Origin of the sequence: Prauserella sediminis (assembly GCF_014195435.1) — a bacterium.
In the GTDB taxonomy this organism is placed as follows: Bacteria; Actinomycetota; Actinomycetes; order Mycobacteriales; family Pseudonocardiaceae; genus Prauserella; species Prauserella salsuginis.
The window spans coordinates 2,551,060-3,012,432 of sequence record NZ_JACIBS010000001.1 but is presented as its reverse complement, the minus strand read 5'-3'; the positions used below and the strand labels follow the sequence as shown (position 1 = coordinate 3,012,432).

At 70.0% G+C, this 461,373-nt stretch carries 406 protein-coding genes, 4 tRNA genes, 9 pseudogenes and 2 riboswitches (2 of these 421 cut by a window edge); of the genes and pseudogenes, 186 read left to right on the top strand and 233 right to left on the bottom strand.

Annotated features, from left to right (window positions below):
• The 3 genes in view from FB384_RS13750 to FB384_RS13740 are tightly spaced (each overlapping or abutting the next) and all read left to right on the top strand, a layout consistent with a single transcriptional unit that may run on beyond the window.
• On the top strand, nt 1-705 hold the 3' portion of the coding sequence (locus FB384_RS13750) for a sigma-E factor regulatory protein RseB domain-containing protein (protein WP_183783262.1). Its footprint begins 351 nt before the window's first position; the window shows 705 of its 1,056 coding nt (coding positions 352-1,056); its start codon lies beyond the left edge, outside the window; the stop codon is at nt 703-705.
• Complete coding sequence (locus tag FB384_RS13745) at nt 702-1,688, top strand: ABC transporter ATP-binding protein (protein WP_183783260.1); 987 nt, start codon at nt 702-704, stop codon at nt 1,686-1,688. Before FB384_RS13750 ends, FB384_RS13745 begins: the two co-directional genes overlap by 4 nt.
• Nucleotides 1,676-2,539 carry an ABC transporter permease gene (locus FB384_RS13740; RefSeq protein ID WP_183783258.1) on the top strand — a complete coding sequence of 288 codons (864 nt, stop codon included), beginning with the start codon at nt 1,676-1,678 and terminating at the stop codon, nt 2,537-2,539. The genes FB384_RS13745 and FB384_RS13740 overlap by 13 nt, the downstream gene beginning before the upstream one ends.
• Before the next feature lie 57 nt (nt 2,540-2,596).
• Here the strand turns inward: FB384_RS13740 and FB384_RS13735 are convergent, their stop codons facing one another.
• The 3 genes from FB384_RS13735 to FB384_RS13725 are packed head-to-tail and all read right to left on the bottom strand — an operon-like array spanning nt 2,597 to nt 6,333.
• Nucleotides 2,597-3,613: an ABC transporter ATP-binding protein gene (locus tag FB384_RS13735; RefSeq protein WP_183783256.1), complete on the bottom strand. Its 1,017-nt coding sequence runs from the start codon at nt 3,611-3,613 to the stop codon at nt 2,597-2,599.
• Nucleotides 3,614-5,266: an ABC transporter permease gene (locus tag FB384_RS13730; protein ID WP_372497768.1), complete on the bottom strand. Its 1,653-nt coding sequence runs from the start codon at nt 5,264-5,266 to the stop codon at nt 3,614-3,616.
• Entirely contained in the window at nt 5,242-6,333 is a 1,092-nt protein-coding gene (locus tag FB384_RS13725) for a thiamine ABC transporter substrate-binding protein (RefSeq protein ID WP_183783254.1), read from the bottom strand. Before FB384_RS13725 ends, FB384_RS13730 begins: the two co-directional genes overlap by 25 nt.
• 95 nt (nt 6,334-6,428) lie before the next feature.
• Nucleotides 6,429-6,522: riboswitch (TPP riboswitch) on the bottom strand.
• Nucleotides 6,523-6,656: 134 nt separating this feature from the next.
• Between FB384_RS13725 and FB384_RS13720 the strand changes: the two genes are divergently transcribed.
• The 3 genes from FB384_RS13720 to FB384_RS13710 all read left to right on the top strand — a co-directional run bounded on the left by FB384_RS13720 (nt 6,657) and on the right by FB384_RS13710 (nt 7,949).
• Nucleotides 6,657-6,959 (top strand): 4a-hydroxytetrahydrobiopterin dehydratase, encoded by a 303-nt coding sequence (locus FB384_RS13720; RefSeq protein WP_183783252.1) that lies wholly within the window; start codon nt 6,657-6,659, stop codon nt 6,957-6,959.
• A 100-nt stretch (nt 6,960-7,059) separates the two neighbouring features.
• Nucleotides 7,060-7,368 carry a hypothetical protein gene (locus FB384_RS13715; protein WP_228726021.1) on the top strand — a complete coding sequence of 103 codons (309 nt, stop codon included), beginning with the start codon at nt 7,060-7,062 and terminating at the stop codon, nt 7,366-7,368.
• Nucleotides 7,369-7,388: 20 nt separating this feature from the next.
• Nucleotides 7,389-7,949, top strand: coding sequence for a GNAT family N-acetyltransferase (locus FB384_RS13710; RefSeq protein ID WP_183783250.1), 561 nt, complete (start codon nt 7,389-7,391; stop codon nt 7,947-7,949).
• A 9-nt stretch (nt 7,950-7,958) separates the two neighbouring features.
• Here FB384_RS13710 and FB384_RS13705 read toward each other — a convergent pair whose 3' ends face one another.
• Together FB384_RS13705 and FB384_RS13700 are read right to left on the bottom strand one after the other, a co-directional pair.
• The gene (locus FB384_RS13705; protein WP_323985226.1) at nt 7,959-8,585 is read right to left on the bottom strand and encodes a maleylpyruvate isomerase family mycothiol-dependent enzyme; all 627 of its coding nucleotides are present in this window, start codon (nt 8,583-8,585) and stop codon (nt 7,959-7,961) included.
• A complete protein-coding gene (locus FB384_RS13700) occupies nt 8,582-8,905 on the bottom strand; it encodes a hypothetical protein (protein WP_183783248.1) in 324 nt (107 codons plus the stop codon). The genes FB384_RS13705 and FB384_RS13700 overlap by 4 nt, the downstream gene beginning before the upstream one ends.
• A 73-nt stretch (nt 8,906-8,978) precedes the next feature.
• Here FB384_RS13700 and FB384_RS13695 point away from each other — a divergent pair, with 73 nt between their 5' ends.
• Nucleotides 8,979-9,476 carry a PaaI family thioesterase gene (locus FB384_RS13695; RefSeq protein ID WP_228726020.1) on the top strand — a complete coding sequence of 166 codons (498 nt, stop codon included), beginning with the start codon at nt 8,979-8,981 and terminating at the stop codon, nt 9,474-9,476.
• A gap of 160 nt (nt 9,477-9,636) precedes the next feature.
• Here FB384_RS13695 and FB384_RS13690 read toward each other — a convergent pair whose 3' ends face one another.
• Both FB384_RS13690 and FB384_RS13685 read right to left on the bottom strand, forming a co-directional pair.
• The gene (locus FB384_RS13690; RefSeq protein ID WP_183783246.1) at nt 9,637-10,695 is read right to left on the bottom strand and encodes a peptidoglycan recognition protein family protein; all 1,059 of its coding nucleotides are present in this window, start codon (nt 10,693-10,695) and stop codon (nt 9,637-9,639) included.
• Between the two features lie 349 nt (nt 10,696-11,044).
• The gene (locus FB384_RS13685) at nt 11,045-11,425 is read right to left on the bottom strand and encodes a nuclear transport factor 2 family protein (RefSeq protein ID WP_183783244.1); all 381 of its coding nucleotides are present in this window, start codon (nt 11,423-11,425) and stop codon (nt 11,045-11,047) included.
• A 277-nt stretch (nt 11,426-11,702) separates the two neighbouring features.
• Between FB384_RS13685 and FB384_RS13680 the strand changes: the two genes are divergently transcribed.
• The gene (locus FB384_RS13680) at nt 11,703-12,596 is read left to right on the top strand and encodes an SMP-30/gluconolactonase/LRE family protein (RefSeq protein ID WP_183783242.1); all 894 of its coding nucleotides are present in this window, start codon (nt 11,703-11,705) and stop codon (nt 12,594-12,596) included.
• 120 nt (nt 12,597-12,716) lie between these two features.
• A complete protein-coding gene (locus FB384_RS13675; RefSeq protein WP_183783240.1) occupies nt 12,717-14,273 on the top strand; it encodes a BCCT family transporter in 1,557 nt (518 codons plus the stop codon).
• A gap of 136 nt (nt 14,274-14,409) precedes the next feature.
• Here FB384_RS13675 and FB384_RS13670 read toward each other — a convergent pair whose 3' ends face one another.
• The 3 genes from FB384_RS13670 to FB384_RS13660 are packed head-to-tail and all read right to left on the bottom strand — an operon-like array spanning nt 14,410 to nt 15,965.
• Nucleotides 14,410-14,619 carry a DUF1737 domain-containing protein gene (locus tag FB384_RS13670; protein ID WP_183783238.1) on the bottom strand — a complete coding sequence of 70 codons (210 nt, stop codon included), beginning with the start codon at nt 14,617-14,619 and terminating at the stop codon, nt 14,410-14,412.
• 58 nt (nt 14,620-14,677) lie between these two features.
• On the bottom strand, nt 14,678-15,070 hold the full coding sequence (locus FB384_RS13665) for a VOC family protein (protein ID WP_183783236.1): 393 nt from the start codon (nt 15,068-15,070) through the stop codon (nt 14,678-14,680).
• Nucleotides 15,071-15,098: 28 nt separating this feature from the next.
• Nucleotides 15,099-15,965, bottom strand: coding sequence for an AraC family transcriptional regulator (locus tag FB384_RS13660; RefSeq protein ID WP_183783234.1), 867 nt, complete (start codon nt 15,963-15,965; stop codon nt 15,099-15,101).
• Between the two features lie 152 nt (nt 15,966-16,117).
• Here FB384_RS13660 and FB384_RS13655 point away from each other — a divergent pair, with 152 nt between their 5' ends.
• The 5 genes from FB384_RS13655 (at nt 16,118) to FB384_RS13635 (ending at nt 20,034) form a co-directional block, all read left to right on the top strand.
• On the top strand, nt 16,118-16,870 hold the full coding sequence (locus tag FB384_RS13655; RefSeq protein ID WP_183783232.1) for a class I SAM-dependent methyltransferase: 753 nt from the start codon (nt 16,118-16,120) through the stop codon (nt 16,868-16,870).
• A 144-nt stretch (nt 16,871-17,014) separates the two neighbouring features.
• Nucleotides 17,015-17,488 carry a DinB family protein gene (locus FB384_RS13650; RefSeq protein ID WP_183783230.1) on the top strand — a complete coding sequence of 158 codons (474 nt, stop codon included), beginning with the start codon at nt 17,015-17,017 and terminating at the stop codon, nt 17,486-17,488.
• A gap of 188 nt (nt 17,489-17,676) precedes the next feature.
• Nucleotides 17,677-18,282, top strand: a complete 606-nt coding sequence (locus FB384_RS13645; protein ID WP_183783228.1) for a helix-turn-helix domain-containing protein — start codon at nt 17,677-17,679, stop codon at nt 18,280-18,282.
• Nucleotides 18,275-19,108, top strand: coding sequence for a B3/B4 domain-containing protein (locus tag FB384_RS13640; RefSeq protein WP_183783227.1), 834 nt, complete (start codon nt 18,275-18,277; stop codon nt 19,106-19,108). The genes FB384_RS13645 and FB384_RS13640 overlap by 8 nt, the downstream gene beginning before the upstream one ends.
• Nucleotides 19,105-20,034 carry a dihydrodipicolinate synthase family protein gene (locus FB384_RS13635; protein ID WP_183783226.1) on the top strand — a complete coding sequence of 310 codons (930 nt, stop codon included), beginning with the start codon at nt 19,105-19,107 and terminating at the stop codon, nt 20,032-20,034. Before FB384_RS13640 ends, FB384_RS13635 begins: the two co-directional genes overlap by 4 nt.
• Before the next feature lie 38 nt (nt 20,035-20,072).
• On the opposite strand, the gene FB384_RS13630 is transcribed toward FB384_RS13635, so the two are convergent.
• From FB384_RS13630 to FB384_RS13600, 7 genes are all read right to left on the bottom strand, one after another.
• Entirely contained in the window at nt 20,073-20,630 is a 558-nt protein-coding gene (locus tag FB384_RS13630) for a hypothetical protein (protein WP_183783225.1), read from the bottom strand.
• Between the two features lie 10 nt (nt 20,631-20,640).
• On the bottom strand, nt 20,641-21,522 hold the full coding sequence (locus FB384_RS13625) for an alpha/beta fold hydrolase (protein ID WP_221212726.1): 882 nt from the start codon (nt 21,520-21,522) through the stop codon (nt 20,641-20,643).
• Nucleotides 21,523-21,651: 129 nt separating this feature from the next.
• Nucleotides 21,652-22,755: a hypothetical protein gene (locus FB384_RS13620; RefSeq protein ID WP_183783224.1), complete on the bottom strand. Its 1,104-nt coding sequence runs from the start codon at nt 22,753-22,755 to the stop codon at nt 21,652-21,654.
• 203 nt (nt 22,756-22,958) lie between these two features.
• A complete protein-coding gene (locus FB384_RS13615; protein WP_183783223.1) occupies nt 22,959-23,816 on the bottom strand; it encodes an aldo/keto reductase in 858 nt (285 codons plus the stop codon).
• A gap of 295 nt (nt 23,817-24,111) precedes the next feature.
• Nucleotides 24,112-24,675, bottom strand: a complete 564-nt coding sequence (locus FB384_RS13610) for a dihydrofolate reductase family protein (protein ID WP_183783222.1) — start codon at nt 24,673-24,675, stop codon at nt 24,112-24,114.
• A 764-nt stretch (nt 24,676-25,439) separates the two neighbouring features.
• Nucleotides 25,440-25,904, bottom strand: a complete 465-nt coding sequence (locus tag FB384_RS13605; RefSeq protein ID WP_183783220.1) for an acetyltransferase — start codon at nt 25,902-25,904, stop codon at nt 25,440-25,442.
• Nucleotides 25,905-26,085: 181 nt separating this feature from the next.
• Nucleotides 26,086-26,883 carry a sulfite exporter TauE/SafE family protein gene (locus FB384_RS13600; RefSeq protein ID WP_258938099.1) on the bottom strand — a complete coding sequence of 266 codons (798 nt, stop codon included), beginning with the start codon at nt 26,881-26,883 and terminating at the stop codon, nt 26,086-26,088.
• Nucleotides 26,884-26,967: 84 nt separating this feature from the next.
• Between FB384_RS13600 and FB384_RS13595 the strand changes: the two genes are divergently transcribed.
• Nucleotides 26,968-27,768 (top strand): AraC family transcriptional regulator, encoded by an 801-nt coding sequence (locus tag FB384_RS13595; RefSeq protein ID WP_183783218.1) that lies wholly within the window; start codon nt 26,968-26,970, stop codon nt 27,766-27,768.
• A 52-nt stretch (nt 27,769-27,820) separates the two neighbouring features.
• Here the strand turns inward: FB384_RS13595 and FB384_RS13590 are convergent, their stop codons facing one another.
• The 3 genes from FB384_RS13590 to ychF form a co-directional block, all read right to left on the bottom strand.
• Nucleotides 27,821-28,018, bottom strand: coding sequence for a type II toxin-antitoxin system YoeB family toxin (locus FB384_RS13590; protein WP_323985295.1), 198 nt, complete (start codon nt 28,016-28,018; stop codon nt 27,821-27,823).
• 204 nt (nt 28,019-28,222) lie between these two features.
• Entirely contained in the window at nt 28,223-28,540 is a 318-nt protein-coding gene (locus FB384_RS13585; RefSeq protein WP_183783216.1) for a hypothetical protein, read from the bottom strand.
• Nucleotides 28,541-28,693: 153 nt separating this feature from the next.
• Nucleotides 28,694-29,776 carry a redox-regulated ATPase YchF gene (ychF, locus tag FB384_RS13580; RefSeq protein ID WP_183783214.1) on the bottom strand — a complete coding sequence of 361 codons (1,083 nt, stop codon included), beginning with the start codon at nt 29,774-29,776 and terminating at the stop codon, nt 28,694-28,696.
• A 113-nt stretch (nt 29,777-29,889) separates the two neighbouring features.
• Between ychF and FB384_RS13575 the strand changes: the two genes are divergently transcribed.
• Both FB384_RS13575 and FB384_RS13570 read left to right on the top strand, forming a co-directional pair.
• The gene (locus FB384_RS13575; protein ID WP_183783212.1) at nt 29,890-31,620 is read left to right on the top strand and encodes a DNA-3-methyladenine glycosylase 2 family protein; all 1,731 of its coding nucleotides are present in this window, start codon (nt 29,890-29,892) and stop codon (nt 31,618-31,620) included.
• Nucleotides 31,617-32,120, top strand: a complete 504-nt coding sequence (locus FB384_RS13570; protein WP_183783210.1) for a methylated-DNA--[protein]-cysteine S-methyltransferase — start codon at nt 31,617-31,619, stop codon at nt 32,118-32,120. The genes FB384_RS13575 and FB384_RS13570 overlap by 4 nt, the downstream gene beginning before the upstream one ends.
• Nucleotides 32,121-32,277: 157 nt before the next feature.
• On the opposite strand, the gene FB384_RS13565 is transcribed toward FB384_RS13570, so the two are convergent.
• From FB384_RS13565 to FB384_RS13555, 3 genes are all read right to left on the bottom strand, one after another.
• Nucleotides 32,278-32,976: a hypothetical protein gene (locus tag FB384_RS13565; protein ID WP_183783208.1), complete on the bottom strand. Its 699-nt coding sequence runs from the start codon at nt 32,974-32,976 to the stop codon at nt 32,278-32,280.
• Between the two features lie 231 nt (nt 32,977-33,207).
• A complete protein-coding gene (locus tag FB384_RS13560; RefSeq protein ID WP_183783206.1) occupies nt 33,208-33,762 on the bottom strand; it encodes a hypothetical protein in 555 nt (184 codons plus the stop codon).
• Nucleotides 33,763-34,000: 238 nt separating this feature from the next.
• Nucleotides 34,001-35,206: an MFS transporter gene (locus tag FB384_RS13555; protein ID WP_183783204.1), complete on the bottom strand. Its 1,206-nt coding sequence runs from the start codon at nt 35,204-35,206 to the stop codon at nt 34,001-34,003.
• A 237-nt stretch (nt 35,207-35,443) separates the two neighbouring features.
• On the opposite strand from FB384_RS13555, the gene FB384_RS13550 reads away from it, so the two are divergent.
• Entirely contained in the window at nt 35,444-36,022 is a 579-nt protein-coding gene (locus FB384_RS13550; RefSeq protein WP_183783202.1) for a helix-turn-helix domain-containing protein, read from the top strand.
• Nucleotides 36,023-36,104: 82 nt separating this feature from the next.
• Here FB384_RS13550 and FB384_RS13545 read toward each other — a convergent pair whose 3' ends face one another.
• Together FB384_RS13545 and FB384_RS13540 are read right to left on the bottom strand one after the other, a co-directional pair.
• Nucleotides 36,105-39,116, bottom strand: a complete 3,012-nt coding sequence (locus FB384_RS13545; protein WP_183783200.1) for an AAA family ATPase — start codon at nt 39,114-39,116, stop codon at nt 36,105-36,107.
• Nucleotides 39,113-40,276: an exonuclease SbcCD subunit D gene (locus tag FB384_RS13540; RefSeq protein WP_183783198.1), complete on the bottom strand. Its 1,164-nt coding sequence runs from the start codon at nt 40,274-40,276 to the stop codon at nt 39,113-39,115. Before FB384_RS13540 ends, FB384_RS13545 begins: the two co-directional genes overlap by 4 nt.
• 232 nt (nt 40,277-40,508) lie before the next feature.
• Between FB384_RS13540 and FB384_RS13535 the strand changes: the two genes are divergently transcribed.
• Together FB384_RS13535 and FB384_RS13530 are read left to right on the top strand one after the other, a co-directional pair.
• On the top strand, nt 40,509-41,426 hold the full coding sequence (locus FB384_RS13535; RefSeq protein WP_183783196.1) for a DNA recombination protein RmuC: 918 nt from the start codon (nt 40,509-40,511) through the stop codon (nt 41,424-41,426).
• Between the two features lie 220 nt (nt 41,427-41,646).
• Nucleotides 41,647-42,711, top strand: coding sequence for a DUF6542 domain-containing protein (locus FB384_RS13530; RefSeq protein WP_183783194.1), 1,065 nt, complete (start codon nt 41,647-41,649; stop codon nt 42,709-42,711).
• A gap of 401 nt (nt 42,712-43,112) precedes the next feature.
• Here FB384_RS13530 and FB384_RS13525 read toward each other — a convergent pair whose 3' ends face one another.
• Nucleotides 43,113-44,102: a 4-hydroxy-3-methylbut-2-enyl diphosphate reductase gene (locus tag FB384_RS13525; RefSeq protein ID WP_183783192.1), complete on the bottom strand. Its 990-nt coding sequence runs from the start codon at nt 44,100-44,102 to the stop codon at nt 43,113-43,115.
• Between the two features lie 181 nt (nt 44,103-44,283).
• On the opposite strand from FB384_RS13525, the gene FB384_RS13520 reads away from it, so the two are divergent.
• The 5 genes from FB384_RS13520 to FB384_RS13500 all read left to right on the top strand — a co-directional run bounded on the left by FB384_RS13520 (nt 44,284) and on the right by FB384_RS13500 (nt 48,802).
• Nucleotides 44,284-45,132: a lipid droplet-associated protein gene (locus FB384_RS13520; RefSeq protein ID WP_183783190.1), complete on the top strand. Its 849-nt coding sequence runs from the start codon at nt 44,284-44,286 to the stop codon at nt 45,130-45,132.
• Entirely contained in the window at nt 45,129-46,391 is a 1,263-nt protein-coding gene (xseA, locus tag FB384_RS13515; protein ID WP_183783188.1) for an exodeoxyribonuclease VII large subunit, read from the top strand. The genes FB384_RS13520 and xseA overlap by 4 nt, the downstream gene beginning before the upstream one ends.
• 75 nt (nt 46,392-46,466) lie before the next feature.
• Nucleotides 46,467-46,757, top strand: a complete 291-nt coding sequence (locus FB384_RS13510; RefSeq protein ID WP_183783186.1) for an exodeoxyribonuclease VII small subunit — start codon at nt 46,467-46,469, stop codon at nt 46,755-46,757.
• Between the two features lie 117 nt (nt 46,758-46,874).
• Nucleotides 46,875-47,927 (top strand): class II fructose-bisphosphatase, encoded by a 1,053-nt coding sequence (glpX, locus tag FB384_RS13505; protein WP_183783184.1) that lies wholly within the window; start codon nt 46,875-46,877, stop codon nt 47,925-47,927.
• A complete protein-coding gene (locus FB384_RS13500; RefSeq protein ID WP_183783182.1) occupies nt 47,927-48,802 on the top strand; it encodes a S1 family peptidase in 876 nt (291 codons plus the stop codon). Before glpX ends, FB384_RS13500 begins: the two co-directional genes overlap by 1 nt.
• 4 nt (nt 48,803-48,806) lie before the next feature.
• On the opposite strand, the gene FB384_RS13495 is transcribed toward FB384_RS13500, so the two are convergent.
• The gene (locus FB384_RS13495) at nt 48,807-49,853 is read right to left on the bottom strand and encodes an NAD(P)/FAD-dependent oxidoreductase (RefSeq protein WP_183783180.1); all 1,047 of its coding nucleotides are present in this window, start codon (nt 49,851-49,853) and stop codon (nt 48,807-48,809) included.
• A gap of 214 nt (nt 49,854-50,067) precedes the next feature.
• Here FB384_RS13495 and FB384_RS13490 point away from each other — a divergent pair, with 214 nt between their 5' ends.
• Nucleotides 50,068-51,465, top strand: coding sequence for a class II fumarate hydratase (locus FB384_RS13490; RefSeq protein WP_183783178.1), 1,398 nt, complete (start codon nt 50,068-50,070; stop codon nt 51,463-51,465).
• Between the two features lie 44 nt (nt 51,466-51,509).
• Here the strand turns inward: FB384_RS13490 and FB384_RS13485 are convergent, their stop codons facing one another.
• Nucleotides 51,510-52,328 carry an ABC transporter permease gene (locus FB384_RS13485; RefSeq protein WP_183783176.1) on the bottom strand — a complete coding sequence of 273 codons (819 nt, stop codon included), beginning with the start codon at nt 52,326-52,328 and terminating at the stop codon, nt 51,510-51,512.
• Complete coding sequence (locus FB384_RS13480) at nt 52,325-53,296, bottom strand: ATP-binding cassette domain-containing protein (protein WP_183783175.1); 972 nt, start codon at nt 53,294-53,296, stop codon at nt 52,325-52,327. The genes FB384_RS13485 and FB384_RS13480 overlap by 4 nt, the downstream gene beginning before the upstream one ends.
• Before the next feature lie 99 nt (nt 53,297-53,395).
• On the opposite strand from FB384_RS13480, the gene FB384_RS13475 reads away from it, so the two are divergent.
• A complete protein-coding gene (locus tag FB384_RS13475) occupies nt 53,396-54,139 on the top strand; it encodes a TetR/AcrR family transcriptional regulator (protein ID WP_183783173.1) in 744 nt (247 codons plus the stop codon).
• Between the two features lie 12 nt (nt 54,140-54,151).
• Here FB384_RS13475 and FB384_RS13470 read toward each other — a convergent pair whose 3' ends face one another.
• Nucleotides 54,152-54,730: a TetR/AcrR family transcriptional regulator gene (locus FB384_RS13470; RefSeq protein ID WP_183783171.1), complete on the bottom strand. Its 579-nt coding sequence runs from the start codon at nt 54,728-54,730 to the stop codon at nt 54,152-54,154.
• A gap of 171 nt (nt 54,731-54,901) precedes the next feature.
• On the opposite strand from FB384_RS13470, the gene FB384_RS27310 reads away from it, so the two are divergent.
• From FB384_RS27310 to FB384_RS13455, 3 genes are all read left to right on the top strand, one after another.
• Nucleotides 54,902-55,978: a DMT family transporter gene (locus FB384_RS27310; protein ID WP_323985225.1), complete on the top strand. Its 1,077-nt coding sequence runs from the start codon at nt 54,902-54,904 to the stop codon at nt 55,976-55,978.
• Nucleotides 55,879-57,354 carry an ATP-dependent DNA ligase gene (locus tag FB384_RS13460; RefSeq protein ID WP_228726385.1) on the top strand — a complete coding sequence of 492 codons (1,476 nt, stop codon included), beginning with the start codon at nt 55,879-55,881 and terminating at the stop codon, nt 57,352-57,354. Before FB384_RS27310 ends, FB384_RS13460 begins: the two co-directional genes overlap by 100 nt.
• Nucleotides 57,355-57,427: 73 nt before the next feature.
• Nucleotides 57,428-57,886 (top strand): GNAT family N-acetyltransferase, encoded by a 459-nt coding sequence (locus FB384_RS13455; RefSeq protein ID WP_183783169.1) that lies wholly within the window; start codon nt 57,428-57,430, stop codon nt 57,884-57,886.
• Between the two features lie 69 nt (nt 57,887-57,955).
• On the opposite strand, the gene FB384_RS13450 is transcribed toward FB384_RS13455, so the two are convergent.
• The 3 genes from FB384_RS13450 to FB384_RS13440 form a co-directional block, all read right to left on the bottom strand.
• A complete protein-coding gene (locus tag FB384_RS13450) occupies nt 57,956-58,717 on the bottom strand; it encodes an SDR family NAD(P)-dependent oxidoreductase (RefSeq protein WP_183783167.1) in 762 nt (253 codons plus the stop codon).
• Between the two features lie 34 nt (nt 58,718-58,751).
• On the bottom strand, nt 58,752-59,750 hold the full coding sequence (locus FB384_RS13445) for an acetamidase/formamidase family protein (protein WP_183783165.1): 999 nt from the start codon (nt 59,748-59,750) through the stop codon (nt 58,752-58,754).
• A gap of 145 nt (nt 59,751-59,895) precedes the next feature.
• Nucleotides 59,896-61,284, bottom strand: coding sequence for an MFS transporter (locus FB384_RS13440; protein ID WP_183783163.1), 1,389 nt, complete (start codon nt 61,282-61,284; stop codon nt 59,896-59,898).
• Nucleotides 61,285-61,372: 88 nt separating this feature from the next.
• Between FB384_RS13440 and FB384_RS13435 the strand changes: the two genes are divergently transcribed.
• Nucleotides 61,373-61,909: a winged helix-turn-helix transcriptional regulator gene (locus FB384_RS13435; protein WP_183783161.1), complete on the top strand. Its 537-nt coding sequence runs from the start codon at nt 61,373-61,375 to the stop codon at nt 61,907-61,909.
• A gap of 219 nt (nt 61,910-62,128) precedes the next feature.
• Here FB384_RS13435 and FB384_RS13430 read toward each other — a convergent pair whose 3' ends face one another.
• Together FB384_RS13430 and FB384_RS13425 are read right to left on the bottom strand one after the other, a co-directional pair.
• Nucleotides 62,129-62,566 (bottom strand): VOC family protein, encoded by a 438-nt coding sequence (locus tag FB384_RS13430; RefSeq protein ID WP_183783159.1) that lies wholly within the window; start codon nt 62,564-62,566, stop codon nt 62,129-62,131.
• A gap of 1 nt (nt 62,567) precedes the next feature.
• Complete coding sequence (locus tag FB384_RS13425) at nt 62,568-63,170, bottom strand: DinB family protein (RefSeq protein ID WP_183783157.1); 603 nt, start codon at nt 63,168-63,170, stop codon at nt 62,568-62,570.
• Between the two features lie 61 nt (nt 63,171-63,231).
• Here FB384_RS13425 and FB384_RS13420 point away from each other — a divergent pair, with 61 nt between their 5' ends.
• Together FB384_RS13420 and guaB1 are read left to right on the top strand one after the other, a co-directional pair.
• Complete coding sequence (locus tag FB384_RS13420; RefSeq protein WP_183783155.1) at nt 63,232-64,215, top strand: helix-turn-helix transcriptional regulator; 984 nt, start codon at nt 63,232-63,234, stop codon at nt 64,213-64,215.
• A gap of 48 nt (nt 64,216-64,263) precedes the next feature.
• The gene (guaB1, locus tag FB384_RS13415; protein WP_183783153.1) at nt 64,264-65,712 is read left to right on the top strand and encodes a GMP reductase; all 1,449 of its coding nucleotides are present in this window, start codon (nt 64,264-64,266) and stop codon (nt 65,710-65,712) included.
• 157 nt (nt 65,713-65,869) lie between these two features.
• On the opposite strand, the gene FB384_RS13410 is transcribed toward guaB1, so the two are convergent.
• Nucleotides 65,870-67,264: a PhoH family protein gene (locus FB384_RS13410; protein WP_183783151.1), complete on the bottom strand. Its 1,395-nt coding sequence runs from the start codon at nt 67,262-67,264 to the stop codon at nt 65,870-65,872.
• Nucleotides 67,265-67,847: 583 nt separating this feature from the next.
• On the bottom strand, nt 67,848-68,627 hold the full coding sequence (locus FB384_RS13405; RefSeq protein ID WP_308216710.1) for an isoprenyl transferase: 780 nt from the start codon (nt 68,625-68,627) through the stop codon (nt 67,848-67,850).
• Nucleotides 68,628-68,752: 125 nt separating this feature from the next.
• Between FB384_RS13405 and trhA the strand changes: the two genes are divergently transcribed.
• Entirely contained in the window at nt 68,753-69,436 is a 684-nt protein-coding gene (gene trhA, locus FB384_RS13400) for a PAQR family membrane homeostasis protein TrhA (RefSeq protein ID WP_183785485.1), read from the top strand.
• 129 nt (nt 69,437-69,565) lie between these two features.
• Here trhA and FB384_RS13395 read toward each other — a convergent pair whose 3' ends face one another.
• Entirely contained in the window at nt 69,566-70,126 is a 561-nt protein-coding gene (locus FB384_RS13395) for a TetR/AcrR family transcriptional regulator (protein WP_183783147.1), read from the bottom strand.
• Nucleotides 70,127-70,209: 83 nt separating this feature from the next.
• On the opposite strand from FB384_RS13395, the gene FB384_RS13390 reads away from it, so the two are divergent.
• Nucleotides 70,210-70,659 carry an anthrone oxygenase family protein gene (locus FB384_RS13390; protein WP_183783145.1) on the top strand — a complete coding sequence of 150 codons (450 nt, stop codon included), beginning with the start codon at nt 70,210-70,212 and terminating at the stop codon, nt 70,657-70,659.
• Between the two features lie 3 nt (nt 70,660-70,662).
• Here FB384_RS13390 and FB384_RS13385 read toward each other — a convergent pair whose 3' ends face one another.
• Nucleotides 70,663-71,178 carry a hypothetical protein gene (locus FB384_RS13385; RefSeq protein ID WP_183783143.1) on the bottom strand — a complete coding sequence of 172 codons (516 nt, stop codon included), beginning with the start codon at nt 71,176-71,178 and terminating at the stop codon, nt 70,663-70,665.
• Between the two features lie 61 nt (nt 71,179-71,239).
• Here FB384_RS13385 and FB384_RS13380 point away from each other — a divergent pair, with 61 nt between their 5' ends.
• Entirely contained in the window at nt 71,240-71,665 is a 426-nt protein-coding gene (locus FB384_RS13380) for a hypothetical protein (RefSeq protein WP_221212723.1), read from the top strand.
• A 28-nt stretch (nt 71,666-71,693) separates the two neighbouring features.
• Here the strand turns inward: FB384_RS13380 and FB384_RS13375 are convergent, their stop codons facing one another.
• Together FB384_RS13375 and FB384_RS13370 are read right to left on the bottom strand one after the other, a co-directional pair.
• Nucleotides 71,694-72,704: a 2Fe-2S iron-sulfur cluster-binding protein gene (locus FB384_RS13375; RefSeq protein WP_183783139.1), complete on the bottom strand. Its 1,011-nt coding sequence runs from the start codon at nt 72,702-72,704 to the stop codon at nt 71,694-71,696.
• A 1-nt stretch (nt 72,705) separates the two neighbouring features.
• A complete protein-coding gene (locus tag FB384_RS13370) occupies nt 72,706-73,929 on the bottom strand; it encodes a cytochrome P450 (protein WP_183783137.1) in 1,224 nt (407 codons plus the stop codon).
• A gap of 214 nt (nt 73,930-74,143) precedes the next feature.
• On the opposite strand from FB384_RS13370, the gene FB384_RS13365 reads away from it, so the two are divergent.
• Together FB384_RS13365 and FB384_RS13360 are read left to right on the top strand one after the other, a co-directional pair.
• Nucleotides 74,144-75,082 (top strand): AraC family transcriptional regulator, encoded by a 939-nt coding sequence (locus tag FB384_RS13365; protein ID WP_183783135.1) that lies wholly within the window; start codon nt 74,144-74,146, stop codon nt 75,080-75,082.
• Between the two features lie 89 nt (nt 75,083-75,171).
• Nucleotides 75,172-75,612, top strand: coding sequence for a nucleotide triphosphate diphosphatase NUDT15 (locus FB384_RS13360; RefSeq protein ID WP_183783133.1), 441 nt, complete (start codon nt 75,172-75,174; stop codon nt 75,610-75,612).
• Nucleotides 75,613-75,704: 92 nt separating this feature from the next.
• Here the strand turns inward: FB384_RS13360 and FB384_RS13355 are convergent, their stop codons facing one another.
• Complete coding sequence (locus FB384_RS13355; protein ID WP_228726019.1) at nt 75,705-76,160, bottom strand: winged helix-turn-helix transcriptional regulator; 456 nt, start codon at nt 76,158-76,160, stop codon at nt 75,705-75,707.
• Between the two features lie 82 nt (nt 76,161-76,242).
• Between FB384_RS13355 and FB384_RS13350 the strand changes: the two genes are divergently transcribed.
• Nucleotides 76,243-77,424, top strand: coding sequence for an MFS transporter (locus tag FB384_RS13350; RefSeq protein WP_323985224.1), 1,182 nt, complete (start codon nt 76,243-76,245; stop codon nt 77,422-77,424).
• A 9-nt stretch (nt 77,425-77,433) separates the two neighbouring features.
• On the opposite strand, the gene FB384_RS13345 is transcribed toward FB384_RS13350, so the two are convergent.
• Nucleotides 77,434-79,320, bottom strand: a complete 1,887-nt coding sequence (locus FB384_RS13345) for an acyl-CoA dehydrogenase family protein (RefSeq protein ID WP_183783131.1) — start codon at nt 79,318-79,320, stop codon at nt 77,434-77,436.
• 171 nt (nt 79,321-79,491) lie between these two features.
• Nucleotides 79,492-81,519 (bottom strand): thioredoxin domain-containing protein, encoded by a 2,028-nt coding sequence (locus FB384_RS13340; RefSeq protein WP_183783129.1) that lies wholly within the window; start codon nt 81,517-81,519, stop codon nt 79,492-79,494.
• 261 nt (nt 81,520-81,780) lie between these two features.
• On the opposite strand from FB384_RS13340, the gene FB384_RS13335 reads away from it, so the two are divergent.
• Together FB384_RS13335 and FB384_RS13330 are read left to right on the top strand one after the other, a co-directional pair.
• On the top strand, nt 81,781-82,500 hold the full coding sequence (locus tag FB384_RS13335) for a GNAT family N-acetyltransferase (RefSeq protein WP_183783127.1): 720 nt from the start codon (nt 81,781-81,783) through the stop codon (nt 82,498-82,500).
• A 172-nt stretch (nt 82,501-82,672) separates the two neighbouring features.
• On the top strand, nt 82,673-83,302 hold the full coding sequence (locus FB384_RS13330) for a VOC family protein (RefSeq protein ID WP_183783125.1): 630 nt from the start codon (nt 82,673-82,675) through the stop codon (nt 83,300-83,302).
• Between the two features lie 24 nt (nt 83,303-83,326).
• Here the strand turns inward: FB384_RS13330 and FB384_RS26860 are convergent, their stop codons facing one another.
• Both FB384_RS26860 and mca read right to left on the bottom strand, forming a co-directional pair.
• On the bottom strand, nt 83,327-83,662 hold the full coding sequence (locus FB384_RS26860) for a hypothetical protein (RefSeq protein ID WP_372497770.1): 336 nt from the start codon (nt 83,660-83,662) through the stop codon (nt 83,327-83,329).
• Nucleotides 83,662-84,522: a mycothiol conjugate amidase Mca gene (mca, locus tag FB384_RS13320; protein ID WP_183785479.1), complete on the bottom strand. Its 861-nt coding sequence runs from the start codon at nt 84,520-84,522 to the stop codon at nt 83,662-83,664. The genes FB384_RS26860 and mca overlap by 1 nt, the downstream gene beginning before the upstream one ends.
• Nucleotides 84,523-84,910: 388 nt before the next feature.
• Between mca and FB384_RS26855 the strand changes: the two genes are divergently transcribed.
• The 3 genes from FB384_RS26855 (at nt 84,911) to FB384_RS13305 (ending at nt 87,094) form a co-directional block, all read left to right on the top strand.
• Nucleotides 84,911-85,318 carry a DUF4307 domain-containing protein gene (locus tag FB384_RS26855; protein ID WP_372497776.1) on the top strand — a complete coding sequence of 136 codons (408 nt, stop codon included), beginning with the start codon at nt 84,911-84,913 and terminating at the stop codon, nt 85,316-85,318.
• Nucleotides 85,319-85,508: 190 nt separating this feature from the next.
• Complete coding sequence (greA, locus tag FB384_RS13310; RefSeq protein ID WP_183783121.1) at nt 85,509-86,006, top strand: transcription elongation factor GreA; 498 nt, start codon at nt 85,509-85,511, stop codon at nt 86,004-86,006.
• Between the two features lie 281 nt (nt 86,007-86,287).
• The gene (locus FB384_RS13305; protein WP_183783119.1) at nt 86,288-87,094 is read left to right on the top strand and encodes an MBL fold metallo-hydrolase; all 807 of its coding nucleotides are present in this window, start codon (nt 86,288-86,290) and stop codon (nt 87,092-87,094) included.
• Nucleotides 87,095-87,152: 58 nt separating this feature from the next.
• Here FB384_RS13305 and FB384_RS13300 read toward each other — a convergent pair whose 3' ends face one another.
• Nucleotides 87,153-87,629 (bottom strand): Lrp/AsnC family transcriptional regulator, encoded by a 477-nt coding sequence (locus FB384_RS13300; RefSeq protein ID WP_183785477.1) that lies wholly within the window; start codon nt 87,627-87,629, stop codon nt 87,153-87,155.
• 121 nt (nt 87,630-87,750) lie between these two features.
• Here FB384_RS13300 and hppD point away from each other — a divergent pair, with 121 nt between their 5' ends.
• Nucleotides 87,751-88,959 carry a 4-hydroxyphenylpyruvate dioxygenase gene (gene hppD, locus FB384_RS13295; RefSeq protein WP_228726018.1) on the top strand — a complete coding sequence of 403 codons (1,209 nt, stop codon included), beginning with the start codon at nt 87,751-87,753 and terminating at the stop codon, nt 88,957-88,959.
• A gap of 85 nt (nt 88,960-89,044) precedes the next feature.
• Here the strand turns inward: hppD and ilvA are convergent, their stop codons facing one another.
• Complete coding sequence (gene ilvA, locus FB384_RS13290; protein ID WP_183783116.1) at nt 89,045-90,268, bottom strand: threonine ammonia-lyase; 1,224 nt, start codon at nt 90,266-90,268, stop codon at nt 89,045-89,047.
• A gap of 109 nt (nt 90,269-90,377) precedes the next feature.
• On the opposite strand from ilvA, the gene FB384_RS13285 reads away from it, so the two are divergent.
• Nucleotides 90,378-90,653 (top strand): hypothetical protein, encoded by a 276-nt coding sequence (locus FB384_RS13285; RefSeq protein ID WP_228726017.1) that lies wholly within the window; start codon nt 90,378-90,380, stop codon nt 90,651-90,653.
• Between the two features lie 69 nt (nt 90,654-90,722).
• Here FB384_RS13285 and FB384_RS13280 read toward each other — a convergent pair whose 3' ends face one another.
• The 3 genes from FB384_RS13280 to FB384_RS13270 all read right to left on the bottom strand — a co-directional run bounded on the left by FB384_RS13280 (nt 90,723) and on the right by FB384_RS13270 (nt 95,033).
• The gene (locus FB384_RS13280) at nt 90,723-91,880 is read right to left on the bottom strand and encodes a cystathionine gamma-synthase (RefSeq protein WP_183783114.1); all 1,158 of its coding nucleotides are present in this window, start codon (nt 91,878-91,880) and stop codon (nt 90,723-90,725) included.
• A gap of 108 nt (nt 91,881-91,988) precedes the next feature.
• A complete protein-coding gene (locus FB384_RS13275) occupies nt 91,989-93,542 on the bottom strand; it encodes a hypothetical protein (RefSeq protein ID WP_183783112.1) in 1,554 nt (517 codons plus the stop codon).
• Nucleotides 93,543-93,659: 117 nt separating this feature from the next.
• Nucleotides 93,660-95,033 carry a cystathionine beta-synthase gene (locus tag FB384_RS13270; RefSeq protein WP_183783110.1) on the bottom strand — a complete coding sequence of 458 codons (1,374 nt, stop codon included), beginning with the start codon at nt 95,031-95,033 and terminating at the stop codon, nt 93,660-93,662.
• Between the two features lie 134 nt (nt 95,034-95,167).
• Here FB384_RS13270 and FB384_RS13265 point away from each other — a divergent pair, with 134 nt between their 5' ends.
• Nucleotides 95,168-97,045: a bifunctional metallophosphatase/5'-nucleotidase gene (locus FB384_RS13265; protein WP_258938130.1), complete on the top strand. Its 1,878-nt coding sequence runs from the start codon at nt 95,168-95,170 to the stop codon at nt 97,043-97,045.
• 215 nt (nt 97,046-97,260) lie between these two features.
• Here the strand turns inward: FB384_RS13265 and FB384_RS13260 are convergent, their stop codons facing one another.
• Nucleotides 97,261-98,187, bottom strand: a complete 927-nt coding sequence (locus FB384_RS13260; RefSeq protein ID WP_258938131.1) for a pentapeptide repeat-containing protein — start codon at nt 98,185-98,187, stop codon at nt 97,261-97,263.
• Nucleotides 98,188-98,300: 113 nt separating this feature from the next.
• Between FB384_RS13260 and FB384_RS13255 the strand changes: the two genes are divergently transcribed.
• From FB384_RS13255 to FB384_RS13235, 5 genes are all read left to right on the top strand, one after another.
• On the top strand, nt 98,301-99,521 hold the full coding sequence (locus FB384_RS13255; RefSeq protein WP_183783107.1) for an acetyl-CoA C-acetyltransferase: 1,221 nt from the start codon (nt 98,301-98,303) through the stop codon (nt 99,519-99,521).
• A gap of 323 nt (nt 99,522-99,844) precedes the next feature.
• Nucleotides 99,845-100,165, top strand: a complete 321-nt coding sequence (locus FB384_RS13250; protein ID WP_183783105.1) for a DUF3870 domain-containing protein — start codon at nt 99,845-99,847, stop codon at nt 100,163-100,165.
• 139 nt (nt 100,166-100,304) lie between these two features.
• Nucleotides 100,305-101,450, top strand: a complete 1,146-nt coding sequence (locus FB384_RS13245; RefSeq protein WP_183783103.1) for a DUF819 family protein — start codon at nt 100,305-100,307, stop codon at nt 101,448-101,450.
• Nucleotide 101,451: 1 nt separating this feature from the next.
• The gene (locus FB384_RS13240) at nt 101,452-102,546 is read left to right on the top strand and encodes a dipeptide epimerase (RefSeq protein ID WP_221212720.1); all 1,095 of its coding nucleotides are present in this window, start codon (nt 101,452-101,454) and stop codon (nt 102,544-102,546) included.
• A complete protein-coding gene (locus FB384_RS13235) occupies nt 102,543-103,574 on the top strand; it encodes a C40 family peptidase (protein ID WP_183783101.1) in 1,032 nt (343 codons plus the stop codon). Before FB384_RS13240 ends, FB384_RS13235 begins: the two co-directional genes overlap by 4 nt.
• 518 nt (nt 103,575-104,092) lie before the next feature.
• Here the strand turns inward: FB384_RS13235 and FB384_RS13230 are convergent.
• A complete protein-coding gene (locus FB384_RS13230) occupies nt 104,093-104,911 on the bottom strand; it encodes a Bax inhibitor-1/YccA family protein (protein WP_183783099.1) in 819 nt (272 codons plus the stop codon).
• A 473-nt stretch (nt 104,912-105,384) separates the two neighbouring features.
• On the opposite strand from FB384_RS13230, the gene FB384_RS13225 reads away from it, so the two are divergent.
• The 3 genes and pseudogenes from FB384_RS13225 to FB384_RS13215 form a co-directional block, all read left to right on the top strand.
• Entirely contained in the window at nt 105,385-106,806 is a 1,422-nt protein-coding gene (locus FB384_RS13225; RefSeq protein ID WP_183783097.1) for an MSCRAMM family protein, read from the top strand.
• A gap of 1 nt (nt 106,807) precedes the next feature.
• Nucleotides 106,808-107,536 (top strand): class F sortase, encoded by a 729-nt coding sequence (locus FB384_RS13220; RefSeq protein ID WP_323985223.1) that lies wholly within the window; start codon nt 106,808-106,810, stop codon nt 107,534-107,536.
• 98 nt (nt 107,537-107,634) lie between these two features.
• Nucleotides 107,635-108,543, top strand: a pseudogene (locus FB384_RS13215) (cell division protein DivIVA); the annotation flags it as partial.
• 434 nt (nt 108,544-108,977) lie between these two features.
• Here FB384_RS13215 and FB384_RS13210 read toward each other — a convergent pair.
• Both FB384_RS13210 and FB384_RS13205 read right to left on the bottom strand, forming a co-directional pair.
• On the bottom strand, nt 108,978-110,000 hold the full coding sequence (locus FB384_RS13210) for an ABC transporter substrate-binding protein (protein WP_228726016.1): 1,023 nt from the start codon (nt 109,998-110,000) through the stop codon (nt 108,978-108,980).
• Between the two features lie 122 nt (nt 110,001-110,122).
• Entirely contained in the window at nt 110,123-111,535 is a 1,413-nt protein-coding gene (locus tag FB384_RS13205; protein ID WP_258938139.1) for a PP2C family protein-serine/threonine phosphatase, read from the bottom strand.
• 269 nt (nt 111,536-111,804) lie between these two features.
• On the opposite strand from FB384_RS13205, the gene FB384_RS13200 reads away from it, so the two are divergent.
• From FB384_RS13200 to FB384_RS13185, 4 genes are all read left to right on the top strand, one after another.
• Complete coding sequence (locus tag FB384_RS13200) at nt 111,805-112,257, top strand: ATP-binding protein (protein ID WP_183783095.1); 453 nt, start codon at nt 111,805-111,807, stop codon at nt 112,255-112,257.
• A gap of 127 nt (nt 112,258-112,384) precedes the next feature.
• Complete coding sequence (locus tag FB384_RS13195; RefSeq protein ID WP_183783093.1) at nt 112,385-112,759, top strand: hypothetical protein; 375 nt, start codon at nt 112,385-112,387, stop codon at nt 112,757-112,759.
• Between the two features lie 464 nt (nt 112,760-113,223).
• Nucleotides 113,224-113,862, top strand: a complete 639-nt coding sequence (locus FB384_RS13190; protein WP_183783091.1) for an NADPH-dependent FMN reductase — start codon at nt 113,224-113,226, stop codon at nt 113,860-113,862.
• Between the two features lie 45 nt (nt 113,863-113,907).
• The gene (locus FB384_RS13185) at nt 113,908-115,557 is read left to right on the top strand and encodes an MFS transporter (RefSeq protein WP_183783090.1); all 1,650 of its coding nucleotides are present in this window, start codon (nt 113,908-113,910) and stop codon (nt 115,555-115,557) included.
• Nucleotides 115,558-115,656: 99 nt separating this feature from the next.
• Here FB384_RS13185 and FB384_RS13180 read toward each other — a convergent pair whose 3' ends face one another.
• From FB384_RS13180 to FB384_RS13150, 7 genes are all read right to left on the bottom strand, one after another.
• Nucleotides 115,657-118,890 (bottom strand): BTAD domain-containing putative transcriptional regulator, encoded by a 3,234-nt coding sequence (locus tag FB384_RS13180; protein WP_183783088.1) that lies wholly within the window; start codon nt 118,888-118,890, stop codon nt 115,657-115,659.
• A gap of 118 nt (nt 118,891-119,008) precedes the next feature.
• Nucleotides 119,009-120,349: a cryptochrome/photolyase family protein gene (locus tag FB384_RS13175; protein ID WP_183783087.1), complete on the bottom strand. Its 1,341-nt coding sequence runs from the start codon at nt 120,347-120,349 to the stop codon at nt 119,009-119,011.
• 20 nt (nt 120,350-120,369) lie between these two features.
• Entirely contained in the window at nt 120,370-121,119 is a 750-nt protein-coding gene (locus FB384_RS13170; RefSeq protein WP_183783085.1) for an anti-sigma factor, read from the bottom strand.
• On the bottom strand, nt 121,119-121,721 hold the full coding sequence (gene sigK / locus FB384_RS13165) for an ECF RNA polymerase sigma factor SigK (protein ID WP_183785461.1): 603 nt from the start codon (nt 121,719-121,721) through the stop codon (nt 121,119-121,121). The genes FB384_RS13170 and sigK overlap by 1 nt, the downstream gene beginning before the upstream one ends.
• A 50-nt stretch (nt 121,722-121,771) precedes the next feature.
• Nucleotides 121,772-122,980, bottom strand: coding sequence for an SAM-dependent methyltransferase (locus FB384_RS13160; RefSeq protein ID WP_183785459.1), 1,209 nt, complete (start codon nt 122,978-122,980; stop codon nt 121,772-121,774).
• Nucleotides 122,981-123,051: 71 nt separating this feature from the next.
• Nucleotides 123,052-123,789: a DUF1365 domain-containing protein gene (locus FB384_RS13155; protein ID WP_183783083.1), complete on the bottom strand. Its 738-nt coding sequence runs from the start codon at nt 123,787-123,789 to the stop codon at nt 123,052-123,054.
• On the bottom strand, nt 123,774-125,045 hold the full coding sequence (locus FB384_RS13150) for an NAD(P)/FAD-dependent oxidoreductase (RefSeq protein ID WP_183783081.1): 1,272 nt from the start codon (nt 125,043-125,045) through the stop codon (nt 123,774-123,776). Before FB384_RS13150 ends, FB384_RS13155 begins: the two co-directional genes overlap by 16 nt.
• Before the next feature lie 421 nt (nt 125,046-125,466).
• On the opposite strand from FB384_RS13150, the gene FB384_RS13145 reads away from it, so the two are divergent.
• From FB384_RS13145 to FB384_RS13135, 3 genes are all read left to right on the top strand, one after another.
• Entirely contained in the window at nt 125,467-126,246 is a 780-nt protein-coding gene (locus FB384_RS13145) for a DUF1295 domain-containing protein (protein ID WP_183783078.1), read from the top strand.
• A 43-nt stretch (nt 126,247-126,289) separates the two neighbouring features.
• Nucleotides 126,290-128,005 (top strand): molybdopterin-dependent oxidoreductase, encoded by a 1,716-nt coding sequence (locus tag FB384_RS13140; RefSeq protein ID WP_228726015.1) that lies wholly within the window; start codon nt 126,290-126,292, stop codon nt 128,003-128,005.
• Between the two features lie 109 nt (nt 128,006-128,114).
• Nucleotides 128,115-128,804: a fasciclin domain-containing protein gene (locus FB384_RS13135; protein ID WP_183783077.1), complete on the top strand. Its 690-nt coding sequence runs from the start codon at nt 128,115-128,117 to the stop codon at nt 128,802-128,804.
• 114 nt (nt 128,805-128,918) lie between these two features.
• On the opposite strand, the gene FB384_RS13130 is transcribed toward FB384_RS13135, so the two are convergent.
• Nucleotides 128,919-129,422, bottom strand: coding sequence for a MarR family winged helix-turn-helix transcriptional regulator (locus FB384_RS13130; protein ID WP_183783076.1), 504 nt, complete (start codon nt 129,420-129,422; stop codon nt 128,919-128,921).
• A gap of 87 nt (nt 129,423-129,509) precedes the next feature.
• Here FB384_RS13130 and FB384_RS13125 point away from each other — a divergent pair, with 87 nt between their 5' ends.
• Nucleotides 129,510-131,603, top strand: coding sequence for an MMPL family transporter (locus FB384_RS13125; protein ID WP_183783075.1), 2,094 nt, complete (start codon nt 129,510-129,512; stop codon nt 131,601-131,603).
• A 168-nt stretch (nt 131,604-131,771) separates the two neighbouring features.
• On the opposite strand, the gene FB384_RS13120 is transcribed toward FB384_RS13125, so the two are convergent.
• Together FB384_RS13120 and FB384_RS13115 are read right to left on the bottom strand one after the other, a co-directional pair.
• Nucleotides 131,772-133,217, bottom strand: a complete 1,446-nt coding sequence (locus tag FB384_RS13120) for an MFS transporter (RefSeq protein ID WP_183783074.1) — start codon at nt 133,215-133,217, stop codon at nt 131,772-131,774.
• Nucleotides 133,218-133,238: 21 nt separating this feature from the next.
• Nucleotides 133,239-133,808: an NADPH-dependent FMN reductase gene (locus FB384_RS13115; protein ID WP_183783073.1), complete on the bottom strand. Its 570-nt coding sequence runs from the start codon at nt 133,806-133,808 to the stop codon at nt 133,239-133,241.
• A gap of 104 nt (nt 133,809-133,912) precedes the next feature.
• Between FB384_RS13115 and FB384_RS13110 the strand changes: the two genes are divergently transcribed.
• A complete protein-coding gene (locus FB384_RS13110; RefSeq protein WP_183783072.1) occupies nt 133,913-134,548 on the top strand; it encodes a TetR/AcrR family transcriptional regulator in 636 nt (211 codons plus the stop codon).
• A gap of 39 nt (nt 134,549-134,587) precedes the next feature.
• On the opposite strand, the gene FB384_RS13105 is transcribed toward FB384_RS13110, so the two are convergent.
• From FB384_RS13105 to FB384_RS27505, 3 genes and pseudogenes are all read right to left on the bottom strand, one after another.
• Nucleotides 134,588-134,980 (bottom strand): VOC family protein, encoded by a 393-nt coding sequence (locus FB384_RS13105; protein WP_183783071.1) that lies wholly within the window; start codon nt 134,978-134,980, stop codon nt 134,588-134,590.
• A 146-nt stretch (nt 134,981-135,126) separates the two neighbouring features.
• Nucleotides 135,127-136,764 carry a glycosyl hydrolase gene (locus FB384_RS13100; RefSeq protein ID WP_183783070.1) on the bottom strand — a complete coding sequence of 546 codons (1,638 nt, stop codon included), beginning with the start codon at nt 136,762-136,764 and terminating at the stop codon, nt 135,127-135,129.
• A gap of 175 nt (nt 136,765-136,939) precedes the next feature.
• Nucleotides 136,940-138,013: pseudogene (locus tag FB384_RS27505) on the bottom strand (glycosyl hydrolase); the annotation flags it as partial.
• Nucleotides 138,014-138,421: 408 nt separating this feature from the next.
• Here FB384_RS27505 and FB384_RS13090 point away from each other — a divergent pair.
• From FB384_RS13090 to FB384_RS27500, 9 genes and pseudogenes are all read left to right on the top strand, one after another.
• Nucleotides 138,422-139,381 carry an Lrp/AsnC family transcriptional regulator gene (locus FB384_RS13090; RefSeq protein WP_183783069.1) on the top strand — a complete coding sequence of 320 codons (960 nt, stop codon included), beginning with the start codon at nt 138,422-138,424 and terminating at the stop codon, nt 139,379-139,381.
• A 27-nt stretch (nt 139,382-139,408) separates the two neighbouring features.
• On the top strand, nt 139,409-140,191 hold the full coding sequence (locus FB384_RS13085) for an aspartate/glutamate racemase family protein (RefSeq protein ID WP_183783067.1): 783 nt from the start codon (nt 139,409-139,411) through the stop codon (nt 140,189-140,191).
• Complete coding sequence (locus tag FB384_RS13080) at nt 140,188-140,868, top strand: hypothetical protein (RefSeq protein ID WP_183783060.1); 681 nt, start codon at nt 140,188-140,190, stop codon at nt 140,866-140,868. Before FB384_RS13085 ends, FB384_RS13080 begins: the two co-directional genes overlap by 4 nt.
• The gene (locus FB384_RS13075; RefSeq protein WP_183783059.1) at nt 140,865-141,023 is read left to right on the top strand and encodes a hypothetical protein; all 159 of its coding nucleotides are present in this window, start codon (nt 140,865-140,867) and stop codon (nt 141,021-141,023) included. Before FB384_RS13080 ends, FB384_RS13075 begins: the two co-directional genes overlap by 4 nt.
• Nucleotides 141,023-142,492 carry a sodium:solute symporter family protein gene (locus FB384_RS13070; protein ID WP_183783057.1) on the top strand — a complete coding sequence of 490 codons (1,470 nt, stop codon included), beginning with the start codon at nt 141,023-141,025 and terminating at the stop codon, nt 142,490-142,492. The genes FB384_RS13075 and FB384_RS13070 overlap by 1 nt, the downstream gene beginning before the upstream one ends.
• Before the next feature lie 30 nt (nt 142,493-142,522).
• A complete protein-coding gene (locus FB384_RS13065; protein WP_183783055.1) occupies nt 142,523-143,737 on the top strand; it encodes a dipeptidase in 1,215 nt (404 codons plus the stop codon).
• 435 nt (nt 143,738-144,172) lie between these two features.
• Entirely contained in the window at nt 144,173-145,195 is a 1,023-nt protein-coding gene (locus FB384_RS13060; protein WP_183783054.1) for an LLM class flavin-dependent oxidoreductase, read from the top strand.
• A 101-nt stretch (nt 145,196-145,296) separates the two neighbouring features.
• Nucleotides 145,297-146,121, top strand: a complete 825-nt coding sequence (locus FB384_RS13055) for a DUF72 domain-containing protein (RefSeq protein WP_183785455.1) — start codon at nt 145,297-145,299, stop codon at nt 146,119-146,121.
• Nucleotides 146,122-146,627: 506 nt separating this feature from the next.
• A pseudogene (locus tag FB384_RS27500) lies at nt 146,628-146,834 on the top strand (NUDIX domain-containing protein); the annotation flags it as partial.
• A 315-nt stretch (nt 146,835-147,149) separates the two neighbouring features.
• Here FB384_RS27500 and FB384_RS13045 read toward each other — a convergent pair.
• The 5 genes from FB384_RS13045 to FB384_RS13025 all read right to left on the bottom strand — a co-directional run bounded on the left by FB384_RS13045 (nt 147,150) and on the right by FB384_RS13025 (nt 151,336).
• Nucleotides 147,150-147,223, bottom strand: a tRNA-Leu gene (locus FB384_RS13045).
• 122 nt (nt 147,224-147,345) lie between these two features.
• Entirely contained in the window at nt 147,346-148,668 is a 1,323-nt protein-coding gene (locus tag FB384_RS13040; RefSeq protein WP_183783052.1) for an NAD(P)/FAD-dependent oxidoreductase, read from the bottom strand.
• 151 nt (nt 148,669-148,819) lie between these two features.
• Nucleotides 148,820-149,314: a GNAT family N-acetyltransferase gene (locus FB384_RS13035; RefSeq protein ID WP_183783050.1), complete on the bottom strand. Its 495-nt coding sequence runs from the start codon at nt 149,312-149,314 to the stop codon at nt 148,820-148,822.
• A gap of 144 nt (nt 149,315-149,458) precedes the next feature.
• Complete coding sequence (locus tag FB384_RS13030) at nt 149,459-150,172, bottom strand: uracil-DNA glycosylase (RefSeq protein ID WP_183783048.1); 714 nt, start codon at nt 150,170-150,172, stop codon at nt 149,459-149,461.
• A 9-nt stretch (nt 150,173-150,181) separates the two neighbouring features.
• Entirely contained in the window at nt 150,182-151,336 is a 1,155-nt protein-coding gene (locus FB384_RS13025) for a macrolide family glycosyltransferase (protein ID WP_228726013.1), read from the bottom strand.
• A gap of 83 nt (nt 151,337-151,419) precedes the next feature.
• On the opposite strand from FB384_RS13025, the gene FB384_RS13020 reads away from it, so the two are divergent.
• Nucleotides 151,420-152,919, top strand: a complete 1,500-nt coding sequence (locus FB384_RS13020) for a S10 family peptidase (RefSeq protein ID WP_183783046.1) — start codon at nt 151,420-151,422, stop codon at nt 152,917-152,919.
• A gap of 163 nt (nt 152,920-153,082) precedes the next feature.
• Here FB384_RS13020 and FB384_RS13015 read toward each other — a convergent pair whose 3' ends face one another.
• The 7 genes from FB384_RS13015 to FB384_RS12985 form a co-directional block, all read right to left on the bottom strand.
• Nucleotides 153,083-153,646, bottom strand: coding sequence for a sugar O-acetyltransferase (locus tag FB384_RS13015; protein WP_323985221.1), 564 nt, complete (start codon nt 153,644-153,646; stop codon nt 153,083-153,085).
• Between the two features lie 10 nt (nt 153,647-153,656).
• Complete coding sequence (locus FB384_RS13010; protein WP_183783044.1) at nt 153,657-154,610, bottom strand: Ppx/GppA phosphatase family protein; 954 nt, start codon at nt 154,608-154,610, stop codon at nt 153,657-153,659.
• A gap of 54 nt (nt 154,611-154,664) precedes the next feature.
• Complete coding sequence (locus FB384_RS13005) at nt 154,665-156,293, bottom strand: lytic transglycosylase domain-containing protein (protein WP_323985220.1); 1,629 nt, start codon at nt 156,291-156,293, stop codon at nt 154,665-154,667.
• A 147-nt stretch (nt 156,294-156,440) separates the two neighbouring features.
• Nucleotides 156,441-156,947: a DUF501 domain-containing protein gene (locus FB384_RS13000; RefSeq protein ID WP_183783042.1), complete on the bottom strand. Its 507-nt coding sequence runs from the start codon at nt 156,945-156,947 to the stop codon at nt 156,441-156,443.
• Nucleotides 156,940-157,479, bottom strand: coding sequence for an FtsB family cell division protein (locus FB384_RS12995; protein ID WP_183783040.1), 540 nt, complete (start codon nt 157,477-157,479; stop codon nt 156,940-156,942). Before FB384_RS12995 ends, FB384_RS13000 begins: the two co-directional genes overlap by 8 nt.
• Nucleotides 157,480-157,486: 7 nt before the next feature.
• Nucleotides 157,487-158,773, bottom strand: a complete 1,287-nt coding sequence (eno, locus tag FB384_RS12990; protein WP_183783038.1) for a phosphopyruvate hydratase — start codon at nt 158,771-158,773, stop codon at nt 157,487-157,489.
• A 163-nt stretch (nt 158,774-158,936) separates the two neighbouring features.
• Nucleotides 158,937-159,533, bottom strand: a complete 597-nt coding sequence (locus tag FB384_RS12985; RefSeq protein ID WP_183783036.1) for a VOC family protein — start codon at nt 159,531-159,533, stop codon at nt 158,937-158,939.
• Nucleotides 159,534-159,688: 155 nt separating this feature from the next.
• Between FB384_RS12985 and FB384_RS12980 the strand changes: the two genes are divergently transcribed.
• Nucleotides 159,689-160,135, top strand: coding sequence for a tetratricopeptide repeat protein (locus FB384_RS12980; RefSeq protein ID WP_183783034.1), 447 nt, complete (start codon nt 159,689-159,691; stop codon nt 160,133-160,135).
• A 116-nt stretch (nt 160,136-160,251) separates the two neighbouring features.
• On the opposite strand, the gene FB384_RS12975 is transcribed toward FB384_RS12980, so the two are convergent.
• The 6 genes from FB384_RS12975 to FB384_RS12950 all read right to left on the bottom strand — a co-directional run bounded on the left by FB384_RS12975 (nt 160,252) and on the right by FB384_RS12950 (nt 169,019).
• Entirely contained in the window at nt 160,252-161,124 is an 873-nt protein-coding gene (locus FB384_RS12975; protein WP_183783032.1) for a lysozyme family protein, read from the bottom strand.
• Nucleotides 161,125-161,133: 9 nt separating this feature from the next.
• A complete protein-coding gene (locus tag FB384_RS12970) occupies nt 161,134-162,099 on the bottom strand; it encodes a MazG family protein (protein WP_183783030.1) in 966 nt (321 codons plus the stop codon).
• The gene (locus tag FB384_RS12965) at nt 162,096-163,031 is read right to left on the bottom strand and encodes a SurA N-terminal domain-containing protein (protein WP_221212715.1); all 936 of its coding nucleotides are present in this window, start codon (nt 163,029-163,031) and stop codon (nt 162,096-162,098) included. Before FB384_RS12965 ends, FB384_RS12970 begins: the two co-directional genes overlap by 4 nt.
• A 603-nt stretch (nt 163,032-163,634) precedes the next feature.
• Complete coding sequence (mfd, locus tag FB384_RS12960; protein ID WP_183785447.1) at nt 163,635-167,186, bottom strand: transcription-repair coupling factor; 3,552 nt, start codon at nt 167,184-167,186, stop codon at nt 163,635-163,637.
• A gap of 180 nt (nt 167,187-167,366) precedes the next feature.
• Nucleotides 167,367-167,963 carry a TetR/AcrR family transcriptional regulator gene (locus FB384_RS12955; RefSeq protein ID WP_183785445.1) on the bottom strand — a complete coding sequence of 199 codons (597 nt, stop codon included), beginning with the start codon at nt 167,961-167,963 and terminating at the stop codon, nt 167,367-167,369.
• Nucleotides 167,964-168,074: 111 nt separating this feature from the next.
• Nucleotides 168,075-169,019, bottom strand: a complete 945-nt coding sequence (locus tag FB384_RS12950) for an acyl-CoA desaturase (RefSeq protein ID WP_183783026.1) — start codon at nt 169,017-169,019, stop codon at nt 168,075-168,077.
• Between the two features lie 196 nt (nt 169,020-169,215).
• On the opposite strand from FB384_RS12950, the gene FB384_RS12945 reads away from it, so the two are divergent.
• The 8 genes from FB384_RS12945 (at nt 169,216) to FB384_RS12910 (ending at nt 176,783) form a co-directional block, all read left to right on the top strand.
• A tRNA-Gln gene (locus FB384_RS12945) sits at nt 169,216-169,287 on the top strand.
• 230 nt (nt 169,288-169,517) lie between these two features.
• Entirely contained in the window at nt 169,518-171,179 is a 1,662-nt protein-coding gene (locus FB384_RS12940; protein WP_183785443.1) for a GGDEF domain-containing protein, read from the top strand.
• A 63-nt stretch (nt 171,180-171,242) separates the two neighbouring features.
• Nucleotides 171,243-172,715 (top strand): bifunctional UDP-N-acetylglucosamine diphosphorylase/glucosamine-1-phosphate N-acetyltransferase GlmU, encoded by a 1,473-nt coding sequence (gene glmU / locus FB384_RS12935; RefSeq protein ID WP_183783024.1) that lies wholly within the window; start codon nt 171,243-171,245, stop codon nt 172,713-172,715.
• Nucleotides 172,712-173,692 carry a ribose-phosphate diphosphokinase gene (locus tag FB384_RS12930; protein ID WP_183783022.1) on the top strand — a complete coding sequence of 327 codons (981 nt, stop codon included), beginning with the start codon at nt 172,712-172,714 and terminating at the stop codon, nt 173,690-173,692. The genes glmU and FB384_RS12930 overlap by 4 nt, the downstream gene beginning before the upstream one ends.
• 79 nt (nt 173,693-173,771) lie before the next feature.
• Nucleotides 173,772-174,623, top strand: coding sequence for a TIGR03621 family F420-dependent LLM class oxidoreductase (locus FB384_RS12925; RefSeq protein WP_183783020.1), 852 nt, complete (start codon nt 173,772-173,774; stop codon nt 174,621-174,623).
• Nucleotides 174,624-174,936: 313 nt separating this feature from the next.
• Nucleotides 174,937-175,584, top strand: coding sequence for a 50S ribosomal protein L25/general stress protein Ctc (locus FB384_RS12920; RefSeq protein WP_183783018.1), 648 nt, complete (start codon nt 174,937-174,939; stop codon nt 175,582-175,584).
• A gap of 22 nt (nt 175,585-175,606) precedes the next feature.
• The gene (gene pth / locus FB384_RS12915) at nt 175,607-176,200 is read left to right on the top strand and encodes an aminoacyl-tRNA hydrolase (RefSeq protein WP_183783016.1); all 594 of its coding nucleotides are present in this window, start codon (nt 175,607-175,609) and stop codon (nt 176,198-176,200) included.
• Between the two features lie 190 nt (nt 176,201-176,390).
• Entirely contained in the window at nt 176,391-176,783 is a 393-nt protein-coding gene (locus FB384_RS12910; protein WP_183783014.1) for a DivIVA domain-containing protein, read from the top strand.
• 38 nt (nt 176,784-176,821) lie between these two features.
• Here FB384_RS12910 and FB384_RS12905 read toward each other — a convergent pair whose 3' ends face one another.
• The 8 genes from FB384_RS12905 to metG form a co-directional block, all read right to left on the bottom strand.
• The gene (locus FB384_RS12905; protein ID WP_183783012.1) at nt 176,822-178,504 is read right to left on the bottom strand and encodes a fatty acyl-AMP ligase; all 1,683 of its coding nucleotides are present in this window, start codon (nt 178,502-178,504) and stop codon (nt 176,822-176,824) included.
• A 65-nt stretch (nt 178,505-178,569) separates the two neighbouring features.
• Nucleotides 178,570-180,363: an ABC-F family ATP-binding cassette domain-containing protein gene (locus tag FB384_RS12900; RefSeq protein WP_183783010.1), complete on the bottom strand. Its 1,794-nt coding sequence runs from the start codon at nt 180,361-180,363 to the stop codon at nt 178,570-178,572.
• Between the two features lie 153 nt (nt 180,364-180,516).
• Nucleotides 180,517-181,509 carry a 4-(cytidine 5'-diphospho)-2-C-methyl-D-erythritol kinase gene (locus tag FB384_RS12895; protein ID WP_183783008.1) on the bottom strand — a complete coding sequence of 331 codons (993 nt, stop codon included), beginning with the start codon at nt 181,507-181,509 and terminating at the stop codon, nt 180,517-180,519.
• A gap of 156 nt (nt 181,510-181,665) precedes the next feature.
• Complete coding sequence (locus tag FB384_RS12890; RefSeq protein WP_183783005.1) at nt 181,666-182,676, bottom strand: methionine ABC transporter ATP-binding protein; 1,011 nt, start codon at nt 182,674-182,676, stop codon at nt 181,666-181,668.
• A 313-nt stretch (nt 182,677-182,989) separates the two neighbouring features.
• Nucleotides 182,990-183,077, bottom strand: a riboswitch (SAM riboswitch).
• Between the two features lie 92 nt (nt 183,078-183,169).
• A complete protein-coding gene (gene rsmA, locus FB384_RS12885; protein ID WP_183783003.1) occupies nt 183,170-184,036 on the bottom strand; it encodes a 16S rRNA (adenine(1518)-N(6)/adenine(1519)-N(6))-dimethyltransferase RsmA in 867 nt (288 codons plus the stop codon).
• A gap of 81 nt (nt 184,037-184,117) precedes the next feature.
• Nucleotides 184,118-185,488: a resuscitation-promoting factor gene (locus FB384_RS12880; protein WP_228726370.1), complete on the bottom strand. Its 1,371-nt coding sequence runs from the start codon at nt 185,486-185,488 to the stop codon at nt 184,118-184,120.
• A gap of 333 nt (nt 185,489-185,821) precedes the next feature.
• Complete coding sequence (locus tag FB384_RS12875) at nt 185,822-186,673, bottom strand: TatD family hydrolase (protein ID WP_323985218.1); 852 nt, start codon at nt 186,671-186,673, stop codon at nt 185,822-185,824.
• 165 nt (nt 186,674-186,838) lie between these two features.
• Nucleotides 186,839-188,632 carry a methionine--tRNA ligase gene (gene metG / locus FB384_RS12870; protein ID WP_183782999.1) on the bottom strand — a complete coding sequence of 598 codons (1,794 nt, stop codon included), beginning with the start codon at nt 188,630-188,632 and terminating at the stop codon, nt 186,839-186,841.
• 307 nt (nt 188,633-188,939) lie between these two features.
• Here metG and FB384_RS12865 point away from each other — a divergent pair, with 307 nt between their 5' ends.
• The 4 genes from FB384_RS12865 (at nt 188,940) to FB384_RS12850 (ending at nt 192,554) form a co-directional block, all read left to right on the top strand.
• Complete coding sequence (locus FB384_RS12865) at nt 188,940-189,554, top strand: PadR family transcriptional regulator (protein WP_183782997.1); 615 nt, start codon at nt 188,940-188,942, stop codon at nt 189,552-189,554.
• A gap of 516 nt (nt 189,555-190,070) precedes the next feature.
• Complete coding sequence (locus tag FB384_RS12860; protein WP_183782994.1) at nt 190,071-191,120, top strand: ATP-binding cassette domain-containing protein; 1,050 nt, start codon at nt 190,071-190,073, stop codon at nt 191,118-191,120.
• Entirely contained in the window at nt 191,110-191,877 is a 768-nt protein-coding gene (locus FB384_RS12855) for an ABC transporter permease (protein WP_183782992.1), read from the top strand. The genes FB384_RS12860 and FB384_RS12855 overlap by 11 nt, the downstream gene beginning before the upstream one ends.
• Nucleotides 191,878-191,960: 83 nt before the next feature.
• The gene (locus FB384_RS12850) at nt 191,961-192,554 is read left to right on the top strand and encodes a GH25 family lysozyme (protein WP_183782990.1); all 594 of its coding nucleotides are present in this window, start codon (nt 191,961-191,963) and stop codon (nt 192,552-192,554) included.
• Nucleotides 192,555-192,558: 4 nt separating this feature from the next.
• Here the strand turns inward: FB384_RS12850 and FB384_RS12845 are convergent, their stop codons facing one another.
• Complete coding sequence (locus tag FB384_RS12845; RefSeq protein WP_183782988.1) at nt 192,559-193,578, bottom strand: DUF4185 domain-containing protein; 1,020 nt, start codon at nt 193,576-193,578, stop codon at nt 192,559-192,561.
• A 120-nt stretch (nt 193,579-193,698) separates the two neighbouring features.
• Between FB384_RS12845 and FB384_RS12840 the strand changes: the two genes are divergently transcribed.
• On the top strand, nt 193,699-195,090 hold the full coding sequence (locus FB384_RS12840; RefSeq protein ID WP_183782986.1) for an aminodeoxychorismate synthase component I: 1,392 nt from the start codon (nt 193,699-193,701) through the stop codon (nt 195,088-195,090).
• Here FB384_RS12840 and rsmI read toward each other — a convergent pair.
• Nucleotides 195,057-195,884 (bottom strand): 16S rRNA (cytidine(1402)-2'-O)-methyltransferase, encoded by an 828-nt coding sequence (rsmI, locus tag FB384_RS12835; protein ID WP_183782984.1) that lies wholly within the window; start codon nt 195,882-195,884, stop codon nt 195,057-195,059. The genes FB384_RS12840 and rsmI overlap by 34 nt on opposite strands.
• 233 nt (nt 195,885-196,117) lie before the next feature.
• On the opposite strand from rsmI, the gene FB384_RS12830 reads away from it, so the two are divergent.
• The gene (locus tag FB384_RS12830) at nt 196,118-197,674 is read left to right on the top strand and encodes a dolichyl-phosphate-mannose--protein mannosyltransferase (RefSeq protein ID WP_323985216.1); all 1,557 of its coding nucleotides are present in this window, start codon (nt 196,118-196,120) and stop codon (nt 197,672-197,674) included.
• On the opposite strand, the gene FB384_RS12825 is transcribed toward FB384_RS12830, so the two are convergent.
• Together FB384_RS12825 and FB384_RS12820 are read right to left on the bottom strand one after the other, a co-directional pair.
• Nucleotides 197,625-198,200, bottom strand: a complete 576-nt coding sequence (locus FB384_RS12825; RefSeq protein WP_183782982.1) for a lysoplasmalogenase — start codon at nt 198,198-198,200, stop codon at nt 197,625-197,627. The two genes, FB384_RS12830 and FB384_RS12825, sit on opposite strands and share 50 nt — an antisense overlap.
• 140 nt (nt 198,201-198,340) lie before the next feature.
• Nucleotides 198,341-200,014 carry a serine/threonine-protein kinase gene (locus tag FB384_RS12820; RefSeq protein WP_183782980.1) on the bottom strand — a complete coding sequence of 558 codons (1,674 nt, stop codon included), beginning with the start codon at nt 200,012-200,014 and terminating at the stop codon, nt 198,341-198,343.
• Here FB384_RS12820 and FB384_RS12815 point away from each other — a divergent pair.
• The 9 genes from FB384_RS12815 to FB384_RS12775 all read left to right on the top strand — a co-directional run bounded on the left by FB384_RS12815 (nt 199,908) and on the right by FB384_RS12775 (nt 216,009).
• Nucleotides 199,908-202,085, top strand: coding sequence for a propionyl-CoA synthetase (locus FB384_RS12815; RefSeq protein WP_323985215.1), 2,178 nt, complete (start codon nt 199,908-199,910; stop codon nt 202,083-202,085). The two genes, FB384_RS12820 and FB384_RS12815, sit on opposite strands and share 107 nt — an antisense overlap.
• Before the next feature lie 146 nt (nt 202,086-202,231).
• On the top strand, nt 202,232-202,579 hold the full coding sequence (locus FB384_RS12810) for a hypothetical protein (protein WP_183782976.1): 348 nt from the start codon (nt 202,232-202,234) through the stop codon (nt 202,577-202,579).
• Complete coding sequence (locus FB384_RS12805; RefSeq protein ID WP_183782974.1) at nt 202,579-207,153, top strand: DUF6531 domain-containing protein; 4,575 nt, start codon at nt 202,579-202,581, stop codon at nt 207,151-207,153. Before FB384_RS12810 ends, FB384_RS12805 begins: the two co-directional genes overlap by 1 nt.
• Before the next feature lie 142 nt (nt 207,154-207,295).
• On the top strand, nt 207,296-207,985 hold the full coding sequence (locus FB384_RS12800) for a hypothetical protein (protein ID WP_183782973.1): 690 nt from the start codon (nt 207,296-207,298) through the stop codon (nt 207,983-207,985).
• Between the two features lie 172 nt (nt 207,986-208,157).
• Nucleotides 208,158-208,970: an SGNH/GDSL hydrolase family protein gene (locus FB384_RS12795; RefSeq protein WP_183782972.1), complete on the top strand. Its 813-nt coding sequence runs from the start codon at nt 208,158-208,160 to the stop codon at nt 208,968-208,970.
• A gap of 71 nt (nt 208,971-209,041) precedes the next feature.
• Complete coding sequence (locus FB384_RS12790) at nt 209,042-210,088, top strand: tryptophan--tRNA ligase (RefSeq protein WP_183782971.1); 1,047 nt, start codon at nt 209,042-209,044, stop codon at nt 210,086-210,088.
• Nucleotides 210,088-211,965, top strand: a complete 1,878-nt coding sequence (locus tag FB384_RS12785) for a serine/threonine-protein kinase (protein WP_183782970.1) — start codon at nt 210,088-210,090, stop codon at nt 211,963-211,965. The genes FB384_RS12790 and FB384_RS12785 overlap by 1 nt, the downstream gene beginning before the upstream one ends.
• A complete protein-coding gene (locus FB384_RS12780; protein ID WP_183782969.1) occupies nt 211,962-213,830 on the top strand; it encodes a serine/threonine-protein kinase in 1,869 nt (622 codons plus the stop codon). The genes FB384_RS12785 and FB384_RS12780 overlap by 4 nt, the downstream gene beginning before the upstream one ends.
• A gap of 787 nt (nt 213,831-214,617) precedes the next feature.
• Nucleotides 214,618-216,009, top strand: coding sequence for a DUF222 domain-containing protein (locus tag FB384_RS12775; protein ID WP_183782968.1), 1,392 nt, complete (start codon nt 214,618-214,620; stop codon nt 216,007-216,009).
• A 52-nt stretch (nt 216,010-216,061) separates the two neighbouring features.
• On the opposite strand, the gene paaE is transcribed toward FB384_RS12775, so the two are convergent.
• The 7 genes from paaE to FB384_RS12740 form a co-directional block, all read right to left on the bottom strand.
• Entirely contained in the window at nt 216,062-217,168 is a 1,107-nt protein-coding gene (paaE, locus tag FB384_RS12770; protein ID WP_183782966.1) for a 1,2-phenylacetyl-CoA epoxidase subunit PaaE, read from the bottom strand.
• Nucleotides 217,152-217,679, bottom strand: coding sequence for a 1,2-phenylacetyl-CoA epoxidase subunit PaaD (gene paaD / locus FB384_RS12765; RefSeq protein ID WP_183782964.1), 528 nt, complete (start codon nt 217,677-217,679; stop codon nt 217,152-217,154). Before paaD ends, paaE begins: the two co-directional genes overlap by 17 nt.
• The gene (gene paaC / locus FB384_RS12760; protein ID WP_183782962.1) at nt 217,673-218,551 is read right to left on the bottom strand and encodes a 1,2-phenylacetyl-CoA epoxidase subunit PaaC; all 879 of its coding nucleotides are present in this window, start codon (nt 218,549-218,551) and stop codon (nt 217,673-217,675) included. The genes paaD and paaC overlap by 7 nt, the downstream gene beginning before the upstream one ends.
• Before the next feature lie 42 nt (nt 218,552-218,593).
• Nucleotides 218,594-218,878, bottom strand: coding sequence for a 1,2-phenylacetyl-CoA epoxidase subunit PaaB (paaB, locus tag FB384_RS12755; RefSeq protein WP_183649888.1), 285 nt, complete (start codon nt 218,876-218,878; stop codon nt 218,594-218,596).
• Entirely contained in the window at nt 218,875-219,840 is a 966-nt protein-coding gene (gene paaA, locus FB384_RS12750) for a 1,2-phenylacetyl-CoA epoxidase subunit PaaA (RefSeq protein ID WP_183782959.1), read from the bottom strand. The genes paaB and paaA overlap by 4 nt, the downstream gene beginning before the upstream one ends.
• 118 nt (nt 219,841-219,958) lie before the next feature.
• Nucleotides 219,959-222,022 carry a phenylacetic acid degradation bifunctional protein PaaZ gene (paaZ, locus tag FB384_RS12745; RefSeq protein WP_183782957.1) on the bottom strand — a complete coding sequence of 688 codons (2,064 nt, stop codon included), beginning with the start codon at nt 222,020-222,022 and terminating at the stop codon, nt 219,959-219,961.
• 130 nt (nt 222,023-222,152) lie between these two features.
• Nucleotides 222,153-223,070 carry a 3-hydroxyacyl-CoA dehydrogenase family protein gene (locus FB384_RS12740; RefSeq protein ID WP_323985214.1) on the bottom strand — a complete coding sequence of 306 codons (918 nt, stop codon included), beginning with the start codon at nt 223,068-223,070 and terminating at the stop codon, nt 222,153-222,155.
• 264 nt (nt 223,071-223,334) lie between these two features.
• Between FB384_RS12740 and paaI the strand changes: the two genes are divergently transcribed.
• Genes paaI through FB384_RS12725 form a run of 3 tightly spaced genes read left to right on the top strand, consistent with a single transcriptional unit; the run spans nt 223,335 to nt 225,722 of the window.
• Nucleotides 223,335-223,724 (top strand): hydroxyphenylacetyl-CoA thioesterase PaaI, encoded by a 390-nt coding sequence (paaI, locus tag FB384_RS12735; RefSeq protein WP_183785430.1) that lies wholly within the window; start codon nt 223,335-223,337, stop codon nt 223,722-223,724.
• Between the two features lie 14 nt (nt 223,725-223,738).
• Nucleotides 223,739-225,085 carry a phenylacetate--CoA ligase PaaK gene (gene paaK / locus FB384_RS12730; RefSeq protein WP_183782954.1) on the top strand — a complete coding sequence of 449 codons (1,347 nt, stop codon included), beginning with the start codon at nt 223,739-223,741 and terminating at the stop codon, nt 225,083-225,085.
• 22 nt (nt 225,086-225,107) lie between these two features.
• Nucleotides 225,108-225,722 (top strand): TetR/AcrR family transcriptional regulator, encoded by a 615-nt coding sequence (locus FB384_RS12725; protein ID WP_183782952.1) that lies wholly within the window; start codon nt 225,108-225,110, stop codon nt 225,720-225,722.
• A 10-nt stretch (nt 225,723-225,732) separates the two neighbouring features.
• On the opposite strand, the gene FB384_RS12720 is transcribed toward FB384_RS12725, so the two are convergent.
• From FB384_RS12720 to FB384_RS12710, 3 genes are all read right to left on the bottom strand, one after another.
• The gene (locus FB384_RS12720) at nt 225,733-226,158 is read right to left on the bottom strand and encodes a nitroreductase family deazaflavin-dependent oxidoreductase (protein WP_183782950.1); all 426 of its coding nucleotides are present in this window, start codon (nt 226,156-226,158) and stop codon (nt 225,733-225,735) included.
• A gap of 100 nt (nt 226,159-226,258) precedes the next feature.
• Nucleotides 226,259-226,864: a GNAT family N-acetyltransferase gene (locus FB384_RS12715; RefSeq protein ID WP_183782948.1), complete on the bottom strand. Its 606-nt coding sequence runs from the start codon at nt 226,862-226,864 to the stop codon at nt 226,259-226,261.
• Between the two features lie 65 nt (nt 226,865-226,929).
• Nucleotides 226,930-227,442 carry a DUF5994 family protein gene (locus FB384_RS12710; protein WP_183782946.1) on the bottom strand — a complete coding sequence of 171 codons (513 nt, stop codon included), beginning with the start codon at nt 227,440-227,442 and terminating at the stop codon, nt 226,930-226,932.
• A 340-nt stretch (nt 227,443-227,782) separates the two neighbouring features.
• Between FB384_RS12710 and FB384_RS12705 the strand changes: the two genes are divergently transcribed.
• On the top strand, nt 227,783-228,235 hold the full coding sequence (locus tag FB384_RS12705; RefSeq protein ID WP_183782944.1) for a DUF6292 family protein: 453 nt from the start codon (nt 227,783-227,785) through the stop codon (nt 228,233-228,235).
• Nucleotides 228,236-228,250: 15 nt separating this feature from the next.
• Here the strand turns inward: FB384_RS12705 and FB384_RS12700 are convergent, their stop codons facing one another.
• Both FB384_RS12700 and FB384_RS12695 read right to left on the bottom strand, forming a co-directional pair.
• Entirely contained in the window at nt 228,251-229,288 is a 1,038-nt protein-coding gene (locus FB384_RS12700; protein WP_183782942.1) for a fatty acid desaturase family protein, read from the bottom strand.
• 530 nt (nt 229,289-229,818) lie between these two features.
• Nucleotides 229,819-231,693: a calcineurin-like phosphoesterase C-terminal domain-containing protein gene (locus tag FB384_RS12695; RefSeq protein ID WP_183782940.1), complete on the bottom strand. Its 1,875-nt coding sequence runs from the start codon at nt 231,691-231,693 to the stop codon at nt 229,819-229,821.
• A 221-nt stretch (nt 231,694-231,914) separates the two neighbouring features.
• On the opposite strand from FB384_RS12695, the gene mrf reads away from it, so the two are divergent.
• Nucleotides 231,915-233,162 carry a ribosome hibernation factor-recruiting GTPase MRF gene (gene mrf / locus FB384_RS12690; protein ID WP_183782938.1) on the top strand — a complete coding sequence of 416 codons (1,248 nt, stop codon included), beginning with the start codon at nt 231,915-231,917 and terminating at the stop codon, nt 233,160-233,162.
• Between the two features lie 22 nt (nt 233,163-233,184).
• Complete coding sequence (gene rpmF / locus FB384_RS12685; protein WP_183782936.1) at nt 233,185-233,349, top strand: 50S ribosomal protein L32; 165 nt, start codon at nt 233,185-233,187, stop codon at nt 233,347-233,349.
• Nucleotides 233,350-233,533: 184 nt separating this feature from the next.
• Here the strand turns inward: rpmF and ykgO are convergent, their stop codons facing one another.
• Entirely contained in the window at nt 233,534-233,656 is a 123-nt protein-coding gene (gene ykgO / locus FB384_RS12680) for a type B 50S ribosomal protein L36 (protein ID WP_183782934.1), read from the bottom strand.
• Nucleotides 233,657-234,041: 385 nt separating this feature from the next.
• On the opposite strand from ykgO, the gene FB384_RS12675 reads away from it, so the two are divergent.
• Complete coding sequence (locus FB384_RS12675; protein ID WP_183782932.1) at nt 234,042-234,407, top strand: DUF488 domain-containing protein; 366 nt, start codon at nt 234,042-234,044, stop codon at nt 234,405-234,407.
• A 165-nt stretch (nt 234,408-234,572) separates the two neighbouring features.
• On the opposite strand, the gene FB384_RS12670 is transcribed toward FB384_RS12675, so the two are convergent.
• From FB384_RS12670 to FB384_RS12635, 8 genes are all read right to left on the bottom strand, one after another.
• Entirely contained in the window at nt 234,573-235,238 is a 666-nt protein-coding gene (locus FB384_RS12670; RefSeq protein ID WP_183782930.1) for a hypothetical protein, read from the bottom strand.
• Between the two features lie 93 nt (nt 235,239-235,331).
• Nucleotides 235,332-236,003, bottom strand: coding sequence for a GntR family transcriptional regulator (locus tag FB384_RS12665; protein WP_258938199.1), 672 nt, complete (start codon nt 236,001-236,003; stop codon nt 235,332-235,334).
• An 82-nt stretch (nt 236,004-236,085) separates the two neighbouring features.
• Nucleotides 236,086-237,576 (bottom strand): FAD-dependent oxidoreductase, encoded by a 1,491-nt coding sequence (locus FB384_RS12660; protein WP_183782928.1) that lies wholly within the window; start codon nt 237,574-237,576, stop codon nt 236,086-236,088.
• Nucleotides 237,569-237,907: a (2Fe-2S)-binding protein gene (locus FB384_RS12655; RefSeq protein ID WP_183782926.1), complete on the bottom strand. Its 339-nt coding sequence runs from the start codon at nt 237,905-237,907 to the stop codon at nt 237,569-237,571. Before FB384_RS12655 ends, FB384_RS12660 begins: the two co-directional genes overlap by 8 nt.
• Entirely contained in the window at nt 237,904-239,058 is a 1,155-nt protein-coding gene (locus FB384_RS12650; protein WP_183782924.1) for an NAD(P)/FAD-dependent oxidoreductase, read from the bottom strand. Before FB384_RS12650 ends, FB384_RS12655 begins: the two co-directional genes overlap by 4 nt.
• A 55-nt stretch (nt 239,059-239,113) precedes the next feature.
• The gene (locus FB384_RS12645; protein ID WP_183782922.1) at nt 239,114-240,115 is read right to left on the bottom strand and encodes a proline racemase family protein; all 1,002 of its coding nucleotides are present in this window, start codon (nt 240,113-240,115) and stop codon (nt 239,114-239,116) included.
• A 49-nt stretch (nt 240,116-240,164) separates the two neighbouring features.
• Nucleotides 240,165-241,664 carry an aldehyde dehydrogenase (NADP(+)) gene (locus FB384_RS12640; protein ID WP_183782920.1) on the bottom strand — a complete coding sequence of 500 codons (1,500 nt, stop codon included), beginning with the start codon at nt 241,662-241,664 and terminating at the stop codon, nt 240,165-240,167.
• A gap of 137 nt (nt 241,665-241,801) precedes the next feature.
• Nucleotides 241,802-242,707, bottom strand: coding sequence for a dihydrodipicolinate synthase family protein (locus tag FB384_RS12635; RefSeq protein ID WP_183782918.1), 906 nt, complete (start codon nt 242,705-242,707; stop codon nt 241,802-241,804).
• A gap of 307 nt (nt 242,708-243,014) precedes the next feature.
• Here FB384_RS12635 and FB384_RS12630 point away from each other — a divergent pair, with 307 nt between their 5' ends.
• Complete coding sequence (locus tag FB384_RS12630) at nt 243,015-244,472, top strand: alanine/glycine:cation symporter family protein (RefSeq protein WP_183782916.1); 1,458 nt, start codon at nt 243,015-243,017, stop codon at nt 244,470-244,472.
• A gap of 36 nt (nt 244,473-244,508) precedes the next feature.
• Here the strand turns inward: FB384_RS12630 and FB384_RS12625 are convergent, their stop codons facing one another.
• The 4 genes from FB384_RS12625 to FB384_RS12610 form a co-directional block, all read right to left on the bottom strand.
• Nucleotides 244,509-244,751 (bottom strand): SHOCT domain-containing protein, encoded by a 243-nt coding sequence (locus FB384_RS12625; RefSeq protein ID WP_183782914.1) that lies wholly within the window; start codon nt 244,749-244,751, stop codon nt 244,509-244,511.
• A 70-nt stretch (nt 244,752-244,821) separates the two neighbouring features.
• Nucleotides 244,822-245,445 carry a vitamin K epoxide reductase family protein gene (locus tag FB384_RS12620; protein WP_183782912.1) on the bottom strand — a complete coding sequence of 208 codons (624 nt, stop codon included), beginning with the start codon at nt 245,443-245,445 and terminating at the stop codon, nt 244,822-244,824.
• Nucleotides 245,442-246,194: a DsbA family protein gene (locus FB384_RS12615; protein WP_183782910.1), complete on the bottom strand. Its 753-nt coding sequence runs from the start codon at nt 246,192-246,194 to the stop codon at nt 245,442-245,444. Before FB384_RS12615 ends, FB384_RS12620 begins: the two co-directional genes overlap by 4 nt.
• 74 nt (nt 246,195-246,268) lie before the next feature.
• Nucleotides 246,269-247,900 (bottom strand): multicopper oxidase family protein, encoded by a 1,632-nt coding sequence (locus FB384_RS12610; protein WP_183782908.1) that lies wholly within the window; start codon nt 247,898-247,900, stop codon nt 246,269-246,271.
• 144 nt (nt 247,901-248,044) lie between these two features.
• Between FB384_RS12610 and FB384_RS12605 the strand changes: the two genes are divergently transcribed.
• The 4 genes from FB384_RS12605 to FB384_RS12590 all read left to right on the top strand — a co-directional run bounded on the left by FB384_RS12605 (nt 248,045) and on the right by FB384_RS12590 (nt 252,088).
• The gene (locus FB384_RS12605) at nt 248,045-248,821 is read left to right on the top strand and encodes a cytochrome c biogenesis CcdA family protein (protein WP_183785426.1); all 777 of its coding nucleotides are present in this window, start codon (nt 248,045-248,047) and stop codon (nt 248,819-248,821) included.
• Between the two features lie 131 nt (nt 248,822-248,952).
• Nucleotides 248,953-249,324, top strand: a complete 372-nt coding sequence (locus tag FB384_RS12600) for a BlaI/MecI/CopY family transcriptional regulator (RefSeq protein WP_183782907.1) — start codon at nt 248,953-248,955, stop codon at nt 249,322-249,324.
• Between the two features lie 34 nt (nt 249,325-249,358).
• The gene (locus FB384_RS12595) at nt 249,359-250,345 is read left to right on the top strand and encodes a M56 family metallopeptidase (protein WP_183782906.1); all 987 of its coding nucleotides are present in this window, start codon (nt 249,359-249,361) and stop codon (nt 250,343-250,345) included.
• 231 nt (nt 250,346-250,576) lie between these two features.
• A complete protein-coding gene (locus FB384_RS12590; RefSeq protein WP_183782905.1) occupies nt 250,577-252,088 on the top strand; it encodes an SLC13 family permease in 1,512 nt (503 codons plus the stop codon).
• 186 nt (nt 252,089-252,274) lie between these two features.
• Here the strand turns inward: FB384_RS12590 and FB384_RS12585 are convergent, their stop codons facing one another.
• From FB384_RS12585 to FB384_RS12535, 11 genes are all read right to left on the bottom strand, one after another.
• Nucleotides 252,275-253,477 (bottom strand): type III PLP-dependent enzyme, encoded by a 1,203-nt coding sequence (locus tag FB384_RS12585; RefSeq protein ID WP_183782903.1) that lies wholly within the window; start codon nt 253,475-253,477, stop codon nt 252,275-252,277.
• Nucleotides 253,474-254,244 (bottom strand): HpcH/HpaI aldolase family protein, encoded by a 771-nt coding sequence (locus FB384_RS12580; RefSeq protein ID WP_183782902.1) that lies wholly within the window; start codon nt 254,242-254,244, stop codon nt 253,474-253,476. Before FB384_RS12580 ends, FB384_RS12585 begins: the two co-directional genes overlap by 4 nt.
• Complete coding sequence (locus tag FB384_RS12575; protein ID WP_183782899.1) at nt 254,244-255,992, bottom strand: IucA/IucC family protein; 1,749 nt, start codon at nt 255,990-255,992, stop codon at nt 254,244-254,246. Before FB384_RS12575 ends, FB384_RS12580 begins: the two co-directional genes overlap by 1 nt.
• Nucleotides 255,989-257,569: an IucA/IucC family protein gene (locus tag FB384_RS12570; protein ID WP_183782897.1), complete on the bottom strand. Its 1,581-nt coding sequence runs from the start codon at nt 257,567-257,569 to the stop codon at nt 255,989-255,991. The genes FB384_RS12575 and FB384_RS12570 overlap by 4 nt, the downstream gene beginning before the upstream one ends.
• On the bottom strand, nt 257,562-258,788 hold the full coding sequence (locus FB384_RS12565) for an MFS transporter (protein WP_183782894.1): 1,227 nt from the start codon (nt 258,786-258,788) through the stop codon (nt 257,562-257,564). Before FB384_RS12565 ends, FB384_RS12570 begins: the two co-directional genes overlap by 8 nt.
• Entirely contained in the window at nt 258,785-260,482 is a 1,698-nt protein-coding gene (locus tag FB384_RS12560) for an IucA/IucC family protein (protein ID WP_221212710.1), read from the bottom strand. Before FB384_RS12560 ends, FB384_RS12565 begins: the two co-directional genes overlap by 4 nt.
• A gap of 7 nt (nt 260,483-260,489) precedes the next feature.
• Nucleotides 260,490-261,503 (bottom strand): 2,3-diaminopropionate biosynthesis protein SbnB, encoded by a 1,014-nt coding sequence (sbnB, locus tag FB384_RS12555; RefSeq protein ID WP_308216711.1) that lies wholly within the window; start codon nt 261,501-261,503, stop codon nt 260,490-260,492.
• 11 nt (nt 261,504-261,514) lie between these two features.
• Nucleotides 261,515-262,522: a 2,3-diaminopropionate biosynthesis protein SbnA gene (gene sbnA, locus FB384_RS12550; protein WP_183782892.1), complete on the bottom strand. Its 1,008-nt coding sequence runs from the start codon at nt 262,520-262,522 to the stop codon at nt 261,515-261,517.
• A gap of 282 nt (nt 262,523-262,804) precedes the next feature.
• Entirely contained in the window at nt 262,805-263,323 is a 519-nt protein-coding gene (locus tag FB384_RS12545; protein WP_183782890.1) for a COG4315 family predicted lipoprotein, read from the bottom strand.
• A 106-nt stretch (nt 263,324-263,429) separates the two neighbouring features.
• Entirely contained in the window at nt 263,430-264,122 is a 693-nt protein-coding gene (locus FB384_RS12540; protein ID WP_183782888.1) for an anti-sigma factor family protein, read from the bottom strand.
• A complete protein-coding gene (locus FB384_RS12535; protein ID WP_183782886.1) occupies nt 264,119-264,673 on the bottom strand; it encodes a sigma-70 family RNA polymerase sigma factor in 555 nt (184 codons plus the stop codon). Before FB384_RS12535 ends, FB384_RS12540 begins: the two co-directional genes overlap by 4 nt.
• A 77-nt stretch (nt 264,674-264,750) precedes the next feature.
• On the opposite strand from FB384_RS12535, the gene FB384_RS12530 reads away from it, so the two are divergent.
• Complete coding sequence (locus FB384_RS12530; RefSeq protein WP_183782884.1) at nt 264,751-265,239, top strand: DUF2231 domain-containing protein; 489 nt, start codon at nt 264,751-264,753, stop codon at nt 265,237-265,239.
• Nucleotides 265,240-265,380: 141 nt separating this feature from the next.
• Here the strand turns inward: FB384_RS12530 and FB384_RS12525 are convergent, their stop codons facing one another.
• The 5 genes from FB384_RS12525 to FB384_RS12505 all read right to left on the bottom strand — a co-directional run bounded on the left by FB384_RS12525 (nt 265,381) and on the right by FB384_RS12505 (nt 272,257).
• Entirely contained in the window at nt 265,381-266,034 is a 654-nt protein-coding gene (locus tag FB384_RS12525) for a TetR/AcrR family transcriptional regulator (protein ID WP_183782882.1), read from the bottom strand.
• Nucleotides 266,035-266,061: 27 nt separating this feature from the next.
• Nucleotides 266,062-267,189, bottom strand: coding sequence for a DUF7802 domain-containing protein (locus FB384_RS12520; protein ID WP_183782880.1), 1,128 nt, complete (start codon nt 267,187-267,189; stop codon nt 266,062-266,064).
• On the bottom strand, nt 267,186-268,673 hold the full coding sequence (locus FB384_RS12515; protein WP_183785420.1) for an FAD-dependent monooxygenase: 1,488 nt from the start codon (nt 268,671-268,673) through the stop codon (nt 267,186-267,188). The genes FB384_RS12520 and FB384_RS12515 overlap by 4 nt, the downstream gene beginning before the upstream one ends.
• Nucleotides 268,674-268,969: 296 nt before the next feature.
• Complete coding sequence (locus tag FB384_RS12510) at nt 268,970-270,814, bottom strand: vWA domain-containing protein (RefSeq protein ID WP_183782878.1); 1,845 nt, start codon at nt 270,812-270,814, stop codon at nt 268,970-268,972.
• Nucleotides 270,815-271,339: 525 nt separating this feature from the next.
• A complete protein-coding gene (locus FB384_RS12505; RefSeq protein WP_183782876.1) occupies nt 271,340-272,257 on the bottom strand; it encodes a LysR family transcriptional regulator in 918 nt (305 codons plus the stop codon).
• A 104-nt stretch (nt 272,258-272,361) separates the two neighbouring features.
• Here FB384_RS12505 and FB384_RS12500 point away from each other — a divergent pair, with 104 nt between their 5' ends.
• A complete protein-coding gene (locus tag FB384_RS12500; protein WP_183782874.1) occupies nt 272,362-273,213 on the top strand; it encodes an aldo/keto reductase in 852 nt (283 codons plus the stop codon).
• Between the two features lie 192 nt (nt 273,214-273,405).
• Here the strand turns inward: FB384_RS12500 and FB384_RS12495 are convergent.
• From FB384_RS12495 to FB384_RS12475, 5 genes are all read right to left on the bottom strand, one after another.
• Nucleotides 273,406-273,478: transfer RNA gene (locus FB384_RS12495), tRNA-Ala, on the bottom strand.
• Nucleotides 273,479-273,552: 74 nt separating this feature from the next.
• On the bottom strand, nt 273,553-274,536 hold the full coding sequence (sepX, locus tag FB384_RS12490) for a divisome protein SepX/GlpR (protein WP_183782873.1): 984 nt from the start codon (nt 274,534-274,536) through the stop codon (nt 273,553-273,555).
• 198 nt (nt 274,537-274,734) lie between these two features.
• On the bottom strand, nt 274,735-275,403 hold the full coding sequence (locus FB384_RS12485) for a GNAT family N-acetyltransferase (RefSeq protein ID WP_183782871.1): 669 nt from the start codon (nt 275,401-275,403) through the stop codon (nt 274,735-274,737).
• A 19-nt stretch (nt 275,404-275,422) separates the two neighbouring features.
• Nucleotides 275,423-276,706 carry a molybdotransferase-like divisome protein Glp gene (gene glp / locus FB384_RS12480; RefSeq protein ID WP_183782869.1) on the bottom strand — a complete coding sequence of 428 codons (1,284 nt, stop codon included), beginning with the start codon at nt 276,704-276,706 and terminating at the stop codon, nt 275,423-275,425.
• A complete protein-coding gene (locus FB384_RS12475; RefSeq protein ID WP_183782867.1) occupies nt 276,706-277,608 on the bottom strand; it encodes a UTP--glucose-1-phosphate uridylyltransferase in 903 nt (300 codons plus the stop codon). The genes glp and FB384_RS12475 overlap by 1 nt, the downstream gene beginning before the upstream one ends.
• Before the next feature lie 169 nt (nt 277,609-277,777).
• On the opposite strand from FB384_RS12475, the gene FB384_RS12470 reads away from it, so the two are divergent.
• Together FB384_RS12470 and FB384_RS27495 are read left to right on the top strand one after the other, a co-directional pair.
• Complete coding sequence (locus tag FB384_RS12470; RefSeq protein WP_323985213.1) at nt 277,778-278,389, top strand: 5-formyltetrahydrofolate cyclo-ligase; 612 nt, start codon at nt 277,778-277,780, stop codon at nt 278,387-278,389.
• A 118-nt stretch (nt 278,390-278,507) separates the two neighbouring features.
• A pseudogene (locus FB384_RS27495) lies at nt 278,508-278,672 on the top strand (FmdB family zinc ribbon protein); the annotation flags it as partial.
• A 14-nt stretch (nt 278,673-278,686) separates the two neighbouring features.
• Here the strand turns inward: FB384_RS27495 and FB384_RS27490 are convergent.
• Nucleotides 278,687-279,016: a hypothetical protein gene (locus FB384_RS27490; RefSeq protein ID WP_407676096.1), complete on the bottom strand. Its 330-nt coding sequence runs from the start codon at nt 279,014-279,016 to the stop codon at nt 278,687-278,689.
• A 159-nt stretch (nt 279,017-279,175) separates the two neighbouring features.
• Here FB384_RS27490 and FB384_RS12460 point away from each other — a divergent pair, with 159 nt between their 5' ends.
• Complete coding sequence (locus tag FB384_RS12460) at nt 279,176-279,838, top strand: SAF domain-containing protein (RefSeq protein WP_183782861.1); 663 nt, start codon at nt 279,176-279,178, stop codon at nt 279,836-279,838.
• Nucleotides 279,839-279,871: 33 nt separating this feature from the next.
• Nucleotides 279,872-280,279, top strand: coding sequence for a large-conductance mechanosensitive channel protein MscL (mscL, locus tag FB384_RS12455; RefSeq protein ID WP_183782859.1), 408 nt, complete (start codon nt 279,872-279,874; stop codon nt 280,277-280,279).
• A gap of 27 nt (nt 280,280-280,306) precedes the next feature.
• On the opposite strand, the gene FB384_RS12450 is transcribed toward mscL, so the two are convergent.
• The 8 genes from FB384_RS12450 to FB384_RS12415 all read right to left on the bottom strand — a co-directional run bounded on the left by FB384_RS12450 (nt 280,307) and on the right by FB384_RS12415 (nt 287,864).
• Nucleotides 280,307-280,657 (bottom strand): hypothetical protein, encoded by a 351-nt coding sequence (locus FB384_RS12450; protein ID WP_183785757.1) that lies wholly within the window; start codon nt 280,655-280,657, stop codon nt 280,307-280,309.
• A 19-nt stretch (nt 280,658-280,676) separates the two neighbouring features.
• On the bottom strand, nt 280,677-281,177 hold the full coding sequence (locus FB384_RS12445; protein WP_183782858.1) for a MogA/MoaB family molybdenum cofactor biosynthesis protein: 501 nt from the start codon (nt 281,175-281,177) through the stop codon (nt 280,677-280,679).
• Nucleotides 281,178-281,307: 130 nt separating this feature from the next.
• The gene (locus tag FB384_RS12440; RefSeq protein WP_183782857.1) at nt 281,308-282,831 is read right to left on the bottom strand and encodes a S1C family serine protease; all 1,524 of its coding nucleotides are present in this window, start codon (nt 282,829-282,831) and stop codon (nt 281,308-281,310) included.
• A gap of 79 nt (nt 282,832-282,910) precedes the next feature.
• Nucleotides 282,911-284,038: a galactose-1-phosphate uridylyltransferase gene (gene galT / locus FB384_RS12435; protein ID WP_372497774.1), complete on the bottom strand. Its 1,128-nt coding sequence runs from the start codon at nt 284,036-284,038 to the stop codon at nt 282,911-282,913.
• Entirely contained in the window at nt 284,035-284,832 is a 798-nt protein-coding gene (locus FB384_RS12430) for a DeoR/GlpR family DNA-binding transcription regulator (protein WP_183785416.1), read from the bottom strand. The genes galT and FB384_RS12430 overlap by 4 nt, the downstream gene beginning before the upstream one ends.
• A gap of 150 nt (nt 284,833-284,982) precedes the next feature.
• Nucleotides 284,983-286,320, bottom strand: a complete 1,338-nt coding sequence (locus FB384_RS12425) for a HAMP domain-containing sensor histidine kinase (protein ID WP_183785414.1) — start codon at nt 286,318-286,320, stop codon at nt 284,983-284,985.
• A gap of 101 nt (nt 286,321-286,421) precedes the next feature.
• The gene (locus FB384_RS12420; protein ID WP_183782856.1) at nt 286,422-287,111 is read right to left on the bottom strand and encodes a response regulator transcription factor; all 690 of its coding nucleotides are present in this window, start codon (nt 287,109-287,111) and stop codon (nt 286,422-286,424) included.
• 102 nt (nt 287,112-287,213) lie between these two features.
• On the bottom strand, nt 287,214-287,864 hold the full coding sequence (locus tag FB384_RS12415) for a response regulator (protein WP_183782855.1): 651 nt from the start codon (nt 287,862-287,864) through the stop codon (nt 287,214-287,216).
• Nucleotides 287,865-288,031: 167 nt separating this feature from the next.
• Here FB384_RS12415 and FB384_RS12410 point away from each other — a divergent pair.
• Nucleotides 288,032-288,104, top strand: a tRNA-Arg gene (locus FB384_RS12410).
• A 91-nt stretch (nt 288,105-288,195) separates the two neighbouring features.
• Here the strand turns inward: FB384_RS12410 and FB384_RS12405 are convergent.
• The 7 genes from FB384_RS12405 to FB384_RS12375 form a co-directional block, all read right to left on the bottom strand.
• Nucleotides 288,196-289,245 carry an ABC transporter permease gene (locus FB384_RS12405; protein ID WP_323985212.1) on the bottom strand — a complete coding sequence of 350 codons (1,050 nt, stop codon included), beginning with the start codon at nt 289,243-289,245 and terminating at the stop codon, nt 288,196-288,198.
• Entirely contained in the window at nt 289,242-289,997 is a 756-nt protein-coding gene (locus FB384_RS12400) for an ABC transporter ATP-binding protein (protein WP_183782854.1), read from the bottom strand. The genes FB384_RS12405 and FB384_RS12400 overlap by 4 nt, the downstream gene beginning before the upstream one ends.
• Nucleotides 289,972-296,265, bottom strand: a complete 6,294-nt coding sequence (locus tag FB384_RS12395) for a type I polyketide synthase (protein WP_183782853.1) — start codon at nt 296,263-296,265, stop codon at nt 289,972-289,974. The genes FB384_RS12400 and FB384_RS12395 overlap by 26 nt, the downstream gene beginning before the upstream one ends.
• Nucleotides 296,266-296,353: 88 nt before the next feature.
• On the bottom strand, nt 296,354-297,529 hold the full coding sequence (locus tag FB384_RS12390; RefSeq protein ID WP_323985210.1) for a geranylgeranyl reductase family protein: 1,176 nt from the start codon (nt 297,527-297,529) through the stop codon (nt 296,354-296,356).
• A 570-nt stretch (nt 297,530-298,099) separates the two neighbouring features.
• Nucleotides 298,100-298,675, bottom strand: coding sequence for a TetR/AcrR family transcriptional regulator (locus FB384_RS12385; RefSeq protein WP_183782852.1), 576 nt, complete (start codon nt 298,673-298,675; stop codon nt 298,100-298,102).
• Nucleotides 298,676-298,714: 39 nt separating this feature from the next.
• The gene (locus tag FB384_RS12380; RefSeq protein ID WP_183782851.1) at nt 298,715-300,010 is read right to left on the bottom strand and encodes an NADH:flavin oxidoreductase/NADH oxidase family protein; all 1,296 of its coding nucleotides are present in this window, start codon (nt 300,008-300,010) and stop codon (nt 298,715-298,717) included.
• A 240-nt stretch (nt 300,011-300,250) separates the two neighbouring features.
• A complete protein-coding gene (locus tag FB384_RS12375; protein ID WP_221212708.1) occupies nt 300,251-301,111 on the bottom strand; it encodes a DUF6670 family protein in 861 nt (286 codons plus the stop codon).
• Between the two features lie 463 nt (nt 301,112-301,574).
• On the opposite strand from FB384_RS12375, the gene FB384_RS12370 reads away from it, so the two are divergent.
• A complete protein-coding gene (locus FB384_RS12370; RefSeq protein WP_183785408.1) occupies nt 301,575-302,111 on the top strand; it encodes a hemerythrin domain-containing protein in 537 nt (178 codons plus the stop codon).
• A gap of 228 nt (nt 302,112-302,339) precedes the next feature.
• Here FB384_RS12370 and FB384_RS12365 read toward each other — a convergent pair whose 3' ends face one another.
• The 6 genes and pseudogenes from FB384_RS12365 to FB384_RS27475 all read right to left on the bottom strand — a co-directional run.
• Nucleotides 302,340-303,506, bottom strand: a complete 1,167-nt coding sequence (locus tag FB384_RS12365; RefSeq protein ID WP_183782847.1) for an outer membrane protein assembly factor BamB family protein — start codon at nt 303,504-303,506, stop codon at nt 302,340-302,342.
• A 26-nt stretch (nt 303,507-303,532) separates the two neighbouring features.
• Nucleotides 303,533-304,363 carry a hypothetical protein gene (locus FB384_RS12360; protein WP_323985209.1) on the bottom strand — a complete coding sequence of 277 codons (831 nt, stop codon included), beginning with the start codon at nt 304,361-304,363 and terminating at the stop codon, nt 303,533-303,535.
• Between the two features lie 6 nt (nt 304,364-304,369).
• Nucleotides 304,370-304,825 carry a hypothetical protein gene (locus tag FB384_RS12355; RefSeq protein ID WP_183782845.1) on the bottom strand — a complete coding sequence of 152 codons (456 nt, stop codon included), beginning with the start codon at nt 304,823-304,825 and terminating at the stop codon, nt 304,370-304,372.
• 145 nt (nt 304,826-304,970) lie between these two features.
• Entirely contained in the window at nt 304,971-306,779 is a 1,809-nt protein-coding gene (locus tag FB384_RS27485; RefSeq protein WP_407676094.1) for a WD40 repeat domain-containing protein, read from the bottom strand.
• A 564-nt stretch (nt 306,780-307,343) separates the two neighbouring features.
• Nucleotides 307,344-308,810, bottom strand: a pseudogene (locus FB384_RS27480) (nSTAND1 domain-containing NTPase); the annotation flags it as partial.
• Nucleotides 308,799-309,545: pseudogene (locus FB384_RS27475) on the bottom strand (serine/threonine-protein kinase); the annotation flags it as partial. The pseudogenes FB384_RS27480 and FB384_RS27475, both read right to left, overlap by 12 nt.
• Before the next feature lie 170 nt (nt 309,546-309,715).
• Between FB384_RS27475 and FB384_RS12345 the strand changes: the two are divergent.
• A complete protein-coding gene (locus FB384_RS12345) occupies nt 309,716-310,111 on the top strand; it encodes a hypothetical protein (protein ID WP_183782841.1) in 396 nt (131 codons plus the stop codon).
• Nucleotides 310,112-310,184: 73 nt separating this feature from the next.
• A complete protein-coding gene (locus tag FB384_RS12340) occupies nt 310,185-311,666 on the top strand; it encodes an amidase (protein ID WP_183782839.1) in 1,482 nt (493 codons plus the stop codon).
• Nucleotides 311,667-311,720: 54 nt separating this feature from the next.
• Here the strand turns inward: FB384_RS12340 and FB384_RS12335 are convergent, their stop codons facing one another.
• Nucleotides 311,721-313,373, bottom strand: coding sequence for an AMP-binding protein (locus tag FB384_RS12335; RefSeq protein ID WP_183782838.1), 1,653 nt, complete (start codon nt 313,371-313,373; stop codon nt 311,721-311,723).
• Between the two features lie 188 nt (nt 313,374-313,561).
• Here FB384_RS12335 and FB384_RS12330 point away from each other — a divergent pair, with 188 nt between their 5' ends.
• Together FB384_RS12330 and fgd are read left to right on the top strand one after the other, a co-directional pair.
• The gene (locus FB384_RS12330) at nt 313,562-314,467 is read left to right on the top strand and encodes a LuxR C-terminal-related transcriptional regulator (RefSeq protein ID WP_183782836.1); all 906 of its coding nucleotides are present in this window, start codon (nt 313,562-313,564) and stop codon (nt 314,465-314,467) included.
• 142 nt (nt 314,468-314,609) lie between these two features.
• Nucleotides 314,610-315,614: a glucose-6-phosphate dehydrogenase (coenzyme-F420) gene (gene fgd, locus FB384_RS12325; RefSeq protein WP_183782834.1), complete on the top strand. Its 1,005-nt coding sequence runs from the start codon at nt 314,610-314,612 to the stop codon at nt 315,612-315,614.
• A 147-nt stretch (nt 315,615-315,761) separates the two neighbouring features.
• Here the strand turns inward: fgd and FB384_RS12320 are convergent, their stop codons facing one another.
• Nucleotides 315,762-316,628, bottom strand: a complete 867-nt coding sequence (locus FB384_RS12320) for a DUF6292 family protein (protein ID WP_183782831.1) — start codon at nt 316,626-316,628, stop codon at nt 315,762-315,764.
• Between the two features lie 680 nt (nt 316,629-317,308).
• On the opposite strand from FB384_RS12320, the gene lexA reads away from it, so the two are divergent.
• A complete protein-coding gene (lexA, locus tag FB384_RS12315) occupies nt 317,309-317,965 on the top strand; it encodes a transcriptional repressor LexA (protein ID WP_407676093.1) in 657 nt (218 codons plus the stop codon).
• Between the two features lie 94 nt (nt 317,966-318,059).
• Here lexA and FB384_RS12310 read toward each other — a convergent pair whose 3' ends face one another.
• Nucleotides 318,060-318,650, bottom strand: coding sequence for a CGNR zinc finger domain-containing protein (locus FB384_RS12310; protein WP_183782829.1), 591 nt, complete (start codon nt 318,648-318,650; stop codon nt 318,060-318,062).
• Between the two features lie 170 nt (nt 318,651-318,820).
• Between FB384_RS12310 and FB384_RS12305 the strand changes: the two genes are divergently transcribed.
• Entirely contained in the window at nt 318,821-319,813 is a 993-nt protein-coding gene (locus FB384_RS12305; RefSeq protein WP_183782824.1) for an ArsR/SmtB family transcription factor, read from the top strand.
• A gap of 80 nt (nt 319,814-319,893) precedes the next feature.
• Here the strand turns inward: FB384_RS12305 and FB384_RS12300 are convergent, their stop codons facing one another.
• The 3 genes from FB384_RS12300 to FB384_RS12290 form a co-directional block, all read right to left on the bottom strand.
• A complete protein-coding gene (locus FB384_RS12300) occupies nt 319,894-320,289 on the bottom strand; it encodes an SH3 domain-containing protein (RefSeq protein ID WP_183782822.1) in 396 nt (131 codons plus the stop codon).
• A 116-nt stretch (nt 320,290-320,405) separates the two neighbouring features.
• A complete protein-coding gene (locus tag FB384_RS12295) occupies nt 320,406-322,031 on the bottom strand; it encodes an alkaline phosphatase D family protein (protein ID WP_183782820.1) in 1,626 nt (541 codons plus the stop codon).
• Between the two features lie 176 nt (nt 322,032-322,207).
• Nucleotides 322,208-322,822, bottom strand: coding sequence for a TetR/AcrR family transcriptional regulator (locus FB384_RS12290; RefSeq protein WP_258937182.1), 615 nt, complete (start codon nt 322,820-322,822; stop codon nt 322,208-322,210).
• A gap of 163 nt (nt 322,823-322,985) precedes the next feature.
• On the opposite strand from FB384_RS12290, the gene FB384_RS12285 reads away from it, so the two are divergent.
• Nucleotides 322,986-323,540: an NAD(P)H-dependent oxidoreductase gene (locus FB384_RS12285; protein WP_183782816.1), complete on the top strand. Its 555-nt coding sequence runs from the start codon at nt 322,986-322,988 to the stop codon at nt 323,538-323,540.
• A gap of 124 nt (nt 323,541-323,664) precedes the next feature.
• Here FB384_RS12285 and FB384_RS12280 read toward each other — a convergent pair whose 3' ends face one another.
• A complete protein-coding gene (locus tag FB384_RS12280; protein ID WP_258937181.1) occupies nt 323,665-324,333 on the bottom strand; it encodes an IclR family transcriptional regulator in 669 nt (222 codons plus the stop codon).
• Nucleotides 324,334-324,557: 224 nt separating this feature from the next.
• Between FB384_RS12280 and FB384_RS12275 the strand changes: the two genes are divergently transcribed.
• The 6 genes from FB384_RS12275 (at nt 324,558) to FB384_RS12250 (ending at nt 330,632) form a co-directional block, all read left to right on the top strand.
• Nucleotides 324,558-324,986: a nuclear transport factor 2 family protein gene (locus FB384_RS12275; RefSeq protein WP_183782814.1), complete on the top strand. Its 429-nt coding sequence runs from the start codon at nt 324,558-324,560 to the stop codon at nt 324,984-324,986.
• Nucleotides 324,987-325,044: 58 nt separating this feature from the next.
• Nucleotides 325,045-325,860 carry an SDR family NAD(P)-dependent oxidoreductase gene (locus FB384_RS12270; RefSeq protein WP_221212707.1) on the top strand — a complete coding sequence of 272 codons (816 nt, stop codon included), beginning with the start codon at nt 325,045-325,047 and terminating at the stop codon, nt 325,858-325,860.
• A complete protein-coding gene (locus FB384_RS12265) occupies nt 325,853-326,629 on the top strand; it encodes an SDR family NAD(P)-dependent oxidoreductase (RefSeq protein ID WP_183782812.1) in 777 nt (258 codons plus the stop codon). The genes FB384_RS12270 and FB384_RS12265 overlap by 8 nt, the downstream gene beginning before the upstream one ends.
• Nucleotides 326,626-328,047, top strand: a complete 1,422-nt coding sequence (locus FB384_RS12260) for an FAD-dependent oxidoreductase (protein ID WP_183782810.1) — start codon at nt 326,626-326,628, stop codon at nt 328,045-328,047. Before FB384_RS12265 ends, FB384_RS12260 begins: the two co-directional genes overlap by 4 nt.
• Before the next feature lie 66 nt (nt 328,048-328,113).
• On the top strand, nt 328,114-329,463 hold the full coding sequence (locus tag FB384_RS12255; protein WP_183782808.1) for an MFS transporter: 1,350 nt from the start codon (nt 328,114-328,116) through the stop codon (nt 329,461-329,463).
• Between the two features lie 398 nt (nt 329,464-329,861).
• On the top strand, nt 329,862-330,632 hold the full coding sequence (locus FB384_RS12250) for a hypothetical protein (RefSeq protein WP_183782806.1): 771 nt from the start codon (nt 329,862-329,864) through the stop codon (nt 330,630-330,632).
• A gap of 229 nt (nt 330,633-330,861) precedes the next feature.
• Here the strand turns inward: FB384_RS12250 and FB384_RS12245 are convergent, their stop codons facing one another.
• On the bottom strand, nt 330,862-331,833 hold the full coding sequence (locus FB384_RS12245) for a PGAP1-like alpha/beta domain-containing protein (RefSeq protein WP_183782804.1): 972 nt from the start codon (nt 331,831-331,833) through the stop codon (nt 330,862-330,864).
• Between the two features lie 138 nt (nt 331,834-331,971).
• Between FB384_RS12245 and FB384_RS12240 the strand changes: the two genes are divergently transcribed.
• From FB384_RS12240 to recQ, 6 genes are all read left to right on the top strand, one after another.
• Complete coding sequence (locus FB384_RS12240) at nt 331,972-332,724, top strand: IclR family transcriptional regulator (protein WP_183782802.1); 753 nt, start codon at nt 331,972-331,974, stop codon at nt 332,722-332,724.
• A 152-nt stretch (nt 332,725-332,876) separates the two neighbouring features.
• On the top strand, nt 332,877-333,851 hold the full coding sequence (locus tag FB384_RS12235; protein WP_183782801.1) for a thiamine pyrophosphate-dependent dehydrogenase E1 component subunit alpha: 975 nt from the start codon (nt 332,877-332,879) through the stop codon (nt 333,849-333,851).
• A 151-nt stretch (nt 333,852-334,002) separates the two neighbouring features.
• Nucleotides 334,003-335,040 (top strand): alpha-ketoacid dehydrogenase subunit beta, encoded by a 1,038-nt coding sequence (locus FB384_RS12230; protein WP_183782800.1) that lies wholly within the window; start codon nt 334,003-334,005, stop codon nt 335,038-335,040.
• A 3-nt stretch (nt 335,041-335,043) separates the two neighbouring features.
• Nucleotides 335,044-335,289, top strand: a complete 246-nt coding sequence (locus FB384_RS12225; RefSeq protein ID WP_183782799.1) for a biotin/lipoyl-containing protein — start codon at nt 335,044-335,046, stop codon at nt 335,287-335,289.
• 38 nt (nt 335,290-335,327) lie between these two features.
• Complete coding sequence (locus FB384_RS12220; RefSeq protein WP_183782798.1) at nt 335,328-336,188, top strand: Vgb family protein; 861 nt, start codon at nt 335,328-335,330, stop codon at nt 336,186-336,188.
• A gap of 63 nt (nt 336,189-336,251) precedes the next feature.
• Nucleotides 336,252-338,060 carry a DNA helicase RecQ gene (gene recQ, locus FB384_RS12215; RefSeq protein WP_183782797.1) on the top strand — a complete coding sequence of 603 codons (1,809 nt, stop codon included), beginning with the start codon at nt 336,252-336,254 and terminating at the stop codon, nt 338,058-338,060.
• A 36-nt stretch (nt 338,061-338,096) separates the two neighbouring features.
• Here recQ and FB384_RS12210 read toward each other — a convergent pair whose 3' ends face one another.
• Entirely contained in the window at nt 338,097-338,837 is a 741-nt protein-coding gene (locus FB384_RS12210; protein ID WP_183782796.1) for a 3'(2'),5'-bisphosphate nucleotidase CysQ, read from the bottom strand.
• A gap of 98 nt (nt 338,838-338,935) precedes the next feature.
• On the opposite strand from FB384_RS12210, the gene FB384_RS12205 reads away from it, so the two are divergent.
• The 5 genes from FB384_RS12205 (at nt 338,936) to FB384_RS12185 (ending at nt 343,181) form a co-directional block, all read left to right on the top strand.
• Complete coding sequence (locus FB384_RS12205) at nt 338,936-339,412, top strand: nuclear transport factor 2 family protein (protein WP_183782795.1); 477 nt, start codon at nt 338,936-338,938, stop codon at nt 339,410-339,412.
• Between the two features lie 52 nt (nt 339,413-339,464).
• Nucleotides 339,465-340,631, top strand: a complete 1,167-nt coding sequence (locus tag FB384_RS12200; RefSeq protein WP_183782794.1) for a hypothetical protein — start codon at nt 339,465-339,467, stop codon at nt 340,629-340,631.
• Nucleotides 340,628-341,404 (top strand): SDR family oxidoreductase, encoded by a 777-nt coding sequence (locus tag FB384_RS12195; RefSeq protein WP_183782793.1) that lies wholly within the window; start codon nt 340,628-340,630, stop codon nt 341,402-341,404. Before FB384_RS12200 ends, FB384_RS12195 begins: the two co-directional genes overlap by 4 nt.
• 13 nt (nt 341,405-341,417) lie before the next feature.
• A complete protein-coding gene (locus FB384_RS12190; protein ID WP_183782790.1) occupies nt 341,418-342,563 on the top strand; it encodes a sulfotransferase family protein in 1,146 nt (381 codons plus the stop codon).
• Nucleotides 342,564-342,824: 261 nt separating this feature from the next.
• Nucleotides 342,825-343,181 (top strand): DoxX family protein, encoded by a 357-nt coding sequence (locus tag FB384_RS12185; protein WP_183782788.1) that lies wholly within the window; start codon nt 342,825-342,827, stop codon nt 343,179-343,181.
• Between the two features lie 286 nt (nt 343,182-343,467).
• Here the strand turns inward: FB384_RS12185 and FB384_RS12180 are convergent, their stop codons facing one another.
• Both FB384_RS12180 and FB384_RS12175 read right to left on the bottom strand, forming a co-directional pair.
• Nucleotides 343,468-344,151 carry a metal-dependent transcriptional regulator gene (locus FB384_RS12180; RefSeq protein WP_183782786.1) on the bottom strand — a complete coding sequence of 228 codons (684 nt, stop codon included), beginning with the start codon at nt 344,149-344,151 and terminating at the stop codon, nt 343,468-343,470.
• A 46-nt stretch (nt 344,152-344,197) separates the two neighbouring features.
• A complete protein-coding gene (locus FB384_RS12175) occupies nt 344,198-344,653 on the bottom strand; it encodes a GNAT family N-acetyltransferase (RefSeq protein ID WP_183782784.1) in 456 nt (151 codons plus the stop codon).
• 83 nt (nt 344,654-344,736) lie between these two features.
• Between FB384_RS12175 and FB384_RS12170 the strand changes: the two genes are divergently transcribed.
• The 4 genes from FB384_RS12170 to FB384_RS12155 all read left to right on the top strand — a co-directional run bounded on the left by FB384_RS12170 (nt 344,737) and on the right by FB384_RS12155 (nt 348,006).
• A complete protein-coding gene (locus FB384_RS12170) occupies nt 344,737-345,486 on the top strand; it encodes an enoyl-CoA hydratase/isomerase family protein (RefSeq protein ID WP_183782782.1) in 750 nt (249 codons plus the stop codon).
• Nucleotides 345,483-347,012 carry an AMP-binding protein gene (locus tag FB384_RS12165; RefSeq protein WP_183782780.1) on the top strand — a complete coding sequence of 510 codons (1,530 nt, stop codon included), beginning with the start codon at nt 345,483-345,485 and terminating at the stop codon, nt 347,010-347,012. The genes FB384_RS12170 and FB384_RS12165 overlap by 4 nt, the downstream gene beginning before the upstream one ends.
• Nucleotides 347,003-347,611, top strand: a complete 609-nt coding sequence (locus FB384_RS12160) for a TetR/AcrR family transcriptional regulator (protein WP_183782778.1) — start codon at nt 347,003-347,005, stop codon at nt 347,609-347,611. The genes FB384_RS12165 and FB384_RS12160 overlap by 10 nt, the downstream gene beginning before the upstream one ends.
• A gap of 68 nt (nt 347,612-347,679) precedes the next feature.
• Nucleotides 347,680-348,006, top strand: coding sequence for a hypothetical protein (locus FB384_RS12155; protein ID WP_183782776.1), 327 nt, complete (start codon nt 347,680-347,682; stop codon nt 348,004-348,006).
• A gap of 248 nt (nt 348,007-348,254) precedes the next feature.
• Here FB384_RS12155 and FB384_RS12150 read toward each other — a convergent pair whose 3' ends face one another.
• Nucleotides 348,255-349,229, bottom strand: a complete 975-nt coding sequence (locus FB384_RS12150) for an NAD(P)/FAD-dependent oxidoreductase (RefSeq protein ID WP_183782774.1) — start codon at nt 349,227-349,229, stop codon at nt 348,255-348,257.
• A gap of 104 nt (nt 349,230-349,333) precedes the next feature.
• Between FB384_RS12150 and FB384_RS12145 the strand changes: the two genes are divergently transcribed.
• From FB384_RS12145 to FB384_RS12135, 3 genes are all read left to right on the top strand, one after another.
• Nucleotides 349,334-349,927, top strand: coding sequence for a helix-turn-helix domain-containing protein (locus tag FB384_RS12145; RefSeq protein ID WP_183782772.1), 594 nt, complete (start codon nt 349,334-349,336; stop codon nt 349,925-349,927).
• 152 nt (nt 349,928-350,079) lie between these two features.
• The gene (locus FB384_RS12140) at nt 350,080-350,790 is read left to right on the top strand and encodes a 4'-phosphopantetheinyl transferase family protein (protein WP_183782770.1); all 711 of its coding nucleotides are present in this window, start codon (nt 350,080-350,082) and stop codon (nt 350,788-350,790) included.
• A 4-nt stretch (nt 350,791-350,794) separates the two neighbouring features.
• Nucleotides 350,795-351,952 carry an isochorismate synthase gene (locus FB384_RS12135; protein ID WP_183782769.1) on the top strand — a complete coding sequence of 386 codons (1,158 nt, stop codon included), beginning with the start codon at nt 350,795-350,797 and terminating at the stop codon, nt 351,950-351,952.
• Nucleotides 351,953-352,142: 190 nt separating this feature from the next.
• Here the strand turns inward: FB384_RS12135 and mihF are convergent, their stop codons facing one another.
• Nucleotides 352,143-352,454, bottom strand: coding sequence for an integration host factor, actinobacterial type (gene mihF / locus FB384_RS12130; RefSeq protein ID WP_183649502.1), 312 nt, complete (start codon nt 352,452-352,454; stop codon nt 352,143-352,145).
• Between the two features lie 300 nt (nt 352,455-352,754).
• On the opposite strand from mihF, the gene FB384_RS12125 reads away from it, so the two are divergent.
• The 3 genes from FB384_RS12125 (at nt 352,755) to FB384_RS12115 (ending at nt 356,558) form a co-directional block, all read left to right on the top strand.
• Entirely contained in the window at nt 352,755-354,377 is a 1,623-nt protein-coding gene (locus tag FB384_RS12125; RefSeq protein WP_183782767.1) for a long-chain fatty acid--CoA ligase, read from the top strand.
• Between the two features lie 246 nt (nt 354,378-354,623).
• Nucleotides 354,624-355,895 (top strand): peptidase C39 family protein, encoded by a 1,272-nt coding sequence (locus FB384_RS12120; RefSeq protein ID WP_183782765.1) that lies wholly within the window; start codon nt 354,624-354,626, stop codon nt 355,893-355,895.
• A 114-nt stretch (nt 355,896-356,009) separates the two neighbouring features.
• Nucleotides 356,010-356,558: a gamma-glutamylcyclotransferase gene (locus tag FB384_RS12115; RefSeq protein WP_221212705.1), complete on the top strand. Its 549-nt coding sequence runs from the start codon at nt 356,010-356,012 to the stop codon at nt 356,556-356,558.
• Here the strand turns inward: FB384_RS12115 and FB384_RS12110 are convergent.
• Complete coding sequence (locus FB384_RS12110; RefSeq protein ID WP_183782763.1) at nt 356,548-358,167, bottom strand: FAD-binding oxidoreductase; 1,620 nt, start codon at nt 358,165-358,167, stop codon at nt 356,548-356,550. The genes FB384_RS12115 and FB384_RS12110 overlap by 11 nt on opposite strands.
• Before the next feature lie 16 nt (nt 358,168-358,183).
• Between FB384_RS12110 and FB384_RS12105 the strand changes: the two genes are divergently transcribed.
• Together FB384_RS12105 and FB384_RS12100 are read left to right on the top strand one after the other, a co-directional pair.
• Nucleotides 358,184-358,792, top strand: coding sequence for a TetR/AcrR family transcriptional regulator (locus tag FB384_RS12105; protein ID WP_183782761.1), 609 nt, complete (start codon nt 358,184-358,186; stop codon nt 358,790-358,792).
• Nucleotides 358,789-360,339: a glycerol-3-phosphate dehydrogenase/oxidase gene (locus FB384_RS12100; protein ID WP_183782759.1), complete on the top strand. Its 1,551-nt coding sequence runs from the start codon at nt 358,789-358,791 to the stop codon at nt 360,337-360,339. The genes FB384_RS12105 and FB384_RS12100 overlap by 4 nt, the downstream gene beginning before the upstream one ends.
• Before the next feature lie 123 nt (nt 360,340-360,462).
• Here FB384_RS12100 and FB384_RS12095 read toward each other — a convergent pair whose 3' ends face one another.
• From FB384_RS12095 to FB384_RS12085, 3 genes and pseudogenes are all read right to left on the bottom strand, one after another.
• The gene (locus FB384_RS12095) at nt 360,463-361,776 is read right to left on the bottom strand and encodes a citrate synthase (protein WP_183782757.1); all 1,314 of its coding nucleotides are present in this window, start codon (nt 361,774-361,776) and stop codon (nt 360,463-360,465) included.
• A gap of 191 nt (nt 361,777-361,967) precedes the next feature.
• Nucleotides 361,968-362,900 carry a carbohydrate kinase family protein gene (locus FB384_RS12090; RefSeq protein ID WP_183782747.1) on the bottom strand — a complete coding sequence of 311 codons (933 nt, stop codon included), beginning with the start codon at nt 362,898-362,900 and terminating at the stop codon, nt 361,968-361,970.
• A gap of 128 nt (nt 362,901-363,028) precedes the next feature.
• Nucleotides 363,029-363,619, bottom strand: a pseudogene (locus FB384_RS12085) (TetR/AcrR family transcriptional regulator); the annotation flags it as partial.
• A 107-nt stretch (nt 363,620-363,726) separates the two neighbouring features.
• Here FB384_RS12085 and FB384_RS12080 point away from each other — a divergent pair.
• Entirely contained in the window at nt 363,727-364,872 is a 1,146-nt protein-coding gene (locus FB384_RS12080) for an acyl-CoA dehydrogenase family protein (protein ID WP_183782745.1), read from the top strand.
• A gap of 800 nt (nt 364,873-365,672) precedes the next feature.
• Here the strand turns inward: FB384_RS12080 and FB384_RS12075 are convergent.
• Nucleotides 365,673-366,878: an amidohydrolase gene (locus FB384_RS12075; protein WP_183782744.1), complete on the bottom strand. Its 1,206-nt coding sequence runs from the start codon at nt 366,876-366,878 to the stop codon at nt 365,673-365,675.
• Nucleotides 366,879-366,884: 6 nt separating this feature from the next.
• Nucleotides 366,885-367,802 carry an aldose 1-epimerase family protein gene (locus FB384_RS12070; protein WP_183782743.1) on the bottom strand — a complete coding sequence of 306 codons (918 nt, stop codon included), beginning with the start codon at nt 367,800-367,802 and terminating at the stop codon, nt 366,885-366,887.
• A gap of 130 nt (nt 367,803-367,932) precedes the next feature.
• On the opposite strand from FB384_RS12070, the gene FB384_RS12065 reads away from it, so the two are divergent.
• Nucleotides 367,933-368,751, top strand: coding sequence for an MBL fold metallo-hydrolase (locus FB384_RS12065; protein ID WP_183782742.1), 819 nt, complete (start codon nt 367,933-367,935; stop codon nt 368,749-368,751).
• Between the two features lie 170 nt (nt 368,752-368,921).
• Here FB384_RS12065 and FB384_RS12060 read toward each other — a convergent pair whose 3' ends face one another.
• The 4 genes from FB384_RS12060 to pdxH form a co-directional block, all read right to left on the bottom strand.
• A complete protein-coding gene (locus tag FB384_RS12060; RefSeq protein WP_183782741.1) occupies nt 368,922-370,286 on the bottom strand; it encodes an APC family permease in 1,365 nt (454 codons plus the stop codon).
• Between the two features lie 54 nt (nt 370,287-370,340).
• Entirely contained in the window at nt 370,341-371,645 is a 1,305-nt protein-coding gene (locus tag FB384_RS12055; RefSeq protein ID WP_183782740.1) for an MFS transporter, read from the bottom strand.
• 215 nt (nt 371,646-371,860) lie between these two features.
• Nucleotides 371,861-372,283 (bottom strand): SdpI family protein, encoded by a 423-nt coding sequence (locus FB384_RS12050; RefSeq protein ID WP_221212703.1) that lies wholly within the window; start codon nt 372,281-372,283, stop codon nt 371,861-371,863.
• 235 nt (nt 372,284-372,518) lie between these two features.
• Entirely contained in the window at nt 372,519-373,190 is a 672-nt protein-coding gene (gene pdxH, locus FB384_RS12045) for a pyridoxamine 5'-phosphate oxidase (RefSeq protein ID WP_183782739.1), read from the bottom strand.
• A gap of 227 nt (nt 373,191-373,417) precedes the next feature.
• Between pdxH and FB384_RS12040 the strand changes: the two genes are divergently transcribed.
• On the top strand, nt 373,418-374,050 hold the full coding sequence (locus FB384_RS12040; protein WP_183782738.1) for a hypothetical protein: 633 nt from the start codon (nt 373,418-373,420) through the stop codon (nt 374,048-374,050).
• Between the two features lie 121 nt (nt 374,051-374,171).
• On the opposite strand, the gene FB384_RS12035 is transcribed toward FB384_RS12040, so the two are convergent.
• From FB384_RS12035 to FB384_RS12020, 4 genes are all read right to left on the bottom strand, one after another.
• On the bottom strand, nt 374,172-374,657 hold the full coding sequence (locus tag FB384_RS12035) for a hypothetical protein (protein ID WP_183782736.1): 486 nt from the start codon (nt 374,655-374,657) through the stop codon (nt 374,172-374,174).
• Between the two features lie 46 nt (nt 374,658-374,703).
• Nucleotides 374,704-376,077: a putative T7SS-secreted protein gene (locus FB384_RS12030; protein ID WP_183782734.1), complete on the bottom strand. Its 1,374-nt coding sequence runs from the start codon at nt 376,075-376,077 to the stop codon at nt 374,704-374,706.
• A 15-nt stretch (nt 376,078-376,092) separates the two neighbouring features.
• Nucleotides 376,093-376,404 carry a WXG100 family type VII secretion target gene (locus FB384_RS12025; protein ID WP_183782732.1) on the bottom strand — a complete coding sequence of 104 codons (312 nt, stop codon included), beginning with the start codon at nt 376,402-376,404 and terminating at the stop codon, nt 376,093-376,095.
• Nucleotides 376,405-376,595: 191 nt separating this feature from the next.
• The gene (locus FB384_RS12020) at nt 376,596-378,413 is read right to left on the bottom strand and encodes an SDR family oxidoreductase (RefSeq protein ID WP_183782730.1); all 1,818 of its coding nucleotides are present in this window, start codon (nt 378,411-378,413) and stop codon (nt 376,596-376,598) included.
• 153 nt (nt 378,414-378,566) lie between these two features.
• Here FB384_RS12020 and FB384_RS12015 point away from each other — a divergent pair, with 153 nt between their 5' ends.
• Both FB384_RS12015 and serC read left to right on the top strand, forming a co-directional pair.
• Nucleotides 378,567-379,928 (top strand): serine hydrolase domain-containing protein, encoded by a 1,362-nt coding sequence (locus tag FB384_RS12015; RefSeq protein WP_183782728.1) that lies wholly within the window; start codon nt 378,567-378,569, stop codon nt 379,926-379,928.
• Between the two features lie 12 nt (nt 379,929-379,940).
• Entirely contained in the window at nt 379,941-381,071 is a 1,131-nt protein-coding gene (serC, locus tag FB384_RS12010) for a phosphoserine transaminase (protein WP_183782726.1), read from the top strand.
• An 82-nt stretch (nt 381,072-381,153) separates the two neighbouring features.
• Here the strand turns inward: serC and FB384_RS12005 are convergent, their stop codons facing one another.
• Complete coding sequence (locus FB384_RS12005) at nt 381,154-382,692, bottom strand: arylsulfotransferase family protein (RefSeq protein WP_183782724.1); 1,539 nt, start codon at nt 382,690-382,692, stop codon at nt 381,154-381,156.
• Nucleotides 382,693-382,958: 266 nt separating this feature from the next.
• Here FB384_RS12005 and sepH point away from each other — a divergent pair, with 266 nt between their 5' ends.
• Nucleotides 382,959-383,939 (top strand): septation protein SepH, encoded by a 981-nt coding sequence (gene sepH, locus FB384_RS12000; RefSeq protein ID WP_183782722.1) that lies wholly within the window; start codon nt 382,959-382,961, stop codon nt 383,937-383,939.
• 258 nt (nt 383,940-384,197) lie between these two features.
• On the opposite strand, the gene FB384_RS11995 is transcribed toward sepH, so the two are convergent.
• The gene (locus FB384_RS11995) at nt 384,198-385,397 is read right to left on the bottom strand and encodes an NAD-dependent epimerase/dehydratase family protein (protein ID WP_183782720.1); all 1,200 of its coding nucleotides are present in this window, start codon (nt 385,395-385,397) and stop codon (nt 384,198-384,200) included.
• 156 nt (nt 385,398-385,553) lie between these two features.
• On the opposite strand from FB384_RS11995, the gene FB384_RS11990 reads away from it, so the two are divergent.
• Entirely contained in the window at nt 385,554-386,102 is a 549-nt protein-coding gene (locus tag FB384_RS11990; protein ID WP_323985207.1) for a GtrA family protein, read from the top strand.
• Between the two features lie 598 nt (nt 386,103-386,700).
• Here FB384_RS11990 and FB384_RS11985 read toward each other — a convergent pair.
• From FB384_RS11985 to FB384_RS11970, 4 genes are all read right to left on the bottom strand, one after another.
• On the bottom strand, nt 386,701-388,977 hold the full coding sequence (locus FB384_RS11985; RefSeq protein WP_183782716.1) for a glycosyltransferase family 2 protein: 2,277 nt from the start codon (nt 388,975-388,977) through the stop codon (nt 386,701-386,703).
• Between the two features lie 39 nt (nt 388,978-389,016).
• Complete coding sequence (locus FB384_RS11980; RefSeq protein WP_183782714.1) at nt 389,017-389,961, bottom strand: NAD-dependent epimerase/dehydratase family protein; 945 nt, start codon at nt 389,959-389,961, stop codon at nt 389,017-389,019.
• A gap of 233 nt (nt 389,962-390,194) precedes the next feature.
• A complete protein-coding gene (locus FB384_RS11975) occupies nt 390,195-390,905 on the bottom strand; it encodes a DUF2537 domain-containing protein (protein ID WP_183782712.1) in 711 nt (236 codons plus the stop codon).
• Entirely contained in the window at nt 390,892-391,743 is an 852-nt protein-coding gene (locus tag FB384_RS11970; protein WP_323985206.1) for a TrmH family RNA methyltransferase, read from the bottom strand. The genes FB384_RS11975 and FB384_RS11970 overlap by 14 nt, the downstream gene beginning before the upstream one ends.
• Nucleotides 391,744-391,965: 222 nt before the next feature.
• Here FB384_RS11970 and FB384_RS11965 point away from each other — a divergent pair, with 222 nt between their 5' ends.
• From FB384_RS11965 to FB384_RS11950, 4 genes are all read left to right on the top strand, one after another.
• On the top strand, nt 391,966-393,462 hold the full coding sequence (locus FB384_RS11965; RefSeq protein ID WP_183782710.1) for a glutamate--cysteine ligase family protein: 1,497 nt from the start codon (nt 391,966-391,968) through the stop codon (nt 393,460-393,462).
• Nucleotides 393,463-393,491: 29 nt separating this feature from the next.
• Nucleotides 393,492-394,121 (top strand): TetR/AcrR family transcriptional regulator, encoded by a 630-nt coding sequence (locus FB384_RS11960; protein ID WP_183782708.1) that lies wholly within the window; start codon nt 393,492-393,494, stop codon nt 394,119-394,121.
• 40 nt (nt 394,122-394,161) lie between these two features.
• The gene (locus tag FB384_RS11955) at nt 394,162-394,860 is read left to right on the top strand and encodes a biliverdin-producing heme oxygenase (RefSeq protein WP_183782706.1); all 699 of its coding nucleotides are present in this window, start codon (nt 394,162-394,164) and stop codon (nt 394,858-394,860) included.
• A gap of 234 nt (nt 394,861-395,094) precedes the next feature.
• Nucleotides 395,095-395,718 (top strand): superoxide dismutase, encoded by a 624-nt coding sequence (locus tag FB384_RS11950; protein ID WP_183782704.1) that lies wholly within the window; start codon nt 395,095-395,097, stop codon nt 395,716-395,718.
• A 342-nt stretch (nt 395,719-396,060) separates the two neighbouring features.
• On the opposite strand, the gene FB384_RS11945 is transcribed toward FB384_RS11950, so the two are convergent.
• From FB384_RS11945 to FB384_RS11935, 3 genes are all read right to left on the bottom strand, one after another.
• Nucleotides 396,061-397,290 (bottom strand): MFS transporter, encoded by a 1,230-nt coding sequence (locus tag FB384_RS11945; protein ID WP_183782702.1) that lies wholly within the window; start codon nt 397,288-397,290, stop codon nt 396,061-396,063.
• Between the two features lie 121 nt (nt 397,291-397,411).
• Entirely contained in the window at nt 397,412-397,870 is a 459-nt protein-coding gene (locus FB384_RS11940) for a MarR family winged helix-turn-helix transcriptional regulator (protein WP_228726352.1), read from the bottom strand.
• A gap of 127 nt (nt 397,871-397,997) precedes the next feature.
• On the bottom strand, nt 397,998-399,458 hold the full coding sequence (locus FB384_RS11935; protein ID WP_183782700.1) for an NCS2 family permease: 1,461 nt from the start codon (nt 399,456-399,458) through the stop codon (nt 397,998-398,000).
• Nucleotides 399,459-399,504: 46 nt separating this feature from the next.
• Here FB384_RS11935 and FB384_RS11930 point away from each other — a divergent pair, with 46 nt between their 5' ends.
• Entirely contained in the window at nt 399,505-399,777 is a 273-nt protein-coding gene (locus FB384_RS11930; protein WP_258937152.1) for a DUF2530 domain-containing protein, read from the top strand.
• Between the two features lie 298 nt (nt 399,778-400,075).
• On the opposite strand, the gene FB384_RS11925 is transcribed toward FB384_RS11930, so the two are convergent.
• Together FB384_RS11925 and FB384_RS11920 are read right to left on the bottom strand one after the other, a co-directional pair.
• Nucleotides 400,076-403,060 carry a sacsin N-terminal ATP-binding-like domain-containing protein gene (locus FB384_RS11925; protein WP_183782698.1) on the bottom strand — a complete coding sequence of 995 codons (2,985 nt, stop codon included), beginning with the start codon at nt 403,058-403,060 and terminating at the stop codon, nt 400,076-400,078.
• On the bottom strand, nt 403,057-403,821 hold the full coding sequence (locus FB384_RS11920) for a DUF3027 domain-containing protein (protein ID WP_183782696.1): 765 nt from the start codon (nt 403,819-403,821) through the stop codon (nt 403,057-403,059). The genes FB384_RS11925 and FB384_RS11920 overlap by 4 nt, the downstream gene beginning before the upstream one ends.
• A gap of 108 nt (nt 403,822-403,929) precedes the next feature.
• Between FB384_RS11920 and FB384_RS11915 the strand changes: the two genes are divergently transcribed.
• The 3 genes from FB384_RS11915 to FB384_RS11905 all read left to right on the top strand — a co-directional run bounded on the left by FB384_RS11915 (nt 403,930) and on the right by FB384_RS11905 (nt 407,474).
• The gene (locus FB384_RS11915; RefSeq protein ID WP_183782694.1) at nt 403,930-404,733 is read left to right on the top strand and encodes a glutaminyl-peptide cyclotransferase; all 804 of its coding nucleotides are present in this window, start codon (nt 403,930-403,932) and stop codon (nt 404,731-404,733) included.
• Nucleotides 404,734-404,851: 118 nt separating this feature from the next.
• Nucleotides 404,852-406,951: an MFS transporter gene (locus tag FB384_RS11910; protein WP_183782692.1), complete on the top strand. Its 2,100-nt coding sequence runs from the start codon at nt 404,852-404,854 to the stop codon at nt 406,949-406,951.
• A gap of 10 nt (nt 406,952-406,961) precedes the next feature.
• A complete protein-coding gene (locus FB384_RS11905) occupies nt 406,962-407,474 on the top strand; it encodes a DUF2771 family protein (protein WP_183782690.1) in 513 nt (170 codons plus the stop codon).
• 113 nt (nt 407,475-407,587) lie between these two features.
• Here FB384_RS11905 and FB384_RS11900 read toward each other — a convergent pair whose 3' ends face one another.
• The gene (locus FB384_RS11900; protein ID WP_183785390.1) at nt 407,588-407,974 is read right to left on the bottom strand and encodes a cold-shock protein; all 387 of its coding nucleotides are present in this window, start codon (nt 407,972-407,974) and stop codon (nt 407,588-407,590) included.
• A 165-nt stretch (nt 407,975-408,139) separates the two neighbouring features.
• On the opposite strand from FB384_RS11900, the gene FB384_RS11895 reads away from it, so the two are divergent.
• Entirely contained in the window at nt 408,140-408,373 is a 234-nt protein-coding gene (locus FB384_RS11895) for a hypothetical protein (protein WP_183782688.1), read from the top strand.
• 276 nt (nt 408,374-408,649) lie between these two features.
• Here FB384_RS11895 and FB384_RS11890 read toward each other — a convergent pair whose 3' ends face one another.
• Entirely contained in the window at nt 408,650-409,258 is a 609-nt protein-coding gene (locus tag FB384_RS11890; protein WP_183782686.1) for an HAD family hydrolase, read from the bottom strand.
• 105 nt (nt 409,259-409,363) lie between these two features.
• Nucleotides 409,364-411,025, bottom strand: a complete 1,662-nt coding sequence (locus FB384_RS11885; protein ID WP_183782684.1) for an AMP-binding protein — start codon at nt 411,023-411,025, stop codon at nt 409,364-409,366.
• A 151-nt stretch (nt 411,026-411,176) separates the two neighbouring features.
• Here FB384_RS11885 and FB384_RS11880 point away from each other — a divergent pair, with 151 nt between their 5' ends.
• Together FB384_RS11880 and FB384_RS11875 are read left to right on the top strand one after the other, a co-directional pair.
• Nucleotides 411,177-411,938: a PhzF family phenazine biosynthesis protein gene (locus FB384_RS11880; RefSeq protein WP_183782682.1), complete on the top strand. Its 762-nt coding sequence runs from the start codon at nt 411,177-411,179 to the stop codon at nt 411,936-411,938.
• Between the two features lie 81 nt (nt 411,939-412,019).
• Nucleotides 412,020-412,391, top strand: coding sequence for a YccF domain-containing protein (locus FB384_RS11875; protein WP_183782680.1), 372 nt, complete (start codon nt 412,020-412,022; stop codon nt 412,389-412,391).
• 54 nt (nt 412,392-412,445) lie between these two features.
• Here the strand turns inward: FB384_RS11875 and FB384_RS11870 are convergent, their stop codons facing one another.
• Nucleotides 412,446-412,922, bottom strand: coding sequence for a (2Fe-2S)-binding protein (locus tag FB384_RS11870; protein ID WP_183782678.1), 477 nt, complete (start codon nt 412,920-412,922; stop codon nt 412,446-412,448).
• A 10-nt stretch (nt 412,923-412,932) separates the two neighbouring features.
• Nucleotides 412,933-415,338 carry a molybdopterin cofactor-binding domain-containing protein gene (locus FB384_RS11865; RefSeq protein ID WP_183782675.1) on the bottom strand — a complete coding sequence of 802 codons (2,406 nt, stop codon included), beginning with the start codon at nt 415,336-415,338 and terminating at the stop codon, nt 412,933-412,935.
• 438 nt (nt 415,339-415,776) lie between these two features.
• On the opposite strand from FB384_RS11865, the gene FB384_RS11860 reads away from it, so the two are divergent.
• The gene (locus FB384_RS11860; protein ID WP_323985204.1) at nt 415,777-416,580 is read left to right on the top strand and encodes a helix-turn-helix transcriptional regulator; all 804 of its coding nucleotides are present in this window, start codon (nt 415,777-415,779) and stop codon (nt 416,578-416,580) included.
• A 39-nt stretch (nt 416,581-416,619) separates the two neighbouring features.
• Here the strand turns inward: FB384_RS11860 and FB384_RS11855 are convergent, their stop codons facing one another.
• The 7 genes from FB384_RS11855 to FB384_RS11825 form a co-directional block, all read right to left on the bottom strand.
• A complete protein-coding gene (locus FB384_RS11855; protein WP_183782671.1) occupies nt 416,620-417,471 on the bottom strand; it encodes an endonuclease/exonuclease/phosphatase family protein in 852 nt (283 codons plus the stop codon).
• 195 nt (nt 417,472-417,666) lie between these two features.
• Nucleotides 417,667-418,467 carry a metallophosphoesterase gene (locus FB384_RS11850; RefSeq protein ID WP_183785388.1) on the bottom strand — a complete coding sequence of 267 codons (801 nt, stop codon included), beginning with the start codon at nt 418,465-418,467 and terminating at the stop codon, nt 417,667-417,669.
• A 77-nt stretch (nt 418,468-418,544) separates the two neighbouring features.
• Nucleotides 418,545-419,345: an HAD-IIA family hydrolase gene (locus FB384_RS11845; protein WP_228726010.1), complete on the bottom strand. Its 801-nt coding sequence runs from the start codon at nt 419,343-419,345 to the stop codon at nt 418,545-418,547.
• Nucleotides 419,346-419,354: 9 nt separating this feature from the next.
• Nucleotides 419,355-420,509 carry a sulfate/molybdate ABC transporter ATP-binding protein gene (locus tag FB384_RS11840; protein ID WP_183782669.1) on the bottom strand — a complete coding sequence of 385 codons (1,155 nt, stop codon included), beginning with the start codon at nt 420,507-420,509 and terminating at the stop codon, nt 419,355-419,357.
• Nucleotides 420,506-421,312, bottom strand: a complete 807-nt coding sequence (locus FB384_RS11835; protein ID WP_183782667.1) for an ABC transporter permease — start codon at nt 421,310-421,312, stop codon at nt 420,506-420,508. Before FB384_RS11835 ends, FB384_RS11840 begins: the two co-directional genes overlap by 4 nt.
• Before the next feature lie 118 nt (nt 421,313-421,430).
• The gene (gene modA / locus FB384_RS11830) at nt 421,431-422,147 is read right to left on the bottom strand and encodes a molybdate ABC transporter substrate-binding protein (RefSeq protein ID WP_407676080.1); all 717 of its coding nucleotides are present in this window, start codon (nt 422,145-422,147) and stop codon (nt 421,431-421,433) included.
• Nucleotides 422,148-422,200: 53 nt separating this feature from the next.
• On the bottom strand, nt 422,201-422,632 hold the full coding sequence (locus tag FB384_RS11825) for a TOBE domain-containing protein (protein WP_183782665.1): 432 nt from the start codon (nt 422,630-422,632) through the stop codon (nt 422,201-422,203).
• 114 nt (nt 422,633-422,746) lie between these two features.
• Here FB384_RS11825 and moaA point away from each other — a divergent pair, with 114 nt between their 5' ends.
• From moaA to FB384_RS11810, 3 genes are all read left to right on the top strand, one after another.
• Nucleotides 422,747-423,883 (top strand): GTP 3',8-cyclase MoaA, encoded by a 1,137-nt coding sequence (moaA, locus tag FB384_RS11820; protein WP_407676079.1) that lies wholly within the window; start codon nt 422,747-422,749, stop codon nt 423,881-423,883.
• Between the two features lie 16 nt (nt 423,884-423,899).
• Entirely contained in the window at nt 423,900-424,154 is a 255-nt protein-coding gene (locus tag FB384_RS11815) for a MoaD/ThiS family protein (RefSeq protein ID WP_258937137.1), read from the top strand.
• Nucleotides 424,155-425,495: 1,341 nt separating this feature from the next.
• Nucleotides 425,496-426,137, top strand: a complete 642-nt coding sequence (locus tag FB384_RS11810; RefSeq protein WP_183782659.1) for a transglycosylase family protein — start codon at nt 425,496-425,498, stop codon at nt 426,135-426,137.
• A 261-nt stretch (nt 426,138-426,398) separates the two neighbouring features.
• On the opposite strand, the gene FB384_RS11805 is transcribed toward FB384_RS11810, so the two are convergent.
• The 4 genes and pseudogenes from FB384_RS11805 to FB384_RS11790 form a co-directional block, all read right to left on the bottom strand.
• Nucleotides 426,399-427,400, bottom strand: a complete 1,002-nt coding sequence (locus tag FB384_RS11805) for a molybdenum cofactor biosynthesis protein MoaE (RefSeq protein WP_183782657.1) — start codon at nt 427,398-427,400, stop codon at nt 426,399-426,401.
• Nucleotides 427,401-427,552: 152 nt separating this feature from the next.
• A pseudogene (gene moaC, locus FB384_RS11800) lies at nt 427,553-428,038 on the bottom strand (cyclic pyranopterin monophosphate synthase MoaC); the annotation flags it as partial.
• Nucleotides 428,039-428,048: 10 nt separating this feature from the next.
• Nucleotides 428,049-429,452 (bottom strand): NAD-dependent malic enzyme, encoded by a 1,404-nt coding sequence (locus FB384_RS11795; protein WP_183782653.1) that lies wholly within the window; start codon nt 429,450-429,452, stop codon nt 428,049-428,051.
• 135 nt (nt 429,453-429,587) lie between these two features.
• Nucleotides 429,588-429,788: a hypothetical protein gene (locus FB384_RS11790; RefSeq protein ID WP_183785382.1), complete on the bottom strand. Its 201-nt coding sequence runs from the start codon at nt 429,786-429,788 to the stop codon at nt 429,588-429,590.
• A 101-nt stretch (nt 429,789-429,889) separates the two neighbouring features.
• On the opposite strand from FB384_RS11790, the gene FB384_RS11785 reads away from it, so the two are divergent.
• Nucleotides 429,890-432,124 carry a helicase-associated domain-containing protein gene (locus FB384_RS11785; protein WP_183782651.1) on the top strand — a complete coding sequence of 745 codons (2,235 nt, stop codon included), beginning with the start codon at nt 429,890-429,892 and terminating at the stop codon, nt 432,122-432,124.
• A 77-nt stretch (nt 432,125-432,201) separates the two neighbouring features.
• On the opposite strand, the gene FB384_RS26850 is transcribed toward FB384_RS11785, so the two are convergent.
• The 6 genes from FB384_RS26850 to FB384_RS11755 form a co-directional block, all read right to left on the bottom strand.
• Complete coding sequence (locus FB384_RS26850; RefSeq protein ID WP_323985203.1) at nt 432,202-432,984, bottom strand: DUF742 domain-containing protein; 783 nt, start codon at nt 432,982-432,984, stop codon at nt 432,202-432,204.
• Complete coding sequence (locus tag FB384_RS11775; protein WP_183782649.1) at nt 432,981-433,415, bottom strand: roadblock/LC7 domain-containing protein; 435 nt, start codon at nt 433,413-433,415, stop codon at nt 432,981-432,983. Before FB384_RS11775 ends, FB384_RS26850 begins: the two co-directional genes overlap by 4 nt.
• A 218-nt stretch (nt 433,416-433,633) precedes the next feature.
• On the bottom strand, nt 433,634-434,242 hold the full coding sequence (locus FB384_RS11770; protein WP_183782647.1) for a GTP-binding protein: 609 nt from the start codon (nt 434,240-434,242) through the stop codon (nt 433,634-433,636).
• Nucleotides 434,223-435,035, bottom strand: coding sequence for a DUF742 domain-containing protein (locus tag FB384_RS11765; RefSeq protein WP_372497745.1), 813 nt, complete (start codon nt 435,033-435,035; stop codon nt 434,223-434,225). The genes FB384_RS11770 and FB384_RS11765 overlap by 20 nt, the downstream gene beginning before the upstream one ends.
• A 180-nt stretch (nt 435,036-435,215) precedes the next feature.
• Nucleotides 435,216-435,674, bottom strand: a complete 459-nt coding sequence (locus FB384_RS11760; RefSeq protein WP_183649300.1) for a roadblock/LC7 domain-containing protein — start codon at nt 435,672-435,674, stop codon at nt 435,216-435,218.
• A gap of 3 nt (nt 435,675-435,677) precedes the next feature.
• Nucleotides 435,678-439,040 carry a sensor histidine kinase gene (locus tag FB384_RS11755; protein WP_183782643.1) on the bottom strand — a complete coding sequence of 1,121 codons (3,363 nt, stop codon included), beginning with the start codon at nt 439,038-439,040 and terminating at the stop codon, nt 435,678-435,680.
• Nucleotides 439,041-439,667: 627 nt separating this feature from the next.
• Here FB384_RS11755 and FB384_RS11750 point away from each other — a divergent pair.
• Genes FB384_RS11750 through FB384_RS11735 form a run of 4 tightly spaced genes read left to right on the top strand, consistent with a single transcriptional unit; the run spans nt 439,668 to nt 443,284 of the window.
• On the top strand, nt 439,668-440,696 hold the full coding sequence (locus FB384_RS11750) for an ABC transporter substrate-binding protein (RefSeq protein ID WP_183782641.1): 1,029 nt from the start codon (nt 439,668-439,670) through the stop codon (nt 440,694-440,696).
• A gap of 5 nt (nt 440,697-440,701) precedes the next feature.
• Entirely contained in the window at nt 440,702-441,472 is a 771-nt protein-coding gene (locus FB384_RS11745) for an ABC transporter permease (protein ID WP_183782639.1), read from the top strand.
• Nucleotides 441,469-442,287: an ABC transporter permease gene (locus FB384_RS11740; protein WP_183782637.1), complete on the top strand. Its 819-nt coding sequence runs from the start codon at nt 441,469-441,471 to the stop codon at nt 442,285-442,287. The genes FB384_RS11745 and FB384_RS11740 overlap by 4 nt, the downstream gene beginning before the upstream one ends.
• A gap of 58 nt (nt 442,288-442,345) precedes the next feature.
• Nucleotides 442,346-443,284, top strand: coding sequence for an ABC transporter ATP-binding protein (locus tag FB384_RS11735; protein WP_323985202.1), 939 nt, complete (start codon nt 442,346-442,348; stop codon nt 443,282-443,284).
• Nucleotides 443,285-443,306: 22 nt separating this feature from the next.
• Here the strand turns inward: FB384_RS11735 and FB384_RS11730 are convergent, their stop codons facing one another.
• Complete coding sequence (locus FB384_RS11730) at nt 443,307-447,365, bottom strand: sensor histidine kinase (RefSeq protein ID WP_183782635.1); 4,059 nt, start codon at nt 447,363-447,365, stop codon at nt 443,307-443,309.
• Between the two features lie 189 nt (nt 447,366-447,554).
• On the opposite strand from FB384_RS11730, the gene FB384_RS11725 reads away from it, so the two are divergent.
• The 3 genes from FB384_RS11725 to FB384_RS11715 all read left to right on the top strand — a co-directional run bounded on the left by FB384_RS11725 (nt 447,555) and on the right by FB384_RS11715 (nt 451,142).
• On the top strand, nt 447,555-449,201 hold the full coding sequence (locus tag FB384_RS11725; protein WP_183782633.1) for a DNA repair helicase XPB: 1,647 nt from the start codon (nt 447,555-447,557) through the stop codon (nt 449,199-449,201).
• A gap of 132 nt (nt 449,202-449,333) precedes the next feature.
• Entirely contained in the window at nt 449,334-450,122 is a 789-nt protein-coding gene (locus FB384_RS11720) for a DUF4253 domain-containing protein (protein WP_183782631.1), read from the top strand.
• A 117-nt stretch (nt 450,123-450,239) separates the two neighbouring features.
• Nucleotides 450,240-451,142, top strand: a complete 903-nt coding sequence (locus FB384_RS11715; RefSeq protein ID WP_258937218.1) for a DUF72 domain-containing protein — start codon at nt 450,240-450,242, stop codon at nt 451,140-451,142.
• 95 nt (nt 451,143-451,237) lie between these two features.
• Here FB384_RS11715 and FB384_RS11710 read toward each other — a convergent pair whose 3' ends face one another.
• On the bottom strand, nt 451,238-451,816 hold the full coding sequence (locus tag FB384_RS11710) for a type 1 glutamine amidotransferase domain-containing protein (protein WP_183782627.1): 579 nt from the start codon (nt 451,814-451,816) through the stop codon (nt 451,238-451,240).
• Between the two features lie 76 nt (nt 451,817-451,892).
• On the opposite strand from FB384_RS11710, the gene FB384_RS11705 reads away from it, so the two are divergent.
• Nucleotides 451,893-452,858 carry an o-succinylbenzoate synthase gene (locus FB384_RS11705; protein ID WP_258937128.1) on the top strand — a complete coding sequence of 322 codons (966 nt, stop codon included), beginning with the start codon at nt 451,893-451,895 and terminating at the stop codon, nt 452,856-452,858.
• Nucleotides 452,859-453,045: 187 nt separating this feature from the next.
• Here the strand turns inward: FB384_RS11705 and FB384_RS11700 are convergent, their stop codons facing one another.
• Complete coding sequence (locus tag FB384_RS11700; protein ID WP_183782622.1) at nt 453,046-455,430, bottom strand: xanthine dehydrogenase family protein molybdopterin-binding subunit; 2,385 nt, start codon at nt 455,428-455,430, stop codon at nt 453,046-453,048.
• 196 nt (nt 455,431-455,626) lie between these two features.
• Entirely contained in the window at nt 455,627-457,261 is a 1,635-nt protein-coding gene (groL, locus tag FB384_RS11695) for a chaperonin GroEL (RefSeq protein ID WP_183782620.1), read from the bottom strand.
• A gap of 353 nt (nt 457,262-457,614) precedes the next feature.
• Between groL and FB384_RS11690 the strand changes: the two genes are divergently transcribed.
• A complete protein-coding gene (locus FB384_RS11690; RefSeq protein WP_183782618.1) occupies nt 457,615-458,592 on the top strand; it encodes an NAD-dependent epimerase/dehydratase family protein in 978 nt (325 codons plus the stop codon).
• A 1,260-nt stretch (nt 458,593-459,852) separates the two neighbouring features.
• Here the strand turns inward: FB384_RS11690 and FB384_RS27305 are convergent.
• The 3 genes and pseudogenes from FB384_RS27305 to FB384_RS11675 all read right to left on the bottom strand — a co-directional run.
• Nucleotides 459,853-460,710 (bottom strand): annotated as a pseudogene (locus tag FB384_RS27305) (serine/threonine-protein kinase); the annotation flags it as partial.
• Between the two features lie 149 nt (nt 460,711-460,859).
• Nucleotides 460,860-461,066 (bottom strand): cold-shock protein, encoded by a 207-nt coding sequence (locus FB384_RS11680; RefSeq protein WP_030532335.1) that lies wholly within the window; start codon nt 461,064-461,066, stop codon nt 460,860-460,862.
• Between the two features lie 249 nt (nt 461,067-461,315).
• On the bottom strand, nt 461,316-461,373 hold the end of the coding sequence (locus tag FB384_RS11675; RefSeq protein ID WP_183782614.1) for an AIM24 family protein. The gene runs 536 nt beyond the window's last position; the window shows 58 of its 594 coding nt (coding positions 537-594); its start codon lies off the right edge, out of view; its stop codon occupies nt 461,316-461,318.

Sequence of the window (461,373 nt, the reverse complement as noted above, 5' to 3'; positions counted from 1 at the left end):
TCGGCGGAGGGCACGGCAACGCGGACCGCGCTGCCGGCCGATGCGCGGGACAAGCACCGGAGCGCGAAGGCGGCCGGGGCCGACCCGACCCGCACGGCGGCGCAGGTGGTGGACCGGCTGGAGGAGTCGTCGACCGTCTCGGTCGACGGGACGGCGCGTGTGGCGGGCCGTGCGGCGTACGAACTCGTGCTGACGCCGAAACCCGACGAGCGAACGCTGGTGCGGGAGGTCCGGGTGGCCGTCGACGCCGAGAAGCGACTGCCGCTGCGCATGTCGGTGCTGACGCACGGCACGACCGACCCCGCGTTCGAGATCGGTTTCTCCGAGATCGAGTTCGGTCCGCAGCCGGAGCGGCTGTTCGAGTTCTCCCCGCCGGAGGGCACCAAGGTGACCGAGTCCGAGGCGGGGCGGCCCGACGGCTCCCGCGGCGAGTCCGGCGAGGAACCGCAGTTCCGGGTCACGGGCGACGGCTGGGACACGGTCGTGCTCACCCGCGTGCCGCAGGAGATGCGCGATCGCGCCCAGGGCGAAGGCGCCGACGTCGAGGGCATGCTCGACCGCTTCGGCAAGCCCGTGCAGGGCGAGTTCGGTTCGGGGCACGTCATCGAGACCCGCATCGGCACCGCGCTGATCACCGAGGACGGCCGGCTCGCGGCCGGCGCCGTGCCCGAGCAGGTCCTGCGCCAGGCACTGGAGAACCGGTGACCGCGCATGCCGAGCCCGTGGTGGCGGGCCCCTCCCAGCAGGAGGGGCCCGCCCTCGCGGCCCGCACCCGAGGACTCCGCAAGACCTACGGCCGGACGGTCGCGGTCGATCACGTGGACCTCGATGTCCCCGAGGGCGCGGTGCTGGGGATGCTCGGTCCGAACGGCTCGGGAAAGACGACGACGATCCGCATGCTGCTCGGTCTGGTGCAACCGACCGAGGGCGAAGTCCAGCTGCTCGGCCACACGATGCCGGAGCGGGCGGGCGATGCACTGCCGGACGTGGGAGCGCTCGTGGAAGGGCCGGGATTCCACCCGTTCCTGTCGGGACGGGAGAACCTGCTGCGCCTCGCGGCCGCCGAACCGCGACTGACGGCCGCCGGGATTCCACCCGCGGTCGACGATGCGCTCGAACGGGTCGGCCTGAGCCGTGCGGGCGGCCGCCGGTACCGCGGCTACTCGCTGGGTATGAAGCAACGGCTCGGGCTGGCAGGCGCGCTGCTGGTGCCGCGCAGGCTCGTGGTGCTGGACGAACCGACCAACGGGCTCGATCCCGCAGGCACGCGGGAGATCCGGTCGGTCATCGCCGACCTGCACCACGACGGCGTCACGGTGCTCGTCTCGTCCCATCTGCTCGCCGAGGTGGAGGCGACGTGCACGCACGTGGCCGTGCTCAACGAGGGCGCACTGGTCGCGCAGGGCGACCTGACGGAACTGCTCGAATCGGAGTCGGCAGGCCTCGAAGTGTCCACAACGGACGTGACCGCGGCGGTCGAGGCCCTGCGCGCGGCGCACCTGGCCGCACGGCCCACGCCGGACGGCGTACGCGTCGAGCTGACGCGGGCCGCCGCACCCGACGTGATCGCCACCCTCGTCGGCGCGGGCGTGCCGGTGTACGAGGCGCGGCGCAGCCGCACCGGCCTCGAAGACCTGTTCGCCAGGCTGACCCAGGACAGCGAGGAGGCGCCGACATGGACGTCATGACGAAACCGGCCCGGCGCACGGCTCCCGCGTCACGGCTGGTGCGCGCCGAACTGCGCTGGATCTTCCGCAGGCCGCGCACGCTCGCCGTGCTCGGACTGCTGGCCCTGATCCCGGTGATCATGGGGATCGCGCTGACGGTGGCCGACCCGACGGCGGCCTCGTCCGGCGGCCCTCCCGGCAACGACGGCGGGAACCTCCTCCCGGCGGCAGCAGCGAGTGTCCTCGTCCTGCCGATCGCGGCACTGACGATGACGCTGCAGATGCTGCTGCCGCTGGCCGCCGCGATGTCCGGAGCGGACGCGCTCGCCGGAGAGACGTCCACCGGCACGCTCCGCGGTTGGCTGCTCGCACCGGTCGGGCGCGCCAAACTGCTGCTGGTGAAGGCGCTGGGCGTGGCGACGTTCACGCTCGCGGCGGCCGCTGTGATCGCGGCGACCGGGATCCTCACCGCACTCGTGATCAACGGGGACGGCACCCTGTCCACACTGTCGGGGACGACACTGTCCATACCGGACGCAGTCGGCCGCGTCGCCCTGGCCGTGGGCTGGGTGACGCTGCAGCTGTGGGCGGTCGGCGCGATCGCGCTCGCGATCTCGGCGTTCACCGAACATCCGATGGTCGTGCTCGCCTCCGTGCTCGGCGGCGTCATCGTGTTCACCGTGCTCGGCAGTCTCGACGCGTTGTCGTGGCTGCATCCGTTCCTGCTCACCGAGGTGTGGTGGTCGCTGGTCGACGTACTGCGCGACCCGGTGCCGGCGGCCGACCTGATCGACGGCGGGCTGAAGGCCGCGTGCTACCTGGCGATCGGCCTGTCCCTCGCGTACGCGCGGTTGGTGTCCAAGGACGGCTGATCCGATGTCCGGACTCCGGCGGTACGACGGCCCGCGACCGCCGTACCGTCGAGTTCGCTAACCGACGATGGCCACGCCGCCGGGGTCCAGGCGGAGCCGGACCTCCTCGCCGGGCCGCACCCCGTCCGCCATCGTCGCCACCGCATCCACAGTGGACGCATCCGGCACGGTCTCCGACACGTCGACCGTCACCCGCGTGTGGTCGCGGCGCCTGGCCCGCTCGACCACCTCGCCCGGCACGCCGGTGGAGGCGACGCGCAACGCATGCGGCCGCAGGCCGACGGTCACCGGTCCGGCAAGTGCCCACGGAACGTCGGCCACACCGAATGCGCAACGCAGCTGCCCGTCGGCGACCTCGCCGGACACCACGGTGGTGACGCCGAGGAAGCGGGCCACACGTTCGTCGGCGGGCGCGCGCCAGACGTCGACGACGTCGCCGGACTGCCGGATGCGCCCCTCGTCGAGCACGGCGAGGCGATCGGCAAGGGTGAACGCCTCCTCCTGGTCGTGCGTGACGAGCAAGGTCGTGGCCTTGGCGCGGCGCAGCACGCCGACGAGGTCGAGCGCCAGCGATTCCCGCAGTTCGGCGTCCAACCCGGACAGCGGCTCGTCGAGCAACAGCAGCCGCGGCCGGGGCGCCAGTGCCCTGGCGAGCGCCACCCGCTGCGCCTCGCCGCCGGACAATTCGGTGACCTGCCGTCGCTCGTAGCCCGCCAGCCCGACCAGTTCGAGCAACTCGGCGACCCGCCGGTCGCGATCGCCGGCCGGCATGCCCTGCATCCGCGGGCCGAACGCGATGTTGCCCGCGACGTCGCGGTGCGGGAACAGTTGGCCGTCCTGGAACACGAGTCCGAAGCCGCGCCGGTGCACGGGTACGCCCGCGAGGTCGTCGCCGTCCCAGCGGACCGCACCGGTGGCCGGTTCGAGACCGGCGATCGCACGCAACAGCGTCGACTTGCCCGACCCGGACGGCCCGAGCAGCGCCAGCACCTCGCCGTCGGCGATCTCCAGCGACGCGTCACGCACCGCGGGCGTGCGGTCGTAGGTGACGGTCACCCGATCCACGGTCAGCATTCAGAACTCCCCGACGTGCGGCGCCCGCAGGCGGTCGATGACGGCGGCCACGCCCGCGGTGACGAGCATCAGCAGCGTGCACGCCGCGTAAGCCAGTTGAGTGTTGAGTTCGCCCGGCCTGCTGATCAACTCGTTGATCGCGACAGGCAACGTCGGAGCCTCGGGCCGGGCGAGAAAGCTCGTCGCGCCGAACTCGCCGAGCGCGACGACGTAGCCGAACGCCGCGGCCGCCGCCAGGGACCGGGCCGCGAGCGGCACGTCGACCGTCCACCACACCCGCACGGGGGCCGCACCGAGCGTCGCGGCGGCCTGGCGCAGCCGGTCGTCGACCGACCGCAGCACGGGCAGCACCATCCGGATCACCAGCGGCACGACGACGAGCGCCTGGGCCAGCGGCACCAGCATCGGCGAGGTGCGCAGGTCACCCGGCAGCGCATCGAGGGTGACGAGGTAGCCGAAGCCGACGGTCACCGCGGACACGCCGAGCGGCAGCATCAACGCTGCGTCGAGCGTCTCCCCGGCCAGCCGTGCGGCACGGCCGCGGGCCCGTCCCGCCGCCACGAGCGCCACGGCGGCGAGCACCCCGACGATCATCGCCAACACCGTCGCGTCGAAGGCGGTCCGCAGCGAGTTCAGCGCCGCTTCCCAACCGGTGACGCTCAACGCGCCGTCGCCGGAGCCAGCCAGCGCGCGGTAGCCGTCGAACCCCCAGCCGTCGCGTGTGGACAACGAGCGGACGACGAGGGCCAGGATCGGCACCAGCAGGCCCGCCACGACCGTCAGCGCCGCTCCGACGACCCACCACTCCCGCCCCGCAGGCCTGCGGGCGGTCGTCACGGGCGCACGAAGCGGTGCGGCACGTTCCCGTCGTCGCCGCGCCACCCCGCCGACGACCAGCGCCAGGACCACCGCCGCGAGCTGCACCAGCGACAACGCCGCCGCGCCGGACAGGTCGAGCAGCTCGACGGTCCGCAGATAGATCTCGGTCTCGAGCGTGCGATAGCGCCCGCCGCCGAGCATGAGCACGACACCGAAACTCGTGGAACAGAACAGGAACACCACCGCGGCCGACGACGCGAGCGCGGGTGCGAGCGCGGGCAGCGTCACGGTACGGAACGCCTGCCACGGCGACGCACCCAAGCTGCGGGCGGCGTCCTCGGCGCGCCGGTCGAGGTGCGCCCACAGCCCGCCGACGGTGCGCGCCACGACGGCGACGTTGAAGAACGCGTTGGCCAGCACGATCGTCGCCACGCCGCCGCCGGGCCACAACGCCTTGAACGCCAGTCCCACGACGACCGTCGGCAGCACGAACGGCACCAGCAGGAACGTCCGAACCCATCCGGCCCCGCGCAGCCGCACCCGCGCGAGCAGGAACGCCACCGGCATGCCGGCGAGCACCGCCACGGCCGTTGAGGCGGCCGCCTGCCCGAGAGTGAACGCGGCCAGATCCCACGTCTGCGCCTGCGCCAGCGCCCTCGACACCTCGCCGTCGGTGACACCGAGCCGCAGGATCGCCACGACCGGCCAGGCGAACAGCACGCCCAGGAACGCGATCGGCAGGGCGGCGAGCGCGACGACACCGGCCCCGCGCGCCCGCCCGGCCCCGGGGCCGCGCCGCCCGCCTCGGCTCAGCCCTCGTACAGCGCGCGCCACTGTTCGATCCACTGCTCCCGACCCTCGCTGACCTCGTCGGCCGGCAGCTGCGCCGGGTCGTCCGGGAGCGGGGCGGCCCGCTGCCACGAACCGGGCAGTTCGATGTCGGACCTGGCCGGGTAGACGTACATGTTCTCCGGAACGGTGCGCTGGAACTCCGGGGAGAGCAGGAAGTCGACGACCCGGCGCGCCTCGTCGGGGCGGTCGGTGCCGGAGAGCACTCCCGCGTACTCGACCTGCCGGTAGCACGTCTCCAGCAGCGCCTCGGTGCGCGGCGTGCCGTCGTCGCCGATCTCGGCGGCCGGCGAGGACGCGTACGACACGACGATCGGGCGCGGGCCGTTGCCTGAAGATCCCGAGAACTCCTGCGTGTAAGCCTCGCTCCAGCCGCTCACGACCTGAGCCCCGCCGTCCTTGAGCTTGCGCCAGTAGTCCTGCCAGCCGTCCTCGCCGCGGTCGGCGACGGTCGCGAGCAGGAACGCCAGGCCCGGCGAGGAGGTCGCAGGGCTCGGCGTCACCAGCAGCTCGCTGTATCGCGGCCGGGCCAGGTCGGCAAACGTGCGCGGGGCGGGCATGTCGCGCGAGGCGAACCACTCGGTGTCGATGTTGACGCACACATCGCCGACGTCCACGGCTGTCAGCCGGGCGCCGTCACCACCCGAACCGTGGTCGCCGGCGTCGTCGAGCGCGTAGCGCTGCGGGCCTTCGGTGGCGGCCGGAGGGTCGTACGGGGCGAACACGTTCTCGGCGAGCGTGCGGGAGGCGAACGTCGAGTCGATGCCGTAGGCGACATCGGCCACGGGGTTCGCCTTCGTCAGCACGAGCTTGTTCGCCAGCGCGCCGGCGTCACCCTGGTTGAGCACCTCGACGCGGATCCCGGATCGCGACTCGAAATCGTCGAGCACCCGTTGTGGGACGGCGAACGAATCGTGCGTGGCGAGCGTGACCGTCGTCGCCGACGATGCGTCGTCGTCACCGCCGTCACCGCCCCCGATCAAGGTGCACCCGGCTGTGAACAGCCCGGTCACGGCAACGGCGGTCAGCTGGCTCAAGCGGCGCGGCAACATCGGCTCTCCTCGTCGGCACCGTTCGCGGCGCCCGGCCCGCGGTCAGGCGATCCGGAGGGCAGGCGGCCCGGCGTGTAACGGCTCGAGCGGAGCTTGCCTCCCTGCGCCGGCATGACCCGGATCAGGTGCGAACGGTCGTGGGCTCGGCGCCCACCTCTCAGTCCGGCCGGTTCACCGGACTCCCGTGGCGGCGGGCACGTCATCCCTTGATCAAGACACCGCGATCACCCGCCGTGATCACGAAACGGTGATCTCGACGCGATGCGGCCGACATGCCCGACTGCGACTGTGCAGCCTACCCCTCCCGGCACCACCATGGACACATGACGGAGTTACTCAGCGACGACCGCATCCAGGCGGCACTCGAACACCTTCCCAGCTGGCACCGCGACGGCGACGCGATCGTGCGCGAGGCGAAACTGCCGAGCTTCCCCCGCGCTATCGAGGTGGTGAACCGGGTCGCCGAGATGGCGGAAAGCGCAGACCATCACCCGGATATCGACATCCGCTGGCGCACGTTACGTTTCTGTCTGAGCACACACAGTGCCGGCGGGCTCACGGAGAAGGATGTCTCACTGGCGGCCGAGATCGACGGTGCCGTAGACGCCATCATGGAAACCTCCTGACCCCGTCTCACCCATGTCCTGTGACGTGCGCGTCATCCGGCAACCTTCCGGTGTGGCGCGGCGTTGCACGGGTATCCGACAGCAGAGGGAGGGAGTGCGCATGAGCCGAATCGCCTTACGTACCAACGATTTCCGTACCGTGTCCGCGATCGGGGCCGGCAGGCGACTGCGGCGCGCGACCGCCGCGGCGACGCTGTCGGTGTTGACCGTGCTCGGCTCGCTGCTGGCGGGTGCGACGCCAGCGCTGGCCGAGCAGGAGGAGAAGCGGCAGGCTGCCCCCGACCCGTGGGACGCGTTCACCCAGGCGCTCGTCGTCGGCAGCACCGCGTTCGTGATGATCATCGGCCTGGCCGGTGCCGTGCTGTACTACACGGCCAAGGGTCACCGCAGGCAGACGCAACCGCACTGAGCAGGCGACCCGCGGACCCGATGACGGCACCGGCCTTCGCTCACCAGCCCGTCCTCACCGGCGAGCTGGTGCAGTTGCGTCCGGTGCTGCCCGACGACGCTCCCGGCCTGGTCGCGCTGATGCGGGAGGAGGCGCTCACGTGGTGCCCCGGCCGCGGGACGGGGGTACCCGCGCTCGACGACCTCGCGGCGGCCCAGCAGTGGTACGCGTCCTGCGGGCGGCGCGGCGACCGGGTCGACCTCGCCGTCGTCGACCGGGCGACCGGGTCGTTCATCGGCGAGGCGGTACTGGCCGAGCTCGACCGGGACAACGCGTCGTGCCGGTGCCGGATCGGCCTGCTCGGCCCCTACGGCGACGGCCACCGCGACGAGGCCACCCGGCTACTGCTCGGCTACGCACTCGACGAGGCCGGGTTGCACCGGGTGGAGACGCAGGTGGCGGCGTGTCACGTCCGCGCGAGGGAGGCCTACGAGGCGGCGGGCTTCGTGCGCGAAGGCACGCGCCGGGAGGCGGTTGTCACCAGCGGCGGACGGACCGACGTCCACGTCCTCGCGGTGCTGGCCGGCGACCGGACCGCCTGACGGTGCCCTTCAACCGATCCGCGCCGCGAGTGTGGGCCGCCCCGGCCCGTCGAGTTCGTCCATCACGCCGCGACGTCCAGCGATCGCCATGAGCAACGGCTCCGCGGGGCCGCGCACCTCGTCGCCGTCTCCGGTCGAGAAGTCCACGTCGTCGGCCACCAGGCGCAGACCCCGGAGGCGCTGCTTCGCACGCAGCGGCGGTGCGCCCACGGCGAGGGGCAGGACGGCAGCCAACCGGTCGGTCGGTACCTGCCGCGGTCTGCCCAGTGCGCGGCGGATGTCCTGGTGGTGGATCAGACCGTCGGTCAGGCCGATCCGCGCGCCGCCGAGCACGGTGAGCCCCCGCGGGGTCAGGTGGTCGTTCAGCAGCGCCAGCAGCCGGTCCGGCTCGTAGGCGTATTCGGCGACGCCGACCTCGTTGACCGCACCCGGCTTGAACCGCCCACGGGCGAACCGCCGCAGCACCCCGGCCACGCCCAGCTCGTCGTAACTGATCATGTGCGCGACGACATCGCGGATCCGCCAGCCCTCGCACAGGCTCGGCTTCTCCCACTCCTGCGGCGTCAGCGTCGCCAGGAACTCGGCCAGCTCGGTGCGCTCCCGAGTGGCCATGGCGAGCCGGTCGACCGCGGTCACCGCTCGTCGGGTGTACGCCGGGACGGCGCCTCCGGAACACCGTCGATGTGGGCACCGCCGCCGGGGTAACGCCGCGGAGTCTCGTGCGGGTACTGGTCGGCCGCACCGTCGGGCTTGCGGCGGCGCGGGTACGGCTCCTGCGGGCCGGGATGGTCGGGCGGCAGGTCGGAGCCGTGCCGCCGCTCCCCCGGCGGCCGCTGCGGTCCGGGGTTCTGCTGCGTCCCCGGGTTCCCCTCCGCACCGGGCAACCAGTCGATGCCCGGTCGGTCCCCTGCACCGGGACGCGGTTCCGGTTCGGTGTTCCTGTCCGGTTCGGGCATGGCGAGTGTCTCCTGACTCACATCGTCAGCAGGCCGGTCGCGACCGGCTCACCGCCGACGGTAGACCTCGACCATGACGAACGCCATGAGCACCGAGGCCGCGGCGACCGACGAGACCCGCGGTCCGAGCATCCAGCAGCTGCTGTTCCCCGACATGACGTGCTTCGGCTGCGGCCCCGCCAACCCGGACGGTCTCCGGCTGAGCAGCTACGAGGTCGACGGAGCCATCCGAGCGACCTTCACTCCGTGGCCGCAGCACGACAACGGCGGCGGCTACCTCAACGGCGGGATCATCTCGACGCTGCTCGACTGCCACGGCGCCGCAGCCGTCATGCTCGAGGCCGACCGCCGCGACTGGAAGCCGGCTCCGGGGGAGCATCTGGCCTACGTCACCGCCGGGCTCGACGTGCGGTTCCGCAGGCCGACCCCGTTGGACGAGCCGCTGGAGATCACCGCCGAGCTGACGGCGATCGACGAACCGGAGATGACCGTCGTCTGCGAGATCCACCACGGCGGCAAACTGCGTGCCGGGGGAACCGCCGTGTGGAAGCGCTGGCGGCCGCGCAGCTGACCCGTCGAGGACCCGGCACCCCGACACCCGTTGGGCCCGGCACCCGTTGACCCGACATCCGTTGGGCCCGGCACCGAACGACACCGGCGCCGGGCCCGGGGCTCCGAACCCCGGACACGGCGCCGGAACGAGTGGCGGGCAGCCGGTCACCGAAGGCCGATCAGGCGATCCACTCCCACGTCTGCGGGCCGACGACGCCATCGACGACCAGGCCGTTGGCGGTCTGGAACTCCTTGACGGCTTCGGCCGTGGCCGGCCCGAAGTCGCCGTCCTCGACGAGCCGGGCGCCGTATTTGTTCAGGCCGGTCTGCACGGCCTGCGCGGCGTCCCCACCGTGGCCGCTCTTGCGCGTGACGACGAGCACCGCGAAGGTCTTCGGGCCCGCGACACCGTCGACGACCAGTCCTTCGGCCTGCTGGAAGTCCTTGACCGCAGCGGCCGACACCGATCCGAACACGCCGTCGACCTCCAGGTTCGCACCGTGCTCGTTGAGCAGGTGCTGCACGGTCTTCGCGGTCTGCGGCGGGGTCGTCCGGTTCGTCGAGACGGTCGTGAACCCGGAGTCCGCGACGGTCCACGGCGCCGGCGGCTGGGACGGCACCCACTGACCGCGGACGAGCTTCATGAAGTAGTCCCAGTCCCAGCCGGGCCCCGGGTCGGTGTGCGTGGCGCCGGGAGCTTCGGAGTGGGCGATGATGTGGTCCCGGTCCTTCGGAATGCCCCAGCGCGAGCACAGGTGCTGCACCAGCTTCGCCGACTCGCGGTACATCTCCGCCGTGTAGAACTGGCCGGGCTCGGAGACCCAGCCTTCGTGCTCGATGCCGACCGAGTAGTCGTTGGCACCGTTGCCGTGCCACGAGATGCGGTTCTCCCGCACCATCTGGGTGATGTGCCCATCGGAGGACCGGACCACGTAGTGGGCTGCGACGCCGTTCTCACCGGCCATGTGGTTGATCGCACCGCGGTAACTGCCCTGCGTGGTGTGGATGACCACGGCACTGACGCTGGAACGGGTGTCACCCAGCGCGTTGGAACCGGCGGCCACCCAGTCGTCGGCGCCCGGGTACTCCGGTACCGAAGCAGCCGCGGCCTCGGGGAGGCCACCGCGGACGAGAGCGGGCACTCCCACGACGGCGGCCGCGGCGGTGCTGCCCGTCACGGCGAGCATGCGCCGACGGGAAAGGCCTCGAGGGGGATTCGGGTTCTGGTCGGTCGGCATTCTTCCTCCGGGAGGGAACGGCAGCGATGTCTCTACGGCGCGTGCCGTCCGCGGGTGACGGCCCGTGCTCGCAGATCGCGAAGCTAGGCGAGTCGACCGAGGCGAAGTCCGGAAAGCCCGAAAGTCCCTACTTTGCTACTACCGACGAACGGAGGGGGTGGACCGCACACGCCAGGCCACCGAAGAGCCCAGGCACTCAAGCCCCCGAACCTCACGACCCCTCCGAGCACCCGGAACCCCGACACTCGGAATCCCGGCACTCGAAACCCAGGCACCCGGACACCCGAGCACCCGGACGCTCGGCTAGACAGGCTCAGGCCCCAGGCGGCACTCAGCCGGCCCCGGAAGCTCAGGAACCGAAGACGCGGATGCGGTCGAAATCCTGCGCCTTGAGGGTGCGGAACCAGAACACGTGCGACCACTGCACGGTGTCCCCGCGGCGGGTCCAGGATCCCCAGGCCGCGGCGGCCTTGCCGTGGGTGACGGCGGCCTCGACGTGTGCGGCCGTCAGCCCGGCCGGAACGATCTCCGCCAGCGCGGTCGCGACCGCTTCGCGCCCCTCGACGGTGCGCAGACCATCGGAACCGACGACGTCGAGCACACACCCGGGTGCGAGAACCTCGGCCAGCGCCTCGACGTCGCCGCGTGCCAGGTGCTCCTCGAACCGCGCGACGAACACGTTCTTCGGCGAGTTGCCGCATGCGTCGGTACCGGTGATCTCCACTGCCATCGTCGCTCCGTTCTCGGCGTTCGCGGCTCACCGTAGCGGCGCCCACCGACGTTTCACGCCGTGCCGCCTGCCGCGTCCCGCGGTGCCGCACCGCCCCCTCCCGGCGTGATCGACCGTCACAGCGTGCACCGGACCGGACACGCCTTGCGACTATGAGGTGGTTCACCGTACGGTCGCGAAGGCTGGTGACCGAGCGCTCGGCAGCCGGGGCCGGCAGGCGATGACTCCGAGAACGATGACTCCGAGAACGGCGCCACTGGAGGTGTCCTGCGGGACCATGAGTCACGACGTCACGACCGTCCTGAGTGACCTGTCATTCCTGGAGAGCCCACGCTGGCACGACGGCCGGATCTGGGTGTCCGACTTCTACACCCATCGCGTCTACTCCGCGGCCGAGGACGGCGGTGATCTGCGCGTCGAGGCGGAGGTTCCGCAGCAGCCGTCCGGACTCGGCTGGCTGCCCGACGGGCGTCTGCTCGTCGTCTCGATGCGGGACGCCCGCCTGCTGCGGCGGGAACCGGACGGCCGGCTCGTGTGCCACGCCGACCTGTCGGCCCACGTGGGCGGGCACCTCAACGACCTCGTCGTCGACGACCACGGCCGCGCATTCGTCGGGGACTTCGGATTCGATCTCATGGGCGGCGCGCCGGCGCGTCCGACGAACCTGATGCGGGTCGATCCGGACGGCACGGTGACGACGGCCGCTGAGGACATGCACTTCCCCAACGGCAGCGTCATCACCGACGACGGCACGCTGCTGGTGTGCGAGACCCTCGCCAACCGGGTGGCGGCGTTCGACATCGCCGCCGACGGCACGCTCACGAACCGGCGCGTCTGGGCCGCGTTCGGTGATCCGCCCACCGAGCGGGAGATCGAGAAGGCACTGCCGCAGGTCCTCGTCGCCGCGGACGGCTGCTGTCTGGACGCCGCCGGTGCCCTGTGGATCGCCGATGCCACGGGCAACCGTGCCATCCGCGTGCGCCCGGGTGGCGAGATCGTCGACGAGATCCGGCCCGGCACCGGCGTGTTCGCGTGCATGCTCGGCGGCGCGGACGGCCGCACGTTGTACCTGTGCACGGCACCCGATTTCCACGAGGATGCGCGGACCTCGGCACGCGAAGCCGTGTTGCGGTCCGCGCGGGTGCACGCCGCCCACGCGGGCAGGCCCTGACCGCCGATCGGCAGGCCGCGACGGCGGGCCTCGACTTCGGTATCACCCCGATGCGGGTCGAGCTGCTCGCGTCGGCGAAACCCCAGCTCGCAGAGTCGCGAGACTTTACACTCGTCCCACATGAGCGACCGACAACCCGGCACCGCGGCCGACAACCCGCGGCTGGGACCGGTCTTCTACGTGTCGCTCGCCGCATCCGTCGCGTTCATCGTCGTCGGAGTCGCGGTGCCGTCGCGCGTGGCCGACGTCCTCGAAGCGACACGGCAGCTGGTGGTCGACACGTTCGGCCCGGCCTATCCGGTCACGGTCCTGGCGCTGCTGCTGTTCGTGGCAGCGCTCGCACTGACCCCGTTCGGCAGGATGCGACTCGGGACCGCCGACACGCGGCCGGAGTTCGGCTGGGTGTCGTGGATCGCGATGCTGCTCAGCGCGGGTGTCGGGCTGAGTTTCCTGTTCTGGGGCACCGCCGAGCCACTGATCCACCTGGCCGACCCTCCCGGTGGCACCGCGGAGCCCGGGTCGGCCGAGGCCGCTGCCGTGGGCATCCGCTACTCATTCCTGTTCTGGGGGCTGCACGCCTGGGCGATCTACGCCGTCGTCGGGATCGCGGTCGGCTACTCCAGCTTCCGGCACGGGCGCAAACTGCTGGTCAGCGCAGCCTTGCGGCCGCTGCTGGGCCGTACGGCCGACGGCCCGGTCGGCAAGGTCGTCGACATCCTGGCGGTGTTCGCGATCCTGTTCGGGGTCGCGACGTCACTCGGGCTCGGCACCCGCGAGTTGAACGCGGGCATGGGCCATGCGCTGGGCGTGCCCGAGTCGTACGGCGTCAAGATCGCGATCATCGCGGGGCTGATGACCGTCAGCACCATCTCGGCCATGACGGGGCTCGGCAGGGGCATCCGCGTGCTGAGCCTGGTCAACATCGCACTGTGCGGGGTGCTGCTCGGATTCGTGCTCATCCTCGGACCGACGGCCCACATCTTCGGCACTCTCGGCACCGGCCTCCGCGATTACGTAGGCAGTTTCCTGCCGATGAGCTTCGCGGCGGAGGGCGCCGAGGGTGACACCTGGAATCAGGAGTGGGTCTACTTCTTCTGGGCGTGGTGGATCGGCTGGGCCCCGTTCGTCGGAACGTTCATCGCCCGGATCTCGCGCGGCCGGACGATCCGCAGCATCGTCGCCGGAGTGGTGTTGGTGCCGACCGCGGTGAGCGTCGGCTGGTTCTCCGTCTTCGGTGGAACCGCGCTGCAGCGCGAGGAAGCCGGCGCCGTGGACGTGTCCCACGTCGCGGGCAATACCAAGGCCGTCGCGACCGTGGAGGTGCTGGGCAGCCTACCCGGTGCGACGTTGACGTTCGTCCTGCTCGTGCCGGTGCTGGCGCTGCTGTTCATCACATCCGCGGACTCGGCGTCGTTCATGCTGGGCAGCACCACCTCGGGCGGGAGCTTGAAACCGCCGAAGCCGCTGCGGCTGATGTGGGCGTTCGCGGCCGCGTTCGCCGCCGTCCTGCTGCTGGGGCGCGGCGTGACGACGCTGCAGGGCTCGGCCGTCATCGCCGCGGCGCCGTTCGCCGTGATCCTGATCGGACTGTGCGTGTCGCTGACGCTCTCACTGTGGCGGGACCGCGCCGCCGAACGCGCGGATCACCCGATCCCCACCGACCCGCCGGATCCGTGAGACCACGCGCCTCGGTCCGCACGTAGCCGACGTCGAGTGGTGCACGGGCACGGAACAGCCGGGAATCCGATCTCTGACCTCGCACGGGAACACAGCGGCCGGTGAACCCGCCACGAGGCCGGTTCACCGGCCGTGCTCATTCGGAGGTTCCCGCCCAGACGACGGCCTGAGCCACGATCACGGTCTCGCCGTCGAACGTCACCGACGGCCCTTCGTGGAGCGTGTACCCGAGGTCCAGCATCTCGCTGACCCGGTGGCAGAAGGACGCATCGTCCGGGCCGGTGAGAACCCGGTACCGGGGCATTCCTTCGGGCGGTTCACTGCGGCGAACCTCGTGATCTGTCATGTGCTCCTCCGTCGACCTCTGCCTGGCTGCTTCGCCAACGAAACCCGGAGGCGGACGTTCACAGTGGAGCTTTGAGCCCGACCCGGTGCCCGTCAGGATCACGCACGATCGCGAACCGCTGTCCCCACGGCATGTCGGTCGGCGGCTTGACGACGACCACACCGGCCCGATCGAGATCCGCGACGAGCCCGTCGAGCCGTTCGTGCGTTCGGAGTTCGACGTCGACCTGCGGGCCGCCTGCCGACGGCTGCGGTGCGGTCTCGTCCCACCATGCGGCGAATCCCGTCGAGTGCAGCACGAGTGTGAGACCGGCGTTCACCGACACCCACGCCTCCGCAGGGCCTTCTCCGGCGCGGTTCCGACCGCGGAACGCGAAGCCGAGCCGCTCGTAGAAGCCGCGACTGCGCTCCAGGTCGGCGACGACGAGGTTGAGCTGGACGACGGTGACCACGCGCGCAGCCTACCGCCGGACCGCTACGTCAGTCGCGTTCGACGGGCATCCAGATCTCGCACGTCGCGGTGCTGAAGTCGTCGGCCCGGTCGATCACCGACACGATCGAGGGGCCGGGCCGCAACCGCCACGGGTTGGCGGGGAACCACTCCGTCGCGGTCGCCGCGAACCCGTCCTGCAGCGCCTTCGGGTGCTCGCCGGACGTACGGAACACCGCCCACGTGCCCGCCGGCACGTCGATCGCGTCGAGGTCGTCCGGGACACGTGTCTCGGCGTCGACGGCCACGCCGTGCAGATAGGTCAGCTCGCTGCCCTCCGTGTAGTCGGGGTCGACGTCGGCGCTGACCTGCAGCAGTCCCGCCGGATCCGCGTTGCTCAACTGCTTGAGACGGTCGTGCTCGGCGGCCGGCAGCGACGTGATGTGGTCCTGGATGTGCGGATTCGCCCCTTCGTGGATCAGCGGTACGCGGGCCGCGTGTCCGACGAGGCGGAGATCGGGTCGTTCGACGATGCGGGCATTCATGGCGGTGCTCCCTTCGACGGTCAGGCGGAACCTGAGTTGCGGTTGGCTGCGAAGGGGGCCGCCGTCGCGGCGGACCTCGGCCGGACCGGCGCCGTGGACGGAGCGGAACGCTCGGCCGAAGGCCTCCGTCGAGCCGTACCCATACCGGACGGCGATCGTCAGCAGATCCTCCCCGCCGATCACGTCGGCCGTGGCGACGGTCATGCGCCTACGCCGGACGTACTCCGACACCGGCATCCCCGCCAGGGACGAGAACATGCGCCGCAGGTGGTACTCCGTGGTCGCCGACCGGCGGGCGAACGCATCGACGTCGAGGTCCTCGCCGAGGTCTTGCTCCACCGCGGAGACGAGGCGGTTCAGAATCTCGATCACGACTGCTCCCTTCGCGATCGATTCTCACGAGCCGCGACGTCCGTCCGCCCGATCTTTCCTGCCCGATCCGGTCGCGTCCACGTGGCCACCGCGTGCCCGGCTGGACGGAAACGGCGTTGCGGCTCCCTGCCTTGCCTGTGCAATCTGCTCGCGTGCGGACATACGAGGAACTCATCACGGAGGCGGTGAACGCCGACGTCACAGGCTGGGGCTTCGACTGGCTCACGGGCCGGGCCACGGAGGAACGGCCGCCGTGGGGGTACGCGCGCATGCTCGCCCGACTGCTGGGCGAGGTCGGGTCCGCTGTGGACATCGACACCGGCGGCGGTGAAGTCGTCGCCGAAGCTCCGAAGCTTCCGCCGCACATGGCGGTCACCGAAAGCTGGCCGCCGAACGCCGAACGCGCCCGTGCACGGCTCGGACCCCGCGGTGTCGAGGTGTTCGACACCGCCGGCGGCCCATTGCCCCTTCCCGACCGGTCGTTCGAACTCGTCACCTCGCGCCACCCGGTGCGGCCCGACTGGGACGAGATCCACCGGGTGCTGACTCCCGGTGGTCGCTATGTCGCGCAGCACGTCGGCCCTGGCTCGGCGTTCGAACTCATCGAATTCTTCCTCGGCCCGTTGCCCGAGGCCAGGCAGCAGCGCCATCCGGATGACGAAGCGCAGGCGGCGCGGTGGGCGGGCCTCGTCGTCGACTCCGTCCGGACGGCGCGGTGCCGCATGGAGTTCCACGACGTCGGGGCGATCGTGTGGATCCTGCGCAAATGCGTGTGGTGGGTGCCGGACTTCTCCGTCACCAGGTACTCGGACAAGCTCCGCGAGCTCGACAGCGGACTACGCGAGGGCACGCCGTGCATCGCTCACTCGACCCGCCACCTGATCGAGGCTCACCGTCCCGCCTGATGTGGAGCGGCGACGCCGACCGCCATCACGACAGCGCGAGAAAGTCGCGGAGCCAACGATCGACGTCACGCATCGTCTCCGCTCGGAGCGGCCGAACGGCCTCGCGCACCCCCGTCGACGGGCAGTCCGTGCCAGGGTTTCCCCATGGAGATCCACGTCGCGGACGAACGCGCACAGCTCGAGGCGAGACTCGACGAACAGCGTGAACAGATTTTGGGCATCCTGGCCGACCTCGACGAATCGGAGGCGCGGGAGCGACTGGTGCCGTCGCTGACCACTCCGCTCGGACTGGTCAAACACGCCGTCTTCGTGGAGCGAGTCTGGTTCCATTCCCGGGTGGCCGGCGTGCCCCGGGCCGAGTTGGGACTGCCCGACAGCGTCGACGACAGTTTCGTGCTGACTGCCGAGGACACGATCGAAACCGTCAGCCGGTCGTTCGTCGACGCGTGCGCGCACTCCCGTGCCGTAGCGGCGGATCACGACCTCGACGAGCAGTTCTCGTGGCGGCGCGGCCCGGTCGATCTGCGCTACATCTACGGGCACATGATCGCCGAGTTTGCCCGCCATGCCGGCCACGGCGACATCCTCGTCGAGCAGCTCAAATCGCAGCGAACCTAAGACACAGCGAACTCAAGGCGCAGCGAACCCAAGACACAGCGAATCCAAGACACAGTGAACCCAGGACACCGTGACCCCAGGACACCGTGAGCCCAGGGACGACGACCCCTGACCGATTCACGGCGCCGGAATCGGCGAAACGACACCTCCCACAATCGGTGCCTTTTCAGTGCACTATGATGCACTCCATGGACGACGGTGCAGCGACGCTCGCTCGTGCGATCGGCACGCGAGTGAAGCAGGAACGGCGTGCCCGCGAGTGGACGCTCGACCAGCTCGCCGCGCATGCCGGGGTGAGCAGGCGCATGGTCGTGAACGTCGAACACGGAACGGCGAACCCGAGCGTGAGCACGCTGCTGCGACTGTCGGAGGCACTCGGTGTCGGACTTCCCTCCCTCGTCGAACCACCCGTCGCCCGCACGGCCAAGCTGACCAGGGCCGGCGAGGGCGCCGTGCTGTGGACGGGCGAGTCGGGCGGCCGCGGCACCCTGGTGGCCGGCACGCACCCGCCCGACGTGGTCGAGCTGTGGGACTGGACCCTCGCCGCGGGCGAGCGGCACGAGAGCGAGGCGCACGCCGACGGCACCCGCGAACTGCTGCACGTTCAGGAGGGTGCGATCACCGTCGAGGTCGACGGCCTGGTCCACGAACTCGGCACCGGGGACGCGCTGACCTTCCACGGCGACGTCCCGCATTCCTACGCGAACCCTCACGACGAGTCCGCGCGGTTCTCGCTGACGGTCTTCGAACCGGGCGTGGGGACGACACACAGAACGGAGCAACCCGATGCCTGACCTCGTGACGCCCGACGACTTCCTGGCGGCCTGCACCGTCGAGCCGGAGGTGTTCGAGCTGCGACCGGACTACCGCGCCGCGCTGCTCGTCGTCGACGGCCTCGCACCGGACAACAGTGACGGCGCCGTCGACGCGGCCGACGAACTGATCGCTTCCGCCGAGGCGCACGCCCGCACCCTGCTGGCGAGCACGCCGGTCGACGAGCTGCCGCACATCGCCGCCTGGCGCGAGGCCTATCGGGCGTTCGGAGCCAAGCCCCAGCGCACCCGCAACAGCCTGGAAGCGCTCACCCGGCGAGCCGAGAAGGGGCTGCCGCGGGTGAACGCACTCACCGACGTCTACAACGCCGTGTCCGTACTGCGCCAGATTCCGCTCGGCGGCGAGGACTTCCACGCCTACGACGGGCCGGCACGGCTGACCAGAGCTACCGGCGACGAGCCCTTCGACACGGCCGCGGGCGGTGAGACCGTCCTCGAGCACCCGCAGCCCGGTGAGGTCGTGTGGTGTGACGGCTCGGGGGTGACGTGCCGCCGGTGGAACTGGCGGCAGGGCCGCCGCACCGGACTCACCGACGCCACGACGACGGCGCTGTTCATCCTCGACGCGCTCGCACCCATGACCGACGAAGAGCTCACCTCCGCGGCCGACGACCTCGCCGACGCAGTGGGCATGCTCGGTGACAGAGTGACCGTCACACGCCGGCTGATCGGCGCCGCACCGGAAGTGACTCCGCCGAAAGAGACTCCGCCGAAAGAGACCCCGCCGAAAGAGACCCCGGTAAACGAGACACCGGCAAACGAGAATCCGGCGAAGGAGACCGTATGACCACCCGAGGGCAACGTCCGGACGCGACCGGCGCGTTCACCGGACTCAGCGCCTTCCCGCTCACTCCCCTGCGGGACGACACCGTCGACGAGGCCGCGTTCGTCGGACTGGTCGAACGGCTCGTGGCCGCGGGGCCGGATTCGATCACCGCGCTCGGCTCGACCGGGTCCTACGCCTACCTCGGCAGGGAGGAACGCGCCCGCGTCGCCCGCCTGGCCGTCGAGCAGGCCGACGGCGTGCCCGTGTTCGTCGGTGTCGGCGACCTGCGGACGTCACATGTCCTCGCGCACGTCGACAACGCGGAAGCCGCGGGCGCGGCGGGAATCCTGCTCGCCCCGATGACCTACCAGCCGCTCACCGACAGCGACGTGTTCGAGCTCTTCCGCACCGTCACCGAGTACACCGAGTTGCCGGTCATCGTCTACGACAATCCCGGCACCACCCATTTCACCTTCACCACCGACCTCTATGCCCGCATCGCCGAGCTGCCGGGGATCGCGTCGATCAAGATCCCCGGTGTGCCCACCGATCCCGTGGCGGCCCGCGCCCGGGTCGCCGGGATCCGGGCGGCCGTGGGCGAGCACGTGACGATCGGCGTCTCCGGGGACGCTGTCGCGGCTGCCGGACTGAACGCGGACTGCGATGCGTGGTATTCGGTCATCGGCGGCACGTTGCCGTCACCGGCGTTGACGATCACGCGTGCCGCGCAGGAAGGACGCGGCGCCGACGCGACCGCGGAATCCGACCGGCTCGCACCGCTGTGGGACCTGTTCGCAGCGTTCGGCGGCAGCCTGCGCGTGGTCGCCGCGATCGCCGAACATCTCGGCCTCGCCCCGCGCGAATGCCTGCCGCTGCCCGTCCGGGGGCTCGGTGATCCGCAACGGGCCGCGATCGCCGGGGTGGTCGACGAACTCGGCCTCGCGTAGCGGCGCGGCCGGTCTGCCCGCCCACGCCGCGGCGCGTCTCACGTGGTGTCGAGGTGCCGTTCGAGGCCGGTGGTGACGATTTCCATCGACGCGAACGTGAGCGGGCCACCGACGTAGCTCGTCACCCACCGGCCGTGCGCGTGAATGCTCGGCTCCCGGCGATTCTTCGTGCGTACGTGGATGTCCTCGGCATGCGGCGGTTTCCTGGCCGGCACTTCCGCCACGGCGACGGTGAGCGCGCCTCGAGGCGGCGCGTCGGCGTGCGGATCGCTGTAGACGGTCAGCTGGAAGACGAACCGCGCCTTTTCGCTTTCCGTGTCGTAGAAGACATGATGCGCTCGGGACAGGGCGAAGTCACTGAACGGCCGCAGGGCGCCCATGCCACGGATCCGCTCGACTTCCGATTCCGGGTACTCCTCGGCGTACTCGTAGCCGTGATCGCGAGCCCACGCCGGAAACTCGGCACTCTCCTTCTGCTGCCGGGCCAGCTGACGGCGCAGCCGCATCCGGGCGACGACGAACGCGGTCACACCTGCCCCGACGACGAGCACGATGATCGCACCGATCGCCGCCAGCACACCCCAGAAAACCGACATAGCGGAGATCTTACTGAGGCGAGGAGCTCACTCCTGCCGTGGTGCTCCCGTACTCGCCCCGCACATGGTCGACGAGTGCGGGCACCACCACGTCCCACACCGGCGGCGGTGGCACCTCGTGCCCCATACCCTCGACCCGCAGGAGGGTGGCGTCCGGAATCATGCCGGCGAGCGCCTCGCCGTGGGCCAGCGGGAACAGCGGATCCGTGTCGCTGTGGATGACGAGCGCCGGTGCCGTGATCGCGGAGGGGTCCGTATCGGTGCCGCCCGCGACGAGGAAGTGGTTCGTCAACGACGATTCCATGTTCCGGCTCCGGCCCACCTCCTCGGTGGCGATCGCACGGAAACGTTCCTCGTCGAAACCGCGCGAGCCCGCGTAGGGACGTTCGGCCTCGACACGGTGGTGGACGACGGCCGCGAGGTCGGTCCAGTCACCGACCCCCGGGAGTGCGCTCTCCGCCTCACCCACGGCCGCTTCGGGTGCGGGCAGGTCTCCTGGGTCCCCTCCGGCCGGTGACGATTCGATCAAGGTGAGTGTCCGCACCCGGTGCGCAGCGTGGACACCGAGGTACTGCGCGATCCCGCCACCCATCGACAGCCCCACGAGGTGCGCCGTGTCGACACCCAGTGCATCGAGGATCCGTACCGGATCGGTCGCCAAGTCGACATCCGTGTAGTCCGGCAGGCCGGGCGGGCTCGTCGTCGACCGCCCCGTGTCCCGTTGGTCGTACCTGACGACGTAGAGCCCTTCCGCGGCGAGGACCTCACAGAATTCAGGCGTCCACCAGTCCATCGACTGCGTGGCACCGGCCATGAGCAACACCGGCGGAGCGCTCCGGTCGCCGAACTCGTCGACGGCCAGGGAGACGTGATCGAATTCGAGGATCTTCACGTCCCCAACGTCCTCCCGCCAGCATCGCCCGTCAAACGGGTCTCGCCGGGATGGAGGTCCGGACTGCCCGCTCGCCCGGCGTGCCGTCGATCCGGTGCGGCGCCAGGAGCTGTCCACGGCGGACCGACGTCACCGCATCACGTTCGCTCCGGCGATCCGCTGGTTCACCGCGTGGACCAGGGACGCATGATTCATGGCGTTTCCGGTGTCTCCGCCGTTTCCCGTGCCAGTCTTCCGCGTAGCACTGTCTCCCGTGTCGCTGTTTCCCGTGGCACTGTTTCCCGTGGCATTGCGGAATTCGCCCGGAGCGCCGCCCGGAGTCAGCTCGAAAGCATCGTCGCCGTCGACGTACAGATGCCACACGGCGCCCGGCCCACCGGTAGCAGACACGAAGTCCGCGACCCACGCGCCGACGTCTCGCCAGTCCACGAAATCCACGCGATAGGCCGAGTTGACGCGCCGCCGCTTGCCGGGCCCCACGAACATCCCGAGCCGCTGTCGCCACGACCGCTGGTCCGGCAGATTCCACTGGTCCGTGGGCCAGAATTCGTCCTGCCACAACGCGACGGCGTTGCGGGGCCCGGCGCGCACGATCAGCTCCGCCGCCTCGCCGCCGTCCTCACCGCGCATGCGCTGCGCAACCACGTAGACGGGCACCGCATCGCTGTGGAGGGGCTGAGCGGCGAGGACGACGTCAGGGGCCGGTCGCCCGGCATCGTGCACCATGCCGAGTGCGCGCAGTGGCGCGGCGCGCATGCTCGCGGCGAACCGTGACCATCCCTGCGCCGACCAGCCACGATAGAGCCAGTCGACGGCCTCTGGCGTGAGTACGGGGCCCCGGCTCGCAGCCAGCGGAGTGCCGCACACCGCGGAGCACCACCGGGGCAGGCCGGCTGGGACACCGCCGACGATCGGGACGGTGTGCCCTTCGCCGTCGGTCATCCAGCGCGGCCGTAACCGACGTGGCAGGTGGGTGGAGCCGAAGAAGCATCCGGCGGCGAAGCACAGCACGGCGACGAACCCGACGCCGGTGAGAATCCACTGCAGCGCTTCGGGAAGCTCACCACCGGACGGGGCCCGGACGAGAACGACGACCAGCGCGACGAGGCCGCCTCCCACGACACCGATCCCCATGAAGAGCATGCCCGAGCCCAGGTAGGGATAGAGATAGGTGTAAGGGCGCCAGACTCCCCGGTAATTCAGCACTCCGGCAGCGGTGAACGCCGCACCCACGGCGAGCAGGAAGAACGCGAAGGCAAGAATGGCATGACCTCCGCAGCTTTCCGCGTTGCTTCTGCATCCACGGCCGGACGCGCCGAGCCGACCTGTCCGGGGCTCCTCGCGCTCCGGCGGCTCGGCTACACGCAGAGCCTAACGTCACGACGTGTCGGCACGGACCGGGCTCGGCGAGTACCGGCGCTCCCGCCGTACCCGTGTCACCGTCCGCTGTAGACCGGGAACACGCTGTGCTCACCGTAGTCCTGCGCCCTCAGTTCCCGCAGTGCGGCCATGTCGGAGTCCGAGATCGTGAAGTCCACCGCGGCGTTGGAGCGCATGTGCTCCGGGTTGGCGGTCTTCGGCAGCGACACGGTACCCAGCTGCAGGGTGTAGCGGATGCAGAGCTGCGGAACGGAGACGCCGTACTGCGCGGCCATCGACCGCAACTCGTCGTTGTCCAGGACCGCCCCGTGCGCGATCGGCGAGTACGCCTCCACGAGGACGTTCTTGCTCTCGCAGTAGGAGACGAGGTCGGCCGGGGTGTTGCCGGCATGGACCAGCAGTTGGTTCACGTGCGGTGCGACCGTGCAGTTGTCGAGGATGTTCTCCAGGTCCTTCTGCTGGAAGTTGGACACACCGATGGAGCGGATCCTGCCCGACCGGTACGCCTCTTCGAGGGCACGCCACGCGGCGCGGTTACCCTCGGCGTAGTCGCCGCCGCGGAAGTCGTGCCACGGCTGCGGGCTGTGGATGAGCATCAGATCGACGTGGTCGAGCCCCATAGCCGTGAGGGAACCGTCGATCGCGGCGACCGCCTCGTCGTAGTCCTTGATCTCGGCGGCCAGCTTGGTCGATACGAATAGCTCGTCACGAGGTACACCACTGCTGCGCACGCCTTCGCCGACCCCACGCTCGTTGCCATAGGCCTGAGCGGTGTCGATGTTGCGATAGCCGATCTCGACGGCGTCGCGTACCGCCTGCGGGACCTCGTCGTCGGCGATGAACCACGTGCCCAAGCCCAACTTGGGGATCTGGACACCGTTCGACAGCGTGTACTGCTCGCTCAGGATCGTCATGCGCTCTCTCCTCCGTTCGTGGTCGCGTGCCTCCCGGACGTTCCCTCTTCGACGGCCGAGTGGTGAACGCGGTACGGGCTGGCGGGTTCCCCGATCGGCACCGGCAGGTCACCGCCGCTTCGTCCTGGCACGCCGCGGCCACGGGACACTTCGGTGCGCCGTGCATCCACGCCGCTCCGACCGACGCGTTGCGATCCTTGCCGTTGACATCGGCGAGCGCCACACGGAGTTGGGAGACCGTGGTGATGCGCCGGCCCTCCGCTCCAGCCGTCCACCATCCGCACGCGCACTCGACTTAGTGTTGCGTGTAATGGAGGTACGCGGTGCCGTTGTCGAAGATACGGTGCTCGGCGAGGCGCAGGTCGAGTTGCGTGTCCTCCGGCACGGCCCGGAGCCCTCCGCCCACTACCTTGGGCACAACGAAGAACCGGAAGTTCTGCACCAAACCCGCGCGGATCGCCGCGCTCGCCGTCGTCGGCCCGAAGATCTCGACCTCGCCCGCAGCCTGCGCAACGATCCGCTCGAGTTCGCCGAGATCGAGATCGGGAACGAGCCGGTCCCGTTCGGACGCGAGATCGTCTCGCGTCAGGGTCGAGGAAGCCACGATGTGCTCGATGCCGCGCCATCGGCGGGCGAACTCGTGCTCCGCGGCACCCCAGGAGCCGTCGGCCGGCGCGGACTCCCAGTACCGCATCAGCAGATACGTGTTGCGGCCCAGCACCTCGGTCGACACCATCCCCATGCGGTCGACATGGGATTGGAACACCTCGGCACTCGGGCCCAACCGGTCAAAGTCACCGTTCGCATCGGCGACGTAACCGTCGAGCGACATGGTCGCGGTGTAACTCAGCGCTCCCACACGTCTTCACCCCCACGACCGGTCGTCCGTCGCAATCGCTTCCTGCCGAACGTAGGTCCGCCCCAGTCACGCCGCAACCCGTTCCCTCGAGCAGCTGCATCCGGTGTTCGGGTGGTCGCAGCTACTCGCCTCGCATCGAATCGGCTCGCGTGGAGACCGGCGGTTCGTGGGCCTACCCATGGTTCGTCGACCGGGAGCACGCGGCCGACATGCCGCCCCCACGCGAATGTCGCGGCCACGAACGCACTATCGCGAATCCGCTGCCGCGATGGAGGAGTCCGCCGAGTCGAACCCGGCTCACCACCGGTATCATCCGTGATCGAAGCCCCGTCGGATTGCGTTGGCGCGCGAGAACCCCGCTGTTGAGATGCTCCGAACCACTGGCGGCGAACCGCGGAACGCCGCTGCGGGACGGCCGTACCCGCGAGCACTCCGCACCACGCCGGCGTGGCCGAACCGAACCTGGGCGACACGGCCACGGCACTGCGGACCGCTCCGCGACGTGATCTCGACGGGGACTCGCTACGCCGACGCGCTACGCCGCAGCGGACGTAGTCGCTCAGTCAGCTCAGCGACGTAGTCGCTCTAACAGCCAAGCGACGTAGTCGCTCCGCCGGCTACGGAACCGCGACAGCGTCGAGGAAACCATCGGCCCATGAGTACATTGTGGACACTGTCCACACGGTCCAGCGGCGCGACAGCGGGGAGCGCGCGGCGCTGCGCCACCGAGTTCAGACGGGCCGACATCTCGGCCGACCCGGCGCCTACTCGTGATCGGCTGTTGTCGCCAGCACCATGTGCAGCAAGGGGTACGGCAGTCCGTCGCCGTCCACCGGACTCCTGCCCGTCACTTCGAATCCGGCGCGCTGATAGAAGCCCACCGCCTGTTCGTTCTGATCATTGACGTCAACCGCCGTCGCGCCGTCTGCGACGAGCACGTGCTGCAGCAGCTTCGTGCCGATGCCGCCGCCGCGATGGTCGGCGTCGACGAACAGCATCTCCAGCTTGCCGTCCGCCGTCCCCGCGAAGCCGATCGGAGTTCCGCGACGTTCCGCGACAGTGATGCTCACCTGTGGAAGGTAGTCGGTCGCAAGGCGTGCCTCGATCGCTGCCCGGTGTTCCGCAGCCAGAAAACCGTGGGTGGCATCAACAGCAGTACGCCACACCTTCACAAGCTGCGGATACTCCCCGACGCCCTTCGTGTCTCGGAGCACGACGTCGTCGCTCATGAGAACGATCGTACGCAGCTCGGGAGTCCACGGTCGCGCACATTTCTGCCACTCACGGCTGACACTGAGCAGCGAACACTCAGCAGATCGAACAGCACCGAAGATCGAACGGCGCCCAACCACCCGTGGCCGCGGACTCGCCACACGTGGGGCCATGTCCTGCGTACCCGCCTGTTGCAGATCATCCCGTCACGGCCACGGCCGTCGCTGCTACCACGAGCAACGCGAGGTAGGCCCAGCTGTGTACCGCATCCGGGATCCTCGGCGGCCGCCTTCGCAGCAGGACGATGACCGGGATCGCGCCGGCTAGCAGGGCAAGCGCCGAGACGACGTCGACCGTCCCGACCAGTCCAGGGGCCGAGGCGACGGCGCTCCCGAACGCGGACGCCACGAGCATCGCCGGTACCGCGATCGCAACGGTCAACGGGTTCGCGAGCGAGGTCGCCACGCTCATGTCCATTCCGGACCGGCGCATCATCGGGACGGTCATCACGCTCCCGCCGACGCCGAGAAACGACGCGATTCCACCGATCGGTATGCCCCAGCCATCGGGTAGCGGACGGCCGCTGGGAGTCTTCGGCCGTCGCTCCGCCCCACGCCAGGACAGGAATCCCGGGCGGAGCAGCAGGTCGACGACGGTGATGCCGATGTAGGCCACGAATCCCCAGCGCGGGACGACGTCCGGCACGAACAGCGCCCCGACCCCGCCTACCGCTCCGCCGAGGGCGAGCAGAACGAACAGCGACCGCCGCCCGCGGAGATGGGCGAGGACGCTCCGCCTCGTCGCCGAGGTCGCGACGACCGCGTTGACGAGCATGACCAGCGCCGACGTCGCAATCGCGATGCGTAACGCGTCCGGCCCCCGCGCTGCGTCGACGAACAGGATGATCGGGACGGTGACGAAGCCTCCCCCGAAGCCGAACAGGACCGTTGTCACTCCGACGGCCGCGCCCACGAGGAACAGAACCAGTATTGACACGCTCCCATCCGACCGCGCGCCTACGCAGGCGAGCAATCGATTGTTGATCGAGAAGTTTCGCGTTCTCGCCACTAGGGTGGTGTCGTGCACAACATCTGCCTCGACGATGTCGATCACCTGCCGATCGACGTGCTCCCGATCGGGACGGACTACCCGCCTGCTCACCAGCTGCCCCGGCACACGCATCGCCGGGCGCAGCTGCTGTACGGAGCGAGCGGAGTGATGCAGGTCGAGACGGACGACGGGTCGTGGACGGTCCCCACCGACCGCGCTGTCCTCATCCCACCGGGCGTCGCGCACGAGGTGCTGATGGATGAGGTGACGACATGGAGCATGTACATCGAGCCGGACGCCGTGCCGTGGTGGCCGACCCGCTGCATGGTCGCCGAGATCGGCCCCCTGCTGCGCGAGCTTCTACGCGCAGCGAACGAGTTCGCTCCGGACTACGACGTCGCGGGACGTGACGGCGCCGTCATCGACCTGGCGCTGCACGAGCTGCGCCGCCTCACGCCGACGGCACTGGCGATCTCATTACCCCGCGACGAGCCGTTCCGCTCGCTGTGTCGCAGCTACCTCGCTTCCCCCGACCTGGCCGTGACCAACGAGACCTGGGCACAAGCCGCGAAGCAGAGCCCGCGGACGTTCGACCGCCACTTCCGCGCTCAGACCGGCAGCAGTCCCGCCGCGTGGCGAGCCCGCGCCCGTCTCCTCGCCGGCCTACGACAACTGCCTGCCTCGACCATCACCGACGTCGCTGCCCGGCTCGGATACGCCTCACCCGCGGCGTTCACCGCGGCATTCACACGCGCGTTCGGCGCACCACCGTCACGTTTCGTCCCACGAGCCGGCAGGGCCCCACAACCAGCACCCGTCGCCGACCTGTGAAGGGCCGGGACGACAACCGCGTCGGGTGCTGGTCCAGACATTGAAGCGGAACTCACCCACGTGCCCACGCGTAGGGACATCCAGGCTCAATAGTGGAAGCGGCCTGCAGGATCACCAGGTCTTCGCCGTCGACGGGGCATACCAGTCTGTGCGCGTCGGTGATGCGCCGCGACCACGATCCCTGCGCGCCATACTTGAGCTGCTCAGGCTTGCCGATCCCGGAGAACGACTCTTGGAGGCAGGCGTCGATGAGCTTGTTGATGCACCCTGCTCAACATGATGAGCCACACAGCGCGGGGCGATCAGATCATCGCCGAGAATCCGACCTCAACCACGTTCCGTAACCGATCAACCTCTGACGCGAGAGCCGCGCCCAACACCGCATGGTCATCGCCCAGAGCGAATCGCGGATCCGACGCGGTCTTCCCTCCATGTCGAGCACTGGAACATCGCCTCACTCCGGGGGCCGTGTGCCGAGGCCCCTTCGGGCGCGCTCCTTTCGCCTCACCCGGATCTCCACGACGACGAGAGACACATGGAACCACGCGATGAGCCCGCACACGACGGCAAAGATCCAGAACACGAGCATCAGCCGGGCGGCGTCCCCCATGTCGAGCACCGCGATCGACATCACGATGCAGCCAACCGCGCCGAGCGCCGCCCCGAGCGCCCACAGCACGCCCCAAACCAGGCTGATTCCCCAGGTCCGCGCCTCCGGGCCGACACCCTGTGGATCCGCGTTCCGCGTGCGCCGCTTACCGCGTTGTGACATTCGGGAACTCCTCCGGGCCGCCCTCAGCCGCCCCCGTTCCCGACTGCCCGGCGCATGACGTGAACCAGCGGGTCGACACGACCCTGAGCTCGGCTCGCCAGCACTCTACGTGCAGACGGGACCGCCCCGCCCCAGACGTCAGCCCGGCATTGCTCACACGTTGAAGCGGAACTCGACCACGTCGCCGTCGTGCATGACGTATTCCTTGCCCTCCATGCGGACCTTGCCCGCGGAGCGCGCGTCGGCCATGGAGCCCGCCGCCATGAGGTCGTCGTAGGAGATGATCTCGGCCTTGATGAAGCCGCGCTCGAAGTCCGTGTGGATGACGCCCGCCGCCTGCGGCGCGGTGGCGCCCTGCGGAATCGTCCACGCGCGCGCCTCCTTCGGGCCCGCGGTGAGGTAGGTCTGCAGACCGAGCGTGTGGAACCCGGCACGGGCCAGCGCGTTCAACCCCGGCTCCTCCTGTCCGACCGATTCGAGCAGCTCCTGCACCGCCTCCTCGTCGTCCAGCTCGAGCAGCTCGGCCTCCACCTTCGCGTCCAGGAACACGGCGTCCGCGGGCGCGACCAGCTCGGCCAGCTCGGCACGCTTGGCCTCATCGGCGAGCACGCCCTCGTCGGCGTTGAACACGTACAGGAACGGCTTGATCGTCAGCAGGCTCAGCTCCCGCAGCAGCTCGACGTCGACCTCCTGCTGCGCGGCGAACAGCGTGCGGCCGGAGTCGAGGATCTCCTTGGCCTTCTTCGCGTTCTCGAGGGCCGGGCGCGCCTCCTTCTTGGTGCGCGCCTCCTTCTCCATCCGCGTCAACGCCTTCTCGAGCGTCTGCAGGTCGCCGAGGATGAGCTCGGTGTTGATCGTCTCGATGTCCGACAGCGGATCGATCGTGCCGTCGACGTGCGTGACGTCGGGGTCGTCGAACACGCGGATGACCTGGCAGATCGCGTTGGCCTCACGGATGTTGGCGAGGAACTTGTTGCCGAGCCCCGCCCCCTCGGAGGCGCCCTTGACGATTCCCGCGATGTCCACGAACGACACGGTCGCCGGGACGGTCTTCGCCGAGGCGAACATCTCGGCCAGCTTGTCCAGGCGCGAATCGGGCAGCGGCACGACACCGACGTTGGGCTCGATCGTCGCGAACGGGTAGTTCGCCGCGAGCACGTCGTTCCGCGTCAGGGCGTTGAACAGGGTCGACTTGCCGACGTTGGGCAGGCCTACGATGCCGAGGGTCAAACTCACGGCTCGCAAGTGTACGTGCCGTCTGCCTGCCACTCGCGTCCCGTACCGACGCCCCGGCCGCCGTGTCCGATTTCCGCGAGTCACGGCGCTGACCTGGTGGCAGTATCGACGGCATGACCGAGACGGCCACCACCGGCATCTGGCACGACACCGACCGCTGCTACGCGGCCGTCAGCTCGCGCGACGCCCGGTTCGACGGCCGGTTCATCACCGGCGTCCGCACCACCGGCATCTACTGCCGCCCCTCGTGCCCGGCGATCACGCCCAAGCGCGGCAACGTCGAGTTCTTCGCCACCGCCGCCGCTGCCCAGGCCCGCGGCTTCCGTGCCTGCCGCCGCTGCCTGCCCGACGCGGTGCCCGGCTCACCGGACTGGAACGTCCGCGCCGACCTCGCGGGGCGCGCCATGCGGCTCATCGCCGAAGGCACCGTCGAACGCGAAGGCGTTCCCGGACTGGCGCGGCGGCTCGGCTACTCCGAACGCCAGCTCGGGCGGGTCCTCACCGCCGAGCTGGGCGCAGGCCCGCTCGCCCTCGCCCGCGCCCACCGGGCCCACGCCGCCCGCCTGCTCATCGAACGCTCCGCGATGCCGCTCACCGACGTCGCCTTCGCCGCAGGCTTCGCGAGCGTGCGCCAGTTCAACGACACGATCCGCGCCGTGTTCGGCCTGACCCCGTCCGACCTGCGCACACGCGCGACCTCCCGCCAGGTCGGCGACACGGGGACACCGGCGCCGGTGTCCGGCGCGACGCTCACCCTGCGGCTGCCGCTGCGCCCACCGTTCGACGGCGACGGCCTGCTGTCCTTCCTCGCCGCCCGCGCGGTCACCGGCGTCGAGTCGGCCACCCCGGCCCGGTACACCCGCACGCTGCGGCTGCCCCACGGCCCAGGGCGAATGACCGTGGAACCGGCCACCGCGACGGCCGCAACCGAAACCGCGCACGTGCCGTGCGAACTGTGGCTCACCGACGTCCGCGACCTCGCCGGAGGCGTCGCCCGGGTCCGCAGACTGCTCGACCTCGACGCCGACCCGGTCGCCGTCGACGACGCGCTGCGCCGCGACGACGCGCTGGCGCCGCTGGTCGCCGCTCGCCCTGGCATCCGTGTCCCCGGCGCGGTCGACGGACCGGAACTCGTCCTGCGGACGATGCTCGGCCAACAGGTGTCGGTCGCCGCCGCCCGTACCGCGGCGAGCCGCCTCGCAGCAGAGCTGGGCGAGAACCTGCCCGGCGAGACTCTGCCGGGCGACGCCCTGACCGGGGACGACCGGTCCGGCCACGACCCCGCCAGCGACGATCCCGCCGACGGCCAGGGTGGCACCGCCCTGTTGTTCCCCACCGCGTCCGCGGTCGCCGAGCACGCCACCGACGTCCTCCGTGGACCTCGTACCCGGATCGAGGCGATCCGCACCGTGGCAGGGGCGCTGGCGTCCGGCGATCTCGACGTCCACGCCGGCCGCGACCCCGACGAGCTGCGCCGGGACCTGCTCGCCCAGCCGGGCATCGGGCCGTGGACCGCCGACTACGTCGTCATGCGCGCACTCGGCCGACCCGACGTACTGCTCGACGGCGACCTCGCACTGCGAACGGGATCCGCCGCGGCCGGTATCGACCCGGCCGAGCTGCCCGAGCGCGCGCTCGCCTGGCGACCGTGGCGGTCCTACGCGGGCATGCAGCTCTGGCGCTCGGCGGCCACCGCGGACAGGGCAGTCGCCCCGAACGACGCCGCCGCGAACAGGACCAGTGCGGCCACTCCGAACGCGCGGCAGGACAACCGACACCGACACACGCCCCGTCACCTCGACCGGACACGACCGGTAACCGACGTTCAGGAAGGAACGCCATGACCACCGCCCACTGGTCCACACAGGACACCCATGCCGGACCGTTCACCGCGATCGTGGCCCCGGACGGAGCCGTCCTCGCTTCCGGATGGACGTCCGATGTGGACGAACTCGTGCCGGTGATGTCGCCGTCGCTGCGCCCCGGCGAACTACGCGAGAAGCGCGACCTCGGCACCGTCACGACCGCGGTCCGCCGCTACCACCAGGGCGAGTTCGACGCCGTCGACGCGATCGCCGTGCGCCAGCGGTCCGGCGAGTTCCTCAGCCACGCCTGGGACGTGTTGCGCACCGTGCCCGCCGGAAAGTCCGTCACCTACACCGAGCTGGCCGCGCTCGCCGGACGCCCGGACGCCGTCCGCGCCGCGGCGTCGGCCTGCGCGCGCAACGCCTGCGCCCTGTTCGTGCCCTGTCATCGCGTGCTGCGCGTCGGAGGCGCCATGGGCGGCTTCCGCTGGGGCGTCGACGTCAAACGGCGACTGCTCGCACACGAACGCCCCGCCTGACGCGCACCGGGCCGGCCACACACACAGGTTCGGGCGGGGCGACGGTCGTCGCCCCGCCCGAACCGAAACGATCGGCCGTGGCTCAGCTACCGGGCTGCGGCTCAGCTGCCCGGCCGCGGCTCAGTGTCCCCGCTCGCAGCTCGTTTCCCGCTGCGGCTCAGTTTCCCGGCTGCTGCGGTTGCTGCTGCGGTGGCTGCTGCTGGCCACCGCCTTGCTGTTGCGCGGCCTGGAGCAGCTCCCGGCATTTCGGGGCCTGCTGGAACTCGCCGGAGAGTTGCTGGTTGCCCTGCAGCTGTTTGATCGGCTTCTGCAGGTCGACCTGCTGCAGCTTGCTGCTCGCCGCCTGCACGGCCTGGCTCGTCGCCTGCTTGTCCGAGGCCGGCGCCTTGTCGAGCTCCGACTTCGCCTCGTTCGCCGTCTCGCGGAGGTTCCGGTACGAGTCCTTGGCGGTCGAAAGGAACTTGTCGCCACCGTCAGTGGGTGAGGAGTCCATCGCGTTCATATCGGACAGGAACTTGTCGGTGCTCTGCGTGATCTTGCCGAGCATCGTGTTCATCGACTTCTTGAGAGCCGCCGGGTCCTGCGTTTCGGGCTTCGGCGTGCCCTGCGACGACGCCGAGAACTCGGCGAGGCTCCCGCAGAACCCGTCCATCCAGCGGACGCCTTCCTCGTTGACCTGGGAGCCGCCCTGGCCACCCTGCTGAGACTGCGAGGGGGCCGGGCCTGCCGAGCTCGACGCCGAACTGCCCGCCGACCCGTCCTGCTGGCCGGCGTTGTCACTCGCCTCCCCACCGCAACCGGTCAGCGCGATCGCCCCCGCCGCGACGGTGGCGAGCAATGTCAGGTGAGGTCGCATGTCGGAACCTCCGAATGTCGTAGGTGCGCTGGCCGCCCCCGCGTCGTCGGTGGCTCCTCCCAGCCCCCGATCGGCGATCCTCTTCCCCAGCCGGAGGGCGTGTGCTGCGAAGAGGTGCCGAGAAGGGACTGATCCGAAAGGGACGGATTGTCTGGCGGCCGGCTCACACCGGCCGCAACCTGGTCCCGCCTGCGGACCGGCGTTCTGGACAGCGCCCAGGCGGCAGGCGGGTCAGCCGCCCGTGCCGAGTTGGGGCGCGGCGGGAAGCTCGGGCTGGGCTGCGAACAGATCCAGATACATGCCACCCGCGAGCAGCAACCCGAGCACGCCGAGGACGACACCGCCCACGGCCAAGGCCGTGACCCACGGCCGCTTGTCGGAACGTCGCGCGTACGCGAGGAGCACAATGCCCCCTACGACCGCGGCCACGAGCGCGATGACCCCGTTGACCAGCGCGGTCGTGTGCCACGGAGCGCCGTAGAACGCTTCGATCTGATCGCCGCCGCCTCCGGCGCCGGCCTCGATCTGGCCGACGATCTCTTGGCGGGCACGCAGCATGTCACTCAGCGGATTGCCGATGAGCGAGCTCAACCCGAGCCCGGCACTCACCACTGCGATACCGCCGAGAATGCCATTGGCAGAACCGGAGGCACCGGCACTCGCGGCAGGAACGTCGGACACGACGACCTGTTGGGGAGAGGATTCCGGGTGCTGCGTTTCGTCCGACGCCTCGTGTTGATCGCCGTCGACGATCCCGGTCGGTTGTTCGGTGCCGTCAGAAGTCATTGCGCGAAAGCGTACGCGCCCGGGTCTGATACCCGAGTAAAGTATCGAAATCGACGCACGAGTCTTTGCGGTTTGATGAAGCACGCAGTGAGAAGCCGCGCGGTGAGTGCCGCGCGCAATGGAACCGGACCCTCGTCCCGGCGACAGACTGCGCGACGATTGCGCCCTTTCCCTGGGAGCTCAGTGCTCGGCGAGTCGGCTACTGCGCCCTGCGATGCCGAGGGGCCGTTCGAATGGGTCACGGTTGACGACCTTGCCGGACACGATCGTTGAGGATCAGCGGAACCGCGCCGATGGCGAGCGCTGCCCCGATGACACAGATGACGGTGAGAACAGCCCCGTGGCCGAGTGCGATTCCGGCGAGGGCCGGGGTGAGGCTGATGCCCAGTTGGAATGCCGACACCGTGGCGGCACCCGCGAGAGTGGGTGCGTGTACGGCAAGCGCGAAAACCCGGCCGTAGATGGCCGGATTCAACACGAACGCCGCGATGCCCAGCAGGAATGCGACCGCCGCCCCAGCCCAGCTCTGCTGAATCGCGGCCACCATCGTCAGCGAAAGGACCGCGACGGCCGCGGTTCCCGAGAGCAACGCGGTGTGCGGCCTCCGGTCGGAGATGCGACCGCCCACGGACAGGCCGATGAAGGCACCGATCCCGAAGAGCGTGAGTACCGCCGGAATCCAGGCTTCCGAGAGGGCGGTGATGTCGGCGAGCATTGCGGCGAGGTAGTTGTAAGTGATCATGTAGGCCGCGGTCGTCAGGACGGTGATCGTCCACATTCCCCAGAGCATCGGGTTGCGCAGGTTGGCGAGTTCGCGCGTAACCGTTGATTCGGCGGCCGGGCCTGTTCGGGGTCGAACCTTCGGGATGACGAGAACGCATCCGACTGCGCCGGCGATGGTGAGGGCGACCACCACCCAGAAGCCGCCTCGCCATTCCGTGTAGTGGCTCAGCAGGGTGCCGGCTGGGCCGCCTGCGACCATGGCGGCACTGAGGCCGCTCACCACGACCCCCGAGGCGCGGGCGTTGCGGTCCGCGGTGACGAGGCTGATGGCGGTCACGGTCGCGACGGCGAAGAAACCCGCATAGGCGACGCCGGCGACGGCTCTGGTGACGAGCAGGACCGAGTAGTTGCCGACAAGCCCCGTGGCGATGCTGGCCGCGAAGGCTCCCTGCGTGATCACCAGGGTGGTGTGCCGCGGCCAGCGCGAGCTCAGCACGGCGAAGGGCGGCCCGCCGATCACCACGCCGAGCGCGAACGCGGTGATCAGATATCCGGCCGACGAGAGCGACACCTCCAGGTCGGCGGCCACCGCGGGGAGAACTCCGGCGAGGAGGAACTCCGCGCTTCCCATCGCGAACAGGCAGAACCCGAGGAGATACACACCGGCAGGCGGCCTGCCGGACCGTGACTTCCGGGACGTCTCCGTACTGGTGTCGGCCATCAGCGTTCACTCCCGAATCGGTCGGCTGTTCCGGCCAGCTCGCGGGCCGGCAACCGGGTCGACACGGCGCTGCCGATCGCCGAGTCGGCGAGCGCAGCGGTGACGCTCCGGGCGCATGGGTGGATCGATAACGGCGTTGTGTCCATATGGGTCACCTCCGCCGACAGAGTCCGAGGTGGATACCGGAATCGACAACTTTCGTTGCCGGTTCCGGGACGAGTTGACAGACTGGCGGTTGTGGACGATCAGCCCAGCGTCGGCGCCGTGCTCGAACAGATCGCTCCGCGCCTGCGCGATGCCCGCGAGAAGAAGGATCTGAGCCTGGCAGGCCTCGCCCGTGCCACGGGCATCTCGACCAGCACTCTTTCCCGACTGGAATCAGGCCAGCGCAAGCCCAGTCTCGAGCTGCTCCTTCCGATCACGGCCGCCCTGGGTGTTCCGCTCGACGAGATCGTCGCCGCACCCCGCATCGCCGACCCACGCGTGCCCCAGCAACCCACCAAGAAGGACGGCCGCGTACTGATCCCGTTGTCGCGGCAACAAGGCGAACCCCGCGCCTACAAGATGGTCATCCCGTCCCACGACGAGGATCCGCACCTGCGCACCCATGCCGGTCACGAATGGCTTTACGTCCTACGAGGGCAACTCCGCGTCAGGCTCGCCCACCAGGACTTCGTCATGGGCGCAGGCGAGGCAGCCGAATTCGACTGCCAGATCCCCCACTGGTTCGGCGCCGCAGGACGCGGAAGCGTGGAAGTCCTCAGCCTCTTCGGCAAGTCGGGCGAACGGATCCATCTCCGCACCCCGATGCGCTGAGCCGACCCGCCGAGGAGCATTCGGACCTGCCACTAAGCTCCTGCGCCGGGACTCCTGCACCGAAGCTCCTGCGCCGGGACGACTAGGCGACGCCGAGATCGCCGTCGAGCCCGCCCTCGATCCGCACGCTGGAGCCCGTGCGGGCCTTGCGTACCCGCAGCCGTGTCGGGATGCGTTGCCGGAGTTCCTCGACGTGCGACACCAGCCCGACGACACGGCCGCCGGCACGCAGATCGTCGAGCACATCCATGACCACGTCGAGGGTTTCCCCGTCCAGCGTGCCGAAGCCCTCGTCGACGAACAGCGTGTCCAGCAGCGCCCCGCCGGTTTCCGCTGCCACGACGTCGGCCAGTCCAAGCGCGAGCGACAGCGAAGCCAGGAACGATTCACCACCGGACAGCGTCTTGGCCGACCGCACCATCCCGGAGTAGTCGTCGAGCACGTCGAGGCCCAGCCCGCCGCTCTTGCCGTGGCTGCCCGGAGCGTCCGAGTGCACGAACGAGTACCGCCCGTGGCTCATCGACCGCAGCCGGACCGTCGCCGCGACCGCGACCTCCTCGAGCCTGGCCGCCAACACGTACGACCGCAGCGACATCCGGCGGGCGTTCTGTCCACGGCCGTTCACCACGTCCGTGAGCGCATCCAGCTCGGCGAACTCCTCCTCCGCCGGTGCGAGCTCACGCAGCACGGCGTCCAGTTCGGCCGCAAGCGTGTCGAGGTCGCGGACACGCCGCGTGTGCTCCTGCAGGGTCGCGGCGTCCTGCTCAGCCTGCTGTCGCGCCTGTTCGGCCGCCTGCCGAGCCGATTCCACGTCGACCACGCGATCCGGCTCGACGCCGAACAGTTCCGGTTCGGCCAGCACGGCGCGGGCCGTCGCCTCCGCCTGCTCGGCGTCCGCCAGCGACTGCTCCAGCTCTGCGATCCGCTCCTCGTCGCGGGCCGCCTGCCCGGCTTCGTCGACATCGGCGAAGCCGGCGGTGCGCGCGGCCTCCGCCGCTGCCGCCGCGTGCTCGTCGACACGCTCACGGGCCTCCCTCAGCTCGGTCCTGGCATCCGCCAGTCCGTCAAGGGCACCCGCCAGCTCCATCAGGTGCGCCCGCCGCGCAGCGACGTCGGCGAACTCGCCGGCCGCCTCCTCGAGCCGCCGCTGCCGCTGGTCGACCTGCTCGGCGAGGGCGCGCCGCTGTTCCTCGGCCGCGGCCGCCTCCCGCTCGGCCGACGTCCGCTGAGCGGTCAGGTCCTCGTGTTCCGCCTCTCCCGCACGGACGAGCTGCTCGAGCCGGTCCTTGTTGCCGGCCGCATCGGTCAGCGTCGTCAGCTCCGCGCGGACCTCTCCGAGTTCGGTGCGTATCTGCTCGGCGGTGCGGTCCTCCAGCCGTTCGACGACGGCCGCGAGGGCCGTGTCGGCCTCGTGCCGCGCGGTCGCCGCCCGACTCCTGCGCTGCTCCGCGGCCTGCTCGGCCTCGGTGGCCGCCCGTTCCTCCGCCTCTCCCACACTGTCGGTGCCCATGGCCGGCGCAGGATGGTCCGCCGAGCCGCACACGGCACAGGGCTCGCCGTCTCGCAGCTGCCCGGCGAGTTCGCCTGCCATTCCGGCGAGTCGCCGCGCCCGCAGGTCGAGCAGCTCCTCGCGCGCCGTCTGATGCGCGTCGATCGCCGACTGCTCGGCCTCGCGGGCACGCGCGGCCTCCTGTTCCAGAGTCGGCACGCGCTCGGCCTCAGCCAGCGCACGTGCCAGTTCGGCTTCGCGCGTCCGGACCGGGTCGAGGCGCACCGCCGCCTGCGCCGCGGCGTCCAGCTCGGTGCGGAGCTGCCGCGTGCGTTCCGGCAGCCCTGCGAGCTTCTCACCCAGCGCCGCAGCCTGCGCCGTGGCGTGTTCGGCGGTCTCGACCAGCTGCTGCAATCGCTTGCGGTCGCGGCCCTGTTGCTCCGCCTCCTCGACGAGCCCGGCCAGCGCGCCTGCCTCCTCACGGGCCTCGCCCGCGCGTGTGCGCAACTCCGGGACGTCCGGGTCGCCGGCTTCGAGCTCCGAACCCACACGACCGTCGCCGCGCCCGCAGGCTGCCAGCGTCTCCCGGGCCAGCTGGTCACGCTCACGCGCCCGGGCCAGCCGGGTGCGCTGCCGGTCCGCCTCCGCGGCGAGACCGGTCACGGCCGATGCCCGCCGCGCAGCCGTCAGCTCGGTCTTCCACTCGGCGCGCAGGTCCGTTTCCTTCGCCAGCTCAGCCAGGCTCTCGTGGGCACCGCGCACCCGGCGGACCCGCTCGGCCTCGACCCGACGTTCGTCGAGCACGTCCGCGGCCCGCTGCCGCGCCGTGGCCGACTCGTCGGCCACGGTTCTCGCCGCGGCGACGGCCTCGGCCGCCCTGGCACGCACGTCGGCCACCCAGTCGGCGGCACCGTCCTCGGGCGGTTCCTCCCTCGCGACCTGCCCGATCCGTGCCAACCACTCCCGCACCGACTGCCTGCGCTCGGCCAGTTCCCGCCGCTTGGTCTGGCGCCGTTCGCTGAACCACTTCTCGGCCTCGAAGAACCGCTGCGTGCCGAACAGCTTCTCCAGCAGCTCCTCACGGTCCTTCGTCTCGGCCCGCAGAAACCGCGCGAACTCGCCCTGCGGGAGCAGCACGACCTGGAAGAACTGGTCGGCGGTCATGCCGAGCAGCCGCTCCACGGTGCGCGCGACCTCGTCGATGCGTGTGACACCCTCCGGCGGTTGTCCGCTCGGCGGATCGTCGAGCCAGGTCAGCGACGCCTTCGCCTGCTGCTTCGTCGTGCCGTCACCGCGCAGCTTCGGCCGTTCGTACTCGGGGTTGCGCACGATCCGGAACCGGTGCCCCTGCACCGTCAGCTCGAGCGTCAACTCGGTCGGCGTGCCGCGTTCGGCCACGTCGCAGCGGAACCGCTTGGCCTCCGCCCGTGCACCGGGCACCTTGCCGAACAGCGCGAACGCCACGGCGTCCAGCAGCGTCGTCTTACCCGCGCCCGTGTCACCGTGCAGCAGGAACAACCCGTCGGCACCGAGTGTGTCGAAGTCCACCACCTCGCGGCCCGCGTACGGCCCGAACGCCGAGACCTCCAACCGGTGCAGCCTCATCGCGGCTCACCGTCCTGCCCCGGATCGTGCTTGCCCGCGGATTCCAGCGCCGCCACGAGCAGTGCCTCCTCACGGTCGTTGGGCGGTGCGTTGCGGCAGTCCTCGACGAAACTCCGCGCGATCTCGGTGTCCGACCTGCCACGGACAGCCTCCGCGTACCGCAACGTGGCCGTCTCCGCGCCCTCCGGCTCCCATTCCAGGTGCACCGCGTACGGGAACCGTTCCCGGAGCCTGCGCATCGCGTCGACGGGCCTGACCCGGTCGGTCAGCGTCGCCGAGACGAAACTCTCGACGTGCTCCGCGTGCTCGGGCTCGGCGAGCAGGTCGTCGAGCCGTCCGCGCATCGTCGCGAGCGGGCGCGGCACCGGCAGTTCCCGACGATGCACCTCGCCGACACCGTCGCCGTCCACATCGAACAGGAAGACCGATTTCCGTTGCGCCATCTCGGAGAACGAGTACGCGAGTGGACTTCCCGAGTAGCGGATGCGCTCCTCGAGCACCTGCGGCCCGTGCAGATGCCCCAGCGCGACGTAATCGACGCCCTCGAATACCGATCCGGGAACCTGCTCCACGCCGCCGACGGCGATCGGCCGTTCCGAATCACATCCCGCGGCGCCGGTGACGAACGCGTGCGCGAGCACGATCGACCGCGTGTCCGCAGACCTGCCGTCCAGGTCATCCCGCACCCGCCGCATGGCCTCGGTCAGTACCGCCGTGTGCCCCCTGCCGTCGATACCGAGCGCGTGCCGGGCGGTCTCCGGCTCGAGGTACGGGATCCCGTACACCGCGACCGGCGCGTCACCGCCCTCGAACACCACCGGCTCCGCGATACCGGCGACCGTGGTGCGCAGATGCAGCCCGCCCGCGGACGCGAACTCGGCGAACGCTCCGAGCCGGGCGGCGGAATCGTGGTTGCCCGACGTCAGCACCAACTCCGCCCCGGCCTCGCGGATCCGCCGCACACCCGCGGTCGCGACCCGCACGGCCTCGGCGGACGGCACGGCGCGGTCGTAGATGTCGCCCGCGACGAGGACCACGTCGATGGCCTCATCGGCCACGAGGCCGGCGAGGTGCTCGAGGGTGGCGTCCTGCTCGGCGAGCAGGTCCGCGCCGTGGAAGGTTCGTCCCACGTGCCAGTCGGAGGTATGGAGCATTCGCACGCGATCAACGCTAGGTGCCCACTCCGACAGAACCCGGCACACCCACCCGGCGTGTCACTAGAACGTGTGTTCCCAATAGGCTCCGGGGTCCGGCCACCGGGTTTCTGTCGGGGTCGTGCGCCATGATGCGACCGGGCCCGGAACGTGACCGGAAACCGGCGACCGGCCCGCACACAGACTCGTCCGGGGCCGGCTCGCCCGGACGAGGATCGACGAACGAGGAGCGTGCCCTGTGGCTTCGACGGTGTTCGCGGCGGTCGCGACGGTGGCCGCCGCGCTGCTGGCGGGCGCGGTCGTCCTGCTGTGGCGGCTGTACCAGGACGGCATGCGCCGTGCCGACGACGCCGCGAGGCAGGTCGAGGCGGAACGGGCGAAGCTCGACCAGCAGCAGGCGGCGCTGCGCCGGTACGAGGTGGCGTTCGCCTCCATCAGCGGCCGGGGCGAACTCGGCGAGCACGTGCTGGTCGAGACCGCGCGTGCACTCGGCCTGCGCGAGGGCCTGCACTACACCTTGCAGACGGACCTCGCGGGCGGCGGCGCGGCGAAGCCGGACATGGTGCTGCGGGTCGGCGGTGACCGCACGGTGCCGGTCGACGCCAAGGCGAGCCTCGCGATCTGGGCCGAAGCGGTCGAGACCGACGACCCCGACGAGCGCATCGACGCCCTGCGCGTCCACGTGCGGAACCTGCGCTCCCGTGCGACCGAACTGGCGGGAAAGGGCTACCAGCGCTGGGCCGACGCGATCTACGGCACGGTCATGTTCGTGCCGTCGGACGCCGCGGTCGTCGCCGCGCTCGACACCGACCCCGAGCTGCTGCGGTGGATGCTCGACCGGCGCGTGTTCCTGTGCGGCCCGACCGGTTTCGCCGTCATCGCCTCGGCCGCCATGTTCGCCGCGACCGAACGCACCCTGCTGGACGACGTCGAACAGGTGCGGGCCTCCGCGGCGTCGGCGCACCGGGCGGCCGCGGGTGCCGTCGACGCGGTGAACCTGTCGAGCACGCATCTGCAGCGGTTCCTGTCCGCCCGCAAGCGGGAGCTGGAAGCACTCGAGAACTTCCGCGGCACGGTCGCCCCGCTGACCGAGGCCGCTGCCAGCCCTGCTCCGGTGCCCTCCATCAGGAAGAGCGACGAGGCCACTGCGAACTGACCACGGCCGCGCCGACGACGGGGACATGACGGGAGGCTGTGACCGAACCGATACTCCGACGAATCGCCCGAGCCGCGCGTCACGGGTTCATGCCGTCTTCACACGACGCCCGGCGACTGTGGGGGACGTCACCGGACAGAAGGTCGTCCGACCACCCGGTGCAACGAACGTCGAGGATCCTTAACAGTCGTGGCCGATCTACCGGCTACGGTGTTGCCCTGTGACCGCCACACGAGATCGCCGCAGCGATCCTGACGCCGCGAACGAGGACGAGCCCGTCCCGTGGGACGAACGTCTCGCGTTCGGTGCCCGGCGCGGTCTGCCCTGGTGGGGAGCTGTGCTGCTCGCCCTGGTCACGGCGATCGCGGGTGCGGTACTGAGCATGCAGGTGAGCGACGGGCTCGGCCTGCCGTTCCAGTTGATCTACGTCGCGGGCGTGCTCGCCGCTGTCGCCGGGGTGCGCCGACGCAACCTGTTCGGGCCGATGGTCCAGCCACCGCTGGTCATGGCCGCCACCGTGCCATTGGTCGTGCTGACCGACACGTCGCTGCCGGAAAGCAACGACACCCTCGCCGATGTGCTGGCGATCAGCACGCCGCTGATCAACAACTTTCCGGTGATGGCGATCGCGACGGCACTGACGGTCGGCCTCGGGGTGCTGCGCATCTACCGCGAACGCGATCCCGACCGGCCGCTCAAGGACACGTCGAAGCGCAGTCGTGCCGACGACACCGGTGATAGCGGGCCCGCCCCGAAGGAGAAGCGCCCGGCGAAGAGCAAGACCCCAGGCCCGGCCGACGCCACGGCAGCTGCCGAGGCCGCGGGCGTGGCCGGCGGCCGGGGTCCTGCCGACGATGCCGGCACGTCCGGGCGCCGCCGCACGCCTCGCCCGCCAGAGGACCGGCCGGATGCCCAGGACGGACGCGGCGAACCGCCACGTAGGCCCCGTCCCGCCGACGGCGGCCGCGGCCCGCGTGGACCGGAGGACGCTCCCCCGCCGCGCAGGCCCAGGTCCGCCGAACCCGACCGTGGACCGCGCACGCCACCTCCGGACCGACGGCCCGCCCGGCCGCCACGAACGCCGCCCGACGCCGCGGAACGCAAACGGCGCATCGACGAATGGCCCGACGCGATCCCCGGCCCCAAGCGTCCGCAGCGGCCGCCGCGGGGCGAGCGACCGGAGCCTCCACAGCGACCCAAGCGTCCCCGTGGGTCCGAACCACCGCGTGGCGACCGGCCCGGCCGGGACCAGCCACGTCGGCGCCCCTGGGACGCCGAGGACTGATCCACGCGGTACCCGGGTCCACACCACCCGGCCGACAACGCGACGACCGGCCGCCGCAACAACTGGCGCCATGACAACCGGTGCCGCTACGAGCGGGGTCGCACCGACCGCAGTGGACGCCGTGACGACCGCAGTGGACACACATGAGGCCGCCCCTCCCCGCACCGGGGAGGGGCGGCCTCATCGCTGTTCGAAAGCCACTATTCGGAAACCGCGATTCGGAAGCCGCTGTCCGAAAGCCACCGTTCGAGCGCTGTTGTCCGCTGCCCCGGCCAGGGCTGTTCGTTCGGTGGCGGGCCCCGTCCTGCGGCAAGGCCTCGCGGCCGAAGGTCCGAGTCACGGCCGCACCCGGATCGTCCGCCGCCCGGCGTGCACCGGCGCGGTGCCGAGGCCGGCGGGGATCAGCGCACGCTGCTGCGCGTCTCCTTGTCCGAACGCAGCTCGCGGGGCAGCGCGAACGAGATCTTCTCGTTGGCCGTGGTGACCTCCTGCACGTCCTCCCAGCCGCGTCCGGCGAGGTCGTCCAGCAGCTCCATCACGAGCACGTCGGGCACGGAGGCACCGCTGGTCACCCCGACGGTCGTGACGCCCTCGAGCCACGCAGGGTCGACCTCACTGGCGTAGTCGATCAGGTGCGCGTCGCTCGCACCCGCCTGCAGCGCCACTTCGACGAGCCGCTGCGAGTTCGACGAGTTGCGCGAGCCCACCACCAGCACGAGGTCGCATTCGGCCGCCATCGCCTTGACCGCCACCTGGCGGTTCGACGTGGCGTAACAGATGTCGTCGCTCGGCGGGTCGGCGATCCCGGGGAAGCGTTCGCGGAGCTGGTCCACGCGCTGCATCGTCTCGTCGACGCTCAGCGTCGTCTGGGAGAGCCACACGACCTTCTCCGGGTCGCGCACCTGTACCTGCGCCACGTCCTCGGGGGTGTCGACGAGCTGGACGTTCTCGGGCGCCTCACCGGAGGTGCCTTCGACCTCCTCGTGGCCGTGGTGGCCGATCAGCATGATGTCGTAGTCGTCCCGGGCGAACCGGTTGACCTCCTTGTGCACCTTCGTCACGAGTGGGCACGTCGCGTCGATCGTGCGCAGGTTCCGCTTCTCGGCCTCGGCGTGCACCGCAGGCGAGACCCCGTGCGCCGAGAACACGACGAGCGCACCCTCGGGGACCTCGGTGGTCTCGTCGACGAAGATCACGCCCCGTTCCCGCAGCGTGTCCACGACATGGCGGTTGTGGACGATCTCCTTGCGGACGTAGACGGGCGGGCCGTACATCTCGAGCGCCTTCTCGACCGTGATCACTGCACGGTCGACACCGGCGCAGTACCCGCGCGGCTTCGCGAGCAGCACACGCTTGCCGTTCTGGTCGCCGCTGGGGCTGGCTGCACTCATGGCTCCCAGGGTACGGATCGCAGGGAAGGGCCGTCATCGCGCGAGCGATGTGGCGGTGCCCGCACCGCCACATCGCCGCGTGCGGTGCCGCGGCTGTGCGGTGCGGGCGGTGGCCCCGCGCGTGCGGACGGGTAACGGGGTGGGGCTGGGCACGCGGAGCCGCGTGCGGCAGTCTTGGCGCATGAAGCATTTCCCGTTCCCGGTGCGGGTCGCGGCCGGCCTCGCCGCTTCGACCGCCGACACGGTTCGTGACCTGCCGAAACACCTCACCGAGCTGCCGGTGACGGTCGCGAGCCAGGTGCTGCAGACCTCGATGCGGGTGCAGCAGCACGTCACCGAGCTCGCGATCAAGGGCGATGACGCGCTCGCGGCGTTCCGCGGAGTCGACGACGAACCCAACTGGGCGACGTTCGACGAGGACGACGACCCCGCGGCCGCGCAGGCCGAGGCGCAACCCGGGTCCGGAGCACAACACGGGTCCGAGGCCCAGCGCGGGGCCGAAGCACCTGGAGCGGCGGCCACGTTCGACGACCCGTGGGACGCCGAATCGCAGGCCCTCGGCGAGGCACACGAGGACGGGGAATTCGACAGCACCGACCCGCGGATCGCGGCACCGGTAACGGACGCAGCACCCACCGGCGGGACCACGACGGCCGGCGGTGCGGACGCGGCCACCGCTGCCGGTCCCACCGCTTCCGGCGCCCCTCTCGGCAGCAGCGTGGTCACGGGTTCGACGTCGGCGCCGTCGGCAACGGCGGGTCCCGCAGGAGTGGACGACTACGACGCTCTCAGCCTGCCCGAGCTGCGTTCCCGGCTGCGCTCGTTCTCCTCCGAGGAGCTGCAGCAGCTCCTCGACTACGAGCGCGACCACGAGAACCGGCCGTCGTTCACGGGCATGCTGACCCGCCGGATCGCCAACGTCAGGGCCGAGTCGGAGGCCGCGGCCGACAGCGCGGCCGAGGGCTCCTCCGACGGCGGAGCCGGTGACGGCACGGACGACGCCGCGACCGGCGAGACCACCACGTCGTGAGCACCGACGCGCGGGGTGCCCAGGACGGTGCCCAGAACGCAGGCGCGCAGCCGTCGACGGCCGAGAACCCGTGGCCGGTCCGCACGGTCGCGCGGAAGATCGCCGACTGGATCCACCGCCTCGGTTCGGTGTGGGTCGAAGGGCAGATCACGCAGATCTCGGCCCGCCCCGGCACCCAGACGGCGTTCCTGACGCTGCGCGATCCGGCCGCCGACGTGTCCATGTCGGTGACGTGCCAACAGCGGATGCTGCGTTCGATCGATCCGCCGCTGCGCGAGGGCGCGAGTGTGGTCGTGCATGCGCGGCCGTCGTTCTGGCTGGGCCGCGGCACGCTGAGTCTGCGGGCGAGCGAGATCCGCGCGGTGGGCATCGGCGAGCTGCTTGCGCGGATCGAGCGACTCCGCAAACTCCTCGCCGCGGAAGGCCTGTTCGCGCAGGAACGGAAGCGCCCGCTGCCGTTCCTGCCGCGCGGCATCGGCCTGATCACGGGCCGTGCCTCAGCGGCGGAACACGACGTGCTGGCCAACGCGCAGAACCGCTGGCCGGCCGTGAAGTTCCACGTCGTCAACACGGCGGTGCAGGGGGCGAAGGCCGTGCCGCAGGTCGTGCAGGCCCTGTCGGACCTCGACGCCAACCCCGAGGTCGACGTCATCGTGATCGCCCGCGGCGGCGGCAGCGTCGAGGACCTGTTGCCGTTCTCGGACGAGACGCTGTGCCGGGCGGTCGCCGCGGCGGGCACGCCCGTCGTCAGCGCCATCGGCCACGAGCCGGACTCGCCGCTGCTGGACAACGTGGCGGACGTGCGCTGCTCGACGCCGACGGGCGCGGCGAAGACGATCGTGCCCGACGTCGGGGAGGAGACCGCGCGGGTGCACCAGCTGCGCGACCGCGCTCGCCGGGCGCTGCACGGCTGGGTCGACGGCCAGCGCAGGCAGCTCGACCAGCTGCGCAGCCGTCCCTGTCTGGCCGATCCGCTCGGTCCGGTCGAGCGCAGGGAGGCCGACGCCGCCATGCACGTCGAACGCGCCCGCCGGGCGGTGATGACCACGCTGACACACGAGCAGAGCGCCCTGACCGCCGCGCGGGCCCGGCTGACCGCGCTCGGCCCGTCGGCGACGCTCGAACGCGGGTACGCCGTGGTGCAGTACGTCGACCCCGACGGGCAGCTGAAGGTGCTGCGGTCGGTCGACGAGGTCACCGAGGGCACCGAACTGCGGGTGCGGGTCACCGACGGCGCGATCTCGGCGACCACGCGATAGTGTGCGCCCGGACCCGGCCCCACGCGGGCACGGTGTCCAGCAGGCACGCATCCGAGACGTGAGGCGAACCGCGACGTGAGCGAATCCGGTGGCGACACCCCCGACAGCGCCCCCGACGACCTGTCCGGCCTGGGCTACGAAGAGGCCCGTGACCAGTTGGTCGAGGTGGTGCGTGAGCTCGAGGCGGGCGGGTTGTCCCTCGAACAGTCGCTGGCGTTGTGGGAACGCGGCGAGAAGCTGGCGCGCCTGTGCGAAACCCATCTCGCCGGCGCCCGCGAGCGGATCGAAGCCGCGCTGGCTACGGTTGAGGACGATTCCGACGCGGGCGACGCCGCGGGTGGCTCGGGCGGTGGCTCACCGGAGTGACACCCACCGTGACGTCCGCGACAACTCCATGAACGCAGGCTCGCGCAGACTGTAAGCAGTGTCCGCGCCGATCTTCGTCGAGCGCGTAATCACGCGACACCCACCTCGGGAGGCAGCATGACCAACAGCACGCCGAGACGGGGCGAGACGCCCGATCGCAACCTCGCCATGGAGCTCGTCCGGGTCACCGAGGCTGCGGCGATGGCGGCGGGCCGCTGGGTCGGCAAGGGCGACAAGAACGGTGGGGACGGCGCGGCGGTCGACGCCATGCGCCAGCTCATCGGCACCGTGTCGATGTCCGGCGTGGTCGTGATCGGTGAGGGCGAGAAGGACGAGGCGCCCATGCTGTTCAACGGCGAGGAGGTCGGCAACGGCGACGGCCCGCAGTGTGACGTCGCGGTGGATCCGATCGACGGCACGACGCTGATGAGCAAGGGCATGCCGAACGCGCTGGCCGTGCTCGCGGTGGCCGAGCGGGGAGCGATGTTCGACCCGTCGGCGGTGTTCTACATGGAGAAGATGGCCGTCGGCCCGGAGGCCGCGGGGGTCGTCGACCTCTCCGCGCCGATCGCGGAGAACATCCGGCGCGTGGCGAAGGCCAAGCAGAGCAGCGTTTCGGACGTCACGGTGTGCATCCTCGACCGGCCCCGGCACGAGTCGATCGTCAAGGAGGTCCGCGAGGCGGGCGCCCGCATCCGCTTCATCAGTGACGGTGACGTCGCGGGCGCGATCGCGGCGGCACGGTCGACCACGGGTGTCGACATGTTGCTCGGCATCGGCGGTACCCCGGAGGGCATCATCGCCGCGGCCGCGCTCAAGTGCCTCGGCGGCGAGCTGCAGGGCAGGCTGTGGCCGCAGGACGAGACCGAGCGGCAGCAGGCCGTCGACGCGGGCCACGACCTGGACCGGGTGCTGACCACCGACGACCTGGTGCGCGGCGACAACGTGTTCTTCTGCGCGACCGGCATCACCGACGGCGACCTGCTGCGCGGCGTGCACTACCGCGCGGGCGGCGCGACGACCGAGTCGATCGTGATGCGGTCGAAGTCCGGCACCGTGCGGCTGATCGACGGCTACCACCGGTTGAACAAGCTGCGTACGTTCTCGACGGTCGACTTCGACGGCGCCCCGGACGCCGACGGTGACACCACCGTCCCGCCGCTCCCCTGATGCGGGGCCGGCTCTCCCGCTGCGCGGCCGCCGCCGCGGCGGCCGCTGCCTGCCTGGCCGGTGTCGTGGCGCCCACGGCGTCGGCCGCGGTTGCCGAAGCCGCACCGGACCGGCAGGCGGCGCCGGCACCGGCGTCCGTGCAGCCCGACCTGGTGGGTGGTGCGCCCGCCGACCGGACGTATCCGTTCATGGCGTCACTGCAGGAGCAGGGCGAGCACGGCTGCGGTGCGGCGCTGGTGCGGCCCACGTGGCTGGTCACCGCCGCACACTGCGTCCAGGGACCGACCGGTCAGGGCGGCGCGGATCAGGATTCGGGGCCGTTGACGGCGCGTATCGGCAGTAATGACCGGACCGCGGGCGGCGAGCTCGCCGAAGCCGCGGAGGTCGTCGTCCACCCGTCGTTCGAGTACCCGGGGTCGACGGGCGACATCGCACTGATCCGGCTGAGCGAGCCCGTGTCGGCCCAGCCCATCGACATCGCCACGCCCGACGGCGACACGCCTCCCGGCGAGGCCACGTCGACCGATCCGGGCACGCCGACCAGGCTGCTCGGCTGGGGCCAGACCTGCCCCGAGAACGGGTGCGGCGACGCTCCGGTGAAGCTGCAGCAGGTCGACACGCAGATCGTCGACGGCGAGCGGTGTGCCGCCGGATTCGACCCGGCGTCCGAGGTGTGCACGGGCAACCCGGACGGCGCAGGTGCCTGTTACGGCGACTCGGGCGGGCCACAGGTGGTGCGTTCGGGCGAGCGGTGGCGGCTGGTGGGCGTGTCGAGCCGCGCGGGTAACAACGATCCGGTCTGCGGCAGCGGCCCGTCGATCTACACGTCGGCTCCGGCGTACACGGGGTGGATCGAGGAGACGACCGCAGGCTGAGCGGTCAGCCGCTGGAGTGGCCAGGGAAGAGGTGGGCGGACGGGTCGAGTTCGACGGCGATGTTGTTGATCGCGGTGGCCGCCTCGCCGAAACCCGTCGCGATGAGCTTGACCTTGCCCGGATAGGCGGCGACGTCGCCCGCGGCGTAGATCCTCGGGCGCGCCGTCGTCATGGTCGAGTCCACGCTGATCGCACGCTGGTGGATCCCCAGTCCCCAGTCCTCGATCGGCCCGAGATCGGCGGTGAAGCCGAGAGCCGCGACGACCGTCTGGGCGGGCAGCACTTCCGGCCGGATCTCCTTGGTGTCCGGGTCCTTGATCTCGAGTGACACCTCGGCGAGCACACCGTCGGCACCGGCGCGCAGTTCGACGACCTCGGCGTCGGTGATGATCCTGATCCCGGCCTCGCGCGCCTCCCGGATGATCGACTCCGCCGCGCGGAACTTGGCTCTGCGGTGCACGAGCGTCACACTGCGGGCGACCGGGTGCAACGCCAGCACCCAGTCGAACGCCGAGTCACCGCCGCCGACGACCACGACGTCCTTTCCCGCGTGTTCGTCGAGCGCGGGGACGAAGTGCACCATGCCGTTGCCGAGCCAGCCGTCGCCCGCAGGCAGCGGGCGTGGGGTGAACTCGCCGATGCCCGCCGTGATGAGCACGGCCCTGGCACGCACGGTTTCCGCACCCGCCTCGCCGTCGAGGGTCATCGTCAGCCACTGACCGTCGTCGTCGAGGGTGTGCGCCTTGCGGCCGAGCAGATACCGCGGATTCCACTGGTTCGCCTGCTCGACGAGGCCTTTCACGAGGTCACGCCCGCGGACCCCGGGAAACCCGGCCACGTCGTAGATCATCTTCTCCGGGTACATGGCCGTGACCTGACCGCCGGCTTCGGGCAGGGAGTCGACGATCGCCGCGGACAGTCCGCGGAACCCTGCGTAGTAGGCCGCGAACAGCCCGGTCGGGCCCGCACCGACGATCAGCACGTCGACATCGGTGGTCTCCGTCGGTTCCGGGGAGTTGGTCGGTTCGGGGTTCTCCGTCGGTTCGGCCATGGGGCGCACCGCCCTTTCCGCCGTTGATGGCTGAAGCGCTCCCTTGATCGTAATAGCGTGACACCGGTGTTGTGATCGCCGCTACATTCCTTGCGACACCCGCGGGCCCGACTCCCGTGCGCCACCGCAGACACACCGCCTGTCACGTCCCCGTCCCGGCGACGTGCCCGACGACACCGGGCACGTCCGGCCGCTGTGGGAGCAGACTGGGGACATGGCAGAGCAGGAATTCCGGATCGAACACGACACGATGGGCGAGGTCAGGGTCCCGGCCGAGGCCCTGTACCGCGCACAAACGCAGCGGGCGGTGGAGAACTTCCCGATCTCCGGCGGAACGCTGGAACGCGCGCAGATCAGGGCGCTGGGGCTCCTCAAAGCGGCGTGCGCCCGGGTGAACGCCCGCCTCGGGGTGCTGGACGCAGAGACGGCGGCGGCCATCGCGAGCGCGGCAGACGAGGTCGCCGAGGGCCGGCACGACGACCACTTCCCCATCGACGTGTTCCAGACCGGTTCGGGCACGTCGTCGAACATGAACGCCAACGAGGTCATCGCCACGCTCGCCTCGCGCGCCCTCGGTCGCGACGTGCACCCGAACGACGACGTCAACGCCTCGCAGTCGTCGAACGACACGTTCCCGACCACCATTCACGTCGCCGCGACCGAGGCAGTGCTCACCGACGTCGTCCCGGCGCTGGAACACCTGGCCACGACGATCGAGCAGCGCGCGGCCGAGTGGTCCGACGTCGTGAAGTCGGGGCGCACCCACCTGATGGACGCCGTGCCGATCACGCTCGGCCAGGAAGCCGGGGCGTGGGCCTCGCAGGTCCGGTTCGGAATCGAGCGCCTGCGCAGTGGTCTGCCGCGGCTGGGCGAACTGCCCATCGGCGGCACCGCTGTCGGCTCGGGGCTCAACGCTCCCTCCGGGTTCGGCTCGGCCGTCGCCGACGAACTCGCCAAGGTGACCGACCTGCCGCTCGTCGAGGCGCGCGATCATTTCGAGGCACAAGCCTCGCAGGACGGCGTGGTCGAGACCTCCGGGCAGCTGCGGACCGTTGCCGTGTCGCTGAACAAGATCGCCAACGACCTCCGCTGGCTCGGCTCCGGGCCGCGCACGGGCCTGTCCGAGCTGGCGCTGCCGGATCTGCAGCCGGGATCGTCGATCATGCCCGGCAAGGTCAACCCGGTCATCCCGGAGGCGACCCTGCAGGTGGTGGCGCAGGTGATCGGCAACGATGCGGCCGTCTCCTTCGCCGGCTCGCAGGGGAACTTCCAGCTGAACGTGAACCTGCCGGTGATCGCGCGCAACGTGCTGGAGTCCGCGCGACTGCTGTCGGCCGTGGCGCGGCTGCTGGCCGACAAGGTCTTCGCGGGCCTGACCGTCAACACCGAGCGCACGCAGGCATACGCCGAGGGGTCGCCGTCGATCGTGACGCCGCTGAACGCCTACATCGGCTACGAGGAGGCGGCCGCCGTGGCCAAGCAGGCCCTCAAGGAACTGAAGACGATCCGTGAGGTCGTGATCGAACGCGGCTACATCGAGCAGGGCAAGCTCACCGAGACCCAGCTCGACGAGGCCCTCGACGTGCTCGGCATGGCACGCGGCGGGAAGTGATGCCCGGGGTGGGGCCGCCCGGTCGAGGCGGCCTCACCTCTGCGTCAGCGGCGGAGCCGTCGCCAGGTTCCCGCGGCCAGCGGCAGGAAGACCGCCGTCAGCAGGACGGGCCAGATCACGGCCGGCCACGGCGCGGCGCTGCCGACCCACGAACTTCCCGCGCCGGGAGCGCCGAGCAGGTCACGCACCGCGGCGACGGTGCCGGTGAGCGGGTTGACCTCGGCGACCACGCCGAGCCAGCGCGGCATCGTGGCGGTGTCGACGAACACGCCGGACAGCATCAGCAGCGGCCACACGGCGACCTGCACCGCACTCACGGCCTCCTGACTGCGCACCCGCAGGCCGACGAACATGCCGATCCACAGCATCGCCAGCCGCAGCAACACCAGCAGTCCCACCACGGCGGCCCACGCGGGAAGGCCGGCTTCGGGACGCCAGCCGAACAGCAGCCCGGCGACGACGACCACGGCCAGTCCGACCATGGAGTTCAGCAGATCGGCCGCGCACCGCCCGGTGAGCACGGCCGCGCCGGACACCGGCAGCGAGCGGAACCGCTCGGTCACACCGCGGGACGCGTCGAGCGACACGGCCGTCATCGTGGAATCCAGTCCGAAGAACATCGTCACGGCGAGCATTCCCGGCATCACGAAGTCCACATAGGACCCGCCGGTCGCCTGGCCGAGCGCCCCGCCGAGCAGTCCGACGAACATCGCCAGCACGAGTACCGGGAACAGCCAGCCGAACACGATGACGCCGGGTCGGTTACGCCAGTGCTGCAGCTCCCGCAGGCTCATCGTCGCGACGTCGGCGAGTCCTTGGCGCAACCCATCCCCTGTCGGGGACGCCGTCGAGGTCGTCGTCATGCGAGCACCTTCCCTTCCGCGCCGGAACCGGTCAGTTCGAGGAACGCGTCGTCGAGCGTGGGTGTGCGGATCGCGACGTCGGCGAGGTCGATCCCGGCATCCCGTACGGCGCCGACGACGTCCGCCAGCGCACGGCCGCGGTCGGTGACCGGCACGCTCACCCTTCCGCCGACGACGTGGGCCTCACCGCTCGCGAACGGGCGCACGAGGACGGCGACCCGGTCGGCATCGGCGTGCACGGCCGGGGCCAGTTCGAGCCGGTCGTCTCCGACGCGGGCCTTCAGCACAGCCGGCGTGCCCTCGGCGACCACCCTGCCGTTGGCGACGAGAGAGATGTGGTCGGCGAGCCGGTCGGCCTCCTCCAGATACTGGGTGGTGAGCAGCACCGTCGTGCCACGGGACGAGAGGTGCCGTACCGCGTCCCACACGTCCCGCCTGGCGGCCGGGTCGAGTCCGGTGGTGGGCTCGTCGACGAACAGCACCTCCGGTGCCACGAGCAGGGCAGCCGCGAGGTCGAGTTTGCGGCGCATCCCGCCCGAGTAGGCAGCCAGCCGTTTGCCCGCGGCATCGGCCAGTCCGAACCGCTCCAACAGCTCGTCGGCCCTGCGGGCTGCTCCGGCTCCCAACAACCGGCCGAGCTTGCCGAACATGACGAGGTTCTGCCTTCCGGTGAGATCCTCGTCGACGGCGGAGTACTGGCCGACCAGACCGATCCGGGCCCGCACGGCACGGCCGTCGGTACGCACGTCGTGCCCGGCCACGCGCATGCTTCCCGAGTCGTGTTCCAGCAGCGTCGTCATGATCCGGATCGCGGTGGTCTTACCCGCGCCGTTGTGGCCCAGCAGTCCGTGCACGGTTCCGCGGTCGACCGTGAGGTCGAGGCCGTCGAGTGCAGGTGCCGCGGCACCGGGATACGCCTTGCGCACACCGACCGCCTCGACGGCGGGTGTACGCGCATGTTCCGACATCTACCCCTCCAGATTTTCGTACGGCTTACCGTACAGCGTACGTAACACCGTACGGTAGGTTGCCGACGAAAGGCAAACGCCAGCCGGAAGGAACCCGACGTGGCCAGAGGAACGCCGGTCGCCGACCTGACGCGCAGCATCTATCTGCTGTGGGGACACCACCCGAAACCCGGCCGCTCGGGGCTCACCGTCCCCGCGATCGTGGAGGCGGGCACCGAGCTCGCCGACGCCCACGGACTGGCCGCGGTGTCGATGCGCAAGGTCGCCGAGCATCTGGGCGTGGGCGCGATGTCGCTGTACGGCTACGTCCCCGGCAAGGAGGACCTCACCGCGCTGATGACGGACGCGGCCTACGGCGAGCTGTACGACGACGTCACGGCGCCCACCGAGGCGGGGAACTGGCGCGAGGCGATGCGGTTCGTCGCACGCCGCAACTGGGAGCTGTACGAGCGGCACCCGTGGCTGCTCGAGGTGCGCTCACCCCGGCCGGACCTCGGCCCCGGCGTCGTCGGCAAATACGAGGCCGAACTGCGCCCGCTCGACGGAATCGGACTGTCCGACGTGGAAATGGACAGCGTGCTGGCGCTGATCCTCGGACACGTCGCGGATTCGGCCCGCACGCACGCACAGCACGTGCGGGAGAACACCGGCATGACCGATGTCGAGTGGTGGGACACCGTCTCGCCCGTGCTGGATCAGGTGATGCGGGGCGAGAACCTCCCCGTGTCCGGCCGGGTCGGCGCGACGGTCGGCACGGAGTTCCAGGCCGCCACGGACCCGGAGCACAACTTCACCTTCGGCCTCGAAGTCATCCTCGACGGCGTGCAGGCACGCCTCGACTGACACCGAGGCGGCTCACAGGGCGGCGTCGAGCAGCTGCCGTGCCGCGTCCCTGGCGCCGGCCACCGCCCCGGCGACGACGTCCAGCGAAGCCGCCACCGCGGCACCTTCGAACAGCATGAACAGGGACGCCGCGAGCTTGCGCGGGTTGCGCGCGCCCGTGTCACGCACGAGCTGCCGCAGGTAGTCCAGCACCCACTGTTTCTCGTCGGCGATCGCCGGGCGCGCGGGATGATCCGGATCGGGCAGCTCGGCCAGCGCGTTGACGAACGCGCAGCCACGCGGATTCTCCGCGGCCATCCACGATTCCAGGGCATCGAACATCAGCAACACTCGCCGCCGGGGACCGAACCTGCCGGGTTGTTCGACGATCGCGGTCACGTGGTCGCGCCACCGAGCGTCCCTGCGTTCGAGATAGAGCCGGACGATGGCGTCCTTCGAACCGAACCTGTCGTAGAGCGTCTTCTTCGTGACCCCGGCCTCGGCAGCGATCATGTCCACGCCGACCGCGTGGATCCCCTTGTCGTAGAACAGTTGCTCCACGACCTCGAGCACCCGCTCGGCCGCGGGTGTCATCGCCTGCTGCTCGGTCATATCTGAATCCTATGCGGCCGCGCGGAGCGCGCCCGGTTGGGCGGTGGTGGGAGCCGGGTGGGCGTACACCACCGTACACCGCGACGGCCTCCTTGACGGTAAACAGATCGGTATAGTACGACTAGGTATACCGGTCAGTTTACTCGCGTCGGCCAATCCCGAGGAGGATTCGTGGGAACGTCACGTACCGACACCGGACTCGCGGTGGGTTTCGTACTGCTCTGGAGTTCCGGTTTCATCGGCGCGACGATGGGCACCGCCCTCGCGAGCAGCGCGACGCTGCTGGCGTGGCGGTTCGCCGCGGTGACCGCACTGCTGGGCCTGTGGTGGCTGGTATTTCGCCGTCGGCGTATCCCACTGCGCGACCTCGGCGTGCACGCACTGCTCGGCCTTCTCACCCAGGTCGGCTACCTGTCGGGTGTCGTGTGGTCGGCCGAGTTGGGCGTGCCCGCCGGTACCTCGGCCCTGATCGCGGCGCTGCAGCCGATCGTCGCGGCGGCACTGTCGGGCCCACTGCTCGGCGAACACACCTCCGCGACGCAGTGGCTCGGCCTCGTTCTCGGACTCGGCGGCGTCGCGCTCGTCGTGTCGGGCGACCTCGCGGGCAGCGCTCCGGCCCTCGCGTACACGCTGCCGCTGCTGGCGATGCTCAGTCTCGTGGCAGGCACGTTCGCTCAGCGCAGGCTCCCCTCCCGCCTCTCGCTGCCCGAATCGCTGCTGATCCAGGCCGCGCTGTCGGCCGTGGTGTTCCTGTCCGTCGCCGGCTTCACGGGCGAGACGGCACCGCCGATGTCGGGCGAGTTCTGGTTCGCGATCGCCTGGCTGGTGGTGCTGTCGACGTTCGGCGGCTACGGGTTCTACTGGGCCGTCGCACGGCGTGGGTCGGTCCGCCGCGTGTCCACGCTGCTGTACCTGACCCCGCCGACGACGATGCTCGCCGCGCTGCTGATGTTCGGCGAGCCGGTGACGGTCCAGGGCCTGGCGGGTCTCGTGGTCTGCTTCGGTGCCGTACTGCTCGCGCTGCGCTCACCACGCGAAATGTCGGCCCCGCGCGCGACGATGGAGCCATGCACCGAGACTCCGTGCACCACGAAACCCGGCCCGCCGACTCCTTGCGCCTCGACGACGTCGTCCGCGCCTCCGGCGAGCTGGCCGCCACGCGATCACGCAAGACCAAGGCCGCGGTCCTTGCGGACGTCCTTGGCCGCGCACCGACGGGCGAGCTCGCGCCCACGGTCGCGTTCCTGACCGGCACACCCACGCAGGGCCGCATCGGCGTGGGGTGGCGAACCGTGCGTGACCTGCTGGGACGGCCCGCGGATACGGCCACCCTGAGCGTCACCGACGTCGACGCGGTCCTCGGCGAGGTGGCCGCCACGACTGGCAGCGGATCAGCCTCCCGTCGCTCCGAGCTGCTCTCGGACCTGCTGAGCCGGGCCACCGCCGGCGAGCAGGACTTTCTGCTGCGCCTGCTCACCGGCGAGCTCCGACAGGGCGCACTGGAGGGCGTGATGATCGAAGCCATCGCGTCGGCCACCGACGTCCCCGCTGATCTGGTTCGCCGCGCGGTGATGTTCTCCGGTGACCTGGCCACGACCGCAGCGGCGGCGGCCGCAGGCGGGCAGGAGGCGTTACTGGCCTTCGGCCTCGAACTCGGACGACCGGTTCGACCCATGCTCGCCTCCCCCGCCGATTCGCTGGACCAGGCCGTCGACGGCATCGCCGAACCGATCGTCGAATACAAGATGGACGGCGCGCGCATCCAGGTACATCGCGACGGCGACGAGGTGCACGTCTACACCCGCACGCTGCGCGAGATCACGCGGCATGCGGCCGAACTCGCCGATCTCGTACGCGGTCTGCCCTGCACGTCGGTGGTTCTCGACGGGGAGACGCTCGCGCTGACCGACGACGGCAGGCCGCGGCCGTTCCAGGAGACGATGGCGCGCTTCGGCAGCACGCGGGAGGAGCAGGTCAGGGCGTTGCTGCTGCGACCGTACTTCTTCGACTGCCTGCACCTCGACGGCACCGACCTGCTCGACGTGCCGCTCCGCAGCAGGCGGGAGGCACTTCACCGGGTCGCGGGCGAGCACGTGATCCCCGGCGAGATGGCACCGGCCGACGCCGCGGCACTGCTGGAATCGTCGCTCGACGCGGGACACGAGGGCGTCATGGTGAAGGACCCGGACACCCCGTACGCCGCAGGCAGGCGAGGGCGTGCGTGGCTGAAGGTGAAACCGTCGCACACGCTCGACCTCGTCGTCCTCGCCGCAGAATGGGGCCACGGCAGGCGAACCGGTTATCTGTCCAATCTGCACCTCGGCGCGCGTGATCCGGACGGCGGCGAACCGATCATGGTCGGCAAGACGTTCAAGGGGCTGACCGACGAGCTCCTGGCGTGGCAGACCCGCCGTTTCCCCGAATTGGAGCGAGGCAGCGACGACTGGACGGTCCACTTGCGACCCGAGCTGGTCGTGGAGATCGAATTGGACGGGGCGCAGACGAGCACCCGCTACCCCGGCGGCGTCGCACTGCGGTTCGCGAGGGTGGTGCGCTACCGGCCGGACAAGGACCCCGCCGAGGCCGACACCATCGAGGACGTGCGCGCCATGCTGCGCGGCTGATCACCACCGCCGTCGACGGAGCCCCGGCGAAACTCACTCGCACGGCGCGGCCGGTGCCCGCTACCGTCCCGCCATGACCTCGGTAGCGTTTGTCCCTGACGGCTTCGAACCTCCCACACCGCTCGTCACGGACTCGTTCCGCCTCGAACCACTGGGGCCGCAACACAACGAAGCCGACCACGCAGCGTGGACCTCCAGCATCGACCACATCCGGGCGACGCCGGGCTACCCGGACGGCGACTGGCCACCGCTCGAGGGGATGTCGCTCGAAGCCAACCACGAGGACCTGGTGCGGCACGCCGCCGACTTCACGAACCGCGTCGGGTTCACCTACACCGTTCTCGAGCCGGCAGGTGATGACGTCGTCGGCTGCGTCTACCTGTATCCCACGTCCGTCCCGGACCGCGACGTCACCGTCCAGTCGTGGGTGCGGGCGGACAGGGCCGAGCTCGACGACCGGCTGGCCGAGGCGGTCGCCACCTGGCTCGCCGCCGAGTGGCCGTGGCAGCGCGTGGACCGCTGCGGCCGCTGAGCACGGTCGCCTGCCCCCGCCCGGCGTGCGCAGCGGCTCGTCGTCCCGCGAGTGTTCTCGACGGCAACGTCAGAGCTGGACACCGCGGGTGAGCGCGCCGTCCACGACGAGGTTGGTGCCGGTGATGTAGCTCGCCGCGGGGCTGGCCAGGAACGCCACGGCCTTCGCGACCTCGTCCGGGGTGCCCATGCGGCCCGTGGGATTCAGCGACAGGGCGTACTCGAAGAGCTCGGGGTTGTTCTCCTCGTTGCTCGCCCAGATCCCGCCCGGGAAGTACGTGTTGCCTGGGGAGACGCTGTTGGCCCGAATCGGTTTGTCCGCGAGCTGGTGGGCCAGCCCTTGGGTGTAGTGCACGATCGCCGCCTTGAACGTGCCGTAGGGACCTGCGGCGAAGTCCACCTCACGCCCGGACACGCTCGAGATCGTGACGATCGAGCCCGCACTGCTGCGTTCCAGGTACGGCATCGCGGCGTTCACCGTGCGGACCGTGTGCATCATGTCGACCTGGAAACTGGTGTTCCAGTTCTCCTCCGAGTCCGGGATCGCGAGCGCGCTGACGTTCGCCACGACGATGTCCACCCCGCCGAGCTCCTCCGCACTGGACTCGACCCACCTGCCGATGCTGTCGGCGTCGGCGACGTCCACGGCGCTGCCCGTCGCGGTGTACCCGCTGCCCTGCAGATCCGCGACCGTCGCTTCCACATCGGACTTCGTGCGCGCACACAGCGAGACAGCCGCTCCTTCGCCGGCGAGCGCGCGGACGGTCGCGGCACCGATTCCCTTGGTGCCGCCGGTGACGAGCGCCTTCAGTCCGTCGAGTCCCAGGTCCATGGGTCGTCCTCCATATCGTCGCGGTATCCGGGCCTCACAGGTTCGCTGCACGCTCCCGCAGGCTGCGGTGCATGGCTTCGTAAGGGGCGGCGGTGGGCAGCAGGCTCTTGGCGAGCTTCGTGGCCGCGCTGTAGTTGGCGTCGCACACGTTCGCCAGCGGCGACTCGCTGATCTGGGTGACCAGCTGATAGCCGTCCATGGCGTCGAGGCCGTACAACTCGCCGAGCCAGCGGATCATGTCGACCTGGCTCGCGCGCCACGCGTCCTCGAGCGGCCTGCTCGAACCGATCACGGTGAGATACTCGTCTGATTCGATCCGGGGCCACGCCGGGCCGCCACCCTTGATCAGGTCCACCAGCAGCGTCACGTGCATGGCACCTTCCACCGCCGTGCCACAGGATTCGCCCTCGCCCTGCCGGTAGTGGCCGTCTCCGACGGAGAACAACCCGCCGTCCACATTGACTCCGAGATAGCACGTCACGCCCGGCTTCATCTCCGGCGTATCCATGTTGCCGCCGAAGACGTCCGGCACCAGCGACGAGCGAGCCTCCCCCGCGGCGGGTGCCACACCGACGGTGCCGAGCATCGGGGCGATCGGCAGTTCCAGCGTCAGGTCCGTGGACTGGGCGGCGAACTCCACGGTGCCGCGGTCGCTGTTCACCTCGTAGATCCACGTCTTCTCGGGTAGTGGTTCCTGCAGCAACGCCGTGCGATCCGTGCCGGTCAGTCCGCCGAACAGCGGGATGGTCGTGGACGCGCCCCAGCCTCTCGCCGGCGTCAGGTCCACGATGTGCAGTGCCAACGTGTCCCCCGGCTCGGCTCCCTCCACGTGGAACGGTCCCGTCTGCGGGTTCACGTACGGCATGTTCAGCGAGGCGCTGGGAAGGTCCGTGACGTCGCGCAGCCGACCGCAGAAGGCGTCGTCGGTCCACAGGCGCAGCAGCGTTCCCGGTTCGATCCGGTGCGTCGGCGGCACGCCGCCGAACGTCCAGGCGTACTGCTCCGGCTCCGGCGTGAAGTCGACGACGTCCACAGGACCTCCTTCGATCGAGCCGCCCCGTCCCGGCGCGTGCCGTACGCCCCTTCCTAACGCACGACACCCGCCGAGGCCAGCCACAGCGCGAGCCCCGGCGGGCGAGCGGCCGGGTGGACGGCCCCGAAGGCCCACCGGATCGGTCTCATCCCGGGGTTCGCGCCGACGCACTCCGGGACAGCGCCAGCACGACGGCCGCCCCGACGAGGGAGAGCGTTCCGGTCAGTACGGCCACGTGGTTCCAGCCCGACAGCTGGGCGGCGAGGTCACCGGCGGGAGCGGCGGCGAGCACACCGACGACGGTGACTCCGATAGACGCACCGACGTAACGGGTGGTGTTGTTCATCCCGACCCCGACGGCGGCGCGTTCGGGCGGAACCGTGGCGGTCGCCTGCCGCCCCAGACCGGCGTTGAGGACACCGGTGGCCACGCCGGCGACGAGCAGACCGGGAACCAGACGCGCACCGGTCGAGCCCACCTCCAGCCCGGTGAGTAGCAGCAGGCCGACACCCGTGACCCCGAGACCGATCGCCAGCTGCGCCGTTCCGCCCAGCCACGCGGCCAACCCGCGGCTGAGCACCGCGGAGACAGCGCTCGTGCCGGACCAGAGCACGAGCAGGGCGCTGGCCTCGAAAGTCGTCATCCCCATGCTGGTCACGAGGAACGTGCAGGCGAACGACAGCAGGGCGATCACACCGGCACCGGTGGCGGTCGCCGCGACCGTCGCGGCCACGAAGTCGCCTCGGCGAAAGAGACCGAAGTCCACCATGGGTGACCGGCCGCGGAACTGGCTGATCGTGAAGGCCACCAGTGTGACCACCGCACCACCGCCGCAGATCAGGGCCGGGGCGAGACCGCCCTGGCGCGTTTCGACCAACGCGACCAGCCCGAGTCCGAGCCCGCCGGTCAGCAACGCGGCGCCGAGCAGGTCCAGCCGTCTGCCCGCGATCACCGCGGTCTCGGAGAAGCACCACCGGGCGGCGACGGCGATGCCCGCCCCGGACACGGCGAGCAGCCAGTAGGGCACGTGCCACAGCTCGACGAGGTCGAACAGGCCGGTCAGCAACGGGCCGAGCGCGATGCCCAGCCCCATGCTGGCGCCCCACCAACTGGCGGCGGTCGATCGGGCCGCGGCGTCCCCCGTCACCGCGGCCACGAGCCCGAGTCCGGTCGCGATCAGCCCGGCCGCGCCGACGCCTTCGACGACTCGCCCCACGACGAACTGCGTCGCCGTGGTCGCAGTGGCGCAGACCACCGAACCTGCCGCGAAGATCCAGGCACCGAGTGTGAAGACCCTGCGACGACCGGACTGGTCGGCAAGCGCGCCTGCCGTCAGCAGACTCAACGCCAGACCGGTGCTCATCGAGCTCAGGATCCACAGGGTCGCCCCGGACGGGGCGGCCACCGCGGCGGTGACCGTCGCCGCGTTCCCCAGTGGGCCCGAATAGGCCAGCATCGCCACGAACGTGCTCAGCGACGTCAGCGCCAGCGCCGCGGCGAACGACCCACGTGCACCGCCGGTGCCCTGGGGCATGGAAGGACGAAGATTTGGTCTGCTCACAAGACCACGATGACACAGGTTTGGTCTGGTGAACAGACCGACCCGTCGGTACGATGGTGGCGTGGCACTGGGAACCGGATACGACCAGCAGGCCTGTCACCTCGCTCGTGCGCTGGAAGTCGTCGGCGAACGCTGGACCCTGCTGATCCTGCGCGACTGCTTCTACGGCGTGCGCCGCTTCACGGACCTGCGCGAGCACCTCGACATCTCCCGAGCCGTACTCACCGACCGGCTGGACACCCTGGTCGAGCACGGCGTGCTGATCCGCGAGGACTCGGACGGTCATCCGGAGTATCTGCTCACCGAGGCCGGCCGGGCGCTGTGGCCCACGATCTTCTCCCTGTCCAAATGGGGTGAGCGGCACACGAGCGGACCGCACCCGGCCCGGCTCTTCAGCCACGCGACGTGCGGCACCGACATCGACGACGTCGGGCGATGCCACACGTGCGGCGAGGCCCCCGACCCCGAGGACCTGGTCGTGCGGCCCGGCCCCGGCACGAACGCGATGCGCCGCAGCGACCGGGTCGCCCGCGCCCTGGAACGTCCCCATCGCATGCTGACCCCGATCACCACCGCGGCCGGCCCGATCACCGGGTGACCGGGCGTCCCGCGTTCGCCGACCCGAGCGGTCCGCCGCGCGTGGCACACCGTCGGCGGCACGGCCGGACCACTCGGACCCGCGAGCCCGGCAGCAACCGGCCACAGTGGACACGGTCGACATGACTGCGGCCGGCTAATCCGGGGTATCGACCCACGAGACGGCCTGTTTCGCCCCTCGGGACACGCCCCTCGGGATACCGTCGCCGACGGTCACCCGTCAGTCCAAACAGAACTCGTTACCTTCGGGATCGGTCATCACGATCCACCCGGCGCCGAGCGGCGGGGCCGGCTCGAACCGTTCGAGCCGCTTCGCACCGAGCACGACGAGCCGCTCCGATTCCTGCTCGAGCGCGGCCATCCGCGGTTCCCCTTCGAGACCCGGCGCGGCGCGTACGTCGATGTGCAGCCGGTTCTTGCCCGCCTTCTCCTCCGGCACCCGTTGCAGGAAGATCCGCGGACCCTCGCCGTCCGGGTCGACGATCGCGTTCGCGTCGTTCCACCGCTCCTCCGGCACGCCCATCGCGGCGAGCGCCTCGTTCCACGTCGCATGCCCGCCCGGTGGATCCATCTGCCGGTAGCCGAGCACCTCCGCCCAGAACGTGCCGAGGGTTTCCGGGTCCGCGGCGTCGATGGTGATCTGCAGGTGTCGTGCCATGTCAGCGCTCCGTGTGCAGGTAGAGATCGCGCAGGAGCGCGACCTCGGCGAGGTGGTGGATGAGTTCCCGGTGGATGTGGAGGACGAGCCTGGCCATCGAGCTGCCGGCGAACGGGCCCTCGGCCGGACCGCACGGCTGCGCGAGCCCCTCGTCGCCCAATGCCTCGACCCCGCCGACCCACGTCGCGTACTCGGCGTCGAGCTGTGCCAGCGCACCCTCGGCCGTCTCGGCGTACTCGAACGCGGCGTAGTCGGTGGGAGTGCGGCCGAAGTGCGCCGCATTGCGCATGGCGAGGACGCCCACGATCACGTGCCCCAGCCGCCAGGCGATCGTCGTCACCGGCTCGGGTTCGGGCGGCGGAGCGGCGAAGTCGATGGTCATCGCACCGGAGCCACCCTGGATGGGTGCACTACTCGTGCCCCGCGGCCGGACGTTCCACGCGCCGGGAGCGGGCTCCCAGAAGTACTCGTCGTCGGTCAGCCCGCCCAGGCGCGGCCGGAGCTGGTTGTCCCAGTGCCACGTGATCTGATCCCGCAGCACGGCGTTCCACGTACCGGCTGCGTGCCGGATCGTGGGGTCGCTCGTGAATGTCGATTCGGTCATGACGCCAGTCTCGCGTGAAATGCGGACAGTTGCCGTCCGCAATGTGTGCCAGGATCCGGACATGACCGTCGAGGGGACCACCGAACGGGTATTGCGACTGCTGGAGCTGCTGCAACGCAGGCCCGTCTGGACCGCGAGCGAACTGGCCGCCGAACTCGACGTCACCAACCGCTCGGTGCGCCGCGACGTCGAACGCCTCCGTGCACTCGGCTATCCGGTGCAGGCCACGGCGGGTGTCGGCGGCGGGTACCAGCTCGGCGCGGGCACCCGCCTTCCACCGCTGTTGCTCGACGACGCCGAGGCGATCGCGACCGCCGTGTCCCTGCGGATCGCGTCCGGCGGCACGGTCGCGGGCACCGGCGAGGCCGCGCTGCGGGTGCTGGCCAAGCTCGACCAGGTGATGCCTCCCCGCCTGCGCAGCGAGGTCCGCGCCGTGCACACCGCGACCGACACGCTCGTCGCCCCCGGAGCCGAGGTCGACCCCGACATCCTGCTCACCCTCGCCAGGGCGTGCCGCGACACCGTCCGCGCCCGGTTCGGCTACACGACGATGCGCGGCGACGCCGGAACCCGCACGGTCGAACCCGTGCGCATGGTCGCCACGAGCCATCGCTGGTACCTCATGGCGTGGGACGTCGACCGGGACGACTGGCGCACGTTCCGCCTCGATCGCATGCACGACGTGGCCGCCACGACCTGGCGTTTCCACCCGCGTGAACATCCCGACCCCGTCGCCTACGTGCAGGAATCGGTGACGGCCTCGCCCTACCGCCACACCGCGCGCGTACGCGTCCATGCGAGCGCGGACCGGGTCGCCGCCTACGTGCCGCCACAGGCCGCCCGCGTCACCCCGGAGACCGGCGAGCAGCCCGGGACCGGTGAGCGCTGTCTGCTCGTCTCGGGAGGTGACGACCTCGACCTGATCGCCCTGCACCTCGCCCGGCTCCCGTTCGACAGCGAGATCCTCGGACCGCCCGAGCTGCGCGAGGCCGCCGACCGCCTGGCCCGCAGGCTGTCCGGCATGGCAACGGCACCGGGTGACTGAACAGGTACCACCCGCTTTCGGCCGCCGTGTCCAGTACGCTGGAGTCTCGTGCAGTTTCTCGATGGCCACGGGCCCGCTCACGACCTGACCTACGACGACGTGTTCCTCGCGCCGAACCGCTCGGCGGTGGAGTCCCGTTTCGACGTCGACCTCTCGACGGCGGACGGCACCGGCACGTCGATCCCGCTCGTCGTCGCCAACATGACCGCGGTCGCAGGCCGCCGCATGGCCGAGACGGTCGCCAGGCGCGGCGGCCTCGTCGTGCTGCCGCAGGACGTCGACCCGGCCGCCGTCGCCGACATCACGTCCTGGGTGAAGAGCCGCCACGCCGTGTGGGACACACCGCTCGTGCTCACCCCCGGTGACGCCGTGGCCGACGCGCTCAACCTGGTCGGCAAACGCGCCCACGGCGCGGTCGCGATCGTCGATTCCGACGGCAAGCCCGTCGGAATCGTCGACGAGCAGGCGTGCACCGGCGTCGACCGCTTCGCCCGCCTGGGCGAGATCATCGACGAGAACGTGCTGACGTGCCCGATGGACACGCCTCCTCGCGAGGTGTTCGAACGCGTCCAGGAACACGGTGGACGGCTCGCACTGGGCGTCGACGACGAGGGCAGGCTCGCAGGCGTGCTCACGCAGGTCGCGGCACTGCGGGCGGGCATCTACACGCCCGCGACCGACGACGCGGGCCAGCTGCGCATCGCGGCAGCCATCGGCGTGAACGGCGACGTCCCCGCCAAGGCGGAAGCCCTGCTGAAGGCGGGTGTCGACGTGCTCGTCGTCGACACGGCGCACGGCCACCAGGAGAAGATGATCGCCGCGCTGAAGGCCGTCCGGTCGGTGCTGCCTGCCGGATCGACGGTGCCGATCGTCGCGGGCAACGTCGTCACGGCTCAGGGCACGCGCGACCTCATCGAGGCGGGCGCCGACGTCGTCAAGGTCGGTGTCGGGCCGGGCGCGATGTGCACCACGCGCATGGCGACCGGGGTCGGACGGCCGCAGTTCTCCGCGGTGCGCGAGTGCGCGGAGGCGGCACGGGCGCTCGGCAAGCACGTGTGGGCCGACGGCGGCGTACGGCACCCGCGCGACGTCGCGCTGGCGCTCGCGGCAGGCGCGTCGGCGGCGATGGTCGGCTCGTGGTTCGCCGGCACGTACGAATCCCCCGGCGACCTGCGCTACGACGAGCAAGGAAGGCCGTACAAGGAGTCGTTCGGCATGGCTTCGAAACGTGCGGTGAGCGCGCGTACGCGGACCGACAACGGCTACGAGCGTGCCCGCAAGAGCCTGTTCGAGGAGGGCATCTCGTCGTCGCGGATGGCCCTGGACCCCACGCGGCCCGGCGTCGAGGACCTCATCGACTCGGTGACGGCCGGTGTGCGGTCGGCGTGCACCTACGCGGGCGCGACGAGCCTGGAGCAGTTCCACGAGCGCGCCGTCGTCGGCGTCCAGTCCGCGGCGGGCTTCGCCGAGGGCCGCCCCCTACCCGGCGGCTGGTGACGTGAAGTGACGTGCCCCCAAGGGCACTTTGGTTTCGTTGAACGCGACCAATCTTCCCCTCGCACCCCGCGGCCACGGTGCTGGAAGCGAGGGGAAGAAAAGTCGCACTGAGTGCAACCATGGTGCCCTTGGGGGCGTGAGAACGGGCGGGCGTGGGTCAGCCGTGATACTCGAGCATCTCCGTCACCAGGGCGGCGATGGGTGAGCGTTCCGAGCGCGTCATCGTGACGTGCGCGAACAGCGGGTGGCCCTTCAGCTTCTCGATCACCGCCGAGACGCCGTCGTGCCTACCGACCCGCAGGTTGTCACGCTGCGCGACGTCGTGGGTGAGCACCACCCGCGATGCCGACCCGAGCCGCGACAGCACCGTGAGCAGCACGTTCCGCTCCAGCGACTGCGCCTCGTCGACGATCACGTACGAGTCGTGCAGCGACCGCCCGCGGATGTGGGTCAGCGGCAGCACCTCGAGCATGCCGCGGTCCAGCACCTCGTCCACGACTTCCTGGCTGACCAGCGCGCCGAGTGTGTCGAACACCGCCTGTGCCCAGGGCTGCATCTTCTCGTTCTCGGACCCGGGCAGATAACCGAGGTCCTGACCACCGACCGCATACACCGGCCGGAACACGACGACCTTGCGGTGCATCCCGCGTTCCAGCACCGCTTCGAGTCCGGCGCACAGCGCGAGCGCCGACTTGCCGGTACCGGCACGGCCGCCGAGCGAGACGATGCCGACCTCCGGGTCGAGCAGCAGGTCGAGCGCAATCCGCTGTTCGGCGGAGCGGCCGTGCAGCCCGAACGCCTCGCGGTCGCCGCGTACGAGCTTGACCTGCTTGTCCTGCGTCACCCTGCCCAGTGCACTGGACGTGCCGGCCAGCAGCCGCAGGCCGGTGTGACAGGGCAGTTCGGCCGCGTCGGGCACACCGAAGTCGGCGAGGTCGGCCGAGCCCTTCGAGAACATCTGGTCGATGGCCTCCTGGGGCACGTCGAGGTCCGCGGTGCCGGTCCAGCCGGACGGCGTGACCTCCTCGGCGCGGTACTCGTCGGCGTCCAGCCCCACGGAACCGGCCTTGACCCGCAACGGGATGTCCTTGGTGATCAGTGTGACGCCACCGTCGCGCTCGTTCGACAGGTTGAGCGAGCACGCGAGGATGCGGTGGTCGTTGGCCTCGGTGCGGAACCCTGGCGGCAGCACCGTCGGGTCCGAGTGGTTCAGCTCGACGTGCAGGGTGCCGCCCTGCTCGCCGATCGGCACCGGGGCGTCGAGCCTGCCGTGCTTGCGTCGCAGGTCGTCGAGCAGCCGGAGGGCCTCGCGCGCGAACCAGCCCAGCTCGGGGTGGTGCCGCTTACCTTCGAGTTCGTTGATCACCACGATCGGCAGGACCACCGGATGCTCGGCGAACCTCGTCATCGCCCACGGGTCGGACAGCAGCACCGACGTGTCGAGCACGAAGGTCCGGGGCTGACCTGGGGATCCTGCGGCGTCGGGGTCGAAGCCCGAGGCGCCGGTGGTAGCGGGGCCGGAGGCATCTTGGGGCGAACGCTGCGCAGTCACGACGGCATCTCCCTCAGGGGCGTTGGCACCACGCCCGCACTCGCTGGGCCGGGCACTGCCCTGGCTGGTCGCTGATCCGACGCCGGAAGCGTCAGGTCACACGGCCACGAGGGCCCGGTGCCGGCCCCCTCGTGTGCTTGAACGGCTTCGCCGTCCGCTGTGTCACTGCCACGACCAGGGCCTCCCGCGACGAACCACATCGGTTCGTGGTCCGTCACCCGCGAAACTACCGCCGACCGTCAATAAACGCAGGCATCCAGCCAGGTGATTCACCGATTTGTCATGTCGCCGCCGGACACGGGACACACGTGCCCCGTGACTCGCCACCGAAAGTCACGAAACCCGGGCACCGGCACTGCTTTCTTCACCGGGAAAGACCAACGGTTTAGCGCCCGATACAAAGCCCGCGCGGCAATGGCGGATCGCCATACCAGGAACCATCACCGACAGGCAAGATCAGTACCCCGAGACGGTGATCAACAAGCGTGTAGCACTCACCATATCCGCAGGTCAATACCTGCACCGGGCGGGATTTCGCGCGCCATCGGCCGGGGTCGGCGCCCACCGAGAACCCGCGACGCGCTCAGCCACCGTACCGACGATTCCGCACGGCATAGTCACGCAACGCACGAAGAAAGTCGACACGCCGAAAAGCCGGCCAGTAAGCCTCGGTAAACCAGAATTCGGAGTGCGCCGATTGCCACAGCAGAAAACCGGACAAGCGCTGTTCTCCGGACGTCCGAATGATGAGGTCGGGGTCCGGCTGCCCCGAAGTATACAAATGTTCGGAGATATGGTCGACATCCAGAATCTTGGCCAGCTCGCGGATGGACGTGCCCTCGTCGGCGTGCTGCCGGAGCAGCTTGCGCACGGCGTGGGCGATCTCCTGTCTGCCGCCGTAGCCGACGGCGACGTTGACGACCATGCCCTTGCGGCCGTCGGTGCGCTGCGCGGCGGCCGTGAGGCGGGTCGCGACGTCGGCGGGCAGCAGGTCCTGCGCGCCGACGATGGACAGCTGCCACGGGTTACCGGGCGCGGCCAGCTCGTCGACGACGTCCGGGATGATCTGCAGCAGCGCCTGCACCTCTTCGTTCGCACGATTGCGTACGTTGTCGGTCGAGAGCAGGAACAGCGTCACGACCTCGACGTTCGCCTCGCTGCACCAGCCGAGGAAGTCGGCGATCCGCTTGGCACCGACGCGGTGACCGCCGTTGACGTCGGTGAAGCCCGCCTCTCTGGCCCACCGGCGGTTGCCGTCGAGGATGATGCCGATGTGCTGGGGATGCTTCCCGCCGGACTGCTGCTGCAACCGCCACGAGTACAGGCGGTACACGACCTTGGAGGCGAACGACCGAAGACTCACGTCCAGGCAGCGTACGCCTGCCCGCGTGGGCATGGTGCGAGCTCGTCATCACTTCCGAACGTGACGTTCACACCTCACGGGTGCACCCGGCACCCACGCGCCCCTAACCTGGCTGTGTGAGCACTCTGAGCGGCGAGCACCCGGCGAAGCACGAGCGTCCGGAGAAATCCGTCGACAACCGGCCGCGGTTGCGGGGCCACCTGCACTTCTGGAGTTTCTTCGGTGCCGTCGCCGCGGGCGCCACACTCATCGCCCTCGCCGCGTCGACGGTGTCGGGACTGGCCGCGCTGGCGACGTCGATCTACGGCACGACGGTGCTCGGCCTGTTCGGCGTCAGCGCGCTGTATCACCGGCACATCTGGAGCCCGCGCGCCTATCAGTGGATGAAGCGCGCCGACCACTCGATGATCTTCCTGTTCATCGCCGGCACCTACACGCCGTTCACGCTGCTGGCGATGTCGCAGCCCACGGGCTACATCGTGCTCACGGTCGTCTGGACGGGCGCGATCGCGGGCGTGGCACTGAAGATGCTGTGGCCGACGGCACCGCGCTGGTTCGGCGTGCCGATCTACGTGGCACTCGGCTGGGTGGCGGTGTTCGTGCTGCCCGAACTGGCCACCAACGGCGGTGTGGCCGCGCTGGTGCTGCTGCTCGTCGGCGGTGGGCTGTACACGCTCGGCTCGGTGTTCTACGCGACGCACTGGCCGAACTACTGGCCGAAGACCTTCGGGTATCACGAGTTCTTCCACGCCTGCACCGTCCTGGCCGCGATCTGCCACTACATCGCCATCTGGCTCTCGATGTACTGACAGAGCCGGACCGGGTCACGCGGCCTGCCTCGACACCGACCCTCTCGGATCGGGCCGTAACGCCACGGGTGCGACCCGAGCAGTCGACAGGACGCCGCTCACCCGCTCGCGTATGCGCAGGAACGCCCGTCACCGGCAGTAGCGTGCGGCGAGCTCGACGACGCGGTCGTCGCGATGCTCCGCGCGCAGCCGTCCGGCTCGCTCCAGCAGGCTGAGGCCGTGCATTGCCGCCCACAGGAGCTCGGTCACGGTGCCGTCGCCGTCGTCGCCGATCGCGTCGGCGAGCGCGGCGAATCCCTCGCGCAGTTCCGACTCCGCGTCCTCCTGCGCGAACCGTGCATCGAGCGGCAACTGGAACATCGCCTCGTACAGGGCCGGGTGGGAGGCTGCGAAGTCCAGGTAGGCGACGGCCACCGCTTCGACGGCCCTGCGGCCGCGGTTCCCGCCCACGGCGGCACGGCACGTCTGCGCCAGTTCGACGAACCCTTCCAGTGCGACGGCGCGCATGATCTCGGTCTTGCCACCCGGAAAGTGCCCGTAGAGCACCGGCTGGGTGTAGCCGATCGAATCGGCCAGGTGACGCGTCGTCACGGCATCCCATCCGTCGGCGTCGGCCCTGGCGCGGGCGGCGTCCAGAATCCGCCGGCGTCGTTCCTCGGTACGACGCCGGCGCGCCGCGGTTTGGGCCATCTCTCCTCCTTGCCGTCCACGGCAGCCCACATTAGTCTAGCGGTGCTAGGTTTTCTAGCATCGCTAGACCGAGGGATTTGCCCATGACTCCGGTACTCGCCGTCGTCACCGCGACCGTGGTCGGCCTGATGGTCGGCGTGGAACTCGCCGTCGCACTCGTCGTCAACCCGATCCTGCTCCGACTGCCGGTGGGAGCCTCACTCGAAGGTCGTGCGGACGGGGCACGCATACTCGGCCGCGCCATGCCCGTCTGGTATGCGGCCTCACTCGCGCTCACGGCAGCCCTCACGGCCGTCACGTGGGGGACGGCTCCGGCCGCCCCGGCCGGTGTCGCGGTAGCGCTGCTGATGATCAGCGTGGTCATGTCGGTCGTGTTGCTCGTGCCGATCAACAACAGATCGGCGACGTGGACGGCCGACCACCATCCGCCGGACTGGCGTGAACAGCACCGGCGCTGGGACCGCCTGCACTACGTCCGTGTCGCGATCATCGTCGGCGCCTTCGTGCTCGTGCTGGCCGCCACAGCGGTGTGACCACTAACCCGTGCGGAGGAACGGGGTGAGCGCTTCCTCCAGCTTGTCGATGGCCCCCGATGCGGTGCGCTGATCGATGATGCCCTCCAGCGCGTGGGCGGTGACGTCGAGCCGCCCGGGATGCCACACGAGCTGCACCACGGCGGAGTTCATGCCCATCGCACCCGCGCCGACCATCCCGACGAGGACGAGCGGCGATGCGACGTCCCGCCGCGGCAAGGCAGCCTCGTCGAGCAGCGGTGCCGCGACGTCTCGTGCTCGCGCCACGGCGTCGTCGGTGCAGGGCACGGCGAGACTACGGCTCAGTCCGGTGACTCGGGTGAACAGACGCGCACCGAGGCGTCCGCCCGTTCTGCCGCCGGAGGCGCCGCCCCGAGACCCCGGTACGCCGCCGCCCGCCGCCCCTCCGATCGCACCACCGGCCGCGCCGACCTCGCCGTTGCGCTCGACCAGGAGGTCGCGCACGTGGTCGTGGGCGAGCACCGGCGACGGGTGATCCTTCTCGCCACGTTTGCGCATGCCGGGATCCTCGCACGGAAATCGGCCGCATCCGCCCGCCTGCCACGGAACAATCACCCGTGTGACAGCGACAGGTTCCAGCATGTCCCGCAACACCCCCGCGCGGCGGGCGGTCCGCGCAGCGGTCGTGATCTGTGCCGGGGCCGTCCTGGTGGCGGCGGTGATCGGGGCCGGCCGGGCCGTGTCCTTGCGGGAGGACGTCCTGCACCGCAGTTCCTCGGCCGGCGCCGGCGTGACATACCCGTATCAGGGGACACGGCACGCCGCCGATCTCCTTCTCGTGGAGGTCACGCGCATCGTCGGAACCTCGTACGAACTCCGCCTCGGCCCCGGCGCGGACACGTACCACTACCCGGTCGAACTGCACTTCGGCGGCGCCGAACCACGCGTCCGGCATGTCCGGTGGGATCCCGACGGAGTTGCCGTCGACTTCGCCGACGGCAACTCCGTCCATGTCGCCGCGGACAACTTCCGCAGCACTCGGTGATCACCACACGACGACCGCCCGACACCGGCTACCCGTCGGCCGGGGTGAACTTCTCCCGGTGGATGTTCCGGGGCGCCATCCGCCTGCGTTTGAACGACTTCACCCCGGCCTCCACCATCGCCGGCGGGCCGCACAGCCAGCCCGTCCAGCCACGTGCCGTGGAGACGTCCTCGACGAACGCATCGGTCGGGAACCCCTCGCGGTAACCGTCGACCGGCTCGTGCGACAGGACCGGGACGAACCGGAAGTTCGGGTACTGCCCTGCCAGTTCGGTCAGCCGCTCGCCGTCGTACAGCTCCTCCTCGCCACGAACGCCGTGGTACAGCACGACTTCCCGCTCCGGGTGCCTGCGCAGCGCCGTCCGCACGATGCCGACCAGCGGTGCCAGGCCGGTGCCGCCGCCGATGAGGACCATCGGCCCGCCGTCGTCCTCGGACTCCGGCGGCAGGTGGAAATCGCCCAACGGGCCGGAAATGTCCACCTCGTCGCCCTCGGCCAGGCCGTCGAACAGCCAGCCGTGCGTGGCCACCCCGCCGGGCACGAGCTTGACGTGCAGTTCGAGCACCTTGTCCTCGTCGGCCGTGTTGGCCAGCGAGTACTGCCTGCGCTCGCCCGAACCCGGCACGACCAACTCGACGTACTGGCCCGCGTCGAACGTCAACGGCTCGTTCAACCCGAGCAGGATCCGCCGCGTGTCGCGGGCGATATCGGAGACCTCCCGCACCGTGGCGACCATGTCCCGCAACGGATTCGCCGTCCGCGCCGCACTCGTGCCCTGTGGGCGCAGTTCGACGTCGCCGCGCGGCCGCGCCTGACAGGCGAGCGCCATTCCCGCACAGCGCTCCTCGTCGGACAGTGTCTCCACCGGCGACGAGCCGTGGTCGACCTCGCCGGCGACGACGTGCAGCTTGCACGTACCGCATGTGCCCTGGTTGCACGAGTTCGGCATCCACACACCCGCCCGCAGGCAGGCGTCCAGCAGCGCCTGGTCCTCATCGCACTCGACGCTGCGCCCGCCGACGGTGACCGCGAACGTCATGTCAGACCTCCCACGTCACGTGCAGGCTCATCGGCCCGCGGAAACCCCAGCCCCAGAACTCGACGCCTTCGCCGGTGTCGCGCTCCAGGTTCGGAATCGCCTCGAACAGCTCCTCCAGGGCGATCCGCATGGTGTGGTTGGCGAAGTAGATGCCGGCGCACGCGTGGTTGCCCGCGCCGAACGCGAGGTGCGGAAGCGGCGGGCGGTGCAGGTCGTAGGTGGTCGGCGCCTCGTAGCGACCGGTGTCGTGGTTGGCCGAGCCGTACGACATCATCACCGCCGTACCCTCCGGCAGGTCGACACCGGCGACCGTCACCGGCTTGGTCGAGATCCTCGCCGTGGCCGACCAGATCGGCGACGTCCAGCGCACCCCCTCGGCGATCGCGCGCGGCACCAGCGTCGGATCGTCCACGACCTCCTCGAGCTGCTCCGGCCTGCTGAACAGGCCCACGAGCGTCGACGCCATGCCGTGGCCCGGCTCCTGCATCGCGCCGAGCAGGTACACGTAGATCGTCGGGTAGATGTACTCGCGATCCCGGGTCTGCCCCGGCGGCATGCCGTCGTGCAGCCAGTGCGAGATGGCGCTGTCGTCGGGGCGGGCGATCCACTTGTCGATCAGCGGGTCGACGATCGACCGGATCTCGGCCTTGGCCTCGTCACCCTCGACGAAGCCCTCCGGGTTGGCGAACTCGCCGTCTTCGGTCATCGCCGCGTTCGTGAAGGATCGGCTCAGCTTGGCGAACCATTCGCGCAGCTTGTCCGACTCGACGTCCTGCAGCCCCAGCAGGTCGCCGAGGGAACGCACACTGACCGGCTCGCAGAACTGCGCGACCAGCTCGGCCTGCCCGTCGGCCTCGAACTGTTCCAGGTAGCGACGCGCGATGGGCCGCACCAGATCCTCGATCCACCGGTCCACCTCGGCGGGCTGCAACGCGGGTTCGATCATCGTGCGCAGGTCGGCGTGCACGTCACCGTTGACACCGATGACAGCCGGGTGGCCGAAGGTGCGGCCGCCCGCGGGCGTGATGACCGCCTCGAAGTCGGGGCTCGTCGCGATCTCGCGGCAGACCTCCTCGGTCGAGGCCACGTACGAGCCCAGCACGGGCACATATGCCAGAGGCGCCTCGGCACGCAACCGCTCGTAGGTGGCGTACGGATTGCGTTCCAGATCGGCCATCGTGACCTCGTCGAGCCAGGACAGGTCGGGCCGTTCGGTCGTCGTCATCAGGGCGTCTCCTCCCACGTCGTTGTCCGGGATGAGCACGGAAGGTAGGGCCGCCCGCACGTCCCCGGCGACACGGTTCGCGCGCCCACGACACCGATCGCGCGAGTAGCACGGATTTCTCGGCGCGCGGCCGCCGAGTCGAAGACGTCGCCTGCTGTCGAGCCGCGGGAACATCGCTGGTCGGTGATCTGTGCCTCGGGTACGGTCTATGGCTATGCGCGCACGACGTGGTCGCGCACCGCACGACTGGGACCAGGCGTCCCGGGAGGTGGCGGACGCGTATTTTCCCCACGAGCTCCGGCCGCTGGGTGGTGGCCGCGAGCCTCGGTTGACGCTGCACACGCTCGACCTCGGCCCGGTACTGGTCGGACATGTCGGCTGGGGCGCGGACGTCGGTATCGAGTGCGACTACCCCGGCGCCTACGAGGTGAACCTGCCGCTCACCGGCCATCTGGAGAGCCGCGGCAGGCACGGCCCGGTGTCGTCCGTTCCCGGCCAGGGGACCGTCTTCCGTGCGGACACGCCGTCGCTGATCAGCCACTGGGACGCCACGTGCACCGTGCTGGGCGTCAAGTTCGACAGCGCCTGGCTCGACCGCGAATCCGAACGGGTGCTCGGCACCGACAGGGCGGGACTGCGCGCGGAGCTGCCCGACCAGCTGCAGGTCGACGCGGGCCGCGCGCACGCCTGGCGGCAGGTCGTCGACAGCCTCGCAGCGCATCTGCAGAGTCCCGAACTGTTCGCCGACGTCGCACCGGTTCGCCAGCAGCTCGCCGGGGCGGTCGCCGCGGGGTTCCTGCTCGCGAGCTGTCCGGACTCTGGGGCGGGTGCTCCGGCACGCCCACGCGCGATCCGCAAGCTGCTCGACCAGTTGCACGACGACCCCGGCCGCGCGTGGACGGCGGGCGAGATGGCCGCCATCGCGGGCACGACCGTGCGACGGTTGCAGGAGGGGTTCCGCCGCTGGGTCGGGACCACGCCCACGGAGTACCTGACGGACGTCCGCCTGCGGCGCGCGCACGCCGAACTGGTCGGCCCTGCGACGCCGACGGTCAGCGACGTCGCCGCACGTTGGGGATTCTCCAGCGCCAGCCGCTTCGCCGCGGCGTATCGCAAGCGGTACGGCAGGCCGCCGTCACAGGCGCGGGACTGACGCGACGACACGTAGACTGCGGCCGGAGACCGCCCGGACGTTCGAGGAGAGCCGTTGACCGACGTCGATTCCGCCACCTGGCTGCGTTGATGGCGAGCGGGAACGGCACCGTCGGCGTCGGCGTCGTGGTGCGAGACGCCGACGAACGCGTGCTGCTCGGGCTCCGGGACAAGGCGGGCGAACCGACCGTCTGGTGCCTGCCCGGCGGCGCGGTCGACCCCGGCGAGAGCTTCGAAAGCGCCGCCGCACGCGAACTCGCCGAGGAAACCGGCCTGATCGCGGGATCGGTGCAGGTCACCCACCTCGTGCTCTCGCCCGCACCGAGCGTCACGGCCACCGCCGTGGCCGTCGCCCGCGACGTCCACGGTGAACCGCAGGTACTCGAACCGCAGGTGTTCCGCAGCTGGCAGTGGTTCCCCGACGACGACCTGCCCGACGCGCTCTTCCCCGCGACCCGGCTCGCACTCGACGCCCTGGGCACAGGATCGGCTCCGGACGCGGCCGCCTCCTACCGCCTCGAGCACGTCTAGTCGTTGCGGGGCAGGAGATCGTCGGCGGTGGCAGTGCCGGACGAGCCGCCTCGCCGGTGCCGTGACTCCGCTGGAAGCGGTGCTCCGAGCGTTCAATCCTCCCGCACAACGGTCGTCGTATCGACGGTCGCGGTGGAGCCGCGGGAGTCGGTCGGGCGTAGCTCGGCAAGCGGCAGCCCGCTCTCGCCGACGAGAACGGAGTGGGACTCGCCCGGGCCGAACGCATGTCGCTCGCCCCACTGGCGCATCGCCACGATGACGGCGAAGAGGTCACGGCCGGCGTCGGTGAGCACGTAGAGCTGCCGGCGTCCCGAAGGAGCCGGCTGCCGGTCGAGGACGCCGCGCTCGAGCAGGCGCCGGAGCCGGTCGCTGAGGATGTTGCGTGCGATTCCGGTGCGGTGCTGAAAGTCGCTGAACGATCGTGCGCCGTCCATCGCGTCGCGCACGATCAGCAGGATCCACCGGTCTCCGACCAGATCGAGCGTGCGCGCGACCGGACACGACGCGTCCGTCCAGTCCATGTCGACGAAACGAGCGGCGTGAGCCATCACTACTCCTGATGAGTTGCTGATTGAAACCATTCTGCCCTACGGTGCGATCAGTTGCATTTTGCTACCAACTGGAGGTTCCGTGAGTCTCACATTCGGCCGGAGGATGCTGCTCGCAACCATCTGCGCCGTCGCCGTTGCGACGATCTACGTCGCGCAACCCGTACTCGTTCAGCTCGGCCACGACCTCGGAGTACCGGCAGCCGACCTCGGATGGATCGTGGCGACGGGACAGGTCGGCTACCTGGTCGGCCTTGTCTTGCTCGTACCGCTGGGCGACATGCTCGATCGGCGCAAGCTCATCGCCGGCCAGCTACTCCTTGCCGCAGCGGGCATGACGGTGGCGGCGGCCGCGAGCCGGCCCTGGTTCCTCCTAGCCGGACTTGCCATGACAGGCCTGTTCGCGGTCGTCGTGCAGACCACCGTCGCGTACGCCGCCGATCTCGCAGCCGTCACCGACCGGGGCCGCACGATCGGAGTCGTTACCTCCGGTGTCATCATCGGCATTCTCGGAGCCCGCGTGTTCGCGGGAGGCCTCGCTGCACTCTGGGGATGGCGCAGCAGCTACATCGCACTCGCCGCGCTCCTCGTCGGGCTCACCGTCCTCGTCCTGAAGCTGCTGCCTGCGGAACAACGCTCCGTTCACGGGACGTACGGCGAGGTGCTGCGCTCACTCGGCGCCTTGTTCCGCGAGCGGCTGTTCATCTCACGCGGGCTGATCACGTTCTTCCTGTTCGCCTCCTTCGGCGCGCTCTGGAGCGGACTCGCGCTGCCCCTCGCAGGGCAGCCGTGGCGGCTGACCACGGCGCAGATCGGCCTCTTCGGAATCGCCGGACTCGCGGGGGCTCTCGGAGCCGCACGAGCAGGACGATGGGCCGACGCCGGTCGCGCCAACGTCGTCACGGGCAGTGCGCTGGCACTCCTGGCGGTGTCGTGGTTGGCGTCCGGACAGGCGACCTGGTCGCTCTGGCTGGTCGTCGTGGGCGTCGTCCTGCTCGACTTCGCGGTCCAGGCGGTGCACGTCAGCAACCAGCACGTACTCACCGACGCGTATGCGCACCGGACGAGCAGCGCCATCGGCGGCTACATGCTGTTCTATTCGCTCGGCTCCGCACTCGGAGCAACCGCGACCACCACGCTGTACGCCGTCGCGGGATGGACGGGATCCGCCGTTCTCGGTGGAACGTTCGCCCTCTGCGGATTCCTCGTCTGGACCGTCAGCCGGCGCGCAACCACACGGGTACGACAAGACGCCCCCGTGTGAGACCTGCCGCTACCCCGCGATGATCGGCGCGGCCAGGAACTGTTCCGGGACGGCGAACGCGTCGACGAGTTCGCGGGCCCGCGGGCGCAACTCGCCGCAGAGCTCGTTCACCGCCGCCACGACGGCCTTCGCCCGCTGGGCCGTGAACCGGCCGTGCTCGAGGAACCACGCCCGGTCGGCCTCGATGTTGGCCAGCGCGTAGAGGTCGCACACGCGCTCGAGCAACGCCTTGGCGTCCGGGTCGGCGCACCGGTCGATCGCGCCGACGAACGCCTCCAGCACGATCCGGTCCACGTGCACGCGACCCGCCCGCAGCACGTGGTCCTGCGCGCTGTTGAACACCTCGAAACTGTTGTCACGGCCCACTTTCCGCAACCGCTTCACGAGACTGTCGAGCACGTGCTCCTCGCGGTCCTCGAACGCAGCGATCTGCCAGGCGCGGTCGAACAACGAGTCCTCGTCGTCCCGGCGCGGGCTCGCATCCATGATCCGTTCGATCACCTTGCGCGCCGAGGTCCGTTCGATCACGGTGTCGACGACCTGCTCCGCCACGAACCGCGCGGTCTCGAGTGGGCTGAGGTCCTGCACCTCCTGCTTGTAGCTCGTGAGCAGACCCTTCGCCACGAGCTGCAACAGCACCGTGTTGTCGCCCTCGAACGTGGTGAACACGTCGGTGTCGGCCTTGAGCTGCGGCAGTATGTTCTCGGCGAGGTAGCCCGCCCCGCCGCACGCCTCCCGCGCGGCCTGGATCGTCGACGTCGCATGCCACGTCGCGACCGCCTTCACACCCGCGGCGTGCGATTCGAGCTCCCGGCGAGCTCGTTCGTCGGGCTCCTCGGTGCGCTGCAGCTCGTCGAGAGTGGCGACGAGTTCTTCCTGCGCGAAGTGCAGCGCGTACGTCGTCGCCAACGCGGGCAGGAGTTTGCGCTGGTGGCCGAGATAGTCGAGCACGACTACCTCGTCGTCGGTGCCGGGGCGTTCGAACTGCGTGCGCCGATCGCCGTACCGCACCGCGATCGTCAACGCCCGTTTCGTCGCGCTGCCCGCGCTGCCCGCAACGCTGACCCGGCCGCGCACGAGCGTGCCGAGCATGGTGAAGAACCGTTTGCCGTCGCTCTCGATCGGGCTGGCGTACGTGCCGTCAGGGGCGACGTCGCCGTAGCGGTTCAGCAGCGCCGTCCGCGGCACGCGCACCTCGTCGAACGTCAGCCGTCCGTTGTCGACGCCGTTGAGCCCGGCCTTGTGCCCACAGTCCTCGATCGTCACACCCGGCATCGCGACACCCGCGTCGTCACGGATCGGCACCAGGAAGGCGTGCACCCCACGGCTCTCGCCACCCGTGACGAGCTGGGCGAACACCGCAGCCATCCGCCCGTCCCTCGCAGCGTTGCCGATGTACTCCTTGCGCGCCGAGGAGTCCGGCGTGTGGATCACGAACTCCTCGGCGGCCGGGTCGTACGTGGCCGTGGTGCGCAGGTTCTGCACGTCCGAACCGTGGCCGTACTCCGTCATCGCGAAGCACCCCGGCAACTCCAGGTCCATGATCGACCGGAGGTACTTCTCGTGGTGCTCCGTCGTGCCCAGCAGTTCCACCGCGCCGCCGAACAGCCCCCACTGCACGCCGGCCTTGACCATCAGCGACAGGTCGCCGAACCCGAGCATCTCGAACGCGACGATCGTCCCGCCGATGTCGCCCTTACCGCCGTAGGCGACGGGAAAGCCCAGATGCGGCCTGCCCGTCGCGGCGAGTTCGTGCAGCTGCCCGAGCACCTGCGCGCGGTGCTCCTCGCGGTCGAGGCCGTAGGCATCGGGCTGGGCCGTACCGGCCACCTGCGCACGCACGTCACGGCGGATACCCGCCCACCGGCCGTCGAGGACGTCTGTCAGGGAGTTCATGCCGCCAGCGTGCCGGACGGGCCGGGCGAGCGCACTGTGACACGCTCCGCGCCCCGGCAGGCTTCACCCTGCCGCGCGGCACCACAGTGGACACTCGGCCGACCGGCGGCGGCGCCCGGTGACACGGGTGTCGCCGCACCGGACTCGGCTTGTCGAGCTCCGGCCCCGGAGTCAGCGGGCGAGCGCACGCACCAGGTCTTCGCGGTCGGTCACCGGCCGGTCGCACACGTACCCGTGGCACACGTACGCAGCGGGTTCGCCGTCGACCAGCGGCCGGTCGGCCAACAACGGCACCCCGCCCGCGTCGAGTTCCCCACCCGACTCGGGTTCGCCCGCCACGACGACCGCGCCGCCCGGCACGCGTTCCGACGCCGTCGCCAGCAGCTCCGAACGCGAGGACTCCGTCTCCCCGACCACGGCGACCTGCACCGGCCCTGCCAACAGCGACTCCGCCACCGCCGCCCAGTTGCCCGCGAACCGCGGCACCTGCATGACCAGCGCACCCGCCCGCGCGACGGCCTGTTCGCAGATCGACCGGTACCGGCTCGCCCGGTCCGGCCCCGCCAGCACCGACGCCGTCAACAAGGCGCTCGCCAACGCGGACGCGCCCGACGGGCTCGCATTGTCCGTCGGGTCGGCAGGCCTGCTGAACAGCTCCTCCGCGTCGTCGGCCGTGTCGTGGAACGCCCCCGGCGCCTCGGCGGCGAACCGGTCGACCGCCTCATCGAGCAGTCGCAGTGCCTCGGTCAGCCACGCGGCCTCGCCGGTCGCCTGATGCAGTGCGAGGAGTCCGTCCGCGGTGCACGCGTAGTCCTCCAGCACGCCGGCGGCATCGCCGACCTCGCCGTCACGGGAACTGCGCCGCAGCCGCCCGTCGACGTCGTGGACGTCCAGCACCAACCGAGCCGCCTCGCTCGCGGCCTCGACCCACTCCGGCCGGGCCAGCGCCACACCCGCCTCGGCCAGCGCCGCGATCGTCAGCCCGTTCCACGCGGCAATCACCTTGTCGTCCCTCGCAGGCTGCGGTCGCCGGTCCCGCGCCGCCAGCAACGTCTCGCGCACGCGCCGCCAGCGTTCGGTGTCGTCCGGGTCGGCGGGCAACTGCAGCGTCGAGGTGCCGTGCTCGAACGTGCCTTCCTCCGTGACGGCGAAGACCTCCGCGGCCCACGCTCCGTCGTCGTCGCCGAGGACCTCGACGAGCTGCTGCGGCGTCCACACGTACGTGAGCCCTTCGACACCGTCGGTGTCGGCGTCGAGTGATGCGGCGAAACCGCCCTGTTCGGTGCGCAGGTCCCGCAGCAGGAACTCGGCCGTCTCGATGGCGATACGGCGAGCGCCCTCATGGCCGGTGCGGCGCGCCATGTGCGTGTACGCCCGCAACAGCAACGCGTTGTCGTACAGCATCTTCTCGAAGTGCGGTACGACCCAACGGCCGTCGACCGAGTACCGCGAGAACCCACCGGCGAGTTGGTCGTAGATACCGCCGCGCGCCATCCCCTCGGCCGTCAGTTCCACAATGGACAACGCGGCTGGGTTGGCGGTGCGCTCGTAGTGGCGGATCAGGAACTCCAGCACCATCGACGGCGGGAACTTCGGCGCCCCACCGAAGCCGCCGTAACCGGGGTCGGTCTCCTGCCGCAGCTTTCCGACGGCACCGGTGAGCGCCTCGTCGTCGAGCGTCTGCTGGCGCAACGGGCCCGACTGCTCCACGACGTGGTCCACGACCTTGCCCGCGCCCTCCACGAGCTCGTCCCGTCGCTCCGACCACGCCTTCGCCACCGCGTCGAGCACCTGGCTGAATGCGGGCATGCCGTGCACCGGCCGGGGCGGGAAATAGGTGCCGCAGTGGAACGGCTTGCCCTCCGGGGTGAGGAAACACGTCATCGGCCAGCCGCCCTGGCCGGTCATCGCCTGCGTGGCGGACATGTAGACGGCGTCGAGGTCCGGACGTTCCTCGCGGTCGACCTTGATGTTCACGAAGTGCTCGTTCATCACCGCGGCGATGTCGTCGTCCTCGAACGACTCGTGCGCCATGACGTGGCACCAGTGGCAGGCCGCGTAGCCGATCGACAGCAGGATCGGCACGTCGCGTTCGGCCGCCTCGGCCAGGGCCTCAGGGCACCAGGGCCACCAGTCGACCGGGTTGTCGGCGTGCTGGAGCAGGTACGGGCTCGTCGAGTTCGCAAGGCGATTGGCCATACCGAGAGTCTCCCCTGTCACCGCGCGCCACGCACGTGTGCCCGCCGCCGCGGACGTACCCGGTCCGAGCCGCTCGGTCACACGCTGCGCTCCGAGGCCGCACACCCGTCTCGGAGCGGGATCCGGTCGCGGCTCGGCGGCGCGAGGCCGACGGACACCACATCGTGCGACGATGGCGCTCCCCCGCAGGCACTCGCCGTCCTGCCGCCGATCCTCTCGGTTCCATGGTCAACATCGACGTGCCCGGCTAGCGTGAGCGCCATGTCGAGTACCGAATCCGAGGATCACGCCTTGCTCCGACAGTCGGTGGCCGGCCTGGGCGAAGCCCTCGCGGCGCTGGGCCGCTACGGCTCGGATGCCACCGAGATCCGCAGGGCGAATGCGCTCGGCGCCGTAGTGCCCTGGGCCGACAACCACCATTGGATCGACGCCGCAGCCGTCCCGGTCGGAACGACAACTCCGTCCACCGGCGAGCAGCTCCCGCACTGCCTGTGGACGAGCTCCGGCGCGCCGGACGGTCGTCGCGAGCAACCCGAGGTGGCGATGCCTGCCATGGCACGGGAGCTGCCGGAGCCGGAGACCGGTTCCGAGCGGAACGAAGCCGGCACCGTGGGCGCTGCCGAGTTCGGCGAGATCGGCGCACTCAACGATCTGGCTTACCGGCAGCAGGCGTTGGGGCCGCTCCTGGCCGCATTCCCGCCGGAGGTGGGACACGGTTACGGCATCCGCGACCACTCCGGCCGACTCGTCAGCGCAGCAGTCGCCCTCGACGTCGGTTCCGATACCTCGGTGCAGTGGGTGGTCACTCATCCCGATCACCGGCGCCAGGGCTTGAGCGCCCGGCTGTTGCAGGTCCTCCTCGCCGAGGCGCGAGGGCGCGGGCAGCGGACAGCCACCCTGCAGTCCAGTCCGGACGGGTTCTCGCTCTACCAACGTCTCGGCTTCCGCACGGTCGGCACTCTGCGCGCCTACGTGAACTGATCATCTTCTGCCTGCGACGGCCGGCCACCGAAGCCCGTTGACCGCGCGATCGGTCATGGACAGCCTCGGCGACAGCACGATGCGGTCCTTCACGACCGCGGCCGCGCCGCTGCCGACAGCGACGAGAACATTCCGGTTGCACCGGACCAATCGGACGTTCACGATCCTCGATATGCGCCCGGCCGGAGAGTTCTGCTGGATGGACATCAAGACGCCCGACCTCGACGCGACGGGGCGGGAACTGGATGCCGTGCTGGGCTGGGAATGCGTCGTCGACCCGGAGGACCAACGGGACCCCGCGACGGCGCGGAAAGCCCGGTTCGAGGGCCACTGGATGGCGGGACTGAGCAGTCTCCACAGCGGGGCCTATCCGCCGGGGACCGAACCCCACGTGAGCTACTACGTGGCGGTCGACGACGCCGTCCACGCACACGATGCCGCCGTCGACGAGGGCGCCACCTCGGTCATTCCGCCGTCGCCGATCGCGGGCCTCGGCGTACTCGCCACCGTCGTCGATCCGTTCGGCGCGACCGTCTCACTGTGGCAGCCCGGCACGTTCGCAGGCTGGACACATCCGGCGATCCCTGGTGCGCCGCGACGCATGGTGCACACGTCGATCACCCCGACCGCCGCGGCCGGCTTCTACCGCGACCGCCTCGGACTTCCCCTGACGGGCGCCGTGTTCAGCACCCGGACCGGCGAACCGCCGGCGTGGACGGCCGTCATCCAGGTCGCCGACCGGCCTGCCACGGCGTTCGCGCCCCTACGGCTGCCGTCCGGGCACGTCTTCCTGTTCGCCTGACGACCGCGGCCGCGCCTGCGGACGTCAGGACTCGTCGGGCTTGGCCTTGTCGCCGGGCCCGGCCGACACCGTCTCGGCCTCACCCGCGGCATCGCCGTCACCGCCGACTTCCCCGGAGCCGTCCTCGTCGGCGCCCTCCCCGGCGTCATTTCCGGAGTCGTCGAAGTTCGCGGGCACCCGCTTGAGGTGCTTGGTCATCGACCGCACCAGGAAGACGACCGCGATCAGGAACACGAGCATCAGCAACAGCCCGACCGGGGAGGACTTGCCGAAGTCCTGCCCCTGCCCGCCGGTGTCCTGCTGCTGCGTCAGCACCTCGGTCGCCGTCATCGCCGGTCCGGTCATCGCCGCAGGCAACATCAGGGATTCACCTTCTCTCGCACACCCGCGAACAGATCGTCCTCCGGAACGGTGCTGTCGACAAGCGAGCGGGCCAGCTCGTACTCCTCTGTCGGCCACAGTTCGCGCTGGGTCTCGAGCGGAACGGCGAACCACCGGCTCGTCGGATCGATCTGCGTCGCGTGTGCGCGCAGCGCGTCGTCACGCTGCTCGAAGCACTCGGAGCACGGCACCTGCGTGGTCACCCGCTCCATGATGTCCGGCTTGTCCGGGTCCCACCGCTCGAGCCACTCGGCCCACGGCGATTCCTGCCCCGCCTCGAGCAGCGCCTCGTGGAACGCGGTGATGCGGGCACGGGAGAAACCGTGCACGTAGTAGACCTTCAGCGCCTGCCACGGCTCGCCCGCGTCCGGGAACCGGTCCGGATCCGCGGCGGCGTCGAACGCGGCCATCGACACCTCGTGCGTGCGGATGTGGTCCGGGTGCGGGTAGCCGCCGTTCTCGTCGTAGGTGACCACGACGTGCGGGCGGAACTCGCGCATGACCCGCACGAGCGCCTCGGTCGGCTCGTCCAACGGCACCCTGGCGAAGCAGCCTTCAGGGAGCGGCGGCAGCGGGTCACCCTCCGGCAGGCCCGAGTCGACGAAGCCGAGCCAGCGGTGCTGCACTCCGAGGATCTTCGCCGCGGTGGCCATCTCCTCGCGACGGATCTCGTCCATGTGCTCGTGCACCTCGGGGCGGTCCATCGCCGGGTTGAGCACGTCACCGGCCTCGCCACCCGTGCAGGTCACGACCATCACCTCGGCGCCCTCGGCGACGTACCGGGCCATGGTGGCCGCGCCCTTGCTCGACTCGTCGTCGGGATGGGCGTGCACGGCCATGAGCCGCAACCCCTTGCTCGCCTCCGCCTGCCCGGTGTCGACCGATCCAGTTCCGTTCGATCCAGTCATGACCGACCAGACCCCTCTCACACCTGTGCTGTATCCGCTGCTGTCCACTGCGGGGCCGACGTCCCGCCGCCGGCCCGCTTCCCGCGCCCCACTGCGCGGCCTCACCGGCGGGCCGAGACCGGCCTGCCGACCCCGAACCCGCGCGCGGCGGGCCTCCCCGGATACTCATAACGCCGGGGATGACATCCATCTTCCTGGTAGCCACGACAGTCCCGACCGGGAGGCCTCCGTTTTGCCCGAGGAGCCCACGTCCGACGACGCCGCCCGAGACACGACGGCGGGCGACGCGACGCCGCCGGACGCCCAGCACACGCGGGACGTGCTGGCCGACCGGTACGGCGCGGCGCGGAAGCCGAACCGACGCCGGCGGCGGTGGCAGGTGTGGACGTTCACGGCGATCGCGCTGGTCGCGAGCAGTATCGCCGCCTATGTCGGTTATCAGAACCTGGCCGGCGCGCCCATCGAAGCGCAGCGCGTGACCTACGAGGAGCGGCCGGGCAACGCCGTGGAGATCACCATCGACGTCTCCCGCAACGACCCCGACCAGAAAGGGGTGTGCATCGTACGCGCGCGCAACCAGTCCGGCCAGGAAAGTGGACGGAAAGAGATACTGGTCGCACCTGGCCTGGAACGCGTCTCCACGGTGATCCAGAGCATCGGCCGACCCGTCACGGCGGACGTGTACGGCTGCAGCTACGATATCCCGCGATATCTGTCAAGCCCCTAGCGGCCAACGGAGTGAAACGCTCGCCGAGTGCCCGCCGGTAATTGTGCTGAGCGGCATTCGGTCCCGGTTTCGTGGTAGTCTTCATCATCGGCACGGTCCTAGCGGGGCCGTGTCTTTCCTTATTTCGAACCACGCCGTCGAGCGTGGCGGCCGGCCTGCACACCCAGGCTCGGCAGGCTAGGAGGAGATGGTGACCGTGAGCGACACCAAGGTGACCTGGCTGACCCAGGATGCCTACGACAGGCTCAAGAGCGAGCTCGATGAGTTGATCGAGAATCGTCCGGTCATCGCCGCGAAGATCAACGACAGCCGCGAGGAAGGCGACCTCAAGGAGAACGGTGGCTACCACGCGGCCCGTGAGGAACAGGGCCAGCAGGAAGCCCGCATCCGTCACCTGCAGGAGCTCCTGCGCAGTGCGAAGGTCGGCGAGGCTCCGTCCAACAACGGAATCGCCGAGCCGGGCATGGTGCTGACCATCCAGTACGACGGCGATGACGACTCCGAGACGTTCCTGCTCGCGACACGTGAAGAAGGCGGCGGGGGCGAGCTCGAGATCTACTCGCCGGACTCCCCGCTCGGGCAGGCGCTGCTCGGCGCCAAGGAGGGCGAGACGCGGGAGTACCCGCTGCCCAACGGCAAGACCGAGAAGGTCAAGCTGCTCAAGGCGGTGCCCTACAGCGCCAGCTGACGACACCACCGACGACCACGACAGCGGCGCGTCCCGGATCGGATCCGGGACGCGCCGCTGTCGTATCGGGTAGCCGCTGTCGTATCGGGTAGCCGCTGTCGTATCGGGTCCGCATCGCCAGGCGATCGCATCGGTCCGCGATGCCGCACCGCACGCGGGCCCGTCGGAGGGAGTCCCGTCGACTCGGTTCTGCCCTGCGCGACTCGGGTCGGCACGGCCCGTTCGCCGGACCGGGTCGTTTCCCGCAGGTCGGCCGCCGCGAGGTCTGCCAGGCTGGTGCCATGAGCGCCGACCTGCCCATCTGCCTCACCTGCGGGACGCAGTACGCCGAGCCTCGGCCGGACTGCCCCGTCTGCGAGGACGAACGTCAGTACGTGCCGTCGTCCGGTCAACAGTGGACGAGTCTGGCCCGGCTGCGCACAGCCGACTACACGGTCGCGGTCGAGCCGCAGGCGCCCGGCGTGTACGGCGTCGGCACCCGGGAGCGGTTCGCGATCGGCCAACGCGCGCTCGTCGTCCCCGCCGCGTCGGGGAACGTGTTGTGGGACTGCGTCGCCTATCTGGACGACGAGGTGATCCGGCGCGTCACCGCGCTGGGCGGGATCACGGCGATCGCGATCAGCCACCCGCACTACTACACGACCATGGTCGACTGGGCCGACGCCTTCGACGTGCCGATCTACCTGCACGAACATGACCGCCAGTGGGTCGGAAGGCCGAGTGAGCGCATCCAGTTCTGGGACGGCGACACGCTGCGCCTCGCCGACGACCTGACACTCGTGAACCTCGGGGTGCACTTCGCGGGCGGAACCGTGCTGCACTGGACCGACGGGGCAGGCGGTGCGGGCGCGCTCTGCAGTGGCGACATCGTGCAGGTCGTGCCCAACCGGGAGCTCGTCGCGTTCATGTACAGCTACCCGAACCACATTCCCGAGCGGCCCAGTGTGGTGCGCCGCGCCGGGCAGCTACTCGCCGGCTTCGCGTTCGACGACATCTACGGCGCCTGGTGGGACGCGACGATCATTGGCGGCGCGAGCCGGGTCGTCGACCGGTCGGTGGCGCTGTACCTGCAGCAGACGTCCGGGTGAGGCCGGCAGGCACCACCACGCGGCCACCGCACCCCCGGCGCGGTCGCCGACCGGCGAGTCACGGTCGTTCGCCGCGGGCGATCCGCTCCAGCAGGGGCCGCACCCGCGGCGCGACGGGTGTCGACAGCGCGATCGACGTCGAGGTCCTGCGCACGCCGGGAACCCCGACGACCTCGTCGATCACCCGCTGCAGGTCGTCGTTCGAGCGGGCGACCATGCGAACGAACAGGTCCCCCTGACCCGTCGTCGCATGCACCTCGCACACCTCGTCGATCGCAGCGAGCGCCTCCGCGACCTCCCCTCGCCGGCCCTGGGCGATCTCCAACACGGCGAAGGCGGTGAGGCCGTAGCCGAGTGCGTCGAGGCGCAGCTCCGGCGGGAACCCCGTGAGCACCCCGTCGGTGGTAAGCCGGTCGAGGCGGGCCTGGACGGTGCCGCGCGCCACGCCGAGCCGCCGCGCGCACTCGAGCACGCCCAGCCGCGGCGAATCGGTCAACAGCAACAACAGGCGGGCGTCGAGCGCGTCGAAGGCCATCGCGAACTTCTCCTGGACAGATTGCTCATTTTGATCTGACATACCGTGACACAACTCGGCAGATTGTCCAGCTGTTTCGCCGACAATTGCTCACTCTGCACGTCGGGTTCATGCTCACCCCATGACGACCGAATCAGCGATGAACCCCGCAGAGCAGGCGATCGACGACATCGAATACGACCAGCTCCGACGGCTCGTCGGCCTGGTCGACCACGACGACTCGGCCGACCCGTTCCCGGTCAAGGCGATGGACGCCGTCGTGTTCGCGGTCGGCAACGCGACCCAGACGGCGTGGTTCTACCAGGCCGCGTTCGGTATGCAGCTCGTCGCGTACGCCGGTCCGGAGACCGGTGACGCCGAACGCAAGTCGTTCGTGCTGAAGTCCGGCTCGGCGCGATTCGTGATCAACGGCGGCGTGCGGCCCGATTCGGCACTGCTGGACCACCACCGCAAGCACGGCGACGGCGTCACGGACCTCTCACTCGAGGTGTCCGATGTGGACCGCTGCGTGGCGCATGCCCGCAAGCAGGGAGCGACCGTGCTCACCGAACCGCACGACGTCTCGGGCGAGCACGGCACCGTGCGCATGGCCGCGATCGCGACCTACGGCGACACGCGCCACACGCTCGTCGACCGTTCGCGGTACACCGGCCCGTACCTGCCCGGGTACGTGGCAAGGACGTCCACGGTGCCCCGTCCCGAGGGGGCCCCGAAGCGGCTGTTCCAGGCCGTCGACCACTGTGTCGGCAACGTCGAACTCGGCGACATGGACTACTGGGTCGACTGGTACCACCGCGTGATGGGCTTCGTGAACATGGCGGAGTTCGTCGGCGACGACATCGCCACCGAGTACTCGGCGCTGATGAGCAAGGTCGTGTCGAACGGCAACCACCGCGTCAAGTTCCCTCTCAACGAGCCGGCCGTCGGTAAGAAGCGCTCGCAGATCGACGAGTACCTGGAGTTCTACGGCGGAGCGGGCTGCCAGCACATCGCCCTGGCGACCGGCGACATCATCGCGACCGTGCAGGCGATGCGCGCAGCGGGCGTCGAGTTCCTGCCGACCCCGGACTCGTACTACGACGACCCCGAGCTCAGGGCACGGATCGGCGAGGTGCGCGTGCCGATCGAGACGTTGAAGGAGCACGGCATCCTGGTTGACCGCGACGAGGACGGCTACCTGCTGCAGATCTTCACCAGGCCGATCGGCGACCGCCCGACGGTGTTCTACGAACTCATCGAGCGGCACGGCTCGCTGGGCTTCGGCAAGGGCAACTTCAGGGCCCTCTTCGAAGCCATCGAGCGGGAACAGGAACGCCGCGGCAACCTCTGACCCGGGGGAGGGAGAAAAGCCCCAAGGGCACCTTCGGGGCGCTGAACGTCCCGAAGGTGCCCTTGGGGGGCACTACTGTGCGTCGTCAGTGGTCGGCGGCGGCGACCGTGTAGCCGGCGCGCTGCAGTTCCGCGATGACGTCGTCGCAGTGCTGCGGCCCCCTCGTCTCCAGTTTCAACGCCACCTCGACCTCGCCGATGCCGAGCCTGCCCGAGATGCGCGAGTGCTCGATGTCGACGATGTTCGCGCCGAGCTCGCTCAGCCGCGTCACCACGCCCGCGAGAGATCCGGGCCGATCCGGCACCCACAGCCGGACGTAGAGGTACCGCGCCGCGGCGGTCATACCGTGCTGGATGATCTGCATCAGCAGCAGTGGATCGACGTTGCCGCCGGACAGCACGGCCACGACCGGCGGTTCGAAAGCACCCTCGTGTTCGAGCAGCGCCGCCACCGGTGCCGCGCCCGCGGGTTCGACGACGAGTTTGCGGCGCTCCAGACAGTTCAGCACTGCCCGAGACAGCGCCTCCTCGCCGACCGTCACCACGTCGTCCACGAGCGCCGTCACGTGCTCGAACGTCAGCTCCCCCGGCCGTGCCACCGCGATCCCGTCGGCGAGCGTGTGCGTGCTGTCCAACCCCACCGGAGCGCCCGCCGCCAGCGACGGCGGGAACGCCGCCGCGGCGTCCGCCTGCACCCCGACCAGCCGCACCTCGGGCCTGCTCGCCTTGATCGCGCTCGCCACACCGGACACGAGCCCGCCCCCGCCGGTGGACACGAGCACCGTGCCGACGTCCGGCACCTGCTCCAGGATCTCCAGTCCGACCGTGCCCTGGCCTGCGATGATGTCGGGGTGGTCGAAGGGGTGGATGAACACCGCACCGGTCCGCTCCGCGAACTCGACCGCGCCCGCGAACGCCTCCTCGAACGCCGTGCCCACGAGTTGCACGTCCGCGCCGTAGCCCCGCGTGGCGGCGACCTTCGGCAACGGCGCCTTCCGTGACATGAACACGGTCGCCTGCGTGCCGACCAGCGACGCGGCCAGCGCGACACCCTGCGCGTGGTTGCCCGCGCTCGCCGCGACCACACCGCGGGCCCGTTCCTCCGACGAGAGCCCGTGGATCCGCGTATACGCGCCCCGCACCTTGAACGAGCCCGTGCGCTGCAGGTTCTCGCACTTCAGATGGACCGGACCGCCGAACGAGTCGGCGAACTCGCGCGCGTGCTCCATCGGCGTCACGCGGACGACACCGCCCAGCAGGTCACGTGCTTGCAGAATGCGGTCAAGGTCGACGAGCCGCGTGGCGGTCATGACTGTGACGACTCTCCCTCCGAGATCGGAGCTTCCGTGTATGTCGCGCGTGAGCATTGGGTACCCTGGAGCCGACCCAGGGGGACGAATCCACGACCGGAGGATCAGCATGGCACGGCCGTCGGCACCGCGGGACGCACGCTCGCAGGGCCGTGTCACACCGCTGCTCGCCGGCATCGTGTCGGCCATGGCACTGGCCGGAGCGGCGGTGTTCACAGTGGGTTATGCCTCGTGCGGCGATCAGGGCCAGTACGTGCGCCACGCCGACAACGTGCAGTTCATCGGCGGTTGCGTGGACGGTGAGGACCTGCCCGCCACCGGTCCCGGCGAGCAGCACGGCCCGGCCGGCGGCAACGACGAGGCGCCCCGCAACTACCGGCCGTAGCCATTACTGCCGCGCTCGCCCGGGCCACCGCGGCCGACGCCTGCGCCGCACCGACCCGGGCCACCAGTCTCAGCCCAGCGCCTGCCGCAGATCATCGACGAGATCCTCGGCGTCCTCGATCCCCACCGACAGCCGCACCAGCTCGGCCGGCACCTGCAGCAACGACCCCTCGGCCGAGGCGTGCGTCATCCGGCCCGGGTGTTCGATCAGCGATTCCACCCCGCCCAGCGACTCGGCAAGGATGAAGACGTTCGTGCCCGCGGCAGCCTTCAGCGCGGCCTGCTCCCCGTCGACGTGGTCGAACGCGACCATCCCGCCGAACCGCCGCATCTGCTTGGCCGCGACGTCGTGTCCGGGGTGTTCGGCGAGGCCCGGGTAGTACACCCGCGAGACCTTCGGGTGGCTCTGCAGCATCGCCGCGATGCGCTCGGCGTTGTCGCAATGCCGTTCCATACGCACCGACAGCGTCTTCAGGCCGCGCAGCGTCAGCCACGCGTCGAACGCCCCCGGCACGGCTCCGGCCGAGTTGCGCAGGAAGAACAGCTGCTCCCGCAGGTCGTCGTCGCCGGTCACGACCGCGCCGCCGACCACATCCGAGTGACCGCCGAGGTACTTCGTCGTGGAGTGCACGACGACGTCGGCCCCCAGGTCGAGCGGCGTCTGCAGGTACGGCGTCGCGAACGTGTTGTCGACGACCAGCTTCGCCCCGCCCTCGTGCGCGATCCCGGCGAGCGCGGTGATGTCGGAGATGCCCAGCAGCGGGTTGGTGGGCGACTCGCACCAGATCAGCTTCGTCTCCGGGCGCATTGCAGCGCGCACCTCGTCCACATCGGACAGGTGAGCCACGCTGTAGGTGACGCCCCAGCCGGTGAGGACCTTGTCGATGAGACGGAACGTGCCGCCGTAGACGTCGTTGCCGAGCACCAGGTGGTCACCGGGCCGCAGCGTGGTGCGCAGCACGGCGTCGCTGGCGGCCATGCCCGAACCGAATGCCAGCGCGTGGCGGCCGTTCTCCAGCGCGGCGAGCGCCTCCTCGAGGGCGGTGCGCGTGGGGTTGGCGGTGCGCGAGTACTCGTAGTCGCCTTCCCTGGTGCCGCCTACACCGTCCTGGGCGTACGTGGAGGTCTGGTAGATCGGCACGATGACCGACCCGGTTCGCGGGTCGGGCTTCTGACCGGTGTGGATGGCGCGGGTGGAGAAGCCGGTGTCGGCGGATTCGTGGGACATGTGCCCACCCTATTGCGGCCACGCGCGTCGGACACCCCGACACGGGAAATGCCGACGCCCCGGCCGCTCGAGCGACCGGGGCGTCGTGGTGCGTTCTTGTTCAGCGCCTCACCACTGCGGCGGCTGGCCCTGCGGCGGCTGGCCGGGAGGCGGCCCCTGCGGCGGCGGACCACCGTAACCACCGGGCTGACCCGGCTGCTGCGGCGGCTGACCGGGAGCACCGAAGCCGCCCGACTGCGGGTTGGGCCCACCGGGCTGACCGAAGCCACCCGACTGCGGGTTGGGCCCGCCGGGCTGGGCGAACCCACCGGACGGCGGACCGTAACCGCCGGGCTGACCCGGCTGCTGCGGCGGCTGGCCGAACCCGCCGGGCTGGCCGTGCGGCGGCTGGCCGAAGCCACCGGGCTGGCCGCCGAAGCCACCGGACTGACCCGGACCGCTGTCCCCACCGAGTCCGAGCAGCTTCGCGACAGCGGGCACGAACAGCGCACCGCCGAGACCGAGTAGCAGCAACCCGGCAAGCAGATACAGGATCGCACCACCACTGACGGTGTCGACCTCGATACCTCGTGCTTCAGCCTGCTCGACGATCTCGCCCTTCGGTGTCGCACCTGCCCACAGCAGAATGCTGAACAGCAGGATCAGGAAGCCGCCTGCAGCGAGAGCGATCGGCGCGATCATCTTCAGGATTCCGCGCTTCATCGCAGCCAAGCCGAGCAGCGCACCGCCAGCGATACCGGCGAGCGCGCCGAGCAAGATCATGATGAGGTAGAACGTCAACGTCCCAGGGGAGGACATACCGCTCTGCTCGGTGAACGCGTCGACGTTCTCGCCGACCATGTCCGAAAGATCGCTGACGTCGCCGAGATCGATGAACGACAGGATCAACGCGATCAAGCCGAAAAGCGCCGCGATGCCCCCGGCGACCCAAGCCATGATCGGATTACCGCCACCCTGCTGGCCGCCGAAGCCGGGCTGGCTGCCGAACTGGCCGGGAGGCGGTCCGCCGAAGCCGCCCGGCTGACCGGGAGGCGGGCCGTAGCCCTGAGGCGGCTGGCCGAAACCACCCTGCGGTGGCTGGCCGGGAGCGCCGAAGCCCTGCTGCCCCTGCGAGGGGTCGAAGCCGCCGGGCTGGCCCGGTGCACCGAACCCCTGCTGACCCTGCGACGGGTCGAAGCCACCGCCGGGCTGGCCCGGTGCGCCGAAGCCCTGCTGGACCTGCGAGGGGTCGAACCCCTGCTGGCCCTGCGGAGCGCCGTAGCCCTGGGGGTTCACCGCAGCGGGGTTGTCCGCCGCACTCGGCGGCGGGGCGTACGGAATCGACGCCTGCGGCTGCATGTCGGGCGATACCAGCTGCGTCGACTCGGAGCCGCCCTGGGGTGGCTGCTGCTGACCGGGCTGCGCAGGCTGGACGACCTGGGTCGCCTCCCCGCCCTGGTCGGCGGGCTGCTGCTGCTGCGGCGGCTGGGCCGCGTTGCCTCCCTGATCGGCGGGCTGCTGCGGCGCCTGGCCACCCTGATCCGACTGGCCGGGCTGTACGACCTGCGTCGGCTCGGCCGATTCGAACGGGCCGTCCTGGGCAGGCTGGGAACCACTCGGCTGCCCCTGCGGCGGCTGCTGCTCGCCACCCCCGGGCTGGTTCGGTGGCTGCGGAGCACTCATGTGGGCTTGAACCCCCTTGACGAGGACCTTCTGTCTCTAGCTCGAGCACACGCTAGCGGATACACGTAATCGTGACCCGGAACGCCCCGCTGGGCAGCGCGCGAAAACGAGCTGTAGTCACTCGCGTCCGGAGATGAACGCCAGCAGGTCCTGCCGGGTGACGACGCCTGCGGGCTTGCCACCCTCCAGCACCAGCGCACCATCGGCCGAGGTCAACGCGTTGATGGCGGCGGTGATCGACATCCCGGCGCCGATCGTGGGCAGCGGCGGGGACATGTGGGTCTGCAACATGTCGGCGAGCGCGACCTCGCCGCCGAACAGTTTGTCGAGCAGATCACGTTCGTTCACGGCGCCGACGACCTCCGCGGCCATCACGGGCGGCTCGGCGCTGACGACCGGCATCTGGCTCACGCCGAACTCGCGCATGATCGCCACGGCCTCGGTCACGGTCTCGTGGGGGTGGGTGTGGACGAGGTCCGGCAGCGTGCCGTCCTTGCGCCGCAGCACGTCGCCGACGGTTGCGTCCGTCGAGTCGGGCGGCAGGAACCCGTACGCCCCCATCCACGAGTCGTTGAAGACCTTGCCGAGGTAGCCGCGGCCACCGTCGGGCAACAACACGACGATGACGTCGTCGGGGTCACACCGCTTGGCCAGTTCCACCGCGGCCGCCACGGCCATGCCGCACGAGCCGCCGACGAGCAGGCCCTCCTCCGCGGCGAGGCGGCGGGTCATGATGAACGAATCGGCGTCGGAGATCGCGATGATCTCGTCGGCGATGTCGCGGTCGTAGGTCTCCGGCCAGAAGTCCTCGCCGACGCCTTCGACGAGATACGGCCGACCGGCGCCACCCGAGTACACCGAACCCTCCGGGTCGGCGCCGACGACCTTGACCGCGCCCTCGGAAGCGTCCTTGAGGTAACGACCGGTGCCGGAGATCGTGCCGCCGGTGCCCACGCCCGCGACGAAGTGAGTGATCTTGCCTTCGGTCTGCCGCCACAGTTCGGGGCCGGTCGAGTGGTAGTGGCTCTCGGGGTTGCTCGGGTTGGCGTACTGGTTGGGCTTCCACGCGCCGTCGATCTCGGTGACGAGCCGGTCGGAGACGCTGTAGTACGACTCGGGGTGCTCGGGCGGCACGGCTGTGGGGCAGACGACGACCCGCGCGCCGTAGGCCTCGAGAACGTTGCGCTTGTCCTCGCTGACCTTGTCCGGGCAGACGAACACGCAGTGGTACCCCTTGCGCTGCGCGACCATCGCGAGGCCGATGCCGGTGTTGCCGGACGTCGGTTCGACGATCGTGCCGCCCGGTTTGAGCTCCCCGGACGCCTCGGCGGCCTCGACCATCCGGAGCGCGATGCGGTCCTTGACGCTGCCACCGGGGTTGACGTACTCGACCTTGGCGAGCACGAGGGGGCCTGCTCCGTCGGTCACGGAGTTCAGCTTGACCAACGGGGTGTCTCCCACGAGGTCGATGACGTGTTCGGCGTAATCCATGCCGCCAGAGTAATCAGCCGATGACCGTTGCACATCGTTAGTCGGGGTTCTTTTCGATTTCATTGTCCGAAAAGGACCACTGTGATTAGCTCACGGCGTTTCGACCGTCACGTCCGTAACAAGGAGTCCCCGCCGTGAAAGCCCTGCCGAGACGGCACAAGCGGGTGGCGCGAGCTGCCACCGCCACCGCCCTCGCGAGCGCGTTGCTGGCGACGTCCGGTGGCGTCGCCGGAGCCGCACCGAACGCGAAGGCGTTCGGCTTCTTCGACGACGCCCCCGTGTTCACCCTCAACGTCCTGTTCACCAACGACATGGAATCCGCGCTGCTCGGTGTGCCCGGCGACGGCACCGACGAGGGTGAGATCGTCGACGGCGGGCAGAACCCCTACGGCAGCCCGTCGCGCATGGCCACGGTGATGGACGACCTGCGCAAGGACGTTGTCACGGGCTGGCCGAAGCCGGGCCAGGCGTTGTGGCGGGGCGAGGTCTCGATATCCGGCGGCGACAACTTCCTGGCCGGCCCCGAGTTCTCGGCCAGCCAGCAGGACGGTGCCCCGTTCTACGACGCCCGCGCGGTCGAGGAGATCGGTTTCGACGCGACCACGATCGGCAACCACGAGTTCGACTTCGGACCGGAAGTGTTCGCCGACTTCATCTCCGCGTTCGACGGTTCACTGGATTTCGTGAGCGCGAACGTCGACGTCTCCGGTGAGCCGACGCTCGACGCGCACGCCAAGGACGGCACGATCCTCAAGAGCAAGGTGCTGCATTCGCGGGGCCAGCGCATCGGCATGATCGGCCTGACGACGCCGGAACTGCCGTCGCTGTCGAGCCCGAGGAACGTCGAGGTCGACCCCCGGATGGCGAAGCTGACGAACGCGCTCGCCTCCGACTTCGCCGACCGTGGTATCGACAAGGTGCTGCTCGTCTCGCACCTGCAGGACATCGACAACGAGCTCGAACTGGTGCCGCAGCTGAAGGGCGTGGACGCGGTCGTCGGCGCGGGCGGCGGTGAGATCCTCGCCGGCGACGACGACCGGCTCATCCCCGGTGACGAGGCCGAGCGGGGCTTCCCGCTGTACGCCGACGACGCGAACGGCAACAGCGTGCCCGTCGTCACCACGACCGGCGACTACAAGTACGTCGGCAGGCTGGTGCTGAACTTCAACTGGCGCGGCGAGGTCGTCGGCGTCGACGACGCCGAGTCGGGCCCGGTGCGCGTGTCCGGCGTCGGCCCCGACGCGGTCCGCGGCGACGAGAAGGTCCGTTCCGAGGTGGAGGAGCCGGTCGCACAACACCTGGAGGAACTGGCCGACACCACCGTGGCGACCAGCGAGGTGCCGCTGAACGGCGTCCGGAACGACGTGCGCTCGAAGGAGACGAACCTCGGCAACCTCGTCGCCGACAGCCTGCGCTGGACGGGCGAACAGCAGGCCGAGGAGTACGGCGTGACGCCACCGCAGGTCGGTATCCAGAACGGCGGCGGTATCCGCAACGACTCGACGCTGCCCGCGGGTGATGTCAGTGCGCTGGACACCTACGACGTCGCACCGTTCTCCAACTTCGTCGCGGTCGTGCCCGAGGTGCCGCGGGAGGTGTTCCGCCAGCTGCTCGAGCGCGGCGTGGCGGCCTCGCCCGACGCTTCCGGCGCGTTCATGCAGGTCTCGGGCGTGAAGTTCACCTACGACCCGAACGCCAAGGCCCAGGTCGTCGACGAGAACAGCGGCGAGGTGCTGGAGCCGGGCGAGCGGGTGCAGAACGTGACGCTCGACGACGGCACCGTGGTGGTCGAGAACGGCCAGGTCGTGGAGGGTGCGCCGATCTCGGTCGCCACCAACGACTTCTCGGCCCGTGGCGGCGACGGCTACCCGTTCGGCGACCTGGACTTCACCTCGGTCGGCACCACCTACCAGCAGGCCGTCGAGGGCTACGCCAGTGAGGGCCTGAACGGTTCCGTCACCGCCGAGCAGTACCCGGAGGGCGGCAACGGCCGCATCACCACAACCGGTTGATGAGCCACGGAGCGGCGCGGGGAGCCTGCGGGCTTCCCGCGTCGCCCCGCCATCACCAAACCACGGATCGACGCCGGAAGTCCGCCTGCCACGACCGCGCGCCCCGCCGGCTCACCACCACAAGCGGCGCCGACGCCCCGCCCGGCATGCTGCCCATGACACGCATCGGTCCTCTCCTTTCCGGTGTCGAAGGCCTTGCTCGCGGACTGTGTTCACTACGACGCGCCGAGTGACTCACCGGTTTCGACCTGCCGCAGGTCGGCCCATCCCGGATCGTCCTCCGATTCGCACGCTTCCCACCCCGGCGGCCAGCTGCGTCCCACTCCGGTCCTGGTCACCGCGCCGGCGAGATTCGCGGCGGTGTGCTCGCCGAACCGCACCGGCCCCTCGAAACGCGCGCCGCGGAACTGGCTTCCGTTCCGTCCGAAGTCCACGTTGCGGAAGTCCGCGTCATCGAGGAACCGTGCTTCGACGAAATCGGCCTTGGACCCGAATTCGGTTCCGCGGAACGTGGCGAGCTCCGTGAACACCGCCCCGCGACAGTTCAGCGAGCGGATCCGGCAGCGCGAGAAGTTGAACCACGGCAATCGCGCTCCGGAGAGGTCGAGATCGATGTCGTCCCAGAAGGCGTCCTCGACGTCGGGGCGCAGGTGCAACTGCAGGATCCGCTGCACCGCGAAGCGGACCTGCCGTTCCTCGGCCGAATCGTCGAACGGCATGCGCAGATAGGCGCAGAGCACGTTGACGATCGTCTGGCGTTGCGGCCGGTGGTCGGCGGCCAGACGTTCCAGCGCGTACATGCCCGCCAGCCGGACCGCGGCGCTCTCGTGGCCGAGCTGTTCGGCCGCTTGGCCGTACAGCTCGGTGATGCGGCGTTCGGTGGCGTCGTGGTCACGCTGTTCGAGGTCGAGCTCGTTGGACCGCTGCCGCCGGGCGGCCAGCAGCAGCGCGGCTCCGCCGCCCGTCCCGATGACCAGACTCGATGCGGTACGCAGGGCGTCCAGTCTGGCGCGGTCCTCGGGCCGGCCACCGCCGAGCAGCGACAGCATCGTGGTGGCCGCGGCAGTGGCGACCAGCAACAGTCCGACGGCCCACAGTGCGATCGTCCGTGGCCGTAACGCTGTGCTCCGGTGATTCGACACGGCGTGATGATGACACCGAAGTGATGCGTTGCGCCCGCCACTGGCCAGGGCGCGAACCGACAGGCAGGATGTACGTAAGCATCCGCTTAGGTTGATCCGAAGGAGTGTCCACCATGCCCGAAGCCGTGATCGTGTCCGCAGCCCGTTCGCCCATCGGCAGGGCGGGCAAAGGCTCGCTGGTGGACAAACGTCCCGACGATCTCGCCGCGGAGATGGTGCGCGCCGCCCTCGACAAGGTGCCCCAGCTCGACCCGGCCGAGATCGACGACCTGATGCTCGGCTGCGGCCTGCCCGGCGGCGAGTCCGGATTCAACATGGGCCGCGTCGTGGCGACCCTGCTCGGCTACGACCACCTGCCCGGCTGCACCATCACCCGCTACTGCTCCTCGAGCCTGCAGACCACACGCATGGCCCTGCACGCGATCAAGGCGGGCGAGGGCGACGTGTTCATCTCCGCAGGTGTCGAGGCCGTGTCCCGGTTCGCCAAGGGCAACTCCGACTCGCTGCCCGACACACACAACCCGCTGTTCGCCGACGCCGAGGCCCGCACCGCCGCCACGGCCGAGAAGGAGACCGACAGCTGGACCGACCCGCGTTCCAACGGCCAGCTGCCCGACGTCTACATCGCCATGGGCCAGACCGCCGAGAACCTCGCACGACTCAAGGGCATCTCGCGCGAGGAGATGGACGAGTTCGGCGTGCGGTCGCAGAACCTCGCCGAGAAGGCCATCGCCGACGGCTTCTGGGCCAAGGACATCACCCCCGTGACCCTGCCCGACGGCACGGTCGTCGAGAAGGACGACGGCCCCCGCGCCGGCGTGACGATCGAAGGCGTGGCGGGCCTCAAGCCGGTGTTCCGCCCCGACGGCCGGATCACCGCAGCCAACGCCTGCCCGCTCAACGACGGCGCCGCCGCGCTGGTGATCATGAGCGACACCAAGGCCAAGCAGCTCGGCCTCACCCCGCTCGCCCGCATCGTGTCCACCGGCGTGTCCGGACTCTCGCCCGAGATCATGGGCTACGGCCCCGTCGAGGCCTCGAAGCAGGCACTGTCCCGCGCCGGCATGTCCGTCGGCGACATGGACCTGGTCGAGATCAACGAAGCCTTCGCCGCCCAGGTCATCCCCTCCTACCGAGACCTGGGCATCGACCTCGACAAGGTCAACGTCAACGGCGGTGCCATCGCCGTCGGCCACCCCTTCGGCATGACCGGCGCCCGCATCACTTCGACGCTGATCAACTCGCTGCAGCACCACGACAAGCAGTTCGGCCTCGAAACCATGTGCGTCGGCGGCGGTCAAGGCATGGCCATGGTCCTCGAACGCCTCAGCTGAAACGAAGGCAAGGTTTGCTGCCGGACTTGCGTAGCGGTGCAGGTGGCAGAACCTCAGCGCGCCACCGGCTCCGGGATCACCGACTCATGAATGTCCAGTTCACCACGTCGGGGCTGTCCTTGCCGGGGGCGTGCTGAGAACCTGCGGCGGCGCGAGGGGACGGCCGGGCCGAAAGCGACTTCGTCACTTCCCCATGAGTCCTGCTCCCGCATGCACGTTGCGCGGCAGCGTGCATGCGGGTGCAGGTGACGGTTGAGTAACGTCTGCCGGTGAGCTCCTGCGAGGACTACCGGGAGACGGTGGCCCTGTCCTAATGTCTCGCCATGTCCACGTCGGTCTTCGTCACGGGCGAGGCCAAAGCACCCTCGAACAACCCGATCACCAACCAGTACGGGTTGTTCTTCATCGCCTTCGAGATCGACCCGGACACACACCGAATCCTTGATGCCGAGTGCTCGGCGACGTTGGCCCTGACGAACCGGTTCGTCAAAGGCTTGTTCGTTCGAGAGTGCATCACGGAGGAAGGTCTTCTTACGGAGCGCATCTCCGCGCGCTATCACGGTTCGTCGCAGCGAGCCTTGATCGCGGCACTGCACCACGCCGCGACCAAGTACCGCAGCGCGGTCGGTCTCACCGCCGGCTGACGTCTCCGTAAGACCCAGCGATTGCCTGGCCCCTGATCGGGCCGGACCCAGTCGGAAACACGCACCCGACCACCTCGGTCGGGCGTGTGTTTCCGACTTTTTTTGCGTGTAAGGAAGAAAGGACGGCGGCGACGCGAACATGATTACGGACGGGTTCCTCTATCTCGGTGTGCTACTGGGGTTGGCCGCGGTCATCGTCTACGTCACCCAACGCAGGCAGTACCGGTTCCTCAAGTACGTACCCGGCTTCGTGCTGCTCTACCTCGGAGCGGCGCTGCTGAACACGGTGGGCGTGTTCGGCGAGTCCGATTCGGTCGACGCGACCGGCGACGCGGTGAAGGACGCGCTGCTGCCGGCGATGATCCTGCTGCTGCTGTTCAAATGCGACATCCGCAAGATCATCAAGCTCGGCCCGAAACTCCTGCTGACGTTCGTGATCTCGGCGCTCAGCATCGCGGTCGGATTCGTCATCGCGTTCCTGATCTTCCAGGCGACACTGGAAGGCGAGGCGTACAAGGCACTCGGTGCGCTCGCCGCGTCGTGGACCGGTGGTTCGGCGAACCTGGTCGCGGTGCAGTCCATCGTGGACGCACCGGAGACGCTGATCGGCTACGTGCTCATCGTCGACACGGTGCTCTACTCACTGTGGCTGCTGGTGATGTTCAGTTCCGTGGGCGTCGCCGACCGGTTCAACCAGTGGACCAAGGCGAAGGCGATCAACTTCGACGGACACGCGGCCGACGAGCAGGAACGGTCGATCGACCTGACGTCACTGATGACGTTGATCGGCTTCAGTCTGCTCGTGTCCGCGATCGCGACCTGGGTCGGCGGTCTGCTTCCGGAGCTCGGCGACGTCGTCACCGGCACCACGTGGACGATCCTCATCGTCAGCGTGCTCGGCCTCGTCATCGCCTCGACCCGGTTCGGCAGGACGGCCGGCTCGTCCGAGCTCGCGATGGTGATGCTGTACGTGATCATCGGCATCATCGCCTCCGGCTCCGACTTCTCGTCGCTGGCAGAGGCGCCGCTGTACCTGCTGATCGGCGTGATCGCACTGATCGTGCACGCGACTGTCATGGTCGTCTACGCCAAGCTCACGAAGTCCGAACTGGCGAGCCTGGCGGTGGCCAGCACGGCCAACCTCGGCGGCATGGCCTCCGCGCCGGTCGTGGCCAGTGCCTTCCACCGGCAGATGGTCCCGGTGGGTGTGCTCTTCGCTCTGATCGGCGCGTTCTCGGGCACGTTCGTCGGCCTGGCGACGGTGAACGTGCTGGGGGTGATCTGAGGTGCTGCCCGCTGTCGCGGACCTGCGGGCGCGGCCCTATTCGGCGCCGCTGACGCGCCCGTTCATCACGGCTCGTCGACGTGTCGACACGATGCTCGGCGTGCTCGTGGAGATCGAGCTGGCCGACGGGACCGTCGGCCATGGCTCGGCGGGCCAGTCCCTCGGCGTCACGGGCGAGTCCGTCGATTCGGTACTGGCGGTGTTGAACGGGCCGGTGAAACAGGCCCTGACCGAACGGGCCGGCACCGGACGGCGTGAGGTCGCGGCGGGCATCGCCGGGTCCTGCGTCGGGAACTTCGCGGCCAAGGCGGCGGCCGACGTGGCGTTGCACGATGCGTGGGCCCGAACGCTCGGCGTGCCGCTGGCCGAGGCCCTCGGTGGGGACACCGCCACGGTACTGCGCACCGACATGACGGTCAGCCTCGACACTCCGCAGCGCATGGCCGACGCCGCCGTCGAAGCGGTCGGCGACGGCTTCGACGTGCTGAAGATCAAGCTCGGCAACGACTGGCGCGCCGACCTGGACCGGCTCCGCGCGGTCCGGGAGGCCGCGCCGGACGTGCGGTTCCGCCTCGACGCCAACCAGGGCTGGGACGTGAAATCGGCGATCCGCGTGATCAGGGCCATCGAGGATGCCGGGATCCCCCTCGAGCTGGTCGAGCAGCCGGTCGCCAGCCGCGATCTGGCGGGCATGGCCGCGGTGACGGCCGCGGTCGACGTGCCGGTCATGGCGGACGAATCGGTGTCCTCGCCGCACAGCGCGCTGGAGATCGTGCAGCGGCGGGCGGCCGACCTGCTGAACATCAAGCTGGCCAAGTGCGGCGGGATCGACGAGGCACTCGCCATCGCCGACATCGCACGCGCAGCCGGGATCGAATGCATGGTCGGCGCGATGATGGAGCCGAGGATCTCCATCGCGGCGGCCGCCCACCTCGCAGCCGCCCATCCCGCGGTCACCCTCGTCGACCTCGATTCGGCCGAGTGGATCGACGACCCCGACCTCAGCGGCGGTTACACCCTGCGCGGCAGCGAGATGCATCTCCATCCCGGTCCGGGAATCGGTTTCGCTCCATGGGTGAAAGGAGAACAGGAATGAACCTCCGCAGAACGACGGTCGCACTGCTGGTCACGGGGCTGGTCGGCGCGAGCGCCGGCACAGCGGCAGCCACGCCGCACGGGGCTGCACACGGACACGGCATCGAAGCGGGTGACCACGCCTTCGTCGACGTGACCACCGCGACCCTGTGGGTCGAGCCGGGGCTGGACCGGCCGGTCGACGCACCGTCGCTGACCAACCCGGTCGACCTGGACCAGTGGAACCGGAACATGGCCGACACCGAGACGCGGCGCTGGCTCACCGGCAAACTCGAGACGCAAGCCGTGCTCGGTTCCGGGGTCGCGGTCACCGAGGTCGACGGCGACTGGGCCCACGTCGTGGTCGAGGGACAGGACACCCCGCGTGACGACCGCGGCTACCCCGGCTGGATGCCCGTCGACCAGCTCGTCGAGAACGACAAGTTCGACGCCCTGGTCGACACCCGTCCGTGGGCGCAGGTGACCGACGACAAGACATGGCTGACGGGCACCCCCGCCGGCGCGCAGCCGCTGTCGGAGATCAGCTTCAACACGCGACTTCCCGTGCTCGCCGAGACCCCGCAAGCGGTGCGGGTCGCGCTGCCGGACGGTTCGCGCGCGTGGCTCGAGCAGGACGCGGTCGACGTGCACGACCAGGGCGAGCAGCCCGCCGCGCCGACCGGTGAGGACCTGGTCGCCACCGGGAAGCAGTTCCTGGGCCTGCGCTACCTGTGGGCGGGTGTGTCCGCGTACGGGTTCGACTGTTCGGGCTTCACCTACAGCGTCCACCGGGCACACGGCGTGTCGATCCCGCGGGACTCGTCGGCGCAGGCCGAGTACGGCCAGGACGTCGCCGTCGAGGATCTGCAGCCCGGTGACCTGTTGTTCTTCGCCCAGCCCGGCGGAGTCGGCCGCGTGCACCACGTGGGCATGTACATCGGGGAAGGGAAGATGATCCACGCGCCCAACGCGTCCGAGTCGGTGTCGATCGTCGACTGGCAGGAATGGGACACCGATGACGAGTTCTCCGGCGCCAAGCGCATGACCTGAGCGGCTCTGCGTAGCTGACGCAGCGGCGCAACTCGAGCGGCGCCGACGAAGAGCGGCCCCCTGGTGGCGTGACCGTCACCAGGGGGCCGCTTTCCGTAGCGGGCAGGGCTTCGTCGCGAGCCGCCTTTCGTCGCGGGCAGGGCTGCGCAGCCGGCTCGCCCGAGGCGCACTCGCCACGGGCAGGGGGCTTCGCGGGCAGGGGGCTTCACGGCCGGCTCTCCCCTTTACAGCCGGCTCCGCAGGGGCGCGCTCGCCGCGGGCCGGGTCTTGCCGGGCGGGCTCCGGCTCGGGGCCGGGTGCGCCGGGGCCGGGCTCATCGGAAGCACCGGAACCCGTGGGCGCTCACTCGACCGGATGCCTACCTTCGTCGGCGGACATCCGGGTGGTGTTGTCCGGCACTCGCCGAGCCGGACCGGACCGCGCCAGGGCCCGCGGCCTCCCCGGTACACCCCTGAACGACAGCAGTCGCCCGGCCGATTCGGCCGGGCGACTGCCGCAGGAGGGAGACGTGGCGGGAGCTATTCGCTCTGCAGGTAGGTCAGCAGGCGCAGGATCTCCAGGTACAGCCAGACCAGCGTCGTCATCAGGCCGAAGGCCACGTACCAGGCGAACTTGGCGGGAACGCCCTGGCGGATCGCCTGGTCGGCCATGTCGAAGTCCAGCAGGAAGCTGAACGCGGCCACGCCGATGCAGACGATGCTGAAGATGATCGCCATGGTGCTGCCGTCGCGCAGGCCGACGTTGACGCCGAACAGGCTCATCACGAGGTTGAACAGCATCAGGACGGCGACACCGCCGATGGCGCCGATCATCCACTTGCGGAACTTCGGCGTGACCTTCACTGCGCCGGTCTTGTAGACGACCAGCATCACGACGAAGACCGCGGCGGTGCCGACGACGGCCTGCAGGGCGACGCCCTTGACGATCATTTCGAACACGCCGCTGATCGCACCGAGGAACACACCCTCGGCCGCCGAGTAGGCGAGCGTCATCGGCGCGCTGACCATCTGCTTGAAGATGATCACCAGGGCCAGGATCAGGCCGACGATCATGCCGCCGATCATGGCGCCGGTGACGGCACCCATCGAGCCGGCCGCGATCTGCCCCTGGGCCCAGATCGCAGTGATGATGCCGATGAGCAGCGTCACGCCGAGGCTGGCGCCGGTCTTCATGACGACGTCGTCGACCGTCATCGGGCGGTCGGCCTCGCCCGAGGGGGCCTGTGGGGTCCCGTAGCCGGGGACGCCGCCCTGGGGCTGCTGGAAACCCGCGTACGACGCCTGACCGGCCGCGCCCTGCGGCAGGTTGCGGAAGGCGGGGTTGCTTGAGGTTCGCACTGATCCTCCTGGATCTACTGGCCTTGCACCGGTACAACGACCGGGCTCGCCGGCCGGTTCCCGTAGGTCGGTAAAACCGACTTTACCCACGATCCCCGGGAAGGGTGGTAGGGACGTGGGGAACATCGTGTACTGCGATCCAAGCAGGTCCACTCAAGTGGCCGATTGCCGGTTGCGCAGCGGGCAGCGAGTATCACGAGCCGTATCCGACCGATTACCGAACGCGTGCCCGCTGTACCGCCCGAGTAGCTGTACCGCGCGAGTAGCTGTACCAACCGAGCAGTCGACCGGGGTCACCTCGACGAGCCCCGACCGGGACGCTCGGCCGCCTCTGGGGGTGTGGTGCACGGCGGGGCGCCTTTGTGACCTTAGGGGGACTTCTCGTGGCGCCTACCCTGCGCCCTTCCCGCAGCCGAGGCTCTGCCGACCCCGCCGGCGCGCAGAGCGCCGCAGGCTCGCTGTTATCGGCCGCCGTGCTTCGCCGCGGCTTCACCCGGCGCGCCGCCGTGGCGGTGCGACTGCTCGTGGCGGTCGCACTCGCCTCGTTCTCGTTGGTCGTCGTCGCTCCCGCGGCCTCGGCCGAAGTGAAGGAGGGCAACGGCCACACCACGACGCCGGGCCAGCCCTACGGCGGACAGGACCGCGAGAGCGACTGGCTCGGCTCCTATGTCGTCGGCGGCAAGCAGGTGTTCTGCGTGCAGTTCGCGCTGAAGGCACCCAATTCGGGCGAGCAGTACCGGCCCGGTGACGAGCTGCTGACCAAGTGGGGCGAGAAGATCCCGGAGGACACGGCCGCGAACATCTCGTACCTGCTGCTGCGCTACGGCGACACGCAGAACGCCGACGAGGCGGCCGCTCTCGCCCACCTGCTGCACTCGTGGACGGCCGCCCCGCGTACGCCCGCCGACCTCGATCGGAACCTGCCGTTCGACCGGATCGCCTACAACGTCGACGGGCAGTTCGCGAAGCTTCCGCAGGGCGCGAAGGACGCGGTGGAACGCCTCCGCGCCGACGCCAACGCGAACCGCGGTCCCTGGACGGCCGAGGTCACCGCTCCGGAACAGGAGCAGACCATCGGCGAGGCGGGCGAATGGTCCGTGTCCGTGACCAATGCCGCAGGTAAGGGCGTGCCGGGTGTTCCGGTGACACTGTCCGCCGAGGGCGCGCAGGTCGGCGGCGAGCGGGCCGACGTGACGACCGGCGAGGACGGCACCGCCACGTTCCCGGTCACGCCGCAGGCCGAGGAGCCTTCGGTGACGGCCACGATGTCGGCCCCTGCCGCACGGCCGTACGTCCAGGACCCGGTCACCGCGAACACCCAGCGAGTGGTCTCGACCGGAGGGGAGCAGGAGCTGACGGCCTCGGCCACGGGCACGGCGAAGAACGCTCCCGGCGGCGTCGAGGTCACGAAGGTCGACGCCGAGTCCGACAAGGGCATCGCGGGCGTCCCACTGCGCATCACCGCAGGCGACAAGGAATCGGCGGCCAAGGGCGACGACGGCAAGCCGCTGGTCGGCGAGGACGGCAAGCCCGCCGTGGTGACGACCGAGGGCGACGGTGGCGCCGCCACGGTCGACGAGCTGAGCGCGCCGCAGCGGATCTGCGTCATCGAGGTCAGCCCGCCGAACGGCTACGCCGACGCGTTCGATCCGGACAATCCACCGTCGGCGTGCGGAAAGGTACAGCCCGGCGGCACGCTCGAGTTGACGATCAGCAACAAGGCCGACCAGGTGCCGACCGTGATCCCCGCCGGTGAACAGGGCCAGCCGATGGCACAGAGTCCGACGACGACGTCGACGCCGACCGGTGCGCTCGTCGGCATGGGCGGACTGGCGCTCGCGGTGGCCGTCGCATCCGGACTCCTGGTGCGTCGCCGGCAGCTGTCCGGGGACTGACGTGGCGAGGCGCGAGCGGGTCTCCGCCTACCTGCTGGGCGCGGCATCGGTACTGGTGGCGCAGGCGTTGGTGGGCGCGGCGGTGTTGATGCCGCCCACCGACGCCGTCGCCGGTACCGCCGAGCCCGCGGCCGAGCGGAAGACCGTGCAACGGCAGCAGACCGGGGCAAAGCAGTCGGAACCGACAACATCGGAAAAACCGGACGACAACGCGACATCCCGTGACGAACCGAAATCGGGCGAGGAACGGGATCGCGACCCCGAACCGGACGTGACGCCCGCGCCGAGCGGTCAACGCCCCGGGACGATCCTGCTGCCGGACGGCGGATCGGCGGCGCTCGTCCGCCACGAGCTCGGCCCCGACGCTGTGCTGCCCGTCCCCGAGAATCTCGGCGAGGCCACGTGGTGGGGCGCAGGGCTCGGCGCCCCGAGTGGTGCCAGCGTCTTCGCGGGGCACGTCAATTGGCAGGGCAGGGAAGGCCCGTTCTCCGAGCTGTGGCAGGTGCGAGTCGGCGAGCGCGTCACCATCGCCGACGACGGCGGGAAGAAGTTCCGCTACGAGGTCTCGCGGATTCTGACGCTGGACAAGGACGAGGTGCCCGCGCGGGCGAGCGAGCTGTTCGGGCAGAGCGGCAGGCACCGCGCCGTACTGGTCACCTGTGGCGGCAACTGGCAGGGCGGCACGACCGGCTACGAGGAGAACCGCGTCGTCATCGCCGAACCCGTCTGAGCGCTCGCGGCGGCGGCCCGTGGCCGGGTCGCCGCCGCGAGACACCGGCCAGGTGTCCTGTCACCACAGCCGGCGCTCGCAAAGGTACGGTCTTGAGTATGGCTTCCGAGCACGACAACCGACTGCTGCCGCTGCGGCGGGAATTCAGCCAGGCGTGGCACGGGTTCGACCGCGCCCAAGTCCTGCAGTACGTCGAGCACCTCGAGGCTCAGGTGCAGCGGATCGTGGCCGACCGCGACAACGCGAACGCCCGGCTCACGACGCTGTCCCGCGAGCTCGAGAACGCCCGCCGCGAGGTGACCCGACTGCAGAACCGGGTCGAGGAGCTGAAGAAGCCGCCGGAGCGGCCCGAGGATCTCGACGAGCGCATGCAGCGTTCCGTCGACCTCGCGAACACGCGGGCCGAGGAGATCGTGGGCCGCGCCGAGGAAGCCGCCACGAAGACGTGGGCCGAGAGCGGCGAGGTCTCGAAGAAGCTGCACGAGCGCTACATGAAGTTGGTCGAGACCCTCGACCAGCACGCGGAGGAGCTGCAGCGCGAGCACACCGATGCGCTGGCGGCCACGAAGGCCGACGTGCAGAAGATGACCTCGGAGGCCGCCGAGCGGCAGGAGCGGCTCGACCGCGAGGCCGAGGAGAAGCGCCGCACCATCGAGCGCGAGTTCGACAAGAAGATGACCGCCGAGAAGGCCGCGCTCGAGAAGCACGTCGCGGACACGAAGGAAGCCAGCAAGAACGCCGCGGAGCGCAGGATCGCCGAAGCGACCACCGAGTCCAAGCGCATGGTGGACGAGGCAACGGCCAAGGCGAAGAAACTCGTCGACGACGCGACCGCGGACGCCGAGCGCCGGACGGCCGAGGCCAACGGGGTCGTCGAACGGCTCACCAAGATCCGCAACGAGGCACGCGCCCGACTCAAGGCGGCGGAGGATGCGCTGCACGCTGGTGAGTCGGCACTGGATCCCGTCGACGACGAGGACACCGAGCTCTCGGAACTGCCCGAGTCGCTGACTGCGCCGTTCGACGCGGCCAAGACCGCCAACGCCGTCCAGCTCTCGCACGCCACCGGGAACGGTGCCGCGGGCGACGCGGCGTCCGGTTCGTCGGACGGTTCCGGGGACGCCGAGGCCACCCGGCCGACGCAGCAGCCCGTGAAGGTCGGTACGAACAACGCGACGTCCGGCGAGGACGCGGCGGGTTCCGGCGACGCGGGCACCGACTCGGACGATGCGGCCGCGGGATCGGAGAAGGCAGCGGACTCATCGGACTCGTCGGACTCGTCCAGCGAGACGACGACTCCGAGCACCCCGGCACAGCGCCCCTCGCCCGGGCCGAAGAACACGTCGTCCCAGTGACGCCGGCGTGCGGCGGCAGCCCGGCGTGACGCCGCAGTCGCCGTCGTGGTGGGCCCACCGCAACCGGGGACCCACCACGAGACGTGTCAGACGACCTTGCGGGCGCCTTCCAGGTTCTCGGCGAGGCGGTTGATCGTGGCGGCCTGCGCGACGTAGTCCATCGCGCTGAACTCCCACGGGTAGACCTGTTTCGCCTCGGCGGCAGGCATGTTCGCGAACGTCGGCTGCTTGAGCATCTCGTCGCCGCTCATCGCGCGCAGTGAGTACAGCACGACGTCGGTGCGGAAATCGGTGATGTTCTCCCACGCCACCTGGCGCCAGTAGTACGTGTCGCCGCCGGGGTCGGGGTACTTCACGCCGAGTTCGGTGTAGCTGCGCAGCGCCGGATCGTCCTCGGCCTTGGCGATGTGGACGCCGTCGGTCTCGTACGCCGCGACGGCCATGACGGTCAGGCCGGACGATGCGGCCTCGCGGAGCCGGTCGCGCGCGGAGTCGTACTCGCGCTTCTTCTCGGTGAGGAGTTTCTGATCGGCGTCGAGCGACTTCGCGAACTGGGTGGTGCGCTCGACGACCTTGTCGGCCGAGCCGGTCATCGACAGCGCCACGATGGGTGCGATCTTCGCGGCGTCCTCCTGCTGCTTGAGGTCCTTGAAGCCGTACAGCGGCTTCTTCGGGTCGACCTTGCCGGAGTCGTCCTCGGGGTAGGCGTGCGTGATGATCAGATCCGGCTTCTGCGCCTCGAGGCGCACCAGGTTGATCTCGCCGTAGGTGGCGCCGACCTCGGTGACCTTCGAGGTGTCCTTGTCGTCGAAGTTCACGTCGGCGTCGAGACCGGTGTAGCCGAAGGACGCGACGGGCACGATGCCGTAGTTCCACAGGGAGGCGATGGCGTCGTTGAGGCCCGCGATGCGGGTCGGCGTGCGGTCGAGGGTGACCTTCTCGCCGCGATCGTCGGTGAACGACCAGCCGCCCGAACCGCCACCGCCGTTCTCGTCGTCCGAGGTGTTGGGGCCGCAGGCGGACAGGAATCCGGTGGCGGCGAGCGCGGCGGCACCGGTGAACAGGCCGCGGCGGGACATCCGGTAGGGACCAGGCAGTGTTCCAGACATGTCGACCAAGATAGGCAAGCCTAAGTTAAAAACCTAGCCTGTGTGATGAACCTCGACACGGCGGCCGGCAGTCACGGACCCGCCCGCGGCCGCGGCGGTGGGCGCCGGCGCACCACGGGCCGTCAGGACGGGCCGAGCCAGCGGCACAACAGCAGGCAGACGTCGTCGTCGTGATCGGTGCCGCCCAGCATCTCGTGCAGCACGTTGTCGGTGCGCTCGTCGACCTTGCCGTCGCCGCACCGCTCGAACGCCGCAGCGAGACGCGCCATCCCGGCATCGATGTCGCTCCTGCGGCGCTCGATGAGGCCGTCGGTGTACAGCGCCACGGACGAGTCCGACGTCAGGGAACGCCGGTGCTCGGGTATCGACGGCGTCAGGTCGATGCCGAGCATCGGACCGTGATCGGCGTCGAGATACACGACGTCGCCGGAGGCGTCCTGCACCAGCGGCGGCGGATGCCCCGCACTCGCCCACCGGATCATTCCGTTGCGCCGCTGCACCTCGACCACGACGGCCGTGGCGTACAGCGAGCCGCGGCCCTCCCGCAGCAGTTCGTGCACGAGCCGCAGCGACGAGGCCGGGCCGTGCCCCTCCAGTGCGTAGGCGCGCAGCGCGTTCTGCAGCTGGCCCATCACGACGGCCGCGTCGAGCCCGTGCCCGGTGACGTCGCCGACGGTGAGCACGACCGTCCCGTCGGAACGGCTGAACGCGTCGTACCAGTCACCGCCTATGTGGACACCGCGGGTCGACGACCGATACCGCGCTGCGATGTCGAACTCGTCCAATTCGGCCAGCGCCGGCAGCATCGCGTACTGCAGCCGCTCCGCGAGCTCGTGCTCCCGCTCGTACTCGTAGGCGTTGCGCAGGCCGAGCGCGGTACGGCCCGCCACGGCGTGCGCGAGCGAGATGTCGTCGGAGGTGAAGCCGCGGTGCCTGCGCTCAAGATCCAACACCCCGAGAGCGTGGCGGCCAGCCAGCAGCGGCACGCTCAGCCTGCTCGATCCGGTACGAACGGACCGTCGTGTGATCAACGCCTGCTGGGCGGTGAGGTCGGGGCGCGCGTCACCCGACGACGGCGTCACGCACCGCAGACCGTCGTCGGTCGAGCGCCACACGCGCGTGATGTCGGCGAGCTGGTGCGACTGGACGAGTGCCGAGATCTGGGAGAGCATCTCGGCACTGTTGAGCGACGTCGCGGAGGCACGGCTGACTTCGTCCAAGAAGGCCGTGCGGTCGATGTCGTCACGCGAGGGCGACCCCACCATGGGCTTGTCGGCCAGCCGCCACCGCAGGTCCCGATCGCGGCTGCCACGGGCAGGGGCGCGCACCTCCTGGGAGGGCAGCTCGGCCTCGCCCAGTTCGCCGGGCACGATGTCGGTCAATGACTCCACGACGTGCCCGACGGGCACCGCGGGGTCCAGACTCTCGAGCACCTCGGCCAGCACCGCCCACGCATCGGCAGGCAGCCGCCCCGCACGCACCGCCCTGGCAAGTTCCGCGCTGAGCGGACCGCTCAGCTCACGCTCGACGCTCACCGGGACTCACCTCCGAACAAGCCGGGCTTCCACTATGCCCGCTGCCAGCGAAGATGTCTCGTCGTAGCCATTGTGGGTGTCACCCATGCAGCGCAATGCGAGAAGTTCGTCCGGGTGCGTGTACCGATCCACGACAGAGGGCACACGGAGGTTGTGAACGATTCCGCGGTCGACGCCCGATCGGCGGAGTCACCGGACACCGGGTGTTCCACCCGCCGGTCGACTCCGCCTCATCCACGGCGAGAACCACCGAGCCGACGGGGCTGACGATGATGATTGAGCAGAGCCGCGTCGCGGCCGACACCCTCGTAGTCGACATCGCACTGGACATGAACCTCAGGGGACCCACCGACGCCCGCCACGCCGTGGACGCCGCGCTCGGCGCGGGCGACGAGTCCTCGCGCGAGAACGTGCTGCTACTGGTCACCGAGCTGGCGACGAACGCCGTCATCCACGGCAGCCCGCCGTGCAGACTGCGCGTGCACGCCAGGTCGGAGCGGCTGCGCATCGAAGTGTCCGACACCGACCCACGGCGTCCCGTCGTGCTGCACCCTGGACCCGACGTCGACCACGGTCGTGGCCTGCTGCTGGTGGCGGCTCTCGCCGACGACTGGGGCGTCGACCAGATCGACCACCACGGCAAGGTCGTGTGGGCGGAGCTGCCGTTCACGCCGCCGACATCGCCCGAACGAGGGGTTTCACATCAGGCGCTCCGGCCCTGAACACCCCGCTCCCTCGGCCGCCCTGCGCCGGAATGAACGGGCTGCGCTGCAGGTGAGCGCCGCGGTACTCAATCGGCGGCGGACACCCGCACCGACATCCTCCGTCGGGTGGACCCACAATGGGTGAATGACGACCTGGGCACGACTCGTACCGGCACTCCTGCTGCCTGCCGTCGTGCTGGCCGGAGCAGGCGCGTGCACGGACGACCCGAACCCCGCACCGACGTCCCGCACGTCCGCGTCCGCGGCACCGCCGTCGGGCTCGGCGCCGCATTCGCAACAGCCGCGGACGTCGCCGGGCGGTCCCTCGGCCCGCGCGGGCGACACCGACACCGGACCCGGTTGCGGGGAGCGGGCCGTCGAGGCGGGCGAGTTCAACCCGGACTGCAAGGAGTACCAGGGGCATCTCGACCCCGGCGGGCGAGGCCGCGGCGACACGGCTGGCGAGGCGCAGCTCGAGTACGCCTGCGAGCAGGGCTACGTCCCGAAGGAGAAGTGCTGAGCTCTCGCCCCGCGTGTCCTGCACTCGGCCCCGCGTGTCCTGCACTCGGCCCCGCGTGTCCTGCACTCGGCCCCGCGTGTCCTGCACTCGGGCTCGCGTGTCCTGCCCCCACTCGTCACTGGCCGTTCGGCCGGCGTTGAATGGGGGCATCCGTTCGCATGTCCTGCACGCGGGACGTCATAGCGTCGCCGGCTCGTAGCCGACAAGCACGGTCCGGTGCGGCCCGTTGACGGCACCCCCAGCACTCGGGTGATTCCACCCCGTCCGGCGACGTCCGCCGCAGCCCGGCGACATGGGTGAGAACCCGGTCGACGCATCCGGCGGACGACACGTATCCGGCGGTCGACACTGCCCCGGCCGGCACCGCGGCGTGGGCCGAAGCCTTTCCGAAACCCTGCCGGAGCCCCTCCCTTCGACGATCGGGATCGACACACCACAGCCCGACCGAAAGGGAGTCGATTCCGATGACCACCACCAGCACGACCGACCAGGACACCGCCGACCGGACGGGCGCCCCCACGCGACTCGCCGTGATCGTGGGCAGCATCCGCGCGGACCGGTTCGGCCCCACCCCGGCGAACTGGATCGCCGACCATGCCCGCAAGCGTGACGCCCTGCAGGTCGACGTCGTCGACCTGGCCGACTACGACCTGCCGGTCGTCCTGGGCGGTAACGACCCCGATGCTCCCCCGCCCGCACCGGTGGCCGCGCTGGGCGAGCGGCTGGCCTCGGCGGACGCCTTCGTCGTGGTCACACCCGTCTACAACCGCGCCTACCCGGCTTCGCTGAAGAACGCCATCGACTGGTTCTACGACGAATGGCAGCTCAAGCCGGTGGGGTTCGTCTCCTACGGCGGCATCACCGGCGGCCTGCAGTCCATCGACGCGCTGCGCGGGGTGTTCACCGAGTTCCACAGCGTTCCGCTCCGTGACTCGATCATGTTCGCCAACTTCTGGGAGGTCTTCGACCACGACGGCCGCCCCGTGAACGCCGAACGCACCGCGGAACTCGCCCGCGGCTTCCTCGATCAGCTGACCTGGTGGGCACAGGCGCTGCGTGACGCCCGCACCGGGCGGCCCTACCCGTTCGCGGCGTCCGAATAGGACCCGACGGCCCGGCTCCGCGCCGCACTCCTGGAGTTGATCTCGATGAGCACGACGACGTCCACGTCGGCACGCCCTACCTGGCGGGCTTGGACCGGCCTGGCCCTGCTCGCCTTGCCCCTGTTCATGATGGCCACGGACTTCACCGTGATGTTCCTGGCCATGCCGGCCGTCACCGCCGACCTCCTGCCTTCGACCACACAGACGCTGTGGATCCTGCACATCGGAGAGTTCGTCGCGGCCGGCTTCGTGATCGCGATGGGCTGGCTCACCGGCCGGATCGGACCACGCACCCTGCTGCTCTTCGCGATCGTGCTCTACGGCACGGCATCGACGCTGGCGGCGTTCGCACCCGACGCCGAGACGCTGCTGACCGCGCGAGTCCTCATCGGACTGGCCGCAGCGGCCGCCTCCCCTGCGGCGATCTCGATGTTGCGTTCGCTGTTCGGCGGCTCCCGGCACTTCGGTATCGCCTTCGCGGTGCTCATGGGGACGTTCTCGGCGGGCAGCGCACTCGGCCCGCCGATGGGTGGCATGCTGCTCGAGCACTTCTGGTGGGGTTCGGTGTTCCTCATCAACGTGCCGGTCGCCGCCGTGGTCCTGCTGGGAGGTCCGTGGGTGTTCCCCAAGGGCGGACGAACCACTGCCGAACGGATCGACATGACCAGCGTGGTGCTGTCCATGGGTGCGGTCATTCTGGTGGTGTTCGGGCTGCAGGAGATCGCCGACCGAGGGCCGGCGGTGCCCTACGTGCTCGCCACCCTGGTCGGCCTCGTGCTCGGCACATGGTTCGTCCGCCGACAACGGCGCCTCGCCAACCCGTTGCTGGATCTCGGCCTCTTCGCCATCCGCACACTTCGCGTGACGGCGATCGCCTTCGTACTGTCCTCAGCGGCTTTCGTAGCGGTGGATTTCCTCCTGTTGCAGTACTTGCAGATCGTGGCCGGGGTGCCGACCGACCGGCTCGGCCTGCTGCTGGCCGCTCCGGGGATCGCCGCCGTCCTCGGTACCGCTGTGACACCGATACTGGCGCGCTGGGTCGAACCGGCACGCCTGATGGCATCGGGGGTGGGTCTGGCGCTGGTCGGAGCGATGGCCGTCATCTGGTCGATCGCCGGCGGCACACAGCAGACCTGGTTGTCCATCACCGGCACCACCGTCGTCTCGCTGGGAGTGACGCCGCTGATGATGCTCGGTGCCCAGCTCATCGTCACCGCCGCGCCGGCCAAGCGCACCGGCTCGGCCGTGGCCGTGCAGGACATCAGTGCGGGGCTGGGTGGCGCGCTGGGCATGGCGTTCATCGGCAGTCTGGCCATGGCCGTGTTCGGCCGGGTGCTGACGGCGGGGGCAGCGGACGGTCTCACCGGAGCGGAACTCGACACCGCCGCACAGAACCCCGGGAGCGCGGTCGCCGTCGCCGGGGACCTCGGCGGCGCCGACGGTCAGGCTCTGCTCACCGCAGCCCATGACGCACTGTCCTGGGGCACGGTCGCCGCCTACGGCACCGCCGTGGTGCTCGGCATCGCCACCATCGTGCTCGTGGTCCGCGGCCTGCGCGGGGCACGGCTGGATACGGCCCCGGACGAGCCGGATGCCAGCACCGACGACACCGCACACCCGGACCGTCCGCGACACGACCCGGCGCCCTCCCCTTCCGCCGCGTCGACGAGCGCAGCTCTCGAACCCACCACGTGAGGAGACCGTCTTGTCCACGAACGAAGGCCCGATCCGGTTGTCGGTGCTGTCACCGTCGGCATCAGCGCAATACTCGTCCTGGCCTTGGGCAGGCGTCCCTCACGGGCGGCCGGCGGAGACGAGCGGGCCGATGACCGCGTCCAGCTGTGAGGCGGGCTCGCACGCTTCTCCTCGGCGGAAGGCGGCAGCAGCGCGTTGCTCGGGGAGTCGTTCGTGGACCCCGGCGCGCACCCGGTCGATGTCCTCGCGTTCCGGGGCCGAGGGCTCGATTCCCACCCGAGTCCGGAGCGCGGCGGCTGCTCCCAGCAGTCCCGCGGCCACCTCTGCCTCGTCACGGAGCAGGTGTATCGCCGCCCCCAGCTCCAAGAGCCGTGCCGTCGCAGGTACGTCGGTAACGGGAACCAGCAACGCGCCCAGGCGGTGGAAGGCGTCCTCCGCCTGGGCCGTGTCCCCCTCGTGGACCGCCAGGAAACCCCGTTCGAAGTGCGTCGCGGAATCGTGGGAGGCCGTCGGCCCGGCGCCGGTCAGCCAGCGATCCAGCAGAATTCGGGCGGTCGCCGGATCTCCGGTGAAGCGTGCGACGTTCGCCTCCGCGAAATCGGCGAACTGCAGGCCGTGTGCATCGGCGATGTCGGATGAGATCGACCTCGCCGCTGCCAAGCGTTCTTCGGCCAGCGTGACGTCGCCGGAGTGCACGGCAGCGACAGCCGTCGCACTCAACCAGTAGGAAGCCTCGACCCGCAGGTCCAGGTCGAGGCAGATGTCGAGTGCACGCTCGGCGGCCGCGGCGGCACGCGCATGCTGGCCGTTCAGTTCGGCGATGCGGTGCTGCACACCGAACACCTGCGACAGACCGTAGCCGTCGCCGACTGCGCGCAGCACCGTTTCCGGGTCGCGACCGTCCGGCAGACCCCACGGCTCGGCACCCCACATGCTCACGGCGAACCAGTCCCGCTGACTCGCCGCCACGGCTACGTCCCACTCGAACCCACGAGCGTGCAGGATCGCGATGGCCTCCTCGATGTGCTTCTCCCCTGCCTCACGCACGCCGACGGCCAGCAGTGACGCACCGGCGAACCACTGCACCTGCGCACGGGCGACATCGTCGTGGAAGAGCCCGAGAGCCTCTTCGACACGGCGTGCCTCCTGCCCCGGCTGTCGATGGACGCTCAGGCACGCCGCGAGCGTGGCCGCCGCTGCGTGGGTGTCGTCCCTAGGGCCCGGGAGAGCGGTCGCCACGGTCAGATCGTGTTCCAAATTGGACTGATGTCCGGCGATCCACTGGTACCAGAAGGTCCGCACGGCCAGTGCCGCGGCGCTACCACCGTCGCCCGCGTTCACGGCTGCATCGAACGCGTGTCGCAACTGGTGACGTTCGGCCTCGAGCTCGGTCAGCCACCGTCGTTGCCGCGGACCGCGCAGATGCCGGTCCGCTTCGCGAGCCAGGTCGAGGTGGTAGCGGAGATGACGGCGGGTGACCGCGGCACGTTCACCCGCTTCGTCGAGCTTCTCCGCGGCGTAGGCGGCGATCGACTCCAACAGCCCGTAACGCATCCCCGTTTCCGCGGGAACGGTGGTGACCATGCTGCGATCGACGAGCCCGGTCAGCAGATCCGCCGTGCTCGCCCGTTCCAGGAGCTGCTCGTCGGGTTCGTCGGCACAGATCGCCTCGGCCGCAGCCAGGCTCACCGTTCCCGGATGGACGGCGAGCCGGCGCAGCACGACCTGCTCGGGCCCGCTGAGCAACGACCAGCTCCAGTCGATCATTCCGCGCAGGGTCTGCTGCCGCCGGGGCATCGCTCGCCCTGGGCGGCGCAGCAGGTTCAGCCGGTCGTTGAGGCGATGCAGCAGCTCCGGCACCGGCAGACCACGAATCCGGCCGGCGGCCAGTTCCAGCGCCAGGGGCAGCCCGTCCAGCCGGCGGCACAGCTCGGCGACGGCATCGAACGCGCCGTCGTCGAGGCTGAAGGTCGGATCACCAGCCCTGGCCCTGGCGACGAACAACTCCATCGCCGTACTGGCGCCGCCGTCTGCGGGTGGCTCGGTGCTCAACGCGGGAACGTCGTAGCGTTGTTCCTCCGGCAGGCCGAGCGGTTCGCGACTGGTCGCCAGCAGCCGCACCCCCGGCACGTGGCGCAGCAACTCGCCGGCGAGGGCCGCGGCCTCGTCGGCCACGTGCTCGCAGTTGTCCAGCACCAGCAGCGCCGACCGCGCTCCGAGTGCTTCCCGCAGTCGCGCGAGCGCGCCCTCGTCCGTGGTCTGGACGGGAAGTTCCAGCGCATCGACCACCAGGGCCGCGATGCGCTCGCCCGAGCCGAACTGCTGCCCGGCCGTCGCGCTCAACTGCGTCAGATCGATGAACCAGACGCCGCGTTCGAAACGTTCCGCCTGCTCCCGGGCCACGTGCAGCGCGAGCCTGGTCTTGCCGACACCGCCGATGCCGGTCAACGTGACCAATCGGGACCGCCCCAGCAACGCCGTCGTCTGCGCGACCTCACGACGGCGTCCGATCAGCGATGTTGTCTCGGCTGGCAGATTGGACCGGCGCGTACCGGATGGTGTGGCCGTTTCCGGCTCCTGCCGCTCGAGCGCCGGTTCCTGTCGCAGAATCCGGCCGTGGAGCTCGCGGATACGCGGCCCCGGATCGACGCCGAGGTCGGTTGCGAGGCGATGGCGCAGCGACTCGAATGTCGCCAGCGCCTCCTGCTGCCGCCCGGCCTGATACAGCGCAAGCATCAACGCGCCGATCAGGCCTTCCCTCATCGCGTAGTCATCGGCGACTCCGCCGGCGTAGCTGATCGCCTCCTCCGGCGCACCCTGCCGAACCAGGGTCTCCACCACCATCTCCACCGCGTCGCCCCGGAGCTCCTTCAACTGCGCGACCGTCGGGGCCAGCCAGACCTCCTCCGCGACGTCGCCGTACGGCTCACCGCGCCACAGTCCCACCGCTTCGGTGAGGACCTCGACCCGCCGCCGGGAGTGCTGCATGCGCCGCGCGTGTTCGATCGCGTCCCTGAACCGGGCAGCGTCGGTGATCTCGGAGTTGCCCGTGAGGCGATAGCCTCCTGCCTGGTGCGTCAGCAGGTCGCGGGCACCGGGCTTCGCCTCGTCCAGCACGGTGCGAAGCCGGGACAGTTTGGCGCGCAGCACCTTCCTGGGGTTCGCCGGGAGCGTGTCGCTCCACAGCCGGTCGATCAGCGCATCGGCCGACACCGGCTCGCCGTTCGCAGCGACGAGCGACGCCAACAGCAGCCGCAGCTGACGTTCGGGCACGTCGACCGGATCTCGCGCGTCGGTGACGAGCCGAACCGGGCCGAGCACCTCGATCCGCATGCTCACCACTCTAGAGGGCACCCCCGGTCGAACCGGGCCAACAACGGCCCCGCAGATCGCGACGGCTGCGCACAGACACTGCCCGCCGTGGTCGCCGATCCGGCGGGACGTCCGCCTCTCAGGCGTTCCGGGCGGACAGGAAACGCTGCCTGCCGTCCGCGAGGTCGACGACCGGGTCCGGGTAGGTCAGCGCCCTGCGTTCGGGTACGGGCAGGTTCCACGGTTCATGCACCGCAGCGCCCGGAATGCGATGCAACTCCGGGACGTACCGACGCACGTAGTCGCCCGACGGGTCATACCGAATCGCCTGCCGCAGCGGGTTCAGCACCCGGTTCGGGCGGGTATCGGCCCCCGTGCCCGCTACCCATTGCCAGTTGAGCTGGTTGTTGGCCACGTCGGCGTCGACCAGATGCTGCTGGAAGTGCCGTGCTCCTGCCCGCCAGTCCACATACAGGGTCTTGGTCAGAAAGCTCGCCGTGATCATGCGGGCACGATTGTGCATCCAGCCTTCCCTGAGCAACTGGCGCATCCCGGCGTCGACGATCGGATAGCCAGTGCGGCCTTCCCGCCACGCGGCCAGTTCCTCGGGTGCATCACGCCACCGGTCACCGCGGGGCCGGTAGTCCTCACGCGCGGTACGTGGCCGGGCGGCCAACATCTGGTGGTGGAAGTCCCGCCAGGCGAGCTGTCTGCCGAACTCCCGCGCTCCCTGCGAGTCCCGACCCACCCGGTACAACACCTCCACCGGCGAGAGCGTGCCGAAGTGCAGGTGTGGGGAAAGCCGGGACGTGCGGTCGCCCGCCAGGTCGTCACGCCCGTCGGCATAGCCGGCCACCGGACCGTCCACCCACTCGGACAGCAACGCGCGGCCGGTTCGCTCCCCGCCCTCGGCGAGCTCCGGAGCGGGCAGCCCTTCCCCGGACGCGACGTCGTGGAATCCCGCCGATTCGACCTCCGGAATCGTGATCCGGGACGGCGGCGGCAGCGGAATCCGGCTCGCCGCGGTCTGCCACCGCCGCAGATACGGTGTGAAGACGGCGAAGTGATCACCTCCACCGGTGGGCGTGAGGGAGCCGGGCGCCGCGGCGGTGGTGACCGTTTCGTGGACGTGTACGCCGACGCCGGGTATCGCCTCCAGTCGGCCCTGCCTGCGCTGGGCGTAACCGCTGACATCCGCCGAGACGTGCACATCTGACACCCCGTGCTCGGCGATCAGCCGCGACACCTCCGTGACGGGGTCGCCGTGCCGCACGATCAGCGCCCCGCCCAGGTCCCGAAGCGCATCGTCCAGGTCGGTCAGGCATCGGAGGAGAAACGCCGCGCGGTTCGGCGGCGTGGGCAGCTTCGGGTCGAGCACGAACAACGGCACGACCCTGTCGGCCCCGGCCACAGCGGCATACAGCATCGGGTTGTCGCTGACGCGCAGATCTCGGGTGAACAGCGCGATCGAGGTCCGCATCGTAGGAAGACCCTTCCGGTTCAGGCGCGCAGGGACAGCAACATGAACGGGTCGGTGGTCGGCTGTGGCGACCCGCCCGTGGGTTCGGTCGTCACACCGAGCTTCGCGGTACCGCCGGGCATGTCCGCCGTGACCGGCACGTCGCCGTCGGTCAGCACACCCATCGAGGTCGCTCCCTGCTCGTCGATGGCCCAGAGCTGGTGCACCTTGTCCTCGGGGGCGGCGGGCATGTGCTCGCTCATGAACACGGCTTTGCCGAGGTCGGCCGACACGATCACGGTCGCCACCGCACCTCCCTCGGACGCGTGGATGAGCCGGGCGTCCGGGGCGTGCAGCACGCGAGCCATCTCGGCACCACGCGTACCCGCCTGCTCGATCCGCTCCCGTGCCTGGTCGAGTTCCTGTTGCGACTGCCATGCGGCGACACCGAACACGGCTGCCAGTCCGATCCCGATCACCGACGCAGCCACCGCCAGCCGCGTCCCCCACCGGGACGCCGCCCGCCGTTTCCGCCTGCCGATCGGCACCGGTTCGGCCATCGGCGGTTCCTGCCGGGTGTGTGCGATCTCGTGCAGTACCCGGCCCTTGAGTTGCGCGGGCGGTTCCTCGGCGGCGGCGACGCCGAGCAGGCCCGCGGTCTCCCGCAACTCGCGCACTTCCTGCGCGCACTCCTCGCATTCGGCGAGATGGTGTTCGAACTCGGCGCGTTCCGGTCCGGTGAGCGCATCCACCGCGTAGGCACCCGTGAGGCTCGACATGTCGTTGTTCATCAGCCCACCCCCAGGCAATCGCGCAGGCGGATCAGCGCGTCCCGTAGGCGGGTCTTCACCGTGGCCATCGGCGATCCCACCAGCTCGGCCGCCTCTCGGTAGGTGTAGCCGCGGTAGTAGGTCAGCAGCACGGATTCCCGCTGCAGTTCGGTCAACGTGGACATACACCGGCGCACCTGGAGCTGTTCCAGGCGACCGAGCACAGACTCACTCACCTCGTCGAATGCCCGGGCACCGGACCGGGAACCCACCTTGGCCTCGCGGTCGGCCGCAGACTGTTCGGATCGCACCCGGTCCACCGCGCGACGATGTGCGAGGGTCAGCACCCAGGTCATCGCACTGCCCTTGTCGGGGCGATAGTGCGTCGCGGTGCGCCACACCTCGACGAGCACCTCCTGGGTGACCTCCTCGGACTGCGCGGCGTTCCGGAGCAGGCGCCGCACGAGCCCGAAAACCGGCCTGGCGATCACCTCGTAGAGCTGGTCGAACGCCGCCTCGTCGCCCTTGGCGACCTCGGCCAGCAGGGCGCGCGCGTCCGGGGCCGGCTGCGGGTCGGCCGACCAGCCCGGCGGCCGCTCGGCGCGTTGCGGCTCCTCGTCCACACCGATCAACTCCCATCTCCGCGACGTCTGTCACGCCGCTCGAACATTCTTCAGCGACGTGCGGCCTTGTGCAGGCCGAACTGCCAGACGTCGAGGTAACCGGAGCGGAAGCCCGCCTCGCTGTATGCGAGGTAGAACTCCCACACCCGCGGCAGCGCTTCGCCCAGCTCGAGCTCGGCGACGTCGGCGTGCCGCTCGGCGAGCCGCTCCCGCCAGCACCGCAGGGTCTCCGCGTAGCCGGGCCCGAAGCAGCGCCGCTCGGCCAGGGTCATACCGGTGTTCACCTCGACATTGCGTTCCACAACCCGCACCGAGGGCAGCAGCCCGCCCGGAAAGACGTACTTGTGGATCCAGGTGTATGAGTCGCGAGTTGCCAGCAACCGATCATGCGGCATCGTGATCGCCTGGACGCTCGCCCGGCCGCCGTCAGCCAGCAGCCGGTCCAGCGTGGCGAAGTAGGACGGCCAGTACTCCCAGCCGACCGCCTCGATCATTTCGATGCTGACCACGGCGTCGTAGCGGCCGTCGACCTCCCGGTAGTCGCGGAGCTGCACATCGACGACGTCGCCCAATCCAGCGGCCCGCACCCTCTCGACGGCGAGTCTCCGCTGCTGCTCCGACAACGTGATGGTCGTGACCCTGGCACCGCGGCGCGCAGCGCGCATCGCCAGGGACCCCCACCCGGTGCCGATCTCCAGCATCCTCGTGCCCGCCCGGACTCCCGCCAGATCGAGCATCGAGTCGAGTTTTGACAGCTGTGCGGCTTCGAGGTCGCCGCCGGGCTCGAGGGGTGCACCCGAGTAGGTCATCGTCTCGTCGAGGAAGCCGGCGAAGAACTCGTTGGACAAATCGTAATGGCGGTGAATGTTGCTGCGTGCGCCGGAAACGGTGTTGCGCTCGGACTCCGGCCGCGTGGCGTCCACCCAACGCCGCAGGACCTGCAACGGCGCCGGGACCAGGCTGGGCAACTGCGCCGCGAACCGGGTCAGCAGCTCGGTGAGTTCGGGACTCGACCAGTCCCCGGCGAGATACGCCTCCCCGAAACCGATCTTGCCGTCCACTCCGAGGCGATGGAAGAACTCCGTCGGCCGCTCGATGCGCATCAGGGGCGCCGCGGGACCGCCTGCGCCGAGCCGCTCCCCGCCCGCGAGTGCGATGCGGACCGGCAGCCTGCGGACCGCGTGCCGGAAGAGCCTGCCGGCCGCGGCGGCACGCAACGGCGCGTGCGGTGCACAGGGAACGTCCTGCCACGGCGACATCGGTCGCGCGGCAACCGTGTCGGAGGAAACCTCATGGAATCCAGCGTTGTGGGGTCCGGCGTCGGTGGTACTCATCGGTTCTCCTGACGGCGCCGTGGACGGCGCGGGGTGATCGGAACTCTCCGCAGCCACAGCGCCACGCCGTGGCGACGGATCGATGTGGAAACCCGTTGCGGCACAAGCGGTCTGCGCAGCAGCATGCTCACCAGTACACGTTCGGTCGCGGGGCTGCGGGTCCCGGTCATGGTGGCGCTGAGCAACCGTTTCCCCGCGTCGCCCAGCTCGATCCGAATCGCCAGCCGCTCGCCCGGCCGCGGCAGCCGCATGCGATAGCGGCCGTGATCGGGCAGAAACGGTGACACGTAGAGCTGTTTGTCCGCCTCGGCGCGGCCGTCCGGGTCCGGCGACAGCAAATAGCGATGCCGCTGCCCGTAGGTGTTGTGCACCTCCGCGACCACGCAGGCCTGCTCGCCGTCGGGGAAATGGCACCAGTAGACCGTGATCGGGTTGAACACGTGACCCAGCACCCTGGCGTGCGCGAGCATCAGCACCCGGCCGCCCTCCAGGTGCACGCCGTGAGCGGCGAGCCACCGATCGAGGTCGCGGCGGATCGGTTCGCCTTTCGTTCCGAGGTGGTCGCGCGCGTCGAAGCCGGCGAACGGGCGCAACCACCACGGCAGCCGCGGCAGCCGGTCCAGGTCGACGAGCCAGACGTAGAGGTGGTGGCGGAACGAACGGACTAGGCCGGTATGGCGGGTGTGCGTCACCACGGCGTCGTAGAGCGCGGGCGCGGTCACGGCGAACCCCATCCCGCACCGAGGTTCTCGGCGACCCGTACCCCGGAGGCGCAGCCATCCTCGTGGAATCCCCAGCCGTGGTACGCACCTGCGAAGCTGACGCGATCGTCGCCGAGTTCGTGAAGTCTGCGCTGCGCGGCGACGGAATCACGGGTGTAGATCGGATGTCGATAGGTCGGTGCGGCGATGACCGTCCGCGGGTCGACCCGCCCGACATCGCCGAGCGTGACGATGTAGTCCTCGGGCTCGGCGAGCTGCATCAGCCTGTTCATGTCATAGCTGACCCGGACCTCGTCCGTCCCCGCCGCACACGAAGGTTTCCAGTAGTTCCACGACGCCCGCGCACGCCGGGACGACGGCACCAGTCGCGCGTCGGTGTGCAGCACGGCCTGGTTCTGCGAGTACTCGAACGCACCGAGCACCTCCCGTTCGGCAGGCGTCGGTGCCGCGAGCATGGCCAGCGCGTCGTCGGCATGGGTGGCGATCACCGCGTGGGCGACCTCGTGTACCCGATCGCTCCCGTCGCGCACGTCGACTCCGCGCGCGGACCGCCGCACCGAGCGCACCGGTGTGGCCACTCGCACCGCCGGGAGCTGCTTGCCGATGCGATCGACGTAACTCCGCGAACCACCGACGACGGTGCGCCAGGCGGGCGACCCGCCGACCGACAGCATGCCGTGGTTGCGCAGGAACTCGAACAGGTAGCGGGCCGGGTACCGCAGGCTGGTGTCCGGCCCGGCCGACCACACCGCGGACACCAGCGGAACCGCGAAATGGTCGACGAAGTAGCGCGAGTAGCGGCCGTCGGCGAGGAAGGTGCCGAGTGTCGGGTGGTCATCAGCGCCCACGTCCAGCAGCTCGTTCGCGCTCCGGTGGAACCTGCGTACCTGCGCGAGCAGCCGTAGGTAAGCCGGGCGAGCCAGGTTCGATGGCTCCGCGAACAGCCCGTCGAAACCCTTCGCGCCGGCATACGTCAGTCCGCATTCGACGCAGCTGACGCTCATCGACATCTCCGTGCACTGCGTGGACACCCCGAGCTCGTCGAACAGGCGCGTCAGATTGGGGTAGGTGCGATCGTTGTGCACGATGAATCCGCTGTCCACCGCGATCGCCCTGCCACCGGCCGCGACGACGTCGTGCGTTTGGGCGTGGCCGCCGAGCCGATCGTCGGCGTCGAACAGCACTACTCGGTAACGACGGCTCAGCAGATAGGCGGCGGTCAGCCCGGACACCCCGGCACCGATCACGGCCACGGTCGGTTCGGTCATGCCGCCCTCCAGTTCCTCGTCCGGAACGGAACACGACCGCACGACCGGTCACCGTGGGCCGGGGACGCAGCAACACCGGGCGGTGGAGCCGTGCCGTCGGGCGCTGCCCGGGACTCCGGTTCAGCGATGTGCATGCCCGTCATTCGGAGCCGCTCCGCGAAGCGATTGCCGATGTGACGACGCGCACATATACGCGGGCGATCCGCCACGACCCCGGCTCCGAATGCTCGATATGGGCATTGCGACAGCCGACATCGCGATCGGGGAGACGCCGCCCGCCTACTCGAGGGCGAGGTCTCCCGGGCGCGGCGTCCGGCGGGTGGGGCAGTCGTCTCCGGGCAGTACAGGCCGGGCGTAGACCGGATGCCCGCCGTGGAGCTGGACGGAACCGGCGGCACGACCGCGATCCGGGAGGGGCCCGATGAACCTGGTGGCCGCCGCAGCGCTCGCACTCGGTGTGGCGTTGCTCGTCGTCGTGGTCACCTTCGGTGTCGCACGGTTGCGGGGCCGCTACGACACGATCGATACCGCCTGGGGCGCCGGATTCGCAGTGATCGCAGCCGTCGGCTTCGCCGCCGACCCGACCGATGCCGGCAGTCCGCTGCTGGCGACGGTTCTGGTCATCGTCTGGGGCATCCGACTGTCGGTGCACCTTCACCTACGCAACGCCGGGCAGGGCGAGGATCACCGTTACCGGGCGATGTCGGCACGGGCGAGATCGCATCCAGGGGCGCGGATGTTCTTCCGTACGTACCTGACCCAGGCGGGGGTGATGTGGTTCGTCTCGCTCCCGGTGGTCTTCGCACAGCAACGGCCGGCCGAGATCGGTGTGCTCGGCATTCTCGGCGCGCTGGTGTGGTGCGTCGGGTTGACCTTCGAAGCGGTTGGCGACGAGCAGCTGCGGAGGTTCACCGCGGACCCGGCGAACAAGGGGCGAGTGCTCGATCGAGGGCTGTGGCGCTACACCCGGCATCCGAACTACTTCGGCGACGCCTGCGTGTGGTGGGGGCTGTACCTGATCGCCGCCCAGCAGCCGCCCGGTGCCGCGACGGTGCTCTCCCCGGTACTGATGACCTGGCTGCTCGCCCGCGGCACCGGAAAGCCGATGACGGAACGTCGGCTGCGGGAAACCCGGTCCGGCTACCCCGACTACGTCTCCCGGACAAGCGGTTTCCTCCCTCTACCGCCCAAGAAAGGCTGACCCCGCAACCAATCGTCGGCCGCATCGGAAACGAATCATCGGTATGTCAACTCCAACGGCCGCTCGCCGGCCCGGTGCGCTCCGCGCGATGTTCGCGAGCATTTCCGCGGTGGCGTTCGCCCTCGGTATCGGGCATCTGACGTCGGGACTCACCCAGCCGAACGCGTCGCCGTACCTCGCCGTCGGCAACACCGCGATCGACCTCACGCCGGAGCCGGTGAAGCAGTTCGCCATCCGACAGTTCGGCGATTCGGACAAGCTCGTCCTGCTCGGCGGTATGGGTGTGGTGATCCTGCTGCTCGCGGTGGTCGCCGGGGTGCTTTCACGGCGCACCGCCACGCCCGGCCTCGCGGTGATCGGAGCGTTCGGCGCGATCGGGGTGATCGCCGCGTTGTTACGCCGCGACCTGACCGCCCTCGACACGCTTCCCGCCGTTGCGGCTTTGGTGTCCGGCATCGGAGCGTTCGGGGGGCTCCACCGGCTCGCTTCGCGTTCGGCGGCGCCGATCCGCCCACGCGGCCACAAGGCCACGGGCGAACACACCGACCGCGACGCCGGCACCGGTTCAGCGGACTCCGTACCCAGCGGCGCCGACGAGGAGAGCGGCTCCGAGGAGCACGGTTCCGGCCGCGCGGCCGATTCGCGAACAAGCAGGGACCGAGGTCCGGACGGCGATGCGACGGTGGTTGCGGCCACGGCCGCATCGCGGCGAACGTTCGTACTCGCGGTGGCCGGCGTCGCGGCGGCCGCCGGCGGAGCCGCGGCCGGCGGGCGGCTGCTCGCGAACCGATCCGGAGTGGATGCGGCCCGCACCGAGGTCGGACGCCTCGTTCCGGCCAATCCGCCCGTCCCGCGCGGTGCGGACTTCGCTTCGCAGGGAACGCCGTCGTTCATCACCCCGAACAAGGATTTCTACCGGGTCGACACCGCGCTGTCCGTGCCCGGGATCCGACTGGACGACTGGCGGCTGCGCATCCACGGCATGGTCGACCGGGAGCTGACGCTCGACTTCGACGGTCTGATCACTCGAAGGATCGAACAGCGGACCATCACGATGACATGCGTGTCCAATCAGATCGGTGGCGATTACGTGTCGACCGCGACGTTCACCGGCGTCCCGATTCGGGATCTGCTCGACGAGGTCGGCGTCCGAAACGGCGCCGGGCAGGTGTTCAGCACGAGTGTGGACGGCTACACCGCAGGCACGCCATTGGATGTACTGCGCGAGGCCGATCGCGGCGCACTCCTCGCCTACGGAATGAACGGCGAAGCGCTGCCCGTCGAGCACGGTTTCCCGGTGCGAATGGTGACGCCGGGCCTCTACGGCTACCTGTCGGCGACCAAATGGCTCGTCGACATGGAGCTGACGACATTCGACAAACAGACCTACTGGGAGCAGCGCGGCTGGGCCGAACGCGCGCCGATCAAGACACAGTCCCGAATCGACCGCCCGCAGCCGTTCCAGAAGTTCCCCGCCGGGAAGTTCACCCTCGCCGGTGTCGCATGGGCGCAACCCACCGGCGTCGAACGGGTCGAGGTGCGGGTGGACGGTGGCCCGTGGCAGCAGGCCGAGCTCTCCACGGAGGTCAACGAACAGACCTGGCGGATGTGGCGGGCGGAGCTCGAGTTCGCACCGGGCGGACACGACATCGAGTGCCGCGCCACGGACGCTTCCGGCTACACCCAGCAGTCTCGTCGGGTACCGACGGTGCCGGACGGTGCGACGGGTTGGCACTCGATCTTCTGCACCGCCACCTAGCAACATTTTCCTGGTTTTTCCACTTCGGACACCAATCGATCCGGGCGGCGGCTTCGAATGCCGATCAGAGCCCGGGATTTTCGGGAACTGAAACAAGGAGTTGATTCCAATGAGGACCATCCGTCGGCAGGTCGTGGTGACCGGTGCGGTCGCCGCACTCGCACTCGGGCTGAGCGCGTGCGGTGGCGCCGAGGACACCGCGGACCAGGGCGAGCAGGGCGGTGGCCAGGATCAGGCATCGTCGTCGGCTCCGCCGAGCTCGTCCGGCAACGGAGGCATGAACGCCGGTATGACCACCGCCGACGACGTCTTCGGACCCGGCTGCTCCCAGGTGCCCACAGACCCGAACGACGAGGGTTCCGTGCAGGGCATGGTCGACGATCCGGTCGGCACGGCCGCGAGCAACAACCCCCTCCTGACGAAGCTCACCGCCGCGGTCAAGGCCGCAGGTCTGGTGGACACGCTGAACAAGCAGGACGCGAACTACACCGTGTTCGCACCCGCCGACCCCGCGTTCGAGGCCATCCCGGCCGACCAGCTCGACGCGCTGCTGAACGACCCCGAGAAGAAGGACGACCTCACCAAGACCCTCACCTTCCACGTCGTACCTGAACGCATGGACGCCGCCGGGCTCGTGGAGGCGGGTTCGGTCGAGAGCGTCGAGGGTGGCGACGTGAAGATCGGCGGCACTGCCGACGCTCCGACGGTCAACGGAGCGAAGGTGCTGTGCGGCAACGTGCCGACGGCCAACGCCACCGTCTTCGTCATCGATGAGGTGCTGCAGCCCGGGAAGCAGTGATCGATGCACAGGGGTCGGGGGACGCAGGGCCGACGTGTCCTGCCTCCCCCGACGACTGTGCGCCGGCAAGCGAGCGACACTTCCACACGGGCGCTTCCGCTGGCTCGTCCGGCATCATTCGACGTCCTCCTGCAGTCGTGTTCGGACAGTCGTGGTCGCGCGGATGCTGGCCGTCAGGAACCGGACGATCGTGTCGCGTTCGTCGACGTCGAACGACGACCAGGCTCGCTCCAGCTCCGCGCCGAGTGGCCGGAACAGCTCGTCCCCGAGTCGCCACGTCGTCTCCGGCAGCTGGAGTTCGATCCGCCTGCCGTCGTTCGCACTCCGGCGTCGCCGGGCGTGCCCAGCGGTCTCCAGGCGGTCGAGCACCGCGGTGGTCGCGGAAGCGCTCAGCTGCAGCGCCCTGGCCAGCTCTCCGGGCGAGATCGAATCGCCCCCGCGGACAGCGTCCATGATCACCACGAGAGCGTTGAGGTCCGTCCGGTACAACCCGTGTGCCTCACCGAACATCTCCGCGAACCGATCGGTCTCCACGTTCAGCTGGCGCAACAGACGAATCAGCACGGCGTCCGGATCCTCGGGATCCGACAGGCCACTTGCGGTTTCCCCGTCCACCATGCGCTACCTCCTCGCTGCCGCCGCTGTTCAGGCAATGTAGTTTGACGATCGAAATACCCTGCGGGCACGGTGACCGGGAGCCTCACGATGAGACCTGATGGCCATGATGAAGCCGATGGCAGAGTGCGGCGCCGTCGCATCCTGCGATGGTTGACCCCCGCACTGTTGATCATCATCTGGCTCATCGTTGGCGGAGTGGGCGGACCGTTCGCGGGCAAACTGAGTGAGGTCGCCGAGAACGACAACGCCGCGTTCCTGCCCGAGACGGCCGAGTCGACCAACGTCGCAGCACTCGAGCGCAAGTTCACCGACGACGAATCGGTGCCCGCCATCGTCGTCGCCGAACGAACCGCCGATGTGACACGCGCCGACCGACGGTTCCTCGCCGAGACGTCCGCGGAGTTCACCGAGGTACCCGGCGTGCCGGGTGAACTTCCGCCGCCCATCCCCTCCGACGACGGTCGGGCTCTGCAACTGGTGGTGCCGATCGCCGCCGACGTCGCACCCGACACCGCTGTCGAGCAGATCCGCGAGCTGCTGGCCTCCGACCGACCCGAAGGCCTGACGGTGCTCGTCACCGGGCCCGCGGCGCTCGGCGCCGACCTGGGAGAAGCCTTCGGGGGCATCGACGGGCTCCTGCTGCTCGTCGCGGGCTCGGTCGTCGCACTCATCCTGATCCTGGTCTACCGCAGTCCGCTCCTGCCGGTCCTGGTGCTGCTGTCCGGTGTGTTCGCGCTGGGACTGGCCAGTCTGGTCGTGTATCTGCTGACCGACCACGGCGTCATCGACCTCAACGGGCAGAGCCAGGGCATCCTGTTCATCCTGGTGTTCGGTGCCGCGACCGACTACGCGCTGCTGCTGGTTTCCCGGTACCGGGAGCAGTTGCGGGACTCGGACGACCGCCTGGCCGCGATGGCGGCCGCGTGGAAGGCGACCATCGAGCCGATCGCGGCATCGGCCGGCACCGTGATCCTCGGCGTACTCTGCCTGCTCTTCAGCGACCTCCGGTCCAACCAGGGCCTCGGCCCGGTAGCCGCGATCGGCATCGGCTCCGCTCTGGTCGCGGCAACGACGTTCCTGCCGGCCGTGCTCGCCGTGTTCGGCCGGTCGGCGTTCTGGCCGTACCGGCCGAAACTGGGCTCACCCCATCCCGAGGAGAGCGGCTTCTGGCGGCGGATCGCGGCCCGGGTGGGCTCGTCACCACGGCTGATCTGGGTGGCCACCACTGTGGTGCTGCTTGTGGGAGCGGCATTCCTCCCGCAGCTGCGCGCTTCCGGCACCGCCGAGTCCGACGTCTTCCTGAACGAGGTGGACTCGGTCGCCGGCCAGGAGGTCCTGAGCGAACATTTCGTCGCGGGTTCGGGCAGCCCGGCCGTGATCATCAGCGACGCGGACCGGGTGGCCGACGTGGCAGCCGCGGCACAGGTCGACGGCGTTTCCGAGGTCTCGATCACGACCGGCCCGAACGGCAAGCCCCGGACGGAAGGCGGATTGACCCGTATCGAGGCGACCCTCTCCGATCCGGCCGACTCGGAATCGGCCGTCGCCACCGTGGAGCGACTGCGCAACGCCGTGCACGCGGTGCCGTCCGCCGATGCGAAGGTCGGCGGAGGCACCGCGACCCTCCTCGACACGCAGAACATCTCGGAGCGCGATCGCACTCTGATCGTGCCCATAGTGCTGGTGGTGATCTTCGCGGTGCTCGCGCTGCTGCTGCGCTCACTGCTGGCGCCGCTGCTGCTGATCGCGACGGTCGTGCTGTCGTTCGCCGCGACCATGGGCGTTTCCGCTCTCGTGTTCAACCACATACTGGACTTTCCCGGTGCCGATCCCGTCGTGCCGCTGTTCGGGTTCGTGTTCCTCGTCGCGCTCGGCATCGACTACAACATCTTCCTCATGACCAGAGTCCGGGAGGAAACGCTCCGGCGGGGCACCAGGGCCGGTGTCCAGCGCGGCCTGACGGTCACCGGTGGTGTCATCACCTCCGCCGGGGTCGTACTGGCCGCCACTTTCGCGGCCCTGGCGGTGCTGCCGATCCTCTTCCTCGCGCAGATCGCGTTCATCGTCGCGTTCGGCGTTCTGCTCGACGCCCTGATCGTGCGGTCGCTCCTCGTCCCGGCCCTGGCCATCGACATCGGCGGGCGCATCTGGTGGCCGTCGCGGCTGCGGGAACGCGACTGAGACGGCGCTCCTCGCACCAAGGGAAGCGCCGACTCCCCCGTGTTCCGCGCCCATCACCCGGCGCCGCCCCTCGACGAGCGGTGGCATCCTCGCGCGCGTGTTGCACCCGGGATGTCGCCACGACGTCGATGCGCGACCGGTGTGGCTGCGGAGCCCGGCACCTGCCGGTCACGTCGCCACCGGCGTCGCCGGTGCGTTCCCGGTGAGCTGGCGGACAGGGGCCAGCAGCGTGCTGACCGCCACCGCGCCGAGTGCGGTCAGGGCCGCGACGGCCCAGAGGATGGCGTGCCAGGCGTCGGTCAGGTACAGGGCGTGCTCCCCGTTCGTGAGCGTGCCCGTGGCGACGGCGCCGGCGTCGTCCCCGACCGTGCCGCTCAGCAGCGTGATGAGCACCGAGCCGAACAGCGCCATGACCAGGGTCTGAGTCCCGCCCCTGACGGTGTTGAGCAGTCCGGCGGCCATGCCGGTGCGTGACTGTTCGACCTGGTTCATGGCCTGGGCGTCGATGAGACCGGTGGCCAGACCGATCCCGATACCGATCGTCAGCAGCGGGCCGAGCAGTTCCCAGCCGGTGATCCCGGGGTGCAGCCGGGTGAGCCAGGCGTTGCCCGCCGAGATCAGCAGCAGTCCCGTGGTGATCAGCAGCCGTGGCGGCACGCCCCGGTTGACCAGCCGTCCGGTGAGTACGGGCAGGAACAGTGTCGGGACCGTCGACATCATCGTGATCAATCCGGAGTCCCGTGCCGACATCCCGACGGCACCCTGGAGGTAGGTCGGCAGGTACGAGAGCATCCCGCCGAAGCCCAGCACCATCACCACACCGGCGAGCAGCCAGCCGACGAAACGCCGGTTCCGCAACAGCGTCAGGTCCAGCACCGGATGCGCGTTGCGCCGTTCGACGACGACGAACGCCGTGAGCAGCGCCGCGCCGCTCGTGAACAGTCCGAGTACCAGCGGGCTCGTCCACCCGACGCGGGAACTCTGGGTGATGGCGAACATGACCGAGGCGATCCCGGCGATGAACGTCACCGCGCCCGCCCAGTCCACGCGCGTGCGCTGTGCAGCGCGGTACTCGGCCATCGCGAGCGTGCCTGCCAGCAGCAGTACGCCCGCGACGGCGAAGGCGCCGAATGTGGCGCGCCAGCCGAGTGTGCCGACCAGCCAGCCGGCCAGCGTCGGGCCGATCGCCATGCCCACGCCCGCGATGGTCCCCATCGCGGCGAAGGCCTTGGTGCGCTCGCTGCCGGTGAACGTCGACGCCAGGATCGCGCCGCCGCCCGCCATCACGCCGGCGGCACCGACCCCGGTGATCGTGCGGGCCACGTCGAGCAGCACGATGCCCGGCGTGAGAGCCGCGACGAGATTGCCGAGCGCGTAGGTCACCGCTCCGATGCGGTAGATCCGGCGCTTGCCGAACAGATCGGCGGTCGACCCGGCGACGAGCATGAACGACGACGCGGTCAGGAAGTAGCCCGTCACCACCCATTGCAGGACGGTTCCCGAGGCCTCGAGCGATGTGCCGATGCGGGGCAACGCGACGGTCGCCCCGGACATCGACATCGGCAGCGTGAGATAGCCGAGCAGTACGACGGCCAGGGTCAGTTTGTTCTTCACTGTTTCTCGGCCTCCGCCTCGTCACGCTTCGTACGGGTCGACGGCGCGCGCGTTCCGCAGCGCGCGGGCCCACCAGCTCAGCTGGCCGAGCATGCCCTTGGCGGCGGCGTTGCAGCCCTCGTCGAGCGGGGCGCCGGACTCGTCGAAGTGGTTCCACGCGTTGTGGAAGCTGACGGAGTCGCGCACGGTCGTCGCGTGCAGTTCGGCGAAGACGAGGCGCAGCTGTTCGACGGCGCGCAGGCCGCCACCCATGCCGCCGTAGGAGACGAAGCCGACCGGTTTGGCCTGCCACTCGGAGCGGTACAGGTCGATCAGGTTCTTCAGCGGCGCGGGGAAGCTGTGGTTGTACTCGGGCGTGACGACGACGTAGGCGTCGGCCGCCGCCAGGCGTTCGCCGAGTGCGCTCACGTGGGGGTCCGGTGCGGCCCCGAAGTCGATGACGGTGGGCAGCGGGATCGTGGCCACGTCGATGACGTCGACGTCGATCCCCTCGAACTGTGCGGCCTGTTCGGCGAACCAGTCGGCCACGGTCGGGCCGAAACGGCCTTCGCGGTTGCTTCCGACGATGACGGCGAGGCGCAGGGCAGACATGGACACTCCTGGATGTCGAGGTGCGGGATGCTGACAACTGGTAAAGTACAACATGTATTGCACTAGGTGCAATAGTCGTTGTACTTATCTGATGGGAGTGTGCTTTGAGCAGGGAAAACGAACCGCAACGCGGAGCGGCGAAGCGGCAGGCCATCCTCAACGGCGCCCGCCAGGTGTTCGGACGTGACGGCTACAGCCGCGCCAGCATCGGCGCGATCGCCGGCGAGGCCGAGGTGTCGACCCGCACCATCTACAACCACTTCGCCGACAAGAAGGAGCTGTTCCGCGCGGTCATCCTGGAAAGCGCGGAGCAGGTTCGCGAGGTGCAACTCGCCGACCTCGAGCGGCACCTCGGCAAGATCGTCGACCTGGAGGCGGACCTGATCGCACTCGGCCGCGCCTTCACGACCGTGATGCCGCGGTTCGGCGCACATTTCGCCCTGGTGCGGCAGATTCAGGCCGAGATCGGGCACGTCCCGGACGACGTGCTGCGGTCGTGGCAGGAGACCGGGCCGGGGCCCGTACAGGGAGACCTCGCGCGACGGCTGGCCGAACTGGGTGAACGTGGTCTGCTGGAGATCGACGACGCCCACCGCGCGGCCCGGCACTTCGTCGCGCTGGTCGGGAGTGAGATACAGGGCCGCACCTACTACGGCGCCCTGCCCATCGACGACGCGGAACGCGACGCGATCGTCACGGCAGGCGTGAAGGTGTTCCTGCGTGCCTACCGGCCCCGATAGACACGCAGGAACACCGGGACCTGCCGGGACCCGCGGTCGTCAGAGCGGGTCGATGCGAGCCTTGAGCAGGCAGAAGGTGTTGCCTTCGGGATCGGCGAGCACGTTCCACGGCTCCCCGCCGTTCTGGCCGATGTCGGCCTGCCGCGCGCCGAGCTCCAGGAGCCGTTCGAGTTCGGCGTCGGGGTCACGGTCGGTGGGGTTGAGGTCGATGTGCAGGTTGGACTTCGCCTCGGCCGGCTCACCGGTGCGCAGGATGATGGTCGGCTGCGGACCGCCGAAACCTTCGCGCGGGCCGATCTCGATGGCGTAGCCGTCGACGTCGTCGGGATACTCGCGGCCGAGCTCGACGAAGTCGAGAACCTCGCACCAGAACCGCGCCAGCAACTCGGGGTCGCGGCAGTCGAGCACGAGCTCACCCATACGACACGCCATGGACGAAACCTACTTTCACCGTGGGATCAGCGGACGGCCACCGCGACGGGCTCGCCGGCCCGGCGGCAACGAGGCGCGACCGTACCCGGCGCGCCGGGCACGTGCGACGGGTTTTCCGGACTGTGGGTTGTCGGGTGTTCGCGACCTCACCCCTCGACCTCGACCAGCCGCACCGGGCCGAGCAGCCCGGACGGCTGCACGTCCCACTCCGCAGGCGGCGTGGTCCGCCAGCTCATGAAGTAGTCGTCGGGCAGCGTCCCGCCCCGCGCCATCGCCCGGACCCGGTTCGCCGCGAGGTTCGTCACCTCGATCTCCAACACGTTCTCACCGGGCCGGAGCGCCTCCCCGAGCGGAATCCGGAACGGGATCGCCCACGCGACGCCGACCTCGGTGCCGTTCACCGTCACCCGCGCCGTCTCCCGCACGGTGCCGAGGTCCAGCGCCCAGGAACGTTTCGCGTGCTCGGGCGCCAGCGTGAACGTCAGCGAGTACCGCGCGGTTCCCGAGAACGCCGCTTCCGGTCCGCCCAGCTCGGTCCACGACACGAGTTCGTCCAGCATGCGCCGACGTGGGAGGTCCGGACCGCCGTCCAGGAACTCCAGGGACCACCGGCCGCGGAGGTCGCGGCGCTCTCCGGTGGGGCTCGACGTGCGGTAACCGGGTGCGCTGATGCGCTGCCGCTCGAACGCTCTGAGGACGATGCTCTCGCCGGGGTCGAGCGACACCTGCACCTGGCTTCCCTGCCCCGCACGCCGGTGCCGGGCGCGGCCACGTTCGTCTCGCAGCGGATCGAGCGCGGCTACCGACTCCGCCGTGGTTCCGAGCGTGTGCCAGCCACGGACCGGTTCCGCGGTCAGGTTGGCCACGAAGTAGTCCGCGCCGTCGTCGTGGAACCGACGCACCACGTGCAGACCCGCGTCGGCCAACGGTTCGCGCACCGCGCCGGCATCGGCGAGCACATCGTCCACACCGCCGCGATCGGTGACCACGACCCGGCCCGCGCCCACCCGGCGCGTCCCACGGGAGTCCGTACCCGCAGTCAGCGCGGCGGTCAAATCCCGCAGCCTGTTGCGACGCTCGTCGAGCCCGCCCAAGCCGGGAACGTCTCGGGGCGGTGCGCCCACGAAGATCACCGTCGCTCCGGCGGCGGCGAGCTCGTGAAGCTTCGCTAGCGTGCCCACCGGCATCAACTCGGCGCCGGGAACAACGACAGCCGCATAACCGGACCGTCCATTGGAGACACCGCCACGGCGGCCGTCGAACTCGGCCAACTGCCGGTCGGACACCCAGTCGAACTGCCAGCCGCTGCGCTCCAGACCACCGACGACCTCGTCGGCGCCGCTCGGATGCGGATACATCCAGCCTTCGCCGTCCCAGTGATAGTCCGGGGTCAGCTCGCCGTCCTGCTCCCGCATACCGCCGCCGTTCGGCGTGGCCCACACGTCGTGCTGCGGCCAGTACACGAGCACGTCGTTGCCGTGCCGGCCGTGCTGCAGGATCGACTGGCAGCGCGTGATGTATCCGGTCAGCTCGGAGACGTACCGCCACCACGGGTTCTCCGGTCGCAGCTGGGTGGCCGCGTAGAAGTTGACGCCCGGCCACGGGGCTTCCTGCGGCGAGTACGTGGTGCCGTGGAACACCACGTGGTTGATCCCGGCGGCGAACAGGATGTCGACGGCGGGCTTCACCTGGGACAACGACACGTGATGGTGCTCGTCGCGCCAGGTGACCGTCTCCGCGCCGACGAGCTTGCCGCCGTTCAGGTGGGCGGCCGAGGACGCCATGCGCCACCAGCGGAACGGGATCCTGGGGACCGGCGCCGTGCCGCAGCCCCGGAATCGGGATGTTCTCACCGCCGGTGTACTCGGTCTCCGGAATGTCTGCCGCACCATAGATGTCGAGCAGGTTCGCGGGCGAGCCGTGTGCCTGATTCCGGGTGAGCCAGTCGCGCTTCCCGCTGAACTCGGTGAACGGCCGCGCGAAACGCTCGAGGAACAGATCGGAGAAGGTCTCCCGGACATCTGTCAACAGCCGGGCCCGTTTCTCGGGCGCGGCGTGCTCATCGAAGAGCTCCGGCAGGTGCGGCGTGAGGTCGTAGCCGCGGAGTCGGGCGAAGTCCCGCAGCGCTGTCGGAGTCCAATCGATTCCGCCCAATTCGAAGGAGTCGTGGAACAGCGCGCGGATCCCGTTGCGGTCACCGACCGCGTCGCCGAAGTGGTCCAGATGGCGCCGGATCGCGCTGTCGTCGAAGTAGTCCGCCATCAGGCCCTTACCGCCGGGTCCGGCTCGTTCGACCCGCTTGAGGACCCAGCCGTTGAACACACCGGTGAGAGTCCAGTGGCCGGGCGGGGCGGTCCAGTCCAGCTTCCGGTTCTCGTCCACGCGCGCGGTCAGATCCACGGTGTCGCCGGTCTCGACCTCGCGAGCCACGAGCGCGGCAAGGTCCGGCTCGGGAATGGGCGGCATCGGCGGGCGCAGGTCCGGGCGCGACAGTCGCTCCTCGTCGACCAGATCCGGATGCGGCGGATGAATCGTTTTCACCGGCTCGTCGAGCCGCTGCCCGCCCCGCAGCTCCCAGTGTTCGACGAGAGCACGACCGGCGCTGTGCCGCACGTCCATCCACGGCCCGCCGAAAGTCCAGCCGGAACCGGAGGTCAGGTCGACACCCAGGTCACGCTCCGCCGCCGACCGGAGCGCGGTGTCCAGAGCGGTGAACCATTCGCGACTCAGGTACCAGCGGATCCGATCCTCGTCGCCCTGGGATTCGTAGATGGGTTGGATCTCGACTCCGCCGAAACCGTTGCCCGCGAGCTGATCGAGTTCCTCGCGAAGACCGTCCTCGGTGACTGCACTGCCCAGCCACCACCAGCGGGTCCACGGTCGTGTTTCGCGATCGAATGCGGGCCAGCTGAGCGAACCCGGCCCACCGCCCGGAGCCACCCCCTGCGCCGCCTGCGCGGGCAGCGCCGCACCGCCGACCACCGCGATCCCCGTCAACGCTCCGCCGTAGATGAACTGCCTGCGATTGAGCATTTCCACCCGCCTCGTCGTTGAAACGTTTCAAGAAAAACTAATCGTTTGCAAAGCGAACAGTCAACTGCGACGCCGACAGCCGGGGCGTATCCGTCGCGGCGATCGATACGGGCGCGCGCCCGTGCGCCGGAGACGTCGAAGGCAGCGGCACTGCCGGGGCCTCACCGACATCCGTGCGCAACTCGCCTGGAAGTGACGCACTCGGTCACGGCGCATTCGGTCACGGCGCACTCGGTCACGGCGCACCCGGCCACCTCGTACCGCCGCACACTTCGGCACAACCGCGCGTCACAGGCCGATCTCATGCATAGATATGTACATATGAGCCCCAATCACGTACGTTCATCCAAATCAGGCCTGAATCGCCCAGAACCTAAGGCTGGGTGTGCACCCGCGGAGGAACTCAACGTGCCGGAACTCAGCGACCTCGACCGCCGTATCGTCGCGGCGCTGCAACTGGATGGCCGCAGCTCGTGGGCCGACGTCGCCAAACTGGCGGGCACCACGGAGAGCACGGCATCGCGCCGGGGTGGCCGACTGCTCGACGACGGCACCGTGCACGTGGTCGGCGTCGCGGATCCGCTCGTCTGCGGACTCGGGCAACCCGTGCTGGTGCAGCTCGCCTGCGCCCCCGACTCCGTGCGGCACGTCGTCGACACTCTGGCCGAACGCACCGACACGCGGTTTCTCACCATCACGACCGGCGATTGGGACGTCGTGACCGAACTGATCGTGCCGTCCCAGCACCAACTGGTCACGACACTGATCGACGAGCTGGGAGCACTACCAGGCGTACATCGCTCGTCATCGGCGCTGATCACCAAGAACTTCACGATGCGCCACGACTGGAGTCGCGACCTGCTCGGCGATGTCGATCACTCACCGGAGCCGGGCACCACGGACGCCCCGAACGGAGTGGAGCTCGACGACGTCGACCGTCGCCTCCTCGCGGTGCTCGCGGAGGACGGCAGACGCCCGTACCGCGACATCGCGAAAACGCTCACGCTCGGCGAGACCGGCGTACGCCGGCGCGTGGAACGGCTCGTGGCCGAGCGCGCCCTCGTGTTCAGCACGCTCGTCTCGCCCACGACGCTCGGTTTCCGCACCGAGCTGTTGCTCTGGCTCCGCGTGGCCGCCGATCGCCTCGACGAGGTCGCCCAGCTCGTGGCGGCCCGGCCCGAGGTGCGGTACGTGTCCGCGACCGCAGGCTCGGCCGACCTCGTGTGCGAGGTCATCCTCCCGCAGCCCTCGGAGATCTACACCTTCACCACACGGGTGCTGGGCGCACTGCCCGGCATCCGCTCCATCGACGTGGCGCTCGAACTGGAGAACCACAAGCGCGCCTACCGGCCGTTCACGCTCGAATGAGCCGGTCCAGACCATCCTGGAGGTCCGATGCAGCTGACCTACCTGCTCCCAGCGCCGATGCACGTGACACCGCTCGGCGAAACCGAGATGCGACGCCGCGCCGACCTGCTCAAGCAGTGGGCGGGCGACGACACTCGCATCACCGTGACCGCCGTCGACCGGGGCCCGGCCTCGGTCGAGTCCGCCTACGAGGAATATCTGGCCGTTCCGGCGATGGGCACCGCACTGCGACGCGCCGAACACGACGGGGCCGATGCCGTCGTGCTCGGCTGCTTCGGCGATCCCGGACTCGACGGCCTGCGTGAGATCGCCAGCTCGCCGGTTGTCGGGCCCGCAGCCGCGGCGATGTCGCTGGCCTGCACGCTGGGCCACCGGTTCACGGTCGTCACCGTCGCCGACGGTGTCCGCCCGCTCCTGCGCCGGATCGCGTGGGAGACCGGCGTCCTCGACGCACTCCACGAGGTTCGCTCCGTGGAGCTGTCGGTTCTCGCCCTCAACTCCGACCACGATGCGGCTTACGCGGCGTTGCGCTCCGAATGCGCGAACGCCCTCGCCGCCGGCGAGGCCGACACCCTCGTCCTCGGCTGCATGAGCATGGGCTTCCTCGGCGCGGCCGAGCGGCTGACGGCGGAACTCGGCGTGCCCGTGATCAACCCGATCCGCGCCGCGATCCACCATGCGCAAACGCTGCACCGCATGGGCCTGTCCCACAGCAGGCGCGCCTACCCCCGCCCACCCGCACTCGCCGACGACGTCGTCGACACCGGCCTGCTGCGCGAAGCGGAACACCCCATGGAGGTCACCGCATGACGAGAAGAACCGTCATACCCGTGGTGTTCGCCGTCGGCGCGATGCTCGGTATCGCCTCACCGGCGGCCGCCCAGGAGGAATCCGCGACGACCACCCTCACGCGTGCGGACGTCTCGGTCACGATGAACGACGGCGCCGACGATGTCCTGCGCGCGACCTACGAGCTCGGCGAACCCACGACCGAGGCGACGCCGGTCACGCTGCTCCTGCTCCCCCGAGACAACGCCGAGATCACGGAACTCACCGCGGTGAGTGGGCTGACCGAGCTGGGTCCGACGAACGGGATCCGCGCCGACGCCACGCTTCCCGCGGGAACCTCGGAGTACACAGTGGAGCAACGCGTACGGCGCGCGGACGGCGAACACGGCCTGCCACTGGCGATCCCCGACATCGCAACCGCCCGCACCGCGAACGTGAACATCGAGATCACGCTGCCGCCGGGAATGCGGCTGACCGGTGATTCCCTGCCGTCGTACAACTCCGGCACCTCCGATGACGATCGGACCGTGCTACACCACCGCGGCCATTCGCTCCCGTCCGTGCTGGTCGCGGAGTACGGGAACACCTCACGGGCCTCGATCGGGTTCTGGTCGTCGACGGTCGGCCTCGTGCTCGTCACCGTCGTCATCATCGCCTGGGCTTACCACAGCTTCCGAAAGGAGCGTGTCCGCAGATGAACGCGCTCGCATCCGCAACCCTGATCACCCCGTTCGGCGTGCCGTTCGACACGGCCGTCATCGCCGGAATCGTACTCACGATCCTCAGCGTCGCGCTCGCCGGCCGGAGACCCCGGAAGACAGCCGACCGCGACCGCGACGGCGGTGATCGGTGATGGATTTCCGCACCGCATTCCTCCTGCTGCTGACCGGCTTCCTCATCGTGCTCGTGTTCGAAGGCTGGCGGTCGTATCGCGCCAGCAGCGGCGAGGAGGACTACTTCGTGGCGGGCCGCAAGGTCGGCGCGTGGGCCGGTGGCGCCAGCATCGCCGCCACCCAGATGAGCGCGGGCACCTTCGTCGGCACCGTCGGGATCCACTACCTCACCGGCGCGTCGTTCATGTGGGGCTGGGCGGGTATCTGGGTCGCGTTCCTGATCGCCGCGTACGTCATCGCGCCGCGGCTACGCCGGTACGCACACGAGCGCAACGCCCTGACCTTCCCGGACTTCATCGCCGACCGCTTCGGCGGCAAGATCCCCCGCGCCGTGATCTCCGTGCTGCTGGTCCTGTCCTATCTCGTGTTCATGTCGGCGCAGTATCAGGCGGGCGGCGTCATCCTCGAGACCGCGTTCGGTATCCCGTTCTACTGGGGTGCGGTGATCCTGATGGTCCTCGTCGTGGCATACACGGTGATCGGCGGCATGACCGCGGTGATCCGCACCGACTTCCTGCAGCAGATCATGATGGCCATCGGCATCGTCGTCGGCCTGCCGCTGCTCATCAGCCACGCCGGCGGGTTCTCGGCGCTCACGGAATCGCTGCCCGCGATCGCGCCTGACTTCATCGGCTGGAGCTTCGGCTGGAGGGAGATCGGCGGCTTCTGGCTGGGATTCGGGTTGGCCGCACTGTGCGCGCCGTATCTGCTGCTGCGGTTCTATGCGATGCCCGACGACCGCACATGCCGCCGGGCATCCGGGGTTGCACTGTTCTTCGTGCTGCTCACCGGGATCTGCATCGGCGTCGCAGGAATGGTCATGCGGGTGCTGTACCCGAACCTTTCCATCGCCGACGCGGCGTCGACCGTGCTGTCGTCCGAGGTACTTCCCCCGTTCGTCGGCGCGCTGCTGCTCACCGCGGTCGTCATGGCCGTACTGAGCACAGTGGACTCCGTGCTGCTCGTGGCGGGACCGGCGATCTCGCATGACATCTACACCGCCCTGATCCGGCCGGGCACGTCCGAACGGGAGCGGACACGCATCAACCGCTGGGCGACTCTCGTGATCGGCGCCCTCCCGGTGCTGCTCACGCTGCAGGAACTCGACATCGTTCAGTTCGTCGTCCTCAGCTACGCCGCGCTGCTCGGCAGCACGGTCACGGCCCCGATCCTGCTGGGGCTGTACTGGCGGCGGGCCACCCGCGTCGGTGCCGTCTGCGCGATGGTTGCGGGCTTCGGCACGTGCCTGGCCTGGTACGTGCTCGGCAGTCCCGTCGTCGAACCGATCGTTCCCGGCGTGGCCGCCGGCTTCGCGGGCATGATCATCGGCTCGCTCGCGACCAAGCCGATGCGCCCCGACGACCTGACGCTCTTCTTCGACAACCCCACTCGACCCCCCGAGGACCACGGGGCCGTCACCACGGCCTGAGCCGGCTACCCCTGGAAGGAGAACATCCACATGTCACAGAAGAGCGGTGCGCAGCCTTTGCGTTATCAGGGCTACCGATCTTTCGACCACCTCACCCCCGGTGAGGACTATCGCGAGTTCACGCTGGCGAAGGAGATCGGCCGGGTTCCCTCACGAGGACCTGAGCTCTCGGATGCGCAGCGAAGCCGGGTCGCACAGCTGCTGGCAGACAACACCGTGATCTCGCTGCACGACCACACCAGCGTGTTTCCCGAGGACATCACCGAGACCTTCGACTACAACCGCACCGGCAGGCACCACACCGGCTACGAGGGTCTTTCGCTGTCCGGTATCGACGCCGTCTTCGAGAACTTCATGGACGGCACCTGCTGCATCACCTCGCAGATGGGGTGGAAGTGGGAGGACGTGCTCGTCGATCTGGGCATGCGCTACTCCGATATCGCGAAGCAGGACTTCGTGATCAGGGCCGAGCGCGTCAGCGACATCGCGGCAGCGCGCGCGAACGGCCAGATCGCGCTCGTGCCCGCGCTCGAGGCGGCGACGCCGATCCAGAACGAGGTCGACCGCCTCGACGTGCTCTACGGGTTCGGCGTACGTCAGTCGGGTATCGCCTACAGCGAGTCCAACACCCTGGGCACCGGGTTGCGGGAACGTCACGACGGCGGGCTCACCTATTTCGGTGAGAAGGCCGTGCAGCGCATGAACAAACTCGGCATCGCCATCGACGTGTCGCACTCCGGCGACCGCACGAGCATGGACACGATCAAGGCGTCGAAGGCACCGATCTTCATCACTCACGCGGGAGCTCGCTCGGTGTGGCCCACCAAGCGTATGAAGCCCGACGACGTGATCATCGCCTGCGCGGAGCGTGGCGGCGTGATCGGCATCGAGGCGGCGCCGCACACCACCATGAGCACCAACCATCCGGCCCACAACCTCGATGCGTTCATGGAGCACTTCACCTACTGTGTCGACCTCGTCGGCATCGACCACGTGGCGTTCGGGCCGGACACACTCTTCGGCGACCACGTCGGCCTCCACGACACGTTCGCCAAGCACCTGTCGATCTCCGCGGCGCACGACGGCCCCGAGTTCGACAAGGTCGAGTACGTCGACGGCATCGAGAACCCCGCCGAGGAGTTCCACCACATCACCGGATGGCTCGTCGCGCACGACTACTCGGACGACGAGATCGCGAAGGTGCTCGGCGGCAACATCCTGAGGGTGCTCGACCAGGTGTGGTAACGGGCCGCGGTCGTGGGTGTTCCGGGGTCGTCGTCACCGCTCCGGACACCCACGACCGTGCCCGAGAACTAGAGCGTCCGAGAACTAGAGCGCCCGAGAACAGAGCGCCCGAGAACAGAGCGTCGCGGCCCATCGTGCGGAACGGGCCGATCATCACGACAACGCCGGCCCCGGCGCGGTGGGCACGAGTTGTGGCGCCGCCCCGACTCGGGAGCGACTTCGCCGGTGCCCCGAGTCGGGTCTGCAACGAATGGAGACAGCGCCGACAAGGGACTCCTCACCTGCACTGTGACGGTAGACGCCGTATCCGCCCCTCTCCAGGTCGTCCGATCCGGGTTCGTCATGACCGGCCCGGATCGGGCGTTCCAGGCCTGAACGCCGCGAGGCCGTCGCCGTGCGGCGGAACAAATCTCGTCGTGCGGCGTTGCACCCGGAGTGAAGAAGATCGGGTTCCTGTCTTTCGGCCACTGGTCCGACGCGCCGCACTCGCAGACACGCTCGGCCTCGGACGCGTTGCTTCAGGCGATCGAGCTCGCCGTCGCGGCGGAGGAGCTCGGGGCCGACGGCGCCTACTTCCGCGTCCACCACTTCGCGAGGCAGCACTCGTCGCCGTTTCCGCTGCTGGCCGCGATCGGCGCGCGCACGAGCCGCATCGAGATCGGCACCGGCGTGATCGACATGCGCTACGAGAATCCGCTCTACACAGCCGAGGACGCCGGCTCCGCCGACCTCATCGCGGGCGGGCGGCTGCAGCTCGGCATCAGCCGCGGGTCGCCCGAGCAGGTCGTCGACGGCTGGCGCTACTTCGGCTTCGAGCCCCGGGAGGGCGCGAGCGACGCGGACATGGCCCGCGAGCACACCGAGACGCTGCTCTCGACCCTCGAGGGCAAGGGCTTCGCGCGGCCACACCCGCGCCCCATGTTCCCCAACCCGCCCGGTCTGCTGCGCGTCGAGCCGCATTCGGACGGCCTGCGCGAGCGCGTCTGGTGGGGCTCGGGCTCCAACGCCACGGCGGAGTGGGCGGCACGGCTCGGCATGAACCTGCAGAGCTCGACGCTCAAGGACGACGAGAGCGGCGAGCCGCTGCACGTCCAGCAACGCAAACAGATCGAGGCCTACCGCGAGGCGTGGCACGCGGCAGGACACGAACGCACACCGCGAGTCTCGGTCAGCCGCAGCATCTTCCCCATCGTCAGCGACCTCGACGACATGTACTTCGGCGATGCAGGCGAGTCCGAGGACAAGGTCGGCTACCTCGATGCGGGCACCCGCGCCGTCTTCGGGCGCTCGTACGCCGGTGAGCCGGACGTGCTCGTCAAGCGGCTGGCCGAGGACGAGGCGATCGCTGCCGCCGACACGCTGCTCGTCACCGTGCCCAACCAGCTCGGGGTCGACTACAACGCGCATATCCTCGGCAGCATCCTCACCCACGTGGCGCCGGCACTCGGCTGGCACTGAGCGCGGGGCGACAGGCATAGCGCGTAGTCATCGACGGGTGGCGGCGTCGATGACGGTCGAAGGGAGCTGATCGGGTGGCACGTCTTCATGTCGGCTGTGCGATGTGGACACACCAGGCCTGGCAGGGCCGGTTCGTGCCGCCGTCGTTGCCGGCCGCGCGACGCCTGCGTGCCTACGCCGGCTGGTGCAACGCGGTCGAGGGCAACACCACCTTTTACGCCACGCCCACGCGCGACGCCGTCGCGGGTTGGGCGGCCCAAACCGACTCCGACTTCCGGTTCGTGCTGAAACTGCCGAAGATCGCCACGCACGAGCGCAGGTTCGCCGGCGTCGAGGCCGAGATGCGCGCGTTCCTCGACGCGATCGAACCGCTGGGCGAGCGCGCGGTGCTGTGGACACAGCTGCCGCGGTCGTTCGGCCCGCCTGCGCTCGACGCGCTCGGCCGGTTCCTGCGCAGGCTCCCGCCCGACCTCCCGCGTGCGGTCGAGGTGCGAGATCCCGTGTTCTTCACCGACGCCGACGCAGCCTCCCGACTCGAGGCCACGCTCACGGGCGCGAACGCCGAGTGGGTCCCCTTCGACACGACCCTGCTGTTCCGCAGCCCGCCGACCAGTGACGCCGAACGGGAAGCGTGGAGCCAGAAACCACGGCTGCCGCGGCGAACACGCGCGCTGACCGACCGGCCGATCGTGCGCTACCTCGGCAGGGACGCGGTCGACGAGACGATCGCGGGCTGGGAGCCGTGGACCACGGTGGTAGCCGACTGGCTACGCGAGGGCCGCTCACCCACGGTCTTCCTGCACACTCCCGACAACCGCGACGCGCCCATGCTGGCCCGCCGATTCCACCACGATGTCCGAACCCTGGTGCCCGACCTCGACCCGTTGCCCGAGCCGGAGCCGGTCGAACCGGCAACCCTGTTCTGACAACACGGGTGCGCTCACCGCAGCACGAGCGCGCCGCGAACGTCTACCGATCAGACGGGGATCAGTGAACGAGATCAGCTTGCCGGCGGCGTGGGCATACGCGATCTCCCTAGTCGTGGACTCGCCAACGTAGCCACCGGGTCGACGCCCGGAACCCGGTCAGCCAGGTCGATCTTGCACAGGTGGCGGGCGTCTGACGAAGCCTGCTGCTCATCGTTGATCAACTCGTCTGTTTCGCCAGGCGCGACGACGATGACACCCTGCGAACGTTGGATCACGGTTCGCCGCGCGCATCTCGTCTGCGAACCGGGCAGCCGCAGATGCAAACGATCTCAGGTCTGTCGAGCACAGCCCTACAGTTGCGGGCTGAATACCAGGCGGCGCTCTCCGCAATGTCCGAGGGCAGCCGCGACACGCGCTCAGCCTTGGTCGGGATCGACCAGTTGACCGTGGACGCCGGTCGCCGATGCCGGCCTCGCGGCAGCGGGGTGCGATGACGCACCGGCGTGGCTGCACGCTCATCGGACGCCGACGGAGCCACTCGCGGCCGAGGTCTGGGGTCACCGACCCGGCCTGCAGCCACATCCCTGCTCGTACGGGACCGCGTGCGCACATGGGTGCCGCCCAGCGGCAAGGTCGAGCCGGGCGAGACACCGCGGGCGGCTGCGGCCCGTGAACTCGTGGAGGAAACCGGCGTAGCGGCCGAGTTACTGTCTGCGCTGGCCGCGGCGGCAGTCCGGTCCTTCCGTGCCGACTGGGCACCGACGCTGCGCCTGAGCTATGGGGGTGTCATAAGCCGTGATGTGCCGCTCAGCGGTGAGGCTGGGCCGCCATCGAAGTGGGTCGACCTGGACGAAACATGGGAGAGCGTGTTCCCAGGGGACCGCAAACGCATCCACGCGCACGTGTGCCGCTTGGCGACGGGCACCATCGAGGGCACGCGCCGAGGCCCTTACCGGTCCGCGGCCGGACGACCTAGCCGATCAGCCTCAGGATGTCGTCGGGCAGCACTGTTCCCATCCTCGAAGTGCCCCCGACGGGGTTCGAACCCGCACTGGATCGGTTTTAAGCCGACTGCCTCTGCCGGTTGGGCTACGGGGGCACCTAGCAGCTTAAGGCCCTGCGCACCCGCAACGGCCGTGAACCCCCACCACCGAACAACGAATGCGGCCCCGAGGTCGTTCACCTCGGGGCCGCATTCGACGTTCACACCGCGCGCAGCGGTCAGGACTTGGACGCCCGAGTGAACTCTTCCTTCGGGTTGTTGATCTGCCCGAGCGAGATCGTCTCGCGCTTGAACAGTCCGCCGAGCGCCCAGTCCAGCAGGATGCGGACCTTGCGGTTGAAGGTCGGCATCGCGTGGACGTGGTAGACGCGGTGGAAGAGCCAGGCGGGGAAGCCCTTGATCTTCATCTTCATCGCGTCGGCCACACCCTTGTGCAGGCCGAGACCGGCGACCGCACCCAGGTTCTTGTGGTAGTAGTCCGTCGGCTTGCCGCCGCGCAGCGAGGCGATGATGTTCTTCGCCAGGTGGCGAGCCTGCCGCACGGCGTGCTGCGCGTTCGGCGGGCACGTGGCCGTCGGATCCTCCTCGGTGCGCGAGAGGTCCGGCACGGCGGAGACGTCGCCGGAGGTCCAGACGTCCGGGTGGCCCACCACGTTGAGTGCGGCCGTCGCCTCGAGCCTGCCGCGCTTGTCGGTCGGCAGGTCGGACTCGGCGACCACCGGGTTGGCCTTCACGCCCGCGGTCCAGATGATGGTGTCGCTGTCGAACTCGGTGCCGTCGGACAACACGACGTGGCCGTTCTCGAACGACTTCGCCGCCGTCGACAGGTACACCTCGATGCCGCGCTTCTCGAGCTGCTCGACCGTCCACACTCCGAGGGTGTCGCGCACCTCCGGCAGGATCCGCCCGGCGGCCTCAACGAGCACCCAGCGGATGTCGTCGGGGTCGATGTTCTCGTAGTACTTCGAGGCGTCCCGCGTCATGTCCTCGAGCTCGGCCAGCGCCTCGATGCCGGCGAAGCCGCCGCCGACGACCGTGAAGGTCAGCAGGCGCTTGCGCAGGTCGGGGTCCAGCGTGCTGGACGCCTCGTCGAGCTTGGTGAGCACGTGGTTACGCAGGTAGATGGCCTCGCCGACCGTCTTGATGCCGATGCCCTGCTCGGCGAGGCCGGGGATCGGCAGCAGGCGCGGCACGGAGCCGAGCGCCACGACGAGCACGTCGTAGCCGAGCTGCTCGATGTGCCCGTCGGCGGCCTCGACCGTCACGGTCTTGCGCTCGTGCTCGATCTTGTTCACGCGTGCGGTGAGCACGTGGCAGCGTCGGAGCACCCGGCGCAGCGGCACCACCACATGCCGAGGCTCGATCGACCCGGCAGCCGCTTCCGGCAGGAAGGGCTGGTAGGTCATGTGCGGCTGCGGATCCACGATCGTCACGGACGCCTCGTTGGCCCTGAGCTTCTTCTGGAGGCCCAGTGCCGTGTAGAGGCCGACGTATCCGCCGCCGAGGATGAGGATCCTCGTCGGTTCCGACTTGACTGCCATGTGCTTAAGTTTCCCACTAACCGCCAGTACCCACTAACCGGGTTGGCCAGGTGTGATCGGTGTCGCCGCCTTAACGCAAACGATTCAGTTGACATGAGCTTTACACCGTCATATGCGGCGAACGCAAGGGCTCCGGCATGCCTTCCCCTACTCACACACCGCCGGACAGGTCCAGTACCGCCTCCACCCGGTAGCCGTCGACGGTGAGCACTGCTCCCCGGTCGCCGAGCAGTCGCCGAGCCGCGACGTTGGCCGTGGTGGTGCTCGCGACCACGCGCCGCGCCCCCGTCGCACGCGCCACGGTCAGCAGTTCGGCCAGCACTGTGCTGCCGAGGCTCAGGCCGCGGTACGACCGCCCCAGCCACATCCCGATCTCGACGTCGGCGCCGACCGGTTCGATGCGCGCGGCACCGGCCACCCTCTCGTCGACCACGACGAGGTACGTGCGCTCCACCGGTTCCGTCGCCTCGATCGACCTGGTCAGGTGAAACTCGCGGAACGCCTGCCGCCGCGTCTCGTTCCAGCCCGGCTCTCCGGGAACCGGCGGCATGACCTCGAGCGGGTCGGTCTCGGCGACGGCGACGGCCAGCAGGTCGGCGAGGTTGCGCGCGTCGAGCGGGCGCAATTCGCACCGCGGAGCAGTCATCGCGGATCGCACCTCCCGGGTCTCTGCCGAGCGCCGCCCCTCGACGATCGGCTGCCGCCGGGTGGGCACCTCAACGCTGCGCGGCAGCAGTTCGACGCTGCCCGACCGGCTCCGCCGCGTCCGGAGGGTGCAGGTTCGGTCACGTCAACCTCCGTCGAGACCGGCCAGCCCCTTCGCCCTGGTCAGGACGTCACGGAGCATCGCCGGGGTGAGCCGTCCGGTGAAGGTGTTCTGCTGACTGACGTGGTAGCAGCCGACCAGGTGAAGCGGCGCCGGGCCCGCCAGCTCGACGTGGGCGGCGTGGCCGAACGTCGGCCGCGGCCGCGGCACCTCCCAGCCCGCCCGCGCGAGCACCGGCAGCAACGCCTGCCAGCCGAACGCGCCCAGCACGACGATCGAGCGCATGCTCGGCGCGAGTAGATCGAGCTCCTCGGCGAGCCAACCACCACAGGTGTCGCGCTCGGCCGGCGTCGGCTTGTTGGCGGGCGGCGCGCAGTGCACCGGCGACGTGATCCGGGTGCCGTACAGCTCCAGACCGTCGCGGGCATGGGTCGCGGTCGGCTGCGACGCGAGACCGACGTCGTACAACGCCTGGTACAGCACGTCACCGGAGCGGTCCCCGGTGAACATTCGGCCCGTGCGGTTGGCGCCGTGGGCCGCGGGCGCCAACCCGACGATCACGAGCGCGGCGTCCGAAGGACCGAACCCTGGGACCGGTCTGCCCCAGTACGTCTCGTCGGCGTAGGCGGCTCGTTTGGTCGCCGCGACGTGCTCCCGCCACTCGACCAGCCGCGGGCACGCACGGCATTCGATCAGGTCCGCGTCCAGTTCAGCCAGCGTCCGTCCCACACGCGCCATTCTCACCCGTCAACCGCTCGTGCCCGACGACCGCGCACCCAGCCGTTCCACCGCGTCGGCGGCCCGGTCGATGCCGCCGCCCGCGCGTACCTGCGCCTGCAGCTCCCGCGTGCGGTCGGCCTTGCCGCGAGCGGCGTCGACAGCGGCACGCAGGGTCGGCGCGTCCCACGGCTCCTCGGGCAGCATTCCCGCTCCGATCTCGGCGAGCATGCCCGCGTTGGCCGACTGGTCGACGGCCTGCGGCACGAGGACCGTGGGCACGCCGAACCACAGCGATTCCGCCGCACTGCCCATCCCCGCGTGGCTGACGAACACCGACGCGTGCTCCAGCACGTCCAGCTGCGGCTGCGCGCGAGCGGCCGTCACGCCAGGCGGCAGCTCGCCGAGGTCTGCCGGGTCGACCTTTCCCGTGGCCAGCACGACCCGGTAGTCGCCGGCCAACCCGTCGATACAGGCCCGGTAGATGTCGGGGCGTTCGGTGTAGCTCGTGCCCAGCGCGACGTACACCAGCGGCCGCTCATCGCCTGGCTCCGGTTCCCAGCCGGTGCGACGGGCCGGGTCGACGCACGGGCCCGCGAACACGTATCGGTCGGCCACACAGTCGGCGTTCGGCTGCAGCACCCGCGGGATCAGCACCACGCACGACGGCGGCGTTCCGGTGAACTCGTCGGCCCCGATGTCCATGCCGTTCTCGTCGAGCCACGCGCGCAGCGTCGTGTAGTACTTCTCCCCCGACGGTGACGCCCTGAGCGCCTCGTTGAACTCGGCCATCTCCTCGGCCATGCCCTCCCACGCGACGTACGCGGTGGACAGCTGCACGGCAGGCACACCCCAGTGCTGGGCGGCGACGCGGCCCGCGAACCCGCCGATGTCGTAGAGCACGGCATCGGGCCGGTCGATGCCGAGCGTGACGGGCAGCGCCGTGATCGCGTCGTCGAGGAACACCTGCATCGCCTCGCCCATGTCCTCGGGCCAGTGCTCGTCGGCCGTCGGCATGATCGACGGGTGCGTGACCACCTCGGCGCCCGTCGGGGCGACCAGGTCGGTCAGCCGGTCACCGACGACGTACGTCACCCGATGTCCCCTCGCGACGAGCTCGGCGATCAGCCCGAGTCCGGGATACACGTGACTCGGCGCGGTGACGCCGACCATGACCAGATGCATACCGAGGATCCTCGCAGCACCGGCGATGTCGGGCACAGCGAATTTCGGAGCACCAGGCCGCGGTGAACGCATAGGTTGGAGACATGCCAGAAACCTCTGACACAGCTGCGAAGAGCACTGCCGAGACCGACACCACGGCGCCGGAATCGCAGGCCGAACCGACCGACGACCTCGTCACGACCCGGCATTCGATCACCGTCAAACGCCGCAAGCTCGCCTACACGGCACAGACCGGGCGGATCGTGCTGCGCAAGGAAGTCCTCAACGACGGGACGTTCGACGGGCACAAGCCGAAGGCCGAGGTCCACGTGACGGCCTACACGCTCGACGGTGCGGACCCGACCACGCGGCCCGTGACGTTCGCGTTCAACGGCGGTCCCGGCTCGTCGAGCATCTGGCTGCACCTGGGCGTGCTCGGCCCGCGGCGCGCTGTGGCCGGTGACGTGAACGCCCCGGAGCCGCCGCCGTACGGCCTGGCCGACAACCCCGACACCCTGCTGACCCACAGCGACCTGGTGTTCATCGACCCGGTGTCGACCGGATACTCCCGGGCCGTCGACGGCGAGAAGCCCGCCGACTACCACGGCTTCACGCCCGACGTGGAATCCGTCGGCGAGGTGATCCGGCTGTGGACCTCGCGCAATCAGCGGTGGCTGTCGCCGAAGTTCGTCGCGGGCGAGTCGTACGGCACCCTGCGCGCGGCAGCGCTCGCTGCGCACCTGCAGAGCCGCCACGCCCTGTACCTGAACGGGCTGCTGCTCATCTCGTCCGTGCTCGACATGGGCACGATCCGGTTCACGGAGGGCAACGACCTGCCGTACTCGCTGTTCGTGCCCACCTACGCCGCCATCGCGCATCACCACGGCAAACACGGCGACCGCGAGCTCTCGGACGTGCTGGCCGAGGCCGAGGAGTTCGCGTCCCGCGACCTGCCGTGGGCATTGCAGCGCGGTGCCCGCCTCGACGCCGACGAGCGCGCCGAGATCGTGGCGAAACTGGCCGAGCTCACCGGGCTGTCGGAGGCCTACGTCGACCGCGTCAACCTGCGCATCGAGCACGTGCGGTTCTTCACCGAGCTGCTGCGCGACGAGGGGCTCGTCACCGGGCGCATGGACGGCCGGTTCACCACGTGGGAGCCCGACGGCGGGCGTGAGCACATGAGCGACGACGCGTCGGTGTCCCGGATCATCGGCGCCTACTCCGCCGCGTTCAACCACTACGTGCGCGCCGAGTTGGAGTACGGCAGCGACCTGCCGTACGAGATCCTGTCCACCGAAGTGAACCGCGCCTGGTCCTATTCGGACTTCGAGGGGCGCGCGGTGTCGGTCGTCGACTCGCTCAGCGGTGCCATGCGGGAGAATCCGCACCTGAAGGTGCACGTCGCGCTCGGTCGCTACGACGGTGCCACCCCGTACTACGCCGCCGAGCACGTCATCGCCCAGCTGCAGATCCCCGACCAGCTGCGGGAGAACGTCGAAACGGCGTACTACCCGGCAGGGCACATGATGTACGTCCACCCCGAGTCACGGGTCCAGCAGGGCAAGGACCTCGCGGCGTTCGTGAAGTCGGCGTCCAACCGCTGACGGCGCGGCGTGGACCCGTGGCACCGCCGCGGGTCCACGCCGGGACGCGGAACAGGCCCCGCACGTCGGCGTGAGTACGGCGTGCGGGGCCGTTCTCGGCACTCGGGCAGCGGGGGCACTCGGGAAGCGGGGGTGCACGCTCGTCCCACCGAGCCGCGTCCGGTCAGCCGCCGTCCAGGCTCCGGATCACCCGAGCCGGGTTCCCGGCCGCGAACACGTGACCGGGCACGTCGCGCACGACGACACTGCCCGCACCGATGACCGCGTTCTCACCGATGGTCACGCCGGGACAGACGATCACTCCGCCGCCGAGCCACGAGTTGTCGCCGATCGTGATCGGCTCGGGCCGTTCCCAGCCGGCGCGCCGCCGTTCGTGGTCGTCCATCGGATGCAACGCCGTGAGCAGCTGTGCACGCGGGCCGATCCGGACGTCGTCCCCGATCGTGATCGGCGCATCGTCCATGAAGATCGCATCGCTGTTGACGAAGGCGCTGGCACCGAGGCGGATCTGCGTCCCGTAGCTGCAACGGAACGGTTGTTCCACCGCAGCGCCGTCACCGAGCAGCGCGACCAGCTCGGTGAGGAGGCCGCGCCGGAGCGCGTCCTCGTCCGCGGCTGCGGCGTTGAAGCGGTCGACGAGCCTGCGACACCGGCGCCGGTCGTCGGCGAGCTCGGGCTCATCGAGGTACCACTCGCCGCGGAGCATGCGCTCCTTGTGCTCACCCACGACCGGGTGCTCAGGCCAGCGACAGCGCGATGCCGTCGAGGATGTCGTGCTCGCTGACCACCAGCGAGTCGGGGCCCCCGCGGGCCTGCAGCTCCTCGGCCAGCGTCTGCACCACGAGCGAACCCGCGCCGATGACGTCGACCCTGCCCGGGTGGATGACCTTCCTGGCCGCGCGCGCGTCGTGGTCGACGGCCAGCAGCTCGGCGGTGATCCGGTCGATCGTGGCGTGCGACAGCAGCGACAGGTGGGTGGCATGCGAGTCGTACTCCGGCAGGTCCTGAGCGAGTGCCGAGAGGGTGGTGACCGTTCCCGCCACGCCGATCCACGTCTGCGCCTTCGCGACGTCGACGAGCTCGAACGCCTCGGCCAGCACCTGGCGGGCGACCCCACGGGCGGCCTCCACGTCCTCGGCCGTCGGCGGATCGTTCGGCAGCGCCCGTTCGGTGAGTCGGACGCATCCGATGTCGACCGACTTGGCGGCCAGGATCTCGGCCTGCGCACCGTCCCATGTGCCCAGCACGAGCTCGGTCGATCCGCCGCCGACGTCCACGACGAGGAACGGCCCGTCGTCCGGGTCCTGCTCGCCCACCGCGCCGGTGAACGACAGACGAGCCTCCTCGTCCCCGGTGATGACCTCGGCCTCCACGCCGAGCACCTCGCGGGTCATGGCGAAGAACTCGTCACGGTTGCTCGCGTCGCGCGTTGCCGACGTGGCCACCATGCGCACCTTCTCGGCGCCCTTCCGGCGGGCGGCGACCGTGTACGAGGCCAGCGCCTCCCTGGTGCGTTCCAGCGCTTCGGGCGCGAGTCGGCCGGTGGCGTCCACGCCCTGACCGAGCCGCACCACCTTCATCTCCCGGTGCAGGTCACGCAGGTCGACACTGCCGTCGTGGCGGTGTGTCAGCTCCGCGACCAGCAGGCGAATCGAGTTGGTCCCACAGTCGATGGCGGCTACACGAGGCATGCGCCAACACTAAACGCTCACCGCCACCGGGCAGCAGTGCCCGCGGCGAGACGGTCACCGGCCTTCCGGCCGCGCCGACGGCACCGGACTCGGCCGTGGTTCTCCCGGGGGCCACTCGCATTCGTGGGGTGGCAGCACCTCGTCGTCACCGGCCCTGTCCGGGTCGCCGGGACACCGACACAACGGGGGTGGCTGCGTACCCTCCTCGGCCATCGTCTCCAGTTCCTTCGGTGTCGGGCACTCCTCCGGTGGGGGCGTCGTCGGATCCGTGGTCGGCGTCGTCGGATCCGTCGTCGGCCCGGTCGGTGGCCCCGTCGGCCCGGTCGGCCCGGTCGGTGGCTCCGTCGGCCCCGTCGGCCCGGTCGGCCCGGTCGGTGGTTCGGTCGGCTCCGTCGGCGACGGTGTCGGGTCCGGTGTCTCGGTCGGGTCGGGTGTCTCGGTCGGGTCGGGTGTCTCGGTCGGGTCCGGTGTCGGTGGCTGCGGCACGTCCGGCGGTGTGGTGGTCGGTCCGCCGTCGGGCGCGTCGCCGTTGCCGTCGCCGTTGCCATTACCGTCGCCGTCGCCGTTGCCGCCATTGCCGCTGTTGCCATCACCGTTGCCATGGCCGCTGTCGCCATTGCCGCCGCCATGGCCGTCGCCGTCGCCGTTGCCACTGCCGTCGCCGTTGCCATTGCCGCCACCGGGGCCGTTCGGCGGACGCGGCGGCCCCGGTTTCGTCACCGTGATCTGGCCGCCCCCGCTGTCTGGCCTGCCCGCATCTCCCGAATCGCCGCCAGGCCTTTCGTGTTCGGGGCCCGGCTCGGCGATCACGTCGGGCGGTGGTGGCTGCTGCTCGGAATGGGGCGGCGGCTCACCCGGCTCGGCCACGAGCTCCGGCGGCGCCCCGAGCGGCACGTCGCTGTCCGGGATCGGCAGCACACCGTCGCGATATGCCTGCGCCCAGCGGATCACGGTCTCGACGTACGAACGCGAATCGTTGTAGCGGTGCAACGACGAGCGCAACTGGCCGTCCGACCGCAGGTCCACCCCGCCCGTGCACAGGTACCGGCCTGCGGTGAGCGTCGCGTCGTGCACGTTGTTCGGATCGGCCCGGCCGTTGCCGTTGCCATCCACGCCGTATGTGCGCCACGTGCCGGGCACGAACTGCATCGGGCCGACGGCCCGGTCCCACGTCGTATCGCCGTCGAGCGCGCCGCCGTCGGTGTCGCGGACCGTGGCAACGCCCGGACCGCCGTTCAGCGGCGGACCGGTGATCCGTTCCCGCGTCGTGCCCGCGGCGTCGACGAACCCGCCCCGCGCGTGGTTCGATTCCGACCGGCCGATGCTGGCCAGCAGTGCCCAGTCGGCACCACAGTCCGGCCGTTCGGCACCCAGCGAGCGCGCGGCCTCCCGGTACGCCTGGAGCATGCTGCCGGGGATCCCCAACGGACCTGGCTCCGGCATCTCGATCATCAGCTCGCCGGGCACGGGCGGGGACGGCAGGCTGCCGTCGACCCCCACTCGATTCCTGCTCTCGGTATTGCCTGCGCCGTTGCCGGGTTCCGCCGCGGGCTCGGAATCCGTCCGGCCGTAGGCGAGTTCCGCCCGGTCACTCGACAACGCCGCGGGCACTACCGCTAGCGATCCCGCCAACACGATGGCAGCTGATTTCTCCCGGAATCGGGCTCTTCGCGGTCTGTCCACGCCCCCTCCTCGCGTGCGCCGGCGACGCTCGCATCCGTCGAAGGAATGCCCAACGGGCACTTCTCCCACACGCGCAGGCGTTGCTACTCGCGAGGTTGGTCCGGTCGGGCTATCGCCGGTGGCGTCACCCGGTTCCGGGGCGTCGGCTCAGGATCGAGCGGCGCAGTCTCCGTTCGGCCAGCCGAGCTCGTGCAGCAGGCGCAACGTCTCATCGCCGAACGGATTCACACCCTCGCCGCGCGCGAGCGTGTGCGCGAGATGGACATGCAGGCACTTGACCCTGCGGGGCATTCCGCCCGCGGTGACTTCGTGGCCCAGCGGATCGATCGCATCACGTTCGGCGAGGTATGCCTCGTGGGCACGGTGATACGCCGCGGCGAGGTCCTCGTCCCGCTCGAGCCGCTCGGTCATCTCCCGCATGACACCGCGTGCTTCGAGGCCGCCGACGAGCGAGCTCAGGTTCGGGCACGTCAGGTAGTACAACGTCGGGAACGGCGTACCGTCCTCGAGGCGCGGACTGGTCTGAACAACGCAGGGGTGCCCGCTCGCGCAGCGCGCCGCGACTGCCCGCAGCGCCCGGGGCGGCCTGCCCAACTGCTCCGCGATGATCTCCCGGTCCGCGTCGGTCACCGGTTCGAAATCGGTCTTATTCACCCTCGGTCACGCCATTCCACAGTTGCTCGTACCAGGCTCCGTGACGCTGCGGCGAGCCGTCTCCCTGTGCGGGCTCCGGTTCGGCGGCCGAATCCTCGGGAAGCTGCACGATGTACGGCGTCTCGCCCGGCATCACATACCGAAGTCTGCGCCTCGCCTCGGCCTCGACCTGCGCCGGGTCGGACAATTCGGCTTTCCGCTGTTCGAGGCGTTCGACCTGCTGCTGCAGCTGCTCCTGCCTGGCCTCCTGTTCGGCGACCTCTGCACGCTGCGACAGGTACGTGCGCAGCGGCACGGCGATGGTGAACGCCAGCGCGCACACCACGATCGCCACGACGGCCGCACGGCGCGTCGTGGACATCCCCAGCACCCTGGCGGCACTCGCCGCGCGTTTCGCAGCCGCGGGGCGGCGCAGGGCCGACCTGCGGTCGCCGGAACGCCGAGTGCGCTGCGACGACCGCAGGTCGCGGGGGGCCGAGCCGCGTGCTCGGCCCCCACCGCGCCTGGTCCGCGTTCTCCCCCGGTCGGCCACTGTCGCGTCAGCTCTCCGGCGTGAACCGTGGGAAGGCCAGGTCGCCCGAGTAGCGAGCCGCGTCCCCGAGGGTCTCCTCGATGCGGAGCAGCTGGTTGTACTTCGCCACACGCTCGCTGCGCGCGGGCGCACCGGTCTTGATCTGGCCGACGCCCGTGGACACCGCCAGGTCGGCGATCGTGGTGTCCTCGGTCTCGCCGGAACGGTGGCTCATCATCGACTTGTAGCCGTACGACGTCGCCAGGGCCACGGCGTCCAGCGTCTCCGACAGCGTGCCGATCTGGTTGACCTTCACCAGCAGCGCGTTCGCCGCGCCACGCGAGATGCCGTCCTCGAGCCGATCCGGGTTCGTGACGAACAGGTCGTCGCCCACCAGCTGCAGCTTGTCACCGAGCTGCGAGGTCAACGTGACCCAGCCGTCCCAGTCGTCCTCCGACAGCGGGTCCTCGATCGACACCAGCGGGTAGGCATCGGCCAGCTCCGCGTAGTAGGCGCTCATGTCCTCGGCGCTGCGTTTCGAACCCTCGAAGTTGTAGACGCCATCGGCGTAGAACTCCGTCGCCGCCACGTCCAGCGCCAACGCGATGTCCCTGCCCGGCTGGTAGCCGGCCTTCTTGATCGCCTCGACGATGATGTCGAGCGCCTCGCGGTTGTTGCTCAGGCTCGGGGCGAAGCCGCCCTCGTCACCCAGCCCGGTCGCGAGGCCGCGGGACTTCAGCACCGACTTCAGCGCGTGGTACGTCTCCGTGCCCCAGCGCAGCGCCTCCCGGAACGACTCGGCGCCGATCGGGGCGATCATGAACTCCTGGATGTCGACGTCGGTGTCCGCGTGGGCACCGCCGTTGAGGATGTTCATCATCGGGACCGGCAGCACGTGGGCGTTCGGTCCGCCGAGGTAGCGGAACAGCTCGAGATCGGCCGAATCGGCCGCGGCCTTCGCGACGGCCAGCGAGACGCCCAGGATGGCGTTGGCGCCCAGCCGCGACTTGCCCGGCGTACCGTCGAGGTCCAGCAGCTTCTGGTCGACGATGCGCTGGTCGACCGCGTCGACGCCGGCCAGATCGGGGCCGATCTCGTCCAGCACCGCGGCCACGGCGCGCTCGACGCCCTTGCCGCCGTAGCGATTCGGGTCGCCGTCCCGCAGTTCCACGGCTTCGTGCTCACCGGTCGACGCACCCGACGGAACCGCGGCCCGCGCCAGCGTTCCGTCGTCGAGGGCCACCTCCACCTCGACCGTCGGGTTGCCACGAGAGTCGAGAATCTCCCGCGCGCCTACCTGCTCGATCACCGCCACACTTGCTCCTCACCCGGTTGTGCCGTTCTGACGGCACTCAACGTAGTCGCCTGAGCAGCAGCGTATCGGGCGTCGTTGGTCACCCGTTGGAGGCACGCGCACGCCGACGTGCACAGATGGCGATTCGAACGGCGAGTGGTGAACATCTCAGTTCCCGAGCGGATCAGCCGACGGGACGCTCACCGGCCCCGTCGGCGCCGTCCCGCTCCCCACTGCCGGTGGCCTCGCCGCCGGCTTCACCGGCGGGTTCGGCGTCGGGATCGGTGAGGGGGTCGGCACTGCCGGAGACCGTCTCACCGTTGCGAATCTCCCGCCAGCCTGCGGGCAGATCGGCCGTGTCCGAGATGTGCTGCCAGAACGTCCAGCTGTTGCCGCCGACGTCCTGCACGGTGAACAGCCTCGCCCCGTAGGGCTGGTCCTGCGGACGAGACACCTCGACACCGTCGCCGACCGCCTCGTTGATCCGCTCGAACTGGGCGTCGACATCGTCGACGTACACCACGTTCAGCTGGCCGACCGGGCCGTCGACGCCCTTCGCGGGCCAGTAGTCGTCACCGACACCGGCGAGGTGGATGTCGGAGCCGCCCGCGCTCAGGGTCGCCTGGAAGACCTCGCCGGCCGCGTCGACGTAGCGGACCTTCTCGGTGAACCCGAACACGCGGGTGAGCCACTCCACCGCATCGGTGGCGTCCGTGTAGTAGAGGTACGGCGCGATGCCGAGATACCTCGGGTCGTCGCCTGTCATCGCGGGGTCGCTCATGGCGGGCTAGTCCACCACACGAATGATCGCTACCTATCATGCCCCCGGGGCGTCGCCACACCCCTGGCACACACTCCGCCACCAGGTTGATCATCGAACGGGCGCGGGGTCAAGGTCTCGATAACCGCCTTCGACGCGGGTACCGTCGCTGAACCATGGGTGAATCGACGCCATCGAATCCACCTCCGGCCAGGCCCCCGAGTCCTGCCGGCCGGCCGGCGACCCACACCGGCAACTCCCCTGTCCACGCATTCCGGCAAGCCGAAGCCCTCGTGAAACGGCGTCGCCCGCTCGACGCGCTCAAGGCTCTCGAACCGGTCCTCGAAGCCGAACCCGACAAGCCGAGCGTTCAGCTGCTCGCCGGGCGCGCCTACTTCCACTCCGCGCAGCTGCGGCGGGCCGAACACGCCCTGAGCAAGGTCATCGAACACGACCCGTCCGACCACTACGCCCGGTTCGTGCTGGGTAAGACGCTGCAACGACTCGGCCGGTTCGCCGAGGCCCTCGGTCAACTGCGGATGGCTTCGGCGATGCACCCGCAGGCCGAGTACCAGGACGCGATCGGCGAGGTGTCGGCCCGTCTCGCCCTTGGCGGCAACTGAATCCGCACCGGCGCGGCAGCGGGATCCGCCCCGGCGCGCTCTGCGCGGTGGCCGGCGACGCGCTGCCCCGGTTTGGACGCTGCCCCGGTTGGGACGCACCACGGCCCCGCACCTCGTCAGCCCGGAGCCTGACCCGCGTAGACGTCCGCCTGGTCGGCGATCCTGCCTGCGTATTCGTCGGCGCCCCCGGAAGTGACCGGCCCCCGGAAGCCTCCGACCGCGTTCCACCAACCGTCGGCCGTGGCCAGGTCGCGTTTCTCGGCGCAGAGCAGCCGGGCCGCCGTGAGCGCCGCATCGTCGATGTCCTGCGGATCGGCGGCACGCCCGTCGCCGGTCGCCCGCTTCCCCCAGCGCTCCCACTGTGCGGGCAGGAACCGCATCGGCCCGACGGCCCGATCCCACGTCGCGTCCCCGTCGACCTCGCCGCGGTCGGTGTCCCGCACCTCGGCGCGCCCCTGTGACCCGTCCAGCGGCGGGCCGACGATCGGCGTGGCGGGCACCCCGTCGACGCCGATCCCCGGTTCGCCGCCCGCGGCACCGTGCCGCGACTCGACCTGCCCGATCGCCGCGAGGGTGCTCCACGACAGGTGACACCCCGGCCGGTCTCCGCGCAGCCACATCTCCGCGCGCCCGTAGGCGGCCGCGGCACGCGCAGGAATCCCGGTGGCGCGGGCGATCTGCCGGGACCACGTGTCGAGCTCGTCCTCATCCGATTCCGACGGCCGATCCACCGGCGCGGCCGTGGCCTTTGCCGGGACGGTCGGCTGCGGGTTCGACCGTGCTTCCGGCCGTGACTCCGGCTGGGAAGGCGGCGCGGCACCTTCGGCGTTCGGTTCCCCGCCGCGGTTCATCCCGACGGTGAACACGAGGATCAGGCCGGTCGCGACGAGGCCGAGGGTGAGAGCGATGCGCGACAGCGCCGGACCGGGCAACGGCCACGACGGCCCGCCATCACCACGGGGTGTAGAGGACGAAGGGCGTTCGCTCACCCGGCCAGGCTACGCGGATGACGCCGGCCAGAACTCCCGCCATCCGTCGGCATCCAGCTCGGCCGGTTCCCTGCCCGCGGCCCGCGCGGCACGTTCGGCCTCGCGGACCCGCGCGGCGAATTCCTTGGCGACTCCGCGCAACGAACCCTCGGCATCGGTGCCGGTACGCGCGGCCGCCGCCGCGATCCGGAACAACCGCGACCCGTCGTCCGCGCCCGCCGGCATCAGATCGAACGGCACCCCGGCACGACCGGTCCGCTGGCCGAGCTTGCCAGCGAGCGCGGCGGCGGGCTGTCCCAGCGCCACTCCGTCCACGAGCGATTCGCGCTGCTTCTCCTGCTGCTTCAGCTCTTCCCACTCGAGCTGCTGCTGCTCCGCCGAATCGACCCTGCCCGCGCCGGTGAACAGATACGGATGCCTGCCGACCAGCTTGGCCACCAACTGGGTCGCGACCTCGTCGACGTCGAACGCATCGGTCTCGTGTTCGGCCGCGACCCTGGCGTGGAACAGCACCTGCAGCAGCACGTCCCCGAGTTCCTCGCGGAGCGCTGTCCGGTCGCCGTCCTCGATCGCCTCGAGCAGCTCGTAGGTCTCCTCGACGAGGTACCGGCGCAGCGACTCGTGCGTCTGACTCCCGTCCCACGGACAGCCTCCGGGGGACCTGAGCCGATCCATGACTTCGACGGCCCGTTCGAGGGGTGGCGCAGGGGCCTCGATCACCGTGGCGCCCTCGGCGATGAGCTCCGCCGCTCCGGGACCGCCGGCGTCGGCGGCCACGAGGACCACACCGCTCTGCCGCGTCAGCTCGTCGGGGTGCGGAGCCGGCTTCGCATCCAGCGCCGCGCGCAGCGTGTCGGGAAGCCCCACGGCCGCGTAGACGTGTTCCGCCCCGCGAACCACGCTCAAGGCGGCAGCGGGCACGTGGTCCGGCAGCGCCGGACTGCACAGCACCACCGTCGGCGATCGCCAGGTCATGAGTTCACGGTACGTGACCGCAACAGCTTCCCGGTCAGCTCGTCCTCGTCCGGAGCCGGAGCCAATGCCGCCTCGTCCCACACGCCGTACCGCGGGTTGATCCGCACGCCGACGTCCTCCGCGACCGGTTGCAGCATGCGCAGGCCCGCGAAGTAGAGATACTCGGGGTTGACCTGTGGCGCAGCCGCATCCGCCTGCTCATCGGTCCGGCGTTCGGTCACGAGCCCGACCAGCCAGCCCGCCCGCTGCCTGCTCGGCTGGACGACCACCACGGTGCCCTGCTGCGAACCGAACACCGCGGTCGTTGCCAGCTCCGGGTCGTTCTGGAGCGTTTCCGCGAAGTCGAGCTCCTCGTCGACCAGCTGATGGCCGGCTTCCCTGACCGTCGCCCGTGCCCCGTCCGGATCGTCGGCGATCTGCCTGCCGAGCGCGGTCGCCTTCTCCTTGGCACTGTTGCCGGGCTCGTCGCCGCTGATGACCGTGCCGAGCAGATCCACCGACAGGCTGCCGAGGTACTTGCGTGCGAGCTCCTGCAGCACGACCTGGTCCGAGGCGAGATCACGCACCCGGCCAGGTTCGACACCTGCCGAGCGGGACACCTCCTCCGCGCCGCCGCTACCCCGGATCAGTTCGTCGACCTCGGCCCGATCGGCCCGGACGCCTTCGCGTTTCGCCGCGATCTGCGCCAGCTCGTGGATCACACGGCCGCGGACGACCTCGCGCGCGTACATGTCGACCTTGTTCTGTCGCTGCGCCTGTTGTGCCTGCGGCACGTTGTCCAGCAGCCAGTCGATCTCCTGCTGCACATCGTCGAGTGGCACCGAGCGGTCACCGACGATGGCCGCCGAGTGAACCTGACTCGGCCCCGAGCCGCATCCGGCCAGCACGAGACCTGCGAGCAGAGCGGTGAACAACGCGATGGGGCGACGCATGATCCGGATCACAAGCGGCAGCTTCGCACACACCCCACCGTTCCACGCAACCACGTGACCGGCATGCACCTACTTCCGTCCGGATGGCGCCCGTGGCGCTGTGCGGCGCCACTCGCATGCCTTCGCACAGCGCGAGCCGGTGGAATCGTGCGAGGAGGTGAGACTCGACGAGACGGTGGCGACCGTCGACCGGGTGGTCGCGTCGCAGTCGTCGCATCACAGTCGTCGCATCACAGTCGTCGCATCACAGTGGCCGCGTGAAAGAACCCGGACGCGGCGGTCCCGGACTGGGAATTACCCGAAGGGCCCCCGGCCGTCGCGATTTGACAGTCGGAATCGACCCTGAACCCGTTGGAGTGCAACGGGTTCCGCCGACCGCCATCCAACCCGCAGCGGGCGCTGACGTGTCACGAGTGTCGAATTCTTTCCGGAAATTATCGCCGTTTTCGGGAATTCTATTCGGCAACAATGCGGATTACCGTTGGGGTCATGCCCCGAGCGAGGAACTCAGAACGATACGACCGCAAGTTCGAAACCGCTGTCACGATGGAGACGACCTGCCGCGCCCACCCACGGACGGGTCGCGGCAGGCATCACGCGTGCTCACACCGCCGCAGGCTGTTGCGTCATCGACGTCAGGAGGTTGTTGCACCAGTCGATCAGCGCCTCGTCACGCAGTGGGGGCGCGCCGATCCGGCCGCCCGCGGGCCCTTCGGTCGGTTTCGGCACCGACACCGTGTGCGTCACCGCCTTGTACGCGGCCTTGGGGTAGAGCCGCTTCAGCCGCACCATCTGCGAATCGCCCAGTGGCAGCGGCGTGAAACGGATCGTGTTGCCCTGCACGGTCACCTCGGTCACGCCCGCCTTGCGGCACGTTTGCCGGAAGGCCGCCACCGCAAGCAACCTGCGCACCGGCTCCGGCGGCTGGCCGTAGCGGTCCACGAGCTCTTCCAGCACACTGTCCAACTCGGACTGGTCCGTCGCCGCCGCGATCTTGCGGTAGGCCTCGAGCCGCAACCGCTCACCGGGCACGTAGTCGTGCGGCAGATGCGCATCGACCGGCAGGTCGACCCTGACCTCGGCAGGCGCCTCGTCCTCGGCGGACTCGGCACCGGTACTGCGCCGGAACGCGTCGACCGCCTCGCCCACCAGCCGGACGTACAGATCGAAACCGACGCCGGCGATGTGCCCGGACTGCTCGGCACCGAGGATGTTGCCCGCACCCCTGATCTCGAGGTCCTTCATCGCCACCGCCATACCGGCGCCGAGCTCGGTGTTCTGCGCGATGGTGGCGAGACGGTCGTGGGCCGTCTCGGTGAGCGGTTTCTCCGGCGGATACAGGAAGTAGGCGTAGCCGCGTTCCCTGCCTCGGCCGACACGACCGCGGAGCTGGTGCAGCTGAGCCAGACCCATCATGTCGCCCCGCTCGACGATCAGCGTGTTGGCGTTCGAGATGTCCAGACCGGTCTCGACAATCGTAGTACAGACCAGCACGTCGAAGTCCCGCTGCCAGAAGCCCTGGATGACCTGTTCCAGCTTGTGTTCGGGCATCTGTCCGTGCGCGGTCACAATCCGTGCCTCCGGCACGAGTTCACGCAGCCGCGTCGCGGCCTTCTCGATCGACGAGACCCGGTTGTGCACGAAGAACACCTGGCCGTCGCGCAGCAGCTCACGCCGAATCGCCGCGGCGACCTGTTTGTCGTCGTAGGAACCGACGTAGGTCAGGATCGGATGCCGGTCCTCCGGCGGCGTGAGGATCGTCGACATCTCCCGGATGCCTGCCATGCTCATCTCGAGCGTGCGGGGAATCGGGGTCGCCGACATGGTCAGCACGTCGACGTGCGTCCGCAGCGCCTTGATGTGTTCCTTGTGCTCGACACCGAACCGCTGCTCCTCGTCAACGATCACCAGGCCCAGGTCCTTGTACCGCACACCGCTCTGCAGCAGCCGGTGCGTACCGATGACGATGTCGACCTCCCCGGCGGCGAGGCCCTCGAGGGTCTTGTCCGCCTCGGCGGGCTCGGTGAATCTCGACATGCCACGGATGGTCACCGGGAACGAACCCATCCGCTCGGTGAAGGTGTTCAGGTGCTGCTGGGCCAGCAGCGTCGTGGGCACCAGCACCACGACCTGTTTGCCGTCCTGTACCGCCTTGAACGCCGCGCGAACCGCGATCTCGGTCTTTCCGTAGCCGACGTCACCGCAGATCACCCTGTCCATGGGGACGCTGCGCTCCATGTCGGTCTTGACCTCGTCGATGGCCGCGAGCTGATCGTTCGTCTCGACGAACGGGAACGCGTCCTCCAGTTCGCCCTGCCACGGGGAATCCTGACCGAACGCGTGGCCGGGCGCGGCCTGCCGCGCGGCGTAGAGCTGCACCAGTTCGGCCGCGATCTCCTTGACCGCCTTGCGGGCCTTCGCCTTCGTGTTCTTCCAGTCGGAACCGCCGAGCTTGTTGAGCGTGGGCAGTTCCCCACCGACGTATCGGGATACCTCGTCGAGCTGATCGCTGGGCACGAACAGCCGGTCGCCCGGGTGCCCCCGCTTGGACGCCGCGTACTCCAGTACGAGGTACTCGCGCGTGGCCCCACCGATGGTGCGCTGGACCATCTCGACGAACTTGCCGATGCCGTGCTGGTCGTGCACCACGTAGTCCCCCGCCTTGAGGGCGAGCGGATCCACCGCGTTGCGGCGCCGAGAGGGCATCTTGGTGTTCAGGTCGCGCCCCGAACGTCCTGCGGTGGCACCACGGCCGGTGATGTCCGATTCGCTCAGCACGACGAGGGCGCTCTCCGGCGCCACGAACCCATCGGTGATGGCGCCGCAGGTAACCGTGACGACGCCGGGCTTCGGGTGTTCGGCGAGGGACTCGGCGTAGGTGGCGGGCACCTCACCCGCCGACAACTGCTCGACGGCACGCTGCGCAGTACCCGAGCCCGCGACGACGACCACGGCCGCACCTCCCGCCGCCGTGTGCGCTCGCAGATCCGTGACGACCTTCTCGAGTTCGCCGTGATAGGCGGGCGCCTGGTCGATCCCGATGTGAACGGCGTCGTCCTCGCTGGTCAGCTGCGACAACGTCCACCAAGGGCGGTTCGACCCGGTCGCATGCGTGCGGACCTCGCCGAGCCCCCGGTACGCCGAAGCCCCGAGATCGATGGGAGCGCGCCCGCCGTCGGCGGCGGACGTCCACGAGGCCTCGAGGAATTCCTGCCCGGTACGTACGAGGTCGGCGGCACGCGCGCGGATCTTCTCGGGATCACAGAGGACGATGTGCGTGCCCTCCGGCATCGCGTCGGTGAGCAGTTCGAGCTCGCCCTCGCACAAGACCGGGATCAGCGATTCCATGCCCTCCGAAGGGATGCCGTCCGCGAGCTTGGTGAGGATCTCGGCGAGCTGTGCGTCCGCCGCGTGCTCTTCGGCGAGTTCGGCGGCACGCGCCTTGACATCCGCCGTCAGCAGCAGTTCCCGGCACGGCGACGCGACGACCTCGGGGATCTCGCCCGGCAGCGAACGCTGGTCCGAGACCGAGAACGCCCGGATCTCGCTGACCTCGTCACCCCAGAACTCGATGCGGTGCGGATGCTCGTCGGTCGGCGCGAAGACATCGAGGATGCCACCGCGGACGGCGAACTCGCCGCGCTTCTCGACCATGTCGACGCGCGTGTAGGCGAGCTCGACGAGCCGCTCGAGCACGCCTTCGAAATCGAGCTCCTCGCCGACCCGGAGATCGACCGGGGCCAGCGAGCCCAAGCCGGGCGCCATCGGCTGGATGAGGCTGCGCACCGTCGCCACGACGACGCGCAGACCGCCGTTGCCGGGCTGGGCGAGCCGGTGCAGCACCGCCAATCGTTTGCCGACCGTGTCCGCCCGCGGCGACAACCGCTCGTGCGGCAGCGTCTCCCACGACGGGAAGTCGGCGACCACGTCCTCGCCCAGCAGGCTCCCGAGCGCCGCGGTGAGCTCGTCGGCTTCCCTGCCGGTCGCGGTGACCGCCAGCACGGGCTTGTCCGCGCCCGCGTCGGACGCGAGAGCCGACAGCACGAGCTGCCGCGTCGCCGGCGCGCCGTCCAGGTCGAGAAAGGGTCCGCCCGCGCGCTCGAGAACCGTGCGCAGGGCGGGATCGGGGAGGGTGGCCGACAACAGACCGGCCAACGTCGGCTGGGACACGGAGCGTCTCCCTCGGGTGCGAACACGCGGACACACCTGTGCCCGGCGAAAACCGGGCACAGGTACTCGAATCGTCGAACTATGGGGTTCTGGTTCCCAGCCTACGTCCCCGTCGAGGGTCGCCGACCGACGGCGCCCGAGTCGGCGGTGCGGACTCGGCTCGACTCACTCGGCCACGCGCAGCTTCGGCTTGTGCTCGAGATTCGACAGACCGTTCCACGCGAGGTTCACCAGATGCGCGACCACCTCGTCCCGCTTCGGCTTGTGCGCATCGAGCCACCACTGCCCGGTGAGCGCGACCATGCCGACGAGAGCCTGCGCGTACAGCGGCGCGAGCTTGCCGTCGTAGCCGCGTGCCGAGAACTCCTCGCCGAAGATGTCCTCGACCTGGCTGGCGATGTCGTTGAGCAACGTGGAGAACGTGCCCGTCGAACTCGCGACCGGCGAGTCCCGCACCAGGATCCGGAATCCCTCGTGCGATTCGTCGACGTAGCCGAGCAGGGCGCTCGCGGCCTGCTCGAGCATCGCCCGCGGGTGGTCGGCATGCAGACTCGACACCATGCGGTCGAGAATCGCCTGCGCCTCGCGGTCCACGACGACCGCGTACACGCCTTCCTTACCGCCGAAGTGCTCGTACACCACAGGCTTGGAGACGTTCGCGCGCCGCGCGATCTCCTCGACGGACGTGCCGTCGTAGCCCTTCTCCGCGAACAGTGCCCGAGCGACGTTCAGCAGCTGTTGCCTGCGCTCGGTGCCCGTCATGCGCACGCGCGCCACCGCGGGGGCGTCCGACGGAGCCCCTGCGGCGGCCGCGTCTCGCTTAGCGCGCCGTCGACCTGCCATTTGCCGAACCGTACAGGCACCCGGTCACGCTCACGCGGTCGAGAGCTTCTCCAGGCGCTTGGCCGAGGGCCACCGCACCTTGTGCGCCCAACCGAGCTTCTCGAATACCCAGATCACGCGGGCGGAGATGTCGATCTGTCCGCGCTGCACACCGTGACGGGCCGACGTCGGGTCGGCGTGGTGCAGGTTGTGCCACGACTCGCCGAACGAGGCGATGGCCAACGGCCAGAAGTTGGCCGAACGGTCACGCGCGCTGAACGGCCGCTCGCCGAGCATGTGGCAGATCGAGTTCACCGACCAGGTCACATGGTGCAGCACGCAGACCCGCACCAGGCCCGCCCAGAAGAAGGCCGTCACGAAGCCCCACAGGGACCAGGTGACGAGTCCACCGATGATGCCCGGCAGGACGAACGTGAGCAGCGTCCACAGCCCGAACAGCTTGTCGATCCTGCTGATCGCATTGTCCTTGAGCAGATCGGGGGCGAAGCGTTCATGGTTGCTCTGATCCCGCTGGAACAGCCAGCCCATGTGGGCGTGCCAGAAGCCCTTCGCGACGGCCACCGGCGTCGTGCCGAACAGCCACGGCGAGTGCGGATCACCCTCGCGATCGGAGAACGCGTGATGCCTGCGGTGATCCGCAACCCACGTGATCACCGGCCCCTGCACCGCGCTGCTGCCCGCGATGGCCAGCAGCGCCCTGAGCCACGGCTTCGCCTTGAACGAGCCGTGCGTGAAGTAGCGGTGGAATCCGACGGTGATACCGAGGCCGGAGAAGGCGTAGAACACGACGAAGAGGCCGACATCGACCCACGAAAGGCCCCAGCCCCATGCGAAGGGGACCGCGGCGATGAGCGCTGCCAGCGGAGCCAGCACACCGAGATAGACCGCGAACTGAAGGCCGGCCGTGCGCTGGCCGTCCAGGATCGGCTTGCGACCGGCCTTCGGTGTTTCGTCCGCGTCCAGAGTTGCCGTCATGCACGTCACTTCTTTCCACGAGGACCGCCGTCACCAGCCCCTTGGGCGAGTCAACGGTGACGGTGGAAGGGTCACCTAACCTACGATTGCGTAAGTTACGGTACAGGAGGTTTCCCACCTGAGGGAGAGGCGAAAACACCGGCTTCGGACCTGCGCGCAGCGTGCAACCTGCAGTGGATATCCTGACCAGGCGCAATCCGCCGTAGTGTAATTGGCAGCACTTCAGATTTTGGTTCTGACAGTCCAGGTTCGAGCCCTGGCGGCGGAGCAGAGCGGAATCCCGGCAGCCCAGGGGGTGTGTGTCCGCTGGACGGCGAAGAGTCCAAGGTCGCGGCCGAGCCCGGCGCCGCCCCCGGCGGCGCGGCCGCAACATGCGGCACGGGTTCAGCCGCCGCGGCCGCGAGCACCCGAGTCGCAGCCGACCCCGGTGCGCACGCCGTCGGCACGACGCCGCAGGATCCAGCGGACCCGGCACTCGGCGACAAGTCCGACGCCTGGCTGCTCGGGCGCGCCCGGGAACTGATCGCCCTCGTCCAGCGCAGCGAGAAGCACGAGCAGCAGGACATCATCACCAGACTGGACGAGCTGCTCCACGAGACCCAGCGACGCGGCGAACCGCTGCTCGTCGCCCAGATGCTCCGCGCCGCTGCTCTGTCACGGCTCATCAGTGCGAGTGCACAGGACCACGCCGCACGGCAACTCGACGAGATGCTCGCGCACACTCGCAGGCACGGCGCCACGCTGCTGCGCGCGGACGCGCACGCCCTGCGTGGCCGCCGTCTCGTGCTCGCGGGTCACGAGGACGCGGCACTGACGGAGATCGCCAGGGCACTGGCGCTACTCGACGATCCGCCGTCACAGGAACTGGGGCTGGGCAGGCGCGCCTGGGACCGCCTGCTGTCCACCGCGCTCAACGACTGCTGGATCGTGCTGAACCAGCTCGGCGTCTACGAGGTCGCCGAAGAGGTGATCACGCGGGCCCACCAGGCCGTCCGCGACAGTGCAGGGCCGCACGAGATCACGATGCTGCTGATGAACCGCGTGAAAATGCTGCTCGGCTGGGGCCTGCGACTCGAACGCATCGGCCGCAGCGACGAGGCGGGTGAGCGGTTCCGCACAGCCGCTTCGATGGCGATCGCCGTCGAAGCACCGTTCGCCGAGTCCCTGTTCCCCCGCAAGGCCGGAGTGGCGGCCGTCGACCAGGTCGCGTCGTTGGCGTCCGCGCTGGCACTCGCCGCCCCAAGTGACGCGCACATCGACCGGCTCCGCAGCCTGCGGGCCACGCCGCTGTACCCGTACGACAACCCGCTGTTGGCGATCGCACTCGCCCGCTGCCTGGAGTCGGTCGGCGAGCACGAAGAGGCGTTCCGGCTGCTCATGGAGGATCGCCACCACATCCCCGAGGAGTATCCGCAGCCGTCGATGCGGATCGGCCTCATCCACGAGCTCGCCCGATTCGCCGACCGGTACGACCTCGGCGACCCCCGAGCCCAGCTGGCCGACTACGCGGGAGCGCTTGAAGCGGAACTGTGGTCCATGCGCGAGTCGCAGAGCGCCGCCCTCGACACCCGCCGCGAACACGAGCGGTTGTCGGCCGCGCACGGTGCGGTCACGCAGCAGGCGTTGCAGGACCCGCTGACCGGTCTGCCCAACCGTCGGGCACTCGACGAACGGCTCCGCGGGTTCGCGACCTCGGCGTCGAGCGATCCGCTCGCCGTGGCACTGATCGACCTCGACGGCTTCAAGGGAGTCAACGACCAGCGTTCGCACGCCGACGGTGACGACGTGCTCCGGGTCGTGGCCAGCACGCTCCGGGATTCGCTGCGCGGGGACGACATCGTCGCGCGCTACGGCGGGGACGAGTTCATCACGCTGCTGCCCGGTGCCACGTTATCGGCGGCCCACCAGGCGATGAACCGCGCGGTGACGGCGGTCGACGAACTGCCACGGCACCTGTCGCACGGCGTGACCCTGTCGGTCGGGCTGGTGACCCTCCGAGCCGGCGAACGCGGCGAGGAGGTGCTCTCCCGCGCCGACGCCGCGATGTACCAGGCGAAACGCGGCGGCGGAAACCAGATCGCGTCGTGTCATGAGGCCGATGACGAGACGGAGACCGCACCTGAGGGCGGCCCCACGTCCGACGCCGGCCAGCGGACGTAGGATCGTTAACCGGCCGAGATTAATCCCCGGTGAATCCCGTCCCCGGTGAATCCAAGGAGTGCCGTGCCCGGGCCCCTGAGCACAGTCATCCTCGCCGCAGGCGAGGGCACCCGCATGCGTTCGGACCTTCCGAAGGTGCTGCACCCGATCGCGGGGCGCCCCCTCGTCGAACACGCCGTTCGGGCCGTGGCAGGTCTCGGACCCGACGAGCTCGTGGTGGTCGTCGGGCACGGCCGCGAGCAGGTGAGCGCGCACCTCGACACGGTCTCCGACGCGATCGGCACCGCGGTGAAGACCGCGGTGCAGGAGCAGCAGCGCGGTACCGGTCATGCGGTGCGCTGCGCCCTCGAGGCACTTCCCGCGGGCGATTCCGGCACGGTTCTGGTCACCTACGGCGACGTGCCGCTGCTCGACACCCCGACGCTGACCGACTTCCTCGCCGCCCACGAGCGCGACGGCAACGCCGTCACCGTGCTCACGTCGGTGGTCGACGATCCGTCGGGATACGGCCGCATCGTGCGCGACGCCGACGGCGACGTCACGGGCATCGTCGAGCACAAGGACGCCGACGAGTCCCAGCGCGCCATCACCGAGATCAACTCCGGGGTGTACGCCTTCGACGCCGCGGTCCTCTCCGACGGCCTGTCGCGGCTGTCGACCGACAACTCGCAGGGCGAGCTCTACCTGACCGACATCCTCGGCATCGCGCGCGGCGACGGTCGCCGGGTCGGCGCGCTGCCGGTGGCCGATCCGTGGCTGACGGAGGGTGTCAACGACCGCGTCCAGTTGTCGACGCTCGGCACGGAGCTCAACCGCCGCATCGTCACCCGCTGGCAACGCGAGGGCGTCACGGTCGTCGACCCCACAGCCACGCGCATCGACCTCGATGTCACGCTCTCCCGTGATGTCGTCATCGAGCCCGGGGTGCAGCTGCGCGGCGCCACGACCGTCGGTACGGGCGCGACCGTGGGGCCGGATTCGACGTTGACGGACGTGCGGGTGGGCGAGCGCGCGAGCGTCGTGCGCACCCACGGCAGCGAGTCCGTGATCGGCGACGACGCGTCGGTCGGACCGTTCGCCTATCTGCGCCCCGGCACGAAGCTGGGCGAGGCGGGCAAGATCGGCACGTTCGTCGAGACGAAGAAGGCCGACATCGGCACCGGGACGAAGGTGCCGCACCTGACCTACGTCGGTGACGCCACGATCGGCGAGCACAGCAACATCGGCGCCTCGAGCGTGTTCGTCAACTACGACGGCATCTCCAAACACCACACCACGATCGGTTCGCACGTCCGGACGGGTTCGGACACCATGTTCGTCGCCCCGGTCACCGTGGGGGACGGCGCCTACAGCGGCGCCGGCACGGTGATCCGTGAGGACGTCCCGCCCGGAGCGCTCGCGGTATCAGGGGCACCGCAGCGCAACATCGAAGGCTGGGTGCCGCGGCGCAGGCCGGGTACCCCAGCGGCGGAGGCTGCAGAACAGGCCGTCGCCGACCAGGAGGAAACCGACACCGACGGGGAGTCGCCAGCATGAGTCCGAAGTCCGGAACACCCAAGAAGAACCTGATGCTCTTCTCGGGGCGTTCACACGTCGAGCTCGCCGAAGAGGTCGCGAAGAACCTCAACGTGACGGTCACCCCTCAGACGGTGCACACGTTCGCGAACGGCGAGATCTACGTGCGGTATCAGGAGTCCGTGCGTGGCACCGACGCCTTCGTCATTCAGAGCTTCTCCCCGCCGATCAACGAGTGGCTGATGGAACAGCTCATCATGATCGACGCGCTCAAGCGGGGCAGCGCCAAGCGGATCACGGCGATCGTGCCGTTCTACCCGTATTCGCGGCAGGACAAGAAGCACAAGGGCCGTGAGCCGATCTCGGCGCGGCTGGTGGCGGACCTGTTCAAGACTGCGGGCGCCGACCGCATCCTGACGGTCGACCTGCACACTGCCCAGATCCAGGGCTTCTTCGACGGCCCGGTCGACCACCTGCACGGGCAGAACGTGCTCGCCGACTACATCAACGAGCATTACAGCGACCACGACATCACCGTCGTTTCCCCCGACTCCGGCCGGGTACGGCTCGCCGAGAAGTGGGCCCAACAGCTGGGCGACCGGCCGATCGCGTTCATCCACAAGACGCGTGATCCCGACAAGCCGAACCAGGCGGTGGCGAACCGCGTGGTGGGTGACGTCAAGGGCCGTCTCTGCGTGCTGATCGACGACATGATCGACACCGGCGGCACGATCAGCAAGGCCGTGGAGGCGCTGCTCGACCAGGGAGCCTCCGACGTCGTCATCGCCACGACGCACGGCATTCTGTCGGACCCGGCGACCGAGCGGCTGGCGAACTCCAAGGCGCGCGAGGTGATCGTCACCAACACGCTGCCGATCCCGGAGGAGAAGCGGTTCCCGACGATGACGGTGCTGTCGATCGCCCCGCTGCTCGCGCGGGCGATCCAGGAGGTCTTCGAGGACGGCTCGGTGACGAGCCTCTTCGACGGCAGCGCGTGATCCGGAGCTGATCGCCTGCGGTGTCCGCCGCCGGCGAAACACGTGTCGGAAGGACCCCGTGGCGACCTACGGTTCCGCCATGGGGTCCTTCCGTTTCGGTGTCAGCGTCCGTCCGCACGACGGTGACTGGCTCGGCCGGTGCCGCAGGGCCGAGGCGCTGGGTTACGACGTCATCGCCGTCGCCGATCATCTCGGGACCGGAAACCTCGGCCCTGTGCCTGCGCTCGCGGCGGCCGCGGCCGTCACCGAACGCGCGCACCTGACGCCGTTCGTGCTGAACGTGCCGTTCTACAACGCCTCGCTCCTCGCGCGGGACGTCCACACCGTCGGCGAGATCGCGCAGGGGCGGTTCGAGTTGGGCGTGGGCGCGGGACACATGAAGGCCGAGTTCGACGCGGCCGGGCTGCCGTGGCGGCCCGCGCGGGAACGGGTCGCGCAACTGTCGGACACGCTGGCGCAGCTACGGGCCGAGCTCGGCGACGCCATGCCGCCGCTCCTGGTCGCAGGCAACAGCGACGCCGTACTGGACCTCGCGGCGCGTGAGGCCGACATCGTGGGTTTCTCGGGCCTGCGTCAGCGACGAGGCCAGCCGCCGGGCACCTTCACGCTCGCCGGTGCGGACGAACTCGCCGAACGGACGGATCGGGTCCGCAGGCGATCGGACGTGGCGTCGTTCAACCTGCTCGTCCAGCACATCGCCGTCACCGATGAGCCGGCCGCCGCACTCGCCGCCTGGCAGGACGGGGTGCCGGGCCTCGAGCTGTCGGCCGCCGGCCTCGCCGCCGCACCGCAACTGCTCGCCGGGACGGTCGACGAGATCGCCGAGCAACTGGTCGGCCGGCGCGAGTGGTACGGCTTCACGTACGTGACCGTGTTCGAACCCGCGATGGAGACGTTCGCGCCCGTGATGGCGGCGCTCCGCGGCTGCTGATCGTCGGGTGTCACCCGGTCCCCCGACGCGGCCGTTTGCACAGACCGGGGCGGGGGTCAAGCACCGGTTCCGGCTGGATTACACTGGGCGAGTTGTCTCGGCGAGGCGGGGCCGGATGCGAGTCCGGCGCCCGACGTGATCGACGCGGCGGCTTGAGAGGCCACCCGTGCGCGCACGTCGTGGTACTCGCCGCCGGAGGAGCCACACGCGTGACAACCGCTGGCACCTACCAGCAGCCGACAACGCAAGCCCCAGTAAGCCCAAGCAAGTAAAGCCCCACCCACCAGGGCCCCACCGCGAGGAGTGCATCACCGTGTCCGAGGTACGCCTTACCGTCGAACCCCGCAACGAGTTCGGCAAGGGAGCGGCTCGCCGCACCCGCCGTGCCGGCAAGATCCCGGCGGTGCTGTACGGCCACGGCGAGGACCCGCGGCACCTCGCCCTGCCCGCGGTCGACTTCGCCCGCGTCGTGCGTGAGAACGGCCAGAACGCCGTGCTGACCCTCGACGTCGACGGCTCGAACAACAAGAAGACCGAGCTGGCGCTGACCAAGACCATCACGGTCCACCCGCTCAAGAACTACATCGAGCACGTCGACCTCCTCGTCGTGCGCCGCGGCGAGAAGGTCACGGTCGACGTGCCGATCGTCCTGAACGGCACCGCCGCCCCGGGCACCCTGGTCAACCAGGACGTCGACACCATCCAGATCGAGGTCGAGGCGCTGCACATCCCGGAGCAGTTCGAGGTCGACATCGACGGTGCCGAAGCGGGCCACACGGTGCACGCCTCGGACGTCACCCTGCCGCGCGGCGCCGAGCTGGTGACCGACCCGGAGGTGCTGGTCGTCGCGGTGAACGAGGCGCCGACCGAGGAGGCCATGGAGGCCGACGTCGACGCCGAGGGCGCCGGTGTGACCGAGGAGCCGTCCGACGCCGAGGGCGGCGAGAGCTCGGAGAGCTGACGCTCACTCCGTCCGACGCGACATGACGAATGATCTTCCCGGGGCCGGCGAGCAGGTGCTGCTCGCCGGCCTCGGCAATCCCGGGCCCCGTTACGCCGGCAACCGGCACAACGTGGGCTTCATGGTTCTCGACGAGCTCGCGTCCCGTATCGGCGGGAAGTTCAAGGCGCACAAGGGCGGCGCCGAGGTCCTCGAGGGACGCCTCGGCGGTCGCAAAGTGGTGCTGGCGAAGCCGCGCTCGTACATGAACCTCTCGGGCGGCCCGCTCGCGGGCACCGCCCGCTTCTACAAGATCGATGCGAGTGGTCTCGTCGTGGTCCACGACGAACTCGACGTCGACTACGGTTCGCTGCGGCTCAAACTCGGCGGCGGCGACAACGGGCACAATGGACTGCGCTCGATCACGAAGTCCTTCGGCACCAAGGAGTACTTCCGGGTGCGCTTCGGTGTCGGCAGGCCGCCGGGCCGGATGGATGCCGCGGATTTCGTGCTCAAGGACTTCTCGACGACCGAGCGGCGCGAGCTGCCGCTCAACGTCGACCGCTGCGCCGACGCCGTCGAGGAGCTTGTTTCCCGGGGGCTGACGGCGGCGCAGAACGCCTTCCACAGCTCCTAACGGTTTCTCGTGCTCGCCCCGTCTTTCACCGATCAGGCGGGCACGGAGGGTCACATCGGTCACGCAAACTAACCCAACAGGGTCGTCCCGTACCCCTGAACGAGTCGCATCATAGCTGCGCCCTTCCCGGCGTCTCACTGCCACGGCTATCACAGAAGGCCGCGAGTGACCCGACGTGGAGGTGCAGGTCATGGCGATCACGGCAGACGAGGCGCGCACCATCGCCTTCCCCGATTCCGGTTTCGGCAGGCGCGGTTACGCCAAACACGAGGTGGACGCGCTGATCGACCGGGTCGTGGCAACCCTGTCCGACGAGGACGATCTGACGGCGGCAGAGGTGCATCACAGCCAGTTCGCGCGCCCGCCGATCGGCAAGCGCGGGTACGACGAGAAGAGCGTCGACGAGTTCCTCGACCGCGTCGAGGACACGCTGTTGGCACGCACCGGAGTCACCGGCGGTGCGCATCACGTGCCCACCGCACGCACCGAATCGCCCGCGGTCACCGACGTCCCCACCGCCGACATCCCGGTCGTGAACCTGCCAGCAGCCGATTCGACGCCGGGGCGCTCCCGAGACGGCTGATTCGCACCGACCCGCCCGGCGCCTGGTCTCCCGACGGATCAGGCGCCGGCGTCCATCCGGTCGCGGTACTGCTCGGCTGTCGCGCCGCGCTGCACCTTGCCGGACGGCGTCTTCGGCAGGCTGCCCGTCGGCAGGACGAGGACCGAATACGGCCGCGCGTCCACCGCGTCCCGTACGCGCGCCGTGACCTCCTTGACGATGCGCGCTTGTTCGGCCTCGTCGCCCGCGGCCTTGGATTCGAGCACGACGGCGAACCGTTCGCGGCGGGTGCCCGCGTCGATCCGCACGGCCACGGCGTTGCCTGCCCGCACCCCGTCGACCGAACTCGCGGCACGCTCGACGTCGGTCGGGTAGACGTTGCGGCCGCCCAGAATGATGACGTCCTTGCTGCGGCCACAGATGACGATCTGCCCGTCGACCAGATAGCCGATGTCGCCGGTGGCGAACCAGCCCTCGGCGTCCTGCGTCGCCATGGGTCCGTCGACGGTCAGGTATCCCGGCGTGATCGCATCGCCGCGCAGCCGGATCTCGCCGACCTCGCGTTCGCCGAGCACGTCGCCGCCGGCACCGACGATCTGTGCCTCGATACCGTCGAGCGGCCTGCCCAGCACGGCGAATCCGCGTACCTGCTCGGTGCCCCGCCGCTCGTCATCCTCGGGCACCGCCACGGCGCGGTTCTCCGACTCCAGCGGACCGGCCTCGACGACGTCGACCGTCAATCCGGTCGACAGCGGCGCGAACGACACGGCGAGGGTGGCCTCGGCGAGCCCGTACGCGGGGAACACGCACTCGGCGGGCATGCCGAACCGCCCACCCGCGTCGGTGAAGGTGGCCACCGCGGTGTCGTCGATCGGCTCGGCGCCGTTGAGTGCGATGCGCAGTTTCGACAGGTCGTAGGCGTCGCCGTCGTCGACCCGGGCGAGCCTGCGGCCCACGATGGCGTAGGCGAAGTTCGGCGCGGCCGTGATGGTCCCGTCGTAGCGGGTGATCAGGTCCGGCCACAGCAGCGGCGCGCTCAGGAACTCCACCGGCGTGACCTTGACCAGTTCGACGCCGAAGGTCATGGGCACGGTCAGGAAGCCGACCATGCCCATGTCGTGGAACGTCGGCAGCCACGACACCATCACGTCGCTGCCGGGGTCGAGTTCGGAACGCCGCGCCATGGCGCTGATGTTGCTGAAGAGGTTGCCGTGGGTGATCCGCACGGCCTTCGGCTCCGCGGTGGAACCGCTGGTGAGCTGCAGCAGCGCCAGGTCCTCCTCGGCGGCCGACACCGGCTCGGCGATCGGCTCGGCATCGAGCAGGGTCTCGATCGTGCGGTACTGGATGCCGTTCTCGTCCAGCACCGGCGCCAGCTGGCCGAACGGCTCGCCGAGCAGCACCAGGTCGGACCCGATCATCCGCAGCACCTGCAGCGTGTCGGCCGCCCAGTGCGCGAGGTCGGTCCGCGGCGTCGGCTGGTGGAGCATCGTCACGCTGCCGCCGGCCAGCCACACGCCCTGCACGGTCGGCGCGATCAGCTCCGGCGCGGCCGCGAGGACGGCCACCGCACCACCCGACTCGAATCCGCCGCCCACGAGGCCGCCGGCGAGGCGACGGGCACGCCCGTGCACCTCCGCCCATGTTCTGCGCACGGGCTCCGAGGGCTCACCCGTGACCATCCCTCGCTGCGTGCCGCCTGCCTGCGCGTTGGCGACCATCGTGTCCACGAACCGGCTCATGACACAGACTGTAACCAAGCGTTACACGGAAGCGGGGACAGGCCACGCATCCGAACCCGGGTGCCTCACTCCACGGCCTCGGACGCCTCCAGCCACCGCTGTTCCAGCTCGTCCTTCTCGGCCTGCAACGCCTTCAGTTCGTTGTTGAGCTCCATCAGCCGATCGGGCTCGGTCGCCGCGTCGGCCAGCGCCGCGTGGAGCTTCGACTCCTTCTCCCCGATCGCGTCGAGCTTGCGTTCCAGCTTGCCGAGCTCCTTGGTGATGGCCCGCCACTCGGCGTTGGACAGCTTCGGCGCATCCTGCTTCGCGTCCACCTGCGACTCGACACCGGATGCCGGAGCCGGCCTGGCCGCGGGCCGATCGGCGATGGCCTGCCTGCGCTGCAGATACTCGTCGATCCCGCCGGGCAGGTCGGTGATCGTGCCGTCGCCGAACAGCGCGACGACGTTGTCGCACACGCGCTCGGTGAGGTACCGGTCGTGCGAGACCACGATCAGCGTGCCCGGCCAGCCGTCGAGCAGGTCCTCGAGTTGCTGCAGGGTGTCGATGTCCAGGTCGTTGGTGGGCTCGTCGAGCAGCAGCACGTTCGGCTCGGCCATCAGCAGCCGCACCAGCTGCAGTCGGCGCCGCTCACCGCCGGACAGGTCACCGACCGGGGTCCACTGGCGTTTCGGCGGGAAACCCAGCTTTTCGGCCAGCTGCGACGCCGACAGTTCGTGTTTGCCGAACTGGACCCGGGCGGCGACCTGCTCGACGGCCTGTAGCACCCGCAACTCGGCAGGAAGGTCGTCGAGCTCCTGCTTCAGGTGCGCCAGGTGCACGGTCTTGCCCTCGATGCGCCTGCCGGTCTCGGGTTCACGCTCCCCCGCGAGCAGCTTGAGCAGCGTCGTCTTGCCCGAACCGTTGACGCCGACGAGGCCGATCCGATCGCCGGGGCCGATCCGCCACGTGACGTGGTCGAGCAGCGTCCGGTCGGCGACGCTCAACGACACGTCCTCGAGTTCCAACACCGTCTTGCCGAGCCTGCGCTTGGCGAAGCTCATCAGCTCGACGGTGTCGCGCGGTGGCGGGACGTCGGCGATCAGCGCCTCGGCGGCCTCGATCCGGAACTTCGGCTTCGAGGTACGCGCCTTGGCGCCGCGCTGCAACCACGCGAGCTCCTTGCGCGCCAGGTTCTGCCGCTTCTCCTCCGCGGCCTGCGCCAACCTGGCCCGCTCGGCACGGGCGTAGACCCAGTCCGCGTAGCCGCCCTCGTACTGTTCGACGCGGCCCGACGTGACCTCCCACGTCCGGCCGCACACGGTGTCGAGGAACCAGCGGTCGTGCGTGACGACCACGAGCGAGGACTTGCGCGCGAGCAGGTGATCGGCCAACCAGCGCACCCCCTCGACGTCAAGGTGGTTGGTGGGCTCGTCGAGCACGATCAGGTCGAGCTCACCCACGAGCGTGGCCGCCAGCGCGACCCGGCGGCGTTCCCCACCGGAGAGGGTGGCCGTCGGAGTGTCGAGCCCGATGGCCGCGATGCCCAGCCCGTCGACGATCGAGCGCACCCGCGCATCGGAGGCCCACTCGTGTTCGGAGTCGAAACGCGCCAGTACGACCTCGCCCACGGTGCTGCCGTCGGGCAGGTCGGTGCGCTGGGTGACCACGCCCATGCGCACATCGCGCATGCGGCTCACCCGCCCCGAGTCGGGTTCGGTGATGCCCGCGAGCACCTCGAGCAACGTCGTCTTACCGCCGCCGTTGAGCCCGACGACGCCGATGCGCTGCCCTTCACCCACGCCGAGGGACACCTCGTCCAGCAGCGGCCGGACACCGTAGGACTTGCTCACTGATTCGAGATTGACCAGGTTGGCCATGCGTCAGACAAACCTCTCGCGCGATGCGGAAACGCTGTGCGACCACGCCGGTCGCGTGGTCGATGGTGACAGTGCGGCTCGCCGCCTCCCGCAGGTCCTCGCGCGGAACCAGGACCACCGGACCGCAGGGGCCGGCAGGGAGCGCGGCGAACGTCATGCGTGTGCCTGCGGCGGGGTCGGGTCCCACGGCGGTTCGCCGCCCGAGGGGCCGCCGTCCGGTTCGACCACCCGCGCCCCGTGCACCGGGCCGCTGGCGACCCGCACCGTCCGGCACACACCAGCCCCGGACAGCCGCGCGGACACCTGCACCGCGGCCTCGGCGTCCTCGCACAGGAACGCGCACGTCGGACCCGAACCGGACACCAGACCGGCCAGCGCTCCTGCCTCGACACCCGCGCGCAGTGTGCGCCGCAGATTGGGGCGCAACGACACGGCCGCGATCTGCAGGTCGTTGCCGATCAGTTCGGCAAGGCGGTGCGGGTCCCCCGAGGCCAGCGCCTCGATGACCACGTCGTGATCGCCTGCGGCCGGCGGGGGCTCGCCGGCGTCGCGAAGCCGGTCGAGTTCCTGGTACACACGGGGCGTCGACAGACCACGCTGAGCGAACGCGAGCACCCAGTGGAACGTGTGCCGCGTCAGGACCGGCAGCAGCTCCTCACCCCGGCCCGTGCCCAGCGCCGTACCGCCGAGCAGGGAGAACGGCACGTCGCTGCCGAGCTTCGCCGCCAACCGCGTGAGCTCGTCACGCGAGAGGTCGAGTTTCCACAGCGTCGCCAGCCCGAGAAGCGCGCCGGCCGCGTCGGCGCTGCCGCCCGCCATGCCGCCTGCCACCGGGATGTTCTTGTCCAGCGCGATCTGCACCGGGCCCAGCTCGGCCGGGGTCGTGTCCAGATGTTCGGCGAGGACGTCGACCGCGCGCCACACCAGGTTGCGCTCGTCACGCGGCACGGTCTTCTCACCCTCACCGCGGACGTGCAACGACGTTTCCTCGGCTGCCGACACAGTGACGGTGTCGGTCAGCGACAACGCCTGGAACACGGTCGTCAGCTCGTGGTATCCGTCCTCACGCGCCGGTCCCACCGCCAGGTGCACGTTGATCTTGGACGGCACCGTGACGGTCACGGGGGTCGGTACGACGGCAAGCACATACCCAGGGTACTTGGCGCCCCGCCGGTTCCGGCGCGGCCGCGCGTCAGCGCGTCGAGCAAGCCGCGCCGTGTCACCGCTCCCACGCGTCCTCGACGTCGTCCGGAAACGGCAGGCCGGCAACGTCGGGCGGGCGTCAGGACACGCGCGGCTCGGTCAGGCCGCGACGGTGCGCAGGCCGCAGAGGGTGTGCGTGACGTGGGCGCCGCGCTCGGCGATCCACGCCAGCGCCGCGTCGGCCCGCTGCCCGCGCAGGCCGATGCGGAACCGCGCCACCGGCGTGTCCCCGAACCGCGTCAGCCCACCGCCGATCGTCGCGATCTCGACGTCGAACCGGCCGCTCGCCTCGGGCAGGAGGGCACCGACCGAGGCGAACCCGACCAGCACGACGTCCACCACGACGTCGAAGCGCGCCGCCTCGGACGGCGACGTCTCGACCGACGGCAGCAGCTCGTCGGCGATCCGGCTGCCGCGCGTACCCGCGAGGGTCAGCAGGTTGCCGCTCTCGACGACCGAACCGTGGTCCAGCAGCGCCACGTCGTCGCACACGCGCCGCGCCACGCCTGCGTCGGACGTCGTCAGCAGCACGGTCGCGCCCAGTTCGGCACGTGCCCGGTCCAGGACCGACAGCACGGCGCCGCTCTCGTCCGCGTCCACTCCCGCGGTCGGATCGTCGGCGAGCAGCACGGCCGGCCCGCCGGCCAGCGCCCGCGCCACCGACACCCGGCGCTGCTGCCCCGGGGACAGGTCGGCGGGCACCTGCGCCGCCGCGCGGCTCAACCCGATGACGTCCAGCAGCGTGGCGACGCGCTGCCGCCTGCGCGCTCCGTCCACGCCCACGCGCTCCAACGGGGCGGCGATGTTGCCCGCCACGGTCCGCTCCGGGCGCAGCCGCGAGTCGACCACGGCGACCTGGCTCTGCGCCTCCCGCAGCTTGCGTCCGTCCAACGTGGTCGTGTTCAGCCCGTCGTAGCGGACCGAGCCGCGGTCGGGCCGCTCCCGCAGGGCGACACAGCGCGCCAGCGTCGACTTTCCTGCACCGGCTTCGCCGACGACACCGAACAGTGCGCCTGCTCCGACGTCCAGATTGACCTCGTGCAGCGCCTGCACGGGTGCATCGGACTCGGTATTGCGGAACGACTTGCTGACGTTCTCGACGGTGATCACAGCAGCTCCAAGACAGCTCATGGGCTCACCGGCCCGCGCAGTCACTGACCGGGGCCGGGAGAAAAACGGCGGAAGATCGGATCGGGCGGCGCCGACCTCGCGCTGCGACGTCCGGCTCGGAGCCGGCCGGTTCACAACTCTGGCGAGGTGGACCCTGTCCCTGGCCGCGATGACGGTGCGACCGTTCCGTGGGCAGGTTCGCGACGCTGCGCGCTCAGGCCAAGTCGGCGGAGCGACGACACGCAGACACGGTGCGCCGCCGGTGATCGACTACCAGACGCCGGGTGAGCGGCTCGGAAAAATACATCGCGTTCCTCCATCGCTCCTGGCGGTAGCACCGTCCTCGAGGGAGGTTGCTGCGACGTCGACGAGCCAGGTCTCTCGGTCGCTCGGGATGGAATTCCCACATAGTAGACCGGAAACCCGGCCGGAAAGGCAAGCCGACGGGCCGTAGATCACATCGAACCCGGCACGGTTGACGGCCGCGCCGACGTCATGCTTCCGCGGCGGCCCTGGCGATCGCCACGTACTCCTCGATGCCGAGCTGTTCGCCTCTGGCGCGCGGTTCGACACCGGCGGCGGCCAGAATCTCCCCGGCCCGCTCGGCCGATCCCGCCCACGACGAGAGCGCAGCGCGCAACGTCTTCCGCCGCTGGGCGAACGCGGCGTCGACGACCGCGAACACCGCGTCGCGGTCGGCGTCGGTGCGCTCCGGCCCACGGTCGAACGCCACGAGCGAGGAGTCGACGTTCGGCACGGGCCAGAACACCGACCGCGGCACGGCGGCGACCTTGCGGGCCGTGCCGTACCAGGCGAGCTTGACGCTCGGCACGCCGTAGACCCGGCCACCGGGCGCCGCGGCCATCCGGTCGGCCACCTCGGTCTGGACCATCACGAGCACCCGCCGCAACGACGGCAGTTCGGCCAGCAGGTGCAGCACCACCGGGACCGCGACGTTGTACGGCAGGTTCGCCACGAGCGCGTCGGGCTCGCCGATCCGCCCGCTGTCCACCTGCAGCGCGTCGTCGGCGACGACCGTCAGCCGCGACGCGGCCTCCGGTGCGTGTGCCGCGACAGTCCGTTCGAGTCGGCCCGCGAGCGCCGGGTCGATCTCCACCGCCACCACCCGCGCCCCGGTGCCGAGCAGGCCGAGCGTGAGCGACCCCAGTCCGGGGCCGACCTCGAGCACGACGGTGTCGGCGGCGTCCGATCCGACCTCGGCGAGCTCGACGATCCGGCGCACCGTGTTGGCGTCGTGCACGAAGTTCTGGCCGAGCTTCTTCGTCGGGCGGACGTCGAGCTCTGCGGCGAGCTTCCGGATCTCGGCGGGCCCGAGCAGTCCCGGTGGTTCAGCGGTCACGGCAATGAGTTCAGCACAACGCGGCCCGGCACCCCGCGAAGGGGTACCGGGCCGCTGTGATCGTTCACCGGTTCGCGAACCTTACGTCGGCAGGCCGAGCTGCGCGGCGCAGTGCGGCCAAGCGCTGTAGCCGCCGCGATCGTCGCGCACCTGGGTCGCGATGGCGATCTGCTGCTCGCGGCTCGCCTCGTGCGGATACGCCGCGTACTGGTCACCGCCGTAGGCGTCCCAGGTCTGCTTGTCGAACTGCAGGCCACCGTAGTAGCCGTTGCCGGTGTTGATCGACCAGTCGCCGGTCGCCTCACAGTTCGCCAGCCGGTCCCACACGGCGCCGCCGGTGATCTGCGGCTGCGGGGGCTCCTTGGTGCCCACGCGCACGACCTTGTCCTTGGCCTCCTTGAGAACCTTGGAGTTGATCTCCTCGCGGGCGATCTCCTCCCCGTTCTCCTTGGTGACCCGGTAGCTGACGAGCTCCTCACCCGCCTTGCCGGGCTTCTCGACGACCTCCTTGCCCTGCTCCATCTCGGGGTCCTCGATGGTGCGGACCTCGGGCTCGATGGTCTCCTTCTGCTTCACCACCGAGACGCCGGTGCGGCTGATGTAGACCTCGGCGCCGTCCTTGAGGCTCGCCTTCGGACCGCTCTCGAGCCGGTCCTGCGGACCGAGCTTCATGTCGAGCTCGTCGATCAGCTCGCCCGCGGTGACCGCGTGGGTCGTCACCTCGCGGGGCTTCTCGCCGCCGTCGTAGACCGTGACGCTCTTCTGCGTCTTGACCTCCAGCGCCATGCCCTTGAGCGGCACGTCGCTGTCGAGCGGCGCGGAGAACTTGGCGCCCTCGTTCTTGAGGTCCTCGAGGCCGAGCTGGCCCAGTGCCTCGTCCACGGTGGTGGCGCGAACCCACACCTGACGCTGCTCACCGTCGACCGAAACGGTCATGTGGCGGCCGCGCTCGAGCGTGATGACGCCACCGTCGCCGACCTCGGCCTGCGGCGAGGGGGAGAGCGCGTCGTGCTTGCCGACGTCGATATCGGCGTCGTCGAGGACCTCGCCGACGGTGTCGCCGAAGCTGCGGACCGTCTGCTCGCTGCCGTCGATGTCGAGCGTGACGCTCTTGTTCATCGCCAGCGCCGCCGCACCGCCACCGGTGAGCGTGATCAGCATGGCGAGAACCGATCCCTTGAGGAAACGCTTCTTCCACGTCTTGACCGCGCCCGCGAGACCGCCGTCGGGCTCGTCGACACTCGTGCCCGCGGCCGCGGTCGGCTCAACGGGGGTGTCGACGATCGCCGGGAGCATCGTCGTCTCGGCATTGATCAGCCGGATGAGTTCGTCCACGTCGACATTGGCCTCGTCCATGAGCGCATCGGCGTCGGGGCCGAGCACGGCGAGGATGTCGTCCCGGGTGATCCGCGGGTCGGAGGAGAACTCTGGGTCGCTCGGTCGGTCGAGCAGAGCCGTCGAGCCGGCCGAAGCCGACGACGAGCTCGCGTCTGCGCGCCCGTAGCTACCAGTCACAGGGTCGATCCCTTTCACGCATGGCCAGGACTCCCGCAGTCAGCGTCGTCCCCTGACATTCCCGCGCGGGCCGTGGCCCCGCGGGCGATGTCGTCCCCGACGAACACCGACGTGACTGTGGGCGTGCCGCATCGAGACAGTCGATCTCAACCGGCACGGTCACGGGACCGTAACGGGTGCCGTTGGGTTGCGCAAACACGGCGCGCGATCCCGTGACCTTCATCACCTGGGCTGATCGACTGTGACGCCCACGCCGTTGTCGCAGCCCGTTCACGTCGACGTGACCGTCTGCGACGAAGAAAGGCCGAACACCCGCTCGGCATTACTCCGAACGGAGTCCGCGACCACGTCGACCGGCTCCCCACGAAGCTCCGCGAGCCCCTGAACGGTATAGGGCGCGCAGTACGGCTCGTTCGGGCGTCCCCGGAACGGGTGTGGTGTGAGGAACGGCGCATCGGTCTCGACCAGATAGTGCTCCGGCGGCACGAGCTTCGCCGCTTCGTGCAGCCCCTTGGCGTTCCGGAACGTGACGGTGCCGGCGAACGAGAGCACGTAGCCGGCGTCGACACAGCGGCGCGCCATGTCGGCGTCCCCGGAGAAGCAGTGGAACACCACGGTGTCCGGCGCACCCTCCTCCTCGAGGATGCGCAGCAGGTCCTCGTGCGCCTCGCGGTCGTGGATCATCAGGGGCTTGCCGATCCGCTTGGCGAGGTCGATGTGCCAGCGGAAGGCCTCCTGCTGGGCGTCCGGGGGCGAGTAGTCCCAGTAGTAGTCCAGACCGGTCTCCCCCACCGCCACGACGCGTTCGGCGGCCGCGAGGCGTTCGATCTCGGCCTTCTCGACGTCACCGAAATCCGCGGTGCGCGTGGGATGGATCGCCACTGCTGCGAACACGCGCTCGTCCCACGTCGCGGCCTCGGCGGCCCAGCGGGCGGCGGCGAGGTCGTCGGCGACGGTGACCACGCGCTCGATGCCCGCCCTGCCCGCGCGGTCGAGCAATGCCGTCACATCGGCGGCCGTCCCGTCCCCGCAGGCGTCGAGGTGCGTGTGTGCGTCCACCGCAGGGGTGGGCAGGCGTTCCGGCACCGGCGGCGGCGCGTCACGATCGTTCTTGCGGCTCACGTCTTCTCCCGGCTCGGTTGCCCCCAAGGGCACCATGGTTGCACTCAACGCACCCTTTCTTCCCCTCGCGCCCGGACAGGTCGTGACCGCTCCACGGTCATGATCAGGGGAGGATTCGTCGCGCTCAACGCGACCAAGGTGCCCTTGGGGGCGTCACAGTCACGTTCAGCTCTGGATGGGCGCCCACTCCGGACCGGTCTCGCCCAGCGACGCGTCGAGCTTGGCGAACAGCGGCGACGGCTTCTCGAGCGGACGGCCCACCTCCACCGGCGTCGATTCCCACGTCGCCTGCTCGCTCGCGTAGTCACCGGTGAGAATCGGGTTCGTCCGGCCGGGGATGTCGAGGTCCTCGACGTCGTGGCACTCCGGCTGCGCCGCCCACACACCCGTACCGCCGAGCGCCTCGTGGACCTTCTGCGCCGCGTGCGGCAGGAACGGTGTCAGGAGCGCGTTCGCGTCCGACACGACCTGCAGCGCCGTGTGCAGCACGGCGTCCCGCCGGTCCGGGTCCTCCTTGAGCTTCCACGGCTCCTGGTCGGACAGGTACTTGTTGGCCGCCGACACGACGCGCATCGCCTCGCCGGCCGCCTGCTTGAACCGCGAATGCCGCAGGTGCGTGCCGACGGTGTCGAACGCCCCCTTGGCGAGCGCCTTGAGCTCTTCGTCCGCGGGTGCGGGAGCGGTCGGCGCCGGCACGCCGCCGTTGTTCTTGTGCGCCAGCGAGATCGACCGGTTGACGAGGTTTCCCCACTCGTTGGCGAGTTCGAAGTTGGTGCGCCGCACGAACTCGTCCCACGTGAAGTCGGTGTCCTGCGTCTCCGGTCCGGCGACGCTGATGAAGTAGCGCAGCGTGTCGGGGCCGAACTCGCGCAGGAAGTCCTCGACGTAGATGACCGTGCCGCGCGAGGTCGAGAACTTCGACCCGCTCATGGTGAGGAACTCGCTCGAGACGATCTCGCCCGGCAGGTTCAGCGTGCCGTACGGACCGGTCTCGCCGCCCTTGTCGCCCTGGCCGTTGTGGCCGAGCAGGAAGGCGGGCCACAGCTGGGCGTGGAACGTGATGTTGTCCTTGCCCATGAAGTAGAAGGACTGGGCGTCCGGGTCCGTCCAGAACGGCTTCCACGCGTCTGGGTCACCGGTGCGGCGGGCCCATTCGACGCTGGCGGAGAAGTAGCCGATGACCGCGTCGAACCACACGTAGAACCGTTTGAGCGGCTGGTCCCGCCACCCATCGAGCGGCACCTTCACACCCCAGTCGAGATCGCGCGTGATGGGACGGGGGCGCATGTCGTCGACGAGGTTCTTGGTGAAGTTCAGGACGTTCGGGCGCCAGTCGGTCTTGGTCGAGAGCCAGTTGCCGAGTGATTCAGTGAAGGCGGGCAGGTCGAGGAACAGGTGCTCGGTCTCGACGAACTCGGGCTTCTCACCGTTGATGCGCGAGCGCGGGTTCTTCAGCTCGGCGGCGTCCAGCTGGTTGCCGCAGTTGTCGCACTGGTCCCCGCGGGCACCGTCGTAACCGCAGAGCGGGCAGGTGCCCTCGATGTAGCGGTCCGGCAGCGTGCGTCCCGTCGACGGGCTGACCGCGCCGGTGGTCGTCTTCGGCACGACGTACCCGTTGCGGTGCAGTGCCAGGAAGATCTGCTGCACCACTTCGGCGTGATTGCCGGTGGTGGTGCGGGTGAACAGGTCGTAGGACAGCCCGAGGCCGCGCAGGTCCTGGCTGATCTGGCGGGTGTACTTGTCGGCGGTCTCCTGCGGCGAAAGACCCTCCTTGTCGGCCTGCACCAGGATCGGCGTGCCGTGTTCGTCGGTGCCGGAGACCATGAGCACCCGGTTGCCGGCCATGCGCTGGTAGCGCGAGAAGACGTCGGAGGGGACGCCGAAACCGGACACATGACCGATGTGGCGGGGACCGTTGGCGTAAGGCCAGGCCACCGCGGTCAACACTGAGGTGCTCATACTCCAATTCAACACTGTGGCGCGTAGCGCTTCCTTGAGGGGCGGGGGCCGGGCAGGCGGGTGGGCGAACACTGCGGCGCGTAGCGCCACGTTGGGGGGCGGCGGTCGGGCGACGGGTGGGCCAACACTGCGGCGCGTAGCGCTTCCTTGAGAGGCAGGGCAGGACCGACGGGTGGGCCAACCCCGCGGCGCGTAGCGCTTCCTTGAGGACGGCGGGCGCCCCGGCGACCTTCGGCGTCGTGGCCGGTCCTGCGGGTGGGAGGATGGTGCCTCTCGGCGATGCGACCAGGGACGGAGGCCGGAAGCGGTGTCGGCGACGCGGTTGCTCGTGCTCGGCGTGGTGCGGATGCACGGCGGATCGGGCGGCGCACACGGTTACCAGGTGCGACGCGAGCTGTTGTCGTGGTCGGCGGACAAGTGGGCGAACGTCCAGCCGGGTTCGATCTACCACGCCCTGAAGAAGCTCGCGCTGGAAGGCTTGCTCGAGCAAGTCGAGACTCCGCAGGGCAAAGGCCCCGACCGGCTCGCCTACACGCTGACCGATGCGGGCGAGCATGCGTTCCAACAGGAACTGCAACAGCGGATCGCCGACGTGGCGGACGATGCGGCCAACGCGTCCGGGTTCGCGGCGGCGCTGGTGTTCCTCACGTGTCTGCCCCGCCAACTGGCGCTCGACCTGCTCGACTACCGACTCGTCCAGCTCGACGGTCAGCGCAAGAACGTCGCGACCGTGCTCGAGAAGGGCACCGACTGGGGCCAACCCGCCCACGTCAACGAGTTGTACCGGCTGTGGCTCGCCCACTGCGACGCCGACATCTCGTGGACCACGGACCTCGTCGCACGGCTGCGCGCGGGCGAGTACGTGATGGCCGACGACGCCGGCCAGAACTTCGGTTCCGCGACACCGAGCGCCACGTCCTGATTCCGCACCACCGCGACGACAGCGACAGCGACGGGGCAGTACACAACTCCGCGATCGCCGCAACTACCTGAGGTCAGGGGGTACTGCCCCTGTCGTGACGACACCCCGTACGAGACGGACGTGGGCGTAACGGACGCCCGCGGAAAACGGATATCTACGACAAGGGCGCCTACGGAAACTCCGCCGCGACAGAACGCGACTGTGGTGGAACGTGGCCGCGGCAGAACGTGGCTGTGGTGAAACGTGGCTGCGCGGCACACCGCGTCGGCCGCACACATCTCGCGCGACACGCTCACCGTTCCCACTCGGCGGACGCCCACGGGGCGAAAACTCTTCGCGTATCCGTCCTCCCCGCGTCACGCTCATCGTAGCGCGCCCATCGTTGTCTAATCAAATTTGACTAGATGCCGCGTGCGGAGGACAGTTGGGCGTCGACGGCCGAATCGGCCGGACCATGCGGCCTGCCGCGTCCGGCAACTGCGGCGGATCCGCACATCACTTTCGACGGGGGTTTTCTTGATCAAGGCACGCGGCCTGCAGCGACGGTTCACGTCGCGCGGGCGCACAGTGGATGCGGTGAAAGGCGTCGACATCGACGTCACCGAGGGCGAGCTCGTCGGATTCCTCGGCCCGAACGGCGCGGGGAAGACGACGACGCTGCGCATGCTGACGACCCTGCTCACGCCCACGGCGGGCGAAGCACAGGTCGCCGGATGCGATCTGCGCGCCGATCCGGTCGGCGTGCGCAAGCGCATCGGCTACGTCGCGCAGGGCGGCGGTACCGGTCCGGAATGCAAGGTCGCCGAAGAGATCGAACTGCAGGGCAGGCTGTACGGGCTCAGCAAGGCCGACGCGGTCGCACGGGGCAAGGTGCTGACCGAACAGCTCGACCTGTCCGGATTGGACCAGCGGCTGACGAAGACACTCTCCGGCGGCCAGCGGCGCAGGCTCGACATCGCGCTCGGGCTGATCCACTCGCCGAAACTGGTGTTCTTCGACGAACCGACGACCGGCCTCGACCCGCAGAGCCGGGCGAATCTGTGGGAGCACATCCGCATGCTGCGTTCCGAACAGGGCGTGACCCTGTTCCTCACGACGCACTACCTCGAAGAGGCCGACGCGCTGTGTGACCGCATCCTCGTCATCGACGGCGGGGAGATCGTGGCCGAGGGATCCCCGGACGCACTCAAGGCGCGGGTGTCGGGCGACAGCGTCGTACTCGGGGTCGACGACGAAGTCACGACCAGGGCCGCGGAGATCGTCGGCCGGGTCGACGGCGCCCACGACCTGATCTCGGCCCCTGGCGAGGTGCGATTCCGGGTGCCGCGGGGTGACACGGCGCTGCCCGCGCTGCTGCGGGCGTTCGACTCCGAGGGACTGACGATGCAGTCGATGCAGGTTCAGCGGCCGACGCTGGACGACGTGTTCCTGACCCTCACCGGCCGCAGCCTCCGCGACTCCGAGAGCGGCGGTGACGCCGACCAGCCCGACGAGACGGCGACCGACGAGGACAGCAACAGGAACGACGACAGCGACAGGAACGAGGTGCCGACCCATGTTGCGTGACGTCTGGCTGATCTTCCGGCGCGACGCGATCCTGCTGTCCCGGAATCCGGCGTGGCTGGCGATCGGCGTGATGCAGCCGGTGTTGTACCTGGTGCTGTTCGGCCCGCTGATGGAGCGGATCGTGACCAGCACACCCGGGTTCCCGCCCGGCAGCAGCTGGACGATCCTGACGCCCGCGCTGATCATCCAGCTCGCACTGTTCAGCGCGACGACCGCGGGGTTCTCACTGTTGGCGGATTTGCGCAACGGCGTGGTGGAACGGCTCCGGGTCACCCCGGCCAGCCGCGTGGCGCTGCTGCTCGGCAAGGTCCTGACCAACGGGCTGACCACCGTGGCGCAGGCCATCATCATCACGACGCTGGCGTTCCTCGTGTTCGACCTGTCGGCCCCGTTCGGCGGGATCCTGCTGACATTGCTGATCGTGGCGATGCTGTCGGTGACGCTGGCGTCGGCGTCGTACGCCGTGGCGCTGACACTGCGCAACGAGGAGGCGTTCCCGGCCCTGGTGAACTCGGTGATGATGCCGGTGCTGTTGCTGTCGGGGATTCTCGTGCCGATCACGACCGGCCTCGCTCCGGATTGGCTGTACGCGATCTCGCGGGTCAATCCGTTCACGCACATCGTCGACGCGGGACGCGCCGGATTCCGCGGCGACTTCTCCGTCGACGCGATGCTCACCGGCTCGATCGTGCTGGTCGTGCTGATGTCGCTGTGCGTGTTCTGGGGCGCGCGGACGTTCCGGCGCGAGAACGCCTGACACGCCGCGGGTGATGGCCGCCTGACGTGCGCGAACGCACGTAGGGTGGCCGTCACCATCGATTCCGGCAGCTAGGGGGACTCGTGACGGAGCCCGCGGGCGCGAGCGGCGTCGGACTGCACCTGCGCGAATCCGTGCCCGATTGGGCGGCGCTACGCGGCCGGGCCGTCACGTTCGCGTCGATCACCGTCACCGAGAACCACAACTGGAGTGACTCCGGTTCGGCGCAGCAGCTCACGCGTGCGCTCGACGCGGGCGTGCACGCGGGCATCCGCCACCTCGCCAGGGAAGGCGGGGCCATCGACCAGGCGCGGCACGTCGTGCGCACGGGCGCGCCGCTCGGTGCGTTCGCACCCGGCGTGCTCGCGCCCGCACTCGACGCCCGCGCGGCGGGCATCGACGACCGGTTCGTCAAGGCGTGGATCAAGACGATCCGTGGCGAGGCCGGTATCGGCAAGGTGCTGGTCTACGCCGAGTTCGAGGACTGGCAGCACCGGTTCCACCCGGACAAGTGGGCCGATTCCGGTGTCGTGCTGTGGCTCGTGCGCCGCAACGGCATTCCCGGACGTCCCGGCTGGTTCCACAGCAGGCTCGGCGTCCACCAGCACACCGGTGACGGACCCGCCGCGACATCGGCGCTCGTCTACCCGTTCACCCTCGCCGACGTGCTGCTGTGAGTGACTATCGCACCTCGAAACGGGTTCGGGTGAGGAAGACGTTGTACGGACCCCACTGGGAGACGAGGTAGTAGACGTCGAAACCGCCGGACGGACCGGGAGCGTCGGCCGGCGTCCCGTCCAGCGACCAGGGATGCAGGAATCCGCCGTAGATCGCGGGATGTTCGTCGCCGGAGACGACGACGTCGCCCTCGGTCCACGGGCCGGTCGGCGCGGGGGCGGTGCGGGCCACGATGCCGCGGCGTGGTTCGTCGAGGTGCAGCATCAGCCAGCGGCCGCAGCCTCGGTGACGACCGACGGACATCTCCCCGACCGAGCCGTCGAACAGCGGTGCCGCTGCGCGCTCGTCACCGCGCCAGTCGGATCCGTCCCAGTACTCGTACGCCCGCACCCGCAGCAGGTCCGAGGGGCGAACCCGGGCGAGATACGGCACGTCGCGGCGGCCGTTGGTCGTGCCGAACAGCAGGACGTACTCGTCGTCGCGGGCGAACGCGCCCACCTGGAACCTGCTGCGGCCGTCGCGGTTCGACCACCTCGCAGATCTCGGTCTGCGCCACGTGCATCCGTCGTCGCGGGACACCGCGACACCCGCGTGGTTGGTACGCCAGTGGCCGGGCTCGCCCCACTCCCGCACCGACATGTAGTGCGCGTAGTGCACGCCGTCGACGGTGATCGCACCGTTCGGCACGACCGTCACCTCGCCCCTGCCCGACGGGATGACCTGCGCCGCTCCGCCGCCCGCCCGCGCCACGACGCCGTCCAACGGCAGCCCACCGGAGACGTCGCGCGCGGTCGACCAGGCGAGCACGTTGCTGCGCCAGTCCGCCGACCCCGGACCGGCGCCGTGGCCGCCCCAACCGTGGCCGAAGGTGTCGCCGAACAGGGCGAACACCCGGCCACCGCCGGCATCCCACAGGATGCCGAGGTCGGTCGCCGCGAGGGCGAACCTCGCGGCGGTGCGGTTCGCCGAGTCCGCCCCGGTCACCTTCGCGATCCGCTCGGTCTCCACGGGCCTGACGTCCATGCCGCGAACGTAGCGGCGACCCGGCCACCGCGCCCGTGTCGATCAGGCGGAACACACGCGGCCGTCGCGTTCGACACCTTCGATTCGGTTTCTCTCGCCGATCGGGTGACAATGCCGGGCATGCGGCTGCGGCGAACGGCACTCGACTGCGACCTGTCCCCCGAGCAGGTCCTCACGGTGCTGGAACACCGCGCCCGCGACCACGCCCTGCCGGGACCGGCCGCGCTGACCGGAGACTGGTTCGGCTCCCGCGCGGTGCTCGCACCGTCGGTTCACCTCGATCCCGTCCCGGATCCCTCCGACGCGCTGGCCATGCCGGCCCGGATTCCCACCGGTACCGACGGTTCCGGCATCGCGGCGGCCGCCGACGACACGGGTGCGGTCGGCGGCGGCTGGTTCGGCTACCTTTCCTACGACCTGTCCGACCCCTCCCACCGCCGCGGCCCGTTGCCGCCCGCGGTGTGGGGCTGGGCAGGCCACGTGCTGCGCCTGGACGCCGAGGGCCGCTGGTGGTTCGAAGCCCTCGACGGCTCGCCGGGCGGCGACGCCGACGCCGCCGAGTTCCGGGATCTGCTCGCCGCCGCGGCCGCCGGAGCGCACCCGGCCGCGGCGCACACCTGGCACGCGACGTCGCTGCGGCGCCCACCGCGCGGCGACCACGAACGCGCCGTCGCCGACTGCGTACGCGCCATCGCCGCCGGCGAGGTATTCCAGGCCAACATCTGCACCCGGTTCACCGGCACCTTCGACGGTTCGCCGCTCGCACTGTTCACCGAGGGCACTCGCCGGCTGCACCCGGCCCGCGCCGCCTACCTCGCCGGAGAGTGGGGTGCGGCCGTGTCGATGTCGCCGGAGCTGTTCGTCGCCCGTCACGGCACAGCGGTGCGGTCGACACCGATCAAAGGCACCCGGCCCCGCCGCGGACCGCAGGACGACGCGGGAGCGCACCTGTTGCGCGAGTCGGTCAAGGACGTGGCCGAGAACGTGATGATCACCGACCTGGTGCGCAACGACCTGGGCCGGGTGTGCGAGATCGGCAGCGTGCGCGTGCCGGAACTGCTCGCGGTCCGGCCGGCGCCGGGCGTGTGGCACCTCGACTCGACGGTTGTCGGCACCCTCACCGCGGGCGCCGACGACACGGCGCTGCTGCACGCGACGTTCCCGCCCGGATCGGTCACGGGCGCGCCGAAGATCCGGGCACTCGACCTGATCGCCGAGCTCGAACCGGTCGCACGCGGGCTGTACACCGGTGCCGTCGGACTCGCCTCGCCGGTCGCGGGCACGGAGCTCAGCGTCGCGATCCGCACCTTCGAGATCGCGGCCGGTGAGGTGCACGTCGGCGTGGGCGGCGGCATCACGGCCGATTCGGATCCCGGTGCCGAATGGCACGAATGCCTCGACAAGGCGGCGCCCCTGGAAACGCTGCTCGCCACCCCTCCCGGTGATGACGCGGGTGCCGGTGGTGCGGCGCCGTCGCGTCAGTCCGGCCGCGCGGCCACGACGGCGTCGTAGAGCTCCTTCTTCGACACGCCAGTCTCCTTCGCGACCTCCGCGGCGACCGCCTTGAGCCGTTCGCCCGCCTCGACCCGCCGCGTCACCTCACCGACCAGGTCGGCGACGCTCACGTCGCGCGGCGCGGCCCCCGCCAGCACCACGGTGATCTCGCCGCGCACCCCGTCGGCGGCCCACTCGGCCAGCTCGCCCAGCGTGCCGCGGCGCACCTGTTCGTACGTCTTGGTCAGCTCACGGCACACGGCCGCGCGACGGTCGGCGCCCAGTCGCGCCGCCGCATCCGCCAGGAGCGAAGCCAGCCGGTGCGGCGATTCGAAGAACACGGTCGTCCGCTTCTCCTCGGCGAGCTCGGCGAACCAGCGCGCACGTTCACCCGGCTTGCGTGGCGCGAAGCCGTCGAAGCAGAAGCGGTCGGGCGCGAGCCCGGACAACGCCAGCGCCGTGGTCACCGCCGACGGTCCCGGTACGCAGCTGACGGGCAGGTCCTCCTCGGCACACGCCGCCACCAGACGGAACCCGGGATCGGACACACTCGGCATCCCGGCGTCCGTCACGAGCACGACCGTGTCGCCCTCGCGGACGGCGTCGAGCAGCTTCGGCAACCGCGCGCTCTCGACGTCCTCGTAGAAGCTGACGACCTTGGCCGCCGGTGCGACGTCCAGTGCCGTGGCCAGCGATCGCAGCCGGCGGGTGTCCTCGGCGGCGATGACGTCGGCGGTCCGCAGCGCCTCCGCGAGACGGGGGCTGGCGTCACTGCGGTCGCCGAGCGGCGTTCCGGCGAGGATCAACGGCATGCCGCGAGGCTATCCGGCGCCCGCCACCACCGATGCGCGATCCCCGACCGATGGTGCGATTCGGCGTCGTCGCACGCGCGAAGGGAAGATTCGGGCCTCCCGCCCGACCACCGCCCCTCAAGGACGCGCTGACGCGTGACTGTGCCTGAACGCCCCGAAGCGCCCTTGGGGGCGCGTCGGCCCCGCCACGGGCTGCACGGGGTTTCACATCGCCGCCCGTAAGATCGGCCTCCGTGACCGCCGTACTGCCGCGACCGCGCCGCGCCGAAACCGGTCCGGCCGGGCAGCCGCCGTCGGACCGCGAGGCCGCGCTGCTCGGCACGCCGATGCCGGTCGACCGCATGCGCGCGCTGTGGGTCACGCTCGTCATCACCACGATCGGCGGCGTCCTGCGCCTGTGGAACCTCGGCCACCCCACCGACGGCGGTTCGCCGGTCTTCGACGAGAAGCACTACGTCCCGCAGGCGTGGCAGATGCTGCGCAACGGCGGTTACGAGGACAACTACGGCTACGAACTCGTCGTCCACCCGCCGCTGGCGAAACAGCTCATGGCGGCCGGCGAGTGGCTGCTGGGCTACAACGGCTGGGGCTGGCGGCTCACGGCGGCCGTCGCGGGCACGCTGATCATCCTGCTGGTCATCCGCATCGCCCGGCGGCTGACCCGGTCCACGCTGCTCGGCGCGGTCGCCGGGGTCCTCGTCATCTGCGACGGTGTGCTGCACCTGCAGTCGCGCATGGGGATGCTCGACATCTTCCAGGCGCTGTTCGTCGTCGCTGCGTTCGCCTGCGTCCTCCTCGACCGCGACCAGGTCCGCGAGCGCCTCGCCACGGCCGCCGGCGAGGGCTGGGCCTGGAACACCCCGTTCGGGCCGCGACTCGGTTTCCGCTGGTGGCGGTTCGGCGCCGGCGTGATGCTCGGACTGGCGACGGGCATCAAGTGGTCGGGCATGTACTGGGTGATCGCGTTCGGCCTGCTGACGATCGCGTTCGACGTCGCCGCCCGCCGTACCGCCGGCATCGCCCGGCCGTGGGTGGGCATGCTGCGCCGCGATCTCGCGCCGGCGCTGTGGAGCATCGGCGTGATCTCGGTGCTGGTCTACCTGTCCACGTGGTGGGCGTGGTTCGCGAGCGAAACGGCCACCGACCGGCACTACGCCGAGATCAGCGGCGACGGTTCGCTGGCCTTCCTGCCTGGCGCCCTGCGCGAACTGGTGCTGTACACGCTGAACGTCCTCGACTTCCACAGCAGCCTGGCCACACCGGACGGCGATCCGCACCCGTGGGAGTCCAAGCCGTGGACGTGGCCGATGGGCCTGCGCCCGATGCTGTACCACCACGAGTCCGGCAACCAGATCGACGGCTGCGGGCAGAGCGACTGTGTTCAGGCGACGATGCTCATCGGCACCCCGGCGATGTGGTGGCTCGCGTTGCCGGTGCTCGGCTGGGGACTGTGGCGGACGGTCTTCCGCGCCGACTGGCGCTACGCCGCCGTGCTCGTCGGCTACGGCGCTGGGCTGCTGCCGTGGTTCGTGAACCTCGACCGGCAGATGTACTTCTTCTACGCCACCCCGCTGGCGCCGTTCCTGATCCTCGGGCTCACGCTGGTGCTCGGCCACCTGCTGGGCCGCGCGAAGGCGAGTTTCGAACGCCGCGGCACGGGACTGCTCGTGGTGTCGCTGTACACCGGCCTGGTGGTGGCGAACTTCGTCTGGCTGTGGCCGATCCTCGTCGGCGAACCGATCACTCCGGAGCGGTGGAACGCGGAGCTGTGGCTCCCGTCGTGGCGGTGACGCCGCCTGCGCGGACCGCGCCGACGGCCAGCAACGCCTGGCCCGCCAGATAGGTGAGCATCACCCAGAAGCCCGGCGCGGGCGGGTCGTACCAGTCGGCGAACGCACCCAGCGCGATGAGCCCGTCCGACACGAAGAACACCGCACCGCCGAGCCCGGCGAGCGTGCCCACCCCGGTGGCGAGCACCGCCATCGCCGTCAGGCAGAGGCCGTAGATCGCGACCGGGACGAGCATCCCGCCCGCGCCCGGTGCGCACAGTCCGAACAGCACGCCGAACGCGACGACGTAGCCCGTCACGGCCGGGGTGCGCAGCAGCGATGCGTGCCGGTACGGCCAGAACGCGACGACGTATGTGACCTGGGCCAGTAGGAATCCGCCGACCATGGCCAGGAACGCAGCGTCCCCCGTGAACGCCGCGGGCAGCGTGTCGCCGAGCCACGACAGCGCCAGCGCCGCCGCCACGAGCCGCACCAGCCTCGTGCGTTCGGGAGCCGCGCACCACAACCAGCCGGCGAGCAGCGGCATGAGCAGCACCTGCGTCGGCCTTGACAACCAACCGGGACCGGTGAGCTGCACGACGAGGTGCACCACACCGATCGCGGCGTACGTACCGGCGAATACCGCGGACGGCCCTACGGCGCCCCGGGGAGCGGCCGAGGACCGGTTCACTGCGAACGCGGCACGATCTGCGTGACCGGACCGTCGGCGGACGAGCCGATCCGCGAGAGCCAGCCACCGATCTCCCGTTCCACGGCGGCGAGCGTCGGCCGGTTCCGAGGTTGTGGGTCCAGCGAGGCGCGCAGCAGCCGGGCGTGCACGCTCTGCCGGGGAAGGTGGCTCGCCGGTTCGGCGCGGGCGGCGGCCATCAGCGCGGCCATCGGCGTTTCGCGGGTGCCGCGGGGCGGATGCCCGGACAGCGCGTAGCTGACGGTGGCGGCGAGCTGCCAGGCATCCGATGCGGGAGTCGCGGTCGACCCCTCGGCGATCTCGGGGGCGGTGTAGTCCGGGGTGCCGATCATCATGCCGGTGGCCGTCAGCTTGGCGTCATCCTTGCTGCGGGCGATCCCGAAGTCGATCAGGTGCGGCATGCCCTGCGGGTCGAGGATGACGTTCGAGGGCTTCATGTCGCGATGCAGCACCTCCTGCTCGTGCGCGGCCGACAACGCACCCGCGAGCGTGGCCCACAGCCTGCCCGCGGACATGTCGTCGAGCCCGCCGCCGTTGTCGACGGTGTCGGCCAGCGACCGGCCTTCGAGGTACTCCATGACCAGCGCCATGCCGTCGTGTTCCTCGACGAGGTCGTAGACACGCACGCAGTTCGGGTGCGACAGCATCGCCAGCGCGCGGGCCTCGCGCCGCATGCGCTCCTCGGTCTCCTGGTCGGTGACGTGGGCGATCTTCAGCGCGACCGTGCGGCCGAGCTGCGTGTCGCGCGCCTGCCACACCGTGCCGAACCCGCCCTGGCCGAGCCTGCGGATCCGTTCGAACCGGCCGTCCGAACCGGTCGACGCCGCGGGCGGGACGGCGGCCGCGGCGACGGGAGGAGGCGACGGTGCGACTGCCGTGGGCGCGTACTGGCGCTCCGGTTCGGGCTCGGGGCGCCGCGGCGGCTCGGGACGCGGTGCCGGCCGCGGTTCCGGCGGGGCGTCGGACCGCTGGATGGTCGACCAGCTGGGCGCGCCGACGATCGCCACCGGGATGATCCCGAGGATGACGGCGGGCAGGAAGCCCAGCCACAGGTGGACGGCCGTGTTGGCCTCGACACCGGCCGACAGCAGGACGAACGCGAGGTACGAGCCCCAGATGAACCGGCCCGGCCACTTCGGCCCGCGCCGCAGCGCGACCCGGCCCAGCAGCATGACCGCGAGCAGCGTCAGGATCGGCAGCCCGACGAGGCCGCCGAGGTAGTAGCCGTACGCCAGGGAGTCCCCGGAGGGGTAGAACAGCGTCTCGTAGACGTTCTGGCCGCCCCCGAGGTATTCGGTCTGCGGGCCGACGAAGCAGTACTCCTGGGACAGGTTCGCGACGTCGGTCTGGGTGAGCCCGCCGGTGCCGCCCGCGAAGACGTCGCGGAAGATGCCCGAGATGCCCGTCGCAAGCAGCCACGGCATCACCAGCACCGTGACCACGGCGATCGCGCCGATCGCGATCAGCGGCGCCCCGGTGTAGCGGTTGCCCGTGAACTTGCGGACGATCGCGATGACCAGCGCACCGAACACGGGCCACAGGCCCATGAGCAGGCCGGCCATGCTGGTGGCCCACACCCAGTCGCCGGGGCAGAACCCGGGCTGGAAGATCCGGTACGCCAGCGACAACAACGAGCCAGCGATCGATTCCACCTCTCGCTCCTTCGTGCGTGTCGCTGATGACGTGTGCTCGGCCCCGGGCGGCGGCCGGTCCACACAGTATGTCGACCGCCGTCGGTGTGGACGCATCCGCCTCACTCCGCGTTGCTCTAGTGCAGCGCAGGTGCAACGTCCTACGGTCAACACTCACCGGACTCAGCGCAGAGCACGAAGGAGAGCCGCGATGGGCGCCTACGCCGACACCTACGAGCACAGCATCACCGACCCGGAGGGCTTCTGGCTCGACGCCGCCCGCGGGGTGAGCTGGACGACGGCGCCCACGAAGGCGCTCGACGACGCCCGCGCTCCGCTGTACCGGTGGTTCCCCGACGGCGAGCTGAACACCGCTTACAACGCGCTCGACCGGCACGTCGAAGGCGGCCGCGGCGACCAGCCCGCGCTGATCTGGGACTCGCCGGTCACCTCGTCGCAGCGCACCTACACCTACTCCGAGCTGCGCGACGAGGTCGCGCGGTTCGCGGGCGGTCTCCGCTCGCTCGGCGTCGACAAGGGCGACCGGGTGATCATCTACATGCCGATGGTGCCCGAGGCCGTCATCGCGATGCTGGCCTGCGCACGGCTCGGCGCGGTGCACTCCGTGGTGTTCGGGGGGTTCGCCCCGAAGGAGCTGGCCGCACGGGTGGAGGACGCGAAGCCGAAGGCCATCGTCGCGGCCTCCTGCGGTATCGAACCGGGCCGGGTCGTGGAGTACAAGCCGATCGTCGAGGACGCGCTGGCGGCCACGGCGCATCAGCCGGATCACGTGGTCGTCCTGCAGCGCGAGGCGAGCCGCTGCGCGATGACCGACCGCGACGTCGACTGGAACGACCTGGTCTCCGGCGTGGCGCCCGCCGATCCGGTGCCGGTCGCCGCGACCGATCCGCTGTACGTCCTCTACACCTCCGGCACGACGGGTAAGCCGAAAGGCGTCGTGCGGGACAACGGGGGCCACGCCGTGGCGCTGGCCTGGTCGATGAGCGCGGTCTACGACATCCACCCCGGCGACGTCTGGTGGACGGCCTCCGACGTCGGCTGGGTCGTCGGCCACTCCTACATCGTCTACGCGCCACTGCTGATCGGCGCCACGACCGTGCTGTACGAGGGCAAGCCGGTGGGCACGCCGGACGCGGGCGCGTTCTGGCGGGTCATCTCCGAGCACGGGGTGAAGGCCCTGTTCACGGCGCCGACGGCGCTGCGGGCGGTCAAGCGCGTAGACCCGGACGCGGCCGAGCTCGCGAACTACGACCTGGGCGGCTTCACGACGCTGTTCATGGCGGGTGAGCGCCTGGACCCGGAGACGTATCACTGGGCGCACGACCACCTCGGCGTACCGGTGATCGACCACTGGTGGCAGACGGAGACGGGCTGGCCGATCGCGGCCAACCTGCGCGGGCTCGAACCGATGCCGGTCAAACCGGGGTCGGCGACGATGCCGGTGCCGGGCTGGCACGTGCAGATCCTCGACCAGGACGGCGTGGCACTGCCGGCCGGGACGGAGGGTGCGATCGCGATCCGGCTGCCGTTGCCTCCGGGTGCGCTGCCGACGCTGTGGGGCGACGACGAGCGCTTCAAGGAGGCCTACCTCTCCCGCTACGACGGCTACTACCTCACCGGCGACTCCGGTTACCTCGACACCGACGGCTACCTGTTCGTCATGGGGCGCACCGACGACGTCATCAACGTCGCGGGCCATCGGCTGTCGACCGGGTCGATGGAGGCCGCGCTGGCGGCCCACCCCGCGGTCGCCGAGTGCGCCGTGATCGGCGTGGCCGACCAGTTGAAGGGACAGCTGCCGCGCGGGTTCGTCGTACTCAAGGCGGGAGTGGACATCACGGAGGAACGGTTGCGGGCCGAGCTCGTCGAGGCGGTTCGCTCGGAGATCGGCCCGGTGGCCGCGTTCCGCGAGGTGTCGGTCGTGCAGGCGCTGCCGAAGACCCGCTCGGGCAAGATCCTGCGCAAGACCATGCGCGGCATCGCCGACGGGCGGGACGAACCGGTGCCGTCGACGATCGAGGACCCGGAGGTGCTCACGGCGCTGAAACCCGTACTGCGAACCGACGGGTGACGCGCCGGCCGCAGCGGTTCCTCACACGGCCCCGGCGGCCGTGTCCCGCCACACTTTCGTGAGGGCGCGGACACGGTCGCCGGGGCCGTCGTACAGTACGGGCCGGGAATCGCGACGACTTGCGACTTTGGGGGAGGTGCGACGTCATGACGTCCGGACACGAGGTCCAGACCAGTGAGCTGCGTGGTTATGCGAGCCTGACCGCGCGCCAGGCGAACAATCTGAAGGCCATCGGCCACCACGCGCGGGAGAAGGGCGGCGACACGAGCGGCTACACAGGCCTGCTCGCGCTGCTCGCACCCGTCGTGACGGGTGTCGTCGAACTGTACGGCGAAACGCTCGAGTTCGCGCACGGCAAGATGAACGAGCTCACCGAGAAGGTCGCGGGCGCCGCGGACAAATACGAGGGCAACGAGGCCGATCAGCACGCCGAGATCCAGGCTCTGGGCGGCAAGCTCGACGCGGTCGACACCAACGTTCGGGGCAGCGACTGATGGCAGGGGGCAGCTACCAACAGCTCGAAGACCCGGTCGCGATCCTCGCCAAGGACCCCGGTCTCGAGGGCGGCGCCAAGATCGAGGACGCCATCGCCAACGCGGGCATCCAGGTCCAGGCCGTGAACTGGGTGTGGGAACAGGTCGTCGGTGAAAGCCTCGTCGAAACGCTCATCACGCCCATCACGGGCGATTTCGAACAGATCGCCCGCGGCGCGGCACAGTGGAACAACGTGCGCGACGCGCTGCAGGCGGTGCGCAACAACCTCAACGGCGGACTCGAACCGTTGCAGAGCGCGTGGCAAGGCGGCGCGGCCGAGTCGTTCAGCTCGGAGGTCAGTTTCCAGTGGACGATCGGCCTCGAGGCCGACGCGCAGGCCGCGAAGCTCATCGGCATGGCACTGGCGAAGGTCGCCGACGGCTCGAAGGCCGCGTGCGACAAGGCACTCGGGCTCATCGAGACGATCGTCAACAAGCTGATCGAGGCCGCGGCGATGCTGCCGATCCCGGTCGTCGGCTGGGGCAGAGCGGTCAAGATCGTCGTCGACGTCATCCAGATCGTGAACGCGGTCCTCGACCTCATCGACGGAATCACCCAGCTGATCACCAGCTCGATCGAGGTCATCCAGGGCATCGTCGCCACGGGCACGGCACTGTCGAAACTGGGCAGCGCCGACAACCTCAACGACGTCATCGGCGTCGCCAACGAGACGGGCAAGGGCATCGCCCAGGTCCAGAGCGGACGCGAGGGCATCAGCGACGCGAAGACGTCGATCGCCAGCGCGAGCAAGGACTACGTCAAGTCGGGACTGAGCTACAACGACAACGTCGAAGGACTCGACCGGGAACGCTCGGCTCACCGCGCCGAGCAACAGCAGGCCACGAGCGCGGCCTCCTCGGACACCGCGAACTCGGGCGGTCCTACCCCGGCGCGCCGTCCGGCCGCTCCCGCCGACACGTCGATGGCGGCCAACGCCGGGCACACCGAGACCGAGGCACGACCGCGCGAAGTCGTCCCCGGCTCCGGCGACCCGGTCGATCTCGCCACCGGCCAGATGTTCCTGACACAGCAGGATCTCGAACTCGCCGGAGTGCTGCCACTGGTACTCGAGCGCACGCACTTCTCCGGTTACCGGGTGGGCAGGCTGTTCGGCCCCGGCTGGGCGTCCACTCTGGACCAACGCATCGAGGTCGAGGCCGATGCCGTGTACGTCGCGGGCGCCGACGGCGGCCGCCTCCGGTACGCGCTACCCACGACCGGCGGCGATCCGGTGGTTCCCGCCACCGGATCGTTGTGGCCGTTGACCCGGTCCGCCGACGACGTGTTCACGCTGCAACAGCCGAAGCTCGGGCGCACGCTCACGTTCACCGGCAGCGGTCGGATACGGCACCTGTCGGCGATCGCCGACCGCAACGGCAACCGCATCGACGTCCGCTACGGCGAGCCCGGAGCCGACACGGCAGGCGACGCCGTTCCGTCCGAAGTGGTCCATTCCGGCGGCTACCGGGTGCTGGTCGATTCCGTGGACGGTCTGATCACCGGCTTCCGGCTGGCCAATCCACGCGGCGAGGCGATCGTCGTCGCGCGATTCGGCTACGACGAGGGCCGGAACCTGGTGGCCGTGCACAATTCGTCGGGCAGGCCGATGCGGTTCACCTACGACGAGTACGGCTCGATCACGCAGTGGACCGACCGCAACGGCGAGTGGTACCGCTACCACTACGACGCCGCGGGCCGGGTCACCTCCAGCGAGGGCGCGGGCGATGCACTCGTGGGCCGCTGGGAGTACGACGACGCGGCGCGCACCCGGACGTTCACCGATGCGCTCGGCGCCACGACGACGTACGGGTTCAACGAGCACTGGCAGCTGGTCTCCGAGACCGATCCGCTCGGTAACACCACGACCCGGCAGTGGACGAGCTACAACGAGCTGCTGTCCGAAACGGATGCTCTCGGCCGCACCACGCGGTGGGAGTACGACGACGCGGGCAACGTCACGAAGACGACGATGCCGGACGGTTCCACGGTCGTCACGCAGTACAACGAACTCGGCCTGCCCACCCGGATCACCGGCCCCGACGGCCGCACGGAACAGCGATTCCACGACGCGGCAGGCAACCTGACGTCGGTCGTCGATCCGGGCGGCACGCTCACTCGCTACACCTACGGCCCTCGGGGTGCGCTCGAATCGGTGACGGACGCACTCGGCGGGACCCGCCGGATCCGCACCGACGGCGCGGGCCTGCCCGTGACGGTGACCGACGGGCGGGGCGGCATCACGCGGTACATCCGCGACGTGTTCGGCCGGGTCGGCGAGGTCGTCGACCCGGCGGGCGGCAGGCTGCGGATGGCGTGGACGATCGAGGGTCGACTGCTCTCGCGCACGCAACCCGACGGGACGACCGAACGGTGGCGCTACGACGCCGAGGGCAACGTCATCGAGCACGTCGACGCGCTCGGCATGCGCACCCGCACCGAGTACGGCAACTTCGACCTGCCGGTCGCGCAGGTCCGCCCCGACGGCACCCGCCTGGAGTTCCGCCACGACGCGGCGCTGCGCCTGGTGTCGGTGCGCAATCCCGAGGGTCTGACGTGGGATTACACCTACGACGCTGCGGGCAGGCTGACGTCCGAAACGGACTTCAACGGCCGCACCCTGCGCTACCGTCACGATCGCACCGGTGCGCTGGTGTCGCGCACGAACGGCGCGGGTGAGACCGTGACGTTCACCCGCGACGCGCTCGGCAACGTGGTGGAGAAGTCCGGTGTGGACGGCAACGGCACGGAGCGCGTCACCCGATTCGAGTTCGACCCTGCGGGCAGGCTCGTCGCGGCGACCTCGCCCGACGCGGAGGTGCGGTACGAACGCGACGGCTGCGGCCGCGTACTGACCGAGACGGTCAACGGCGCCACGGTGCGCTCGTCCTACGACGAGCTGGGCCGCCGGGTCGCGCGGGTGACGCCGAGCGGCGCCGAGTCCAGGTGGAGCTACGACGCGAACGGCCGCCCCGAGGAGCTGTCGAGCGGCGGCCACACGATCCGGTTCTCGTACGACGCGGCGGGCCGCGAGGTGCGCCGCCGGGTCGACGCGGGCGCCGAGCTGGTGCAGGCGTGGGACGTGAACCACCGGCTCGCCTCGCAGACGCTCACGGCGCCGAACCTGTACACGCCGGGCGGCCCGAGCCGGGTGGTGCAGCAACGCGCGTACCGCTACCGGCAGGACGGTTTCCTCGCAGCGGTCGACGACCGTATCGACGGTTCCCGCACCTTCGACCTCGACTCGTCGGGCAGGATCACCGTGGTGCGCGGCCACGGCTGGGCCGAGCAGTACGCCTACGACGCGTCCGGCAACATCACCCACGGCTCGTGGCCGTCCACTCCGGACGGCTCGGGTGCCCCGGAGGCGCAGGGGCCGCGCGAGTACACCGGCACGTTGATCCGGCGCGCCGGAGCCGTGGCCTACGAGCACGACGCGCAGGGCCGCGTGGTGCGACGGCGGGCGGCGGCGCCGTCGGGCGCAGAGCGGTCCTCGACGTTCACCTGGGACGCCGAGGACCGGCTCACGACGGTGACGACGACGGACGGCACCCGCTGGCGGTACGTCTACGACCCGCTCGGCAGGCGCATCGCCAAGCAGCGGCTGTCGAGTTCCGGTGCGGTCGCCGAGTCGGTCGCCTTCCACTGGGACGGCGTCACGCTCGCGGAGCAGACCGCGACGGGTCCTTCGCCGGACGGCTACACGCCCGGCCGGTCCTCGACCACGACGTGGGACTTCGAACCCGACTCGTTCCGCCCCGTGACACAACGGGAACGCACCCGCGGCGGTGACGGCCCCGCGATCCCGGCGGGCGGCGCAGGATTCGACGCCCCCGTCGGACCGGGGCCGGTGGGTGGCGCTCCGGTGGGTGGCGCTCCGGTGAGCACAGGCCCGACCGGTATCGGGCCTGCGGGACAACCGCCCGCGGGACAACCGCCTGCGGGACACCCGCCCGCGGGAACACCCGCAGCCGGCGGCTCGCAGGAATGGGTCGACCGGCAGTTCTATGCGCTGGTGACGGACCTGGTCGGCACTCCGCTGGAGATGATCGATCCCGACGGCGACCTCGCGTGGCACAGCCGGTCCACGATCTGGGGACAGTCGGTGACCGGCGGGCCGCAGGGTGGGCCGTACTGTCCGCTGCGGTTCCCCGGGCAGTATCACGACCCGGAAACCGGCGACAACTACAACTGCTTCCGCTTCTACGACCCGGCGATCGGCGGGTACTCGGCGGCGGATCCGATCGGCCTCGAAGGCGGTGTCACCCCGCATCGTTACGTCGCGAACCCGGTGCACGCCTACGACCCGCTCGGTCTCGCGCCGTGTTCGGGACCGGCGCGCCCCTCTCCGGACACGTCCGGCGGCGACGGTGCGCTCAACTCGGGCCACCTGGATCAGGCGCGCGGCAATCTCACCGGAGAGGCAGCGAGTCCGAACGCCGGCGATGCGGCCGCCCCGTCCACCGGACCGCAGCGGCCCGGTGCCAGCGGACTCGGGGCGATGGAACGCCAGCACGGCACTCCCCCGCCCCGATGACGGCGGCCGCATCACCGCGGGCGGGCGTCGCAGGTGAGCCCGCCCACCGTCGTGCCTGCCGGGCATTCCGTCCGGCCGGCACCGTGACCGCACGAAACCGGCCGCGGCTCGCGGCCGTCGACACGGCCGAAGGGGAGTGACCGTGACGAATCCGGACGCCTGGATGACGCCGCAGATCAGGGACGCGCTGGCCAAACTCGAGGAGGCCGAGGTGGACCTCGACACCCGCGTCGCACAGGCGGGACAGCTGGCGGAGCAGCTGCCGAAGGGCGGCCTGTCGCAGGAGGACATCCAGCTCATCGAGCAGCACGCCCGTAGCAAGGACGCGCCACGCGAACTGCGCGAGCTCCAGGATCGCGTGGACCGCGGCGACCTGTCGTGGCAGGACATCTCCGCGGGCCGGTTCCTGGACGATCCGCAGGTCCGCGCGGCGCTCGAACACGGCGTCGCGGGGATGCAGTCGGCCTACACGATGATCCGGGAGGGGCATGAGCTCGACGAGATCATCGAGTCCGGCGGGCCGGCCGTGCCGACGTCGAATCCCGACGACGGCGCCACAGACACCGACGAGCCGGACGACGCGGCCGAGCGGGACATCTTCCGCGGCGGCCGCGACACGGGCGGTTCCCGTGCCGACGACCGCCCGGCTGCCGGCGGAGCCTCCGACGGGTCCCGCGATCCCCGCACGGGTGACCCCGGTGTCGGCGACCCGGGCACCGGTCGCCCCCGTGGCACTGCGGGCGGAACGGGCACCGGCGGCGCGGGCTCTCGCGGCCGCGACGCCGACGCTCCGGATGACGACGACTACTTCGGCGGTTCGCCGTTCCGCTGACGGAGTCCACGACGGGGCTCGCACCCGCGCCTGCCCACGGCATCGGTTCCGAAACCGCAACACCGGTCACAGGGCGGTAACGTTTACGCCATTCGTGGCGACACTCCACCGGCAGCGGCAACGCCGCCCCGAACCGTGAGCGAAGCCGAACCGAACAGGGTGTGAGCGGAAGATGTCCTACCAGCGTTTCGTGGCGCTCGGCGACAGCCTGACCGAAGGTCTCGACGACCCGTACCCCGGCAGGCCGGTCTATCGCGGCTGGGCCGACCTCGTCGCAGAACGCCTGGCCTGCGACGAACCCACACTGCACTACGCCAACCTGGGAGTGCGGGGGAAGCGACTCGACCAGATCGTCGTCGAGCAGGTGCCCGCGGCCGCCGACCTCGAACCGGACCTGGTCGCACTCTGCGGCGGGGCCAACGACCTCATGGCGACCCGCGGCTACGACCGCGAGGTCGTGGCGAGTCGCGTGCGCGCCGCGCTGCGGCTGCTCACCGACATCGCTCCCGAGGTGGTGGTGTTCACGCTCTCCGACGTGTCCGGCAGGCTGCCGCTGGTCCGGTGGATGCGCTCGCGCATCGAGGCGTTCAATGACACGGTGCGTTCCGCCGCAGACGCCCACGGCGCCCGCGTGGTCGACCTGTGGCCGGACCAGTCGGTCCACGATCTGCGTTACTTCGGGCGCGACCGGCTGCACCTGAGCGAACACGGCCACCGGCGGGTCGCGGGGCACGTGCTCGACACCCTCGACGTCCGATACGACCCGAGTTGGCTGGCCCCGCTCCCCGGTGCTCCCCACACGCCGGGTCCGCTCGCGCACGCGCGGTGGGTCTGGGGTTCGGTGCTGCCGACGGCGCGCACCCGCGTGACGAACTACCTCACCGGCCGTTGTTCGGGCGACGGCTTCACTCCGAAGCGGCCGCAACTGCGACCCGTGCTCGACGACCTACTGTCCGTCGACCGCGACACACCACGGCCCGCCTGACGGTGACGCGCCCCGGCACGAGTTGCCGCCTTCCGGCAATCGCATGAGCGGTGGCCAGTACGATGACCCCCATGTCACAGGCCGTAACCAGCGGAGCGAAAGTCTCCTTGACCGGCATCAAGCCGACCGGTGAGCCGCACCTCGGCAATCTCGTCGGCGCGATCCGGCCCGCGCTGACGCTCACCGAGGAGTACGACTCGGTCTACTTCATCGCGGACTACCACGCACTCACCAGCGTGCGCGACCCGCAGGAGCTGCGGCAGTACACGCGCTCGGTCGCCGCGACGTGGCTCGCCGCAGGCCTGGATCCGAAGCGCACGACGTTCTACGTGCAGTCGGACGTGCCCGAGATCTTCGAGCTCAACTGGGCGCTGTCGTGCATGACGGCCAAGGGCCTGATGAACCGCGCCCACGCCTACAAGGCTGCCCGCGACAAGAACGTCGAGGCGGGTGAGGACCCGGACGCGGGCGTCAACATGGGCCTGTACAACTACCCGATCCTTATGGCCGTCGACATCCTGATCATGGAGTCGGACGTCGTGCCGGTCGGCAGGGACCAGTTGCAGCATGTCGAGTACGCCGCCGACATCGCAGGCAGCTTCAACCACGTCTACGGCAAGAACTACAGGTTCAAGGTGCCCGAGGCGATCGTCCCGGACGAGAGCCACGGCCAGGCGCTGCCGGGCCTCGACGGCCGCAAGATGAGCAAGTCGTACGACAACACGATCCCGCTCTTCCTGCCCGAGAAGAAGCTCCTCAAGCTCGTGCGGCGCATCCCCACCGACAGCACGCCAGTGGACGAGCCGAAGAACCCGGACACCTCGGCGCCGTTCCAGATCCTCGAACAGTTCGCGTCGGCCGACCACGCGGGCGTCGTCGCGGACACGCGCAAACGCCTCGAAGCGGGCGGCATGGGCTGGGGCGAGCTCAAGAACGTGCTGTTCGAGGTGCTCAACGCCGAGCTGGCCCCGCTGCGGGAGCGTTACGAGGCGCTGATGGAGCCCGGCAGTGAACTCGACACGGTGCTCGCGGAGGGTGCGCAGAAGGCGCGGGACCGCGCGGGCCGCGTGTTGTCGCAGGTGCGCGAGGCGATCGGGTTGACGGGCGTGGCGCGCTGATGAAGGTCCTGGGGGAAGGCGACCGGGAGTACGCGGGGCGTTATCGCCTGCTGGCGATGCTCGGCGAAGGCGGCATGGGCCGGGTGTACCTGGCCATGGCGCCGGACGGCAGACCGGCGGCGCTCAAGCGCATCCATCCCGCGTTCTCGCACGACCAGGGGTTCCGGGAGCGTTTCCGCCGCGAGGTCGCGACGTCGCGGCAGGTCTCCGGCGCGTTCACCGCGGCCGTCATGGACGCCGACACCGAGGCGGAGCAACAGTGGCTCGCCTCGGTGTACGTGGCCGGACCGTCGCTGCAGGACGCGATCGACACCGCGGGGCCACTGCCGCCCATGGCGGTGCGGCACCTCGCAGCGGGCCTCGTGTCCGCGCTGGCCGACATCCACCGCGCCGGCCTCGTCCACCGCGATCTCAAGCCGAGCAACGTGCTGCTGGCCTCGGACGGCCCCCGGGTGATCGACTTCGGCATCGCGCGAGCCGTCGAAGGCAGCTCCGAGCTCACGAGCACCGGCTCGGTCGTCGGTTCCGCCGGGTTCACCTCGCCGGAGCAGGCCGAGGGCCGTAGCCTGACCACGGCCAGCGACATCTTCTCGCTCGGCACGCTGCTGGTGATGGCGGCCACCGGCAAGAGCCCCTATGCGGGCAACACCACGCCGCAGACTCTCTACAACGTCGTGCACGGCGAGCCGGACCTGAGCAAGGTGCCGCCGGAGCTGATGTCGATCATCGGCCCGTGCCTGGCGCGTGACCCCGCCCAGCGGCCGACCCCGGACCAGCTGCGCGGGCTGATCGGCAGCCTCCCGCCGACGAACAACCCGTGGCCCGAGCGGGTACAGCAGGAGATCCGCCGCTGCGAGGACGACGTCGATGCCGTCCTCGCCGGCTCGGACCTGCGGAAGTCACGCAGCGGCCTGGTGGTCGCGCTCGCCTCGCTGATCATGGTCGCGGCACTCGGTGTGACCGCCCTCATCGGCGTCACGCACCCCGAAGCGGGCACCGCCACGACCGTCGCCGCCCAGGAGCCCGATCCGATCCCGACGACCGAGGCGCCCACCGGACCGCTGGCGCCCACATCGCTGCGCAAGCTCGACCCGTGCAAGCTCATCCCCAGCCTGAACTCCGACGGCAGCACGGAGTACGACGAGTGCCGGTTCGACGTCAGCGAGAACATGTCGGTCACGTTGGAGCTCGGTTCGCGGATCACGTCGAGTTCGAACAGCTCCGGCGGCGAGACCGCGGGGCTGACCACGCTGGTCAACGGTCCCGACGAGGGCAGGTGCGCAGTCGCGGGCGTGCTCCCGCAGATGCCGACGAACGGCATCGAGGTGAGCGTCAGCTGGTACGGCGACGGGAAGCCGGGCAAGGACCACAAGCCGTGCGAGGCGGGACGGGAGTACCTCGGGGAAGCGGTGAAGGCCGCCCGTAAGGGCGACGGCACGTGGGCCGAGCAGTACCGCACGCTGGCCGAGGTCGACCCGTGCCTGCTCATCAGCAGGCAGCGGGCGCAGGACGTGTTCGGGCAGACGCCGTCGGTCGAATCGGACTATCTCCGCGAGTGCACCTACAGCGGCGGGGGCGAGGCGGTCGTCGCTCTCGACATCAGCGGAAATCCGGAGGAATCGTCCTCGGAGAGCACGGAGAAGATCGAGGTCGGCGGCAAGGACGTCTACCAGCGGCCGAGTTCGACCGGTTCCGCCTCCTGCAGCGTCGAATGGCCCGAGGCGCCCGTCTCCGGTGAGGACTCCGACTACTACGCACAGGTGGTCGAGGTGTCCTACCGGGGGCGGTACGACGACCAGGACACCACCGCCGACCTCGCATGTGAGCGCGCCCGCAAACTCGCCGACGCCGTGATGGAAGGGCTGCCGACGTCATGAAGCCGCTGCAGCCCGACCAGTCCCACCCGATCGGCCACTACCGCCCGCTGGTGCTGCTCGGCGAGGGTGCCATGGGCCAGGTCTTCCTGTGCCTGGGCCAGGACGGCCGCGTCGCCGCCGTCAAGCGCATCCACCCCAGCTTCTCGAAGGACGACGGCTTCCGCGTCCGGTTCCGGCAGGAGGTCGAGGCCTCCCGCCGGGTGTCGGGTGCCTACACCGCAGCCGTCATGGACGCCGACCCCGAGGCCGAAGCGCCCTGGCTGGCGTCGGTGTATGTGGCGGGGCCGTCGCTGCGGGACGCGATCGATGCGAGCGGGCCGCTGCCGGTGCCGTCGATGCGGCGGCTCATCGCGGGCCTGGCCACCGCGTTGTCCGACGTGCACCGCGCCGGGCTGATCCACCGCGACCTCAAGCCGGGCAACGTCCTGCTCACCTCCGACGGCCCGCGTGTGATCGACTTCGGTATCGCCCGTGCCGCCGAGGGTGCCGAGTTCACCAGCACCGGAACGGTCGTCGGATCCCCCGCGTACATGTCGCCCGAACAGGCCGAGGGCAAGGACCTCACGCCGGCGAGCGACATCTTCTCGCTGGGCACGCTGCTGGTCATGGCCGCGACCGGGCAGGGCCCGTTCACCGGCACGACCGCCGCGCAGACCCTCTACAACGTGGTGCACGAGCCGCCGCAGCTCGACGGGGTGCCGCCGGAGATGCTGCCCGTGATCGAGGCCTGCCTGGCCCGTGAGCCCGAGGCCCGGCCGACACCGGCACAGCTGCTCGACCTGGTCGGGCCGATCGACCACGAAGGCCCGGTCTGGCCCGTCGCCATCCAGCAGCTGATCGACAAGCAGGAGGCAGAGGTCCGGCACGTGCTGGCCCTGCCACCACCGGAACCGCCGCCGCCTCCGCGCAAACCGCGATGGCCCAAGGTGATCGCACTGATCGGCGCGGGCGCGGCCGTGGTGGCCCTCGCGGTCACGCAGGGTATGGCGCCCGTCTCCGGCACGGTGATCGAACCGGAGCAGCGCGAGCCGGTGGCACAGGCGCTCAGCGTCGACCGGCTGCGCGACATCGACGCGTGTGCACTGTTGGAGGACGAGACCTTCGGTGACACGACGCTGCAGCCGTCGAGCTACTCGACGTACCTGCACCGGTGCCGTTTCGGCGAAGGCGGGTTCAGCTCCGATTCGCTCAACCTCGAACTCGGCGCGACGATCGACCGCTCACGCATGACCGCCACCGGTGAACAGGTGGCGGGCCAGGCTGTGCTACAGGAGAGCACGAGTTCGGGCTGCAGCAGCGCGGTCGCGTTGCCGGATTCGCCGCAGCAGGCGATCACGATCGACGTCTCCGGCGAGTCCCCCCTGTGCGATCACCTGTCGGCGGCGCTGGACGTGGCCGTCGACAAGCTGCGCACGGAACCGCCGCAGCAGAATCTCCCGGACGACAGCCTCGCGCGAACCGACATCTGCGCGCTGGTCGACGACGACGCGGCGAGGCAACAGCTGGGTGTGATCCAGTCGAAGACCGCCGACGACCTCAGCACCTGCCGGATCGACGCCATCAACGGCAGCGGCAATCTGCGCGCCGAACTCACCTACGCCGAGACGTTCGGGCCGAACAACAGCTACCGGGACGTCGAACCGGTCCAGCTCGACGGAGTGACGGGATACGTCAGCAACCGCTCGTCGAGCTGCGCGCTCGAGTGGAAGCACCGCGACTTCGAAGAGGGCAAATCCGACCAGGTCATGCCGACGATCGAAACCGTCCGCGTGACCTACACACCCCGCGACGACAAGGCCAAGCCGTGTAAGCAGGCCGAGTCCATCGCCAACGCCGTGCTGAAGAACCTGCCCCCTGCCGGCTGACCGGTAGTCCACCTCGCGGCGGCCTTCGCAGCGGCCCTCGCGGTTGAACCCGTGCTCGCATTGCTACGCGGGTAGCGGGCTCGACCACGCCGACTGCACCGGGTCATCGAGCTACACCGGTTGCGCGCTGGCGGTCACGGTCGGCCCGAACGGCTGCCCACAACGACTGCCCGAGGTCCCACCACAGCGCGCCCGCGCATTCGACTTCGTCCCACAGGCGATACAGGCCGAATTGCTCACACTCCCCGAACCCGCCCTCGCCGTCCACGGTGGCGCGTGAGCGGTCCGGTGGAGTGAACACGTCGCCGTCGGCGTGCACTGCGTGTCCAGGGAGAACAGAACCCACAGGTCGTGACCTCCGGCCGGTTCAGCGAGGACATAAACCACGGCACCGATTCCTCCCACACCTTCAAAGGGACCTGAGCAGCCGCGTGAACCGTGGCCGACGAGTCCGCATCCACCAGGGTCGTCGGCGGTTCGACATTGCTGTGGTCACGCGTCGGCATGAACATCGCATACCCGCCGTCGAACCGGATCTCGACGCCCCGGCCGTCACGCTGGAGCAGCACCGATTCCCCGCCGCAGTGCCGATCTTGGGGTCAGCGAGGGTCAGCCCCTTGCACGTCCGATTCACTGGAATGGTTCGTTCGTGCGTCTCGAGCGTGATCGCGGTGTGGCCCTTTCCGCGCGATCGAGGTGGTGTCGAGTTGTCTGTACGTGTCGCCGGAGTCGGTTCACCCTATTGCGCAATGGTTGTTTCGACCATGGGTTCGATAGCGTGGGTGTTGTGGATGACGTGGGGGATGGTGTTGGTGACGGTGTTTGTGACGGCGTTGGTGACAAGGTCGAGCGGGTGCGGGAGATCCGTGCTCGGCGGGCCCGGCTGGACGCTGAGGAGTTGGCGTTGCTGGCGGAGTTGTCGGCGGCGGTGGGTGATGATCGGGGGTTGGCGGAGGAGTTGACGCCGGTGCTGCGGGTCTCGACGCGGGAGGTCGAACGCCGCATCGACGACGGCAGGTCGTTGGCGGGGCGGATGCCGCAGCTGCTGAGTTCGATGCGGGCCGGCGAACTCGAGGCGTATGGTGCGCGGCGGGTGTTGGCCGCGGTCGACCCGCTCGACGACGACACGGCCCGCCAGGTCGATGACCTACTGGCGGAAAGACTGACGGATGCGCCGGAGACGGCGTGGCAGCCGGGGAACCTGGCCCAGCGGGTGCGCCGGTTGGTGGAGAGGGTCGACCCCGGCGGGCAGGTCGAACGTGCCCGGCAGGCACGGGCGGAGCGGAAGCTCGAACTCGCCCCGGGCGAGCACGTCATGTCCTCACTCGAAGCGAGCCTGCCGGCGGAGGTCGCGGCCGCGTGCTACTCACGAGTCGATGGGATGGCCAGGTCACTGCGCCGTAGCGGCGACGGGCGCACCCTCGATCAACTGCGAGCGGACGTGACCGCCGACCTGCTGTTGGGACGCGATCCCGGGGTGGCGCCGCCGGAGGCGGCGGCCATGGTCTACGTGCACGTACCGGCCAACACGGCCCTGGCGATCTCCGACGAGGGGTGTGAGCTGGACGGTTACGGGCCGATCCCGGCTCCGATTGCCCGGGAGATCATGACCAACGAGCGCAGCATCTGGCGCGCGGTGCTGTGCGATCCCGGCACGGGCGAACCGGTCGATCTGGGGCGGACGCGGCGGCGGCCGAGTGCGGTGATCCGCGAGCTGGTGCGGGTGCGGGACCGGGAATGCACGATGCCGTGGTGTCACCGACCGGCCCGGCATTGCGACCACGAACACGAACACCCCTGGGCCACAACCGACGACGGCGGCGGTGGTGGTTCAACCTCGGTCGCCAACGGCGGCCCACGCTGCCGACGGCACCACCGGCTCAAAGACCAGCCCGGCTGGAACACCCGCTACGACCCCGTCCACGGCAACACCCGCGTGACGACGCCGCACGGGGCGACTTACACCGCACACCGCCACCCCATCCTCACCCCGACACGCACTGCCCCGACACGCCGCGACCAGGCAGGCCACAACCCGAGACGCGCTGCCCCGGCACGTCGCGTACCGGGACGCGACAGCTCGACACGCCCTGCCCAGGCACGGCATGAGGCCCGAACTGCACCGGGGCGAACAACCACCGACCCGGATCACCAGAAGGACGACAGCCCACCGTTCTAGGACATGTCCTAGAACGACCTGCCGGGCCGGCGACCGGCGGCCCCGCCGCGGATCACACGTCGTAGTCCACTGTGACCTCGCCGGAGACGGGAACCGTCTGACAGGTCAGTACGAACCCGGCATCCACCTCGGCCTGTTCGAGCGCGAAGTTGCGGCGCATCGACACCTCACCGCCGGTGACCTTCGCCCGGCACGTGCCGCACACTCCGCCCTTGCACGCGAACGGCAGGTCGGGGCGCGCCCGCTGCGCGCCATCCAGAATGGACACATCACCGGGCAGTGCGGTCGTGGTGCGCCTGCCGTCCAGCACGACCGTGACGTCACAGGCGTCGGCGGCCGACTGCTGCTCGACGTGCCGTACCGGTTCCGGCGGGACATCGCCCGCGTAGAACAGTTCCGTGTGCACACGGTCGCCCGACACGCCCACCTCGCCGAGCAGTTCCCGTGCCCCCGCAACCATGTCGAACGGCCCGCACAACCACCACTGCGCGATCGCCGCTGGATCGCCGACGAGAGTCAGCAGCGCACGCAGCTTGTCCGCGTCGAGCCTGCCGGTGAACAGTTCAGCCTCGCGCGGTTCCCTGGACAGTACGTGCACGAGTTCGAGTCGCTGCGGGTAGCGATCCTTCAGGTCGGCCAGGTCGTCGGCGAACATGACCGTGTCGCTGCGGCGGTTGCCGTACAGCAGTGTCACGGTGGCTGCCGGGTCCCGCAGCACGGTCGAGGCGATCGACAGCAGCGGGGTGATCCCCGAGCCGGCGCCGATCAGCACGTGCCGTCCCGCCGTGTCCGCCGGGGTGAACGTGCCTGTCGGCGCGCCGACCTCGACCTCGTCACCGGGCCGCACCTCGCGCACCAGCCAACCGGAGAACAGCCCGCCCGGCACCTCCCGCACGCCGATGCGCAGCGAGTGTCCCTCCGCCGCACAGATCGAGTACGACCGGCGCTCCTCGCGACCGTCGATCGTCCGCCGCACCGTCAGCGACTGCCCCGCCCGGAAATCGTAGAAGTCGGCCAGTTCGGGCGGCACGGCGAACGTGACGGCGACCGCGTCGTCGCACAGCCGGTCGACGCCCGCGACCGTCAGGGTGTGGAACTCGCCGCGCAGCCGGGACCGGACGGGCGTGGTGGATGCGGTCACCTCAGATCTCCTTGACATGCTCGAACGGCTCGGCGCACGCCGGGCATCGGCGTAGCGCCTTGCACGCGGTCGGCCCGAACTCGGACACCGCCTCGGTGTCGACGGCCCCGCAGTGCGGGCAGCTCACCTGACGTCGGGGCGGCAGCAGCTGCACCGGAACCGGGCCTGCGCCCCGCTGCGGCGCGAGCCCCGGTGGTGCGATACCCGCCTCGGCGAGTCGCCTGCGGCCCCGCTCGGTGATCCAGTCCGTGCTCCACGGCGGATGCAGCACCGTGCGGACCTCGACATCCTCGAAACCGGCCCGCTGCAGTGCATGCACGAGGTCGTCGCGCATGGTGTCCATCGCGGGGCAACCCGTGTAGGTCGGCGTGATCGACACCGTGACCCCGTCCGCGGTCTCGGTGACCTCGCGCAGCACACCGAGATCGGCCAACGTGAGCATCGGCAGTTCCGGGTCGGTCACCGTCTCGGCGACCTCCCTCGCGGACGCGATGGTCCCCGTGCTCTCACCGGTCCTCGCGGTCACCATGTCGCCTCCGGATGGGCCCGCGCGACGCTCTGCAGTTCCGCCAGCAGGTATCCCATCGCCTCGGTGTGCCTGCCGTCGCGGCCCTTGCCACCCGCGACGCCGGCCTTCGCGCGGACCTGCGGCGTATCCAGGGTCGCAGCCGACAGCACCTGCGCGAGCACGTCGTCGAACTCGCCGCGCACCTCGGCCAGGTCGGCGGCCACCCCGGGCAGCCGCCGCTCGACGTCGTGCGTCTCGAACAACTCGGCCACCAGCGGCCACACGTCGTCGAACGCCGCGACCATCGTGGCGTGCGAGGTCTCCGTGCCGTCGCCGAGCCGCACGACCCACTGCGCCGCGTAGTCACGGTGGTAGGTCAGCTCGTTGACGCCCTTCTGCGCGATCGCCGCGAGCACCGGGTCGGCCGACGTCCGCAGTCGCTGGAACACCGCGAGCCGCCACGTCGTGAGCACCAGCACCACTGCGACGAGCTGTGCGAAGTCGGCGTGTTCGCGTTCGGCGAGACGGACGTTGCGGAACTCGTGCTCGCCGCGGAAGTAGGCGTAGTGGTCCTCGCCGCGGCCGCTGCCGTCGGCCTTGCCCGCACGCGCCAACAGCAGCCGCGCCTGGCCGAGCAGGTCGAGCCCGATGTTGGCGATCGCGACCTCGTCCTCCAGCTCGGGCGCGCGGGTGCACCACTCCTGCAGCCGGTGCGAGAGCACGAGCGCGTCGTCACCGAGCATCAGGCAGTACTGCGCGAGGTCATCGCCGTCCACACCGGATGGAACCGTGGTGTCCACTCCGGACAGCGGATCCTCGAATCCGGTGCCGAACGCCCACCGCGCGTCGTCGTGCGCATCGGCGAGCGCCTCGTAGGCATTGTCGAAAGCCATGGTCGTTCCCTCGTTCGTGAGGCGGATCCCCGCCCCGGCCACCTACATGTGGGGGACGTTCTCGGGGATGTCGTAGAAGGTCGGATGCCGGTAGACCTTGTCGCCCGACGGAGCGAAGAACGGGTCCTTCTCGTCGGGGCTGGAAGCGGCGATGTCCGCGGCCTTGACGACCCAGATGCTCACGCCTTCGTTGCGCCGCGTGTACAGGTCACGGGCGTTGTGCAAGGCCATGTCGTCATCGGCCGCCCGCAGCGATCCGACGTGCACGTGGTTCAGTCCCCGCTTGCCTCGTACGAACACCTCGTACAGCGGCCACTCGCCCGTCATGCCGCGACCTCCTTCCGCTGCTGCTGTTTCCGCGCGTGCGCGGCCGCGGCCTCGCGCACCCATGCGCCGTCCTCGTGGGCCTTGCGGCGGCGTTCCATCCGCTCGGTGTTGCACGGCCCGCCGCCGGAGATGACCTGCTTCAGTTCGTCCCAGTCGATGGCGCCGAAGTCGTAATGCCCGCGGTCGGCGTTCCACGCCAGGTCCGGGTCGGGCAGTGTCACGCCGAGCGCCTCGGCCTGCGGCACGGTCATGTCGACGAACCGCTGCCGGAGCTCGTCGTTGGTGTGGCGCTTGATCTTCCACGCCATCGACTGCGCCGTGTTCGGCGAATCGTCGTCGGGCGGGCCGAACATCATCAGCGACGGCCACCAGTACCGATTCACCGCGTCCTGCACCATCTCCCGCTGCTGCTCGGTGCCGGACATCATCGTCATCAGCAGCTCGTACCCCTGCCGCTGGTGGAACGACTCCTCCTTGCAGATGCGGATCATCGCGCGGGCGTAGGGCCCGTAACTGCTGCGGCACAGCGGCACCTGGTTGCAGATCGCCGCGCCGTCGACGAGCCAGCCGATCACACCGACATCGGCGAACGACAGCGTCGGATAGTTGAAGATCGACGAGTACTTCTGCCGCCCGCTGATCAGCTTCTCGGTCATGTCGTCACGGTCACCGCCGAGGGTTTCCGCCGCCGAGTACAGGTACAGCCCGTGACCCGCCTCGTCCTGCACTTTCGCGAGCAGGATCGCCTTGCGGCGCAACGACGGCGCCCGGGTGATCCAGTTTCCCTCGGGCTGCATGCCGATGATCTCGGAGTGCGCGTGCTGCGCGATCTGCCGGATCATCGTCTTGCGGTACGCCTCGGGCACCCAGTCCCGCGGTTCGATCCGCTGGTCCTTGGCGATCGTGTGCTCGAAGTGCCGCTCCAGCTCCGCTTCGGACGGTGCCGGTTCCGTGACGGTCATGCCGCCTCCTGTGTCTTGTGGGGCACCCTCCCCCGCTGCGGCGAAAGAGCATGCCGCAGCGTGGGCTCAACCCGGTCGGCGCCGATGAGCGAAGCTCCGCAGGCTCCGCGATTTTCGCTCATGCCGCCTCCTTCGCGACGAGGGTGAGCACGTCGTACTTGGCGACCGAATCGCCGTCGGCGTTGGTCACGTCGGCGTCCCAACGCACCTCGCCGTAGTCGGCGTTCTCGCGCGGGGTGATCTGCTTGCAGGTCAACGTCACCGTCAGCGAGTCACCGGGCTTGACGGGCGTGAGGAAACGCAGGTTCTCGAGCCCGTAGTTGGCGAGCACGGGGCCGGGTTCCGGCGAGACGAACAGTCCCGCCGCCAGCGACACCACGAGGTAGCCGTGCGCGACGATGCCGCCGAACAGCGGGTTCTCCGCGGCCGCGGCCTCGTCGGTGTGGGCGTAGAACGTGTCGCCGGTGAACTCGGCGAAGTGCGCGACGTCCTCGGCCGTGACCGTGCGCGGGCCCGCGACGACCGCGTCACCCACGCGCAGTTCGGCGAGGGACTTGCGGAACGGGTGCACGTCGGTGGTCGTCCGCGGGGCTCCCTGGGTCCACCGGCCGGTCACCTCCGTCAGGACGGCGGGGCTGGCTTGCACGGCCGTGCGCTGCATGTGGTGCAGCACGCCGCGGATCCCGCCCATCTCCTCGCCGCCGCCGGCACGCCCGGGACCGCCGTGCACGAGCTGCGGCATCGGTGAGCCGTGCCCGGTCGACTCGCGCGCGTCGTCGGCGTCGAGCACCAGCAGCCTGCCGTGCCAAGGGGCCGCACCGAGCACGACCTCCCGTGCGAACTCCTTGTCCCCCGTGACGACCGAACCGGCCAGGCTGCCCTTGCCTCGCGCGGCGAACTCGACGACCTGTTGGGTGGAGGTGTACGGCAGCAGGGTCGATACCGGACCGAACGCCTCGACCTCGTGCGGTTCGGCCCGCGCGGGATCACCGGAGAGCAGCACCGGGGAGAGGAACGCGCCCCGCTCGGCATCGGCACCGGCGACGTCGACGTGCTCGGGATCGCCGAACACGACGGTCGCCGCACTCTGCAGCGCCTTCAGGCTGCGACGAACCTCCTCGCGCTGTTCCAGGCTGGCCAGCGCGCCCATGTCGGCACTCGCCGGGTCGCCGACGGTCACCTTCGCGAGCCGCTGCCTTGCAGCTTCGGCGACGTCGTCGAGCAGCGCCGCGGGCACGAAGGCCCGCCGGATCGCGGTGCACTTCTGACCCGCCTTGACGGTCATCTCCGTGACGAGCTGGTCGACGTAGAGGTCGAATTCGGCCGTACCCGGCGTGGCGTCCGGGCCGAGGATCGAACAGTTCAGCGAGTCGGCCTCGGCGTTGAATCGCACCGCGCTCCGAACGATCGCGGGGTGGCTGCGCAGTTTGCGCGCCGTGTCGGCGGAGCCGGTGAACGACACGACGTCTTGTTCGGTGACGTGGTCGAGCAGATCACCCGCGCTGCCGCAGACGAGCTGGAGGGACCCTTCGGGCAGGATCCCGGACTCGACGATCAGCTCGACGAGCTTCTCGGTGAGGTAGGCGGTCTGACTCGCGGGCTTGATCAGGCTCGGCATACCGGCGAGGAAGGCGGGTGCGAGCTTCTCCAGCGGGCCCCAGACCGGGAAGTTGAACGCGTTGATCTGCACGGCGACGCCGCGCAGCGGCGTCGCGACGTGACGGGCGACGAACGTGCCGCCCTTGCTGAGCGGTTCGACCTCGCCGTCGATGTACACGGTGTCGTTCGGCAGTTCACGCTTGCCCTTGCTCGCGTACGCGAGCAGGACGCCGATCCCACCGTCCACATCGAACTTCGAATCGCCGCGCGTGGCGCCGGTACGTGCGGACAGCGCGTAGAGCTCGTCGCGGTGCTCGCGCAGGTGCGATCCGAGTGCCTTGAGTAGCGCCGCGCGCTGGTGGAAGGTCAGCTCCCGCAACGCGGGACCGCCCACCCGGCGGCCGTGGTCGAGCGCGGCGGCCATGTCGATGCCGTCCGACGACACGCGGGCGACCTCGGCGCCCGTCACGGCGTCGCACACCGGCGCGCCGTCGCCCGCGCCCCGCTGCCAGTGCCCGCCGACGTAGCTGCGCAGCAGGCCGGGGCTCGATCCTCCCGCGTTCGACTCGGCTCCGTTGCCCATCGATCCTCGCTCTCGTGGCCCACGGCTCCGGTGAGTCATGAGCTCTCGTAATTACTAACCGAACGGTCGGGAATTAATGTTAGCGCGAGCCGGTCCACCGCGGCAAGACCTCCGGTTCACCCGGGGTTCGTCAGCTCCAGTCGTGGAACCCCTTACCGGTCTTGCGCCCGAGGTCCCCGGCGGCGACCTTGTCGCGCAGCAACTGCGGCGGGGCGAACCGCTCCCCGAGTGTCGAATGCAGGTAGTCGGCGATCGCGAGCCGCACGTCGAGCCCCACCAGGTCGGTCGAGCGCAGCGGCCCCATCGGGTGGCGGTAGCCGAGCTCCATCGCGTTGTCGATGGCCTCGGCGCCGGCGACCCCCTCTTCGAGCATCCGAATGGCCTCGAGACCGAGCATCACGCCGAGTCTGCTCGTGGCGAACCCGGGCGAGTCGCGCACCACGACGTCGGTCTTGCCGAGCGCCCGCACCCAGCCGGTGACCCGGCCGACGACGTCGTCGGCCACCTGCGGCGGGGTGACGACCTCGACCAGCTTGGACGCAGGAACCGGATTGAAGAAGTGCATGCCGAGGAAACGTTCGGGCCGGGCCAGCGGGGCACTCAATTCGGCGATGGACAGCGAGCTCGTATTGCTGGCGAGCACGGTGTCGGCGCCGATCACCGCTTCGGCACCGATGAGCACCTCGACCTTCAACTCGGGTAGCTCGGGCACGGCTTCCACGACCAGCTCCGCGTGGCCGGGCAGGCCGGTGACGTCCTCGACCAGGGTTACCCGTTCGAGCACCACCTCGGGACGATCGTCGAGCTTGTCGCGCTCCGCGGCCTTGGCCAGGCCGTCGGCGATCCGCTGCCGCGCGGCTGTGGCGGCCTCCTCACCGCTCTCCACGACGACGACCCGGGAGCCGAGTGCCGCGAAGACCTGCGCGATCCCGGCCCCCATCCGACCACCGCCGATCACCCCGACCGTCGCCGGACCGTTGGGCACGGACGCCTCGTTCATGCGATTCTCCTCTTGACATCGGTTCTCGGGCTGACCTTTACTCTTCACACGAATTCATTACCGGCCATTCGGTCAGTAAGCAATACCCGGCCAGTACGCAATCCGCTCGACGAGCGAGCCGGTCAGGTGAGCGCGCCACGGCGAGCGAGCCTCGGCGAACAGGCAAGGCGGTGAAGCCTCGTGTCCCATCCGGCGGCACACGTGTCCAAGACGGACGGCCAGGTACCGGACGTCGCGGCGTCAGACGGTCAGGCGGCGGGCGGCTCGGCGACGGCCCCCTCGGCGGCGCACGTCAGTGAAGCCACCCGGACCATGCTCGAGTCCGACACCGCCTCGGCCGCACTCGGTATCGACGTCACACGGGCCCACGACGGCAACGCCGTCGCGACGATGCGGATCACCGAGCAGATGGTGAACGGCCACGGCATCGCACACGGCGGGTACCTGTTCCTGTTGGCGGACACGACGTTCGCCGCCGCGTGCAACAGTCACGGCCCCGTTACCGTCGCGTCGGGAGCCGAGATCTCGTTCGTCACCAGCGCCCGCCTCGGCGACGCCCTCGTGGCCGAGGCCACCGAACGCACCCGGTACGGCCGCAACGGCATCTACGACGTCACCGTGCACCGGGAGACCGCCGCGGGCCGCGAAACCGTCGCCGAGTTCCGCGGCCGCAGCAGAACCGTCGGTCAGATCAAGTCCTGAGGAGCCCCGCGACCATGACGACCACGCACAACGAGGTGCCGAACACGCAGCGGCTGGGCACGGCACCCGCGCTCGACGACCTGTCCGCGCCCGAACGGCTGAGCACCGACGAGCTCCGCGCGCTGCAGCTCGAGCGTCTGCAGTGGACACTGCGGCACGCCTACGACAACGTTCCGCTCTACCGCCGCAAGTTCGATGACGCGGGAGTGCACCCGGACGACTGCCGCAAGCTCGCCGACCTCGCGAAGTTCCCGTACACGACCAAACAGGACCTGCGGGACTCGTACCCGTTCGGCATGTTCGCGGTCCCCGAGACCGAGGTCAGCCGCATCCACGCCTCGAGCGGAACGACCGGCAAACCGACGGTCGTCGGCTACACCGCGTCCGACATCGACAACTGGTCGAGCGTCATGGCGCGTTCCATCTTCGCCGCGGGCGGTCGCCGGGGCCACAAGGTGCACGTCTCCTACGGATACGGGCTCTTCACCGGCGGACTCGGTGCGCACTACGGCGCCGAGAAACTCGGCTGCACCGTCGTTCCGGCCTCGGGCGGCATGACCGCTCGGCAGGTGCAGCTCATCACCGACTTCCGGCCGGAGGTCATCATGGTGACGCCGTCGTACATGCTCACACTGCTCGACGAGTTCGAACGGCAGGGCATCGATCCGCGCACCACGTCCCTGCAGGTCGGCATCTTCGGTGCGGAACCGTGGACCGAGCACATGCGCCGCGAGATCGAGGAGCGCATGAACCTGCACGCCGTCGACATCTACGGACTGTCCGAAGTGATGGGACCGGGCGTGGCGCAGGAGTGCGTCGAGACCAAGGACGGCCTGCACATCTGGGAGGACCACTTCTACCCCGAGGTCATCGATCCGCTCGAGGACACCGTGCTGGCCGACGGCGTCACGGGCGAGCTGGTGTTCACCTCGCTCACCAAGCAGGCCCTGCCGATCATCCGCTACCGCACGCGCGACCTCACCGCCCTCCACCCCGGCACCGCGCGGCCCGCGTACCGGCGGATGGACAAGGTGACCGGACGCAGCGACGACATGATCATTCTGCGGGGCGTGAACGTCTTCCCCACGCAGATCGAGGAGATCGTACTGGGCACCGACGGCCTCGCACCGCACTTCCAGCTCCGGCTGACGCGGCAGGACCGCATGGATCACCTGACCGTCCTGGTCGAGGCGCATCCGGACGCGCCGCAGGAGCGCAGGCAGGCCGCGGCGACCGAGATCGCCCAGCGGGTCAAGGACGGCGTCGGCGTCAGCGTGGGCGTGGAGGTCGTCGATCCGGAGTCGCTCGAACGCTCGGTGGGCAAGCTTCGCCGGGTGGTCGACCAGCGGCCGTCACAGTGATCCGACCTGCGATGATGTCGCCATGACCGAACCACCACGGCCCCGGGGCAGGCGCGGCAGACCCGGTTACGACCTCGAGTCCCTGCTGATGGTCGCGGTCAAGCTGTTCAACGAGCGCGGCTACGACGGCACCAGCATGGAGGACCTGGCGCGCAAGCTGGGCATCACGAAGTCGGCGATCTACCACCACGTCCGCAGCAAGGACGAGCTGTTGCAGCTTGCGGTCAATCGCGCCCTCGACGGATTGTTCGCGGAGGTGGAGCACCTCGACGAGGTCGAGGGCCCTGCGATCGACAAGCTCGAACGGCTGGTCCGGGCCAGTGTCGGCGTGCTGGTGCAGCAGCTGCCGTTCGTCACGCTGCTGCTGCGCATCCGCGGGAACACGAAGGTGGAGAAGGCCGCGCTGGCGCGCAGGCGCGAGTTCGACCAGATCGTGACGGACCTGGTCAGCAAGGCAGCTGCCGACGGCGACCTGCGGCCGGACGTCGACCCTGCGACGTCGGCCCGGCTGCTGTTCGGCATGGTGAACTCGCTGGTCGAGTGGTACCGGCCGCGCGGGGGTGTCGACGCCGAGACACTGGCCGACGCCGTGGCCACAGTGGCCTTCGACGGGCTGCGACTGCACCGGGACGGCTGAGCGCCGCCGATCACGGGATCTGGCCGATGGGGCTGAGCGCCACGACGGGGATCACCCGGTCGGTGCGGCGTTCGTACTCGGCGAAACCGGGGTAATGCTCGGCCTGGATCCGGTACTTCTCGGTGCGCTCGGGTTCGTCCAGTTCGATGGCCTCGACGTCCAGGTCGATGTCGCCGACCTCGATCCGGGCGCTCGGGTTGGCGCGCAGGTTCCAGTACCAGTCCGGGTGGGTGTCGGCGCCCGCCTTGGACGCGAACACGAGGTAGCGGTCGCCGTCGGTCAGGTACATCATCGGGTTGACCCGCTGTTTGCCGCTACGGGCGCCGAGGGTGTGCAGCAACAACAGCGGTGCGCCTTCGAACGGGCCGCCGACCTTGCCGTGGTTGGCACGGAACTCCTCGATCGTCCGGCGGTTGAAGTCCGCAGCGTCGCTCATGCAGTCCTCCTGCGCGTGTCTTCCCTTACGCCGTCCATCCTGCAGCAGCGGCGGCCGACGTGCCGGACGAAGATCCGCCCGGCCCGAATGGCGGCCGCCGTCAGTCGTCCTGATAGGCGGGCGGCAGCTGGCCGAGTGGCGCTGCCCGTTCCAGATCTGCCGGGCGCAGGCGGAACACCTGCAGAGTCATGCCGAAGTACTTGTCGGTCTCCCCGACCCACTGCATGCCGTTGCGGCGCACGCTCGCCGCTGCCCGCGTGTTGTCGGGACGCACGACCGCGTACAGCTCGTCCACGTCGTGCTCGAACGCCCAGCCCGCGAGCGCGAACGCCGCCTCCCCGGCGTAGCCGAGACCCCAGAAGTCCGGGTGGAGCTGCCAGCCGATCTCCAGGTCGTCGTTGCCCGGCGGAAGCGGCAGCACCGACGCGCCCCCGATGACGCGCCCGTCGCTGCGCCGTTCGAGGGCCCAGTGTCCGGCAGGCACGTCCAGGCATGCTGTGTCACCGATCCACTGCCGCAGCAACCGCCGCATCTCCGTTCGATCCGGCACTCTCGCCATGGCCGGACTGAGCCAGCGGGTGACCGATTCGTGCTGGTAGATCGCCAGCGCGTCGGGCGCGTCCGCGACGTGCCAGCCGCGCAGCCGCAGCCTGGGCGTGATCAGGGAAGGCCGCAACAATTCGGTTGGCTGGTGCCTCATTGTCATGCGGAGCTCCTCGTCGACCCCCACGGCCGGGCTCGCACCCGCCCGCCGGGGCGTGCTCGTGGTGTTCATCGGACCAGTCCGCCGTCCAGCTCCCAACGCTGTGTCGACGCCGCCATGTCGGCCGTGTCGACGAAACCCAGCAGCCTGTCGACGGTGTCGGTGTTCCCGCCCTGCGACGCAGCGGCCAGCGATGCGCGCGCCGACGCCGGAGCGGTCTCCGGCGGCACCACGAGTAGCGTCAGCCGGCCACGGCCCTGGCCCCCGATGACCGTCACGGTCTCCGGTGGCTGGGAGTTGAATCCCTCCACCCGGACCCTCCGGCCGTCGACGACCAGCTTGCGCGCGACGGGTTCCCACATCGGCAGGCTGTAGGTGACCCGCTCGCACGGGCCCCATGTCGTTGCCAGGTCCTCGAGCAGCTCCGGCAGTTCCGCGGTCAGATCACGGGAACAGGGCCACCACGCGCCGTCGACGTGTCCGGTGGCGCGCTGTTCGGACTTGACCTGCAGCCGCGCATGCCGCCGTGGGGCTGAGGGTGCCAATGTGTCGATGGTCGGTGTGTGCGGGATCGACATCATGTCGATGCTCCGTCCCGGCCGCGATGCGGCCGCCGTGGTGTTTCGTCGCCGGCGACACGAACTCTGTCACTCGCGTGCGGAATGCCGCCGATACCTGCAAGTTTACGCGTCTTCATCACCGCGTGCGATGATCATCACCTGCCGTGGTGGGCCTGCTTCTCAGCGCGAAATGGCGTAACGTCGGGGTGACCGGGTACCGCACGGGGCCGCGGCGACGCGGCTCGGTTTCACTCGAGAAGGTGCCGCGTTCCCCGGTCGTGCGCGCACGGAGCCGGGGCGGCGTTCTCCGCGGCACACCCCGTCGCGGATGTACACCCGAGGCCCGGAGGACGAGGCGCATATGGAGACCGACACCGACATCGACAGCACCCCGGCGTTGCGGCGCGGGCTCGACGGCTACATCGGAGCGGTCGCCGATGAACTGGAGGTCCCTGCCGAAAGCATGAGCTTCGAGATCAGCGACACCGCGACGGCGTATCTCGGGTTGTCGACACGGTGGCCGTCGTGGCCAGGCCACGATCTGATGCTGATCTGGGACGAGCGAGCGGGATGGTCGATCGCGGTGGAGACCACGCCCGCGGAACGCGCGGTCGTCATCGCGAGACTGGGCGGTGAACCGGTTCCGTCACCGCGTGTGGTGTCCCGCTGGGTCGAAACCACGCTGGCCGGTTCCCGGCCGCAGACCGCACCTCACCAGACGACAACCACCCAGACCGCTCCGCCGCACACGACGGCGAGGGCGGTCGATCGACACGCCCTCGCCGTCCGCCTCTCCGCCTACGTCTCGGACTGACGGGGCCCGCCGCCGCTACGCGGCCGAGCGGGCCCGGTCTGCCGCTCGCAACGGTGCGCCCATCTCGTGCAGGTGCTCGAGGACGTGCCGGTACGAACGGAACAGCCCGGTCTGGCTGTATGGGATGCCGTGTTCGTCGCAGAAGCGGCGGACGATCGGCTGAGCACGGCGCAGGTGCGGCCGCGGCATGTTCGGGAACAGATGGTGTTCGATCTGGTAGTTCAAACCGCCGAGCAGGAAGTCGGTGAACCAGCCGCCCCGCACGTTCCGTGACGTGAGCACCTGCTTGCGCAGGAAGTCGACGGATTGGCCGGTCATCGTCGGCATACCCTTGTGGTTGGGCGCGAACGAACATCCCATGTAGACGCCCCACAGCATCTGGTGCACGGCGATGAACACCACTGCGAGCCCCGGCGACAGCACCAGGAACACGGCGGTCAGATAGGCCACGAAGTGGGCCGTGAGCAGAGCGCCTTCGACCTTGCGGCCCTTCGTCTTGCCCTGCCACACCGCCTTCACACCGTTGAAGTGCAGGTTCAACCCCTCGACCGTGAGCAGCGGGAAGAACAGCACCGCCTGGTGCTTGGCCATCCAGCGCAGGAAACCCTGCTTGAGCCGGGCCTGTTTGCTGGTGAAGGCCAATGCCGGGATGTCGAGGTCCGGATCGTGTTCCTCGTGGTTGGGGTTCGCGTGGTGACGGTTGTGCCCGCTGACCCACCAGCGGTAACTCATCCCGACGAGACCTCCGTGCGCGGTGCCGATGACGTCGTTCGGCTTGCGGGTCCGGAAGATCTGCTTGTGCCCCGCGTCGTGGCCGATGAACGCCAGCTGGGCGAACACCACGGCCAGCACGGCGGCGATGCCGAGCTGCCACCAGCTGTCGCCGAGGAACGCGAACGCCACCCAGGCGCCGGCTAGGACCAGCAGGTTGGCGGCAATTCGAAGCGCGTAATAGCCGTACCGGCGGCGCAGCAGGCCCGCCTCGCGCACCTCATGGAGCAAGGCCGCGTACTCACCGCCGGCCTTCGCGGGAGCTTCGGCGTAGTTGGTCATCGGGGAATTTCCCCTCCGAACGCAGCGGGGGCAGAAGAAAACGAGATGCGGCGCGCGCGTTCGGCCGCCGCAGGGGTCACCGGCGATGCCGTGGACACGGGTGCCGACACGTGGCTGAAGACCACGGGGGCGACGGTGGTACCGAAAACACGAGAGTGAACGTGAGCGGTGGACATGGGGGAACTCCTTGGCGGCGACGGGGTCTCGGCCGCCGGTTCTGTGCTTGTACGCGAACGCGTACGGAATGAGCGAACTCGACTCTTCGCTGCGCAGCTCTTCGCTGCGTAGCGAGGTCCGTTCGAATAAGTAGGTTCAGGGCAGGTCACGAAGCTCGGCGTCGTTCACACGGTCGACGTTGATCACAGTTGCTGACTGTGTACGGATGGCCCGCCACCTCCAAGCTTACACGTCCTGCCCGCACAGGTACACCGGCGACGGTTTCGGCCCGGGTATCCCACCCGCTCTCGATTACGGAGAACGCCGGGTCCCGGCCGGGTGCACCCGGCCGGGACCCGGCGTCGGACATCGCGTTACTCGACGACCTCGAAGGTCAGCGAATCGGTGTACTCACGGCCGTACGAGTCGGTGGCCGTCACCTCGGCACTGTGCTCACCGGCTTCGAGGTCGGTGGGCAGCTCGTAGCGCCACAGGTGCATCGACGAATCAGCGATGCTGCCGCCGTGCACGAGCTGCTGGGCGACGGCGTACGGGTCCGACCACTCCGGCCCGTTCCGTTTCGCCTCACCCTTCATCTCCTGCGTACGGGTGGCCTTCTTGGCCGGGCCGCCGTCGAGAGCGACCTTCACCGACGAGCCGCTGGCCCCCATCCAGAAGTCGGTGGTGAGCCAGGTGGTGCCGGCCAGGTCGGCGGAGTCGACGACGAGCGGCTCCTCCAGCTCCGGTGCGTCACCCTGTGGGTTCTCGTTCCACTCGGCACGGTCCTCGGACCAGTCGCGGAACGTCGGGCTGTTGATGCCGAGCTGGGTCTGCACCGTGTCGTCCTCGCCGGTGACGGTGTAGCGCTCCTGGAACTTAGTGCCGTCGACGTCGAGCGTGAGCAGTCCGGGGCGGCCGCCGTCCTTGCCGATCGCCGTCGGGTAGCCGTCCTCGGTGACCTCGCCGGAGTACCAGTCACCGGAGATGGCGCCCGCGGTGATGTGCGGGAACGGCAGCTTGTCGAGGCCGAGGGTGTCCTGCCACCCCTTCGCCGAGTCGCCCTTCTTCATGTTCTCGGTCGTGTGGCTGTGGCCGGAGACCGCGACGGCCTTGCGGCCCTTCAGCAGGTCGTACACCTCGCGTGCCTGGTCGGTCTGGTGCACCGGGCTCGCCTGGTCGTTGTAGTTGATCAGGCCGATGTGGCTGGCGACGACGACCAGCTTGTCCTTGGCGACGTGTTCGAGGTCGCGCTCGAGCCACGCGAGCTGCTCGTCGTCGATGGACCCGTTGTAGCTGGGGTCGCCCTCCGGGTCGTCGCAGTGGGAGCCGATGCCGTCGAGGTTGTCCTCGTTCGATGTGCACGGGTACTCGACAGTGTTCAGCGCGACGAAGTGGACGTCGCCGACGTCGTAGGAGTAGTAGGTCGGCGCCAGTTGCGCACGGAAGGTGTCGAACGAGTGGGCCGTCGTCGCGGCGTCGAAGTCGAGGTCGTGGTTACCGGGCAGGAACCGCGCCGGGCCGTTGGTCTGCTTGGTGAGCTCCTTGACCTCCGGGTACAGCGACAGGTCGTCACCGACGACGTCACCGACGAACAGCGAACCGCAGCTCGCGTAGTCGTCACGCTGCGCCATGTCGTTGATCGCGCCCTTGCGCGCGTACTCGACCTGCTCGCGGTTGTAGGTCTGCAGGTCACCGGCGACGATGCAGCTCTGCTCGGGCGCCGCGGTGCCGGCACTCTCGGCCACCGGGAAGTTGACGGCCGACGGCAGCGGGCCGGTGGGCTCGATGCCGCCGTACTTCAGGTCGGGCGAGCCTTCCGGCAGGTGGTTGTAGTGGAACTGCGGGACGTTGTACTCGTCAACCGGAACCTGGTATCCGTCCGGCTGGGTGATGAAGACCGTCATGTTGTCGAACGCGGGCAGCCGGTAGCGGCCCTCGCTGTCGGTCTTGACGACGTCGCGCCCGTTGGACACGACGACGCCGGCCAGGCCGCGCTCGCCGTCGCCTGCGCTGGAATCCTCGTTCTCGTCGACGAACACCGTGCCCGTCAGCACGTCCCGTTCGGCGGATCCTTCCGATGCGGGCACCACCTCGACCGCGCCGCGGTAGACACCGTCGTCGGCCTGTTCCTGCTGCGCGCCTGCGGCAGGCGCGACGACGGCGGCCGACGTCGCGGCGATCGCCACGGCCGAACACGCCGCGACGGCCGCGCGTACGGCTCTGCGTTCTCCTTCAGCGGACCTGAACATACGTTTGCGCTCCGATGAGTCGGGGACCGTTGACCGGCCCGGTGACCGGCGAGGAGCAACCATTCCGGACGATCCTGAACAGGTTCCGCATAACCGGCGAACACGAGCGAAAGGGATGGCGATCTGCCGAAGCCGCCCGGCAACCGGCGGCCGACCTGCGTGCGAGCTCCAATTGCCCACTTTATTGGAAACGATTTTCACTATCGTTTACGCTGTCAGTCGTGACGGACCACCCTCGAACCCCCGTGATCGTCGTCAGCGGCATCTGTCCCGCCGCCTGCCGCGACGTCGCGCTGCGACTCCAGGACCAAGACCCGGCCACCGCGGTCGTCAACCACGACCTCCGCCAGGTCTCGTCCGGCATCGTGCGGCGCACCGTGCGACTCGGTACCCGGGAGACGGCGACGACGGTCGAACTCGCCCACGGCTGCGTCACGTGCACCGTGCGCGAAGACCTGCTCCCCCTGCTGCGACGACTGTCGGCCGACACGGCCGTGGAACGGATCGTGCTGCAGCTCGACGAGGCCATGGACCCCGAGCAGGTGTGCCTGACGATCGAACACGTCGTGGTCGGCGACCGCCCGGTGAGCGAGGACGTCGAACTGGCAGCCGTGATCGCCGCGATCGACGCCGAGACTTTCGTCCACGACGTCACGGGCGACACGACCATGGCCGAACGCGGCCTGCAGGGTTCCGCCGACGACGAGCGGACGATCGCCCACGTCGCACTCGCCCAGGCCGAGTTCGCCGATGTGGTCGTATCCACCGGACGTCCCGAGGACGCATGGTCGGCGGCCAGGACGAACGCGATCCTCGAACGCACCGCCCCGGCGGCGCCCGTACTCGACCTCACGGTGACCGACCGCGACACGCTACTGGCGGCGATGCCTTCCGACGCGCGTCGCGGCACGGGCGACGACCCTCACGGAGCACTGCTGCGAGGCCAACCGCCGCTGCACTCCGACTGCGGCGTGGCCGTCACGGTCTTCTCCGAACGCAGGCCGTTCCACCCGGAACGTCTTCACGACGCGATCGACGTACTGCTCGACGGCGTCCTGCGCGCGCGTGGTCGCGTGTGGATCGCCAGCCAGCCCGATGTCGCACTGTGGCTGGAATCGGCGGGCGGCGGCCTCGGCGTCGGCCATCTCGGCCCATGGCTCGACTCGCCGGAGGCTCCGGAATGGACGGACGTATCGGCTGAGCGCCGCACGCTCGCGTCGCTGCGCTGGGACCCACTGTTCGGCGATCGGGACCAGGAGATCGTCGTGATCTCCCACGAGGCCGACCCGCAGCTCGTCGAGGAAACACTTCGCGGCGCACTGCTGACCGACGAGGAACTGGCGACGGGCCGCGACGCGTGGGCCCGCTATCCCGACCCGTTCGGCGCCTGGCACGAAGAACCGTGCGACGACACCGAAGACGCCGACTCCAATTCGGAGTCAGTCCATAACGGACGCTACGAGTCCTGAACACATCGAAGGGAAACACACCATGGCGGTACCCAAACGCAAGAAGTCGCGCGCCAACACCCGGACACGCCGGTCACAGTGGAAGGCGAAGGCCCCGGACCTGGTGCCGATCGTGGTGCGCGGCGAGCGCAAGCTCGTGCCACGCAGGCTCGTCGCCTACTACCACCGCTACGGCGACGACGCGTAGATCGGCGTAACCGAAACGAGGGTGTGTCCGCCGCGATCGGCGGACACACCCTCGTTTTCGTGTTTCCGGAGACAACGTGTTTCCGAAGAGCAAGCAAGCAGCCTCCGGCGGACAAGCACAGTCGGCCGGGTGCCGGGGACCGGAACTCGGCCGCTCTCCGACACCCGGCGAGGGCCCGCACGCGTCAGCCCTGGCGTGCCTTGTACCGCGGGTTCTTCTTGTTGATCACGAACACCCTGCCGTGCCTGCGGACGACCTGCGCGCCGGGCTTCTGCTTCAACGAGCGCAGCGACTTGCGAACCTTCATCACCACTCCTTTCCGGTAGGACCACCCTACAGTAATCGAAAATAGTTTTCGTTTGCATTAGCGGGTTGGCCGGCCCCATGTCAGACCAGGAGCGATCACTGCGCCCCGACGACGGTTTCCGTTCTCGCTCATCAGTTCTCCCTGACGACGCGGATGTCGGCGAGAGTGTCCGTGCACCACGTGGCACCGCGGTGGTCGTCGGGTGGAGTCATCGGTGGCGGCATCATCAGGTGGTGCGACCGTCGCAAGTGGTCGGATGTGCGCGCCGGCGTCGTGGCCGCCGCTCACCGGGTAGTCCGCGACCGGCGGCACCACGAACGTGGACCACCGGCCTACGTCCGGGAGAGCCGCCCGAACGTCACGATCCACGAGGAGGGCCGAGAGGGTGACGACGAGAACGGTTCGGGTGCGTCGCGTGTACGACACCCCACGCGACGACGACGGTGCTCGCGTGCTGGTCGACCGCGTGTGGCCACGCGGCATGAAGAAGGAGTCCGCACGACTGGACGAGTGGGTCCAGGCCGTCGCGCCCTCCACCACCCTCCGGAAGTGGTACGCGCACGACGCCGGGAAGTTCGCCGAGTTCCGCCGCCACTACCTGCGAGAACTGGACTCACCGGAGGCCGGGGCGGCACTGGCTGGATTACGAGAGAGCGCGGAATCCACGGGCCTCACCCTGCTGACAGCGACCAGGGACGTCGCGCACAGCCACGCACAGGTACTGGCCGACCTACTGATGACGGAGGAGTGAACGCCCGCGCTCGACGCCGTCCCGCCGAAACCCGGTCACGCTAGGACGAGGTTCCACCGAGACCCGGTCACACCGGAACGATCTTCCCCGAGACCTCGTTCCTCAGGGACCCACCGGCGCGTGGTCGTCAGCCGCGGCGGCCTCGACCACGCGGTGGCCGGCGTGTCATCCGGCGGCCGCGATGACACCGGCCAGGTCGTCGGCGACGTTCTGGGTCGAATAGCGCTCGCGCTCGTCGTCGTCGAGGCTGCTCACCTCGAGCTCGACGAGCGCCGACGACTCCGGATCGGCGAACACGGCCGTGTAGTCACTGCCCGCCTTCGGGTTGGTGATGTACTCGGTGACGAGCACGTGCACCTCCGCGCCCCGGGCGGTCAGCGTTTCCGTGGTGTTGTCCTGCACGGAACTGTCACCGGTGGCGAGGAAACCAGCCACGTACTCGTCGACCGCCGCGGCGTCGTCGAGCCGGATCAGCGACAGCGACGTGGCGATGTGGTCATCGGTCTCGGTCTCGCACTGATAGCGGTAGCCGGCGTCACCCTCGGGGCCCCAGCCCGCACCGTCGGGCGTGAGGGGCTGTCCTTCGAGGGTCGCCCCGTCGGGAAGCACGAGGCAATCACTGTCGTGATCGACGGTGAGCACTCCGTTCGCCTGCCCTTTGGAGCCTTCCCAGCCGTCGGCCGTCGCCGTCAGCCACTGCTGCGGAATGCCGTCGACCGTGCCGTCCGCCCCGTCCTGATTCCCGCCCTCGTTCGAACCTCCGCAGGCCGCGAGCGCGGGAATCAGCAGGCCGACGGCCAGCGCACCCCGCAATGAAACGAACCTCTGCATGCCCTTGATCATATCGGCGCATCCCTGACGTTTCGGCCGAAACGGCGAAATCAGGAAACGGGCGGGCTGAGCGAGAACCGCGTGGCAGTCGGATCAATCAGCCGAGTCCGGGCCGGGGCTGGCCCAGCGCCCCCGGACTTGGCTGATGTGGGCTCGCATCTGCGATTCGGCCGCGGTCTGGTCACGTGCCTGAAGAGCATCGACGATCGTGTGGTGCTCCTGCGCGACGTCGACCAGCTCCCCCCGCTCGCGCAGCGCCGCCAATCCGAACAGGCGCGTGTGGGCACGCAGGTCCGACACGAGGTTGGTCATGCGCGGATTGTCGGCGTACGAGAGCAACCGCAGGTGGAACACGCGGTCCGCCTCGGTGTACTCGACCAGATCACCGGCCTCGGCCGCGGTGACGATGTTCTGGGCGAGCTCCCTGAGCTCGGCGAAGTCGTCGTCCGGGATGATCGGCGTGACCTTGCTGACCGCAGGGGGCTCGATGAGCAACCGGATCTCGGTGATCTGATCCAGGTCGGTTTCGCTGATTTCCGTCACCCGGAAGCCCTTGTTGGGCACGATCTCGACGAGTTCCTCGCGCACCAGGTCGAGCATGGCCTCACGGACCGGGGTGGCGGAGACCCCGAACCGACTACCGAGCGATGGCGCCGAGTACACGACGCCGGGCTCCATCTCACCGGAGATTATCGCCGCCCGCAGCGCCCGCCCGACGCGGTCACGCATGCTGACCTTCTCCATCTGGACCAGCTTCGGAGCCACTACTACCTCCACGATCTGTTCACGGCCATAGTATGTGACGTCGCACAGCCGGTACCGCGAGTTCTCACCCCGCGGGCTCGGTTCACTCGTGTTGCGGACCCTCCGCGAGCTGCTCGAGCGAAATGGGCGCGGCGAAGGGCTGCTTGGCCGTCGGCCGGAGGTCGTCGGCGGTGAGTGCCCTGCCCTCCCGAGCAGCAGCGAGTTTGGCCGAGGCGAACCCGCAGACCCGGCCCTGGCACCAGCCCATCCCGGGGCGTGCCATGAGCTTGACCGTGCGGGCGTCCCCGGCGCCGAGATCGTCACGGGCGCCGCACACCTGCTGGTAGCTGACCTCCTCACAACGGCAGACCGTGGTCTCGGGGTGCAGCCAGTCGTGCCAGTGGCGGGGAACCGGGTGGGCGGTGTGCATCGCTGCGGCGAAGCGCCGATGGCGCGTGATGCGCTTCTGCAGCGCCCGCACACTCTCCTGGGAGACAGCCGCACGCTGGTCCCGCGCGGTGATCAGACCGGCGAGTTCGCCTTCGGCGACCGCCAGCACCGCACCCCCGACGCCGGTGGCCTCACCGGCCACGTAGACCCCGGGCACGGTCGCCCGCTGCTCCTCGTCGACGACCGCGACCAGCGAATCGTCGATGTCCTTGCGGGTCGCGGCGCCGGTCGCCGTGACGAGCTCCAGCGACGGCGTGAAGCCCCACCCGAGCGCGACGAGGTCGACGTCGACCGTGCCCGCCTGCTTGCGGATGCGGCCCTCACGGTCCAGCCGCGACAGCTCGACGGACTGGACCGTGTCGGTGCCGCGGATCGCCGTGATCGCCGTCCGCTGCCGGTACGGGATGCGGTGCCGGATCAGCGCGGTGGCATATTCGAGGGCCTCCCGCCCCTTGCCGGGAACCGCGGCTGCGGCCAGCGGGTCCCTGGACCATCCGGTGATCGACCCTGCCTCGCAGACGGCCACGACGTCCGCACCGGCCTGAGCCAGACCGGTGGCCACCGGCAGCAGGAACGGCCCGGTTCCGGCGACAATCGCGCGGCGGCCCGCCACGGTGCGATGCCCCTTGAGCAGGGCTTGAACCCCGCCCGCGGCCATGACACCGGGAAGGTCCCACCCTGGGATCGGCAACTGGCGGTCGTACCCGCCGGGGCACAGGATCACCGCATCCCCGGTGACGGCGTCCGGACCGTCGTCACCCCCGTCCGCTCCGGCGTAGGCGGTGGTCAGGTGCAGGGTGTGGGCCGGTGGTTCGTCACCGGTCGACGGACGCTGCACGAACCACACCTGGCGCCGAGGCAGATAGGTGATGCGCTGCCGCCGGACGAGCCCGTGCAGTCGGGTGCGCAGCCCCGCGAACGTGGACCAGTCGTGATGGCCCAGCGATTCGTCACCGCGCGGGGCGGTCTCGTCGGGATGGCGCCAGTACTGACCACCGGGCTGCTGGCCTGCGTCGACGAGCACGACCCGGCGCCCTGCCTCGGCAGCGGTGACGGCGGCGGCGAGTCCGGCCGGGCCTGCTCCGACCACGGCGACGTCGTAGCGGGGGCTCGTGGCTGTGATGTCGCGGGGGTGCTCAGTCATCGGTCTCACCTGCCGTGTCGAAGGGGCCGTTACCGGGCACCGTGCTCGACAGCGCCATGCCCGGCCGGGCGAGGACCAGGCACGCGCGCTGGTTGGGCTCGCCGTCGACGGTGATCAGGCAGTCGTAGCAAACGCCGATACCGCAGAACAGACCACGCGGTCGAAGCTGAGTGCGGGTCGTTCGCCAGGACCGGATCCCGGCATCGGTCAGCACCGACCCGACGCTCTGCCCCGCGATCGCCGGTAACGGGCGGCCGTCGAAGACGACCTCGAACCGCTCGGGCTCGGTGGTGGCCGCGTCGGGGGTGCCGTGCTGCTGGGCGGGACTCATGATGCCTCCACGAGGTCGAAGCGCTCGGGCGCGAACGGAGTCAGGTCGAGATCCGGTTCCCGGCCGGTCAACTGCTGGACCAACAGCTTCGCCGAGCCGACCGAGAGCCCGATGCCTGCACCCTCGTGCCCCGCGGCGTGCCACAACCCGGGCGCACGCGGATCATGGCCGATCACGGGCAGATGGTCTGCGCAGTACGGACGGAATCCGTGGTAGTTGCGCATGATCTTGGTCTTCGCAAGCACGGGATACAGGGTCAGCGCCTTCGCCGCGATCTGCCGCAGGGCGGGAAGCGAGACGGTGGCGTCGAAACCGACCCGCTCGCGAGAGGATCCGATGAGGATGGTGCCCGCCCGGGTCCCTTCGATGACCGTGGACGTCTGCAATCCCTCGTCGGACGAGGTGGTGCTGGCGACGTAGTCGCCGGAGTAGACCTTGTGGAACACCGTGCGCGGAAGCGGTTCGGTGATCAGCACGAACCCGCGGCGCGGGAGGATCGGCACGTGCACGCCGGCGAGCTGTGCAATGTCGCCGGCCCAGGTCCCGGCGGCGTTGATGACGTGGTCGGCATGGATCGTGCCGCGGCTGGTGACGACACCGGTCACCGAATCGCCGTCCCGGTGCAGATCCGTGACCTCGGTACGAGTCCAGATCCGGGCGCCGCGTTCACGGGCGATGCGGATGAGCTGCGCCGCCATGAGCATGGGCTGGACCTGGCAGTCCTGTGGATAGTGCGCGGCGGCGGTCAGGTTCTTGGTGAGGTGAGGCTCGTAGGCATGCACCTCGTCGGCCGCGACGTCGGTGACATCGATCCCGGCGTCACGCTGACGCCGGGCGAGCTCGGCGAGGTTCTGGGCACCGGACTCCGTGGCGGCGACGATCAGGCCACCCTTGTTCTCGAACTCCCACAGGTGGTTGTGCGGGGCGAGATCGCGGCGCCAGACCTGGTTGGAATACAACGCCAGGTCGAGTTCGTGGCCCGCTTCCTTGTCCGAGACCAGCAGGTTGCCCTCGCAGGCACTGGTGGTCCCGCCTGCGACCTCGCCGCGCTCGACGATGTGGACACGCAGGCCCTGTTCGGTGGCGAAGTAGGCGCACGCCGCGCCGAGGGCACCCGCGCCGATGATGACGACGTCGGCGGTGTCGGCCATCGCTGCCTCCGGTTGTCGATTGTGGACACAGGGACGTTTCCGCGTGGCTGCCGCTTCAGAGTTCGAAGCCTGCCGGGAACGGGTCGGAGGGATCGAGCATGTACTGAGCGGTTCCGGTCACCCAGGCGCGTCCGGTGATCGTCGGGACCACCGCGACGCGCCCACCGACTTCGGCCTGCTCGACGAGTCTGCCCACGAAAGTCGTGCCGATGAAGGATTCGTTGACGAAGTCGGTGTCGAGGGCGAGCTCACCGCGGGCGTGCAACTGCGCCATCCGGGCGCTGGTGCCGGTGCCGCACGGCGAACGGTCGAACCAGCCCGGGTGGATGGCCATCGCGTGCCGCGAGTGTGCCGCCGTCGAGCCGGGAGCCTTGAGATAGACGTGGTGGCAGCCGGAGATGTCGGGCCGTTCGGGATGCACCGGTGGCGCCTGCTCGTTGATCGCCGACATGATGGCGAGACCGGCATCGAGGAGCTGCTGTTTGGCCGCGCGTTCGAACGGCAGTCCCAGCGCCTCGAGGTCGACGATGGCGTAGAAGTTGCCGCCGAAAGCGATGTCGCAGACCACCGGGCCGAGCCCGGGGACGTCGATCCGCTGATCGAGCGCATGGCTGAACGAGGGCACGTTCTTGATCGTCACCGATTCGGCGTGCCCGTCCCGGACCGCGACGTCGGCGACGACCAGGCCAGCGGGAGTGTCGAGGCGAACCTGGGTGACGGGCTCGGTCACCGTCACCATCCCGGTCTCGACCAGCACCGTGGCGGTGCCGATGGTGCCGTGACCGCACATCGGCAGCAGGCCCGAGACCTCGATGAACAGCACACCCCAGTCGGCGTCGGCGCGAGTGGGCGGCTGCAGGATGGAACCCGACATCGACGCGTGCCCGCGCGGTTCGCACATCAGCAGGGTGCGCAGGTCGTCGCTGTTCTCGATGAACCACTGCCTCCGCTCGGCCATCGTCGCCCCGGGAATGACCCCGACGCCACCGGTGACGACCCTGGTGGGCATGCCCTCGGTGTGGGAATCGACGGCATGCAGGACACGACCGGTCCTCATCGACCGCTCCTCTCGACTACGAACCGGGCCGGGCCGGTTGGCGGATGAATCAGTTCTGCGCAACGCCGTCCACCCGGCGGAGGGCGGGTGCGGCGGGGGAATCGGTCAGTTCGTCGGGCAGCAGGTGCTGCGGATAGTTCTGGAACGCCACGGCGCGCACGAAGCGGTCGATCGCGGCCGTGCCGACCGAGGTGGTCGCCGGGGCGGTCGTTGCAGGGTACGGCCCGCCGTGCTGCTGGGCGTAGGTCACCGAGACCCCGGTGGGCCACTGGTTCCACAGCAGCCGGCCGGCCTTGTCCACCAGGACCCGCGTGAGGTCCGCGGCCACGTCGTCGGTCTCCTCCGCGATCAGCGTCGCGGTGAGCTGTCCGTCGATGGCCCTGGCGACGTCGACGAGTTCGGTCTCGTCGTCGTAGGTCACCACCAGAGCGGTCGGACCGAAGCACTCGGTGACGAGCCGGTCCGGGTCGGCGAGCAGCGTGGTGACGTGGGTGGCCAACAGAGTCGGGGTCGGGGCTTCCCCCTCCGGCTTCGATCCGCGACGCAGGACCTCGACGCCTGATTCGGAGCTCAGTCGCCGGAGGGTGTCGTGGTAGCCCGCCACGATGCGATCGCCCAGCAGAGGCGCGGCCTGCGAGAGTTCGGTGTCGCGCAGTACCTCGGTGACGGTGGCTCCGGAGGGGACCAGCAGCAGGCCCGGTTTGGTGCAGAACTGTCCCGCGCCCAGGGTGAACGAGCCGGTGAACTCCGCGGCGATCTCGGCTCCCCTCGCCGCGTCGGCCGCGCGGGTCACGAACACCGGGTTGACGCTGCCCAGCTCGCCGAAGAACGGGATGGGCTCGGGCCGGGAGCAGGCGATGTCGAACAGTGCACGACCGCCCTCGATGGAACCGGTGAAGGCCCCCGCCTTGACCTGCGGGTGCGACAGCGCGGCCCGACCGGCCTCGGCCCCCCAGACGAGGTCGAACAGTCCGACCGGCGCACCCGCGTTCTCCAGCGCGGCGCGGACGACGGCACCGGTGGTCGCGGACAGGTCCGGATGTCCGGGGTGCGCCTTGAGGATCACCGGACAGCCGGCGGCAAGCGCCGAGGCGGTGTCACCACCGGCGACGCTGAAGGCGAACGGGAAGTTGCTGGCGGCGAAGACCACGACCGGCCCCAGCGGCACCTGGGAGCGGCGCAGCTCCGGTCGCGGCGCGCCCATCGGCCAGTCGGGGTCGGCATGGTCGATTCGGGCGTCGAGATAGGAGCCCTCGCGGACCGTCTCGGCGAAGAGTCGCAATTGGAACGTCGTGCGTGCGAGTTCACCGGCCAGCCGGCCCTCCGTGAGGTGGGTCTCGCGCCCCGCGATCGGGATGAGCACCGGGGCGGCGTCGTCGAGCGCATCGGCGACCGCCTCGAGCGCGCGGCTGCGTTCGGCGCGGTCCGTACGCGCCCACAAGCGGCCGGCTTCGGCGGACGCCGCAGCGATCCGGTCCACCTCCTCGGCCGTGGTCGGTTCTGCCGGAGCCGTGAGCTCGCGAGCCAGGTCCTTGTCGGTGGTCGTCATCGGTGGTGCCTTCCCATGCGGTTACGCGTGGACTCGGTGGGGACGAGGGCGCACCCGCGCGGGTCGTAGACGGCCGGCTCTCGTCCCGGGGCGCCGAATGTGGGTGGGACGGCGCGGACCGTCCCACCCACAGCCGCCTACTTGTAGCCCTTGGCCAGGACGTTCTTGGTGTCGGCGACGACCTGCTCCGCGACCTCGGGAGCCAGCGGGGAGCGCGGCGGGCGGCACGTGCCGCCCTTGCGGCCGGCCACGTCCATGGACAGCTTGATCGCTTGGACGAACTCGGTCTTGGAGTCCCATCGCAGCAGCGAGTGCACGTCGCGATACATCGGCAATGCCTTGGCGATGTCGGCGGGGTCGCCCGACGTGGCCAGGTTGTACAGTTCGAGACTCGCGGTGGGCAGGGCGTTGGGGTAGCCGGCGATCCAGCCGACCGCTCCGGCCAGGCCCAGCTCGAGGACGACGTCGTCGGTGCCGACCAGCAGGTCGAGATCCGGTGCGAGCTCGGCGATCTCGTAGGCGCGCCGAACGTCGCCGGTGAACTCCTTGACCGCGACGATGTGCCCCTCCGCGTGCAGCTCGGCCAAGAGCGCGGGAGAGAGATCGATCTTGGTGTCGAACGGGTTGTTGTAGGCCACGATCGGAATTCCGACCTCCGCGGCGATGCGGTAGTGCTCGACGATCGCGGCCTTGTCGGCGCGGTAGACGTTCGGGGGCAGCAGCAGGACCGAGTGCGCTCCGGACTCGGCGGCCTGTTCCACCCAGCGGCGGGTTTCGAGGGCACCGTACGCCGCGACGCCGGGCATCACGTGGAAACCGTCGGGGGCGGCCTCGACCGCGGTGGTCACCACGCGAGCGCGTTCCTCGGCGGTCAGTGTCTGGTACTCGCCGAGTGAGCCGTTCGGCGTGATGCCGTGCATGCCGCTGGCGGCGAGCCACTGGACGTGCTCGGCGAAGCCGTCGTAGTCGACCGACAGGTCGTCGTTGAACTGCAGTGCCGAGGCGACATGGATGCCGCGCCAGGGCTTGAGCTGCTCGGTCATCGAGCCTCCCCTTCATTGGGAACGAAAAGCGTAACGGCCGTAGTATGTGACATTGCACTGTCGTCCGCAAGGGCCTACTGTCTCGTGACACAGCACGCCATCACCGCTTCGGAGGAAGCCGACCTCGCTTCCCCCGGAGTGAAACACCGGGCGTGCGGCCGGCGTACGACGCGCCGCCGCCCGCACGCGACCTGCAGCATCAATGCGATCACAGCGCGATGTGTTTGCAGATCACCCTGGACATCTCATGGTTGTGCAATGTTACATGGCACACCGCATTCGCCGACTCGACGAGGAGGACTCGCGAATGGAACTGTTGACACAGGTCAACGAGTGGCTCTGGACGCCACTGGTGGTCGTGGCGTTGGGCTTCGGACTGCTGCTGACTTTCCTGACCCGATGCATGCAGATCCGGCTGCTCCCGACGATGGTTCGACAACTCGTGCGGAGCGAGCAGCGGCAGTCCGACGAGGGGATCTCCCCGTTTCAGGCGCTGTCGCTGGCCATGTCGAGCCGCGTCGGTGTCGGGAACATCGCCGGCGTCGCGACGGCGATCGCCGCGGGTGGCCCCGGAGCCCTGTTCTGGATGGCCATGATGACCTTCCTCGGCGGAGCCACTGCTTTCGTGGAGTCCACACTCGCCCAGATCTTCAAGCGCCGCATCGACGGCCAGTTCCGTGGCGGCATGCCGTACTACATCGAGAAGGGCCTCGGACTACGCAAGGTCGCGGTCGGCGCGGCCGTCGTCGCGGCGGTCCTCTACGCGGTCCTGGCGCCCGGCATCCAGTCCAACGCCATCTCCAGCAGCTTCGACTCGGCCTTGGGCATCGACCCGCTGATCAGCGCGATCGTCATCACCGTGGCGCTGGCGTTCATCATCGTCGGCGGCCGGAAACGCATCGTGAAGTTCGTCCAGGTGATCGTCCCGTTCATGGCAGGCGCCTACATCCTGGCGGCCGTGGTCGTGCTCGCGTTCAACGTGACCGCGCTGCCTTCGGCCGTGGGCCTGGTTCTCTCCAGCGCATTCGGCGCCCACTCGGTGTACGGCGGCATTCTGGGCGCGGCGATCGCATGGGGCGTGCGCCGCGCGCTGTTCTCCAACGTCGCCGGAGTCGGTGAGGGCACCTACAGCGCCGCGGCCGCCCAGGTGTCCCACCCGGCCAAACAGGGTCTGGTGCAGTGCTTGTCCGTCTACATCGACACGTTGTTCGTCTGCATGGCGACCGGATTGATGATCATCGTGACCGGTGCGTACAACGTCGAGCCTGCGGAAGGGCCCGCCCTGGCGTCGAACCTTCCCGGCACGGAAGCCGGACCCGCTTACACCCAGGCCGCGATGGATTCGGTGTCCGCCGGAGCGGGCGGCCCCTTCGTCGCGGTGGCACTCGCGCTGTTCGCCTTCTCGACCCTGGTGGCGTTCTACTACATCAGCGAGACGAATCTGGCGTATGTGCTCCGCCGGACCCCGTTGGCTGCCACCGCCGTGCTCAAGACCGCCCTCCTCGCGATGACGTTCTGGGGCGCGGTGCAGTCCGCCGACCTGATCTGGGCGATCGGGGACATCGGCTACGCCTCCCTGGCCTGGGTCAACATGCTGTGTCTGCTGCTGCTGGCGAAACCGGCGCTGCGAGCCCTGCGTGACTTCGACGCACAGCGACGACGCGGACTGGATCCGACCTTCGTCCCCGCCTCGATCGGGCTCGGCGACCTCGACTGCTGGCAGTCCGATGCCGGACGCAGCTCGACAACCCACTCGACGTCCTGAGATCGGGCCGTTCACGCCGGAGGCACGACCCAGGGGTCACCGGTTCCGGAGGTCGTCGAGGCGGCGGAGGTACTCGTCGCGGTCGATCTGGCCCGCGGCGTAGAGCTGGCGGACCTCCTGTTCGGCCCCGTCGACCCGGGACCGGTCCCGTCCGTCGCCGAGGTTGCGGGCGAGCCACACCGCACCCAGTACGACGAGCACGAGCACGGCCAGGCCGACGACTCCCCACAGGGCCATCCACCAGCCCATGCCCATCATGCCGTCCATCATGTCGACCACCGCCTCTCCGTCGGGGTGCCTGTCCGCGTGAGTGCCCGTCCCGCTGCCCGGGCATGCGGAAGGAAGGTGTTCAGAGCAGGGTGCGCCAGTAGAACCAGAACGCCTCGAACACGAGAACCACGATCGCCAGGTACCAGAGCGTCAGCACCACCGTGTGATAGCGGGCCAACACCAGCGCGACCGGCCGCCCGCCGGGGGTGAGGTGACCGCTGGTGAGGTTGTGCAGTGTCGTGTACCAGAAGATCGGGATGGTCACGACCCACACGACCATGCAGTACGGGCACAACGCGCCGATGTCGTAGAGGCTCGAGTAGATGAGCCAGTGCACGAATCCGACACCGAACGTCGTGCCCGTCTGCATTCCCAGCCAGAACCAGCGTGGCGGCCGGAAACCACACAGCAGGACCACGCCCACGGTGACCACGACCGCGAAACCACCGATGCCGAGCAGCGGGTTCGGGAACCCGAACGCGGTGGCCTGCGCACTGTCCATCACGGACCCGCACGAGACGACCGGGGTGAGCGTGCAGGTCGGCACGTGGTCGGGATTGGCGAGAGTGGCGAGCTTCTCCAGTATCAAGGCGATCGCCGCCGCCAGGCCGCCGCCGCCGCCGACGACGTACAGCCAGCCCAACCGGCGAACCGATGACGACGCCTCGGACGCGGCAGGTGCGCCCGCCCGTTCGGCGGTCATCGCGCCAATTCCTGTTCGATCTGCTCGCGCAGTTGCTCCTCCACGTCGGCGAACGTCTCCCCGGACGGCGAGAACTCACTGCCGTTGACGAAGATCGTGGGCGTGCCCGACACGCCGGCTCGGCGACCGTCGGCGCGGTCCCGTTCGATCCGTTGCGTGACGGTTTCGGAGTTCAGGTCACGGTGGAACCGGTCGAGATCGAGGCCGATCCGGCGGGCGAACTCGTCGAACCGGGCCTGTGCGCCGTTCAGGTCCGCGCTCGCCTGGCTGCCGTCGGCCGTACGCGCCCAGGACAGGTAGTTGTCGTAGAGCTCGTGGTACATCTCGCGGTATTTGCCCTGCAGCGCCGCGGCTTCCGCAGCCCGCGCGGCCGGCACGGCCAGCGGATGCATGTCCAACGGGAAGTTGCGGGTGACGAAGGTGATCCGTCCCGCGTAGTCCTCCTCGAGCTTCTTGGTGATCTTCTTGTAGTAGCCGGCGCACGCGGGACATTGATAGTCGAGGAACTCGACGATGGTCACTTCGGCGCCGGGTTTGTCCAGCAGCGTGTTGCTGTCCGGTTTCCGGAGCACGTCGGCTGCGACGGTGGAGCCTCCGCTGCGAGTGCCGTCCGCACCGTCGCTCTTGCTGCCGTTGAACAGCAGAACTCCACCGAATACGACGGCGGCGGCCAGCAGCACGACCAGAGTCAGGACGGTGTTCGTGGACAGCCTCGACCTGCGCGTCACAGGGTTTTCGGGGTTCGGCATCGACTTCCCAGGGTCGGAGTTTCGGTGATCTACTATCCTACTACATAGATACGTAGATCATCGTCGAGCCCCGGTCAGCCACCGGATACATACGACACGACCGCGGCCATACCGGTCGCCATGTGATACGCGTTGTGGCAGTGGACCAGCCACTGACCGGGGTTGTCGGCCAGCAGATCGGCGACCACCCGTTCACCGGGACCGACCATCACCGTGTCCTTTCGGGTGCCCTCCGGAAGCCGGGTGGCGTTGCCGCCTGCCGTGTCACTGACGGCGCGAATCGCGAATGTGTGCCCGTGCAGGTGCATGGGGTGGTACATCGGCGTCTGGTTGACCATCTCCAGCCGCACCCGCTGACCCTCCTGCACGGTCAGTGGCGTGATGCCGTCGAACGGACGGTCGTGGCGGTACGTCTCGGCGTTGATCCGCCACGCGAAGCTGTTCATGTCGCCGGTCAGGTACGCGGTGTGGGTCACCTCGGGCGAACGTGACGCGAGGTGAACGGCCGACGTGGCACGCAGGTCCGACAGTTTCAGCAGGCGTCCGCCGAGTTCGGCAGGCTGCACCGTCATCGCTGGAGCCTCACCACCGGCGGTGCGCACCACGCCGAAAGCCTGCGCACCCTTTCCCTCCGCCACCGCGACGAGTGGGAACACGCCGTCGTCGAGGTCGACCGACACGTCGTAGCGCTCACCGGAACCGATGTGCAGAGTGTCCACAGTGACCGGATCGACGGGAAATCCGTCCGTGTGCGTGACGGTCAGCCGGTGCCCGCCGAGCGCCACCCGGAACACCGACGCCCCCGCCGCGTTGATCAGCCGGACCCGGGCGCGCTGCCCCGGCCTGGCGCGGAACGTCTCCGGCGCGGTCGGCAACCGCCCGTTCAGCAGGTAGAAGGGGAACTCCACACTGCTGGCCATGCGGGAAGCCGGGGACTCCGGCGTGATACCGCGCGGCGGATTAGCCAGCTCGGCCGGGCGGTCGTACTGCCACGAGCCGGAGCGGTCGCTCACGGCGCCGACCTGCACGTCGGTGCGGTACCTGGCGTCCATGTCGCCGGCCTTGAGCGTGTCCAGCACCTCACCGGGAGTCGCACCCGCACCGTCGATCCAGTCGTCGAGCACCACCACGAACTCGACGTCGTGGTCGCCGGGATCGCGGGGGTCGTCGACGATCAGCGGACAGTAGAGCCCGCGCTCCCGCTGGACACCGACATGAGGATGCAGCCAGTAGGTCCCCGGATCGGGCGCGGTAAACGCGTACCGCATGTTCTCGCCGGGCGGGATGGGCGATTGCGTCAGGTGCGGCACGCCGTCCATGTCGTTACGTAACCGCAGCCCGTGCCAGTGCACCGTGGTCGGCTCCGGAAGCCGGTTGACGGCCTCGACGACGAGCTGATCCCCGGCCGAACAGCGCACGACCGGCCCCGGGACCTGCTGGTCGTAGGCCCACGTGCGCACCACACGACCGCCCAGGTCCACCGAGGCGGGCTCGGCGGTCAGCTTCGCCCGAACCGTGCGCCCGGAACCCCGGCTCCGCCGGGCTTGCTCCACCCGCGCGACCGCATCGGACGATGCCGTCACGCGCCCATTCCCCGGGGCGTCACCGGGACTCAGCGCCCACCAGGTGCCACCGGCCGCTGCCGCACCGGCGACACCGACCGCACCCAACAACACACTCCGGCGTGATACCGGCAGCTCAGGCATGCCTGCTTCTCACCTCGTTCGCCGAACTCACCCGACGTGGGCCGCGATGGACGCTCATCGACTTCTACTACTCTACGACGTAGGTACGCAGAATGGCGGAGGGTGCGGTATGACGACGAGCCGTCGACGACCGGGCAGGTCGCAGTGGAGCTGACGGAACTGGCCGTCTCCGGGCCGTTACTGGTGGCCGCACTACTGGCCGTCGCCGCCGGAACCGTGTCGTTCGCCTCGCCGTGCTGTCTGCCACTGGTGCCCGGATATCTCGGCTACCTGGCCGGACTCGTCGGCAGCCAACCGCCCCCGACGACCGAGGGTCAGGCACGACCCATGAACGGAAGGTGGCGGGTCGCGGGTGCCGCACTGCTGTTCATGACGGGATTCACGGTCGTGTTCACCAGCGCGACCGTCGCCGTACTCGGCCTCTCGGACGCACTGTTCGCCAATGAACAGTGGCTGCAACGCGCCGGGGGCATCATCACCATCGTCATGGGGCTGGTGTTCCTCGGGGCGTTCAGCCCGCTGCAGCGCGGATTGAAGCCGAAACACAAGCCGCGCGACGGACTGTGGGGCGCGCCGCTGCTCGGCGCGGTGTACGGCCTGGGGTGGACACCCTGCCTCGGCCCGACGCTGGCCGGGGTGATCGCACTGGCCAGTGGCACCCAGATCGGGCCGACCACCGCGCGGGGAATCCTGCTGATCCTCGCCTACTGCCTCGGCCTCGGCCTTCCGTTCGTGCTGCTGGCACTCGGCACCCGGTGGGCGGTACGCGCCACCGGATGGCTGCGCCGCAACATACGCCGGGTGCAACAGGCAGGCGGTGCGTTCCTGCTCGCCATCGGGTTCGCACTGGTGACCGGACTGTGGGGCGCGTTCATCTCGTGGCTGCAAGGTCCGATCGCCGGGTTCACCCTGCCGATCTGAAGCCGGGACCGGTGACAGCGCGGCCCGACGACATGTTGCGTGAAACCCCTCCGCAGGGCGACGGCCGGGGAGAACCGAGCTCTCCCGATGCCACGTACCCTGGATGCCGCTGAGGCGACACGGGAGGACGGATGCGCGGGTTCGGCGAACTCGAAACGGTCGTGATGGACCGCATATGGGACAGCGGCGACACGGTCACGGTGCGCGACGTCTTCGAAGGGCTCAAGACCACCCGGGAGATCGCCTACACGACGGTCATGTCCACAATGGACAACCTGTACCGCAAGGGCTGGCTGGACCGCGACCGACAGGGCAAGGCCTACCTGTACTGGCCCGCGCTCAGCCGCGAGGAATACAGTGCCCGGCTGATGCGGGAGGCGATGGACTCCGGCGGCGATCCCGGACTCGTCCTCACCCGATTCCTCGAACAGATCGACGACGGCGAGTCCACCCGGCTGCGGAAGGTGGTGCGGCGATGGGCATCCGGCACGGACTCCGGCTGACCCCCGCCGGCGCGCCCACTCCCGGGGAGGTCGCATGAGCATCGCGGCGTGCCTGCTCCTCTACGGTCTCGTGGTGGCCACGCTCGGTCCCCGGCTGCTCACCCGCTGGACACGGCCCGGGGTGGCTCCCCGGCTCGGTGTCGCCGTGTGGCTGGTCGCGATCATCAGTGTCCCGGCCTCGTGGGCAGCCGCAGCGGTTCTCGCACTCGTCGCGCCGACACTGGGCTCGCACCAACCCGTCCGGATCCTCGACAGTTGTCTCGCCGCGCTCGAAGCCGTGGCGGCGGGTGACGCGGGCGTGGCACTCCAAGCCGGGCTGTTCGCGCTGACCACGGGTGCGGTTGCGGCCGCGGGCTTCCTCGTCACGCGCATCGTCCGCTGGCTCCTCGCCGCACGCGCCCGCACACACGACCACGCCCGCATGGCCCGTATGGCAGGCCGAGAGCTGCCCGGCTCCGACGCGGTCGTGGTCGAATCCCCGCAACGGCTCGCCTACTGCGTCGCCGGCCGCCCGCACGCCATCGTGGTCTCCCAGGGCGCGCTGGACACGTTGGACGCACCGCATCTCGCGGCCGTCCTGGCCCACGAACGCGCCCATCTCGACGGCCGCCACCACCTGGTACTCGCCGCGACCCGGGGCCTTGCCGGCACGCTGCCGAAGGTCCCACTGTTCACCACCGGCGCCGCCGAGGTCGCCCGCCTGCTGGAGATGTGCGCCGACGACACCGCCGCCCGGGCACACGGCCGGCAGACCGTGCTCGGTGCGCTGCTCGCCCTCTCCGGCGCCGCGACCCTGCCGACCGGTGCACTCGGTGCGACCGGTGTCGGTGTGCTCGACCGTGCCGAACGCCTGGCCGAACCAGTCGGCTTCGCGCAACGCTGGCGAGCCCGCGCACTGCTGACCACAACACTCGCGCTGCTGACGGCCGGCCCGGTCATCACCGGTGCACTCTCGGCCACCGGTCTCGCGTTCTGCGACCCGAGTTTTGCGTTCTGCGATCCGCTGACCATCGCCCGGTAGCCGTAATCCCGGAGCGCACGTAACCGCCGGGCGGCCGTGATCCCCGCAGCACGGTGCACCGAAGGGTGCCGCCGTGCCCCGTACTCGGACGAGTCGCGCTACCGCGGCGCGGCCTCGGGCCGGCGCCTGCCGCGGAGGCTACCGCGACGTTTCGTACAACGAGGCGGTACCGGATGGGACACATCGGGAGCCGATCACGGTACATTTCCCGACCAGATCGGGAGGTGTTCCATGTCACAGACTGGTAGTGAATCGGGAACCACGGTCGGCGAGGCGGACGCCGACGGTGCCAACACGCGACGGTGGATCGGGCTGGGGCTCGGCCCCGTGCTCGCAGCCCTGCTGTATGTCCTGCTGCCGAACTCGTTGTCGGCGGACGGAAAGGCGGCGGCCGCAATCGCGGTCGTGATGGCCACCTGGTGGGTCACCGAGGCGATCCCGCTCGCGGCGACCGCCCTGTTGCCACTGGTGCTGTTCCCGCTGTTCGGTGTCGCCGAGATCGGCGATGTGACCGCGCCGTACGCGAGCGACATCATCTTCCTGTTCATGGGCGGGTTCATCATCGGGCTGGCCATGCAGCGCTGGGACCTGCACAAACGGTTCGCGTTGCGCACCGTAATGCTGGTGGGCACCAGCCCGGTACGGCTGATCGCGGGCTTCATGATCGCCACCGCGTTCCTGAGCATGTGGGTCAGCAATACCGCGACCGCCGTGATGATGCTGCCCGTTGGCGTGTCGGTACTCGGGTTGGTACTGCAGTTGGGCAGCGGCAAGGGGGATCCGAACTTCGCGACGGCCTTGATGCTCGGCATCGCCTACGCCGCGTCGATCGGCTCGCTGAGCACGATCATCGGCACGCCGCCCAACGCCGTGCTGGTCGGCTACCTCGGCGAACAGGGCATCTCGATCGGGTTCGGCCAGTGGATGCTGTTCGGCCTGCCGATCGCGATCGTGTTTCTCTTCCTCGCCTGGCTGATCCTGGCCAAGGTGGTCTACCGGCCCAAGTTCCGTGAGCTGCCGGGAGGCCGGGATCTGATCCGCCAGCAGCTGGACGAACTCGGCCCGATGTCGCGCGGCGAGAAGAACGCCCTCGCCGTGTTCGTCGGTGCGGCGGCGGCCTGGATCATCCTGCCGCTGCTCGCGGACGAGGAGATCATGGGCGACGCCGCACTCACCTGGCTGGAGTACGCCGACGACAGCGTGATCGCGATGATCGCGTCGGTGGTGCTGTTCATCCTTCCCGTCCGGCGGGGTGTGCGGACCATGAACTGGGACACCGCCAAGCAACTGCCGTGGGGCATTCTGCTGCTGTTCGGCGGTGGTCTCGCGCTGTCCAAGCAGTTCGAGGAGACCGGATTCGCGACCTGGCTCGGTGATCAGGTCGCCAACCTCGACGTGCTGCCGACGATCCTGTTCGTCGCCGCCGCGGTGGTGATCGTGCTGTTCATGACTGAGCTGACCAGCAACACCGCGATGGCCAGCATCTTCGTCCCGATCCTCGGCGCAGTGGCCGTCGGGCTGGGCATGGACGTGATGCTGCTGGTGGTGCCCGCAGCGCTAGCCGCGACCTGCGCCTTCATGCTGCCGGTCGCCACCCCGCCGAACGCGATCGTGTTCGGCTCCGGGCATGTCACCATCGGGCAGATGATCAAGGGCGGTGTCTGGCTGAACGTCATCGGCATCGTGCTCGTGACGCTGGGCACCTACACGCTGGGAGCCTGGATCCTGGGCATCGGGTTGTGACCCGCGGTACGCCCGCGTGGTGCAGGGTCGAAGACCCGGCGCGCGCCGCGGGACCCGGTAGGTGAACCGCACGGGAGGTCCGTTGCCGTTGCAGGCACGGACCTCCCGTGCGGCCCACGGCCATGTGGGAGGCCGCCACGCCGACCGGCGGTGCTCCGGCGCGCGGAGCGAACCGACCGGCCCCCGCTACGCCGACGAACTCGTCCGGAAGTAGACGTGTTCCGGATGAGGATGCGACAGGAAGTCGTGATGGGAGATGTCCCAGCCGTACGCGCCCGCGTGGTGGAAGACCAGCACGTCCCCCGCACGCACTCGGGACAACGGGACGTCACGGGCGAAGACGTCCTTCGGCGTGCACAGCTCGCCGACGACCGTGACCGGCGCGTCCCGCACCTCGGGCCTCGGCGCGTGCGAGCGCCACTCGTCCACGCCGAACACGGTGAACGGGTGGTTGTGCTGCCACGACACGGGCAGCCGGAAGTGGTGCGTGCCGCCCCGCACGATCACGTAGTGCGTGCCGTGGTTGGTCTTCACGTCCAGCACCTCGACCGCGTAGTAGCCGCACGCCGCGGTCAGGTACCGCCCGCATTCGAAGTCCACTTCGGCCCACCGCTCCGGCAACCGGTCCGCGAACCTCGTCAGCTCGCGCGTGAAGCCCTCCCAGTCGAACTGCGCCCCGAGGTCGGCGTAGTTGATGCCGATGCCGCCACCGACATTGAGCACCTCGCACCGGATGTCGAACTCCGACTCCCAGGCGAGGACCTTGGCGCGGTAGAGCTCCAGCATCTCCAGGTGCGCGGCGGCGGACAGGTTGTTCGACAGGGAGTGCAGGTGGAACCCGGCCGGCCGGATACCCGGCAACTTCTTCGCCGCGGTCACCGCCTCGCCGAGCACGGACTCGTCGATGCCGAACTGCGTCGGGCGGCCGGCCATCGCCAACGTCGCCGACGGGAACGGCCCCGCGAGATTCACCCGCAGCAGCACATCCACCCGGGCCGACATGCGCGTGGCGACCTCGGAGATCCGGTAGAGCTCGAGCACGCTCTCCGCATGCAACCGCCGCACGCCGTGTCCGATGGCGTCGGCGATCTCCCGTTCCGTCTTGGCGGGGCCGCCGAAGATCACCGCGGAGTCCGGACCGGCGCCGCGAGCCTTCGCCACCTCGCCGCCCGAGGCCACCTCGAACCCCGCCACATGCGGCGCCAACGCCTCCAGGATCTCCGGCGCGCTGTTCGCCTTCATCGCGTAGAACATGCGGAACGGTTCGGGCAGCGCCGAGACGGTGGCGTGAACGTGCCGGGTGAGCGCGTCCAGGTCGTAACCGTAGAGGCACACCGGGTCCGCGCCCTCGGCACGCTCGGCGAGCAGGCCGGCAAGCACGTCGTTCATCCCCGCCTCCGGTGGTCGTCCAGGTGCGAGCGCAGCGCCCGCGCCGCGATCCCCCGTTCCTCGCCGAGCACGAACGTGCGCACCCCAGCTGCCAGCCATTCGGCATGGTCGGCCCGCTCGCGCGGAATGGCGCAGAACGGCACTCCGCGTGCGTCGCACGCCGCACTGACCTTCCGGACCGCCTCGCGCACCACCTCGTGCCGGGTCTGCCACGGCACGCCGTAGGACTGGGACAGGTCGGCGGCGCCCTCCAGGACGAGATCGATGCCGCCACCGTCGAGAATGGACTCGATGTCGTCGACGCCTTCGGCGTCCTCGATCATCGCGACAACCATGGTCTCCTCGTTCGCCCTGCGCACGTACTCGGCGAGATCGAGCCTGCCGAAACCCGGCACGCGGCCGCCGTTCAGACTTCGCATACCTTCGGGCGCATATTTGGCTGCCCGGACGACGTCGTCCACATCGGATCGATGTCGGACGTGGGCCACGACAACGCCCATGGCACCGCCGTCGAGCACGCGGAGGATGCCAGCCGCGTCCCCCTCGGCGAGCCGCACGAACGGCGTGAGGCCCACCGCCTCCGCTGCTCTGATCATGTTCTCCACCTGCTGCGGATCGACCAGCGTGTGCTCGGTGTCGATGATGACGAAGTCGTACCCGGCACAGCCGATCATCTCCACCATCGCCGGCGATGGCGTGGAGCAGAACAGCCCGTAGACCTCCTCGCCCGCCTGGATCTTCTGCTTGACCGCGTTCGTCGTCAGCATCAGCCCTCCTCGGCAAGAGGGTTCGGCACGGTCTGCAACCGCAGCTCGGTGTCGGGCAGCAGCCTGCGAGTGGTCAGCTTCTCGACGTCGATGCCGGGCTTGGCCACGTCGAAGGTCACGAAGCGTTCGGCGAACTCGGGGAAGCGTTGCCGGTAGGCGCCGATGCGCTCCCGCACGATCGCCCAGAACTCCCGCTCGTCGAACCCGTAGGCGTCGGCGAGGAAGATACCGAGCTCGCCGATGTTGATGAAGAAGAACGCGTCCAGTACGAAGTCCGCGACCAGGCCGAGATCATCGGTCTCGACGAACGAGTTGCGGTTGCCGTGGCCCTCGGGGGTATCCCGCAGTGTCGGGCACCGTTCCGGATCGGCCAACTCCGCGCGGGAGAACCGGACGCCATCGTGGAAGTCCTTGAGCGCCACCCGTGTCGGCACCCCGTCGGAGTGCACCAGCACCATGTTCTGCGCATGCGATTCGACCGCGATCCCGTGCCGGCACAGCAGATGGATCACCGGCAGGACGCTGACATCCACCACCCGCTTGAGCCACTCGGCCGGTCCCAGCCGCCTGACCCATGGGTCGATGAGCGGTGTGCCGTCCAGCTCGCACGCGGTGAGCCCGTTGAACGGAACGGCCCGCTCACCGTCCTCGAGCATGTCGTGCAGGTTCTCCCGCCAGATACAGGACAGTGTGCCATAGGTGTCGGTGCCGTAGGTCTCACCGGAGACGGTCTCCGTGCTGACGGCCGTCCCCATCACCTCGCCGAGCACGATGAGCCGGCACTCCTCGCGCAGGAACGGGTCGCCGTCGACCACCCCGCGCAACCACTCGGAGATCCGGGGCGCGTTGGCGACGGTGTGGGGCGCGAGAACCCGGCTTGTCGAGGTGTTGACAATGGACAGTGCGAGCTTGAGGTAGGGGCGGCCGTCACAGGACAATGTCCGAATCGACTGCTGTGGCGAGAACCTCATGGGGTCCTCGCCGAGCACGACCAGGTCGCCGCTCGCCAGCTGCTCGGCGAAGGCGCCCGTCACCACTTCACGCCACTGCCACGGGTGCACCGGCAGATACGTGTACTCGCCCGGGTCGGCGCGCCGCGTGAATTCGTCGTAGACCTCCTCGCCGAGCTGCGCGCGGAGGTAGTCCCGCTCGTCCACGACGGAAACCTTCGACACCTCGGCGATGCTCCGGCGCGCGGCCAGCCACAGTGGACGTATCCCGGGGGCGAACTCCGGGCCGAACGCGAGGTTGTCCTCGACGTCGAAACCCATGCGGGACTTGTACGTCGGGTGGTACCGGTGGCCGTCGGTGATGGCACACTCCAGCCGGTCGTAGCCGGAATCCGCCAGCACGTCACCGCGTTCGGCGCGGGCCAGCTGCGCCAGCGCGTCGTTGAGCTCTGTCCGCGCGAGCTCGCGTGCGAATCTCACCAGGCAGTCGGGATCCGCGGTGACGGCGTCGCGCACCTCGTGCAGGAATCGCAACGCCGACTCGGCCTCCTCGGTCGTATCGGCAATGCGCAGGACGGGATCCCGGCCGAGCCCCACCCGGCCGAAGCCGTGTCTGCGGAACGCGGTGAACTCGTACGACACGCCGTCCCCGTCGACGCGGTAACGGCCCGGCCCTACCTCCTCGGCCTTGATCGCCTGTTCGTAGACCAGTGATTCCAGCAGCTGACGCAACACCCTGCGCCGGACCGTGCCGAAGCCCGGTCCGGTCAGTGCGCGCTCGACGAACTCCACAGTCACGTCATCACCTCGTGCAACGGGTTTCCCACCTCGACGTAGAGCGCCCGTTCCCCGAGTCCGAGGAACCGGTTCACCAGATTCGCCTTCGCCGGCAGCGTCGGCGAGGCCAGAAGGTCGGCCGCGTAGCGGCCGGGGCAGTGATCGCGCAGGAAGTCGGCCAACTGGGCCCACAGCGCCTCCTCCCCCACGTCGGTGCATGTTCCGAGTACGTGGACGAGGTGTCCGAAGTGGTTGGTCACCAGGTGATAGCGCAGTCGCAGCCAGGCCTCGTCGTCGCTGTAGCGCAGCGGGCTGTCCTGCGGCACGTCCGCGCGGTCCGCGCTGGCACTGGTGCCTTCCATATCGCGCACCCAGAACCGGGTCGGCCAGCCGTGTTCGGTGTGCACCAGCGAGTTCTGCACGTGCGCTTCGAAGCTCACACCGTCGCGGGTGAACGCGTACAGCAGTGGGCGCAGCGAGATCGATGCGTATTGCCGGAGCCACGCGGCCGGGTCGGCGCCGGACTCCCGTACGAGGGCGGCGAGCGCGGGCTCCTTCCCACCCGTTCCGGGCTCCAGCAGCCCGGCTACGACGCGCGGTGCCCATCGCGATCCGGGGAACGGGTTCTCCCGGAACAGCACCGCGGTCTCGGCCGCGAGATCGCCTGCGACGACGGGATCCACCATGCGGTATCCGGTCTCGATGAGCACGCCGAGTTCCGCAGGCCACCGGTGGCGCAGTCCGGCGATCAGCCGCCCGGCATCGGCCGACCTGCGGACATGCTCGACCGGGTTGTTCCGGATGAAGTTCGTGATCCGCACGTGCAACGGGAGTTTCCAGGTGACGGCCGACGCGGGATCGCACACGGTACGCACCGACGACGTCGGATACACCGGCGATCCGGCCGGGCCGAGTGCCGCGATGGCACCGCGGTCCAGCAACGGTTGCATGCCGGGCTGGTTGACCAGGAAGTCGGCCTGCCACGGATGGACCGGCAACAGCACCCGGCCCGGCGGTGCCTCGACACCGGACGGTAGCCACGGCCCCCGCGCGACACGCTCCGCATGCACGAGCTCGGGGTCGACGGCGAAGAAGTGCAGTCTGAACTCGGCGCCCAGCTCAGGCGCATAGCGCCGCAGGTCCTGCTCGTCGAAGCCTTCCGTACTCTTCGGCGTCGGATGGAACGGGTGCCCGCGCAACAGCGACTGTTCCGCCTGCCGCGTGAACCCCCGGGCATCACGCGGCCCGGCGGGTTCGTCGCGTGCGAGGAAACGCGCGATGTGCTGGGTGCTGTTGGCAATCTGCCGTGCCAGCGCGTCTCGTCCCTCCGCACGGCCGTGCCGCGCCACGAGCTCGTCGAGCAGGACGTCGACGACGCGGTCGTGCGCGAGCACCTCGGAATCGCTGTCGAGGCGTATCGCAGCGGTCGGAGTGTGGTGCCCGAACGGTGAGACGTGGGCGAGTTCGATCACGAGCGTGTCGTCGATCGCTTGCAGCGGTACGCGCACGGTCGGTCCGTGCACCTCGTGCCCGATCTCGCGAAGGAAGGCGTTGACGAGTCGCTGCCGGGTGGCTGCCTGCGCGTCGGTGTCAGACATGAGCGCTCCTCGGTTCGGGGGCAACGGTGATCGGGGCGTGGCTGTGTCGACCGGCACTCCGCACGGCCAGCAGCGCGGCGATGCCGAGCAGGACGCCGATGGCGCCGAACGCTCCCACCGGCGGGAGAGTGACCGCGATGACCGCCCCGAACAGCGGCCCGACCACCTGGCCGAAATCGAGCACGCCGGTGGAGAATCCGAAAGCGGTGCCGGACAGCCGCTCGCGCACCCGCGCACTCGTCACGTGCAGCACCGACTGCAGGAACGCGGCGAAGCAGAATCCCTGCACCATGCGCAGCGGGATCAGCAGCTCCACCGAGGTCACCACGGCCTGGAGGGTGGCCGCGATCGCGCAGCACGCGGCCGCGATCGCGAACCCGCGCTGGGCGAGGGCACGGTCGTTGTACCGGCCCCACCACGGTCCCCCGGCCCACGACGCCGCCCAGGTCGTCGCCTGCAGCACGCCGACCCACATCGCCGCGTCGGCGATCGAGCCGGTGATGCGGTGAATCTGCGGTGCGAACACCACCACGAGCGCGTAGATCGCGGCCTGGCCGGCCAGCCCGGCCAGCAGCACGTTGCGCGTGTCGGGCCGGCGCAACAGCACACCCGCGGCGGCGCGCAGCGGCGCGCGCTCACCCGATGCCGGTAGCCGCTCGGGTTCGGTCAGCAGCCATGCCGCAGCCACGCTCGAACACGCGAGCAGCCCGGCCACGGTCACGAAGATCGGGCCGAATCCCCATGTTCCCGCCAGCACTCCGCCTGCCAGTGGTCCCAACAGGGCGCCGGCCGCGGTGGCGCCGAACAACCCGCCGAGCACCCGTCCGCGCCGGTCCTCGGCGGCGAGCGTGCTGGCGTACGTGGCGGTCGCGCTCACCACCCCGCCGCACGCGCCCTGCAACAGGCGGAACGCGAGGAAGGCACCGGGGGTGGTGGCCAGCGCCATGAGCACCAGCGAGATTGCCAGACCGGCATGTGCCCGCACCACCATGGCCTTACGCCCGTACCGGTCTCCCACCGCTCCCCACAGCGGCCCGGTGATCATCTGCGTCACCGCCGGCGCGGCGAGCGAGACCCCGGTCCACAGCGCGATGTCCCCGGGTGGCGTGCCCAGTTGAGCAAGGTAGAACGGCAGCAGCGGGACCACGACGGTCAGTCCCGCCGTGGCTGCGAACTGCCCGAGCCAGAGCACCGCGAACGTCTGTCTCTGCTCCGTCATGCGGGCACCTCGGCCAGCGGGTTCGGTACCGACCCGGTACCGGCAGGCATGGAGACACCGTTGGAAGGCCCCCGGTCCAGCAACGGACCGAGCACCGTGCGACTCGGCCAGGTGGGGGCGCGCAGCAGCCGCTCGGCGATCATGTCGCCGAGCCCGCCCGGTAACTCCATCCGGTCGAGGCACGCGACGACCGCGTGTCGCAACTGTGTCCACAGTGCACGCTCGTCGAGCTCGAAGTACCGGCACAGCGCGTCGACGATGCCGTACAGATTCACCTGGAGGCCGAGTGTCTGGAAGTAGCCGATCAGCTCCTCGCCGGTGTCCAGCCGCAGCGACTGCCTGGCGCCGGGCTTGATGGCGTAGCCCGGTTCGGGCAGGCCCGCGGCGGACATCCATTCCGGCACATACCGCAGTGTGTCGTGATCGCGCAGCACGAACACCGGCGCGTCCCCGCCGTCGAACGCGACCACGACGTTCTGCCCGTGGAGTTCGGGGAGCACGCCGTGGCGCAGGAAGCCCATCCCGAGCTCGCAGAACGCGCCCGCGAGCCCGGCGAAGAACCGCATCGGGTCGCCGCCCGGCACCAGGGTCGGCGCCAGCGTGTGCCACTCGTGCGCGGCGAGTGCGGCCATCGGGACGGCGACTGCATCGCCCAGGTTCGGATACGTCCGCACCTGTGCGGCGAGCTGACCCGGCCGGTCGGCGAACTCGTCACCGTCGGACCACCCGCACCAGACGCCCTCGTCACACAGGCGCACGCGCTCCCGGAGCACCGGATCGGAGTCGATGACGGCCCGCATCGTGCGCTGCGCCTTGTCGCCGTTGTCGAGGTACCGCGGCGGAAGCAGCCGTTGCGCACCCAGCGTGGCCACGCCCAGCGGAAGCTTGACGTGGCGCGTACCGGGCTCCGACATCGCCACGGTGCGCAGCGACGCCGTCGGGTGGAAACGCCCGAGGTCGCGCGTGACCGGCACGATCGCGCCGGCGGCGAACTCGTCGGCGAACTCCCGCATCAGCACGTTCTCGTACTGCCAGGGGTGTACCGGCAGGATCGCGTACCTGGCGGTGTCGACTCCGGCGAACCCGATCGCTTCCTGCAGGTGGGCCAGTTCGTCGGTCTGCAGGACCAGGGCCGCAAGGCCCGCGGATCGTGGGTCCTCGCCCGCCCGAACGAACCGCGTGCGCACCGCGACCCAGTCGAGACCGAGCGGTTTCTCCCGCATGGGGCCGTATTGTGCGAGCTCCGCCGCCGTCCATCCCGCCGCGGCGCGCGCGGTGGGGTGGAACGGGCGGTTCCTCGTCGCGGCCATGCGCTCGCCTTCCAGCAGGTCGACGGTGTCACCGCGGCGGCGCGCGGCGAGCACCGTCGACGCGTGTGCGATCGCGGTCGCGACATCGCAGGACACCCCGGCGACCCGGGACGCATCCGGGACGGCCAGTCGCAACAGCTCATCCGGGCTCACAGGCCTGCCGTTGTGACTTGCCGGCCCCCGATCCAGGCGGTATCGCTGCAATGCGCCGCCGTCGCGCACGGCGACGGAGATCTCGCCGCCGGCGACCGGCACGCTGAGGGTTCCGTCGGCACTCACGCGGGCATCGCCGAAACCCGATACGTTCTCCTGGATCAGGGCATCCACGAGATCACGCAGCACCAGCTCGTCCGCGTCGTCGTCGATCACTGAGACCACAGCCATCACCGATTCAGTACAGGCTCAGCCACGTGCCGGTACCCGACTCGGCGGCTCTGCGGTAGACCTCACCTGCGCACGCGATGTCCTCGACCGCCATACCCATCGGATTCAGCACGATGATCTCGTCGTCGTTATCCCGGCCGGGACGTTCGCCCGCGAGGATCTCGCCGAGTTCGGCGTGCAGCTGCTCACGGGAGAAGGACCCTTCGAGTACCAGCTGGTTGATGATCTTCTTCTCGCGGTTGCTCTGCTCCCAGTCGTCCACGACGACCTTGTCGGCGCCGAGGAACACATCCTTGTGGACGTCCATGATGGACACGTTGCACAACAGCGCTCCCCGCTTGAGCCAGGAGAACGTGATGTAGGGCTTGTCGGTGACCGTGCACGGAACCACGAGATCACCCTGGCCGACCGCGTCCTCGGCGGAGCCGGCCACGACGGCCTTGACGTTCGGGTGCTCCCGCATGATCCGTTCGGACAGCGCATTCGCCGCGTCCTGGTTCACGTCGTAGAGGTGGACCGTCGTGATGTGGTCGAACTGCTGCAGCAGCGCGGTGGCCTGCGTGCTGCCGATGAGGCCGCAGCCGACCAGTGAGACATCGGTGAAACCGCTCACGGCGAGGTGCCGGGCGGCCAGGCAGGTGACGCCCGCGGTGCGCCAGGCGCTGATCAAGCTGCCCTCCATGACGGCGACCGGGTATTTGGTGGCCGGGTCGTTGAGCACTATCAGCGCACTGGCGCGCTCTTTGCCCTCGCGCGTGGGATTGTCGTGCTTGCTGCCGATCCATTTGATCCCCGACATACCGGGTTCGCCGACGTGCGCGGGCATCGCGATGATGCGGTCGGCGATGTGCCCGCCGGGACCGTCGGTACGCAGGTACGGCTTGAGCGGCTGCACGGTCTCGCCGCGCGCGTGGGCGATGAGCCCGTCGCGCAGCGCGCCGACGTACAGGTCGGAGTGCTCACCACCGACCGCGGCGACATCGGACCGGGACAGATACAGCATCCGGACGGTGTCTTCCACCGGTTCCTCCTTCACGATGAATGCTCCGTACGGCGCTGGTGGACGCCGGCGAGCCAGTTGTCGTCGTAGACGAGATCGAGATAGCGATCACCCCGATCGGGAAACACCGCGACGATCCGTCCAGGGCGGTCGAGCCGTGGCAGCGTCCGCTGGATCGCGGCCACCACGGCACCGGTGGAGCCGCCTGCGAAAACACCCTCGGTGGCGAGGAGTTCCCTGCATCCCTTCGCAGCGGCGACGTCGTCGACGTAGACCACCTCGTCGATCTCTTCCGGTCTGCACAGCTCGGGCACGCGGCTGGATCCGATACCGGGGATGTCCCGTGGGCCGGGAGCGCCGCCGAAGATCACGGAGCCGACCGCGTCGACCGCGATCACCCGCATCCCGGGGAACTCCTCACGGAGCCGGCGTGCGCACCCGAGAATGCTGCCGGTAGTGCTGACCGCGGCGAAGAGGTACTCCGGCGGGCGGACCAGCTGCTCGGCCAGTTCCGCCCCGGTGCCGTGGTAGTGCGCCTGCCAGTTGCGGTCGTTGGCGTACTGGTTGATCCACACGGCGTCGGGGTCGGCGGCGAGCAGCTCGTTCACCCTGCGGATGCGCGAGTGCAGGTAGCCGCCTGCCTCGTCCACGTCGTCGACCATCTCCACGTCCGTGCCGAGGCTGCGCAGCAGTGCGATGTTCGCGGTCGTCGTCTTGGGGTCCAGTACGCAGGTGAACCGCAGTCCCCGTACCCGCGCGGCCATCGCGAGCGCGATGCCGAAATTGCCCGAGCTGCTCTCGACGAGGCGGCAGCCGGGCGTGATCGACCCGTCGCGCAGGCCGGAGTCGACGATGTAGCGCGCCGAGCGGTCCTTCATACTGCCGCCCGGATTCATCAACTCCAGCTTCGCCAGGACGTCGAACTCCGGCTGCGGGAACAGCCGGTTCAGTGCGACGACCGGGGTATTTCCGACACAGTCGAAGACGGATTCGGCAATCGACTCGTCGGGCTCGGCAACAGTGTCGGCGGCAGTAGCCACGTTTCTCCCTTGCTAGAGCGGCCGGAACGGGCGTTGTCGACGCCTGGCACGCTAGCAAAGGTTAGGCTTACTTAAATAGGCCAGCGGGGTGAGTAGCCTCACCGGCGGGTGGTCTTGACCGCCGCGCAACACGAGGACGGGGCTTCCCGTCCGCAGCCGGGAGCCCTGGGGCGGCGACCCTCGGCGCCGGCGACGACCTGCCGTAACCGACCGAAGCGCAACGCGAACGGCCGGCTGTGAGACACCGCTCGTCGACCAAGGTCTTGATCTTGGTCGACGAGGTCAGCCTCGGACCGGCTCACCCTCCGGTGTGAGGACCCACCACACGTCTCCGACACCTTGTCCGCTCAGGTCGCCGGGCTCCTGGTCGCCGGCGTAGTAGTAAAGGGGCCATCCGTTGAGGGTGAGCTGGGGGCTGCCGTCGACGCCGGTGATGGTGCCGATCTCGCCACTGATTCCCTCGACGTCGGGCGTCTCGTCCCCCGGGACCGCGGGCCAGTTCTGCGCACACTGCCCCTCGCACGTCGAGGTTCCGGAACCCCGGTCGTCGCTGTCGAACTGATAGAGAACCATGCCGTCGTCGTCGACCACGATCGTGCCGAGTTCGGTATCGGCGGTTCGCAGTCCCGGGGCGCCGCCGGAGTCCCCGTCGCCGGTCGCCGGGGGTGCTCCGTAACGCCCGTTGCCGGTGTCACCGGAGTCCGTCGACGATCCGTCGCCGCCCTCGCCTCCACCGCATGCAGTGAGCGTGAGCAGGAGGAATGGCACCGCCACGGCCTTGAGAGTGCGTCTGGTCTTCATGGTTCACGCCTTCCTGTCCTCGCGGGTGCTGGCCCACTGTTCGGGGCACTCGTGAAACACGAGGCGCGAGCCGGTGCGGTTCATCCGCCGGATGCGGAGTCGGCCGCTATTGCTCCGGAACCGGCGCGCTGAGCACTTCCTCGCCGCCGCCGGTGACCACGGTGAGGGAGGCGACGTCGTCGAGGCTCACGGCCGTGGCGGCGCCGAGAACGACGGTTTCACCGGGGACGGCCTGCCAGGTCGACACCTGGGTGCTGGCGCCGTCGGCGTCGGTCACGACGAGCGCGTACCAGGTCTGCTGCCGTTGGTAGTCCAGCCGGGCGGGGTAGTCGCATTCGATGGACAGCCGGGTTCCCCAGATTTCGGAGGCGAGCGTGACGTCGACGTCCATTTCCGAGGAAACCGAACCGACCGGCTCGAGGTCCACCGACACGGCATCGTCAGCAGCCGGACGCACCAGGGCAGCCGGTATCGCGAGCACGAGCACGAGCACAACGGCTGCAGCGGTTGCCCATGCGAGTAGCCGGCGCCGGCGGCGGCCACTCCGCCGGTGTTCCTTGCGCAGCATGGCGTCCATCAGATCGACCGGCTCCCGGTGCTGATCAGGCAGGTCGCCTTCGGATCCGGGCCGGATCTGTGCGAGCAGACCGGGCATCGAAGCGAGACCGTTCACCGCATCGCGGCACAGCGGGCACCGTTCCATGTGCTCCTCATAGGCCCGCCGATCTGTCGGGGTGAGCGCGCCGAGCACATAGGCAGCATCCCATTCGGCGAAGCCTTCGTGGTCCGGCCGGTTCATCGGGTCACCCCTCTCTCCTGGAACGCCAGGCGCAAGGCGCACAGCCCGTAATGCAGCCGCGACTTCACCGTCCCCTCGGGGATACCGAGTTCCTGGGACAGCTCGGCCGTGCTCAGTCCCCCGTAGTAGGCCCGCACGATCACCTCCCGGTGGTGCGGGCCCAGTGCAGCGAGAGCATCGGTGACCAGCATCGCGTCGAACAGCCGATCCACGCGATCCTCGGCGACCTCCTCCGCCGCCTCCGGAGTCGTCTGCTCGTGGCGCCGGCTCGCACTGCGCGCTTGGTCGATGACCAGGTTGCGGGCGACGGCGAACAACCACCCACGGACCCGGACCGGGTCATCCCGTATCACCCTCGGCGTGCGCCAGGCTCGTAGCAACGTCTCCTGCACGATGTCGTCGGCATCGGCGGGCCTTCTCGTCAGCGACACCACATACCGCCAGAGCGCGGTGGCATAGCGGTCGTGCAGGTCGCGCAGCACCTCGACGCGGCTCGTGTCGGTTCCCGACCGACCCGACCGTCGCTCCTCGCCGGTGTTGCCCTCGCCCATATCCACAACACGGTGCGGAGTGTCCGACGGTTCACCCTCCGGTGAACGTTGCGGGTGCGCGCCTCGTGTCTCCCGCTATGGACGATACCGGGACACTCTTCGGCCTTCCCCTCCATCCGCTGCTCGTCCACGCCGTCGTCGTACTGGTTCCGCTGGCCGTGCTCACGCTGTTGCTCGCGCAGTTCTGGCCGGCTGCTCGCCGCCGACTCGGCCTGGTCACCCCGCTTGCAGCGGTGCTTGTCGCTGCCCTCGTGCCCGTCACGATCGCCGCCGGGCAGTCACTCGCGAGCGCCGTCGGCCCGCTGCCCTCGGTGCTGGAACACGAACGCTACGGGCGAATGCTGCTCCCATGGTCGATCGGTCTCGTCCTGGTCGCGACCGCACAGTGGGGTTGGTTCCGGTGGGCGACGGCAGCCCTTCGGCGAGCGCAGCGGACACGCGCAACAACGATCGGCTCGGCGCTCCTCGGCCTCGCGGTCAACGCCGTGGCCGTCGGGAACATGACCGTGCTGATCCTCGCGGGGCACTCCGGCAGCCGGTCGGTGTGGGACTCGGTCATGTCATGAGCCGCCCGGCTCCCGCGCGCCGACAGGACCGGCAACTCTCCGACGGTCATCGCACGCCGTGCCGTGCACACCTGACGTGTGCGGCTTGGTGCTGCTCCACGAGCCGGTGGGGTGCTCATCACCGGCATCCCTGCCCACCGGCTAACGGGCTGGTGGCCCCTGCGTGAGGTCGTCCGGCTCACCGTGCCGTGGCGGGAGTCCGCCGAGAGCCGGTCCGACCCAGCGGCGGACGAGGGAACGGATCCGGTCGTCGGTGAGCGGCGGGCTCGAGGGGTACTGGAGGAAGGAGATGAACAGCCGCATCAGGACCTCGGCGAGCCCTTCGAGGTCCTCGTCCGTGGTGACCCCGACGGCCCGCCAGTCCACCGGCACGTTCCGCAGAATGCGTGCGCCGAGGCCGAAGGCCGCGGGAGAGGTGGACCCGGCGGTGAAGAAGTCGGGGTCGCCCGCTTGCAGCAGCAGGCCCATGTAGGGCTCGTCGGGCACGGTTCGGACGGCGAACACCACGGACTCCACCGCGGCCTCGGCAGGGCTTTCGCACGCGGCCAGGTGCTGCTGCATCCGCTCCGCGAACTCGTCGGCGCCCGCCTGCCCGACGGCCCTGAGGATCTCCGAGAGACTCGGGAAGTAGCGATAGACGGTCTGCCGTGTCACGCCGGCCTCGGTGGCGACATCGGACAAGCTGATCTTGGAAACATCGGTGCGGCCGATGCAGGCGATCGCCGCCTCGACGAGTCGGCGACGTGCCTGATCCTCCGCACCAGGCGGGTTTCCCTGCCATCCGTGGTGTCCCATGGGTGTCATCTTCCCCGAAGGGGAAGGTCAGACACCGGCAGGATCCGTCCGGCGGGTTCGCTGCGTGCGATGGAGCGCGACGAGGAGCAGACCGGCCCCGAGGAAGCAGGCGAGCGCATAGATTCCGCTCCCCGTCGGGGTGCCGTCGCGGGTGATGCCATCCTCCGCGCCGAGGTACTGCGGCAGGGCGGCCCCCCAGAACACCGCCATCGCCCCGAGATAGATCGCCGGGTAGAAGCGGGCGAAGGCCGACAATGGTTCGCCGGGTCCGCGGTTCGGCGAACTCAGGTGCGCGACGACGACCCAGCCACCGGCCAGCCAGATGAGGGCGAGCTCGATGCCGAGGATCCACGCCTGGGCGGTGACATCGGGGTTCGCGCCGCCGAACAGGCTCGACGGGATGTTGGCGATCACCATCGCCACCGGGGTCAGGACTCCGGCCAGCAGGACGCGCAACACGAGGTCCCACCCGCGCCGCGGCCTGCCGTCCGCAGCAGGCCGCCCCGTCAGGCGCACGACCAGGTAGGTCATGGCCGCCATCGAGACCGACGCGAACAGCAGCATGCTGGTCATCGGCACCGACGCCATCGCCGGATGGTTGACGATGTGGTTGTCGTCGTTCCAGGTCCACCACTTCAGCTGCGGACCGACGTGGTCGAAGATCTCGTAGAAGACCTGACAGGCGAGCGCCACGGCCACCGAACCTGCCAGTGCGCCGCGCCACCGGAAGATCCCGAGCGCCCGCACCAGTTCGTAGGCCAGCTGGCTGATCATCGGATAGAACGCCACGATGTAGAGCGGCAGTCGATCCGCCATGAACTGCACGGAGAACCGGTTGTGGGCGAAGATGAACCCGTACAGCTCGTCAAGGCCGAACCATTCCGGGAAGTACAGGGGTGGTTCGATCACGAAGAGGTAGACCAGCGAAGCGCACCACAACGCCAGATTCACCGGATCGCCGTTGCGGTAACGGCGAACAGCGTGCACCAGTGCGAAAACGGCGCCACCGATGACGAGCAATTCGAGCAGCGGCATCGTCCAGTTCGTGAGATCCCAGGGAAACCGCAGCGAAGCCACCGTGGACACGTCGGCGCAGTCGAAACCGAGCACGCGCGTGGACTCCGCCGCATGCGGTCCACACATGGTGTCGGTCATACCTGCGTCCCGGTCCGCGCCGCCGTACGCGCGGTGTCGGCCGACGAGTAGTCGGTGGCCGGTGGTTCGGCCTGGGGATCGAATCCGTAGGGAACCCGCTCGCGGCCCAGCGCCGCACGGATGCGATAGCGCACGAGCCCGGCGAGCACCCGCGGACTCGTCATCATCTGGCCCAGCGACTCGTCGAGGTTGAACACCTTGGAGAAGTGTTCGTCGACGACGGCGTCCTCGCGGGCGGCGCCGACGATGAGACTGAACGCGGGACCCGAGACGGCCGCGAGAATCCGGCGTTTCCACTCGGGCAGCTGCTCGGTACCCACAGCGCACTCGTAACCCTGGTCCCGCGCCATCGCGAGCCGCCACGGTACGCCGAGCAGTTTGCGCTGCTCGGCCAGGAATCCGGCACAGAACCTCCGGTCGACGCTCCCGGCGCGGGAGAGGTGTTCTCGCAGCAGAAGCGCCGAACTCGCCGCGGAGCTGATGCCCTGCGCGTAGAACGGGTTGAACGCGCAGATCGAATCACCGACGAACACCAGCCCCTTCGGAGGCGTCGACCAACGGTCGTACCGCCGCCACTTGTTGCCGGTCGACCGGGTCAGATGCACCTGCGAGGTCGGGGTGCACCGATCCATGGCTGAGGCGAACAGCGGTGTCCGCACCCGACGGGCCGACTCGAGGAACGCCTCGGTACTGCGGGGCATCGGATGCCCCCAGGAACCCATGCAGGCGATGACGCGGTTGTCCTCGACCGGGAAGAAGTTCACCAGGAAGTCGTGCTCGGCGGGATGCTGCCCCTTGTCGGGGGTCGGCATGATCACGAGGTGTTGCCACCACCAGGAGGAGGGGCGCTGCTCCGCCGAGGGCAGGTCGTACCAGCGTGAGGTGTAGGTGACCTTGGCATCGAGCGTCTGCACCGGCGGTGCCGGCCATCCTGCGGCCACCAGCCAGTCGCCGACCGAGGAACCACGCCCCATCGCGTCCACGACGAAGTCCGCGTCGATGCGCTCATCGCCTGCGGACGTGGAGATCTGCACGCCGGTGACCGCGCCGTCGTGCACCGAGAGACCGTGGACGGCGACACCTTCGCGCAGTTCCACATTGGACAAGCTACGGATCTTGTCGCGCAGCACCCGTTCGATGAGGATGCGCGAACTGTAGATCATCGTCATCGCACTGCTCTTGCGTGCCGACCATCCCTCGCCGTCGAGGTAGGCCGCATCCATGGAGGGCATCAGGTGAAGCCCGCCCGCGGCGATGAGTTCGTCCTCGAAGCCGGGGAACAGCTCTCCGATCGCCCGCCTGCCCGAGTTCAACAGGAAGTGCGGGTGCTTGCTCTGCGGCACTCCGCGCCGATGTTGAGCGTCGGCGGGCAGTTCGTCGCGTTCCAGCACCACCACGTGGTCGAAGTGCGGAGCGAGCGCCCCTGCGCTGCACAGACCGCCGACACTGCCCCCGAGGACCACCGCCACACTGCCGAGCACCATCGGACCGACCTCCGTGTTGATCATACAGATTTTCAGAAACTGTATGATTGAAGTCGGGTCGCGTCAATGCGGGATCCCGTCGACCCCTCCGGCGACGTGCCGAACCGCGGGCCTCCGCCGGGAGCCAGAGCGTGGCGCCGACACCGGGAGCCGCCGACACCGGAAGCCAGGGCGTGGCGCGAACATCAGTGGCCGTAGCCCCGCCTCGCCGCTCTCAGCGGCACCCACACGCAATGCGGGGCGGCCCGCCGTCACCACGGCAGACCGCCCCGCACGGCTTGTTCCTGTCGAATCCCTCAGGGGTGTGTGTTGCGGCGCAGCGCCACGAACGTTGCGGCACCACCACAGAGAAGCGCACCGCCGCCGATGGCGAGCCAGCCCCACAGCGGCATTCCGACCTCGTCCTCGGTGGCCGCCTGCCGCACCGCCTGCTCACGCTCGTCGCCTTCGTCCGAACCGCCGGTGACGAGGCCCTGCGGGTAACCGTCGGTGCTCACGTACTCCGGGCCCGCCACCTTCTCGCCGCCCTTGCTGACGAACAGCCGAATCGGCAACTCGGTGTACTCGTCGGTGCTCGAACCGACATGGACCGTGATGTAGTACCACCCGGGAACGCTCGCTTGCTTGCCTTCCTCCCGATTGTTGTAGAGCACCCGCGAGGTGGCGATCGGGTCGCCGGAATCCGCCTCGTTGTAGAGGTTGAAATCCTCGTTCCAGTTGCGTGATCCCTGCTGGCGGACGGGGTCGTAGATGTCGTAGGTCACCTCGGCCCAGTCCTTGGGATCGTTCCGCGCATGGGTCTGCACCGCGAGCGATTCGCCCCAGTCGAGCTTGACCTTGTAGGTGGCCATCTCGTTGACCAGCAGCGTGTCGGCATAGATTCCACTGCCGTCCAGTTCGACGGCGTCGTTGAAGCTGCCGCCGCCGGTGACCGCCTGCTCCGCTCCGCCGGGGTTGCCGAACGGCACCTCCGCGGTGTTCTCGGCCGGGCCGGTCGAACCGGAGACCGGCGGCTCGAGGGTCACCAGCAGTTCGGTCTGCCACGTCCAGTACTTCGCCTCGCTCGGACCGTCCCGTTCGACGGAAAGGTAGTACTCCTCATCGGCGTTGCAGTCCGAGTCTTCACGAGTGTCCACACTGAACGCGGATGTGGCGTGCGCGGCCGAGGACTTACGCAACGCAGAAGCGATGTGCACATCCTCATCCTGCTCCTCACACACCTTGCCCTGCGGGTCGACGAGCTGTGTGGTCACCTCGACCCAGCCACCTTCTTCGTCCCGCGGCAGCACCGCCGTCGCGGCGAAGTGCACCGTGAAGTCCTTGGGAATGCGGACCTTGTAGTACTTGATCTGGCCCGAGTCGATCGTGTCCACATACTGGCCGGCCTCGATGGCCGGCGCGGAGGGGAACTCCTCGGTGCCGGTGATGGGAGTGCCCTTCACCTCGTAGCTGCGTTGAGCGCGCTCGACGACGCGCGGCAACTGCTCGTCCAGCGACTTGGCGTCCGGCGCGTCGGTGTAACTGCCACCGGTCGACTCCGCGATGCAGGACAGCTGCTCGCGAGCCTCGTCGTCGATCTGGAAGCCGACCGTGTGCACGGCGAGGTCGACGCCGCTCTCGGCGAGTTCCTTCGACACCTCACACGGATCCGGCGGTGCACACGTGTCGATTCCGTCCGAGATCAGCACGATCGCGCGTGGCCCCTCGTCGGGAAGCTCATCGGCCGCCTCCCGCAGGGAGTCGCCGATCGGTGTCTCGCCCGCCGGCTGGAGCCCGTCGACCTTCGACTTGAGATCCTCCGCATCGACGGGACCGACCGGCACCTCGGTGCTGATGGCGTCGCAATCCGGTTTGCCGGAGCCACTTCCCGCGCCGCGCGATCCGTAGACCTGCAAGCCCATCTGCGTGTCCGGCTCCACGCCGTCGACGAGCGTGTTCAGCGCCCCCTTCGCGGCATCCATCTTCGTCCTGCCATCGCCCAGCGCGTCGGCCATCGATCCCGAAGCATCCACCGTGACCATGACCGGCGCCGGCTTTTCGACCTGTTCCTGGGCTGTCGCCACAGACCCGAACGAGGTCGCTCCGGCCAGCAGTCCCCCTGTGGCGACCACCGCCCAGAATCGGCGCCATGACCAGCTCATCAGACCCCCACTGTTCGCAGCTTTCCTATCGCAATACGTCACTGTGATGCCGCGGAAGCCTGTGCGGTTCCATGACGCCGTCGCTTGATCGCCGCCACGGCAGCCCGGCTGTGATGACGAAACCGGCGGCACTGTGTCCCGCTGCTCGCCGGCAGCCTGATCGCGTGAACCGGAAAGGCCGTTGCGGCACGGACCCCGCCGGGATCCGTTGCTACCGCGGGACGACCGCTACGAGCAGCCGTACGACAGGGAGAGCGACGCAGGTCCGGAGGACTCGGCATTCTGCGGTAATCGCTCGATCCGGCACAGCACGCTCGCCCACCGCCGAAGACAGTCCATACCGGAGCATCGGCGAGGACCTACCGAAGCGGCCCGGATTCGTGACCGCACTCGGCGTGGACGTCGAGGTCAACCGTCACTACCCGGTTGCGTCCAATGTGGCCAGTTAACCTCGTCGAACACGGACGACATTCTCCCGCTTTGAACCCCGTCGCATCCGCCCGGCGCCGACCTTCGTCGGCGGCACTACGCGGGAGTGTCGGTGTCACACTGGCGGGCACTGTCCTGCAACGCGCGGAGCGCCGCCTGGAAGGCGGGCCGGTTCGTGGTGCTGTTGCGCCACAATGCGAACACTCGTCGTCGAGGTGCCGGTCTCAACGGCACGAACCGGACGCCGGCCGGTGTCCGGCCGCGGCCGAGCCGAGGGATGATCGCGACCGTGCTTCCGGCCGCGACGACCGCGAGCTGGGTGGAGTGCTCCGAGGCGGTGTGCTTGACCCGGGGCTCGATTCCGTTGCGCCGCAGGGTGTTCTCCAGCCAGCCGTGGCAGATCTCGTCGTCGGGCCAGCTCACCCAGTCCTCGTCGCGCAGCTCGTCCAGGGTGACGACGTCTCGCCCGGCGAAGTGGTGTTGCACCGGCAGTGCCACATCGAGCACGTCCTCCAGTAGCGAGACGCGCGAGATTCCCTCGGGCACCGGGAGTGGCTCCTCCGGCCAGTCCTGCACGACCGCGATGTCGACGGCGCCGTGGCGCAGCTCTGCGATCGCCTCGGTGGGTTCCAGTTCCGCGAGCCGCACCGTCAGGCTCGGGTGCCGCTGCCGCAGTGTGTGCAGCATCGGCGGCAGCAGGCCGCGGGCGGCCGTGGCGAAGGCGGCCACGGAGAGCGATCCGGCCACCGCGCCGCGATGGTCGGCGAGGTCGGTTTCGATGAGCTCGACCTGCTGCAGCAGCCTCGCGGCGTGCTCGGCGAGCAGGCCGCCGACGTCGGTGAGCTGGATGCCGCGCCCCTGCCGTTCCAGCAGCTGCTGGCCGACCTCACGTTCCAGCCTGGACAGTTGCTGGGACACCGCCGAGGTGGTCACGTGCAACGCCTCGGCGGCGCCGCGCACCGACCCCGTAGTGGAGACCGCATGAAGCGTCCGGAGGCGTTCCAGGTTCAACACATTAGTGATTCTACGCGATCATCCCAAGAACGTTTCGATTGTCTTATCTGCACCGCGGCGGCAGTGTTGGCTCCGTACCCCGCCGACACGCAGAAGGAGACGTTATGAAAGCCGATCGCCACCACCTCGTCCTCGGCGGTGACCTTCCGGTCCACCGGCTGGGTTTCGGCGCCATGCGACTGCCCACCGGCGACCCGGCCGCGGCGCACGCGCTGGCGCGCCGCGCGGTTGAGCTCGGCATTACGTTCATCGACACGGCCGACGCCTACGCGCTGGGCCGCAACGAGGAGCTGCTGGCCGAAGCCCTGCACCCTTATCCCGACGACGTCGTGATCGCCACCAAGGCCGGGCAGTGTCACCCCGGTGACGAGTGGATCCCGCTCGGGCGTCCGGAATACCTGCGCCAGCAGGTTGAGCTGAGCCTGCGACGGCTGCGGGTGGAGCGCATCGACCTGTTGCAGCTGCACCGGATCGACCCCATTGTCGCGCTGGCGGACCAGATCGGCGCGCTCCGGCAGCTGCAGGACGAGGGGAAGGTGCGGCACGTCGGACTGTCGGAGGTCACCGTCCAACAGATCGTGGAGGCAGGGCGGATCACGCCGATCGCGAGCGTGCAGAACCGGTACAACCTGCGCGACCGGCGCTCGGAGGGCGTGCTGGCGCACTGTGAGCAGCATGGCATCGCGTTCCTGCCCTGGCTGCCGATCGCGCCGAGTGTGCGGTCGGACTCGCCGGTGACCGAGGTGGCCGGCCGGCTCGGCTCCACGCCGGCTCGGGTCGCGCTGGCGTGGCTACTGCGCCGGTCCCGGGTCATACTTCCCATTCCGGGTACGTCCTCTCGGGACCACCTCGAGGAGAACGTTGGAGCGGTCGATCTCGAGCTGCCCGACGAGGACTTCAACCGCCTCGATCGACTCGGCCGCCCGACCTCGGAACACGAGATGTCGCTCGCTTAGGCACCGAATCAGGTGCTGGTCGATGCACCACCGCTGACCACCAGGCTGCACAACGAATCAACCCGAGGCTGGTCCGCGCACAACGCACCCACGCCAGGTCAGCAGGAGCACGCACTGTGGGGGGTCGGCCTCAGACCCGATCGGCGAAACAGAAAAGGCTCGCGCTCTCCGCGAGCACGAGCCTTCCATCTGTGGAGCTGAGGGGAATCGAACCCCTGACCTTCTCGATGCGAACGAGACGCGCTACCAACTGCGCTACAGCCCCTGAAGTTGTTGCCCTCTTTGATGAGTGCTCGATGAGCATAGCAAGGTCGCCATGCCCATCGAGCGAGGGGGCCCCTATTCGCCGACGGCCCGCCGATAGGGCAGTTCGCCCGGGTCGCCGAGCTCGTGGAAAGCGGGGTCCTCGTCGTCGATGTCGACGACGACGGCGTTCCGTGGCGGCCGCGGCGCGCGGCGCCGTTCGACATTGACGAGTTCGGGGCCTTGGCGTGGCTGTTCGGGGCGTTCGGCAGGACGACCACGGCGAGGCTCGGCAGTGTCGCGGGTGTCACGGTCGCGGGTGTCGCGGCCACCGTCGTCCTCGTCGCCCCACGCCTCGTCGTCCCATTCGGGTTCGGCGGCACGCCGCCGGGGACCGCCGGAGTAGCGGGCCATCCGGCGTTCGCGGATCTCCTCCTCGATACGCACCTGACGGCGCAGGTATGCGAGGTAGCCGACGAGGGCGACGTCGATCGCCCCGTGCAGCCACCACAGCATCGGCAGCACTGCCGCGGCGACGATCGCGCTCACGACGGCCGCGATCAACAGCATCAGCACGACCCGCTGGCGGTACGCGTACTTGGCGCGCGCGTCCATCTCGGCGGCCTCGGGGTCGAACCCGCCGCGACCGGGGCGGTAGCGCCTCGCGACGGGTTCGCCGGGCCTGCGGTCGCCGGGTTCGTCGAGATCGGCCTCGCCCGCGTCGGCGCGGCGGCCGTACCTGCGCTCCCGGCTGTCCACCGGTTCGTCGTCGGCCTCGTCGGGTTCGTCGTAGTCGTCGATGCCGGCGGCAGAGTCGTCTTCGGTGTCGTGGTCCGTGTCGCCGTCGGCGTAGTCGACGGAGTCGTCGAACTCGTCGTCCTCACGGCCGCCACGGGTGCCGGCGTTCCGGGTCATGGCGAACTCCCTTCGCCCGTTGTTGCGCGTACCGCTCCGCACGATCCGGCCGGCCAGCGCCGCATCGCTGGTCTGTGCGACCTCCTGACGCTTCCGCGCCACCATGGGAACGAGAACGACAAGCCACGCAGCGGCGAGCCCGATAATGATCAACGAGCTTGGCATCTCCCGTCACCTCCCGACCTGTCGGTCGTTCGCGTTGCCGCGCAGCCCTCGGGCCGCCCCACTCCCCTTGTCCGCAGAGCGCTTTGTCTCCACGCTGACAAATCACCACGTTAGTCACACGAGTAACAGAAGACCCGGAGACGCGCCGGGGTCATCTTTGATTCCTGTCACTGGATCAGGTAGCTGTAGCGCGGTTGATTAACTCGAATGGACGTGTGCCGCGCGGCCCGCGGCTACGAGGCGTTCCACCAGGCCATCGCCCGTTTCCTCAGCCGTGATGGCGTAGACGATGTGATCGCGCCATTCACCCTTCACGTTGAGATAACGCTCGAACAGGCCTTCCCGGCGGAAACCCACCTTGCTGAGCACCCGAACGCTCGCCGCATTCTCGGGACGCACCGTGGCCTCCAGCCGGTGTAGCCGCGCCGGACCGAACGCGTGGTCCGTCACCATCGCCACCGCCGCCGTCGCGATGCCCCTTCCCGCCAGGTCGGACGTGACCCAGTAGCCGACCCACGCCGACCGCAACGCCGCCCGCACGATGTTGCCGACCGTGATCTGACCTGCGAACTCACCGTCCACGACGATCGCGAGCGGCAGACACTGGCCTCGGCGGGCGAGTGCGCGCAACGACGTGCACTGCGGCGGCCACGCCCATCCCGAGTTGCGTTCCTCCCACGACCCGGCCGCGGTCGGCTCCCAGCGTTCGAGATAGTCGCGATCGCGCAGCCGCAGCCGGCTCCACGCGCTCGCATCGCGCCAGCGCACGGGCCGGAGCCGCACCTCGGCCCCGTCGACGACCAGCGGGACCGGGCGGGCTGGCCAACCGGGGTGCTGCGATTCGCCGAGCGGCTCCCGCTCCGACATCGCCCGCGGCGCTCCCGGTTCAGGCCCGCTGGGCCAGGAAGGTCACCTTGACCTGCTCGCCCGCAGGCAGTTCGGTGAGCTCCTCGTCGACGTTGATCAGGCAGTTCGCCTCGGCGAGCGAGGCGAGCAGATGCGCACCGGACGTGCCGAGCGGCTGCACCAGGTACTCGCCGTTGGTCTCGTCGCGCAGCAGCTGACCACGCAGGAACCCCTTGCGGCCCGCCGTCGAGACGACCGGCGAAAGCAGCCGCGCGTCGACGGCCCTACGGTGCGGATTCTTGGTGCCGCGGGCCGCGCGGATCAGCGGACGGATCATGACCTCGAAGACGACGAGCGCGCTCATCGGATTGGCCGGCAGCAGGAACGTCGGCACCGAGTCGGGGCCGAGCTTGCCGAACCCTTGCACCGAACCGGGGTGCATGGCGATGCGGCGCACGTCCAGGTCACCGAGATCGGACAGAGCCGCGTAAACCTCGTTGCCCGTCGTGCCGCCCGCCCCGCCGGCGACGACGACCACCTCGGACATCAGCAGCCTGCCCTCGACCGTCTCGCGCAACCGCTTCGGGTCCAGCGGCACGATGCCGACCCGGCTGACCTCCGCACCCGCATCGCGCGCGGCGGCCGCCAGTGCGTAGGAGTTGACGTCGTAGACCTGCCCCACCGACGGGGTGCGGTCGACGTCGACGAGCTCGTCGCCCACCGAGATGATCGACACCCGCGGCCGAGGGTAGACCAGTACCTTCGACCTGCCCACCGCGGCGAGCAGGCCCACCTGGGCCGAGCCGATCGTGTCGCCCGCACGCACCGCGACGTCACCGATCTGCACATCCTCGCCCGTCCGGCGGACGTATCCAGCCGACGGCACCGCCCGTTGCACGGTGACGTTCGCCTGGTGGCCGTCGGTGAACGCCGTCGGCACCACCGCGTCCGCGAGGGTCGGCAACGGCGCGCCCGTGGCGACCCGCACCGCCTGGCCGGGCTGCAGCCGCCGCGGCTGCCGCGACCCGGCCTGGATCTCACCGACCACCGGCAGCTGCACCGGCTCCTCACCCGCGGTGCGCACGTCGACACTGCGCACCGCGTAACCGTCCACCGCCGCCTGGTCGAAACCGGGCAGCGCCTGTTCGGCGACGACCTCCTCGGCACACGGCAGTCCCTGCGATTCGGAGATCGCAACCCGCACCGGATTCGGACGCACTGCCGCCGAGAGGGCACGGTTCAGCTGCTCGGCGACCGGCCGGAAGTCCTCGGCGGGCAGATCCGGAACGGCGGTCACCGTGGTGGTCGGCTCGAGTTCGCTCATCAGTCGACGTTCTCGATTCGCTGTTTCAGCCAGTCACGCAGCGCAGGGCCGTAGTCGTCGTCGGCCAGCGCGAAGTCCACGGCCGCACGCAGGAACCCGCCCGGGTTGCCGAGGTCGTGCCGGTGGCCGCGGTGCACGACGACGTGCACCGGATGTCCCTGCTCGATCAGCAGCGCCACCGCGTCGGTGAGCTGCAGCTCTCCGCCACTGCCGGGGCCGATCCGCTCCAGTGCGTCGAAGATCGCACGGTCCAGCAGGTACCGGCCCGCCGCGGCGTAGGTCGACGGCGCATCCTCCGGCGCCGGCTTCTCGACCATCCCGTGCACCCGTTTGACGTCGCCGTCGTCGGTGTCGCTGACGTCGAACACGCCGTACGGCGAGATCTCGGCCTTCGGGATGTCGAACGCGCACAGCACGCTGCCGCCGTGCCGCCCGCGCACCTCGGCCATCTTCGTCAGCACGCCCGAGGGCAGCACGAGGTCGTCCGGCAGGAGGACGGCCACCGCATCGTCGTCGTCGGTCAGCGCAGGCCCGGCCTGTGCCACGGCGTGCCCGAGGCCGAGCGCCTCCTGCTGGATCGCCACGTCGACGTCGATCAGCCCCGGGGCCCTGCGCACCTTCTCCAGCAGTGCTTTCTTGCCCTTCTTCTCGAGTGCGTCCTCGAGGTCGGGGCGGGACTGGAAATAGTCGACGACCGCCTGCTTGTCGGGCGACGTCACCACGACCATGCGCCGCGCCCCGGCTTCGGCCGCCTCTTCCGCAACCAGCTCGATACCCGGCGTGTCCACCACGGGCAGCAGTTCCTTCGGGACGGCCTTGGTCGCCGGAAGGAATCTGGTCCCGAGGCCCGCCGCGGGGACGATGGCCGTGCGGAAGGTGTTCGTAGTATTGGGACCGGTCATAGGCGTGAAGCCTAGCCTGAACGTGCGATTCAAGCCGACAATGACAGGCTGGCGGCGACAGTCGGCGACCGATGAAATGCGCACAAGACCCCATTCGCGGCGCATTCACCGGCGCGTCGCCGACTCGATGTCGCCACCGACACAGGGTCCGCCCCCGGAAAGGAAGGCCGTGAACACGCCCCAGCAGCCGACCGGAGGTCCGGACAAGCGGGAATGGCGTCGCAAGATCGGCGCGGCCCGTTCCGCCGTGTCGGCCCAGCAGCAGGTCGCCGAGGCCGGCGCGCTCGCGACGGCGGTTCCCGGCCTGCTCGACGGACTGCGGTCGCCGACCGTGTGCGGCTACGTCCCGTTCGGGTCCGAACCCGGCTCGATCGGCCTGCTCGACGTGCTCCGCGACGCCGGTGCCCGCGTGCTGCTGCCGATCGTTCCCGACGAGCCCGGTCCGCTGGAGTGGGCCGAGTACACGGGCACGGCGAGCCTGATCCCGGGGCGGTATCGAGGCATCCTCGAACCGGGCGGACCGCGACTGGGCGCGGCGGCGATCCAGGATGCGGCCCTGGTGCTCGTGCCCGCGCTGGCCGTCGACCGGCAGGGAGCGCGGCTCGGCAAGGGCGCAGGGTTCTACGACCGATCATTGGTGTTCACCGGTCCCGACGTCCGGCTGGTGGCGGTCGTGCGCGACGACGAGCTGGTCGACCGGTTACCCGCCGAGTCGCACGACGTGCGGATGCACGCGGTGCTCACACCCGGAAACGGCCTGGTCACACTGCCGGCGGCGTAGTTCGGCCGACCTTCCCCGCAGGCGGCACGCCCGAGTCGGTGATCGCGGTGTGACCTGGGCCTGATTGCCATGCCGGAATGCGGTAGAGCACAATCTCGTTAGCACTCTTAGGAGTCGAGTGCCAACGCCTGAAGGAGCACCTGTGCCGACCTATCAATACGCCTGCAAGCAGTGCGACCACCAGTTCGAGGTGGTCCAGTCGTTCTCCGACGACAGCCTCACCGAATGCCCGGAGTGTCAGGGCATGCTGCGCAAGCTGTACGGGGCCGTCGGCGTGATCTTCAAGGGCAGCGGCTTCTACCGCAACGATTCGCGATCCGGTAACAGCAGCTCGAACAGCTCGCAGGCGCCCGCGAAGTCGTCGGCCGAGTCCGGCTCGACGAGCTCCGACTCGGGCTCGACCTCCGACTCGAGTTCGTCCTCCTCGTCCACCGACTCCTCCTCGTCGACGTCCTCGAACAGCAGCTCGTCGACGAGCTCGTCGACGACCTCCGCGTCGACGTCTGCCGCCTCCTGAGCACGCGCGGGCGCACCCCGCGAACCGACTCCCCGCAGGCCTCGCACCTGCAGGCGGTTGCACCCCAGAGCCCCCGGGCATGCGTCACCCGCGCCCGGGGGCTTGTTCATGTCCGGCGCCGGCCCGGCGGATTCCGCTGTGAAGTTGTCCACAAGGACCCGGTTATCCACAGGCCGGCAGCCGAGCTCTTCCGCGCCGCCTCGATGCCTCCCTAACGTCGATCGAACCGAGGCCGGCCTCGTCCGGCCCGATCCGACGAGGAGGCATCCGTGGCCGTTCCCTTCGCGCGCCGAACCGCGCAACTGACGACAGCGCTGCGTGCGCGGCCCGTGCCGGTGCTGCGGCGGGTTCTGGCAGTCGCGCTCCTCCTGCTGGCGGTACTGATCGCCGCCCGCCCCGCCACGGCGGGTGACGACGAGACCCAGACCCGGCCAACCCTCGTTTTCGCCCGCGACGTCCCGCTCGGCAGCACGCTGCGAGCCGGCGACGTCCGTGTCTCCGCCCTTCCGGTCGACCTTCGACCCTCCGGTGCGCTGCGAAAACCGGACGAAATCATCGGCCAGCACCTGGTGGGCGTCGCTCGGGAGGGTGAACCTGTCACGGATGCACGGCTGCTGGATCGCGCTCCCACACCGGCGGGCACCGTGACCGTTCCGGTCAGACTGGACGATCCGGACGTTGCTCCGCTGCTGCACTCCGGGTCTCATGTGGACATAGTGGTACCCGGAACCGGCACCGCGGACAGACCTGCGAAACAGGTCCTGGCCAGCGAGGTTCCCGTGTTGTCGGTGCTCATGCCAGGCTCCCCGGACCGTGCCGCACCGGGCTCATCGGACGAGGGACCTCTCGTGCTCGTGGCAGCCCGGCCGGAGCCCGCGACCCGACTTGCCGCCGTCGCCGCAGATCAGCCCGTCACGGTTACGCTCCGCTAGTCAAAGGACGTCCAATGTGGAAGGGAGCAGGACGTGCTGAAGGGCTTCAAGGAATTCCTGATGCGCGGCAACATCGTCGAACTCGCCGTCGCAGTCGTGATCGGCACGGCGTTCACCGCGATCGTCACTGCGTTCACGGAAAGTCTGATCCAGCCGCTGATCAACGCGATGGGCGGCAGCGAGGGCGCCCAGGGGCTCGGGATACGGATCCTCGAGGAGAACCCCAGCACATTCCTCGACTTCGGAACCGTGATCAACGCGGCGATCAACTTCGTCATCGTGGCCGCCGTCGTCTACTTCCTCGTCGTCGTTCCGTTCCAGAAGCTGCAGGAACGCCGCAAGCGCGGACAGGAGGCCGAGGAGGTGGCGCCGACCGACACGGAGCTGCTCGCCGAGATCCGCGATCTGCTCAGGGACCGGCAGGGCGACCCGCGCAGCTGACCGGCGACGGCCCTGCCGGTCGCGACGTCACCGGTCGTGATGCGGCGGGCGGTTCTGCAGGTACCAGTCCTCGGACGTGGCGGAACGCGCGGCGGGGTCCCGCTCGTCCGAGGTCGTCTCCGGCAGCACCTCACCGAACACCTCGGCGATTCGCCGCCGCGCAGCCGGCGCGCGACGGGGCGTCTCCGAGCGTTCCGCCGCTTCCGGATCCGCCGCTTCCGGGTCCGCTGCTTCCGCCGGCGTGTCCGGCGACGTCGGCGCATCCGACGACGCGGTGCCCTCGAATGCGGCCGACCCGGATGCAGCCGGCTCGGATGCGGCCGGCTCGGATGCGGCGGGCTCGAATGCGGCGGACTCGGGTGTCGACGGGCCGGTCACGGTCGTGGGCTCTCGCAGCTCAGTCGCCGGTGAGGCCGGACAGCTCGCCGATCACGTACGGCAGCAACGTCGACAGCGTCGCCATGCCGTCCCGCACCGCGGGCCGTGACCCGGCGAGGTTGACCACGAGCGTGCTGCCCGACAGGCCCACGAGCCCACGCGACACTCCCGCGTCGACGGCACCCGCCGCCAGCCCGGACGAACGCAACGCCTCGGCGATGCCCGGCACCGGACGGTCCAGCACTCCCGACGTCGCGTCGGGCGTCACGTCCCGGGGCGCCACGCCGGTCCCCCCGACCGTGAGCACCAGGTCGACGCCGCCGATCACCGCGGTGTTGAGCGCGTTGCGGATCTCGACGATGTCGGCGCGGACGACCACGGACCCGTCGACGATGAAGCCCGCTTCCTCGAGCAGTTCCGTGACGAGCGGGCCGATCGCATCGTCGGTCTCCCCTTGGGCGGTGCGGTCGTCGACCACGACCACCAGCGCGCGGCCGAGCCGCTGTGCACTCCGTTCCATGATCCCTACCGTAGTGGTCCGTCCGCCGGATGCGCGTGAGCCGCGCGCGGCGGTCGCAGGCCGCGGCGCATGGCGCCGCGGCCTGCGGCTGTTGGTCTCGGCCGCCCGTGGCGGCCGAGCGTCTGGGAGGTCAGTTCGCTCGCACCGGCTGACCGCCGAGGGTCACCTCGACCGTCCGCCCACCTTCGAGGGTGAGCGTGACCTTCTGGCCGGGTGCGCGGGTGCGAATCGCCGCCACGAGCGTGTCGGAGTCCTCGACGCGACGGTCGCCGATCTTGACCACGACGTCGCCACCCTTCAGCCCAGCCTTCTCCGCCGGGCTGTCCGACTCGACCTCGGCGATCGCGGCACCACCCTGCCTGCCGTCCCGCACCATCGCCCCGATGAACGTCTGCGTGGCGTGGCCGTCCTGCATGATGTCGTCCGCAGTACGCCGGGCCTGGTCGATCGGGATGGAGAACCCGATGCCGACGTTGCCGCTCTCCTGCGAGGTACCCGTGGACGGGCTGTAGATCGCCGAGTTGATCCCGATGATCCGGCCGTTCATGTCGACGAGTGGCCCGCCCGAGTTGCCCGGGTTGATGGCGGCGTCGGTCTGGATGGCGTCCATGACCGTCGTCTGGTCGCCCTGGCCTCCCGCCGACACCGGCCGGTGCAGCGAGCTGACGATGCCCGAGGTCACAGTGCCGGCGAGCTCATAGGGCGAACCGATCGCGACCACCTGCTGCCCCACGCGCAGGTCGTCGGAGCGGCCCAACTCGACGGCCGGCAGATTGCTCACGTCCTCGGCCTTGACGACGGCGATGTCCGTCGTCGGGTCGCGGCCCACCACGGTCGCCGACGTCGTCTGCCCGTCGTTGAAGACCACCTGGATCCGGCCGCCGTCAGCGGCACCGGCGATCACGTGGTTGTTGGTCAGCACGTAGCCGTCGTCGCTGATGATGAAGCCGGAGCCCTCGCCCGCGCCCTGCGAACTCACGGTTTTGAGCTGCACCACGCTGGGGCTGACCTTCTGCGCCACCGCCGAGACCGAACCCTTGGGTGCGTTGCCGGTCTGTTCGGCGGGCCGTTGCTGGTCGAGCGAACTGACCGACGATCCCGACGACCCGTCGGCCGCGAGGTAGCCGCCGAGCGTGCCGGCACCGCCGCCCACCAGCAGCGCGAGCACGGCCACCCCGATGACGAGCTTGGTCGTACCGCTCCGCCGGGGTTTCTCCGGACCCGCCGGTACCGGTGCCATCCCCGGAACGCCGTGCCCCTGCGCTCCGGTGGGGTCACCCGCGTTCGGCCCGCCGGGGTACGCCTGACCAGCCGGTGGGGCGTACGGGTTGCCGTACGCGCTCTGCTGCCCGGCCTGTTGTTCCTGCGCCGCCTGCGGGTACTGCGAACCACCGGCATACCCCGCCGCGGGGGCCGCCTGCTCGCCCTGCGCGTACCGGATGTCCTGCGCATGCGCCTGCCCGGACTGCTGCGGCTGCTGCGGGGGCCGAGCGGGATCGGCCTGCCCAGCCCCCTCCGCCGACCACGGACTGGGCGTCGCGCCCGCCGCACCGTGGGACTGCTCGGGCCCGCCCTGCGCGGGGAATCCGGACGAAGGAGTCGCCGTGTTGTCCGAGTCGGTGTTGTCCGAGAAGGTGGGGTCGTTCTCGCTCATGCCCCCCATCATGGGTCATGGTCCTGAGAGATCGCTGAAATCCGGCTGTGGGCCGCCCGTGGGTTCGCGGGACCGCGACTCAGCCCGCCGCCCCCGTGCCGTGGTCGACGTCGCCGACCGCGCGCAGGCGCCGGGCGATCTGTTCCGGGGTCGCGTCGTTGATCCACACCGCCATCCCGGACTCGGAACCGGCCAGGTACTTGAGCTTGTCGGCCGACCGCAGTACCGACAGCAGTTCGAGGTGCAGCCACGACAGGTTCCGGTCGGTACCCTGCGGCGCCTGGTACCAGCCGGCGACGTACGGCAACGGTTTGCCGTACAGCCCGTCGCACCGGCCGAGGACCTGCAGATAGACGCGGGCGAAGTCGTCCCGCTCCGCCTCTGTCAGCTCGGTCAGGTCGGCGACCTGCCGGTGCGGAACGACCTGCACCTGCACCGGCCACCGGGCGGCGGGCGGCACGAACGCGGTCCAGTGTTCCCCTTCGGCGACGACCCGCTCGCCCGAGGCGCGTTCGGCCGCGAGCACGTCACCGAGGACGTGCCGGCCGTACCGGTCCCGGTAGGCCTCGGCCGTCGCCAGCATGCGCTCCGTACGCGGGGTGACGAACGGGTAGCCGTAGATCTGCCCGTGCGGGTGCGACAGCGTCACCCCGATCTCCTCGCCGCGGTTCTCGAACGGGAAGACCTGCCGCACGCCGTCGAGCTCGGACAGTGCCGCCGTGCGGTCGGCCCACACGTCCACGACCGTTCGCACGCGCTCGGGGGCCAACCGGCCGAACGAGCCGGTGTGGTCGCTCGTGAAGCACACGACCTCGCACCGGCCTCTGCCTGGAGCGGAGGGAACGATGCCCGCCCCGTCCACGGTGCCCTCTCCCGGGTCGTCGACCCCCTGGGAGAACGACGGGAACCGGTTCTCGAACACGACGACGTCGTAGTCGCTCTCCGGAACCTCACTCGGTGTTCCCGGCGAGCTGGGGCACAGCGGACACAGGTCCGCCGGCGGCTTGTAGGTGCGGGTCTGCCGGTGCGCGGCCATCGCCACCCACTCATCCGTCAACGGGTCGCGGCGGATCTCCGAGGCCGCGGTCACCTCGGGGAGGTCGCGCGAGTCCACGGCCGTGCGCTCCGGAACGTCCGGCGTGTCGTCGAAGTAGACGATCTCCCGGCCGTCGGCGAGGCGGCGCGACGTCTTCCGCAGGACACTCATTCGCCTGCCTCCGGATTCGACGGGGCGTCGGCGATGATCAGTTCGCCGACATGTTCGGACAGGGTCGCCCGCGCATCGTCGGGCAGGTCGGCGTCGCTGACGACGACGCTCGCGTCGGCCAGGTCGGCGATGGTGGAGATGCCGACCGTGCCCCACTTCGTGTGGTCGGCGAGGACGACGAGCTTGCGCGCGGACTCCATCAGCGCACGGTCGGTCTCTCCCTCGGTGAGGTTCGGGGTGGTGAAGCCAGGACCGTCGGCCATGCCGTGCACGCCCAGGAACACCATGTCCAGGTGCAGGTTGCGGATGCTCTGCACCGCGACCGGACCGACCAGTGCGTCGGAGGGGGTCCGGACGCCCCCGGTGAGGATCACGGTGCGGCCGGGTTGCGGCGATTCGTGGAGCACGTCGGCGATCCGCACCGAGTTGGTCACCACGGTCAGGTCGGCGATGCCGGCGAGCGCGCGGGCGAACGTCCAGGTGGTCGTACCCGCGGACAGACCGATCGCACTGCCGGGGTGGACGAGTTCGGCAGCGCGCGCGGCGATGGCCTCCTTGTGGTCCTGCTGCTGCACGGACTTGGCCTCGAAACCGGGCTCGTCGGTGCTGCGGTCGCCGATGGTCGTGGCCCCGCCGTACACCTTCTCCACGAGTCCCCGGCCCGCGAGTACGTCGAGGTCGCGGCGCACGGTCATGTCGGAGACACCGAGCCGTTGGACGAGGTCGCTCACGCGGACCGCGCCGCTGCGCCGTGCCTCTTCGAGGATGATCGCTTGTCGCTGCCGCGCCAGCACACCGTCTCCCGCCGTCCGGCGCCGGCCACCACCGACGCCCACAAACCGAACCTAACTGAACAAAATCCTACATCATTCAACAGCCAGCTGGATTGTGATCGTCGAAGGCCGACGTGACGAGGCGTGCGGCCGCAGTGGGCGCCCGTGCGGCTACTCGTCCCGGTCGGTGGCGACACCCGGAAGGCGGATCGTCATGACCGTGCCGCCACCTTCGCGCGCCAGGGCGAACGCCCCACCACCGTGACGCTGCGCGGCCTGCAGGACGATCGCAAGCCCCAACCCCGAACCGGGCAGGGTGCGGGCCTCGGCCGAACGGTAAAAGCGGTCGAACACGCGCGGCAGGTCCGCTGGGGAGATCCCGGGGCCGCGGTCGGCCACCTCGACGACGGCTGTGCCGTCACCGAGCGGCCGCAGTCCCACGTGCACGGTCTCCCCTGCCGGGGAGAACTTGACCGCGTTGTCGAGCAGGTTCAGCACGGCACGCTCCAGCACGCCGGGGTCACCGGTCAGTTCCCACGGCTGCAGCCGGACTTCGAACTCCGTGTCGCCCGCGCGCCTGCGCGCCCGGTCGAGCGCCCGCTCCACGACCTCAGCCAGGTCGACCCGCTCGATCATCTCCTGCGGTCCGCTGTCGCGCGCCAGCTCCACCAGGTCACCGATGAGCTGCGTCAACTCGTCGAGTTGCCCGCGAATGTCGGCTTCGATCTCGCTGCGCATCGTCTCGTCGAGCGGGGGCGCGCCGCTGCGGTCCGCCGAGAGCAGCAGTTCGAGGTTGGTGCGCAGCGACGTCAACGGCGTGCGCAGTTCGTGACCAGCGTCGGCCACGAGCCTGCTCTGCTGTGCCTGCGACTCGGCGACGGCGCCCAGCATCGTGTTGAAGCTCTGCGTCATGCGCGAGAGCTCGTCGTCCCCGGTGACGGGGATCGGCCGCAGGTCCATCGTGTCGGCGACCCGCTCGGTCGCGGAGGTCAACCGCTCCACCGGCCGCAACGCGGTCCGTGCGACGGCCGTGGCCGCGCCCGCCGCGACCACGACACCGATCCCGCCGAACAGCATGAGCACGAGTGCGAGGTCGCCGAGGGTTCGTTCCGTCTGTGCCAGCGACTGGCCCAGCACGAGCGCCTGGCCGTGACCGGAGGGCACGGCGACGACCCGGATCTCGCTCGCCTTGTCGGTGCGCAGCGACCACTCCGCACCCCCGCGGGCGACGGCCAGTTCGGGTTCGCCGGTCGGCGGTTTCGCCGCGCCACGCGGCACGACGAGCGTGTCGTCGGCTTCGAGCAGGCCGATCTGGATGTCACCGCTGGCGAACAGGGCTGTGGGCAGATTCTGGAACTGCGAAGCCACGGGCACGCTCTGGGCGGCCGCGTGCGCCCGCTGGGTCAGCGAACTGTCGAACTGGTCGTAGACGTTGTCCCGCACAGTCAGGTACGTCACCAGCGACACGAGCGCCACGGTGCCGCCGACGCACAGCGTGGCCAACAGCATGACGCGGGTGCGCAGCGAGATGCGCTTCGGCGTCCGGTCCGGTTCCGCACCGTCACCTGCGGCGCCGCCGGCCACCCCGATGGCGGGCTGGGCGGATCCGGTCACGGCGGGGTCTCCCTGAGCACGTATCCGACGCCGCGGACGGTGTGGATCAGCCGCGGTTCGCCGTCGGCCTCGGTCTTGCGGCGCAGGTAGCCCACGTACACCTCGAGCGCGTTACCCGACGTGGGGAAGTCGAAGCCCCAGACCTCCTCGAGGATGCGCGTGCGGGTCAGCACGTGCTTCGGGTAGGTCATGAACAGTTCGAGGAGCGTGAACTCGGTGCGGGTGAGGCTGATGTCCCGCTCTCCCCGTCGCACCTCGCGGGTGTCCGGGTCGAGGGTCAGGTCGGCGAACACCAGCGCAGCGGCGCCCTGCGGGTCGGCCTCGGCTGCGGCGCGCCGCAGCAGTGCCCGCAGCCTGGCGAGCAGCTCCTCCAGCGCGAACGGTTTCGGCAGGTAGTCGTCGGCGCCCGCGTCGAGCCCGGACACCCGGTCCGACACGGCGTCCCGCGCGGTGAGCACGAGAATGGGCAGGTCATCCCCGGTGCCGCGCAGACGGCGGGCGACCTCGAGCCCGTCCAGCTTGGGCATCATGACGTCGAGCACCATCGCGTCGGGCCGGTCGCTCGACACCTTCTCCAGCGCCTGAGCACCGTCGCCTGCCACGTCGACCTGGTAGCCGTTGAACTCGAGGGAACGCCGTAGCGACTCCCGCACGGCCCGGTCGTCGTCGACAACGAGTATGCGCATGAGATCCAGTGTGTCGCGCGTGCCTGAGACGCGGCTGAACACCCGCTCCCGCCCGGGTGTCGGCCCGATCACGTACCGGACCGGCACCCGGGTGGACCGGTCCTAGTCCACCAGGCCGCCGCGGTAGGCGAGCAGGGCCGCCTGCACGCGGTTGGCCGCGCCGATCTTCGACAGCACCGCGGACACGTATCCCTTGACGGTGGCTTCGGACAGGTGCAGTTTGCCGCCGATCTCGGCGTTGGACATGCCCTGGCCGATGAGGGACACGACCTCGCGTTCGCGTTCGGACAGCGACGCCAGCAGCCGCCGCGCCGGTGCCGCCGCGCGGGCCTCGTCCCGCTGGGCGTCCACCATCCGCGCCGCCACGCTGGGGTCGAGTACGGCACCGCCGCGCGCGAGGTCACGTACCGCACGCACCAGCACGCCGGGTTCGATGTCCTTCAGCAGGAAGCCGTTGGCGCCGAATCGCAGCGCCAGGCTCACGTACTCGTCGACGTCGAACGTCGTCAGCATCGCCATCCGGGGAGCCTCGGGCAGGCCCTGCATCGCGCGCAGCGCACGGATGCCGTCGTCGGGCTGGCGCATCTTGATGTCCAGCAGGGCGACCTGAGGTCGCAGCCGTCTGGCCGTCTCCACGGCCGATCTGCCGTCGGCCGCTTCGCCGACGACCTCGATGTCTGGTGCGGCGGAAAGCATCGCGCGCAGGCCTTGACGCACGAGCTCCTCGTCATCGGCCAACATGACTGTGATCAACGGTTGCCTCCCGGAGGGGGGACGGGATGGACAAGGTCTTCGCCGTCGGTGACAGGGGTGCTACCTGTCGGTAGTGGGCCCAGAGTAAGTGATCGTTTGCTTCCGTATGGTCCACTTACCAACATTCACCCGGGTACGGGTAGGCTGTGCCCGGGCCGCACGGCCTTGCCCTCGTAGCTCAGGGGATAGAGCACCGCTCTCCTAAAGCGGGTGTCGCAGGTTCGAATCCTGCCGGGGGCGCCCACCTGGACCAGCAGACACGAAGAATCGGCCCCTACCGACTGAAACGCGGTAGGGGCCGATTTGGTCCCCGTTGGCTTCTCTCAACTCGTCACGTCTGGACCACCCCGTTGGGCTGCATGTCGATGCCACCGCTCGGGACGCCCTCACACAGCGCCCTGATGGCGTCCTCCGCCTCGGACCGGGTGTCGAACGCCCCGCTGCCCGCGAGCACGCCGTGACCGTTGCGCAACCGGAACCGGTACTGCCCGGCGGAGTCCTGATACAGCTCGAACCAGCTGACCGACGCCTCGTCGCCCGCGACGCGCCCGGGCGACACTCCCGCAGCCCCGGCGCGTGGCTCGGATCGAGAACCCCGGGCCTTGGCGAAGAGCCTGCGCAGCACCGGTGCCCGGTCCGCCGTCCTCCGTTGCAGGGTCGCCGCGCCGAACGCGAGGGTGACGACGGTGTAGCCCGCGAGGAAGAGGATGTCCTGCGTGATCACGCCCGCGTCCGAACCGGAGTCGGCGACGTAGTCGATCGCCTCGACCGCGCCCGGCAGCGGAAGGACACCGGCCAGGGCGTCGAGCACCGGCGCCATCGTGTCCCTCGGCGCGAACAGCCCGCAGATGAGCACCTGCGGCAGCACGAAGATCGGCAGCAGCTGCACCACCTGATACTCGGTGCGGGTCACGGCGCTGCCCAGCAGTCCGAACGCGATACCGAGCACGGCGTTGAGCATGGCGACGACGAACAGCACCACCACCGAGCCGTTGATCGTCAACCCGAGCCAGGCCGCCGAGATCGTGACGACGAGCAGCACCTGCGCAGCTGCCACGAGAACGAATGCGGCGACGTAGCCCAGCAGCAGGTCTATCCGCGCGACCGAGTACGTCATGAGCCGCTCGAGGGTCCCGGTGAGCCGCTCTCGCAGGGTGACTATCGAGGTCACGAGGAACATGACCGAGAAGGGGAAGATCGCGATCAACGGCGGTGCGGACGTGTTGAACCGTTCCTCGGAGTTCAGCACGAACCGCACCAACACCACGAGCGCGGACGGGATCGCGACCGCCATGGCGATCGTGTGCGGGTCGTGCCGGAGCTGCCGCAGAATCCGCTTGCTGGTCGCCTTCACGAGAGGCAGGTGGGCGGTGTCGCTCACGATGATCCCTCCGTCAAGCTCAGGAAGGCCTCTTCGACGTTGTCCGTGCCCGTGCGCGCACGCAGGTTGGCCGGCGTGTCCTGCGCGAGCACGCGACCGTGCTGGACCAGCAACAGCTGGCCGCACCGGCTGGCCTCGTCCAACATGTGACTGGACACGAGCACGGTCGCCCCGTCCGCGGCCATCCGGTCGAACAGACTCCAGAGTTCCCGTCTCAGCCGTGGATCGGAGCCGACGGTCGGTTCGTCGAGCACGAGCAGGTCCGGACTGCCGAGCAACGCGACGGCGAGGTTGGCACGGGCCTTCTGACCGCCGGAGAGCCGGTCGACCCGGATGCGACTGTGCTCGTCGAGACCGACCGTCGCGATCACCTCGTCCACCCGGCCGTCGTCGCAGCCCAGCACCGCCGCGAAGTACTCGAGCAGCTCGGTGACGGTGAGGTCGGGGTAGATGGCCGGTTCCTGCGTCGCGTACCCGACCCGGGAGCGCAGTTGCCTGCTGCCCGCGCGGTGCCCGAGCACCGTGATGGTGCCCGCATTCACCTGCTGCACGCCCACGATCGTGCGCAACAGCGTGGTCTTGCCCGCACCGCTGGGGCCGAGCAGCCCGGTGACCGTGCCTTGCCGGACCTCGAAACTCACACCGTCGAGGACTGCCCCGTCCGGCCGGTTGACCCGCAGGGAACGGGCGATGATCGCCGGATCGCCCGCGGGCGCGCGGCGGCGATCAGGTTCGAGCAGGGATTGGATCATCGGTGGCGACCTCTTCCGTGGACGTTTCCTCGTGCTGGGCCGACGGCGCGGCGAGCAGCTCGTCGAGGTGACCGGCGAGCCGGGCCGGACTCGGGTTCGCCCAGACAGCACCGGGCGACAGGGTCACGTCGAGGCTCGTGTTGAGCCTGCGGGTCAGCGCGACAGCCAGCAGGGAGTCCACGCCGACGTCGGTGAAGGCGTCGTGTGCGGGCAACGAGGCGGGATCGGTACCGAGCAACGTCGCCAGCTCGCGGATGACCAGATCCTCGATGAGTCGGGTCCGTGCCGGGCCGGGCCGTTCCGCGCGCAGCGCCTCGGCCATGTCCGAACCGCCGTCGCCGCCGGTGGCACCGCCGAGCTCCGCCAGCAGTGGCGCCCTGCCGGCGTCGGGGAAGGCACGGAACAGCAGTTCCGGCTGGTAATCGAACATTCCGGTGTTGACCCGCCGCTGTTCGAGCAGGGACGTCAGTGCCTCGAAGCCCTCCTCGGTCCCGATCGTGTCGAAGCCCTGCTCGGCGAATCCGGTGGCGCGGCCGGCCTCGCCCCACGCGCCCCAGTTCACCGACAGTGCGGGCAGACCGGCGCGGGCTCGCCACTGGGCGAAGGCGTCGACCCAGGAACCGGCGACGGCGTAGTTGGCCTGTCCCGGATTGCCGAGCATGGCGGCCATGGAGGAGAAGACGACGAACCAGTCCAGCTCGGCGTCCGAGGTGGCCTCGTGCAGGTTCCGCATCCCGGTCACCTTCGGGTGCCAGACCGCGGCGATCCGGTCCTCGGTGAGCCCCGTCAGCGGAGTGTCGTCGAGCACGACGGCGGTGTGCAGCACGCCGCACAGCCGCTCGCCCGCAGCTGCTACCAGTCTCTTCGCGGTTTCCGGCTCGGTGATGTCGCCCTGGACGAACTCGACCTCGCAGCCTGCGGACCTCAGCTCGGCCAGCACCGCTTCGACCTCCGGAGACGGTTCGCTCCGGCCGCCGAGCACGACCCGCCCGGCCCCGGCACCCGCGAGCCAGCGGGCCGCCTCCGGCCCGAGTCCTCTGCTGCCGCCGGTGATGACGTACGCACCGCCGGTGCGGACCACGGGCTCCTGCGCCGGCCGCGCCTCGACGACCTCGCCGTTCCGCGGATACTCGAGGACGATCCGTCCGATGTGGTCGCCGGAGGCCAACGCCTTGAACGCGGTGGCCGCGTCCGTGACCGGGTACGACGTGAACGGAAGCAACGGCAATCCGCCGTCGGCGATCTCCGACATGACCCGCCGGAGTGCGGCACCGACCAGTTCCGGGGCGACGACCGTCGTCAGGTCGATGTCGACCGCCGCATAGGTGTTCTCCGCCCGGAACGCCGACAGTTCGACGCGGCGCCCGTCGTAGAGGTCGCGTTTGCCGATCTCGATGAACCGGCCCCGCGGAGCCAGCAGGCCGAGCGAGGCCCGCATCGCATCCCCCGTGAGAGAGTTCAGCACGAGGTCCACACCGCGACCCGCGGTCACCTCGCGCACCTCGTCGGCGAAACCGAGGTTCCGCGAGTCGAAGACGTGCTCGATGCCCAAGTCCCGCAGGTACTGCCGCTTCTCGTGGGTGCCCGCCGTCGCGATGATGTGCGCCCCGAGCCACCGCGCGACCGCGACCGCCGCGAGCCCGACGCCACCGGCGGCGGAATGCACGAGCACCGTCTCACCCGCGGTCAGCCGCCCGAGGTAGTTCAGGCAGTGCCAGGCGGTGATGTAGGTCAGCGGCGTCGCGGCCAGCGCGGTCGGGTCGAATCCCTCCGGCAGCACCGCGGTCAGCTCGCCGCTCGCGACGATGTGCGTACGCATCGTGCCCGCGTATCCGGCGACGATCGTGACGACCTCGTCACCGGGGCGCACGTGCTCGACCCCCGGACCGGTGGCGACGACCACACCGGTGGCGTCACCGCCGAGTTCGGGCAGCCGTCCGTCCTCGGTCGGGTAGATCCCGAAGCCGACCATGACGTCGCGGAAATGGATGGTCGTCGCGTGCACGCGCACCAGCACCTCGCCGGGGCCGGGTGCCGCAGGGGGCTCGGTCTCCGTGAGCACCAGCTGGTCAAGGGACCCGCCGCCCGGGTGCGCGCGCAGTGCGTACTCGTCGCGCCCCGCTGTCAGCTCCACTGTCTCGCGGGCGGGCTGTGGCCACTGGTCGGCCAACGGTGCGCGCACCATCCTTGCGACGTATCGGCGTCCGTCGCGCCACGCGATCTCGGTCTCCGGACTGCCGCCACGCAGTTCCGCCGCGGCGGCGGCCGGATCGTCCACATCGGCCCAGCTCACGGCCGCGCCCGGCTGTTCGAACGAACCGACCCGGACCAGACCACGCAGCGCGCAGACCCCGGGCAGCACCGGATCGGTGTCCGCCACCGCCCGGGCGGACCGGCTCACGATCCAGAACCGTGGCGCGCCCGGCGCACCGTCGGTTCCGCACAGGGCCGTCGCGACCCGGTTCGCGCGGTCGAGGTCGTCGAGTGTTCCGGTGGCACACCAGACGATCGCGTCCACGGGCTCCTCGCTGTCCGGCGCACTCGCCGCGTGTTCGGCGTCGCACACCAGCACCCGGTCGCCCGCGGTGTCCAGCTCGGCGGCGAGCTGCTCGGCGAAGCCGTCGTCGCCGGCCTCCCGCACCAGCACGTACGTCGCAGCTCGGGCCGGCTGCTCCGGCTCGGGCCCTGGCCGCCACGCGAGTTCGAACAACCGGTTGTTGAGCCGCTGCGCGGGTGTCGGGCCGGCCGCCTTCACCAGGCCGATGCCCTCGAGCGCCCCGAGCCACCGGCCGTCCTCGTCGTAGAGATCGGCCCGACCGGTCGCGGACTCCGCCGACGTCAGCCGGACCGAAGGCCGTACCCAGGTGATGTCGTTCGGGTCGCCCGCGAAGTCGACGACATCGATCCGCTCGGGCATCCACGGCCGCTGCTCACCCTCGGGCGGGTTCTTCGCATCGGGCAGGCACGCGGCCACCGCGAGCACGCAGCCGTCGAACAGCACCGGATGCACCGCGGGCGACGCGCTGCGCACAGCGGCCTCGGAGGGCACCCGCAACCGAGTCACACCGTCGGCGTCGACCGCGGTGATCGAGTGGAAGGCGGGCCCGGTGTCCAAACCCAGCCGGGCGAATCGCTCGTACAGCTCCTCGGTCCCGGACTCCTCGACCCGCGGAAGCGGATCGAGGTGCGGGCGCTCCGGCGCATCGGCGGGCCGGTGGCCGGCGACCGCATGGGCGAGGCGTTCCCATTCGCCGTCGGCCCACCGCCGGATCTCGATACGCAACACGCTGCCGCTGTCGAACGCGCTGACCTGCACGGGCACCTGTTCGGTCAGGGGCAGCAGGCGCTCGAAGCGGACCTCGCTCAACCCGACTCGATCCACGGGGCACCGCAAGCGTTCCGCCGCCACGCTCAGCAGCAGCTCGACATAGGCCGCTCCCGGCACGACCGGAGCCCCGCGCAGCGTGTGCTGGCTCAGCCACGGGCTGCGATCCGTGCCGAGGTCGGCCGGCCACACGACACGGGTGCGATCCGCCGCATCGACGTCCGGCACCGAGACCGCTTCGTCGAGCCACATGTGCCCGACGCCGCGGCGCCCGCCGTCACCGTAGTCCTCCCAGTACCGCGAACGGTCGAACGCCGTCGGCGGCAGCTCGGTGAATACGCCCGGCCCGTTCACCGCGCCGAGGTCGACCGGCGCTCCGGCGACGTGCAGGCGTGCGGCCGACCGGGCCAACGACAGCAGGCCGTCCTGTTCACGCACCAGCGACGGCACGGCGAGCACCGGCGCGCGCACGGCGGCGGCCGTCTCCTCGACGGCCGAGATGAGCAGCGGGTGCGGCGAGAGTTCGAGGAAGACGTGGTGCCCGGCGTCGATCGCGGCGGCGCACGCGCGATCGAACCGCACGGGCCTGCGCAGGTTCCGTGTCCAGTAGGCGGCGTCGAAGATCACCGGTTGGTCCGGCGAATCCGTCGCGGAGTAGAACGGCACCCGCGACGTGTTTCCGGGCAGCCAGCCGACGGCCTCCCGGACGTCGTCGAGGATCGGATCGACCTGGGGCGAGTGCGCCGCCACCGGCACCGAGATCCGGGTGCAATGCAGGCCGCGTGCGTCCCAGTCCCGCAGGAGCCCTTCCAGTCGCTGCACATCGCCCGCCACGACCGTCGTCGACGGGGCCGTGACGAGGGCGACGTCCACATCGACCACATCCGCGAGCTCGCGTTCCACGTCCTCCGCGGGCAGTGCGACGCTGGCCATCGCTCCCCCCGAGACCCGGTGCAGCAGGGCGGAGCGGCTCACCGTGATGCGCATTCCGTCCTCGGGGGACAGGATGCCCGCCGCGACCGCGGCCGCCGCCTCACCCATCGAATGCCCGATCACGCCCGCAGGCCGGACTCCCCGTTCCTCCCACATCCGCGTCAATGCGCACTGCACGCCGTAGACCAGCGGCTGGACGACGTCGGCGCGCTCCGGCAGTTCGCCGTCCTCCAATCGCTCGCGCAGCGAGAAACCCGCCTCCTCCACGACGATCGGATCCAGGCGATCGATCGTCGCGCTGAAGGTCTCGTCGCGGGCGAGCAGGTCACGCGCCATGCCGGCCCACTGCGAACCGTGCCCGGAGAACACGAAGACCGGCGCTCCCGGCTCGCCCGTCGAACCGCTCACCACCGCCGGATGCTCCTCACCCGCGGCGATCGCCCGGAGGCCGCCGACGAGCTCCGCCCTGTCGCCCGTGACCACGCACGACCGGGTCGACAGGTGACTGCGCCGCGTCGACAGCGTGTGTGCGACGTCGCGCAGTGCGCCGGAGCCGGAAGCGGAGTCCCGTTCCAGGCGGTCGGCGATCCGTGCGCACGTCGCCGCCAGCCCGCCCTGCGAACGTGCGGACACCGGCACGACCGTCGCCGACCGCTCGGCCTCCCTGTCGCGACCCGTGCCGGTCAGAGCGACGCCGTTGGTGGCGAACGCGTCCGAGCCCGACTCCTCCAGCACGATGTGCGCGTTCGACCCGGTGACACCGAACGCCGACACACCCGCCACCCGCGGTCCCCGCGAGTGCCACGCCCGGCGTTCCACGGGCACATCGAACCGTGTCGCGTCCGCCTCGATCTCCGGATTCCAGTTCCGGAAGTGCAGGTTGGGCGCGATCTCTCCGGAACGGAGCGCCATCGCGGTCTTGATCAGCCCCAGCGCCCCTGCCGCGCTCTCCGCGTGCCCGATGTTGGTCTTGAGCGAACCGAGCGCACACGGCTGCTCGCCCTCGCCGTAGACCTCGGCGAGCGCCTGGAACTCGATGGGATCACCGACCGGCGTGCCCGTGCCGTGCGTCTCGATGTAGCCCACGTCCCGCGGGTCGATCCCGGCCGTGCGCATGGCCGAACGGAGCACGGCGCCCTGCGCCTCGCGGGACGGTTGCGCGATGCCACGGGACCGGCCGACGTGGTTGACCGCCGTTCCCTTGACGACGGCGAACACCCGGTCCCCGTCCCGCCGCGCGTCGGAAAGTCGTTTGAGCGCCAGCATGCCCGATCCCTCGCCGCGGACGAAACCGTCCGCGCTCGCGTCGAAGGCGGCGCAGCGTCCCGCTTCCGACAGCACGCCCGCGCGGGCGAAACCGACCGTGGTGCCCCATTCCAGCTGGACGGTCGCACCGCCCGCCAGCGCGAGGTCGGACTCCCCGTCGTGCAGTGAACGGCAGGCCAGATGTACCGCCATCAGCGAGGACGCGCACGCGCCGTCGACCGCGATCGACGGCCCGTGGACGTCCAGGATGTACGAGATCCGCCCCGGTGCGCCCGAGGAGACGGCCGAAATCCCTTGGTACACGTCGAAATCGGCCATCGCGAATCGTCTGGAGTAGTCGGTGCTGGAGATGCCCACGAAGAGTCCGGTGCGCGAACCCGGCAGTGACCGCGGTGGCACACCAGCGTTCTCGAGTGCCTCCCAGGCCGTCTCCATCAACAGGCGATGGTGCGGATCGACACTCGATGCCTCGAGCGCAGGAACACCGAAGAATCCGGGATCGAACCTGTCGACTCCGTCCACATAGGAGCCGTGTTGCAACATGCGAGCCTCGCCGAGGTCGGCGGGCAGGACACGGTCCCCTGGCCCGTAACGATCGCCCGGATCGGACTCGGAAACCAGATCGCGCCGGTCCAACGCGGCCGACCACAGCGCATCGGGGTCCGCCAGGCCGCCCGGTGCACGGCAAGCCATGCCCACGATCGCAACGGGTTCCTGGGCCGCGGCCGTACGGTCTCGGGTCATTCCACGTACCTTTCGAGTTCGACGACGTCGCAGGTCGTGCGACGTTCGGTCAGCAAGCTCGGTCGAAGAGTGCGCGTTCGATATGCGGTCAGCTCAGTGCTTTCACGACGTCGACGACGGGGCGGACCAGCGGTCCGCCGACCAAGTCCGGAATCGCGGCTCTGCCGGTGAGGTAGTCGTCGATCTTGCGCCATACCCCCGGTACTCGGGTGACGGCGGTGTGGACGAGCCCCGGCCTGCGCGCGAAGATCGCGGACAGTTTCTCGCTCGCCGTCATTTCCTCGCCCAGGCTCGCGGTGACAGCCCGTTCGTAGCGATCCGTGGCCCCGCGTAGCTCCGAGGGACCTTCGGCGGCGGCGACCCGTGCCGCCGCCTCTCCGCACAGCGCACCGGAACGCAGCGCGAACGAGATTCCCTCACGCAACCAGGGATCCAGCAGTCCCGCGGCATCGCCCGCGACGAGGACGCGCTCCCGCGCGAGCGGGGAATCGGGCTCGCGGCACCGGGTCAGGTGTCCGGTGTCGTGGATCGGTTCGATCCCGTCGAAGTCGTGACGCTGCAGAAAAGTGCGGAGATACTCGCGTGTCCGCCCCGACTCAGCACGGCTTCCGACGACGCCCACGCTGCAGGAGTCACCCTTCGGGAAGACCCAGCCGAACGAGCCCGCGAACGGCCCCCACTCCATCAACGCCCTACCCCGCCACGCTTCCGCCGTCCGCGCGTCGACGGGCAGTTCGAGCTCGAGCGCGAGATCTACCTGGCGGTACCGCACGCCGACGAACTTCGCGACGCGGCTGGCACTGCCGTCCGCTCCGACGACCGCGCGTGCCCGGATCCGGTCGCCACCGCTTAGCCGAAGCAGGACTTCGTGATCGCACTCCTCGATCGCCTGTACCGCGGTCCGATCCCGCACGGAGGCACCCGCCTTCGCGGCAGCGGAGGTCAGCGCCGCATCGAAATCGCTGCGGAACACCATCTTCGCCTTGGGTCCGCGCGATTCCTTGGTCCGCTCGTTTCGGCCGTCCATTCCGAACGTGACGCGATCCACCTCGTCTTTGACGTCGAGAGTCAAGCCCGGGGGCAACATGTCCTGCGAACAGCCGACGAGACCACCGCCACACGTCTTGTAGCGCGGCACCTCGGCTCGCTCGAGGAGCAGTACATCCCGGCCGGACTCGGCAGCGACGCGGGCCGCCGACGCTCCGGCCGGCCCCGCCCCGACCACCACGACGTCCCACACCTGCGCCGACGGAGGATCGACCACGTTCCGATTCCCTTCAGAAAGCGGCGGCGACCGGACCCGCACAGGAGTGGCCGCCACCGAAAGCGAGAGATTGAAGAAAGATTGCGCCGAGAAACGCGTCAGACAATGAACGGAAGCAGAACGTCCGGATTTCTTCCAACCCGAATAATCAACAGTGAATCCAATCAGTCCAATAAGGACGACGTGGACAGTTCATTGATCAACCTTGTGAAATCACCGTGACACGCACGCTCTGAAAGCGTCAATTGGGCTCACCGGTTCAGATCAATTGCCGAACCACCGTGTCGCCGAGAGGTCTAACCCGCGCGGGGGACACCCCTCCGGTCGCCGCCGGACTGGGGCCTGACAGCCGTTGGGCCGGCCTACCTGGAGAAACGCGCCGAGAAGCCTGCGTACGACGCCGATGGCGGCATCCGAGGGGCTACCGAGGGCGACCTCCGAGGACGAACATGCGCGTCACCATAAACCGGGAAGCGGCTCACACGGCGGTCACGTGCCGCGGCGATCCCGGACCGAGGCCCGGAGACACCGGTCTCGGCACACTCGATCCATCCGTCTTCCCTCGGCGCCCTAGCGCAGCATGACACCGAACGTGATGTCGAAGAAGGACCGTAGCGACTGCGCGTTCTTGGTTGCGCGAGCCCGCGTCAAAGCTCCTTCCCAGGAGTTCACGATGAAGTTCGCCAGATCCGAGGTATTGGTATCGGCCGAGAGCGCCCCGACCTCTTGAGCTTCGGCCAGGACCGCGGCGATCAGGTTTGTCCATGCGTCGAACGCGGCGGTCAGCGTCGCGCGGACCGGTTCGCTGTGATCGGCGATCTCGTTGGCGAAGTTGCCCATGATGCAGCCGCGGGTGAACTCGGAGTCGACAAGTCGCTGGGCGAGGACGTCGAAATGCTCGCGGAGCCGGTCAAGCGGTGCGCCGGCCGAGTCGTCCAGCAGGACTTGGACGGGACTCTCACTGAGATACAGGTGAATCGTCGCAACCGCCAGCGCTTCCTTGCCGTCGAAGTGGTTGTAGAACGATCCCTTGGGAACGCCGGCCGCAGAAGTGATGTCCTGCACACTCGTGCCGTGAAATCCCTGTGTGTGAAACACGTCGAGCCCCGCGGCGATCAGCTTCTCGCGAACGTTGGTGCGGGCCATGGGTTCCCTTCGATGAGTGCTAGAACGGTCAGGTTGTGCTCAGTGCTCGGCGGGACCACGCGTTCGTACCACGTAGCCATCACGCGACGTCGACCTCGTTCCGCGGACGATGCGATGCAGAGTGTACGGCGCCAACCGGGAGAAGTAGTGCGCCATGGTTATGAGGGGGTGCCGGCCCGGTGCGGGGTCTTTTCCGTCGGCCATACGCCAGAGCTGAGTCGTGTGCCAAAGCAGATCACTGGCCCCGTCGAGGCGGCGGATGCCGAGTGTGCGGTGTCTGACCGTGCTCGCAGTGCTGGTTCCGTCGAGCATTCGCGCTGGCAGGTCAGGTTCGAGCGCGAGCGGCCGGGCGAGGCCGGCTACATCGATCTCGTCGGAGCCGATCGCGTCCGCGATGCCGGTCGTCGTCCGAAATCCTCCGGTTAGGAGAAGTGGCAGCGACACCTGCTGACGGATTCGCTGAGCGAAGTCGAGGAAGTATGCCTCTCGTTCTTCAGAGCTGGCTTTCACCGGCTCCGCGGGAAGACCCATGAAAGCGGTCGATTCGTAGGTGCCACCCGAAATCTCGAGCAGATCGATCCCCTCATCGGCCAACGCACTGACGACCGCGGCCGACTCGAACTGGTCGAAACCGCCGCGCTGGAAGTCCGCGGAGTTCAACTTCACCGCCAGCGGTACTACCTCGCCGATCTCGGCTCGGACCGCCCGGACGATCTCGATCAGAAACCGTCGCCGCCGATCGCGGTCGCCACCCCAGGCATCGGTGCGGCGGTTGGTGGCGGGTGAAAGGAACTGGCTGATGAGGTAACCATGGGCGGCGTGGATCTCGATTCCGGTGAAACCCGCCCTCACGAGAATCCCCGCCGTAGTGGCAAACTTCGTGACAAGCGTCTCGACCTCCCCATGCGTCAGTTCACGGGGACTCCGAAACAACCCGGCAGTATTCGCGACGGGGACCTCGGACGGTGCCACTGGGCGAGCATTGAGAGTGACCGGGATCTGCCGACCCGGATGGTTGAGCTGCGCCCATACATGTGCGCCGTGTTCCTTCCCCGCGGAAGCCCATCGGCGCAGCAAGCCCATATCCCGTTCGTCGTCGACGACCACATTGCCGACCTCACCGATGGCGGTGCGCTCGACCATGATGTTGCCGGTGATCAGCAAGCCGGCGCCGGAACGGGCCCAACGACGATAAAGTCTGACGTGCCCTTCCGTCGGCGCAAGCTCGAGATCGCCGAGACATTCCGACATAGCCGCTTTGGCCAAGCGATTTCCCAGTCTTGCCCCGTTGGGCAACGTCAGCGTTCTGGCCAAAAGGGGTGTCGTTCCGGTCATCTCACACCTCCGGTGGGGTCGGGAGTGGCGAAGTATCGGGAAGTCACGCGCCAACACCGCGACAAGCGCTTCGTGAATAGGTCGCCGAGGCGAACCGGGCAGGCTTCTACAGCGCCGGTGGCGGAGCGAAGATCCGGAGGATCCGGTGTCTCGCGGCGGCCCTCGGTACGTAATCGTCCTCGGCCCACGTGGCGGGCTAGTGCGGATTTCATCGAGGTGTCGGGCTTCCGCTCGAGTCGCTCAACGGCGACGGTCGCTGTATTCGAGGTATCCCTGGCCCGCGATGTCGCGACCCTGGAACTCCCCTTCGTAGCGGTATCCGGCGATGTTTCCCATGCCGGCATAGAGCCACTGGGTGTCCACCGTGCCTTCGAGGCGCGCCAGCGTCATACTTCCGTCGCGGACGATCCACCGGAATCGGGACGGCACGGCCATGGCTTCACCGTCATGCCCGACCAGAGCCTCAGGCTGACTCTCCAACACTTCGAAGCGTGCCGAAGTTCCGAGGCGCCGGACGCCCTGCCCGGCAGTCCGCAGATACCCCGAGATCAACGCCGGCTGCTGCCGGAACGCCCCGAGGCCAACCAGGAGCAGTTGCGTGTCGGCGTCGAGGTTGAGCACGTGGTAGGTGAAGTAGTCGATCGGAAGCTTCAGGCGCTTCGGCAGCGGCCGTTTCGCGATCATGTACGGCGCGAAGCCCGCTCCGTACTCGTAGGTGCACAGGCCGGACACCTCCGTACGGGTGCCCTCATGGGTGATGCTGCCTCGATACCGGGTCAGCAAGGAAATGTGGCTGTACAGCGGGCTCTTCGTGAACCAGGTGATCTCGCCGGTCGCGGTGAGCTCTAGATCAGCACCGAAACCGGGCCGACCACTCACCACACGGTAAGACGGGTACAGACCGCTGATCCTGAAACAGTCGCCGAAACACAACAGACTGCCGTCCGCGGCGAACTCACAGTCGTCCTCCCCGTGAGCACTGAACGGATCGTCCGTGGTGGCCGCGGTCCCGTGACACACGGTCGCGGTCTGCCGTGCGGTGCCCTGTAGCACACTGTCGTCGTCCCATGCCCGGAAGCCGCTATAGCCGATGAGTGTCATGTTCGCCAGGAAGCGATGAGGTTCGGGCAGATCGGGAATCATAACGCCGTAATGCGCCATCGCCGGTCGGCCGAGCCGTGTCGCAGCCGGAGGAGGGAAGACCGCCGGACTCGGAACCGGTGAGGCCGCATAGGACGTGGCACCAAAAGACCGCATGATCGCGCGGCTGGCCATCCCTGCCACACCGCCCGAACTTGCCGAGTCGTAGACCACTCCCGCAGGCACCGAGGCGGTCCCACCATTCTTCATCACTCGCAACTCCAACCAAGATGACCGGTCATCTTATTGACGTTATCAGCCGTATATGGCTCACGCCACTGGCCACGCTCTTCCACATGCCCACGCGGCGGCATCGAGACTTGGTGACCGTGCCATCGACCTCCGCTCGGAGCGCGCCGAGGCCTGGCAATGCCTTACATCACGTGCGAACGGAGCGTGCGCACGGTACGAAGGAACCGTGAGCATGATCGATCTGGGCAGGCCCACCCACGGCGACGTCGTGGACCTCATCGTCGACGATCACCGGCGATTCGAGCTCCTCCTGCGGCAGCTGCGGATGGGCGACGGCGACCGGGACGAACTGCGGCACGCCTTCGCCGCGGTCCACGTCGCCCACAGCGTCGCCGAGGAGGAGGTCGTCTACCCCGTGCTGCGGCGCAAAGCCGACGACGTGGGGAAACACGAGGTCGAGCACGGGGAGGAGGAACACGCCGAGGGCAACGAGGCCCTCCTTCGGGTACTGGATCTGAAGGGCACCGACACGCCCACGTTCGTCGAAGCGGTCGAGAAGCTGAGCAACCTGGTCGCGCACCACCTCGCCGAGGAGGAGCTCAGCATCCTGGCGGCCGCGCGCACCGAGGTCGCCGAACGGACCCGGCTCGACCTCGGCGAGAAGTGGGCTGCCCGCCGCACCGAACTGCTGGACCAGGACTGCGGCGACGTGGAGTACGTGCGCCGCATCGTCGAGCAGGCCCGCCGCGAAGGCCACCTCGACGACTGACACCGGCGCGCCGACACCTGACGCCGGCGCGGCCCCCACCCGACGCCGGCATCCGGCATCCGGCATCCGGCATCCGGCGACACCGATACGGGAGCCGCCGAGGCGGGGCACCGACACGACCGCGCGCGAACACCCGTCGACGCCACGGCTCGCCGGCATCACGAACAAGAACGCGCCCGCGGCAGGCATGCCCCGCAGGCGCGTCCCCGAAGTGCTCACGGCACCGGATCACTCACCGGCCGGGTAGAACCGGACGTCCGTGCCCTGCTGGTCCAGACCGACGTGGTCGTTCACGATCGCCGGTGCCGCTCCCGTGTCGTCGACGACGACCTCGCCGGTGCGCGCACCCAGGGCAAGGGCCGAATCACCGCGCTCGACGTAGACCGCGCCGCGCCACAGGCCCCTCACCTTGCCCTGGAAGTCGGCGTCGGACCACAGGACCTCGCCGCTGTCGAGATCGAGCACGACCACCGCGCCGTCCTCCTCGGCGCAGACGACGACGGAGGCATGATCGTCGGTGTCGCAGATCGTGTCCTCGGAGAACAGGTCTTCGTTGAGGCTCTTCTCCGATCCGTCCTCGACCGAGATCAGCCGGGTCCTGTCGTCGTCATCGGTCACGAGGATCCACGACCCGGCATCCCCGATCCGCTGCGGGTCGATCTCGCTCTTCCAGGCATGATCCCCCGTCTCGACGTCGATACCCGCCACCGTGTCCGAGCCGAACCCCGCGGCGACACCGGAGTCGACGCCGACGACACTGGCCTCGTCGTCCTCCCAGAGCACCTCCCGCTCGGCAAGCGACAGTCCGAACGTCACCTGCGTCGCCGAGTCATGGGCCACGCTCATCACAGCCACGCCCCGTTCGACGCCCAGGACGCGGACGGACGCGTCCTTCTGCGGTACGACGGGCGCCGCGGCAGGTTCCGGGATCGTGACCCGCCACCGCACCTCCGCAGTCGCGGCGTCGAGGGCAACGATCTCGACGTCGAGCTGCGTGGCCCCCGACGGCTCGACGGCGAAGCCCACCAGCACGGTCGACTCGCCGTCCACGTCGGCCAGCGCCGGAGTCGGCCGGTAGTACTCGGTCGGATCCACCGAGTCGAACAGCGGCTCCCCCTCCGGCTCCACCCGTGCCGTCTCCTCGCCGCTGGTGGCGTCGTAGACCACCAGCGCGCCCGGCCTGTTCAGGTACACCTGCTCGTCGTGCAGCGCCGCGGCAGGCCAGTCGCCTTCCGGAGCCACGTCCGCCACCGTGGTTTTCGGCCCGGTGTCGAAGGTGACCGGCTCGACCGCAGCGCCGCCGCTCCCCCCTTCGCCCGCACATCCGGCGACGACGAGGAGCGCCGCCCCCAGCACCCCGGCCGCACCGCGCCGGCCCCAGCTACCGATTCCCATGAGGTTCCTTCCGTGAGGACGGACGGTCATTGCCGTCCGCCGGAGCGTCGCCGCGCCGCGCGCTCCACTTCGTCGAGGTCTTCGGCGGTCACGAGCCTGCGCTGTGCCGCCCGTTTGGCCACTGCGAACCGGGCGTTGAACAACCTGCCGTCCCGTGCGGCCCCGTACGGATCGAGCGACTCCCCGAAGGCGATGCGGGAGATCTTCTTGATCGCCTCGTCGACCCGCCTGGGGTCTGCGAGGTTCCAGGCGTCGCCCTCCCGCCAGTGATCGATCCGCCGATGGATCTCCTGATGGGTCGGTACGCTCTGCTCGTCGTCGGTTCCGGTGAGCAGCGGCTCGGTCAGCGCGAGCGCCACGTACCAGACCTTCGAGTAGCGGCTCAGCACCTCGGGCGCCTCCGCCGTCGGCACCGCGGCCTCGGGAACCGGTAGCTCGCTTCCGGACAGCTCCGTCAGCTCCCTGGTCCGTTCGGCACCCGACACCATGAACGTGAGCGCGAGGTCCTTCGGCCCGCCCGCCGCCTCGAGGCCGGCGAACACGACCAGCTCGTTCTTCCCCTCGTCGAGCACGACCGACATCCCGTCGACGAGGGTGACCCTGCGCGCCCCGCCGGGAGCGTCGAACAGGCTCGACAGCATCGCCTCGTTCGCACCCCGCCAGGTGAGCCGCACGCCGGCCGGTTCGACCAGCACGTCGCCGAGCACCCGCGACACGTGCGGCCCGCATCCCGGGACGGCGACCGTGTACCGGCCGGCCCTGCGAGTGCCGCGATGCGGGGCGCGCCCGAACACCAGCCGCTCACCGGCCGACAGCGCGACCGGGTGCAGCTCGGGCGAGCGCACGATGACCCGCACGCGGCGTCACGCCTTCTCGACCGGACGGCCGAACCCGTCGGCGCGCCAGCCCGCCTGACTCGCGGCGACCCACAGCACCCCGCCCAGCAGCAGCGGCACCATGACGAACATCGTGATGGCCTCCGGGGCGAGCGCGACAGCGATCACGAGGACCACGGCCTTGGCTCCCACATAGATGTGCACGCCGCGCATCTGGCGCAGCCACACGGCGGCCAGCGCGCTCAGGCACACGACCGCCTCGGCCAGCGCGAGCAGGCCGAGTTGAGTGGACAGGTCGTCGAGCTCCCTGCCGTGCTCGAACTCGTCCGCCACGGACACGATGCTGGCCACCAGCGCGTAACCGTTGAACAGCGTGAGCACCACCAGCGCGATCACCAGCGCCGGGGTGAACCGGTGCTGCCGCCGCAGCTGATCCCACCGCGTTTCCTCCCGCCGGCCCCGGATCTCGTTCTCGCCTGTCATCACGACCCGCCTTTCCATCACCCGATACCCCGACCGGCGCTGCGCCGCCGCGGTGTTCCGTCGCGGGAAACGATCGCCGAACCGGCGACCCGCCGGAAGCGGAACGTTCCGGATCCACGGCGTTTCCGCTGGTCACCTGCCTGCTTCAGCCGCCGCCGCAGCTGTCTGCGGCAGCGTCCGCTGCGCCGAGGTCGCGGCAGACGTGGCGGGCCGCGGCAGCTGCGTCGACGTGCCACAACGCCACCGTGGTGTCCGTGCCCGCCCTCGCGAGCGTCGAACCGTCCGGGGAGAACGCGAGCGCGTTGACCTCGAAGCCACGGCCCGAGGTGAGCCTGGCGGTGAGTTCGCCGTCCTCGAGGTCCCACAGCCGGACGGCGCTGTCGTCGGTGGCCGCGGTCGCGACCGTGGTGCCGTCCGGCGACAGCTCGAGCGCCCGCACGGCCGACGGGTGCACGCCGAACTCCCGCTGCAACGTCCCGTCCGAGGCGTCCCGCACCTGAATCCGGCCGGTCACCGACGCCGCGATGAGGTTCTCGCCACCGGGCGCGTATACGGCGTCGGTGATGTCGTCCTCGATGCTCGCGGTATCGGGGGCCGCGTCGAAGTCGTCCGGGCTCCAGGTCGTCAACGTCACCGCGGTACCCGCGCCGCCGTCCTCGGAACCGCTGCCCTCGACCTCGCCCGGCAGCGCCGAACTGCTGCTGACCGCCGACAGCCTGCTGCCGTCCGGGCTGAACGCCAGTGCCGACGCCGATCCCGCGTCGAGTTCGAGCACCGCGACCGGTTCACGGCTGCCGAGGTTCCATACGTGCACCCGGCCCGGCTCGTTCGGACCACCGGGGTGCTCGCTCGCCGCGGCCAGCAGGGAACCGTCGGGGGATATCGCGAGTTCGCCCCGGAACCAGTGTTCGCCCACGGTGAGCGTCCCCGGCTCCCCGTCGGGCGGTGTGACGGTGAGTGTGCCGTGGGCCTCCCCGACGACGCGGGTGCCGTCAGGCGCGTAGGCCACGGCCATGCCCGACGAGTCCAGCATGCGCGGACCGCCCGCCGCCCTGCCGGTCCGCCTTCCCCACGTGTGCACGGCACCCGTCCCGTCGACCGCCGTGGCCCGGTCGCCCCGAGGGTCGAACGCGACGTCGAGCACCGATCCGCGCGGCGCCTCGTACCACGGCGTGCTGCGACGCCAGTCGACGACGCTGCCCCCGAGCCGCACGGCGACCGTCGTGGCCGCATCGGCCGTCACGGCAAGTCCTGCGACGGTCATCCCGCCCGTGGTTCCGGCGCCCTGGCCTCCGGCCAGCTCGCCGAGCCGGGTGCGCTCCACCGGATCCCAGGCCATCACGCGGCTGCCCGTGGCGGTGAGCAGTTCCGTACCGTCGCCGGAGAACGTCATGATCGACGGCCCTTGCGCCACGTCGTCGGACGACCGGGTGCGATCCGTGATCCGGCCGGCGGCCGAGCCGTCGCCGCGGTCGTAGAGGCGGATGGCGTTGTCGTGCTGACTCGCCGAGGCCAGCAGGTCGTCCGACAACGCCACGGCCACCGGCAGACCACCGGCTTCGGCTCCCGCGGCGTCGCTGTGCGCGGTGCTGCGGAGCAGGCGTTTCCCCGAGGTCGTGTCCCACAGCGCGACGCTGCCGTCGATGCGGCCGACGGCCAGGCGGGACCCGTCGTAGGCGAGCGAGTAGGCCAACTCGTCCGCCGGCTCGCCGAGCCAGCCGCGGTGCCGGCCGGTGCGCGGGTCCCACACGCCGATCCGGGAGGTCTCGTCGACCGCCTGCGCCACGAGACCACTGCCGTCCGGATGCCACGCGATCGGCCCGCTCACCCCGCCCGCTGCGGCCAGGATCGGTGTGATCGCCTCACCGCTCGCCGCGTCCCACACGCGCACGCCGTCGCCGAATGCGGCCACGGCCAGCATCGAGCCGTCGGGCGAGAAACGCACCGCCTGCACTGTCCCCGCGTCGAGGTTCGTGTCGAGCGTCGTCTGCTCTCCCGACGTGGTATCCCGGACGACGACCTCCCCGACGCCGGACTCGCCGCCCGTTCCGGCGACCGCGATCCGTTCGCCGTCGTCGCTCACATCGACGACGGTGGCGGGGTCGAGACCGGAGTCGAACCCGCCCAGCCGCGGCAGTGCGTCGGCAGAGAGCAGCGCCCCGCGTGCCTCGGCCGTCGGCGCCGCCCGCCATGCGCGCAGCGCAGCCTGGCGCGCACCGACCGGGTCCCATTCGGACTGTGCCTGCGACTCGGCCGCGAGCTGCCGGGACAAGGCCACCTGCGCCTGCCGGTCCGCGTCGTTCCAGCCGCTCACGGCCAGTGCGCTCGCGACGAGCGCAACGACCAGCAGTCCGGCGAGCCCCGCAGCCACACCTCGCAGTCGCCGCGTCGACCGCTGCTGTTCCCTGCGGCTCGCGTGCAGGAACGCCCGCTGGTTCTCCGTCAACTCCCGGCCGTCGGCCCATTCGAGCGCGGTCGCGAGCCGGGCGCCGCGATACAGATCGCCGCGATCCTGCTCGCCTTCCCGCCAGTTGACTGCCGCCTCGTCGAGCCGCTGCCGGACGAGGATGTCCTGCCGCTGCGCCTCGACCCACTCGCGCAGCCGTGGCCATGCGGTCAGCAGCGCATCGTGGGAAAGCCGCACTCCCTCGGTGTCCACTTCGGCCAGACGTGCCGCGAGGAGGTCCGACAGTGCCTGCTCGTCCACGTCAGCACGATCTGCTCTGCGCCGTGCGAGGCCGCCGTCGGACTGCACCTTCACGAGCTGCAGCAGCGTGGTCCGCAGCGCTTCGGCACGGCCACCGTCCAGGCGCTGGTACAGCCGGTCGGCGCTCACGGCGACAGCGCGGTCTACACCACCGGTGGCCTGATACCCGGCGAGCGTCAGCGCACCGCCCGACCGGTTGTTCCACGTCTCCCGCAGTGCGTGCGCCAGCCGGGGCAGCACGCCGTGTTCGCCGGGCGAGCCGTCCCGCGCGCCCGCGTCGGCGATGAGCCGGTCCACCAGCCCCGTCTCAACCGCAAGGCCCGCGTCCCTCGCGGGAGCCGTGATCGCCTGCCGCAGTTCGGTGATGCCGAGGGGACCGACGACGAAGGGGTGGTCGAGCGCGCTCCGGAGCGGTTCCAGTGCGATGCAGTCGGGGACGTGGTCGGCCCGCACGGCAAGCAGCACCACCGCGGGCCGGGCACAGGCCAGCGCCGTTGCGAACGCGACCTGCTCGTCGTAGCTCGCCCCGTCGGTGAACAGCTGCTCCAGCTGGTCGACCACGATCATCGGTGGCGCCCCGGCCGCATCCGGCCGGCAGTGCTGCCCGAACGACTCCGGGTTCCGCCGGATCGACGCGGCGAGTGCGGCCGGATCGGCACCGGTCACCGCGGCCGTCCGGACGGCGAGCGTGTCGACCGGCCGCTGCCCGGGTGTGAGCACGACGCGCTGCCACGGCACCCGCTCCTCGTCCAGCACCGGGAACAGACCGGCCCGCAACAGTGAGGACTTGCCGGCTCCCGACGCGCCGACGACCACGAGCGGCCCCGAACCCGGCCCGTCGGCGGTCAGCCGGACCAGCAGATCGGTGATCTCGGCGTCACGGCCGTGGAACCAGGCGGATTCTCCGGTGCCGAAACTGCGCAGCCCCGGATACGGGCACACCTTGCCGAGGCCCGCGGCCTCCGGGTCGGCACTGGTCGGCGATGCACTGTCCGACGATGCATTGCTCGGCAACGCGCTGCCCGACGATGCGCTGTCCGCGGGATCGGCCGTGTCCGAGGAATCGACGGCGCCGGTCACGGCGGGTTCCCTGCGCCTCGCGGACACGGTCACGATCGCCCGCATGAGCGCCTCCCGCGCCGGGTCCGCCGAGCCACCGGGCGCGGTGACGTCGGCGTCCGGGACCGGATCGAGAGCCTCCTCGTCGGCGAACGCGGCGGTCGCGGCGGCCAGCAGTTCCCCTGCGGTGGCGAACCGCCGGGACGGCTCCTTGTCCATCCCGGTGGCGACGATCATGTCGAACGCGGGCGGAACGGTCGGATCGAACACCGACGGTGCGGCGGGCGGGTCGTTGAGCTGTGCCGCCAGTTTCTCCGCCGGATCATCGGCGGGGAACGGCACCTTGCCGGTGAGGCACTCGTACAACACGCACGCCAGCGCGTAGACGTCGGCGGCACCGGTGACGTCCCGGCCCCGCAGCTGTTCCGGGGCGATGTAGTCGAGCGAGCCGACGTAGCTGCCCGTGCGGGTGAGCCTGCTGTCGTCGGACTCCAGTTGCCGCGCGATACCGAAGTCGGTGAGGTGGGCATCGTCGTCGGGGCCGATCAGGATGTTGGACGGCTTCACGTCCCGGTGCACGATGCCGGCGGCGTGGGCGGTGTCGAGCGCGGCGGCCACCTGCTCGAGCAGCCGCAGAGCACGCCGGGGTTCGAGCGGACCGCGCGCCAGGAGCCGCCGCAGGTCCGTCCCCTCCACGAGCCGCATCGCCACGTAGTGGCGGCCGTCGTCATCGGCCCCGGTGCCGTACACCTCCACGATGTGGGGGTCGGCCAGCCGCGCCGCCAGCTGCGCCTCCCGCCGCAACCGGGCCGCGTGGTGCTCGTCGGCCGAGGCCGCCAGCAGCTTCAACGCCACCGGCCGGTCGGTCACGGTGTCGACGGCCCGGTAAACCTCCCCCATCCCGCCACGGCCCAGCAGATCACCGACCCGGTAGCGGCCCCCGAACAGCTCCACGTGCACCTTTCGTTCGCCATGATCACGACAGTCGGATTTGCACGATAGCGGGGTCGCGACCCTCCCGGGGCCGAGTCGACGTATCGATCGGCGAACCCGTTCCGTCACAAGAACGTCTCGATGCCGCAGACACGCGGTAACCGGTCTCACCGGTACGGTATTGCGAGAACATGACCATGAAGACGGCTCTCGCCCTCGCGGGTTCGGCGGTAGCCGTGCTCGCGACGGTGTCCGCCTGCGGCGGCCCCGTCGAGGACATCGACGCGCTACGGGACGCGTACGTCGAGGCCGGCGGCGGCTGCGACGACTTCGAGCTGTCCGACGACACGAACCGGCCCAGCCGATGGACGGCGACCGCCACCTGCGACGGCTCGACCCTGCTGTTCCTCTATTCGGACGCCGAGAGCCGCGACGCGGACATCGCATCGTTCAAGTCGGTGGCCGAGGACCGGGAGTCCAAACTGTCGAACACCCACGGCATCACCGGCGAGTACTGGATCATCACTCCGTCCGAGGACTACGACATCGCCAAGACCATGGACGGCAAGATCGTGTCCTTTCCCTGACGACAACCCACCGGTTGCCGGCCGTACGGCCACATGATCGTCTCAGCGTGTACCCATCGACAAGGAGCAAGCCGTGGATGAGCAGGACTACCTCGCACACGACGGGCTGGGCCTCGCGGAGCTGGTCGCCTCGGGCGAGGTGAAACCCGACGACCTGCTGGCCGCGGCGAGGAACCGCGCCGACGCGGTCGATCCGCGGGTGGGCGCGATCTGCACCCGCCTCGACGAGTACGCGGACCGGCGCGTCACCGAACAGCTCTCCGGGCCGTTCGCCGGGGTGCCGTTCCTGCTCAAGGACCTCCACCAGCAGCTAGCGGGCGAACCATCCGCGGACGGCTCGCGCGCGCTCGCCGGGACGAAGGCCGAGCGCAACGACACCGTGGTGCAGCGGTGGCTCGACGCGGGCCTGGTCGTGTTCGGCAAGACCAACACGCCGGAGTTCGGGGCCAAGGGCGTCACCGAACCCCTGTTGTTCGGCCCCACCCGCAACCCGTGGGCACTCGACCGCACCCCGGGTGGTTCGTCGGGCGGGTCCGCGGCGGCCGTGGCGGCCGGGATCGTCCCCGTCGCCGGGGCCAGTGACGGCGGCGGCTCGATCCGCATCCCCGCTGCGTGCACCGGCCTCGTGGGATTGAAACCAGGCCGCGGTCTGGTCCCCTCCGGCCCCGACGAGAGCGAGCCGTTGGGCGGGCTGGCCACCAACGGCGTCGTCTCCCGCACCGTGCGGGACACCGCCGCGATGCTCGACGTGCTGGCCGGCCCCGACGACATGAGCCCGTACCACCCGGCCGTCCCGGACCGGCCGCTGCTCTCACAACTGGAGGAACCGACCGGACCGCTGCGGATCGGCTACACGGCCGCGTCCTCGCTGCGCGACAAGGTCCACCCCGAGGCCGTGCGGGCCGTCGAGCACGCCGCCCAGCTGCTCACCGACCTCGGCCACCACGTCGAGGAGGTCGAGCCGCCCTACGACGACCGGCAGCTCGGCCAGGACTTCCTCACCGTGTGGTTCGTCCGCCAGGCCAACGAGGTCGCCCGCATCAAGCGGGAGACCGGAGCCGGCGACGATGCGTTCGAACAGGACACCCGCATGATGGCCGAGCTCGGCCGCGGGTTCTCCGCCACCGAACTGCTCGCCGCGCAGGAACGCCGCCGTGACCACGTCGCCGCGCTCGCCCGCTTCCACACGAGCCACGACCTGCTGCTCACGCCTGCACTCGGCGAACCGCCGATCCGCACCGGTTCGCTGAACATGCCGGCCCCGTTGCAGTGGCTGGCCGAGGCGATGATGCGCACGAAGAGCTTCGGTGTGCTGCGCCGCACGGGAATCGTCGACCAGGTCGTCCGCAACAACCTCGGCTGGGTCCCCTACACCCAGCTGGCCAACCTCACCGGGCGCCCGGCCATGAGCCTGCCGTTGCACCTCACTCCCGAAGGGCTGCCGCTGGGCGTGCAGTTCGTCGGCAGGCTCGCGAGCGAGGCGCTGCTGCTCCGCCTCGCCCGCTCGCTCGAGGTCGCCGCACCGTGGGACGGCCACCTGCCGCGGCTGCGCTGAGGCACCCGACACTGCCGGGCCGGGCCCGCACCACCGGCGGGCCCGGCTCCGCGGTCACTTCCCGGCGCGCTCCTGGCGCAGTTTGAACCGCTGGATCTTGCCGCTGGGCGTCTTCGGCAGCTCGTCGACGACGTGCACGCGGCGCGGGTAGGCGTGTGCCGCGAACTCGCGCTTGACCCGCTGCTGCAGCTGCTGCTCCAGTTCCGGCGACGGCTCGGTGCCCGGCTTGAGCACGACGTATGCCTCCAGCACCTCACCGCGCAGTTCATCGGGGGCACCGATCACGGCCGCCTCGAGCACCGCCTCGTGGCCGACCAGCACGCTCTCGACGTCGAACGGGCCGATGCGGTAGCCCGCCATGATGATCACGTCGTCGTCCCGGGACGAGAAGTAGAGCCTGCCGTCGGAATCGCGGTAGGCGGTGTCTCCGGTGATGTACCAGCGGCCGTCCGCGCTGAACCGCTGCGCCGTGCGCTCCGGGGCGTTCGCGTAACCGTCGAACCACATGAACGGGCTGGCGTGGGTGTCGACGGCGAGTCTGCCGACGGTGCCGTCCGGCACCACCTCGTCGACCTCGTCGGCGAGCACCCCGCACGCCCAGCCGGGCAGCGGGTACCCCATGGAGCCCGGCGTGACCTCAGCCTTGAGCTCCGGTCGCCACGCGTTGCCGATGACCATGCCCAGTTCGGTCTGCCCGTAGTGGTCGCGCACCTCGACACCGAGCGTGTCGGTGGCCCAGGCGACCACTTCCGGCGTCAGCGGCTCGCCCGCCGACGACGCGCAGCGCAGCCGCACCGACACGGCCTCCTGCGGCGGTTCGCCCCGCAGCGCGCGGTAGATCGTCGGCGCCGCGGCGAAGTTCGTGACCCCGAACCGGTCGAGGATCCGCCACGTCAGCGCGGGCGAGAACCCGGCGTGCAGCAGGATGCTCGGCCTGCCCAGCGCCAACGGTCCGAGGATCGCGTAGTACAGGCCGTACGCCCAGCCCGGATCCGCGGCGTTCCAGAAGACGTCCTCGGAACGCACGTCTAGGGCGTCGAGCAGGTACCGCTCCATCGACGCGAGCGCCCGCACCGGCACCGGAACGCCCTTCGGAGTCCCGGTCGTGCCGCTGGTGAACAGCAGGATCAGCGTGCCGTCGCCGCCCACGCGCGCCGGTTCGACCGCCGGTTCGGCAGGCGCTGCGGCCACGAGGTCCTCGAACCGATACCAGCCGGGCGCCGTCGGAGCCTCTCCGCCGACCTGGACGACCCGCCGCTCGGCGGGCTGCCCGTCCTCCTGGGCGAGTTTCGGCGCTTGATCCGCGTCGGCGACGACCACGCGGGCCCCGCTGCCGTCGAGCCGCATGTCGATCGCGGGCTTGGCGAAGGCCGTGAACAGCGGCACGTGCACCGCCCCGAGCCGCCAGATGCCGAGTAGCACCGCAGGAAGCTCCGCCGACTTGCTCATCAGCACCCCGACGGCGTCGCCACGCCCGACGCCCAGGTCCGCCAGCATCGCGGCGACCCGTTGCGACTGCGCGGTCAGCTCGCCGAACGTGAGCTCACGGGTGGTCAGGTCCGCTTCGACGACCCGGAACGCGACCGCATCGGCCGGATGCCGATCGCAGAGCAGCTCGGCCGCGCACGCGTCGTCGGCCCGGTACTCCGCCCGCCCGTACTCGGCCCGTCCGTGTTCCGGCTCGGCCGCCGCAGGTGTGGTGCCCATTCTTCTCCTCGACTCCGTTGTCGTGCGCTGTACTGCCGGTCGATATGCGCCGTGCGCAGGCGCGTGTCCGCGCGGTGCGCGGCGCCACCTGACGATCGCCACAGCGCGCGATTCGGGCTACGTTCTTTCGTGGGTAACGGGGCCCGCCGCCGCGCCCCGGTGACGACCTGCGAGGAAAGGTGGTGGCCATGCCCGGCACGTATCCCGTCCCTCCCGGTGGTGGCCGCGGGGCCGGCCCCGCGACGGTGCCCGGCGACCTGCTCGCCGAACTCGACCGGCTGCTCGCACCGAGCGTGCGCTCGTTGCGGCATTCGTGCGCGGTGGACCTGACCTTCGGCGGCAGCCTCGCGCCGGGTTCGCGGGACGCGATCACCATCCGCCATCTCGACGGCCACCTCGGGCACACCCTGCGTGACCTGCATGTCCGCGCCGGATACGGACTCGGCGGCAAGGTGTTCTCGATGGGCAGACCGCTGGTCGTGCGCGACTACTTCAACACCGCCCACATCGTGCACGCCTACGACCGCGCCGTCGCGCCCGAACGCATCGAGACCGTGTTCGCCGTGCCGATCCGGGCTGGCGAGACGGTCGTCGGCCTGCTGTACCTGGCGCAGCGCGACGACGTGGCGATCGGCGACCGCATCGTGGCACGGGCCGTCGAGCACACCCGCCGCATCGAACGCGACCTCGCCGTCGGCGTCGAGGTCCGCAGGCGCACGGCCGCCTACGACGAGGCCGCCACCCGCGATCACCGTGCCGTCGCCGACGCGCGCAGGGACCTCGACGAGGCGATCTCCCTGGTCGGCGACCCGCAGGCGCGCCGGCGGCTCCGGGAGGTCTCGCAGCGGCTGCACCGCATCACGGCCGGCGACGACAGCGCCCCGCAGCCCGCGGCCGACGGCGTGCTGTCGGCCCGCGAACTCGACGTGCTGCAGCTCGTCGCCACGGGCGCCGCCAACGGCGACATCGCCGCCGAGCTCGGACTCCGACCCAACACCGTCAAGGCCTACCTGCGCAGCATCGCCCGCAAACTCGGTGCCACCAACCGCACCCACGCCGTCTCCCTGGCCCGGGAATCGGGGTTGCTCCCGTGACGGCCGGGAACCCGCACCGGGCGGGCCGCGCGTCCGGTGCGCTGGAGCGCCCGCTGTGACGTGCGTTTCGCGCACGGTGCCGCAAAGATCATTACGTTGGACGGTGCCAGCAAACGCGGTTCTCTAGGTCGAAAGGCTCTCGATGGATCTGAAAGTCGGTTACAAGGCGTCCGCGGAGCAGTTCGGGCCGCGGGACCTGGTCGAGTTCGCGGTACGCGCCGAAGAGCTGGGGCTCGATTCGGCCTGGGTGTCCGACCACTTCCTGCCGTGGCGGCACGAGGGCGGGCACGCCCCGTTCGCGCTGACGTGGATGTCGGCGGTCGCCGAACGCACCAACCGGGTGCAGCTCGGCACCAGCGTGCTGACGCCCACGTTCCGCTACAACCCCGCCGTGATCGCGCAGGCGTTCGCCACGATGTCGCTGCTTTCGAACGGCCGCGTCATCCTCGGCGCGGGGACCGGCGAGGCGCTCAACGAGATCGCCGTGTCCGGCCGCGAGTGGCCCGAGTTCAAGGAGCGCTTCGCCCGGCTGCGCGAATCGGTGCGGCTGATCCGTGAGCTGTGGACGAAAGACAACGTCTCGTTCGAGGGCGACTACTACACGCTCGTCGACGCCAAGATCTACGACCGCCCGGACACGCCCGTGCCGGTCTACATCGCGGCGGGCGGACCCGTCGTGGCCAAGTACGCGGGCCGCGCGGGCGACGGGTTCATCTGCACCTCCGGCAAGGGCATGGAGCTCTACACCGACAAGCTCCAGCCCGCGGTCGCCGACGGCGCGGCGGCCGCCGAACGCGACGCGGCGGGCATCGACCGGATGATCGAGATCAAGATGTCCTACGACCGCGAACCCGACCGGGCACTGGAGAACTGCCGGTTCTGGGCCCCGCTGTCACTCACCCCGGAACAGAAGCACAGCGTCACCTCGTCCGAGGAAATGGAACGCCTGGCCGACGAACTGCCCATCGACCAGGTCGCCAAACGGTGGATCGTGGCCTCGAACCCCGACCAGGCCATGGAGCAGATCCAGCCGTACCTCGACGCCGGGTTCAACCACCTCGTGTTCCACGGACCCGGCCACGACCAGGAACGCTTCCTCGGCCAGCTCAGCGAGGACGTCCTGCCGCGGCTGCGCGCCCAGGCCTGAGCCGCAGCGGCCGGTCCGAGGCGAGCTCGCACTCGCTGGGTAAGTGCAGGCGAGCCGGGACGAAAGCAGGGTGCCGGCCGACCGCCCCCGCGCCGGTCGGCCGGCACCGTTCATCAGCCGGCTCCGTTCATCAGCCGGCACCGTGCGTCAGCCGACCCCTTCGTGCCACAGCGGCGTGGCTGCACCCTGCTCCGGCACGTCGACCTCGGGCATGTGCGGTTCCCGGTCCGACCACGCGGCGGCCTGCAATCGGGCGCGCACGATCTGCGCGGCGTGCGGGTGTCCGCTGGGTTCCGGGGGTACGTCGAGTCCGACCGGCCTGCCCCCGGTCAGCTCCCTCACGAAGCGCACCACCGCATCCGGCTCCGGCAGCAGCTCCGCGCCGTACCAGGCACGGATCACGAGGTCCTCGCCGGAGTGCGTCTCCGCGCCCACCGCCCAGCCGGTGCGGCCGTCCCAGACAAGTGCCACCTCGCGGCCCTCCATACCGGGCAGTTCCCCGTCGAGCGCGATGTAAGCCGTGGCGGTGCGGTCGTCGACGTCGGACCATGCGGCCGCCGCTTCGAGCCCGAGTCCCGCGGCGACGACCTCGACGTACCTGCGCAGGCCACGCTGAGTGCTGTCGAGATCGATGCCGGCCAGCCCGCTAGCGGCGAGGTTGCGGTCACCTGCGGCGTGGTGCACCGCATCGCACACGGAGTCGAACCACACGATCGGGCCGTCCGGCGCGACCAACCGCACCACCCGGCGCACCTGCCTGCCCGCGACCACGGCGATCGTGCCGTCCCCGTCCGTGGCGCGCCGGGCGGCACGCAACAGCAGTTCGACGCCGGCCACGCTGCAGAACTCGACGGCCGACATGTCGATCACCAGCCGATGCCGGCCCTGGTCGGCGGCGGTGTCCAGCTCCCGGCGCACGATCGGCGCGGTGAGCAGGTCCAACTCCCCGCCGATCTCGCAGATCTCCACACCGCGTCCGTGCCGGGTTCGCCGCAGCCGCACGTGCTGCCCCACCGGCTCGTCGTTGCCGTACCCCGAATCCCGGCGCTCGGGCCGTCCGTACCGAGGATCTCCACGGCCCGCGTTCCGGTGTTCGGTGTTGCGGTGTTCCGCGTTCCGACTACCCGACGTCCGGTGCCCCGTGCTTCGGTGCGGCGTGCCTCTGTGCCCCGAGCCGACCGCGATCTCATGACTCATAGATGTAGTGCTCCCCCTCAATCATGCGGGCGTCGCCCCGCCGACGGTCCCCTCGAACCGAACGGTCGACCACAACGCCCCGTCCAAAACCGAATCACTCGATCGGAAATCGATCAGCGTTCGTTCCCGACGTTCGCCCGATCAGCGACCCCTCACGAACGCACGCCATTCAAGGTAGCCAGATTCCCCCGGTCGTGCATCACCCGTTCGGACGTATCTTATCAGTAGTTTTCGCAGGTGAGCAGCGCCAAAATGGACCGAGTCAAACCGTTGATAAATCACCGGATGCGGCGTGATCGAATTGCCTTCAGTTCGATTATGAACACTCTCAACAGCAGTCGAACACCCGAGTCAAGCACCGGACTTAACATTTCGCATCGGCTCATAAAATGCAGAGTGACGACGCTGCGTACACGCCCTGGCCCGGTCGACGGCCGGAAAATCGGCGGCGCCGCGTCCGGGTTCGATCACCGGCGGTTACGATGCCGCCCGTGACGATCCACGGCGACCACGACCTCTTCGGCGACCTCGACACGTCGGCACTGCCAGAGCGACAGCAACGCATCCTGGCCACCATCCGCGACCGGGTCGTGGCCGACGGCTATGCACCCACCACCCGGGAGATCGCCGAGGCGGTCGGGCTGCGGTCGTCGTCCTCGGTCTCGAAACACCTCGCGGCACTGGAGGACAAGGGATTCCTGCGCCGCAGCCCGTCGGTGTCGCGTCCCATCGACGTCAGGGCGTTCCTGCGCGGCACCGCCGAACCGGAGTCCACAGAGGACTCCGTGCCCGTGCCGGTCGTCGGCGACATCGCCGCGGGTACGCCGATCCTGGCCGAGGAGCACGCCGACGACATGCTCTCGCTCCCGAGGGAGCTGACCGGCCGCGGCACCGTCTTCGGGCTGCGAGTGCGCGGCGAGTCGATGATCGACGCGGCGATCTGCGACGGCGACATCGTCGTGGTGCGCCGCCAGGACGAGTCGCATTCCGGTCAGATCGTCGCCGCGATGCTCGACGACGAGGCGACGGTGAAGGTGTACCGCAAACGCGGCGGTCACGTACTGCTCGAACCGCGCAACGCCGACTACGAGGTCATCGACGGCGACGACGCGGTGATCCTCGGCGTCGTGGTGTCGGTGCTGCGCAACGTCTGACACGACGGTGGAAGGCTGACACACAGCACACGCGGCCGACGACTGCGCACGCGACTGCACCGCGCCGGACGTCCGTCGCATCCGGCTGCCCGGCTCATCGGCCGGAGCGCGACCTCCGACGTTCGTGGAAACGGGCCACGCGCACGCGGTTGCCGCAGATCGCCGGGTTGCACCACCGGCGCCGCGGGTGTGCGGGCAGGAACAGCAGGACGCAGAAATCGGCCGCGCAGTTGCGCACGGTCTCCACCCGCTCGTCGGCCAGCAGCTCGGCCACGGATTCGGCAAGGGCCGCAGCGACCCGCGTACCGCGAGGTCCGTCGTGGGTGGCCGTGAGCTTCGCCCTCCCCTCGCCCTCGCGGACCAGCTCACGGCGTAGCGGAGCGGCACGCATCGCCTCGTTGATCGCACGCACGTCTCCGGCCGTGGGCTGGTCGCCCCGGCGGGCACGCGCGATCGCCGTCGCGGCGTGCTCCCTGAGGTCCCGGACAGCGGCGAGGTCGGCCTTCGCCGGCGCGTCGATCAGCGACGCCGGCATCGTCGACAGGCGTTCCCGTTGACAGTCCAGCCAGCGTCGCAGTCCGGCCAGATCGGCGAGGAAGTCGAGTTCCTGGTCCGGCAGCCGTGCTCGCGTATTCACCAGATCGAGCGCCAACGGCTCCCCGACCAGCGGTCCCGGTTCGACCATGTGCGTAATGGTACATAACGAAGTTGACCCATTAACGCCGTGGCGCTAACGTGGACGCGTCGCTCGCCGCTGTCTGCCACGCAGGGGGAGGCAGACAGCGGCCGCGCACCGCCGACGGGCCGTCGTGGCCGGGCGGTCTCGTCGGTGTCGCCGCTCGAGGGGGAGAGGGCATGACGTTGCGCATCGTCTTCACCCGCGACGACCTCCAATGCGTGCGCGTCGCGGACCGACCCGACCTGATGTGGGAACTCGTGCAGAGCCTGCATCAGATCCAGGACCCCGCGCCGGATACGCGCTACAGCGCCTGGCACCGCGAGACACGCCACCGGATCCACGGCCACGACGGCGCGGGAGCTCTCCTCGGCCCACTCTGCACCCTCGTACCCGCACAGGGCACGTTCCCCGATTTCCTCACGCCGACCGCGGACATCCCGGACATCGAGACCGGGTGCGAACGAATCGTCTGCACCGGGCGAACCCTGCTGGAGCGGGACCTGCGGTCGGTGTTCGCCTCGCGTCCCGCACCGTCCTGGATCCGCGACCTCGCCGCAGGCGACCGCGGCATGCTCACCGAGGTCGCAGCCGCGTTACACGGCGCCTACGACCTACTCGTCCGCCCACGGTGGTCGGCGGTGCAGGACGACGTGCGAGCCGACCGCGCACGGCGGATGCGCACACTATCCTCGGCGGGGGTCGGCGGCCTGCTGTCCGGGATCCCCGGCGTACTCGGGTGGGACGGCGAGGTGCTCCGGGTTCGGTACGCGCTCGACCGCACCCTGCACCTCGGCGGACGCGGAATCACGCTGGTACCCAGTCATTTCTGCTGGCCGAACCCGATCAGCCTGATCGACCCCGAGCTCCCGCCCACACTCGTGTATCCGGCCACGCCCGCCGATCCGGAGCGCGGCGACGACGACGTGCGCCACCTCGAGGCCCTCCTCGGCCCGAATCGTGCGGCCTGCCTGCTCGTGCTCCGCAAGCCGTACACGACGAGCGCACTGGCCGACCGAGTCGGCATCTCCGCAGGCAGTGCCAGCAAGCAAGCCACCTGCCTGCGCGAATCGGGCCTGGTCGTCAGTGAGCGGCAGGGCAACGCCGTCGTTCACCGGGTCAGCGAACTCGGCAAGGCACTGCTCGCGGGTCGGATCCCGGCGTACGCCTGAGCACCGGACCCAGCGCACGCAAGCGTGCGGGAACATCCACGATGGACGTTCCCACACGCTTGCCGAGCTGGAATCGGCTATCAGCAGACCTTGTTACTGCCGCCGTCCCGCAGCACGTCGTCGCGCACCCAGCCGTACGCCGTGTGCTTGACACGCATGAACGTCCAGGTCTTCCCGTCGCTGCCGACGTCGAAGCAGTGATAGTCCGCCTTGTTGGTCGAACCCACCTGCGTCACGACGCCACATCCGGTCGACGGTCCACTACGGATGTTGGTGGTTCCGTCGAACGGCTTCGGATACGTGCTGTGGTCCTTGTCCCCCGCCGTGGACCCGCAATCCGGGGCAGTGGCAGCGGATCGGTCCCGAACGGAGTCCAGCTTCCCTCCTTCCGCTCCGCTTGCCGTCGCCGGCCCCATGACCATCGCCAGCGCCGACAGCAGACCCACTCCCGCACCGGCCAGTGCGTGCTTTCGCATGATGCTTCTCCCCTCATGGACACCGGGCTCCCTGCCCGGTGTCCACGAGAGTCGCGGTTACCGGCCGACTCCGGCGACGTCTTTTCTCGGCCGGGAAAACACGCGTCGCCGCGGCCTCACCGCTGCCGAACGCCCGGCGTGCCGGCCTCGATCTCGAACGACGCATCGGTACGGATCGGTGCGTCCTTCTTCGAGACGAAGTCGACCACCTGGTAGTCGGCGACGTAGCGGTCCCTCGACACGTGGCAGGAGACGTATCCGCGGCGGTCGCAGTGGTACTTCGTGTGCGGGTTCTCGCTCCGGATGACCGAGCCCGGGTCGTTGGTACCGGTGCCGTCGCCGTTGGAGGTGATCGACGTCGTCACGAACTCGCTGGCCACCACCGCGGTCTCCGGCTTCTCGAAGTCGCGGCGCAGGTCGTTGACCCAGTGCTTGTGGACGTCGCCGGTGAGGACCACGACGTTGTCGATGCCCTTCTCCTCGACGTACCCGAGGATGCGGTCGCGCGAGGCGCGGTAGCCGTCCCAGCCGTCGTTGTAGCCGCCCGGATCCTCGCCTTCGACCTCGTCCATGCTGGCGAAGTAGATCTGCTGCGGCACGACGTTCCACGCCGACTTCGACTCGTCGAAGCCCTTCTCCAGCCACGCGTGCTGCTCGTCGCCGAGCATGTTGGTCTTCCACTGGTCGGGACCCGACACCTGCGACTTGTCGTTGTACGGCTGGTCGTCGCGGTACTGGCGGGAGTCGAGCACGCTGAACGTGGCCGTGTCGCCGTAGCGGAACCGCCGGTACAGCGGCAGGTTCGTGTCGACCGGCTTGCGGAACCGGCGCAGCGGCATGTGCTCCCAGTACGCCTGGTACGCCGCCGCGCGCCGCTTGGCGAACTCCTCCCGGCTGCCGTTGCCCTGTTCCGGGTCGTCGTTCTCCGGGACGAGGTCGGCGTAGTTGTTGTCGGTCTCGTGGTCGTCCCACGTGACGATGAACGGCGACACCGAGTGCACGAGCTGCAGATCGCCGTCGGTCTTGTACTGCGCGTGCCGCTGCCGGTACTCGCCCAGCTCGTTCATCTCGTCACCGGCGTGGGTGCGCACGTCCCCGTTGACACCCGCGGCGTACTCGTACAGGTAGTCGCCGAGGTGGAACACCATGTCGGGCCGCTCGGCGGCCATGTGGCGGTACGCCGTGAAGTAGCCCTGCTCCCAGTTGGAACACGACGCGAACGCGAAGTGCAGCTCCGGCGTCGTGCCGGGCGCGGGCGCGGTCCGCGTACGTCCGGCCTCGGAGATCTCCCCGTCGACGCGGAAGCGGTAGAAGTACTCGTGGTGCGGTTCGAGGCCGCGCACGTCGGCGTGCACGGTGTGCGCCTCCTCCGGCAGTGCCCGCTCCGTGCCGCGCTTGACGACCTTGCTGAACTTCTCGTCCAGCGCGATCTCCCACTGCACCGGAACTATGCGGCCGGGCATGCCGCCGTCGAAGTCCAGCGGCTTGGGCGCGAGGCGCGTCCACAGCACGACACCGTCGGGCAGCGGGTCGCCCGATGCGAGGCCGAGCTGGAACGGGTCGGCGATGCGGCGCGACGGCGCCGCGGCTGCGGGCCCGGCTGCGGTACCCGTGCCGAGCAGGACGGCGCCTGCGCCGACACCGGCCATGCCGCCGAGGAAGCCGCGGCGGGAGACCGGGCTTGCGGCGGACGACCGGTCGCTGTCGTGGTTGCTGCTACGGCGATGACGTGGCGGGAACATCGAACCTCCTGGAACGGGAACCGGGTTGGCTCAGCACGGCCAGGAAAACCGCACACCGTGAACGCACAGTGGCGTTGCGGTAGTGCTTGATCGACACCCACGCGTCACGTTCGCGCGCAAGCCGCCGTGTTGCGGGTTCCGGGGCCCGTGTTGCGGATTCCGGGGGCCCGGTTGCTTCAGCCGAGCAGACGGTCGACGAGATCGGCCCAGCCGGTTTCGAGCCGTTCGAGGGGCAGTCCCCGCTGAGACGTCAGATGTGCCGTGAGCGCCGAGTCGACGAAGCTCAGCAGCGTGTGGGCGAGCAGTTCGGCGTCGCCGCCCGTGGTCTGCACGCCCGCCGACCGCAGCAGCATCGCCAGGTGCGTGTGCCGCAGCCGGATCGACGGCGTGAGGTACCGGCGCTCGGGTTTGCCCTCCGCCGCGAGGTAGAGCTCGCGGTGCGCGGCGTCGTGCCGCAGCGCCGCGGGCCCGAACGCATGGAGGCGCTCCCGCGGGGGCGCGCCGGGGCCGAGCGGTGGTTCGCCTTCGAGGAAGCCGGCCTGGAACCGCGCTTCGACGTGGTCCAGCAGGGCCTGCAGCAGGCCGATGCGGTCGCCGAACCGGCGGAACACGGTGCCCTTGCCGACCTCGGCTGCGGTGGCGACGGCGTCCATGGTCAGCTGCTCGACGCCGTGTTCGTCGGCGAGGCGCGCGGCGGCGGCGAGCAGCCGGGCGCGGTTCCGTACGGCATCGGCGCGCAGTCGGGGTTCCTCGCCGACCGGCGTCAGCGGGAGCTCGCGTCGCTGGGGCACGTCCACCGACGATAGCGGCTGTTCGGGCCTTACGAAGCGCGGACGACAGCGCGCGGCGGGTTGCCTACACCACTAAAGGTGGACCCTGGTCCGGTTACGGTCGGCCGACGATGCCATCATTTCCCGTCGTCAATACGCTCCACGCCGCCGGGAGGCTGAATCCATGTCCGTCGAGATCCTCACACTGGTCGGTAGCCTGCGCGCCGCCTCGCACAACCACCAGCTCGCCGAGGCCGCGGCCAAGCTCGCACCCGCCGATATCACGCTGACCGTCGCCGACGGCCTCGGTGACCTGCCGTTCTACAACGAGGACATCGACACCGCCGCCGCGCTGCCCGCCACCGCCGCCCGCCTGCGAACGGCGGCCGAACGGGCACACGCCTTCCTCTACATCTCGCCCGAGTACAACGGCACGATGCCCGCGGTGATCAAGAACGCCATCGACTGGCTGTCCCGGCCGTGGCAGGCGGGCGCGATGACCGGCAAGCCGGTGGCTGTCATCGGTACGGCCCTCGGCCAGTACGGCGGCGTCTGGGCCCATGACGACACCCGCAAGGCCGCAGGCATCGCGGGCGGCGCCGTCATCGACGACGTCAAGCTCGACATCCCCGGCTCTGCCACGCGGTTCGCCGAGACTCACCCGTACTCCGACGCCGAGGTCGCCGAGCAGCTCACCAAGGTCCTCACCACGCTGGCAGCCAAGGCCACCACGGCTTGATCCGCACGGGCTGACCACAGCCACGCCGCGCCCCCGGCCGCGCATCGCGACGCCGGGGGCCGCGGTGCGACACCCACCAACTGCGCAGCCACCTGCGGCGCGCCCCGTGCGCCGTGGACCGCGCCTACAACTGGGCGCCGAGGCGGTTCGCCGCTTCGCACACGATGCGGCCGAGTTCGTCCTCGTCCTCGATCTCGAACAACGTGAGCCCGAGGCTCACCTCTCTGCCCGGCACCGGCGCGGACACGCCGCACACCGACGGCACGACCTCGCCGTAGGACACGGCGAAGCCGCGCCGCCGGGCCGTCGTCACCGCCTCCCGTTCCCCGGACACGGGCGGTTGCGCGGCCAACAGCGCGAGACCTGCCGAACCGCGATCCACGGGATCCACCTGGCCCGCCCGGAAACTGACGTGCATCCGAGCCATGCGCGGTTCGACGATCATCAGCATCCGCGCTTCGTTCTCGGAGTCGCGCACGACGAGATGTGCCGACGCCTTCGTCTTCTCCGCGAGATCCTCCAGCACCGGGAGCGCGAGCGTCCGCAGGTCCTGTTCGACCGGCTCGGCCAACCGGACGAGTCCCGCCGCGAGCGTGATGCGCTTGTCGCGGTCGCGCTTGCACAACCGGTGCGCCTCGAGCGTGCGAACGAGCCGGTGGGCGACGGTCCGGTGCACCCCGAGCGCGTCCGCGACCTCGGTGAGCGTCATCCCGCGCGGCTGCGCGACCAGCAGTTCCAAGATCTCCAAGCCGTTGTGCAACGTCTTGGACATTCCGGAGTCGAGTTCGGACACTGCGTAACCCCTCTTGACGGCCGTTGACGGCCACCCTACTGTTTCCGTAGTTCGCACGTGGCGTGCGATATTCGCACACTACCAGCCCGGCGTCACGCATCGAACGACCACCGGACGGCGTGTGGACCCGGCGGCACGTGGACGGCGGCATGTGGACTCCGACGCGACCCCAGAGGCGCGCGAATACAGCGGTGTATCCGACAGCAAGGGGTGGAGAGGACCAGATGGCACGCGGGCCGGACGACGACATCAGCACCGAGACCCTCGCGCGCGTACACCAGCTGTACGGCGCGCAGAGCCACTTCATCGACGACGGACACGCCGACGCCTGGGCGGCGACCTTCACACCGGACGGCGAGTTCCACTCCCCGAGCTATCCCGAACCGGTCGTCGGCACCGAGGCGCTGACAGCCTTCGCCGAGAGATTCGCCCGGCAGGACGGCGTCACCCGGCACGTACTGACCAATCTGTTCGTCACCGGGCAGGGCCCCGACGAACTCCTCGTGCGGGCGTACCTACAACTCGTCCACACCGCACCGGGCGGTCCGTCCACTGTGGTGCGACAGACGACGATCGCCGACCGGGTCGTGCGCAGCCCGTCCGGCTGGCGGATCGCCCGCCGCACCGTGCACCGCGACGACGAGCCCCGCTGACGAACCCCGCTGACACTGCGCCGGCCCAGCGGGCCGGCACAACACGGAACGGAGAACCATGAGCGACACCCGCGCCCAGCACACGCCGATGACCGTCGTGCACCCCGAGTTCGAGGGCAAGGTCGCGGTCGTCACCGGCGCCGCCCAGGGCATGGGAGCCCGCTTCACGGCGGCACTCGCCTCGCGCGGCGTGCACGTCGTCGGCGCCGACATCGACGCCGACCGGATGCGGGCGACGGCCGACGACCTGACCGCCGAGCTGGCCGCTGCCTCCGTGGCCGACAAACCGGGCGAGATCGTCGCGGCCACCGTCGACGTCACCGAGGCACAGGACCACGAAACGATCGCGAAGCTGGCGACGACCAGGTTCGGCAGGCTCGACTTCTGGGTCAACAACGCGGGGATCTTCCCGTACGCGGTCGCCGACGAGATCACCCCGGAGCAGCTCGACGCGACCCTGTCGGTCAACGTCGAAGGCGTGCTCTACGGAGCGCAGGCGGCCGCGCGGCACATGGGGCCAGGCGGCGCGATCGTCAACATGTCGTCGGTCTCCGCGCTGCGGGTGCGCAAGGGCCGCGGCGCCTACTGCGCGTCGAAGGCGGCCGTGGCACACCTGACCGAATCGCTCGCCGTGGAGTTCGGCGACAAGGGGATTCGCGTCAACGCGCTGGCACCCGGCTACATCGACACCGCGATGACGCGATGGGCCAAGGACGATCCGGCGACGCTGCAGCACGCGCTCGACGTCGTCCCGCTGCACCGCTTCGGCTCTCCCGAGGAGGTTGCAGGACCGCTGCTGTTCCTGCTGTCCGACAGCGCCCGGTACGTCACCGGCCACAGCATCGCCGTGGACGGCGGTTCCCGCCATGTCTGAGTTTCCCGAGGTCGTCCTGATCACCGGCGCGGCCGCGGGCATGGGCGCGAATCACGCGCGTGCACTCGCCGCCAGGGGCACACACGTGTGCCTGGCCGACGTGGCCGACGCAGCACCGGTCGCCGACGAGATCACGCAGGCGGGCGGATCGGCATCGGTGCACAAACTGGACGTCACCGACGCGGCGACGTGGCGGGTGGTCGTCGACGACATCCTGCGTGCGCACGGCAGCCTCGGCGGGCTCGTCAACAACGCGGGAATCTCCAGGAGACTCGAGTTCCTGGACACGCCGGACGAGGTCTGGGAACGCACCATGCGGATCAACCTGTTCGGCCCGTTCCACGGAATGAAGGCGGTCGCCGAGCCGATGCGCGACTCGGGCGGCGGTTCGATCGTCAACATCTCGTCGATCTCGGGGCAGATCGGCTACTTCTCGCCCGCGTACTCGGCGAGCAAATGGGGCCTCACCGGACTGTCCAAATCGGCCGCAGGAAACTTCGCGAAGTGGGGAATCCGGGTGAACTCGGTGCACCCCGGCCTGACCGACACGGGCTTTCTCGCCGGTGCCGACTCGTTCGTGGCCTCCGCCGTGGCGAGCGTCCCGTTCGGACGAATGGCAAGGCCCGACGAGATCACCGAGGCGGTCCTGTTCCTGCTGTCCGAGCGTTCCAGCTACATGACCGGTAGCGAGGTCACGGTGGACGGCGGCCTCGTCTCCAACGGGCTCTACCACCGCATCACGGCCGAGACGGGAGGCGATCCACAGTGAGCGACGAACGCGACGACTGGGACGTCGTCGTCATCGGAGGCGGCGGTGCGGGACTGGCGGCCGCCGTGTCCGCGGCCGAAAGCGGCCGTTCCGTGCTGCTCTTCGAATCGGAGACCGAACTCGGCGGTTCGACCCAGCTGTCGGCGGGCCTGTTCACCGCGGCCGGCACGAGTGTCCAGGAACGGCTGGGTATCGACGACTCCCCAGAGCGGTTCTTCCAGCACTACATGGACCTGAACCGCTGGCAGCTCGAGCCGGGGCTGATCGCCGCCTTCTGCCGAGGCGCCGGTCCGGCGCTGGAGTGGCTGATCGGACTGGGCGTCGAGATCCCGGCCAGGGTGTCGACGAACGCGCACATGCCCGGCCTGTGCCAGGCGGGTGTCGAAGACGTCTGGCGCGGTCACGTGCCGAAGGACCAGGGCTACGGCCTGGTCCAGGCGCTGGCCAGGGCGGCCCGCACGAGCGGTGTCGAGGTCGTGCTGAACACCCGCGTGCAGCGACTGCTGCAGCACGAGGGGCGGGTAACGGGTGTCGTCGCCGACGACATCGAGGTCCCCGCGCGTGCGGTGGTCGTGGCCAGCGGCGGGTTCGCACGAGACCCGCAGCTACTGGAGCGGTACTACCCCGACGCGCTGCGCGCGGGCGACGACCTCTTCGTCGTCGCCGCCGACGGCAGCCGGGGCGATCACCTGCGACTCGGCGACCAGGTCGGCGCGGACGTCACCGGCGAGGGCTGGGGATTGCGCCTGCCGACCGTGTACTTCCAGCGGCTGCACCACTGGCAGTCCGGGTTCCCGCCGAAGTCCCGCGTCTACGTCAACCACCGCGGCAGGCGGTTCATGGACGAGGACGCCTCCTACGCCGTGTCCGGCGGCATCATCGACGCCCAGGACGGGCCGGTCTGGGCCGTGTTCGACGAGCGCGCCAGGACGTCGCTGCCGCCCGGATACGCCCACTGGAACGCCGAGCACGTGCTCGCCGAGGCCGAGGCGGGCCGCACGCTCCGTGCCGACTCGCTCGCCGAACTCGCCGGCATGGCCGGGATGCCGGCCGACGCACTGGAAGCCACGGTGCGGCGCTGGAACACACAGCTACCGGAGGGAGACGATCCCGAGTTCCTCCGGCACCGGACGCTCGCCAACAAGGGGTCGACGGCCGACCCCGACCCGATCGACCGGCCACCGTTCTACGCCGCGCGGCTGCAGCCCGCGGAACTCGTCTGCACGCACGCCGGTCTCGCGATCGACGCGAAGGCGCGGGTTCGTGACGTCCGGGGCGATGTCATTCCCGGGCTGTTCGCCGCGGGCGAGGCGGGCGCAGGCGTACTCGGCGAACGCTACGTCGGCGGCGGCAACGCGGTCGCGGGCGCCGTCACCGTCGGCCGGCTCGCAGGCCTGGGAGCCGCCGCAGGCTCCTGAATCCCGTACCGAACGCGACCGGCAACCCGAACCCGGCGACACTCGATGCCTCAACGAGGAGAACGCATGAGCGAAACACGTCCACCGGCGAGCGCGGAGACCACCGCGGCCGACATCGGGCAACGGACCGTCCGCAAGGTCAGCACCCGCGTCCTGCCGCTGGTCATGCTGCTGTACATCTTCAACTACATGGACCGCTCGAACATCAGCTATGCCCAACTGGGCATGGAACACGAGCTGGCTATCTCGGCGGCCGTGTTCGGCACCGCGTCGGCGATCTTCTTCCTCGCATACGTGCTGTTCGAGATCCCCAGCAACATGATCATGAAGAAGGTGGGCGCCCGGGTCTGGCTCGCGCGCATCGCGGTCAGCTGGGGTGTGGTCACCGTCGTGACGGGCTTCATCCAGAACGTGCCGCAGCTCTACATCGCGCGGATCGTGCTGGGCATCGCCGAGGCGGGGCTCTACCCCGGCCTGTTGCTGTATCTGACGTTGTGGTTCCGCCCCGCAGAGCGTGGCCGTGCGATCGCCATGCTCGCACTGGCCCAGCCGATCGCGATGGTGCTCGGCGGGCTCACCGGCGGGCTGATCCTCGACCACGTCCACTGGTTCGATCTGTCCAGCTGGCGCTGGGTGTTCATCCTGCAGGGTGCTCCCGCGGTGCTCATCGGTGTCCTCGTGCTGATGTATCTGCCGAACAAACCCTCCCAGGCACGGTTCCTGTCGAAGGCGGAGAGCGACTGGCTCGAAGCCGAGATCAACAAGGACTACGCGCCGGAGAAGAAGGAGACCTTTCTGGGACAGCTGCGCGTGATGAAGGACAAGCGGGTGCTGTACCTGGGCCTGGCGAACCTGTTCGCCGCGTGCGGCCTGTACGGCTTCACGTTCTTCCTGCCGCAGATCGTCAAGCAGCTGGACCCGTCGTACTCGGCGACGAACATCGGTTTCCTGGGCATCATCCCGTGGGTCGTCGGCGCGATCGGCATGCTGCTCATCGCCCGCCACTCCGACCGCACGAGGGAACGCCGCTGGCACGTCGTGGGTCTCATGATCCTCGCGGCGGTGGGGCTGATCGGCACGGTCGTCTTCCGCACCACGCCGGTACCCGCCCTGATCTGCCTGTCACTGGTGGCGGTCGGTGTGCTGGGCTACCTCGCACCGTACTGGGCGTTGGCCGCCCGGGTGCTGTCGAAGGAACAGACGGCGGTCGGCCTTGCGGCGATCAACTCGATCGCCGCGCTGGGCGGGTTCTTCGGCCCGTACGTGATCGGGCAGAACGCCACGGCCGACAACGTGTCTGCGGGCCTGTTCTTCCCGATCGGCTGTCTCGTGGTGTGCGCCGTGATGCTGTCGCTGCTCAAGGTTCCCCGCGATCCGAAGCCCGCCGAATCCCGGACACCCGAAGCGGTCGGCTGACGGCAGGTCCGCACTGCAGGCGGTCGGCACTGCAGGTGAGGTCCCGGTACGCATCACGTATCGGGACCTCACCGTGTCGCGCCCACCCCTTCCCCCAGGCCCGCACACCGTCCGGCGGCTACCGGCCCGCGCCCACCGCGCCCGCGCCCGCGGCACATACGCTCAGCGGGGAGACTGACGGAACCGGGAGCCACCGCCCGGAGTCCGAATCAGGGGACGGCGGAGGAGCAGGCATGGCACGGCCGGGGAACAGAGCACGGCAGCTGAACAGGTCACAGCAACGAAACAGGGCTCGCCAGGGGAACAGAGCACGGCAGCGGAACCGGGCGCGGCAAGCGAACGGAGCGCACCAGGGGGACACGGCGCAGCAGGGACGTTTCGACGACTGGCGGGCTCGCATGGCCGTGCGAGGCGGCCCGGTAGTGCACGCCGTCGCGCGTGCGGGCTGGGCCGTGTTCGGCGCCTTCGGCGCGCTCGTGATGGTCGTCGTGGCGCTGCTGTACGCGGCGAACCCCGGTGAGCACGGTGCCGACAACGAGCCTCCGATGAACTTCCTCGGCGGGCTAATCGTGTTCGTCCCGATGGGCGCCGTGTTGTTCGCCTTGCTCGGGTTGCCCGTGCAGTTCTTCGCTCGGTCGTGGCTGCGCACCCCGACCGAGGCCGAACGGCGCAGCGCCCGCGACGCGCAGCGCGCCGCCGACCCCTACACCCCGGAAGGCCTGCTCGCGGGCGGCCGGTGGGCGCTGTCCTACCAGCGCTGCGTCGACTCGGTGACGGCGTTCCACGCGATCGTGGAAACGCTGCCCGCGGGCCCCGGCCGCGAGTGGCTGACGGACATCGGTTCGACACTCGACGACGAACTGCGCGAGGCGCTGCGGTTGGCCCGGCTCGGCGACAACCTGGCGCCAGGGGGCCGGGCCGGCACCGCGACACCGGCCCGGAAATCCGGAAAGCAGTCCGACCACGCGCACGGGTCGACGCCACCCGCGGCGACCTCGGAACGCATCGCCGAGCTGCTGACCTCCGCGGAACGGGCCTTCGCCAGCACCACCGACCGCGCCGGCTCGGTCGCGCTCGACCTGCGGAGGGAATCGGAGTTCACCGCGGTTCGCAGCCAGCTCGACATGCTCACCGCGCAGACCCCGCACCTGCGCGACAGCGATTTCTGAGCGCGACTTCCGAGCCGCGGCTATCCGAGCGACGGTCATCCAAGCCGCGGTCATCCGATTAGCCGAGCGACGGTGAGCCGCGATTTCCGAGCGACGGTCATCTGAGCCACGGGTTCCTGAACGGCCGGGTTCCGCCACCCGGCGAGGCCCCGTCAGCGGAACTCGTCAGCGGGGCCTGTCCGCGGGCCGGCGCCCGTCACCGACCTGACGGAGCCCGGCCGGAAGCGGCTTACCTGGGCAGATCGTCGCCCTTGTACAGCGCCGCCTTGTACATCGACTTCAGCGGCGCCCAGCCGTTGTCGGTGTGGTACGTGTCGTGGTCGCCGGAGTCGTGCCAGTAGTGCATCTCGTAGGTGTGCGGCCCGGTGATCTCACGGATGCCGCTGTGGGTGACCGCTTCCGTTCCCGAGTCATGGCTCAGGTAGCCGAACTTCTGGTCGGCGCGGTTGCCCTTGTCGATCGCCGAGTTGTAGCTGACCACGCCGTCCTCCGCGGAACCGATGACGGTCCAGTCGGTGCCGTTGGTCCACGAGTCGCCGAGCTCCCGGCCGTCGGCGTGCAGCGCGTCGAGGAAGCCCGAGCCACGCTCCATCTGGTCCCACTGCGCGGTGTGGTCCTCGCGGTCCTCCTTGACACCCTGGTGCGGCGTGCCCGCCGTGACGACGTTGTCGACGTCCATCGAGGACGGGAAGCCGGACCAGCCCTCAGCCGTGCCGAGCAGCGCCACCCGCGTCACCAGGCCACCCATCGAGTGCGCCGCGATGTTCACCGACTTGCCCTTGCTGGTGTAGTTGTCGTGGACGTAGTTGGCGAAGTCCCTGGCGATGAACTGGATCTTCGTTTCCTTGCTCGCCGCGGACACGACCGCGTCGCAGTTGCCGGCGTTCGGGCCGCCGGGGCCGTTGCCCTCGTAGTAGGCGACGGTGGTGATCTGGTCACGCGACAGACTGCCCGCGGACGTGTAGTAGTCGATCGCCTCGTCCCACGTGGCGCCGTTGCAGTTCTTGCCCTTCGCCGGGTCGCCGTGCCCGTGCACCAGCAGCAGCTCCGGCGTGGCCGCCTGTGCCACAGGCGCTGCCGTGACCAGCATCGCGCCTGCGGCCGCCGCGGCCAGCAGGCCGCGCTTGTCGAACCCCATGTCCGGTTTCCCCCATCGGATCTCGTCGATGATCTTTCGACGAAGCAGCGTATCGGCTGCCACCGACATCCGCTGCGGGTTTGCGCCACAGCCGAAACTTGCCGCCGCACCACGCTCGGGACATCCTGGACATCTCGGCCTGAATACCCCGCTGCCCGGCAGCGGCCGACGGCTACGACGACGTGGCGGAGGTGGCTACTCGTGTCGGACGGGCCCACGCTCATCGGCTCGGTACAGCGTGCGCTGCACCTGCTCGACGCCGTCGGAGCGAGCGCGAGACCCGTCACCGCCAAGCAACTCGCGCGCACCGTCGGAGTTCCCCTGCCGACCGCGTATCACCTGCTGCGCACCCTCGTCCACGAGGGCTACCTGCGCAAACTGGAGGACGGCTACGTCCTCGGCGAGCGGCTGCGCCCCGCCGGACCCGAACATGCGTCACAACGGCTGCTCACCCGTGTTCGCCCGATCCTGCGCGCGTTGCGCGACGAGCTGCACGGCGCGGCCTACCTGGCGCTCTACACCGACGGTGAGATCGAACTGGTGGACATCGTCGACGGTCCCGACACGCCGACCGCCGACCTGTGGGTGGGTGCCCACGAGGCAGGGCACGCCACGGCGTTCGGCAAGTGCATCCTCGCCACGCTGCCGACCGGCCAACGCGCCGACTACCTCGCCCGCCACCACCTCGCCGACCTGACGCCCCACACGATCACCGACGTCCGCACGCTCGAGCACACGCTGGCCACCGGCGGCGAGGTGTTCGACGACCGCCAGGAGTATCTCCTCGGCACGGCCTGTCTCGGTGGTGTCGTCCACGGCCCCGGCGTGTTGGGAGCCGTCGCGGTGTCGCTGCCCGCCCGGCGGTATCGCGCGACGAGAGCGGCGGCGCGAGCGATGCAGCGCGCCGCGCACCGCGTCACCCGTGCCGCCGCGGCCGACGCCGTCACCCGGTAGGCGGCCCGCCTATCAGCATCTGAAATCCGCGCCGTTGCCCGAGGTCCGCGCGGACGAGAAGAGTTGCTGGCGAACCCACTCGGCGTCGACGACGACACTGCGCCGATGACGCCGAATGAAAAGGCCGAATGAGAAAACTGCGGAGGACGGGCATGGACACCGCGACGAGACTCGACCTTTACCGCATGATGGTGCTGATCCGCACCTTCGAGGAAGCGATCCTGCGTGAGTACCACGCCGACAAGAAGCCGGTGTTCGACATCGGCGCAGGTGCGATCCCGGGCGAGATGCACCTGTCGGCGGGTCAGGAGCCCGTCGCCGCGGGCGTGTGCGCACATCTGACGTCGGCCGACGCAGTCACCGCCACCCACCGTCCGCACCACTTCGCGATCGCCCACGGCGTGGACCTGCACCGGATGACCGCCGAGATCTTCGGCCGAGTCGACGGCCTCGGCAAGGGCCGCGGCGGCCACATGCACCTGTTCGATCCCGACGTGCACTTCTCGTGCTCCGGCATCATCGCCGAGGGCTACCCGCCCGCGCTGGGCCAGGCGATGGCGTTCCAGCGGCGCGGCACCGACAGCGTCGCGGTGGCCGTGACGGGCGAGGGCGCCGCCAACCAGGGTGCGTTCCACGAATCGCTGAACCTGGCCGCGCTGTGGCAGCTGCCCGTGGTGTTCGTGGTCGAGGACAACGAGTGGGGCATCTCGGTGCCCCGCAGCGCTTCGACGTGCGTCACGTCGAACGCCGACCGTGCCGCCGGATACGGCATCCCCGGCCTGCGCGTCGAGGACAACTCGGTCGAAGGAGTGCACAGGGCGGCGGCCGAGGCCGTCGCCCGGGCCCGCACCGGCGAGGGGCCGAGCCTGCTCGAGGTGCACACGCTCCGGCTCTGGGGGCACTTCGAGGGCGACCCGCAGGGCTACCGGCACGACCTCGACGGCGTTCCCGGCCGCGATCCGCTGCCCACCTACGAGCAGGAGCTGCGCGGCGACGGCGTGCTCGACGAGGCGACCGTCAAATCCGTGGCCGCCGAGGCCGCCGACCGGGTCGAGGACGCGATCGCGTTCGCCCGGCGCAGCCCTGCGCCGGACCCGAAAGCGGCGTTCGACCTCGTCTTCGCCTGAGCCGGATCTTCGCTGCCGGACACGACACCGCCCGGCAGCGAAGATCCGGTCGCCGGCGCACCCCGCCATGACCGACAGCCCCGTACGACGCAGCCCGTACGACACAGCCACTACGACGCAGCCACGTACGACGCAGCCACGAGGAGGAGCAATGTCGCTCACCGACGCCTCGGCGCCGACCACGACCCGCCGACTCAGCACGTCGAAGGCGATGGTGGAGGCCATCGCCGCGGAAATGGACCGTGATCAGGACGTGTTCGTCATGGGCGAGGACGTCGGCGCCTACGGCGGCATCTTCAGTTCGACTACGGGCCTGCTCGACCGGTTCGGCCCCCAGCGGGTCGTGGACACCCCGATCTCCGAGACGGCGTTCATCGGCGCGGCGATCGGTGCGGCCGTCGAGGGGATGCGGCCGATCGCCGAGCTGATGTTCGCCGACTTCTTCGGCGTCTGCATGGACCAGATCTACAACCACATGGCGAAGATCCACTACGAGTCCGGCGGCAACGTGCGGGTGCCGATGGTGCTGACGACCGCGGTCGGCGGCGGATACTCCGACGGTGCGCAGCACTCGCAGTGCCTGTGGGGCACCTTCGCGCACCTGCCGGGCATGAAGGTCGTCGTGCCGAGCAGTCCCGCCGACGCCAAGGGGCTGATGACCTCGGCGATCCGTGACGACAACCCGGTCGTCTACATGTTCCACAAGGGCATCATGGGCCTGCCGTGGATGGCGAAGAACCCGCGTTCGGTCGGCCCGGTCCCCGAGGAGGACTACGAGGTGCCGATCGGCAAGGCCGCGATCGCACGCCCCGGCACGGACGTCACGATCGCCACGCTGTCGCTGTCGGTGCACCACGCTCTCGACGTCGCCGACGAGCTCGCCGACAACGACATCGACTGCGAGGTCGTCGACCTGCGCAGCCTGGTGCCGCTCGACACCGACACGATCCTCGAATCCGTCGGCCGCACGGGCAGACTCCTGGTGGTCGACGAGGACTACCGGTCGTTCGGTGTCTCGGGCGAGATCATCGCCAGGGTGGCCGAACGGGACCCCGGCATGCTGTCGGCCCCGCCGATGCGGGTGGCCGTGCCCGACGTGCCGATCCCGTACGCCCGTGGGCTCGAGGACGCCGTGCTGCCGACGGCCGACCGAATCCGCAGCGCCGTCTTCGGGGTCATGGGGCGGTGAGCGGTGACCGGAGCAGGCGGTGAGGTGCCGTTCCCGACCGTGTCCGCATCCGATCCCGACGCCGAGGGCGTGCTCGCCACCTGGTTCGCGGCCGACGGCCAGCGGGTGTCGGAGGGGCAGCTGCTGGCCGAGGTCGCCGTCGACAAGGTGGACGTCGAGGTGCCCGCTCCCACCGGCGGAGTGGTGCGGCTGCTGGTCGGCGAGGGCGACGTCGTCAAGCAGGGAGCCCCGATCGCACGCCTGGAGTGAAGGGGAAATCCGGTTGCGGCGGACCGTAACGTCGACGCATGCCGATCAGCGAGTTCCCCGTCGACGACCCGGGTTCGGGGCCGTACGACCTGACTGCGGGGCCCGACGGCGCCGTGTGGTTCACCATGGCCGGATCGGGCGCGATCGGCCGGATGTCGACCACGGGCGTGCAGCACACGTTCCCGCTCGGGGACGACTCCGCCCAGCCGACGAGCATCACCACGGGCCCCGACGGTGCGTTGTGGTTCACCCTCGGGCAGGCCCACGCGGTCGGGCGTATCACCGTCGGCGGTGACCTCACCCGGTTCCCGCTCGGCGAGGTGATGCCGTACGGCATCACGTCCGGGCCCGACGAGGCGCTGTGGTTCTCGGAGCTGACCGTCGGGGCGCTCGCACGGATCGACGCCGAGGGCGTGGTGACGGAGTTCCCGCTGGACGTGCTGGGGGCCATGCCCGGCTACGTCGCCACCGGGCCGGACGGCGCGCTGTGGTGCACGCTCAACCAGGCCGACGCGATCGCGAGGGTCACGCAGGCGGGCGAGGTCACGGTGCATTCGCTGCCGACGGCCGGTGCGGCGCCGGTCGGCATCGCGTGCGCACCGGATGCGCTGTGGTTCGCCGAGATCGGCGCGGGAGCGGTCGGCCGGATCACCACCGGCGGCGAGGTCACCGAGTTCGCCCTTCCCGACCCGGCCGCGCGCCCGCACGCCGTCATCCCCGCCGACGACGGCGGCTGCTGGTTCACCGAATGGGCGGCCGGGCGGCTCGGGCACGTCGATCGCCACGGCCGGTTCACCCATCACGACCTGCCCGGCTCCGAGCCGCACGGCCTGGCGGCCGGTCCGGACGGTGCGATCTGGGTGGCGCAGGAGTCCGGCGCGCTCGCCCGGTTCGCCTGACCGACCGGCACGGCGGCCGGCGTCGGCAACGCCGTGTCGGGGCAGCGTCGTAGGATCGCGCGGGTGAGAACCCGCGACCCGCTCGACGTGCTGAACCGGGTGTTCGGCTACGACGAGTTCCGCCCCGGCCAGCAGAAGATCGTCGACCACGTCACCTCCGGCGGCGACGCGCTCGTGCTCATGCCGACCGGTGGCGGCAAGTCGCTGTGTTATCAGATTCCGGCGCTGGCCCGTGAAGGCACCGGTGTGGTCATCTCCCCGCTCATCGCGCTGATGCAGGATCAGGTGGATGCGCTGCGGGCGCTCGGCGTGCGCGCGGGGTTCCTCAACTCGACGCAGGATCCCGGCGAGCGGCGTCTCACCGAGTCCCAGCTCCTCGCAGGCGAGCTCGACCTGCTCTATCTCGCCCCGGAGCGGCTGAACGTCGACGCGACGCGCAGGCTGCTCGACCGGGCGCCGCTGGCACTGTTCGCGATCGACGAGGCGCACTGCGTGTCGCAGTGGGGGCACGACTTCCGCCCGGACTACCTCGCGCTGTCCGGGCTGCACGAACAGTGGCCCGACGTCCCGCGCATCGCGCTGACGGCCACGGCCACGAAGGCCACGCACGCCGAGATCTCGAACCGGCTGGGGCTGGACGACGCGCTGCACCACGTCGCCAGCTTCGACCGGCCCAACATCCAGTACCGCATCGCGCCGAAGAACGAACCACGCAAACAGCTCCTCGACCTGCTGCGTACGGAACACGACGGCGACGCGGGCATCGTGTACTGCCTGTCCCGCAAGTCCGTCGAGGAGACCGCGGAGTTCCTCGTGCGAGGCGGTATCGACGCGGTGCCGTATCACGCGGGCCTCGACGCGGCGACCCGCGAACATCACCAGGCGCGGTTCCTTCGCGAGGACGGGCTGATCGTGGTGGCGACGATCGCGTTCGGCATGGGCATCGACAAACCGGACGTACGGTTCGTGGCACATCTGGACCTGCCAAAGTCCGTCGAGGGCTACTACCAGGAAACCGGTCGTGCCGGCCGGGACGGCCTGCCCTCGACCGCCTGGCTCGCCTACGGTCTGCAGGACGTGATGCAGCAGCGCAAGCTGATCGAATCGTCCGAGGGCGACCAGGCCCACCGGCGGAAGCTGGCCTCACATCTCGACGCGATGCTGGCGCTGTGCGAGACGATCGAATGCCGCCGGGTGCAGCTGCTCGCCTACTTCGGCCAGGACGGCCAGCCGTGCGGCAACTGCGACACGTGCCTGACGCCCCCGGAGTCGTGGGACGGCACGGTCGCCGCGCAGAAGCTGCTGTCCACGGTCGTGCGGCTGAAACGCGAGCGGAACCAGAAGTTCGGCGCCGGGCAGATCATCGACATCCTGCGCGGCAAGAGCACCACGAAGATCACGCAGCACCGGCACGACGAACTGAGCGTGTTCGGCGTCGGCTCCGACCTGGGTGACAACGAGTGGCGCGGCGTGATCCGGCAGCTGCTCGCGACCGGCCTGCTGGCGGTCGAGGGCGAGTACGGCACGCTCGTGACGACACCGGCCAGCGACGAGGTGCTGTACCAGGGCAGGCAGGTGCACCTGCGCCGCGAGCCGAAACGCGCGGCGACGCGCGAGAAGACCAAGCGCGCCGCCCAGACCACGGACCTACCGGACGAGGCGAAGCCCGCGTTCGACCGCCTGCGCGACTGGCGCGGAGCCACCGCGAAAGAACAGGGCGTGCCCGCCTATATCATCTTCCACGACGCGACGTTGCGGCAGATCGCCGTCGACCATCCGTCTACTCTGGACGAACTGGGCAGCGTCAGCGGCGTCGGCGAGAACAAACTGAACAAGTACGGCGAACAGATCCTGGCCGCCCTCGCCGACTGAGCCGCGAACACCCCAGGGGTGCACCCGGCGTGCGCCTCAGGAGTGTTTCGCGATCGAGGCGAGGATGTCGTCGGCCAGTTCGGGCCTGCAGATGATCAGGTCCGGCAGGTACGGATTCGGGGCGTTGTACTCGAGCGGCGATCCGTCCACACGGGACGCGAACAGTCCGGCCGACTGGACGACACCTGCCGGCGCGGCGGAATCCCACTCCCACTGACCGCCCGCGTGCAGGTAGGCGTCGGCCTCGCCGCGCAGCACCGCCATCGCCTTGGCGCCCGCCGAGCCCATCGGGGCCAGTTCACCGCCGAGATCGGCCGCGACACCGGCGGCGAACTCGGGCGGCCTGCTCGCGCTCACGAGGATCCGGCGGCCGCCCTGACTCGGCGCGAGTGTCACGTCGCCCGTCACGTAGACCGTGTCCCGCTCCGGCTGGGCCACCGCGGCATCGGTGATGCCCTTGCCCCGCTGCCACAGCGCGACGTGCACGGCCCAGTCGTCACGGCCGGGCTGAGAGAACTCGCGCGTACCGTCGAGCGGGTCGATGATCCAGACCCGGTCGGCCGACAACCGGGCACTGCTGTCCGCCGACTCCTCGGACAGCACGGCGTCGTCGGGCCGCTGCGCCGCGAGCCGCTCGAGCAGCAGCGCGTTCGACCGCGCGTCGCCGCGGTCGCCCAGCTCCTTCGGCTCCGCGTCCGCGCCTTCGGCACGCACGTCGAGCAGCAGCTTCCCGGCTTCGACCGCCAACTGCCCTGCGAGTTCTGCGTCTGTGGTCATTCACCCAGCAAAGCAAGCCCGGCGCGGCGATCGCCAACGGGGTCGAGACGAGAACATGTTCTTGCCATCGGCGGCGCGAACCGCGAAGCTTGTGCCCCATGGACCTCGCCACCCTGGAAGAGATCAAGCAGACCAAGTACCGCTACCTCCGCTGCGTCGACCTCAAACGCTGGGACGAGCTCACCGACGTGCTCACGGCCGACGCCACGGCCGACTACGGCAGCCCCGCACTCGGCGAACCCCTCAGCTTCACCGGCCGCGACGCGATCCTGGACTTCCTGAAGACCAACCTCGGCGGCACGATCATCACGACGCATTCCGCAGGTCAGCCGGAGATCAACATCGAAGGCGACTCGGCGACGGGCACGTGGTCGTTCGAAGACACGGTGATCGCCCCGGAACACGACGTGCTGATCAAGGGCGCCGCGTTCTACCGGGACCGCTACCACCGCGGCGACGACGGCGTGTGGCGCATCGCCCACACCGGCTACCTGCGCCTCTACGAGATGATGATGTCCACGGCGGACGTGCCGAGCCTGCGATTGACGGCCAACCTGTGGGCCGAGACGGCGTGAGCGGCCGACCGCGCCGTTGACCGTTATGTAGAACACGTTCTATCGTGTGGCTGTGATCACGCAGCCGCTGGCCGACGCCATCGCCGAAGCAGAGAAGGTCATCGCCGACGCACCGCACGTCCGCAGCGAAACGGATCTCGTCGAGGGCTACGACTACCTCGCGGGCGGCATCCAGGCCTGCCTGCACCTGGCCAGGGCCTATCAGCGCGACCATCCGTTCTTCGTCCAGTCGACCGGTCCGTACACGAAGATGGGCCTCGACAACCCGGACGCGCTGTACTTCCACTCCTACATCCGCGACGACGCCGAGTACGTCGTCACCGGCACCCGCGGCACCACCCGGGATCTCAGCTTCCAGGTCCTCGCCGGCGACTACACGCCGGTGGAGGTGCCCGACAGCCTGACCGCGTTCGACGACCGCGAGCTCGACACCGCACCCGACGGAACGTTCCAGATCCGCTTCGGCCCGGACCGCGGCAAGGCGGGCCGCGGCTACTTCACCCTCCCCGAAGGTGCGGCGATGCTCGTCGTCCGCGAGGTCTACAGCGACTGGGCCGAACGCCGCGGCACGCTGCGCATCCACCGGGACGACACCGCGGGCACCGCCCCACCACCGCTCGACCGCCGTGCGATGGCCAAACGGTACGGCGTGGCCGGCAAGATGCTGCTCGGCCGGCTGCGGACGTTCCTCGCCTTCCCCGAGTGGTTCTACCTCAAGCTGCCGGTGAACACGCTGACCGAACCCCGCCCCACACCGGGTGGTCTCGCGACGCAGTTCTCGTCCGTGGGGCACTACGACCTGCCCGACGACAAGGCGATGATCGTGACGGTACCGAAGTCGGACGCGCCCTATCAGGGCATCCAGCTCGGCAGCATGTGGTACATCTCGCTCGACTACGTCAACCACCAGACGAGCCTCACCGCCGATCAGGCCACTGTGGACCCGGACGGGAAGTTCCGGTTCGTCATCAGTGAGCGTGACCCCGGCGTCGCCAACTGGTTGGAGCGACTGGGGCACGACCGCGGGTACGTGCAGCTGCGCTGGCAGCGGCTATCGCGGGAACTCGGCGAAGCCGACGGACCCACCGCCGAGGTCGTCGACGTCGACGAGCTGCCGACGCGGCTGCCGTTCCACGACCGGGCCAGGGTCACGCCGGAGCAGTGGTCGGCCCGGATCGCCCGCAGACAGGCCGAGTTCGCGACGAGGATGCTCGGATGACGGCCCTGGAGGGCAAGGTCGTCGTGGTGTCCGGTGCCGGTCCTGGGCTGGGCAGGGCGATCGCGGTGCGCAGCGCACACGCGGGTGCCGACGTCGCACTCGTCGCGCGGGACGAGGAGCGGCTCGCGAAGGTGGCGGCCGAGGTGCGCGAACACGGCAGGCGCGCGCTCACCGTGCCCGCCGACATCACCGACGACGACGCGTGCGCCCGCGTCGTCGACTCGACGGTCGCCGAGTTCGGCCGGGTCGACGCCCTGGTGAACAACGCCTTCACGATGCCGCCGATGGCCGACCTGACCGACGTGCGGATCGACAGGCTCCGCACGGGCCTCGAGGTCAACGTGTTCGCGGCGCTGCGGTTGACGCGGCTGTTCGCACCGCAGCTCGCACCCGCGGGCTCCGTCGTGATGATCAACTCGGCGGTGCTGCGGCATTCCCGGCAGCTCTACGGCGCGTACAAAATGGCGAAATCGGCGCTGCTGTCGGTGTCGCAGAGCCTCGCCTCGGAACTCGGTCCGTCAGGCGTGCGCGTGAACTCGGTGGCACCCGGCTACATCTGGGCCGACATGCTGCAGGCCTACTTCGCCCACCTCGCGAGCGAACGCGGGGTCGACCCCGGGCAGGTCTACGACGAGACAGCCGCGACCACCGATCTGCGGAGGCTTCCCGAACCGGACGAGATCGCCGACGCCGTCGTGTTCCTCGCATCCCCCATGGCACGGGCGATCACCGGCCAGTGCCTCGACGTCAACGCGGGCGAGTTCCACCACTGAGGAAGGCGGTGTCATGGTCGCGACCATCGACGAGCTGCACGAATCCGCGAGCCGCATCACCGGGCTCGACGACTTCGGCAGCGACGACTACACCGACGGCCTCGCCGTACTGCTCGACTCCTACGAACGAGAGGCGGCGCTGACCCCGCTGGGGCGCAAGGTGAAACGGGCCTTCCTCCGCGGTGCGCTGATGGCTCGGTCGCTCAGCGAGGCGGCGTGGAAACAGCATCCCGAGTACGCCGACGTCGCGATCGAGCGGCCGATCTTCGTCACCGGCCTGCCGCGCACGGGAACGACCGCGCTGCACCGGTTGCTGACCGCCGACCCCGCCAGTCAGGGACTCGAGGTGTGGCTGACGGAGGTGCCGCAGCCGCGCCCGGAGCGTGAGACGTGGCCCGACAACCCGGTGTTCCAGCGCATCCAGGCCGGTTACGAGCAGTACCACGTCGAGAACCCGGAGTTCATGGGCGTACACGCGATGTCGGCCGGCCAGGTCGAGGAATGCTGGCAGCTGCTGCGGCAGTCGCTGCGTTCGGTGTCGTACGAATGCCTGGCGCACGTGCCGTCCTACTCGGAGTGGCTGTCCGAACAGGACTGGACGGCGGCCTACCTGCGGCACCGCAGCAATCTGCAGCTGATCGGACTGCCCGACGCCGGCCGCCGGTGGGTTCTGAAGAACCCGAGTCACCTGTTCGCGCTCGACGAGCTGCTGCAGGTGTACCCCGACGCACTGGTGATCCAGACGCACCGTGCACCCGAAACCGCGATCGCCTCGGTGTGCAGCCTCAACGCCCAGGCGAGCGCGGGCTGGTCGGAGACGTTCACCGGCGACCGCGCCGGCCGGGACCAGCTCGAACTGTGGGCCCGCGGGCTCGAGACGTTCACCGAAGCCCGCTCCCGGCACGACCACCGGCGGTTCTTCGACGTCGACTACGACGACTTCGTCGCCGACCCGATCGGCACCGTGGAGAGCGTGTACGGCCACTTCGGCCTGCCGCTGAGCGACGAGGCACGCGAGGCGATGCGGCGGCTGCACACCGCGAGCACCACCGGTGCGGCACGGCCCGCGCACCGCTACTCGTTGGCGGACTTCGGCCTGACCGGCGACGAGGTGCGCCGCCGGTTCGCCGACCTGGAGACGGTCGGCGGACGCACGTAGCCGTCATGCATGCGGCCGTTTCGCGGACGGTCGTGTCGCCGGCGGTTGTTTCGCGCGCGGTTGTTTCGCGCGCGGTTGTTTCGCGCGTAAGCCGCCTCGTTCGCGGTTGTGTGGCTAGCGGTGGTGTGGCGCGGTGTTCTCGCGCGTAAGCCGCCTCGAGCGCGGTTGTCACACGCCGGAACCCGCTCGCGGCTGTCACACATCGTGCACGGGTGGCGTCGGAAGGGGTGAGAACCAACGGACACCCCGAAGGAGACGACCATGAGCGGAGCGCTCGACGTCACGCTGCTGGCTGCCGCGATCGGCTGCGCGGTGCTCAACACTGTCGAGGTGGTCGCCAAGGCGATGCGGGCGCGGTTCGTGCTCGACAACTGCGCCGAGGTCGGCCTCGACTCTCGGTGGCTGCCCCAGCTGGCGGTCGTCGAGGGCGCGGGAGTCGCCGGCCTGGTGCTCGGGTTCGCCGGCGTACCGTTCATCGGTGCGGCCGCGGCGATCGGCCTCGTCGGCTTCTTCGCGATCGCCGTTGCCGTTCACGTCCGCGCACGAGTGCTCCACAACCTCGCGTTCCCCGCCGTGTTTCTGGCGCTCGCCGTGGGAGCCGTCGGGCACTTCGTGTGACGCACGGGCAATCGTACGGCAGCGCGCCGTCACGGGTCAGGCGCGGAACACGCGCGAGCGCGCTGTCACGCGGCGCGGCGTCGGCGTTGGGGGTGGCCGGGCGACGAGTGGGCGCAGTCGCGCGGCAGCGCGGCATCGGCGACAGGTGGGCGCAGAACACACGGGTCTGAGTGCAGGACACACGGGTCTGAGTGCAGAACACGCGGGTGGCCGCAGTCGCGCGGCAGCGCGGCGTTGAGGGGCGGCGGCCGAGTAACGGTGGGCGCAGGGCGCGCGCCAGGGGCGGTCAGCGGACCGTGACCGACAGTGCCTGCGCGATGGTGGTGCCGAGGGCGTGAGTGGCGGCGTCGGCGGGCGGGCCGATCTTCACCACGACCGGGCCGCCGAACGGCTGGCGTTCCAGCACCTCGACCCTGTCCCCGATCGTGATCGACCGCTCCGCGAGGAACCGCAGCAATTCCGGGTCGGTGTCCCACACCCGGGCGATCTCCCCGACCGCGCCTGCGGGCAGTTCGTCGAGCAACCGCGTCGACATCTCCTCGACGCTGCCGTCCGGAGCCGGGATCGGATCGCCGTGCGGATCGCGCATCGGGTCTCCGAGTTTGGCCGAGATGCGCTCGACGAGACGTTCGGACATCACGTGTTCGAGGAGGTCGGCCTCGGTGTGCACCTCGTCCCAGGTGTAACCCAGTTCGGAGACGAGATAGGTCTCGATGAGCCGGTGCCTGCGCAGCACGGACCGAGCGAGCTGCATGCCCTCGGCCGTGAGCTCGATGCCGCGGTACGGCACGTGCTCGACGAGCCCCTGCTGCGCGAGCTTGGTGACCATGCCCGACGCCGACGACGGGCTCACCTCGAGCCTGCCCGCCAGGGACGTGTTCGTCACGGCCTCGCCGCGCTCGGCGAGGCCGTAGATCGCGCGCATGTAGTCCTCGATCGAGGACGAACGCCGATTCGAGCCGTCTTCCATGCTCTCCAAGATACGGCGTCCTTCCGATGGAACCGGCGGCCGAGCCTCACTCCTGGTCGGGGAGCCAGCGATACTTGACCCAGCCCTCGACCGGTTTGCCGCCGAGCGAGGCGTAGAAGGCCTCGGCCTTGGCGTTACCCATCTGCATGTCCCATTCGACGCGTCCACTGGTGCGCCTGCCCAGCTCGGCCATGAGTTCCCTGCCGAGGCCGTACCTGCGGAACTCCGGCTTGACGAACAGATCGTCGAGGAACACGCCCGGCTTGGCGTCCCAGCTGGGGAACGTCCACGCGCACAGCGCCATGCCGGCCGTCACCCGCTCGCCCGCCTCGCCGTCGACCTCGGCGATCACCACCCAGGCCTTCGGCTCGGGCCCGAAGAGGTGTTTCGTCATGTCGCCGCGGTCGAGCGCGAGGTCGTCCTTGCCCTCGTAACGAGCGTGCTCCTCGATGAGCAGGCAGATGTCCTCGACGTCGTCGGGTGTCGCATCACGTACCGGCATGACATGCAGTTCAGCACAGGTCAGTGCGGAAATGCCACCCTTCTGGTCTATCGATCGATTGATCGGGCCGTTAGGGTTGCGGCATGCCGACCGTGGAGCTCGACACCTCCGGCGCCGACGGCGTGGCCGTCGTCCGCCTCAACCGCCCCGAGCGGCTCAACGCCGTGACAGCCGAACTCGTCGACGACCTGCTCACCGCACTCGACGCGCTGACGGTCCGCACCGACGTCCGCGCGGTCGTGCTGACCGGCGAGGGACGCGCGTTCTGCGCAGGGCACGACCTCAAGGAACCCGCACCCGAAGGCGATTCGCGGCCACGACTGGAACGCCTGCAGGACGTCACGCGCAGACTCCGCGGCCTGCCGCAACCCGTCGTCGCCGCCGTGCACGGCTACGCGATCGGCGCGGGTGCCGAATTCGCGCTGGGCTGCGACCTGGTGGTGGCAGCCGACGACGCGGCGTTCGCGTTCCCGGAAGCCGGCCTCGGGCTGAGCGTCACCGGCGCGGCGTCCCGGCTGTTGCCGCTGCTGGTCGGACCGCTCAAGGCCAAGGAACTGATGTTGCTGGGCGAGCGCATCGACGCCGCGGCCGCCGCCGAGTTGGGCCTGGTCAACCGGGTCGTGCCGCGCGACGAGCTCGACAGCCGCGTCACGGAACTGGCCTCGGCCTTGGCGGACAAACCACCCCGTTCGGTGACGCTGGCCAAGCGCGCACTGGACCACGGCGTCGACGCCGCGGTCGAGACCGTGCTGGAACTCGAGGTCACGCACGCCCTGCTCACCGAGCACACTCCCGAGGTCGACAGGAGCGCGGAGGAGTTCCGGTCCCGATGAGCACGCATCTCGTCGAGCTCGTCACCACAGCGGCCAGGACCTGGCCGGACAAGCCCGCATGGATCTTCGACGACACCGGGCAGGACGGCGCCCCTGAGACATTGACGTTCGCGGACGTCGACCGGCGCACGAGCCTGCTCGCGGCCGCGCTGGCCGATCGCGGGGTGGCAGCGGGCGACCGGGTGGCCGTCATGCTGCACAACCGGCCCGAGTTCCCGCTGCTGTGGCTGGCGCTGGCCCGGCTCGGCGCGGCGATGGTGCCCGTCAACACCGGGTACCGCGAACTCGACGGCGGCCACGTGATCGCCCACTCGGGCGCGTCGCTGGCGGTGACGTCGAAGGAGTTCGCCGGCCTGCTGCGGACCGTCGCTCCCGGCACCGCGCTGCGGGAGGTGGTCACGACCGATGAGCTCACCGGTGCCGGGCCGGCACCCGGCTTCGTCCCCACCCCGGAGACGCCGACGAACATCCAGTACACGTCGGGCACGACGGGTGCACCGAAGGGCTGCGTGCTGCCGCACCGCTACTGGACGACGCTCGCCGACGACCTGGCGACCGCGTTCCCCGCGGTCTCCTCCGAGGACGTCATGCTCACCGCACAGCCGTTCCACTACATCGATCCACAGTGGAACGTCGCGCTGGGACTGCGGTCCGGCGCGACCCTGGTCGTGCTGGACCGGTTCCACCCGTCGACCTTCTGGGAGAAGGTGCGCGAGCACCGCGTCACGTGGTTCTACTGCCTCGGCCTGATGCCGACGCTGCTGCTGCGGATGCCTGAACAACCGGAGGACCGTGACCACCGCGTACGCGCGATCACGGCCTCGGCCATCCCGCCGGAACTGCACGCCGAGCTGGAGGCCCGGTGGGGTGTGCCGTGGTACGAGGCCTTCGGCATGACCGAGACCGGCGGCGACATCCGCATGTACCCCGGCGATCACGACGAGCTGGTCGGCAGCGGCTGCATCGGGCGTCCCGCGGCACACCGCGAGGTGATCGTCGCCGACGAGAACGGCGTCCCCGTGCCCCGCGGCAGCGAGGGCGAGCTGCTGATCCGCGGCACCGGTCTGATGCATCGCTACCACGACGATCCGGACGCGACCGCGAAGGCGTTCCGCGGCGGCTGGTTCCACACCGGCGACCTCGCGCGCATGGACGAGGCGGGCCGGGTGTTCTTCATCGGCCGCACCAAGGACATGATCCGCCGCAGCGGGGAGAACATCGCGGCCGACGAGGTGGAGCGCGCCCTGCTGCTGCACCCCGGCGTCACCGCGGCCGCGGTCGTCGCCGTGCCGGACGAGCTGCGCGGCGAGGAGGTCAAGGCGTACGTGGTGCTCGGCACCGAGCACGATCCGGAGGAACTCGCCGAGTTCTGCGAGACGAAACTCGCACGGTTCAAGGTACCGCGGTTCTGGTCCGTTGTGGACGAGCTGCCGATGACCCCGTCGGAGCGCGTCGCGAAAGGACAGCTGCGCCAGGGCGATCAGCGCACCGGTGCCTACGACCGGAAGGCGGGCGCATGGCTGTGACGAAACCCGCCGGCGGCAGGCCTGCCCGGGAGCGTGTGCACCGCGCCGCGGTGCGGCTGTTCGCCACGAAAGGGTTCCATGGCACCGGCATCCGCGACCTCGCCAAGGCCGCCGACCTCTCGTCGGCCAGCCTGTACCACTACATGCCCACGAAGGAGCGGCTGCTCGCGGACATCATGCGCACCTCGCTGCAGAGCCTGCTCGATGCCGCCCTCGGTGAGCTCGACGGCGTCGACGACCCCGTCGAACGGCTCGACCGGCTCGTGGCGCTGCACGTGACCCGACACGCACGCGAGCCGATGCGCACCCGAGTCGTGGACAACGAGGTCGACGCGTTGACGCCCGCGTCCCGGCGGGACGTCGTCGGCATCCGGGACTCGTACGAGAAGCTGTGGTCGGACACCATCGACGACGGCCTGCACAGCGGTGTGTTCACCACCACCCGGCCCGCGACGACACGGCTGGCACTGCTCGACATGTGCAACGGCGTGGCCCGGTGGTTCTCTCCCGGCGGCGAGCTGGGCAGAAGCGACCTCGCGGACCACTACGCCGACCTCGCGCGGCGCATGGTCGGCGCACCGCCGCGACAGCCCCGATGAGGGCGTATCGGCCCAGCGCGGAGGGGGTGGCGCTTGCTCTGACGCGGCAGCTGGGGGACGCTCGTGGGGTGAGTGAACAGACTATCCACCTGGAACTCAACGACGAGGGCGTCGCGCCCGGGCTTCCCACGCCCACCGATCCGCAGGACCACATCCACGATGTGCCCTACCGTCCCGTCGAGTTCCGTGACGACGATCTTCCCGCCGCTCTGGAGCGCGGCGCGACCTGGCTCCGCGAGGCGCAGCGGTGGCTCGGCGAACCCGCAGACGTCATCGCCATCCACCTCGATTACGACGATCGCGACGGATACCCGTACTACAACCTGAAGATCCTCTGCAACGAGGAGGATCTGGCGGGCGTTCCCCTCGCGATCAAGCAGGGCAACCGGTCCTGACCACCGGTCCCTGAAGGTCGCGCCCGGTCAGCGGCCGGGCTTTCCGGCGTCGCGGTGATGCGCCCGCGTCGCCGGCAGGTCCGCGATCCTGCAGTACAAGCACCAAGAACGAATCTTCGTAATACGAACGCACCAGTACGAGCGCACCGCCTCGCCCACCGGCCACCCGGCACGTGACCGTCCGCGTGGCCGGTGAGCGTTGCCGGTCGGTTCCTGTGCCCTCCCGGGGTGTTCGCAGCCCGGAGCCGTCAGCCGGTCGCCGCGACGGCCGCGTCCCGGTACCGGGCGACCGCCAACCGGGTGTCCTCTCCCACGAGATCGCCGTTGAGCTGCGCGGCCGCGAACGCGCCGGCCGCCGCGGCGTTGCCCACCTGCGCAGACGGGTCGGTGACGTTGCCCGCAGCCCACACTCCGGCCACCTCGGTCTCGCCGCGCACGTCGACGGGCAGGTGATCGCCCGCCCCCGACGGGTGTTCCCTCGGCCGCAGTCCCAGTCCGGCCAGGAATCCCGCCCGTGCCGTCATCCGGGTCCCCACGGCCACGACGTCCCTCGGGACCGTCTCACCACCGGCCGTGCGAATGCCCGTGATCCGGTCGTCGTCGATCACGAGTGCGTCGACCTCGCCGGCCACGATGCGGATGTCCCGCGCGAGAAGCTGCTCCCGTTGGTCGCCGGTCAGCTCCATACCTCGGGAGAAGAAGACCACGTCGGCGCTCCACTGCCGGAACAGCGACGCCTGGTGCAGCGCCATCGGCCCGTTCGCGATCACCCCGATGGCCCGATCGCGCACTTCCCAGCCGTGGCAGTACGGACAGTGCACGACGTCGCGCCCCCACCGTTCGCGCAGCCCGGCGATGTCGGGCAGTTCGTCGACGAGACCGGTCGTCACGAGCACCCGGCGCGCCCGCACCGACCGCCCTCCGGACGTCGACACGATGAACCGTCCGTCGTCGCCGGCCGACACGGCCTCGACCTCCGCGGTCACGACCCGGCCGCCGTAGCCGCGCACCTCGGCTCTGCCACGTTCCAACAGTTCGGCCGGCGGAACGCCCTCCCTGCCGAGCAGACCGTGCACCGCGTCCGCGGGTGCGTTACGGGGCTCCCCCGCGTCGAGTACGACCACGCTGCGACGTGCGCGAGCCAGCATCAGCGCCGCGTTGAGCCCGGCCGCTCCGCCCCCGATCACCGCGACGTCGTAGTCGCCTTCCCATTGCTCTGTCACCGTGTCCTCCTCGTCTCCTTGCCTGCGGATACCTCCACGGGCAACTCTGCACCGCTGCCACGTTGTGTGGCAAAGTTCTTTGCCGGGGTGGCAAAATCGCGGGTATGGACGACAAGCTGGGACAGGCACTGGACGCGGTCGGGCCGAGACTGCGCGCACTGCGCACGCGGCAGGGCCTGACGCTGGCGGAGTTGTCCGACCGGACCGACATCTCGGTGAGCACCCTGTCGCGACTCGAATCGGGCGCCCGCAGGCCGACGCTCGAACTGCTGTTTCCACTGGCCAAGACCTACGGCGTCGCGCTCGACGAACTGGTCGACGCACCGCCGACCGGCGATCCGCGCGTACACCTGCGTCCGGTCACCCGGCACGGCATGACGATGCTGCCGCTCACCCGCAGGCCCGGCGGGATCCAGGCGTACAAGATCGTGCTGAACGGATGCGACGCGCCGCCGGAACCGGAGCCGCAGGGGCACGAGGGATACGAATGGCTCTACGTGCTCAACGGGCGGCTGCGGCTCGTGCTCGGCGAACACGACCTGGTGCTCACCCCCGGCGAGGCCGCCGAGTTCGACACCCGCGTACCGCACTGGTTCGGCTCGGCCGACTGCGAACCCGTCGAGTTCCTCAGCCTGTTCGGCACCCAGGGTGAACGTGCCCACCTCCGCGCGGCCCCGAAGGGAACCTTCGACACCTGACGGTCCGCCCGATCGACCACCCCGGGGCACTCACGTGACCGCGCCCTCGCCCAACCGCCGACCCTCCATCGAGGCGCTCCGCGCCGCTAGGCCCGCCCGTCGCCCAACCGCCACCCCCCATCGAGGCGCTCCGCGCCGCTATCCTTTTCGGCATGATCACGTGTGCCGTGTGGTGGGCGGTTCCGGTGGACGACACCGCCGAACACCGCGGGCTCCTGACCGACGTCGAACGGGACCGGTACTCGGCGTACCGCAAATCCGACGACCGTCGGCGGTTCCTCACCGGACGGGTCATGGCCAAGACCCTCATCGGCGAACGACTCGGCACGCCCGCGGCCGACGTGGTGTTCGACGCGGCCTGCGACGACTGCGACAAGCAGCACGGCCCGCCACGCATCCCCGGCAGCACACTCCGGCTGTCGATCTCCCACGCGGGCGACCGGGTCGGCCTCGCCCTGACCGACGGTGCCGAGCTGGGACTCGACGTCGAGGCGACGACACGGCACGCCGACGACGGGCTCCTCGACTACGCCCTGTCCGACGCCGAACGCGCCGCCGTCGCCGGCCTTGCCGACGGTGACCGCACCCGCGCGTTCTTCCGCTACTGGACCGGCAAGGAAGCCCTCATGAAGGCGACCGGGAAAGGACTGCGCATCGGGCTGACGAGCCTCACGCTGTCGGAACCCGGCGAGCCGGCGCGCCTCGTGGCCTCGGAGTCGCCCGCACTCGACCCTGCCACCACTCGGCTCGCCTCCCTGCGCCCCGGCGACGGGTACGACGCCTCCGTGGCCGTCCTGACCGGCGAAGAGCTGGAGATCACAGAGCACTGGTGGAGCCCGAGGCCCGCCGCGCTGGGACACTGAGGACATGGACGCCGCGCGCCTTGTCGAGCACTATCGGCGCGGCGATTTCCTGTTCACCACCGCGCGCCGCACCGTCCTCGCCCAGGGCACAGCCGACGAGATCACCGGGACCGATGAGCAGGCGCTCGCGGACCGGGTGTCCGCCGCCCTCGCCGAACGCGGCGGCATCGCGACGGGCGTCCTGCCCTACGACGCCGCATCCGGCACCCCTGCGCGGCTCGTCGTCCCACGGACGGTGCACACCGCTGGCCCTGCCCACCCTGACGTCGATCGGCTCTCCAGGGAACGCGTCGGGGCGCCCGCGGCGGTACGGGCTGTCCCCGAACCACGGGACCACGCCGCGGCCGTGCGCACCGCGGTCACCGAACTCGCCGTTCGTGACCTGCGGAAAGTCGTTCTCGCGCGGGCCCTCGACGTCGAGTTCGCCCGCGACGTGCCCGTCGCCGCCATCGTGCGGAACCTGGTGCTCGACCACCGCCACGGCTACGTGTTCGCCGCGGACCTGCCCGGCGGCCGGACGCTGCTCGGCGCGAGCCCGGAGCTGCTCGTCTCCCGGCGCGGCAGCCGCGTCGTGGCGCATCCGCTCGCCGGGTCCATGCCCCGTTCGGGCGATGCCGCCACCGACACGGAGAACGCGGAAACCCTGCTGGCTTCGAAGAAGGACCTCCTCGAGCACACGATTCTCACCGAGGCCGTCGCCGAGGCACTCGGCCCGTTCTGCGCCACCCTCGACGTGCCCGCCGAACCGACACTGGAACGCACTCCGGCCATGTGGCATCTCGGCACACGCATCACCGGCGAACTGGCCAACCCTGCGACGACGGCGCTACATCTCGCGTCGGCCCTGCATCCGACGCCTGCGATCTGCGGCACGCCCGTCGCCTCCGCACGGCGACTGATCGGCGAGCTGGAGCCGTTCGACCGCGGCTACTACGCGGGTGCCACGGGCTGGGTCGACAGCGAAGGCGACGGCGAGTGGGCCGTGTCGATCCGCTGTGCCGACGCGGGCGCGGCATCACTGCGGATGTACGCGGGTGGCGGCATCGTCGCGGACTCGGATCCGCACGCCGAGCTGGACGAGACGTCGGCGAAATTCGCGACGCTGGGCCGCGCGATGGGGCTCGACGCCGACGCGCTCTCGGGCGATCCACGCCCACGGTGACGCCTGCGCCACCCATCGGGACGCGCGGAAAGACAGCGATCGCCGGGAAACCGGCTTCGGATCATCGACGGAAACGTCGACGAATGGGCGAACCGGAAAACGAACCCGGTTCGCAAAAAATCGGCGGGAAAAGGACGCGACGGCCCGTGGGTGGCACGCCTCGAGGCGAACCACCCACGGACGCGGGGCGTCACTTGAGAGCGCTGATGAGAGCTTCGCGCTGACGGTCGCCGAGGCCTGCGGCCCGGCGGTCAGGGTCGATGCCCGCCTGCTCCAGGAGCGCGGCGACCTTCACGGCGCCGAGCCCGGGAACAGCCTTCAGCAGCTGGGTGACCTTGGTCTTCCCAACCGTCTTGTCGTCCTTGGCGCGGTTCAGCACCTTCTCGATGCTCTCCGAACCGTCCTTGATCGACGCAAGCAGCTCCGAGCGCGCCTTACGAGCCTCGGCCGCCTTGGCCAGGGCTTCCTGCCGCTGTTCCGGAGTCAACGTAGGCAGAGCCAACGTACCTTTCCTTTCTTCTCGGGTGCCGCTTGTGCAGCGGCGACAACCCGGGTCCCCAGGTGCTTGCCCGAGCAAGCGCTGGCCAGGCCGTCTCTTACCACGGGCCCAGTAAACGCCACGACCCCTTCGTCCGCGAAATCGACACGCGATGACCCCCCGTCCGAGGCATGCAGGTCGAGGCGTTCGAGCTGTGGTCCGTCACTAGGCGCAACTGTTATTCCGCAGCACCTGCTCCCATGTCCACCTTACGGTTAGGCTCGCGCTGAATCCGCGTTCACCGCAAGAACCACGGGAGCCTCAATGTTGAGCACGATGCAGGACGCCCCCCTTTCCATCGCCACCCTGTTGAAGCACGGAAGCACGCTGCACGGCACGAGCGAAGTGGTCACGTGGACCGGATCGGATACGCGCCGACGGAGCTATGCCGAGGTGGGTGACCGTGCCGCGCGGCTGGCGAACGCCCTGCGCGGCCTCGGGGTGACGGGCGACCAGCGCGTCGGCACGTTCATGTGGAACAACGCCGAGCATCTCGAGGCCTACATGGCGATTCCGGCCATGGGCGCGGTGCTGCACACCCTGAACATCCGCCTGTTCCCCGAGCAGCTGGTGTACGTCGCCGATCACGCCGAGGACCACGTCATCATCGTGGACGGCACGCTGATCCCGCTGCTGAACAAGCCGCTCGCCGAGATGACCACGGTGCGTCACATCGTTGTCGCGAACGGTGACCCGGAGACCGTCGAGGCTCCCGCGGGCGTGCAGGTCCACGACTACGAGCAGCTCCTCGCCGCCCAGCCGGCGGAGTTCGACTGGCCCGTGATCGACGAGCGGTCGGCGGCCGCGATGTGCTACACCTCCGGCACCACGGGTGAGCCGAAGGGCGTGGTCTACTCGCACCGCTCGATCTGGCTGCACTCGATGCAGGTGTGCATGTCCGACAGCATGCGGCTGGCCGACACGGACAAGGCGCTGGTGATCGTGCCGCAGTTCCACGCCATGTCGTGGGGCGTGCCGTACGCGGCGTTCATGGTGGGCACGTCGTTGGTCATGCCCGACCGATTCCTGCAGCCGGGGCCGATCGCCGAGATCCTGGCCACCGAGCAGCCGACGTACGCCGCCGCCGTGCCGACGATCTGGCAGGGCCTGCTCCAGCACCTCGAGGCCAACCCGCAGGACATCTCCCACCTGCGCGAGGTCGTGGTGGGCGGGTCCGCCGCGCCGCCGGCGATGATGCACGCGTTCGAGGAGCAGTACAACGTTCCGGTGCTGCACGCCTGGGGCATGACCGAGACGTCGCCGCTGGGCAGCGTCGCCCGCCCGCCGCGCGGGGCGTCGGGCGACGAGGCGTGGCACTACCGCTACACGCAGGGGCGGTTCCCGGCTTCGGTGCAGGCACGGCTCATCGACGACGACGGCAACGAGGTGCCGTGGGACGGCGAGAGCGTCGGTGAGCTCGAGGTGGCCGGCCCGTGGATCGCGGGGGCTTATCACAAGGGTTCCGACCCCGAGAAGTTCCACGACGGCTGGCTGCGCACCGGCGACGTCGGCAAGATCACCCCGAACGGCTACCTGACGCTGACCGACCGGTCCAAGGACGTCATCAAGTCGGGCGGCGAGTGGATTTCGTCGGTGGACCTGGAGAACGACGTCATGGCGCACGAGGGAGTCGCCGAGGCGGCCGTCGTGGGCGTGCCCGACGAGAAATGGGACGAACGCCCGCTGGTGGCCGTGGTCGTCAAGGAGGGCCACACCGTCACCGCCGAGGAGCTGCGGGAGTTCCTGCGCGACAAGGTCGCCAAGTGGCAGTTGCCCGAGCACTGGACGTTCATCCCCGAGGTGCCGAAGACGAGCGTCGGCAAGTTCGACAAGAAGCGCATCCGCGCCGACCACGCCGAGGGCAAGCTCGACATCAGGCACTTCTAGGCGATCACCCACCCGACCCAGGGCTCGATGCCCCCAAGGGCACCTTCGCGGCTCCCGCCCGCCGGCCCGGCCACCGCCTCTCAAGGGCACGCTTACGCGTGGCCGTGTTCGATGCCCGAAGGTGCCCTTGGGGCGTTCTCCCCGAACCGCGACGGGCACGGAGGGTGAGAAGCGGGACGCACGACGTGGGCCGAACGGTCCATGCGCGGTTTACACGCCACTGTCCGGCGATAACAATGACTCGCCATGCGCGGACGACTCTCCACGGTGCTGACGGCGGCGATCGTGGCCTCGGTGATCCTGCAGCCCACGGCCACCGCCTCGGCTCCCGCCCTGCCGACCGGTGAGACGCCGGCGCAGGCCGCGAACCCTTCCTCCGAGGACGAAGCCATCGACTACCACGGCTGGAGCAGCGCCCAGGACTTCGCATCGGGCGAGCGCGACGGTGTCCGCCCCGGCGCCGACGGCATGCGCATCAGCGAGCCCGCGGGCTCCGAGAACGGCTACGAGTACGGCACCTGGACGTCACCGGTCCACGAACCCGGGTTCGACGCCTCCGAACTGATCTCGTCCTGGAACGCACACACCCCGGAGGGCACCTGGCTGAAGGTGCAGGCGCAGGCGCGCACCGCGGGCGGCGACGACACGTCCTGGTACACGCTCGGCAAGTGGGCCTACGGCGACGGCGACATCGAGCGCACCAGTGTCACGGGCCAGTCGGACGAGCACGCCGCCGTCTACACCGACACGTTGTCGGCGGCCGACGGTGTGGCGCTGCGCGCCTACCGGCTGCGCGTGACGCTGTACCGCGCCGAGGGTTCCGACGCCTCGCCGGTCGTCACGCAGGTCGGAGCGATGACCTCCGACGTACCGGACCGGTTCGAGCCGGAGTTGACCGAACCGGGCGAGGCCGCGGGCATCGAGCTGGACGTGCCGACGTACGCGCAGAACGTCCACCGCGGCAACTATCCCGAGTACGGCGGTGGCGGCCAGGCGTGGTGCAGCCCGACGTCGACGACGATGGTCGCCGAGTACTGGGGCGCGAAGCCGACCGAGGAGCAGCTGTCCTGGCTGCCCGCGGACTACCCCGACAAGAGCGTGGCGCACGCGGCGCGGCACACCTACGACTACGCCTACGAGGGCACCGGCAACTGGCCGTTCAACACCGCCTACGCCTCGCAGTACGGACTGAAGGGCCACATCACGCGCCTGCACTCGCTGGCCGAGCTGGAGAGTTACATCGCACGCGGCATCCCGGTGATCACGTCGCAGTCGTTCCTGGAGAAGGAGCTCGACGGCGCCGGGTACGGCACCGCGGGACACCTCATGGTGGTCGTCGGCTTCACCGCCGACGGAGACGTGATCGCGAACGACCCGGCGTCCGAGTCCAACGACCAGGTACGGCGCGTCTACGATCGCGAGCAGTTCGAAACGATCTGGCAGCGCACCAAGCGCTACGACGCCGAAGGCGAGGTCGCGAGCGGCAGCGGCGGCGTCGCGTACATCATCGAGGGCTGAGCGATCCTGATTTCCGGAGAACCGATCTTCCACGACGACGAATACCCGGAGGACCCGTATCCGGGCGCCCGGCCGTCGCACTCGTACGTCCACCACGACGGCGCGGGGTACGCGTTGTCGGCCGAGACGCTCGCGGCCGCACGCGCGGACGCCGAGCGCATCCCGGTGCTGGCGTACGGCTCGAACGTGTGCCCTTCGAAGATCACGTGGCTGCGGGAAACACTCGGCCTGTCCGGCCCGGTGGTCGTCGCCAGTGCCGAGTGCCACGATCTCGCAGCCGTGTGGGCTGCCGGGTTGCGACCGCGGGACGACCAGCGGCCCGCGACCCTGACCTCGGCGCCGGGCGTCACCGAGTGGCACGCCGTGTGGTTCGCGACGCCGGGCCAGATCGAGGCACTCGACGTCTGCGAAGCACGGGGAAAGGCCTACGACCTCGCGCGCCTCCACAGTGGACGGATCACGCTCGAGGACGGGTCCACTCTGGACGAGGTGTACGCCTACGTCGGACTGGGCGAGGGCGGCATGCCGCTGCTCGTCGACGGCGCACCCGTGCGGACGGCCGACCTGGCCCAGCACGGCGCCGCCCGGCTGACGGGCGAGACCGCGGACACGCACGGACTCGACGTCACCGTGATCCCGGTGGGCACGCCCGTCAGCCGATGAGCTTGCCGGGGTTGAGAACCCCGGTCGGGTCGACGGCCCGCTTGGCGGCGACGAGGACCTCGCGGCCGAGCTCACCGATCTCCGCCGTCAGGTACGGCGCGTGGTCCATACCGACGGCGTGGTGGTGCGAGATCGTCCCGACCCGGTCGGCGGAGATGGCCTCGCAGGCCGCGGCCTTGGCGCGCTCCCACTGACCGATCGGATCCTCGGGATCCCTCGGCGTGAGGACCGTGAAGTACAGCGACGCACCGGTCTCGTAGGCGTGCGAGACGTGGCACATGATCAACGGGTGGCCGAGCTCGCGCCGCAACGCGGTACGCACCCGGTCGTAGAGCGTGCCGAGCTTCGACCAGTGCGTCGCGGTTTCGAGAGTTTCCACGCACACGCCCGCGTCCAGGAGCGCGTCCCGCTGCCGTGGTCCGCCGAACCGCCCGCGCAGCCATGCTCGCGCGGGCGCGGAGGTGAGCCACACGCCACCACCGGATCGCAGCAGCCGCATCGCCTTCTTGCGGCGGTCGTCCGACTCCCCGTGCCAGCTCAGTACCAGCAAGCACGGCTCGTCGACCCCGTGCGCGCCCAGGTAACGGCGCAGCACGCTCGTCTTCCACGTCCCCGCCAGCTGCAGTTGCACCGCCGTCTCGTCCACATCGGACAGGCGGGTGATGTCGGCGAGCAGTCCCTGCTGCGCCAACTGCCGCACGAGCCCGCAGCCGTGTTCCCAGCCGTCGACGGCCAGCGCCTCGAAGTGTTCGGTGTCGGGCAGTGGGCGCACTCGCACCGCGACCTCGGTGATGACGCCGAGGGTGCCCTCGCTTCCGATCGCGAGCTGCCGCAGATCGGGTCCCGCCGCCGACGCCGGGGCTACGCCGAGTTCCCACTCGCCGCGTGGGGTGGCCAGCCGCAGGCCGGTGACCATGTCTTCGAACCTGCCGTATCCGGACGAGGCCTGTCCGGCCGAACGGGTCGCCGCGAACCCGCCGATCGTGGCGCGTTCGAACGATTGCGGCACGTGGCCGAGGGTGAAGCCGTGCGCCGACAGCATCCGCTCGGCATCCGGGGCACGCACCCCCGCCTGCAGCACCGCGGTGTGCGAGATCGGGTCGACCGACACGAGCCGGTTCAGGCGTTCCAGATCCAGGACGATCACGGCCTTCTTGCCGCCCTTGAACGCCGTGACGCCGCCGACGACCGAGGTGCCGCCGCCGAACGGCACCACCCCGACGTCGTGTTCGACACACACGTCCAGCACCTGCTGCACCTGCTGCGGACTGCCGGGCAGCACGACGGCGTCGGGGGTCGGGATACCCGCGGCGGGCTGCCGTCGCCGCAGCAGGTCCAGATACGAGAGGCCGCCGCTGCGTTCGAGGCGTTCACGCGGCTCCTCGAGCACGTTGCCCGCACCGACGATCGCGGCGATCGCGGACTGCGCACGCTCAGGCAACTGCGACGGGGGCGTCGCGATGGCGGAATCGGGCGCCACCGGGTCGTTCGGGGTGGTGTCGCCGATCCTGCTCCGCAGCCAGCGGAGCTCCTTGGCCGTGAGGTGGGACGCGTCGGCGCCGTCGGGCGTCCAGGCGCCTCGCAGGCGGTGGTCAATGCTGTCGGTCACGACTAGAGTGTGACACATGAAGCCGGAATGTCACACCCGTGCGGGTGGCCGTGTCTCCGACGACACACTCCTCGACGCGGCCAAGGAATGCGTGCTCGCCGGCGGTGTCCGGCGCACCACGCTCACCGGCATCGCCCAGACCGCGGGCGTGTCGCGGATGACCGTCTACCGGCGATTCCCCGACGTCGACAGCGTCCTCGCGACCCTCATGACCCGGGAATTCACCGCGCTGCTGCAGCACGTGGCCGACGAGATCCCCGCGGGCGGCACCGCACGGTCCCGCCTCGTCGAACACGCCGTCGCGGGCGTTCGCAGACTCGGCACCGATCCGCTGCTGCGCACCGTGCTCGAGCTCGACGCCGAACTGCTGCTGCCGTACGTCACCGAACGCCTCGGCGCGACACAGCGGCTCGCCGAGGAGGGACTGCACATGTTCGTCGTCGAAGGTCACGCCGACGGCTCCGTGCGGCCCGGCGACGCGGCCGCGCAGTCGCGCGCGCTGTTGCTGCTGCTCCAGTCGTTCGTGCTGTCACGACGGCCCGCGACCGCAGGCGAGACCGGCGTGGCCCCGGAAACCCTGCTCACCGAACTCGCACACCTGCTCGAAGGAGCCCTCAAGCCATGATCACGGCCTCGTTGACAGCCCGCCGCCGCGCGCGGGAACTCCACGACCTCGCCTCCGGCAGGCAGGTCGACGTCATCGTCGTGGGCGGCGGCGTCACCGGCGCCGGCTGCGCGCTCGACGCGGCTTCCCGCGGCCTGTCGGTCGCACTCGTCGAGGCCCACGACCTGGCGTTCGGCACCTCGCGGTGGTCGAGCAAGCTCGTGCACGGCGGGCTGCGTTATCTCGCCCACGGCGAACTCGGCCTCGCCCACGAAAGCGCCGTCGAGCGGGGCGTGCTGATGACCCGCACCGCGCCGCACCTGACCAGACCGCTGGCGCAGCTGTTCCCCGCCTACGACGCGGCCACTGAACCCGGACACCTGCTCACCAGGGCAGGACTGCACGCGGGTGACGCGCTGCGCCGGGCGGCGCGGACCCCGTCGTCACTGCTGCCGAGGCCGCGTGCCGTGCCGTCGGCCGAGGCGCTCGCCCTCGCGCCCGGACTCCGGAGCGCCGGCCTGCGGGGCGGACTGCTGTCGTTCGACGGGGCGCTCACCGACGACGCCCGCCTCGTGGTGGCGATCGCCCGCACGGCGGCCGCCCACGGCGCGAATGTCCTCACGCGACTCGCCGCCACGGAGCTGCACGCCGACCACGTCGTCGCACGCGACGCGATGACGGGATCCACTGTGGAACTGCGGGCGAAGCAGGTCGTCAACGCGACGGGCGTGTGGGCGGGCTCGCTGACGCCGTCGGTGCGGTTGCGACCCTCCCGAGGCACCCACCTGGTTCTCGACGCCGAGCGTACGGGCCTGGGCGAGACGTCCGTGATGGTGCCGGTTCCGGGCGAACTGAACCGCTTCGTGCTGCTGCTCCCCCAGCCAGGGGGACGCGTGTACCTGGGACTGACCGACGAACCGCTCGACGGTGACCCCGAGGATGTCCCCACCGTTCCCGAGTCCGATATGGACTTCCTGCTCGGTGTCGCGTCTGCTGTACTGGAACGGGACCTCACCCGCGAGGATGTGCTGGGATCCTTCGCCGGCCTGCGTCCACTGTTGGAGGCCGACGGCACCACGGCGGACCTGTCCCGCAATCACGCCGTCCTCACCGACCCCGGCACCGGCGTGCTCACCGTGGTCGGCGGCAAGCTGACCACCTACCGCAGGATGGCGGAGGACGCCGTCGACGCGGCCGTGCGGTCGGCGGGCCTGCGTGCCGGACGGTCACGGACGAGCAGGCTGCCGTTGTTCGGAGCCGCGAGCCGCAGCCGGCTGTCCGTTGTGGACGCGCCGCAACGGCTGGTCGCCAAGTACGGCACCGAGGCCCCGCGGGTAGCGGCTCTCGGCGAGGTCGACCCCGAGTTGGCCGAGCCCGTGTGCGACGGCAGCGACATCACCGCGGCCGAGGTCGTGTGGGCCGCGCGTCACGAAGGCGCGCTCGACGCCGACGACGTGCTGCACCGGCGTACCCGCCTCGGCCTGGTACCCGCGGAGGCCGAGGCGGCCCGCTCTCGCGTCGCCGACCTGGTCGGCCGCACCACCGAAGGCCTGGCGACCCTCGCCTGACCCCGCACCCCGAGGCGGTTCTCGCCACGCACTCGACAACGGTCGCCGGACACGACGAGGGCCGCCGTCCGGGTTCACCGGCGGCGGCCCTCGTGTGCGAACCGCGAGTCAGCGCTGTCGTACTCAGCGCTCGGAGAGCGGCTTGTAGTCGCGCTCCTTCGCACCCGTGTAGATCTGCCGCGGACGGCCGATCTTCGTCTCCGGGTCCCCGATCATCTCGCGCCAGTGCGCGATCCAACCCGGCAGCCGGCCGAGAGCGAACAGCACCGTGAAGAACTGTGTCGGGAAGCCCATGGCCCGGTAGATCAGGCCCGTGTAGAAGTCGACGTTCGGGTACAGCTTGCGCTCGATGAAGTACTCATCGGACAGCGCACGCTCCTCGAGCCGCTTGGCGATGTCGAGCAGCTCGTCGTTGCCGCCGATCTTCGACAGGATCTCGTCCGCGGTCTTCTTGATGATCTTGGCGCGCGGGTCGTAGTTCTTGTAGACCCGGTGGCCGAAGCCCATCAGGCGGACGCCGGGCTCCTTGTTCTTGACCCGCTCGACGAACCTGTCGACGTTGCCGCCGTCGGCCTTGATGCCCTCGAGCATGTCCAGCACCGCACTGTTCGCACCGCCGTGGAGCGGGCCGAACAGCGCCATGACACCGGCCGAGATGCTCGCGAACAGGTTCGCCTCGGACGAGCCGACGAGCCGCACGGTCGACGTCGAGCAGTTCTGCTCGTGGTCGGCGTGCAGGATGAACAGCTGGTCGAGGGCCTTCGCCATCACCGGGTCGATCTCGTACGGCTCGGCGGGCAGGCCGAACGTCATGCGGAGGAAGTTCTCCACGAGACCGAGCGAGTTGTCCGGGTAGAGGAACGGCTGGCCGATCGACTTCTTGTAGGCGTAGGCCGCGATCGTGGGGACCTTCGCCAGCAGGCGGACGGTCGACAGGTCGACGTTGGACTTGTCGAACGGGTCGAGCGCGTCCTGGTAGAAGGTCGACAGGGCCGAGACGGCGCTGGAGAGCACCGGCATCGGGTGGGCGTCCCGCGGGAAACCGTCGAAGAAGCGCTTCAGGTCCTCGTGCAGCAGCGTGTGCCGGTTGATCTTCGAGGTGAAGTCCTCCAGCTGCTGCTTGTTCGGCAGTTCGCCGTGAATCAGCAGGTAGGACACCTCGACGAACGTCGAGCGCTCGGCCAGCTGTTCGATGGGATAGCCCCGATAGCGCAGGATCCCCGCTTCACCGTCGATATACGTGATGGCGGAGGACGCGGCCCCGGTGTTGACGAAACCCGGGTCGTAGGTGATGTAGCCGGTCTGGGCCAGCAGCTTCCCGAGCTGGATGCCGGGGGCGCCGTCAACAGGGCGGACAACGTTGAAGTCGTGCTCGCCATCGGGCAGGCGGAGCACGGCCTTCTCGCCCTCGGACTGCGCCGCAGTCGCGTCGGACATGCACATGCCTCTCACGGTCACACGGGCCGGCCGGTGGCGACCGCATGTTCTGCTGGTCACCGCGTGTACGCGACAGGCCCTTCAGCCTCGTCGCACCGCCCCGCTGGGGTACGAATGCTCCCTTACGCTAGTCCAGATAAGGGCGTTTTCGCAGCCGTTGCGTTACCCACAGCGACCCGTTGCGACAAGGTTCACACGCTGGCGTTTTGGTCGTCGGTTAACTCGTTCGAGGTAGGCGGTTCGGCGCCGCTGCGCGACACCGTCACACCCGCCGCCCGCGAGGCGTACGCAAGCGCTTGCGACCAGGCGTCGGGCGCCATCGCGGCGAGATTCGTCACGCCGCGGTTCGCGAGCCACGCCAGCAACGCCCCCAGCACGGTGTCGCCCGCACCGATCGTGTCGACGACCGTGACGTCCGCCGCAGGCACCCGCGCGGCCTCACCGTCGGCCGTGTACACCGACAAACCGTCGCCGCCACGCGTCAGCACCACGGCCTCGACTCCCGCGTCCAGCCACGTCGCCACCGCCTCGGCGACCGACTTCCCGCCGGTGAGCCACTCGGCGTCGTCGTCGGACACCTTCAGCAGCCGCACGCTCGGCAGCCAGGACACGAACCGCTCCCGGTAGGCGTCCGGATCGCGGATCATGTCGGCGCGGATGTTCGGGTCGAGCGCGGTGAGCACGCCACGCTCGGCCTCACGGTGGAGCACGGCTTCGTAGACACTCGCACCCGGCTCCAGCACCATGCCGAGCGTGCCGAGCGACAGCACCCGCGTGGTCGCAGGCAGCGGCCCGGGGTCCGCGACGAGCCGGTCGGCAGTGCCCTCGGTGTAGAAACTGAAGCGCGCCGCACCGGTCTCGTCGAGGGCGACGACAGCGAGCGTCGTCGGCTCCGGACCGCGCTGCAGCAGCGATGTGTCCACACCGGACGCCTCGAGCCGCGCGACGAGCGCGTCGCCGAAGCGGTCCGTCGACAACCGCGAGAGCAGCGCCGTCGGCACGCCGAGCCGGCCAGCCGCGAGCGCGACGTTGTAGGGCCCGCCACCGAGCCTCGGCGCCAGCAGGTCCGGATCGGACTCGGCGGGCACCAGGTCCACCAGTGCCTCGCCACCGGACACGATCATCGCCGCACTCCCTTCGTCGCTTCGGAATCGCCGTCGCCTGCGGCGCCGACGTCGCCGACCGGTGAGAGACCGCCGCCACCGTCCCCGTCGGCTCCCACGGACCCGCCACCTCCGGCATACCGGCCGTCGCGCTGCAATCCTCCCAGCAGCAGATCGGACAGCGCGGCGAAGGCCTCGGAATCCGAATACCCGGTGCGCGCCCTGACGGTTCCGCTCTGGACCTGCTCGATCAGCAGCTCGGCGAACTCGGCGACCAGCGGTCCGTGCACGTCGCGGAACAGGCCGTCGGCCACGCCCTGAGAGATGAAGGCACGGATGCGGTCGGCCGCGGCGTGGGAGTTGAACTCGTAGGTGGCACGGGTCGGCTCGAACGTGTCGACGTCGGCGATGAACGTCTCCGAAGCGCGCCCCAGCTCCTCGGCGACGCCCGCCAGGTACTCCTGGATCTTCGCCCTCGCGTCGGCCGCCGTGGCCACCCGTGCCTCGATGCGCTCGGTCGCCCCGCGGAAGAAGTGAGTGACGACCGTGACGGCGAGCTGTTCCTTGCTCGACGCGAGCGCGTACAGCGTCGACTTCGAGCAGCGAAGGCGTCCTGCCAGGTCGTCGAGGGTGTAACCGAGGAACCCGTCGGCCAGGAACAACTCCTCGACCTCGGCGAGCAACGCCTGCTGACGGGCAGTGGCGGGGCGGGTTCGCCGCCGGGTCTGGTTCTGAGGCATACGTAGAGCCTAGAATGGTACTGAGAACACCACTACAGTACTGTTTTCAGTATCAAGTTCGCCCCAAGGGCATCTTCGGGGCAACGCAGCCAGCCGAGGAGCCACCGATGCCTGCCGAACGCCTCCTTCCCGACACCGAGTCCGCCGACCTGATCGCGCTCGCCCGCGAGATCGCCCGCGACGAGCTGGCGCCCGTCGCAGCGGAGTACGAGGAGGCCGAGCGTTTCCCCAGGCAGCAGTTCCGCCTGCTCGGCAAGTCCGGCCTGCTCGGCCTGCCGTACGCCGAACGCTGGGGCGGCGGCGACGTGCCGTACGAGACGTACCTGCAGGCACTCGAGGAGATCGCGGGCGCGTGGATGTCCGTCGGCGTCGGACTGTCGGTGCACACGATGTCGTGCTTCGCGCTCGCCCACTACGGCACCGACGAGCAGCGTGACCAGTGGCTGCCCGCCATGCTCGGCGGCGAGCTGCTCGGCGCCTACGCGTTGTCCGAGATGCACGCCGGGTCCGACGCCGCCGCCCTGTCGACCAGGGCCCGGCGCGACGGGGAGTCCTACGTCGTCAACGGCACGAAGGCGTGGATCACCGCGGGCGGCCAGGCCGACTTCTACACGACGATGGTCCGAACCTCCGACGACGGCGGCAAGGGCATCAGCTGCCTGCTCGTCGACGCGTCGACGGCGGGACTCGAAGCGGCCGCACCCGAGCGCAAGATGGGCCTGACCGGGTCGACGACGGCGCAAATGATCTTCAGCGACGCCCACGTGCCGGCCGAACGGCTGATCGGCGGCGAGGGTGCGGGACTGAAGATCGCGCTGGACTCACTCGCGTCCGGACGGCTCGGCATCGCGGCGTGCTCGGTCGGACTGGCGCAGGCGGCACTCGACGAGGCCGTCGCGTACGCCAAGACCCGGCAGCAGTTCGGCAAGCCCATCATCGAGAACCAGGGGCTGGAGTTCCTGATCGCCGACATGGCGGCGGCCGTCGAGACGTCCCGCGCGATGTACCTCGACGCCGCCCGGCGCCGCGACCGCGGCATGCCGTTCCAGCGGCAGGCTTCGGTGGCCAAGCTCGTCGCGACGGATTCGGCGATGAAGGTGACGACCGACGCCGTGCAGGTCCTCGGCGGGGCCGGCTACACCCGCGACTTCCCCGTCGAGCGGTACATGCGCGAGGCCAAGGTGCCGCAAATCTTCGAGGGCACCAACCAGATCCAGCGCATGGTCATCGCGAGGGCCTTGAAGGAGGCGTAAGGCGTAACGGGCCCACACCGCCGTGTTGCGCTCTCGGGGGCCCGTGTTGCGCCTCCCGGGGCCCGTGTTGCGGCTCCCGGGGCCCGTGTTGCGGCTTGGGGGGCCGGGTTGCATTCTCCGGGGCCCGTGTTGAGTCCCGGTGCCGCTCCTGCGGGCCAGGACGGGAACCGGAAACGTCCCACTCACACGGGCAGGCCCTGATGCCAGACACCGCGGATCCTCGAGGCGAGCTCGGCGATCTCGACGCCTTCGCCCTCGAGCAGCGCTATGTCGGCGCGCATGCCGCGAGTAATCGCGCATGCCGGAAGCAATGCGGCCTCGCTCCTGATCGAGCCGCAACAACCGGGCAGCATCGCCGGTAGCCGCCTCGAGCGCACCGACGTCGCCGAGGCCCGCCTCGGCGATGGCAGTCAACGAGCCCCGGGATCAGGAGCACCCCGGTGCAGTCGACGTACTCGCCCCGGCGATGTCGGGATCAGAGCCGGATACGTCGGCGCCCACGCCTGTGATCCAACCGTCCGGCACCACGACGTCGGCACGCGTGACCGTCCGGCGTCGCGTCGGCGTCGGCGTCGGCGTCGGCGTCGAGGACGCTGTCGCCTGTGAAAATCGTCGTCCGCGCAGCATGGCACGGGCGCCGTGTCGCCGATACGGATCAGCAACACGGCCCCCGGAAAACGCAACACGGCGGCCAGAGCGCAGAAAACGCGGGTCTGGGTGCAGAACACGGCGGCACGAGTGCAGAACACGCGGGTCTGGGTGCAGGACACGCGAGAATCTGCACCCGGCCGCCGGGGTCGTTATTCGCGGTAGCGGCGGTCTGCGACCACGCCTTCGCCCGTCGACTCGTCGAACGCATACACGTCACGGCCGCGGACGAACACCCGCTCGGCACGGTTCATGACGTCGAGCGGATCGCCGGACCACACGGCCACGTCGGCGTCCATCCCGGACTTGAGCGCACCGATGCGGTTGCCCAGGCCGAGCATCTCCGCCGGATGCACCGTCAGCGCGCGCAACGCGGTGTCGCGGTCCAGACCGTCCTTGACCGCCAGCGCGGCTTGATAGACGAGGAAGTGGATCGGCACCACGGGGTGATCGGTCGTGATCGCCAGCTTCACGCCCGCACGCGCCATGATTCCGGCGGCGCGCATCGAGCGGTTCCGCAGCTCGACCTTGGCGCGCGAGGTGAACAGTGGCCCGAGGATCACCGGCACGTCGTGCTCGGCGAGGAAATCGGCGATCAGGTGGCCTTCGGTGCCGTGGTTGACGACGAGGTTGTAGCCGAACTCCTCGGCCAGCCGCACGGCCGTGACGATGTCGTCGGCGCGATGGGTGTGCTGGTCCCAGTACAGCTCGCCGTCGAGGACCTGCACCAGTGTCTCCATGGTGAGGTCGATGTCGAACGGCTTGCCCTCGACGGCCGCGTGGTCGCGCTGTGCGGCGTAGTTGCGGGCCTTGGTGAACGCTTCACGCAGCGTGGCGGCGACGCCGAGACGGGTCGAGGGCGTCTTGTCCTTCTCGCCGTACACGCGCTTCGGGTTCTCGCCCAGTGCGCTCTTGACGCTGACGTCCTCGGCGAACGTCATGTCGAGGATCGTGCGTCCCCACGTCTTCACGCCGACGGTGCGGCCGCCGATCGGGTTGCCGGAGCCGGGCTTGATGACGACGCTCGTGACGCCGCCGGACAGCGCGTCGTCGAAGCCGGGCTCGTACGGATCGATCCCGTCGAGGGCGCGGAAGCGGGCGCCGTTCGGGTCGGTCATCTCGTTGGTGTCGTCACCGGACCAGCCTTCGCCGTCCTCGTGCACGCCGAGGTGGGCGTGCGCGTCGATGAAGCCGGGCAGGACCCACTTGCCCGTGGCGTCGACGATCTCGGCGTCGGAGGGCACGTCGACGTCGGTTCCCACGGCGACGATCTTGCCGTCGTCCATCAGCACCACGGCGCCGTCGACCGGGTCGCCGTCGACGGGGACCACGTATCCGTTCGTGATTGCGGTAGTCATAGTTCGTTAGGCTAACGAATCTGCTAGCTGAACGCCCCACGAACCGCGCCACGTTTCACCCGGTTCGACCGTGATGAGGTCGGTACCCGAGTTCAACGCGTCGGCGGGACAGGTCATCGGCTCGATCGCGATCGCCCGGCCGCGCCCGGGAAAGTCCGGCGGCGTGAACACCTGCACCCAGCGGAAATCCGGGTCGGACCAGATGTCGAGGACCCCGTCGTGGTGGCTCAGCCACACGTGGTGCAGACCGTCCTCACCCTGCTCCAGCCCCGTGAACGCCGTGTCGAGGTCCAGTCCACCCACGATGCGGCCACCGCGCAGGTCGTACTCGGTGCCCTCGACGTCCTGTTCCTCGCCGTAGGGCAACTGCTTGTCGCCGTCGAACGGCCACACGCGCGTGGCGGGCAGCGTCAGCATGAGCTCGTCGGTGGGCACGTCGCCGATGCGGAAATAGGGGTGCGTCCCGACGCCGAACCCGACCGCCTTGTCGCCCTCGTTGCTGACCGTGTGCGTGACGGTCAGCCCGCGAGGCGCGAGGTCGTAGACGATGCCGGTGCGCAGCGGCACCGGCCAGCCCTTCGCGGCGCCGATGTCGCAGCCGAACGTGATCGACGACTCGGCGTGTTCGACCAGTTCCCACTCCTGATGCCGCGCCAGGCCGTGGATGGCGTTGCCGCGAGCGGGTTCGGTGACCTCGAGTTCCTGCTCCTCGCCGTCGAACGTCCACCGCGCGCCCGCGGTCCGGTTCGGCCACGGCACGAGCACCTGGCCCGCACCTTTCGGCGGTTCCTCGTCCTCGGCGAAGGTCTCGACGTACGCCGAGCCGCCGAACGTCAGCGACCGCAGCCCCGCGCCGATCTCGGTGACGACGGCGCGCGCATTGCCGCGCACGAGTTCGAAATGTTCCCCGGTCGGATTGGCCATGCCCCGAACATACTGGGACGGGCGGGCCCGCACCCCCGGGGCGGCGAGAGAAGAAGGCGATCGCCGGTCCGCGAGGCGGAGCGCTGACGAGTCACCGCCGCGACGGCGGGCGGCGGCTAGGGTCGTGATCATGACGACACGGGTCCACCACTTCAGCGGCGGCGCGATGCGGCCCTTCGGCGGCAGGCTCGTCGACGGCGAGCGGGGCATCGCGCGGCGGGCGGAGCTGACCTGCCACTGCATGCTGGTCGAGACCGGTTCGGAACTGGTGCTCGTGGACACGGGCATGGGCACACCCGCGCTCACGCGGCCAACCCAATGGCTGGGCCGCGCCTTCGCCGCCGGGGTCTCGCCGGTGCGCGACGCATCCCGCACCGCCGCGGCGCAGGTCCGGGCGCTCGGATACGAGCCCGCCGATGTGCGGCACATCGTGCTGACGCACCTCGACCTCGACCACGCGGGCGGGTTGGTCGACTTTCCGCACGCGACCGTGCACGTCAACGCTCGCGAACTGCGCACGCTCGAACAGCCCGTCGACGCGAAGGAACGGTCGCGGTACCGAAAGGTTCAGTTCGCGCACGGCCCCGCCTTCACCGGCTACGAAGCCGGCGGCGAGAGCTGGTTCGGCTTCGACGCGGTACGGCAGCTAACCGGACTGCCGCCGGACATCCTGCTCATCCCGCTCGCAGGGCACACCAACGGCCACGCGGGCGTCGCGGTGCGCACGGGCGACGAGTGGCGACTGCACGCCGGCGACGCCTACTTCTTCCATGGCGAGGTCGCGGCCGAGCCGCACTGCCCACCCGGCCTTTCGCTGTTCGAACGCGCGATGCAGACCGATCGCACGGCGCGGGTCGCCAACCAGCGGCGCCTCGCCGAACTGTCGCGCTCCGGCGAAGTGACGATGTTCTGCTCCCACGACCCGGTGGAGCTGGCACGCCTGTCCTGAGCGGTGCCGCGAAGGGCACCTGCGGGGCACTCAACGCCCCAAGGTGCCCTTTGGGGGCGCATCATGGCCAGAGGCCCATTCGTCGCTCCCACCCGTCTCCCGCCACCACCCACACGGACGTGCTCCTCGCGGCAGTACCGACAAACGCGACCAGGGGTGCCCCTGGGGCGCTACTTCGCCGAACGGCGCGTGGCGAGCGTGCGCATCGCGACGTGGTTGACGGCCCACAGGACCAGGCCGACGGCCAACAGGATCGCGGCGACGACGTAGTCCCGCGCGGGGCGTCCGGACAGCGGACTCGCCAGGTACAGGCAGAAGATCGCAGCCAGCACGGGAACGACCGTCGGCGCGCGGAAGTGCTTGTGCGGCACCGGGTCCCGCCGAAGCACCAGCACCGCGACGTTCACCACGGCGAACACGACGAGCAGCAGCAACGCCGTCGTACCGCCGAGCACGTCGATGTCCACAGCGGACACGAGCACGACCGCGATCGCGCTCGTGAACAGGATCGCCACCCACGGGCTGCGGCGGGCCGGGTGCACCGTGCCGAACACCTTCGGGATGATCCGCTCGTTCGCCATGCCGTACACGAGCCTGCTTGCCATGAGCATGTTGATCAGCGCGGAGTTGACGACGGCGAACAGGCCGATCGCCGAGAAGATCTCGCGCGGCATGCCGGGCGCACCGATGTCGATGACCTTGAGCAGTGCGCCGCTCTCCGCCGCCTCGAGCCCTTCGGCGGGCACCAGCAGCGACGACGTCACCGACACGAGGATGTAGATCGTCGCCGCGACCACCATGCCCCACAGCATCGCCTTGGGGAACACGCGAGCCGGATCCTTCGTCTCCTCCGCCATGTTCACCGAGTCCTCGAAGCCGACCATGGAGAAGAACGCCAGCGATGTCGCGGACGTGATCGCCACGAGCATGGTCTGGTCCTGCGTGTTGAACTCGGTGAGCCGGCTCGCGTCGCCGCTGCCGTTCAGCACGGCCCAGACGCCGACGCCGATGATGATCAGCAGGCCGCCGATCTCGATGCACGTCAACACCACGTTGGTGACGACCGATTCGCGCACCCCGCGAAAGTTGATCAGCGCGAGCAGCGCGATGAACGCGATCGCCATCAACGGCATCGGCGAACTGACGAACTCGGCTAGGTACGTGTCGCCGAAGGCCACGGCCGCCGACGACGCCGACGTGATGCCGGAGCACATCACGGCGAACGCGACGAGGAACGTCAGCATCCGGATGTTGAACGCCTTGTGCGTGTACAGCGCCGCCCCGGCCGCCCGCGGGTATTTGCCCACGAGTTCCAGGTACGAGAACGCCGTCATGAAGGCAACGGTGAAGGCCAGCAGGAACGGCAACCACAGGGCGCCGCCGACCCGGCCTGCGACCTGTCCGGTGAGCGCGTAGATCCCCGTGCCGACGATGTCGCCGACGACGAAGAACAACAGCAGCTTCGACCCGAGGACCCGCTTCAGTGGGGGCTGCCCGCCCGGTGAGACCTCTTCCGTCACGCCCGCGTTCGACATGCCGGGAAGTGTGCCGCACCGCCACCGGCCCGCCGGCGGCAGGTCTCGGTCCGGTTACGAATTGTCCGGAACGTTCTTCCTGGTCACAGGCGCGCGATAACGCCAGAACGCCGGAATCAACACCACCGCGATGACCAGGCCGACGAGCACGAGCAGTCCGCCGCCGGTCGCCGCCGCCGCGGTACCCACGCCGGCCGCGGCCCAGCCGTGCGTCAGGTCGGCCAAGCGTGGTCCGCCCGCGACGACGACCGTGAACACGCCCTGCGTCCGGCCCCGCATCTCGTCGGTCGCCGCGGTCTGCAGGATCGCCATCCGGAAGATCGAACTGGCCATGTCGGCGGCGCCCGCGATCACCAGGAACACGATCGACAGCCACAGCGCCTGCGACATACCGAACCCGGCGATGGCGACACCCCACACGGCGATCGCCACCACGACCACCACGCCGTGCCTGCTCACGCGGCTCGCCCAGCCGGACATCAGCGACAACAGCATCGCGCCGAGCGGGATCGCGGCGTACAGCCAGCCCAGCGCGAGGCCGCCGCCCGCCGGATCGCCGAACGTGCGCTCGGCCATCTCGGGGAACAGGGCCCGCGGCATACCCGCGACCATCGCGATGATGTCGACGACGAACGAGGCGAGCAGGATCTTCTGCGCGCCCAGATAGCGGAAGCCGTCGGTGATGTCGCGCAACCCCGCGCGGCGGACGCGCCCGTCCTGGGGTGGTAGCGGCGGCAGTCGCCACACCGCCCACACCACGACGATCAGCGCCACCGAATCGACCAGGTACAGCGTCGACAGCCCGACGATCGGCAACAGGGCCCCCGCCGCGAGCGGACCGAACACCGCACCGAACGTGGTCATCGTGCCGGTGAGCGCGGAGGCCGACGGCAGCAGTTCGGTCGGAACGAGGCGTGCCACGACGGCGTTGCGCGTAGGCATGTTGACGGCGAAGAACGCCTGGTTGACGGCGAGCAGGGAGAGCACGACCCACACCGACCCGACGTCGAAGTAGGCCTGTGCCCACAGCAGGCACGCCGTCGCCGCGATACCGGTGTTGGTGACGAGCAGGAGTTTGCGGCGGTCGACGGTGTCGGCGATCGCGCCGCCCCAGATACCGAAGATCAACAGCGGCACTAGACCGAACACGCCCGTCAGCCCCACGTAGGCCGAAGACCCGGTGATGTCGAAGACCTGCTTCGGCACGGCGACGGCCGTGAGCTGGCTGCCGATCGCGGTGACCAGGGACGACACCCACAGCCGGCGGAACGGCGGAATCTTCAGCGGACGCCGGTCGATGACGATCGAACCGAGCCGCCGCCTCGTCGTCCGGGGCTTGCCGTCGGTCCGATCACTCACAACTCATTAGCGTACGACAACTAACTAGTCGTGGCCGATGGTCCCGCTCACTCCGTCCACGGTCCGACGATGCCACTCCGGCTGCTCGGGCTGCGCCGGCCGCTCGGGCTGCGCCGGCCGCTCGGGCTGCCCCGACTACTGCGGCGGCTCCGGCAGCCCGGGCTGCCACGACTACTGCGGCGGCTCCGACAACTCCGGCGGCTCCGACTGACGAATCAGGCTTCGCCGGACACGGAATCGGCCACCGAACCGGCACCGGACGCCGTGACGGCACGGGCGGCGCGATTGGCGACCGACACGGCGTAGCCGACATAGCCGAGCTGGACGAGCTGGCAGATCCCGGGAGCGATCATCCCGAGCGGGATCGGGAGGTCGGCGACGAGCAGCACCACCAGGACGAGCACGCCGATGCCCGCCCCGACGCAGCCGATCCGGAACGCCTTTCTTGCGGCGGGCAGCGCGGCCTCGTGTCCGGCACGCCAGGCCTCGACCGACACCTGTGTCGCGCGGGTGCGGATCCCGATGCCGCCGTTGCGGGGAAGCTCCCCACTCATAGCCCATTCGACGGACTTGTACACCGCCACGCCGCACCCGAGCAGGCTCAGGATCAGCACGACGACCCCGGGCAGCGCCTCCACCGGTGATCACCTCCCCGTCGACTACCAGGAACCGCATCCGCCGACGCCGCAACCGAAGCGCCCGGGGCGCCTCGGTTGCGGCGGTTGCGGCGGTTGCGGCGGATCTTCGCGCGCTCCGACCCATCGCGAAGGGAAGATTCGGGGCCTTCCCGGCGGGCCGGGCACCACCCCTCAACGACAGGCTGGCGCGTGGCTGCGTTGAACGCCGCCGAGGTGCCCTTGGGGCACCGCAGGGTCAGGGGGCGATGCGGTGGACGCGCCAGTCGTCGTCGGTGCGTACGTAACGGAGCCGGTCGTGAAGGCGGTCCTTGCGGCCCTGCCAGAACTCGGCGCTCACCGGACGTACCCGCCAGCCACCCCAGTGCGGCGGCACCGGAATCTCCTCGACGTCGGCGAACCGGCGTTCGACCGCGGCGAGCAGATCGTCCAGCGCTTCCCGGCCCCCGACGCGCGTCGACTGCGGCGACGCCCACGCGCCGAGCTGCGACCCGCGCGGCCTGCCGCGCCAGTACGCGGTCGTCTCCTCCGCCCCGACCTTCTCGACCTCGCCGCGCACGGTCACCTGCCGCTGCAGCGCGTACCAGGGGAAAGTCACCGACGCGAAGCGCGTCGACGTCAGGTCGTGGCTCTTGGCCGACGTGTAGTTCGTGTAGAAGACGATGCCGCGCTCGTCCAGGCCCTTGCACAACACCGTCCGCGACGACGGCATCCCGTCGGCGTCGGCCGTCGCCAGGACCATCGCGTTGGGCTCCACCAGCCCCGCGTCGACGGCGAAGTCCAGCCACCGCTGGAGCTGTTCGTGCCAGGTCGGCGCGAGCGAGTCCTCGTCGAGCGTCTCCGCCTCGTACGAGACCCGCATGTCCGGCAACCGCACCGCTGCACCGCTGACATCATCCAGTTCCGCCATGCCAACCTCCCGAACGCGAACCGTGCCCTTCGAAGGTGCCCCGAACGTGGCCGCACCGCACCGTGGGAAGTGACGTTAGGGCCTGGACCTACCCATGCGAAACCGTCCGACCGGTGACCACCGCCACGACCACACGATCAGCACCGTACGCACGGCGCGGTCATCCGCGCCCGATCCGGTGGATGGCAGGGTGCACGGTGACCACTACCCGAGGTGTTGGAGCCGGCATGGATGTTCTCGCGCCGATCCTGTTCGTCGTCGTGTTCGCCGCGATCGTGGCGGCGGCGGTCGCGTTGATGCTGCGCAACCGCAGGCGGGACGAGAAGTACCGCCACGATTCCGGCCCCGAGCTGGCCGAGCTCGCCCGGCAGCGCGGCTGGACGTACCGGGCCGAGGAGACCGGCTACGCCGACCGGTTCACCGGGTTTCCGTTCACCCAGACGGCGCGGGGCCGCATCAGCCGGGATCTGATCCACGGCGTGACCGAGGGCCGCGAGTTCACGTGCCTGGCCTACACGCCCACGCCCATGACCGTCGGCGAGCGGAAGACGTACTCGCGCTACTACCGCGTGTTCACCCTGCGGCTCGCACGTGAGGTGCCGACCCTGCAGATCACCCCGACGAAGAAGGACGTCCGGCCCCGCGGCGACGAAGATTTCGCCCAGACGGTGCTGAATCCGGCACTGCGCACCGCCGTCAACGCCCGCGGACTGCCGTTGCGGTTCGAAGGCGATCTACTGCTGACGTGGTACGAGCAGAAAGGCCCGTTCGGACAGTCCGATGTGGACTCGGTGCTGGCGTACCTGACAGCACTCGCCGGCCTGCTGCCGGCCGACGTCGGCAGGCCCACGGTCAGCTGAGCCCGCACCGCCCTCTCGCGCGCCGCAGGAGACTGCAGAACTCGGCGTCCGGAACGCAGAACACGGCGTACTGAGCGCAGAACACGCGCGAGGGTGAGCGGAGTCCGGCGGCGCGCCGCGGTCAGGCGGGGCTGATGTTCGACACGAACGTCTGGAAATCCGGCAGGACCGTGTCGAACTGCGACTCCTTGCAGGTGAGCATGACCTCCACGACCACCTGCTTCTCCGGGTCCGACACGTCCCGAAGCAGCAGATACACCTGGAACTGGATGAGCTTCAGCGGCTGATTGTCGATCGTCGTGGTGAGGTCGACCAGCTGCATCAGACCCGGTGCGTCCGCCGACCCGAGGCCCTGCCGCTGCCGCAGCTCCGCCGCGCCTGCCGTCGCGCTGCCGAGTCGTTCGAGTGACTCGTCGGCCGTCTCCTCGAGAACGTCGTCCCCGGAACGCATGCTGCCGGACACCGTGATGTTGGCCGTGAAGCCGTCGGCCGACGGCAGGTGCAGTGCGACGAACGCCGCACCCGGTGCGTCGACCTCGTCCGGCGGCGCCGACGTCCACCCTTCCGGAAGCTCCAGCTCCAGCGGCACCGGAAGTTGCGTGGCCATTCGTTCTCCTTCTCACGCAGCGCGTGGCCGCGGGTTCGGCGTACAGCTAGTCGAACGGGTTCAGCGTCCCGCCGATGTCGCGGGCCTTGTCGCCCACGCCCCCGGCGAAGTCGCCGACGGCCGCACCGGCGTCCTGCGCCGTGTCGGTGATCTTGCCCGGGTCGACGGTGATCTCGCCGCCCAGCTTGCCACCCACGCCGAGCGCGGCACCAACCTCGCCGCCGACGACGAACTTGCCGTCGTCCATACCGACCTGCACGTCGGCCTCGGCGCCGATACCCGCCCAGGCCTCGCCCTTCGCACCGGCACCGACACCGCCGACGTCGGCGTGGACCTCGCCTTCGGCGCGCGCACCGGCGAACGCGTTGGCGCCCGCCTTCAGACCGTCGGCGCCCAGCTCGGCGGTGCCCTGCGCCTCGGCACCCGCGAACGCCTTGCCGGAGCCGCCCACCTCCGCGGCGCCGTAGTTGACCTGCCCCTTGGCCTCCGCCGTCGCACCGGCCGACGCCTTGACCGTTCCCTTGAGGCCGTCGCGGGTGAAGCCACCCGCGGCGCTGGCATCCGCGCCGATCTTCGCGCTCGCCGAGCCCGACGCGGTGGCGTCCCCGAGCTGGGTCGCACCGGACGCCTGCGCCTTCACCAGGTCGTACGAGGCCGTCGACTGGGCCACGGTCACGTCGACGTTCGGGCCACGGCGCTCCGGCGTGTCGAACTGGTGACCGTGCTGCTGGTACCGGTCGAACCGGTCGTTCCAGCGGCCGCCGTCCTCCCGGGCCTGGTCCATGAGCGTCTTCGACGCCATCGAGTCGGTGTTGACGTTGCCCTTGATCTGCGGCGACGTCGAGGCGAAGTCCGCGGGGCCGGTCAGCCAGCCCGGCGCGTCGGGCGAATGCCCGCCCTGCTTCCTGATCGCGTTCGCGTTCTCGCCGCCGACGGTCTGCAACTGCTTGCGGGCGCGGTCGAGGATCTCCTGCGCCTCCTGGCGTTTGGCCTCACCGGGGTCGGTGAACGAACCTGCCGTAGCCGGTGCGCCGGGAGCGTTGGGCGATACGCCGTGTTGGTCGGTGTAGTTCTGCTGCGCGGTCGCCGTGGCCCGCTGCCCCTCCTTGTACTTGGCGATCGCCTCCGCCGCCTGCGACTGGGCCCACGAGACGGTCTGCGCGTGACCGTCGAGCGTCGTGGCGGTCGACCTCAGCGCCGACGCACCCTTCTCCCACTTCGGCTTCTCCGCGGTGAAGGTGTCCCAGAACTGGTTGCTCGCCGCGCCGTACCAGTTCTCGATCCGCACGTTGCCGAGGCCCGAAGCCACTTCCGAGAACTTCTTCGCCCGGGCGCGCAGCGTGTTCGCGGCACCCGTGATGGTCTCCGCGTCGCCGGGGATGAGTTCCTTCGGGTCCTCGGTCGACCCCAGTTCAGCCATGTCGCCCGCTTCCGGTCACATCGGCGGCACCTGCGGCCCTGGGCCGGGTGCCGATCCCATCGTGTTCTGTTCGTCGGCCTGCTCGTATCCGGTTGCGGCGCCGTCGAGCGACTGCCCTGCCTCACGGGCGCTGTCCTGCAGCACACCGGCGGCGAGCTGCCACGTCGTGCAGAACTCCGTGAGGGCCGTCGCGACGGCGTCGTCACCGAAGGCCTTCTTGTCGCCGACGATGTCCTCGAGTTTCAGGTCGTCGGCCTTGCCCACCGCGGTGTCGATCGACCGCGCCGCGCCACGCAGCTCCTCGGGATCGACGTCGTAGCCACTCATCGATCACTCCTACAGGGGACATCTACAGGGACATCGCGAACACAAGTGCACGTATCGTAACCATGAAATCCCCCGGGTACCGGGCTACTTTCGTCGGTGAACCTTCACATCTCCGCAGCGTGTCTGGTATTTCCGGTTCGGAACGCGTACCTGAGATGTCGTTCGCCGTACGGAAAGTCCGTTACGGTGCGTTATGCCGGCGGTCGCCGGGCGGCCGCGCGCAGCAGTCCGGGCGTGAACCTGGCCAGCGCACCCGCGACCTTCGCCTCCGCCGTCGGCGCCACCACCGGCCGATCCCGTTCGACGGCGCGCAGGATGTCGGCCGCGACCTTCTCGGGAGCGAAGTTCCGGCGCGCGAACATCCGGTCCGACCGCATCCGCCGACCGGCCTGCTCCGCCGCGTCGACACCGGCGAACCGTGTGGTGGCCGCGATCGACGTCCGCACGATCCCGGGACACACCGCACTCGCCCCGACTCCGTGGCCTGCCAGCTCCGCGCGCACGCACTCGGTCAGGTGCAGCACCGCCGCCTTGGTCGTCGAGTACGCGGGCAGCACCGCGTTCGGCACCCGCGCCGCCATCGACGCCACGTTCACGATGTGACCGCCCTCGCCCCGTTCGGCCAGCAGCCTGCCGAACAGCCTGTTGCCGTGGATCACACCCCAGAGGTTGACGTCGATGACGTGGGACCAGTCGGCGACCGACGTGTCCAGCACCGGCCCGGCGACCCCCACGCCCGCGTTGTTGACCACCACGTCCGGCACGCCGACCTCGGCCACGACCGACGCAGCGAACTCCGCCATCGCCTCGGCGCCGGAGACGTCGACGGAGTAGGCGAACGCCTCACCGCCCCGGGCGCGCACCTCGTCGGCGACCGCCGTCAGCGGCGCGATGTCGGCGAGCACGATGTCGGCACCCTCGGCGGCGAAGGCCAGCGCCGTCGCCCTGCCGATCCCGCTCGCGGCCCCCGTCACCAGGACGAGATGGCCCGCGAACCTGCCTGCGGGACGGGGATTGACGCGGCTCCGGCGCAGCGACCTCGCCTCACCGAAACCCTCGACGTGATCGATCAGCTCGGCGGCGGCCCGTGCGATCCGCCGCGGCTGCGCCCGTGCGACCCAGTGCCCACCCGATACGCGCCGCACCCGCAGATCGGCGACCCAACGTTCGACCCCCGACTGCAACGGCACCGTGACATAGGCGTCCCCGGTCGGAGCGACGACCTGCACCGGGACGTCGGCTCGGCGCTCACCCGGGCCGCCGAGCCTGCGCAGCATGTTCGCGCGGTACAGGTTCAGCCCGGCGACCGCGTCGCCGGTGACGGGTGCGGGCTCTTCCGGATCGGTGCTGCGCAGCACGCGGGCCAGCAGACCGCTGCGGATCGCCAGCTCGGGCACGACCGGCAGCTGGAAGAACCCGATGTAGGTCGAGTGCAGCGCCTGCCGGACGAGATCACGCCAGACCGGCGGCCTGCGGAGGCCGTCCCGGAACCAATGACCGGCGTGATCGAGGCAGGGGCCGGAGATCGACGTGAACGAGCGGACCCGGCCGCGCAGCCACGAACCGGTCACCGCGTGCCAGGTCTGGATCGCGCCCCAGTCGTGGGCGAGCAGGTGAACGGGGCCGTCCGGGCTCACGGCGTCGACGACGGCGGCCAGATCCGCAGCGAGCCGGTCGAGCAGGTAGGCGTCCCGACTGCGGGGACGGTCCGAAGCGCCCGCACCGCGGACGTCGTAGGTCACGACGCGGAACCGGCCGGCCAGCTCCGCGACCACACCGTCCCAGAGCGAGGAGTTGTCCGGATAGCCGTGGACGCACACGACCGTGGGCACCGGAGCGGCGTTCCCGCCATCCGCGTCACCCACGGACCTCGCGGACTCCGGGGAGTTCGCAGGCCCCGCGGAGTTCGCAGGCCCCGCCGACCTCACGGCCACCGGGGAGCCCGGCGGTTCCGACACGTGCACCGCAAGCTCGACCCCGTCGTCAACCCGCACCCGCTGCGTCGCCATGCCGAGCACCCTAGCCCGCCGCGGAACCCCGGCCAGTGCCGTTCGTGACGCACGCGGTCAATACAGCCACGCGCCAGCGTGCCCTTGAGGGCCGGCCGGCGGGAGCGACCGGCACGCACGCCACCGGCAACACGGGCTGTCTACGATCTCGGCATGCTGCCTACCACCGAACTCGTGCTGAACCGCCGTATCGCCACCGAGCAGGTCGCGGGCCGCGCGCCGTCCCTGGCCGCCGCGGTGATACGCGACGGCGAGATCACCTGGTGGGGTGGACGGGGCAGCGTGGACGGTGTCCGCCCCGACCGGACGACGCAGTACCGCATCGGCTCCATCACCAAGTCGATCGTCGGCGCGGCCGTGATGCGCCTGCGCGACGAAGGTCTGCTCGACCTGAGCGATCCGCTGGACAAGCACGTTCCGGGTACGACCTTCGGCGGCTCGACGATCGCCCAGCTGCTGTCGCATACGAGCGGCCTGACCTCGGAGTCACCGGGGGCGTGGTGGGAACGCAGCGCCGGCGGCAGCTGGACCGACCTGTCGGCGAGCCTCACGGCGGGCGAGACGAAACACCGCCCCGGCCGCCGGTTCCACTACTCCAACGTCGGCTACGGCGTGCTCGGCCGGCTCGTCGCGGCGCTCCGCGGCGCGGACTGGCTCGACGTCGTGCGCACCGAGATCCTCGAACCGCTGGGCATGCTGCACACCACGCCCATGCCCGGTGAGCACGGCCTGACCACGGCGACGGGCTACGCAGTTCACCCGTTCGCCGACGTCCTGCTGCCCGAACCGGCCCACGACGCGGGCGCGATGGCTCCCGCGGGACAGCTCTGGTCGACGCTCGACGACCTGGCGCGCTGGACGGCGTTCACCGGCGGCCGCACCGGCGACGTGCTCAGCCCCGACACGGTCGCCGAGATGCGCGAGGCCGCCACGGTCGACGACTCCGCAGGCGCGTGGACGGCCGGCTACGGCCTCGGTTTCCAGCTGATCCAGGCGGGCGGCAAACGCCTCGCGGGGCACACCGGGTCGATGCCGGGCTTTCTCGCGTGCACGCTGATCGACCCGGCGACGCAGACGGGCGCGGTGACGTTCGCCAACACCACGTCGGGAGTGGGGATCGCGGGCCTGACCGCCGACCTGATCTCCATCGCCGACGACCACGAGCCCCCGCTGCCCGCCGAGTGGACGCCGTCGCCCGTCGAACCTGGCCTGCTCGAGCTCACCGGACTGTGGCACTGGGGACCCAAGCCGTACCACCTGTACGCGATGCCGGAGGGCTGGCTGAACCTGACGCCCGCGGACGGTGCGGGGCGGGCCTCGCGCTTCCGCCCGATCGGCGACGACCGGTGGCTCGGACTGGACGGTTACTACGCCGGGGAGACCCTCACCGTGGGTCGAGTGAGCGATGGCACACCGACGTACCTCGACCTTGCGACCTTTGTTTTCACCCGCACTCCCTACGATCCGAAGGCCCCGGTACCCGGCGGAGTGGACCCGGAGGGTTGGCGAGCGTGAAACACTGCCGACATGACCGAAGCCGCTGACTTGACGATCCCTGCAGAACTCAAGCCCTCCGACGGCCGCTTCGGGTGCGGCCCCTCCAAGGTCCGGCCGGAGCAGCTGGCCAACCTCGCCAAGGAGGGGGCGAACGTGCTCGGCACGTCGCACCGCCAGAAGCCGGTGAAGTCCCTCGTCGGCCGCGTCCGTTCCGGCCTGACCCAGCTGTTCGGCCTCCCCGACGGCTACGAGGTGGTGCTCGGCAACGGCGGGACGACGGCGTTCTGGGACGCGGCCGCGTTCGGCCTGGTAAGGGAGCGGGCCCAGCACTTCACCTACGGCGAGTTCTCGTCGAAGTTCGCGAAGGTCACGGACAACGCTCCGTTCCTGGACAAGTCCGTCATCGTGGAGGGTGAGCCGGGCAGCGCCCCGGAGATCTCCTACCAGGCGGGCTGCGACCTCGTGGGCTGGGCGCACAACGAGACCTCGACCGGTGTCGCGGTGCCGGTGAAGCGTCCCGCCGGCAGTGACGACGCGCTGGTGGCCATCGACGCCACGTCCGGCGCGGGCGGCCTGCCGGTGAAGGCCGAGGACTTCGACGTCTACTACTTCGCACCGCAGAAGTGCTTCGCCTCCGACGGCGGGCTGTGGATCGCGCTCATGTCGCCCAAGGCGGTGCAGCGTGTCGAGGAGATCGGCGCGAGCGACCGCTGGGTCCCGGAGTTCCTGTCGCTGCAGACCGCGCTGGACAACTCCCGCAAGGATCAGACGTACAACACGCCCGCCGTTGCGACACTGCTGACGCTGGCCGACCAGATCGACTGGATGAACGCCGGCGGCGGCCTCGACTGGACGACCGCTCGGACGAAGGACTCCTCGAGCCGCCTCTACGAGTGGGCCGAGCAGAACTCCTACACCAGGCCGTACGTGTCGGACCCGTCGCTGCGTTCGCAGGTCGTTGGCACGATCGACTTCGACGACGACATCGACGCCGCCGCCATCGCGACGGCGCTGCGCGCCAACGGCGTGGTCGACACCGAGCCGTACCGCAAGCTGGGCCGCAACCAGCTGCGGGTCGGCATGTTCCCGGCGATCGAGCCGGACGACGTCACGGCGCTGACCAAGTGCATCGAGTACGTCGTGGAGCGGCTGGGCAAGTAGGCCCAGTTCCGCACGCCCCCAGGGGCACTTTGGTTGCACTGAACGCAACCAAAGTGCCCCTGGGGGCGCTCCCTGTCGCGGCTCAGCGGCCGCGGACCGGTTCGGACCTGCCCAGTTCGTTGCCCTGCTTGTCCAGGGCGGCCACGGCGAAGAACGGACCGTCGGCGTCACACGAGATCGCCGTCTCGAACCCGCCTCGCGGCACCGTCACGACCTCGGACAGGTCGTTCGCCCGCCTGCCCGCCAGAACCCGCCAGCGCTTCACCTCGGTCGCACCGTTCCAGCTCGCGTAGACCAGCACCCCGCGCGCCGCGTTCTTCCGCACCGCCACCGCGGGTTCGTCGTCCGGCCTGCCGACCCAGTCGGCCAGGTAGGCCCGGTAGCTCTGCACGAACTCCGGCGTCCGCCAGTCGGTGAGCCATTCGCCGTCGGCGTCGAACTCCGAGGTGAAGGGCTGACACCCCCAGCCGACGATCGCGCGGCCGTCCTCGAGGAGCTGCAGGTTGCCCTGGTTGTCGCAGAGCAGGCCCGCCGGGTGCGTGTACTCGCGGTCGACGGTCGCCGTCATCGCGTCCTCGTCGAGCGAGAGGACCAGCCCGCGCGAGCGGTTGGCCTGCGGTGGGGAGGCGGCGTTGTCGAACAGCGACAGCGTGCCGTCGGGCTGCCTGCGCGCGTCGTGCTGCCAGTAGAACTCGACCCCCTCGCCGAGGCGGAAGTCCGTGTTCTTGCCACCGAGCGTCCAGCGCAGCGAGCCGTCGGACTTGGCGATCTTGTAGATCGCCCACGTGTTGCGCGCCGAGACGAGCAGGTCGCCGTCGTCGTCCAGCCCGATCGAGTTCAGGTGGATGTAGTCGTACGGATGCTCCTTCGTGCCCTGGCCCTCGACCGGGAGCTGCGACTCGGTCAGGTCGACGTGGTCGAGGCTGCGCCAGTCGAACAACACCTCACCGGTCTCGATGTCGATCTCCTGGATCACCCCGTCCGACACCCAGCCGTCCGACGGCCCGCCGATGGCGCTCAGGTCCCGCTGCACCGGGTTGTAGGCCATGATCAGCGCCGTGTCGCTGTCGGTGATGAGGAACTCGTGCAGATCCGATTCGGCGACGCCGCCGCCCGTGTTGACCTCGGCGATCTGCCGGTACGCCTGGTCGAAGATGATGCACTTGCCCTTGCCGAACCCGATGGGCGCGACGCCCTGCCAGGTCGTCAGGACCGGCTCACCCCGGTAGGTCTGCATCCGAAAGTCCATCGGCTTCTCGTCGTCGCCGTCGCGCACGGCGAACCACACGGGCTCTCCGCGGCGGTTGACGATGAGCATGCCCGCCTGACCAGCGCCTTCACCCTGGTAGTCCTTCACCCCGAGCAACAGGTGACGAGGGCTGGCCTGCGGCGCGGTGTCCGGGTCGGCGTCCGACATCTTGACCTTCGGCGGGCGCAGATCGGGTCGCGAGTAGAAGCTGTGCGCCTCCTCGGCCTTCGGCGGGGGCAGCACCTCGGGCTCGGGTTTCGCCTGCGGAATCCGATAACCCACGTAGCCGCTGACCAGAGGCACCACTGCGACGGTGCCCGCGACGCCCGCACCCCTGAAGAACCGGCGCCGGCTGAACCCTGTCTCACTCATATCGCGTATCCGTTTCTTCCCCCAGCAGCCGGCTCGGGTCGACAGCACCGGCGTCCCGTTGTTCTGGTTGTTCTGATCGTCCTTGTCGTACGTGTCGTCCCGATCTCGTTCGTCCGACCGGGCGACAATTGCACATGTCGACTTTTCGCTGCGCACCGGTCCGGCTTCGGCGTGATCTCGTCGTGACTCGGCGCGCCTGCGTCGTCAAGGCGACGCGCCGCTCTAACGTGACCGACGAGGAACGTGAACGCGCATGGGAGGCGGGAATGCGAACGCTACGGGTGGTCGGGTTACACGAGGACGGCGAGTCCATCGTGTGCGAGGACCCCGAGCGCCGTGAGCGGTTCGTCCTGCCCGCGGACGAGCGGCTGCGCGCCGCCGCCCGCGGTGACATCACCCGCCTCGGCCAGATCGAGATCGAGCTGGAGGCCCAGATGCGACCCCGCGAAATCCAAGCCCGGATCCGCGCGGGCGAAACCGTCGAGCAGGTCGCGACCGCCTCGGGCGTGCCCACCGACCGCGTCGAGCGGTTCGCCTACCCCGTGCTGCTCGAACGCTCTCGCCACGCCGACCTCGCGCAGCAGGCGCACCCCGTGCGCGACGACGGTCCGGACGTGCAGACCCTCGCGGAGGTGGTGGCCCACGCGTTCGGCGTGCGCGGACACGACTTCTCCCAGGCCGAATGGGACGCCTGGCGCGGGGACGACGGCAAGTGGGTCGTCTGCCTGCGCTGGTCGGCGGGCCGTTCGTCCAACCGCGCCCACTGGACGTTCAGCCCCGGCATGCACGGCGGCACCGTGACCGCGATGGACGACCTGGCCGCCTCGCTGCTCGACCCGACGTCGTTCCGCACGCCACGCGCCGTCACCGACCTCACCGAGCGTGCCGCAACACAGGAGCAGCCAGAGGTCGCCGCGGAGGAACTCGAACCCGTGCTGTTCGACTGCCCCGAGTTCGACGAGCCCGACGAGCAGACCGACACCGCGAGCAACGTCATCGAGGCACCGCTGCCCGTCGAGCAGCCGACAGCGCAGGAGCCCGAACCGGACGGCGACCGGATCGGGGGCGAAGCCCCTGGGACCGACGAACCGGACCGCGCGGCCCCCGCAGCGGGCCGGGCGGCCGCCGGCTCCGACGCCGACCCGGGCACGGGCCCCGGCAAACCGAGGCCGAAGCGCCGGGGCGGCCACACCCCGGTTCCCGCCTGGGAGGACGTCCTGCTGGGCGTCCGCAGCCAACGCGGCTGAATCTTCCACCGAAACCACGCACGTCCGACTCGGTGCCCCGAAGGCCACCTTTGGCATCGAAACAGCCACGCGTCAGCCTCCCCGTGAGGGGTGGTGGTCGGGCTGGCGGGTGAAGTGCCCCGAAGATGCCCTTCGGGGCACTTCACGATCTGCACCCCGGCTTCGACACACCGGCTCCGACACCCCGGCTTCGACACACGAAGGGCGGCCCACCGGATCGTGGGCCGCCCTTCGGCGTATCGGAACCTGCTGAACGCGTCAGACGCTCTTCGGCGTGCCGACGTGGTCCGACTTGTCGCCGGTCCAGGTGGACACGCACGGGATACGCGAGGTGTCGCAGCGCTCGGCGTACTTCTTCGTGATGTCGGTGACCTCTTCCATCAGGCCCTCGTTGAGGGTGATCGGGTTGAGGCCGAGGTGCAGGAAGCGGTCGTTGGCCACGTGGAGGTCGTTCTCGTCGGCCTCGTTACGCGGGTTCTCGACGTTCTCGATCGCCGCACCGGTCTTGCCGGCGATCATCTGCGCCAGGTCGCGGACGCGGTGGGTCTCGGTCATCTGGTTCAGGATCTGAACCCGCTCACCCTTCTCGGGCGGGTTCGAGATCGCCAGCTCGATGCACTTGACCGTGTCCTGGATGTGAATGAACGCGCGCGTCTGGCCGCCCGTGCCGTGGACGGTCAGCGGGTAGCCGACGCCGGCCTGCATCAGGAACCGGTTGAGCACCGTGCCGTAGTCACCGTCGTAGTCGAAGCGGTTGATCAGACGCTCGTCCAGCTGCGTGTCCTTGGTCTGCGTGCCCCAGACGATGCCCTGGTGCAGGTCGGTGACCCGGATCTTGTCGTTCTTGTTGTAGAAGTAGAACAGCAGCTGATCCTGCGTCTTGGTCATGTGGTAGATGCTGCCCGGGTTGGCCGGGTACAGGATCTCCTGGTCGACCAGATCGCCGTCGCCGACTTCGACCTTGACCTTGAGGTAGCCCTCCGGGATCTTCATCCCGGCCGTGCCGTAGCCGTAGACACCCATAGTGCCGAGGTGCGCGATGTGGATGTCGAGGCCGCTCTCGACCACGGCGGCCAGCACGTTGTTCGTCGCACCCAGGTTGTTGTCGACCGTGTAGCGCTTGTGCCAGCTGCTCTTCATCGAGTACGGCGCGGCACGCTGCTCGGCGAAGTGCACGATCGCGTCCGGACGGAACTCGAGGAGCAGGTCCAGGAGACGCTGGTAGTTCTGCGAGACGTCGAGGTTGTGGAACGCGATGTCCTTGCCCGTCGCCTCTTTCCAGGCCTGCAGGCGCTCACTCATCGGCCGGATCGGCGTCAGCGACTCGGCTTCGAGCTCGATGTCGATCTTCCTCCGCGAGAGGTTGTCGACAATGGCGACCTCGTGCCCCTGCGCGGACAGGTGCAGGGAGGTCGGCCATCCGCAGAAGCCGTCGCCGCCAAGAACCAGTACTCGCATGTTTTTTGTTCCTCCTGTCGCCTGAGCCACGCGGCCCGGCTCTGCGCCCGAACTAGCCGGTTCACACTGTCTTAGTAACGGGCTGATCTCAACCCACGGGGAAAGAATAGGGATGTCGCCGCACGAACGAGAAAGGCGGTTGGCACAATGGGGGATGTGACGAACGTTTCCGCAGGGCAAAACGCCGCCGACCAGCGAGAATCGGCCGACGACCCGGATCATCGCCCGGGCCAGCCGAAGTTCTTCGCACGACTGGTCCGCGCGTTGATGAGTTCGGGCCTGGCCACCGGCATGAGCCAGGTGACGCTGATCGTGCTGCTCACGATGAGCGTCAACCCGACGGCCGCGAGCGCAGTAGCGTTCGTGGCGGGGGCTGTCCCCAACTACTTCGTCGCACGCCGCTGGGCGTGGAACCGCAAGGGCAAGCCCGACTTCAAGCGTGAGCTGCTGCCCTATCTGTTCGTGATCGGCCTCGGCGCTATCGCCTCGATGACGCTCACGACGATCGCGGGCTGGATCACCGAGCCGCTCCGGATCGAAGGCTTCGTGCGCATCATCGTGCTCGACGTGGCGTTCCTGAGCAGCTATGCGCTGGTCTTTCTCATCAAGTTCACGCTGCTCGACCGCTTCGTCTACAGCAAGCTCGACGCCCCGAAAGCAGCAGGAAAGGCCAAGTCTGCCGAGGTGCAGACACAGGTCGCCTGAGCCGGCTTCGAGCACCCGAGGGTCCCGCCGCGCGATCCTCGCCCGCGGCCGAGGCCTCACCGGAAACCCGAGCACCCGAGGGCCCGGTCACCGCACCCGGTGACCGGGCCCTCGTGCTGCCGCCTCCCCCGTACGGGTTGTTCCGGGGTAACGAAGAATGATCAGCGGCATAATTCGCCGCGGCCGACACATCGCGGAAAATGTGGACAATTCGCCGCCGGCCTTCCACTTCGCAACGACTGCCGCACTCCGGTCGTCAATGCATATTTCCGGACTTCTGCAGTGCATTTATCCGGTTTTCTGCATGATGCGACATTTTCGACCTGGTCCAGACGACGCGGCGGCGTGCCCGCTCGGATCCGCGTCGGCTCCGGGACGGCACGGACAGCAGCCCGGCGGCGCGGTCCCACGGCACAGTCCGGCACCACATTCCGGCGGCGCGGTCCGGCGGCACAGCAAGTCCGACAGCCCGACGACACCGCAGCCCGCTTCTGGACGGCCGCACGGAGAAGCACCGCCCAGAAGACAGTGAAAGGCCCCTGGGACCCGTCGACGGGTCCCAGGGGCCTTCGTAGCTGTCGTGGCCTCAGCAGGCCTCTCAGGCCGGATTACGCTCGCCCGGCTCCGGTGCCGACCTGCCCGCGTAGGGCCTGCGCTTGCCGCCGCGGAAGACGTACTCGCGCAGCCACGTCCCGAGCATCACCCGCGAGTAGTTCGCGCCGTACTTGATGCTGCCGCCCTTCTTGCTGGCACCGTTGTTGCGAAGCTCCATGGTCATCGGCACCTCGAGCACCCGCGCACCCTTCGCCATGACACCCAGCAGCAGCTCGGACGCCTGGTACTGCGGCTCGCGCAGCGTCACCGACGCCGCGAGGTCCGCGGGCATGGCGCGGAAGCCGAACGACGTGTCGGTGATCTTCTGCATCGTCAGCAGCGATGCCAGCCACGCGAACACACGCACGCCCAGCCAGCGGACGCTGCTGTCGTACTTGCCGGAACCGAGACGGCGCGAGCCCGTCACGAAGTCGGCGGTGCCGTCGAGCAGCGGCTTCATCAGCATCGGAAGTTCGTTGTTGTCGTACTGACCGTCGGCGTCGGTCGTGACGACCCAGTCGGCTCCGCACTCGTTGGCGAGGTGGTAGCCGAGCCGCAGCGCACCGCCCTGACCGCGGTTCTTCGGGGCCTCACAGACGTACGCACCGGCCTCCCTGGCGATCTCGGCGGTGCCGTCGGTCGCGCCGTCGACGACGACGAGCGTCGAGACCGGGATGTCCCCGCAGTGGGTGGGCATGTTCTGCAGCACCGGGGTGATGCCCTTGGCCTCGTTGAAGGCCGCGATGACCACCACGAGGGGGCTCAGCGGTGCTTCGCCGTAGCGGCTGCGGAACTCGGATACGGCCGCGGTGTCGACGTCGTCGGGGTAGTCGTCCATCTTGGGACGACGGCCGCCCCCAGCGGGCTTCTTCCCCATTCCGAACATCGCGGCCAGACCCAACACGCCGCCGATCGGCAGCAGGACGAGCGCAGGCAACTGATACCTCCAGGAGAACTCGAACGCGGCTGAACCCGCCAGGATGATGAGCGCGCTGCCGGTGGCGAGAAAAGCACCAGACCGAAGTGGTGATCTGCGTGCCTTTCCTACTCCGACGACACCAAGGATGCCCAACAGCAGGAACACTGCGAGCAGTGGCCCCCAGGTGTAACCGCCGTTCTGTTGATAATCACGCATAAAGGACGCGAGCGCCCGATCGGCGTGGGGCAACTCGTCATCATAAGCGAGTGTCCACGCCTGGTACACCTGAGGCGTCTCCGTCCCCACATCGTGGTACGGATAGTGCGACTGGAAATGCCATCGTTCGGCGGGGACGTCGTTGTGGAACGTCTCCTTCACCGGGACGAAGTTCTTGCCGAAGTCGTAGAGCACTTCGCCGAGCAGGTCGAGCGGCTGGTTCAGGATCACCGCGTAGGAGAACTGCTTCGCCAGGGTCGCCTTGTCCCGCTCGTCCGGCAGCGGCTCGGCCGGCCAATCCGCGGAGCCGTACTGGAAGTGCGTGTAGAAGTCGACCGATTGGCGCTGGCCGAGCGGCTCCTCGGGGCACATCAGCCGCAGCCCCTCGTCGTCCGGCAGCTGACTGCAGTCGGCGAAGGTGGCCGTACGGCCGTACAGCACGTTGTTCGTCGCCCCGGTCAGCCCGAAGTGACCCGCGTAGGTCGCGTAGTACGACATGTAGCCGAGGAGCACGAGCGCCACTCCGGCCAGGCCCGCGACCGTCCTGCCGGCCACGTGCCTGCGGCCGGCACGGGTCTTCCACGCCTTCAGCCCACCGAATGCGAGCAGCAGGAACAGCACGAACGGGACCGCGACGACGAGGCCGATCGTCCGGGTGAGCACCGCGGCCGCGAGCAGCGCACCGGCCACCGCGGCGCGCTTCCACGTCAGTTCCCCGCGGGAGAGCAGCGCCCACAGCATGCCCACCAGCAGCGCCTGGAAGACGATCTCGGACATGAGATTCGCTTCGATCTGCAGCTGGTAGGCGTCCAGCAGCACCGGCGCGGCCACGATCGCCGAGAGCCACCCCCGCTCGGTGTAGCGCATGGCCAGCCGGTACAGCACGAGCGCGAGCAGGATCCCGATGATGTGCTGGGCCGCCTGTGCCCAGGCGAACCCGCCGAACTCCAGCAGGAACTTGAGTACGACCGTGTATCCGAGCGGGTTGAGGTCCGTCGGCCGGAGCTCTTCCAGGTTGCCCAGGTAGCGGAACGTATCGATGTACAGCAGTGCGGGCTGGTACGCCAGCCACGTCACGACCCGCAGGGCAACGCCGCCGGCCAGCAGCAACAGCAGCAGCCAGTGACGGCGGAGAAAGGTGGACACTCGGCGATCTCTCTCGTCGGTCGGCTCAGCGGCGGCGGCTCAGCCCGTGGCTGCAGCGGCCTTCTGGAAGTACTCCCAGGTCGCGGCGAGCCCGGCCTTGAGGTCGTACGACGGGGTGTACCCGATCGTGTCGGCGCTACCCGAGATGTCGACGATCACGGCCGGCATCTCACCGCCGGGAGCCGGCACGTGCTCGACCGGGAGCTCGGCGCCCGTCACCGCGCGCACGCCGTCGATCATGTCCAGCACCGACACCGACTTGCCGCCACCGAGGATCGCACGTCCGACGTACTGCGTGTCCCACGCACCGGTGATGCCGGAAACGATGTCGTCGAGGAAGACGAGGTCGCGCTTCTGCTGGCCGTCGCCGTAGACCTTCACGCCCTCACCGGTCAGCGCGGCGCGCATCAGTCGCGGGATGAAGCTGTCCTTGTGCGACATGCCGGGGCCGTAGACGTTCGTGAACCGCAGCGCCGTGGTCTTGACGCCGTATGCGCCCGCATAGCCCGACATGAGCATCTCGCAGGCCGCCTTCGTCGCGCCGTACGGCGTGAGCGGCGCGAGGGGCAGATCCGGGTTGATCGTGGCCGTGCCGACGTCGCCGACCACGGCGTTCGTCGAGGCGAGGATGAATCGCGGCACCTCGTGGATCCGGGCGAGCTCGAGCAGCTCGTGGGTGATCCCGACGTTCTCGGCGTACGTCTCGGCCGGCATCTCGACCGACTTCAGCACCGACGTGATCGCGGCCAGGTGGACGATGCCGTCGACGCCGGGCCGGATCGCCTGCTCACGCACCTCGGCGTCCTTCAGGTCGCCCTGGACGTGCACGACGCCCTCGTCGTCGGGGTACGGCGAGGGTTCCCTGTCGATGACCGTGACCCGCGCGCCGCGCTCGCGGAACTTCGCGACGACCGCGCGTCCGATGAAGCCACTACCACCGGTGACGACGACGTTGCACACGTCTTGAGGATTCGACGAAGCCATGGGCCGTAAAGTACCGGTCCCCCGAACGGCCGCTTGCGCCGACCGGCGCGATACCCGTGCTCGACCCCCTCGGCAAGACTCCGACCTGGTCGTTATCGACTCGTGAACCGTGATGTGACGGCGCATCGGGCCACTGACCTGCGGCTGCGCACTGTCCACACTGGTGCGAATGTCCGTTCTCGAACGAGTGAAATGTGTTAGTCATCACACGAGGTCGGCGGTGGCGCCGGCCGTCAGAGCACGATGACGAGCACACCGATCCACGAGAGCGCGATGCCGGCCGCGACACCGCCCACGATCCAGCGCACCACCGGGACCCGCCTGCCGAGCCACAGCGACGGTGCGAGCCCCGCACTCACCACGAGCGCGGCGACGATCGCCACCAGCCCGTGCGTCGCCGACGCCAGTGCGCCGGCCAGCGCGAGCATCGCCACGATCATCACGACGGCGAAGAACGCACCGACCAGCACTCCGGTACCCCAGGGCACCGGACCGGGGTTCTGGGCGGCCTGCACCCGCCACCACTCGGCGAGGGCGTCGAACCGGCCGTGCACCTGGCGCCCGCCAGGTGCTCCGGGACTGGGCGGTTCCGCCTCGCCGCCGGCTTCCTCGGCGGGCGGCACGGCCACGAACGTCCGGCCGGCCACGGGGTCGCGGTAGCTCACCGAGACGCCGAGTGCGGCGGCGACACGGCCGGCGAGCTGCCTGCCCCGGTGCGCGACGACCGCCTCCCCTTCGCGCGCGTCCACGGCGCCCGTACCGCCGGGACCGGCGGCACGGCCTGCACCCGCGCCCACCACGGCCGAGACCCGTGCCCACTCGTGCAGCGCGTCGGTCAGCTCACCGCCGAGCGAGAACGCCGCGGGATCGGCCTTCCTGCCCCCGGTGCCGACGAGCACGGCACGATCGCCGTCCACATCGAGTTCGAGTTCAGCGCCGTGCATCCGCGGCGACCCCCTCTCTGCGCACGGTGAGCTCGTAGAACGCCACCGCACCGGTCGTCGCGACGTTGAGCGAGTCGACCCCGTCAGCCATGGGAACCGACACGGCGACGTCGGCCGCGGCCAGGGCCTCGCCGGAGAGCCCGTGTCCCTCCGAACCCAGCATGAGCGCCACCTTCTCGTCGCCCGCTGCCTCCCACAGCGGGACGGACCCCGGCCGCGGCGTCAACGCGGCCAGCCGGAATCCCGCTTCCCGCACGGTCTCCAGCGCAGCCTTCCACTCGGCGGGTCCGCTCGCCACGGCGAACGGCACGCGCAGCACGTGGCCCATCGACACGCGCACGCTGCGGCGGTACAGCGGATCGGAGCAGCCCGGCCCGAGGAGCACGCCATCGACGCCGAGCGCGGCGGCGTTCCGGAACAGCGCACCGAGGTTCTCGTGATCGCCGACGCCTTCGAGGACGGCGATCACCCTGGCGCCACCACCGACGAGGTCGGCCACCGACGGCTGCGGAGCACGGTCCGCCGTGGCGAGCACGCCGCGGTTGAGGTGGAAGCCGACGACGTCCGCCATCACGTCGGCCGGCGTGATGTAGGCGGGCACGTCGAGGTCGGCCAGGTCGCCTGCCAGTTCGTCGAGCCGCCGCTGCACGCCGAGCAGCGCCCGCACCGGGTACGGCGAGTCCGCGAGCCGGCGCACGACGACGGTGCCCTCCGCGATGACGAGCCCGCGCCCGCCGGGGCGGTCGGGTCTGCGGTCGGCGGTCGTGAGGTCGCGGAACTCGTCGAGCCGTTCGTCCCCGACGTCGTCGGTGTAAATCAACTGCAATCGGCCGGCCACGCGCAGAGTGTCCCATTGCACCTGCCGGCGCAGGCATCGGTGCTCCGAACGTCGGGTCCCTCGTTCGTGCGAGGGATGGCACCTCGCGGAGTGTGAAGCCCACACCTCGCAGTGCACCGGTTTGGCCGCTGGTCGGCCGCGCGTGCAATGTGCCAACGTCGCCTTCTGCCACGGACATTGCCGTGGCACGAGGCGTCGCGGTTACTCGGGAGGAAGGTGCCGATGGGTCAGGACGTCGCTCCGAGAAGCCGTCCCCCACACGAACGAGGCCGGTACCGCGACAAGATGCAACGCTGCCTCGACACCTTCGCCCGCATGCTCGCCGAGGAACACTTCACGTTCCCGCGCAAGCACATCGGTCTCGAGGTGGAACTGAACCTCGTCGACAGGGCGATGCGCCCGTCGATGTCGAATGCGGCCGTGCTGGCCTCGATCGACGACGAGCTGTTCACCACCGAGCTCTCCCAGCACAACATCGAGCTCAACGTGCCGCCGCGCCCGCTCGACGGCGAATCGGCGTTGCAGCTCGAAGGTGATCTGAACGCCCACATCGGCCGGGCGGAGGCCAAGGCGGTCGGCAAGGGCGCGCAGGTTGCCATGATCGGCATCCTGCCGACGCTCGGCGACGAACACTTCGACCAGAAATGGCTCACCGACAACCCGCGATACGCCCTGCTGAACGACCGCATCCTCGCCACCCGCGGCGAATGCCCACTGCTGTCACTCGAGGGCACCGGCCTGCCGGGCGGGCAGGCGGAGGACCTGCACACCTACGCCGAGTCGATCCTGCCGGAGGCGGCGTGCACCTCGGTGCAGCTGCACCTGCAGGTGGCACCGGACGACTTCGCCGCGCACTGGAACGCCGCGCAGTGCCTGGCCGGACCGCAGGTGGCGCTCGGGGCGAACTCGCCGTTCCTGCTCGGCAAGTCGCTGTGGGCCGAGACCCGCATCCCGCTGTTCCTCCAGGCCACCGACACCCGTCCGGACGAGCTGAAGAACCAGGGCGTCCGCCCACGCGTCTGGTTCGGCGAACGGTGGATCACCTCGATCTTCGACCTGTTCGAGGAGAACCTGCGCTACTTCCCCGGGCTGCTCCCGGAGACCGACGACGAGGACCCGATGGACACGCTCGCCGACGGCCGGGTCCCACGGCTGACCGAGTTGCGGCTGCACAACGGGACCGTGTGGCGGTGGAACCGGCCGGTGTACGACGTCGTGGACGGGGCGCCGCACCTGCGGGTCGAGAACCGGGTGCTGCCCGCGGGCCCCACGGTGGTGGACATCATGGCCAACGCGGCCCTGTTCTACGGCGCCCAGCGCGCGCTCGCGGAGGAGGAACGGCCCGTGTGGACGCGCATGTCGTTCCAGGCCGCCGAACAGAACCTGCACGCGGGCGCGCGGCACGGTTTCGACGCACAGTTCTACTGGCCCGGCATCGGATCCATCCCGCCCGACGAGCTGGCACTTCGGGTCCTGCTGCCGCTGGCGCACGAGGGACTGCGCAGCTCCGGGGTCTCCGAGACCGTGATCGACCGCTATCTCGGGGTCATCGAGCGCCGGTGCGTCACCAAGCGCAACGGCAGTGTGTGGCAGCGCGAGGCCGTCGCCGCGGCGCAGGACCGCGGGCTGACCCGGGATTCGGCGCTGGCCGTGATGCTCGGCGACTACCTCGAACTCGCGCGCGCCGGGGACCCCGTGCACGACTGGCCGGTACGCTGAACGATGGCCCGGCGACGAAAGGCGCGGCGATGCCGAAGATCATCGGAAGCTCGCTGGACGAGCACCGCAGGCAGGTGCGCGAGAAGGTGTTCGACGCCCTCCGGAACCAGCTGTACGAGCGCGGGTTCGAGGCGATCACGCTGTCCGGGGTCGCCGCGGAGGCGGGCGTGGGCCGCACCGCGATGTACAACCACTTCCCCGACCGTGAGCATCTGCTGGTGGCGTTCGTCGAGGACGAGGTGTCCCGCTACGTCACGCGGCTGACCGACGCCGTCGACGCGGTCGACGACCCGGCCGACAAGCTCGCAGTGTTCGCGCGGCTGCAACTCGAGACCCTCGCCGACTACCACCTGCCGCCCGGAGCGACGCTGGCCTCGGCGCTCGCGCCGTCGTCGTACCGGCGCATCGCCGCGCACGCCGACCCGATCGGCCGCATGCTCAACAGCATCCTCGAGGAGGGCATGCGCCGGGGCCGGTGGCCACAGCAGGACGTGGCGGTGCTGGCACCGATGGTCAGTGCGGCGCTCGGGGCCCGCCAGGTCGTCGACGTGCCGCCGGAGGAGCTGCCGCGGGCGATCGATCTCGCGGTGGCCTTCGTGTCGCGCGCGGTCGGAGTAATTCCGCGCGAAGCATCGCCCGAGGCGCCCGCTCACGGCTAGGCTCGTTTCTGACACGCTGTCAGAAAGCGCGGGAGGCGTCGTGACCGACCAGGCAGTCCACCCCGGCCAGCCGGAGACCGAGTCGCAGGCGGAGGAGCCGTTCTCGCAAGCCCTGCGGCATTCGACCCGCGAGGTGCACGACCGCGCGCACCACTCCCGTTATATGAACGCCCTGCTGGACGGGCGGTTGACGCTCGAGGGCTACACGCGGCTGGCGGAGCAGTACTACTTCATCTACTCGACGCTCGAGGACGCCGCCGACGCGATGACCGGCGACGCGGTCGGAGCGCCGTTCGTCATCCCGGAACTGCACCGCACGCAGGCCCTCGTGGTGGACCTGGAACGGCTCGCGGGCCCCGGCTGGCGTGATCGCATCGAGCCCACGCCCGCCACGAGCGCCTACGTCGAACGGCTGCGCGAGGTCGCCTACGACTGGGCCGGCGGATTCGTCGCGCACCACTACACGCGCTATCTGGGCGATCTCGCGGGCGGCCAGGTTGTCGGCAAGCTGCTGGAGCGCACGTACGGCGTCACCGGTCCCGGCGCGCGGTTCTACGACTTCGCGGCGCTCGGCAGCCCCTCGGCGTTCCGCGCCCGGTACCGGGCTCTGCTGGACGACGCGCCGTGGGACGAGGCCGAACACGGGCGGATCATGGCCGAGGCGCAGCGGGCGTTCGAGCTGAACATCGCCGTGCTCGACGACCTGGCGGAGACCGTGGAGACCCACCGCGCGGCGTGAGCACCGGACACGGTGCCGGTGGGCGGCACCGGTCTGGGCGACGATTCACGGCCGTCGATCACCGACTCGAGGGACAGCAACTCGGCGTGACCCATCTGACACCTCGTTGACCTCCAGTGAGGTCGAGGGAGCAAGGTCAACTCGCGCCCACCCGGTTAGCAAGCCTCCGCGGCGACGACTAGGTTGGCACACGAGACGAACCGCGCAAGCGACCTCAAGGACGAAGGAGGGCTCATGCCCACGTACGAGCTTCCCGACCTCGATTACGACTACGGCGCACTCGAGCCGCACATCTCGGGCGAGATCAACGAGCTGCACCACAGCAAGCACCACCAGACCTACGTCAACGGTGCGAACCAAACGTTGGAGAAGCTCGCCGCCGCGCGGGACGCGAACGACTTCGGCTCGATCGTCGGCCTCGAGACCACGCTCGCGTTCAACCTCGCGGGCCACGCCAACCACGTCGTGTGGTGGAAGATCCTGTCCCCGAACGGCGGCGACAAGCCGACCGGTGAGCTGGCGGCCGCGATCGACGACGCGTTCGGCTCCTTCGACAAGTTCAAGGCGCAGTTCACGGCGGTCTGCACCACGATCCAGGGCAACGGCTGGGGCGCGCTGTCCTGGGACCCGATCGGCAAGACGTTGATCACGCAGCAGCTGCGCGACCACCACAACAACCTGATCCTGCCGACGGTTCCGATCCTGCTGGTCGACGTGTGGGAGCACGCGTTCTACCTGCAGTACAAGAACGTCAAGCCGGACTACGTCAACGCCCTGTGGAACGTCTTCGACTGGGCGGAGATCGGCAAGCGCTTCGAGGACGCGAAGGCCGGCCGCAACGGCCTGCTGCAGGCCTGAGGCGCCGAACCTGACGAGGTCAGTTCGAGCAAACCGCGGAGGCCCCGCATCGGATCCGTTCCGGTGCGGGGCCTTCGTCGTCAGTGGGCGCCTGTCGGCATTGGGTCGGAGCTGTCGCGCGGAGCGCGTCCGGTTGGGTGGTGGCGGGAGACGGGCGGCTGTCGGCATCAGTCGCGATCCCGCTGGCGAAGCCGGGGAGGCGCGGAGAGGACTTGGGGCGGTCGGAGCGTTCACCGGTACAGTGCCGCATACGGGAACGGGGCCCTGGCCGGTTCCAGCGGCCAGGACCCCGTCCGTTCCCGAACTGACTGCCGCTCCCACCACGAAGCGACGAGTCTGAGGTTAGCCTAACCTCAGCGCCTCGCGCAAGTGGCCGCCGCGCGTCTTCGTCAGCGCCAGGGCACAGACCGCCGTGGCCAGCATCGCGACCGCACCACCGATGTAGAACGGCGAGCGCCCACCGAACGTCTCCGCCATCCAGCCGGTCAGCAGCCCACCGATCGGGTTGCCACCCATCACCATCAGCACGTACAGGCCCATCACCCGGCCACGCATCTGCGGGCTGACCGATGTCTGCACCAACGTGTTCGCGGTGTTGAGGAACGTGATCGTCGCGAGCCCCAGCGGCACGAGCGCCAGGCCGAACGCCAGGTAGGTCGGCATGAACGCCGTCGCCACCTCGAGCACACCGAGGGCCATCGCCGCCCCCAGCAACAGCCGCATCGTCGGCTTGCCTTTGCTCCCGCGCCGCGCCGACAGCAACGCCCCCGCGAACGTTCCCACTGCCAGCAGCGTCGACAGCATGCCGTAACCGTCGGCCTCCGTGCCGAACACGTTGCCCGCGACGACGGCGAGCGAGGTGAAGAAAGTGATGGCGAACGTGCTGACGAACATCATCAGCAGCATGATCGCCATCAGATCCGGCCTGCCGCGCACGTACCGCAGCCCCTCACGCAGCTGCCCCTTGGCCCGCGCGACCGCCTTCCCTCGGTACAGCTCGCCGGGGCGCATCGCCGCGATACCCGCGAGCACGGCGAGGGTCGACACGGCGTTGCCGATGAACAGCCAGCCCTCGCCGATCGCGACGATCGCCAGCCCGGCGATCGCGGGCCCGACGATGCGGGCCATGTTGAAGATCGACGAGTTGAGTGCGACGGCGTTCGCCACCTGGTCGTTGCCGACCAGCTCGGCGACGAACGACTGCCGCGTCGGCACCTCGAGCGCCGACAACGTGCCGAGGATGAAACACAGCAGGTACACGTGCCACAGCTCGACCGCACCACTCACGGCGAGCCCACCGAGCACGGCCGCCTGCACGAGGATGCCCGCCTGAATCGTGAACAGCAGCTTGCGCTTGTCGACCCGGTCGGCCAGCACGCCAGCCCACAGCGACAGCAGCAGCGTCGGCAGGAACTGCAGCGCGACGGCGACGCCGAGTGCCACCGGGTCGTTGCCGCTGAGCGTGAACACCAACCAGTCCTGGGCGGTGCGCTGCATCCAGGTGCCGATGTTGGACACGACCTGGCCCGCAAAGAACAGCCGGTAGTTGCGCACGCGCAGCGACGCGAACATGCCAGGTGGGGACTTTCGGCGGGGTCGCGGAATAGCGTCAGCGGTCGGCCGGGACTGGGTGTCGCTATCCGTGAGTGTCACGCCGGGTTGTCGCCTCCTGGCAGGCGGGCCGCACGCCTCCTCAGCTGTGGCCAGCCATGCGTTCGATGATCGAGGCGGCTCTGGAGAGCACTTCGCGCTCCTCACCGCTCAGTTCCTGCAACCGTTCGTCCAGCCACGCCTCACGAACCGAGATGCTTTCGTGGACGTAGGCCGTACCCGACTCCGTGATCGCGACGATGGCCTGCCTGCCATCGGTCGGATGCGGAGCCCGTTCGACATAGCCGACCAGTTCGAGCGCAGCGATCACCCGCGTCATCGAGGGCGGTTGAACGCCTTCGTGCGCGGCGAGCCGGCCCGGTGTCATCGCGCCGTGCTTGTGGAGCGTCGACAGCGCGGCCACCTGGGTCAACGACAGGTCGGTGTCGGTCCGCTGTGCCCGGAGCCTGCGGTTGAGCCGCACCACCGAGAGCCGCAACCGGCTCGCCAGCGAAGGGTGCTCGGACCGGCCGCCGGGTTCCGCCGGAACGGATGCGGTCAGACCGTCTGCAGGATCGGACACTTGATTAGTTTAGCTTACGACCTCTTCGACCAGCACAGATGGTGCTGTGGGCGACACCCGAATCGGTGACACCCACGGCACGACATCCGCTGAGGCGGGTGAGAGATCAGGCGAACAACGCCTGGAGCGGCCCGATCCCGAAGTAGATGACGAACGCGACGGCGACGACCCACATCAGCGGGTGCACGTTGCGGGCCTTGCCCGTGGCGGCCTGCAGTACGGCGTAGCTGACGAACCCCGCGCCGATGCCGTTGGTGATCGAATACGTGAACGGCATGACCACGATCGTCAGGAACGCGGGCAGCGCGACCGTCAGGTCCGAGAAGTCGATGTCGGCGACCTGCCTGATCATCAGCGCACCCACGATGACCAGCGCGGGCGCCGCCGCCTCGATCGGGACGATCTCGTAGAGCGGGGTGAAGAACATCGCGACGAGGAACAGGCCGCCCGTCACGAGGTTCGCCAGGCCCGTACGCGCACCCTCCGCGATACCGGCCGCCGACTCGACGTACACCGTGTTCGAGCTCGCCGAACCGGCACCACCGGCGATCGCGCCGAGCGAGTCGGCGAACAGCGCCTTGCTCGTGTTCGGCAGCTTGCCGTTCTTCTCGAGGCCGGCCTGCCTGCCGAGGCCGGTCATCGTGCCGATCGTGTCGAAGAAGTCGGTCAGCACGAGGCTGAACACCAGCAACGCCGCCGAGATCGCGGGGATCTGCACCCACGCGTCGAAGTTGACGCTGCCCAGCAACGACAGGTCCGGCACGCCGAACACGCTGTCCGGCAGCGCCGGATAGCCGTAGGCCCAGCCCGTCGGGTTGTCCGGGCCCGAAGGGCCCGCGCCCACGATCGCCTCGACCACCAGGGAGATCACGGTGCCGACCACGACACCGATGAGGATGCCGCCCTTGACCCCGCGCGCCACGAGGATGGCCATGACCAACAGCGTCACGACGAACACCACTGTCGGCCACGTCGCGATCGAACCGGCGACGCCGAGCTGAACCGGGGTGCCGTCGCCCTGCGTGACGAACCCGGCGTCGACCAGGCCGATCAGCGAGATGAACAGGCCGATGCCGACGGCGATCGCCGCCTTCAGCGCCGCGGGAACCGCCTTGAAGATGATCGTGCGCACACCCGTGAGCACGAGGATGAGCACGATGATGCCGTTGACCAGTACGAGGCCCATCGCGGCGCCCCAGCTCATCTGCGGCGCGATCGTGTAGGCGACGAGGGCGTTGATGCCCAGCCCCGCGGCGAGCGCGAACGGGAAGTTCGCGACCAGGCCCATCAGGATGGTCATCACACCCGCGACCAGCGCCGTGACCGCCGCGACCTGCGGGACTCCCAGGATGGCGCCCGTCGCGTCGGTCTTCGCCGCCGGATCGTCCGGCGCGAAGCTGCCGAGGATCAGCGGGTTCAGCACGATGATGTAGGCCATCGCGACGAAGGTGACGAGGCCACCGCGCACCTCGCGGGCCATCGACGAGCCCCGTTCGCTGACCTTGAAGTACCGGTCGAGCCCGCCCTTCGACCCCTCCTGGCCCTGCTCGGTGCTCTCCTGAGCCATTCGTCACCCACCTCGCTTCGACAACGGCAGCGGTAGCCTGTCCCACGTGGACACACCCGGCAAGACCCGAGGGGTTACAGGACCGTTTCGCCCGGTTCCTGCACTGCCCAAACCCGTCGTCGGACTGTGGGCACCGGTGATCGTGGGCACGACGGCATGGCTCGTCGCCCTGGTCGTCCTGCTCGTCACCGGCGCCGACAGCACATGGACCTGGACAGCGCTGGCCGGTGGGGGGCTGGGGTGCGTCGGCTTCGGCATCATTGCATGGCAGACGGCGGCCTCACGGCACGGCTCCCGCGGAGCCCAGCGCAACCTCTGACGCCCCGCCGCCACCGCCGTCCGAACCACCATGTGGACCGCTGCCGCGAGCCTGTGGATCCGCCGGTCGAGCGGGAGAACACGAGTCGGCAACACCTGATCTAGACCACGGGACAGAACCGCCGCCCACTCCGTACCCTGGATGTCGGCGGGCCCCGCACACCTCCCCCTCGTTCGGGGCCCGCCCTTCATCGTGACGATTCCCGCCGGCCCCGCAACCGGCTCTCCGCCCGGCCGGCACGTCCCCCGCCGACAGATATCGATCGACAGGTATCGGCTCGAGGCGGGGCGGACCGCCGTCAGCCGAGCAGCGTCCTCGGGTCCGGATCGTCGAGCAGCGCGGCGATCTCCCACCGGCGTAACCACAGTCCGGCCGCCCAGGCAAACGCCCTGGCCAGACCGTCGGACGTGTCCGTCGCGTGCAGCACCCCGGTTTCGGCAGGACCGGCACCGCCGGCCGGCCCGCCGTGCGGATCGGGGCGGCACCACCACGGAACGGCCACGTTGTTCCCACTGACGTCGGCACCGGCCACCGTGAGGTGATCGTGCACGACGACGCCTCCCTCCGGCAGTGCCACGCCCAGCAGCTCGGCGACCTCGACGACGGCGGGCAGTTCCGGCCACGCCGCGAACTCGCCCTCGCTGCTCACATCGGCGTCGATCACGTCGGTGGCGAGCGGCAGGTCGAACGCCTCGGCCAACGCGGCCACCGGGCCGGTATCAGGAATGCCCGCATCGGAACCACCACCGGTCCCGCCGGCCCGACGGCCGGGGGTGCCGGCGGTTGCGCACGCCACGAACCGGGAGGGAGCAGCCGCACCGAGCAACCACGGCCCGTCCAGCACGACGACGTCCTCGGCGTCGGCGACCGCGCCATCGAGCGTGCGCACCCGGTCCGGCGGGTCGACGTGGCCGCCGGTCGCCACCGGCCGGTGCTCGCCCACCAGCCGATGGACCCGCAGCGTCAGCCCGAGCGGCACCGACCGGTCGGGATCGGCCAGCCGGTCGCACAGGTCCGCGACGTCGTCGGAGTCCACAGTGGAGGCATCCGGCAGCCCGCCACGGACGCCGACGACGGCAAGCTGCTCCGGCGACAGGCCGACGTCGGGCACCGGGTCGAACAGTCCGGCGAGGTCGTGGGCCGCGGGCATCCGCCAGTCCATCGGGGCGCGCCCGCCGAGCAGCGCGAACCGCGCGAGCCACCACGGCGTGTGCCCGCCGGGTTCGGTCAACGCACGCCACGTCTCCGGCCGCTGCGCCAGCAGCCGGATCGCCGCGGGCCAGGCGTCGTCGGCGACGAGGTCGAGATCGCGCACCGCATACACCCGCGCCGGTGCCGCAGCCTCCCACCACGCGGCCTCGTCGGGCAGCTCGTGGTCGGCTTCGGCCGGCTCGTCGTCGGTGACCAGCGCGAACGAGTCGAGCACCCCGAGCGCGGTGAGCGCGGCCGGGTCGTGGAATCCGGCGAAGGTCTCGTCGAGCACGTCGAGTGCGCCGTCCTCGCCCACGGCTTCCGGGTCGAACACCTCGAGTACCGGTGCTCCGGGCAGCACCAGTTCGTCGGCTCTACGCCACCCGGACCGTGCGGGCAGCGCCAGGGCTCCCAGTTCGGCCGCGTCGCCATGACCGGAGAGCCGCAGCACCGCGTCGACGAACGGCCGGACGTCCACGCCGGAGACGGCGTCCTCGACGCTGCGTTGCACGGCCTCCCGCAGCGCAGGCGACGCCAGCAGCTCCGCGGGGCCGGCGCGGTCGGCACCGAGGCGTTCGAGCAGCGGATGCGCCGCCTCGGGGTGCACCAGGTGCAGCCCGACGACGTCGAGTCCGCCGATGTCGTCCAGGCCGGAAGCCGCCAGTGCGGGATCCGGCAGCAGCGCACCGCGCGGCCCCGGGACGGTGCGGCCGTCGGCGAGCGGAACCGGGATCCCGCCCAGCTCGGCGGGGTCGATCTCGCGCCGCTCGACGGCGGCGAGCAACGCGTCGTAGAGCCCGTGCCACCAGGCCGGAGTCCGGTCGATCCCGGTGAGCGCCTCGGCGACCTCGGCGACGCCGATCGCGCGCGCACCCACCGTCTCGAGCAGCCGGGCCGCACCGGGCCCGCACGCGACGGCCAGGCCGGGGACCACGTCGGCGAGCAGCCCGACCAGCTCCGGCGCATCCACCGGCAACACGCGGGCCCGCCCGCCTGCGACCTCGCCGCCCGCGACGGCCGGTAGCCAATCCTGTTCGGACAGTTCCGCGATCACGAGGTCACGGAGCTCGGCGTCCACTTCGGACAGCGGAAAGCGTGCCTCGGGTACGGCCATCGACCGGTGCGCGGACTCCAGGCGACGTGCCAACCGCGGATAGATCCGGGCCGCGGCGGCGAGCACCGGCCGGGCCGCCTCACCGGTCAGCACGCGCCTGCGCGACGGCTCGACCGGCACGGGCGCGAACAGCCGCGCGGGCAGCGACAACCGCTCGTCCGTCGGCGTCGGCGTGTGCAGCACGTCCTCGGTGCGCGGCACCGGCGTGCCCGCGTCGGCGTCGTCGACCGGCAGCGCCCACACCACGCCGTCCTCGGCGTGCGTCAGCCACCGCGCCGTTCCCTCCGGCGTCGACAACATGACGACGCCACCTCCGGCGTCTGCCTTCTCTTCCGATCGCGTCCAGGTGCGGCCGTCGACGTCCACGCGCGCCAGCCGCGGCAACGCCAGCAGCAGATCCGGCACGTCGGCGGTGATCGCGGCCAGCACGTCGCCGGCAGGCACCGTCAGCGGCAACCGCACCTCGGTGTCGAATCCGTCGGGAACGGGAGGTTCGTCGACGCCGGGTGGCCACGGCAGCCGCAACACCGGCACGTCATCGGCGCCTGCCTCGGCCTTCGTGCGCTGCTCGGAGAACACCACACCACCGGTGCTCGAGACGATGCGCGGCTCCGACGTCACCGCCAGCACCGCGGCGAAGCCGACCCCGAACCGGCCGACCGTGCCGGCCGGTTTGGCCGAAGCCCGCAGCGAAGCCAGCGCGGCCACGCCCGCCTCGTCGAGCGGCGCGCCCGTGTTCGCCACGCGCAGTTCGCCGCCCGTCACCGCCACGCGCAGGTGTCCCGGCCGCCCGGCCAGCGCGGCGGCGTCCGCGGCGTTCTGGGCGAGTTCGACCAGCAGCCGGTCGCGATACCCGCCGGCACGCAGGTCGCGTTCGGCGTTGGTGTCCTCGGTCAGCCTGGTCGGCGAATCCTCCCAGGCACGCAGGACGGCGGCGCGCAGCCGGTCCAGGCCGAACGCGTCAGGCAGGCCGCTCACCCACTCGCGGGCTCGGAGTCGAGCAGCGAATCGTCGTAGACCAGCTCGGCGACGGGCACCGACGGCGCCGTCTCGACCTTGACCTCCGAGTGCGCGCCGCAGCCGTACTCGGCGTGCACGACGTGCCCGTCGGCGGGCGCGTACTCGTTGCCGCACACGCCGAACGCCGCCTTCATCGACCCGCCCAGCTGCAGGTAGAACCCGCAGGTGCCGCACGTCGCCGGCGCGCTGCGCGCCATGTCCGCGCGCGGGCCGTACTCGCCGCCCTTCCAGCGCCTCGCCGAGTCCTCCCGGCCCTCGCGCGACATCACGCGCGCCCTGCCGAGCCCCAGCTCGTGGGCGGTCTCGGTCACCTCGGGGTCGTCGACGTCCAGGTAGGCGGGCACGAGCCGGTCGTCACCGGGTTCGGGCGGGAAGAGGTCGCCCACTCCGAGATCGCCGGCGCGCACCCGGCGTTCCCACGGCACCCAGCTCGGCGCGACCAGGGCGTCCGGCCCCGGGCGCAGCACGACCTCGCTGACCGTCACGGGAGAGTCTTCACCCGTCGCCGCGACCGTCACCGACCAGCGCCAGCCGCGGTATCCGGCCACGAGAGCATCGAACAGGTGGCTGACGGACACGGCGTCCTCGTGTTCGACACCGACGTGCGCGCCCACGTGCTCCTCGCCCGCGTCGAGGACGGCCGCCTCGCGCGCCGTCTCCACCGCGTCGACCAGCTTCTGCCGGTTCGCACCGTTGTCGAGGGTGACAGGCAACGTCATGGTCGCCATTGTGCCGCACGGGCAGTCCCCCGCCTGCGCGGCCGCCGAAACGGCGAGGGCGCACACGCGGGCGGACCGCACCGAGACACCTGTGCGAGGCTCGACGGCGTGAAACGCGCATCGATCCTGCTCGCTGCCGCCACCGTTCTCGCCGCCTGCGCACCCGGCACCGCCGACCGGGCCGAACAGGGTGCGCGGACGAGCTCGGGCGACGGCGTCGAGCAGCTGCGCGTGCAGGTCGAACAGGAACTGCCGCACGACGAGACCGCGTTCACCCAGGGCCTCGAGTTCGCGGGCGAGACGCTCTACGAGGGCACCGGGCGCAACGGGCAGTCGACGCTGACGGCGGGCCCCGCGGGCGGGCCGCCGGAACGCAGCGTGGACCTGCCCGAGGAGTTCTTCGGCGAGGGCATCACGGTCACCGACGCCCGGGTGTGGCAGCTCACGTGGACCAGCGGCGTCGCCATCGAGCGCGACCCGGAAACGCTCGCCGAACGTGGCCGCGTGTCCTACGACGGCGAGGGCTGGGGCCTGTGCGACCAGGAGAATCGGCTGGTCATGAGCGACGGTTCGGCGACGCTGACGTTCCGTGACCCCGAGACGTTCGCACCGCAGGGATCGGTCGAGGTCACCGAGGCGGGCAGCCCGGTCGAGAACCTCAACGAACTCGAATGCGTCGGCGACGACGTCTACGCCAACGTGTGGCAGACCGAGGACATCGTCCGCATCGACCCCGCCGACGGACGGGTGACCGCACGCATCGACGCCTCCGGGCTGCTCGACGACGGCGAGGTCACCTCCCCCGAGGCGGTCCTCAACGGCATCGCCGCCTATCCGGGATCGGACCGCTTTTTGATCACGGGCAAGCTGTGGCCGAAAATGTTCCGGGTGACGTTCGGTCCGGCGAACTGAGCCGCCCAGGGGCGGACCGCCCGCGAAGAGGAGCGGGCGGCCTCGAGCGGGCAGAGTCGAGCGGGCGAGTCGAGCATCACCCGGACGGGTCGGGGACGAGTACGGCAGGATTGAGCACATGGGGTCGAACAAGCGGGGCAAGCGGAGGTGGACACCCGAACCGGGGTCACAGCAACCGCCCGCCGAGAACACCCCACCGAGGAACCCGACCCGGCCCCGTCAGACACCCCGCCCGCCGGGTCCTGACCGGCAGGAACGACGTGGTGGGCCCCAGCAGCCGCCCCAGCAGCCCCGTGGTGGGCCCCAGCAGCCGCACCCGCCGCAGCCAGGTCCGCAGCCGCAGCCGGGTCCGCAGCCACCTCGGCGGCCGCCCGAGCCACCGGACGTGACGGCCGACAACGCCCCGACCGGCGCGATCCCCGTTCCGCCCCGCGGATCCCGTCCGTATCCGCCCCGGCCGTGGGAACAGGCGCCGCAGCCGCCGAGCGGCCGCAACGACTTCGGCGACTACTACGACACGGGCGGCTACCCGCCGAGACCCGGCGAGGGGCCCGAACCGGACCGCCCCGGCGGCCACCAGGAGCAGCCGGGTGGGTCGCACGGCCCGCAGGCACCGCCCGAGGACACCGAGCACGGGTTCGACGCCGGCACGAAGACGCCGCGCAAGCTGACCGTGACCCGCGTCGCGGCCCTGCGCAGCAGGGAGCTGTCCGGCAAGGCCGTCGGCGCGTTCCAGCGGGCGGCGAAGGCCGACGGCGCCGAGAAGTCCGGGCTGACCTCGCTGACGTACGCGGTGATGCTGAACTACGCCAGTGACGCGGCCATGGCCGTCGCGCTGGCCAACACGCTGTTCTTCGCGGCGAGCAGCGGCGAGAGCCGCGGCAAGGTCGCGCTCTACCTGCTCATCACGATCGCACCGTTCGCACTGGTCGCGCCCGTGATCGGACCCGCACTGGACCGCATCCAGCGCGGCCGCAGGCTCGCCATGTGCATCGCCAGCGCGGGGCAGCTGCTCATGTGCGTGCTGATGGCGTTGAACTTCGACAGCTGGATCCTCTACCCCGCCGCGCTGGGGAAGATGGTCCTGTCGAAGTCGTTCATGGTGCTCAAGGCGGCGGTGACACCACGTGTCCTGCCACCGGAGATAACTCTGTCCAAAACCAATGCGCGACTGACCGTCTTCGGCCTCGCCGCGGGTGGCGCGTTCGGCGCGGTGGCCGCCGGACTGAACTCGCTGTTCGGCTCGTCGGCCGCACTCTGGTACACGGCCGTCATCTGCGGTATCGGCGCGTTCCAGGCGATGCGCATCCCGTCGTGGGTCGAGGTCACCGAGGGCGAGGTCCCTGCTTCGCTGACCGACCACCACGCCACCGGTGCCGACGCCAGACAGGCCAGGCCGAAACGCACTCCCATGAGCCACCACACCACGGTGGCGCTGTGGGGCAACGGTTCGATCCGCCTGCTCACCGGGTTCCTGATGATGTTCGCGGCCTTCGCCGTGAAGGAACAGACCGAGGCAGGCGACTACAGCCCGTTCATGCAGCTGATCATGCTCGGCGTGATCGGCGCCGCGGCCGGTGCGGGCGGGTTCATCGGCAACGCGATCGGCTCGCGGATGCAATTCGGCAACCCCGACCAGGTCATCCTCGTGTGCGTGGCCTCGGCGCTGGCGTCCACGGTCATCGCCGCCGTCGCGTCGGGCCTGACCACCGCGGCGATCGTCGGGCTCGCCGGAGCCACCGCGAGCGCACTGGCGAAGAACTCCCTCGACGCGGTGATCCAGCAGGACATGCCCGAGGAGTCGCGAGCGTCGGCGTTCGGCCGGTCGGAGACCGTGCTGCAGCTCGCGTGGGTGTCCGGCGGCGCCGTCGGCCTGCTGCTGCCGCCCACGTACTGGATCGGCTTCCTGGTCGTGTCGGTGCTGCTCGCGCTGGGCCTGACGCAGACGTGGCTCGCCCGCGCCGGCAAGTCGATGCTGCCGAACCTCGGCGGGCAGCTGAAGTCCATGGCCAGCAGGACCGCCCGCAAACCGGCCGCTGGCTCGTCCGCGTCGCCCACCGGCTCGTCGCAGGGCGCCGCGCGTGGACCGGCGGCAGGGGCCGGCAGGTCGTACGGCTCCACGAACGGCTCCGGCAACGGTCCCACCGCCGGCCCGTCCGATGGGGCAGCAGGCCCGGCCGGAGGCCCCTCGGCCGCCGAACCCGCACGCGAGCCGTAACCTGAGCAACATGCGACGAGCGGTAGGAGCCTTGCTGGGCTGCGCGGCGTTGTTCGTGACGGGCTGCTCGGCGGCGCCGGACCCGGAGGTCACCTTCTACGCCGACGGCGACACGACCGTCGCCGCACCCCTCATCTACTGCGACGAGGTCCTCAAGGAGTGCGGCGACGAGAACACCCCGGTCAACCTCGACGTCCGGCCGGGCATGCCCGTGCAGGTATCGGTGCCGGGCAACGTGGCCGACACCCCGTGGGTGATCATCGTCCAGTACCTCAACACCGAGACCGGCGAGGAGTCCGTCGACCAGCGGGCGTTCACCGACGGCTCACGGCACGCCTACACCGCCACGCCACCGACACCGCAGGACCGGGTGGCGGTCGTCGAGGTACAGCAGATCGGCGCCGCCTACGGCGTCGACGCACAGGGCAACCCCATCGTCGACGAGCACGGCCAGCCCCAGCTCGTCACCCGCGGCATCTGGTCGCTGCAGAACTCCGCATCCCCCGACCTCGACCGGCGGTGACCCGGCCGACCCCGTGTCGAGCCGGTCCCGGCGTCACGAGGCCGACGTGATGCAGCGACCCCGGCGACGGCCGCTGCGTCACCGGGGTCGCTGTCCTCAGGAACGGACAGAGATCAGGGATCGAGGTCACGGGCGACGGCCCGCATGACCTCGGCGATCTTCTTGGTCTTCTTCCGCTCCGGATACCTGCCACGCCGCAGCTCCGGCTGTACCGTCGCCTCCAGGAGCTTGATCATGTCGTCGACCATGCCGTGCAGCTCCTCCGCGGGACGGCGGCGCGCCTCGGCGACCGACGGCGGCGCGTCCAGCAGCCGGATCGACAGCGCCTGCGGACCGCGGCGGCCGTCGGCCACCCCGAACTCCAACCGCTGACCGGACTTGAGGGATTCCACACCCTGCGGCAACGCGGCCTTCCGAATAAAGACGTCCTCGCCGCCGTCCTGCGTGACGAAGCCGAACCCCTTATCCGCGTCGTACCACTTGACCTTGCCGGTCGGCACTTCCCTCACCGTTCCTTCGCTGCTCTGACCGCGGTGCGGGCTGCTGTGCCCGTCCCGCATGACGAACGCGCCCCAGGTCTGCGTACCCAGGACGCGCGTACCGTCAAGCTTATCTCGCCACACACGGTGCGTTCCAGGACATTGCAGGCTCTACTATGAGCACTCATGACGACCAGCACTTCGGACGAGCAGGCGGCCCGCACCGGAAAGCCCCTGCTGATGCGTCTCGGCGTCGGCCTGTTCGCCGTCGGCATGCTTGCCGTGATCATCGTGTTCGTCCTGTTCGCGGCCGGGATGGAAGACCTTCCGGTGTGGCTGTCGGTGGCCGCTGGCGTCGTCACACCGCTCGGCCTCGGCCTCGGCCTGATCGCCCTCGTCCGCGAACACAAGGGCTCCTGACACCGGGTCCGACATCGGAGCCCCGATACCGAGGCTCCCTACACCGAGGCTCCGGTCGCCGGGACCGCGGCGGTCCGCGCCAGGGTGGGCTCACGACCCGGGATCGGCACGGCTTCAGGGATCGGCTCGAATCTGCACGGCTCTCGCCGCGCTGCGGCCGTCAGGCGATGTGTCGACTCCACGCGTTTCCGGGCCGGGACCGGCCACGGTCCCGACCGGTCCCGGACGATCCGTCCCGCCGGCCGGTACCGCGCACCGCACCCGGTCCGTGACCGGTTACGTGAACGTGCCGCGCAGCCAGTCGGGCAGCTCCGTCAGCGAACCGAGCACCACCTCGGCGCCCGCCTCGACGAGTTCGTCACGGGAGCAGGGCCCGGTGACCACGCCCACCGCGACCGCACCGGCCGCCCGGGCGCCGTACATGTCACCGATGTGGTCCCCGACATAAACCGTCGCACCGTGTTCGATCAGCGCCTCGGCCTTGCCCGTGGACCACAGATCCCCGACGAGACGGTCGACCGGCAGGTCGAGCGACTTGACGTGCAGGTCGGCGTTCGGCCCGTACTTGCCCGTGACCACCAGGGCCGTCGCACCCAGCTCGCGGACCGTCTCGAGGGATTCCTTCGCACCTGGCAGTGCCACCGTGCGCGGGATCACGATGTCGGGGTAGTTCGTGCGGAACTGCGTGATCAGGTCCGGGATCCGCTCCTCGGGAGCGCCGAACCCACGCAACGCCTGGTCGAGCGGCGGCCCGAGGTGGGCTGCGAACTGCTCCCCGTCCAGCGGCAGGTCGTTGTCCTCACCGAGCCGGTTCATCGCCGCGACCATCCCGGGCCGCGGGTCGATCAACGTCATGTCCAGGTCGAATCCCACGCATGTCAGCACCCGGACCACGGTAATCGCCCCCGCGCCGTCCCCGTTGCGGATCCCAGCGGCCGTGTTGCGGATCCCAGCGGCCGTGTTGTGCGCCCGGGCGCACAACACGGCCGCTCAGGCGTGCTCGGACTCGGCGAGGTCCTTCAGCCCCAGCAGTTCGACGGCCTGTTGCCGCATCTCGACCTTGCGCACCTTGCCGGTGACCGTCATCGGGAAGTCGTCGACCACCCGGACGTAGCGGGGGATCTTGTAGTGCGCCAGCTTGCCCTGGCAGAACTCCCGCAGCGCCTCGGCCGTCAGCGGCTCGGCACCTTCGCGCATGCGCACCCACGCCATGAGTTCCTCGCCGTACTTGGCGTCCGGCACTCCGATGACCTGCGCATCGAGCACGTCCGGGTGCGTGTAGAGGAACTCCTCGATCTCACGCGGGTAGATGTTCTCGCCGCCGCGGATGACCATGTCCTTGATGCGGCCGGTGATGTTGACGTAGCCGGCGTCGTCCATCACGGCGAGGTCGCCGGTGTGCATCCAGCGCGCGGAGTCGATGGCCTCGGACGTCTTGTCCGGCTGATTCCAGTAGCCGAGCATCACCGAGTAGCCGCGGGTGCACAACTCGCCCGGTTCGCCGCGCGGCACGGTCAGCCCGGTGGCCGGGTCGATCACCTTCACCTCGAGGTGCGGACCGACCCTGCCCACAGTGGACACCCGGCGTTCGATGGTGTCGTCGGCGCGCGTCTGCGTGGAGACCGGCGACGTCTCGGTCATGCCGTAGCAGATCGACACCTCGGCCATCCCCATCCGCTCGATGACCTGTTTCATGACCTCGACCGGACACGGCGAGCCCGCCATGATTCCGGTGCGCAGCGTGGAGAGGTCGTAGTCGTCGAAACCGTCCTCGGCGAGTTCGGCGATGAACATCGTCGGCACGCCGTAGAGCGACGTGCACCGCTCGGCCTGCACGGCCTCGAGTGACGACTTCGGGTCGAACCCCGGCGCCGGGATCACCATGCAGGCGCCGTGACTCGTGGCGGCCAGGTTTCCCATCACCATGCCGAAGCAGTGGTAGAACGGCACGGGGATGCAGATCCGGTCCCGCTCGGTGTAGTTGCACAGCTCGCCGACGAAGAATCCGTTGTTGAGGATGTTGTGGTGCGACAGTGTCGCGCCCTTCGGGAATCCCGTCGTGCCGGACGTGTACTGGATGTTGATCGGGTCGTCGGCCGACAGGTTCCGCGAAGCGGCGGCGAGCTTCTCGGCATCACCGTCCGATTCGAACAATGCCGTCCACTCAGGACGTTGCAGGAGCACGACGTCGGACAGGGATTCACAGCGCGGACGCACCTCGTCGATCATCGCGGCGTAGTCGGAGGTCTTGAAACTCGCCGCGGCGACGAGCATGCGAATACCGGACTGGTTCAGCACATACTCCAGTTCGTGTGCGCGATACGCCGGATTGATGTTGACGAGAACCGCTCCGATCTTGGCCGTCGCGTACTGCGTCAAAGTCCATTCCGGACAGTTCGGCGCCCAGATTCCGACGCGGTCACCCTTCGAAACGCCCTTGGCGAGCAGCCCCAGCGCGAGTGCGTCGATGTCGGCCTTCAGCTCCCGGTACGTCCACCTGCGCCCGGACGGCAGGTCCACCAGCGCGTCACGATCACCGCAGGCCGCCACCGTCCGGTCGAAGTTGTCGCCGATCGTGTCGCCGAGCAGCGGGACGTCCGACGTCCCGGAGGCATAGCTGGGGAGGACGGGCGTGGCAGCTGGCGAATTCATGATGTGCTCCTTGGGCGTCAGCATTGACGTTTCCGCCGGTCAGTCTAGGGACCCCACGGGCAAGGGGCCACAGCTCAGCAGCTGGCGTGAGGCCATGGCTCGCGGCAGTACGGCGACACCGGCTCCCGGCCGCCGGCCCTAGGGTGTGGTCATGCAGCTCTACGTAGTCGACTCCTTCACCGACACCGCCTTCCGTGGAAACCCGGCCGCCGTCGTGCTGCTCGACGAACCGGCCGACGAACACTGGATGCAGTCCGTGGCCGCGGAGATGAAGCACGCGGAGACGGCGTTCGTCGTCACCACGCAGGATCCGAAACCGCTGCGCTGGTTCACGCCCACGACCGAGGTGTCGCTGTGCGGCCACGCCACCCTGGCGACGGCCCACGTGCTGGGCGGCTCGCAGACGTTCGCGACCGCATCCGGCGAGCTGCGCTGCGCCCGGTCGGGGACGGGCATCGACATGCGCTTCCCCGCCGACCCGCCCACGAGGTTCGCCGACGTGGACGTCTCCCGCGCCTTGCCGTCGGTGCCGGTGACCGAGGTCCGCCGCAGCGCCGGGTTCCTGCTGGTCGTCAGCGACGACACCGCCGCCGTGCGCAGCTGCGAACCGGACTTCGACGTGCTGGCCGGCCTGCACCCGCATTCGGTGATCGTCACCGGCCCCTCCGACACCGACGGCGTCGACTTCGTCAGCCGCATGTTCGCCCCGGCCATCGGCATTCCGGAGGATCCCGTCACCGGATCGGCCCACTGCGTGCTGGCGCCGTACTGGGCCGAGCGCCTCGGCCGCGGCGAGCTCACCGGTGAACAGGCCTCTCCGCGCGGCGGCATCGTGCGCACCCGCCTCGACGGCGACCACGTCGTCCTGTCCGGCACCGCCGTCACCGTCGTCGAGGGAACTCTCGTCGCGTGACCGTGGGGTGACACCGCCCCTCCCCGGCTCGGCCGCCCCGGTGGGTGGCCGAGCCGGGGCCGGTTCCGAAAGACTGGCGACGTGACCGTACTGCTCAACCTGATCTGGCTCGTGTTCGCGGGCTTCTGGCTGGCGCTCGGATATCTGATCGCGGGGATCGTGTGCTGCATCCTCGTGGTGACGATCCCGTTCGGGCTCGCATCGCTGCGTATCGCCAGGTATGCGCTGTGGCCGTTCGGCCGCACGGTGACGGATCGCCGGGACGCGGGCGTGCCGTCGGTGCTCGGCAACGTGCTGTGGCTGCTGCTGGCCGGCTGGTGGATCGCACTCTGCCACCTCGTGACCGGGCTGCTGCTGTGCATCACGATCATCGGCATCCCGCTGGGTGTCGCGAACATCAAACTCGTTCCCGTCGCTCTCGTCCCGCTGGGCCGGGAGATCGTGCCGACGTAGAGGCGCCGCCGACGAGCCCGCGACGGCTTCGACGGCGCCCCCGAGCCGGGCGGCTCACATCCGCGTGGCGCCGTCCTTGATCGCCTCGCGGATCCGGAAGTACGTGCCGCAGCGGCACACGTTCCGGATTCCCTCGATGTCGGCATCGGTGAGTTCACGGCCCTCGTCGCGTGCCTTCCTGACCGTGGCGACCGCGGCCATGATCTGGCCGGGTTGGCAGTAGCCGCACTGCACGACATCGTGATCCAGCCACGCCTCCTGCATGGGGTGCAGGTCCGACTCGACGGTGTCGGCGAGCCCCTCGATCGTGGTGATCTCGTCGTCGGGGCCGACGTCGGAGACCTGGACCGAGCACGGGTTGAACGCCTTCCCGTTGATGTGGCAGGTACATGCCTTGCAGACGTTGATACCGCAGCCGTACTTCGGTCCGGTGACGCCGAGCAGGTCGCGGATCACCCAGAGCAGGCGGACATTGTCCTCGGTGTCGACGGTCACCGGTTTGCCGTTGAGCTTGAAGGTGTGTTCGGGCAACGTTGCCTCCTCAGTAGGCGTAGTCCAGGCCGTTGGTCGGCGACGGCGGCAGCGGCGGCTCGTGCGGGTACGGCTCGAACGGCAGTGGGTCGTTGTGGTTGATCGGGAAGTGCGTCGGCGTTTTTCCCGTGGCCGCGCGGTAGGCGCATGCCGTTGCGGCGAACGACGGCGCCACACCCATCTCACCCGCGCCAGCCGGGATCTCGCTCTCCTCGGCCGGCAGCACCACCGGAGTGAATTCGAACGGCAGATTCCACTGCCTGCAGTAGAAGAAGTTGTCCCAGCTGGCCTCGGCGATGCGGCCGTTGTTGAGATGCACGCTCGCCGTCAGTGCCTGCGCGAACCCGTCGATGAACCCGCCCTGCATCATCGCTTCCAGCCCGAGCGGGTTGATCACGATGTGACCGGGGATGGTGACGAGCACGCCGCGGGTCACGCGCGGCCCGGTGACGCCGTCGCGCACCTTCCGGTTGACGGTCTCGGGCCTGCAGTCGAGCTCGACGAAACACGCCATCGTCTGCTTGTACTCGTGGTGCAGCGCGATTCCGTGCCCGACTCCGCCCGGGGTCGACTTCCCGTACCCGCCGACCTCCGCGGCCTTGTCGAGCACCTTCAGCAGGCTCTCGTTCTTGACGTACTTCCGCCGGAAGTCGTACGGGTCCATGCCCATCTTCTCGGCGAGCTCGTCGACGAACAGCTCCCGCGTCGTGACGACGTCGGGCGAGTACACGTTGCGCGTGCTGCCGGTGTTGAACCCGCCGCGTGGACGGTTGTTCTCCGGTGACTGGTGCGTCTCGGTCAGCAGCGTCTTGGTGATTCCGAAGTTGTACAACGACGGGGTGGTCAACGCGAAGATCGCCTCGGAGACCGTGTAGCTCACGCCGGGCAGTTCCCTGGCGACGGTCGAGCTGACCGCGTCCCCGAGCCCGTGACTGAAATCCGTCCGCACGCTCGCGAGATGCTGCTCGAAGCTGACCACGTCGCCGTTGAACGACGCGCGGATCGTGCCGACCGACATCGGGTGGACCCGACCCTGCCTGCAGTCGTCGGCGCGGTGCCACATCAGCCTGACGGGCTTGCCGATCTTCTGCGAGATCTCCGCGGCCTCGAGCGCGGCGTCGTGGAACAGCGCGCGACCGAACGACCCACCGCCGGAGACCACGTGCACGGTCACCTGGTTGGTCGCCATGCCCAGCGCCTGGGCGATGTTCTGCTGAGCCGCGATCGGGATCTTCAGCGTCGACCAGATCTCCGCGCTGTCCGGCTTCACGTCGGCGATCGCGGCGTTGACACCGAGGGCACTGCCGTTGACGAAGGCGAACGTGAACTGCCGTTCCAGCGTCTTGGTCGCGGGTGTGGGAGGGATGACGGCCGGCGGCGTCGCGTCCTTGAGCTTCTGCTCGACCGTCGCATCGGACTCCCCGTCGACAGGCCCGGGGCTCCACTTCACGTCCAGCGCGTTGACCGCGTCGATGCACTGTCCGTAGGTCTCACCCCGCACGGCGACACCGCTGCTGATCGTCACGACGTCCGTGATGCCGGGCATCCGCCGGACCTGCTCGGCGTTCGTGACCGACTGCGGCGTGCCGTTGATCGTCGGCGGCCGGCACACCATGGTCGGCTTCGCGCCGGGGACGTCGAGGTCGGTGGTGAACTGCTTGCGCCCCGTCACCGCGTCCAGCGCGTCGATCCGCCGAGTCGGTTTGCCGACGATCGCGAAGTCGGACTCGGCTTTGAGGTTCGCCTCGACCTGTTTCGTCGAGTCGCTCGCGGCCTTGGTGGCCAGGTCGCCGTAGGAGACCGACCGGCCTGCCCGCGAGGTGATCACGCCGAGCTTCGAACTGAGGAAGTTCGCCTGTTCGCCGAGGACCAGACTCGCGGCCTCGAGGAGCTTGCCCTTCGCGATCGCGGCGGCCGTACGCACCGGGTAGTAGATGGAACTCACCGACGACGACCCGCCCGTGAGCTGGTTGGTCATCAACTCGGGCCGTGCGTCGGCGAGGGTGACGTGCACGTGGTCCAGCGGCAGGTCCATCTCCTCGGCGATGAGCATGGCGACCGTCGTGTTGATCCCCTGGCCGACCTCGGTGCGGTGCAGCTCGAAGTGCGCGTGGCCGTTCTCGTCGAGCGTGATCGTGATCAGGTTCGCCGTCGGCCGCGCCGCGTGCACGAGCGCGTCGGTGAGGTCGTAACTGTCGGCGAGCTGTGGGCTGGGAGGGACGCCCGCACCCGTCTCGGCCGCGTTCGCGGCGGGGGCACCGAACCCGGTCCCTCCGCCCAGCTCGGCCGCCGCCACCAGCGTCGGGGCAGCCAGCAGGTAGCCGAGGAAGCGGCGCCGACTGGTGGGTTCCTTGCTGAACGAGGTGTCGGGGGAGACGGCGTCCGGCTCTGCCGGGTCCGCGCGGTGGGCTGGCATGGAAGCTCCTCGACGGTGCGTGGTGGGATCATCTCCGTCAGTTGGGCTGACATGTTGCGCTCCCCCACGCGTCAGGCAATACCCCCGAGTTGGGGTGGCCGTTGACCGCTGACACCGCACGGCGGCGGAGATGCCGTGGTAGACGGGGGTACACGGCAGTTGTCGCCGAGCTGCCGGTCACGCTGTGCATTCACACGTTCCCCGGACAGGTGCCCCCGTACGGGTGTAATGGCCGGGTTCCTCCATTCGCGTATCCGCACCGGGCCGAATTGGCCGTTACACTCCTCCGACTGACGCCCAACGGCGTGGCAAGTGTCTTCGGCGCGGACGAACCCGCCGATCAGCCAACGGAGGACGGACACTATGGCCCACCTTCAGGCAGCCCCGGGTGTTCGCTTACGGCCCGACGACCGCGATGCATTCCGTGCGGAACTCCGGGTGGTGGCGAGCGACGACGGTTTCCCGGTCGCGTTCGGCGGCGAGGTGGCAGGCGGCCACCTCCGGTTGACCGACTTCGTCGGCACTCTGACCACCAGCATGAACAACCTCGACGTACGGGCGGGACGGGGCGTCGGCGGGCGGGTCGTCGCGTCGGGCAAACCGATCGGCGTCGTGGACTACACCTCCGACCGCTCCATCACCCACGACTACGACGGCCCCGTACAGGCCGAAGGACTGTCGGCGGTACTCGCCGTTCCGGTGCGGGTCGGCGGGACCTGCCGCGCGGTGCTCTACGGCGCCATCCGGCAGCGGGTGCCCGTCGGCGACAGGGCGAAGGACAAACTCGTCGGCGCCAGCAGGCGGCTGGCAGGCGAACTGGCCGTGCGGGACGAGGTGGACCGGCGGGTGGCCATGGCCGAGACCATCACGGCCACGCGCGGTGTCGACGTGTCCGATACGGCCAGCCTCGAGGAACTGCGTTCGGTGCATTCCGAGCTGTGCGCGATCGCCGGTTCGACGCAGGATCCCGGGCTGCAACACCGGATGTACGCCGTGGCGAAGCGACTCGCCGACCTGCGTTCGGGCACCACCCAACCTCCCGTGAACGCAGCGCTGTCCCGGCGCGAGACCGACGTGCTGGCGCAGATCGCGCTGGGCTGCACCAACGCCGACACGGCGGCACGGCTGTCGCTGGCACCCGAGACCGTGAAGGCCTATCTGCGTTCGGCGATGCGCAAACTCGGCGCGCACACCCGCCACGAGGCGGTCGTCCGCGCGCGTTCGTCGTGGTTACTTCCGTGACTGCCGCTGCCGTCCCGCCGCGCCGCGCAGGGCTCGGTGTCAGCGCGCCACGACGACGTCGGCGACGACGGGACGGTGATCCGATGCGGTCGCCGCGAGATCCGTCGCGGGCACGCGGGCACCACGGACACCTACCTCCCCGGACACCGCGGCGTAGTCGATCCGCTTCTCCGGGGACTCCGCGGGATACGTGAACCCGTCGCCTGCTCCCGCCTCGGCGAACCCGTCGTCCAGTTCGGTCCACAGTGGATCGAGTTCCGCCGCGTCGGGTGCGGTGTTGAAATCCCCGAGTAGCACGCGCGGTGCGCCCTCGTCGGCGGCGAGGACATCGAGGGTTTCGGCCACCTGCCGCTCGCGGATCGACGGGTCGCCGCGGTAGTCGAGGTGCGTCGAGTAGACGTGCACGAGCGAGCCACGAGCACGGACCACGACCTCGGCGAATCCCGGCATCGGCTGCGGCCCCGCATCCGGGTCCTGTGTGGACAACCGGGTCAGATCGTGGTTGGTGAACTCCGCGATCGGGAAGCGCGACAGCACGGCGGTGCCGTACTCCCGGCGCGGCTTTCCGCGATCGGGCGGTTCGAACGAGTAGATCGGCGCGAACCGTGCGTGCATGTGGAGTTTGCGTGCGAGCTCGTCGACCACGGAGCGGTACTCGCTGCGATCGCCCCAGTGCCGGTCGACCTCCTGCAGCGCGACGACGTCGGCGCCGGTCGCCGCGATGGCGGTCGCCGTGCGGTCGAGGTCGAAGTTCCCGTCGGTGCCGATTCCGGCATGGATGTTGTAGGACGCGACGGTGAGCGCGACCGGCGGCGGGGCCGCCGACGCTTCGGGGCCCGCCAGCGCTGCGGTGAGCAGTGTGGCGGCGGCGACGGTGGCGATCCGCTTCATCGGGCGCTCCTGGGCTCGGACGATGATCCGCCCGGGAGCGTATGCCGCCCAGCCCACGCCGCCAACCACGAACGCGTGAACACCCCAACCACGCTTCGTAACACCGAATGTGCCCCCAAGGGCACCTTGGTTGCATTGAGTGCAACCAAGGTGCCCTCGGGGGCATCGACCGCCTACACCCGTTCAGCCCGGTTGTCAGTCTTCGGGCACGTACGGCAACGGGACGACGAGACAGGGGCCGCCGGCGAACAGGCCGGCGTCGATCCCGAGCACCCGGCCGCCCGCGTACAGATACGGCTGCTCGATGTCGACCGGATGGATGCCGAGCTGATCGGCGATCACGCTGTGCCCGTGCACGATCCGTTCCCCGCCGAGCTCGTCGAGCAGGGCCCGCGCCGCATCCTGGCCGTGCGGGCCGCGGAACGCGTACCGCGTGGTCATTCGCCGCCACACGTCCCACCACCGCGACAGGTCGTCGCCCGCCAGCACGTCGTGAACCGTCTCGTTGATCTTGTCGATCGACGAGCCCCACTCGAGGTATTCGAGGGTGTCGGAGTGCATCAGCAGATGGTCGCCGTCGCAGGCGAGCATCGGCCGCGTGGCCAGCCATTCGACGAGCTCGTCGGTCAGCCCGTCCTGGTCGGCCTCGCAGCCGCCGTTGATCTCCCAGCTGCGGGCGAAACTCCGCGGGCCGAAATCGGACGGCACGTCCTCGTCGCCGAACCGGTGGACACCGAGCAGCAGGATCTCGTGGTTGCCGAGGAGTGTCTCGACGCGTCCGCCCGCATCCGCGGCCTGCCGTTGCAGCTCGCGGACCAGCTTGATGGCACCGATCCCGTCGGGTCCGCGGTCGACGAAGTCGCCCAGGAACCACAGTGTCGCGGTGCCGCCCGACCAGTCGTCGGCGTCGTCGATGAGGCCTCGCTCGCGCAGCGCATCGGCCAGCTCGTCGCGGTGCCCGTGCACATCACCGACGACGAACATGTCCCCGTCCATCACCCCTCGACTTTACGCCCTCCGAACCGCGACGGTTGCGGCTGCTGCCCCTGCGGCGTCGGGAGCGCCCGAGTGGATCAGGCGGCTCCGAACGGGTCTGCGGTGCGGCCCACGAGGTCGGCGATCGTGTCGACGATCAGCGTCGGTTTGAACGGGTACCGGTCGGCTGATTCGCGGCTCGAGATCCCGGACAGCACGAGCACGGTCTTCAGTCCGGCCTCGATGCCCGAGTGCACGTCGGTGTCCATGCGGTCGCCGATCATGATCGTGTGCTCCGAGTGCGCGCCGAGCGAGCGCAGGGCGGACCGCATCATCAGCGGGTTCGGCTTGCCCACGTAGTACGGCGACTTGCCGGTGGCGCGTTCGATCAGCGCGGCGATCGACCCGGTGGCGGGCAGCACCCCCTCGCGGCTCGGCCCGGTCGGGTCGGGGTTGGTGGCGATGAAGCGGGCACCGCGCTCGATCAGCCGGATGGCGCGCGTGATGGCGGTGAAGCTGTAGGTCCGCGTCTCCCCGAGCACGACGTAGTCGGGGTCGGTCTCGGTGAGGATGTATCCGGCCTCGTGCAACGCGGTGGTCAGACCGGCCTCGCCGATGACGAAAGCCGACCCGCCGGGACGCTGTTCCTGGAGGAACTTCGCCGTCGCGAGCGCCGAGGTCCAGATCGCCGACTCCGGCACGTCCAGACCGCTGTGCAGCAGCCGCGCCCGCAGGTCGCGCGGGGTGTAGATGGAGTTGTTGGTCAGCACCAGGAAATCCACGCCGGCAGAGCGCAGCTCGGCGAGGAAGTCATCGGCGCCGGGCACGAGGTGTTCCTCGTGCACGAGCACGCCGTCCATGTCGGTGAGGTACGTCCAGGGAGCGTTCGACGAGGCCATGCGCCCACCTTAGGGCTCGGCGGCGCGGAACGGGGACGGTGACTCCACGGCGGCGTGTACCGCGACCGACGCGGCCTTCACCTCCAGCCGCACGGCCGACCCCGGTTCCAGGCCGAGCTCTGCGACCGAGGCGGGGGTCAGATCGGCCGCGATCCCCGCGGCGACGCCGCCGTCACCTGCGGTGCGGAGGCGGATCACCGCACCGTGCGGTTCGAGCGAGGCGACCCGCGCGTCGACGACGTTGCGCGGGCTGCCCGTGTGCGGGGCGTGCGCCGGATGCACGGCGACCGCCCCCGGGGCGAACACCGCCACGGCAGGTTCACCCGCTGCGCAGTCGTCGGAGCGGACGCCCGCGACGAACCGTCCGTCCGAGGCGTGGAGCCCGTCGGCGGCGGCCACGCCGGGGACGAGGTTCAGGCCGGCGATCCGCGCGGTGAACGGCGTGCGCGGCGCGGCCAGCACCTCCTTGGCCGGTCCGCGCTCCACGATGCGCCCGGCGTCGAGGACCACGACGTCGTCGGCCAGCGCCAGCGCGTCGAGCGGGTCGTGGGTGACCAGCACGGCGCAACGGTCACGTTCCGACACCGCTCCGGACCGGTCATCCGCCGCGCCGCTGCGCCGCAGCACACGCCGCAGCAGTCCGCGGACGGCGGGCGCCGCGTCGACGTCGAGTGCCGACAGCGGTTCGTCGAGCAACAGCGCCCGCGGCCTGCCCGCCAGGGCGCGGGCGATCGCCACGCGCTGCGCCTGACCCCCGGAAAGCTGGGCGGGTTTGCGCCCGGCGAGTTCGACGGCGTCCACCTCTCTGATCCACGCGCGCGCCTGCGCGCGTGCGCGCGTGCGCGTGGAGCCCTGGGACCGCGGCCCGAAGGCGACGTTCTCCGCCACGGTCAGGTGCGGCAGCAGCAGCGGGTCCTGGGCGAGCAGGCCGATCCCACGGTCGTGAACCGGCACCTGCACGCCGGGCACGCTGCTCAGCGTGCGCTCGCCGAGCGTCACGGTCCCGCGGTCCGGCACCAGCAGCCCGGCCAGGCACTGCAACAGCGTCGACTTGCCGGACCCGTTCGGCCCGAGCACCGCCAGCACGCCGCCACCGGGCACGTCGAACGCCACGTCGAGGGTGAACCGGCCCCGCGTCGCCGCCACGTCCACGTGCAGGCTCATCGGTCGAACGCCTTCGGCCTGGCCACCGCGATGACCACGACGGCGACGACGATCAGCAGCAACGCCAGCGCCACGGCACTGTCGACGTCGGCCTGCGCCTGCGCGTACACCTCGAGCGGCAAGGTCCGCGTCACCCCTTCCAGACTTCCTGCGAACGTGATCGTGGCGCCGAACTCGCCCAGTGCCCGGGCGAAACTCAGCACCACACCGGAACCGAGTGCGGGCAGCAACAGCGGCAGCGTCACGCGGCGGAACACGGTCCACGGGCGCGCGCCGAGCGTCGCGGCCACGAGTTCGTATCGCTGCCCGCCCCCGCGCAGCGCACCTTCGAGGCTGACGACGAGGAACGGCATCGCCACGAACGTCTGCGCGATCACCACGGCCGTCGTCGTGAACGGCACGCTGACGCCGGCAACGACGTCGAGCAGGTAGCCGAGGAAGCCGTTGCGGCCGAGCAGGAACAGCAGTGCCAGGCCGCCCACGACGGGTGGCAGCACGAGCGGCAGCAGCACCACGGCCCGCACGAGCCGCACACCGCGGCCGCGCGCCCTTGCCAGCACCACGGCCAGTGGCACTCCGAGCACGACGCACGCGATCGTCGACAGCAAGGCCGTGACCAGCGACAGCCGCAGCGCGCTCAGGGCGGCGTCCGACGTCAGCAGCTGCGGCAGGCGGGTGTAGTCGGTCCGGACGAGCAGGCCCACGACCGGCAGCACGACCAGCGCGAGCGCGAGGCCCGCGGGAATCCACAGCACCCACGGCAACCCGGGATTCCGGTTGCGGCTCCGGCGCAGGCGGACCATGCGGCCGGAGGGCACGGCCCCGCCCGGCCCCGTGCCGCCGTGACGTGCCGTACCTCCGGCACCCCCCGTGTCGCCGCCTCCCGTGTCGCCGCTTCCCATGTCGCCGCGGCGCAGGCCGTCACGGGGTGCCAAAACCGGCCTTCGACAGCACACGGCGACCGTCCTCGCCGAGGACCAGGTCGCGGAACTCGGCGGCGAGCTCGGGCTCGGCCGCACGGCCGGTGACCGCGATGGGGTACCGGTTCGCCGCGCGGGACGCCTCGGGAACGGGAACCTCGTCGAGCTTCCCGTCCGCGGCCCGGACATCCGTCGTGTACACGAGCCCGGCGTCGGCCTCTCCGGTGACGATCTTGTTGAGCACGTCCTTGACGTCCTGTTCCTCGCTGGCGGGGCGGAGCGTCGTCCCGGTGAGCTCCGCCAGCCGCCCGGCCGCTGCGCCGCACGGCACCTGCGGCTGGCACACCACCACGGTCGCGTCGCCGCCCGCCAGGTCGCCGAAGTCCTCGATACCGGCCGGGTTGCCGGACGGCACCGCGATCGTGAGGCGGTTGGTCGCGAACGGTTCCGGTTCGCCGGCCATGTCACTCGCGGCGTCGGCCATCACCGCTTCGTTCGCGGACGCGAACACGTCGGCCGGCGCGCCCTCCGCGATCTGACTGGCGAGCGTCGACGAGCCCGCGAGGTTGAGGCGGACGTCGACGTCGGAGTGTCGCTGTTCGAACGCCCGCTCCAGCTCACCGAACGGTTCGGTGAGCGATGCGGCCGCGAAGACGTTCAGCGTGCGGCCCTCCGAACCGCACGCGACCGTGGCGGCGATCAGCAGGCAGGCCAGCACGACCGCACCTGCCCGCCGGGCGTTTCGCCCCGTCTGCCGGACGCCCGGCCGCATCATCGGTCGCCTCGCGGCGTCTCGACGATCACCTGCGTCGCCTTCACGACGGTCACCGCGAGCTCGCCCGGTTTCAGGCCCAGTTCCCGGACCGCCTCCGCACTCATCAGCGACACCACGCGGTGCGGCCCGCACTGCACCTCGACCTGTGCCATGACCCCGTCGGCGACGACCTCGGTGACGAGGCCGACGAACCGGTTCCGCGCCGACCTGCCGATCTCGGTCGGATCGGCCGACTCGGCCGTCCGGTCCTCCTCCGACGACTTCACCGCCTGCCGCCTCGCGAACGCCGCCAGCTCCGCGCCGTCGACCACTTTGCGGCCCGCAGCGTCCTCGCCCGCCTCGAGCTGGCCGACCCGCACCCACCTGCGGACCGTGTCGTCGCTGACGCCCAACAACCTCGCCGCATCGGAGAACCGAAAATGCGTCATGAATCGAACGTTATCGCCGCATCTGCGAATTGACCATGAGCGAGCGGCGAACCGGTACCAATTCGGTGCCTTCGCGATCTCACGCACTGTCGGTCCCCGGCACTAGGGTGAGTGGTGATGGCAGCGGAATCGGCGGCAGGCCACGCAACAGGCCACGGCCACAGCACCGGCGGCACGGGGAACGCGGTGAACCTCGGCACGCCGGCGGTACCCGGCGCGCGCTCGTCCGGCCCGGCCGCGACGACCCCACGCCCCGACAATCCGGCGCTGATCGACACCTTCGGCAGGGTCGCCACCGACCTGCGCGTGTCGCTGACCGACAAGTGCAACCTGCGGTGCAGCTACTGCATGCCGGCCGAAGGTCTCGAATGGATGCCCGGCGACCAGGTCCTCAGCGACGACGAGCTCGTCCGCCTCATGGACATCGCCGTCGGCAGACTCGGCGTCACCGACATCCGCCTCACCGGCGGCGAACCACTGCTGCGGCCGCACCTCGAAGACCTGGTCGCGAGGATCACCTCGCTCGAACCGCGCCCGCGGCTGTCGATGACGACGAACGGCATCGGCTTCGCCAAGCGCGCCGAGGCGTTCGCCGAAGCGGGTCTCGACCGGATCAACGTCTCGCTCGACTCCGTCGACCCGGAGACGTTCGAGCGCATCACCCGCCGCGACCGGCTGCGCCACGTACTCGACGGGCTCGCCGCCGCTCGCGACGCAGGCCTGGAACCGGTCAAGATCAACGCCGTGCTCATCCGCGGCGAGAACGACCACGAAGCGACGTCGCTACTGCGGTTCGCACTGGAGAACGGCTACCGCCTGCGCTTCATCGAGCAGATGCCGCTCGACGCACAGCACGGCTGGGACCGCACGAACATGATCACCGCGACCGAGATCCTCGACCTGCTCTCCACGGAGTTCACGCTCACGCCGAGCCCCGCCGAACGCGGCGGCGCGCCCGCAGAACGCTGGCTGGTCGACGGCGGACCTGCCGAGGTCGGCGTCATCCCCTCGGTGACGCGGCCCTTCTGCGCCGCCTGTGAACGCACCCGGCTGACCGCCGACGGCGCCGTCCGCTCCTGCCTGTTCAGCAACGACGAGACCGACCTGCGGATGCTGCTGCGCGGCGGCGCGAGCGACGAGGACATCGCCAACGTCTGGCGCGACACGATGTGGGGCAAGCTCGCCGGGCACGAGATCAACGAGGCCGGGTTCGCACAACCGCTCCGGCCGATGAGTTCGATCGGAGGCTGACCGGGTGCCGGTTGCCGTGACGACAGTGCGCGTGCGGTACTTCGCGTCCGCGCGCGCCGCAGCAGGAGTCGAGTCCGAAGCCCTGGAGCTGCCCGCCGGGGCCACGGTGGCCGACGCGGTCGCCGCGCTGCGCACCCGGCACCCCGGCTCGCTGCCGCGGATTCTCGACGCCGCGAGCTTCCTCGTCGACGGCGTCGCGGTCCGCGACGCCGAGCGGCCACTGCCGGCCGAGGGCGAGCTCGACGTGCTGCCACCGTTCGCGGGCGGCTGACCCCACCGGAACGCTCCAGCAGTCGCGCCATCCCCGCGGGCGCCCCAGTCACTGCATGCTCCGCGGACCCGCGCGTGCGCGCGGGTCCGGGACGCCCGGCCCCTGAACTGCCCGGCCCCCAGAGCCACTGGGTCGTTGAGTGTCGCCGAGTGCCGGTCGCCGGGTGCCCGGCCGCTGAGTCCCTGCGGCGGTGCCAGCCCGGGACTATTGCGGGACCGCGCGTGGTTGGGGGACCGCGTGGTTGGGGGACCGCTGGGTTGCGGCACCGGTCGCGGCTTGGACCACCGCGTGCCGCTGAGCGGTCGAGCGCCCGAGCGACATCGACCGAGCATGCAAGCGAGCCGTTGAGCGACTGAACAACTCCAACAGCTGAACGGCAGAACCGCTGAGTGGCGCTGAGACCGACCGAGATGACACCCGGCGCCCAGCCCTCCAGGGCGGAGCGAGTTCCGCTCACACCGCCACCCAATCGGCACAGCCACCGTTCACATCGGCCGAACCGGCGTCCCGGCACCGGCCCGTTCGTCGCAGGTGGTCGTGTCCCGGTCGCTGCCACCGGGGCGTCTCGCGGCGACCGGATGCCGTCCCGTTGCTTCCCCCGTGGTCGAACCAGTGTGCGTGACGGCAGGTCGTCCGGACCTTTCTGCGGTGTCGAACACCCCGCACCGTTCGGGTGATTCGTCCGGACCGGGAGCCGTGGCGTCGGACCCACGTACAGCCGGTCCGGACGACACTCGCAGCCCGGAGGACCGGTCTGCAGGTGGCAGGGGCCGGCATGTCCGGACCATCGCCGCATCGGTGTTACCCGCGAGTTCGCCCGGCGGCCACACGGCGGATCGACTACGGCAACACGGACCTGTCAGCGCTAGTTCACAGCCGCACCAGGCGTCCGATTCGTCGGTTTGAACCACTGCGAAGTGGCCTGCACGAACGGTCCATTCACGCCGAAATGACGTGACACAAGCCTCACGAAGAGTGAAAGATCTCGGAACGGAAACGGCGCCATAACGGCCCACTGACCTGCAATGACGGTGTCATCGCAAAAGGTTGCACGCCGTTACTGTGACCTAGGACACATACTCGAAAATTTCCGATCGGCGTTCTCGTTACGTACCGTCGCATCTCGGTTGGCCCCGACCGACCACGAGCAAGACCGGGATTCCGACGCGCCGAGCCCAGTCCGCGGAGTCCCGGACCCGACCCCGAGCGAAAGAACTTCTGGACTGGGACGAGAGGGAACGGAGCCGAACCCGCGGCACGTGCCGGCATCCCGAAAGCCGGCCAGGCTGTTACGGCCTGCCCTGCTCCACGTACGGCGCGGAAGGCGAGACCGAGTCGAAAATGGCTTATCGAGGCAAGCACCGTAAGTCCTCCACCGCTTCGCGCACCATGGCCCGGGTCGCTGTCGCGGGCCTGGCCGTGGGCGCCCCCCTGGCACTGGCTGCGACCCCCGCGCAGGCCCAGAGCGTGAACTGGGACGCCATCGCCGAGTGCGAGAGTGGCGGCGACTGGAGCATCAACACCGGCAACGGCTACTACGGCGGCCTGCAGTTCTCCCAGAGCACCTGGGAGGCCTACGGCGGCAGCGGCAACCCGGCGAACGCCTCGCGTTCCGAGCAGATCTCCGTCGCCGAGCGCGTGCTCGACGGCCAGGGCATCGGCGCGTGGCCGGTGTGCGGCGCTCAGGCCGGCTCCACCGGCAGCTACGAGAGCTCCAACACCGAGGGCTCCGCCCCGGCCCCGGCCCCGGCCGAGGAGACGGCCGAGGCCCCGGCTCCGGAGCCGGCTCCGGAGCCCGCCCCGGCCCCGGTCGCCAAGTCCAACCCGGACGGCGACTACAAGGTCAAGAAGGGCGACACGCTCAGCAAGATCGCCAAGAAGCAGGACGTCAAGGGCGGTTACCAGAAGCTCCTCGAGCTCAACGAGGGCTTCATCGACAACCCGGACTTCATCGTGGTCGACCAGAAGATCGCCACCAAGTGATCGACTGACTCCGGCCGCGTTTCCGCAAGGCGCGGGTTGCTGAGCGGAGTCGGCTACCGGCACCGCTCAGCAACGTAGGGCCCCACCGTGTCCCCCGGACGGTGGGGCCCTACGCATGTCGGAGACCTTATCGAGCAATTCGCGTGATGCGAATGTCAGCGGGCGCACTCCCACGGACGGAGCAACCGCGTGCGGCATGCGCGTGCGGCGATCGCAGCCGCACCGCGCCGGGCGCCGGGCGATTCAGACGGGCCAGACGGGTCAGGGGCTGTTGACCCACTCGTCGGTGCCGTCGGTGAACCACTGGTGCTTCCACACCGGCAGTCGCGCCTTGACCTCGTCGACCAGATCCGAGCAGGTTGCGAAGGCCTCACCGCGGTGTTCGGCCGCGACGGCACACGCCAGCGCCACGTCGCCGATCTCCAGCGAACCGATGCGATGGCTGACGGCGACGGCCCGAACCCCGCCACGGCGGTTCGCCACGTCGGCGACGACCTCCGCGACGACCGACGGCGCCGACGGGTGGCCCTCGTAGTACAGCGACGACACGGTGCGTCCTCCGTCGTGGTCGCGCACCACGCCACTGAAGGTCACGACCGCCCCGGCCGCGTCATCGCCCACGAGCTCGGCGTGTTCGTCGACCGACAGCGGCTCCTCGGTGACGTCGGCCCGGAGGATCCGCACCCCGGAACCGGCCTGCTCGCCGCCCTCGTCACCACTCCGCGCGTGATGACCGCTCCGCGCGTCACCGCGGGCTTCGGCACCGTCCCGCACATGGTCACCGTCCCGCACATGGTCGCCGCCCCGGAGCTGGTCGACCGCATGATCCAGCACCGGCTCGAGCACGCCGAGCCCGTCCTTCACCCCGCCGGTCGATCCGGGCAGGTTCACGATCAGCGTCCGGCCGGCCACCCCGGCCAGCCCACGCGACAGCATCGCCGTGGGCACGGCGTCGCCGCCCGCGGCCCGCACCGCATCCGCCAGCCCCGGCACCTCGCGGTCCAGCACCACGGCCGTCGCCTCGGGCGTGCGGTCGGTCGGCGAGATACCGGTACCACCGGTGGTGAGGACGACGTCGACCCCGTCGGCGACACAGTCGCGCAGCGCACGTTCGACCGGCTCGCCGTCGCCGACCACGATCGGATCGGGCGTTGCGTAGCCGCGCGAGGTCAGCCACTCCGCGATCAACGGACCGGTTCTGTCCTCGTACACCCCGGCCGCCGCACGGTTCGACGCGACGACGATCCTGGCCTCTCCGCTCATCACTCACCACCGGCCTGCACGTCGACGCCGCGGTCGGCGTCCTGTCGGTCGACGCCGTATTGGTCGACGCCGTGTTGGTCAACGCCGTGTTGGTCAACGCCCTGTTCCCCGGCGGCCTTCTCGTCGGTGGCCCGGGTGCGCTGATCGCCACGGGCCTCGCCACGCCGCCAGCTGCCGCTCTTGCCACCGTCCTTCGCCTCGAGGCGGACGTCGTCGAGCGTCGCCTCCGGATCGACGGCCTTGATCATGTCGTGCAGCGCGAGGCCGGCGACGGTCACCGCCGTGAGCGCCTCCATCTCGACGCCCGTCCGGTCGCTGGTGCGGGCCATCCCTTCGATGCGCACCGCCGCGTCCTCGAGCTCGAAACTCACGTCGACCTTCGTCAACGCGATCTGGTGGCACAGCGGGATGAGTTCGGGCGTCTTCTTCGCCCCCATCACACCCGCGATCCGGGCGGTGGCCAGTGCGTCGCCCTTCGGCAAGCCACCTCCCGAGATCAGGCCGACGACCTCCGCGGTCGTGCGCACCCGGCCGCTGGCGACGGCCGTTCGCGCGGTGACGTCCTTGGCGGACACGTCGACCATCCGGGCGTTGCCCGACTCGTCGACGTGGCTGAGTTCCCTCGCTGGCTGGCTCACACCGTCGAGGCTACTTCGCCTGCTTCTCCCCCGTCGCCTGCACCGCCGTGGACTTGACGGCTTCCGCCACCGCGGGGGCGACGGCGTTGTCGAACACGCTCGGCACGATGAACGACGCGTTGAGCCGGTCGTCGACGACGTCGGCGACGGCGTTGGCCGCTGCGAGGAGCATCTCGTCGTCGATGTCGCGTGCGTGGGCGTCGAGCAGACCGCGGAACACGCCGGGGAACGCCAGCACGTTGTTGATCTGGTTCGGGTAGTCGCTGCGGCCGGTGGCGACGACGGCGGCGTGCTGCTGCGCCTCGAGCGGGTCGATCTCCGGATCCGGGTTGGCGAGCGCGAACACCACGGGGTCGTCGTTCATCGTCGCGACCTGCTCCGCACCGAACAGGTTCGGGGCGGACACCCCGATGAACACGTCGGCGCCGGCCAGTGCGTCGTGCAGCGTGCCCGTCATACCGTCGGCGTTGGTGTGCTCGGCGACCCACTGCAGGTTGGGGTCCATGTTCTCGCGTCCGGTGTGGACGATGCCGTCGATGTCGACCGCGATCACGTCGGCCGGATCACGGCGCAGCAGCAGCCGGATGATCGCCGACCCGGCCGCCCCGACGCCGCTCACCACGACCCGGCAGTTCTCGATGTTCTTCTCGACCACCCGGAGGGCGTTGCGCAGCGCGGCCATCACGACGATGGCGGTGCCGTGCTGGTCGTCGTGGAACACGGGGATGTCGAGCTGTTCGCGCAGGCGAGCCTCGATCTCGAAGCAGCGCGGCGCGGCGATGTCCTCGAGATTGATGCCCGCGTAGACCGGCGCGAGGGCGCGCACGGTGCGGATGATCTCCTCGGTGTCCTGCGTGTCCAGGCACACGGGCCAGGCGTCGACGTCGGCGAACTTCTTGAACAGCGCCGCCTTTCCTTCCATGACGGGAAGTGCGGCGCCGGGGCCGATGTTGCCCAGCCCGAGGACCGCCGAACCGTCGGTGACGACGGCGACGGTGTTGCGCTTGATCGTCAGCCTGCGCGCGTCCTCGGGGTTGGCCGCGATCGCCTGGCAGACGCGCGCGACGCCCGGGGTGTAGGCACGCGAGAGATCGTCACGATTCTTCAACGCGACCTTGGGGCTGACCTCGAGTTTGCCGCCGAGGTGCATGAGGAACGTGCGGTCGGAGATCTTGCGCACCTTGACGCCGGGCAGTGCGTTCAGGGCACTCGTGATGTCCTCGGCGTGGTCGGCCGAAGCGACGTTGGCCGTGATGTCGACGACGATGGCCTCGGCATCCGAACCGACGACGTCGAACGCCGTCAGCACCCCGCCGACCTTTCCCACCGCGGTCGTCAGATCCCCGGCCGCGCTGGCCGACGGCGGTGCGTCGACTCGAACGGTGATCGAATAACCCGGGCCGGGAACCGGCATTGTCACTACCCCCGTGTCGTCAGGGAACTGCAGGATTCACCTGACAACACTAGCCGCGTGGCGGGCGTCACCGGCTCCCGACCGGGTGACTGACCGGTAACTTCGCGCTGCTCAGCGTGCGGCGCGAGGCCGGCTTCAGGAGCGCTTGTTGATCTCGGTCTGCGGGTGCTCGTACGGCACCGAGTCGAGCGGGAACGACACGTCCCCGAACGGAGAGAGCGCGCCCTGCCGGTCGGCGGCGAGTTCCGACACGGGGTGGCCGTCGTCGACCTCCGGCCATTCCGGGTCGATCCGGTCGTTCTTCCGCTCGTTGGCCTTCGCCACGTCGTCCTCCATCGCCTCGGTCCGCGGATGTGCCCGCGCGTGGGCACAGCGCAGGCCTTTCGACTCCAGCACAGTGTGCCCGATGCCGGAACCCGGGAGATATCCTGGTCACGATGCCCGCCCTCGCTCTCGCGGACTGGTTGCGCTCGCTGCCGGACGACCGAATGGCCTCGTTGCTGCGCGCTCGCCGGGACCTGGCGACGCCCCCGCCGTCCGACTCGACCGTCCTCGCGACCCGAGCGGGCACGCCGGGCTCGATCGCCAGGGCCTGTGAACAGCTCGACTCGGCGACACTGGCCACCTACGAGGGCCTCGTCGTGGCGGGTGCCGACACCGAACCGGTCACGCCGGAGCGGCTGGCCGAGTTGCTGGGCGACGAGCCCGTACCCGCCGGACTGTTCGAGCTGGCGCTGGCGTGGGACGACCCCGACACCGGCGAGATCCAGATCCCACCGGGCGCGCGGGAGACGTTCGGCCCGTTCCCCGCGGGTCTCGGCGATTCGGTGCCCTCGCTGGCCGGTACCGACCTCGACGCGCTGAACCTCGGCGATGACGAGCGCGCATTGCTGCGGAAGCTGTCCGCGGGCCCGCCGATCGGCCGCACGCGCGACGCCGCCGCCGACGTGCCGTTGGAGCTCGCCGAGACGCCGGTGCAGAAACTGCTCGCGCGTGGGCTGCTGATCCGCCGCGACGAATCGACCGTCGAGCTGCCCCGGGAACTCGGGCTGGCCCTGCGCGGCGGGTCGATCCACCGGGAGGGCGAGCTCGCCGAACCGGACCTGCCCGTCCACCCGCACGGCCAGTCCACTGTGGACGAGGCAGGTGCCGGCGAGGCGATGGAGCTGCTGCGGCATGCGGAGACGCTGTTGCGCACGTGGTCTGACACGCCGTCCCCGGTGCTGAAGTCCGGTGGGCTCGGCGTGCGCGAGATCAAGCGGCTCGCACGCGACGTGGACGTCGACGAGACCCGGCTGGCGCTGCTCGCCGAGCTCGTGGCCGGTGCGGGCCTCGTCGCGGCGAGCGACGACGCCACGCCGGAATGGGTACCGACCACGCTGACGGATTCGTGGTTGTCGTCGCCGCCGGCGATCAGGTGGATGACGCTCGCGCAGGCGTGGTTGGACCTGCCCCGACTACCGGGGCTGGCCGGACAGCGGGACGAGAAGGACAAGGCGTTGGCGGCGCTGTCGGAGGAACTGCGCAGGCCGAACGCGCCGATGCTGCGCAGGCGGGCCCTGACCACGCTGTCGGAGTTGTCGGGCGGCGCGGGCGTGAAGAGCGTCGACGAGCTCGTCAATTACCTCGCCTGGCACGCGCCGCGCAAGGGCGGACGGCTCCGCGACGACATCACCCGCGCCACGATGTCCGAGGGCGCCGCGCTCGGCATGGTGGCGCTCGGCGCGATCACCTCGGCCGCGGCGGCCCTGCTCGACGACGACGCGCACACCGCGGCGAGCGCCATGGCCGACGCGATGCCCACGCCGGTCGAGGAGGTCCTCGTCCAGGCCGATCTGACCGTCGTGGCCCCCGGTCCGCTCGAGGCGGACCTGGCCGCCGAGATCACCGCGGTCGCCGACGTCGAATCGGCGGGTCACGCGACCGTCTACCGCGTCACCGAGGCATCCGTCCGGCGGGCCCTCGACACCGGCCGCACGGCCGACGACCTGCACGAACTGTTCCGTACCCGCTCCGCGACGCCCGTGCCGCAGGGGCTGACGTATCTGATCGACGACGTCGCCCGCCGCCACGGCCGACTCCGCGGCGGTGCGGCGGCATCGTTCCTGCGCTGCGACGACGAAGTGCTCATCGCCGAGGTGATGGCGCATTCCGTGGCCGCCGACCACGACCTGCGCAAGATCGCCCCGACCGTGCTCGTTAGTCCGTATCCGCTGGCCGAACTGCTCGATGCACTGCGCGGCGCCGGTTTCACCCCGGCTGCCGAGGGCCCCGACGGGCGCATCCTCGACCTGCGTCCCAGCGGACGGCGGATACCGGCCAGGAACCGGCCCACCCAGCGCACCGCACACGCACCGGCGCCGATCAGCGAGGACCAGGTCTCGGCCGTGCTGGCGCACATCCGCGCGGGCGATCGTGCGGCGACGACGCGGCGCGGCACGACCGTTCGCCTTCCTGCGGGCGGCGGGGCGGACACGTCGGCCACGATGGCGCTGCTGGCGCAGGCCACGCGCGAGCAGCGCGAGGTGTGGATCGGGTTCGTCGACTCCCACGGCACGGCTACCCAGCGCATCGTCACCCCGGTGCGGGTCGGCGGCGGCATCCTCGAAGGCTCGGACAACGAGCGCTATCCGCTGCACCGGATCACCTCGGCCGCCCTCGTCGAAGCCTGAGCGCAGGCGCGTCGGCGCGTCAGGGAGAGCAGGGCCGCGTTGGGGAGGGGCAGAGCGACGGGAGTGACAGTCGCGGGTCAGAGGGCCTTGAGGCCCTCCAGGATGCGCTCCATGAAGGCCTGCGAGGAGCGGTCGCCCGTCACCATGCCCGGCCGCTGGATCGACACCGCGCCGGCGTCGGCCAGGTCGGAGACGATCACCTTCACCACGCCCAGCGGCAGGCGCGCGTACGCGGCGATCTCGGCGATCGACTTGACCTCCTCGGCGCACAGGTCGCAGATGAACCGCTGCACCGTCGAGGCGACCGCACCGGACGCGATCGCACCGGCGACGTCGCCGGCCGACACCAGCGACTCGAGCTGAAGGTCGGTGGCCGGAGCGACCCGTCCGCCGGTACGTGCGTACGGGCGGACCAGCGACCGGTGCATCCGCCGTGGCCCCGCGGGCCGCGAGGCGCCGCGGCCGCGTCCCTCCGGCATGTCCGCCCGTGAGGCGGGCGGGAAGGACGGCGACGACGAGCTCCGCCGCGGTGCCGGCGGCCGCGACTCGGGCGGGAACTGCTCGGGTGGGAACTGCTCGGGTGGGAACTGCTCCGGCGGGAACGATGCGGACGGATCCTCCGGAGGGAACTGCTCCGGAGGGAACTGCTCCGAGGGAAACCGCTCGGCCGGAAAGGAACCGGGCGGCTGCTGCGGGGGCGGAAACCGCTCCGCGGAGTGGCGGCCCGAGGGAGATCGTCCCGGCGGGAGCTGCCGCGGCAGGCTGCCGAGGTCGAACCGATCCGGCGAGTCGTGCTCCCGCTGGCCGCCCTGGTGCAGCGCGTCCCAGTCGGACGGGTCCCATTCGTGCGTCGGCGTCACCGGGCCCCACCACCGCTGTGCAGCAGTCGGCCACCGTCCTGGCCGAGCCGGTCGGCCAGGACCGCCATCTCGTAGGCGAGCACGCCGATATCGGTCGCCGGGGCCGCCAGCGCCGCCAGGCAGGACCCTTCGCCGACCGACATGAGGAACAGATAACCGCGATCCATTTCGACCACAGTCTGATTGACGCGGCCACCGTTGAACGACTCCGCCGCGCCGCGTGTGAGCGACACCAGCCCCGAGGCGACGGCCGACAGCTGGTCGGCCCTGTCACGCGGTAGCCCGTCGGAGGCCGACAGCAACATCCCGTCGGCGGACACGACGATCGCGTGGGCCGCGCCGGAGACCCGGCGCACGAAGTCGGTGAGGAGACCGCCGACGTCGCCGCGGGGCCCGGGATCGGTCACTGTCCCTCCTTCGCACGCGCACATCGGCTCGGGCGTCAGAGTATTAGGCGCCCGAAGCGGGTTCGACCTCGAGGTCCCCGGTCACGCGCGGTTTCACCTGAGCGGCGGCATCCGGCGATACGCGGAGTCCTGCCCCGCGCACGTCACCCCGTACCCGAGAAGTGACGACATCGCTCGAATCGGCCGTCGGCAAGCACCGCGGCCGGAACCGCTGAGCAGGCCGGCTACACGTTCGGCGTAGCTCAGCCTGCCTGAAGGGCGGAGTCGTGGGCGATCGCGTGCTGCACGACCGAGATCAGCACCTGTTTGGCCGAGTCCCGCTGGCGTGCGTCGCAGGCCATGATCGGAACCGAAGGGGAGATCGTCAGTGCGTGCCGGACGTCCTCGATCGAGTGGTGCAGCAGCCGGTCGAAGCAGTTGATGGCCACGATGTACGGCAGCTTGCGGTTCTCGAAGAAGTCGATCGACGGGAACGCGTCGGCCAGCCGCCGCGTGTCGACCAGCACGACCGCGCCGATGGCGCCCTTCGCCAGGTCGTCCCACATGAACCAGAACCGGTGCTGGCCCGGCGTGCCGAAGACGTAGAGCACCAGGTCGGAGTCGAGCGAGATCCGGCCGAAGTCCATGGCGACCGTCGTGGTCGCCTTCTGCGGCGTCGCGGACAGGTCGTCCACGGACACACTCGCCTCGGTCATCGACGCCTCGGTCGTCAGCGGGTCGATCTCCGACACCGCACCGACCAGAGTCGTCTTCCCGACGCCGAAACCACCCGCGACCACGATCTTCGTCGAGGACGTGGGTCCTCCAGCGGCAGGCGCAGGTGTGTCGGAATCAAATTCGCCGAAGGCCACTGAGAACCCTTTCCATGAATTCGATACTGGGCCGGTCGCCCACCATGGTGTTCGTGTTCGGGGAGTGCACCAGCACCAGCCCCAGACCGGCAACGTCACCAACCAGAACCCGCACCACACCGAGCGGCATCTTCAGCAGGGCGGCCACCTCGGCGACCGACCTGGTGTCGAGGCAGAGCCCGCAGATGTGCTTGTGCTCCGGTACCCGCACCCCGTCGAGCCGCCTGCCCTGTTCCGACGTCGAGATCAGGGTCTCGATCGCGAGGTCCTGGCTCGGCCGGGTGCGGCCTTTCGTACGAAAGTACGGTCGGACCAGCCCGGAACTCTCGGACGGTGTTTCCTCTGGCACCGGTCCGGAACCTCCCAGGTCGATCCGCTGCGGTCCGAACGTGTCGCCCGACGGCTGACGGGGTACGGGTGAGGGGCGGAACCCGTCGTCCACCGGCGGGAACCGGCCGGTGCCGAAGTCACCGGTGCGCCACTCGCCCGTGTCGTAGCCGTCGCGGCGGAGCTCGTCATCGTAGCGGTCGAAATCACGGGCGAACTCATTGCGCCCGCTGAGCGAGTTCTCCGCGTACGGCACGTGATAGCCGCTGCTGAAATCCGGGTGCTCACGTTCGGGTGAGCCGCTGCGGTGCGGCACGTCGTGTGAGCCGTACAGCTCCGAGCCCGGCCCGCCGAGCAGCCGTTCCCGGTATTCGGAGACGCTGAAGTCGGCGGGATCGCCGCCCGAGTCCTCGTCCGACTGGTACAGCCAGTCGCTGCCGCGGTCCACCCGTTTGCTGGGTCTGATCGGCCGCCACGCCTCGTCGGCGCGACCGTCCTGCTCGTCCGGCGGACCGGGCTGTTGCCCCCGGTCCCACCGTCGATCACCTCGTGAGTGCCCGGAATCCACGGCGGTCTCCTCAGTGTGTGCTCACTGTCGGTGGATACATCATCGGCAACCTTGCGCCAAGTCCTCGTGACGGTGAGCTCACCGGCGGGTGCTGCCCTGCAGCTGGGCACGCAGTTCCGGGGTCATCTGCTGGCCGACGCGGTCGACCAGCAGGGTCATCTCGTACACGACCAGACCGATGTCGCTGTCCGGTGCGCCGAGCACGGCGAGACAGGAGCCGTCGGAGACCGACATCAGGAACAGGAAGCCGTTGGCCATCTCGACGACGGTCTGGGCCACCGGCCCGCCCTCGAAGACCTGCGCGGCGCCCCGAGCCAGCGACGTCAACCCCGACGCCACCGCGGCCAGCTGGTCGGCACGGTCCTTCGGCAGGCCCTTCGAGGACGCCAGCAGCAGCCCGTCCGCGGACACGACCACGGAATGTGCGACCCCGGGAACCCGGTGCACGAAGTCGGTGATGAGCCAGGCGAAGCTCCCGGCCTGGCCGGAGTTGCCCTGCCGGGGCGTACCCGGCTGCATCGAACCAGCGCGTGTCAACTCTTACTCCTTCGCCCCGTGAACGCCGTTGTCGGTCGAACCGTTCGACTCGGCCTCGGACTGTGTGCCTGTTTGATCCGGTTGTTCTTTCAGTGCGTGCCTGCCGCTGGTGAACCCGCGCTGGAACGAGGCCATGCGATTACGGGCTGCCTCGGCCGAACGCGACACGGCGGGCTTCGCCGTCGCCGTGGGGGCGGCCGCAGCGGGGTCGGCTTCCGCGCCCGCGCTGCTGGCAGGGGTGGTGTCGCTCGCCTCGGTGACCGAGCCCGGCACCAGATACGCGTTCGGCACCCGCTTCGGCAGGCCCGCCGTCGTGATCTCCTCACCCTTCGGCTCGAGCAGCGACTGCGCCGCTTCCCAACCGGTGTCCGACACGCTCCGCCAGTCCTCCTGTACTCCTCCGGCGGAGGCGCCACCGGAAGAAGCGCCGGCGAGCGCGGTGCCTGCGTCCGCGACGTCGCTGGTCTGATCGCCGGCCCCTGCCTCCGGCACGTCTTCTTCTTCCTCGCTGAACCAGCGCGACAACACCGACTGGTATATCGGCAGCCGCTTCGTCGGCGCTTCTTCCTCCAGCGCCGCACTCTCTGTTCCAGCCTGTGCCGCACCTGCCGCCGCAGCGGCACCTGCGGCACCCGTGGTCCCGTTACCGCTGATCCCCTGCGACGTTCCGGAACCGGCCGCCGATTCCGGCGACACGTAGCGCGGCTCACGCTTCGGCAGCGCGAGCGGGTTGTCCTCGGGCACCGTACCGGCAGCGGACCCGCCGTCGCCGGTCGTGTCCGGCCAGCCGTTGCCGTTGCCGTTGCCGTTGCCGTTACCGATGTCTGCCGGCTGCTGCGGCGGCCACGAGGGCTGCGCCGACCCGGTCGTCTCACCCGGCGTGCGCTTCGGCAGGGCGTCCGGTTCCTGCTCGGCCGGGCTCACGAACGGGCCCGCGGCCTTGTTCGGACCGCCGACCAGATCGTCGAGGCTGATCGGCTGGTCGAGTGGCGTCAGCCCGGGCTGGCCGTCCTCGGAACCGCCGCCGGCCGGGCCGGAGGCCGCGGGCATGACGGTCGTCGCCGGGTCACCGCCACCCGGAGCGCCCGACAGGTAGTCGAGCTCGGATGCGTCCTCCGGGACGTCCTCTGCACTCGGCCACCGCGAGCCGTCGAAGGCCTGCGCCGGTTCGAACGCGCTCGTCGGCTGCGCGGCCGTGGCGTCCGGCACGGGCCCGCCGACACCTTCGGCGTCGGCGAGCCGCCGCATCGGCAGCTCGGCCGCGGCGGGCACCCCGGCGTACGACCCGTTGTGCTGGCCGCCCATCGCCGGGGTCATGCCGGCCGGGCCGCCCGGCGCGTCGGTGAGCAGTTCCCGCGGCACGACGACCCTGGCGACGACGCCGCCCTCGATGTCCTCGTTCTCGCGGAGCCGGACATCGATGCCGTGCCGCTGCGCCAGGCGTGCCACCACGTACAGACCCATGCGCCGGGTCACCGACACGTCCAGGTCCGGCGGGTCGGCCAGCCGCTCGTTGGCCTCGGCGAACTGCTCCTCGCTCATGCCGACACCGCGGTCGGTGATCTGGATGGCCAGCGAACGCTTGCGGGTCACCGCGGCCCGCACGCTGATCCTGGTATCGGGCTCGGAGAAGTAGGTGGCGTTGTCGAGCAGTTCCGCCAGGAGGTGCACCAGGTCGTTGACGGCGCGGCCGTGCACGGCGACGTCCGGCACGCTGCCGACCTCGACACGGGCGTACTGTTCGATCTCCGACACCGAGGCACCGACGACGTCGGCGGCGGGCACCGGCTTGGCCATGGACTTCGACAGGCCGGCCCCGGAAAGGACCAGCAGGCTCTCGCCGTTACGGCGGAGCCGGGTCGCGAGGTGGTCGAGCTCGAACAGGTGCGCCAGCTGATCCGGGTCCTGCTCTTCGGATTCGAGACTGTCGATCACGCCGAGCTGACGTTCCACGAGCCGCTGACTGCGCCGCGAGAGGTTGACGAAGATGCCGTTGACGTTCTCCCGCAGCAGCGCCTGCTCGGCGGCCATGCGCACGGCCCGTTCGTGCACCACGTCGAACGACCGGGCGACTTCGCCGATCTCCTCCTTGGTCTCCACCGGCACGGGGCTGATGCCCTTGCGGGAGGCCTCCATCGGGTTCGGGTCGGCCAGGATGCGGCGCACGGTCTCCGGCAGCCGGACGTAGGCGACCTCGAGCGCGTTCTCCCGCAGCGTCCGCAGCGGCGCGAGCATCGACCGCGACACGTAGAGCATCAGAGCCAGCGCCGCGATCAGGGCGATGGCGACGATGGCGGCGTCACGCCAGGCGGCGAACGTCGTGTCCTCGGCGAGACCGGCCGACTGCTGTTCCAGGTCGCTCAGCAGGCCGGACTCGGCCTCCCGGTAGTTGTCGCGGGTGACGGCGAGGTCGTTGACGAACTCCTGCCGGTTGATCTGCGGCGGCTCGTCGTTCGCGACGCGGGCGAATGCCTGGTCGCGCACCATCTGCCTGCGGTCGATCTCCGGGGCGGAGACGGTGTCGGTGAAGTACTGCCGCTGTTGCAGCGAGGCGTAGGCGTTGAAGTCCTCGGACGCCGACTCACCGCTGGCCATGGCGTCCCTGGCGTCGTCGACCATGTACTGCGGGAAGTCGTTCTGCTGCGCGGCCAGCGAGACGATCGCACCTTCGAGGGAGATGTACTCCTTGGCTTCCGACAGTGCGTGGATCGCGTTGCTGTCGCGGAGCAGGTCCCGGTCGTTGATCGCGGTCGTGACCTCCCGGTCCAGCTGGACCAGGCCGGTGATGAGCAGGGTGTACTGGTCGAGCAGGGTGCGCGGGGTCATCGCGCCTTCGGTGACCGCCTGCCGCATGGATTCGAGCACGCCGAGCCGGTTCACCCCGGAGTCGTAACGCGCCTGCATCGCCGGGTCGTCGACGGTGAGTTCGCCCGCCAGGTCGTTCAGCCGCCCCACCGCGGTGTCGACCTGGTCGACCTGGGCGTTGAACAGGTTCGCCCGTTCGGTGTTGCCGGGGTTGGCACCCAGTTTGAGCACCGCGAGTTCGCGTTCGATCTGGAGCTGGTGGACGACGTCGCTGATCTGGTCGGCCAGCTGGACCTGGTCGGCGGTCTGCCGCAGCTGATTCGCCCGGTCGAGGGATTCGTAGACGCGCAGGCCCGCGAGCACGAGCGCGGTGATCGTGGGAATGATCAGAATCAGCGCGAGTTTTGACCGGAGCCGCCAGTTGCGCAGACCACGTCCGGAACCGCCGCTGCCGGCGCCGCCGGCCGACGGGGAGGCAGTCGCCTCGGCGGTCGGGCCGTCAGGGCCGCCGTCGCCGCCGGCCTGCCCTTCCTCCGCCTTCTCGTCGAGCACTACGAGCACACTCCCAAAGTTCGAGCCCTACGGCTCCTGCCGATTTGCCGTCCCGACCGGGACCTGCCGGCCCGGGGACCCGGTGCACCAGCAACGGCGGTGACGACCGACCGCCCCACCGGGGCGCTCGGCCCCGGCACCTCGCGGATGCAACCGCTCAGTACGTACGCCTCCCGGATGAGCGCCGCATCCCGACGCGAAGCACCGCACACCCGTCAACGGTCTTCCTCCGTCGCGGGATCATCGATCCCTCGTCGTCGACAGACACTCATTTCAGTGAGCGTGCAACCCGATTCCCGAGTAGGCAGAGGCAGAGAGTAGCGAACGACCTGTTAGCACGTAACCCTCTTAGGTTAGAACAGGGCGAAGCCCACCGTCCCGTTACTCAGCGTTCACCTTCGTGGTCTACAACCCAGGATTCGGAAACACGTTCAGTAGTGTTTCATAATCCAACTCAGTGCCGGGAGGGTGACATCCAACACTCACTCCTTGGTACTGAGCACCCGTTGTGATCGCTTTGCCTGCTTAATAGAGTGGGGCCGCATCTTCGGTGCGCCCGGTTCGGACCAGCGATCCTCGCAGGTCTGCGCCATTGTGGTCACCCCACGCCATCATCTAGTCCCACGAGGAGTTGCCTTGCGTCCATCACAACGCCGCGCCAGCGGTCGGCGCCTCGCCGCGCTCACCGCCGGCCTCGCCGTGTTCGCCTCCGTCAGCGGTTGTGGCCTCCTCGGCGGTTCGGATGAGGACGACAGCGGCAACGCCCAGGTCGAGAAGTCGAAGGTCAACGTGTCGATCCAGGGCACGATCGACCTCGCCGCCTTCCACCTCGCCCGCGAGCGGGGCTACTTCTCCGACGAAGGCCTCCAGGTCAACCCGATCAAGGTCGACAGCGCCGACAAGGGCTTCAACAAGCTCAACTCGGGTGAGGTCGACATCATCTATTCGGGTTACACCGGCTTCTTCGACCAGCAGGCCGCGGGAACGATGGACCTCAAGCTGATCGCCGACGCCTCCTCGGCGGCACCGAAGTCCAACGCGGTCATGGTGCCGAAGAACTCGCCGCTCGAGGAGCCGAAGGACCTCGAGGGCAAGACGGTCGGCGTGACCCCGGAAGGCACCCTGGCCGACATCCTCACCAAGGCGTGGGCCGAGGCGAACGACGTCGACCTCGACAAGGTCAACTGGAAGCCCGGCGGGTTCAGCACCTCGCAGAAGGGCCTCGGCAAGGACATCGACGCGGCGTTCTTCCCCGACCCCTTCATCGCCATGAACCAGAAGGAGCTCGGCGCCGAGTCGCGGTGGGACCCGATGACCGGCCCGCTGAAGGACCTGCCGATGGCCGGCTACGGCACCACCGCCGAGTTCGCGGACGAGAACCCCAAGACGGTCGCCGCGTTCCAGCGCGCCATGGTCAAGGCCAGCAACGAGGCCGAGACCGCCGACCGCACCGAGGTGATCGACCCGCTGCTGGTCGAGCACGTCGGCCTGCCCGAGGACCTCGCCCCGATGACGACGCTGCTCACCTTCGAGAGCAGCCTCGACCCCGAGCGCATCCAGCGAGTGCCGGACCTGATGGTCGACCGCGGCGCCCTCGAGAACAACATCGACGTCAAGGACATGATCATCCCGCCGGACACCGGCGAGGATGACTCGGCCAAGTAACCGGCGTGCGCACATTCGCCAAAGGTCTCACCGGCCTGCTCGGTTTCTTCCTGCTGTGGGAGATCACCGTGCAGGCCGGTGTGCTGCCGGACTACTGGGTTCCGCCGGCCAGCGAGGTAGCCACCACCTTCGTCGAGCTGCTCGGTGACCGCGAGTTCCTCCTCGGAGTCGTCGCCACCCTGCTGGCCTGGCTGATCGCACTCGGCGTCGCCATCGGCATCGGCGTACCCGCCGGGCTGTTGCTCGGCAGCGTCCCCGCACTGCAATCGGCCAGCCGAGCGCTCATCGAGTTCCTGCGCCCCATCCCCGCCGTCGCGCTGATCCCGCTGGTCATGGTGACCATCGGCAGCGGTCCCGACGCCAAGATCACGCTCGCCGTGTATGCCGCGGTGTGGCCGATCCTGTTCAACACGATCTACGCCTTCGGCGAGATCGACCCCGTCCTGCTCGATTCGGCCCGCGCGACCGGCGCCAACCGCAGGCAGGCCCTCACCTGGGTCGCCCTGCCCCACGCCGCACCATTCATCTTCACCGGCGTCCGCGTCGCCGCGTCCATCGCGCTCATCGCGGTCATCAGTGTCGAGTACATCGCCGCGTCGGAGGTCGGCCTCGGCCGCTACATCCTCGAAGGCGGCATGAACAACGGCCACCTCGACCAGGTCATGGCGGGCACGGTGCTCGCGGGCCTGGCCGGCTGGGCGATCAACTCCGCTCTCGTCGGCAGCGGCAAGCGGCTGTTCCGCTGGGCCGACACCGAGGAAAGGGCGACCCGATGAGCATCACGACCGCCGCCGCCAAACGCGGTCGCATCCTCGGCTCGGCCGCGGTGACCTGGCTCGTGTTCGCCGCGGCCCTGCTGCTGTGGGAACTGATCGCCATCGGCGCCGACAGTGTCTACTTCCCCCGGATGACGGAGATCGTCGCCACCGGGGCCGACGTGCTGCTGTCCGGACCGGCGTGGCGGCTGATGCTCGGCGACGCCGTGTTCGACATCGTGCTGCCCAGCCTGGCGACGGCTCTCGGCGCGTGGGCCCTGTCCGCCCTGATCGGCGTCGCGCTCGGCACGGCACTCGGCCGCTCGAGCTGGGCGATGGACTACTGCGGCACGCTGATCTCGTTCCTGCGTTCCGTACCGCCGGTGACCCTGATGCCCGCCTTCATGGTGATGTTCGGCATCGGGGTGCAGATGGAGATCGCGGCTATCGTGTTCTCCACGCTGTGGCCGATCGTGCTGAACACCGTCGACGGCGTCCGCTCGGTCGACCAGGTCAAGACCGACACCGCCCGCTCGCTCGGCACGCCGCGGCGGTACTGGATCGGCATGATCGTGCTGCCGGCCGCGATGCCGAAGATCTTCGCCGGGCTGCGGCTGAGCCTGTCGATCGCCATCCTGCTGATGGTGGTCGCCGAGATCGTCGGCGGCAGTGGCATCGGCCTCCGCCTGTCCACGACGCAGTCGACGGTCCAGTACCCCGAAATGTGGTTCTGGGTGCTGCTGCTCGGCGTGCTCGGCTACGCGCTCAACAGCGCACTGCTGGCGGTCGAACGGCTCGTGCTCGGCTGGCAGCCCACCCGTGGGGACGACGCGTGAGCGCCCGCGACGTCCGTCCCGTGACACCGACCTGTGACGCGCCCGTAGGAGGCTGACCGTGTCGACCATGCTCGAGGTTTCCGGCCTCACCCACCAGTACGGCCGGGGTGAGCGCGCGCACGTCGCCGTGCGGGACCTGACGTTCACCATCGAGGCCGGGCAGCTGGCGTGCATCGTCGGCCCGTCCGGCTGCGGCAAGTCCACCCTGCTGCGCTGCATCTCCGGGCTCATCCCCGCGACGGGTGGTTCGGTCCGGCTGCACGGCGACGAGGTGTCGGGCGTGCCGGACGACCTCGCCGTCGTGTTCCAGGACTACAGCCGCTCGCTGTTCCCGTGGCTGACCGTGGCGAAGAACGTCGAGTTCCCGTTGCGGTGGCAGCAGGTGTCGAAGGCCGACCGGCGGCGCCGCGCCGCCGAGGTCCTCGAATCGGTGGGCCTGGCCGGCGTGGGCAAGAAGTACCCGTGGCAGCTCTCCGGCGGCATGCAGCAGCGCGTGTCGATCGCGCGAGCGCTGGTGAGCAGGCCCGCGCTGCTGCTGATGGACGAACCGTTCGCGTCGGTGGACGCGCAGACCCGCGGTGAGCTGGAAGACCTCACCCGCCGCGTCCAGCGCGATCTGGGCAGCACGATTCTGCTGGTCACACACGACATCGACGAGAGCGTCTACCTCGCCGACCGGGTACTGGTGCTGTCGAAGTCCCCCGCGGCGATCGTCGCGGACCTGACCATCGACCTGCCCGCCGAACGCGATCAGATCACCACCCGCGAGTCCGAGCAGTTCGTCTCGCTGCGTGGCGAAGTGGCCCGCTTGTTGCAGAGTCCGCAGGTGCAGCGCACCGGCGAGACCGCGCCCGAGACCCCGGCGCCCGCCGGTTCGGACGCCGCACACGGTGCGGCTTCGGCCGACGCTGCCGATTCGGCGACCACGGACTCGGCGAAGGCGGCGGCAGCGGAGGCGGTCGAGTCGCCCGACGAGACGGCCGCATCGCGGAGCTGACCGCGACGAGGGCCCCGCCCACTCAGCGGCTGCGGGCGTGCCTGGCGCGGGCGGTTGCCCGCTGCAGTCCCGACATACGTTCGCGGATCGCCTCCGGGGACCGGTCGATGAACGCCGGTTGCCGCCGCTGCCTGCCACCGTCGGTGTCGTGGCCGTTGCGGGGATCCGCCTCGGCGCCGTCGTCGGCGGAACCGGAGGGCTCGGAACCGCCCGACGAGGAGCCACCGGGCGGCGGGGGCTGCGTGCCGTTACGGCCGGCACGACCACCCTGTTCGGGGCCGCTGTGTTGGGGACCGCTGTACTCGGGGCCGGGACGGCCGGCTGCCGAGTGGTTGCGCACCGAACCGTTGCGCTCCGAACCGTTGCGCTCCGCATCGTCGCCCGCCGGACGGACGCCCTCGGAGCCGTGATCGCCCGAGCCAGTGCCGCGCGGGTGCCACCCGAGGCCGTCGGAACCGTTACGGCCTGCCTGCCCGGCCGCGGAGCCGTCCCACTCAGCGCCGTCCCACTCAGCGCCGTCCCGCTCGGAGCCGTCGGGCTCGGAGCCGTCGGGCACGGCCCGTTCCGGTTCGGCACCCGGTTCGGCACCGCCCTGTTCGGCCGAGTCGACCTGCCAGTCCTGGGGATCCGCGCCGGGTTCGAACCATCGCGTCATGAGCCCCCGGTAAACCGCCATCCGGTCGGTGGGCGCATCATCGCCGAGCACAGCCTCGGCCGAGGTGCCGGGCGCGGGCAGGGGATCCGCGCGGGGCGGAGGCTGCGGTGCAGGCGGCGCATCGGGTTGATCACCGTCCCGCATGGGCCAGGTGGGTCCCGGGCCCCACGCCGAGACATCGGTCTGCTCGGCGGGTTCGAGCTCCGGTTCGCGTCGCAGCCGCGACGCACGCCCGGGGGCCGGGCCACCGGTGGCGTTCGTGGCCGGGGTCTCACGGGCTCCGGCGACGGGCCCACCGGACTCGGTCGCAGCCGGGACGTCGTCGTTCGCCGAGGCGGCCGCAGCACCGTCGGGTGCAGCGCCGTCAGGTGCAGCGCCGTCGGGTGCAGCGCCGTCGGGTGCGGCAGCGTCCGCGGGTACACCGGGTTCGACTTCCTGGTCCGCATCGGGAGAATCGACAGTCGGCACGGGTGCCGTCAGCCCATCCGTGATCTCGGTCATCGATTCCGGGGCCGGCGGCCGGGCCGCCGAGGCGACATCCGGCTCGTCGTCCCAATCCGCCTCACGCGTGCCGAACGCCGTTGCCCGCCCGGTTTCGGCACTACCGGGCACGCGGGGGATCTCCTCGGTGAGCGATTCGTCGGCAGCGGGCACCGCGCCGGGACGCCGCACCGGCCGTCGCAGCGGTGCGGGCTGCTCGGAGCTCCCGCCGCCGTCTCCGGAGCCGGATTCCGGCCCCGTGCCGTGAGCGCCCGCGCCCTGCGGCTGTTCGTGCCGCGCGTGCCGTTCGTGCTGGGCCGGTGCCTGCTGTGCGTGCCCGTGCTGCGTCAGGGTGTGCTCGTATCCGGTGCCCTCGGCCGTGTCGGTCCCCGAGTCGGCGGCTTCGGCCCGCCCCGCGGGGTCGGCGACGTCCGTTCCCTGTGGCTCGCCGGTGTCCTCGGCGAGGAGCTCCGACACCGCGGGCCTCCGCCGTGGCAGCACCGGCGCAGGGTCCGCCGAGGCAGCCTCCGCCGTCACCTCGGGCTGCGCTGTCACCTCGGGCTGCGCTGTCACCTCGGGCTGCGCGGTGGCCGCGAGCTCCGCCGTGATGTCTGGCGCCGCCGTGGTGTCGGGCTCCGCCGTGAGCTCGGGCTCTGCTGTGACGTCCGGGCCGGCGAGTGGCTCGGGCTCGGGCACACGGGCCGGTCTCCCGAAGGTTCCTGCATCGGCATACGGATCGGCGAACAACTCGGCGACCGGCTCCCGCGGGGGTCCGCCCCCCGATGTCCGCCTGCTCACCGGGGCACTCGCCGGACCGTCCACGGGCTCGTCCGCCGCGGCCAGGGGCTCGGAGGGCTCGGGTTCGGCGGGCAGCGCGGTCGCAGGCCGACGCTGCGGCTCCGGCCGGAACACGATCGACGACGGCCCGTCCTGCTGTCCCTGCTGTTCCCCCGTCGTCGCCTCCTCGAGCGCGACCGGCGATTCCTGAGGCGACGAATCGGCCTGCCGCACGAGCGCAGCGGGCACGACGACCGTCGCGGTGAGGCCCATCAGGTCCGCGGCCGACAACCACACGCGGATGTCGTGCTGCCTGGCCAGCCGCGCGACCACGTACAGCCCCATCCGCCTGGACACCTCGACGTCGACGTCGGGAACCTCGGCCAGCCGCATGTTCGCCCGGTGGATCTCCGTCTCGGGCATGCCCGCACCGCGGTCGGTGATGTCGATCCGCCACTCGCCGTCCTGGGTGACCGCGCTGACGACCGACACGGACGAGTCGTCGGGCGAATAGTCGGTGGCGTTCTCGAACAGCTCGGAGATCACGTGCACCAGGTCGCCGACGATCTCGCCGCGGACCCCGATCTGCGGCGTCGCCGCGACGTTGATGCGCTGGTAGTGCTCGACCTCCGACAGCGCGGCGCCGATGATCTCCTCGGCCGCGACGGCGCCGGGCAACGGCCTGCCGACGTCCTGTCCGGCCAGCACGAGCAGGTTCTCGCTGTTGCGGCGCATGCGCGTGGCGAGGTGATCGAGCTCGAACAGCCCGCCGAGGACGTCGGGGTCCTGTTCGTGCTCCTCCATGCGGTCGAGCACCGTGAGCTGCCGCTCGACGAGGTCCTGGCTGCGGCGCGAGAGGTTGACGAACATCGAGTTGACGTTCTCCCGCAACATGGCCTGCTCACCCGCGAGCCGCACGGCCTGGCCGTGGACGGCGTCGAAGGCCCGTGCGACCTGGCCGAGCTCCTCCCTGCTGTACACGCGGACGGGTTCGACGGACCGGCGGTGCGCGTCCTCCGGCCGTGGATCCGGATCGGCCAGGATGCCCTTGACCGCCTCGGGCAGCCGGTAGTGGGCCACGTCGAGGGCGCTGTTGCGCAGCGTGCGCAGGGGGCGCAACAGTGATCGCGTGATGGCCACCGCCAGCAGCCCCGCCAGCAGCAGCACCCCGAGGATCACGGCGCCGTCGATCAGCGCGTCCGACCGGGCTTCCGAGGCCAGTGCCGCCGACCGGTCACGCACGTCGTCCCGCAGCGCGTCCTCGGCGCGTTTCGCCGCGTCGACGACCTGGGTGGACTGCCGGTCCCACGTGGCCGGGTCGGCCGAGAGGTCGCCGTTCAGCACCGCGGTGACGGTGGCCGACGTGGCCTCGACACGCGGGTTCAACTCCTCGTCGAGCGACCGCCGCTGGGCAGGGGTCGCGAACTTCGCGTGGTTGCTTCTGGCTTCCGCGACCTGCACATCCGCACCGGCGAGTGCGCGCACCAAGGCCGGCGGCGCCGCCCCCGAGGCGAGCGCCTCACCGACGAGCGCCCTCCGGATCGACAGCGCGTCCTTCACCCGTGCGACCGAGCCCGCGGCCAGGTACGTACGCGCGAGTTCGCGGTCCGGCGTGTCGACCGCGGCCTGGCCGCCCATGTCGAGCAGCCCGGCCACACGGTCGTTGTAGGCGCCCAGCACCTGCCCCGCGGGTTGTGCCGAATGCTGCCCCGCGTAGCGCACCCCGGCCAGTCCTTCGAGCCCGCGCTCCCACTCCCGGAAGTCCCCGACCGCCTCGTCGGGCAGTTCCGGCCGGGCGGCGGTGAGCGTCTTCTCGAACTCGCCCCGCGCGGTGTCGACCCGTTCGCGTTGCCGGAGCACCTCGACGGGCCTGCCCTGCCGTCCACCGGCGACGTAGCGCACGGTCAGGTCTCGTTCGCGCTGCAGCTCGTGGACCAGATTCGCCACCGTGTCGTCGACACGGACGCGCTCCGTCGCCGCGGCGTAGTCATCGGCCTCGGAGAGATTCGACTCGACCCGCAGGCCCGCGAAACCCAACATCGCCAGGACAGGCACCAGGAGGGCGGCGAGCAGGCGAGTCCTCAGCCGCCAGTTGCGTAGCCGCCAGCGTCCGCCCGACCGCTGGATGTCCGCCGCTTCGTCCCGGGGGGCCTGGCTGCGACGGGGCAACGGACTTCCTTCATGTCAACGCGAAAGGCACATCGAATCGTAGCCACTGCAGCCGATCTTGATCCACACCGGCAGTGGCCGACATTACGCCCGGCGATGGTATTGCCCCGACCCGTCAAGCTCCAGTATGAGGCCACCCTGCCCACCGGACGGCCCAACCTCCCACGCAGGGAACGTATAAAGGGAGGCGTGAGTGATGGCCCCCTGATCGTCCAGTCCGACAAGACCGTGCTGCTCGAGGTCGACCATGACCGGGCGGGCGACGCGCGGATCGCGATCGCGCCGTTCGCCGAGCTGGAACGCGCACCCGAACACGTGCACACCTACCGCATCACCCCGCTCGCGCTGTGGAACGCGCGCGCCGCGGGGCACGATGCCGAGCAGGTGGTCGACGCGCTCACCACCTACTCCCGTTTCCCCGTCCCGCAGCCGCTGCTGATCGACATCGTCGACACGATGGGCCGGTTCGGCAGGCTGCAGATCCACAACCACCCCGCACACGGCCTGGTGATGACCACCACCGACCGCGCCGTGCTCGCCGAGGTCCAGCGCAGCAAGAAGATCAAGCCGATGCTGGGCGTGACCGTCGACGAGGACACCGTGGCGGTCCACCCGTCCGAGCGCGGCAGGCTCAAGCAGGCGCTGCTGAAGGTGGGCTGGCCCGCCGAGGACCTCGCGGGCTACGTCGACGGCGAGGCGCATCCGATCGCGCTGGACGAGAGCGACTGGTCGCTGCGCGAGTACCAGCGGCAGGCTGCCGACTCGTTCTGGGCGGGCGGCTCCGGCGTGGTCGTCCTGCCGTGCGGTGCGGGAAAGACGCTGGTCGGCGCGGCCGCGATGGCCCAGGCGCAGGCCACGACGCTGATCCTGGTCACCAACACGGTCGCGGGCAGGCAGTGGAAGCGCGAGCTCGTCGCGCGGACGTCGCTGACCGAGGACGAGATCGGCGAGTACTCCGGCGAGAAGAAGGAGATCCGCCCGGTCACGATCGCGACCTACCAGGTCATCACGCGTAAGTCGAAGGGCGAGTACAAGCATCTCGAACTGTTCGACTCCCGCGACTGGGGTCTCGTCGTCTACGACGAGGTGCACCTGCTGCCGGCACCCGTGTTCCGGATGACCGCCGACCTGCAGTCCCGCCGCCGCCTCGGGCTCACCGCGACGCTGGTGCGCGAGGACGGCCGCGAGGGTGACGTGTTCTCGCTGATCGGGCCCAAGCGGTTCGACGTGCCGTGGCGTGACATCGAGGCCCAGGGGTGGATCGCGCCCGCCGACTGCATCGAGGTCCGCGTGACGCTCACCGAGGGCGAACGGCTGGCGTACGCCACGGCCGACGCGGAGGAGCGCTACCGGCTCGCCTCGACGGCGCACACGAAGACGGCCGTCATCAAGAACATCGTCGAGGCGCACGAGGACCAGCCGACGCTGGTCATCGGTGCATACCTGGACCAGCTGGAGGAACTCGGCGAGGCGATCGACGCCCCGGTCATCCAGGGTTCGACGAAGAACAAGGAACGCGAGGCCCTGTTCGACCGGTTCCGGCGCGGTGAGATCACGAAGCTCGTGGTGTCGAAGGTCGCGAACTTCTCGATCGACCTGCCCGAGGCGTCGGTGGCCATCCAGGTGTCGGGCACGTTCGGCTCCAGGCAGGAGGAGGCGCAGCGGCTCGGCCGGTTGCTGCGCCCGAAGGAGGACGGCAGGCAGGCGCACTTCTACTCGGTGGTCGCACGCGACACGGTCGACACGGACTACGCCGCGCACCGCCAGCGTTTCCTGGCCGAACAGGGCTACGCCTACCGCATCATCGACTCCGACGACCTGCTGCGCCCGCTGTAGGCCGGCGCGGAAGTTCCGCCGGAGCGGCTATCGACCACGCCGCCCCGTTCGATCATCCGTTCGAGTGACGTAGCGACGAGCGGTCCGGTGTTCGCGCCGGAACTGTCGGGGTGTCGAACTAGCGTTCGGGTCATGTTCACATCGACGACCACGAACCGGACCGACGACAGCGCCGGTGCCCACACCGACGGCCGCGGCGACAGCCTCACCCTGCCGCCGGGGCGCATGCACCAGGCGCTGTGGGTGTCCGACGACCCGATCACCGACCCCGCGCTGTACCTGGCCTGCGTGGCGGCATTCCCGCGCACCGGTCGCTGGCCAGTGCTGATCCCCCGCGACCCGCGGTTCGAGGCGGCGGGACAGGACTGGATCGACGACCGGCCCTGGAACACGCCCACCGACGACCACATCGGCCACGACCACCCCGGGGACGTGCTCCGCTCCTGGTGGCGCGGGCCGTGCTGCGACGGCACGTGCCTGGAACCGTTCGGCGCCGAGTTCCCCGGGCTGGCGCGGCGGTCGCCGCGCAAGTCGGATCCGCTGGCCGAGGCGGGCAACACCGGATCCCGTCTCGTCGCGGGCGGGAACTACCGGCTCGGCATCGCCGAAGCGGAGCGGCCCGCCGACGTGCCGGCCGTGCTCGGCTGGCAGGGCATGTTCCGCACCACCGACCGCGCCGAGCTGGTGTCGACGGTGCTGCGCAGCTGGGAGGACCGGTTCGGCGCGACCCTGATCCGCCTCGGCTACGACGAGCTCACCCTGTCGGTCGCCGCGCCACCGAAGACCCGCCACCGGGCAGAGCTGCTCGCGGCCGAGCACCGCGCCTTCTGCCTCGACCAGTTCACCGCCCAGCCCGGCACGCTGCGTACCGTCGCCGGCGGCCTTGTCGGTGAGCGGCTGTGGTCGTTCTGGTGGCAGTGAGGCCCGCGATGGCAGCCTGGAGATATGTGCGCCGCTGCTCACGGCAACCCCGGCCGGACCGGCACGCCGCGATCCGGTACGGCACCACGCGCCGCGACGCGAACCACTGCAGTACGGATCGGCACGTCGGGCTGGGTCTATCCGCCCTGGCGGGGGACGTTCTACCCGCGGGGGCTGCCGCAGCGCCGCGAACTCGAGTACCTGGCCAACCGGCTGAGTACCGTCGAGATCAACGGCTCGTTCTACTCGCTCCAACGGCCCGAGCGGTATCGCGCATGGTTCGAGCAGGTGCCCGACGACTTCGTGTTCGCGGTGAAGGGCGGCCGGTTCATCACGCACATGAAGCGATTGCGCGAGGTCACCGAACCGCTCGCGAATTTCTTCGCCTCGGGGGTGACAGCGCTCGAGCACAAACTGGGCCCTGTGCTGTGGCAGCTGCCGCCGACGCTGCAGTTCGACGCGGACCTGCTGGCCGAGTTCTTCGAACACCTCCCGCGCAGCACGGACGCGGCGGCACGGCTGGCGCGCGACCACAACACGGTGCGCTTCGAGCCGCACACGACCGTGCGGGAGGACCGGCCGCTCCGCCACGCACTGGAGGTCCGCCACCCCAGCTTCGCGACGACCGAAGCCGTGGAGCTGCTGCGCCGACACCGGATCGGCCTTGTCGTCGCCGACGCCGCGGGCGAATGGCCCCAGCTGGAGGACGTCACGGCGGATTTCGTCTACGTACGGCTGCACGGCTGGCAGCAGCTGTACGCGGGCGGCTATCCCGAGGCGGAGCTGGCCGCGTGGGCCGACAAGGTGCTGGCGTGGCGCTCGGGGAAGTCGCCGCGCACGGACCGTACGGTCGCGCGGGCCGCACCGCGGAAGGTCCGCGACGTGTTCGTCTACTTCGACAACGACGAGAAGGTGAAGGCGCCCGGCGACGCGATCGACCTGGCCCGCAGGACGGGTTCCGAGATCACGCCACCGGACGCCGACGACACCGGGTCGTCCGAACCTCCAGACGCCGGATAGGCGGACACCGTGCTCGCAGAGACCTAGCTCGCGGAGACCGGGCTCGCGGAGACCGGGCATCCGGCCACCGGAACCGGCGTCCCGGCGCGCCGCCGTCAGGCCGGTGCGGCGTGCGAATGTTCGGCCTGCTGCGCCAGCTGTTCGACCAGTTGCTCGCAGAACGCGGGCAGGTCATCCGGGTTGCGGCTCGTCACGATTCCGCCGTCGACCACGACCTGTTCGTCGACCCACTCGGCGCCGGCGTTGCGCAGGTCCGTCTGCAGACTCGGATACGACGTCAGCCGCCTGCCCCTGAGCACGCCGGCCTCGATGAGAGTCCATGGCGCGTGGCAGATCGCCGCGACGGGCTTGCCCGCATCGACGAACGCGCCGACGAACCTGACCGAGGCCGGGTCAGTGCGGAGCAGATCCGGGTTCGCGACGCCGCCGGGCAGCACGAGGCCGAGGTAATCGTCCACCGACGCCTCCGAGACCGCTTTGTCGGCCCGGAACACGTCCGCCTTGTCGAGATGGTTGAAGGCCTGCACGTCGCCGTACTCGAACGAGATCAGCTCGGGCAGACCCTCGGCGTCCTGCACCGCCTTCCACGGCCTGGTCAACTCGACCTGTTCGACGCCTTCGGGCGCGACCAGGAAGGCCACTCGACGGCCACTGAGCCTGCCGGTCACAGTCACCACTCCTCTCGTGTCGGTTCGATTCGCGCGTACCCGGCGCGGGTGCCCTGCGAAACGCACGCGGACAATGACACCTGTGAGGGACAGGACGATCGACGTCGACGTGGCAGGTGTGTTCGCGCTCCCCCTGCGGAACCGGTTCCGCAGGATCACCGTGCGCGAGGGCGTGCTGCTGCGCGGCCCCGCCGGCTGGGGCGAGTTCAGCCCGTTCCGTGACTACGACGACGCCGAGTCGGTGCCGTGGTTCGCGGCGGCGATCGAGGCGAGCCACGAGGGCTGGCCGGAACCGGTGCGCGATGCGGTCGAGGTCAACACGACGGTGCCCGTGGTCCCACCCGAACGGGCCCACGACCTGGTGTCCGCGTCGGGCTGTCGCACGGCGAAGGTGAAGGTCGCCGATCCGCGGTCGTCCCTCGCCGACGACTGCGCCCGGGTGGAGGCGGTCCGCACCGCGCTGGGCCCCGGAGGCGCGATCCGCGTCGACGCGAACGCGGCCTGGGACGTCGACACCGCAGTCGCCGCGCTACGAGAGTTGGACCGCGCGGCAGGTGGACTGGAGTACGCCGAACAGCCGTGCGCCTCGGTGGCCGAACTGGCCGACGTCCGGCGGAGGGTCGACGTTCGGATCGCAGCGGACGAGTCGATCCGGCGAGCCGAGGATCCGCTGCGGGTGGCCGTGGCCGGTGCAGCCGACGTGGCGGTGCTGAAAACCGCTCCGCTGGGTGGCGTGCGCAGGGCGCTCGACGTCGCCGAGTCGTGCGGCCTGCCGTGCGTGGTGTCGTCGGCCGTCGACAGCAGCGTCGGTCTCGCCGCGGGGCTCGCACTCGCCGGAGCTCTACCCGAGCTCGACTTCGCCTGCGGGCTCGGTACCGCCAGTCTGCTCACCGCCGACGTGACGAGCACCCCGCTGTCCGCTGTGGACGGCTTCCTCCCCGTTCCGCACACCGCCCCGGAGCCGGACCTGCTGGCCGACCATGCGGCGGACCCGGACACCACGCAGTGGTGGCGCGACCGGATCCGCAGGGTCGAGGCAACCGGCTGAGCCGCTTCGCTGCGGGGTTGTCTTCCGGTACGGCGGCCGCCTCGCAGCGCAACCGCCCCATACGGCAACCTCCCCGCACGGCAGCCGCTCCTCAACCTCTCCGCGCGGCAACCTCTCCGCACGGCAGCCGCTCCTCACGGCAGCCGCTCCTCGCGGAGACTGTCTCGCGCAGCGCGAGTCAGCCTCGTCAGACGGCCGCCTCGTCGGCGTGCGGGTTGGAGCCGGCGTCACGGACGGGCACCGTGGCGAACGCCGCGGGCGGGTCACGCCACGGATCCGCGGGCCTACCGTCCTGTGCCTCACGAATCGCCTGCCATACCCGCTGCGGGGTGAGCGGCATGTCGATGTGCCGCACACCGAGGTGCCGCACGGCATCGACCACGGCGTTCTGCACGGCCGGGGTCGCCCCGATCGTCGCCGACTCACCGATGCCCTTGGCACCCAGCGGGTTCAGGGGCGAATCGGTCTCCGTGTTCGACGCTTCGAGCATCGGCACCTCCATCGCCGACGGCACCAGGTAGTCGGCGAGCGTGCCGGTGGAGGGATTGCCGTCCTCGTCGTAGGTGTAGTGCTCCCACAGCGCCTGCGAGATGCCCTGCACCGCACCGCCGTGCTGCTGACCACGCACGAGCAGCGGGTTTAGCACCCTGCCGCAGTCGTCGACCGCGATGTGCCGGATCGGCGTGACCTTTCCGGTCTCCGTGTCGACCTCGACCACGGACACGTGCGCGCCGAACGGGAACGTCGCACCGCCCGGCGTGAAATCGGTGTCGGCGGCAAGCCTGCTTCCGCTCTCCGCCGCATACGCGGCGAGTTCCGCCCAGCCGATCCTCGCGCTCGGCACACCGAGCACACCCAGGTCCCCGTCGCCGGTCACCTCGATGTCCTCGACGGCGGCCTCGAGCTTCGTCGCAGCCAGTTCCTTGGCCTTCGCGACCAGCCGCTCGCTGGCCTCACGCACCGCACTGCCGCCGATCTGCAACGACCGCGAACCGCCCGTACCGCCGCCCCGCGGGACCTGCGCCGTGTCGGACTGGACGAAGTCGATCCGCTCGAGCGGAATACCGAGTGCGTCCGAAGCGAGCATCGAGAACGACGTCGGGTGTCCCTGGCCGTGCCCAGAGGTGCCGACCTTGATCGTCGCGCGCCCCTCGTCGCTCATCTCGACCTCGGCGAACTCGCCGTCGCCGCCACCGCCGGTGATCTCGACGTACGTACTCACGCCGACACCGAGCAGCGTCGTCTCACCAGCGTCGATGCGCTGTCGCTGTTCCTTCCGCAACTCGTCGTAGTCGGCGATCTGCAGTGCCTCGCGCAACGGCAGGTCGTAATCGCCCGAGTCGTACTTCGCCCCGACGAGTGTCCGGTACGGGAACTGGTCGGGCTGCAGGAAGTTCTTGCGGCGCAGTTCGACCGGGTCCATGCCCAGTTCGGCGGCGCCGACATCGATGATCCGCTCGAGCATGGCCGCCGCCTCCGGCCTGCCCGCGCCGCGGAACGCCCCGGTCGGAGTCGTGTTCGTCAGCACCGCGATCGCCCCGAAGCTGATCTTCGGGATGCGGTACACGCCCTGCGACATCAGGCGCGTCGGGCCGAGCGCGAAGCCACCGCCGAAGCCGGCGTAGGCACCGCAGTCACCGAGGACGTCACAGTGCAGCCCGGTGATCGTGCCGTCGGACTTCAGCCCCAGCTCGGCGTACTGCACCTGCGCACGGCTCTGCGGCATCGCCTGCATGTTCTCCGAGCGGGTCTCGACCCACTTCACCGGCCTGCCGAGCCGCTGCACCGCCGCGACGACCACCTGGTGTTCGGCGATCATGCCGACCTTGCCGCCGAACGCACCGCCGACGTGCGGGGTCACGAGGTGGATCCGGTCGGCGTCCACACGGAGCTGTTTCGCCGCGACCTGCCACAGCGCGTGCGGCATCTGCGTCGACACGTGGATCGTCAGGTCGTAGTCGCCGCCGAGATATCCGCCGCCCGGTTCGACGGCGATGGCGTTGCCCTCCATCGGCACGACCGCCACGCGCTGGTTCTCGATCCTGGCGCGCGCCACGACGTCGGCGTCGGCCAGAATCTCCGCTCCGACCTGGTCGCGCTCGCCCGCCGCGATGTTGGTGCCGAGCTCCGGGAACTGCAGCGGCGCATCGTCGGCGAGCGCCTCCTCCGGGTCGGCCACCACTGGAAGCGGCTCGTAGTCGACGTCGACGAGCTCCACGGCGTCGGCTGCAGCCGCGCGGGTCTCCGCCACGACAGCGGCGACCGCGTCGCCGACGAACCGCACCCGGTCGGTCGCCAGCGGGGTGCGCACGCAGTCGGAATTGACGACCATCAGCTGCCGCACCGGCGGCAGGTCGAGATCGGCGGCCGTGTACACGGCCAGCACGCCGTCGGCCTGCTCCGCTTCGGTCTTGTCGATGCCCGTGATCTCGGCATGAGCGAACGGCGAGCGCACGAACGCGACGTGCGCGGCGCCCGGGATCGGCAGGTTGTCGACGTAGGTGGCTTCTCCGCGGAGCAGTTCGGGGTCCTCGACCCGCCGCACCTCGGTTCCGAGCACAGATCCAGGCATGTGACCGACACTAACCGCGTGGCGTTGATCATGCCTAGGGATACGGCTCCGGCAACGTGCCCATCCCCCGAACAGCGGAAGCAACAGGGCACGGCGCCGCACTGCCGGACACCCGACGAGAGCCGCCGGGGGTGCACATACAACGAGCCCCGGGGCACTGGGTGCTCCCGGGGCTCGTCGTGGCTTCAGGCCTGAATCACATCATGCCTTCCATGCCGCCCATGCCGCCCGTGGGGTCGGCACCGGCGCCGGCGTTCTTCTCCGGCTTGTCCGCGACCACGGCCTCCGTGGTCAGGAACAGGCCGGCGATCGAAGCGGCGTTCTGCAGCGCGGAACGGGTGACCTTCGCCGGGTCGAGCACGCCGGCGGCGATGAGGTCCTCGTACTCGCCCGTGGCGGCGTTGAGGCCCTGGCCCTGCGGCAGGCCCTTGACCTTCTCCACCACGACGCCGCCCTCGAGACCGCTGTTGACGGCGATCTGCTTGAGCGGGCCCTCGACGGCGACCTTCACGATGTTCGCACCGGTCGCCTCGTCGCCCTCGAGCTTGAGGCCGTCGAAGGCAGCCTTGGACGCCTGCAGCAGAGCGACGCCACCACCGGCGACGATGCCCTCCTCGACGGCGGCCTTGGCGTTGCGCACCGCGTCCTCGATGCGGTGCTTGCGCTCCTTGAGCTCGACCTCCGTGGCGGCACCGGCCTTGATGACGGCAACGCCGCCGGCCAGCTTCGCCAGGCGCTCCTGCAGCTTCTCGCGGTCGTAGTCGGAGTCGCTGTTCTCGATCTCGGCGCGGATCTGGTTGACCCGGCCCTGGATCTGCTCCGCGTCGCCGACGCCGTCGACGATCGTGGTCTCGTCCTTGGTGACGACGACCTTGCGGGCCTGGCCCAGCAGCGAGATGTCGGCGTTCTCGAGCTTGAGGCCGACGTCCTCGCTGATGACCTGACCGCCGGTGAGGACGGCCATGTCCTGCAGCATCGCCTTGCGGCGGTCACCGAAGCCCGGGGCCTTGACGGCGACGGACTTGAAGGTGCCGCGGATCTTGTTGACGACCAGCGTGGCCAGGGCCTCGCCCTCGACGTCCTCGGCGATGATCAGCAGCGGCTTGTTGGTCTGCATGACCTTCTCGAGCAGCTGGACCATGTCCTTGATGTTCGAGATCTTCGATCCGAACAGCAGGATGTACGGGTCCTCGAGCACGGCTTCCTGACGCTCGGCGTCGGTGGCCATGTAGCCCGAGACGTAGCCCTTGTCGAAGCGCATACCCTCGGTGAGCTCGAGCTCGAGGCCGAAGGTGTTGGACTCCTCGACGGTGACGACGCCTTCCTTGCCGACCTTGTCGAGCGCCTCGGCGATCAGCTCGCCGATCGTGCGGTCGGCGGCCGAGATCGAGGCGGTGGCAGCGATCTGCTCCTTGGTCTCGACCTCGTGAGCGGCCTTGTGCAGCTGCTCGGTGACGGCCTCGACGGCCTGCTCGATGCCCTTCTTGAGGGCGATCGGGTCGGCGCCGGCGGCGACGTTGCGCAGGCCTTCCTTCACGAGGGCCTGGGCGAGCACGGTGGCGGTCGTGGTGCCGTCACCCGCGACGTCGTCGGTCTTCTTGGCGACTTCCTTGACGAGTTCGGCCCCGATCTTCTCCCACGGGTCCTCGAGCTCGATCTCCTTCGCGATCGAGACACCGTCGTTGGTGATCGTCGGCGCGCCCCACTTCTTTTCGAGCACGACGTTGCGGCCACGCGGGCCGAGAGTCACCTTGACGGCCTCGGCGAGGGTGTTGAGCCCGCGCTCGAGTCCGCGGCGGGCGTCCTCGTCGAACGCAATCAGTTTGGCCATTGGGGTGTGGTCCTCCGGTAATCGGACACGTCACAGGCCAGGCTCGGTGCCCGCGACGGACGACCAGCCCGGGATCTCCCGGACGTGGCCTCACCGTCCCGACCTTCAGGTACCGGTCGGCGACCGGTTACCTAGCACTCGACGGTGCCGAGTGCCAATCTCGTGTTTAGCACTCTCCGGGTGAGAGTGCAAGAAAGGGGTCCCCCGACACGGCCGCGCGGCCGTGCTCCCAACAGCGCGCGACCATGCCCCGAAGGTGCCTTCGGGGCGTCCGAACCGAGCCTCTCGAGACCTTGTGGGATCCACCCGAAACAGATTGACACGGGCGTACCAGAACAGCTTCGATCGAACGCATGGAGCGATACCTGGTCACCGGCAGCGCGGGCCACCTCGGTGAAGCCGTCGTGCGCACACTCCGCGAACGCGGCGACGACGTCGTCGGCCTCGACATCCTCGACTCGCCTTTCACGACCGTCACCGGGTCGATCACCGACCGCGACGTCGTACGGCACGCCCTCGACGGGGTCACCCGCGTCGTCCACACCGCGACTCTGCACAAGCCGCACGTGGGCTCGCACTCCCGGCAGGACTTCGTCGACGTCAACGTCACCGGAACCCTGACCGTCCTCGAGGAGTCGGCCGCGGCGGGCGTACGGAACGTGGTCTTCACCAGCAGCACGAGCGCGTTCGGCCGCGCCCTCACTCCCGCCCCCGGCGAGCCGGCCGCGTGGATCACCGAGGACGTCCGCCCCGTGGTGCGCAACATCTACGGCGCCACGAAGATCGCAGCCGAGGACCTGTGCGAACTGCTCTCCCGTGACCTGCGCCTGCCGGTGGTCGTCCTGCGCACGTCACGGTTCTTTCCCGAAGGCGACGACAGGGACGACGTTCGCAACGCTTTCGACGACACGAACCTCAAGGTCAACGAGTACGCCTACCGGCGAGTCGACCTCGAAGACGTCGTCGAGGCCCACCTGCTCGCCGCCCACCACACCCCCGAGGCGTCGTTCGACCGGTTCGTCATCAGCGCCACGACGCCGTTCACCCGCGACGACGCCGCCGAACTCGCCACCGACGCCCCTGCCGTGTTCGCCCGCGTGCTGCCGGACCTGGCCGCCCGGTACGAGGAGTGGGGCTGGCGAATGCTGCCCGCGCTCGACCGTGTCTACTCCAACGAACGCGCGCTCACGACGCTCGGCTGGCGGCCGCGTTACGACATCCGAGCTGCCGTCGAGCTGGCCGGCGCCACAGGCGCGGCGCGCAGCCCGATGGCACGCGCGGTCGGCGCCAAGGGCTACCACACGGAACCGACCGGCGTGTACACGACCTGAACCGTCCCGGCACTCAGTGCTGCAGGCACCCAGCCGACCCGGTGCCGCAGGCACCCAACCTTCGGTTGCCGCAGGCACCCAGCCGACCCAGTGCCGCAGGCACCCAGCCAGCTCGGTGCCGCAGGCACCCGGCCGGCTCGATCGGGCGTGGGCTCAGTTCTCCGGTTCCACCGGGATCGACTTCGGCACCGTCCGCCCCTGCGAGGAATCACCGGTCGGTGCGGACTGCGATCCACCGGGGCCGACCGGGATCTCCGGCACCGAGCTCGACGTGCCCGGATCGCCGCCGGGCTCGCCCCCGCCCTCGGGCTCGTCGTCCCCGCCGGTCAGCAGGAGGATCGTCACGACGACACCGGCGATCACGACGACGGCCAGCCCCGCCCAGAGCCACCACTTACCGCCGCTCTTGCCACCGCTCGGCCCGCCTGGGCCGCCCGGTCCACCCGGACCGCCGGGACCGCCGGGGCCGCCGGGACCGCCCGGTGGCGGGAAGCCTCCCGGAGGCGGACCACCCGCGGGCATTCCGGGCGGCGGCGTGCCGAATCCGGGCTGGCCTCCCTGCGGCGGCCTTCCCAGTCCGGGCGGCGGGGTCTGCGCGGGATTCCCCGGCGGCGGAGTCCCGTACGGCGGCTGCCCGGGCCCGTGCGGACCCTGCCCACCGGGCGGGCCCTGTGGCCCCGGACCACCAGGGCCACCCGACTGGCCAGGCCCGCCCGAGCCCGGCCTGCCTCCCTGCGGCCCGTACGGACCGGGCTGTCCCGGCTGTCCCGGCTGTCCCGGCTGTCCCGGCTGTCCCGGCTGTCCCGGCTGTCCCGGCTGTCCCGGCTGTTGAGGATGCACGAGGCCTCCCTCTCCCTGTCGCGACGACGCGTCCCGTCGCGACGCTGCATGCTGCTGCGACGCCGTACCGTCCTGCCGCTGCGCCGTGTCCCGCTGCGCCGTGTCCCACTGCGCAGTGCCTCGCTGCGCAGTGTCGTCCTGCCCTGGCGTGTCGCCTCGCCGTGGCGTCGTGTCTTCCTGCTGCGACGTCAGGTGCCGGATGCCGCCGAGTTCGGCCCCGGACGGCGGGGTCGCCGCCTGGCCCGCGGTGACCTGTTCGGTGATCGGTGTCCCCTGCGCCGCACGGTCACCTGACGAGCCCCCGCTCGCCGCCGCACCGGCCGCCGCGGCACCACCGGCAACAGCGCCACCCACCACGGCACCACCGGCGATGGCACCGCCCGCCGCGGCGCCGGTACCACCGATGCCTGCGCTTGCGGACCCGTCGCAGGCCAGCGCCTCGTGGGCAGCGGCGATCAGCTCTACGCAACCGGTGTACCGCTCGTCGGGCCGCTTCGCCATGCCCCTGCGCACGACGTCGTCGATGCGATTGCCGAGGCCGGGCACGGCGCGGGAGAGGGACGGCGGTTCACGGTTGAGGTGGCCCGCGATGACGGTCTGCACGTCGCCCGTGAACGGCGGCCTGCCCGCGAGGCACGAGTAGAGCATGCACGCGAGCGCGTACTGGTCGGTGCGACCGTCGAGCGGTTCGCCGCGGAGGTGTTCGGGCGCCGCGTAGGTGGGCGAGCCGAGGAAGTCGCCGCCGCGGGACGCCCGCGTGGCGGCGCCACGTTCGGTGAGGCCGAAGTCGGCGAGGTAGACGTGTTCGAGCTGATCGCGCGCCCGCTGGCGGCTCGTGACGAGCACGTTGGCCGGTTTGACGTCGAGGTGGACCAGCCCGTCGCGGTGCAGCGTGTCGAGGGCGTCGGCGACCTGATCGAGCAGGCCGATCACGCGCGCCGGGTCCATGGGACCGCCGCCGTCGAGGCCGGCGAGGTCGGCACCGTCGACGTAGCGCATGGCGATGTAGAGCAGCCCTTCGAGCTCGCCGAAGTCGTAGAGCGGCACGATGTTGGCGTGGTCGACCGCCGAGGTGTTGCGCGCCTCGTCGACGAACCGGTCGCGGAACTCCGGGTCGGCGCCGGCCTGCTCACCGATGATCTTCAGGGCGACCCTGCGGCCGAGGCGCACGTCCGTGGCCTCGTAGAGCACGCTCATGCCGCCGCGGCCGAGCACACCGTCGATGCGGTAGTTGCCCAGCTGCCGACCGGTGAGGTCCCCCGACACATCGCCTGACACAGCGCGCAGCCTAGCGGTCGGACCGCTGGTCGGACGCGAAGTGTCGGAAAGCCCCGGTTCACCGCTTCCCTCGGTCGGGAACCGGCGGACCGGGTGCCAACCGCCGCGCGATGCGCCGGAGGAGCCCCGGTCGAGAAGAAAAACGAAAGCTACGAGACCTTCTTGACGTCGGCAGCCTGGCTGCGGCCGTCCCGCCCCGCGGTGATCTCGAACTCCACCCGATCACCCTCGTCGAGGGTGCGGAATCCTTCTGCCTGAATCGCGGAGTAATGCACGAAAACGTCGGGCCCCTCCGGGGACTCGATGAAGCCGTAGCCCTTTTCCGCGTTGAACCATTTGACCGTGCCGACTGCCACGGCGTCCTCCTTGCTGCAAACCGAAAAACGCTCCGAGCACAGCCTGTCTGCGCTCCAAGCGTCGATCACGCTACCGGAATCACGCAGCTGGGCAATGGTCAATTTGCGGTAACGGGTTCGCCGACATCTCGCTGTCCGATGTACGCGGTGAGTGACATCCGGGTAAATCGTGTTCACCCACATAGCCCACAACGGGTGTCGCCGGGCGAAAGAAGGAGTGCGAGAGAGTCTGCGGAAACGCCGTAAGAATCAGCGCCTGGCCTGGACCAGAACGGTACCGGGGCCCGCGAAATCGAGCGCCAGTCCC

Excerpts from the sequence above, each read along its gene's own strand:
- FB384_RS13300 (WP_183785477.1), bottom strand. The coding sequence starts at position 87,629 with ATGGCCTTCGACGCGCTCGACGCCCGCCTGTTGTTGCTGTTGACCGAT.
- FB384_RS13345 (WP_183783131.1), bottom strand. The coding sequence starts at position 79,320 with ATGAACTCCCTGACAGACGTCCTCGACGGCCGGTGGGCGGGTATCCGC.
- FB384_RS12600 (WP_183782907.1), top strand. The coding sequence starts at position 248,953 with ATGCGCGGGTTCGGCGAACTCGAAACGGTCGTGATGGACCGCATATGG.
- paaA (WP_183782959.1), bottom strand. The coding sequence starts at position 219,840 with ATGACCGTCACGGAACCGGCACCGTCCGAAGCGGAGCTGGAGCGGCAC.
- FB384_RS13490 (WP_183783178.1), top strand. The coding sequence starts at position 50,068 with ATGGCAGAGCAGGAATTCCGGATCGAACACGACACGATGGGCGAGGTC.
- FB384_RS12400 (WP_183782854.1), bottom strand. The coding sequence starts at position 289,997 with ATGATCCAATCCCTGCTCGAACCTGATCGCCGCCGCGCGCCCGCGGGC.
- FB384_RS12295 (WP_183782820.1), bottom strand. The coding sequence starts at position 322,031 with ATGTTCCCGCCACGTCATCGCCGTAGCAGCAACCACGACAGCGACCGG.
- FB384_RS12065 (WP_183782742.1), top strand. The coding sequence starts at position 367,933 with ATGACGACACGGGTCCACCACTTCAGCGGCGGCGCGATGCGGCCCTTC.
- FB384_RS13155 (WP_183783083.1), bottom strand. The coding sequence starts at position 123,789 with ATGGGGTTCGCCGTGACCGCGCCCGCGCTCTACGACGCCGTGGTGACG.
- FB384_RS13520 (WP_183783190.1), top strand. The coding sequence starts at position 44,284 with ATGAAGCATTTCCCGTTCCCGGTGCGGGTCGCGGCCGGCCTCGCCGCT.
- FB384_RS12380 (WP_183782851.1), bottom strand. The coding sequence starts at position 300,010 with ATGACCGGAACGACACCCCTTTTGGCCAGAACGCTGACGTTGCCCAAC.
- pdxH (WP_183782739.1), bottom strand. The coding sequence starts at position 373,190 with ATGGCGGAACTGGATGATGTCAGCGGTGCAGCGGTGCGGTTGCCGGAC.
- FB384_RS12725 (WP_183782952.1), top strand. The coding sequence starts at position 225,108 with ATGACCGAACCACCACGGCCCCGGGGCAGGCGCGGCAGACCCGGTTAC.
- FB384_RS13430 (WP_183783159.1), bottom strand. The coding sequence starts at position 62,566 with ATGGCACGACACCTGCAGATCACCATCGACGCCGCGGACCCGGAAACC.
- FB384_RS12985 (WP_183783036.1), bottom strand. The coding sequence starts at position 159,533 with ATGAGCGACCCCGCGATGACAGGCGACGACCCGAGGTATCTCGGCATC.
- FB384_RS13030 (WP_183783048.1), bottom strand. The coding sequence starts at position 150,172 with ATGGCGCGTGTGGGACGGACGCTGGCTGAACTGGACGCGGACCTGATC.
- FB384_RS13670 (WP_183783238.1), bottom strand. The coding sequence starts at position 14,619 with ATGACAGATCACGAGGTTCGCCGCAGTGAACCGCCCGAAGGAATGCCC.
- FB384_RS12140 (WP_183782770.1), top strand. The coding sequence starts at position 350,080 with ATGATCACGTGTGCCGTGTGGTGGGCGGTTCCGGTGGACGACACCGCC.
- FB384_RS12040 (WP_183782738.1), top strand. The coding sequence starts at position 373,418 with ATGGATGTTCTCGCGCCGATCCTGTTCGTCGTCGTGTTCGCCGCGATC.
- sepX (WP_183782873.1), bottom strand. The coding sequence starts at position 274,536 with ATGCCAAGCTCGTTGATCATTATCGGGCTCGCCGCTGCGTGGCTTGTC.
- FB384_RS13330 (WP_183783125.1), top strand. The coding sequence starts at position 82,673 with ATGCGCCCGGCCGGAGAGTTCTGCTGGATGGACATCAAGACGCCCGAC.
- FB384_RS12825 (WP_183782982.1), bottom strand. The coding sequence starts at position 198,200 with ATGCCGCTGCTCGCCGGCTGGTTGTGGTGCGCGGCTCCCGAACGCACG.
- FB384_RS13355 (WP_228726019.1), bottom strand. The coding sequence starts at position 76,160 with ATGGCTCACGCCGCTCGTTTCGTCGACATGGACTGGACGGACGCGTCG.
- FB384_RS13020 (WP_183783046.1), top strand. The coding sequence starts at position 151,420 with ATGCCAGAAACCTCTGACACAGCTGCGAAGAGCACTGCCGAGACCGAC.
- paaC (WP_183782962.1), bottom strand. The coding sequence starts at position 218,551 with ATGGCTTTCGACAATGCCTACGAGGCGCTCGCCGATGCGCACGACGAC.
- FB384_RS11845 (WP_228726010.1), bottom strand. The coding sequence starts at position 419,345 with ATGGCCTCGTCGAACGCTCCCTGGACGTACCTCACCGACATGGACGGC.
- FB384_RS13035 (WP_183783050.1), bottom strand. The coding sequence starts at position 149,314 with ATGACTGCTCCGCGGTGCGAATTGCGCCCGCTCGACGCGCGCAACCTC.
- FB384_RS12195 (WP_183782793.1), top strand. The coding sequence starts at position 340,628 with ATGACGGCCCTGGAGGGCAAGGTCGTCGTGGTGTCCGGTGCCGGTCCT.
- FB384_RS11935 (WP_183782700.1), bottom strand. The coding sequence starts at position 399,458 with ATGGCTCAGGAGAGCACCGAGCAGGGCCAGGAGGGGTCGAAGGGCGGG.
- FB384_RS13160 (WP_183785459.1), bottom strand. The coding sequence starts at position 122,980 with ATGTCGCCGTGGCAGGACGTTCCCTGTGCACCGCACGCGCCGTTGCGT.
- paaK (WP_183782954.1), top strand. The coding sequence starts at position 223,739 with ATGACGACCACGCACAACGAGGTGCCGAACACGCAGCGGCTGGGCACG.
- FB384_RS13720 (WP_183783252.1), top strand. The coding sequence starts at position 6,657 with ATGACGGAGTTACTCAGCGACGACCGCATCCAGGCGGCACTCGAACAC.
- FB384_RS12980 (WP_183783034.1), top strand. The coding sequence starts at position 159,689 with ATGGGTGAATCGACGCCATCGAATCCACCTCCGGCCAGGCCCCCGAGT.
- FB384_RS12560 (WP_221212710.1), bottom strand. The coding sequence starts at position 260,482 with ATGGCTGTGGTCTCAGTGATCGACGACGACGCGGACGAGCTGGTGCTG.
- FB384_RS13570 (WP_183783210.1), top strand. The coding sequence starts at position 31,617 with ATGACCACCGCCCACTGGTCCACACAGGACACCCATGCCGGACCGTTC.
- FB384_RS12780 (WP_183782969.1), top strand. The coding sequence starts at position 211,962 with ATGAAGCCGCTGCAGCCCGACCAGTCCCACCCGATCGGCCACTACCGC.
- FB384_RS12475 (WP_183782867.1), bottom strand. The coding sequence starts at position 277,608 with ATGACCGGTCCCAATACTACGAACACCTTCCGCACGGCCATCGTCCCC.
- FB384_RS12525 (WP_183782882.1), bottom strand. The coding sequence starts at position 266,034 with ATGGGACACCACGGATGGCAGGGAAACCCGCCTGGTGCGGAGGATCAG.
- FB384_RS13180 (WP_183783088.1), bottom strand. The coding sequence starts at position 118,890 with ATGCGGATCGAGGTGCTCGGCCCGGTTCGGCTCGTCACCGACGCGCGA.
- FB384_RS13555 (WP_183783204.1), bottom strand. The coding sequence starts at position 35,206 with ATGGCCGACACCAGTACGGAGACGTCCCGGAAGTCACGGTCCGGCAGG.
- FB384_RS12220 (WP_183782798.1), top strand. The coding sequence starts at position 335,328 with ATGCCGATCAGCGAGTTCCCCGTCGACGACCCGGGTTCGGGGCCGTAC.
- FB384_RS12345 (WP_183782841.1), top strand. The coding sequence starts at position 309,716 with ATGACCATGAAGACGGCTCTCGCCCTCGCGGGTTCGGCGGTAGCCGTG.
- FB384_RS12845 (WP_183782988.1), bottom strand. The coding sequence starts at position 193,578 with ATGGACGTCAGGCCCGTGGAGACCGAGCGGATCGCGAAGGTGACCGGG.
- paaD (WP_183782964.1), bottom strand. The coding sequence starts at position 217,679 with ATGGTGACCGCGAGGACCGGTGAGAGCACGGGGACCATCGCGTCCGCG.
- FB384_RS13470 (WP_183783171.1), bottom strand. The coding sequence starts at position 54,730 with ATGACCGAGCAGCAGGCGATGACACCCGCGGCCGAGCGGGTGCTCGAG.
- FB384_RS12005 (WP_183782724.1), bottom strand. The coding sequence starts at position 382,692 with ATGAGTGAGACAGGGTTCAGCCGGCGCCGGTTCTTCAGGGGTGCGGGC.
- FB384_RS12635 (WP_183782918.1), bottom strand. The coding sequence starts at position 242,707 with ATGACCGAGCAGCTCAAGCCCTGGCGCGGCATCCATGTCGCCTCGGCA.
- FB384_RS12375 (WP_221212708.1), bottom strand. The coding sequence starts at position 301,111 with ATGACACTCATCGGCTATAGCGGCTTCCGGGCATGGGACGACGACAGT.
- FB384_RS12565 (WP_183782894.1), bottom strand. The coding sequence starts at position 258,788 with ATGACGGAGCAGAGACAGACGTTCGCGGTGCTCTGGCTCGGGCAGTTC.
- FB384_RS11975 (WP_183782712.1), bottom strand. The coding sequence starts at position 390,905 with ATGCACGGCGCTGAACTCGAACTCGATGTGGACGGCGATCGTGCCGTG.
- FB384_RS13125 (WP_183783075.1), top strand. The coding sequence starts at position 129,510 with ATGAGACCTGATGGCCATGATGAAGCCGATGGCAGAGTGCGGCGCCGT.
- FB384_RS12365 (WP_183782847.1), bottom strand. The coding sequence starts at position 303,506 with ATGGGAATCGGTAGCTGGGGCCGGCGCGGTGCGGCCGGGGTGCTGGGG.
- FB384_RS12645 (WP_183782922.1), bottom strand. The coding sequence starts at position 240,115 with ATGAGGACCGGTCGTGTCCTGCATGCCGTCGATTCCCACACCGAGGGC.
- FB384_RS13565 (WP_183783208.1), bottom strand. The coding sequence starts at position 32,976 with ATGCGACCTCACCTGACATTGCTCGCCACCGTCGCGGCGGGGGCGATC.
- FB384_RS12970 (WP_183783030.1), bottom strand. The coding sequence starts at position 162,099 with ATGACCTGGCGATCGCCGACGGTGGTGCTGTGCAGTCCGGCGCTGCCG.
- FB384_RS13195 (WP_183783093.1), top strand. The coding sequence starts at position 112,385 with ATGACGACCTGGGCACGACTCGTACCGGCACTCCTGCTGCCTGCCGTC.
- FB384_RS12175 (WP_183782784.1), bottom strand. The coding sequence starts at position 344,653 with ATGCCGGTACGTGATGCGACACCCGACGACGTCGAGGACATCTGCCTG.
- FB384_RS12810 (WP_183782976.1), top strand. The coding sequence starts at position 202,232 with ATGACGTCCGGACACGAGGTCCAGACCAGTGAGCTGCGTGGTTATGCG.
- FB384_RS13235 (WP_183783101.1), top strand. The coding sequence starts at position 102,543 with ATGAACCTCCGCAGAACGACGGTCGCACTGCTGGTCACGGGGCTGGTC.
- FB384_RS12205 (WP_183782795.1), top strand. The coding sequence starts at position 338,936 with ATGGACCTCGCCACCCTGGAAGAGATCAAGCAGACCAAGTACCGCTAC.
- FB384_RS12710 (WP_183782946.1), bottom strand. The coding sequence starts at position 227,442 with ATGATGTCGATCCCGCACACACCGACCATCGACACATTGGCACCCTCA.
- FB384_RS11825 (WP_183782665.1), bottom strand. The coding sequence starts at position 422,632 with ATGACGCATTTTCGGTTCTCCGATGCGGCGAGGTTGTTGGGCGTCAGC.
- FB384_RS11720 (WP_183782631.1), top strand. The coding sequence starts at position 449,334 with ATGTTCACATCGACGACCACGAACCGGACCGACGACAGCGCCGGTGCC.
- FB384_RS12180 (WP_183782786.1), bottom strand. The coding sequence starts at position 344,151 with ATGGAAGACGGCTCGAATCGGCGTTCGTCCTCGATCGAGGACTACATG.
- FB384_RS12235 (WP_183782801.1), top strand. The coding sequence starts at position 332,877 with ATGGACACCGCGACGAGACTCGACCTTTACCGCATGATGGTGCTGATC.
- FB384_RS26860 (WP_372497770.1), bottom strand. The coding sequence starts at position 83,662 with ATGTTGCCTGCGGCGATGACCGGACCGGCGATGACGGCGACCGAGGTG.
- FB384_RS12385 (WP_183782852.1), bottom strand. The coding sequence starts at position 298,675 with ATGGCCCGCACCAACGTTCGCGAGAAGCTGATCGCCGCGGGGCTCGAC.
- FB384_RS12250 (WP_183782806.1), top strand. The coding sequence starts at position 329,862 with ATGGCCGTGCGAGGCGGCCCGGTAGTGCACGCCGTCGCGCGTGCGGGC.
- FB384_RS11920 (WP_183782696.1), bottom strand. The coding sequence starts at position 403,821 with ATGACGTTGCCTGTCACCCTCGACAACGGTGCGAACCGGCAGAAGCTG.
- FB384_RS27490 (WP_407676096.1), bottom strand. The coding sequence starts at position 279,016 with ATGAACAAGCCCCCGGGCGCGGGTGACGCATGCCCGGGGGCTCTGGGG.
- FB384_RS13360 (WP_183783133.1), top strand. The coding sequence starts at position 75,172 with ATGGCGAGCGGGAACGGCACCGTCGGCGTCGGCGTCGTGGTGCGAGAC.
- FB384_RS11790 (WP_183785382.1), bottom strand. The coding sequence starts at position 429,788 with ATGGAGGACGACGTGGCGAAGGCCAACGAGCGGAAGAACGACCGGATC.
- FB384_RS13285 (WP_228726017.1), top strand. The coding sequence starts at position 90,378 with ATGGCACGGCCGTCGGCACCGCGGGACGCACGCTCGCAGGGCCGTGTC.
- FB384_RS11805 (WP_183782657.1), bottom strand. The coding sequence starts at position 427,400 with ATGAGCGGAGAGGCCAGGATCGTCGTCGCGTCGAACCGTGCGGCGGCC.
- FB384_RS12095 (WP_183782757.1), bottom strand. The coding sequence starts at position 361,776 with ATGTCCGACGCGACTGCGGCGCAGTCCGAGGGCGAGAAGGCCGTGCTC.
- FB384_RS12170 (WP_183782782.1), top strand. The coding sequence starts at position 344,737 with ATGCCGACCGTGGAGCTCGACACCTCCGGCGCCGACGGCGTGGCCGTC.
- FB384_RS13645 (WP_183783228.1), top strand. The coding sequence starts at position 17,677 with ATGGACGACGGTGCAGCGACGCTCGCTCGTGCGATCGGCACGCGAGTG.
- FB384_RS11950 (WP_183782704.1), top strand. The coding sequence starts at position 395,095 with ATGCCCACGTACGAGCTTCCCGACCTCGATTACGACTACGGCGCACTC.
- FB384_RS13135 (WP_183783077.1), top strand. The coding sequence starts at position 128,115 with ATGAGGACCATCCGTCGGCAGGTCGTGGTGACCGGTGCGGTCGCCGCA.
- FB384_RS12785 (WP_183782970.1), top strand. The coding sequence starts at position 210,088 with ATGAAGGTCCTGGGGGAAGGCGACCGGGAGTACGCGGGGCGTTATCGC.
- FB384_RS13385 (WP_183783143.1), bottom strand. The coding sequence starts at position 71,178 with ATGCGCAAACGTGGCGAGAAGGATCACCCGTCGCCGGTGCTCGCCCAC.
- FB384_RS12670 (WP_183782930.1), bottom strand. The coding sequence starts at position 235,238 with ATGCAGAGGTTCGTTTCATTGCGGGGTGCGCTGGCCGTCGGCCTGCTG.
- FB384_RS12445 (WP_183782858.1), bottom strand. The coding sequence starts at position 281,177 with ATGGAACGGAGTGCACAGCGGCTCGGCCGCGCGCTGGTGGTCGTGGTC.
- glp (WP_183782869.1), bottom strand. The coding sequence starts at position 276,706 with ATGAGCGAACTCGAGCCGACCACCACGGTGACCGCCGTTCCGGATCTG.
- FB384_RS12650 (WP_183782924.1), bottom strand. The coding sequence starts at position 239,058 with ATGGCCGACACCGCCGACGTCGTCATCATCGGCGCGGGTGCCCTCGGC.
- FB384_RS13500 (WP_183783182.1), top strand. The coding sequence starts at position 47,927 with ATGCGGGGCCGGCTCTCCCGCTGCGCGGCCGCCGCCGCGGCGGCCGCT.
- FB384_RS12120 (WP_183782765.1), top strand. The coding sequence starts at position 354,624 with ATGCGCGGACGACTCTCCACGGTGCTGACGGCGGCGATCGTGGCCTCG.
- FB384_RS12530 (WP_183782884.1), top strand. The coding sequence starts at position 264,751 with ATGGACGATACCGGGACACTCTTCGGCCTTCCCCTCCATCCGCTGCTC.
- FB384_RS12545 (WP_183782890.1), bottom strand. The coding sequence starts at position 263,323 with ATGAAGACCAGACGCACTCTCAAGGCCGTGGCGGTGCCATTCCTCCTG.
- FB384_RS13440 (WP_183783163.1), bottom strand. The coding sequence starts at position 61,284 with ATGCCCCAGGGCACCGGCGGTGCACGTGGGTCGTTCGCCGCGGCGCTG.
- FB384_RS12105 (WP_183782761.1), top strand. The coding sequence starts at position 358,184 with ATGAAGCCGGAATGTCACACCCGTGCGGGTGGCCGTGTCTCCGACGAC.
- FB384_RS11690 (WP_183782618.1), top strand. The coding sequence starts at position 457,615 with ATGGAGCGATACCTGGTCACCGGCAGCGCGGGCCACCTCGGTGAAGCC.
- FB384_RS11795 (WP_183782653.1), bottom strand. The coding sequence starts at position 429,452 with ATGCCGGTTCCCGGCCCGGGTTATTCGATCACCGTTCGAGTCGACGCA.
- FB384_RS13740 (WP_183783258.1), top strand. The coding sequence starts at position 1,676 with ATGGACGTCATGACGAAACCGGCCCGGCGCACGGCTCCCGCGTCACGG.
- FB384_RS12305 (WP_183782824.1), top strand. The coding sequence starts at position 318,821 with ATGACGTTGCGCATCGTCTTCACCCGCGACGACCTCCAATGCGTGCGC.
- FB384_RS13710 (WP_183783250.1), top strand. The coding sequence starts at position 7,389 with ATGACGGCACCGGCCTTCGCTCACCAGCCCGTCCTCACCGGCGAGCTG.
- FB384_RS13680 (WP_183783242.1), top strand. The coding sequence starts at position 11,703 with ATGAGTCACGACGTCACGACCGTCCTGAGTGACCTGTCATTCCTGGAG.
- FB384_RS12900 (WP_183783010.1), bottom strand. The coding sequence starts at position 180,363 with ATGGCCAACCTGGTCAATCTCGAATCAGTGAGCAAGTCCTACGGTGTC.
- FB384_RS11980 (WP_183782714.1), bottom strand. The coding sequence starts at position 389,961 with ATGGCTTCGTCGAATCCTCAAGACGTGTGCAACGTCGTCGTCACCGGT.
- FB384_RS12025 (WP_183782732.1), bottom strand. The coding sequence starts at position 376,404 with ATGAGTGGCTACGACGTCGATCCCGAGGAGCTGCGTGGCGCGGCGCGG.
- FB384_RS12795 (WP_183782972.1), top strand. The coding sequence starts at position 208,158 with ATGTCCTACCAGCGTTTCGTGGCGCTCGGCGACAGCCTGACCGAAGGT.
- FB384_RS12630 (WP_183782916.1), top strand. The coding sequence starts at position 243,015 with ATGGAACTGTTGACACAGGTCAACGAGTGGCTCTGGACGCCACTGGTG.
- FB384_RS13305 (WP_183783119.1), top strand. The coding sequence starts at position 86,288 with ATGAGCGCCGACCTGCCCATCTGCCTCACCTGCGGGACGCAGTACGCC.
- FB384_RS12840 (WP_183782986.1), top strand. The coding sequence starts at position 193,699 with ATGCGGCTGCGGCGAACGGCACTCGACTGCGACCTGTCCCCCGAGCAG.
- FB384_RS12590 (WP_183782905.1), top strand. The coding sequence starts at position 250,577 with ATGTCACAGACTGGTAGTGAATCGGGAACCACGGTCGGCGAGGCGGAC.
- galT (WP_372497774.1), bottom strand. The coding sequence starts at position 284,038 with ATGAGTGTCCTGCGGAAGACGTCGCGCCGCCTCGCCGACGGCCGGGAG.
- FB384_RS12060 (WP_183782741.1), bottom strand. The coding sequence starts at position 370,286 with ATGTCGAACGCGGGCGTGACGGAAGAGGTCTCACCGGGCGGGCAGCCC.
- FB384_RS12695 (WP_183782940.1), bottom strand. The coding sequence starts at position 231,693 with ATGTTCAGGTCCGCTGAAGGAGAACGCAGAGCCGTACGCGCGGCCGTC.
- FB384_RS11775 (WP_183782649.1), bottom strand. The coding sequence starts at position 433,415 with ATGTGCGCGTGCGAAGGAGGGACAGTGACCGATCCCGGGCCCCGCGGC.
- FB384_RS12805 (WP_183782974.1), top strand. The coding sequence starts at position 202,579 with ATGGCAGGGGGCAGCTACCAACAGCTCGAAGACCCGGTCGCGATCCTC.
- rpmF (WP_183782936.1), top strand. The coding sequence starts at position 233,185 with ATGGCGGTACCCAAACGCAAGAAGTCGCGCGCCAACACCCGGACACGC.
- FB384_RS11740 (WP_183782637.1), top strand. The coding sequence starts at position 441,469 with ATGAGCATCACGACCGCCGCCGCCAAACGCGGTCGCATCCTCGGCTCG.
- FB384_RS13715 (WP_228726021.1), top strand. The coding sequence starts at position 7,060 with ATGAGCCGAATCGCCTTACGTACCAACGATTTCCGTACCGTGTCCGCG.
- FB384_RS13085 (WP_183783067.1), top strand. The coding sequence starts at position 139,409 with ATGCAGCTGACCTACCTGCTCCCAGCGCCGATGCACGTGACACCGCTC.
- FB384_RS12185 (WP_183782788.1), top strand. The coding sequence starts at position 342,825 with ATGAGCGGAGCGCTCGACGTCACGCTGCTGGCTGCCGCGATCGGCTGC.
- FB384_RS13615 (WP_183783223.1), bottom strand. The coding sequence starts at position 23,816 with ATGACGATCCTGAGCGAGCAGTACACGCTGTCGAACGGTGTCCAGATC.
- FB384_RS12310 (WP_183782829.1), bottom strand. The coding sequence starts at position 318,650 with ATGGTCGAACCGGGACCGCTGGTCGGGGAGCCGTTGGCGCTCGATCTG.
- FB384_RS12515 (WP_183785420.1), bottom strand. The coding sequence starts at position 268,673 with ATGGTGCTCGGCAGTGTGGCGGTGGTCCTCGGGGGCAGTGTCGGCGGT.
- FB384_RS13375 (WP_183783139.1), bottom strand. The coding sequence starts at position 72,704 with ATGACGTTCGCGGTCACCGTCGGCGGGCGCAGCGTCGAGTGCGATGAG.
- sepH (WP_183782722.1), top strand. The coding sequence starts at position 382,959 with ATGCGAACGCTACGGGTGGTCGGGTTACACGAGGACGGCGAGTCCATC.
- paaZ (WP_183782957.1), bottom strand. The coding sequence starts at position 222,022 with ATGGGCAACGGAGCCGAGTCGAACGCGGGAGGATCGAGCCCCGGCCTG.
- FB384_RS12500 (WP_183782874.1), top strand. The coding sequence starts at position 272,362 with ATGAAAGCCGATCGCCACCACCTCGTCCTCGGCGGTGACCTTCCGGTC.
- FB384_RS12535 (WP_183782886.1), bottom strand. The coding sequence starts at position 264,673 with ATGGGCGAGGGCAACACCGGCGAGGAGCGACGGTCGGGTCGGTCGGGA.
- FB384_RS12145 (WP_183782772.1), top strand. The coding sequence starts at position 349,334 with ATGGACGACAAGCTGGGACAGGCACTGGACGCGGTCGGGCCGAGACTG.
- FB384_RS12610 (WP_183782908.1), bottom strand. The coding sequence starts at position 247,900 with ATGCCTGAGCTGCCGGTATCACGCCGGAGTGTGTTGTTGGGTGCGGTC.
- FB384_RS12420 (WP_183782856.1), bottom strand. The coding sequence starts at position 287,111 with ATGCGCATACTCGTTGTCGACGACGACCGGGCCGTGCGGGAGTCGCTA.
- FB384_RS12270 (WP_221212707.1), top strand. The coding sequence starts at position 325,045 with ATGAGCGACACCCGCGCCCAGCACACGCCGATGACCGTCGTGCACCCC.
- FB384_RS12030 (WP_183782734.1), bottom strand. The coding sequence starts at position 376,077 with ATGGCTGAACTGGGGTCGACCGAGGACCCGAAGGAACTCATCCCCGGC.
- FB384_RS11835 (WP_183782667.1), bottom strand. The coding sequence starts at position 421,312 with ATGGTCCGCCTGCGCCGGAGCCGCAACCGGAATCCCGGGTTGCCGTGG.
- FB384_RS13560 (WP_183783206.1), bottom strand. The coding sequence starts at position 33,762 with ATGACTTCTGACGGCACCGAACAACCGACCGGGATCGTCGACGGCGAT.
- FB384_RS11995 (WP_183782720.1), bottom strand. The coding sequence starts at position 385,397 with ATGCGAGTACTGGTTCTTGGCGGCGACGGCTTCTGCGGATGGCCGACC.
- FB384_RS12075 (WP_183782744.1), bottom strand. The coding sequence starts at position 366,878 with ATGACTACCGCAATCACGAACGGATACGTGGTCCCCGTCGACGGCGAC.
- FB384_RS13545 (WP_183783200.1), bottom strand. The coding sequence starts at position 39,116 with ATGAGGCTGCACCGGTTGGAGGTCTCGGCGTTCGGGCCGTACGCGGGC.
- FB384_RS13480 (WP_183783175.1), bottom strand. The coding sequence starts at position 53,296 with ATGTCGGAACATGCGCGTACACCCGCCGTCGAGGCGGTCGGTGTGCGC.
- FB384_RS11880 (WP_183782682.1), top strand. The coding sequence starts at position 411,177 with ATGCAGCTCTACGTAGTCGACTCCTTCACCGACACCGCCTTCCGTGGA.
- FB384_RS13650 (WP_183783230.1), top strand. The coding sequence starts at position 17,015 with ATGGAGATCCACGTCGCGGACGAACGCGCACAGCTCGAGGCGAGACTC.
- FB384_RS12790 (WP_183782971.1), top strand. The coding sequence starts at position 209,042 with ATGTCACAGGCCGTAACCAGCGGAGCGAAAGTCTCCTTGACCGGCATC.
- FB384_RS12080 (WP_183782745.1), top strand. The coding sequence starts at position 363,727 with ATGCCTGCCGAACGCCTCCTTCCCGACACCGAGTCCGCCGACCTGATC.
- FB384_RS11895 (WP_183782688.1), top strand. The coding sequence starts at position 408,140 with ATGACGACCAGCACTTCGGACGAGCAGGCGGCCCGCACCGGAAAGCCC.
- FB384_RS13210 (WP_228726016.1), bottom strand. The coding sequence starts at position 110,000 with ATGTCTGGAACACTGCCTGGTCCCTACCGGATGTCCCGCCGCGGCCTG.
- FB384_RS12620 (WP_183782912.1), bottom strand. The coding sequence starts at position 245,445 with ATGACCGCCGAACGGGCGGGCGCACCTGCCGCGTCCGAGGCGTCGTCA.
- FB384_RS12035 (WP_183782736.1), bottom strand. The coding sequence starts at position 374,657 with ATGGCCACGCAACTTCCGGTGCCGCTGGAGCTGGAGCTTCCGGAAGGG.
- mca (WP_183785479.1), bottom strand. The coding sequence starts at position 84,522 with ATGGCCGTGCACGCCCATCCCGACGACGAGTCGAGCAAGGGCGCGGCC.
- glpX (WP_183783184.1), top strand. The coding sequence starts at position 46,875 with ATGACCAACAGCACGCCGAGACGGGGCGAGACGCCCGATCGCAACCTC.
- FB384_RS11865 (WP_183782675.1), bottom strand. The coding sequence starts at position 415,338 with ATGCCAGCCCACCGCGCGGACCCGGCAGAGCCGGACGCCGTCTCCCCC.
- FB384_RS12715 (WP_183782948.1), bottom strand. The coding sequence starts at position 226,864 with ATGACAATGAGGCACCAGCCAACCGAATTGTTGCGGCCTTCCCTGATC.
- pth (WP_183783016.1), top strand. The coding sequence starts at position 175,607 with ATGACGAATGATCTTCCCGGGGCCGGCGAGCAGGTGCTGCTCGCCGGC.
- FB384_RS13365 (WP_183783135.1), top strand. The coding sequence starts at position 74,144 with ATGCGCGCACGACGTGGTCGCGCACCGCACGACTGGGACCAGGCGTCC.
- FB384_RS12930 (WP_183783022.1), top strand. The coding sequence starts at position 172,712 with ATGAGTCCGAAGTCCGGAACACCCAAGAAGAACCTGATGCTCTTCTCG.
- FB384_RS13635 (WP_183783226.1), top strand. The coding sequence starts at position 19,105 with ATGACCACCCGAGGGCAACGTCCGGACGCGACCGGCGCGTTCACCGGA.
- FB384_RS13675 (WP_183783240.1), top strand. The coding sequence starts at position 12,717 with ATGAGCGACCGACAACCCGGCACCGCGGCCGACAACCCGCGGCTGGGA.
- FB384_RS11960 (WP_183782708.1), top strand. The coding sequence starts at position 393,492 with ATGCCGAAGATCATCGGAAGCTCGCTGGACGAGCACCGCAGGCAGGTG.
- FB384_RS12300 (WP_183782822.1), bottom strand. The coding sequence starts at position 320,289 with ATGCGAAAGCACGCACTGGCCGGTGCGGGAGTGGGTCTGCTGTCGGCG.
- FB384_RS12125 (WP_183782767.1), top strand. The coding sequence starts at position 352,755 with ATGTTGAGCACGATGCAGGACGCCCCCCTTTCCATCGCCACCCTGTTG.
- FB384_RS11945 (WP_183782702.1), bottom strand. The coding sequence starts at position 397,290 with ATGTTCGCGTCGCTGCGCGTGCGCAACTACCGGCTGTTCTTTGCGGGC.
- FB384_RS12855 (WP_183782992.1), top strand. The coding sequence starts at position 191,110 with ATGTTGCGTGACGTCTGGCTGATCTTCCGGCGCGACGCGATCCTGCTG.
- FB384_RS12165 (WP_183782780.1), top strand. The coding sequence starts at position 345,483 with ATGAGCACGCATCTCGTCGAGCTCGTCACCACAGCGGCCAGGACCTGG.
- FB384_RS13370 (WP_183783137.1), bottom strand. The coding sequence starts at position 73,929 with ATGACGACGACCGAACGGCCCGACCTGTCCTGGCTCGACGAGGTCACG.
- FB384_RS12070 (WP_183782743.1), bottom strand. The coding sequence starts at position 367,802 with ATGGCCAATCCGACCGGGGAACATTTCGAACTCGTGCGCGGCAATGCG.
- FB384_RS12965 (WP_221212715.1), bottom strand. The coding sequence starts at position 163,031 with ATGCGTCGCCCCATCGCGTTGTTCACCGCTCTGCTCGCAGGTCTCGTG.
- FB384_RS13185 (WP_183783090.1), top strand. The coding sequence starts at position 113,908 with ATGAGCACGACGACGTCCACGTCGGCACGCCCTACCTGGCGGGCTTGG.
- FB384_RS12355 (WP_183782845.1), bottom strand. The coding sequence starts at position 304,825 with ATGACAGGCGAGAACGAGATCCGGGGCCGGCGGGAGGAAACGCGGTGG.
- FB384_RS12395 (WP_183782853.1), bottom strand. The coding sequence starts at position 296,265 with ATGACCCGAGACCGTACGGCCGCGGCCCAGGAACCCGTTGCGATCGTG.
- FB384_RS12485 (WP_183782871.1), bottom strand. The coding sequence starts at position 275,403 with ATGTCGGAGCGGGAGCCGCTCGGCGAATCGCAGCACCCCGGTTGGCCA.
- FB384_RS13390 (WP_183783145.1), top strand. The coding sequence starts at position 70,210 with ATGACTCCGGTACTCGCCGTCGTCACCGCGACCGTGGTCGGCCTGATG.
- FB384_RS13065 (WP_183783055.1), top strand. The coding sequence starts at position 142,523 with ATGTCACAGAAGAGCGGTGCGCAGCCTTTGCGTTATCAGGGCTACCGA.
- FB384_RS13455 (WP_183783169.1), top strand. The coding sequence starts at position 57,428 with ATGACCTCGGTAGCGTTTGTCCCTGACGGCTTCGAACCTCCCACACCG.
- FB384_RS13055 (WP_183785455.1), top strand. The coding sequence starts at position 145,297 with ATGTGGACACACCAGGCCTGGCAGGGCCGGTTCGTGCCGCCGTCGTTG.
- FB384_RS13080 (WP_183783060.1), top strand. The coding sequence starts at position 140,188 with ATGACGAGAAGAACCGTCATACCCGTGGTGTTCGCCGTCGGCGCGATG.
- FB384_RS11840 (WP_183782669.1), bottom strand. The coding sequence starts at position 420,509 with ATGAGCCTGCACGTGGACGTGGCGGCGACGCGGGGCCGGTTCACCCTC.
- FB384_RS13270 (WP_183783110.1), bottom strand. The coding sequence starts at position 95,033 with ATGGATTACGCCGAACACGTCATCGACCTCGTGGGAGACACCCCGTTG.
- FB384_RS12655 (WP_183782926.1), bottom strand. The coding sequence starts at position 237,907 with ATGAGTCCCGCCCAGCAGCACGGCACCCCCGACGCGGCCACCACCGAG.
- ilvA (WP_183783116.1), bottom strand. The coding sequence starts at position 90,268 with ATGACCGCCACGCGGCTCGTCGACCTTGACCGCATTCTGCAAGCACGT.
- FB384_RS12955 (WP_183785445.1), bottom strand. The coding sequence starts at position 167,963 with ATGACGGGCACCGAGCGCAGGCAACAGCTGCTGAACGTCGCTCGGGCA.
- FB384_RS13105 (WP_183783071.1), bottom strand. The coding sequence starts at position 134,980 with ATGGCGTGTCGTATGGGTGAGCTCGTGCTCGACTGCCGCGACCCCGAG.
- FB384_RS12905 (WP_183783012.1), bottom strand. The coding sequence starts at position 178,504 with ATGAGCCGGTTCGTGGACACGATGGTCGCCAACGCGCAGGCAGGCGGC.
- FB384_RS13100 (WP_183783070.1), bottom strand. The coding sequence starts at position 136,764 with ATGGCGTCCTCGGCCGCCCACCTGAACGGCGGCAAGCTCGTCGGCGCG.
- FB384_RS12285 (WP_183782816.1), top strand. The coding sequence starts at position 322,986 with ATGTCCGTCGAGATCCTCACACTGGTCGGTAGCCTGCGCGCCGCCTCG.
- FB384_RS13420 (WP_183783155.1), top strand. The coding sequence starts at position 63,232 with ATGACCGTCGAGGGGACCACCGAACGGGTATTGCGACTGCTGGAGCTG.
- fgd (WP_183782834.1), top strand. The coding sequence starts at position 314,610 with ATGGATCTGAAAGTCGGTTACAAGGCGTCCGCGGAGCAGTTCGGGCCG.
- FB384_RS12265 (WP_183782812.1), top strand. The coding sequence starts at position 325,853 with ATGTCTGAGTTTCCCGAGGTCGTCCTGATCACCGGCGCGGCCGCGGGC.
- FB384_RS12520 (WP_183782880.1), bottom strand. The coding sequence starts at position 267,189 with ATGACCGACACCATGTGTGGACCGCATGCGGCGGAGTCCACGCGCGTG.
- FB384_RS13425 (WP_183783157.1), bottom strand. The coding sequence starts at position 63,170 with ATGACCGAATCGACATTCACGAGCGACCCCACGATCCGGCACGCAGCC.
- FB384_RS13275 (WP_183783112.1), bottom strand. The coding sequence starts at position 93,542 with ATGAGTGCTCCGCAGCCACCGAACCAGCCCGGGGGTGGCGAGCAGCAG.
- hppD (WP_228726018.1), top strand. The coding sequence starts at position 87,751 with ATGACGACCGAATCAGCGATGAACCCCGCAGAGCAGGCGATCGACGAC.
- FB384_RS12720 (WP_183782950.1), bottom strand. The coding sequence starts at position 226,158 with ATGAGCGACGCTGCGGACTTCAACCGCCGGACGATCGAGGAGTTCCGT.
- FB384_RS13255 (WP_183783107.1), top strand. The coding sequence starts at position 98,301 with ATGCCCGAAGCCGTGATCGTGTCCGCAGCCCGTTCGCCCATCGGCAGG.
- FB384_RS13150 (WP_183783081.1), bottom strand. The coding sequence starts at position 125,045 with ATGACCGAACCGACCGTGGCCGTGATCGGTGCCGGGGTGTCCGGGCTG.
- FB384_RS13340 (WP_183783129.1), bottom strand. The coding sequence starts at position 81,519 with ATGGCCAATCGCCTTGCGAACTCGACGAGCCCGTACCTGCTCCAGCAC.
- FB384_RS13525 (WP_183783192.1), bottom strand. The coding sequence starts at position 44,102 with ATGAGTGCAGCCAGCCCCAGCGGCGACCAGAACGGCAAGCGTGTGCTG.
- serC (WP_183782726.1), top strand. The coding sequence starts at position 379,941 with ATGACCGAAGCCGCTGACTTGACGATCCCTGCAGAACTCAAGCCCTCC.
- FB384_RS12015 (WP_183782728.1), top strand. The coding sequence starts at position 378,567 with ATGCTGCCTACCACCGAACTCGTGCTGAACCGCCGTATCGCCACCGAG.
- FB384_RS13040 (WP_183783052.1), bottom strand. The coding sequence starts at position 148,668 with ATGGCAGTCAAGTCGGAACCGACGAGGATCCTCATCCTCGGCGGCGGA.
- FB384_RS11810 (WP_183782659.1), top strand. The coding sequence starts at position 425,496 with ATGGCTTATCGAGGCAAGCACCGTAAGTCCTCCACCGCTTCGCGCACC.
- FB384_RS11700 (WP_183782622.1), bottom strand. The coding sequence starts at position 455,430 with ATGCCTGGATCTGTGCTCGGAACCGAGGTGCGGCGGGTCGAGGACCCC.
- FB384_RS13395 (WP_183783147.1), bottom strand. The coding sequence starts at position 70,126 with ATGGCCCAAACCGCGGCGCGCCGGCGTCGTACCGAGGAACGACGCCGG.
- paaE (WP_183782966.1), bottom strand. The coding sequence starts at position 217,168 with ATGTCAAGGAGATCTGAGGTGACCGCATCCACCACGCCCGTCCGGTCC.
- FB384_RS12595 (WP_183782906.1), top strand. The coding sequence starts at position 249,359 with ATGAGCATCGCGGCGTGCCTGCTCCTCTACGGTCTCGTGGTGGCCACG.
- FB384_RS12335 (WP_183782838.1), bottom strand. The coding sequence starts at position 313,373 with ATGGGCACCACACCTGCGGCGGCCGAGCCGGAACACGGACGGGCCGAG.
- FB384_RS11910 (WP_183782692.1), top strand. The coding sequence starts at position 404,852 with ATGGGGTCGAACAAGCGGGGCAAGCGGAGGTGGACACCCGAACCGGGG.
- paaB (WP_183649888.1), bottom strand. The coding sequence starts at position 218,878 with ATGACGGGCGAGTGGCCGCTGTACGAGGTGTTCGTACGAGGCAAGCGG.
- FB384_RS12440 (WP_183782857.1), bottom strand. The coding sequence starts at position 282,831 with ATGAGCGAGAACGACCCCACCTTCTCGGACAACACCGACTCGGACAAC.
- FB384_RS13175 (WP_183783087.1), bottom strand. The coding sequence starts at position 120,349 with ATGCGGACCTCGATCGCGCTGTTCACCCGAGATCTGCGCGTCAGCGAC.
- FB384_RS12705 (WP_183782944.1), top strand. The coding sequence starts at position 227,783 with ATGGAGACCGACACCGACATCGACAGCACCCCGGCGTTGCGGCGCGGG.
- FB384_RS12330 (WP_183782836.1), top strand. The coding sequence starts at position 313,562 with ATGCCCGGCACGTATCCCGTCCCTCCCGGTGGTGGCCGCGGGGCCGGC.
- FB384_RS12640 (WP_183782920.1), bottom strand. The coding sequence starts at position 241,664 with ATGACGACCACCGACAAGGACCTGGCTCGCGAGCTCACGGCTCCGGCA.
- FB384_RS13070 (WP_183783057.1), top strand. The coding sequence starts at position 141,023 with ATGGATTTCCGCACCGCATTCCTCCTGCTGCTGACCGGCTTCCTCATC.
- FB384_RS12510 (WP_183782878.1), bottom strand. The coding sequence starts at position 270,814 with ATGAGCTGGTCATGGCGCCGATTCTGGGCGGTGGTCGCCACAGGGGGA.
- FB384_RS13335 (WP_183783127.1), top strand. The coding sequence starts at position 81,781 with ATGTCGAGTACCGAATCCGAGGATCACGCCTTGCTCCGACAGTCGGTG.
- FB384_RS12660 (WP_183782928.1), bottom strand. The coding sequence starts at position 237,576 with ATGACTGAGCACCCCCGCGACATCACAGCCACGAGCCCCCGCTACGAC.
- FB384_RS11905 (WP_183782690.1), top strand. The coding sequence starts at position 406,962 with ATGCGACGAGCGGTAGGAGCCTTGCTGGGCTGCGCGGCGTTGTTCGTG.
- FB384_RS13190 (WP_183783091.1), top strand. The coding sequence starts at position 113,224 with ATGACCACCACCAGCACGACCGACCAGGACACCGCCGACCGGACGGGC.
- groL (WP_183782620.1), bottom strand. The coding sequence starts at position 457,261 with ATGGCCAAACTGATTGCGTTCGACGAGGACGCCCGCCGCGGACTCGAG.
- FB384_RS13605 (WP_183783220.1), bottom strand. The coding sequence starts at position 25,904 with ATGAGCGACGACGTCGTGCTCCGAGACACGAAGGGCGTCGGGGAGTAT.
- FB384_RS13075 (WP_183783059.1), top strand. The coding sequence starts at position 140,865 with ATGAACGCGCTCGCATCCGCAACCCTGATCACCCCGTTCGGCGTGCCG.
- FB384_RS13695 (WP_228726020.1), top strand. The coding sequence starts at position 8,979 with ATGACGAACGCCATGAGCACCGAGGCCGCGGCGACCGACGAGACCCGC.
- FB384_RS12815 (WP_323985215.1), top strand. The coding sequence starts at position 199,908 with ATGAGCAGGCCGGCCATGCTGGTGGCCCACACCCAGTCGCCGGGGCAG.
- FB384_RS13245 (WP_183783103.1), top strand. The coding sequence starts at position 100,305 with ATGATTACGGACGGGTTCCTCTATCTCGGTGTGCTACTGGGGTTGGCC.
- FB384_RS12910 (WP_183783014.1), top strand. The coding sequence starts at position 176,391 with ATGGCGATCACGGCAGACGAGGCGCGCACCATCGCCTTCCCCGATTCC.
- FB384_RS11885 (WP_183782684.1), bottom strand. The coding sequence starts at position 411,025 with ATGAATTCGCCAGCTGCCACGCCCGTCCTCCCCAGCTATGCCTCCGGG.
- FB384_RS12615 (WP_183782910.1), bottom strand. The coding sequence starts at position 246,194 with ATGCCGAACCCCGAAAACCCTGTGACGCGCAGGTCGAGGCTGTCCACG.
- FB384_RS13115 (WP_183783073.1), bottom strand. The coding sequence starts at position 133,808 with ATGTCTGCCCTGCGCCTCGCCGTCATCGTCGGAAGCAACCGCGAAGGC.
- FB384_RS13725 (WP_183783254.1), bottom strand. The coding sequence starts at position 6,333 with ATGTTGCCGCGCCGCTTGAGCCAGCTGACCGCCGTTGCCGTGACCGGG.
- FB384_RS13575 (WP_183783212.1), top strand. The coding sequence starts at position 29,890 with ATGACCGAGACGGCCACCACCGGCATCTGGCACGACACCGACCGCTGC.
- FB384_RS12160 (WP_183782778.1), top strand. The coding sequence starts at position 347,003 with ATGGCTGTGACGAAACCCGCCGGCGGCAGGCCTGCCCGGGAGCGTGTG.
- FB384_RS12275 (WP_183782814.1), top strand. The coding sequence starts at position 324,558 with ATGGCACGCGGGCCGGACGACGACATCAGCACCGAGACCCTCGCGCGC.
- FB384_RS12580 (WP_183782902.1), bottom strand. The coding sequence starts at position 254,244 with ATGCTGACGACGAACGCGGTCAAGCAGAAGATCCAGGCGGGCGAGGAG.
- FB384_RS13630 (WP_183783225.1), bottom strand. The coding sequence starts at position 20,630 with ATGTCGGTTTTCTGGGGTGTGCTGGCGGCGATCGGTGCGATCATCGTG.
- FB384_RS13140 (WP_228726015.1), top strand. The coding sequence starts at position 126,290 with ATGTCAACTCCAACGGCCGCTCGCCGGCCCGGTGCGCTCCGCGCGATG.
- FB384_RS11850 (WP_183785388.1), bottom strand. The coding sequence starts at position 418,467 with ATGGACGGGGACATGTTCGTCGTCGGTGATGTGCACGGGCACCGCGAC.
- FB384_RS13010 (WP_183783044.1), bottom strand. The coding sequence starts at position 154,610 with ATGCCTCGTGTAGCCGCCATCGACTGTGGGACCAACTCGATTCGCCTG.
- FB384_RS12570 (WP_183782897.1), bottom strand. The coding sequence starts at position 257,569 with ATGTCTGACACCGACGCGCAGGCAGCCACCCGGCAGCGACTCGTCAAC.
- FB384_RS12135 (WP_183782769.1), top strand. The coding sequence starts at position 350,795 with ATGGACGCCGCGCGCCTTGTCGAGCACTATCGGCGCGGCGATTTCCTG.
- ykgO (WP_183782934.1), bottom strand. The coding sequence starts at position 233,656 with ATGAAGGTTCGCAAGTCGCTGCGCTCGTTGAAGCAGAAGCCCGGCGCG.
- FB384_RS11785 (WP_183782651.1), top strand. The coding sequence starts at position 429,890 with ATGCCCGCCCTCGCTCTCGCGGACTGGTTGCGCTCGCTGCCGGACGAC.
- FB384_RS12090 (WP_183782747.1), bottom strand. The coding sequence starts at position 362,900 with ATGATCGTGTCCGGTGGCGAGGCACTGGTGGACCTGGTGCCCGCCGAG.
- FB384_RS13485 (WP_183783176.1), bottom strand. The coding sequence starts at position 52,328 with ATGACGACGACCTCGACGGCGTCCCCGACAGGGGATGGGTTGCGCCAA.
- FB384_RS12425 (WP_183785414.1), bottom strand. The coding sequence starts at position 286,320 with ATGCTGTTGGCCACGCTGTGCGTCGGCGGCACCGTGGCGCTCGTGTCG.
- FB384_RS13450 (WP_183783167.1), bottom strand. The coding sequence starts at position 58,717 with ATGGACCTGGGACTCGACGGACTGAAGGCGCTCGTCACCGGCGGCACC.
- FB384_RS13130 (WP_183783076.1), bottom strand. The coding sequence starts at position 129,422 with ATGGTGGACGGGGAAACCGCAAGTGGCCTGTCGGATCCCGAGGATCCG.
- FB384_RS12950 (WP_183783026.1), bottom strand. The coding sequence starts at position 169,019 with ATGACGGCAACTCTGGACGCGGACGAAACACCGAAGGCCGGTCGCAAG.
- metG (WP_183782999.1), bottom strand. The coding sequence starts at position 188,632 with ATGAGCACCTCAGTGTTGACCGCGGTGGCCTGGCCTTACGCCAACGGT.
- FB384_RS13690 (WP_183783246.1), bottom strand. The coding sequence starts at position 10,695 with ATGCCGACCGACCAGAACCCGAATCCCCCTCGAGGCCTTTCCCGTCGG.
- FB384_RS13145 (WP_183783078.1), top strand. The coding sequence starts at position 125,467 with ATGAACCTGGTGGCCGCCGCAGCGCTCGCACTCGGTGTGGCGTTGCTC.
- FB384_RS13685 (WP_183783244.1), bottom strand. The coding sequence starts at position 11,425 with ATGGCAGTGGAGATCACCGGTACCGACGCATGCGGCAACTCGCCGAAG.
- FB384_RS12100 (WP_183782759.1), top strand. The coding sequence starts at position 358,789 with ATGATCACGGCCTCGTTGACAGCCCGCCGCCGCGCGCGGGAACTCCAC.
- FB384_RS13735 (WP_183783256.1), bottom strand. The coding sequence starts at position 3,613 with ATGCTGACCGTGGATCGGGTGACCGTCACCTACGACCGCACGCCCGCG.
- FB384_RS13495 (WP_183783180.1), bottom strand. The coding sequence starts at position 49,853 with ATGGCCGAACCGACGGAGAACCCCGAACCGACCAACTCCCCGGAACCG.
- FB384_RS13200 (WP_183783095.1), top strand. The coding sequence starts at position 111,805 with ATGATGATTGAGCAGAGCCGCGTCGCGGCCGACACCCTCGTAGTCGAC.
- FB384_RS13640 (WP_183783227.1), top strand. The coding sequence starts at position 18,275 with ATGCCTGACCTCGTGACGCCCGACGACTTCCTGGCGGCCTGCACCGTC.
- FB384_RS12540 (WP_183782888.1), bottom strand. The coding sequence starts at position 264,122 with ATGAACCGGCCGGACCACGAAGGCTTCGCCGAATGGGATGCTGCCTAT.
- FB384_RS12255 (WP_183782808.1), top strand. The coding sequence starts at position 328,114 with ATGAGCGAAACACGTCCACCGGCGAGCGCGGAGACCACCGCGGCCGAC.
- FB384_RS13025 (WP_228726013.1), bottom strand. The coding sequence starts at position 151,336 with ATGCATCTGGTCATGGTCGGCGTCACCGCGCCGAGTCACGTGTATCCC.
- rsmI (WP_183782984.1), bottom strand. The coding sequence starts at position 195,884 with ATGCCGTTGATCCTCGCCGGAACGCCGCTCGGCGACCGCAGTGACGCC.
- FB384_RS13250 (WP_183783105.1), top strand. The coding sequence starts at position 99,845 with ATGTCCACGTCGGTCTTCGTCACGGGCGAGGCCAAAGCACCCTCGAAC.
- FB384_RS12585 (WP_183782903.1), bottom strand. The coding sequence starts at position 253,477 with ATGAACGACGTGCTTGCCGGCCTGCTCGCCGAGCGTGCCGAGGGCGCG.
- FB384_RS12210 (WP_183782796.1), bottom strand. The coding sequence starts at position 338,837 with ATGACCACAGACGCAGAACTCGCAGGGCAGTTGGCGGTCGAAGCCGGG.
- FB384_RS12230 (WP_183782800.1), top strand. The coding sequence starts at position 334,003 with ATGTCGCTCACCGACGCCTCGGCGCCGACCACGACCCGCCGACTCAGC.
- FB384_RS13585 (WP_183783216.1), bottom strand. The coding sequence starts at position 28,540 with ATGTCACAACGCGGTAAGCGGCGCACGCGGAACGCGGATCCACAGGGT.
- FB384_RS12020 (WP_183782730.1), bottom strand. The coding sequence starts at position 378,413 with ATGGCGACGCAGCGGGTGCGGGTTGACGACGGGGTCGAGCTTGCGGTG.
- FB384_RS13280 (WP_183783114.1), bottom strand. The coding sequence starts at position 91,880 with ATGTCCCACGAATCCGCCGACACCGGCTTCTCCACCCGCGCCATCCAC.
- paaI (WP_183785430.1), top strand. The coding sequence starts at position 223,335 with ATGCTCGAGTCCGACACCGCCTCGGCCGCACTCGGTATCGACGTCACA.
- FB384_RS13700 (WP_183783248.1), bottom strand. The coding sequence starts at position 8,905 with ATGCCCGAACCGGACAGGAACACCGAACCGGAACCGCGTCCCGGTGCA.
- FB384_RS12925 (WP_183783020.1), top strand. The coding sequence starts at position 173,772 with ATGGGGTCCTTCCGTTTCGGTGTCAGCGTCCGTCCGCACGACGGTGAC.
- FB384_RS11965 (WP_183782710.1), top strand. The coding sequence starts at position 391,966 with ATGGGTCAGGACGTCGCTCCGAGAAGCCGTCCCCCACACGAACGAGGC.
- FB384_RS13170 (WP_183783085.1), bottom strand. The coding sequence starts at position 121,119 with ATGAACAACGACATGTCGAGCCTCACGGGTGCCTACGCGGTGGATGCG.
- FB384_RS12700 (WP_183782942.1), bottom strand. The coding sequence starts at position 229,288 with ATGACCAACTACGCCGAAGCTCCCGCGAAGGCCGGCGGTGAGTACGCG.
- FB384_RS11855 (WP_183782671.1), bottom strand. The coding sequence starts at position 417,471 with ATGAAGCGGATCGCCACCGTCGCCGCCGCCACACTGCTCACCGCAGCG.
- FB384_RS12190 (WP_183782790.1), top strand. The coding sequence starts at position 341,418 with ATGGTCGCGACCATCGACGAGCTGCACGAATCCGCGAGCCGCATCACC.
- FB384_RS12370 (WP_183785408.1), top strand. The coding sequence starts at position 301,575 with ATGATCGATCTGGGCAGGCCCACCCACGGCGACGTCGTGGACCTCATC.